We start from the raw sequence: 461373 nt of genomic DNA, 5'->3' as shown, positions 1-461373 counted from the left end.
TCGTGCAGGTTGGAAACAAGTGGTGTTTGCTGATGATAGTAATTTAGACCATGCAGAACACACAGATAAAGACAGCCACTAAGACGTGACGCGTGTCGACAATGAGAATAGTCATGATGAAAAAAAGCATAATGAAAAATAGCATCAATACAAGCCTAAAAAGTCTAATCGCAGCCGTTGCTACTACAGCTGTATTGCTCATGAGCGGAGCATTACAAGCCGCTGATAAATTAACAATTGGTATTACCTTGCAGCCTTATTACAGCTACGTGAAAGCAGTTGTTGGTGATAAAGCGGACGTATTACCTTTGGTTGATGAAGGGTTTAATCCCCACAATTACCAACCACAGCCGAATGACTTACGCCGTCTTAAAGAGATGGATGTGATAGTGGTGAATGGGATTGGCCATGATGACTTTGCCTTAAAAGTAATTAAAGCAGCGAACCGTGATGATCTGATTGTGATTGAAGCCAATAAAGACGTGCCGTTATTACCTGCTATTGGTCAATCTGTCGGTGACGGTGCGGTAAATCCACATACGTTTGTTGGTCTATCAACGACGATCCAAAAAGTTTACACCATAGCAACTGAGCTGTCTAAGATTGACCCTGATAACGCACGTACTTACCGTAAAAATGCGCGTAAATACGCAACCGAATTTCGCAAAATGAAGCGTCAAGCCATGCTCACGCTGGGTGACTTAGATACATCCGGTATGCTGGTGGCGACAACGCACAATGCTTATGGTTATATTCTGCAAGAATTCGGTGTTGACGTAGCGGCGGTGATAGAACCTGCACACGGTGTTGAGCCGAGTGCGAGTCAGTTGCAAGAAACTATCGAAAAGATCCGCGCGTCGAAGATCGATGTGCTGTTCTACGAATTAAATATGCCAAGCCGCTATGTGGAAACGATTGAGGCGGCCACTGGTGTGCAACTTTACCGTTTCTCACACATGACACATGGTGCGTATGAAGAGAGCAAAGTGGCTGTTGAAATGAAAAGTAACTTAGATACCTTAGTTGAAGCTATGAAGTTTGCAGCAAAGCACTCACTTGCTGATACAGCAGTAATCGCTCCTTCAACAACTCATGCCTCTATCAACAAGCAGCAAGGAAGTTAATTGTGGGACCTGCAATTCGTTTACAACATGTCGGTTTGAAATACGGTGATAATGTCATTTTAGAAGACATTTCACATTATTTAGAAGCGGGTCAATGCCATGTGATCATGGGGCCAAATGGTGGTGGTAAAACATCATTATTACGCTCTATTTTAGGGTTAACCCCTTTCACTGGGAATATTGATATTCAGTGGCCTGAGCATAAAGGCAATATTGGTTATGTGCCGCAAAAGGCTACGTTTGAGTCTAGTTTACCCTTTACGGTGATGGATTTTATTTTGTTAAATCAAAGTCGTAATCCACTGTTTTGGCGTAAGCGTAAAAAAGATCAAGATGATGCACTGGCACAACTCGATCGTGTGGGTATGGCTAACCGTACCGACCGTCGTATGGGACAGTTATCGGGTGGAGAACAGCAGCGTGTGCTATTTGCGCAGTCACTATTAGATAACCCTGATCTACTGGTACTTGATGAACCAACAACGGGGATGGATGAACAAGGCGTACGTTACCTTGAGTCATTAATTCATGAATTAGTTCGTGAAAATAAAACTATCTTAGCAGTGCATCATGATGTCAGTGCTGTGCGCCGTTTAGATGGTCAAGTGCATGTGGTTAATCGTCATTTAGTTGATTCTGGCCCCGTGTCTGATGTGTTACGAGCAGATAAAATTGAACGATTATTCAATCATTACACTGGTGGTAATGTGACTGATAGTCGTTCAGTAATAGACCGCGCTCAAGGAGTTAAATAATGGATACGATCCGTCATTGGGCCCAACTGGGTGTGGATGCTGGTTGGTTGAGTGAGAGCTTCTCTTATTCGTTTATGGTGAATGCGGTGGTTGCCGCGTTATTACTGGGGCCACTACTAGGTGGTTTAGGTACGTTAGTGATCGCCAAACGCTTAGCTTTCTTTTCAGAAGCGGTTGGTCATGCAGCGTTAACAGGTATTGCCTTAGGCGTATTATTAGGTGAGCCCGCTGAGAATCCGATCATCGGCTTATTTAGTTTTTGTATGATCTTCGCCTTGCTACTGCACTTTGTGCGTAACCGTACTAATGTACCATACGATACCTTGGTTGGGGTGTTTCTGGCATTTGCATTAGCAGTTGGTGCAGCATTACTGATGTATGTGGCACGTAAGATTAATATCCATATGTTAGAGAATGTGTTGTTTGGTTCGGTCTTAACGATCACAGATTATGATTTGCTTATCTTAGCGGTGACCTGCGGTGTTATTTTATTGGTATTGATACCGACCTTTAATCGTATTTTATTAACCTGTATCAGCCCTGATATTGCTAAAGTACGTGGTTATGCGACTAATTTTTACGACTATTTATTTGTTATGATGATCACGCTCGTTACGATTGCTTCGGTAAAAATTGTCGGTGCGGTATTAGTGGGGGCACTGCTATTAATCCCAGGTGCAACAGCACGATTATTAACGAAAAACATGGGTAGCTTTGTGCTTATGTCTGCATTGCTAGCGACGATCAGTTGCCTGCTAGGCACTATCTTACCAATGGAATTAAAATTACCCATTCCTTCTGGCGCGGCGATCATTATTGTATCGACGAGCTTCTTCTTAACTGCCACTTGTTACCGCATTGTTCGTAAGGGATAACCGATTATGACTTCTTCATTATTCACCATCAGTGCGGCTGTGCTACTGCTCACTTCAGCGCTTAGTTTTAGTCAAAAGGTGAGTGCCGCAGATATTCTTACCGCGACACCAGTGACTTATATGCTAGCGACAGAGTTAACTAAAGGCACGGGTATTACCACGCAATATTTACCACCAAAACGTTATGGTATATCGCGTTTACCTAACTGGTTTAGCTCGAAAGGTGTGACGTTAACAGAGAAAGCAGCCATTGATGCACAAGTGAGTATCACCCTTGGTGCTGTATGGCCGCAAGATCCATTATTCGTACACGCACGTAAAGGCAACATTCGTATGATTGAAGTGGATGCATCACAAGCTATTTCCCCTCGTGCGCAAGGTGTTGCGGCGCTGCGTTTAGAAGACGGTAGCATTTCGCCATATACTTGGCTTAACCCGACTAATTTAACCCGTATGACGGCGATTGTGAGTCAAGATCTACAACAAGTATGGCCACAGCAAGCTGCGACGATTGCGAGTAACCAGCAAGCCTTGATGATGTCGGTGCGTCACTTAATTAACCAGCAGCAGACCATGTTATTAGACAATGAGATTGATTCTGTTGTGTTGTTGTCGAGCGAGTTAGAAGACTTTGCGTCGGGCAATCAATTGTTTGTGGTTGAACGTTTAACCAAACCAGAATTGGAATGGTCGGCAGCAGATAAGCAGCAGCTTGTTAAGCTATTAACTGAGGATGATAGCTTATGGGTTCTGACCTCGAAAAGAGCTAGCAAGCAGTTAAAAACCTTAGTGCCTAATCCGGCTCGTATCTTAACGATTGACAGTATCGATCGTTGGGGCCGTGGCATTAACGCTGATAAGCCATTACAACGCTGGCAGCTAACACTTTAACTTGATTTTAGGTTGATACTTACAGGCTACAAAATAAAACATCCTGTGTAATTTAGATTATATAGGATGTAAGCCTGTTTAGTTATAATTTTACATTTCTAGCTTAAACTTACACTTCGAGCATCTCCCTTACACTTAATATTTATATAATAAACAATTATCTAGTAGTTTTTTATAGGGTTTTTAGAGTTAAAGTCATAGGACTTATAACTTTAACTCTAAAATTTCTCCGACATCGAAAATAAACTTCTTTCTAAGGCGTAATCAGAATACCTTAGTGTGTAGTTGATCCTGTCTTTATATAACAAATTATTTAACTACCCCTTAAGTAGCGTTAAGTTTGTTTACTTTACTATTTCTTTTAAAGTGTTATAAATGACGCGTTCCACTTGGCATGTCATTAAAAAATAAGGAAATAAAATGAACAAGGTAAAGTTTATCCTCTCTCCACTTTTACTGGGGCTTGCTTTCACCCCACAAGTATTTGCATCTTCAGCTTATTCACCACTTAGCGAGGAAGTTGAATGTCCGGAAGGTTCGTCATTAAATACGCAGTGCTACTATTTGACTGTTCCTAAGGATTACAGTTTAACCAACAATAATCCTGAAGATACTGTGAATCTATTTTACACAGTAACACCAGCTAAAAATGAAGCTGAACGCATCGGGTCTTTAATATTTAATTTTGGTGGTCCGGGTGTACCGGGTTCGTTAGAAGCAATGGAGATGGTAAACGACCTTGCGCGTTGGAACCAAGCATACCCGAAAGTTGGGTATAATAAAGTGAATGAATACTTCGATGTTGTTGGCTTTGATCCTCGTGGAACTGGTGGTAGTGCATTTGCTGAAGAGATCGCTGACTGTGCATTATCAAGCGAGGGATGTGATAAAACATTTCAATCTATTGCCCCTTATATGGGGACAAATACCACAGCAAAAGATCTTGAGTCCCTTCGTGTTGCATTGGATGAAGATAAAATTAGCTACATTGGTTACTCATATGGAACTCGCTTAGGTGCGGTTTATGCGGATATGTACCCTGAACATGTGCGATCTTTCGTTTTAGATTCAGCAATGGCTCCTGCATTAACTAACGTAAATCAACTTTATTATTCAAGCCTAGAAAGTTTTAATAAGGCGTTACGTATACGACTAGAACGCGAGAATCGAGATGCATCTGCTGATATGGGAAAGCTTAGCTGGATGATGTCTAGATTTGAACATAAAGATTTTTTCAGAGCTGCTGATGGTGCAGTCCTTGAAAAAAAACATTTTATCACCTTGCTTGATGCTGCTCGTTCGGTAGATGTTGATAAAAAGTGGGCGCTTGTTAAAAGATCATTATTTCAGCTTTTAGATCATGATAGTGGTGCTGAATTTTGGAATGTTATCGATGAGCTACAGAAAAAAGCAAAAACCGAACAAGAAGAGTGGAAGTTTCAATACGATGCGGTTCATCGTGCAGTCGTATGTACAGATGAGCACATAAAAAAAGAACGTTCAGAAAATAAATTTATAAATAAGTCAGCTGTTTTTGGGCAAACTGTTTATCAAAATAATGCGAGCCTTTGTCAAGGTTGGTCAGCAAAAACGGATCCAATTCTAAAAATAGAAGAAACAGGGACGAAGCTGATGCCAAACAGTGTAATGATTGTGGCCGCAAAAAATGATCCTGTCACTCCTTATAAATGGAGTAAAAAGATGTACAACTCATTTGAGCAATCAGCTGAACTATTAACTATCAATAAAAAAATAGAGAATTGTTTAGTATTCTCGTTCAACCTTAATCCGGAAGCTGATAAAAAAGTGATTCACTTTTTATTAGATTCTGTCGCAATGAAGCAATAAAAACACATTATTTTTTAAGTGCTGTTATTAACCCCTGAAGCTAGCCTCTTGAATATATTGTAGAATTCAAGAGGCTGACCTGTATCTATTTGTTAGCGATAATTTGCAATTAATTTATCTTAACTTACACCTTATAGTAAGTATAATAACCTTTATTTATGTAAGGATAATCAAGTGAAATATCACCGCTTAAATGAGATTATTGAATTATTACAGCCTGAATGGCAGAAAACACCAGATGTAAACTTACTACAATTGCTATCGACCCTGGCTGAAGAGATGAAATTTGAAGGGAAATTAGCTGAGTTGAGTGATGATGCGATTATCTATCACTTAAAAATGCGCAACAGCGAGAAGAATGAAATGATCCCTGGTTTAGCCAAAGATCATGAAGATGATTTTAAAGCAGCATTACTTAAAGCTCGCGGTTTTTTGTAGGCTATTACTTATTCAGCGTCCCCAAATAACGTTTCAACATTTCTGGCGCATCTTGATCGGCTAAGATAGCCGCGGGTGCATGTAGGGCTACCTGCCCATTTACTACAAAAACAATATTGTCGGCTATCTGTAGGGCATCATCTGGGTTGTGGGTGACCATTAAAACGGTAATGCCATGTTCTTTATTCAGCTTGGTAATCAAGCGTAACATTTCTTGACGTAATGCAGGGTCGAGCGCGCTAAAAGGCTCATCTAACAGTAATAACGGCTGCTTGCGGGCAAGACAGCGGGCAATACCAACACGTTGACGTTGACCACCACTTAAATCTGCAGGTAGGCGATCAAGTAACTCTGTTATTTCCACTTGCTGTGCCGCGGTTGAAAGCGCGGTTTGTTGCGCGGTATTTAACTTCATGCTTGGTGCTAAACCAATGGCAATATTTTGTTTAACGGTTAAATGGTTAAACAAATTATGCTCTTGAAATAACGTGGTTATCGGTCGCCGGGCAGGTGCTTTTGTTAATATCGAGTTTTGTTGAAAACGGATATCTCCAGACAAGGGCTGATTAAAACCGGCAATAAGGTTTAGCAGAGTCGATTTACCTGAACCACTTGCGCCGAGTATCGCTAAGGTTTCACCTCGATTAACCGTTAAATCAAAGTGCATTGGCATTTGTTCATAAGCAAAGGTAACATTGTTTACTTGCAATAAAACATTATCGACCTGTAATAATACATTTGTATTAGCGTTACTTAGGTGAGTAGTCTTAGGCATTTTTGCCTCCAATAATACGTTCGAACAGATAGAAAATAACACCGCAAAGGGTTAATAAGAAAATAGCAGTAACAGCGGCTGCATCGAGTTGGTAGCTGCCTAGTTGACGATAGAGCATCAAAGGCAAGGTTTGCATATCTTGACTACCAAATAATGCAATCACACTTAAATCACCCAGTGACAATACACACGCCAGTCCTGATCCCATCGCGATCGGTTTACGTAATAATGGCCATTCGATAATACGCAAACGTTGCAGGCGTGATAAGCCTAAGCTAACCGCCAGTTTGTCATAAGCTGCAAAGCTATCTTGGATAGGTTGGTTCAATACACGGAGTAAGTAAGGTAGTGACATCAGCGCATTGACGAGGATCACCAACCAAGCAGCAATGCTAAATACATCGACATAAGGGCGTAATAATAAGAACAAGCCCGTACCGAGTACGAGAGCGGGTACTACTAAAATAATCGCACCAATATTTTCGATGCTATACGCGAATGCCATTAGCTTAAAGCGCACTTTTAATATGCGCGTCGAGAATAAAATCGAGCAGGCAAGTATCAAACTTAATAAGCCCGAGCTCAGGGCTATTTGTAGTGAGATGCCTGTGGCTTGCCACAGCATAGGGTCGCTAAGAACGGTGAGAGTGCTGCTGTTGATACCACTGCTAAAAATAGCCAACATCGGCGGTGCTAACAGACAACTGGCTAAGATAAAGCTTATCGCATCACAGACTTTACTGCTTAGCGTGTGGCAATCGGGGCGACGAAAATAATTGCCTGATGGCGCAGACATAGGTTGTGACTTTAAAAATATCGCGCTAAAGACCATTAACGCCACGGTGATCGCGACTTGAATGAGTGCCAAGGCTACAGCTTGCTCGATATCAAACTCAAATTTTAACGCTTGGTAGATAGCCACTTCTAAAGTGGCATAGTCAGGACCACCACCGAGTGACATCACAATCGCGAAACTCGTAAAGCACAGCATGAAAATAAGACTGATTAACGAGGGTAATTGTTGTTTTATCTTTGGCCATTCTAAGGTGATAAAGATATGCCGAGATTGTAAATTGAGTTGACTGGCTAAACGCCAAGATTCACTGGGGATCGAGTCTAATGTTTGTAGTAAAATACGCGTGGCTAACGGTACATTAAAAAATAAATGAGCAAGAAGAATACCGATTAAGCCATAAATATAATGGCCTGTTTCTATGTTAAAAAGCCCGAGTAGTTGATTAACCCAACCGCTTTTACCGTGCACAGCAATAATGCCAAAAATGGCAATGATAATAGGCAGTACCAGTGATAAATTAAACAGTTTGATAATCATCTGTTTACCCGCGAACTCTCGACGTGAGAACGCGCGTGCTAACGGGATTGCCAAACCAATACTCAAGCAGGTTGATAAGGCGGCTTGGTATAAACTAAAGCTAATAACATGCTGGGTATACGAGTCTGTAAGGACGCTGCGAAAGTCTAATTCCGCTTGTGAAAAATTAAGTAGGGCAGTAAAGCTACCACCCACCAGAAGTAAAATGATGCTGATGGCGAGCACTGCGCTACACCACCAGTATTTATGCGAATTCGCGATCATAATTTTTGATTAATTGTTTACTAATTATTGGGTAACAGCGTTACGCCATTCCTTCACCCAAGATTTACGGGATTGAGCCACTTCTTCTGGTGTGAATTCTAAGGTTTTTGCTGGCGTAATTAATTGGTCAAACTCATTTGGTAGTGCCGCCGCTTGTTTCGCTGGTAGCATCCAGTTACCTGTTGCAATCACATCTTGGAACGCGGGTGTGAGTACAAATGCCATGAATTTTTCGGCTAACTCAGGATTCGGTGCATCTTTTAGACGGGCAACCACTTCAGTCTGTTGATAATGACCTTCACTGAATTCAGCGGCTTTATATTTGAATTCTTTCTCTGCAACCATGTGGTATGCCGGTGACGTTGTATAGCTTAATACCATGTCTGCTTCGCCTTTTAAGAACATGCCGTAAGCTTGGCTCCAGCCTTTCGTAATTGTTACCGTTTTAGCTGCTAGTTGTTGCCATGCTTGTGGTGCTTTATCACCATAAACAGCTTTTATCCATAGCATAAAGCCTAGACCTGGTGTGCTGGTACGTGGATCTTGATAGATAATGCTCAGATCTTTACGTTTAACTAATTCAGCCAAACTCGCTGGTGGGTTGGTCAGTTTCTCACTGTCGTAGATAAATGCAAAGTGACCATAATCGAATGGAATAAAGTACTTATTCGTCCATTCGTTTGGCAGTGATAATGTGCTGGTATCTTGTTGGTGTGGTGCAAGCAGTTTGGTTTTTTCTGCTTCAGCCATCAGGTTGTTGTCTAAGCCTAATAATACATCTGCTTTGGTGTATTTACCTTCCAGTTTAACACGATTAAGAATGCTAACACCGTCTTCTAATGCGACTAAGTTCAGTTCGCAATTACATTCCGCTTCAAATGCGGTTTTTACTTTTGGACCAGGGCCCCAATCGGATGCAAATGAATCGTAGGTATAAACATTTAATACTGGCTTGTCAGCTGCGTGAGCTACTTGCAATGATAGTGTAGGTAATAGTAGGGCTGTGCAAAGTGCTAGTTTTTTGATCGTGTGCTTCACGTGTTCTCCTAGAATGTGAAGCATAGAACTTATGACTCAATTGGTCGAATCTCATTCCTATGCCAGCATTATCTGGTTCAAGTTAATACGGGTGTTATCTCAGCCACAATGACTTTTTCAATGAAAAGTCTGGTAGCACCCCGATGAGTGAACGCACATTGTATTTTTATTTAGGTTAAAGAGCCAGAGACAATAATTATATTGGCTTATATTTTATTCACTACCTTCTTTTAATATAGTTGCTTTATAACTTCTGGTAATTTAAATCTGGGTTGAAATCTTAACATTCAAGAATGTGGCTTACATTTTTATTTATATAATAAACAAGTAGATAACTAACCATTTGTAGGTGGTTAAAGGCTGGTTTATATAGTAATTTCAGGGTTATGTTTGAATTTTGCTCTAATTGTGCTTAATGTCTTATTTATCAGTGATGAAAAATGCTTGTCAAATAATTCATTTTTAATTATTTCTAATTAAATTAATGGCATAGGTGTAAATGTACGTTACATTCCCTTAAGTTACTATTTTTATTAACATGATATAAGTGGTCTGTTGTGTTTTCCATGTTATTAAAAAGTAAGGGAATAAAATGAAAAAAGCAGTGTTTTGTCCACTACATTGTGAGGTTGTGGTTTTATCTACATCAGAAGTGCTATCACCTTCAGGTAAACCGCTATGAATTTTAAAAGACGTGATTTTATTAAGTCAGGACTATTGGGCGGTACGGGGTTATTTATAAGCTCGCCTCTTTCTGCTCTACCTCGATTTTCATTATCTGAACAATCTAGCGTAATGACGGTCTCATTCTCTGGTACTGCTTGTACTCGAGACGAAGGTGAGGTGTCTCGAGAGGGGAGCGATAAAGATATATATTTACCGTCAACTGGATATATTCCAGTGAGAATTATGAATGAACTAGGTGGTGTAGGAAAGACGGTAAGAGGGGCTGGTGAGAATGATTGGGCTCATACAAGAGATACAAGTGAGCCATTATTAATAAACGGGCCTCTTAAGGCTCCCGACGATTTACTTCATGATATTCGTAACTATATCAGTGGTAATCAGTACACCAAATATAAAGAATCGATAGTTGGTTGGACGATGCCTGCTTTAGCATTACACGGTGCCAATGTCGCAGCGGCGAGTAAAGCAGAAACATTTAATTTTATTGGCCACAGCCGAGGTGCTTGTGAATGTATTATGGCAGCTTGGTTTCTCTACGCTTATGGCGATGAAAAGACAAGAAATACACCAGTAAATATCTTCGCTATTGACCCTGTTCCGGGGCCAGGAACTTGGTGGAGCATTCTTACGCAACTTCCTCCGAATGTTGTTAATTATGTTGGTATTTACTCGTGGGATCAGTCATACAATTTGAATGTTCAAGACCATGCTTTTCAGGCATTAGTACCTCGACCAAATGGCCGAATGAGAGGCGAGAGTAATGATATAAAAATTCATGATCAATCGTGGTGGGATTGGATTACAAGGTATCCAGCATGGGGGGTAATGGCAAACGAAGTACAGCAGGTCGACCCACTATTACCTGACGAAAATCGTCCTCAGCCTAAAGGTTATGAACTTTATACTTGTCGAGGAAGACATAGCACAATTGCGGGTAATACGACTGCCGATGGTAACTATGATCCAATAAATTCGAGTTTGACTGTCGCGCCTGTGCCCGAATTGATATACAAAATAGCCAGAGGTTATTTGACTAAATGGGGCTCGAGGTTTTCTACTCCCTGCGCCGTTGAAAAAGGTGTATTAGCGTTACGACAGGAAATTCATACGTTCCATCGTGAGTTTGACGTAATGGGAGGGGGGGCAACTCGAAACAGCACAACTTTTCCGAATAGACCTTATGTTCGACGTGTTTCATCTATTTGGGGACGAGATTCAAATGATACTTATTACATGGATGATGTGGTTGGCGATCCACCTTATAAGCTCTCATACCCTGTTACTACGGAACGAAAAAATAAAGGTTGGGTTGATTGGAAGTTCTTATAAGCAAATTTCAACTTAATTAAAATGTTTGTATTTTTGTTAGGTTTCCCCATTCCTTAGTTTTAAAATAATGCCAATAGATGAGAATAAATATGAGTAAAATAGACGATATTAAAAGTGAGTTGTCCGAAAATAAGCTTTTTTATCATGATAGCGAAAACAATTATGTAAGGTTACTGGATACCCCAAATATTTGGGGGATGTCTTTTGGACCAGAGATAATGCCGAGGGCGATAGCACGTCAAGGTGAGTTTGAACGCGCAATCGTTGAAATTGTTCAAAAAACACGTTATCGATGTGATGTGTCGTCTCTCAATAGTCCTGATCCTGATTGGGCTAAAGCTATCTTAGGTGCAATCGATACATCATTAACAAAGCAGATGGGTAGAAGTGAACCGACGCAATTTAGATTTTTATTTGGACAAACCCCCTTATACCCGATCAATGAACCTGAGAATTTAACTGATTTTAAATCTGCATTGGTTCGTCTTATACGCAGTCGTTCTCAATATTGGGAAGTCATGCCCGAATTTGTGGTGGGTCGCTTCTTTGAGCGTGTATCAGGTTCTTGGATGTCGGCGCAAAAGAAGTTTTTACCTGCTGCATTAATATCTGACTCAGATACAAAAATGACTTGGAATCATACCAAAATTATCGTCAGTGATGGTGTTGAGTCTTTGGTTGGTGGTCATAATTTAAATATGGATTTATTCAGAAGTTATCCGCCAGTTCATGATGTATCAGTGGTGGTTCATGGTGATGCAAGCTATGGATCTCAGCTATTTTTAAATGAGATGTGGAAAGCAGATACTTTTCTGTTAACCAAAGAATCATTAGATGTTGATACACTTAATTGGAATAACAGAGATACTGAACCTGACTACCCAAGTGATCCGTTAGCACTAAGCTATGTTCTAGATTATATAAAAGAAAAACAAGATAATGTTTTAACGGTCCATGAGACAGGTGTTCAACCAGGTTCAGATCCGGTAAGACCAAACTTAGCACCACAGCCTCCAACAAGTAATATTAAAGATTTCGATTTACGTTCAATAGCAGATCTAGAGGCCGATGTATTCGAAGAACGCAGTGTCTACAATTCTTATGCTCAGTTAGATCAATATAAAAAGGCCAGTCGAATTTTAACGGTAGGTAAATACTGGACGGGTCCTAACCGAGACACTGATTTTAAAATAGGTTCTGAAATTATGAAGAAAAGCCTTATTTTAAATGCTAAAAACAGTATTCGTATGTCACAGCAGGACGTCATTAGTGCTTGGAAGAAAAATTGGAAAGATCACGTTGTATGTCATTGGCTTATTGAAGCTTTATTAAAGAATGAAAACTTGAATGTTCAGATCGTTGTGTCTCCCTTAGATGCGGGAGCGGGTGCGGGAGGTGATCAATATTCATTTGGCTCTGGTGCCGTTCGCACATTTGAATTAATTAAATATTACATCACTCACGATGTTGATACTGATACCTTGCTTGATGATAGTGATGGAAAACGTGCCGATACATTATCGCGATTATTTGTTGCGCCATTCTTTTATACGGATCAAGTACCGTTCGATAAGCAAGATGAAGGGGAAACATATAAGTGGCCAGAATTACCAATCGAAGGTCGAACGGCGACTTTAAAAGGCAAATCGTTATCGGAAGAACCGCCTGAAAAAGGGATTATTGGTCATCCATTCTGGACGACTATTAGTGCCAGTGGTTATTTTTATGGTCGCGTGGATGCTGCGCCTGGGAATCATGCCAAGATTATGATTGTTGATGATGAAGTATGTATTGTTGGGTCTGACAATATGTACCCAGGGAATCTTTCTGAAGTTAATTATCTTATTGAAGGTGAGGCGGTCGGCGAGTTACTTAAATCGTACTGGACACCGTTATGGAAGTATTCTAGTCCGCATGCGCACACCGGTTAACTGAGACACTCTTTCCATTTAGATTTGCGGCAGATTCATAAAGTTTGGGTTTGTCGCAAAATTTATTCTGACTTTCACGAGTTTTCATTCAATCATTCCTTTAGTGGCTGAGCGTCGATTGGCTTGCAGCAGATCATCGACTTTATTGTCGATAAAGGCATGTTGGACTGCTAGCTGACTATTATAATCAAATAGTTATTTGGATCGCATTATTCTTGTTATACAACGCCGAGTTAATGAATGATGACTATACTCAAAATAAGATAAAAAAATTCATAGTTTTGGATTATTTATAACTTGAGAACATTTATAAACTATAGCAATAAGAGGGATATTGATGTGCTAAAAGCTAACTTAGAACGACGTAGTTATCACCGGATGTTAATCGACTCACCGGTTCAGGTAACGGATAAAGAAAAGAATGTTACCGCTATCTGTCGTGATTTAAGCGCCAGTGGAATGTCGTTAGATGTACCTGAAAGCTATTTTTCATTGAATGATAGCGTCAGTATTTTTTTACCGACTGGCGATTCACGTGTACCGCCTCTACAGGCTGAAGCGAAGGTAACACGGGTTGATAGTGACGGAGATGTTTATCAAATAGGTGTTGAATTTACCAGTTTGACTTAGTCATCTTTATTTATATTTGAGTCATAAATAAAGCCAGATAACATGATAATCCAATAAAAAGGCCGATGGTGACTATCACTATCGGCCTTGTTCGTTATAACCATTTACCTTATTAAAAAAGTATAATGTTCATGACTAATTTGAGCTACTATATTAAATATTAAGCACTAACTTTAGCGGCAATTAAGTCACCCATTTGTGCCGTGCTTTGTACTGGTTTAGTATTCGCATCACTGTGCAGATCGCCTGTCGCATAACCTTCTTCTAATACAAATGAAACCGCTTGCTCGATAGCTTGTGCTGCTTCTTCTTGTTTTAGTGAGTAACGTAACATCATTGCAGCAGATAAGATTTGTGCGATTGGATTCGCAATCCCTTTACCTGCGATATCAGGTGCAGAACCACCTGCTGGTTCGTACAAACCAAAGTCAGAATCGTTCATACTTGCTGACGGTAACATCCCCATAGACCCTGTGATCATTGCACATTCGTCCGAGATGATATCACCGAATAAGTTGCCACAAAGCAGTACATCAAATTGCGATGGATCTTTGATCAATTGCATCGCTGCGTTATCGACATAGATATGCTCTAGTTCAACTTCTGGGTAATCTTGTGCGACTTCTAGTACCACTTTACGCCATAAAACAGATGTTGCTAGTACGTTAGCTTTATCAACAGACGTTACCTTATTGCCACGTAGTTTCGCTGCTTCAAATGCGATGCGAGCAATACGTTCAACTTCCGAACGGCTATATAACATAGTATCAAAACCCGTTTCTTCAGGGCCTTCGCCTTTGCTACCTTTTGGTAAACCGAAGTAAATACCACCTGTTAATTCACGTACTACGACTACGTCAAAACCGTTGTTTGAAATATCTGCACGCAGTGGCGAGAACTTTTCTAAACCAGCATAAATTTTTGCTGGGCGTAGGTTACAAAAGAGCTTGAAGTGACCACGCAATGGTAATAATGCGCCACGTTCTGGTTGCTCTTGTGGTGGTAGTCCTTCCCATTTTGGACCACCGACAGAGCCGAATAAGATGGCATCTGAATTTTCACACGCTGTGAGTGTGCTTGCTGGTAATGGAGTACCGTGGTTATCGATAGCAATACCACCAACGTCATTAAAATTATACGTTAGTTCTAAATTAAACTTACTTTGCACAGCAGCAAGTACTTTAATTGCTTCCGCCATTACTTCTGGACCGATACCGTCACCTGGTAATACAGCAATATTGTGTTTTGTTACAGTCATCCTTAGCCGCCTTCTCTATATTATTGATTTTGTTTTTTTAGTTTTTGTTGTTCTACCGCGTTTGAGCGATGGATATTATTCATTACGTGGATATAAGCCAGTGCCGAAGATTCAATGATATCTGTGGCTAAGCCGATGCCGTGGAATTTACGGCCTTCATAGGTTGCTACAATATCGACTTGACCCAGAGCGTCTTTACCTTCACCTTTTGCGGTAATGTGGTAATTAGCGATATCGATATCGAAGCCTGAAATACGACTTAAACATTTATAAACGGCATCAACCGGACCATTACCAATCGCAGCTTCAGTATTTGTACAAGACTCATCCGTTGTTTCTTGTTGTGAGATCAGGCTAATCGTAGCGGTTGCTTTCACACCAGAACCGGACTGAACACTGAGATAATCTAATTTAAAGTGTTCTTCATCTTCGTGCAAATTATTAAAGAAGATTAACGCTTCAAGATCATAATCGAATACTTGGCCTTTTTTATCTGCCAGTTGCAAAAAGCTTTCGTACAGTTCATCAAGATTATAATCGTTGTCGGTATAGCCAAGCTCTGCCATACGATGTTTGATCACATGACGACCTGAACGTGAGGTTAGGTTCAACTTGTTTTGCGTTAGACCAATGCTTTCAGGAGTAATAATTTCATAGGTATTTTTTGATTTTAACACGCCATCTTGGTGAATACCTGAGGAATGTGAAAATGCATTGGCACCAACAATTGCTTTATTAGCCTGTACTGGCATGTTGCAGAGTTGACTGACTAATTGGCTGGTACGGTAAATTTCTTGCGGGTTAATATTAGTGGTCTTACCTAATAAATCTTGGCGTGTTTGCAAGATCATTGCAATTTCTTCTAATGAACAGTTACCTGCTCGTTCACCAATACCATTGACCGTGCACTCGATTTGACGTGCGCCTTGTTCAACCGCCGCAATTGAGTTCGCTACAGAGAGACCTAGATCATCGTGACAATGTACCGAGATCACCGCTTGATCAATATTCGGGACTCGATTGAATAAATTAGTGATGATGCCGCCGAATTGCGATGGCACAGTATAACCAACAGTATCGGGGATATTAATCGTCGTTGCACCAGCTTTAATCGCTTCTTCAACCATTCGGCATAGGTTATCGATAGGGGTACGGCCTGCATCTTCGCAAGAAAACTCTACGTCATCGGTGTAGCGACGCGCATGTTTAATGGCGTGGCGACCCATCTCTAGCACATCATCAAAACTACGTTTTAGTTTGCTTTTTACATGAATGTCAGATGTTGAAATGAAAGTATGAATACGAAAATCTTTCGCAACAGAAAGCGCTTGGCCAGCAGCATCAATGTCTTTTTCTAATGCACGAGATAGGGCACAAACACGGCTGTTTTTAATATTACGTGCGATCGTCTGCACTGACTCAAAATCACCAGGTGATGAAATCGGAAAACCAACTTCCATAACATCAACACCTAAACGTTCAAGTGCAAAGGCTATTTGTAATTTTTCTTTTACGGTTAAGCTCGCTGATAATGCTTGCTCTCCATCCCTTAAGGTCGTATCAAAAATAATAACCTGGTTTGACATTATGAATCCTTCAATTGCCGTTATATAAAAGAGTATTTCTGCGCCGCGTATTATTATTAGGTTGCGATAAATAGCCATCTATATATAAATTAATTTTATGTATTAATCTTTACAGGCTTGGTTGTTTTTTGTCAATTAATTTATATACAGGCTGGTCTCTGAGGCTTCATCTTTATGAAGTAGGAATATTAGACCTTTTCTTGATCTATGCCACACTTAAAATAGGTTTTTGATCATGAGGTGGGATATGTTATTTAAAAATGAACAAGGTGAGATGGTTGAGCTTGCAGATGACCTAACACTAAAAGAGTTAACGGATATGGGGATCGATATTTCCTTAGTGGAAAGAGCGAGTGACGAACCATTAGATAGCTGGTCACATCTAGCGAGTCATTAGGTATATTTATGGCAGAAAATGTTATAAATTTCGGCGAAATGAGCCGATTTTAATTAAAATGACGCAATTGTTGGATTTTTTAGTGTTAAATAGGATATAAAATATTCATTTGTTTTACAAATGACATTTTACAAGCTACCCTCTCGGGCTTACAACTGTAAGCCGAGTTCGTTTGCGCCCGAATTAACATGAGAAATAGACATGAGTCAGCATTTCGTAAATCAGATCCTTGCAAGGATTGAGAAGTATCAAGATAAAACTGCCCTGAAAAGTAAAACTAAAACAGGCTGGGATCGCATTAGCTGGAAGCAGATGGGCGAGCGTATTGAAGGACTTGCAAATAACTTGCTTAACCGTGGACTTAAAGTTCAGGATAACGTTGGTATTTGGTCAAATAATTTACCTGAATGGACAATTGCAGATCTGGCTTTACAACAGTGTCGCGCTGTTTCTGTACCACTTTATCCAAGTAGTACGTCATCACAAGCAGAATACATTATTAATGACGCTAAGATGACTTGTATGTTTATTGGCGATAAGGCCGAGTTAAAGCTTGCGCTACCATTACTGGATAAGTGTGAATCTCTGCAGTCGCTTATTGTTTTTTCTTCAACGGTCACTTTACCCGATGATCCCCGCGTGGTTGCCTATGCCGACATGCTGGCGTTCACCCCTGGTAGTTCATCATCGATAGCATTAGATTATCGTATTGAGAATGCAAAAAACGATGATCTTGTTACGTTAATTTATACATCAGGTACCACTGGTGAGCCGAAAGGTGTGATGCTTGATTATGCCAACATTCAAGCTGCATTGGCAGTGAATGAGCCGGAAACACGTTTAGAAGAAGATGATATTTCATTGGCATTCTTGCCATTAAGTCATGTGTTTGAACGTATTTGGACGTTTAACGCATTATTCTGGGGGGCTGAAAATACGTATCTTAAAGATCCAGCAAGAATCCAAAAAGGCTTAACGGATACCCAGCCTACAGTGATGTGTGCGGTGCCTCGTTTGTATGAAAAAATTCATACTACGATGATGAATAAAGTTGAAAATGCCCCCGCGGCACGTAAAAAATTATTTCATTGGGCTGTGGCTATTGGTAAGAAGCGCTTTGCAGCACAACAAGCCGGTACGTTTGTATCACCGTTATTGAAATTACAGCATGCAATTGCCGATAAATTAGTATTCACCAAATTACGCGCAGTATTTGGTGGTAAGGTACGTTTCTTCCCTTGTTCAGGGGCAAAACTTGATGATGAAGTTAATTTATTCTTCCAAGCAATCGGTATTCATCTTAAATACGGTTATGGCATGACAGAAACTGTTGCTACAGTTAGCTGTTATTCTAAAGACTTTAAATTAGGCTCTATCGGGTCGATTTTACCAGGCATTGAAGTGAAATTGGGTCATGAAAATGAAATTTTGATAAAAAGTCCGACGGTAATGCGCGGTTACTTTAATAAACCAGAAGAAACAGCAAAAACATTTGATGGTGAATGGTTAAAAACAGGTGATGCAGGTGCGATTGATGAAAATGGCTACTTATATATTACAGACCGTTTGAAAGACTTAATGAAAACTGAATGCGGTAAATATATCGCCCCTCAGTTAATTGAAGGTACGTTAGGTCGTGACCGGTTCATTGAGCAAGTGGCCGTATTTGCAGATGCAAGAAAATATACATCTGCGTTGATTGTTCCTGCCCAAGAAGCGATTGAAGAGCATGCTAAAACGCTTAATTTGAAATATGAATCCTATGTTGAATTACTCAAGCATACCAAGATCGTCGAGTTACTTGATGAACGTGTTAAAGAGATGCAGAAAGAGCTGGCTAAGTTTGAGCAAGTGAAGAAATTTAAGTTGATGGCATCACCTTTTACCAATGAAAAGGGGGAGCTAACACCAACACTTAAATTAAAACGTAAAGTTATTCAGGAGCGTTATAGTAGTTTGATTGAAAGTATGTATGGCACTGTTAAGAAAGGGAAAAATGTAAAGCCTTAAGTGTTTACATTTCTCATGCTCAATCCCGTTGTACATTTTTAGTGGCTTACAACGGGAGTATTAATTTTTGCTCACATTTATTACTGAGTAATATTTATTGCTCTAACACTTTCGACTATTTCTTGCTAAGCCTCGTAAATTATTCACACCATTGTTATTTATCTAGACTAATATTAACTCAATATGGGTAAGCAGATTGGTAACAATGGATAGTGCTAATATGAACAGGCTTAATACCAGAAGTTCTTCACATCAATGGCGTAAAGTATTATTCACCGTAATTGTATTAGGTGGCTTACTTGCGCTGTTTTTTTGTCTCTATATTTTAACGTTTTCCAGTGATACTGCCTGGTTCTTTTTATTAGAACTGTACCATGTGACGATGCGTATTCCGAGTTCACTTATTATTATCGCGTTTGCCAGTGTTATTAGTGTGGTGTGTGTTTATAAGCGGACTTTGCGGAAAGTAAATTCGGAATTACACAACCTACAAGGGCAACTTGTAGAGCTGGACCTATCGGTCTATTTAGATCGCGGAACTGGGTTAGCGAATCGATTTAAATTTTTAGAAAGACTTGATGCCAGTATGGTTAAAGGAAAAGGTAAGATTGCGTTATGTATTCTGGATTTAGATGATCTTAAAAATATCAATGATACATTAGGCCATAAAGTGGGCGATCAAGTTATCGCAATCATAGCGCAACGTATTAAATTATCGTTAGATAACACACCACAACCTACTTTGTATAAGACCAATATTTTTCGTATTGGTGGCGATGAGTTTGCTATTCTCATCATGGGTATTTCAGAAGCCGATGATATCGCGCCTATCCTGAACAAACTGCTGAAAAATATTCGCCGAAAAATTGAGTTGTCTGGTGAGAGTATCTCTATCGGTGTCAGTATTGGTGTCAGCATCAGTCCTGAACATGGTACTTGTAGCGATGCATTACTGAGAAAAGCTGACATGGCAATGTACAAAGTAAAGGCGTCTGGAAAGCATGGCGTTGCCTTTTTCAAACCGGAATACATGCGAGAATTAGAGTATCGAGTAAACCTAGAACAAGAGATTAATACGGCGATTAGTAAGGGAGAGTTTGAAATTTATTATCAACCCGTTATTGATATCGCCACAGAAAAGGAACTGGGATTTGAAGCGTTAATTCGTTGGAATCATCCGGTTCGAGGCCTGGTACCACCCGATGACTTTATTCCTGTTGCAGAGCAAACCGGTCTTATTGTGCCTATGGGACAGTGGATTATTAAGCAGGTTTGTGGTGATTTATCGTTATTACAGGTCAATAATCCGGATTACTTTATTGCCATTAATATTGCGCCGCAGCAGTTGGCTGACCGTGCTTTTGTACATAATGTTAGAAGTATTTTGGCTTGTTACTCATTATTACCGAGTCAGATCCATTTTGAGATAACTGAAACAACATTAATGAATGCGGACAGTGATAATTTACGTGTATTACGTGAATTAAATAATTTAGGTATTAAATTATGGATTGATGATTTTGGTACCGGTTATTCTTCATTTAGCTATCTACACAAATTTCAATTTCATGGTATTAAGCTCGATCGCAGTTTCATCGAAGGTGTCGTTGATTCTGAGCGTAGTCAGAATATCGTCAAAGGTATTTGTGCGATGGGTGACGCTTTAAAACTAGAATTACTCGGTGAAGGCATTGAACAACCCGAGCAAGCTGAATTTTTGTTAAAACAAGGTTGCTCTAAGGTTCAGGGATATTGGTACGCAAAACCGATGTCATTATCAACATTAAATATGTGGTTGGCGAACCGAAATGAAAATACGGCCATTGAAATGATTGAGCAACCATCGGCATAACTAAATACCTTTCATTGTTTAGTTATTTTTTAAGTGGGTTGTTTTTACATTAAGCGATGCTATTACATGGCTAACATCTTGATTTACATATTTTGTTATTTAAAATCAGTCGTTTAACTGCTCGTTACTCTTTGTATCTCCCTTATTTAAGACCGAAATATATCGTTATTAGAGATGATAATGAATTTTTTTGATATTTAATTTCTCATATCACTTTTAAAGATGATTTTATTTTGTTAATTTCAATAAATAAACCAATAAAAATAAAGTTAAATCTAATTCAATGGGAAGTTTAAACTTGTAACCAACTTGTTACAATGTGGACAGTTGTCAAACTAGAATTAGGATATGGGCCGGGAGGGCCTGCTTATGGAAATGTTGTCTGGTGCCGAAATGGTAATCCGCTCACTGGAAGATGAGGGTATTGAGCATATCTTCGGTTATCCTGGTGGCTCTGTTCTTGATATTTATGATGCGTTATTCGAATCAAGTCAAATTGAACATTTTTTAGTGCGTCATGAGCAAGCTGCAGTACATGCTGCAGATGGTTATGCACGTTCAACAGGGAAAGTTGGTACCGTCCTTGTTACATCTGGACCAGGTGCAACAAACTGTATTACAGGTATTGCAACAGCATATATGGATTCGATTCCTCTTGTTGTTTTATCAGGTCAGGTTCCTACGTCAATGATCGGTAACGATGCATTTCAGGAAACTGACATGATGGGTGTATCTCGTCCTGTCGTAAAACACAGTTTTTTATGTAAAACCGCAGCTGATATTCCTGATGCAATCAAAAAAGCATATTATATCGCATCAACAGGTCGTCCTGGACCTGTGGTGATTGATTTACCAAAAGATACACAAAACCCGTTATTGAAATTTCCGTACAAATACCCTGAGAGCGTCTCTATGCGTTCATATAACCCGGTTAAATTGGGTCATAAAGGACAAATACGTAAAGCGGTTAAAGCAATTGCCACAGCGAAAAAACCAGTGTTGTATGTTGGTGGCGGTGCGGTGATTGCCAACGCTGAAGCGCAAGTACTTAAATTTGCTGAACAGCTAAATCTGCCAGTAACGAACACTTTGATGGGGCTGGGTATATTCCCAGGTACACACCCTCAAAATATCGGTATGTTAGGTATGCATGGTACGTTTGAAGCAAATAAAACGATGCATAACTCAGACCTTATTATTTGTTTAGGTGCACGTTTTGATGATCGTGTGACGAATGCAATTGATAAATTTTGTCCAGAAGCAAAAATTATTCATGTAGATATCGATCCAACGTCAATTTCGAAAACAGTCCAAGCGGATATTCCAATTGTTGGCTCTATCGAAGTGGTTGTTGAGCAGATGTTAGACATTATTGATGAACTGCAGGTCACTGCTAATGAGGAAGAACGTGGTACGTGGTGGAAAACAATTGATGGTTGGCGTACTAAGCAATGCCTAAGTTATGAGACTGGCACATCAATTAAGCCACAAGCCGCAATTCAAGCTTTATATAAACATACTGATGGTAAAGCTATTATTGCGTCGGATGTTGGACAACATCAGATGTTTGGTGCTTTGTATTATCCATACGATAAACCGCGTCAATGGATCAACTCCGGCGGCCTAGGTACGATGGGCTTTGGTTTCCCTGCTGCTATGGGGGCTAAAATTGCACACCCAGAAAAAGTTGTATGCTGTATTTCTGGCGATGGTTCTATCCAAATGAACATTCAAGAGCTATCAACGTGCCTACAGTATGGTATTGCGGTGAAGATTATTACCCTGAATAACGGTGCGCTAGGCATGGTAAAACAGTGGCAAAAAATGTTCTATGATGGCCGCCATTCTCATTCTTATATGGAGTCAATGCCTGATTTTGTTAAATTAGCAGAAGCTTATCATCACGTTGGTATTCAGGTGAGTAAACCTGAAGATCTTGATAAAGCGTTTACTGAGTGCTTCTCGGAAGAAAATAAAAATCGTGTTGTATTCATGGATATTATTATTGATCCAGAAGAACATGTATATCCGATGCAAATTAAATATGGCGCAATGGACGATATGTATTTAAGTAAGACGGAGAAAACCACATCATGAGACGTATAATTTCAATATTAACAGAAAATGAATCGGGTGCTTTGTCACGTATCGTTGGTCTGTTCTCACAACGTGGTTATAACATTGAATCTCTGACTGTATCAACGACAGATGATGAAACATTATCACGTTTGACGTTAGTCACGAACGGTGACCGTGCTGTGATTGAACAAATCATGAAGCAATTAAATAAGCTGATTGATGTATTAAAAGTGAGTGATTTGACTGAAGGTGCGCATATTGAGCGTGAGCTATTACTTATTAAAGTAAAAGCTGCAGGTTTTGTTCGTGCAGAAGTGAAGCGCACATCAGATATTTTCCGTGGTCAAATTGTTGATATCACAGATTCTTTATACACAGTGCAACTAGCGGGTGATAGCGACAAACTTGATGCTTTCATCGAAACATTAGCATCGCATACTGAGATTGTTGAAGTGGTTCGAAGTGGTGTTTGTGGTATCGCACGTGGCGAACGCTGTTTAAAAGCATAATATAGCGTTATCATAACTATAAAAGCCAGCGCATATAATATGAGCTGGCTTTTTATTAAGCTTAATTTAATACGTTAGGACACTTATACTAATTTAGATATTTCACTATCAAATAGATTCTTCATTAAACCTACAAACTCTTCGATAAATGCCATTTGTTCATTACTTGGCGGTACATCCCAAGCACTTGATAATACTTCTTCTAAATCACCGACAATCGCGTCTATTTCACGGATAATAACAAAGCGGTGCTTTTCAGTAAGCTGCTGATGCTGATTACAAACTACCATAGTATTACTTGCGATATGTTCAGAAAAAATATCCCCAATCGTATCTGTTGTTGAAGTGCTCTGTTGGCTATGGTTTTCAAAAATAGCTAAATTGTCAGCTAAGAAATGGATAAGCTGAATATAACCATCACTGTTTGTTATCATAATTATTTACCGCGTAAAATATAAGAATGACATGCTATTACACCGTATATATACCGCTAAAAGCGGGGGGTATAATTAACAACTCAAGGTAGGTTGTTAATATTCATTGGAATATAAACATGTATAAGGCTTAATTATGCGCTGACCACCTCGAGAGGTAAAGTAGAACAGAAAACAAAGCGTAACTTTCTGTTCTATTTTTTGCCTTATTTAAAGCTGTATTTGTTAGTGATTAAATTAATAGCTATAAATAGGTATTAATCTGCACGATTAATTGAATCGTGAGAAATCCGGTTTACGTTTTTGCATAAATGCATTCACAGCTTCTTTTGATTCTTCGCTTTCAAGCGCTGTAGAGAAATGGGCTAACTCAATATGGATCACTTTTTCTATCTGGCTAATTAACTCAGCTTTCATTAATTTTTTGGTGTGACGTAATGAAGCTGGCGCTTTAGCTGCGAGCTTTAAGGCGCTTTTTTCGGCCATAGAAAATAATTCATTCGCAGGTAATACTTTATTGGCAAGACCAATTTCTAATGCTGTTTGTGCATCAAACTTGTCGGCAAGCAGCATCATTTCAGATGCTCGCTGATGACCCGCAATTCGGGGTAATATCAGACTTGCGGCGTATTCTGGCACTGCTGCAAGATCTGTAAATGGTAAGCGAAGTACAGTATTATCGGCAAGATAAACCAGATCACAGTGCATTAACATTGTCGTACCAATACCAACAGCAGGACCCGCCGCTGCTGCAATCACTGGTTTGGAAAAGTGTAATAAGGCGAGCATGTATTGCACTAATGGTTGGTCTTTAGAAAAATCCATGCCGTTCATGAAGTCGGCCATATCATTACCCGCACAGAAACAATTTTCAGAGCCTTTAAGAATTACTACGCGTACTGCAGGGTTGGTATCGGCCTGGTTAAAAGCCTCGGTTAGCTCAGTATAAAATGCACTATTAAATGCATTGAGCTTATCTAATCGATTAAGGGTCAAGGTTAATACGCCTTGTTCATTTAACTGTGTTAGTAAATAAGTTGCCATTTTATCATCCTGCTAATGGTGTCTATAAACCACTATTTTGCCATGTAAACCAGTTTAATTGAACCCGCAATGTTAATTTATGGTAGCGATAATGTTAATGAAGCTTGTGATTTATTTGTTATGTACACACAAACAAAGCATTTTCTATATAACAAAATGGAATAAAAAATCATTATTTATTCTTTGTGGTTATCCTTAACAGTCGTTAACCTTTAATTAATTCAGCACAGTGGAAGCCGTAATATGCTATTAAAGGAACTATCATCATTGACGAGTCCATTGAGTGAACTGCAGTTATCGCAATTGCAATTAGCACTTAATGATTTGTCTCCGACGCAAACCGCGTGGGTCAGTGGGTATTTGGCAGGGATAAGTCAAGCATCTGGGGGGCAATTACAGGCGCAAGGAGCGGTATCTCAACCTGCTCAATGTGTGACTATTTTATTTGGTTCACAAACCGGTAATGCCAAAGGTGTAGCGGAAGAACTTTATGAACAGGCACAAGCACAAGGCATTACTGCCCGACTTGTGAATATGGCGGATTATAAAGCCAAAGAATTGAAAACTGAATCGCACTTACTGATTGTTGCAAGTACCAATGGTGAAGGCGAAGCCCCCGATGATGCTGTTACCTTTCATGAGTTCTTAGCGTCTAAGAAAGCGCCTAAAGTACCTGAACTTAAATACAGTGTCTGTGCATTAGGCGATTCAAGTTATGAATTTTATTGCCAAACTGGATTAGAGTTTGATGAACGCTTAGCTGCCCTTGGCGCTAAGGCTGTAGTCCCTCGTGCAGACTGCGATGTTGATTATGATGATGCAGTTTCAACATGGAGCGAATTGGCGCTTATTGCTGTGAAAGCAACGCTAAAAGAAGCCATATCTGCAGCCCCGGTTGCTGCTGTAGGCACGACTCATGTTGCTAATACGTATTCTAAAAAGAAGCCATTTAAAACCGAATTATTAGTGAATCAAAAAATCACGGGGCGTTTTTCTGGTAAAGATATTCGTCACGTTGAAATTGCATTAGATGATTCTGGCATTCATTACCAAGCCGGTGATGCATTAGGGATCTGGTTTAAGAATGACCCCATCCTGGTTGACGCTATTCTAGACCAATTGGAATTAGATGGTACACAAACTGTTATTGTGACTAATGAAACAGAAAGCTTACGTGATGCACTGATTCATCGTTTCGAATTAACTCAGAGTTATCCTAGTTTCATTCAGGCTTATGCTGAAATATCGGGTTCGAAAAAATTAGCTAAATTACTCGATGATAAAACAGCATTACGTCACTATTGTTATGGTCGTCAAATCTTAGATGTGATTGATGAAAAGAAAGCAAAATTAACAGCAGAGCAACTCATTAGTGGTTTACGCAAGTTAACCCCACGCCTTTATTCAATCGCTTCAAGTCCTAATGAAGCGGAAGGCGAAGTACATTTAACGGTTGCTGTGGTTGATTATCAGCAAAGTGGCGAGCAACGCATTGGTGGTGCTTCTGGTTTCCTTCAGCGTCTTGAAGAAGGTGCCGAGGTTGCAGTCTTTGTTGAACACAATGATAACTTCCGTTTACCAAGTAATGATGACACACCTGTGATCATGATTGGTCCTGGTACGGGGATTGCGCCATTTCGTGCTTTTGTACAAGAACGTGACGTACGTGAAGCTGCAGGCAATAACTGGTTATTCTTTGGTAACCAACATTTTACTGATGACTTCCTGTATCAAACTGAATGGCAGGGCTACTTGAAATCGGGTCTATTGACTAAGATGGATGTGGCGTTCTCACGCGACCAGGCTGAGAAAATTTATGTGCAAGACCGTTTACGTGAAAATGCCGCAGAGTTGTATGCTTGGTTAGAACAAGGCGCACATATTTATGTTTGTGGCGATGGCGATAGAATGGCGAAAGATGTGAATGAAGCATTGATCGAGGTTGTAGCAGAGCAAGGTAAATTAGCGCGTAGCGAAGCAGAAGAGTATGTCGCTGAACTACGTCGAAATAAACGTTATCAGAGGGATGTTTACTGATGAGCGACAAGAAATTAGCGGTTAATGAACGCATTAAAACAGAAAGTAATTTTTTACGCGGTACCATTGCTGAAGGTTTAGCGGATCAAATCACTGGCGGACTGTCAGATGATGATATGCAATTAACGAAATTCCACGGTTTTTATCAGCAAGATGATCGTGATATTCGTGCCGAGCGTCAGAAACAAAAGTTAGAACCTCGTCATAGCTTTATGTTACGAGCGCGTGTACCAGGTGGTATTTGCAGTCCTGAGCAATGGCTAGAGATAGATCGTATTGCTAGTGACTTAACTATCTATGGCAGTATCCGTTTAACGACGCGTCAAACGTTTCAGTACCATGGTATTTTAAAGCCGCAAGTGAAGCCATTGATCCAAGCATTAGGCTCGGTGAACTTGGATTCGATTGCTGCCTGTGGTGACGTGAACCGTAATGTCATGTGCACGCCGAATCCAGTGGAGTCAGCATTACACCAAGAAGCTTATGCATGGGCAATTCGTTTAAGTGATGACTTATTACCAGACACCAATGCATATGCAGAACTCTGGTTAGACGGTGAAAAAGTGCATAGTAATGAAGCTGAACCTATGTATGGACCTACTTACTTACCGCGTAAATTTAAGATTGCAGTTGCTATCCCGCCACATAATGACGTGGATATTCACGCTAATGACTTAAACTTTGTTGCGGTTGGTGATAACGGTAAGCTAGCTGGTTTTAATGTATTAGTTGGTGGCGGTATGGGGACAACGCATGGTGATGTGAATACTTTCCCGCGTTTAGCTGATGATTTTGGCTTTGTAAAACCAGAAGATGCAGTTGAAATCGCGAAAGCGGTATTAACAGTACAACGTGATTGGGGCTGCCGTACTGATCGTAAACGTGCTCGTTTGAAATATACACTTGAAGATAACGGTGTGGATAAATTCCGCGCAGAAGTCGAATTACGCTCAGGTATTAAGTTTGAAGCACCAAAAGCAATTGAATTTACCACTCGTGGCGATCGCTTTGGTTGGATCAAAGGCGTTGATAATAAATGGCATTTAACCCTATTTATTGAAAATGGCCGTATTGTTGATACCGAAACACATCCGATTAAAACTGGGTTAGTTGAAATTGCTAAGATCCACCAAGGTGATTTTAGAATGACAGCCAACCAAAACTTAATCATTGCCGGTGTCGCAGAGCAAGATAAAGAACAAATCGAACGTCTCGCACGTTTATATGGTCTGTACTCTGACGAATTAAGTCAGCAACGCTTGAACTCAATGGCGTGTGTTGCACTGCCGACATGTGCGTTAGCGATGGCTGAAGCAGAGCGTTATTTACCATCATTGGTGACTAAAGTTGAGGGTTTGCTAACAAAACATGGTATTCCTGACGAACACTTTGTGATGCGTATGACGGGTTGTCCCAATGGTTGTGGTCGTCCATTTTTAGCGGAAGTTGGCTTTGTTGGTAAAGGTCCGGGTAAATACAATATGTATTTGGGCGCGAAGAATAACGGCATGCGTTTAAATAAGATGTATCGTGAGAATATTGGTGAAATTGAAATCTTAACGATTCTTGATAAATTAATTGCTGAATGGGCAACCAATGCATTACCAGACGAACGTTTCGGTGATTTTGTGGTACGTCGTGAAGTGATTAAACCTGTGATTATAGCGTCGAGAGATTTCCATGGCTAAATTGAACCTAGATGAATTATTAACGTTAGATAAGGCGAGCCAGAAAGCAGCTTTAGCTGTGGTTAATGCTCAGCTAGAGGAGATGACCGCAGAGCAACGTGTCGACTGGGCTGCCACTGAGTTGGGTGACAAATTAGTATTGTCATCGAGCTTTGGTATTCAAGCCGCTGTATCTTTACATTTATTAACACAGTTTAAGCCTGATATTCCGGTTATTTTAACCGATACAGGATATTTATTTCCTGAAACCTATCAGTTTATTGATGAGTTAACTCAGCAGCTAAGCCTTAATTTACAAATATATACTGCGCCACAATCACCTGCTTGGCAGGAGTCGCGTTATGGTAAGTTATGGGAACAGGGTGTTGAAGGGATCACGCAATATAATGTGCTTAATAAAGTAGAACCAATGAAGCGCGCACTTAAAGAGTTGGGCGCGCAGGTGTGGTTTTCTGGATTACGCCGTAGTCAGTCATCAAGTCGTGAAGCATTACCAGTATTGTCTATTCAAAATGGTTGTTTTAAATTTTTGCCTATTATTGATTGGACCAATAAAGAAATTCATTATTATCTGAAAAATAACGGGTTGAATTATCATCCGCTGTGGGAGCAGAATTATGTCTCGGTCGGTGATGTGCATACGTCACAACCGCTGCAACCTGGGATGACGGAAGAAGAAACACGCTTCTTTGGTTTGAAGCGTGAGTGTGGTCTGCATGAAGAAAATGATGAAGTGGGTGGTAGCGGAATTTAAGTTCAAGCTGCCACTGATATCGCTTGGTTGTTAATAAGGCTTAGTTCTGATTCGTTAGAACTAAGCTTTTTGCCATTCAGGCGTTGCGTTATCAACCGGCGCTGTTTCTGGTGTTGATTGTGTCTTTTTTTCTTCATCTTTTTCTGATGCTGATTTTTTGGATTCATCTAATTCTTTTTGCAACTCTTCTAGTTTTTGCTTGGTTTTATCCCAGCCTGACTCTGCCCCTTGTTTTAAGGATTCGAACCACTCATCGCTGTTATCCGTACTATTTTCTAATAGCTCTTCCGTTTTACTTTTCGCGGCTTCCATTGCTTTATTGGTTGCTTCTCTGGTTTTATCCCATGCTTCTCCCATGGCTTCTTTAGAGGCATCCCATGTGTCACTTGCACTATTTGCTTGAACTGCGAATGTCGAAAAGCAACTTGCTAGGCTGATTATTAAAATGGGTATTTTTTTCATCATCACTCGCTTATTCTTTCAATAGGATCGATTACATAACTAAATTGTAGCAAATATTGCCTATCTGCGTCATCCCTCAATCGGTATACATGCACTAACGGTGATATGAGTATCAATTACTTATGAAGTAATTGGGCTATAGCATCAATTTTGTATTTCGCAATGATCACTAACATCATTGTAATGAAAGCGAGCAGTGTACCGTATATTCCAGCGACTTTACCTTGTAGCCAGGTAAGCATGCCGATAGCGATAATAAATAGAAACAGTGCAATACTTGCAGAGGTGGTGCCGATAGCACGAACTTGACTAATTTGTTCTAATACAGGAACCGAAAAGGCAGTAATGGTCGCGACTTCAATACTTAAACGCACATCGATATACAATGCGACAACAAATAACAAGGAGGTCAGGGTAAACATAAGTAGGGTGATGGTACTATAGATGCTTTTTCGGTGGCTACGTATGATCTGCGCGGCGATGGATAAAGAAAAACCTGCCATTAAGCCACTGATAAAAGAAACTTGATTGGTCTGCAGTTCGAGGATCTCATTCATAGGCGTATACCATTAATGGACTTTGTAAGAAGACGATATTGAATTATATTAGTATGTTAGCTACAAAAAAGCCAAGTGCGAGACTTGGCTTTGTGATAACGGTACGAAGGCTCAAAATAAATGAGTCAATCGATATCGCGTGTTTTAGTTTACTTAGCTGGGATCGCTTTTAAGATCGCAAGTAAGTATTTCCAGAACATGCCTACTGTTTTGATGTTCACTTTCTCATCTGGAGAATGTGGGAAACAGATCGTTGGGCCAAATGAGGCCATGTCCATGGCCGGGTATGAAGTCTTGAATAAACCACATTCTAGACCTGCATGGATAACCATGATTTTTGGTACAGAACCAAACTCTTTTTCATATACATCACGCATGATCTGCATCACTGGTGAACTAGTATCTGGTTTCCAACCTGGGTAAGCACCGTCAAATTTCACGTCGGCACCCGCAAGTTCAAATACCGATGCGATCATTTCTTGTGCATCAAGTCGGCAAGAGTCAGCTAAAGAACGGATCAAGCATTGAATATGTACTGTTTTACCGCGTGATTGAATTACACCAAGGTTAGATGATGTTTCAACTACCCCTTCAATCTCATCACTCATGCGCATTACACCATTGAATACACCGTTAAGTGCAGTAATAAGGCGAGTCTGGCAATCTTGAGTCATCACTGTTGGTTCATTTGGAACTGGGAATAGTGAGATTGAGAAATCAGGTTCTGTCGCTATAAGCTCTTTTTTAACTGTTTTAGCAAAGAATTCTAAACACGCTTTAAACTCTTCTCGTTGTGCTGGTGCAACAGTAATAACTGCAAAAGCTTCACGTGGGATCGCGTTACGTAGTGAACCGCCGTTAATCTCAACAAGGCGAACACCCATATCGCGACCAGCTTCTTTTAAAAGACGAGCTAATAATTTGTTGGCGTTACCGCGACCGAGGTGAATATCAACACCTGAGTGACCACCCCTTAGGCCAGAAATAGATACTTCAAATGTTTGGTGATCCGTCGGAGTGTCTTCACGTTCGATAGGGAAAGACACTGTTGTATCGATACCGCCAGCACAACCCATGTAAACTTCGCCTTCGTCTTCTGAATCTGTGTTTAGTAGGATCTCACCTTCTAACCAGCCTGCTTCAAGACCAAATGCACCAGTCATGCCAGCCTCTTCGTCGATCGTTACGAGAACTTCAAGAGGACCATGTTCAATATCGTCTGAAAAGATAACCGCAAGACTTGCTGCTAGACCAATACCATTATCAGCGCCTAATGTTGTACCACGGGCTGTCACCCATTCGCCGTCAACATAAGCGTCGATAGGGTCAGTAACAAAGTCATGCTTAGAGTCAGAATTTTTTTGTGGAACCATGTCCATGTGCGCTTGTAATACGACGCCTTTACGGTCTTCCATACCTGCGGTAGCCGCTTTACGTAAAATAAGGTTGCCAACGTTATCTTCTTTACACTCAATACTATGATCTTTCGCTAATTGTTGGATCCACGCCGATACTTTTTCTTCATGCTTTGAAGGACGCGGATTTGCACACATTTGCTCAAAAATATTCCAGACAATTTGCGGTTCTAAATTACTTAAATTTGCCACTTGGGTAGCTCCTTAATTGGAATTAATCATTATATTTAGCGTGATACAAAGGATGTTCCAGTTTATTGAGATAGTAAAGAGGAATATGCCAAATGTACTGTGTTAATCTGTGGTTCTGCGATACCGTAAACAAGTTGTCGTTTTATCATGCTCAATAAGGGGTGATTAGCAGCTAGTAACTTGTCCTGCGGGTCAAGTACTGGTATCTTTACGGGTTGAAAATTGAGTGTACAAATCAGGGCTTTTTTGTACATAAACCCTTCGTTGATGATTTTATATAGCTACACGTTAGTTCGTTCGCTAAGTGTATATAGAGGTTGGTTAAATGAGTGATAAATTTATAGTATCTTGGGATGATTTACAGCGTGATACGCGTAAACTTGCTCGTAAGCTGCTTCCTGCAACACAGTGGAAAGGTATTATTGCGGTTAGCCGTGGTGGTTTAGTGCCTTCAGCTATTCTTGCGCGTGAATTAGACTTACGCCATGTTGATACTGTATGTATCTCAAGTTATGACCACGATCATCAGCGTGATATGACGGTATTAAAATCTGCACCGGGTGACGGTGAAGGTTTTATCATCATTGATGATTTAGTTGATAGTGGTGAAACAGCGAAAACAATTCGTAAAATGTACCCTAAAGCTAAATTCGTGACTGTTTATGCGAAGCCGCTTGGCGAGCATTTAGTGGATTACTTTGTTACTGCTATTAGTCAAGATACTTGGATTGAGTTACCTTGGGATATGGCGATTGAATTTGTAGAACCAATCTGCAAACAAGGTTAATTAAACTACCTAGGATATACGTCAGTCTGTATTCTTGTTATTAAACAGCGTTGTGAATCTCAACGCTGCCATTTATCGATATTATATTCTTAAAAATACCTTTATTTTAGATTTATAATTTGACCGCTATTGATTGTTAGCTATGCTTAACAGTTCTTCCTGACATTTAGAGATACTCCTTTATCACTCTTAATTTATCACGAAAAACAAATAAGAGATAATCATTATGCCAATACTGAATGACCCCGATCTGATCTATTTCCGTAAACGTATTCGTATTTTAAATGCACTTGGTCCTTATTTAAGAGAACATCACTGCCGGCCCACCTCTTTTTATTTTGATTGTTTTAGCATTTGCATTGATGCTGAGATTGAACCTGAATGTCGTGAGTTTTATGGATGGTGGCTAGAGATGGAGTTAGTTAGTGATACGTTTGAATATCATTATCAATTTGGTATTTATAACAAACTGGGTGAGTGGGTTGCAGCACCGATACCTGACACTTATCAGCATGACGTTACCCAGTCGCTAAATCAATTCTATGAAAAATTATCTGTTTGTTTAACCGATCAATTAACTTTGAACCTAAAACCTTCGTTAATTTTGGCTAAGACCCTTATTTTATCAGCGGCCTAACGGGTTGTTTAGATCTTTATTTCTGCTAATCGTACTTGATCCTTCTGTTTGATAATAAATGCCACGTTGGATCGGATAAAAGTACAGTATTTCGCTGTACTTTCCCCGCCTATCCAGCTTTCCCTATTGTATAAATTCAGTTCTCAGGTCAAAATACTTGTTAAGTTAGTAACGAGAATGAGTTAAATGGCTAAGAAAACCATAGTGGTGAAATTAGGAACCAGTGTATTAACCAGTGGCACGGCGAAAATAGATCGTGCACACATGGTTGAATTGGTTCGTCAATGTGCGCAATTGTACAAACAAGGGCATGATATTATTGTTGTAACGTCAGGAGCAATTGCTGCCGGACGTGAACATTTAGGTGCTCCTGAATTGCCCCCCACCATGGCAAATAAGCAAATGTTGGCCGCTGTTGGTCAAAGTCAGCTTATTTTTATTTGGCAAAGCCTGTTTAATATCTACGGCTTAAATGTCGGCCAGATGCTGTTAACACGTGCAGATCTGGATGATCGTGAACGATTTTTAAATGCGCGCGATACCATGCGAGCATTGCTAGATAATCGAATTGTACCGATTATTAATGAAAATGATGCGGTCGCTATAGCTGAAATTAAAGTGGGTGATAATGACAATTTATCGGCACTTGCGGCTATTTTAGCGAATGCGGATACGCTAATGCTCTTAACCGATCAAGAAGGCTTGTTTACAGCTGATCCACGTAACAACCCCGATGCTAAGCTGATTGAAGTTGTTGATGTTATCGACGATGAATTACGTCAGTTAGCAGGAGGTACTGTCGGCGGTTTAGGCACTGGTGGTATGGCCACTAAGTTACAAGCGGCTGAAATTGCTTGCCGATCAGGTATTGATGTTGTTATTGCAGCAGGAGTTGCTGAAGATGTTGTGCTACGCGTTGCTGAAGGCAAACGAGTCGGCACTTTATTTCCTTCGCATATAAGCCCATTAGAAAGTCGTAAGCAATGGATTCTTGCTGGTCCTCCTCCATCGGGAGTCATTATTATTGATGACGGTGCGGTAAATGCGGTGACACAAAAAGGCAGTAGCTTATTACCGAAAGGTATTTCCGAAGTATCAGCAACATTTAAACGTGGCGATGTTGTTCAGCTGCAAACATTACAAGGAAAATTACTCGGTCGTGGGATCTGTCGCTATACCAGCGATGAGTTAACCGCGATCGCGGGTTGTCATTCGTGTGATATCGAAAGTAAGTTAGGTTACGGTTACGGTGCTGTTGCCATACATCGCGATGATTTAGTTTTATTTTAAGGAAGATACAGTGTTACAAGAATTAGGAAAGAAAGCCAAACTTGCGAGTTATGAATTAGCAACGTTAACTACGGCACAAAAGAATAACGCATTAGAATGTATCGCGTGTGAATTAGAAAATAATCAAGCTGAGATTTTAATTGCTAATAGTAAAGATATTGATGCTGCTAAGCAAAATGACATAACCGATGCGTTACTTGATCGTCTATTATTAACAGAAGCAAGACTTGCAGCAATCATTGCTGACGTACGTGGTGTGATTGCCTTACCTGATCCCGTTGGCGCTGAGTCTGAAGGAAAGGTGCTCGAAAACGGTCTACGTTTATCAAAACGCCGCATACCATTAGGTGTGATGGGTGTTATTTATGAAGCGCGCCCGAATGTGACGATTGATATTGCGGCGCTAAGCTTGAAAACAGGTAATGCTGCGATCTTACGTGGTGGTAAAGAAACCGTTCATTCTAATTTGATTTTAGTGAATGTGATCCAAAAAGCGTTAGAAAAAGCACAATTACCAAAAGATTCAATTCAAGTGATTGCTGATCCGAATCGTGATTTGGTGACTGCTTTATTGAAAATGGATAAATATGTCGACATGATCATCCCACGTGGAGGACCAGGTTTACACCGTTTATGCCAAGAGCAAAGTACGATCCCTGTTATCACGGGTGGCATGGGTATTTGTCATGCATTTGTTGATGCGTCAGCAAATGTTGAAGATGCGCTTGCGATCATTGAAAATGCCAAGGTACAACGTCCTTCTGCTTGTAATGCATTAGATACGGTATTAGTGCATAAAGGCATTGCTGGCAGCTTCTTACCATTATTAGCTGAACGTTTAGAACACAATGCAGTGGAATTACGTGCAGAGCCAAAAGCACATATTGCATTATCAAACGTTAATGCAAAAAACGTGCATGTAGCGACAGCAGATTGTTTTGACCAAGAATGGCTAGCGCTTATTTTGGGCGTAAAAGTTGTTGATGACGTTGAAGAAGCGATTGTACATATCCGTGAGCATTCGACAGAGCATTCTGACGCGATCTTAACAGATAACTTAACCAATGCTACTCGCTTCTTAAATGCCGTCAATTCTGCTGCCGTTTACGTTAATGCAAGTACGCGATTTACTGATGGTAGCCAGTTTGGTTTAGGTGCCGAAGTTGCTGTATCAACACAAAAGTTACATGCTCGTGGGCCTATGGGATTAGAAGAACTAACAACGTACAAATGGATTGCGATTGGTGATGGTTTAATTCGTCCATAAGCATTTCAGTATTTTGTTGTTTTGATTAAGTGCTAAGGCAGTCCGTTATATGTGACTGCCTTTTTTATTTATGAGTGATGAAATACGGAGGAGCTTATGGCTCAACAAGCGGTAGATAAAGCGGCTTCACGGTTGAATATATCAGCGGTCTTAGCTGCAGCTTTGATTGCCGCGAGCTTAAGTTATTTTTCATATGCGGTACTGAAATTTACCAAAGAGGTGACAGAAGTACGTAAGGCTATACCTAATATATTGCAGGAGATTGATGATATTTCTGTGCAAATTCCGGCGATAGTGGCACAAGTTGAATTGATCAATGAGCAAAGCATTCCGAATATATTAACTGAAGTTGCTGCTGTACGTGACAGTGTACCAGCTATTTTAACGGAGGTAGAATCTGTCCGTGTGAGTATTCCTCCAATGTTGCAAGAGCTTGAAGCGATACGTTTAGCGGTACCACCAATTCTTGCTGAAGTGGCTGCAGTGCGGGCTGAATTACCCGCGGTATTACAGCAAGTTAATGCGATAGATAAACGGATCCCATCCATTTTGAGGGGAGTCGATGAGGTAAACAAACGAGTGGATGATATTAACCAATTAGTCCCGCCGATTTTAACGCAAGTTGAAAAAGTGCGTGTGGATATACCACCAACGCTAACACGTGTTGAAGCCTTGGTTGCAGCCAGTGATAAAATTGGTGAGAATGCGTCGAAAGGTGCGACAAAAGGAGCCATTAAAGGTCTTTTAGAAATGCCGGTTGATGCGACGAAACGGTTACTTACAGCACCTGGTTCTTATTTTGAGAGCGATGAAAAAAAGCCTGCTAAATAGTGTTCAGATAGCTGGATAGTTAAATTGTGACGTGATGCTTAATGACTTGCTATGGATAGGGCTAAATCAAAACTAACAGCGAAAATATATTATCGTGTTAGCTTTGATAAAGCAGAGCTTAAGAGTTAAGTAACCTCTTTGCCTTGTGCTTGTAAGTCTGCATGGTATGAAGAACGTACAAATGGGCCACAAGCCGCATGCTCAAAGCCAACTTCTTTTGCGAGTACACCAAGTGCATCAAAGTCGTCGGGATGAACGTAACGTTTCACTGGTAAGTGATGACGACTTGGTTGTAAGTATTGACCTAATGTCAGCATAGTTACACCGTGCTGCGCAAGATCTTTAATTACTTCTGCAATTTCTTCGTTAGTTTCACCTAAGCCCATCATTAGGCCTGACTTAGTTGGAACGTTCGGGTGCATTTCTTTAAAGCGTTTTAGTAAACGTAAAGACCATTGGTAATCAGAACCTGGGCGCGCCATTTTGTAATGCTGTGGTGCTGTTTCTAAGTTGTGATTGAATACGTCTGGTGGTGTGTCTTTAAAGATTTCTAATGCTTTATCCATACGACCTTTGAAATCAGGTACCAAAATTTCAATTTTGATTTCAGGATTTAGTAGGCGAATTTCACGGATACAATCGGCAAAATGTTGTGCGCCACCGTCACGTAAGTCATCACGGTCTACAGAAGTAATAACAACGTATTTTAGCTTCATCTTTGCAATTGTTTGTGCAAGCTTTAGCGGTTCTTCAGCGACAAGTGGCAATGGTTTACCATGTGCAACATCACAGAATGGGCAACGGCGTGTACAGATTGCGCCCATGATCATAAAGGTCGCAGTACCGTGGTTAAAGCACTCTGAAAGGTTTGGGCAAGATGCCTCTTCACAAACGGAATGCAGGTTGTTTTCACGCATCACATCTTTAATTTCTTGGATACGAGCAGAGCTTTTCGGTAGACGGATCTTCATCCACGATGGCTTACGCAGGATCTCGTCATTCTCAGTAGCAATAATTTTTACTGGAATTTTAGCCATTTTATCTGCGTCGCGAAGTTTAACGCCTGGCTCTAATCGAACGGTTTTACTCATGCTCTGTTAATCCATCTTTGAAAGTTAATTGGGTGTATTCTAGCAGGGAACATAGGTGTCCGACTAGCTTAGGTTGTATTTCACCTAGACTGGTAGCACCGCCAAGATCACTTGTTTGGGTCATTTCCATACCCGCATAACCACATGGGTTAATACGCAGAAAAGGGGATAAGTCCATGTTTACATTAAGTGCTAATCCATGGAATGAACGGCCTTTTCTGATCCTTAAACCTAATGAAGCAACTTTTTTATCAGCCACATAAACACCGGGGGCATCTGCGCGTGGGTAGGCTTCAATACCTGTTTCAGCCAGTGTGGCAACAATACCATTTTCAATATGGCTGACAAGATCTCGAACGCCAAGTTTACGACGTTTAATATCGAGTAAGAAGTATACCACTTGTTGACCTGGGCCGTGATAAGTAACTTGGCCGCCACGATCGGCTTGGACGACAGGAATGTCGCCAGTAGCGAGTATATGCTCTGCTTTACCTGCTTGACCTTGTGTAAACACTGGGTCGTGCTCAACAAACCAAAGTTCATCTTCTGTTTTGTCGTCTCTGTTATCAGTAAACGACTTCATCGCGTCAAATACCGTCGTGTAAGATTGGCGATTAAGTTGACGAATTATAATGCTGTGTTCTGACAAAATATGCTCTTCTATATGATTAACACCAACGAAAAAAATCTAATTAGCAATACTAATTAGATTTTTGATATGGATATTATTTATTATAAAACGCGGATCACACCAGGGATCGCACCGAAAGCCACGTATAAGCCTTCTATTTGATCTTTGTCTTGGACTTTAACTTTGATGGTTACAGAGTTGTAAGTGCCTTTGCTGCTCTTTTTAGAGCTAGGAGTATAGTTACCCGGAACATGTTTTTGTGCTACAGCAACAATGCTATCTTCGAGTTTAGGATCCGTAGTACCGATAACTTTAAAGTTAAGTTGACAAGGAAAATCAAGCAGTTCGTCGAATTTAGTATTTAAAGACATTAGTTTTTCTCGTACCTTAGAAATAATGGCAAAGGAGGCTGTTGCCTCCTTTGTATTCGTCATTATAATCGGGTAACGGTGTCAGGGAAAGGATTAACCAAACCAACCGGCAAATAATAATTTGAAATAATCAATTAATCGGCTAAACCAGCTGCCTAATTCTACGTCTTCCAGTGCAATTAAATCGGCTTGTGCAATCTCTTCATCGTTCAGATTATAAAATACTTTACCAACGACATCGCCTTTAGCGATAGGCGCACTTAGTTCTTTTTGGATTTCAAAAGCAGCCGTTAGATTTTTTGCTTGGCCGCGGGGTACTGTCAGTGTTAATTTGTTTGCTAGACCCAGTTCAACTTGTTCTTGCTCGCCCATCCACACACGTTCTGACACTATGCTACTGTTCGCTTCATGTAGTGTCACTGTTTCATAGAAACGGAAACCAAAGTTAAGTAATTTTTTACTTTCCGCTTTACGTGCATCACCACTTTTAGTTCCCAGCACGACTGCAACTAGACGCATGTTGTCTTTGGTCGCTGAAGAAACTAAGTTAAAACCTGCTCCTGAGGTGTGACCGGTTTTAATGCCGTCAACGTTCATGCTTTTATCCCACAACAGACCATTGCGGTTGTATTGGGTAATGCCGTTATAGGTAAATTTCTTTTGTGAGTAAATACGATATTCTTCAGGAACATCACGGATAAGTGCTTGTCCTAATGTCGCCATATCACGCGCTGTTGTATATTGTTCTTTGCTATCTAAACCGTGGCTATTAGCAAAGTGCGTTGCATCCATCCCCAGTTGTTTGCTCCACGAGTTCATCAACTGAGCAAACGCGCTTTCTGTTCCGGCGATATGCTCTGCCATTGCCACACAGGCATCATTACCTGATTGTACGATAATACCTTGGTTTAATTTTTTGACCGTGACGGTTTTACCTACTTCGACAAACATTTTTGATGAGTCAGGGAAGTTTCTCGCCCATGCATTTTTACTGATGGTAACTTCATCATCTAGATTGATGTTACCTGCTTTTATTTCTTGGCCAATAACGTAGCTGGTCATCATTTTAGTTAAGCTGGCAGGTTTTAATGAATCATCTGCATTTTGTTCTGCGATCACTTTGCCGGAATCAAAATCAACTAATATGAATGCTTTGGCTGCTATTTCGGGTGTATCTGGGATAACACTCGGTGCTGCACTTAATGAAAAACTCGCTATTGCTAAGCTCGTTAAGATAAGTTTTTTTAATTGATTGGCCACGTTTCACTTCACTATAATTAAAGTTAGATTTAAGTTATGAATAACTTAGTTAAATAGTCTCGATAGTTGTCACCACATCAAGACTATTTGATAATGGGGTTAGTCTATCAAACTCGCTGAATTTATGTCTTATTATTTAAAGTTTATTTATTAGATATTGTTTTACTGGAAAGTTCCTTCAATACATAAGCATTTTTATAATTTTTTTGAACTTGGGTTAAGAGTTCTTGTGCTTTATCACTATCCGTTATTGGTCCAAGCTGTACTCTGTGGAACTTCCCACTAATAACTAAGCGGTTAGCTGTGTTGTATTTCTCGCCTAAACCATCAGCAATTTTTTGCGCTTTAGCTTCATTACTTGACGCTAACACTTGAATGAACCATTGTGGCTTCGGAGTAAATAAAGTGCTGTTATCGGCAGTTGGAATAATTAATTCAACGCGTACATTAGCAGTACCAGATTGCAGCATATCGAGTTTATAAGCCGCCGCATAGGACAGATCAATGATACGCTCTGGATGAAATGGTCCTCGATCATTAACGCGGACAATCACGGTTTTATCATTACCGAGGTTTGTTACTTTAACAAAACTCGGTAGGGGTAAATTTTTGTGCGCCGCGGACATTGAGAACATGTCATAGATTTCACCGTTTGAGGTTTTGTGGCCATGAAATTTATTGCCATACCAAGACGCTTTACCTTCTTGGGTTAGGGTTTTTATATCTCGCCATACTTCATAATCAACACCACGCACTTGATAGTCGCGATTCGCATATCGACTGTAAGTTTGGGGCGTTGGTACTGCGTCGGCAATATCCTCAAGTTGGGGGATGTTCTCTGGTGCGTGATCATCACTGTACTGATAACGAGAAGAAGAACATGCGGCCAAAAGGCCGCAGATACAAAGTAGGGTTAAACGTTGTTTATTGCGCATGTTTAGCTTGTTTAATCTTTTCACTTAATTGGAATACAGCCATTGCGTACAAAGGACTATGGTTGTAACGTGTAATAGTGTAGAAGTTATCAAGGTAAACCCAATATTCATCACTATCAAGCTGTTGAAGCTTGAGTAATTTCGCAGGGTTTGAGTCTTCTATTGTTATTGTAGGTACACGTTCATCAAACTCTTTTAGCACAACACCAGCGGCTTTTAAATCTGCCCATGTATGCTTGATTTTCAATGATTTGCTCAGTAATGCCGCTACTTTTTCACTGTCAGCTTTAACTGGGTAAGCGACTGGCTCATCGGTTTTCCAGTGATGCTTGCTGAAATAATTAGCGATACTGCCGATAGCATCAATAGGATCATTGATCATATCTACTTTACCGTCACCAGAAAAATCAACGCCATAATGACTATAGCTTGACGAGATAAATTGACCTAAGCCCATTGCGCCCGCATATGAGCCTTGGGTTTCTGTCAGGTTCCAACCTTGTTTTTCGCTTAATTTAATGTATTGCGCGAACTCTTGACGGAAAAATTTGCCACGTGATGGGTAGTTAAAGCCAAGAGTATAGAGTGAATCTAATACCGAGATATTCCCCTTGTATTTACCATAGAAGGTTTCAACGCCCATAATAGCGACGATAACTTGTGCGGGGACGCCATATTCAGCTTCTGCTTTAGCAAAGGTTTTTTCGTATTGTTTCCAGTACTCAACACCTTTGTTAATACGGTTTTCTGTGATAAAGATTGGTGCGTATTTATACCAAGGCTTTTTTTCCCAAGGTGTCTGGATCTTGGTTAATACGTTTTCATCGAACTTTGCTTGTCCTATTGCATTAGTAAGCACTTTTTCTGATATATCATATTGAGTACTTAACTCTTCAACCCAAGTCTTGTGTTCACTGCTTAACTCAGCACTATTAGTTTGAAACGCTGCTAAACCTAGCAGAAATAATACTTTTTTACCTAGCATTTGGATTCCTCAACTTAAGCGACGGTGTGTTCTTACTGACATTAGAATGCCAAAACCAGCCATCAATGTCACCATCGAAGTGCCGCCATAGCTAATTAAAGGTAGTGGTACGCCAACTACGGGTAACAATCCGCTAACCATACCGATATTTACGAACAAGTAAATGAAAAATGTCATGGTAATACTACCGGCTATAAGGCGTTCAAATACGCGTTGTCCCTGCATAGCAATCACTAACCCGCGGCAGATCACGAATAAATAAAGTGACAGTAATAGAATCACGCCAAATAAACCAAATTCTTCACTAAATACCGCAAAAATAAAGTCGGTGTGCCGTTCTGGTAAAAAGTCCAGCTGCGACTGAGTGCCAGATAACCAGCCTTTACCCCAAAAACCACCTGAACCAATAGCAATTTTTGATTGAATAATATGGTAACCAGAACCCAATGGATCGCTTTCTGGATTGAGGAAGGTTAATACTCGTTGTTTTTGGTAAGGGCGCATTAAGAAAAACCACAGAATAGGTGCAAAGCCTGAAACCAGTCCAACAGCAATCATCACTAATCGCCATGACATACCCGCTAAGAAAATAACGAATATTCCTGAAATCGCGACAAGTAATGAGGTACCAAGATCGGGCTGTTTTGCGATTAATAATGTTGGTATTAAGACCATGATTAACGCCGATATTACGGTTCTAAAACTGGGTGGGATAGGTTGGTTACTCATGTAACGAGCAACGGCTAATGGCATCACTACTTTCATTATTTCAGACGGCTGGAACTTGGTAAAGCCAAGGTCAATCCAGCGCTGAGCGCCTTTGCCAACATGGCCAAATAGTAATACCGCGATTAATAAAATGGTGCCAATGAGAAAGATGGGAAATGCCCAGCGCCGATAAGTTGAAGGTGGTATTTGTGCTAGGGCAAGCATTACCCCTAACGCAAGAAACATGCGAATGACTTGTCTTTTCATCAGCGCGATGTCCGCGCCACCTGCGCTATAAAGTACGACAAGGCTAACCCCCATCAGGCTTAACAGGCCAAATAATAAGGGGAAATCGATATGTAATTTATACCAAATACTTTGATTATGACGACGATCTGGCATTAATTTTCCTTTGTATTTTTAAAGTAGACATCAAATAAACGGCGTGCTGATGGGGCCGCTTGTGAGCTACCACCACCGGCATTTTCTAGAATGATAGTCGCTGAAATCTCTGGTTCTTCAAACGGTGCATAAGCCACAAACATGGCATTATCACGTAATCGTTCGCGGATCTTACTGGCATCGTATTTTTCTTCACCGAGCTGGTATAGCTGTGCAGTACCTGATTTACCAGCGGCGGTATAGGTTGTGTTAGCAAATGCACGGTGTGCAGTACCTTTTCTGGTTACAACACCGAGCATACCGTCTTTGGCTACTTGCCAGTTTTCGGTGTCTTTTAGTTTCAGCGGTGGTAATTCAACGACAGGTTCAAATTGATCACCATTGATATATTTTATATCCCGAACAAGCTGTGGCACAGGGCGTAGCCCTCGGCTTGCAACAATACCTGTCGCTTTCGCAAGTTGGATTGGTGTAGCAGACCAGTAACCTTGACCAATACCAACGGAAATCGTGTCACCTTGATACCAAGGTTGATTGTAACGTGCGCGTTTCCATTCTCGCGAAGGTAAGATAGCATTGGTTTCTTCTTTAACATCAATACCGGAATATTGACCAAAGCCAAACTCGGTCATAAAATTGTTAATTTTATCAATGCCGACGTTATAAGCGAGATTATAAAAGAAGGTATCTGACGATCGTGCGATGGCAGTGTAAACATTAATCTTACCACGCCCCCAACGATTCCAGTCTCGGAAGCGCCGTTTAGTATTTGGGATTTGGAACCAACCAGGATCATTGATAAGGGTATTTGGTGTGATTGCACCGTCTTCTAAGGCCAAGATAGCCAACTGTGGCTTTACTGTTGATGCGGGCGGATAGCGCCCTTGTGTTACCCGGTTGATCAAGGGGTGATCTTTTGACTGTAATAGGCGATTATAATCTTTACTGCTAATACCGTGTACAAATAAGTTAGGATCATAACTTGGGCTAGAGACCATTGCTAATACTTCACCTGTTTTGGGAGCGAGTAAAATTATCGCACCACGGCGACCGGCTAATTCCTTCTGTGCTTTGAGCTGTAAGCGTATATCTATATTCAGGTATAAATCGTTTCCTGGTACAGGATGTGTAATTTTGAGTGTGCGGATAATCTTGCCACGATTATTGACTTCAACTTCTTTAAAGCCAGGTTTACCGTGTAACGTTTTTTCGTAATAACGTTCGATACCTTGCTTACCGATATCATGGGTTGCCGCGTAGGTTGCACGTAGGTCATTTTTCTCTAATCGGTTAAGGTCATTGTTGTTAATACGAGCGACATAACCGAGCGCATGCGTGAGAGCGTCACCAAATGGATAATAACGTTTTAATCGTGCATTGACGGAAATGCCGGGATAATTGTGCTGCTGAACCGAAAATAGGGCAACTTGAGACTCGGATAAATTGGTTAATATTGAGACCTGCTTAAAGCGACGTTGGCGTTTTAATCGAGTATGAAAATCGTCAATGTTATCTTCAGTTAGGCTTAATAAGCTTGTTAACTTGGCTATTGTGGCGTCAATATCGGTAATTTTTTCCGGTACTATATCTAAGCTGAAAACGGGTTTATTTTCCGCTAAAAGTATACCATTGCGATCATAGATAAGCCCACGATTGGGTGCGATAGGCACTAACTTGACTCGGTTTTCGTTAGAACGGGTTTTGTAAGCTTGATATGAATCGACTTGTAAGTAATAAAGGTTGCTTAATAACAAGCCAAGTACGCAGAGAACAAAAATAAATGAGACCATGATGCGACGGCTAAATAATGCTGTTTCCGCAGAATGGTCTCGTAAGGTTATACGCTTCCTTGCCACCAATATTACTCTCTATGATAAGGATGGTTTGTTGTAACACTCCAAGCGCGATATAACGCTTCGGCTACCACTACACGTACCATCGGATGTGGTAAGGTTAGCGGTGACAACGACCAGCGTTGTTCTGATGCCGCGATGCATTCTGGTGCAAGTCCTTCTGGGCCGCCAATTAATAGGCTAACGTCACGACCGTCATGCTTCCACTTATCTAGTTCAACGGCTAGTTGTTCTGTAGTCCAAGGTTTGCCGGTAACTTCCAGAGTCACGATACGATTACCTTTCGGGATCGCTTGCATCGTTTTTACACCTTCGAGTTCTAAGATCCGTTTGATGTCAGCGTTTTTGCCACGCTTACCCGCATTGATCTCAAGTAATTCAAAAGGCATATCTTTAGGGAAGCGACGTGCATATTCTTTATACCCGGTTTCTACCCATGCTGGCATCTTAGTGCCAACTGCAACTAGCTGAATTTTCATTTGACTATGCCCCTACAGACTGCCAAAGTTGTTCTAGTTGGTAAAGATCACGTGTTTGTTGTTGCATGATGTGGACTACTACGTCACCCATATCAACTAAAACCCATTCACTATCTTCTGTACCTTCAATACCCATAACGAATACTTCGTTACGTTTAGCTTCAAGGTAAAGGTGATTAGAAATCGACTTAACGTGAGTTTTTGATGTGCCAGTACATACGATCATTAAATCTGTTACTGGTGATTTACCCTTAACATCAACAACTTGGATGTCTCGGGCTTTCATATCTTCAATTTTATCTAGTACAAATGCTTGCAGTTCAGAAGTTTGCAAGGGTCCTCCAGAGGAACTTTATCGAGTTAACCGCGAATTATAACAGTGAATAATACCTAAATATATACCTAGCTTGTTTATGAGCCAGTATCTCTTGTAGTTTATTTATACAAGTTATTTTTATATATATAAGACAGCACATTATCAGGCAGTAGATATTGCGGGGTTTGCTGGTGTTTAATCAACTGACGGATCCGTGTCGCCGATATTTCTAACTGGGTGCTTGGCCAGAGTAAAATTCGGCCCTGTTTTTGCTGCTTTAGGACTTCGACATCCGTTGTTTGCACTTGTTCAAATAATTTTTGTACTTCTGGCGCTAATTGTAATGCGTAGTTAGGACGATAACTGACTACGAGATGACAATAATCGAGCAATTCTTGCCAACGATACCAGGTATGTAAACTATTAAGTGAATCAAGACCAATTAAAAAGCACACGGGTGTTGTTGGATTTTCAGCTGCTAGCTCGATTAACGTATCAATGGTATAAGAAGGCGTTGTACGATTTAACTCGCGCGTATCAACGCTTAACTCTTCACAGTCTTCTACCGCTAATGTCGCCATCGCTAGTCGGTGGTCTGCACAGGACCCCGGCGTGGCACGGTGTGGCGGGATATGATTTGGCATTAATCTGACTTCAGCTAAATTAAGTTGCTGTAATAAGTCTAAGCAAGGACGAAGATGACCATAATGGATCGGATCAAATGTACCGCCTAAAATACCGATGGCGCGAGTAGGTGTAAAGTCAGTCATAAACAGCCGTTAGTTATTAATAAAGACACAAATCATTTAATTTCGGAATGATTAAAATTGGGTAACAAGGTTGAGTCGGCAAAGCTAATACTCAACATCTGTAAAGATAGCCAAGGTTCAACGCTGGTACTTGTTTTTATCGCACTATCAACACTTGAACAGAGTACTAACATTTGCTCTATTTTACTTAATGATAAGCGGCTTAAGCAGGCATTTATAATCTGCTGTCGGCCAGCCCATAAGCGCTGTTTTTTCATTTCGTCAATCACAGACAAGCCTTGCTGCTGCATCAAACTGTAATGATAAAGTTGATTTATTTCTTTGTTTAGCGCCCAGTTAATGACAATCGGGTCGACACCTTCTGCTTGTAATTGCTGGAGGATCCGCTGACCACGATTTACTTTACCGGCAAGCAGGGCGTCAACAAGCTGGAAACTACTAAAGTGTGAATGCTGGGTAATTGACTGCTGCAATTGTGCCAAGCTCAATGTTTGACCTGGATAGAGCAGGGATAACTTATCAATTTCTTGTTTTGCTGCGAGTAAGTTACCTTCAAAGCTACGACACAGAAGGGTGATTACATCCGCTGGTGCTTCTAAGTTTGCACGTTTAAGACGGTAGCGCATCCAGTTGGCAAAAAAACGACCTTCGGGATGGCCAACAGGAATGTAGAGTGCATTTTTAAAGTACTGCGTAAACCATTTCGCACTTTGCTGTGCTTTGGTGAGGTAGGGACCACTGAGAATTAAAATAAGATCGGGGTTTAGCTGCTTAAACAAATCATTAAGCTGGCTAATGTCTTCTTTCGTGGGGCGTTTATCAAAGATGAGCTCGACAGTTTGACGACTAGAGAACAGTGACATCGATTGGCAAGTATTAAAAGCCGCAGGCCAATCCATTGTCGGTTCAGCATGAAACTTATGGTGTTCATCAAAGCCTACTTTTTTAGCGGCTGCTTTAATCTGCTCAATAGCTTCCATTTTTAATAATGGTTCTTCACCGAATATTAAATAACAGGGTTTTAGTTCAGTTTTTAGGTACTGATCGAGTTGTTCTGGATAGACGCGCATTAGTTAGCTTCAAGCTCTGTATTTAATTCTGTATTTAGTTCTACTTCACTTAGCTCGGTTTCATCATCGTTATCACCAATGGTTTGTGGTTTGATTATAACTTGACTTAAGGTTCGAACAATTTGTTGTGCCGCTGCTTCACGCATTTCCCGCTCTAATAGTTCTGATTCACGTGAGCTAGCGAGTGCTCTTTGTGGATTATTTAACAGATCGCGTTGTAGGGCAACAGTAAAGTATTGTGGTTCTTGATTCGGTAAACGTACTTCCATCTTGATCACATAGCTCAATTCATATTCAGCTGCACTTGCATCTGAATAGAGCGAAACAGTACGTCGTTCTGTGCTCTCGGACATAATTCTTAGTATTGGTGTCTGTGAATTTAATAGTGCAGGATCCATTGCTGTCGTTTTAGTTTTGGTTGAATCTTCATCCGTTATATCAGAAAAATTATCGCTTTCTGTTGTTAGAGTCTTATTGCTCGTTGTTGATGCTACAGTCGGAACAACAAGATTAATTTGGTTGTAGCGTAAATCTTGTTTGATGAGGCGTGTTAAATCGGAATACTTACTCGATACTAATGTTAAATTACGTAATTCATTTGGAATGCCGCTGCCATTTTTTAAATGAAAGCCACAGCCGCCAAGAATAGCAGTAAAGAGGAAGATGCAAATTAGTCGAATAAAACCTGGTTTCAGTGCCGATGCGATCATAATGCCTACAAAATATATAAGTGAATTGTAGGTAATTTTACACGTAATCTAAAAACAAAAAAGCCCTAGACTCTACTATAAAAATAAAAGCAGAATGCAGGGCCTATTTTTTGTGTCTAAGTTGTCTATTAATCGAGTAAATACAGCGTTAATTAATCAGCTATTAACGCTGTAGAACGTGACAATAAATAATCTTAGTTAGCAACTATGTTGAGTAGTTTACCTGGTACGAAAATCACTTTACGTACTGTTTTACCATCGGTAAATTTAGTCACGTTTTCGTCAGCGTTCGCAAGTGCTTCAACCGTTTCACGCGTGGCGTCTGCAGGTACTGTTAATTTAGCACGCAGTTTACCGTTCACTTGAACAATGATTAGTTTTTCAGACTCAACCATTGCCGCTTTATCCGCGAGAGGCCATAGTGCTTCGTCGATATTACCTTCTTGACCTAATTTGCCCCACAGCTCAAAACAGATATGCGGAGTGATTGGTGCAAGTAGACGAACAACTGCAACTAATGCTTCTTGAAGTAGTGCGCGATCTTGCTCTGCTTCTTGAGGTGCTTTAGTTAGCTTGTTCATTAGTTCCATCACAGATGCGATTGCTGTGTTGAAGGTCTGACGACGATCGATATCATCAGATACTTTCGCAATTGTTTTATGGACTTCACGACGCAGTTCTTTTTGCTTGCTGTTAAGTGCAGCAACATCGAGAGCGGCAACTTCACCTTTGCTGATGTGGTTATAAGCAAGTGTCCAGACACGACGTAGGAAACGGTGTGCGCCTTCTACTGCAGAGTCTTGCCATTCTAGCGTTTGGTCTGCAGGAGCTGCAAACATCATGAATAGACGTACTGTATCAGCACCAAAACGCTCGATCATTGTTTGTGGGTCAATACCGTTGTTTTTAGACTTAGACATTTTTGTCATGCCAGTATAAACAAGTTCATTGCCTTCATTGTCGATGTATTTAGTAGGTTGACCTTTTTCGTCACGCTCAACTGTTACATCTAATGGAGAAACCCAAACACGGCCGCCGCTTGCGTTGGTGTAGTAGTATGCATCTGCAAGTACCATACCTTGACAAAGTAGACGTTTGAACGGTTCGTTGCTATCAACCATTTGCTCATCACGTAACAGTTTGTGGAAGAAACGGGCATATAATAAATGCATACATGCGTGTTCAATACCACCAACATACTGATCCACTGGTAACCAGTGATTTGCATCGTCACGGTTTAGCATTTCAGTTTCTGATGTTGCGCTACAGTAACGTGCGTAGTACCAAGATGATTCCATGAAGGTATCAAATGTGTCAGTTTCACGTAGTGCCGGTTGACCGTTGTATGTTGTTTTAGCCCACTCTTTGTCTGCTTTAATTGGACTCTGAATGCCGTCCATTTGTACATCTTCAGGTAGGATCACTGGTAGTTGGTCTGCTGGTGTTGGAACCACAGTACCATCTTCAAGTGTTAACATTGGGATTGGCGCGCCCCAATAACGTTGACGAGAAACACCCCAATCGCGTAGACGGAAGTTAACTTTCTTGGTGCCTTGGCCGTTTGCTTCTAATTTAGCCGCAATTGCATCTACTGCTGCGCCAAATTCTAAACCGTCAAATTCACCTGAATTAAATAACACACCTTTTTCAGTGAATGCTACTTCTGATACGTCTAGTTCGCTACCGTCTGCTGGTTTTATTACAGGTACGATATCGATGCTGTATTTAGTTGCGAATTCATAGTCACGTTGATCGTGAGCTGGAACCGCCATTACTGCGCCAGTGCCGTAACCCATCAATACGAAGTTTGCTACGTATACAGGTACTTTACGACCATTTAATGGATGAATAGCATATAAGCCTGTAGCCATGCCTTTCTTTTCCATTTTTTCTAGATCAGCTTCAGCCACTTTCATGTTTTTACATTCAAGGTTGAATGCAGCTAATTCTGGATTTTTTTGTGCAGCTTGTTCAGCCAGTGGGTGACCTGCTGCGATGCCCACATACGTTACGCCCATTACTGTGTCTGGACGTGTCGTGTATACAGATAGTTTGCTTAGCTCGTCACTTTGACCATCAACGATAAAGTCTAATTCAATACCTTCACTGCGACCGATCCAGTTACGTTGCATTGTTTTAACTTGCTCAGGCCAGCCGTCAAGATCATCAATTGATGTAAGCAGTTCGTCTGCGTACTCAGTGATTTTAATGAACCACTGTGGAATTTCTTTTTGTTCTACAGGGGTATCACAACGCCAGCAACAACCGTCATTTACTTGTTCATTAGCCAGTACAGTTTCATCGTTCGGGCACCAGTTAACTGATGACGTCTTCTTATAAACTAAACCTTTGTTGAAAAGTTTAGTGAAGAACTCTTGTTCCCAACGGTAGTATTCAGGTGTACATGTTGCGATTTCACGCTTCCAGTCATAACCAAAGCCTAGAGACGTTAGCTGACCTTTCATGTAATCAATGTTTTCATACGTCCAAGGCGCTGGTGCCGTGTTGTTTTTGATTGCAGCATTTTCAGCAGGCAGACCAAATGCATCCCAACCGATAGGTTGTAATACGTTTTTTCCTTGCATACGTTGGAAGCGTGCTATCACGTCACCAATTGTGTAGTTACGTACGTGGCCCATGTGCAGTCGACCACTTGGGTATGGGAACATAGACAAGCAGTAGAATTTCTCTTTAGTTTCGTCGTTTTGTACTTCGAATGTTTTATTTTCTTGCCAGTGTTTTTGAACCTGAGGTTCGATACTGCTTGGAGTATATTGTTCTTGCATGGGTAATATCCAGTCTGTTCTTGGTAGGATTTATAAACAAAATTTTGCCATAGAATACCTTAGCAGACTAAGGGCAACAAGTTTCATTTGCAGATTGCGATAAGTTTTACATACTGATAATGCTTATTGAAGACTTTTACAAGGTAACTATGTGATGCCGTCCGCTTGTTGGGGGCGTATTTTGGCATATACTTAAGTTATAGCAGTAACTATATTCCTTCTTCTAAGGAGCCCGTTATTGCTGACAATAAATAATTTTTACTGATGAATATAGATGACGTTTTATTAATAAATGCAGGTTAACTGTTATTACATTAATTCGGAGGTTTATATGGCTAAGCTCAATACTCAGTATCAAAATTCAGTGCGCAACTTATCTGTACATCCTCTGGGCTTTAAAGGGAGGAAGCTGTTTATGGGTAATGATTTTACGCAACGATTTGTACTTAAAGCAGAAGCTTATTTAGGTGCTGCGGGTGATTTAACCAAAAAAGAACTAACAGAAGCATCTGCTTATATTCGCCATGATATTGGTGAATTTAATAAAGATTATCAGACGAGTGTTAGCAGTTTTAAGTTGTCAGCTTGGTATCAAGCATGGGATAAAATTACGTGGGGGGCATTGGCAGCGATTACGGATAAAACACAGGTCGAATGGACTGAGGTCGGAGATGATTTACAACACCAAGGTCGTTATAGGACCGGTGACGAAGTTGGCTTTGGTTTACTCACGTGTGTGCGCTGTGGTTATCAAAAAGAATTATTTCATCCTGCCATTGTACTTTCTTGTGCTGGCTGTGATGGTGACGAGTTTATGCGTGAAAGCTTTGATCCATAATGTATATAAACATATTTATATATAAATAATGATATACACCTAATGGTCAGTTCGATGATGCACTGACCATTTTTTTGCTTAGAATTAAACAGAGAGGATAGTTAAAATGGTTCATCTATTCTCACAGACGGAAACCCGACTTGCTGCGCTGTTGCTGTCGCGATATCTAAATTTCGATAACACTTTTCATGGCCGCTAAAATCGGTTAAAGGAATAATATCTCCATTTTGAGATTTAAATTCTACAATCCACCCGTTTGCTACCAAAGACGGTTCGACGATAGCCTCAACTAATTCATGTCTGTGATACATGCTTTTGATATCGGAAAGCTGCATGGTAATACCTCTCGTGGCGGAACAATCGGATTATAGATTTAGTGTAGTTGATGGTCAAACAACTTCAAGAAATTCGACTTTAAAAAATGATGGTACAGTTTGAATGGCTGGTTAGAATACGTATTAATTGAATTGTAAACTTGTGATCTAGAACGATTAATTGTATCGATGAATTACGGTCTTTCGATGCTTCTACTCATACGGAGCAAATTAATTCGTTAACTTCCATTCTGTTTATCATACTGAGTTATACCATATTATTGTTTGGAAATCGGATGTTTACTCGAACTTCGTCATTACTCATTTCGTTATTCGTATCAAGCTATCAGCAGTTGTTCGCCGCTGATGTCATTCCTGATCTTGAAATTAAGTTGCCCATAGAGGATGCAGAGGCGTATTCTCGTTGCCCAAGTGTGCTTAATCAACATCGCATTAGCTATTTAGAAACACAGATTATTAAACACCGCCAGATTTATTACGCTGGCCAAGAACCATTACTGCATGATGGAGAGTTTGATTTATTAGTTGATGAGTTAGCGCTCCTATCTCACTGCCTATCACCTGTATTAGGCAAGGTAGGTACAAATGACAATAAACAGAAGTATTTAGAGTATCCGCACCGACAAAAAATGCTGAGCTTAAATTCGGTACGTGATCGTGCCTTGATGGACGCGTTTTATCAAAGTCACCAAGATAAGTTGTTACTCATTCAACCGAAAATTGATGGTATGGCTGTTGAGTTAGTTTATGAAAAAGGCATCTTAGTTGCAGCATCGAGCAGAGGGGATGGTAGACAAGGTAAAGACTTGCTGGCGTTGATGTTACGCAGTGATGCCGTTGATAGCATTATTGCATATCCGCATACACTGATTATTCATGGCGAATTATATGTTAGTCAACAAGATTGGCAGGAGCGACGTAAGTATGTCTCCTCTCGACACATGACCGCGGGTATTGCCAGTCAATTGTCACCCACACAAGTAGATGTCATGAGTTTGCGCTTTATACCTTGGCGTTGGATTGATTCACCTTATAACGATGAATTTATGGGGTTAGCGAAGCTGGCTATGCTTGGATTTACTGATATGTCGAAGATGAGCCATGTCATTGATAGTACTCAAGACATTGATTATTGGCTTGCGCATTACCAAAGCATGGAAACGTTATTACTTGATGGTGTAGTCATTAAATTAGCTGAGAATGCACTGCAACGTGAATATGGTCAAACCCAGCATGCTCCGCGTTGGGCGCTTGCATTAAAATTTAGTGGGCCGAAAGGATTAAGTCATGTTATTGATATAACGTATCAAATTGGTAAAAGTGGTCGTGTTACGCCTATTGTTCATTTACAACCTCTGGCATTATCAGGTCGACAGATAACGAAGGTTTCTGGGCGTTCACGACCTTGGTTACAGAAAGCCAAAATTGAAGTTGGCAGCCAAGTGGAAATTGAATTAGTGGGTAATGCAACACCGCAATTAACAAGGCTCGTGAGCAGTCGCTAGCATCTTGCATATTTAGGCAGTTTGAGTATACTGCTGCCCAGTAACTGCAACGGGCTCACTTTAAGATGGGCCCGTTTTTATTTTGATTGAAATGATCGAATATATCAGCGAAACACCCGGCTCGATGAAATGCTGGGCCACCTGTTTGTTTGAACTATGATGTAGGCAAAACCATGAAATTTATTGTAAAAATATTTCCAGAAGTAATGATGAAGAGTAAATCTGTACGCAAGCGTTTTAGTAAAATGCTGCAATCAAGTTTACGTAATATTCTACGCCGTGAAGATGAACATGCACGCGTGATCCTTGAATGGGATAAAATTGTTGTCCGTACGACAGATGACAGTGAGAAAAACCGCGACTTTTATCGTGAAGTATTAAAAAACACCCCAGGGATTGCCCATTCACTTGAAGTTCAAGAGTCTGCTTTCACCGATCTGGATGATATTTTCCAGCAAGCATTACCTGTTTATAAAGATATTTTAGTTGGAAAAACGTTTTGTGTACGTGCTAAACGTAACGGTAAGCATGACTTTACGTCGATTGACTTAGAGCGTTATGTTGGTGGTGGCTTAAATCAGCATACAGAAGCGGCTGGTGTTCAATTAAGAAAACCACAAGAAACGATTAAAATTGAAGTTGAAAATGATAAATTATACTTGGTTACTGCTCGCCATGAAGGCTTAGGTGGTTTCCCTATGGCAGGACAAGAAGATGTGCTGTCATTAATGTCAGGTGGTTTTGACTCTGCGGTATCAAGTTACTTAACGATTAAACGTGGTAGCCGAACGCATTTCTGTTTCTTTAATTTAGGCGGTGATGCACATGAGATTGGTGTGAAACAAATTTCATACTTCTTGTGGAACAAATACAGTTCATCACACAAAGTTAAATTTGTCAGCGTACCGTTTGATCCTGTTGTTGCTGAGATTTTAGAAAAAGTAGATAACTCACAAATGGGCGTGATACTTAAGCGTATGATGATGCGTGCAGCGTCTAAAATTGCTGAGCGTTTAGGTATTGAAGCTTTGGTTACTGGTGAAGCAGTTGGTCAAGTATCAAGCCAAACTATTCGTAACTTATCGTTAATCGATTCAGTAACGGATACATTAATCTTACGTCCGTTAATTGTTGCTGATAAGCAAGATATTATTGATACTGCTCGTCATATTGGTACTGCTGAATTCTCTGAAACAATTCCTGAATACTGTGGTGTTATCTCGAATAAACCAACAGTAAAAGCAGTGAAAGAGAAGATCGAAGCAGAAGAAGCTAAATTCGACATGAGCTTGATTGACCAAGTTGTTATGGATGCAAACGTGATGGATATCCGTCAAATTGCAGAAGAAGCACAAGAGCAAGTTAGTGATGTTGAAGCTGTATCTGAAATTACATCAAACGAAGTGATCTTAGATATTCGTAGTATTGACGAAGTGGAAGATTCACCTCTTGAAGTTGACGGTTTAGCTATCGAGCACATGCCGTTCTTCAAATTAGGTAACCAGTTTGGCGAATTAGATCAAGATAAGACTTACTTACTGTACTGTGATCGTGGTGTGATGAGCAAACTGCAAGCGTTATACCTGATTGAAAAAGGTTATTCGAACGTTAAAGTTTACCGTCCTTAACTTTTACTAGTCTTAATAATTACGCTCTTAAGGTTGTGTCCTTATCAAGCTAATGAATAAAAGCCAGCAATCAGTTGCTGGCTTTTTTGATCCTGATGTGATTTTTGAATGATGTAACTAAGCTAGTTCAGTTTCGTGCAGCTTGATTTGATCATATAAGGCTTTATTCGCTGGAGCTTCGATACTGTAGGCATTCGCTACTTTTAAAACATACCCGGTAATGTAATCAATTTCGGATTGACGGTTAAAGTGATGATCTTGATGCATCGAAGAAAAGTTTTCAGCCGTACGTTCAATGACATTATCGACTTGTGCTTGTAGCTCTGTATAAGACCAAGGTAAGCGGGCTTTTTCACACACTAGTGCTAATTCTTGCACCACCTGTACTACATGCGGATATAACGCTGGGCTCACCAATTCACCATTCTTGCATTGATGGAGTGCTGTTAACGGGTTTATTGCACAGTTAATCACTAATTTAAGCCATAATTTCTCACGTATATCTTCACACCATGCTAACTCTTCAAGTGCAAATAACTGACTGGCGATATCTTTATAACGCTTAGCTTGATTATTAAATGCGCCTAACCAAGTGACACCTGCACCTGTATGGCGAATATGATCATCTGACAGTTTCAATACACCGTTGGAGGTTGTTCCAATCATGATTGCGTTTCGAGGAAATAGCTTTTCGGCTTGTTCCGCCGTACCCATGCCATTGTGTAACAGTACGATACAGCAATGCTTATCGATTTGTGATTGAAGCAAAGTTAATGCAGGAAGCACATGTTGGGCTTTTAGTGTAACCAGTAAAAAGTCACATTTAGGTGTGAGGCTAGGCTGTGCCATTACGGTGTTACTCGAATGTTCGCCATTTAAATCTTCAACGTTAAATGTGCGGATTTGAGCCTCACTCTCGGGACGTAATATAAACGCGGCGTGTTGGCCTGATTTTAATAATTTTTCTGCAAAGAAGTGCCCGATAGCACCCGCACCGAGAATGTTCCAATTAGCCATGTATTTTTGCTCGTAATGGTTGAATGATTAAGTAACCGGTGATACCGATTAAATCGGCGACGATATCCCAAGGGCTTGTTGTGCGGCCGGGTATCATACCTTGAATAAACTCAATGAAAATACCGAACCCAAGTAATACCATAAACAAGGTTATCGTTCTATCTGGGAAACTATAATCAAAAAGTAATGCTAATGTCGCAAAGGCAACTAAATGATTTAATTTGTCGTAACCTAATTGTGTTATATCAGTTGAAGGTTTGCCAAAAGCAAGTAGACAGATTATGAATATAACAATAACCAATAGTAATCGAAACCAGAGTTTATATTTCTCTAATGACATACTTATCTCAATAAAAAAGGGCATAATAGCAATTATAGTCAGTTAATCGTTACTTAATGCAAGCTAGTGACTTACTTCTGTAGTTAATGGTTGAATTACAACTACCATCTATTAGATAATCACATCATTATAAATGATAGGATATAAAGATGCCTCAATTTGATATTATTTCTGAAGTTGACATGGTTGAAGTTAAAAACGCAACTGACAATGCAAACCGTGAATTAAGCACACGCTTTGATTTTCGTGGTGTTGACGCAAGCTTTGAGCTGATTAAAGAAAAAGTAAAAATGCGCACAGATGAAGATATGCAACTTCGTCAAATGGCTGATATTTTACGTGGTGCTTTAGTGAAGCGTAACATAGATAGCTCTGCGATGAGCGTAGGTAAAACTGAATTTTCGGGTAAAACCTGCAGTGCAGACGTTGAGTTTTTACAAGGCGTTGAAGGCGCAGTAGCTAAAAAAGTTGTTAAATCAATTAAAGACAGCAAGCTTAAAGTACAAGTATCTATTCAAGGCGATAAAGTACGTGTTGTAGGTAAAAAGCGTGATGATTTACAAGCTGTTATGCAGCATGTAAAAACAGCTGAACTAGGTCAGCCGTTCCAGTTTGATAACTTCCGTGACTAATATGCCATGACTTGTATGAGTATTTACTTGCTCTAAGTCGTCTCATATAAATACATGTCATATAAGATGTTAAGCCCAGTCTATTTATATACACTGGGCTTTTTTATGCCTAAGATTCAATCCATTTAAAGCGTTTTGTCATTTGCATGTAAACTAATATTACAATAAAGACCACTGGAATAATCCCTAACACTGCGGTACCGATGAAGAAGGCTGAATAATCCCACGCATCGACCACAACCCCTGAGAATCCTGCAATAAACTTAGGTAGTAATACCATGATTGACGAGAACAGTGCATATTGAGTGGCGGTAAATTGGGTATTAGTTAGTCGCGATAAAAATACTACAAAAGCACAGGTTGCTATGCCAGCACTGAGGTTGTCTGCACTGATCACTAAGGTTAATAACAACAGGGCTGGGTCTTGTGTTTGCAACCAAGTCTCAGGCAGTATTAACGCAAGCATTGTCATTAATTGTGACATCGCCATGCTACCAGCCATCCAATGAAATAACAGATTAGTCAACGCAGCAAGTACACCACCTAATAATAAAGTAGAAAGTAAGCCTAAGCCATTGACCAACAACCCACCAACTCCGGCACCAACCAGTGTCATTACCACCCCAAAGACTTTTGCGACTGTGGCTACTTCAGCCTTCGAATAACCCATATCCACATAAAATGGGTTCGCCATGATCCCCATAACAATGTCACTAATACGATAGGTGATGACAATGCCCAGTAATAGTAAGCAGGTTTTACCGTATCGCTGAAATAGGTCGGTAAGGGGCTTTACTATCCCAGTAATAAGAAAGTCGCGAATATTATGTACATGATGTATTTTATGTTTGGCGATTGGTTCTTTAGAAAATAAGGTCGCAACAACACCAAACAACATAAATAGCGCCATACAAGCATAAGCGAACTGCCAAGCAGCAGCGTTATAGACAGCGCTATTATCATAGAATGCAGCAATGGCTAATGAACCCGCACCTGCAATAATCATAGCAATACGATAGCCGGTCATGTAAGTGGCAGCCATGGCACCTTGTAAACGAGTTTCTGCACTCTCAATTCGAAAGGCATCGACAACAATATCTTGGGTTGCTGAAAAGAGTGCTAAACCAAGTGAAGCGATAATGAATAAGATCACGCTTTGTTGGGGATCTTGAGTCGCCATGATCATCAGCATTACAATGATCATTATTTGCGTGAAAAATAGCCAACTTCGACGTCGACCCAATTTATTATGCAGCCAAGGCAGCTGGATCTGATCAATCAAAGGTGACCAAGCCCATTTAAAGCCATAGGTAAGTGCTATCCAGCTAAAGAAACCAATACTGGCACGATCTACTCCGGCTTCACGTAGCCAAAATGATAATGTAGAAAAGACCAAAAGGATGGGTAATCCAGAGGAAAAACCAAATAACCCCATAAAAAGTACACGGGGATTAAGGTAAATCGATAAGTTTTGAAGAGTAGTCGGCAATGTCAGCATCCATCTAACGTAAGTGTTTGCTGATACTACCGTATTTTTATGAATTTAATAAGCCCGACAACAGACTGGGCTTGGTTTAATTTAATTTAATCGATTAAGTTTTATAATTGTGATGGCGAAATTAGTCCAAATATTCCGTGATAGGTCTAATACCAATACAGTTGTATGGTTTAACCCCCTGACCCTGTAGAAATAAAGCACCTGTATGTAATTGCTGGCGCAATATTTTGTTGGAAAAAATCTGTTGGCTTGACCAGCTTTTTAGCTCAAATAACAGGAACCAAAAAACCTGTTCTTTGCAGCTACTTGTCGACTCGTCATAAATATCCAAATCATCCCATTCTCGTAATGTTTCCCAAAGAAAATGGTTTAATTGCGCATAACTAAGTTTTTTCATTAGAAAAAAATCGAGATAGTTAGCTAAAACGTCAGATTTATCGTCAATGAACTTTTTCGCTTCCATGCAAATCTCCTCATTTGTTAGTATCTCATTTTAATCCTAGACGAAAATGTTTGGCTGTCATTAATTAGCGTATTCTTAATGCTGATTTATGAGTAAAGTGTGAAACATCTCAAAAGATTAATCTTTTTAAGTGTTGCACTTAAAAAAATAAAAAAATTTATATTCATGTAATGAGCGTGATCGTCAATGACTAAGATGTTGAAAGACCCTTTATAGATCAAACATCTGCTATAGTAGCGAAGCATACGCTTATTTTTATAACTGAATGGAACCTATATCATGCGAATAAATCACTTTTTTGCAAAATTACTCTTAATTTTGTGTTCAACATTTATGTTTAATACCGCGATCGCGGCAGAAACTAAAGCTTTAATCAAAACTAACCTTGGCGATATTACGATTGAGCTATATCCAGCACAGGCCCCCGTGTCTGTGGCTAACTTTATCAGTTATGTTAAAAGTGATTTTTATAGCGGTATTATTTTCCATCGCGTGATCCCTGGATTTATGGCTCAAACGGGTGGTTTTAATGAAAACCTTGAAAAGCAGGTAACAAAAAAACCAGTTGTTAATGAAGCGAATAATGGCTTGAGTAATGAGCGTGGCACACTGTCACTGGCGCGAACCAATAACCCCAACTCAGCTACATCGCAGTTTTTCATTAATCTAAAAGACAATAATTTCTTAGATCGCTCGGGTTCAAGTCCGTCGCAAGCGGGTTATGCTGTATTTGGCCGAGTGACAAAAGGGATGGATGTTGTTGATCAGATGGCAAAACAACCAACAGGTAAAAAGAAGTATTACAGTGATGTACCATTAACTAACATTGTGATTGAAAGCATCACTATGCTGAAATAGTCGAGTTTAACGATTATTTCTAATCGGTTACAGTAAGAAAAATAAAGCCTCGCTCGATACTTCTGATAAGTCATCGAGCGAGGCTTTTGCAATTGTATGCTCACTATAATTAGCGAGTTAAATAATAATTACAATTAGCGTGTTAGATAATCATTGATTTGTTGATCATTAAATACATCGTTCAATATCGACGATAATTGCTGAGAAAACTTTGTTTCTAAGTCACTCATTGATGGGCTAAATGCGCCTGTTAAGGTTGATGCACTGCGAAATTGCTTCGTCAGTGTTTGACCTTTATTATCAATTGATACGATCAGCATTAGCGTTGATTCAGCTTGATGCTCAAAACTATCTTGCTGAACATCAATTCTTGCCGTTTGCAGTTCAAGATTAATCGCGATATCTGCTTGTGGTGAGAACACTAAGCCTTGTTGCTCCCATCCCTGTTGTAGTTTCGCCGTTGTAAGGTTAACCAGTGAACTTTGGTTATTAAGCAACTGTGCTGGTTCTCCGACTTTATGGATCGCAATCAAGTAATTCGCATCACGGATGTCTTTACTTGTTATCGAAACCTGAGTACCTGCATATTGCGTTGTTAATGGCGCTGGCTCAGCCGTAATATTAACTTGCTGAGGGGGACTCGCACAGGCGGTTAGTAGTAATAGACTGATATTTAACAGCAGTTTTTTTAGCATATTATTTTTGTGCCTTAATAATAACGAACTTGGCATTTGATGCGACAACTTCATGATTGTCGAATAGGCGGTCAAGTTTGATATGGTAATCAAGATGACGATTACCAACAATATAAAGTGCGCCACCCCAAGCTAATGCGCGGTGAGCATCTTTGAACATTTGCCATGCAATATGATCGGTAATGGCTTTTTCTTGGTGGAATGGAGGGTTACATAACACCAAATCTACACTGTGTGGTTCGTAATCGTAAAGGCAGTTATTCACCAAAAACTCAATGTCCGGTTCGTGATTGGCGATATTGGCCGCGGCATTTTCTTTCGCTGATGCAATTGCCATGAATGATTCATCGACAAAAGTGATTTTAGCTTGTGGGTTTAAGCGTGCGGCAGTAATACCGATAATACCGTTACCACAGCCAAGATCGATAATATGCTGGTATTCACCTTTTGGTAAATGCTGCATGAAGAAGTTGCCGCCAATATCTAAATTGTTACGTGAAAATACATTGGCATGATTAGATAAAGAGATATTTGTTTTCGCTACATCCCAAGTTACTGGCGCTGGGATCTCTAATGCTTTCGTTTCTGTGATAGTCGAGAAGATCAAACGTGATTTTTTCTTCGCTAATGATGTTTTAGTTTCGCCGAGGTACTTTTCAAATAACGCTAAGGTAGAATTATGAATATCTTTCGCTTTTGCACCCGCAATGATCTTTGTGTTAGGAGTAACAACATGGCTAAGCATTGCCAGTTGATGCTCTAATAAAGATAATGTACGTGGGATCTTAATTAATACTAAATCAATATTTTTCGGTAACGCCGCAAGACAGTCTTGGACTTTTACTTGTTCTGTGCTTAACTCATTTTCATCTAGATTTTGCGCGATTGCCGCATGGCTGATCCACGAATCACTTACTGTCGTGATATTGTGTTGATTATACGCACAGGTTAATGCACCAAAACTATCATTGAAGATGAGTATTGAAGATTGTTCAGCAAGCGTTAAATCTGCAACAGTATTAAGAATATACTCATCAGCAGAGTCCCAAGCTTGCAGTTGCTCAACGCTACGTTTAGGGTAGCGGTACAAAGATAATTCGATACTTTCAAGAGATAGTTCAGTGTTCATAATATGATCCAGTTAAGGTTGATCGTGCATTTTACACTGTTATTTTACTAAATATATAAAGAAGAGGTTTTTAAATGTCATTAGGTAACGATATTAAACAGCAGTTATTGGCAAGCTTTGATATTCAGCATTTAGAGGTGGTTTGTGATAGCCATAAACACAATGTGCCACCGGGCACCGAAATCCATTTTTCGGTGGTGGTCGTTGCGACGGAATTTGAAGGGAAAATGTTGATTGCACGTCATCGTATGGTTAACAGTGCGTTGGTTGCTCAATTTGAAGCGGGGATTCACGCATTATCAATTCATGCCTATACCCCTGAACAATGGGCTAAAAAAAATGATCAAGATCAAAAAATGCCCGAGTCTCCAGATTGTTTAGGCTAATTATCCGTAAATTTAAATAAATGATTAATTACATGTTACACACTGTGAGTTCATGTTAATTTTAGACGCTGTTTTTTCAATTGTTCGATCTATCATTAAATATGACTAAAATGAGATTAATAAAATATTTTTTTTTACTTTATTAACTGATTTATGCATTTCTATATGATTTAAGCTTTTGTTTTTAATCTTTTATTTACGCTTTGATAAGTTTGCTTTATAAGTACTCGTTACATGATGAAGTGCGAGCAATCATATTAAATTAGTGCTAGAATAAGCCAAAATTTTTTGTTAACTAAGACGTACCGCCTTGTGAGTACCTACTTGTGGGTTGTTTTAGGCGTGCCGTTTTTTGTTGATAAAAGTGTTCTTTATCTTCCTAAAAAAAGTAGTGCATGTGAGTATGATTACGATAAAAAAAGGACTGGATCTACCTATCGCAGGTAAACCTGAGCAAGTGATTCATGATGGCCCTGCTATCAAACGAGTTGCTGTTCTAGGTGAAGAGTATATTGGAATGCGCCCAACGATGAGTATTAAAGTTGGTGATCGTGTTAAGAAAGGTCAGGTTATTTTTGAAGACAAAAAGACACCGGGCGTAAAATATACAGCCTTCGCTGCAGGAACAATTGCTGAAGTTAACCGTGGCGCTAAGCGGGTCTTACAATCGGTAGTTATTGACGTTGACGGTAACGAGAGTGAGAAATTCGCTCAGTTCAAATCAACTGAAATTGCTAATCTTGACCGCGATGTAGTGGTTAACAATCTTGTAGACTCAGGCTTATGGACTGCATTACGCACTCGTCCATTTAGTCGTGTTCCTGCAATTGACAGTAATGCATCAGCAATTTTCGTTACAGCAATGGATACTAATCCATTAGCTGCAGATGCTGCATTAATTATCAATCAAAACAGCGATGCATTTGTTGATGGTTTAAATGTTATTTCACACTTAACAAGCGGTAAAGTTTACGTTTGTAAAGCGGAAGGTACATTACCTAAATCAACAGCATCAAATGTTGAAGAGCAAGTATTTTCTGGCCCTCATCCTGCTGGTCTTGCTGGTACACATATCCATTTATTAGAATCAGCTGGTACGAACCGTACTGTTTGGTCTATTGGCTATCAGGATGTTATCGCTTTTGGTAAGTTATTCACTACTGGTGAACTACATACTGACCGTGTTATTTCACTCGCAGGCCCTGCTGTGAAAAAACCACGTTTAATTAGCACTCGTCTAGGCGCATCAATTACAGAATTAACTGCAAGTGAACTTAATGCTGGTGAAAATCGCATTATTTCAGGCTCTGTATTATCTGGTGTTAAGTCTGAAGGTGTACATGCTTATCTTGGCCGTTACCACAGCCAAATCAGTGTATTAACTGAAGGCCGTGAGAAAGAGTTTATCGGGTACATGAAACCTGGTAGCAACAAATTCTCTATCGCTAACGTATTTACTTCTGCATTCAACCGCGCACGTCAATTCAACTTTACTACAACCACTGGTGGTAGTGATCGTGCAATGATGCCTATTGGTAACTATGAGCGCGTTATGCCATTAGATATCTTACCAACTATGTTACTGCGTTCATTAATAACGGGTGATACAGATGAAGCGGTTACGTTAGGTTGTCTTGAATTAGACGAAGAAGATTTAGCGTTATGTACTTTCTCTTGCCCTGGTAAGTACGACTTTGGTCCAATTCTACGTGATTGTCTAACGACAATTGAGAAGGAAGGTTAAGCATGGGTCTTAAGAATTATATCGAAGGGATTGAACATCACTTCGAACCAGGTGGTAAACACGAGAAGTGGTTTGCCCTGTATGAAGCAATTGCAACAGGCCTATTTACACCTGGCTTTGTGACAAAAGGTAAAACACACGTACGTGATAACATCGATTTAAAACGTATCATGATTATGGTGTGGATGTGTACTTTCCCAATGATTTTCTGGGGTATGTACAACATTGGTGCTCAAGCAAATACGGCTATCGCAACAGGTGCTGGTATTGCATTTGATGATTGGCATGTTGCGCTACTGAGTGCGCTTGGCGTTACTATGGGTGAGGGTGCTGGCATCTTTGCAAACATGGTGTACGGTGCAGTTTATTTCCTCCCTATTTACGCGACAGTGTTTATAGTGGGCGGTTTCTGGGAAGTTTTATTTGCAGCAGTGCGTAAGCATGAAGTAAATGAAGGTTTCTTCGTAACATCTATCCTATTTGCACTTATCCTGCCTGCTAATATTCCATTATGGCAAGCGGCTATCGGTATTACTTTCGGTGTTGTAATCGCGAAAGAAGTATTCGGTGGTACAGGTAAGAACTTCTTAAACCCTGCATTAGCAGGTCGTGCGTTCTTATTCTTCGCATACCCATCTGACATTTCAGGTGATGCTGTTTGGACTGCTGTTGATGGTTTCTCTGGTGCTACAGCGCTAAGCTCTGCAGCTGCTGGCGGTCTTGAAGGTTTAACAAGTTCACTGACTTGGGCGGATGCATTCATTGGTAACATGCAAGGTTCTACGGGTGAAGTATCTACATTACTAATCCTATTAGGCGGCGGTGTTTTATTGTTTGCTCGTATCGCATCGTGGAGAATTGTTGCTGGTGTAATGGTTGGTATGGTAGCGACAAGCTTACTGTTCAACATGGTTGGTTCTGACACGAATCCAATGTTCGAAGTACCATTCTACTGGCACTTAGTACTGGGTGGTTTCGCATTCGGTATGATGTTCATGGCGACTGATCCTGTATCTGCATCATTTACTGATAACGGTAAATGGGCTTACGGTATCCTTATCGGCCTAATGGTTGTACTGATTCGTGTAGTTAACCCTGCATTCCCAGAGGGTATGATGCTAGCAATCTTATTTGCTAACTTATTCGCACCTCTATTTGATCACTTTGTTGTTCAAGCTAACATTAAACGGAGACTTGCACGCAATGGCTAGTAAAGAAACTCCAATGAAAACTATCACAATCGTTGCGGCGCTGTGTTTAGTATGTTCAATCATCGTATCTGGTGCAGCTGTAGGCTTACGTGATGCTCAAAATGCTAACAAAGCATTAGACAAGCAAACTAACCTACTTTCTGTTGCTGGAAAGTTAAAAGCAAATGCGAATGTTGGCGAAGTTTACGCTGAATTTGTTGAAGCTAAATTTGTTGATTTAAGTACGGGTGAGTATGTTGAAGAAAATGCAGCGACATTTGATCAACTTAAAAACGTAAAAGATCTAGCGAAAAGTACCGACCTAAAAGGTAAAGATGTTGCTGGTATCAAACGACGTTCAAATGTTGCTGATGTTTATCTTGTAAAAGATGCACAAGGTAACGTTGAGTCTTACGTTCTGCCTGTATACGGTCGTGGCCTATGGTCAACTATGTATGCATTCGTTGCAATCGACAAAGATGGCAAAACAGTGAAACGCATTCAGTACTATGACCAAGGTGAAACTCCGGGTCTAGGTGGCGAAGTGTTAAACCCACTGTGGACAGCTAAATGGGAAGGCAAACAACTATTCAATGCGAATGGTGATGTTGCAATCCGTGTAGTGAAAGGTGGCGGTCAAGATAATACTCCTTCAGGTATTGATGGTCTATCTGGTGCGACGCTAACTAGCCAAGGTGTTGAAAATACATTCCAGTTCTGGATTGGTGAAAACGGTTTTGGTCCTTTCTTGAAGAAATTGCAAAACGGAGGCTTAAACAATGGCTAAGTCTGACTTAAGAGAAGTAGTTACTTCCCCTATTGTTACTAACAACCCAATTGCATTACAAATCCTAGGTGTTTGTTCTGCTCTGGCTGTAACAACTAAGATGGAAACAGCGTTTGTAATGACAATCGCTGTAATGTTAGTAACGGCCTTTTCAAGTTTCTTTATCTCATTAGTACGTAACATTATTCCTAATAGTGTTCGTATTATTGCGCAAATGGCAATCATTGCATCATTGGTAATCGTTGTTGACCAAACGCTTAAAGCGGTAGCATTCCAGTTATCAAAAGAGCTTTCAGTATTCGTTGGTCTTATCATTACAAACTGTATCGTAATGGGTCGTGCTGAAGCATACGCAATGAAGAGTAAGCCAATTCCAAGTTTCTTAGATGGTATCGGTAACGGTTTAGGTTACGGTGCGATCTTACTTGCTGTTGCGACAGTACGTGAAATCTTTGGTTCAGGTACTTGGTTTGGTATTGAAATTTTACCACTAATTCAAAACGGTGGTTGGTACCAATCAAATGGTCTATTACTACTTCCGCCAAGTGCATTCTTCATCATTGGTTTATTGATTTGGGGTCTACGTACGTGGAAACCAGAGCAAGTTGAGCCAAAGGGGTAAACAATGGAACATTATATTAGTTTATTCGTACGTGCTATTTTTATTGAAAACTTAGCATTATCATTCTTCTTAGGCATGTGTACATTCCTTGCGGTATCTAAGAAAGTGACAACAGCGATCGGTCTTGGTGTTGCAGTAACAGCTGTACTTACCATTTCAATCCCTGTTAACCAAGTTATCTATAGTGGCGTACTTGCACCAGGTGCACTTGCATGGGCTGGTTTCCCAGACGCTGACTTAAGCTTCTTGGGCTTCATCACGTTCATTGGTGTAATCGCTGCACTAGTACAAATCTTAGAGATGGTGTTAGACAAGTTCTTACCAGCTCTATATAACGCACTGGGTATTTTCCTACCGTTGATCACAGTAAACTGTGCAATCTTCGGTGGTGTATCTTTCATGGTACAGCGTGACTACAACTTTACTGAATCAGTAGTATATGGTTTTGGTAGTGGTCTAGGTTGGATGTTAGCTATCGTTGCGATGGCCGGTATTCGTGAGAAAATGAAATATTCAGATGTGCCAGATGGACTACGTGGTTTAGGTATTACCTTTATTACAGCAGGTCTTATGGCGCTAGGTTTCATGTCATTTTCTGGTATTCAGTTATAACAAACAGCTGGCTTCGGTCAGCATGTTTCAAGAGCAAAGGATAAGTCGATGGAAGTCATTCTCGGCGTAGTCATGTTCACGATTATCGTTTTAGCACTGGTAACAGTTATTCTGTTTGCTAAGTCTAAATTGGTAAGTGAAGGTGATATTACAATTAGTATTAACGGTGACGCTGAAAAATCAGTGGTAGCTGGAGCGGGTGGTAAATTACTCGGAGCACTTGCAGGTAGTGGTATTTTCGTTTCTTCAGCTTGTGGTGGCGGTGGCACATGTGGTCAGTGTCGTGTGAAAGTGAAATCGGGTGGTGGTGATATTCTACCAACTGAACTTGATCACATATCTAAAGGTGAAGCACGTGACGGCGAGCGTTTAGCATGTCAAGTTAGCGTAAAAGTTGACATGGACATCGAGCTACCTGAAGAAATCTTTGGTGTTAAAAAATGGGAATGTGAAGTTATCTCTAACGATAACAAAGCAACGTTCATTAAAGAGCTTAAAATGGCTATTCCAAACGGTGAAGCGGTTCCTTTCCGCGCCGGTGGTTATATCCAAATTGAAGCGCCTGCTCACCATGTTAAATATTCAGATTATGATATTCCTGAAGAGTATCGTGGTGACTGGAAACACTTTGGTTTCTTTGATATTGAATCTAAAGTTGATGAAGAGACAATTCGTGCTTACTCTATGGCTAACGCGCCAGAAGAAGCAGGTATTATTATGCTTAACGTGCGTATTGCTACGCCTCCGCCGCGTAACCTTTCTTTACCAGCGGGTAAGATGTCTTCGTACATCTTTAGCTTAAAAGCTGGCGATAAAGTAACTATCTCAGGTCCATTTGGTGAGTTCTTCGCAAAAGAAACTGACAATGAAATGGTATTTGTTGGTGGTGGTGCTGGTATGGCGCCTATGCGTTCACACATCTTCGATCAACTTAACCGTCTGAATACAGACCGTAAAGTTTCATTCTGGTATGGTGCTCGTTCTAAGCGTGAAATGTTCTATGTAGAAGATTTCGATATGCTTGCTAAAGAAAACGAAAACTTTGAATGGCATGTTGCATTAAGTGATCCACAACCAGAAGATAACTGGGAAGGTTACACTGGCTTCATCCATAACGTGATCCTTGAGAATTACCTTGCGAATCACGAAGCGCCAGAAGATTGTGAGTACTACATGTGTGGTCCACCAATGATGAATGCTGCTGTTATCGGTATGCTAAAAGATCTTGGTGTTGAAGATGAAAACATCTTACTCGATGACTTTGGTTAATAGTTTTTGATTCAATTCAAATCGATGTATCGATGGCTAGCTCTGATGGGGCTAGCCATTTTCATTCTTGGTTGTAGTGAGCAAAAAAGTACAGAAGAAGTGCTTTTCTCTGGTCCTACTATGGGTACAACTTATCACATGAAAGTAGTGGGTTTCCCACTGTCTGAACAAGATAAGCAAAATATCCAAGTCGAGATTGATAAACGTTTAGAATTAGTTAACGATCAGATGTCGACTTATCGCCCTAATTCAGAGTTATCACGCTTTAATCAAAGCGTTGCAGTTACTGGTTTTGAAGTATCACGTGATACAGCAAAAGTCGTGCTAGAAGCTCTTCGTTTAAATAAATTGACGAATGGTGCATTAGATGTAACCGTTGGTCCTTTGGTTAATCTGTGGGGATTTGGCCCAGATAATAAACCGGAACAAATACCGTCACAGCAACAGTTAGATATTGTTAAGCAACGTATTGGTATTCAGCATTTAGCTGCGACAGAAACAACTTTAAGTAAAGATATTGACGGTTTATACGTTGATTTGTCTTCAATTGCTAAAGGTTATGGCGTCGATGTTATTGCTGAATATTTTACTTCATTAGGGATTGAAAACTACCTAGTCGAAGTGGGCGGTGAACTGCGTATTAATGGTGTGAATGCACGCGGTATTGATTGGCAAGTTGCGGTTGAGAAACCGACAGGTGCTGGTCAAAGTGTGCAAGAAGTAATTGCTGTTGGTAACAATGCAATTGCTACATCAGGTGATTACCGTAATTATTACGAGCTTAATGGTGAGCGTTTTGCGCATACGATTGATCCAATAAGCGGTAAACCGATTAAACATAAGCTGGTTTCTGTGACTGTTATCCATACTTCATCAATGACAGCTGATGCACTTGCAACTGCACTAATGGTGATGGGTGAGAAAGACGGTCTTGAGTTTGCCAAACAGCAAGGTTTAGCTGTATTGATGATCTCAAAGTCAGATTCAGGTTATAATGAAGTGTATACCAAACAGTTCGAACCTTATTTAAAGTAGAGGCTAATATGGCTTATTTTGCTGCGACATTTGTTATGTTTGCGTTAGTTATTGCCGGTATGTCGATTGGTTATATCGTGCAAAAGAAATCAATCACAGGTAGCTGTGGCGGTATTAGTAACTTAGGCATGGAAAAGGCGTGTGATTGCCCAGATCCTTGTGATAAGCGTAAAGCTAAAATGGCAAAAGAAGAAGCTAAACAAAAGATGTTACACGAGAATCGTATCATCTAGTTTATGCCAAGCACCTAGCTATAAAGTGCAATACGCACTTTATAGCTTTTTCTTCTAATTATTTCATTCAAATCTCTAAACCATCGATATTACTTCCTTGCTAATACCTTCCTAAAGACGCTGATTATCTAATTCAATATTATTTACACATCCTTGTACTTATTAATGGGTATTTGTCTTGTGGTTGATATGGATCAAATATGTATTTTTTTAATGTGGCAAAGTATACCTAAGTTAAGGTTTTGTTATTAAATGATGCAAAAGAACATCAAGTGTAATGAAACTGTATTTTAAATGAAAAACATACCCGAATTGATGGAGCCTACATGAACAAGAACATATTATCAGGATTAATCACCGCATCTCTATTATCAGCAACGCTTGCAGCCCCAGCTTTTGCTCATCAGCAAGGGGATATTATTGTTCGTGCGGGCGCCATCGTTGTAGCACCAAATGAGTCAAGTGATGATGTACTTGGTTCAGGTGAATTTAAAGTGAGTGATAATACTCAGCTAGGACTTAACTTCACTTATATGGCAACAGATAATATTGGTATTGAACTGGTTGCAGCTAGCCCGTTCACCCATGAGGTTGCATTAGAGGGAGTCGGTGTTATTGCTGAAGTTAAACAATTACCACCAACGCTACTGGGACAGTATTACTTTGGTGATGCGAGCTCTAAGTTCCGCCCTTATATTGGTGCCGGTATTAATTTTACGGTGTTCTTTGATACTGAGTTTAATGGCACGGGGACTGGTGCTGGTCTATCTGATTTGGATCTAAGTAATTCGGTTGGCTTAGCCGCACAAGCTGGTATTGATTATAAAATTAATGATAAGTGGTTAGTAAATGCTTCAGTCATGTATGCGGATATTAATACGGATGTAAGCTTCAAAGCGGGTGGTGTTGATAAAAAAATCAAAACAGACATCGATCCATTGGTATACATGGTTAGCGTCGGTTATGTATTTTAATTAGCTTTACAGTTTTAATTCTCTAGATATAACAAGGTGCATCAGCATCTTGTTTTGTTTGTGGCTCAATATAATGTCCTATCGTTACACCTTCCTTGTTCAATTATTTCCTCCTGTCTTAATCCGTTTTTATACAGTTCTGTTTTTGATTATGCATGTTTCGGCTGTGTCATTTAAGCCGTAGATTACAATCCCTTACACAGAAGCCGTAATAGACAACGTATGCTATTAGTACTCTTATCGCTAAATTTGCTACCTCGAGCTATGCGATTACTGGCGTTTTCGGTGATGGATGAGATGTAAAATTAATACGGCAGACGATTTTCTGTTTGATTAAGACAAATAATAAAAGCAATTTCGAGTGTGAAACGTCAATAAATGCCGAGAAGATATTTAGGCTTTCATTAATTCGACATATTAGAGAATAAAGTTATGCTTGGTAGAAAAAATGCAAGAAATAGAAATGCAGTACTGGCAAATGCAGGGATTGCGAGCGTCGGAGCCACTGCGACAAGCGCTACGAGTAATGCTGCAGCATTAAGTGCTAATCAGAATCCACCTCCGAGCACAAAGGCTCAAAAGGCTTTAGATCGTGTAAAGTCATTAGGGCCCTTAGCTATCGATCGGCGTGGTGATATAGCTGGTTGGATAGGAGATTCAGCAGATGGTTTTAATGATCTTGCTAAACATATTCGGGATGGAGAGAGTGCGTATACAGGTGGAGGAGCTTTGGAAGCTTCAGCTTCTACTATTTTAGGTCCGCTAATGTTAGTTCATGACACTCTTACTAATATTTATGAATGGAAAACAAACTTCAGAAATGGCACACAACTTACAGCTAACCCACGACTTTCTCCGGCTGATGCAATTTTATATTCGAATACTAAGACTACCGCATATTTTAAGAAGCGGATGGTGAAGAAAATATGCGGTGATTCGGTTTCGTTTAGTGGTGGTATGCTTAGTGCTGTTACTCATGTGAATGTGCTAGGTGCAACTCGTCATGGACGTTCTGATGCTAAGACTATCGCACATCTTGTGAGGCTTAATAAATTACTTAGTCAGTATAAAGGTAAAGGCCAACATTTGAGTGAAGTATGTGATCTTTGCAAGGTCATTATTGATGCTAAAAAACTTAAACTCGAATCGCAGTCGGCCGCGCTGGTAGCTGATCTTATCCCTGGTAGTGTCGCAGGAGGTGCCACTGCTGCAGTTAGTTTTATACATGGGCAGACAATGGCTAGTCGATTATCAAAAATGGCTTTTGATATTGAAGAGACGGCTCAAAAATTACATCATCGCGCGTTTTATGAAATGAACGCTAGTTCATCGAAAGTATATGAGCCAGAGACTCCAGCTCTGGATATGGTACGTGAGTTATTTTCCCAAGTTGGAAGAATAGAAAAGGAAAGAGTATTAATTAACTTCTCTGGTCACAAGTTAAAACTGGGCGGAGAGCATCGTCGAGCGGATAAGTTGATGCGTGAACCAGGTGGCTGGCTGACAATTGTAGATAAATTAAATTTGATTTAACTTTATAAAAAACCTTAATTTGTACATGGATGTGCAAATTAAGGATAAATATCAACTATAAAATATCAGCTCAATATATACCCTCATTCACTTCAATTTATTATTTAATTATTTGTTCTCTGCATTAATTTTATTTATAATTAACTGGTCTTTTATACAGTTCTTATTTGTACTGTGCTACTTAGTTGGTTATGACTCGTTAAGCTTATGAGAAAAATAATTCATATCGATATGGACGCGTATTTCGCCAATGTAGAAATACGTGATAATCCAGCTTACAAAGATATTCCTATTGCGATTGGTGGCATGAGTGATCGTCGTGGCGTGATAGCAACATGCAACTATATTGCGCGCCAATATGGGGTGCGCTCTGCCATGTCCTCTTATAAAGCAATGCAGCTCTGCCCTGATCTAACATTAGTACCGTCACGTATGCAGGTATATAAAGAAGTCTCAGCCCAGCTCCATGAAATATTTTCTCGCTATACCGATCTGATAGAACCGCTATCATTAGATGAAGCTTATTTAGATGTCACGGATTGTGAATTATTTTCTGGTAGTGCCACGTTAATTGCCGAAGATATTCGTAAAAGCATTGAGTCAGAGTTAGCACTTACTGCGTCTGCAGGTGTTGCACCTGTTAAATTTTTGGCTAAAGTAGCATCCGATATTAACAAGCCTAATGGTCTCTTTGTTATTACGCCTTCACAAGTAAAATCCTTTGTCGCAGATTTACCACTGAATAAGATCCCTGGTGTGGGAAAGGTCACTTGGCAAAAGCTTAATCGTGTTGGTTTATATACTTGCGCTGATGTGCTTAAATTCCCACCCGAAGACATAATTGAGAGTTTTGGAAAGCTAGGCCATAGTTTATTGGAACGCTGTCAGGGCATTGATAATCGGCCTGTTTGTAATGAACGTCATCGTAAGTCGGTGGGGGTTGAGATTACTCTACCTGAAGATATTGTCACGCTAGAACAGTGCATGGTGTTATTTCCTCAGCTATATCAAACCTTGTTGCAGCGCCTAGAAAAAGCCTCTCCTGAAATGCGGATCACTAAGCAAGGCGTTAAGCTTAAGTTTAATGATTTTACGCTAACCAGTACAGAGCAAAGTATTACCAACCTCGATGAGTATCTCTTTACTGATTTGTTTGCCCAAGCATTAACAAAGCAAGAACAGCGTGGAATTCGTTTAATTGGTTTATATGTCGGCCTTGCCGGAGACAACGACAGTGAACAATATAACCTACTGTTTTAGCTGTGCTTTCAATTCATGTGATAATTTTATTTATCTTTCTATAATTTATCTCTCACCTTTCTATATTCCTAAAAGTTATTAAAAATCAGTTTATGTTCTTTGGCGGTTATAAGTAAAAGGGCTATATTGATCCAAACGATATGAAATTATCCAATTTGGTCTGATGGAGTAGAAGATGAATCAACAGAGGTTGACCCACCTTAAACAGCTGGAAGCTGAAAGTATCCACATAATCAGGGAAGTTGCGGCAGAGTTTGATAATCCGGTAATGATGTATTCAATCGGTAAAGACTCGTCTGTGATGCTACACCTAGCTCGTAAGGCTTTTTACCCAGGTAAAATCCCATTTCCATTATTGCATGTTGATACTAACTGGAAGTTTCGCGAAATGATTGAGTTTCGTGACAAGACGGTTGCGAAATACGGCTTTGATCTGTTAGTACACAAAAATCCTGAAGGGATTGCAATGGGCTGTAGTCCATTTGATCACGGCAGCTCAAAGCACACCGATATAATGAAAACCCAAGGTCTTAAACAGGCGCTGGACAAATACGGTTTTGATGCGGCATTTGGCGGCGCACGACGTGATGAAGAAAAATCACGTGCTAAAGAACGTGTTTATTCATTCCGTGATAAGAACCATCGTTGGGACCCGAAAAATCAACGCCCGGAATTGTGGCGCACTTACAATGGTCAGGTAAACAAAGGTGAAAGCATTCGTGTTTTCCCATTATCGAACTGGACCGAACTGGATATTTGGCAATATATCTACCAAGAACAAATTGAAATTGTACCACTTTATCTTGCTGCAAAACGTCCTGTTGTTGAACGTGATGGTGCGTTGATCATGGTTGATGATGATCGTATGAAGTTACGAGAAGGTGAGCAGATCGAAGAAAAAATGGTTCGTTTTAGAACTCTTGGTTGTTACCCATTAACAGGTGCTGTGGAATCTGAAGCATTAACATTGCCTGAAATTATTGAAGAAATGTTACTGGCGACAAGCAGTGAACGACAAGGACGTATGATTGACCATGATTCTTCAGCTTCAATGGAGCAAAAGAAACGTCAAGGTTATTTCTAGGTAGGAGCAGGGTAGATGAACACTCAAATAGCAAATGAATTAGCACAAACAGACATTGAAACCTACTTACATCAACAGCAGCATAAAAGCCTATTGCGTTTTTTAACCTGTGGTAGCGTTGATGATGGTAAAAGTAGCCTTATTGGTCGCTTATTGCATGACTCACATCAGATCTATGAAGATCAACTTGCTGCATTGCATGTTGATAGCCAGAAGTCAGGTACAACAGGTGAAGCGGTTGATTTAGCGTTATTAGTTGATGGACTTGCTGCTGAGCGTGAGCAGGGAATTACGATTGATGTGGCATACCGCTATTTCTCTACATCAACACGCAAATTTATTATTGCTGATACACCGGGGCATGAAGAATACACGCGTAATATGGCAACAGGTGCTTCAACGTGTGATCTTGCGGTGATCTTAATTGATGCACGTAAAGGAGTATTAACGCAAACTAAACGTCATTCGTATATTGCGTCATTACTGGGTATTAAACATTTTGTTGTGGCTGTTAATAAAATGGATCTCGTTGATTTCTCTGAACAGCGTTTTGAAGAAATTAAAGAAGAATACTTAGGTTTTACCGAAAAGCTTAATGACATTACCATTGAATTCACGCCATTATCAGCATTACTCGGTGATAACGTTGTAGAGCGATCGACGCAAACACCTTGGTTTAAAGGTCGTACATTATTGGAGTGTTTAGAGGCTGTTGATACATCCGATGAGGCTCTTGATAAACCATTCCGTTTACCTGTGCAATATGTGAATCGTCCTAACCTCGACTTCCGCGGCTTTGCCGGTACTATCGCAGCAGGTAAAATCAGTGTCGGTGATGAAGTTGTTGCGTTGCCATCAGGTAAGTCAAGTACAGTTAAATCGATAGTTACTTTTGATGGTGAGCTAGCCTCTGCGCATCAAGATCAAGCGATAACATTAACACTTACTGACGAAATCGATGTGAGCCGTGGTGATATTCTCGTTGCTGTTGCTGAGCAACCTAAATTATCAGATTCATTTTTGGCGAATGTAGTGTGGATGTCAGACCAAGCATTACAAATAGATCGTCAATATGATATCAAATTATCGAGTAAGAAAACCACAGGTCAGTTTAGGCTAATCCGTAATAAAATAGATGTAAACACTTTAGAAGAGTCAGCATCTACAGAGCTTTCATTGAATGAAATTGGTTTATGTGAGTTAACACTTACTGAAGTTGTGCCTGTAGATAAATATCAAGATGTAGCTGATACAGGTAGCTTTATTGTTATCGATCGTTTAACTAATGTGACGGTCGGTGCGGGTATGATTGACCAAGTACTTGATATGAAGGGAAGTACTCACTCTCATGAGTTTAGTGAGTTTGAAGTAGAGTTGAATGCCTTGGTGCGTAAACACTTCCCACAATGGCAAGCTATCGATATTAGCAAGCTGTAGGATGTTGTTATGAATGTGATACAGGGAAGTATTTTAGTCTCACTGGTGATCTTCATTGGCTTACTTATCTCTGGTAAGTTTCGACCGTCGAGTTTATTTGGTGGGATGGTTATTTTAGCTTACTTGTCTGGTTTTATTGAAATGCCTCAAGTCATGGCTGGATTTACTAATCCTTCTCTTATCACATTAATTTTATTATTACTTATTTCGATTACGATTGAAAAAACGCGTCTAATTAGCTGGATAGGACGGCAGTTATCCACGGGCCGTTTTACGGTTGTGGTGGCTAAACTCGGTATTTCTACGGCTTTACTCTCTTCTTTTACCAATAATACCGCTGTTGTTGCGTCGTTAATTGGTGCAGTGAAGCGTAACAATACCCATGCACCCACTAAATTACTTATTCCACTTTCCTATGCTGCGATCTTTGGTGGCACACTGACGCTAATTGGTACATCGACAAATCTGATTGTGAATAGTTTTGTGGTTGATGCAGGGCTTCCCTCATTGGGCTTTTTTGAATTTTCGATTATCGGTTTAGCTGGTTTTGCTGCTGGTATGATTGTACTTATTACCATGAGCCATAGGTTACCCGACCATACCCAAGATGAGAGTGAAGAATTAGTCTATTTTTTAGAAGCACGTGTAAAACCTAATTCAAACCTGGTTGGAAAAACCATTGCTGAAAACAATTTACGTGCGCTAAAACAGTTATACCTTGCCGAAATACAGCGAAATGGTGACGTGATTTGTCCCGTCTGCCCAGGCGAAGTATTACAAGCGAATGATCAACTTCTGTTTTGTGGTGACGTTGATTCTGTCGGAGTACTGCAAGATATTAAAGGGCTGAAGTTATTTGGTCAAGGTGAACTGAATGGTCAACATCTTGTTGAAGTGATCGTCAGTCATTCTTCAAAATTAAATGGCTTAACCTTAAAAGAAAGTAAATTCAGAGAACATTTTGATTCTGTGGTAGTAGCTATTCGCCGTGGGCATAGTCCTTTACGCGGAGGCTTAGGTAATGTGCGTTTACGTGCTGGCGATACCTTATTATTAGCACCGGGAGCCGAGTTTAAAAACAGTAAAGATTTGAGTCGTGATTTTGTCGTTGTCAGTGGTTTAGATGCTGCCACACGTTTAAGTGATAAACGTAGTATTGGCGTATTAGCTGGATTTGTTGGCACGATTGCTTTAGCACTAACGGGCACATTACCGTTATTAAAAGGTTTAGTTATATTCGTATTACTTCTTTGCATGAGTGGTACTTTATCCTTACAAGAGATCCGTAGACGTTTGCCCCTTGATCTTTGGATTGTCGTAGGTAGTGCATTAGCGCTATCGAACATGCTACAAACCAGTGGTGTTTCAGACTTATTAGCGGGATCTTTAATACAGGCTTTTAATGGCTGGGGGGTATTGGCTGCGTTTATTGCTACTTATTTTGCAACATTATTATTAAGTGAATTAATCACCAATAATGCCGCTGCTGCATTGGCATTCCCAATTGCATTTAGCTTGGCACAAAGTTATGGGGTGAGTGAATTACCTTTCATCATGGCGGTTATCTTTGGTGCTAGTGCCAGCTTTATTTCGCCTTACGGTTATCAAACCAATCTAATGGTTTATAGTGCAGGAAATTATGCGCTATCTGACTACCTTAAACTCGGTGTTCCGACATCGATTGCTTATTCCTCTATGGTATTAGTAATGATTCCATATGTATTCCCATTTTATTTGTGAGCATGTAATGACAAGAATTATTAATGAAAGTAATGCTGATACAGCAGCGACTGAAAACATCGTGTGGCATAAACATACTGTAGATAAAGCAGCAAGAGCAGCGAATAAACAACAGCAACCCTGTGTATTGTGGTTTACGGGCTTAAGTGGCTCTGGCAAGTCGACAGTGGCGGGCGCATTAGAGAATGAATTACATAAAGCGGGTTATCATACGTACTTGTTAGACGGCGATAATGTGCGTTTTGGTTTATGTGGCGATCTGGGGTTTAGCGATGATGACCGTAAAGAAAATATTCGCAGAGTGGGAGAAGTGGCGAAGTTAATGGTTGATGCAGGTGTTATTGTATTAACTGCCTTTATTTCCCCACACCGTCAAGAGCGTGATTTAGTTCGTTCATTATTGGGTGACAGTGAGTTTATCGAAATACATGTCGATGCGGACCTTACGGTTTGTGAGCAGCGTGATCCGAAGGGACTTTATAAAAAAGCGCGGGCAGGTGAGATCAAGAATTTTACCGGTATTGATTCTGTTTACGAAGCACCAAATAAACCAGAACTGTACTTAGATAATGGGAATAATCCAGTATCAACCTCAGTTCAACAGATAGTGACTTATCTTTCACAGCAAGGTCATATTAAGTAATTTTTATAAGTAATTTTTTATAAAAATCGTTTGTAAGTAAAGGAGTCGTAGCGAATAAATGGATAGTTCAATAGAGAGTTCAATAGAGAGTTTAATCGATCATTTAGTCAGTCAGGTTAATGATATTGCTGTTGCAGCGGGACAAGAAATATTAACTATTTATCAGCGCGATTTTAAGGTTGATACCAAAGATGATAACTCACCAGTGACAGAAGCCGACATTGCAGCTAATGACATTATTGTTGCTAGCTTACTCACTATCACACCTGATATCCCAATTTTGTCGGAAGAAGGCGCAAATATCCCTTGGGATGAGCGAAAGCAATGGCAAACATTTTGGCTTGTTGATCCGCTCGATGGCACTAAAGAGTTTATTAAACGTAATGGTGAGTTTACCGTTAATATCGCCTTGATCCACAATCAGCAACCTATATTAGGTGTTGTCTATGCACCTGTATTAGATAAGCTCTATTATACGAATACTGACGGCGCTTTTTTATTACATGGTGGCGAAACCGTTAAGTTAGCTGCATTACCAGTTCCTAATCATGAAACTGTTAAAGTGGTCGGTTCCCGTTCTCATGCAAGTCCTGAAATGGCATTGTATTTAGCACGTTATAAAGAAACAGATATTATACCGGTTGGTAGTTCATTGAAGTTTTGTTTGATTGCTGAAGGGAGTGCGCATTGTTATCCACGATTAGGCCCCACTTGTTGGTGGGATACTGGTGCTGGACATGCTGTTGCTTGTGCGGCTGGTGCAAAAGTAGTACAACTTGATGGTTCGCCTTTATTGTATAACCACCAGGAATCAGTATTAAACCCGTTTTTTGTTGTCGCTAAATAGTAGTGCTTAAAAACTAAATGCGTTATGTAAATGGCTGGTTAGCTCAGAAAAATATTCATGGTTATTCTCATGAGGGATGAGCTTAGCCAGCTCATCACCAATATTAGTAAAGCGATAATACTTCACTCTTGATGAACTGCTTTTTACTTTTACCGTTAATTTCTCTTCCCCGTAGCTTATCGGTAAGTCTTTATCTCGTGGGAGATTGACCATTTCTAATTCATTGTTATGAATTAATCCCAATTCAGATAAGGTTAAAAAGCTGCTATAAGGTAGTTTGTGTCGACCTAAGTTAATCGATTTAAATTGCGGTTTATTAAATAATAAGAAACTTTTGTTATTATTTTGGCAGTTAAGAATAATTTTACGGTTAGTGTCATAACCTACTTGAGAACTTAAGTTACAGGCAGACTGAAACATTTGAGCTTCACGTTGGGTCATTTGATTGAGTGTGCGCAGTGACTTTACTGAGAAACTGCCGGAATGGCTTAATTCTAACGCAAAAATTTTACCCCATAATGTTTGCATATGCGGCCCTGAAATATCTTTTGCCATTGACATAAAAGCACTGAGCCAATCTGGGTCAATCACTTCGCTGGTGACATCGTCACAAAAATTATTGGCGCGAACGACAATGCTTTCTAAATTTTGTTGTTGTTTTATTTGTTCTTGATTAACACGTTGGATTGCTCTGTGTTCAAATGTGGTGTGCTTGTTTACTGTTAACATACCGTCAATGCCTCTATCTTTAGAGACTTTTCTTAATTGTTGAATACTGTTTAAAATATTCGATTCAACTTTATTTATACTGGTATCATTTCCAGACATAGCAAAACCTAGCCGTGTATTCAGATTAAGGGTAATAAGCTTTATTTATACCTGATATAGGCCTGAATGTATTGTTTTGATATGTAAAATTGCTGGCTAGCGAGGATATTTTTATACTAGTTTATATTTTAAAGTTATTTGGACGAGTTCGGTAATAAAAAGTCTACTTCTACTCGTCCTTCGTATGGTATATCTAAGGTTTTGAAGGCTATTTAGATATTAATATTATATATAGGCATTGATAAGACCAATCACAGTCTCGATCTCTGTTGGATTCATCTCACCGTCTTTAACATATAAAATCTTGCCTGCTTGATCTAATAAAATGATCGCAGAACTTTTTTCTGTTAGACCCCACTTATTACGAATATCACCGTCTTCATCAAGAACAAAGATTGCATCGGGAAATTCTTCTTTGTTTGATCTCAATTGACTCGCGACTATCGCACCAGTACCCCAAATCGCTTCGTCTAAATTAACTAGCGTAGCAGTATTGTATTTCTCGAATGGGAAATCAGATTTTTTCAATGCATCAATCATTGGCTCATTTAATTCCTTAGCTGATGTGCGCCCTGCAATATGCTGAATTAAAATAACCTTATTATGTAACTCGGCAGTAGACCACTGGCGGTATTCGAATTCACCTTCGACTAGAGCAACATAACCTTTATCTTTGATTGTAACTTGGGGAACATTATCTCCCAACGTGAGGTTATGGCTTAAAGCGACAAAAGAGGCGAGTGATAGCGTAATAGCCGTCAGTATTTTTTTCATTATTTTTATCCTTTTAAATATGAAATTAATGTGAATGTTTAAGCCGATAGTCTATTAACCAGCCATATCGAGTTATATTATTTTCATATATTATTCTATTTTCAAGGATTTTTATTACTAAAATACAAATATTGTGGTCAATATAATGATTCACTAATCAATTCTGTGTCAGACGATAATATTTTATCTAATTTTACTTTTGACCCTAATATGACAGTATATTGATTTTGATTAATTATGATTTGTTGGCCTTTTATGCCGCTTTTACTATCAATGGTTAGCCATACGGGTGACACACTACCAATACTGTCTGATGGATAAAGCATGAAAAGTTCATATTCAGGTGCGAGTTGACTAATCAGTGTCGCTAATAATAGGGCTTTTTCATCACTGTCTGCTTCATTGCTTTTTAAGACGCTAATTGGAGAGAAGAAACTATTCTTATGCTCTTCTCTGTCTGGGATAGCATAAACCCAATGCTGTGCATTTTTGACAGCTGAGTTAACTGACTGCTGGTTGGCAAGTTGTGTCGCAATATCTTTTAGGTATGCCCTATACTCATAAAAAAGTTGAGAATAATTCGGTCTAACGCAAGGTAAATCTTCATCATCTGGATGCACGCAAGGGGTTATTTTTAAGTGATAAAAGGCATCGTTTTGATATTGATTGTAGGCCTGCCAAAATAATTGTGAGGCATTACTTTTGTCTTTATTGGTAAATGCGTATTGTATGTCTTTTATTTTTTCTTGATCATTTGGAGTGTAGAAATTAATACGGTCGATAGCAAATTCGAGTCTTGGCGTTAAGTAGGTATGAATCGCTTTGATTGGATAACTCAATGAAAAGGACAATTTATAACTGTCTAATAATGATGTTTCAACAATATCGGTATCAAAAAATGATTTTATCTTTAAGCTCTTTCCTTTGCTATCAGTCCATTGCCAATTAATCGAAAATGAATTTATTTCATTGTTCGGTAAGTTGATTAGGGGCGAAGACGAAAGATTATTGCGTTCATCTGTATCACCAGAGAGAGAGGCCATTACCGGTACAGAAAGGAAAATCATTATGCTTGTGGTTATAGAAGGCCACAGAGATACGTTGTTCAATAAAGAGTTGGGCATTTAATGAATCTCTGATGATGAGCTATTCACTAAGCTTGGTAGAAAATGTGATTGATATCAAAAATAATACAGAATAAATTTTGTTACCAACCACACCTTATTATAACTATTTAGACCTGTTATCGCACAGGTCGTTTGCGTAACAGCTGATTACCAGCCCTTTACGATTGAATTGTTAAATAGTTTTTTAGCTTCGTCATACACTTCTTGAGTTTGGAATGCCGCGATGAATTGTTTTACTTTCTCTGAATCTTTATTGTCGTTACGAGCAACAATTAAATTTACGTATGGAGATTCTTTATTTTCCACGAAGATGCCGTCTTTAGTTGGCGATAAACCAATCTTAGTTGCAAATGTGGTGTTGATAACCGCTATTGTTACGTCTTGTAAGTTACGCGCTAATAGCGCAGCTTCTAATTTTATAATCTCAACACCAAATGGATTCGCAGTAATGTCTAATTCTGTAGCTTTAATACCCGCGCCAGCTTTAAGTGCGATGATACCTTGTTGCTCAAGTAATAATAATGAGCGCCCTAGGTTAGTTGGATCATTTGGTACTGCAATTTTATTACCTTCTTTAAGCTCGTCAACACGCTTGATTGATGCTGAGTATGCCGCAATTGGATAAACAAATGTGTTTGCTACTGCTGTAATATCGTAACCACGTTGTTCGATTTGTGCATCTAGATAAGGTTTATGTTGGAAAGCATTTACATCAATACTGCCTTCTTCAAGTGCTCGGTTTGGTGTTACATAATCCGTAAAGGTGACTATTTCAATGTCTAGATCGTATTTCTCTTTAGCAATTTTCTTTGCAATCTCAATGACTTCCGCTTCAGGGCCAGCCATTGCGCCCACTTTTAATACTGTTGAGTCTTTGTCGCCACTACATGCACTTAATAACACACTTGATGCAATTGCTGTTACTGATACTAATTTCTTTAGTGAAAATTCCATGATTAATATTTCCTTGAGTTGTTAAAATTTATTATCTGTGGTCGACTTTACTTATTAAGCGTTCACCGACTGATTGAATAACTTGTACGATGATCACCAGTAAGATTACTGTAATTAGAATAATAGTAGGGTTAAAGCCAATGTAACCATGCTGAATACCAACATCGCCTAGGCCGCCGCCGCCGACAGTACCCGCCATTGCTGAGTAGTTTACAAGTGTTACTAACGTGATTGTGATGCTATTAATAATTCCTGGCATTGCTTCTGGGATTAACACTTTCATTATAATTTGTAGTGGTGTCGCGCCCATTGTTTGCGCTGCTTCGACTAGCCCTGCTGGCACATCTAATAATGCACCTTCAATTAATCGAGCAATAAAAGGGATTGAAGCAACTGTTAGTGGAACGATCATTGCGCCAGTGCCGATTGATGAGCCGACAATCAGGCGTGTAAAAGGAATGATTGCAACAAGTAAAATAATGAAAGGTACTGAACGACCTACATTTACAATCACACTTAATACATTATTTAATTTTTTATTTTCTAAAATACCGTTGGTTTTTGTTACATGCAATAGGATGCCTGTTGGCATACCCAGTAAACATGCAATTGCAGCGGCAATACCGACCATCTCGAGTGTTTCAATCGTTGCGGTAAAAAGTAAATTAATCATTTGATCAGTCGACATAACCGATAACCTCTACATTAACTGCGTGTTGTTGGAAAAATGCTTTGGCTGCAAGAGTGTTTTCTTTATTACCAATAAGTTCGGCAAGCATATAACCGAACTTGATGCCGCCGGCAAATTCAATATCGGCACTTAAAATATTCACATCAACATTTAATGTACGACTTACTTCTGAAATAACGGCTGAGTCAACACTGTTACCAGTGAAGCCAAGACGTACTAATGGCGTTGAGTTTTCTTTCCTATTTAACGATAATCGTTGTTTATACTCATCAGGAATTTCTAGGTTTATCGTTGCTTCAATAAATATTTGTGCTAATTCTGTTTCTGGATTAGCAAAGAACTTCGCTACCGTATTTTGTTCAATCAATTCGCCTTTATCAATGATCGCAACTTTATGGCAGATATTTTTAACCACTTCCATTTCGTGCGTGATAAGTAGAATCGTCAGGCCTAGTCGTGCATTAATATTTTTTAATAGTTCTAAAATTGATTTTGTTGTACTCGGGTCTAGTGCTGATGTTGCTTCATCGCACAGCAGTACTTTAGGTTCTGAAGCTAATGCACGCGCAATCGCCACACGCTGTTTTTGACCGCCACTTAATTCCGAAGGGTAAGCTTTATGTTTTGTTGATAAGCCAACTAACTCAAGCAGTGGTGTAATTTTGCTATTGATCTCGGCTTTATCAATACCTGCTAATTCCAGCGGTAATGCTACATTATCAAATACAGTTCGAGACGATAATAAATTGAAATGTTGAAATATCATGCCGATTTGGCGTCGTGCAGTACATAGTTCTGCTTTATTTAGTTGAGTTAGTTCAACGCCATCAAGCTGAATTGATCCCGATGTTGGAGTTTCAAGTAAGTTTACACAACGAATAAGGGTACTTTTACCCGCACCTGATGAACCTATAACACCGAATATCTCACCTTTTTCGACGTTTAGGTTAACGTCTTTCAAGGCATAAACAGGTTTGTCTGTAGTTTCAAATATTTTATTTATATTTGTTAATTTAATCATTTCAACGCCTAAAACGAAAAGTAAAAATTGATATATAAGATTAGATATTAATTCTTCATTTATGAGTAACAACTGGATACATATGCTAGTTATTTAGTTGCCCAAAGTCAATGGCCTTTTTTACATCTAGATGGCTAAACCGTGTTTTATTTCTATTGAGGTAGTTTTAATTGCTTAGGTTTACATTTACATGTAAAAGGTATGGATTGCGTAATTTTTATGACGTGAAATAATGTGCAATTAGAATGATTGATAATAAAGGTAATAATAGTGGCAACTGCAGCTGTGTTCTTAGACCGTGATGGTGTGATTAATAAAGATAAAGGTTATGTTTCAAAAATTGATGATTTTGAATTCATTGATGGCAGCATTGAAGCAATGCAATTATTGAAGGCGCATGGTTATCTATTAGTTGTAATAACAAATCAGTCTGGTATTGCACGAGGTTATTATACTGAAGATGAATTTATGACGCTCACGGAATGGATGGATTGGTCACTTGCCGATCGGGGTGTCGATCTTGATGGTATTTATTATTGTCCTCATCATCCCGAAAAAGGTATTGGTGATTATAAGCAAGATTGTTTATGTCGTAAGCCAAATACAGGGATGTTAGATAGTGCAGGTAAAGATCTAGATATTGATTTTGCTAACTCGTATTTAGTGGGTGATAAACTATCTGATATTCAGGCTGGTCAAAAATCACAGCTCAAAGCCAATTATTTGGTGTCGACGGGTAAAGTGCTATGTGAAAAAGGTGCAGAAGCAGCAGATGCTGTGTTTATAGACCTATTATCTGCGGCTAAAACGATAGTTAACGACTAAATCGACACTTGTTGGTTGTTATTTGAGCAGTTGCGTTTTTTTTAAGGAAAAGTCTTGCCAATAAAACGTAGTTCTCTATAATCCACCCCACTGACACGGCAGCAGCCGCTCAGTATGTTCTTTAACAATTTATTCAAGCAATCTGTGTGAGCACTTGCAGAGATATAATGACCAAAAATTATATCAATGTAATTGTGAACATTAAATTAAATCGAAAGATTTGGTTTTATAAACAACAAACCTCGGTTTGTTGTTGAAGTACAGAATTCATTGAGCCGACTTAATCAACGTCGTTGATTAGTCAAAAAACTTTTAATTGAAGAGTTTGATCATGGCTCAGATTGAACGCTGGCGGTAGGCTTAACACATGCAAGTCGAGCGGAAACGAAGAATAGCTTGCTATTCTGGCGTCGAGCGGCGGACGGGTGAGTAATGCTTGGGAATCTGCCTAGTCGAGGGGGACAACAGTTGGAAACGACTGCTAATACCGCATACGACCTACGGGTGAAAGGGGGCCTCTTCTTGAAAGCTCTCGCGACTAGATGAGCCCAAGTGGGATTAGCTTGTTGGTGAGGTAAGAGCTCACCAAGGCGACGATCCCTAGCTGGTCTGAGAGGATGATCAGCCACACTGGAACTGAGACACGGTCCAGACTCCTACGGGAGGCAGCAGTGGGGAATATTGCACAATGGGGGAAACCCTGATGCAGCCATACCGCGTGTATGAAGAAGGCCTTAGGGTTGTAAAGTACTTTCAGCGAGGAGGAAAGGCAGTAGATTAATACTCTACTGCTGTGACGTTACTCGCAGAAGAAGCACCGGCTAACTCCGTGCCAGCAGCCGCGGTAATACGGAGGGTGCAAGCGTTAATCGGAATTACTGGGCGTAAAGCGCATGCAGGCGGTTTGTTAAGCGAGATGTGAAAGCCCCGGGCTCAACCTGGGAACTGCATTTCGAACTGGCAAACTAGAGTTCTTGAGAGGGTGGTAGAATTTCAGGTGTAGCGGTGAAATGCGTAGAGATCTGAAGGAATACCAGTGGCGAAGGCGGCCACCTGGCAAGTAACTGACGCTCAGATGCGAAAGCGTGGGTAGCAAACGGGATTAGATACCCCGGTAGTCCACGCCGTAAACGATGTCTACTCGGAGTTTGGTTCCTTGAGAACTGGGCTCTTAAGCTAACGCATTAAGTAGACCGCCTGGGGAGTACGGCCGCAAGGTTAAAACTCAAATGAATTGACGGGGGCCCGCACAAGCGGTGGAGCATGTGGTTTAATTCGATGCAACGCGAAGAACCTTACCTACTCTTGACATCCATAGAACTTTTCAGAGATGAATTGGTGCCTTCGGGAACTATGAGACAGGTGCTGCATGGCTGTCGTCAGCTCGTGTTGTGAAATGTTGGGTTAAGTCCCGCAACGAGCGCAACCCTTATCCTTATTTGCCAGCACGTAATGGTGGGAACTCTAAGGAGACTGCCGGTGATAAACCGGAGGAAGGTGGGGACGACGTCAAGTCATCATGGCCCTTACGAGTAGGGCTACACACGTGCTACAATGGCGCATACAAAGGGCTGCAAACCAGCAATGGTAAGCGAATCCCATAAAGTGCGTCGTAGTCCGGATTGGGGTCTGCAACTCGACCCCATGAAGTCGGAATCGCTAGTAATCGTGAATCAGAATGTCACGGTGAATACGTTCCCGGGCCTTGTACACACCGCCCGTCACACCATGGGAGTGGGCTGCACCAGAAGTCATTAGCTTAACCTTCGGGAGGGCGATGACCACGGTGTGGTTCATGACTGGGGTGAAGTCGTAACAAGGTAGCCCTAGGGGAACCTGGGGCTGGATCACCTCCTTACGTAAAGTTGTTAATTTTTGTAAGTGCCCACACAAATTGCTTGAATAGAAACGTTAAAGACAGTCTTATGAAAATAAGACAACGTTTGGGATGAAATCCAAACGTAGAAAGTAAATAGTGTCCCGTTCGTCTAGAGGCCTAGGACACCGCCCTTTCACGGCGGTAACACGAGTTCAAATCTCGTACGGGATACCATCTTTCTTCTGTAAGGAAGATGGAGTATTTTTTCTTTCTGATTAAAAATCAAAGCTAAGCAGCGAATGCTTATCTTTGCTTTTTAGCAAATTGCTCTTTAAAAATTTGGAAAGCTGAATAAATAAAGAAGTTCTTAAAACACGTTATTGCTTCGGCAATAACAATATAGTGTTCTTGAGTATTCTTGAGGCGAAAAAAACTAGATAATACCTAGTTATTTCAATTGTACGGTCGACTTTAGATTGTATGGTTAAGTGACTAAGCGTATACGGTGGATGCCTAGGCAGTCAGAGGCGATGAAGGACGTGTTAATCTGCGTTAAGCTGTGGGGAGTTGATAAAAAGCGTTAATCCACAGATTTCCGAATGGGGGAACCCACTCTACTTTGTAGAGTATCGTAACGTGAATACATAGCGTTGCGAAGCGAACCGGGAGAACTGAAACATCTAAGTACCCCGAGGAAAAGAAATCAATAGAGATACCCTTAGTAGCGGCGAGCGAACGGGGTCTAGCCCTTAAGCAGTTTGGAAGTTAGTGGAAGATTCTGGAAAGTTTCACGATACAGGGTGATAGTCCCGTACATGAAAACGACCTTACTGTGAAATCGAGTAGGACGGCACACGTGATATGCTGTTTGAATATGGGAGGACCATCTTCCAAGGCTAAATACTACTGACTGACCGATAGTGAACCAGTACCGTGAGGGAAAGGCGAAAAGAACCCCTGTGAGGGGAGTGAAATAGAACCTGAAACCGTATACGTACAAGCAGTGGGAGCAGACTTGTTCTGTGACTGCGTACCTTTTGTATAATGGGTCAACGACTTAATTTCAGTAGCAAGGTTAAGCGAATAGCGGAGCCGTAGGGAAACCGAGTGTTAACTGCGCGAATAGTTGCTGGGATTAGACCCGAAACCCGGTGATCTAGCCATGGGCAGGTTGAAGGTTGAGTAACATCAACTGGAGGACCGAACCGACTAATGTTGAAAAATTAGCGGATGACTTGTGGCTGGGGGTGAAAGGCCAATCAAACCGGGAGATAGCTGGTTCTCCTCGAAAGCTATTTAGGTAGCGCCTCGCGTCTAACTATTGGGGGTAGAGCACTGTTAAGGCTAGGGGGTCATCCCGACTTACCAACCCTTTGCAAACTCCGAATACCAATAAGTTCAATCGCGGGAGACACACGGCGGGTGCTAACGTCCGTCGTGGAAAGGGAAACAACCCAGACCGTCAGCTAAGGTCCCAAAGTGTATGTTAAGTGGGAAACGATGTGGAAAGGCTCAGACAGCCAGGAAGTTGGCTTAGAAGCAGCCATCTTTTAAAGAAAGCGTAATAGCTCACTGGTCGAGTCGGTCTGCGCGGAAGATTTAACGGGGCTAAACATACCACCGAAGCTACGGATGCAAGACTTGTTCTTGCATGGTAGAGGAGCGTTCTGTAAGCCGTCGAAGGTGAGTTGAGAAGCTTGCTGGAGGTATCAGAAGTGCGAATGTTGACATGAGTAACGATAATGGGGGTGAAAAACCTCCACGCCGAAAGACCAAGGGTTCCTGTCCAACGTTAATCGGGGCAGGGTGAGTCGACCCCTAAGGCGAGGCCGAAAGGCGTAGTCGATGGGAAACAGGTTAATATTCCTGTACTCACTTATATTGCGATGGGGTGACGGAGAAGGTTAGGCTAGCATGGCGATGGTTGTCCATGTTTAAGGTTGTAGGCTGTGTGCTTAGGTAAATCCGGGCGCACATTAAGGCTGAGAGCTGATGACGAGTCTCTACGGAGATGAAGTAGTTGATACCCGGCTTCCAGGAAAAACCTCTAAGCTTCAGATATAAGAGAATCGTACCCCAAACCGACACAGGTGGTTAGGTAGAGAATACTAAGGCGCTTGAGAGAACTCGGGTGAAGGAACTAGGCAAAATGGTACCGTAACTTCGGGAGAAGGTACGCCGATGATGGTGAAGGACTTGCTCCGTAAGCTATTGTCGGTCGCAGAGAAATGGTGGCTGCAACTGTTTATTAAAAACACAGCACTGTGCAAAATCGAAAGATGACGTATACGGTGTGACGCCTGCCCGGTGCCGGAAGGTTAATTGATTGGGTTAGACTTAGGTCGAAGCTCATGATCGAAGCCCCGGTAAACGGCGGCCGTAACTATAACGGTCCTAAGGTAGCGAAATTCCTTGTCGGGTAAGTTCCGACCTGCACGAATGGCGTAATGATGGCCACGCTGTCTCCACCCGAGACTCAGTGAAATTGAAATCGCTGTTAAGATGCAGTGTACCCGCGGCTAGACGGAAAGACCCCGTGAACCTTTACTATAGCTTGGCACTGAACATTGAACCTACATGTGTAGGATAGGTGGGAGACGTTGAAGCATTGTCGCTAGATGATGTGGAGTCAACCTTGAAATACCACCCTTGTACGTTTGATGTTCTAACGTAGGTCCCTTATCGGGATTGCGGACAGTGTCTGGTGGGTAGTTTGACTGGGGCGGTCTCCTCCCAAAGAGTAACGGAGGAGCACGAAGGTTGGCTAAACATGGTTGGACATCATGTGGTTAGTGCAAAGGCATAAGCCAGCTTAACTGCGAGACAGACACGTCGAGCAGGTACGAAAGTAGGTCTTAGTGATCCGGTGGTTCTGAATGGAAGGGCCATCGCTCAACGGATAAAAGGTACTCCGGGGATAACAGGCTGATACCGCCCAAGAGTTCATATCGACGGCGGTGTTTGGCACCTCGATGTCGGCTCATCACATCCTGGGGCTGAAGTTGGTCCCAAGGGTATGGCTGTTCGCCATTTAAAGTGGTACGCGAGCTGGGTTTAGAACGTCGTGAGACAGTTCGGTCCCTATCTGCCGTGGGCGTTTGAGAATTGAGAGGAGCTGCTCCTAGTACGAGAGGACCGGAGTGGACGAACCACTGGTGTTCGGGTTGTTATGCCAATAGCATTGCCCGGTAGCTAAGTTCGGAACTGATAACCGCTGAAAGCATCTAAGCGGGAAGCAGGCCTCGAGATGAGTTCTCACTGGGACTTTAAGTCCCCTGAAGGGCCGTTGGAGACTACAACGTTGATAGGCAAGGTGTGTAAGTGCTGTGAGGCATTGAGCTAACTTGTACTAATTACCCGTGAGGCTTAACCATACAAATTAAAGTATGATTAATTGAAATACGACTTAAGAATAGATTGAACACTACTATTTATCGAAAGATAGGTTTTAAAGACTTCTTTATTTATAGCTTTTCAGATTTTAAAGATACAACTTGAAAGCAAACCAAATTTGCTTGGTGACCATAGTGTTGCGGTACCACCTGATCCCATTCCGAACTCAGTAGTGAAACGTAATAACGCCGATGGTAGTGTGGGGCTTCCCCATGTGAGAGTAGGGCATCGCCAAGCGCCAAATTGAGTCGAAAGACTACAATCAAGGTTTTATACCTTGTATAAAGAATAGACTGATGGAAACATTAGCACAGATTGTGCGGAGTGGTAGTTCAGTTGGTTAGAATACCGGCCTGTCACGCCGGGGGTCGCGGGTTCGAGTCCCGTCCACTCCGCCAACAACAACGAAAGCCTGAATCGAAAGATTCAGGCTTTTTTTGTGCCTGAAATTCAGGATACAAAAATACAGATTGTTCGGGGTGGTCGTTCAGTTGGTTAGACTCTTTACCTAAAAAAGGCGGCCTGTCACGCTGCCGAAGGCTTCGCGGGTTCTAGTCCCGGCACTCCGCCAACAACAACGAAAGCCTGAATCGAAAGATTCAGGCTTTTTTTGTGCCTGAAATTCAGGATACAAAAAATACAGATTGTTCGGAGTTGTCGTTCAGTTGGTTAGACTCTTTACCTAAAAAAGGCGGCCTGTCACGCTGCCGAAGGCTTCGCGGGTTCTAGTCCCGGCACTCCGCCAACAACAACGAAAGCCTGAATCGAAAACTTTTTGTTAGAAATAGAGGCTTTTTTTGTGCCTGAAATTCAGGATACAAGAATACAGATTGTTCGGAGTGGTCGTTCAGTTGGTTAGACTGTTTACCTAAAAAAGGCGGCCTGTCACGCTGCCGAAGGCTTCGTGGGTTCGAGTCCCGGCACTCCGCCAACAACAACGAAAGCCTGAATCGAAAACTTTTTGTTAGAAATAGAGGCTTTTTTTGTGCCTGAAATTCAGGATACAAGAATACAGATTGTTCGGAGTGGTCGTTCAGTTGGTTAGACTGTTTACCTAAAAAAGGCGGCCTGTCACGCTGCCGAAGGCTTCGTGGGTTCGAGTCCCGGCACTCCGCCAACAACAACGAAAGCCTGAATCGAAAACTTTTTGTTAGAAATAGAGGCTTTTTTTGTGCCTGAAATTCAGTGATAAGTATTGAGCAGATTGTGCGGAGCGCTCGTTCGTATGAGTCTATTCAGTTGGTGAGACTCTTTATAAAAGCATAAGCGGCCTGTCACGCCGGGGATCGCGGGTTGTGGTTTGTAGAAAGCCGTCCACTCCGCCAACAACAACGAAAGCCTGAATCGAAAACTTTTTGTTAGAAATAGAGGCTTTTTTGTGCCTGAAATTCAGGATACAAGAATACAGATTGTTCGGAGCGGTCGTTCAGTTGGTTAGACTGTTTACCTAAAAAGGCGGCCTGTCACGCTGCCGAAGGCTTCGTGGGTTCGAGTCCCGGCACTCCGCCAACAACAACGAAAGCCTGAATCGAAAACTTTTTGTTAGAAATAGAGGCTTTTTTTGTGCCTGAAATTCAGGATACAAGAATACAGATTGTTCGGAGCGGTCGTTCAGTTGGTTAGACTGTTTACTTAAAAAAGGCGTCCTGTCACGCTGCCGAAGGCTTCGCGGGTTCGAGTCCCGTCGACTCCGCCAACAACAACGAAATTCGGTTGAAGATAAAACATAGATTGTACGATGCAATCGACAGCCATCCCTGGCTGCTAACGATCATCAGATCTTAGCAAGTGATGTTGGGTAATTTCTATCGTGGGCAATCTCGCAAGCGAGTCTATTGATATCACTTTCAGATAAAGCCGTAAAACTTGCATTAACATTACGGCACTCTGTTAATTGCTCATGTGAGTAATCAAATAGTTTATGTATAATTTGATCTGCTACTGTGAGTGCTGACGATGCTTTAACTATTTCGGCTCTAGCATATTGCTGCCCTTCAAAAGAGACGTCATAAGCGCGTAGAGATACATCATTACCAGGTATTTGTTGCGCACCGAATAATGGCCTTCCTGCGGTTACTGCGTTGTTAAAGCTAGGGATAAAATGACTGATATGGTGAATCGCTTTTTTCGTTCGGCTATCAGACTCTTCTTTATTCCAACCTTGAACGAGCTTGTTGATGAAGCTTTTATCGAGCTTAGGTTGGGCACTGTCATCGGTACTCTTAGCTAAGCCATTTTTAAATAACGTGATCTCTTCAGTCATTCCGTGTAATTGGAAATAGCCATCAGGGTAAGGTGTTAATTGCGCCATACCTTCGGGTGTCCCTCGTTCGCCGTGAAAGACAACTTCAGGCCAACGTTCACTTTGTTCCCAATGCGTAATGTAGGCAGCCTTAAATTCAACCATTCGTTCTTTTGGTGTATCTGCCATGTCATCAATAATGCCTGTTCTATAACCACAAGCATTAATTAAATAATCAACTTCGGTTGTTGTCTGCTTATCGTTTTCAGCATGTGTGATTAACCAAGTCTTATCCGCAGTGTAAGCAACGTTTATCACTTTGTTGTTAACCAGTAAGTTGCAAGACGTTGAGGCATTCAAACTCAGTTCTGTACTTGCTGCGATACGGAATAAACTTAAACCGTACTCTTGAACCATCAATAATGGGAATTTAACTGAATCGAGATCAAGTGTTTTAGCAAGCGGGATCATCCAATCCGAAAATCGAGTTATCTCCTGCTGTTGTGATTCATGTTTTAATCGTTCAATGTCGCTGCGGGTAAACATTTGATAATAATCATCGGGGTCACCGAGTACTTTATTACTTTCATCGGCTTGAATTAACGCTTTGTAATGTTGAGTTAACAATTCAAGTCGTGGTAATAATTTTTCTATGTTACTGGCATCGCGTTGAGGGATTGCAATGACGGTTGGACGCTTATTAATGCAGTGCGGATAGATCTTCATTGTCGCGATTGACTGTTCTAATAACGTAAGGCATTGCTCGTCGGAAATGTCAGGGTAAAGGTTGCCGCCAGCATGTAAATGACATACTGGTGGGCCATTGACTAAGCTAACCCCTTCTTCAAATAAGGTCACATTTATGTCTAACCCAGCTAAACGCAGTGCGATAGTACTACCAGCGATACCACCGCCGATAACCGCAATGCGTTTTGATTTTAAAGTAGACGGTACGTTATTGATCATTTTCTTCGCAACGTATAAATAATTAGATGACTTATTATGCCAATTATTTATACTTGAATGAAACTTATTTTTAGTTAAAGTGTATTTATACTGCTAAATAGCGCTGAGCCTTTCGTATTCGCATGAACTTTATCCCGTTGCTAACCAGATCCCGACAAAGACCATCAGTGAGCCTGCGATTTTATTGAGTAAGCGGACATTATTACTTTTCTGTAAAAAAAGACGCAATGTTTGTCCACCGCTCGCATACATTAATAAACAGCTAAATTCAGTAATCAGAATAATAGCCACGAGTACGGATAGCTGTGGTGTTAATGCTTGGGTAGGGTTAATAAAAGGCGGTAATAGCGAGATCATAAATACCCAACCTTTTGGGTTCGCGATCGCAGTCACAAAGCCTTGGCTGGCTAATTGAATTGGCTTCACTGTGCTTTCAGGCCCTAGGCTATCAGAAATAGCGAGTTTACCCTTTGATCGCCACATTTGAATACCAAGGTAAATAAGGTAGCTACCACCGAGGAATTTAAGGGCTGAAAATGCGCTAGGGTATTTCAGCATAATCGTTGCTACACCAATAACTGCCAGAATAGCAACCAAGCCTACGCCGAATAACTCTCCCCACATCATGTGCAGACTGCGCTTTACGCCAATCGTCATGCCTAATGTCATCGATAATGTCATACACATACCGGGTGTAATAGAAACGAAGAAAAATGTAGGGATAAAAAGTGCTAAAAGCTGTAAATCGATGGCGGACATTATATAAACTTAGTTAATTAGATGAAGCTGAGTAATATATCATTCAAGAAGTTTTCTGTATTCTATTGTTGAATGAATATAAATTAGCCGTTTTTAACTTTGTGAACTTGATCAAGCCATTCATTTTTAAATTTAGCCAAGTATAGGTTTAAAAATTAATCCTTAAGCCTATACTTATCAATCACAGCAATTGTATTTAGAATTTAGACTGGAATGACGCTTTAATGATAAAATTTATTACCTCTCCACAAGACATGCGATTATCTGATGTTGAAACTGCACAGTATGATCAAATCGTAGATTATGTTACTGAAATAAGCCTGAATTTAATGGCTGTTAAAGTGACGAACCGACCTGAAGATTTTCTTGGCTGGTGTAATGAATTATACAATTACGCGCGTTACGGTATTAATATGGAATTGCTTGATGCAAAACATGAAAAACCGTTACAAAAATTATTGCAGTTATTAGAAAAGTCGATCACTTGCCGTCAGGTTAAAACGTCACGTATAACACCTTGGCCTTTCCTAAAAAACTTTATGCTTGATCAAGCTGATCGCCAAGCATTAGATGAACGTCTTCGCTTATTAAACTATATCAGCTCATTACGTATAAGTACGTTAGCGGATATGTCAGATCTTGAACGCCTCGCATTTGCAGGTAAACACTTATCTGCGCACGTACCTACAAAATTTGATTTTGATGTTGAACTATTTGGTAGTACACGTGGTTCAAAAGGCTTCCACGAGTTATTGCAACATACTCCATCTCTTCTTGATGACGCTTTAGCTGCGATCCCGTTAGAAGGCGAAGTGAGCGAAGCTGATTATAAAGAGTTTGTAAAACGTTATACAGCGGCTTTTGCTACCTTAGATAAAGGCAAAGCAGGTTTGTTTGTTGCGACTCGTTTATTGGCGATGCGCCGACCTGATGTATTCATGGTATTAACAGCATCAAAAGTAGATGCACTTTGCCAAGGTTTTGGTCTTGTTAAACTAAATGCAACAGACTTTACACGTTACTGGGTTGATATCATTGAAGCGATTCATCGTCAACCATGGTTTAAATCGGCACAGCCAGAAGATGCAACGGAACTTGAGCTATGGAATAACCGTGTCGTGTTATTTGATCTGTTCTTTTTTGTGGATAAAGATTTCGCTGCTAAATCAAATTATTTAAAATTGAAAAACAAGCCAATGGTTGTTCGTAGTACAGCGGGTGGCCGTACTCGTACAGCGGGTGCTGTTCGTCAAAAGCGTACTAAAGAAAGCGCAACAGAAGCGGTAGATCGTTTACTTGCAGAACCAGGATTACCTGCTTACTTGCAAGGTAAACGAGATTCTATGATTATTGAAGTTGAAAAAGGTAAAAGTGCAACAGAAGTAATGCTGTTAATTAGAGCAATCTTTGGCTAGCGCTTAGTGCATCTTTAGTCATTAAGGATCAAAGCATAGAAATAAAAAAGGCTTCAATAATTGAAGCCTTTTTAGTATTTATTATTTATTAAAGGCTAATTAAACCTATAGCTTGCAAGAACACGATTGCAATTGCTACTGGTGACAAGTAACGTAGACAGAACATAACCGCTTTATAAGCCACTTCTGATAAACCAAACTCTTCACGAGTGATTTTTTCATTTACAACCCAACCGACTAATACCGCAGTGAATAGACCGGCAAGTGGTAGCATGATGTTTGCTGTTAGCTTATCTAATGCATCAAAGAAGTTCAGGCCCATCACAACATCTTGAGCCCAAGGTGCACCACTGAGTGAGAATACTGTTAGTAGTGATAGACCCCAAATAGTACAGCCCGCTGTGATTGTTGCTTTAGTACGGCTTAAGCCAAGGCGTTCGTTCAAGTAGGCTACTGGTGATTCAAGAAGTGCTATCACGGATGTGAATGCAGCAAATGTCACCATTATGAAGAATAGCGTACCAAACAAACTACCTAATGGCATTTGACCAAACGCGATAGGTAATGACACGAATAGTAGACCAGGACCCGCAGAAGGCTCCATACCATTAGCAAACACGATAGGGAAGATAGCCATACCTGCGATAAGCGCAACCGCTGTATCCATGATCGCGATCCAGATAGATGTTTTCGCGATTGACGTACCTTCAGGCATATATGTACCGTAAATCATCATGATGCCTGATGATAAACTTAGGGTGAAAAATGCGTGTCCTAGCGCTGTTAATACACCATCAATAGATAATTTTGAGAAATCTGGCGAAAACATGAATTGTGCTGCTTCACCAAAGTTACCTGTTGCAGCGGCGTAAACCATGATAATCATCAATAAGACAAGCAATGATGGCATTAGGTAAGTAACGGCTTTTTCGAGACCGGCATTAACACCACGAATTAATACTAACATTGCAGCGACGATGGTAATTGAAGCCCATATGATCAACTGTGTTGTATCTGTAATTAACCCGGTGAATAGCGCTCCAATTTCATCTTTATGAGAAATTTCAGAACCTGCGGTTGCAAGGAAGTCACCACCGATACCAAAGAAGATGTAAGCTGCTGCCCAACCTGCAATGACGATATAAAAACTTAAAATTAATGAACCTGCAATAACACCTGATGCACCCAGTAGAGACCAAATGCTTGAACCGCCAGACTCTTTTGCAATCGTAGCTGAAGCATTAGCTGGTGATGTACGAGAGCGTTTACCAATCATTACTTCTGCCATCATGACAGGAATACCGATTAGTAGAATACAAAATAGGTAGACAAGAACGAATGCACCACCACCATTTTCGCCCATGATGTAGGGGAACTTCCAAAGGTTACCTAAACCTACAGCCGCGCCAGCTGCTGCAAGTACGTATTTAAATTCGCTAGACCAGCGATTGTCAATTGTTGTGCTTGTTGTCATTTTCCCATCCTGGGTTATGTATATAGTTATGTACATACTAATAACATATTAAAAACACCGGGATAAGGACTTTAATCAGATGATAACTCTAAAATGGCAGTTATTTATTTAGTTAACGCTTGATTGTTTGTGTTTTGAGGTTTAAAGCTTCGTGTATTTCTTTAATTTTGGTATTAAATGCTTATATTTTAAGCGTGTGCTGTATATTGCGTTTTTTTACTGTATTTGAGTTAATGAACTGTTGATTGTTTGTTTTTTATTCTAAAGCAAGTAGGGGCATAATCTAGAGGGGGGAGGAAACGCAATGAACCTGAATTGGCGTCCCAGTTCAGATTCATTGTGATTTTTTAGCTTATTATATCGAGAATCGAATTAAGCTGTCGCAGCTACCTTCGATAATGTTTTAGCTAAATTTTTGATGTAAGTATTTGTTAATGTTTCAAATTCAACTTTAACAACTGGTTTTAAACCGATACCAGCCAGACTTGGTAATGGAATTGTAATTACGGCATCTGTTAATAAGTTAATATCACAACCAGTACTAGTCTCAGTTATGATCCATTTACCAGATACTTTTGCACTATTATTAGCTGTTTCACGAGGTTCCCAAACAATTGATTTACTCGCTGCATCACAGGTATATTCGCATGCATAAATTGTTTGAAGTTGAATCGGTCCTAGACCAATTTTTTTCATTTCCCAACGGTAAGTATTTGCAGCTTCTTCGATCAAATGCTCTAGATCTGGAAAATGGCTAGTTGAAGCCGGAACGTCAGCTAAAAGCTTATAAACGGTATCTATATCTGCAGGCACTGTAAATTTTTTATTTAGTTGAATTTTTACGTCGAAAGCCATTTCAAGTGTTCCTTTATTTAATAATAGTGTTAAATATTCTAGGCTTAACGCGCTAGATGTATAATTTCTGCCGCTTACATTGCAACAGATGAATATTGTTGTCAAGAATGAACTATCAATTTTGGGGTATGTGTTATGGCTGTTTTACCTTCAAATATCGTCAGCTAAATGTGCCTATATATCCCTTTGTCGGGTAGATTGTAAGTTACACAAGATTATATACAGCGGTGTAACAACTATCATGCTTGTTTTGTATAAGATAGCGATTCGAACTGAAATGTATCATTGAGTAAATCAGTCAGATAATATTGATCTAATGTTTGTAGGAAGGCATCAATACCGGTTTCTAGTACTTTTTTTAATTGATAAATTGGCACAATGTCACTATCACTTGCGTTGGCATCTATGCCTTTCAAATTATTCTCGAGTGCTCTGACGAGCTGTCCAATATTAATTTCTGATGCGGGTTTTGCTAACCATATACCGCCATTTTTACCTCTCGATGATTCTATATAGTCGAGAGCTGACAGATGTGCTATGACTTTAGCAATATGGTTTCGTGATGCGTCATACACATTAGCTACTTCCGCAGAGCTTGAGCGCTGTCCTTTTGGAAGGGTGGATAAATACATGAGTGTGCGTATGCCAAAATCTGTATAAGTCGTTATCTTCACTTTAGTCACCATTGCAAATGTTATCGTAAGTTAATTATGCGCAAACTACTCTAGAAATTTATACCAACTCTTTCTCTGCCTTTATCATTATGACGTTTTCACCATGTTCTTGAAGGAAACGCTTAAACCCTTCGAGCAACTCTCTTGGATGACTAAACTGGCAGTAAGTGACTGGATAATCTTGATCTAACTCTTTTAAAAGTGGGCTTTTGATTGGCGCTCCTCGCCAGACTGCAAAAAAGACGGGTTTAGGATGGATGGAGCTTAAATTATAAGAAAGTTCATAAGCATCACTATCATTAGATGATGTGTGGATATAAAGCAACGCATCAACAACCGATAATAAACGTAACCGGTAATGACGATAATTTGCTGGTGTGAAAATGATCCCTGTTTGTCGCTGAAAAGCTTGCTGGTAATCACCTTGTTCTGCATCTAGATTGAAAGGAAGGAATTCAAGACCGTCGATGTTATGTTGTAAAAAGGTAATAACATTATCTAAAATCTTCAAGTGGTCTTTATGAATATCCCCCACATCTTGTTTGACTAATAGTTTCATTTTGATTCCCTTTCCTGACGATCGTTAAAATCGGTTGTTAGGAATACTGTTATACGCGGAACTATTAGAAATATTAATCAAGAGCTTGAGATATTTTAGCCTAGATTCTAGATTAGTGAAAAAGCATTGAAAATTAAAACCTAGGCTCATGTATTCGAGTCGTTTATTCCATAGGGTAGAGTTTGTCAAGTGCGATAGATAACCCATTTTCAGTGACAATACGCACATGATCTCGACGTAATTTCCTTGGTTCATTAACACCACATGAATGGGCGATTAGACCAATACCGTAATGAATGTATTTGTTATAGTTTGCAACCCGCTGTGCTTTATCTTGAACGTCTAATCCTTCTTGCAGTTTTGGGTTGTGAGTAGTGATACCCGTTGGGCAAGTATCCTTATTACATTGCAATGCTTGAATGCAACCTAGCGCGAACATGTTTCCACGTGCAGATACAATAAAATCGGCGCCGACGGCTAATGCCCAAGCGACTTTTGATGGGGTAATGAGTTTTCCTGATGCGATGACTTTAATTTTCCCTTGTAAATTGTACTTTTCCAACATATTAACAAGTAAAGGTAAGCTTTCTTTTAGAGGCAGACCCACATAATCCATTAATGGTTGTGGTGCAGCCCCTGTGCCCCCATCGGCACTGTCTAACGTCATAAAATCGGGTGCAGATTCGGGACCGCGTTTTATTATTTCTGTTAATATATCCGTTATCCATTGAGTATGACCCAATACAAATTTAAATCCGACAGGTTTACCTGTTACTTGGCGAATACGGGCGACCATATCAAGTATATCACCAACATTTTTTATTTCTGGATGAGCATTTGGACTGATGGAGTCTTCACCGACGGGAATACCTCGGGCTTTGGCTATTTCTGCTGTGACCTTTTTACCGGGTAATATGCCTCCCTTGCCTGGTTTAGCCCCTTGGCTTAGTTTTATTTCAAACATTTTGACTTGTTCTATTTCGGCAATTGATTTCAGTTTTTCATCACTTAAATGACCATGTTCATCTCGCACGCCATATTTTGCTGTGCCTATTTGATAAACGAGATCGGCACCGCCGGCAAGATGATGAACTGATAGGCCGCCTTCCCCCGTATTTAACCAGCAACCCGCTTCTTTTGCACCATAAGACAATGCTAATACAGCAGGTTTTGAAATGGCTCCATAACTCATGGCTGAAATATTAAAGACAGAATTTGTTACGTACGGATGTGGGCAATCGGGACCCAAGGTAATAGTTTGGGGAGCTATCGCATCTTTGGTTAAGGTTGGAAAGGCACAATTCATGAACATGATGGTACCGACTTGATCTAGGTTACGTGTTGAGCCAAATGCGAGGGTGCGGTCAACGTTTTTTGCCGCGCGGTAAACCCAAGATCGTTCAGCTCGGTTGAAAGGCATTTCTTCACGATCTTGTGCAAAGAAATATTGGCGGAAGAACTCCCCTTGTTTTTCAAATAGATATCTAAATCGTCCGATGACAGGATAGTTATGGCGAATAGCTTGCTTGGTTTGTCTTTTATCTACTATATACATGTAGATAACACTAATTATTCCTCCAAAGAGGAGTAAAATGAATAGCCCTGTCATAATATCGAGGCCGTACAGTAGCATATCAATTTGTGATTTAAATTCCGGTTGCATAGGTGATACCTTTATTGAACTCTATCCTTAAGTTAAGAATACAATAAAGGGCGCTGCACAACTAATCATAATTCCATAATTCCATAATGACTTTATGGAGGGTAATGCACTATTTTGTAACGATATCTTTGGCTATTTTTTGTAGTAGGTAGGTCTCTCGCTCAATTGACAGGCCAGCTCTAGGGTGACTCGCTATAACGTCAAGGTTATGCGCAATTGCGTCGTGGATATTGATCCATAGTGCGCTAACGCCATTCTTGATTTCATTTTCTTCTAAGCGTGGCGTGCCTAATTCTTTATTGGCATTACAAGTAAAGCAATAGGATAGCATTTGGATACTATCAAAGCCGTCTTTATACCAAGGGCGAAGTTCTTCGTAACTACCGTAAGGTACAACGTTGTGAATATTTTCGGCACCTGTTTCTTCTTGCACTTCTCGAATTAAACCGGTGATGATGTCTTCATCGTCATGCAATCCACCACCCGGTAAACTGTAATCATGGTAGCGGGCAGTGAAGATCAGTAAGATCTCTTCACCTTGAGTAATAATGCCACGCGTTGCGATCCGTTGGTCAGTATTTTTAGGCGTGGTTACATCTGGATGGATAGTAGAACGAAGGATGGGCATTTGGTTGATCATTATAAATGGCTCTTATGATTGATTAACTTGTAGTTAAGATAGGTTATTTTTACCGTTCTTAGCTGTATCACTGTAATGCGTTTTTCGAATTTTGTATGCCAGCGTAATACTGTATGTCATCACGTATTGGAACTCGAATTAGCCATATAGTAGCATATTCGTAAAGAAGACTCTGCAAAGGGTTTACTTGTTTTTGTATCTAGATGAATTAGCCAACGGTGATACGAAGTCAAACTGAGACCATTTTTGCTCTATTTTATGTTTAGCTAAAAAAGATGAAATAATCAGAATTTTAATTTCTTGTCTTGATAACTAAATTATTTATGTGCCTAGCGTAATTAAACTTGATAGTCTAGTGTGTAATGCTGTACTATTACGCCATTACGGTTCAGGTGCGATGATTTTATAGTATGATCAATGAATTACTTTTAGATATATCAAATAAGGGCGATATTTCACTCGTCCTGCCATTGTTGTTTTCACCGGAAGAATTAAATGCTGTCAATGCCCGTGCTTTAGTTTATAAAGAACTTTTGCTAGGTGAGCGGTCACAGCGCGAAATAGCGAAAATACACAATATTAGTATTGCCACTATTACTCGAGGTTCAAATAATTTGAAATCAATGAGTAGTATTGAAAAAGAATTATTACAAACATTATTAATTAGGAAGTAGGTATATGTCTGAAGTAATGACCGTCAGTCAAGACGAAAAACCATCCTCGCTGGGTGGCGTATTCATTATTACGGGTACCAGTATTGGTGCCGGTATGTTTTCGCTACCCGTATTAACATCAAGTATGTGGTTTGGCTGGGCTGTATTATTTTTGTGTGTATCTTGGTACTGCATGTATAGTTCAGCACTTTACTTACTTGAAGCGAACCAAAAATTTAAACATGGTGTTAATTTTGATTCAATGACAAAGGCCTTGTTGCCGACATCATTACGTATATTGAATGGTTTGTCAGTGATGTTTGTGAGCTATATCTTAGTATATGCCTATATTTCGGGTGGAGGCTCGATGTTGGGGCACAGCTTACAATCGGGTTTAGGTATTGAACTTGATCAATCTGTCGCTAGTTTTGCTTTTGCAGTCCTGCTTGGGTTGATTGTGAGCTTTAGTACCAAAGCTGTTGATCGTTTTACTTCTGCAATGTTAGGTGGGATGGTGATCACTTTTAGTATCGCTATTTTCAGCTTGCTTAGTGGTGCAAACTTTTCTTTATTACAGCCACTTGCCGAGATGACAGAACGCTTACCTTATAGTTGGGCTGCAATACCGTCATTAATGGTGTGTTTTGGTTTTCATTCTAATATTCCAAGTCTGGTTAAATATTATAAAAAAGACAGCGGGAAAGTCGTTAATTCTATCCGTTACGGAAGTTTGTTAGCACTGACTATATATATCATCTGGCTGCTTGCGAGTTTTACTGTGATTGGTCGTGATGGATTTGCTTCTGTTATTGCTGAAGGTGGCAATATGGGTGCACTCGTTTCTGCGTTAGAGTCTAAGGGATCGGGTGTTACGTTAGCAATTACGTTACAGTTATTTGCCAATTTTGCTGTAGCAACATCATTTTTGGGCGTGGCATTAGGTTTATTTGATTTTCTTACTGATTTATTGAAACTCGATGATACCTTGTCTGGTCGTAGTAAAACGGCTTTAGTCACATTTGTACCGCCAATGATAGGCGGTGTGCTATTTCCAAATGGTTTTATTTACGCCATTGGTTATGCGGGGTTCGCTGCGGCTATATTTGCTTTGTTTACACCTGTTGCTCTTGCTTTTCAGGCGCGTAAGCATTTACCAACCACTGATTTTTTGGTTACTGGTGGTTATACACGTATGGTTGTGGTGATGATATTTGCCGTTTGCGTGGTTATCTTCCAAGTCTTGTCGATGATGGGGATGCTAGCGTAAGTACGTCAATTGATAGTATGACCGCCGTTAGTGATGAGTAGATTACTAACGGTGAGTTAGCTGATCATAAGTGAATTTAAATGTGATTAGATTTAAGTTTTTGAAATTAATCTCTATTTGTATTATTTAGTGCTTTGTTTTGGCGCTTTTTTGCGATATAGCACTATTTTGAAACAATAATGATATTAGTTTTGAATTAATTCTATTTTATTCAGTATAATAAGATATATTTTGATTATGTGATATAAACATGAATTATACTTTTTCTCGCACGGCCATTATTTTTACTTTTGTCTTCTCTTTATCGGGCTGTTTTGATATTGCTGACACGCCAAAATTAAACTCTTCATGGGAAGCAACTGGCTCAACATCAATTAAGAGCGAGCAATTCGGTTTCGTTAATGACTCTACAAGCACATGTCCTACCTTTTTAACGAATAGCAACTCCGATATTGAGCAGGCTTCATTGCCTACTGAATTTAGTATTGTTGATTGGAATATTTATAAACAACAGGGTGATAACTGGCGTTCAGAGCTAACAAGCTTAATTGAAAAAAATGATTTGATCGTTTTACAAGAAGCTAAATTAAGTTTTTTATTGCATCAATTAATGCAGCAATATGGGTTAAGCTGGACACAAGTTGAAGCTTTTAGTATTTATAAGCAGTCGATGGGTGTATTAACGGCAAGTAAAATCGAGCCGATATCAGCGTGTAAACAAACACTAGCCGAACCTTTGATTCGCTTTCCTAAATCGTCACTGATTAGCTATTATTCTTGGGCGGGCAGTGATGAACCTCTGCTTGTTGCTAATATGCATATGATCAACTTTACATTGGGTGTTGATGAATTTAATCAGCAACTAGAAAGCGTGATTTCTGTTATTCGTCAGCATCAGGGTCCTGTGATCATGGCTGGGGATTTTAATACTTGGACGAACAAGCGTTTGAGTAGGTTGCTTGAGGTGACGGCAAGTGTTGAGTTACAGCAATTGGTTTATAAAAATGATGTGCGTGAAACTGTATTTGGTCATTCTCTCGATGATATTTATTTTAGAGGGTTACAACAATTGAGTGCCTCATCTTATGAAACAACAGCCTCCGATCATAATCCGATTGTTGCGCGTTTTGGTCCTTTGTTTTAGTTATGATTAATGAAATGAGTTTTATGGATAAATTTAAACAGCAGTATCCCATTATTGTCGATGACATTGTACGCTGGGGTGACATGGATGCCTTTGGGCACGTTAATAATACCGTGTATTTCCGTTATTTTGAACAAGCGCGGATTGGTTATTTTGATCAAATTAAGGCAATGGAATACATGCAGGCGCATGGTATTGGTCCAATTTTAGCCGCGACGAACTGCCGCTTTAAAGCGCCACTAAAATCCCCTGATACTATTCAAATTGGCGCTACAGTTTCAGAATTTGCTGAACATAAATTTATCATGAAGTATGCGGTGTGGAGTAATACGTTACAACGTGTTGTTGCAGAAGGTGAAGGGGTCATTGTTTTTGTGGATTATCGTGAGCATAAAAAAATGCCCGTACCAGCAGATATAGTAGATAAAATAAAACAGTTACAACCAGCATTATTTACGGTGTAGCGATGGCGGGATAAAGCAGGCTAGGTTATAGCCTGCGAATAATCTTATACTTAAAGCGCGCTATTTGCCGCTTGTTCGTTTAAGAATAGACAACCAAGTGTGAATGCATTCTGTTGGAATTTTTTCAGGCCTGTTTCAGAAAATTCTACAAAGATCGGGTGATCTTGTTGTAGTTGCTTATAGTACGTTTGTGAAATCATGCTCACTTCTACGCTATTTACAAGTTGGATCGCTGCTTCTGCTTTAAAGCTTGTAGAACTACCACTAAATTTACCTTTAGTAAGACGTTCTTTGATCACCACGTGTTCAATTTTATAATCTTGCATTAGTTGGGCAAATTCTTTATGAAACTGACGTATTTGATACGCTTCAGTTGAACTTGCTAAGGTCATTTTTCTTTTACGGCATTCAATAAGTTCAAACATTCCATCTTTTAAAGAAAGGAAACATAGATTTACTTCATTGCCTGCTAGTTCAACACTACAAATTTTCATTAAATAACTCACCATAAATAAAGATAACTTCGCTATTATAACCACTTTATTGTCAGTTAACATGGTTATCGTTGTTTCGTTGTGAATTTATACGATGACCTATCCCCTAAAAACAACTTATTGTAAGGAAACATAATGACATATTTACCTTGTGTTGAAATTGAACCTAATCTATCGGCAAATGCGAGTGTTATTTGGTTACATGGACTTGGCGCTAACGGTCATGATTTTGCCCCAGTAGTCCCTATGATCGCATTACCCGTCGAACATCAAGTGCGCTATGTTTTTCCGCACGCACCAGACATTAAGGTAACCATTAATAATGGTTACAAAATGCCAGCATGGTATGACATCTTAGAAATGACACTTGAGCGGAAAATTGATATGTCAGGTCTCATGATAAGTGTGGAACAAGTACAGCATTTGATCCAACGAGAGATTGACCGAGGTATTGATAGCGCGCGTATTATTGTTGCTGGTTTTTCCCAAGGTGGTGCAGTAGCATATCAAAGTGCCCTCACATTTCCGCAGCCATTGGCTGGATTAATGGTGATGTCGAGTTACTTTGCAACGTATAAAACGATTGAGCTACACAAGAATAACCTTACATTACCAATTCATGTCTACCATGGTAGTGCTGATCCTGTTGTTGCTGAGTCTCTGGGATTAGACGCCGTAAAATATTTAGAAGCCTTAGGTTATGAGCCTCGATATAGCCGCTACCCTGCAGAGCATACAGTTACACCACAACAAATAAATGACATATCACAGCATATAACGCAGTTTTTATCGATAAATTAGGAGGTTACCTCGTATTAAACCGGGGTTTTATGTAATGCGTTTCAATCGATAATCGTCTTTTATTTTGTAATTAAGATCACAAGGATCCAAGTTGTGCTCTCATTTATGACGATTACACCTATGCTTAATAGTTCCTAGTATCAATAGTAAGATTTAACAATGCGCCAGAATAAAAAAGGTACTGTAAATAATGATGTTGTTAACAATAATGTATTGATTGATAACTTTGTGGCTATTAATGACATCAATAATCCTGATATTGAATCTCAAAAAGAGATTGATCGTGATGCTGCTGAAATTACGCTAGCGACAAAAATGAATTTTGCTCGACAGATTTGGTTAGCTGGGTTAGGGGCATACAGTAATAGCATTGATGGGCTCAATATAGCGGGTGAAAAATCTTCAATGTTTTTTGAAGAGTTACTACGCCAGGGTGAGAAGGTTGATAACGCATTTAAGTTACATACCACAGCAGAGCATATTTCGCTACATGGCTTAGAAAAGCTAATCCAACGGACTTATGCAAAATTAACCGGTATTGAAAGTGATAAAATTAACCAATTAAACGATAAGTTGGATGCGTTACTGGCGGAATTCACAGATAAAAAGTAAACCACTTCGCTTTTTTTGTAAGTGGTTTATGTATGCGTTTACTGCTAAACGGTAATATCGTTAATCTTCGGCGAGTAAGTTGCCAAGATATTCGCTGGCATTTGCTCTAATCGGCATAAAATAGACATTATCATTTTTGGCTTGCACCTTTTTGATCATTGCTCGGCCAAAGTTAATATTCCATTCTTTCGTTGCTTCGAAGTCGCTTGGAAAGACCACGTCATTTTTGTTTTCCCAGTAGGACTTACTTGTTTCGCTGTGAATTGGACTCATCCCCCAAAAAACTTCCGTACCCTGTAGCATATCCATGTATACATCGAGAAATTTTAAATCAAAAAATGGTTGCGTGAAGAAACCGTCAACACCAGCATCAATTTTATCGTGGATATAATCGAGCTCTTTACGCATACTGGTTCGATATTGATCGATTGCAGCGTACACTTTCATATATGGCAGTTCTTTTTTGATAATACGAATGAGTTCACATGATGTATTACGATAGGTACGATGTGAAATATCCTGTGGTGGATCGCCTTCGACGACAAGTACAGAATTGATCTTACTATGACGGAAAAAATCGGTTAATGGGAAGCCACTTCTCAAATCAAAATCGATAGCTCGAAGGTGAGGGATCACTTCATCAAACTTATCTTGTAGATGATCACAGGCATCCCAGCTACGAACATCAAAGCGAAGTAAGTCTGGAATATTTAGCGTATTTATTTGACTAAATTGGCTTACTTCTTCGACTTCAGTGTTTAAAGTTTCCCATGTACGGGGTACAAGCTCTATTGAGTATTTCAAATTACATCCCTATTTGTTATCAACAGTCCTCGTTGATAATCCTTTTAATACCTAAACTCGATTCCGCGTGTTTAGGTTTTTACAATCATTGATATAATTTGTATTACTATACCTTATTTATTTGCGGCTAACTGCTGTAACCAAGCAATTTCATTAGCCCAAATAGTATCATCTATTGTTTCCAATACCATAGGTATACCATTAAAGCGCGCATCCTGCATGATAAATTTAAAGGCATCTTCACCAATAAAACCTTGGCCTAAGCTGTGATGGCGATCAACTTTCGTTCCTAGCGCTACTTTGCTGTCATTAATGTGCATACCAGCGAGGTATTCAAAGCCGACAATATTTGAAAAATCGTTAAAGGTTTTTTCACAAGCGTCAAAGGTACGTAAGTCATATCCCGCGACAAAGGTGTGGCAGGTATCAATGCAAACACCCACACGACTCTTGTCTTCAACTTGTTCGATTATCTCGGCAAGGTGCTCAAAGCGATAACCTAAGTTTGTTCCTTGGCCTGCGGTATTTTCAATGACCGCTTTGACAGACGTTGATTTTTCAAGGGCGAAATTAATTGATTCTGCCACGCGTTTTAAACTTTCCGATTCCGATATTTTTTTTAAGTGACTACCAGGATGAAAGTTAAGTAAGGTTAAACCTAGCTGTTCGCAACGGTGCATTTCATCATAAAAGGCATTACGCGATTTTTCTAATGCCTCAGCTTCTGGGTGCCCAAGGTTAATCAAGTAAGAATCGTGAGGTAAAATTTGTGCCGAGGTAAAATTGTATCGTTTGCAATTGGCTTTAAATTTACGAATATCATCAGGACTCAGTGCTTTTGCATCCCAACGACGTTGGTTCTTGGTAAATAGAGCAAATGCAGTTGCACCTAAATCGTGGGCATTTTTAGGGGCATTCCACACACCGCCAGCTGCAGATACATGCGCACCAATAAATTTAGTCATTTTTTGCTCCATTAATTTCGGGATTCATCGTTTTTAATCAATTTAATGACAAAACAGTTTTAATGAAGGCTTTTTACGATAAAATTAGGTTTTTGGCAATGCTAATTTTTGGGATCTATTAATGAAAACTTGGTCAGAATTTTTGTTGCACGAACAGCAGCAAGCATATTATTTAGAGTTACAAAATTTTATCTCGACTGAAAGAGCTGCAGGGAAAACCATCTATCCCAAAGAAGCCGATATATTCCAAGCTTTTTCATTAACCCCTTTAAGTGATGTAAAAGTTGTTATATTGGGGCAGGACCCTTACCACGGTCCAGAGCAAGCACATGGATTATGTTTTTCGGTATTACCGGGCATTAAGATCCCACCATCATTACGTAATATGTATAAAGAATTAACGACTGATCTCGACGACTTTAATACACCTGATCATGGTTATCTCGTTGAGTGGGCACAACAAGGTATTTTAATGTTAAATACAGTGCTAACCGTTGAGCAAGCGAAAGCACATTCACATGCCAAATCAGGTTGGGAGACGTTTACTGATCATGTGGTTGAATTGTTAAACCAGCAAGACGAAGAGATCATTTTTGTACTATGGGGCAATCATGCTAAGAAGAAAGGTCGTCATATTGATCGCAGCCGACATTATGTTTTAGAAGGTGTACACCCATCGCCACTGTCTGCAAGTCGTGGTTTCTTTGGCTGTCAGCACTTTTCTTCTATCAATGCTCGTTTACTGGCGCGCCATCAACAATCGATTAATTGGCAAGTCAGTGACATTGATAGCTTAGTATAACTAAATAGGTAAACAGTGAACTCGATCAAAGAAACTAATACTATGTGGGTATACCGTAAAGGGAGGTAATTTTCATATTGGAGTTTGTATGCTATCTCTCATTATTAAAGATCATAAACAAGTCGAGCAACTGTTAAATGTATTAACTGAGCAGTTAGCTGAACTCGAGTCTGAGCTGCAAGGTGTTAATTTTACACTGATGGGTGATATCGTTAATTATTTACGTAATTACATTGAGCGATACCATCACCCAAAAGAAGATCTTATTTACTCGTACTATCTTGAGCATTATGTTGAAGATGCAGCTATGCCGAATCGATTAGCGAGTGAACATCAAAGCTTAAAGTTCCTTAGCCGCGAATTATCAAGTTCATTAAATATGATTCAGCTTGATTCTGTCATGCCGTTTGATGAACTTGCGGCCCAATTAAAAGAGTTTGTTAACAAGCAGCGTGCACATATTCAATATGAAACGAATGTCGTGATGCCACTCATGGCTGAGAAATTTACACCTGATGATTGGTGTCATATTGAACATTTGTGGAAAAATGGTTCTTTACAGGAAGTTCAAACTTTTGCTGAGTTTAATGATACGTATAACCAATTAAAACAGCAGATCGTTCAGGCTGGATTTACTTGTGAAGCAGAAGAAGACCTTTGTTTAGTATAAATAGCTAACTCACTTCGCATTAAATACAGACCATTAAGTCGAACTGTGGCTATTTATTAATTTGAATGGCCATTTTCAAAATTCCAAATCCCATAAGATTTTAACTTCTTGCATTAATGCACTTATGACTGGCTCACGAGCTCTATTTTTAGCAACAACAAAATAGAGTGTTGTTGGAAAGTCTAATACAGATATTATTCGAACTTGTTTGTTTTTTTCTGCCATCTGAGCTTCTTCTATTTCTAGAAAACTCAGCCCTAGACCACTCTTTACTAGTTCTAATCGAGAGGTTTCATCACTCGTTTTTATAGTAGAGAGGATATTATTTCCAAGTTTATTTTTTAGAAAATCATCAAAAGGACAATAGTCTCCCATCATTATCCATTGGTGAATACGAAGGTCCGCTTGAGTCATTATTTTACTACAATCAAACGAAAGTGGTGCGATTGTAGTTATCTTTTTCTTCATAACTGCTACGCCGATAAAGTCATCGGGAATAGCACCAAAAATATAACCACCATCTAAACGATGCTCTCTAATATCATTAATAGTTATGCCGGTTGATTGCTGATGAATATCCAAGCTGATACCTGGGCAGTTTTCTTGTAGGTTTTTTACTAATTCAGAAAGTCTTATTTGCTTGGCTGTTAAGTTAATACCTAAGTGAAATGTCCCAATTATCTCATGTTGATTATTAGCAGCTAAATTCACTAAGTCTAAAGCGCAATCTAGTGTTAGATATGCTTTTTTTAATAATAATTGACCTTTATCTGTTAAAGACATGCCTTTATTAGAGCGAATAAATAAAGGCGTGGCTAGTTCTTCCTCAAGCGATTTAATGTGAGCACTTATAGCTGGTGGCGTCGTATATAGACGCTTTGCTGCTTGAGTTAAATTGCCTATTTCAGCTACCGCGACAAAAGAGCGTAAATGATAAAATTCCAAGGTTAATTCCCTTTAATAAGTCCAACAAGGTTTAGCGAGTATAAAGTAGATTTTATACTCGCTAAATTATTTCACTATTCATTTTTGTTGAACGCAGACTTCAGTAATCATGAATTTTAGATTTTATTAAATCGCGATAAATTAGATCTATTGAAGACTAGCGTTCGATGCAGTCTAGAATCATTAATTATATAAGGAGCACTTATGCCTAGCAATACAAATACATTTTCTTATCAAGCCGAGCAATCTCAAAAAACGCATGACTTTTTTGCTACCAAACTTGCTTGCGAAACTGATTGTTCAGATGTTTACGCGGACATTAAAGCTGATAATAAAAACTATATATTATTAGATGTACGTTCTACAGAAGCATTTAATAAAAGCCATGCAATAACCGCAGAAAGCATGCCTCACAGCGACATAAATCATGAGTCATTCGCGAAGTACGATGAAGATACCTTATTTGTAGTCTATTGCTGGGGGCCTGGTTGTAATGGCGCATCTAGAGCGGCTTTAAAAATTTCAGCTTTAGGGTTTGTAGTAAAAGAAATGATTGGTGGTATTCATTATTGGGAGGATTTTGAACGATACCCTGTTAATCGTCGATTGGCCGAGGTTCAGAGGTAATATTTAATCATGTAGAGGAACCAGATAAAAAACCGCATTAAATGCGGTTTTTTTATTTAAGCAATAAGATCAGAGAAATAACTTAAAGGATCGTTATAACCATCCATTTCCTTTTCTAAACTTAGCTTATCTTTTATCGCTTCAATCTCACGCCATTTCCGTTTTGAAGACGATTTTTTTTCTTTTTTTGTATTTTCTATCGACACTTGATTTATTCCTTCCATGGGATCACCTTTGTAATGATAGTTACCCTTTCTCTATAACATTTTTTTCGTACCCTTAGTCATATTTCACTCCGCATTTGAGTGCCAGATCACGTAAAAAGGCCTAAAATGAAAAAGGTATTAAATAGTTTATGTAAAAAATGATATGAATATTTTACATATATGTATCTAGTTAGGGCTGGAATTGCGGCTTCGGTAATTTTTACACCTGTTTATTAACAATTTACTGGTTTTTTATGTTATATTCCGCGCCACGTTTAGTTGGTGGTGTTACGTTTACTGCTATCTATGGACTTTAATAATATTGTGGAAAAGAAAATATGACGGAAGTTATCGACTTTATCAATGGGCTGCTGTGGGGCTCTGTACTGATTTATTTACTTATCGGTACGGGTCTGTATTTTACCTTTAAATTAGGTTTTATTCAGTTCCGCCATTTTACTCACATGTTCTCTGTTCTTGCTGGTAGCCGTAAAAGCAGCTCTGAAGGTGTATCATCATTTCAAGCGTTATGTACAAGTCTAGCTGCACGTGTTGGTACTGGTAACCTTGCAGGTGTTGCTGTAGCAATTACTGCGGGTGGTCCTGGTGCGGTATTCTGGATGTGGTTAATTGCTGTTATTGGTATGGCGACTAGTTTTGCTGAGAGTGCATTAGCACAATTATTTAAAACCAAAGATGCTGACGGCAACTTCCGTGGTGGTCCCGCTTACTACATGGAAAAAGGTCTAGGCCGTCGTTGGATGGGTGTTGTATTCTCTGTCTGCCTAATCATTGCATTTGGTTTAGTATTTAACGCTGTTCAGTCTGATGCGATTGCTAATTCAATGCACAATGCGTTTGGTTTTGATAAAGCTATCGTTGGTATCGTATTAGTTGTATTTACAAGCTTTATCATTTTTGGTGGTCTACGTATGATCGGCGCATTTGCTGAAATCGTAGTGCCATTCATGGCGCTGGCTTATATTCTTATTGCGTTTGTTGTTGTTGCAATGAACATTTCAGAAATACCTGCTATTTTCGAACTCATCATTAAATCTGCATTCGGCTTAGAAGAAGCTGCTGGTGGCGCATTAGGTGTTGCTATGATGCAAGGTATTAAACGTGGTTTATTCTCGAATGAAGCGGGTATGGGTAGTGCGCCGAATGCGGCTGCAAGTGCGGCACCATTCCCTAATCACCCTGCATCACAAGGTTATGTTCAGATGCTAGGTGTATTCATTGATACTATTGTTATCTGTACTGCGACTGCGTCTATCATTCTACTCTCAGACCTTGGTGATACATCGGGTATTGGTGGCATCGAATTAACTCAGCATGCATTGTCATCTCATGTAGGCGGTTGGGGTAGTACCTTTGTTGCTATTGCTATTCTATTCTTTGCATTTACGTCAATTGTTGCGAACTATTCATACGCAGAAACAAGTATCTTATTTTTGAACCGAGATTCAAAAGTAATGGTATGGATCTTCCGTGCTGCTGTTTTAGGTATGGTTATGTTTGGTGCTGTTGCGAAATCAACTCTGATTTGGAACATGGCTGATGCATCAATGGGCTTGATGGCACTAGTCAATATTATCGCCATCTTAATGTTGTCTAAGTATGTCATCATCGTTGCGAAAGATTACAACAAACAACTCGCTGAAGGTAAGACGCCTACATTTGATAGTGCTGAATACCCTGAAATTGATAAAAAGATTAACAGTGAAATTTGGAATTCTAAATGTAAAAAGTAGTATTGTAGTTACTTTACATTAGCATTGTAAAATTAGAAAAAGCCACTCATTACAGTAATGAGTGGCTTTTTTATTAGGTATTAATTGAGTCGTAATAAAATCGTATTAAATTGACGAAATCAAAGTGGTTAGAGTTTTAGCTCTACCCTCTTTATGGTTAAATTAGAGTTTTAATACTGACCACATAGGATTAAGTCATGAATAAATTAGCAACTCTAGCGTCAGCAATGCTATTAAGTTTCTCTGTAAATGCTGCACAGGAAGTGTCAGGTGTTTCAGTTCCAGATAATGTATCTCTTGAAGGCGCATCACTTAATTATCAAGGTGCGGGTGTTCGTAGTAAATTCTTTATTGATCTGTACGTTGGTTCGCTATTTACACAAAAAGTGAATAAAGATATAGTAACAAGCCAAGATGTAAGTGCAATTCGTCTGAATATTATTTCTGGGATGATTACGTCAGAGAAAATGGTATCGGCGATTAATGACGGTTTTCATGGTGCAACTGCAGGTAATACAGCGCCAATTTCAGCTGAAATTGCAGAGTTCATTAGTGTGTTTAGCGAAGAGATTGCTAAAGGTGATCAATTTACTTTAGTGAGTTCGCCAGGCAAAGGCTTAGTAACGTATAAAAATAATGAAAAGTTATCGACGATTAATAACGACGTTTTTCGTCAAGCGGTGTTGTCTATCTGGTTAGGTGATAAACCTGCTGATGATGATCTGAAAGACGATATGCTTGGTTTATAATTTATGTTTTAACAAGTGTTTAAACATGCAAATTAAGCGTAATAAAAATGGCTTACGGTTAAGAGTTAAATCTTAGCGTAAGCCATTTTTTATGCGTGTATTCTTTTTAAGTTATACATAGCGTAAGGAGCTCTTTCACTAGGTATTTACTTTTGTGACATCAATATAAAGGCGCAATGCTTGCCCTGGTTGGATATACTTCTGATTAGCCAGTCCATTCCATCTTACAAGGTCTTTAACTCTGACATTAAATTTATTGGCAATACGTGCAAGCGAATCGCCTGGACGGACTTTATAGGTAATATTACGCATAACACCTTTGCCATTAGTGCTCCCTTGTTTTTTACCTTGCCAAACCACGAGCTTTTGATTGACCTTCAGTGCATCTCTAGGCGCGATATTATTCCATTTGGCCAAACTTTTGTAGTTAACTTTATAGGCGCGTGAAATATCCCATAAGTTATCACCTGGTTGCACTTTATGTACCACTTTAAAACGGCCTGCTGGTTTTTCTTGGCGGCGCGTGATGCGTGATGATTCGCTAAATTTATAATAATCGAGTTCTTTCGCGGCCATTGGGATAAGTAACGCTTGTCCGATCTTGATTGTACTGCTGTCTAGATTATTTACCGAGGCAATGATCTTGCTTGAGGTATTATAGTTTTGCGCAACCTCGCTTAGGCTATCGCCTGACTTCACTTTATAGCGAACCCAGTTTAGACGACCCTTTGCGTCCGTTCTTGCTAATGCAGTTTTAAATTTTTCTACATTACCACTAGGAATTAATAACGTATGTGGTCCATTTGGTGCCGTTGCCCATTGGTTGAAACCTGGATTAAGACGTTGTAACTGAGCGACTTCCATGCCCGCTAAGTCAGCAGCAAGTGCTAAATCGATTTGACTGTCAACGTCAACTTGCTGAATTGCAGGCTCATTATCGATTACTGGCAGCGTGACATGGTATTTTTCTGGGTTTTGTAAAATATCAGCAAGTGCTAATAATTTAGGGACGTATGCCTCTGTTTCTTTTGGCAGAGACAGGGACCAGAAATCAGTCGGTAGACCGGCTTTTTGGTTACGCTTAATAGAACGTCCTACACGACCTTCGCCGGAATTGTAAGAGGCTAGGGCAGCCAACCAGTCACCTTTGAATCGGCGGTTTAGGTATTCCATATAGGTTAATGCGGCGCTGGTTGATGCCAGTACATCACGACGGCCATCGTACCACCAGTTTTGTTCGAGGCCGAAACGTTTCGCTGTACCTGGAACGAATTGCCACATACCCGATGCACTGCCGTGTGAGTAAGCAAAGGGGTCAAATGCACTTTCGACGACAGGTAATAGCGCTAGTTCTAGCGGTAAGTTACGACGCTCGAGTTCTTCAACAATAAGATATAGAAACGGTTCTGCACGCTGTGATACTGTTTTTAAGTGCTGTGGATGCTTCAAGTACCAATTACGGTGCTTTGCAATACGCGCATTATCGGGAATCGGAATGCTCATTTGCTCAGAAATACGCACCCAAACATTATCAATTGGCTTGACTGTAACGTCTTCGGCAATAATAAGTTTCGCAATTTTTTCTTCTGCAATACTATCTAAACCGCTCTCTTTATTACTGGCTTCTTGAGATTGGGCAACGACAGGCGTTATAGTAGTTTGCTCATCGTTACTACGATCTTCAGGTATCATTTGACACCCGGTCAGTAATATCAATACCGGAATGGATAATTTAAATTTCATATTCGTCTTATATTCGTCTTATATTAGTGAACAACCCGATATGCTAATCGCCAAGGGAAAACAAAGCAAGTGTATCATTTGGTGTATGTATGCTTATTTTCTGGTTAAAAATGATCTTTCCAGGCTCTTAATGCGGTGAATACAGCTTGCTCGCTGGTGAGTATATCAAGCAGTTTATGTTCCATAGCCATACTTACAGTTGCTTCGTTGGTGCGTAAGAAAACATTGATCTGCTTTTCACTTTTAAGGCTGTTGGGTACGGTTGGTAGTCCTTGCTGACGTAATTTTGCCGTATATTCTATGTGTTTTTTTAGTGCGCGATTTTGCGGTTCGACGGCATAGCAAAACATTAAATTAGCTTGGGTATATTCGTGTGCAGGGTATACATGAATGTTTTCATCTAATGCTTTAATACGTTGTAGTGATGAAAACAATTCTGTCGCGTTACCATCAAGAAGTCGACCGCAACCACCCGAGAATAGGGTATCTCCAGAAAATAACATGGCTTGGTTATAATAAACGACGTGTTCGCGTTTGTGTCCTGGTGTCGCCATAACGGTTAAAGCTAAACTATTATCTAATAAGCTTAACTGACTATTTTCGGTGACTAAGGTGACCGGAGCCTCTACATCGATAGCAATAGATGAGTAGATATTAATGGGTTGGGTTGATGCGGCTAGAATATCACTAATACCATCAATATGATCATAATGGTGATGAGTAATTAAAATGGCATCGAGAATTAAGTTCTGTTGATTGATAACCTGTAATACCGCGTCGGCTTGGCCTGGATCGACGATACAACAGTGATTATTTTCAGTATTTTTGATTAACCAAACATAATTGTCGTTAAATGTTGGTATAGAAATGACTTCAAGCATTGCATCGTTCTCTTTATGGGATTATCTTTAATTATATATAAAACAAAATTTTAGCGGATATTGCCGTGTTAATAAAACCTGCACATCATAAGCATGAGATAGCAATACCCCATTATTGGAACGATCTTCCAATGGGAGGGTGGCTTGCGAGTCAAATTCAGGCTCGGCTTGATGTTTGGTGCCCGAAAATATTTGGTTATCATTTACTAAAATTAGGTTCGCTAAGTGGTGAGCTTAATTGTTTTGGTAGCAGTATACAACACCAGGTAACGGCGACGTCAGAGCAAGGTGTGGGCGGGGTATTCATTGATCCTGCACATTTACCCTTTCAAGAAAATTGTATTGATGCTTGTATTTTAACCCAATCATTGGACTTTTCTGCCGATCCGCATCAAGTATTACGGGAGGTTGAGCGAGTCTTAACGGGTGATGGCTACCTGATCTTAAGTGGTTATAATCCGCTATCATTATGTGGTCTAGTTAAACTACTTGGCGTGAAGCGTTACCACCCTCCTTGGTCGGGTCGAATGTTTACCCCTGCACGTATTAAAGATTGGCTTGAATTACTCGGTTTTGAAATTATTCAAGATGAACGCTTTGGCTTTACGTCTTTTCTAGGTAAAAAACCATTAACTTGGTGGTCTGAGAGTTTCGGTCAAATGCATTTCCCTTCATTTTTGTCGGTTTACTTTATTGTAGCGCGTAAACGTCGAACGCCGATATCTCCCGTTAAAAATTGGTGGCAAGTGAGTCGAACTAATCGTCGTTTTATGCCGACTGGGGCGACACAAAAATTACCACATAAACTCTCTTAACCTTTCTTGACGATTTTACGACTGTATCAGGTGAATCGAACGCTAATTCATATTAGAATAGCGACAGTTTAATTTAGGTGGTGAGATTTATGTCGTTGGACAATGCAGAGTTAATACAGGGCGCGGGTCGCGTTATTGTTTTTGATACCGAAACAACCGGTATGAATACTGGCGCGGGTGGTGTACACATTGGTCACCGCGTGATTGAAATTGGTTGTATTGAGTTGTTCAATCGTCGTCCAACGGGGCGTACTTATCATGTTTATATCAAGCCTGACCGTTTGGTTGATCCTGAGGCGATCGCGGTACACGGTATTACCGATGAATTCTTACAAGACAAGCCCGCTTTTTCTACCATCGCAGACGAATTTATTGCCTTTATTGATGGTGCAGAACTGGTCGCTCACAACGCGTCGTTTGATATTAACTTTCTGGACCATGAATTTAGATTACTAAATAAAGGTCTACCTGAAACTAAAGAAATTTGTAAGATTACCGATACATTAGCTATCGCGAAGAAACTTTTTCCGGGTAAACGAAACAACTTAGATGTGTTGTGTACTCGTTATGGTATTGATAACTCGCACCGTACTCTGCATGGGGCATTACTGGATGCGGAGATCTTGGCGGAAGTCTATCTGTTTATGACAGGTGGCCAAACTAAATTGAATTTATCGCAAGAAGGTGCTAATTCACAAGGTGGGAATGGTATTCGTCGACTTGCTGCAACCCGAACGTTATTGAAAGTGGTGCAAGCAACAGATGATGAATTGAAAGCGCATGATGAACGACTTGGTATCGTTGGTGATGCATTGTGGCAAGTACACTAGGTAAGGACAAAAATGCGTAATATTTGGTTGCTATTGGCATTTATTGGTGCTGTTAGCATCAGTACTTTTACTTCAGCTAAAAGTGTTTATCAAACTAATGTTTATCAGACAAGTGATATCGCGTTATTGGATAACCGCTTTCGTGTTGATTATGGTATTAAGAAAATAACGTTTATTATTGCGCGTGAACGTTTTTCTAAAGCGGTTATTTTGGTTCGTCCCGACGGTAGTAAGGTTTATATTTGGGATAAGTCTGAGCGTGTTCATTGGATTGAAGGTAAAGAACATGACATTATAACCATTGAAAATCCAATGCCGGGGCCTTGGCAAGCACTCGGTAAGATCCAAGGTGATAACCGTATTCAATTATTGTCAGATGTACAACTGCAAGTTACTCGTTTACCTATTCAGCTTTATAGTGGAGAACGTATAAAAGTGAGCGGTGAACTACACCACTTGAAAAAGCGCCTTAATGCAACATATTTACGTGATACTGAACTGATTATGACTGCCTATGGTTATAACCGAACAGAAGACGAAAACTTTAATTTTACCTCTCAAGAACTGGCCAAGTTTAACGATAAAGGGGTGTTTTACGATGAAGTGCCTGAAGATGGTATTTTCACTACTTTTTTACAACTTGATTTAGCCACCGGTAAGTATAAGTTTGAAGTCGCGGTAAAAAATAATGCTTTTACTCGTAGTTTTAATCAAGACGTGGTTATTTTCCCTCGGCCAATAAAAACCCAAATGTTGCCTTTGCTCGTCGATAGTGATCCACAATTAAAACTTACCTTTGATGTTGAAGAGTTACAGCCCGAAAGTATTGTGATAAAAGGCAGTTTAGCATCGGTTAATGGTGGGCCTCGTGATGATTTTATTATTTATGGCGAAGCCAATATGAGTGAACAGGTTTATACGTTTGAACGACCGACTCATATCGGTGGTTATAATATTGAATTGGTTTTGTTTGCAACAACGAAAGCGGGACGAGAAATTACTATCAATATGCCATCGGAAGCATTTGTTATCCCTAAACCTATTATCATTGATAGTGCGTTAATTCCGATAGCAGCATCTCAGGCGAGTGCTACCGATGAGATTGCTGATGGTTTAGAAGTATCAGAAAATCAATGGAATTTATTATTGTGGGTGGTAGGTAGTTTGCTAACCTTACTCATTTTAGCTGTCGCGATATTGTTTAGCATTAAATTTTGGCAAAAACGTAAATTTGAAAAGGTCATATCTAATAAAATGGATGCAGATATCAGCACACCAGAACCGCTAAGTTCAAATGATGGGACGAATATGATGACTGATTTGGACCTTAATTCACTCGATAAATAGTTTGATATGTAATCAATTAGATGATGTATCAGATTTACGGAAGATAAGGTTCGCATAACGCAGTATTTCATTGTTCTTTCACGATTAACACTTGTTTAAAAATTGTAATGCAATTAAAGTCAATGTTAATAAGGTAGCCTTTATTTTGAAAGGTTATCTTATCGATGAACTGTTCAACTTAGATAGTCAAACTAAGATAGTAAACTTCTCAAATTAAGGTTAAAAATTATGGCAATTCAACGCACTTTTTCTATTGTTAAGCCTGATGCAGTAAGAAAAAATTTAATTGGTGCTATTTATTCTCGTATTGAAGCTTGTGGTTTAAGCGTTGTTGCGGCAAAAATGCTTCACCTTACCCGTGAGCAAGCGGAAGGTTTTTATGCAGAGCACAAAGGAAAAGTATTCTTCGAACCTTTAATGGACTTTATGACGTCTGGTCCTATCATGGTGCAAGTATTAGAAGGTGAAAATGCGATCACTTTCTACCGTGAATTAATGGGTACGACGAATCCGGAAAATGCAGCTGCGGGCACGTTACGTTGTGACTATGCTGAGAGCATGCGTTTTAATGCGGTACATGGTTCTGATAGTGAAGAATCAGCTGCACGTGAAATTGCCTACTTCTTTACTGAAAATGAAGTATGCACACGCTAATGAATTAGTGTCACGGGCTGTAAAGTCGTTGCGTAGTGATGCGTGATTAATTTGCTGCCCGGTTTTATGATTTTACCCACCTGTTACAACCTCCTTTCATATTATATCATTTCCTTTTTATCGCGGATATTCAGTCTTAGCTATTGTTATCTCAGCTTAATATTGGTTATTGAAAATAACGACTCATAAATTATTTTGTTTAATTCGGCTAATGCGCTAGCGTCTAGGCGTTAAACTTTGTACAATCCCGCGCCCTGAAACCTCAATTTTAGCATCGTCTTTTTTATCCAACTATTCTTAAAATATTGTTTAAAATTGAGTCTTAAATTGTTTCAAACCGAATAAAATAAATGACAGAGGCTCACTTCATGAGTAATAAAAAAATTAATCTATTAGACTTAGATCGCAAAGCGATGCGCCAATATTTTTCTGACATTGGCGAAAAACCATTCCGTGCCGATCAAGTAATGAAATGGATCTATCATGAAGGCTGTGATGACATTAATGAAATGACCAACTTGAATAAAAAGTTACGTGAAAAATTATTACGTGAAACTGTTATTGAAGCGCCTGAAATTAGTCAAGAACAACGTAGTGATGATGGCACAATTAAATGGGCATTAAAAGTTGATGGTCAGGAATATGAAACGGTTTATATTCCTGACGGCGATCGTGCAACACTTTGTGTATCCTCACAAGTTGGTTGCGCACTAGAATGTACATTCTGCTCGACGGCACAACAAGGCTTTAACCGTAACCTGCGAGTATCAGAAATCATTGGTCAAGTATGGCGTGCAACACAAGTTATCGGCTTTAATAACAAGAAACGTGCAATCACCAATGTCGTAATGATGGGGATGGGTGAACCACTGCTTAACATGACAAACTTGATACCCGCATTAAACTTGATGCTAGACGATTACGGTTTTGGTTTATCAAAACGTCGTGTAACCGTATCTACTTCTGGAGTTGTACCTGCTTTAGATAAATTAGCAGATTCAATTGATGTTGCATTAGCTATTTCATTACATGCGCCAAATGATGCATTACGTGATGAACTTGTCCCTATTAATAAAAAATACAATATTGAAACGTTACTAGCATCCGTTAAAAACTATATTGGCAAATCAAATGCAAATCGTAAAAAAGTAACGATTGAGTATGTATTACTTGATCACGTGAATGATTCAACTGATCAAGCTCATGAATTAGCGCAGTTATTAAAAGATACGCCGTGTAAAATTAACTTGATCCCATTTAATCCGTTCCCAGGCAGTGATTATGGTAAACCAAGTAATAGTCGTATCGATCGTTTTAATAAAGTGCTGATGGAATACGAAAATACAGTAACAATTCGTAAAACCCGCGGTGACGATATTGATGCTGCTTGTGGCCAATTGGCTGGTGATGTAATCGACAGAACGAAAAGAACATTAAAAAAACGGATGCAAGGTGACGCGATTTCAGTCAAGATGAGTGACTGATACTTTTGACTAGATGGATTTAGGCATGAAACGTTTCGCTGTAGTAGGGTTGATGATAGTCGCACTGGCTGGATGTAGCACACAAAGTTACATTGAAACCAGTGCTGGTTTGAGTGATAATTCGGTTGATAAGACTGCAGCGGCCCGAAGCCGTCTAGCCTTAGCCTTAAAGTATGTTGAAATTGAAAACTATCAACAGGCGAAAATTAATCTTGATAAAGCCGTTAATTATGAATCAGACAATGCGGATATTTATTTAGCTTATGCGTATTACTATCAGAAGGTAAAAGAGTATAAACAAGCCGAAGAAGCCTATTTATATGCCATCAACCTTGCACCTGACAATGGTAATATTCATAATAATTTTGGTGTTTTCCTATGTGAAATAGCGCGTTTTGATGAAGCAGAGAGCGAATTTTTAACTGCAATCGCGGCTCCTGATTATAATAAAATTGCGAATAGTTATGAAAATGCGGGGCAATGTGCACTTGAAAATGGCGATAAACAGCTGGCATTAACCTACTTACAATCATCTCTTGCACATGCACCACAAAATTTAGAGGTACGGTTATCAGTTACTGAATTACACTATATGCTGGCTAGTTATGCGGTGGCCAAGCAACAATTAACGAAATATGAGTCAGTAACGAAGGTAACCGCACGCAGTCTTTGGTTGGGTTTTAATATTGCAGAAAAACAGAATGATTTGGCTACAGCTGAAGTATACAGTCGCCAATTATTAGCCCAATTTCCGTTAGCGACACAAACACAAAAATATATTAAAAATGACTATTGATTTAGAAGCCTCAAAAAATGCAGATACATCAGCTGAATTGCAAGATAATATCGACGTAATAACTGCTGGGCAGATATTACGGGATGCGCGTATTACATTAGGTGTTAGCGTGCAGCAAGTCAGTGATAATATTAACTTAAAATTATCTGTTATTAACAACATTGAAAAAAATGCTGCTAATAAAGATATTTCACAAACCTTTATACGTGGTTATATTCGTTGTTATGCCCGCTATTTAAATATTCCCGAAGATGATGTGCTTCGCGCTTATGATTGCCATAATGCAGAATGTGAACAACAAGCCGAGCTACAAAGCTTCTCGCGCCGAACAAAACTCGAAGCATCTGATAACCGCCTAATGCTCGTCAGTTACGGCATCGTTGGTTTTATGCTTGTCATATTCTTAATTTGGGGATTAGGCAGTGATAAGGCTGATATAGTCGTATCTGATCCTGTAGCAATAGAAGCCCTCGAATTAGTTGAATCACCTGAAGTCGTTGGTGCTGTAACCGTTATTGAGGACGAAGCGCCTTCACTTGTTGCACCAGCACAAGACGTTACTGAGCCCACTGTCGACGTGGTCGAAAAATCAGCACCCGCTGTTGTCGCTGAACAACCTGCAGTGACTACATCATCTGTCACCAATATTATTGATAATAAAGTAATTGCACCTCAGTCATTACTTCTCTCGTTTGTGGGCGATTGCTGGGTTCAAATTAAAGACAGTAACGGCAAAACGCTTTCGACAGGTGTGAGAAAAGCTGGTCAGACAATCCAATTACAAGGTTTAGCACCATTATCAATTAAACTAGGTGCACCAGAGCAAGTAACAATGAGTTATGCTGGTGAGCCAGTTGATTTATCAACCTTTAGACAAGGTCGACTTGCTAAATTTAAATTACCTTTTGAAGCTTAATTAACGAGTTATAAATATGCATCAGGAAAGTCCAATTATTCGCCGCCAATCGAAACAAATCATGGTTGGTAAGGTACCTGTTGGTGGCAATGCACCGATTGCAGTACAGTCAATGACAAATACCTTGACGACGGATGTGGCTGCAACCGTTGCTCAGATTAAAGCATTAGAAGCCGTTGGTGCTGACATTGTGCGTGTTTCCGTACCAACAATGGATGCGGCAGAAGCATTTAAACTGATTAAACAGCAAGTAGACGTGCCATTGGTTGCCGATATTCACTTCGATTACCGTATCGCCCTTAAAGTGGCTGAGTACGGCGTTGATTGCTTGCGCATTAACCCTGGTAATATCGGTAACGAAAGTCGTATCCGTTCTGTGGTTGATTGTGCCAAAGATATGAATATTCCAATTCGTATTGGTGTTAACGGTGGTTCATTAGAACGTGAAATTCAAGAGAAATACGGTGAACCAACACCAGCAGCATTAGTTGAATCGGCAATGCGCCATGTTGATATTCTGCAGCGTTTGAACTTCGATCAATTTAAAGTCAGTGTTAAAGCATCGGATGTATTTCTGGCGGTCGAATCTTACCGTCAGTTAGCGAAATTGATCGAACAACCTCTGCATTTAGGTATTACTGAAGCGGGTGGTTTCAGAAGTGGTGCGGTTAAATCATCGGTTGGTCTTGGTATGTTACTGGCTGAGGGTATCGGTGATACGTTACGTATTTCCTTGGCGGCCGATCCAGTTGAAGAAATTCGCGTTGGTTTTGATATTCTAAAATCATTACGTATTCGTAGTCGTGGTATTAACTTTATTGCTTGCCCGACCTGTTCTCGCCAAGAGTTTGATGTAATCAGTACCGTGAATGCATTAGAAGAGCGTTTAGAAGATATTATTATCCCAATGGACGTGTCTATCATCGGTTGTGTGGTCAATGGACCAGGCGAAGCGGAAGCTGTACAAATTGGTGTGACGGGTGGCAGTAATAAGAGCGGTTACTATCTTGATGGCAAACGTCAGAAAGAACGTTTTGATAATAACGACATGATTGATCAGTTAGAGGCTAAAATTCGTGCAAAAGCTGCGATGATGGACCCTGAAAATATCATCGTAACTGACGTTAAAGCGTAATTTTACCGTAAAAGGTGTTGAAATTAGGATAAATATCCGACTAACACCTTTGAATATTTTACCTCGACGTAGAAACTCCTTATAATCTGGGGTTATATGTCTTTTATAATTTTCGAGAGTGACCGTGGCTAAACCTATCCAAGCAATTCGTGGCATGAATGATTGCTTACCAGAACAAACGCCGGTATGGCAAAAAGTAGAATCAGTATTACGTGATACTGTTGCAGCCTATGGCTACTCTGAAATTCGTATGCCAATCGTTGAATCTACGAATTTATTCAAGCGTGCGATCGGCGAAGTAACAGACGTTGTTGAAAAAGAAATGTACACGTTTGATGACCGTAACGGTGACAGCCTAACACTACGCCCTGAAGGCACAGCGTCAACAGTGCGTGCTGGTATTCAAAATGGTTTGTTGTATAACCAAGAGCGTCGTATGTGGTACATAGGTCCTATGTTCCGTCACGAGCGTCCTCAAAAAGGTCGTTACCGTCAATTCCACCAATTCGGTGTTGAAATTTTTGGTCTTAAAGGTGCGGATACTGATGCAGAAGTTATTTTATTAACGGCGCGTCTGTGGAAACTACTTGGTATTGAGCAACATGTGACATTACAGCTGAACTCGCTGGGTTCGTCTGAAGAACGTAGTGCACATAAAGACGCATTAATTAGCTTCTTAGAAGGTTTTAAAGACCAGCTTGATGAAGAAAGCCAACGTCGTATGTATACTAACCCATTACGAGTACTAGACAGCAAAAATCAAAATGTTCAAGCACTGCTTACAGATGCACCAAGCCTAGCTGATTACTACGGCGAAGAAACTAAAGCGCATTTCGATGGTCTATGTAAGATGTTAGATAGCGCAGGCGTTAACTATCAAGTTAATGACCGTTTGGTTCGTGGCCTTGATTATTATAACTACACTGTATTTGAGTGGGTAACAGAAAGCTTAGGCGCTCAAGGTACAGTTTGTGGTGGTGGTCGTTATGATGGCTTAGTTGAACAATTGGGTGGCAAAGCAACGCCAGCAGTTGGTTTTGCACTGGGTATCGAACGTTTAGTATTATTATTAGAAACCTTAGAGTTAACAGCTGATATCGCAGGCGCCGTTGATGTTTATATTGCGGCATTAGGCGAAGGCGCTGATATCCATGGTATGTTATTAGCAGAACAGTTACGTGACCAAATGCCGAATGTGAAATGTATGATGCATAACGGCGGCGGTAACTTTAAGAAACAACTTAAACGAGCTGATCAAAATGGCGCTAAAGTAGCACTTATTCTGGGTGGCGACGAAATCGAAAATAAACAAGTAACTGTGAAAGATCTGACTGGTAAAACAGAGCAGAAAACTATCGCAGTCACTGAATTAGTAAACCAATTAACAACGCTACTAAACAAGTAATCAATACTGTTTAGTTGTGTTTTAAAATTAAGGGTGAGACGTGGAAGGTTACGCTACTGAAGAACAACAAGTTGAAGCGCTGAAATCATGGTGGAAATCTCATGGTAATGCGGTTATTTTTGGGACTGTACTTGGCCTAGCTGGCTTAGTTGGCTTTCGTTATTACAACGATAGCCAGTTAACAGCACAAGAAGAACTCTCGGCTGCTTATGATACTGTTGTGACTGAATTATCTGAAAATGGACTTGCAGCAAAGGCGACAACTCAGACGTTTATTGATGCGAACAGCGGTAATGCTTACGCAACATTAACAGCATTGCAACTTGCCGCTGAAGCAGTGAAAAAACAAGATTTTACGGAAGCTGAAAAGCAACTTAGCTGGGTAGCGACAAACAGCAATCAAGCAAGTATCTTACCGATTGCTAATATTCGTCTAGCACGAGTTCAAGCGCAGCTACAAAACTTTGATGTTGCACTGGCGACACTGGATAAAGTGACACTTGATACATTTGCGAGTAAGAAAGCAGAAGTAAAAGGTGATATCTACGTACAGCAAGGCGATTTAGACGCGGCTCGTAGTGCTTATAAAGCAGCATTAGCGGGTGTCGGTGCGAATACTCAGTTGTTACAATTAAAACTTGATGACCTTGCTATTACAGACGTTGCAGACGATCTTGATGCTGCTATCGCAGGAGAGCTGAATGACCAATAAGCTGAGAACACTTACAACAGCTGCGGTTCTTTCGGTTTTTTTACAAGGTTGTTCTTTATTTAGTGATGATGAGGAAGTGTATTCACCACTACCTGTCATTCAAGCTGAATTTACGCCAGAAATTGAATGGCGCAAGAGCATTGGCTCGGGTGTTGGCGAGTATTACTCTCAGACGCGAACCTTACTTGTAAATGGTCAGCTTTTTGCCGCAAGTCGTGACGGTTTAGTGAAAGCGTTGGACCCGATTTCAGGTGATGAAATTTGGACTCAAGACTTATCTGAACAAGCGGTATTTAACCGTTTTGATGACAGTGATAATGCGTTACTGTCGGGTGGTATAGCTGCTGGTTATGGCATGGTATTTGTTGGTAGTGAAAATGCAGTATTATTTGCGTTAAACGACAAAACCGGTGAAGTGATCTGGCAAGTTGAAACTGATGGTGAAGTGATCGCGAGTCCTGTCGTTGATGAAGGCCTTGTTATTATCCAAACGGGTAGTGGTAGCTTGGTTGGTTTTGACGTTCAGACGGGTGAACAGCGTTGGATCCAAAGCTCAGAATTACCAGCTTTGACTTTACGTGGTAATAATTCGCCAATCACCACTAATGGAGCAGCGATTTATGGTCGCAGTGATGGTAAACTAGCGGCAGTATTCCTTGCTAATGGTCGATTGATCTGGGAAGTGAACGTTGCCAAGCCAAAAGGCGCGAATGACATTGACCGTCTAGTTGATGTAAATGGCCAAGCGGTAGCGCGTGGTACTGATGTTTATACATCTGCTTTTAATGGTGAGTTAATGGCCATTGAATTGCGTTCTGGTAAGGTGCTTTGGAAACGTGCTTACGCGTCGGTAAAAGATCTTACTGTGGCGGGCTTCGAGCTATTTTTAACTGATACGGAAGGTCGTATTCATGCAATTGACCGTCGTAATGGCCTTACTTTATGGTCACAGAATCGCTTAGCACTACGCGGTGTAACTGCACCAGTTGTCTCGGGTAACAATATTGTTGTCGGTGATAAAGAAGGCTATTTACACTGGCTAGATCGTAAAACCGGTAAGTTGGTTGCACAACAATTAATTGATAGTGATGGACTATTTTCTAAAGCATTGAACTCAGAAAAATACCTCTATGTTCAAAGCCGCAGTGGTAAATTGGTTGCTGTAAAGAAACCAATTTAAATCCCTAGATAGAATACCATCAAAATAATTTATTGCGCCGAGAGGCGCATTTTGTCCTTTTAAATAAGTGACTTTCATTTTACTAGAGCCGTATTGAGGCTGAGGTTATATATGACCCCTGTAATTGCATTGGTTGGACGCCCTAATGTTGGTAAATCAACATTGTTCAACCGCTTAACTCGTACCCGGGACGCACTTGTTGCCGATTTCCCAGGGTTAACTCGTGACCGTAAATATGGACAAGCTAACTTAGCTGGTCGTGAGTTCATTGTAGTTGATACCGGCGGTATTAATGGCGATGAAGAAGGGATTGATGCAAAAATGGCTGATCAGTCGCTACTGGCGATTGAAGAAGCTGATGCCGTATTATTTTTAGTAGATGCACGTGCAGGCTTAACGGTTTCTGACCAAGCAATTGCTGAACATTTACGTAAACAAGAGAAAAAAGTATTTCTTGTTGCCAACAAAGTAGATGGCCTCGATGGCGATGTTGCTGTTGCTGAATTCTATGCGCTTGCACTTGGTGATATTTACCAAATTGCAGCATCGCAAGGTCGTGGTACTAATATTCTTATTGAAGAAGCATTAGCACATGTTGAAGTTGCTGACCTTGAAGATGAGGAAGAATTCTCTGACGCAGACCCTTTTGTAAATGGTGAGTTATTACCAGAAGAAGAGGAAGGTGAGGAACGCGACGAAGATTATGCGAGTTTACCGATTAAATTAGCGATGATTGGTTGTCCTAACGTTGGTAAATCAACGTTAGTTAACCGTATCTTAGGTGAAGAGCGCGTTGTTGTTTATGATATGCCGGGTACCACTCGTGACAGTATTTACATACCGATGGAGCGTGATGGTCGTAACTACATGCTTATCGATACAGCAGGTGTACGTCGTCGTAAAAATATCAATGAAGCGGTTGAGAAGTTCTCGATTGTTAAAGCATTACAAGCAATTGATGATGCTAATGTTGTATTAATGGTATTTGATGCACGCGTTGGTGTAACAGCACAAGATTTAACCTTGTTAGGCTTTGCAATTAACTCTGGTCGCTCAATTGTGATTGCAGTGAATAAGTGGGATGGTCTAGATACTGACGTGAAAGATCGTATTAAATCTGAACTGGATCGTCGTTTAGGCTTTATTGACTTTGCACGTATTCACTTTATCTCTGCATTACACGGTACTGGTGTTGGTCACTTATTTGAATCGATTACAGAAGCATTCGACTCATCAACTAAGCGTGTATCAACGTCTATGTTAACGCGTATTATACGTATGGCTGTGGATGATCATCAGCCGCCAATGCATGCTGGTCGTCGTGTTAAGCTACGTTATGCGCACGCGGGTGGCTATAATCCACCATTGATTGTTGTGCATGGTAATCAAGTAACAAAATTAGCGAATTCATATCGCCGTTATTTGATCAACTACTTCCGTCGTTCATTAAAAATCATGGGTACACCGATTAAGGTTGAATTCCGTGACAGTGACAATCCGTTTGCTGATAAGAAAAATAGCTTATCATTATCGCAACAGAAAAAACGTCGCCGTATGATGTCGCACTATAAGAGTAAAAAATAATAGTGTAAGTTTTTATTGATAGAAAGGTCTGTTTTTACAGGCCTTTTTTTATGCTTGAAAATCAGTGACAGGAATATTTAAATCATATTTGCGGTGTTTAACTGTATACCTTAGCGCAAAGACTGATACTATTTGTGATTAACTGAATACCTGTATTTAAGCTGCAGATATTCAGTGCCGCACTACACTATTAGTAGTGCTAGGTGTAAATAGGGATATAGGTTAATGAATATGGATAGCGTGAGAGGTTTTGTTTGACCATAGTTGCAGTCGTGTATTTTTCGGCGTCAGGTTCAACTCAGGCCCTGGCTCGAGAAGTTATCTCAGGCATTAACACCGTTGAGGATGTTAAAGTCATTGAATGTCAGATACAAGCTTGGGACATGTTCGAAGGCCGTTTTGATAATGATGAATTGATGTGTCTGCTTGATAATGCCGATGCCATTATATTTGGATCGCCAACTTATATGGGTGGTGTTGCAGGTCAGTTTAAAGCATTTTCAGATGCGACAAGTGAGCGTTGGGATAGCCAACAATGGCGTAATAAATTTGCTGGTGGCTTTACCGTTGGTAGTTGCCTTAACGGTGATCAGGCAAACACGGTTCAATATATGGCGACATTAGCCAGTCAGCATGGCATGTTATGGATTGGACTCGATATTGCGGGTGGTTATAATAGCGTGGGGCTAAATCGTCTCGGATGTCAGTTAGGTGTTGTTGGGCATAATCCTGAAGGGGAAGTTCACCGCAGTGATCTGGATACCGCCAAATACTTAGGGCGTCGTATAGCGATCATCACAAAGACCTGTGCTTATGAATTACAGGCCTTATCGTTATAATTAATTATCGGCGGTGAATAATTGTCGTTTTAGGCTGTTAAACGCTTAACGAGTTGGTTAACAAGTAGTTCAGCCCCCATTAAGTCATCATTATCAAAACGACCAATGCTTGGACTGTCTATATCCAGCACACCGATCAATTTATCGTTAATAACAATCGGCACCACGATTTCTGAGTTACTTGCTGCATCGCAGGCTATATGGCCTGGGAAGTCATGCACATCCGTGACTAATTGTGTCTGTAATGTACTTGCAGCCGTACCGCAAACACCTCGACCAACCGGAATTCGAATACAAGCAGGTAGACCTTGGAAAGGACCCAATACTAACTCGTCATTTTCGTAAAGATAAAAACCCGCCCAATTAATATCTTCCAGCTCCATGAATAATAACGCACTTAGGTTAGCTAAGTTGGCAATTAAGTTTGTTTCTTCAGCCATTAAAGCGTCAGCTTGTTGGGCTAAACGTTGATAAAGTTGGATTTTAGACATGTGTTCCCTTTATGAATGGATAAGATGAAAATGCAAAGCATACCTTATCGATGATAATAATGTGTATCTTAGCTGATGATTATATTGTCATAAAGATCATATTGGATTTAGCGGATTCGTTAGGGCTAAAAAAGAGTGATAAGATATAGCGTAATTTACTGATAATGTGTTTACTAAATGCGAACATAGTAGCTCCTCGTTATATTTACAACTTAGTTGATACCTACTGTAGAGTATAATGATAGCGGTTACTTTACCTCTTATTTAGTATTTATCCTGTTTCATCGATTGAAGTTATAAATTCATGCATATATACCTTGTTACCCACGAGAGAGAGTTTTCGCGCCGCAGTAATACCGGCAAATTAGTTCAACAGTTTCTCCCCGATGAAACAAGTGTTGTGCCTTGGCGTCGTAAAGAACCCGATAGTCAATTGTTAACTGCGATCAAGTCCGGTCGGGTGGCAATACTTGCACCAGATGCAGAACACAAGCATGACATACATGATTTTGATGGTCTTGTGTTACTGGATAGTACATGGCAAGAAGCACGTAAGATGTATCGTCAAAGCGAGTATTTGCAAGACTTACCTAAGATAACCTTGAATGCGAAGCAAGCGTCAGAATTCGTTTTACGTGCCAATCAACTAGAAGGTGGACTAAGTACCGTCGAGTGTGTGATCGAGCTATTACGTCTGCAACAACGGAATACCGAAGCCGAGCAGCTGGTATTAGAGTTTAAGGCATTTATTCGCGCTTGTTTATAAACGCTTGTCGGTAATTCTTTGGTGTACTCTCTGTCCAACGTCGAAAGGCTTTATAAAATGCAGCTGGTGTGGCAAAGCCCAATAAATACGATATTTCACTGAAGGAAAGCTGGGTATCACGGACATAACTCAATGCCAGACCTTTTCTTGTTTTATCCATGATACCTTGATAGTTAGTATTTTCTTTGTATAAGCGGCGTCTTAACGTCCAGGCTGATGTTCCAAGCAGTGCCGCTACTTGATTGATATCGGGCATGTTACCCACCAGATTATGACTGACTTTTTCGATAACCTTCGTTTGCCAATCCTGATTTTGTTGCAGCTGTTGTAGTTCATTTTGACATAACTGCTGGGCTTGCAGATAACTACTCATACAGGCATCGGGTAATAGCGTTTTGATATGCTGACTATTCAATACTAAGCCATTAAATGTGGAGTCAAAAATAACTGCGCATTGAAAAAATGCGTGATAGCGTTCGCTGTTCTTTGGTTCTGGGTATTCAATATGCACCTCTTTGATAATATCAACAGACTGGTTTAAGTGCATGGTTCGAGAGGTCAGTAAGGTGAACCAGCTTGCCAAGACTGAATCCACCACAAAATAATTATAGGGGTTATACGGGGCAATCGAATAAAAGGTGAGTGTCGGCTCTGGCGTTGTGATAAACGTTGAATGACCTCGCACATTTTGACTTAACAAACTTTCATATTGGGCGAGTACTTGTGCCATGGTGCTAATATTAATGGCAGACATACAGGCAAATCCCAGCATACCATAATGTTGAAAGCAGACATTTTCTCCCATCAGTAAGCCCAGGTCTTCGCGCCCAGTTTGTTGCATTAACTCAAAACCTATGCGCATATATTTTGGAATAGATAAGCGGCCATGATGGGCACTGAGTTGCGCGATGGAAACATTGTATTTGGCTAAAATAGGACTGATATCGTAACTGAGCTTATTACTGGTTAGACTCATTTGCTGCAAAAAGTTAACCGAAATATCCCCTAAGCTTACTTTTGAATTTATTGTTTCCGTCATTGAATCCATATCCGTAATCACACATGCTAGTCAAAAATCAACCTTTGCTAACTAAAGATAGTTAATTGTATATCATGAGCATTGTATCCGTCGTGCTTTAACGCTACTTTTAACAAAATAAAAATAATAAACTCTGAACCAAATAGCCAAAGCAATGGGGTGAACCATGTCAGCACAAAATAATTATCCAAATTTATTAACACCACTCGATCTGGGTTTTACCCAATTGAAAAACCGCGTATTAATGGGGTCAATGCATACCGGACTTGAAGAAGTCAGCAATGGTTTTACACGTATGGCGGCTTATTTTGCCGAACGTGCAGCGGGTGGTGTAGGCTTGATTGTGACTGGCGGTATTGGACCTAACCCTGAAGGATCCGTGTTTCAAGGCGGCTCTAAAATGGATACCGTTGAAGAAGCTGAAGCGCATAAAGAAGTAACCGCAGCGGTGCATGAAGCGGGTGGTAAAATTTGTATGCAGATTTTGCATGCTGGTCGTTATGCGTATAGCAAGCAACCTGTCGCGCCATCAGCAATCCAAGCCCCAATTAACCCTGCGCGTCCACGTGCGCTAACAACGGAAGAAGTATATCAACAGGTCGCTGCGTTTGTTAACTGCGCCGGGCTTGCGCAATCTGCGAATTATGATGGTGTTGAGATCATGGGTTCGGAAGGTTATTTGATTAACCAGTTTATTGTTGAACACACCAATCAACGTGACGATGAATGGGGTGGTAGTTTCGAAAGCCGTATCCGTTTCCCCGTTGAAATTGTAAGGCAGGTACGCGAAAAGGTCGGCACCGATTTTATTATTATTTATCGTTTGTCTATGTTGGATCTGATTGAAAAAGGCAGCTCTTGGCAAGAAGTCGTGGCGCTGGCAAAAGCCATTGAGAAAGCGGGGGCTACCATCATTAATACGGGTATCGGTTGGCATGAAGCTCGTGTACCAACGATCGTGACTAAAGTACCAAGAGCGGCATTTACAAAAGTGACCGCAAAATTAAAAGGGGAAGTATCAATCCCTTTGATTACGACAAACCGCATTAACACCCCCGAAATCGCAGAGTCAGTGCTTGAGCAAGGTCATGCAGACATGGTGTCGATGGCGCGCCCATTCTTAGCCGATCCTGAGTTTGTGAATAAAGCCGCGGCAGGTAAGAGTGATGAGATCAATACTTGTATTGGCTGTAATCAAGCATGTTTAGATCATACCTTTAGTATGAAATTAACCTCTTGTTTGGTTAACCCGCGGGCTTGTCGCGAAACGGAATTAAATTATGTGAAATCACCAGTGAGCAAGCGAATTGCAGTGGTCGGTGCTGGTCCTGCTGGTTTAGCATTTGCAACCGTTGCTGCCCAGCGTGGACACAAGGTAACTATTTTTGATGATAAGTCTGAGCTGGGTGGACAGTTTAATGTTGCTAAGCAAGTACCTGGTAAAGAAGAGTTTTATGAGACATTACGTTACTTTACTACGATGGCGACAAAGCTTGGCGTAGAAATTATGTTGAATAAGCGTGTTTCAGCGGATGAGCTTATCGCTAACGGTTTTGATGATGTGGTATTAGCGACCGGCATTGCGCCACGTACACCGGCTATTGAGGGTATTGGCCATAATAAAGTATTGTCTTACCTTGATGTGTTACGAGATAAAAAATCGGTAGGGAGTAAGGTTGCCATTATTGGCGCTGGTGGTATTGGTTTTGATGTCGCGGAATACCTTACTCATGATCACCAGTCAACAGCGCCAACAGCCAGTCAGGATATTGATACCTTTATGCGTGAATGGGGCGTTGATTTAACGATGCAAAATCGCGGTGGTTTAATGGCTGCTGAAAAATCGGCGGCGGCACGTGACATTTATTTATTACAACGCAAAGCCAGCAAGGTTGGTGCTGGATTAGGTAAGACCTCTGGTTGGGTTCATAGAGCTGGCCTCGCGAGTAAGAAGGTGGTCATGATGAACAGTGTTGAGTATGTTAAAGTTGATGACCAAGGTTTGCATATTCAGGTTGCTGGTGAACCTCTGGTATTGAATGTTGATAATATTATTGTATGTGCTGGGCAAGACCCATTACGAGAGCTAGAAGCGCAGTTAGTAGCCGCTAAGCAGCAAGTTCACTTGATTGGTGGCGCTGATGTGGCTGCTGAGTTAGATGCTAAGCGTGCGATAAAGCAAGGTTCTGAGTTAGCTGCAACAATTTAAAGTGAATAAATAAGGTTTATATTTATACAAAATTCAGCGGTTCCTATCCGTTGAGTTTTATTTTTGCAGGATAAAATGGCTGTTATATATGATAAATGATAAAAAATAGAATGAATTAACCAAATATGAGTGCCATAGTTAAAATTTGTTCTACTCTTTGAAATGGAATTTAACTTTTATGATGAGTGTAACAATGCCTAAAAAACTCTGTTATTTATTAGAACTGCCAGATTCTAAGGTGACATTCAGTGTCTTACTCATGGCCGATAACGTTTGCTTGTCTGTTGCAGGTATTGATGAGTGTTATGCCATTGAGCGCCTCATGATAGTTGAAAATCCGAGTGCGCAATTACAAGGTTATTATATTTGTGATTATGCAACACCCGTCTGGTCCCTCGAAGACCTATCATTGCAGGATATCGGTTTGCTTTCTGCTAACTTTGGTTTGTTAATTGAACATGAATATAATGATATTTACGCGATGGAAGCACATCACGTCATTGATTCTGAAAAATATCAGTCAATTAAAACCTGATTTATAATTGAAATTTCACATTTATTTGTTCTTAATCGTGCTATAACAGAGTGTACTCAGCGAGATTAGCTGTCTGTGATGTGAAGAGGGAATGATGGCAAAACTGAAAAATGAAAAGAAATTATTTAAAGCTGCGATCGCATTAGGTACTCAGTATCTACAGCAACGCGGTAGTACATTTACAACGACAGATCCAGAAGACGTTAAAGCGCAATATATCTATAAAGCCTTAGTGTTTGATAAACTGATGCAGCCTCTGGCTAAAGATCAAGAAACGACTCTCAATATTAAACATAAATTAGCCATTTGGATATCTCGAAAATTACCGGCTGACCACCCTTTACTTACCAGCGAATAATTAGGTGATGCTGGGCTGAATACGTTATATTACGTGTTCAGCCCATTTTTATTGGTGCCTAATGACGTTGTAAGAATAACGTCGCGGCTTTAATACCTGCACTATAATCGCCTTCGAGTGTGTTAACTTGACGTGTTAACGTGGGGGTTTGCAGTTCTTCATCAGGCGCTATTTCGATAATATTAATCCCTGCTGGTGGATTGCGCATGAATTCGCAAGTACTGTTGTATTCTTTGCTGTAATTACCAAGTAATTTGGTGAGTATTGTATCGTGTCTAACCCAGAACGTAAGTAGGCGTTCTAAAACGGATAGTTTTTCTACCCAACGTCGGGTTCTGGTCCTGATCACAATAATATTATTGGCACCTAAGTCGACCGCTTTCTTTACTGGTATAGGATCTACTAAGCCACCATCAATGTGGATGTCATCCCCAAGTTTTACTCCGGGGCGAAAAACGATAGGTAGCGCGCATGACGCGATGATTTGTTGGAACCATTGACTGGGTTCAGCTATTTGATAACTTGCTTTACCTTTTGATCTATCACAACTGGTGATGACAAATGGACGTGAGTTTAGTCGACGTTTCGCTTTGTTTAGGTCTATTGGATCATGCAATACTAATAAATCATGTAATTCTCTAAGCTCCATGGCATTTCCGCCTTTTAAAAAGCGGGTCCAATTGACAAACGTCGTTGATTTAGCCAGATGATTAATGAGTCTAACTGAATATTTTTTTTGTCCAGCAATATACGCTGAGAGATTCAGCGTCCCTGCTGAACTACCAATAAACAGATCAAAGGGGTCATAACCTTGTTCTAAAAAGGTATCTAAGACTCCTGCGGTAAATACGCTACGCATACCTCCACCTTCTACAACAAGTGCTGTTTTTATCATAGCAACCTCGATATATTGCGCTTGCTTTAACAAGCCTAGAGTAAATACCAATATTTGGTAGTACTGTGTTATTTGATAAATATTTGTATCGTTGATAAGTATTGAGCAGTACTGTGACAGCTAAATTAAGCAAGGATGATGATACGATGACAAAAACTAGAATGGCGAGACTAATAATGAGGAGCTGCGTGGTTAATAACCCATGAAAAAGTGCTAATAACCACGTATTATTGAATAATCGAATTATTTTGAATTAATGAAAGCTAGTGCATCATTGAGCGTTTGTTGTGGGATCTCTTCCATCGGTACATGACCTGCGTTTGGATAAGTAATTAATCTGGACCCCGGTATGTTTTGCAACCATTGCTCGCTGAGTTTTTGTGGCACCCAAATGTCCTTGTTACCCCACATTAATAAAGTCGGAGCTGTGATGGTAGCGAAGTCTAATGGCGCTTTTTGGCTATTTTTTTCATCTAGCATTGCAATCGTATTGGCATAAGCTTGTTTCGCTCCAGGACGCAAAGAGAGATGAATATAACGGTCCATATTCTCTTTGGTGATTAGGTCTTTATTACCGTATACGTCCTTGACTCCCATTGCGATAATGAAGGGAGGAAATACATTTGCTGCCAATGTATTGATACCGGGTAGACTCGCAAAACTTAAAATAAATGGCAGATCTTGTGGCGCGCCTGCAGGATCGATTAGGATAAGCTTTTTAATTTTATCTGGGTAGTTAGCTGCATAATGAGCTGAAATATAACCGCCGAGAGAATTACCGACCAGAATAAAATCATCAAGTTTCAATTGGGTAATAAATTGCTCAAAAGATGAATGTAATAGTGCTTCAGAAAAGTCATCTGGATTTTCTGGACCACCAGTTAAACCAAATCCTGGCATATCAAGGCTGATGATCCGGTACTTATCCACTAAGCCTTTATTCCATTCTTTCCATGTATGTAATGATGATAGAATACCGTGTATTAATACAATCGGCTGACCATTCGGGTTGCCTTCGTCACGGTAATGGATACGCATTCCATTTACATCCATCCATTGTGACTGTTCGTTGGTGTACAAGGCATTGAGATTTTCTATTGGCATTTCACCTAGCCCCCACACGTTACTCACACTTGGGCTGGCGGCGACAGCCTGCTGCATACTGGAACAGCCTGCTAAGCTAAGGCTTGCGGTAACGGTTAAGGCCACTGCTAGCGGTAATATTTTAGGTCGTTTAAATTTTATCATCATTACTGTTTCATCCTTGAAATTTGGGTTTCTTGTGCAAAAAAATGAACAAAGTGATTAATCATAAACGAGTTTATTTTAAACTAATGCCTAATTTGATGACTTAGTGTCATTATGTAATATTTGATCAGTAAATGGTGAGTCCCAACATCATGGTGATGTAACGTAGTGTCGTCATTTTAAATAAAAAAGGCCCCGTACTTGTAACAAGTACGGGGCCTTTTTTTACTTAATTTTCTACTCAATAATGTAGCGCGTTAACACTACTATTTAGTTGAAATTAAGTTATTTAGCTAGAGATTCAGTCAGGTTAGGACGGATCTTAGCAAGCATATCTTTAAGTACGCGTGGTGATGCAGCAACTGAGTTACCAGATTTGAAGAAATCATGGCCGCCAGCGAAATCAGTTACGATTGCGCCTGATTCAGTGGCAATTAAGTTACCTGCTGCAGTTTCCCAAGGTTTTTGACCCATGCTCCATAAACCGTCGATACGACCAGCTGCTAGGTAAGCAAGGTTAAGTGCTGGGCAACCAGCTGCACGGATATCAGAACATTCAGAGAATAATGCACCAAAGATGTTTAGGTAAGTATCTTGCTGGTGCTTCATGTTGTGTGGGAAGCTAGTAGCAAGAACAGTGCCTGATAAATCTTTAGCAGAGCCAGCACGTAAACGGTAACCGTTTAATTGTGCGCCTTTACCACGACAAGCTGAGAAGATTTCATCACCGATAGCATCAAAGATAACAGCAACTTCAGCTTTACCTTTAACGTGTAAAGCGATAGATACAGCGAAATGTGGAATACCTTTAACAAAGTTAGTCGTACCGTTTAGTGGGTCAATGATCCACTGGTAGTCTGTATCTGTACCAGTTGTAGCACCGCTTTCTTTTGCGATGATAGTATGCTCTGGGTAGGCTTTTTTAATTGTAGCGATAATAGCTGCTTCAGCTTCTTTGTCTACGTTAGTCACAAAATCATTTGTGCCTTTTTGCTCTACTTTAGTCTTGCTTGGGTCACCATAAGCTTTTACGATTACATTACCTGCGTCACGCGCAGCACGGTTCGCGATTGTTAGCATCGGATGCATACTATTACCACCAAATTTTTGAAAGAACGGGAATTAGGGCGCGGATTATACCCAACTTTGTTAAAATGTTCAAAAGTTATTTCGTCTTATTTTATTAATGCCATTTTACCTGATTTTAGTATCGAATGGTGGCAATAAATACATACATTATAGATCATCTATGTATTCAAGGGACTTAATCCGCTTTTGTTCTGATAGATCAAAAAGTGAGTCTCTTAGATCGCGAATGTGAGTGTCTTTATTTAAATTATGAGTATCGCTTAGGATATCTCTTCGCTGGGCTAAATAGGCATTTATTTTGTTATCGAGTTCAGTTTCCTGATGTTCAAACTCTGTCATTCTTACCGCAACTTCAGCCCCTCCCAATGCTTCATAAGCAAGGTATCGCTGTTGTTCATTGTCATAGTTTGCTATTTGATTTAGTTCAGATGTCACAAGATCATCTTGATAAACTCGACTAATTTCTTCTGGGAAGTTGGACAACTCTTCTTTAAGGAGGTAGAAATAGTCTTCTTGAGATACTGCAATAGATTTTAAATAGAGTTTTTTGATGGTGACTTGCCGATGTAAATTCTCGTTATTAAAAAGTAACTTTTGCTCTGCTGTGCTAAATAGGGCTAATTGTTTATCCCGTAATTCACTATCAAAACGTTCTAAATCATCAATATTCGGGTCTTGGTTTACATCTATCGAAAGTAAAGATTGTTTATATAGCAGAAAGCGTTCGAATAAATCATAATCTGCTGTGCTATATCGTTCAGGATTATTTGTGATGAATCTTTTGACGTTCGCTTTTAATTGTTCAATATCCATTTCTGTTTCATCAAAACCAGATAGAAAATAGTCAAACATACCTCGTAATGATGTTTGATCAATTTCAGTGTCTTGTTGAGATGATACTTGAATCGGTGAGCTATCGACGCGGACGGCTAATGGCATCGTGTTTTCATGTTTGATCACTACTTCTGTAGTCTTATTATTTTTGACTATTACTGCTGAATGAGTGGCTAACTTAATAGCCTTTACTGCCTGTTTATTTATCGGTTTATCATTCAATGCTAGATAGGCTACACTAGCAGCCGCTGCGATAACTGTGATTACTAGTGTAGCCTTTTTCATTCTATAAACCTTGTAGTTTTAAGCGGTTTGCATGTTGACGGTACAAACTTGGAACAGAGAGGAATAATGCTGTATGGCCAAGCACCTGATTAATTTCATCAACATGGTTCATTCGATAAGTACCAATCACTTTACCTAAGTGAGTGCTACAAACGCCGACCATGCCATCATTGTCTTCACCACCCAACCATGACGAACCAAAAGCGAGTAAACTTATAGCCTTTAGCGGTACGTCAATTAGCGCATCTTTAGGACTTGTTACTAATCTGTCTCCAGTCCAAGAATAATAGTACACTTTGTGCTGTACATCATTCACTGTACTTATTACTACTGGGTCACCTTGACCACATGCTGTGGTTGGCACACCTGCTGGGTATTTTTTATTAAACGCAAGCGATTGATGCGTCGTTAATGCTTTTAAAGCGCCTACTGGGTCAACTGGAAGTGCTGAACCGTTTGATAAAAATTGCGCTATTTTTGATATGTAGCCGATAATAGTTGCACCAGCAGTATTAATCAAAGTGCCATCAGGCGCTACGGTATAGAATAAATCAGCGACTTTAGAGCCCTTGTTAACACCACCAATACTTGTAACTGAAGCCACGAGTTCTGGCGCTACTGACGCAACATAGCGAGACGTTGGACCGCCATGGCTGTGTCCGATAAGATTCACTTTACTCGCGCCACTCAGAGCTAAAAATTGTTTAACTTGTTTTAAAAGCTGCTCGCCTCTAATTTCGGTTGTATTGGTTGAAGATATTTGTGCGGTAAAAACGGTGGCACCATCTTGTCTTAGCTTTTGCGCTATTTTGTAGAAATAGTCATAACCTTGAATATCATCAAAGCCTAAAAAACCATGCACGAGTACAATTGGATATTTGGTTTCTGTATAATTTGTAGCATTTGCATAATTGAGAAATGTTGTCGATAGCATTATTGCGATCATCATTAATCGTTTCATTTTTCCATCCTTAGGTTAACTTTAGTTGCATGAAATCGTTGAGGTTTATTATTGTCGGACAGGGTGTCATATTCAATAATGGTTATGTAAAAAAGAGATGTAAGTCAAAGTAAAAGTAAAAATAGATGAGAATAAGCAGGGGAGGTATTGATATTGAAAGAAGATATACCTTGTTTACTGTGATAGAATCCGCGACCAGTAAATTAACAACTCCAATAATAGTCTAACCATTGTTTTAAACTCGTCGTTTAAATGGCCTTTTTTCTATTATGCATCTTTTTAGGTATTCATTAATTATGTTAGCAAACGTAAAAGTTGTATTAGTCGGTACATCTCATCCTGGTAATATTGGTTCAGCTGCTCGTGCAATGAAAACAATGGGCTTCACGCAATTGGTATTAGTTGCACCTTTATGTGAGATTGATGAAAAATCAGTAGCATTAGCTGCAGGTGCCGCAGATGTATTAGAAAATGCAATCATTGTCGATACCTTAGAAGAAGCAGTAACAGATTGTGGTCTTGTCATTGGTACAAGTGCGCGTTCACGTACGCTGCAATGGCCAATGCTTGATTCGCGTGAAGCGGGTTTAAAGCTAATTGAAGAAGTACCTAATTACCCTGTTGCATTAGTGTTTGGTCGTGAGCGTATTGGCTTGACCAATGATGAGCTACAAAAATGTACTTATCATGTATGTGTTTCTGCAAACCCTGAATACAGCTCATTAAATTTAGCTATGGCAGTACAGATTTTAACGTACGAAACACGTATGGCATATCTTGCTACCAACACCTATCCAGAGCAAGATAACCCGTATCCAAAGCAAGCTGAACTGGAAATGTTCCACACTCACCTTGAAGAAACATTGTGGGATACTGGTTTTATTAATAAAGCCCACCCAGGGATCGTGATGAATCGTTTACGTCGATTGTTTACACGTGCTCGCCCTGAAGCGGTTGAGTTAAATATTTTACGTGGTGCATTGGTATCTATTCAGCGTAATTTAAAAAAATAATTTGGCATCGCCGAACAGCTTATCATGGCATCAAGCATATACCTGAGTAAATTAGTCAGGTATATACTTGACCATTTAAGTCGGGTATGTAACCATAAGTGTAAATAACAGTTTTAGAGGTTGCTATGCGATTGACATCGAAAGGACGTTACGCCGTTACAGCTATGATTGATCTTGCATTGCACGCAGAAATGAAACCTGTACCACTGGCTGAAATATCTGAACGACAAAGTATTTCCCTGTCGTATTTGGAACAGTTATTCTCTCGATTACGTCGGAAGAAACTGGTAGCAAGTGCAAGAGGACCCGGTGGTGGCTATATGTTAGGCATGTTACCTGGGCTGATTTCTGTCGGCATGATTATTGAAGCCGTTGATGAGAATGTAAAAGCGACTAGGTGTGATTCTTCGGGTGGTTGTCATGATGGAAAACGCTGTTTAACGCATTCACTTTGGGATGATTTAAGTGAACGGATTAGTGATTTTCTTGATAACATATCGCTTGCTGATTTGATGGCAAATAATGAGATAAAGCAGATTGTCAACGAACAAGATCATGACCGTCAAATGTTAAATAAAATTGATGTAAATATTATTTGATAATTGTTTAATAAAAACATAATAGAATTATAATTATAAGTATGAACACTGTTAGCGTTTAACGGTGTTGTATGGAGCAATGACTAAATGAAAAAACCTATTTATTTGGATTATTCTGCCACTACGCCTGTAGATCCACGTGTAGCAGAAAAAATGATGCAATGCTTAACTATGGACGGCATTTTTGGTAACCCTGCGTCTCGTTCACACCGTTTCGGCTGGCAAGCTGAAGAAGCAGTAGACATTGCTCGTAATCAAATTGCAGATTTAGTAAATGCAGACCCACGAGAAGTTGTAATTACTTCGGGCGCAACTGAATCAAACAATCTTGCGATTAAAGGTGCTGCGCATTTTTATAACAAGAAAGGCAAGCATATCATCACAAGTAAAATTGAGCATAAAGCTGTGCTGGATACTTGTCGCCAGCTTGAGCGTGAAGGATACGAAGTAACTTATTTAGACCCAACACCTGAAGGTCTAATTACGGTTGAAACCCTTGAAGCTGCAATCCGTGAAGATACAATCATTGTTAGTATCATGCACGTGAATAACGAAATCGGTGCGATTAATGATATTGCTGCATTGGGTGAACTTTGTCGTTCTAAGAAAGTCTTATTCCATGTAGATGCTGCGCAAAGCGCGGGCAAATTACCAATCGATTTCTCTGAACTAAAAGTAGATATGTTATCGGTATCGGCACATAAAATTTATGGTCCTAAAGGTATTGGTGCATTATACGTTCAACGTAAACCGCGTATCCGCCTAGAAGCACAAATGCACGGTGGAGGCCATGAACGTGGTATGCGTAGTGGTACATTACCAACTCACCAAATCGTGGGTATGGGTGAAGCTTTCCGCATTGCTAAAGAAGAAATGCAAAAAGATAATGACCATGCTGAAGCATTACGTAAACGTTTCTGGGCAGGTATCGCAGGTATCGAAGAAGTATATCTAAATGGTCATGCTGAACAACGTATCGTAAGTAACTTGAACGTAAGCTTCAACTTTGTTGAAGGTGAGTCATTAATGATGGCACTGAAAGATCTTGCTGTTTCTTCAGGCTCTGCTTGTACATCAGCAAGTCTAGAACCGTCTTATGTACTGCGTGCATTAGGCCTAAACGATGAAATGGCACACAGCTCAATTCGTTTCTCATTCGGCCGTTTTACGACTGAAGAAGAAGTGGATTATGCAACCAGCATCATTGAAGAAAACATCAGTAAACTTCGTGAAATGTCACCTCTATGGGAGATGTTTAAAGATGGTATCGATTTAAGCACTATCGAGTGGGATCACCACTAATCGTTCACCCTTGTTTCACGAAGATTTATATTTAGTTTGAAGGAGTTATATCATGGCTTATAGCGAAAAAGTAATCGACCATTATGAAAACCCACGTAACGTAGGTTCATTTGATAAAAATGATCCATCTATCGCAACAGGTATGGTAGGCGCACCAGCGTGTGGCGACGTAATGAAGTTACAACTTAAAATTAATGATGACGGCATTATCGAAGATGCTAAATTTAAAACTTATGGTTGTGGTTCAGCTATCGCATCAAGCTCACTTGTTACCGAATGGGTAAAAGGCAAGAGCATTGAGCAAGCAGGCGAAATCACCAATATGACTATTGCTGAAGAGCTAGAATTACCACCAGTGAAAATTCACTGTTCAATTCTTGCTGAAGATGCAATTAAAGCTGCAATTGATGATTACAAAAAGAAAAAAGTGTCTTAGGAGCTTAATATGGCAGTTACCTTATCTGACTCTGCTGCAGCGCGTGTTGCTAGCTACCTTGATAAACGTGGTAAAGGTGCCGGTTTACGCCTAGGTGTGAAAACATCTGGTTGCTCTGGCTTAGCTTATGTCCTTGAGTTTGTTGACGCTATTGACGAGAACGACGAAGTTTTTGTTGAAAAAGGCGTTACCGTTATCGTGGATAAAAAAAGCCTCGTTTATCTTGACGGGATCGAGTTAGATTTCGTTAAAGAAGGCCTTAATGAAGGGTTTGAATTTAACAATCCCAACCTGAAAGGCGAATGCGGCTGCGGTGAAAGCTTCAGCGTATAATATTGATAAACCCAAATAACCTCGTTATTTGGGTTTTGTTTATTTAATCTATTCAGTAAAGGTCGTCAGATGAACCATTTTGAGCTGTTTGGTTTACCCGTTAATTTTGAACTAGATAATGCCAGTTTAGCTATAACATATCGAGAATTACAGCGCTCACTACATCCGGATAATTTTGCCAATAACAGTGAGCGCGAGCGTTTATTAGCGGTGCAAAAATCATCACAAGTTAATGATGCTTATTCAATTCTTAAGTCGCCAATTCAACGTGCTGAATATATCCTTGCCGTTTGTCATGAAGATATCCGTGGTGAGCAACAAACATTGCAAGACCCAATGTTTCTTATGCAGCAGATGGAACAACACGAGCGTCTTGAAGAAATTCCGCATTCAGCTGATCCTGAGCAAGAAATTGCAGACTTTGATGATGAATTAACATTATCGATTAAAGCGTACCTGCAAGAATTTAATAAATTAATCAGCGCTGAGCATTATAACGACGCGGCAAATGTAGTGCGTAAATTAAAGTTTGTCTGCAAACTGCAAACACAATTAAGTACACTTGAAGATAGTTTACTTGATTATTAATCAAATAATTTAAATTTAAGAACCTAAAACATGGCATTACTTCAAATTGCTGAACCGGGACAAACGGCAGCACCTCATGAGCATAAACTTGCTGTTGGTATCGATCTAGGTACAACGAATTCATTAGTGGCAAGCGTCCGTAGTGGCAGTGCTGAAACGTTAGTTGATAAGACTGGTCGAGATATTTTACCGTCAGTGGTTCATTATACTACAGATTCAGTTGTGGTTGGTGACGACGCAGCACAACAAGCGATAACCGATCCAGAAAATACCATTTCTTCGGTAAAGCGTTTGATGGGTAAAGCATTCACTGATATTAATACTACGCGTATTCCTAATGTACTTGTTGAGTCGGCATCGGGCCAACCGTTAATTAAGACGGTGGCTGGTGAACTTAATCCAGTACAAGTATCTGCAGAAATTCTAAAAGCATTAGCAGCACGTGCCACTGAGACACTTGCAGGTGAGCTTAACGGTGTGGTGATCACGGTACCCGCCTATTTTGATGATGCACAACGTCAAGGCACGAAAGACGCTGCAAATATTGCAGGGTTAAATGTTTTACGATTATTAAACGAACCAACGGCTGCCGCGATCGCGTATGGTTTAGATGCTGGCCAAGAAGGTATTATTGCGGTTTATGATCTGGGTGGCGGTACGTTTGATATATCTATTTTACGTTTAAATAAAGGCGTGTTCGAAGTGCTTGCAACAGGCGGTGATTCTGCACTGGGTGGTGATGATTTCGATCATTTAGTTGCGGACTGGATCAGTGCTGAAGCTGGACTTGTGAGTGAGCAGTCGTTAGCGATGCAACGCCTACTACTAACGGAAGCCAAACATGCGAAACAAGCACTAACAGATAACGATAGTGTTGAGATTAATATTGCATTAGAAGCAGTGAATTGGCAGGGCATATTAAGCCGAACAACATTTGAAGATCTTATTCAGCCATTGGTCAAACGTACTTTATTAGCATGTCGTCGTTCGTTAAAAGACGCTGATATCAGTAAAGACGATGTACTTGAAGTCGTTATGGTCGGCGGTTCCACACGTGTACCATTAGTACGTGAAAAAGTAGGTGAGTTCTTTGCACAAGAGCCACTGACAAGTATCAATCCAGATAAGGTTGTTGCAATTGGTGCTGCGATTCAGGCCGATGTATTAGTCGGTAACAAACCTGATTCAGACCTGTTATTACTAGACGTAACACCATTGTCACTGGGTCTTGAAACGATGGGGAACCTAGTTGAAAAAGTGATACCACGTAATACCACTATTCCAGTCGCACGCGCTCAAGAGTTTACCACGTTTAAAGATGGTCAAACTGCAATGACAATCCACGTGTTGCAAGGCGAGCGTGAATTGGTTGATGATTGCCGTTCATTAGCGCGTTTCTCGTTAACAGGTATTCCACCAATGGCGGCGGGTGCTGCGCATATTCGTGTTACCTTCCAAGTTGATGCGGATGGGTTGTTAAGTGTATCCGCGATGGAAAAATCATCGGGTGTATCTGCTTCTATTCAAGTTAAACCGTCGTATGGTTTAAGTGATAATGAAGTGGCTAACATGCTTAAAGATTCAATGACATATGCGAAAGAAGATGTAACTGCGCGCATGTTAGCTGAACAACAGCTAGAAGCAGACCGTGTAATGGAAAGCCTGATCGTAGCCTTACAACAAGACGGTAAAGCATTGTTGTCAAATGTAGAGCAAAGTGCCATTGAAACAGCGATTCAAACGCTTTATCAGATCCGTCAAGGTAATGACAGAGATGCGATTGAAAAAGAAATTGAAACAGTCGATAAATTAACACAAGATTTTGCTGCTCGTCGTATGGATGCATCAATCCGTAAAGCGTTGCAGGGTCAGTCGGTAGATAAGGTCTAAGAAATGCCAAAAGTTATATTTTTACCCCATGAAGAGTTATGCCCAGAAGGTCTATCTGTAGACGTTGAGAAAGGTGAAACGATCCTTGATGTTGCGCTTCGCAATAGAATCATCATTGAACATGCTTGTGAGAAATCATGTGCCTGTACTACTTGTCATGTGATTGTACGTGAAGGCTTTGATTCATTAGAAGAAAGTGATGAGCTTGAAGATGACATGTTAGATAAAGCATGGGGTTTAGAACCGGACTCTCGTTTAGGTTGCCAAGCGATCGTCGAAGATGAAGATTTGGTTGTTGAGATCCCTAAATACACGATCAACATGGTATCTGAAAGCCATTAACTGATTGTTAAGCTAAGGTGTCTTTATCCTACGCATAAATTGCGTAAGCAAACTAAACTGAAAGTAAGTGTGCAGTCTATTTGTTGCTGCACATATTTTTAGGGAGGTTTTTATGGCATTAGCGTGGTCGGATAGTACAGAGATTGCCATTACATTAGCTGAAAATTATCCAGAGCAAGATCCACAGCAAGTCAGGTTTACAGACTTGCGTCGGATGATATTAGGGTTGGACGATTTTACCGATGATCCTAATCATTGTGGTGAAAGAGTACTTGAAGCCGTGATGCTTGCTTGGATTGATGAATATTAACAATTTAATTGTTAATAGCTAATCGTCAATACAGAATAAGCCCATAATTAGCATATGCTGATTATGGGCTTTTTTTTAACTTTGAAGCGTTGATTTTTTTTACACTTTGTTATGTTTAAACTATTAATTGAATTTAATAGCCTGTATTTAAATACTTTTTTTTATGGCATGGCAAATGCTTTAGAGGGTATGTATTTATATAAGAGGAATTTAAATATGAAATTGATACAAAAATTAATTTTAACCTTCAGCCTAATTTTATCGGCTAACCAAGTAAGTGCGACTACAATTTCTGCAACCTTAAACTCTTGGGAAAATGGTTGGACTGAGGGGGTTTTATATACAGCACCCAGTAGCTATGGATACTCATCGGCTGGATTATTTAATTTTACCAATAATACGACACAATCAGATTTTTTAGCTTTTTGTCTTGAGGTCAATGAGCCAATCGATATCGGTGATACTGCAGACTATACTATTTACTCTGCCACAGACCCAGAACCTTTTGGAACAGGGGCTGAAGTGGCTGAATACATAGGCCGCCTTTATACAAACCAATATGCCAGTGTTTCTGATGCAAGCACAGCGGCAGCCTTCCAGATTGCACTTTGGGAAATCGTGCATGAAGACTACAATACATATGGCTTTGACTTACACACAGGTGACTTTCAGTTGGTACAAGCATTTCCGGGCGGTGCAAATATTGCAGCTGGTTATCTTAACTCTTTAGATTCGTGGACAAATAACGTTGTTGTTGATGTCTATCGTAACGCTGGAGCCCAAGATCTATTACAAGTATATCCAGAACCGCCCCCTATTCCTGTAAACGAACCAGCAAGCTTATCGTTATTTGGGTTTGGATTATTAGGGTTAGCATCAATGATTCGACGCAAAACTACTTATAAATCTAATGATTAGTCTCAGATTAGCCATCGCCATTAACCTATTTTTCTGAATTGATTATGTTAAGCGATGGTTTTTTGGTTTTAAGGAAATAAGCAATTAAGACACCAACGGATCTTTCAGGTAAAAAATCGAGTGTTTCCAGCGCTGTTACAGCTAGCCCCACAACTGCTATGTACAATCTTTATTCTTTCAAACTTGCTCCTCTATGCGTGGAACTACTCCCATAACAAGCTTGTTTTCATCTCAGTCAACTAATGTCTGAACAGTAGATCCTTCGCCGCATGAGATGGAACGCGTCCATATTAATAGCGAATTTATGCAAGTCAAAAACAAGGATAAGTATTAAAAAATTTAATTTAAAGTGTTGATTTTTTTTACACTTATCATGTTTAAACTACCTCTTTACATTTAACGTGTTGTATTTAAGGTGTTTTTTTTATGGCACGACAAATGCTTTAGAGAGTATGTATTTATATATAATAGGAATTGAAATATGAAATTGATACAAAAATTAATTTTAACCTTCAGCCTAATTTTATCGGCTAACCAAGTAAGTGCGACAACAATTTCTGCAACCTTAAACTCTTGGGAAAATGGTTGGAATGAGGGGGTTCTATATTCTGTTAACGGTGGTGTTGGAGCTGGTTTTTCATCGGCTGGGTTATTTAATTTTACCAATAATACGACGCAATCTGATTTTTTAGCTTTTTGTCTTGAGATCACCGAGCCAATTAACTTTGGTGATACAGCTGACTTTAGTATTCACCCAGCCACGGACCCCGAACCTTTTGGAACAGGACCTGAAGTGGCAGAATACATAGGCCGTCTCTATACAAACAAATATGCCAGTGTTTCTGATGCAGCCACAGCAGCAGCCTTCCAGATTGCACTTTGGGAGATCGTGCATGAAGATTACAATACAAATGGTTTTGATCTAGGTGCTGGTGACTTTATTTTATTTCAACTCGGCGGTGGTGGTGCAATCCTTGCCCAAGACTATCTTGACTCTTTAAATACGTGGACAAATGACGTTATTGTTGATGTCTATCATAACGATGGAGTACAAGACCTATTACAAGTATATCCAGAGCCACCCCCTATTAATGTAAGTGAACCAGCTGGTTTAACGCTATTTGGATTTGGATTATTAGGGTTAACATTAATGCTTCGACGCAAAGCTACTTATAAATCTAATGATTAATCTCTTATTTAGTTTAGGCTATCGCTAACATAACCAATTTTCTAATTAGTTATGCTAGCGATAGCTTTTTTAGTTTAAGGAAATAAGCAATTAAGCCACCAACGGATCTTTCAGGTAGAGAACCGGCTGTTACAGCTAGCCCCCGCAACTGCTACGTACAATCTTTATTCTTTCAAACTAGCTCCTCTATGGGCAAAATAATAAAACGATTTACAAATATTTATGATACATAACCAAACAAACCATAAAAGTATTGTTATAGTAATCGTATTATCATGTCTATATTAAGGGTATTTAATGAAGGATTTCATGAGCGTTGAGCTAACGCTTGCTCCCGCTGACAGTTTTTGGGGTAACAATGCATTAATTAGTTTTAATGCTGGTGTCGCCTCTATTCACCTTGGTGGAGATAGTGCAGATCTTGGAGCTGAGAGTGCATTACAAGTACAACGTGCGGCACGTAAACTATCCAATCAAGGGATAGGTAAAGTGACCTTAAAGGGCGAATTATGGGATACTGAATTACGTATTGCATTTGATCAAGGTTATTACACAGCAAAAGAAAATCAGCAAGCTTGTTTTGGTTTAGAGCAAGCGAGCAGTATTGAAAAGAAAGATTTCATTGCATTTCAACAAGCCAGTCATTGGGTGCGTAAAACCATTAATACCGATGCAGAAGAAATGTATCCGATTAAGTTAGCCCAAAGTGCTGCAGACTTATTATTACAATTGGCACCTGAATCGATTACGTACAAGATTATTGCGGGTGAAGAATTATTAACACACGGTTTCACCGGTATTCACACTGTTGGTCGTGGTAGTCAGCACCCGCCAGCAATGTTGCAATTAGATTTTAACCCAACTGGCAGTGGGGATGCGCCAATTTCGACAGCATTAGTCGGTAAGGGCATTACCTTTGACTCGGGGGGGTACAGCATTAAGCCTTCTGATGGTATGGCTGTAATGAAAAGTGACATGGGCGGTGCGGCAACATTGACGGGTGCATTGGCATTAGCAATCAGCCAAGGCTTAAATCAACGCGTGCAGCTATTCTTATGCTGTGCAGAAAACATGATTAGCAGTAATGCATTTAAACTTGGCGATATCATTACGTACAAAAATGATATTACTGTAGAAGTGCTTAATACAGATGCTGAAGGCCGATTAGTGCTAGCTGACGGTTTACTTGCAGCAGAAGAAAACTCACCGCAGCGTTTGATTGACGCTGCTACACTAACGGGTGCGGCTAAGATGGCGCTTGGTCGTGACTATAATGCAGTATTTGGCTTTGATCAGAACTTTGTTAATTCACTTTTGGCAAATGCGAAAGCAGAGAATGAATTTGCTTGGCAGCTACCATTAGAAAGATGGCATCAACAACAATTACCATCGAGCTTTGCTGATATGGCAAATATTCATGCTGGCGAAGGTCGTGCTGGAGCATCAACTGCGGCTGCATTCTTATCACGTTTTGTGCGTGAAGATGGGCAAGGTTGGTTACATTTAGATTTAGCTGGTTCGTATCAAAAAGCAGCTAATGATTTATGGGCGACAGGCGCTAAAGGGCATGGTATTCGTACTTTGGCTAAAACGCTATTAGACGCTTAGGCAATATAGGTTAGGTAATAGATCACTACAGTAACTTGTGGTGAATAAAAAAATCCCACTGCCATCAATGATCACAGTGGGATTTTTGTTGATAACGATGAATTGTTACCGGCTATGAAATAAAGACTAAGCTATCGCTTCTGTTTTTACTTTTTTATTTTTCGTTGGTTTCGCTGTGCCATTTGCACGTGCACGCCAGTCACCATTTAGTTGATTAACTAACGATTTATCTGCTGCAAGTACTTCAGGGTCAAAGTCATCAACGTTAATTGTACGTAAACGACCAACCTCTGCCTCTTTTAGTAGTTCCGCTTCATCTGCTGTGATCTGCTTTTTAGCCAGTGCTTCGTCAGCAAATTTGTCTAGATAAATAAATGGTAATTTAACGCCATTCTCTTTACAAACACGGATGAAGATAGGCTCTGCAATGATGATGTCTCTCAAGGCTTTTTCTTGAAGACCAATAGCATTACCTTCTTCTTCAGTTAGGTACATGTCTGTCGCTAGGCGACTACGGGTTTCAGAAGGAACTTGTAGCAAACCTGCCACAACATGGTCTAACGTATCTGTAGGACGTGATAGACGCGTACCTGCTGGTAATACCATTGCGCGTAGTGCGATACCAACAAAACGAACAGGGAAGTTACGTAGTAACTCATCAATCGCTTGTTCAGCTTTAAATAATGAATCTTGCAGTGCCCAATGTACTAGTGGTAAATCATCTTTTTGACGACCTTCATCTTCATAACGTTTTAGCGTTGCTGATGATAAGTACAGTTGACTTAAAATATCACCTAAACGTGCAGACACACGCTCTTTACGTTTCAGATCACCACCGAGTACACCCATCGCTACATCAGATAGGAAGGCTAAGTTGGCACTTAAGCGGTTCATCTGTTGGTAGTATTGTGCAGTTTCATCTTTAAATGGTGCAGCAGAACCTTTACCGTTAGTAATGCCCATTACAAATGAACGGAAGAAGTTAGACATTGCAAAGCCGATATGACCGAATAACGCGGCATCAAAGTCTTGTAGACCTTTCTTATGATCTTCAAGTGCGGCAGCATTCAGTTCTGGTAATACGAACGGATGACAACGGATTGCACCTTGACCATAAATGATCAGGTTACGTGTTAAAATGTTCGCACCTTCAACCGTAATTGCAACTGGCGCCGCTTGGTAACCACGACCTGCCATGTTGTTTGGACCAAGACAGATACCTTTGCCACCAGAGATGTCCATTGCATCGATTGCACATTTCTGAGCACGGTCTGTTAAATGCATTTTAATAATCGCAGTAATTACAGATGGTTTCTCACCTAAATCAATTGCACTTGTTGTTAGTGTTGATGCCGCGCCCATAAGGTAAGCATTACCACCAATACGTGCTAGTGGCTCTTCGATACCTTCCATTTTACCAATCGCAACTTTAAATTGACGACGGATAGCAGTGTAAGAACCCATGCCTAATGCTGCTAGCTTAACTGCACCAGCAGAACAAGAAGGAAGGGTAATACCACGACCAACAGACAGACATTCAACCAGCATACGCCAGCCTTGACCAGCCATTTCCGGACCACCAATAATGTAATCTAATGGTACGAATACTTCGTTACCTTTAGTTGGACCATTTTGGAACGGTAAGTTAAGTGGGAAATGACGACGACCAGTTTCAACACCTGGGATATCCGTAGGGATAAGCGCACAAGTAATACCGATATCTTCTTTATCACCAAGTAGACCATCTGGGTCGCGTAATTTAATCGCAAGACCAAGCACAGTGGCTACAGGTGCAAGCGTAATATAACGTTTGTTCCAAGTCAGTTTCATACCGAGAACTTCTTTACCCTCGAACTCGCCTTTACATACGATACCGAAATCAGGGATAGCGCCTGCATCAGAACCAGCTTCAGGGCTTGTCAGTGCGAAACATGGAATTTCATCACCAACCGCAAGGCGAGGAAGGTAGTAATCTTGTTGCTCTTTAGTACCATAGTGCTGTAATAATTCACCAGGCCCTAATGAGTTAGGTACACCAACTGTACTCGCCATTACTGCGCTTGAGCCAGTTAGTTTTTGTAGTACCATTGATTGTGCTAATGCAGAGAATTCTAGACCACCGTATTTTTTCTTGATGATCATGGCGAAGAAACCTTTAGTCTTAAGGAATTCCCATAATTCTGGAGGTAAGTCGGCACGATTATGCGTGATATCAAACTCATCAGCCATGCGACATGCTTCTTCAACTGGACCGTCAAGGAAAGCTCGCTCTTCAGCTGTTAACGCTGGCGCTGGCACATTGTGCAGTTTCTCCCAATTTGGTTTACCGCTGAATAGGTCTGCATCCCACCAAGTTGTACCGGCTTCTAATGCTTCAGTCTCTGTTTGAGACATTTCAGGCATGATTTTACGAAAACCTTTTAAAATAGGCGCTGTTAAATAGCCTTGACGAATACTGGTGATATTTAATGGTATCGCAATTACAGCTGTTATTATCCAAATAGCGAATGGCACATCACCGAAATATGAAATGGCTGCAAGTGCAACAAAAAACGCACCGGTAAAAGCAGCTAATGATGCTCTTTGGTAAGATAATGTACCAAATATTGCCACTAAGGCTAATAGTGAAATTGTGGTTGCCATGATTTTCTCCTTTCATTAAGCAACTAAATAGCAAAGTCAGAGGTCAGACCAGAACGCTGGTTTGAGTATTAGTTCTAGTTGATAACTATTAAATTAGCAAGTTTTTTACATGTATTTTACATACTATTTATAGAACCTGCCGCTAAACGCTTGTTTTTAACCAATTGGGTTTACAAGTGTGCACTGATAATAGCGTTATTGAATTGATAATTTAATTGCCTATTTGCTTTTATTTTAGGTCAATTCGGTCAATAAACAATGCCTCTTAATACTCATTATTGGGTATTAAGTGGATGTTAACTAAGCACTTTATCATGTGATTCACTTATTTTGGGTTATGCTTAACCTTTTATTTATGTGGGTGATACAGGTACATTATTTTGTGAAACAATAGTACTATTATACAAATATATTTTAGGCATAGAGGCGATAATAAATGACAAGTTATCAAGGCTTAATTCAGCAAGAATTAGTCGAAGCAGCACAAGTTTTAAATGACTTCTTAGCTGACCCGAAAAATGGTGAAAATATCGAAGCCGCAGCAGCTTTATTAGCTGATTCATTTAAAGCCGGAGGTAAAGTATTATCTTGTGGTAATGGCGGCTCACATTGCGATGCGATGCATTTTGCGGAAGAGCTATCAGGCCGCTATCGTGAAAATCGTCCTGCAATGCCAGGAATTGCTATTTCTGATGTGAGTCATATGTCTTGTGTGAGCAACGATTTTGGTTATGAATATGTTTTTTCACGCTATGTAGAAGGCATCGGCCAGAAAGGTGATGTGTTATTAGGGTTAAGTACCAGTGGTAACTCACAAAATGTAATAAATGCATTTGCGGCAGCGAAAGAAAAAGGTATGAAGACCATTGCATTAACAGGTAAAGATGGCGGTAAAATGGCGGGCATTGCTGATATCGAAATTCGCGTACCGCATTTCGGTTATGCTGACCGTATCCAAGAGATCCACATTAAAGTGATCCACTTGTTGATTCAGTTAGTCGAAAAAATGATGGGTTATGCAGATTAAGCTATAGTCTTTCGTTAAATTAATTTAACCCTATGTGGTTAATGTTAGTAAGCCATAAAAGTGAAGTTATCAGTATATGTGTGAATTATTAGGTATGAGCGCAAATGTGCCTACCGACATTTGTTTTAGTTTTTCTGGGCTGATGCAGCGTGGTGGTAAGACTGGACCACATTCTGATGGTTGGGGGATTACTTTTTATGAAGGTAAGGGTTGCCGTACTTTTCGTGACCCGAAACCAAGTTGCGAGTCAAAAGTCGCACAATTAGTCAAAGATTACCCGATTAAAAGCCAAGCGGTTATTTCGCATATTCGTCAAGCTAATCGTGGTGGTGTGGCATTAGAAAATACCCATCCTTTTACCCGTGAATTTTGGGGTAAAAACTGGACGTATGCACATAATGGCCAGCTCACTGATTATCAAGGTTTAGCGACTGGGTTTTATACACCAATTGGTGAGACTGACAGTGAACTCGCGTTCTGTTGGATTTTACAAGAAGTAAGTAAACAGTTTCCTATTAAGCCTAATGATATGAAACCCGTGTTTCGTTTTATTGCGAGCTTATGTGATCAGTTAAGAGCATTGGGTGTATTTAATCTGTTACTAACCGATGGCGATTTCGTATTTGCCTACTGTACTAATAACTTACATCATATTATTCGCGAAGCGCCGTTTGGTCATGCGCAGTTAATTGATGAAAACATTGAAATTAACTTTGCGAATGAAACCTCAGATTCTGATGTTGTCGCGATTATAGCGACGCAACCGCTGACGGATAATGAAGTTTGGCACAAAATGCAGCCGGGGGAATATTGCGTATTCTGTCGTGGTCATATTATGCTAACTAACTTTTGACATGTTGATTTAATTAACATGTCTGGAAGTTCCATAAAAAAAGCCTTTATGCAGTCATGCGATAAAGGCTTTTTATTATCTAGGATTAATGAATTAACTTAGTCTGCAGCGTAGCCACTTACTGCTAATTCTTTACCATCAAGTACGGCCTTATCGTCGATCATAGCTAAACGTTCAGCGCAGAACCATTGTACAACCATAGGGTAGATCATATGTTCTTGAGTATGCACTCGTGAACTTAAATCATCTACGCTATCATCTTCAAATACAGGTACTTTTGCTTGTAAGATAACTGGACCTGAGTCTAGCTCTGGCGTAACAAAGTGCACTGAAGCACCGTGTTCTTCATCGCCATTATCAATTGCACGTTGATGTGTATCTAAACCTGGATATTTAGGTAATAGAGATGGATGTATATTAAGCATCTTGCCAGCATAATGCTGTACAAAGTTATCACTCAGAATACGCATATAGCCTGCTAACACAATCAGGTCGGGTTGATATTGATCTATTTGTGTCATGAGTTCAGCATCAAATGCAGCACGGTCAGCAAAATCACCTTGAGCCAGTGATATTGCATCCACACCTGCAAGTTGTGCTCGCTCTAAGCCATAAGCAGTACTTTTGTTACTAAAAACAGCGGTTACTTTTCCGTTAATAGAACCTTGTTCGCACTGATCTAGAATGGTTTGTAAATTACTTCCATTACCAGAAACTAATACTACGATAGATGCTTGTTTAGACATTATTTTATCTCTACTTGTTCTTCATTTTCTGCAGCGTCTGCAATTTCACCGATTAGCCACGCATTTTCGCCGTGTTCAGTGAAAATTTCCAGTGCTTTTTCAACTTGTGCTTCTGGTAGAGCAATAACCATACCAACACCACAGTTAAACGTACGGTACATTTCTGTACGTTCAACGTTACCTTTCTCTTGTAACCAGTTGAAAATCTCAGGCCACTGCCAGCTATTTTCATCGATGATAGCTTTTGTTAATGCAGGTAGTACACGTGGGATATTTTCCCAGAAACCACCACCAGTGATGTGTGATAAAGCATGAACTTCACACTCTTTCAACACAGCTAGCACAGACTTAACATAGATGTTAGTTGGTGTTAGAAGCGTATCACCTAGCGTTGAATCACCAAATGCTTGACTTGGATCTTCTTTTGAAACTTCAAGGATCTTACGAACTAAAGAATAGCCGTTTGAGTGAGGGCCACTCGATCCTAAAGCGATAAGTTTATCACCCGCAGCAACTTTAGTACCATCGATGATATTTTCTTTGTCAACAATACCGACACAGAAGCCAGCAATGTCAAAATCTTTACCGTCGTACATACCAGGCATTTCAGCTGTTTCACCACCGGTCAACGCACAACCTGATAGTAGACAACCTTCACCAATACCGGTAACAACAGCTGTAGCTACATCTACATCTAGTTTACCTGTTGCGTAGTAATCTAAGAAGAATAGTGGCTCAGCACCTTGTACAATAAGGTCATTCACACACATAGCAACTAGATCGATACCAACAGTATCATATTTAGCTAAATCGATAGCGAGGCGTAGTTTAGTTCCTACACCGTCTGTTCCTGCGACCAACACTGGTTCTTTATAACCAGTAGGCAATTGGCAAAGTGCGCCGAAGCCACCTAGACCACCCATAACTTCAGGTCGTTTAGTCTTTTTTGCTACACCTTTAATGCGTTCTACTAATGCATTACCTGCGTCTATATCAACGCCTGCATCTTTATAACTTAGAGAAGTATTTTGGTTGCTCACTGGATCCCTCACAAACTAATCGTATCAATTGGATTAAAAAATCGCCGCCATGTTAACAACTTTAATCACAGAATAGAAACAAAATTATGCCTTGTTCGACCTGCAAATTGATTTTATTCTTAACTCTGGCTTTTCCTTGGAATAAGCTATCATTATAAGGCTATTATTGGTAATATTGCGCCTTTTTGTATCGCACTTACTTTGATTTTATTAGGAGAATCCATGAAAGTTGTTGAGGTTAAGCACCCGTTAGTTCGTCACAAATTGGGTTTAATGCGCGCTGCTGATATCAGCACTAAACGTTTTCGTGAACTAGCAACAGAAGTGGGTAGTCTACTTACTTATGAAGCAACGGCTGATTTAGAGCTAGAGAAGAAGACCATTGAAGGTTGGAATGGTGATGTTACTGTCGATCAAATCAAAGGGAAAAAGGTAACTGTTGTGCCAATTCTACGTGCTGGTTTAGGCATGATGGATGGTGTGTTAGAGCATATGCCGAGTGCACGTGTGAGCGTTGTTGGTATTTACCGCGATGAAGAAACATTAGAAGCAGTACCTTACTTTGAAAAAATTGTTCACAGTATTGAAGAGCGTTTAGCAATTGTAATTGACCCGATGTTAGCAACGGGTGGCTCTATGATCTCAACATTAGACCTATTAAAAGCAAAAGGTTGTAAGCGCATTAAAGTACTTATTCTTGTTGCTGCACCTGAAGGTCTAAAGGCGTTAGAGGAAGCACACCCAGATATCGAAGTTTACACTGCATCTATTGATGAGCGTTTAGACGAAAAAGGTTACATCGTTCCTGGTCTTGGTGACGCAGGCGATAAGATTTTTGGTACTAAATAAGACCAATAATAAGCGGCTTAAATATATTGCTTAATTGAGCTATACAGGCATTAGCGAATGATGTTGATGCCTGTATCTTTTTATTCAACTTGAGTTCCCACTAAATATCCGCCCCAGATAAATAATATATTCAATAGATATATTTTTTCAATATCGATATCAAAATATCGGTCACGCTCAGTTTCTTTACCATCCATACAACTAATTCCTTCATTTTAAAGACAACGCCTTGATACTTTAGTATGGTCAATGTTTCTCTATAAGGCTAATTAGCCTGAGGCCATGGAATATGTTTGGACATAGTGGCTGGTTTGGTTATTATTTGAGGTAAATTAATAGCGTTGGCTATGGTATTATTCAAATAATCAATTTGAGTCATCACGTTACTCTTAAAAAGGATCGTATGAAGCGTTTATTTCCTATTTTATTATCATTGTTATCTCTTTTACCTTTGACTGCGTATGCGGTTGAGGTGGAGCATCTTTATTCGGCATCTGTTATGGCTGTGAATGATCAGTCTAACCGTACGTTACAAAAAGTTGCTTTTTCAGAAGTATTGGTCAAGGTTTCTGGTAATGCGGCAATTGCGACTAATCCTGTGATCAAAAAAGCATTAATCAATGCGCGTGAATATTTAGTTAAACAAGCTGAAGAGCGTGTTGATGGCGAGCGCTATTTACAAGCAAGCTTTAATGAGCAAAAGATAAACCGCCTATTACGCAGTAGTGAATTTGGTGTATGGAGTCAGAATCGCCCTCAGCAAGTAATATGGCTAGTGGTTGATGAAGACTTTAGTCGCAGCGTAAAAGGTGAAAGTGACAGTGATTATGCTGACTTTATTAATGCGATTAAAGTACAAGCAAATAAACGTGCGATCCCGGTATTATTCCCTGTCATGGATCTTGATGATCAACTACAAGTAAGCAGTAGTGATTTATGGGGGCAATTTACAGATCCGGTTGAACTCGCTTCTGCACGTTATGGTGCTGACAATTACATAATTGCGAAGATTATTAAGCAAGATGATGATTACCAACTAAATTGGAGTATGTATGGTCGTAACAATAGTAATCAACCGTATGAGATTTGGCTAAATGGACAAGGTCAAGGTGAGCTTGCTGCCATCGGTACAAAACTCACTGATAGTCTTGCTGATCATCTCGGTGAACGTTATAGCGTGAAAGCATCGGGTAAAGATGAAGTGGTGTTCTTAAATGTAGGTGCTGTTACTGACATCACTGATTATGCTAAATTGATTGCAATGTTTTCTGAATTATCAGCCGTTGCACAAGTTGATCTTGGTTCCGTGACAGGATCGAATGTGCAATTAAAATTAGTATTATTGGGTACGCAGCAAGATCTATTGACCGAATTATCGTTAGATCAACGGATCCAAAGTACTGAAAATGCCTTTGGTGACATGAATTTTCAATGGAATGTGATAAATTAAGCAAATTTACATCGTGTTTTTTTACTAGTCGTTTTCTATCGGGCATTGAGGTGCTACAATGGCCTCACTAATCTTATGATTGTATGAAAGGGTGATATTGAACACTCCAGCACAACTTTCTTTATCTGTACAATTACCCGATGGTGAAACTTTCGCGAGTTTTTACCCCGGTGCTAATGTCCAACTACTGACAGCATTAAAAAATGCTGCTGTCGGCGACGGTGATCCATTTCTTTATTTATTTGGTAGCCGAAGTTCGGGTACCTCCCATTTACTTCACGCAACCTGTACCGAGTGTACGGACGCTGATCGTTCTGCCGCTTATTTACCGATGGCAATGTCTGCCATGATGTCACCATCTGTATTAGATGGTATGGAACATCTTGATATTGTTTGTATCGATAATATTGAATTGATCGCAGGTAACCGTGAATGGGAAGTCGCATTATTCAATTTTTATAATCGTTGGCGTGATAGTCATGATCAAGACAATCCAGGTTCACTTATTGTTACGGGTAATAGCGCGGCACGGCATTTAGGTATTCAATTACCGGATCTGCTTTCACGACTAGATTGGGGCGTTAGCTACCAACTGCAGTTATTGGATGATGACGGTAAGCTCGCTGCGTTACAGCTACGTGCTGAATTTAGAGGACTGAAGCTACCGGTTGATGTTGGCCGTTTTTTATTAAATCGTTCATCTCGAGATATGGAAACCCTTATTTCGATATTAGATCGATTAGATAATGCGTCAATTAGTGCCCAACGTCGTTTAACCATCCCTTTTGTGAAAGAAACCCTCTCTTTATAATTAACAAAGCCAAAACGACTTACAAAATATTGAAAAGTAAAAAGTAAAAAGGAAATAGGTTCGATGACACTATTTCCTTTTTTGTTATTTAAGTGAAACTGTTAGCTTACACAAAGTTAATCTTTGTTTTTTTCTTTGTATGCTTCTTCTCGTTCTTTTTCTTCAGCCATCACTACTTTTAGCTTATCAAGACCTAGGCCTAACTCTTTGCCCTGCATACGAGCATAAATACCGTTACCAAATAACATGCAGTTGGCTAAAATGAACTCTAATATAGCAAGATGACGCTCATCTGGATCGGTATACATGATGGTTAATGAATGCATGTAATAGATCATGACAACAAAGTTACTCCAAGCTGCCGTGTAAGGTTTTCCTTTGATCAACCCGTAGAAGGGGAATAATAATGGCAAGATCCAAATAAAGGCTTTGGCTAATGGATTTGACTCGTGTGATGCTTGGCGCTCTAGCCATTTTTGTTTTTCAGCTTCAACTTGCGGTAATAATTCTGGATTAACTTCTGCCATTGCTGTTAATTCAGCTAATGCTTGTGATTGGGTATGGTCTTGTAGTTTTTCTGGCGTTAGCCATAACTGCCATACGAACATGAGTATGATCAGGCCAAAGAAGCCAAAAAGTCCCAGAAACCGGTATTGAGTAATACGCTTTTGTATTTCTTGTGTTGTTTGCATTATTTGCTCGTAGTTAGAGAATGGCTAAAACATTTTCAGGTGGACGGCCAATCGTAGCTTTACCGTTTGCGAGTACAATTGGACGTTCGATTAATTTCGGTGTTGTGATCATTGCGGCAATGAGTTCGTCATTAGACAAGCTTTCATCATCTAAACCAAGTGCTTTATATTCAGCTTCTTTAATACGCATTAATTGACGAGGCGTTAATGCGAGTAAGGTTAAGATTTTTTGCAGCTGTGCTGCTGATGGTGGCGTTTCGAGGTATTTTACGATGCTTGGCGTGACACCTTGTTCTTCTAATAAAGCAAGAGTTTGGCGGCTTTTAGAGCAACGCGGATTATGATAAATAGTGACACTAGTCATGCTTGGCCTATTCCTTAAACAAGTCTTAAAACAAATGGGGATCCTTAAAGTCCCCATTTTGCCTTGTTTCCTGTCCCTTGGCTAGTTTTGCAATGCTTGCATTTCTTGCTTGTCTAACTCAATTTTCTCCATATGCGCATCAATTCGAGCAATATCTGCTGAGCTTGTTGCAAGTGTTCGCGCTGATTGCAGTTCATTAAGGGCTTTTGGATAGTTAGCTTTAAGTTGCGCCAGATTTGCACGTTGGACATACATCTTTATCTTATCATCTGTTTGACTCAGTAAATCAATATAAATGTTTAAGGCAATCATATCTGTTTCATTATCACGTAAGTAATTTCTAATGAGCTTTTTAGCTTCGCCATACTGTTTATCTTGTTGCAAGGCTACGGTTAAATTGATGGTGGTAACCGGGTTATTACGATATCTGTTATTGGCTTTTTTTAATCTAACAATAGCTTCGGCATTATGTTTTAAGGCTAAATCAATATCGGTAAGAGTATCGAGGTAAAACAGGTTGTTTGGCTGCGTTTTAGCTAATTCGACAACGATTTTTTTGGCTTCTACATTTTTATCTAATTGCAGTAACGCCAATGCTTGGCCATAGAGCGCTGCATCTTTTAGCTTGAAATTTTTAGTTTTAAGTTGATGTTGAAAAAATTGCAGTGCTTCTTTTGGTTTTAAGGTGCCATAGCGGACCTGAATACGGGCTTTGGCTAATTGATAGTCGAGACTTGGTGGATAATAACGATTTGGATATAGTGCTGCTCTATCACGTGCTTCGGCGATTCGGGTGGTTGGTAATGGGTGAGTGATCAGCATTTGTGGTGGTTTTGAGCTAAAACGGTATTGCGCAGATAATTTACCGAAGAAAGTCGACATTGCTGTAGGATCATAACCAGCATTGGCCAGCACTTGAATACCAATACGATCGGCTTCAAATTCATTGGCGCGGGTATAGTTAATGCTAGACTGAACATTAATAGCTACAGTGGTTTGTAACATCGCAATACCTGCAACCGGATTCGCAATACCCAATAATACTGCGCCAACTAACCCAGCAACAGTCAGTTGGCTATTACCTGCTTGCGCCTCTAAACTACGCGCAAGGTGGCGCTGAGTGATGTGAGAAATCTCATGGGCGATGACGGATGCAAATTCTGATTCACTTTCGGCGTATAAAAATAAGCCTGTGTGCACTTTTACATAGCCACCAAGAAATGCCGCCGCATTAATTTCATCATCTTTAATGAGGAAAAAATTAAATGGAAAACGAACTGAATCGGTTTGGTTAATGAGTTTTGCGCCCAGTTCGGCAATGTATTCTTGTAAAACAGGGTCGCTAACCATAGGGAAAGAACCACGCGCTATTTTAATGAAGGCTGCGCCATACTGTCGTTCTTGCTCGATCGATAAGGCCGTCACACCGGCTGTGCCAATTTCGGGCAGTTTGTTAGTTGCTTGCACTGTGCTTACTAGACCGAGCGTACTGACAAATAATGCTGTACTGGTCAAGCGTAATATTTTTTTTAGATACAAATGGGCGACCTATGCGGTAATAACTAAGTAAATTTAGTTAACATAGTAGAGCATAATATTAACCGATAACAGTGACAAATTGTTAGACGACCTATATTCGTTATAGTTCCGTGGGATGTTTAGCCAATTTTTGTTGATGGAAGATAAGATATTTACGCTTTTGTGGAAAAAATGGTGTTAATCCTGCTAAAATCGGTAAGTATTTATTTCAAATTTAAAATGAGAGTGAATTAAGATGGGCAGAGCGTTCCAAAACCGTAAATTATCGATGGCTAAAACAGCTGGCATGAAAACTAAGATCTACTCTAAATATGGTAAAGAGATCTATGTATCTGCAAAAACTGGTGGTGGCGACCCTGATAGCAACTTAAGTCTTCGCCGCATCATTGAAAAAGCGAAAAAAGATCAAGTTCCAACTCACGTAATCGAACGTGCTATTGAAAAAGCATCTGGCGCTGGCGGTGAAGATTATGAGCGCGCAAGTTATGAAGGTTTTGGCCCGGGTAACTGCATGGTTATTGTTGAGTGTCTAACTGACAACGGTAAGCGTACTTTCACTGAAGTTCGTCAAGCATTCGTTAAGAATGGTGCGAAATTAGGTGCGCAAGGTTCTGTATCACATATGTTTGATCATCAAGCTGTATTTGAATTCAAATTTGATGACGAAGATGCGGTATTAGAAACATTAATGGAAGCGGAAGTAGATGTAGCTGATGTTGAGAACGAAGACGGTACTATCACAGTTTATGTTCCACACACTGAATTTTACAAAACGAAAGTAGCATTATCAGAAGCGTTTGCTGGTATTGAATTTGATGCAGAAGACATTACATTCTTACCACAAGTTGAAACTGAAGTGACGGGTGATGACGTTGAAATGTTTGAACGTTTCCTTGCTGCATTAAACGACAGTGATGATGTACAAGATGTATATCACAATGCGATCATTGACTAATTATTAATATAGTTAATGAAATGCGGTTTTTTATACACATATAAACGCCGCATATAAAAAAGGCCGATTACCGCTTCTTTATTAGAATGGGTAATCGGCCTTTTTTGATCTGGTTAACTGTCAACGTATTTTAAGACGAGACAAACTAAGCAAATTACATTTTTTTACAGTATGCAGAAATGATCACCATTGCGGTACCGTTAGCGCGACCTTGAATGTGTAATGGATTATCTGTTAAACCAATATTACGCACAGCTGTACCACGTTTGATCACTAAGCTTGAGCCTTTAACAGGTAAATCTTTGATGATGTTTACGTTGTCGCCAGCTTTTAAAATAGTACCGTTTACGTCTCGTGCTGGTGAGTCTGTCATTGCCGCAATTAACACGCCTTTTTCAGCCCATGCTTTTACGTCTTCTTCTAGGTACATCATATCAAGTAGGTCACGTGACCAGTCTGCATCTAGGCGGTTTAACATACGGTATGCAAGTACTTGTACTGCTGGTACTTGGCTCCACATACTGTCGTTTAGGCAACGCCAGTGATTTTCATCAAGAGTATCTGAGTTGTTGATTTGCTCAAGGCAAGTACCACAAAGCATTACTGCACAGTCAGAGCTTTTTTCGGGTGATTCAGGTAGCTCATAAGCGGATAGGTTAGATTCTGATGTGCACATTTCACATTTAGAACCACTGCGTTGTAATAGCGTTGTTTCGATAGTCATTGAATTAATCCTCTAAATTTTGTAGGGCTATTATGCCATAGAGGAAGTATTTTGGGTATCTCACAATAGGTTCAATCTGATGTTATCGATTAACTTGGTCAATGTGTTTGGTTAAATTCACAATCAACAGCTTAGCGAGTTGAATTAATCGACTTAATCTGGCTACACTGTTTTTTTATCAAGTTGGAGTTCACATGGAAGCAAGCGTATTATTTGATGAGTTAGCGACGAGTAATGGTCATATTATCGGTGTTATTACCCTAAATAAAGCACGTCAATTACATGCCCTGAGTGCCGATATGTTTCCATTATTACGACGACAGTTACTTGCTTGGAAAAGTGATAATCGGGTTGTCAGTGTATTACTGACCAGTACTGGAGAGAAAGCATTTTGCGCAGGTGGCGATGTTAAATCATTACAGCAAGCCTTAGTTGCAACAGAAGGCTATGAGGCTAAGCAGCAGGTCGTTAGTTGCTATTTTACTGCCGAGTATCAAGTCGATTATTTATTGCATAACTTTGGAAAACCACTGATCGTTTGGGGTGATGGCATTATTATGGGTGGTGGATTAGGACTGTTTATGGGGGCCAGTCACCGTGTGGTTACTGAGACTGCACGTATTGCCATGCCGGAGATCACTATCGGCTTATTCCCAGATGTTGGCGCAACTTGGTTCTTAAATCGTTTACCACACCCAGGTGTCGGATTATTTTTAGGGTTAACAGGTGCCAGTATTAATGCCAAAGATGCGCAATATTTAGGGTTAAGCGAGTATTTAATTCCAGCTACAAAATATACGGATGTGCTGAATGCATTAACTAGGCTTGATTGGCAAAGTGATACTAGGTTACATCACCAACAAGTTGATAAGTTACTGACACAGTACTATGTGGATGCTGATTTCGCTAACTGTAATTTAGTCAATCATCAAGCCTTGTTTACTCAGTTGAGTGTTTATACAGAACTCACTGACGTGATGGTATGTATTCAAGCGCACGAAAGTTGTGATCCGTGGTTACAAACCAGCGTTAAAAAATTGCTATTAGGCAGCCCAATATCAGCGCATATCTTGTACCGGCAGGTAAACCAATATACTGAGCTATCGTTAGCGGCATGTTTTCAGTTGGAATTAGACTTAGCCATGAATGTCTGTCTAAATGCTGATCTTGTTGAAGGTGTAAGGGCTTTGTTAGTTGATAAAGACAACAAACCTAATTGGTTATTTAAACAGATTAAAGATGTACCTGCTGACTTTGTTGATGCTTTATTTGTATCTCCTTGGTGCGGTTTATATCATCCCTTGAGTAAGCTGTAATTTGTATTCTAATTCTTTAATTATGGCTCTATGCGTCTTTACGTGGCGCTAACTGTCCACCACAAATTAATGCAAGACTACCAGTTTCGTCACTCATTCAGTTCAATATCCCACTTCTCGCTCGTCGATATCACTAGCATGGCTAGATTCGACGGAGCAAAACCTATTGTTCCACACTTAACCAATAGATACGCAAGACATGTGTTTAACAAAAACGTGTCGTTATTAAAATTAATGAAAAGGGTTAAATTTCCGTAAATTTTATCAATAAAGTGACCTTGATACTTTTTAAGGTCACTGGAATAAGATCCAAAGTTAAAAAGTTAAAAAGTTAAATAGTTAAATTTGTTTTTTTTAAATTTAATAGTAACCTAACCGAATTACCCACTAGGTGGTACTCTTTTGTGGGTGTTATCTTGTGGGTTAGGGGAAACTATTGAAAATATAAAACCCAAATTGGGGATTGAATAAAGATAGTTCAAAGGGTTATACCGAAATTAATTTATTAATTTATTAATTGTCTAAAATATTTATTTTGCTAGACGGAGTTAGCAGTAATGACTAAAAAAACATTTTTTAATAATATTTCTTTTCTTTCAGTTCCAGTTATATTAGTTCTTAGTACGGGAGGCGTTCAGGCTAGCTTAGGTAACTTAGGCTCGACATTTGGCTTAACGCCCGTAGATATAGCTTCGACACAATCTTTCTCTTTATTTAACTCACAGTCATCAGCCGCATATTACAACCCCGCAGCACTATCTGCCACAGATCAAGGTGAACTGTATCTGGGTTATTTATCAGCAACTCCGAGCATAACTGCAGGCGATCAAAAATTTGATGACGTAACACAACCGATACTCGTGGGGATGAATGTTAATGTAACCAACCTTTTTAATTTTTCTTACCCCATTTATTTTGGTTTGATTGCTGGTATCGAAAATGCCGGTTCAGAAATGATGGCGTTTAGTTCGGCAACATCAGAGACGGGTCAGTTGCTTAATTATGGTGAGAAGCCATTATTTGTAGCTGCATCGGGTTCTATTCAAATAATTCCAGGTTTAACCATTGGTGGGGGGGCTCAAGTTTCATTACATGCAGATGCAGCCATGAGCTTGGAAAGTGAGTTAGACGGTACTTCGCCTGCGAATGAAAATGTTGCAGTATCAGCAAAGCCTGTGATGACTCCTGTTGGTGGGGTAATGCTAGATTTCGGTCGTATGGCCTGTGGTAGTGATAAAAGTTGTGCTGGTAACGGAATCACACTCGCAGCTGCTTACCGAGGTGAAAGCTATGGCCAGACAAATATTAAAGCACTAGCAACTATCACGCAAACTGTGTCCGAGTTACCAATTAACTTACTTACGTATGATGCATACCAGCCAGATACTATTTCTGCAGGTATACGTGTTAAAGCGGGAATGGTAAGTGTAGTGCTCAGTGGAGAGCAACAAAAATGGTCAAGTTTGAATGACTTGATGTTAGGCGATGCAGTGAAAGACCAGGCGAGTGTTGGTTTTAAAAATATCAATATTCCACGCGCAGGTATCGAACTGAACTTTAACGATACATTTAAATTAATGGCGGGTGCAAGCTATGAAAAATCGCCATTAGATGCAGATAAAGCAACGTTAGATGTTAATTATTTAAGCGCCGATAAAAAAGTGTTTGGTGCTGGTTTTTCTTATTTTCATAAAGGTACAGGTTTAACGGCTTACCCTTGGCAGATTGACCTCGCATATCAGTACCAAAAACTCAAACGTACCGATCATATAATTAAGCATCAAGATCGCGAAAATGATAAACCGGTTAAATTGGACGGCTCAGTGTCAACAATTGCACTTTCATTTTCGACTAAATTTTAAGGGGGCACTATGAAAAAAATAAACGCTTGTTTCAATTATTTTTTTAAATTCGCTCTTCTTATTTTTTATTTCGTACTTTCAGGTTGTAGTGATGGTAATGATTTAGTTTTAACACCTAGTGAATTAGCTGATCGTCGTGCGAACAGTCTGTTTAATGCTCATGAGTTTTACTCATACCCATCTAACGGTCAGAGAGGTGTCGCGATTAATACCTCTGTACTATTATCCTTTTCGCATCCGTTAGATAGTCTTTCGGTACAAAATTTTAGCTTGATAGACAGTGACGGAAATGTGATTGAAGTGACATCGGTCGAAGTGACTGAGAGTAGTTTTGCAACAGATCCTGACAATCCAAAAGCGAATGGTTTGGCATTAAAACCAAAACGTGCGCTTAAAGCGGGTGAACAGTATACCGTTACTTATAAAATAGGATTGATTAATGAAGCAGAGGGTAATCAAAAATTAACCGTAGAAAGAACGATGCAAAACCCGCTGATATTCACTACTCGCCTAGCAAAAAACGTGGCTGAGTTTGCATTGGATACTAACGGGTTTTATCCCACGAATGACTTACCGTTTACGACGTTCACGGCATTACGTCTACGTATGACCAACGAAATTGATGTCAAAACCTTGGTATTAGGTGAGACATTTAAATTTCAAAAAATAGGTACGACAGAGCAAGTCGAAGGTGATTTGATTGCCAAAGGTCGTTATCTAACATTTGATCCCGAAATCGATCTGGATGTTGGTGCTACCTACCAACTTATCGTCAGTAACGGCGTTAAGGACAGCCTAGGTAATAGTTTTGTAGGCCTAGAAAAAAAATTTACGGTATTAGATCCAGGTAAACGCTCATTTAAAACAATGAATGTTACCCTAAATACGAATGAGCAAGCTTCTCCTTATTCTGGAGAGCTCACCAATGGGGTAACGATTAAATCAATACTGATTGGTAATAATGATACAACTTATATTAATTCTGACTTGGTTACTGAATTCGCGAGCTTGCTTAATTTTGGTCGTTCGACTCCCCTTGTTATCCGCAAAGGTTCTATTTTAAATAGTTCGAACCTGAGCGTTAAAGTAGGGGGGACATTTTCAGCAGGTTACGATACAGGTAATATTCGCATGACTACTATTTCTGATGCGACGGGTTATTTAATTAATAATACCAGTTCAGATCATAAATACGCACCAAAGCAATTACACCTGTTTATGGATGTCGCAATGACAGCTGATGGCTATACTGAAAATGGTAAGATAAATGGTAGGGCGAATGGTGGTTTCAGTCAGAATATTATGCATCTTGAATTTATAGGGACGGTTAGAACTGAAGGGCCAAGGATGATCATTGATGCTATCAGTGAAATTGACTTGAAAATTTTAGGTGTTGATGATGCACATGCGAAACTATCATTTCATATGGAGTCATATACTAAAGCAGAAGCAGAAGCGCTAGCACTTACTGCCGACACTCTCTTACCTGTATTCCATTCTGCTTACCCTAACAGGAACACTGCGCACTTTAGCTTAGGTGACAATATAATCATTACCTATAACAAACCGCTAGATGTCGCATCATTACAAAATCTTATTCTTAAAGATGAAAATGGTATGGCTGTGGAAACATATATTTCGCAGGACGGTGCTTCCATTATTATTGCCCCGGTAGATAACTTAATCCCATTAACGGCTTATACGGTCTCTGGTGAAGTTAAAGATCTTACGGGTAATCGTACCCATGTAATGCAAACTTTTAAGACTCCAAATAAAGAACAAGGTACAGAGTTTGAAGTGAATGGTAAGCTTGTAGCTCGCTATACTGCCCCAACCGTTGAAGGCATGGTGCCAGGCTATTCATGCGCCTTTGAAGACACTGACTTAGGGCTGGATATTGCGGGTCGTTGTGCTGGTGGTCTAAAGGTGGAGGTAGAGGATAAATCGGGTAAAAAGAGAGGACCTGACCAAAAGTTAAATATCTTTAATTTACAAGAGGATCGCGATATTTTTGTCGTGTTCAGTCAGCAGATGGATAAAGCCAGTATACGTTTAGGTGAAACGTGTGATACAGGTTCGTTCCGTGTCGAAATTGTTGAACCTAACGGTTCTGGTAACTGTATCGGAACGGTTCCTGGTGTGCTCAATTATGAGAATAAAATCTTAACCTTTTCTCCTGATGAGAACTGGCACGATCAAGGTTTAAACGTATATCGTTATTCTTTAATTTCTGCGGAAGGTGAAACTAAAGGTAGCGTTGATTGCTCTAGTGGTGAGGTACTATGTAGCGCACAAGGTTACCCTTTACAAACAACCTTGCTTAAGTCTGATAGTAATGAGAGTCGTGGTGGCCCTGATATGTTAATGCCATTTCGTGCAGCACCCGCTGACAACTTAGTGTTTAATCCATTAATGATGCCAACAACCGATACCAACCGTGATTATCGTTGGGACCCTGTGAAAGAAGAGGTGCAGAATGGTAATTTAGCCCAGTTATCTATACTAGAAGTAAAGGGCCTTTTGAAGCGAGGTACGGTTGGTTGTGAGTTAGATAAAATCTGTAGTGACGATTATGCTAAAACGTATATGAGTGGTTTTATGCCGACGGAAGTCGGGGAGTATGATGCAGAAAATAACCGAATACCGGTTAAGGTCCATAGTGCGCAACTGATATCTTCAAGCGTAGACGTTACGGTTGAAACTGGTATTTTTTCTATGGTCATGACTGTTCCAACCGGAACAATGATTATGCGTACTAAGTACCCAGTGATAAATGGTAAAACAGAAGTGCCAACGGGCTATATTATTTGGAATGAAAAAGAAAATAGGCTTAATTTTAAAGTTGATTTAGATATATATATGGATAATCCATTCATGAAGATAATTTTTGGTACTCATAATCTTCATAGTTATCCTGTTACTCTTAATTTACAAGGGCCCCTAACATTTTTAGAGGATGGTCGTATGAATATTGAATTAAAGAACTTAAATCAAATTGAGCTCGATGTTGAAATGTACATATTGGGGAATATTGGCAATATGAAACTCGCTATTGAACCTGGTAGTATGGCGTTACAGCAGGTTTCACAACCAATGAAATAACGCTTAGCTATGTTCATGGCTCCACCTAAGCTGTTACGGGATTGTAGGTGGAGCTTTGATAGCTGAGGTTGTGGTATTTAGGTCTACTTTGTACTTAAATTTAAGGCTAATTGGCACTCCAGACTTGTTGACCTGTCCGGCTGAAGTTATAACCACCGAGTTGATCTCCCTTAGCTTGGATCTTCATATCAGATAACGACTGTAGTAATTGCTGCTGCAAGGTACGGAAATAGATATTTTTGGGGATCACCAGTTCAAAAGCTTCGGTACTTAGCGGAATAAAACCTAAACCAAATTCGCCTGCAGTGCTTTGACTCGCGCAGCCCACATCCGCTTCTCCACGGGCAATGCAAGACGCTAGCTCTCGTTCACTGTGACAAGTTTCCGCTGCGGTAAGCATATCGACAGTGTAAGCATGATTATGCAACCATTCACCTAAGGCGCGCATACTGCCAGCCCCTTCTTGACGTAGTGCCCATCGCCAACGTGAAGTTAGTAATTCTTGTAAATTTAATGAGCGAGAGTTCACTAAATCGGCTAGTTCTTTGTTAACCACTAAGCCTTGTTGACGCTCAAAGGCGTGGATCAGCACCCAGTTTTTATGCCCTGGATATTGCTGTAATAATGCAGGGTGACGTAAGCTTGCTTCTTCTGCATGTCCCCAGTGTATCGCACAAATATCCACATGGCCTTTACTGAGCATGGCTAAACCTTGGCGAGTGCCTGTTGAGGTATAACCAACCAGTGCGGTGCTGCCAAGCTTTTGTGCCATCTTCCCCACGACGAGTTGCAAGAGTGGATCATCAGAACCAGCGATGAGTAAGCGGTCATTCAGTACGCCGTTATGGCAAGATTCCAGTAGCCATTTATCCAACATCGCTTTGGGAAATAACCATTTACCCGTTACTTTCGTTGCAGGCAAATGACCATCGTTAGCCAGTGTGTAGACCTTTTTTTCATTCAGGTCTAAATACTCAGCGACTTGCTTTACATTCATAAAAGCAGGGAAGTGTTCGCTCATGCACTTTTACCGATTAGTGTTGATGATTGTTCTTGTGATGCTGTTTGTGCAAGTGCTTCTGCGTCAGGGCCTTTGACATCTAAAATCAGGTTCGCCATACCGTTATATACTTGAAAACGATTACCTTTAGCGCGAGCAACCATGGTAATACCCAGTTTTTTTGCTAAGTCGTAACCCATTTGTGTAGCACCAGATCGGGATAATAATACCGGGATCCCCATTTGCGCTACTTTAATCACCATCTCAGACGTGAGGCGGCCTGTAGTATAAAAGATCTTATCTTCACCTGTTTGACCTTTTAACCACATCTCCCCAGCCAAGGTATCAACTGCATTGTGACGGCCTACATCTTCGACAAACGATAAAATAGTGGTGTCTTTACACACTGCACAGCCATGCACTGCACCGGCCGCTTTATAAGTTGCGTTGTGGTGAGTTAATGCTTCTAACAAACCATAGAGTTTTGATTGACGTAATCTAGGTTGTGGCAGTGTGATACCTTCTAGTTTTTTCATTACATTGCCAAACATGGTGCCTTGACCACAGCCTGAAGTAACGGTTTTTTTCGATAACTTATCTTCTAAACCATCAGTATTTTCACGGCTGATCACGGCTGCAGAATTTGTATCCCAATCAATAATTACTGATTCAATCGCGGCAATGTCTTCAATGAAACCTTGGTTTTTTAAATATCCAAGCACGAGGTCGGCAGGTCGGGCTCCGAGCGTCATCACTGTTACGATTTCTACCCAGTTTAAGTAAATCGTTAGCGGATGTTCACACGCGATCTCTTTGGTCATAGTATCGCCATATTCATCCATGATGTCGACGGTCATAGTGTGCTCAACTGAAGAATTGGTTTTAATTATTTTTGGTAATTGCGGCATCGGAAGTCCTGCTGGTTTATATATCTATCAAGAGGTAAGCAAAGTTCATTCCAACTTATACCCTGCACCTTGAAGTAACTTGGGTATCACCATTTTATTTGTCACTTATCTTGAACTTGGTCTAAATTTTGCTGAGTAGGGTGCGTTATATAAGAAATTATAAAAATACTAAATAATTATAAAAATAGAATAAAGGAGCATGTGTGCAACAAATTGATGAACATAAGCGCTTAGAAAAAGACGAATCAAGTTGGCCAATCAGGTTTCGTCTTTGCTCTGAAGAAAAGCAAATTGGACGCTGGACGACGCTGTCTTGGTCTATTGATAATGTCGAATTATATGATCACAACCACACGCAAGACGATGCTAGCACTGGCACCTGTTATGAGCGTGTATTAACGTTATACCGCGATGAACGAACTGATTATCGTTTTAACCTCAGTTCACAAGACCCGCATTTGTTTATTGTTTGTGAAGAAAATAATGAGCAGCTATCGCCGTTACTTATCACTGTCGCGCAAAGTGTCGCAAGCAGTTACATGGATGGCGATTATCAAGTGTTACATATTCAAATGCCCTTACCAGTTCAGGCTTGGATGGAAGCATTCATTGGGCGTCATGGCGAACTGATTGAATTTAAAAAGAAACGTTATAAAGATAAAAAAGGACGTTCAAGTGGCAACTAACTTTTTTCAACGTTGGTCTAGCCGCTCTCTGACGGCTAAAGACAAAGCTTCAACAACGTTATCGGAAACGAATGAAGCCGTTGAAGAATTAACTGAATCTAAGCAATTTTCTGAGCCAGTTTATGATGCTAACGCAGAAATTAATCAAGCCGTTACGCTAGATAAAGTGACGAATGATGCGGTAGATAAGCAGAGCGATATTGCAGACAAGAGCAGTGATGACGTATTAACAATTGCAGATGCAGATAGTGTGACATTTGACAGCGGCGTCGTTTCATTTCTAAAGCAGGGGGTTGATAAATCAGTAAAAAAAGCGGCGCTCGCTAAATTGTTTCATTCAGATGAATTCAACTATATCAGTGATATGGACGATCATACTGAAGACTTTTCTAATATCCCTAAACTCGACGATAGTATCGCAAAGCAGTTACGTGGTTGGGTTAAGACAGTATTAGAAGAACCTGAGCAAGTAGAAGACCTCAGTATTGAACGAACAGAAGAAGCAGAAATGTCAGCTGTTGAAGATGAAACAGTTGAACCCGTCACGGAAGATTTCAAATTATCGCAAGGCTGCGATGAGCCACATCACAAAATTATTCAGCAAGGTGAGACATAAAGGGACTAATAACCCTTATTTTAATCGGGACAATTTGATACAGGCGTGATCATTTGTAGCGACAAAATGTCTCAGTTGGAAGTACATCAACTGTCCTTATCTGACTTTAGTTCTTTATAGGTCATTTTTTTCCGTTAAAAGTTGGTTCGGTTATTGCTCTATTAGCTACAGCATAAAGTACGGTAAAAACCGTACGGCAGAAAGAGCTTCGGGCACTAAACTCGCAGTTTAATCGGCACCAATTTTTGCGGTGACGAGTATACAGGAATAGCAATGTTAAAAAGTATTCTAGAAACATTTACAGATAGCAATGGTCAAGCACGCTTAAGTGCAATCGCTGGTACGGTTGAATTATCGAATTTGATCCCGCCAACGGTCTCTTACGAGAGCCGAGGGAATCTATTGATCATTGGTCCGCACGATACTATTACTACACTGGCCCCGCAATTTTCAACACTTAATTCAGTGACACTCCTTGCGACTTCGCAGGCAGCTGAAAACACGGCGAAAACAAGTAATGACATTAAGGTATTTTTTAGTAATGACGTAACAATAAAAGGTTACTTAGGCGCATTCGAAGTGAATTGCCGCGTAGCTGGTACATTACTTGATACCTATGTCAATCTAGCGGAAGTAACTATCGGTGGTGATAGCTTTGATTTAGTGGTTGATATGAGTGCCGAGAGCATTATCAACACCGAGATCCCTGCACCTGGTTATTACCCTGTCGGCAGTGGTAAAGCGGCGATTGCAGATGTGATTGAAACCTTACCTGACATGCTTGGTACGTTTGATAAGCCTAAGTATTTCCGTTTAAATAATGACAGTTGTGCACATTCATCCCGTGGTGTGAGCGGCTGTACACGTTGTGTTGATGCGTGTCCAGCGGGTGCGTTATCAAGTAATGGCCATGCGATCGAGATTAACCCGTTCTTATGTCAGGGGGTTGGTACTTGTGCAACGGCTTGTCCGACAGAAGCGATCACGTATGCATTACCAGATCCAGAGAAAACCCAGAACTTCATTTATCGTTTGTTAAACAGTTATCAAATGGCGGGAGGTGTAAAGCCGACGATCTTATTCTTTGGTAACCGTGATGAAGAAAACGTTGCAGCGAAATTACCGTCATTACCATCGAATGTGATCCCGATTGCACTGGAAGAGTTAGCAACTGTGGGTGTCGATACATGGTTTAGCGCGCTGATTTATGGTGCGCATCAAGTACTGTTAGCAACGAATATTGCTTACATGCCTGCGACAATTGACCGCGTTTTAAAAGATGAGTTAGCCATCGCGAATAACTTCTTAACTGAACTTGGTTTTGAAGCAGATCGCATTTGCTTGTTTGAACTTAGCTCCGCGGCTGAATTTGTGGCGTTCCCTGCATCTTTGTTGCCTGTGGTAGATAACAAGATCGCAGTGATGGATAGCGGTGTATTAGCCGAGCAATTATCAGGGACTAAGCGTGAGAAATTGTTTAGTGCATTAGATAGATTGCATGCGCAAAGCACAGTTAGACCAACATTGTCTAGCGTACCTGAAAATGCACCTTACGGTAGTGTTGAATGTAAAACAGATGATTGCACGCTATGTATGGGGTGTGTGGCTGTATGCCCAACCCGTGCATTACATGCTGTTGGCGGACGCCCCGGTTTGCAGTTCAAAGAGCAAGATTGCGTGCAATGTGGCTTATGTGAAAAAGCTTGCCCAGAGCAAGTGATTAGTCTTAAACCGGGTGTTAACTGGGATGCTGAAAGCCGCCAAAACACCGTGATGATCCATGAAGAAGAGCCTGCTTGCTGTTTAAGTTGCGGTAAAGCATTTGCGCCAGCATCGATGATTCAAATGCTGACCGAGAAATTACAAGGTCATTCACAATTTCAGGGTGATGCTATTCGCCGTTTATCTATGTGTGAAGACTGTCGTGTACGCGATATTTTTTCTGACATGGCTGATGATCCAACAAGTCAGTTGCGAGTGTAAAACGAAATGATGGAAACACAAAACATGTCACAGCCAGTTGCTGAAGAAACAAGATTACGTATCGATATCTATAGTTTACTTGCTCATCTATTACGTAAGGCACCGGATGCTGACGTCATTGATTGGTTAGCGAATTTAGATGTGGATGCACCGAACGAACTCATTCAAACCACGGGAATGTCGGCAGCTTGGCCGTTATTAAAACTCGCGTCACAAAAGACCTTATTAACCGCGGTTGAAGATGAATACCAAGATTTGTTTATTGGTATTGGCCACGGTGAGATCGTGCCGTTTGGTTCTTGGTTCCTCACCGGGTCATTAATGGAAATGCCATTAGCGCATTTACGCCATGATTTGAAAAAGCTGGGTTTTCAACGCGATGAAGACGTGAAAGAACCGGAAGATCATATTGCTGCATTGCTCGAAGTCATGACGATGTTAGTCGCAGAAAGTAATCAAAAAGTACAAGCTGAATTTTTTAATCGTCATATAGATACCTGGTTTGAGCGTTTTTGCCAAGATTTAAAGGTGGCGAAAAACGCGGTGTTTTATAGCGCCGTCGCCGAGCTAGCTTTGCAATTTTTAAGTATTGAAAAAATACGTTTTATCGACGTAAAAAAATAATAACGATAGAGGATCAAACTGGATGAGTAAACAAAATAAGCCGGATGAAAACCGCCGCCAATTGTTAAGAAATATTGGTTTAGGTGTCGCTGCAGGTGCGATTGCAACAGGTGTATCAACCTCTGTTAATGCATCTGTCGACACGCGAGAACAGAAAGATAAGCAGAAAAATACAAAAGGTTACCATGAAACTAAACACATTCGTGATTACTACGATTCTCTATAAGCGGAGCTCTAAATGAAATTAACTAAACGTTCCGATACGGTCAACAAGGACGAAAAACAACTGGGTATTTCGCGCCGTTCGTTTATGCGTAACTCTTCAATTGCTGCCGCTGGTGGTGCCGTCGGTGTTGGCATGTTCGCACCGGGCATGATGAAAAAAGCTGAAGCGAAATCTGTCGATCCAGAATCACCCGTTGAAATTAAACGTACGATTTGTTCTCACTGCTCTGTGGGCTGCGGTATTTATGCCGAAGTACAAGAAGGTGTATGGACTGGTCAAGAGCCCGCATTTGATCATCCGTTTAATGCGGGCGGTCACTGTGCGAAAGGTGCCGCGTTACGTGAACACGGCCATGGTGCGAAACGTCTTAAATATCCAATGAAACTGGTTAACGGTAAATGGATTAAAATGAGCTGGGAAACAGCACTTGAAGAAGTCAGCCAGCAAGTACTTAAGATCCGTGAAGAGTCCGGTCCTGATTCTGTTTACTGGTTAGGTTCAGCAAAGCATAACAATGAACAAGCGTATTTGTTCCGTAAAATGGTATCGATGTGGGGCACTAATAATGTCGATCACCAAGCTCGTATCTGTCACTCGACAACAGTAGCGGGTGTAGCAAATACCTGGGGTTATGGCGCGATGACTAACTCGCTAAATGACATGCATAATTGTAAATCAATTTTGTTTATCGGCTCAAACCCTGCTGAAGCGCATCCCGTCGCGATGCAGCATATCCTTATCGCGAAAGAAAAGAACAACTGTAAGATTGTTGTTGCTGATCCACGTCGTACCCGTACTGCTGCAAAAGCAGATCACTATGTGTCTTTACGTCCGGGTTCTGACGTTGCTTTCGTTTGGGGCGTGTTATATCACGTGTTCAAAAATGGTTGGGAAGATAAAGAATTCATTCACCAACGTGTTTACGGCATGGACGATGTACGTGCAGAAGTTGCAAAATGGACACCTGCTGAAGTAGAGCGTGTTTCTGGTGTATCAGAAGCGGATGTTTATGAAACGGCGAAACTGCTTTCTGAACACCGTCCAGGTTGTGTTGTTTGGTGCATGGGTGGGACGCAGCATACAACGGGTAATAATAATACGCGTGCATATTGCATCCTTGAACTTGCGCTTGGCAACATGGGTAAACCTGGCGGTGGTGCTAATATTTTCCGTGGTCACGATAACGTACAGGGTGCGACTGACTTTGGTGTATTAGCTGATAACTTACCAGGTTACTACGGTCTTTCTGAAGGTGCTTGGAAGCATTGGGCTGGCGTATGGGATGTTGATTATGAGTGGCTAAAAGGCCGCTTTGATCAAAATGCTTACCGTGGTAAAAAACCAATGAACCATGCCGGTATTCCGGTATCACGTTGGATTGATGGTGTATTAGAAAATAAAGACAATATCGAGCAAAACGATAATATTCGTGCCATGTTCTATTGGGGTCACGCGGTTAACTCACAAACTCGTGGACCAGAAATGCGCACAGCGATGGGCAAACTGGACATGATGGTTATTGTTGACCCGTATCCTGGTGTTGCAGCTGTGATGAACGGTCGTACTGATAATGTTTATTTGCTACCAGCGACGACGCAATTTGAAACAACAGGTTCTGTTACTGCAACAAACCGTTCAGTTCAATGGCGTGACCAAGTAATTGAACCATTATTCGAATCAAAGCCTGATCATGAGATCATGTATTTGCTAATGAAAAAATTAGGTTTAGCAGATCAATTATTTAAAAATATTGAAGTGAAGAACAACCAACCTGTTATCGAAGATATTACTCGAGAATACAATAAAGGTATGTGGACGATTGGCTACACAGGCCAAAGTCCTGAACGTCTAAAAGATCATCAGAAAAACTGGCATACGTTCCACAAAACGACTCTTGAAGCTGAAGGTGGTATTGCTAACGGTGAGACTTATGGTCTACCTTGGCCATGCTGGGGCACGCCAGAGATGAAACACCCAGGTACCCATATTCTTTATGATACATCGAAACCTGTTGCCCTAGGTGGCGGTAATTTCCGTGCACGCTTTGGTGTTGAGCGTAATGGCGAAAGCTTATTAGCAGTCGACAGTTATTCAAAAGATTGTGAGTTAGAAAGTGGTTTCCCAGAGTTCAGTGACAAACTACTTAAGCAACTTGGCTGGTGGGATGAACTGACTGCGGATGAAAAACTAAAAGCAGAAGGTAAAAACTGGAAAACCGACGTATCGGGTGGCATTCAACGTGTGGCGATTAAACACGGTTGTATCCCATTTGGTAATGCCAAAGCCCGTGCTGTGGTATGGACCTTCCCAGATGCAGTACCGCTTCATCGTGAACCGCTATACACACCGCGTCGTGATCTTGTGACTGATTACCCAACGTGGAATGACAGTGAAGCGATGTTCCGTCTGCCAACATTATACAAATCAATCCAAGATAAAGATGTATCAGGTGAATACCCGATTGTGCTTACTTCTGGCCGTTTGGTTGAGTATGAAGGCGGTGGTGATGAAACCCGGTCAAACCCATGGTTAGCTGAATTACAGCAAGAAATGTTTGTTGAAGTTAATCCAAAAGATGCTAACGATTTAGGTTTCAGAGATGGCGAAATGGTGTGGGTTGAAGGTGCTGAAAAAGGCCGTATTCACGTTAAAGCAATGGTTACACGTCGTGTTAAACCAGGTCTTGCCTTTATTCCGTTCCACTTTGGTGGTTATTTCCAAGGTGAAGATTTACGTGGCAATTACCCTGAAGGCTCAACGCCATATGTATCAGGTGAGTCAGCAAATACAGCAACAACCTATGGTTATGATCCTGTGACACAAATGCAGGAAACGAAAGTAACCCTCTGTAAAATATCTAAAGCGTAAGGAGTCATTCAAATGGCTAGTATGAAATTTCTATGTGACTCTAAACGTTGTATTGAATGCAATGGTTGTGTCACCGCATGTAAGAACGAAAATGATGATGCACTTGAATGGGGTATCCAACGTCGCCGTGTCGTTACTCTGAATGATGGTGAGCCGGGTGAAAGCTCAATTTCAGTGGCATGTATGCATTGTACTGATGCACCGTGTATGGCGGTTTGTCCTGCGGATTGTTTTGAGCGTACTGAAGATGGCATTGTGTTGCACGATAAAGACTTGTGTATCGGTTGTGGTTATTGCTTGTTTGCCTGCCCATTTGGCGCACCGCAATTTCCAAAACAAGATGCCTTTGCTGAACGTGGCAAGATGGATAAATGTACCTTCTGTGCAGGTGGACCGAATGTAGAAGACGGCTCTGAAGAAGAGAAGAAAAAGTACGGTGCCAACCGTATTGCAGAAGGTAAATTACCTATGTGTGCATCGCTTTGCTCAACTAAAGCCTTGCTTGCTGGTGATGCGGCGAAGATCTCTGATATTTACAGTGAACGTGTTGTTGCACGTGGCGCTAAAAATGCGGGTTGGGCAAGTACTGTCGACCTTGCTTATGATGCGAGTAAACCGCAAGAAAGCTAATGCGGGAAGGCTGGTTAATGTAAGTTAGCCAGCTGTCAGGACTTGGTTACGAACCTACAATGACTATTTTTTAATATAAATATAGGTTAGCTGTAATATAAACATAGACTGTTTGTTTAGTGATAATCAGGCATCTATTTAGCGCTGTGGTTTAAACACAGTGAGGAGATTTAATGACTAAGCGAATTCAACATTGGTTCACTTTGTTAGTGAGTGTATTAATGCTGAGCTTTACCTTGTCGGCATTTGCTAGTGAAACCGCGGATAACAATACAACCAGTGAACGCTTAGGTGAGTCAGCGGTGGAAGGTGAGCTTACCGGTTTTGCTGGCGCTGATTATTGGCGTGCAGTACGAGATGGGCAAGAGGGTTACACTACATCAAAATCAGCAGAGCACGGTATCTTAATTAGTTCATCTGGACAGGCGTGGTCGATTCTTAAAGAAAAGTGGATATCACCATTAGGTGCATTGGCGATATTGGGTTGTATTGGGTTAGTGATATTAGCTTATTTTACCATAGGTCCATTAAGATTAAGTAAGCAGCGAACGGGGCGTAAAATTAAGCGTTGGAGCCTCATAGATCGTACATTGCATTGGAGTATGGCGTTTACCTTCTTAAGTCTTGCGTTGACTGGGTTAACACTGGTATATGGTAAACATTTGATTAAACCTATCATCCCTCGTGATATTTGGGCGATGATCATTTATGGCGCGAAACAGTACCATAACTATGTTAGTCCATTATTTGCTGTTTTACTGTTCACGGTCATGATCAAATGGTGGCGTAAGAGCTTATTTACCAAAGTGGATATTAATTGGTTTAAGAAAATGGGCGGCATGGCTGGCAAACATAAAGGGTCGCATCCATCAGCTGATTTTTCTAACGGTGGTGAAAAAGCGCTGTTTTGGTTACTGATATTTTGTGGTGTGTTTATTGTTTTTAGTGGCTTTATTCTCGACTTTCCGATCTTCGGACAAACTCGTCTTGATATGAAGTTATCTAACTTAGTTCATGTATTAGCATCGCTGATGCTTATTTGTGGTTTTGTATTTCACATTTATGTCGGTCTAGTGGGTATTGAAGCGTCACTAGAAGGTATGGTGACGGGTGAAGTTGATGAAACATGGGCAAAAGAGCACCATGATATTTGGTATGAAAAAGTAAAAGACTTACCAGAGAATCAACCAAAAAGTGAATCATCATCAAAGTCAGATGATAAGTAATAAAAAGTAAGAGTGATCGTAAAATAAGAGTAAACGTGATGGGGGAATAGTGGCGTGATGTGAGCACGCCACTATTTTTTAATCCTATCTCGTTGCTAAAATAGGATTAAATGAGTTACGAGTACTAAACGCGACCTTGTAATGGGATCACGCGAACCGAATCTCCAATTTCTGCATTCGTCTGTTCAGGTAATATTTCAACTAAACAATTAGCTTCACTCATCGATCGCAAGATACCAGAGCCTTGTTGTCCGGTACTTTTCACGGTTAAACGACCATTAGCATCAAAATCAAAAATACCTCGGGTATACTCAGTACGATTAGGACGAGAGCGGAAACGTTCTGTAGCAACTGCATTGAATATTTGTGGCTGCCAACTTTCCATACCCTGTAGTTTACGGATAGCAGGTTCAACAAATTGTAAGAAGACCACCATTACTGCAACTGGATTACCCGGTAAGCCAAAAAACGGCGTGTCGTTAATTTGGCCAAATGCTAAGGGTCTACCTGGGCGCATATTGATACGCCAGAAGTTAATTTGTCCCAGCTTATCTAATACGGTTTTGATGTAATCTGCATCGCCAACAGATACGCCACCTGAGGACAAGATCAAGTCCGCTTGCTTGCTGCCTTGCTGTAAGGTAGCTTCTAATGCAGCTTCGCTGTCTTCAATAATGCCCAAGTCAATCACTTCACAGCCAGCTTGGCTTAACATCGCGTGCAAAGTGTAGCGATTGGAATCGTAAATACAGTTATTCTTTTGTGTCTCACCAGGATGCTGTACTTCATCACCCGTTGAGAAGATGGCGACACGTACAGGTTTTTTAACTGTCACTTGGTTAATGCCGAGTGAGGCTATCATGCCTAACTCTGGCGCGCTGATCTTGCTACCTGCGGCTACGGCTGTTTGGCCTAATGCTAAATCTTCGCCTGCTTGACGTACATTCTGACCAGTGTTAATTGCAGCCATACTCAGATCAAAGCGCACCGTGTTGTCGATTTGCTCAGCTTGTTCGCGCATGACGACTGTATCGGCACACTCTGGAACTGCAGCACCTGTCATGATCCGTACTGCTTGGCCTTTTTCAAGTGGCAAGTCGTAACTGTGTCCTGCCATTACGTGGTCGACAACGTTATAGCATTCACATTCTAAATCATCACCGCGGACTGCATAACCATCCATTGCTGAATTAGTGTGTTGGGGTACATTCACTGGTGAAAGTACGTCATGTGCGACAATTTGACCCAAAGCTGCTTTTAAATCAACAGTCTGTGATTGCTCAAGTGGTACAATATGACTAAGAATACGCTCACGACCTTCTGCGACAGACAGCATACCTTGTGGTGTTAGGTCGCCACACTGTAATCCCTGAGGTTGTTCAGGCTTTACAGCACCCACTTCGCCTTGAATAAAGCTGAGCACAAACTCGGTTATCTGCTCAAGATCGTTAATATTGAGCTCAGGTAATGGCGTTTTTTCTGCTAAAGGTGCTGGCGCAGGTACATTCGCTGCGATTGCAATAATGTTATTGTCCGTTGGATGTAACCAAGGTTTACCGACTTCAGTGCGGTGTAATTCAATTTTAGGAAAATTCAGTTGTTTAAAACCTTCCACCAAAATTAGGTCAAGCTGAGTTCGATCTAACTGTGCGATCAAGTGCGGTAGCGTCGCTTCTTCATCCGGCGTTTCAGTCACTAATGCACGGCGACAACGGGATGAAATCAGCATCTGGTTAGCACCCGCTTTACGCAGGCGGTAGCTGTCTTTGCCTGGTTGGTCGATATCAAAATCATGATGCGCATGCTTAATCACGGCAACACGAATACCACGCGCAACTAACTTAGGCAGTATTGCCTCGAGCAGTGTTGTTTTGCCTGTACCGCTGAATGCAGCAAAGCCGAGTAAAGGGAGTGACGCGTGTATCTGATTCATAGATGTAGACTCATTGTTGTTGTTGACTCATTCTGTTTGTCCAAACTGATGTAATTCTGCTGGAGTATTTAAGTTTATAAAAGCGTTGGGCTGATCACTAAAGTCGACCGTGAGCATGTTACATTGACGGTATAATAGAATGATCTTGCGGTCACCGTTCGCTAAAAAGGCTTCTAGTTTCGGCAAAATGCGACGGTGTAATAGCGTCACCACTGGCTGAATATGCTCACCATCATGGGCGACCACAATATCAGTGTTGGTTTCACAGGCTGCAGCCATACGGGCGACTAAATCGCTTGGTAGCTGTGGGCAATCACAGGGGACAAAACCAATCCATTCTGCATCGTTTAAATGTAAAATAGCAGCATGCATACCACCTAAAGGGCCCGGATAACCTTGTAGCTGATCGCCAAATACAGAGCCATACTGGCTATAAACGTCTTGATTTCGATTTGCGTTAATGGCGATCTTGCTGGTTTGTGGCGAAAGTGTATCGATGACATGCTCGATCATGGCTTTATCGGCTAATTTAACTAAACCTTTGTCATTACCGCCCATACGGCTGGCCTGTCCGCCCGCTAAAATTACCCAACTTGTTTGTTCCGCCGAAGGCATAAGTATCCTTATCTTTTTTGATGAGCTGTAGATCAGCTCGTTCGATTAGTTTGCTATTGCTAATGCACCATTGACGGCGACAAAGTGCGGTAAGTGCATTTTGCTGGTGGCTGGTGATCACTAAGGTTGAACCGCGATCGAGTAAATCTTTGGCTAGCATCACCTGGCGCTCAATGGATTCTGTATCCATGCTGGCACTGGATTCGTCCATTAATAGCACGCTAGGTTTGAGCACCCAAGCTCTTGCCATTGCTACACGTTGGCGTTCGCCACCCGATAACACCGAAATATGTTCATTAGCTAAAGTCTCTAACCCTATCATACGTAGTGCTGTTATCGCTTCACTTCGTTGTTCTTGGCGGCCTTTTCGGGTAAATTTTAATCCATAGCAAACGTTATCAAGTACGCAACCGTCAAACATGTAGGGTGTTTGGTGCATATAAATAACACCATTTTTGGCGTTACTTTTAAATAAACGGCGAAACCAAGTATTGCACTGTAAGTTTACTTTGCCCGTGGTAGGGCTTTGTAAACCAGATAATACTTTTAATAACGTGGTCTTACCGACGCCATTAGCACCAGTGAGGTAAATGGCTTCTTGCGGACCGAACTTAAGATGAGGAATGTGAAATAGCAGACGATCTTTAAATCGAATCGAGATATCTTCTGCTTGAATAGTAATTTGCGACACGATCGATTCCTTAGTCTAATTGGTGCGCAAGTGGGCTTTACCACGAGCGAAGGATAATAAGAAATTAAGTCCTAGCGCAAGGATCAATAAGACCATACCTAGGGCAACACCTTGTGCAAACGCGCCTTTCGAGCTTTCTAATGCGATTGCCGTGGGAATATTTCGTGTTGAATTTAAAATATTACCGCCAACCATCATAGAGCAACCAACTTCAGTAATAATACGACTAAATGCAGCGATAATAGCGGCAAGGAGTGGGAAACGACATTCCCACATCAAACTTAATAATGCGCGGGGTAGACTTGCACCTAAGGTTAATGCCGTTTCCCAAGCACGGCGATCGCTGTTTTGAAACGCGGCGTGCATCATGGATACTAAAATCGGAAAACAAACCATCATTTGCCCCAAGATCATCGCCTTTTGGGTAAATAGCATTTGCCAATTACCGAGCGGACCTGCACGAGATAGCATCATGTAAAGTAATAAGCCAATCACTACCGTAGGGATGGATTGACAGGTATTGAATAATGATAGCAATAGCCAACGCCCTGGGAACTTCCCGTAGGCGAGAGCAAATGCGATCAATAATGCTGGTATTAATACCAATACAATCGCCAGTAAAGACACTGAAAATGACACACCGACAATTCCCCACAGTGCCATATTGCCGCTGAAGAGGAGTTGTACAGCTTGTTGGGTGGTTTGCCAAATATCCATTAAGTCTCTAGGTTTCTAATACGGTTATTAAGACTTGGCATTTGCAACAAATAATTGCTCGCCGCTACGTTTATAATTGTTGATCATGGCTTGTGCTTTTGGATTGACTAACCAATCACTGAATATCTTTGCGCCTCGGTAATTGATACTTGGATAGCGGCTCGGATTTACTAAAATCACTTGGTAAGGATTAAATAAACGCTTATCACCTTGTACAACAATCTTAAGGTCTAGTTTATTTTGGTAAGCTAACCAAGTACCACGGTCTGTTAATGTGTATGCTTGCAGCTCAGATGCCATGTTCAGCGTCGGTCCCATCCCTTGGCCAACTGCTTTATAGCCTCCAAAGTTTGGTTCCATTTTTGTTTGTGCCCACAGACCAAGTTCTTTCTTGTTGGTGCCTGAATCATCACCTCGAGAAATGAAAGTTGCGTTGTAAGATGCGATACCAGCTAATGCTTTCACTACATCTTTGCTGGCATTGATTTTTGCTGGGTCAGCTTTTGGGCCAACAAGTACAAAATCGTTATACATAAGTTTACGTGGTAGTACACCGTAACCGGCATCGACAAATTTCGCTTCAGATTTTGCTGCGTGTGTCATGACCAAATCAACATCGCCATTTTGACCCATGCGCAGTGATTTACCCGTACCAGCTGCAAGTACGTCAACCGTATAACCAGTGTCTTTTTTGAATTCAGGTAACAAAAAATCAAGCAGTCCAGAATGATAAGTACTGGTTGTGGTGGCTAAGCGGATCTTCATATCGTCAGCGGCATTGACACCCGCAGCTGTTACAAGTGCGAATAAGGCAAGCGATGTTTGGATAAATTTCATCGGTTTTACAGTCATTAGGTCTTCCTGACGTTAAAGTTATTTATATAAGTTAGTTGAAAAGTCACCGTATTTCTCGTTATGTAGCAAATTAGATGCCAAATTAAAAATAAACCATATAAAACACTGTAAATCTAAGTAAGCTGTTGATTTAAAAGGGTGGGTGATATTTGATTTCGATTTGGCGTAAATAAAGGCTTGAAACAGCTTTGACTTTGTTAGTCGATATGAGACAAAATGTCGCAACTCAAAAAATTACGGTAGTTATTTATATTTATGTCTGAATTTACTTCTTCTCCCTCTTGGGCTGCGGTCTCTGTACTTGTTGTTGATGATGAACCGGGTATGCGCGCGATCTTAAAGAAAGCGTTAAGCAAAAAATTTGCCCAAGTTGATACTGCTGGTAGCATCGAAGAAGCCGAAGAACTCCGTAAGCGCTGCCATTTCGATTTACTTATTGTTGATATTAATTTACCTGGGCGCTCTGGTATTGAGTGGCACGAAGCATTTGATCCACAAACGCGTCGTAGTGATGTGATCTTTATGACTGGCTATGCCGATTTAGATACTGCGATTAAAGCGTTACGGGCAGGCGCTTCAGACTTTATCTTAAAACCGTTCAACCTCGAACAAATGATGCAATCGGTAAGTCGCTGTATCGAACGTCGTTTAATAGAACGTCAGAACTTTGCGCTGCAACGTGATATAGAACGTACATTTCCTATCGATATTATCGGTGATGCGACTAAAACCTTATCAATGAAAAAGCTGATAACCCAGATTGCCCCATCTATGGCAGCTGTATTAATTGAAGGTGAATCGGGTACCGGTAAAGAATTAGTGGCGCGGGCTTTACATCAACTTAGTCTACGTAATGGTCCTTTTGTACCATTAAACTGTGGCTCGATTGCACCAGACCTATTAGAAAGTGAATTGTTTGGTCATATTCAAGGTGCTTTTACGGGCGCTAAAAAAAGCCGAGAAGGGCTATTTCGCGTTGCCAACGGCGGTACCTTATTCCTCGATGAGATTGGTGAAATGCCACTTGCCATGCAATCGTCGTTATTACGGGTATTAGAGCAAAAAGCGATTAGACCTGTTGGTGGTGAGCGTGAAATTCCCATTGACGTGCGCATTGTCGCAGCAACCAATCGTAATTTAAAAGTGGAAGTCGAAGCGGGGCGTTTTCGTCAGGACCTGTATTACCGTCTAAATGTATTAACGGTTGACTTACCACCCCTGCGTGATCGTGTTGAAGATATTCCTGCATTAGCACACCATTTTACACTAAAACTATCTAATGAATTAGGCATGAAGAGTGTTAGTTGGACACATGAAGATATACTTGCGATGCAAGCATATGATTGGCCCGGTAATATTCGCGAATTACGGAATATGATGGAACGTTGTATTTTGCTCGGCAAGCCGCCTGCGGAATATTGGCGAGAGCTGCAAGGTGATGCTACCCGGCTGCCAAGAGCGGCTATTACGCCATTTGACCAGATACGTATGGATGAAGCGAATCTAGAGAGTCCTTGTCGTTGCTCGTCTGAGGCCATCGGTGATGAAGAGCAATATTGTTATCCAACGACATGGACATTAAAAGAAGTAGAAAAAGCACATATCATGCAGGTAGTTGACTCTCACGAAGGGAATAAGTCAGCGGCTGCACGTAAGCTTGGCGTGGCACGTAAAACGCTAGAGCGTAAATATAAAGAATGGATTGATGAAGCCGCCTTATGAAAATGAAACAATTTATACTGTTATGGATTAAGCGTTTTAGAACCATGGTACGTTATCGTTTGCTGGTGCTTACATCGATGCCGATAGTGATCACGCTGTTTGCTTTATTTGCACTGACTATGTACTGGACAGTGACGTATACATGGCAAAACGCATTAATGAACGTGAAATCGGATCTGGCGGTTGCGCATAACAGTATAGAGTTATTGCAAAAAGAACAACGGATGAACTTGACGTCACTGTCTTCATCTTATGATTTCCAACATTTATTGCGCACAAATGAAAGCAAGTTACCAGAATGGGTTAAACGGCAAGCTGAAAATTACGCATTAGATTTTGTGGTATTACATCCTGTGTCAGCATTAGACTCGTTCCCGTTGGTGAATCAAGCGTTATTACTTACCGGAAAACCACAAACGTTTTTTCAAGTACTTAATCATGATGAATTGTTTGCATTAAATAGTACGTTGCCAGTGTCAGCTCAGATCCCGTTATTACGAGAAAATAAATTGGAGTCTCGAGGGCTTATTAGCCGTAATTTGATCCCGATTTTTAATCGTGATAATCAACTCGAGTGGATTATTGATGGTGGTATATTACTGAATAATAGCACCCAACTTGTTGACCGTATTCGAGACCTTGTTTACAGCTATGGGACATTACCGCTAGACAGTATTGGAACGGTGACACTCTTTATGGATGATATCCGGGTAAGCACCAATGTCCCGCTTAATAGTGATCAGCTTAATGGTCGTGCAATTGGCACCCGCGTTTCTCTAGAAGTGCAACAGCAGGTACTTATTGCTGGAGATAACTGGGTTGGTCGGGCATTCGTTTACGATGATTGGTACATCTCCGCTTATGAACCGCTACGAGACTATAATGGTCATGTGATCGGTATGCTCTACACCGGTTATTTAGAGTGGCCATTATTGGAAACGTTTCTAACCAATATCGCTGAATTTAGCGTGGGTATTATCGCGGTATTGTTACTTTCTGGTGGCTTGGTATATCGTGGCGCACGGGACTTATTCAGGCCGATTGAAAAAATTCATAATGTGGTGAGAGTGGTACCGTTAGGGCTAAATCGTCGTATTGGTGATCTGGGGTTATGTAAGGATCATGAATTAGCGATTTTTGGTCAGCAATTTGATTCCATGTTAGATCAATTGCAACAGCGTAATGATTTAATTAAACGCGCTTCGCTGGAGCTTGAGGATAAGGTCCATAGCCGAACGCAGAGCTTACATGATAAAACTCAAGAGTTAGAGCAATACATTAAGTTACTAAATCAAACGCGCAGTAAGTTGGTGATGAGTGAAAAACTGGCAGCCCTTGGTGAGTTAACCGCAGGGATTGCCCACGAAATTAATAACCCTACTGCTGTGATTCTCGGCAATGTGGAACTGTTACAACTCGAGCTCGGAGAAGACAGTCAACGAGTCACTGAAGAGCTTGAGGCGATACATGAGCAGATTGATCGTATCCGTAACATAACTCGGAGCTTATTGCAGTATAGCCGTCAAGGTGGGGTGCAAGATGAGATCACTTGGCAGCACTTAAATTTGATTGTAAAAGAGAGTTTAACTTTGGTTGGTTCTGGCACTAAATCTGCCGATGTACAGATTGAATCGCAACTTGATGCTAAATGTTGTGTGGAAGTGAACCGTCATCAACTTTTACAAGTATTAGTTAACCTGCAAATGAATGGTGTACATGCCATGGGTGATAAAGGGTTGTTGAAGATTAAAACTGAGGACTGGCATGATGATAACGGTAATATTATTGGTGCGGCGGTACATATTAGTGATCATGGGTGTGGTATCAGTGAAGACAATTTAGCGCGTATTTTTGACCCATTTTTTACTACACGTCGTAGTGGTACAGGGTTAGGTTTATCTGTGAGTCAAAGTATTATTAGCGAAGTTGGCGGCAAGATCACGGTAAAATCTGATCTTGGCATCGGATCGACATTCTCTATTTATTTACACGAAAAAGCCGTCATTCATAATGATTTATTACTGCCTGTTGAGGTGTATTAGCACGGTGAGTTATCTGTAATTGAAGAAGAATATAATTATTTTGGTTGTTTATCATCTTCGATTATAAAAACTGTCATGTTTTTGAAATATAAAATACATAATTGCTTGCTAGTTTATATCGGTCTTAAATAATGATTGAGTAGATAGAAGCATGAGCAAAGATACATTTGACCCGACGAAATATAATAATAGTAATAATGAACCATTTGCAGCGGTAATGGAGAGAGAATTATCTCGCCGCAGTATATTAAGAGCAGGCGTGGGGATGGCTGCTGTTGGTATGTTAAGTGGTATTGGTTTAACAGGTTGTTCAAATACTGGGAATGATAAAAATCTGACGACTACACCAAAAGTAGAATTAGGGTTCGACTCTATTTCGGGGGCTAAGCTAGACGCTGTTGTTGTGCCTAAAGGTTACAGTGCACAAGTACTTGCACCTTGGGGCACGCCGCTTAATGACTTTGCTCAAGAGTGGCAAGCAGATGGTTCAAATACCGCGTTAGATCAAGCTAATTCACTGGGTATGCACCACGACGGTATGCATTACTTTCCACTAAATGGCAGCTCTACTGATGGTTTATTATGTATTAATCACGAGTATATAGATCAAAAGGCATTACACCCTGCTGGACCGACTAAAGATGCGAATAGCTTACGTACAATTCTTGACGAAGTACGTAAAGAAATTAATGCTCACGGTGTTACCGTTGTACGTATTAAGCAAACTAATGGTATTTGGGATGTAGTTAAAAATGATAGCCATAATCGTCGCTTTACTGGTGCTACTATTATGGATATTAGCGGCCCTGTTGCTGATAAGGAATTACTCGTAACGGCTTTCGCTACAGATGGCGATAAAGTACGTGGTACGCTTAATAACTGTGGTAATGGTTATACGCCATGGGGAACCTACCTGACTTGTGAAGAAAATTGGCCGGGTTACTTTGTTAATACTGGCACGCAAACACCTGATCAGAAACGTATCGGCATTGATGATAAGAATACCCGTTATGGTTGGGATGATTTAGCGGGAAATGTTGATGAAGTCGCTGATGAATTTAGTCGTTTTGATATTACGATTAAAGGTACGAGTGCGACTGATGACTACCGTAATGAAGCTAATGGTTATGGTTATATTGTTGAAATAGACCCTTATGATAATCAATCAAAGGCTATTAAACGTACTGCATTAGGGCGTTTCCGCCATGAAGATTGTGTTTATGGAAAAGTGACCGCAGGTAAACCGATAGTATTTTATTCTGGTCATGATTCTCGTTTTGAATATATTTATAAATTCGTTTCTGATGCTTTGTGGGATCCTGCTGACGCCAGTCGCACTGACCGTTTAACTGTGGGTGATAAATATATGGATCAAGGTACTTTATATGTCGCACGTTTTGACGATAATGGGGTTGGTGTATGGTTACCACTAACCATGACTGCGGTTACGAAAGATAAAGGTGTGTTAGCAGATCACTTCGCTAATCTTGCTGATATTATTTTAAATACAGCTGGGGCTGCGGATCTTGTTGGTGCGACGCCAATGGATCGTCCTGAGTGGGCGGCCGTTGATCCTGTTAATGGTGCGGTATACATGACCTTGACCAATAATACCAAACGTACAGATACAACTAATCCTGCTAACCCAAGATTAAATAATAGCACTGGGCATATTATTCGTTGGCAAGAAGGCGATAATGCTGAGCAATTTAGCTGGGATATCTTTGTATTTGGTGCGGCAGAAGATGCAGCACCAGAAGTTAATATCTCTGGATTAGACGAGCTAAATCAGTTTGCAAGTCCAGATGGTCTTGCATTTGATTCACGCGGTATCATGTGGATCCAGACGGATAATGGCGCGCCGGAACTAACTGAGTACACAAATGATCAAATGTTAGCTGTCGTACCAAGTCAGCTAACCACTGATACTGACGAATTAGAGACAATTAACAGCGAGAATCAAGCCGCACTAAAACGTTTCTTTGTTGGTCCTAATGGTGCTGAAGTTACAGGCTTAGCTTTTAGTCCTGCTCAAACTGACCTGTTTTTGAATATTCAGCACCCTAAAAATTGGCCGTACAGTAACGATGCATCGATGGAAACACCAAGTAACAAAACGGTTCGACCACGTGCCGCAACGGTTATTATTCGTAAAAATGACGGTGGTGAAGTTGGTGTTTAGTTAACGCCGATGAATTTTTAGCGATTAATGGCTAATTGCACCTTGTTAAATATTGCCAGCCTTCGGGTTGGCTTTATTGTTTATAGGATATTATTTACGGTAGGATAGCGGTATAAATACTCAGAAAATAACAGCTGGCAGAACATGACTAAAACTGAAAAGAAGATTGATAATACTTTATGCAAAGTGCTTACTTGTGTTTGTGAAGATGCAAAAGACGAGATTCAGGGGTTTCAATGGTTAACACACACCGTTAATTACTCGAATTTTCCTGCATCTTTAAAAATAATCTGTGTGTTTGATAGCAATGCTGATATTGCTCAATTGACGGCATCGCAGCAAGATCAGCGCTTACATGGTTTATTGACTCAAGCACTTAATGCAGTTGATGTGAGACTCAAAAATATCAACAAGCAAGTGAAGTTTGATAGTGAAGAAAATTGTACTCGTGACAATGCGGGTAATTGGGCGAAGCGCTTAGGTTAATGTCCTCTCATTTGAGTGCATTCATACGTTAGCGTTAGTTTGTAAAGAGCTAAAATTAGTATATGTTTAACGACTATGATAAAAATTAGCTCTTGTTTCAGTGTGACGTGGAGATATAAACTATGATGAAATGCGATCAGTATGACTATATTGAAATAGTGTGTATGCACAAATACCCGGTTAAGTTAACGCTTAAATCGGGTGCTGAAATATACGGTATTGGGCTCGATACGCAACGTAATGAAAATCGAGATGAGTGTATTAAGATGACGGTTGATGATGTTATTCGTTTGATTGTACTCGATACGATCTTAACGCTCGATGTGACAGTCGATAACCCTCATTTTCAGAGTGTGACGTTTGATTATGATTAAAAATAAAAAGCCTTGTCTGCAATAAACAAACAAGGCTGATATTCAGTGAGTGCTGTCGTTATAAATTAAATTTACCAACCACCTCTTTTAATTCAGTATTCATGGTACCGAGTTCTTGAGTTGTCGCTGTCGTATGTTCTGCATTATTTGATAGTTCGTGCACGATAAGTTGTATTTCACTCATATTTCGCGTTACTTCAGTACTTACCGTACTTTGTTCTTCTGCCGCAGATGCTATTTGAATGGTGAGCTCACTGATGGTTGAAATAGCCACTTCCATACTATCTAAATCTTGATTTACTTCTTGGGTATCCGTTGCAGTGGTAATACAGCGCTCTTTGGTTTTATCCATCGCATTGACTACCGCATTTACCCCAGAATTAAGCTTCGTTAACATGGCATTAATTTCAGATGTGCTGTTTTGTGTGCGTGCTGCTAATGCTCTGACTTCATCGGCTACCACGGCAAAACCACGGCCTTGCTCACCCGCTCGGGCTGCTTCAATTGCCGCATTAAGTGCAAGTAAGTTAGTTTGTTCTGCAATGTCGCCGATCACGGTGAGTACAGCACTAATTTGTTGAGTATGCTGTGCCATGCTTTCAATATTGACCACGGTATCTTCAACATCATCCAGTAAGGTTTGTACGTTACTTGATGCGCGAATAACCGTTATTTTTGATTGTGATACTGCATCGTGCATTTGCTGGGTGGCTGCTGCTGCGTCTGCTGCATTGGTCGCTACAATCGTCGCGGTGGTACTCATTTCCTCCATCGCTGTCACTGCTTGCTCTGTTTCTTTTGCGTGACTAATGACGATGTTATTGGTGATTTGAGTTTGTTCTTCAACTTGCGCCAATGATCCCGATATTTTGACTGAAGAATCATTAACAGATAGCATTAACGTGTGTAAGTAATCAATAAAGTTATTTACTGAATTACCAATATCACCGACTTCATCATTTTCTTTGATTTGCACACGTGTTGTTAGATCTGCATTACCCTGTGAAAGTAAGTCAATGCTCTCACGTAATACAATCAAGCGCTGTGACAGGCGTTTAAAGGTAATATAACAAAAACAAATGATAGCCAGCATTAACGGTAATTGGATTGCCGCAATAATCGATAAAATAACCGATTCATTTTCATGTAAAGATGCGACTGGCACTGCTAACGCAATTGACCATGGTGTGCCTTCTAATGGTTCAAAATACAGCGCGTACTCTTCGCCATTCTCTGCGTCATAACTAATATATTGCTTGTTATTTTGATTGTTTAAGTTGCCATTGACGGCATTAATAAATGCAGAGCGAGATGCCAGAGATGAGGTGGTTTTTAATAATAAGTCTCCCGAGGTTGCTGCTGTATTATTCAGGATCTTACCATCTTGTTCGACAACCAGAATGTAGCCACCGAACTCTTGCTCTAAGTTTTTAGCAAGTTGATTAAAGAAACCGAGTGTTACGTCAATTGTTGCCGCACCATACAGACGACCGTCTTTATAGATACCCATACTACAGTTGGTACGTGCTTCGGTACTTGCCGAATCTTTATATGCAGGTGCCCAAGCACAGGTGCCTCTTGGGGCATTTTGTCCAGCTCTGTGCCAAGACTGCTCAAAATAATTTGGCGCCGCAGCGGTATTCCAGTAATCATTGCTGCTCAATTGGTTGTTACTATCACGATGCACAAAAGAACTGAATTTACGCGTGCCTTCTTCGCGCTGATCAGGTAATGGCCAAATACCACCACCAAATACGTTACTATCACCATATTGATCGACTAATGCTGGTAGTAATTTATCAATTTGTTCACTCGATAACTCAGGGACAACTTGCGTGATATTTTTTTGTTGAGCTTCTACTTTATTGAGTTTACTAAATACATTTTCAGATACTGTTTGTAATGATTTATGAATGATGTCTTCTGAAGATTCAAGTAGCTGTGGTGAGACGAAGGTTTTAATGCCGATCGTTGTTAATACCATGATTGCGAACATAAACGCAATGAAGTAGGAAGAGTAAATATTTTTAATAGAATTCATGATTTAGCTGCCTTGTGATGTCCATAAATTAAAGCTATTTAGGCTATCGGCCGAGTAGCTGATATCACAAGGTCTTTTTTTTGATTATTTTTATTAAACTAAAATTTATTTGTGACTGGGTGTCATTTAAATCAGTTGTTTATCTAAAGTTAATCGATGGTGGAACGTATTTCGCCATCGGTAAAACGGGTGACTAGCTTGTCGCCAGATTTTAGTTTGGCCACAGAGGTGATCACTTGGTGTTTGTCATTCTGCGTAATTGAATAACCACGGGTTAGTGTGGCTAATGGGCTAACAGTCTGGAGTTGTTGTACAAGGTTTTGTAAGTGGTTTTGTTCTTGTTGTAAACGGCGTTGCATTGCACTGTGTAAGCGAGTTTGTAAATTAGCTTGTTGTTGCTGCATCGCGGTTAATTTATGCACTGGAGAATGAGACTGTAAACGACCCGTTAGTTGGGTTAAATGTAAATTTTGCTTACCAATATGGCGATTAACTGCTTGGTTTAAACGTAGACTAAGTTCATCGAGCTTTTGACTTTGCTGCTGTAATTTACGTTGTGGGTGTTGGTTCATCAACGCTTGTTGTAAGTAACGCTGTTGATGTTGCTTTTTTGCTAACTGTGTTTGTATGGCTTTGTTTAAACGTCGGCTCAGGTTACTCACTTGATGTTGGAGGTGCGCTTGATCCTGACTCACAAGTTCGGCTGCGGCAGAAGGGGTTGGTGCGCGCATATCGGCGACGAAATCGGCGATAGTGACGTCGATCTCGTGGCCAACGGCGCTGATAATGGGTAATTGACTGTTAAAAATAGCTTGGGCAACAGAAGCTTCATTGAAGCACCATAAGTCTTCTAATGAACCGCCACCGCGGCCGACAATCAACAAATCAACTTCATTACGCTGATTGGCAATATTAATAGCATTAACAATCGCGGGTGCTGCTTGTGCGCCTTGCACCAGCGTTGGGTAAATAATCACCGGTAAGTTAGGGCTACGACGTTCAAGTACGGTCAGAATATCATGTACCGCAGCACCGGTTGCCGAAGTAACAATGCCAATGCGTTTGGCATGTAGGGGCAGGGCTTTTTTATGTGCTTGGGCAAAATAACCTTGTGCATCTAACGATGCTTTTAACTGCTCATATTGCTGTTGTAATAAACCGTCGCCGGCCGGGCTTAATGATTCAATCACTAATTGATATTCACCCCGCGGCTCGTACATGGTGACACGTACTTTGGCTAATACTTGCTGGCCGTTGGCTGGACGGAATGTTACTCGACGGTTGTTGCCTTTGAACATTGCACAGCGCACTTGTGATCGGCTATCTTTAAGTGATAAGTACCAATGTCCAGATGCTGGTGCGACAAAGTTGGAGATTTCGCCAGTTAACCACAGCGTCCCCATCTCTGATTCAAGCAATTGCCTAACGCTGGCATTTAAGTGAGTCACTGTATAAATATTGGTATTGTTCAAAATAAGGCTCTCTAAGCGTTAAGCAGTTAAAATTAGGTGTAATTACGTCGGTATATTGTAGCAGATTTACTTTTTAATGGGGATTAAGATCAATGACAACTAAAAAAAGTTGAAATATAGTTTGCTTTTACCCACAAGCATCCATATACTTCGTCCGCAATATTTATACCAATTATGTCGTCCATTTTATACCTTTAACGAGGTGAGATATTGCCCATGCTAAGAATTGCCAAAGAAGCCCTTACCTTTGATGACGTACTACTTGTACCTGCTCATTCAACTGTTTTACCGAACGATGCTGACCTAAAAACTCAACTAACAAAAAACATCCAACTAAATATCCCAATGCTTGCTGCTGCGATGGACACAGTAACTGAAGGTCGTTTAGCGATCGCGTTAGCTGAAGAAGGTGGTATTGGTTTCGTTCACAAAAACATGTCTATTGAACGTCAAGCAGCTGAAGTACGTTTAGTGAAGAAATATGTAAGTGGTATTGTTGCTGAGCCCGTTACTGTAAAACCTGACATGACAATTGCTGATGTAGCTGAACTAGCTAAGCAATACGGTTTTGCTGGCTTTCCTGTAGTAACCGAAGCCAATGACCTAGTGGGTATCATTACTGGTCGTGATGTACGTTTTGTTGATGATTTAACTACCCTAGTTGAATCCGTGATGACACCGAAAGATCGTTTAGTGACTGTTGGAAAGAAAGCTTCTCGTGAAGAAGTGCTTGGCCTAATGCACAAACACCGTATTGAAAAAGTACTTGCAGTAAATACAGACTTTAAACTAACGGGTATGATCACGGTTAAAGATTTTAAACAAGCAGAGAAAAAACCAAATGCATGTAAAGACGAATTAGGTCGTTTACGTGTAGGTGCTGCTGTTGGTGCTGGTGGTTCTACTGCAGAACGTATCGATGCATTAGTAGAAGCCGGTGTGGATGTATTATTAATTGATTCATCTCACGGTCATTCTCAAGGTGTTTTAAACCGCATTAAAGAAACGCGTGCTGCATACCCTGATTTAGAAATCATCGGTGGTAACGTAGCAACTGGTGCAGGTGCTCTAGCACTAGTAGAAGCTGGCGTTAGCTGTGTTAAAGTTGGTATCGGCCCTGGTTCAATCTGTACTACCCGTATCGTTACAGGTGTTGGTGTGCCACAAATCACAGCAATTAACGATGCAGTAACAGCATTAGAAGGTACTGGTGTTCCAGTTATCGCTGATGGTGGTATCCGTTTCTCTGGCGATATCGCGAAAGCACTTGTTGCTGGTGCATCATGTGTAATGGTTGGTTCTATGTTCGCTGGTACTGAAGAAGCACCAGGTGAAGTTGAACTTTACCAAGGCCGTGCATACAAGTCATACCGTGGTATGGGTTCATTAGGCGCTATGTCTAAGGGTTCATCTGACCGTTACTTCCAATCAGAAAACGCTGCTGACAAATTAGTACCAGAAGGTATTGAAGGCCGTGTTCCTTATAAAGGTAAATTGAAAGAAATCATCCATCAACAAATGGGTGGTATTCGTTCTTCAATGGGTCTAACCGGTTGTGCAACGATTCATGACATGAACACGAAAGCTGAATTTGTTCGTATCACTGGTTCTGGTATCACAGAAAGCCATGTTCACGATGTGATTATGACTAAAGAAGCGCCAAACTACCGTTCAAACTAAGCTTAGCTGAACGCATAGTTAGAAACTGATAATGTAAGGGGAGACAAGTGTCTCCTCTTACTATTATTACAAATACTACTACTAAATATATTTACAGGAATATCTTTAATGACCACAAATATTCATGAGCAAAAAATCCTAATTCTGGACTTTGGTTCTCAATATACGCAGTTAATCGCTCGTCGTATCCGTGAAATCGGTGTTTACTGTGAATTATGGACATGGGATGTAGATGAAGCGGCAATCCGTGAATTCAATCCAAACGGTATTATCCTTGCTGGTGGCCCTGAAAGCGTAACAGAAGCGGGTTCACCTCGTGCACCTGAATATGTATTCAACGCAGGCGTACCTGTACTGGGTATCTGTTACGGTATGCAAACAATGTCTGAGCAACTTGGTGGCAAAGTCATTAAAGGTACTGGCGAAGGCGAATTTGGTTATGCACAAATTGAGATGCAATCTCCTTCTGCGCTGTTCAAGTCTATCGAAGATGCAGTATCTGATTCTGGTAAAGCACTATTAGACGTATGGATGAGCCATGGTGATAAAGTTTCTGCTATTCCAGAAGGCTTTGTAACAGTTGCTAACACAGCGACTTGTCAGTTTGCTGCGATGGCAAACGAAGAAAAACGTTTTTACGGTGTTCAATTTCACCCAGAAGTAACACATACTCGTCAAGGTGAGCGTATGCTTGCTCACTTTGCAAAAGACATCTGTGGCTGTGACGGACTTTGGACTTCAACTTCAATTATCGATGATGCAATTGCTCGTATGAAAGCGCAAATCGGTGATGATGAAGTTATTCTAGGTTTATCTGGTGGTGTTGATTCATCAGTAGTTGCTATGTTATTACAACGCGCAATTGGCGATAAACTGACTTGTGTATTCGTTGATAACGGTTTACTTCGTTTAAACGAAGGTCAGCAAGTAATGGATATGTTTGGTGATCATTTCGGTCTAAACATTGTTCATGTTAAAGCTGAAGATCGTTTCCTTGAGCAAATGGCTGGCGAAAATGATCCTGAAACTAAACGTAAAATTATCGGCCGTGTATTTGTTGAAATCTTTGATGAAGAATCGAAAAAATTAAGCAATGCTAAATGGCTAGCACAAGGTACTATCTACCCTGACGTTATCGAGTCTGCTGCGACCAAAAATGGTAAAGCACACGTGATTAAATCACACCATAACGTAGGTGGTTTACCTGACGATATGGCAATGGGTCTGGTTGAACCATTACGTGAATTATTTAAAGATGAAGTGCGTAAGATTGGTCTTGAATTAGGTCTACCATACGACATGCTTTACCGTCACCCATTCCCTGGACCTGGTCTAGGTGTGCGTGTACTTGGCGAAGTGAAGAAAGAATATTGCGACCTATTACGTCGTGCTGATGCTATCTTCATCGAAGAATTACACAAAGCGGAACTTTACCATAAAGTAAGCCAAGCATTTGTTGTATTCTTACCAGTACGCTCTGTAGGCGTAATGGGCGATTGCCGTAAATATGATTGGGTTGTATCACTGCGTTGTGTAGAAACAATCGACTTTATGACTGCGCGTTGGTCACATCTTCCGTATGATTTAATCGGTCATGTTTCAAACCGTATTATCAATGAAATTGATGGTATTTCTCGTGTGGTTTACGATGTATCTGGTAAGCCACCTGCAACAATTGAGTGGGAATAATCCTCACTTAATTAAGTAGACAATACTGATATGAATATGAAAAGCAGCTCTTGAGCTGCTTTTTTTTGCCTACGGTTTTATATTTTCAAGTCTTTTGTTATTCATTACGGCCTGTTCGAGTACTGATAACAGTCGCTCTTATTTAGGACTGAGGTTATTTAAACCATCATAATTAGAACAAATCTCTTCTTCTCTTGATATTCTTCCTGTTGGTAACTAGACTAGCGGACTATTTCAATTGTAAGTTCGATTTTAAGGTACCTTCATGCAGGTTTCAGATTTTAATTTTAGTCTTCCTGACGAGTTAATTGCCCGTTATCCGAAAGCGGATCGCCGTTCAAGCCGTCTACTCCAACTAAATGGTAATAGTGGCGAGCTGGCTGATAAGCAGTTTGCTGACATTCTCGATTTAGTTGAAGCTGGCGATCTGATGGTATTTAATAATACGCGTGTTATTCCTGCGCGTATGTACGGTCAAAAAGCTTCAGGTGGTAAAATTGAAGTGCTTGTTGAACGCGTTATTAGTGACAGCTCTGTACTTGCGCATGTGCGTTCTTCTAAGTCACCTAAAGTAGGTGCTCAACTCATCTTAGAAGGCTCTGTGAATGCCGAGATGGTTGCGCGCCACGATGCGTTATTTGAACTTAAATTTTTAGATGAACGTCATGTATTAGAAATATTGGAAGACATTGGTCATATGCCATTGCCGCCTTATATCGATCGTCCTGACGAAGATTCAGATAAGGAACGCTACCAAACGGTCTATAATGAAAAACCGGGTGCTGTTGCGGCGCCAACAGCGGGCTTACACTTTGATGAACCATTGTTAGCAGAACTTGCTAAGAAAGGTGTAAACACGGCGTTTGTGACGCTGCACGTTGGCGCGGGTACTTTCCAGCCAGTACGTGTGGATAATATCTTAGATCATCATATGCACTCTGAGTATGCCGAAGTTTCTGAAGACGTTGTCGCTAAAATTGCAGAAACAAAAGCGAACGGCGGTCGTGTGATTGCTGTGGGTACAACGTCAGTGCGTTCTTTAGAAAGTGCTGCGCAAGCAACAATGGCAAAAGGCTTACCGCTAGCGCCATTTTTTGATGATACTGAAATCTTTATTTACCCTGGTTACGAGTTCCAACTTGTTGATGCAATGGTCACTAATTTCCACTTACCTGAATCAACGTTGATTATGTTGTTATCTGCATTCGCTGGTTATGACCATGTGATGCCCGCTTATCAACATGCTATTGCTGAAAAATACCGTTTCTTCAGTTATGGCGACGCCATGTTTGTCACTAAACAAACGGCAAAATAAATTCAATTAGCCGTGAGTTGATGTGTATCTATTCACGGCTAGTTTGTTAACGATAAACAATTGCTATTGAAGTACGTTGTTTGAATTTTTGAGAGAAGTAATGTCAGACTGTTTCTCTGACTTGAGGTTTATATGAAGTTAAAGTACGAATTAGATAAAACAACTGGTAACGCACGTCGTGGACGCTTAATCTTTGAACGTGGTGTTGTTGAAACTCCTGCATTCATGCCAGTAGGTACTTACGGTACGGTTAAAGGTATGACACCAGAAGAAGTTGACGCAACCGGCGCTGATATTCTTTTAGGTAATACCTTCCACCTGTGGTTACGTCCTGGTCAGGAAGTAATGAAGCAACACGGTGGTTTACACAACTTCATGAACTGGCAGGGTCCTATCCTGACGGATTCAGGCGGTTTCCAAGTATTCAGCCTAGGTAAAATGCGTAAAATTACTGAAGCGGGTGTGCATTTCCGTCACCCTGTAAACGGTAGCAAGATTTTCTTAGATCCTGAAACTTCAATGGAGATCCAAGATGACCTAGGTTCTGACGTTGTCATGATTTTTGATGAATGTACGCCATACCCAGCGACAGAGTCTGAAGCTGAAAAATCAATGCGCATGTCATTACGTTGGGCACAACGTTCACGTGATCACTTTGATAAACTAGATAACAAAAATAACTTGTTTGGTATTATTCAAGGTGGTGTTTACGAGCACTTACGTGATATTTCTGTAAAAGGGCTATTAGACATTGGTTTTGACGGTTATGCTGTTGGTGGCCTAGCTGTAGGTGAACCAAAAGAAGACATGCACCGTATTCTGGAGCACACTTGCCCACAAATCCCAGAAGATAAACCACGCTACCTAATGGGCGTTGGTAAACCTGAAGATTTGGTTGAAGGTGTTCGTCGCGGTGTGGATATGTTTGACTGTGTAATGCCAACACGTAATGCACGTAATGGTCACTTGTTCACAAGTGAAGGTGTAATCAAGATCCGTAATGCCAAGCATAAAACAGATACCAGTACACTTGATCCTGAATGTGATTGCTACACATGTAAGAATTACTCACGTTCATACCTGAATCATTTAGACAAATGTAACGAAATCTTAGGTGCGCGTTTAAATACAATGCATAACTTGCGTTACTACCAAAACCTGATGCAAGGTATCCGTGACGCGATTGATTCTGATACGTTTGAAGCGTTTGTTACAGATTTCTATACTAAACAAGGCCGTGAAGTGCCACCTTTAGCGAAGTCTGACGCTTAATTATTAAGCAAACACTAATCTGATTGTCGATCAAAGTTTGGTAAACCTTTCTCATTAGTAGTAATGTAATGTGATTGGTTTATCATATCTATGTCTAATATTTATAAAGGAAAATAAAAATGAGTCTTTTCATTGCAAATGCAGTTGCTGCTGAAGGTGTTTCTGCTCCAGCTGGTGGTGGTTACGAAATGTTGATCATGTTAGGTATTTTCGGTGTGATCTTTTACTTCATGATCTACCGCCCACAAGCGAAACGTCAAAAAGAACAGAAGAACCTAATGTCATCGTTGTCAAAAGGTGAAGAAGTACTTACTGTTGGTGGCATCGTAGGTAAGATCACAAAAATTTCTGATGGTAATGATTATGTTGTGATCAGTATTGCTGAAGCAACGAACATTACTATTAAGCGTGATTACATTGCCGCTGTATTACCAAAAGGCAGCATGAAGTCGCTTTAATCTTTTCCGTATCCCAGTAAGGTAATATTGTGTTAAACAAATATCCTCTGTGGAAGTATCTAATGGTGATCGCTACGATCGCCATTTGTTTACTCTATGCCACACCGAATCTATACGGGGAAGACCCCGCTGTTCAAGTCTCTGCTGCACGTGGTGCTGTTATTGAAGTATCAACACTCGATAAAGTTAAAGCAGAACTCGATAAACAAGAAATCAGTTATAAAAGTGTTTCATTAGAAAAAAACCAAGTGTTAATTCGTTTAAATGACAGCGAACAACAACTCCTTGCTAGTGAAATCTTAAAAGAACAACTTGGTCAGACATTTATTGTTGCTTTAAACCTTGCACCTGCGACACCTGAATGGTTACAAGCCGTTGGTGCTGGACCACTAAAACTGGGTCTGGACTTACGTGGCGGTGTTCACTTCTTACTCGAAGTTGATATGCAAGAAGCGTTAGTGAAAGCACAAGATCAAATGTTGCAAGATTTCCGTACCGATTTACGTGAAGAAAAACTGCGTTATACCGCAATACGTAAAAACAGTAACGGTGTTACAGCACGTTTTCGTGATGTTGAAACGCGCGATAAAGCAGAAAAATTCCTTAAGTCTAAATATGCAGACCTACTGTTAAATGACAGTGAAAATAATGGTCAATTTAGTCTAACGGCAAAAATGTCAGAAGCTAAACTTGCTGAAATCAAAGAATATGCCCTTCAACAAAATATTACTATTATCCGTAACCGTGTAAACCAATTAGGTGTTGCTGAACCGCTTGTACAGCGTCAAGGTGCAGACCGCATTGTAGTTGAATTACCGGGTGTTCAGGATACTGCTGGTGCGAAAGAGATTTTAGGCGCAACAGCAACGTTAGAATTCCGTTTAGTTGATAATAAAGCAGACCCTTACAGCAGCCGAGTACCTGCTGGTAGCCAAAAATACACCACGCGTGAAGGCCGTCCTGTTGTGCTGAAGAAACAAGTTATCTTAACTGGTAACCACATCACAGGTGCAACATCGAGCTTAGATGAGTTTAGTCGTTCACAGGTTAATATCGATCTTGATTCGCAAGGTGGCAGTAAAATGTCTCGTGCGACGAAGAAAGCAATCGGTACATCAATGGCAACTGTATTCATTGAATACAAACCAACGGGTGAGAAGACTGCTGATGGCAAATCGAAACTGAAAAAAATTGAAGAAGTCATTAACGTGGCGACAATTCAAGCACAGTTAGGCCGTAGCTTCCGTATTACAGGTTTAGACAGTGCAAGCGAAGCTAAAAATCTGGCGTTATTATTACGTGCAGGTGCGTTAGTTGCGCCAGTTCAAATCGTTGAAGAACGTACCATCGGTCCTAGCTTAGGTAAGCAAAATATTGAAAACGGCTTAGCTGCGATGATTTATGGCATGATTGCAATTGTTATCTTCATGGCTATTTACTACCGTAAATTTGGTATTGTTGCCAATGTCGCATTATCTGCAAACATCATCATGATCATTGGTATTATGTCGATGATTCCTGGCGCGACAATGACGCTACCAGGTATTGCCGGTATCGTATTAACAATCGGTATGGCGGTTGATGCGAACGTGCTGGTATTTGAACGTATTCGTGAAGAGCTGAAAGAAGGCAGAAGCATTCAGCAAGCAATTCATAGTGGTTATGATAATGCGTTATCAACCATTGCCGATGCCAACATTACCACGCTATTAACGGCGATCATTTTGTTTGCGGTTGGTACTGGTGCGATTAAAGGTTTCGCTATTACGTTAGCAATTGGTATTGCTGCTTCTATGTTTACTTCCATCATTGGTACACGTGCGATCGTGAATTTCCTTTGGGGTAATAAAAAAATCGATAAACTTTCAATCTAAGGGGATTAATTATGTTTGAAATTATTAAAACAGAACGCACGATCCACTTTATGAAGATGGCGAAGCCCGCGTTTATTTTATCAGCGCTGTTAGTTATTTTATCGATATCTTCTATTGCGATTAAAGGTATTAATTGGGGTCTTGATTTCACTGGTGGTACCGTGATTGAAGTAGGTTATGATAAACCTGCTGATCTTGAGGTTATCCGTCCGCTGTTATCTGCAGAAGGATTTGATGATGCGGTGATCCAACATTTCGGCTCTAGTCGTGATGTCCTGATCCGTATTGCTCCACGTGAAGATTTGGATAATAAGCATCTTGGTAGTCAAATTATCACTGCGTTACAGGGCTATGATAAGAGCGTAGAAATGCGTCGTATCGAGTTTGTTGGTCCAAACGTTGGTGATGAATTAGCAGAGCAAGGTGGTCTAGCGCTGCTTGCTGCGTTAATTTGTATCTTGCTTTATGTTGGTGTACGTTTTGAATGGCGTTTAGCATCGGGTGCTGTATTGGCCCTTGCGCATGACGTTATTATCACGTTAGGTATCTTCTCGGTATTACAGATTGAATTTGATTTAACTATTTTAGCGGCGCTATTGACCGTTATTGGTTATTCACTGAATGATACTATCGTTGTATTTGACCGTATCCGTGAAAACTTCCGCCGTATGCGCACTGATGATTCTGTGGAAATCATGGACGTATCATTAACGCAGACATTATCACGTACGTTAATCACGTCAGGTACAACATTAATGGTATTAGTATCATTATTCCTGAAAGGTGGTGCACTGATCCACGGTTTTGCACTTGCATTGCTGATTGGTATCGTGGTTGGTACATATTCTTCGATTTACGTAGCAAGTGCATTAGCACTACGCTTAGGCGTAAGCCGCGAAACGATGTTACCACCAGTGGTAGAAAAAGAAGGCGCAGACCAAGACCCAATGATGTAAGCCTTAGGGAAACCTAGTTAACGTATTGGTCTTCGGACTGTCATAAAACCCGCCTCGTGCGGGTTTTTGTTTTTTATATTTTAGTTATTGAAATATAGAATACAAAATGAAATAGTAGTTTAGTAACACTTGGTATTTAACTGAAAGGATAACAACATGGCTCATAGTCAACGATTTTTAGATTTATGTAATGAAGCACGTAAAGTAGTCAAAGAATGTAGCTGTGATGACGTGAAGCAGTGGCAAGACGAAGGTAAGCAATTTGTACTGGTTGATGTGCGCGAAGAAAGCGAATGGGCTGCAAGTCGTATTAGCGGCGCTGAATACATGGGGCGCGGTATTATTGAGCGTGACTTAGAAGCTAAATATCCTGCGCTAGATACCTGTATCGTACTGTACTGCGGTGGCGGTTATCGTTCTGCATTATCAGCTGAGTTCATCCAACGCATGGGTTATACAGACGTAATCTCAATGGATGGCGGCATCCGTGAGTGGAAAATGAAAAACTACCCAATCAGTAAATAGATTATTTTTATTATCGAATGAATGTTGTAATGTGATGTGCAACATTCATTATTGAAGTGAATCCTGTATTTCATTTTAGTCATTCAATTTAAACCAGAGCCTGAACTTGGCATTCCTATTGCGTCAGCCCTTTTTTTAGCCACTTTAACCCCGCAGTTTACATCATATTTGTTATTGGTTATCATTCGCATTAACATCATCTCGTTGATATACTATGACTCTTAAAATCGATAACGTTAGCTTTGCTTATCAAGCTGATCGTAAAATATTAGATGCTATTTCTCTGACTTTTGAACCTGGAAATTTTTATGTGATCATCGGTCAAAATGGCTGCGGTAAAAGTACCCTGTTCAATTTGATCATGCGTCATTTACCCTTGTCATCAGGGCAGATCAGCATCAATGGGAAAGACCTGCAGCAGCATTCCTTTAAAGAGCAAGCACAGAGCGTTTCAGTATTATCGCAGTCCATGCCGCTGCCTGAATTTATGACGGTTGCGGATATGGTGATGCAAGGGCGGTTTTGTTATCAAGGTTTCTTTTCTCGGTTTAGTGTCGAAGACCGAGCGATAGCTGATCAAGCGATGCAGAAAATGCAGATCACTGAATTGGCAAGTAAACGTCTATCTGCACTTTCTGGTGGTCAGCAACAACGCGCTAGAATGGCGATGTTACTCACCCAGCAAACGGACATCGTATTGCTGGATGAACCGACTACCCACTTAGACTTAAAACATCAATATATGTTGTTAGACCTAGGCAAAGAGTTGGCTGAGCAAGGTAAAACGGTAGTGGCAATCTTGCATGATATGACCCAAGCGGCGTTATATGCGGATCATGTGATCGTACTTGCCGAGCAAAAAGTATATGCACAAGGTGCGGCACAACTTGTGATAACAGATACTATGATGCAGCATGTTTTTCATGTAAACACGTCACGTGTTGGTAACGAAAAGGTCGGCATTCATGTTCCAACGCATCTCATTGCCTAGTACTTTATCTCGTTCTTTATTGAGAATATTACCTAGTTATCGTTTCCTTGGCGCGATATTTTTATTAACGCTGATGCTGTTACTGGTGGCATTAACCCACATAAGTATTGGTGCACGCTCGATAGCTTGGGTAGATATTTTTCAGGCCATTTTCGCTTTTGACAGCCAGCAGTTTGTTCACCACATCGTGATCAAACAAAGACTACCGCGTTTGGTTGTTGCCATGGCCTGTGGCGCAATGCTAGGTCTGGCCGGTTTTAGTGCCCAGAAAATGTTTCAGAATCCGCTGGTATCGTCTTCCACACTCGGGGTCAGTAGTGGCGCGGTGTTCTTTAGTTTGTGTGCCATCTATTTCTTTAATGTATCTGAGAATGATATTTTTATCCCAGCGTTTATCGGTGCCGCGGTTGCTGGGCTATTTACGCTGTCGATGACGGAAATGATGAACCGCTCGAGTATTTCCAAGAACTTACATATTGTGCTGGCGGGCAGTCTGGTTTCTATGTTGTTTTCTTCGCTGAGCAGCTTTTTGATGCAACTCGATCCACTGCGCTTTGCCAATGTCCAAGACTGGTTATTGGGTGATATTAGTCCCGCTGACTTCACCGATTTAAGTCGAATGTATCCTTTGGCATTACTGGCGATTGGGATACTGTTAACCCAAGGACGCTCGTTGGACGTGATGATCATGGGGGAAAAGCAGGCGCGCAGTGCCGGGGTGAATGTCACCCGAACGCGTCACATCACCTTGCTGTGTATTTTTTTACTGGCCTCGTTAGTTGTCTCGATTGTTGGCCCTATCGGTTTTATTGGCTTAGTCGTACCGCATATCAGTAAGCTCTTTGTCAGCGAGGTCGGTAATAAAGGTGCTTGGTTATCTATGCTCATCGGTGGTTTATTATTGAGTCTGTCGGACTTACTCGCCCGTATCGTTATTGCGCCTAAAGTTCTGATTGTCGGAGGTGTTAGTGCATCTATCGGCAGCATCTTTTTTTTATGTCTACTGTATTTTATGGTTCGGGATAAACGCGTAGTATGAATATATTTGACAATCAAAATATGATCATTAGCCCCTCGAAAGGGATCAGCTTACCGCTTTATAAACGCACTTTTTTGGTGCTCTGTGCATTAGTGGTAGTGTTGAGCGTGAGTTTTATCTGCAGTCTTAAATTAGGCTCTGTCAGTGTTTCATGGGCTGATGTGTATGCAGTTATTGGTTTTGATATGGCACTTAATGACGCTACATCAACTATCTATGAACTGCGATTACCGCGTATCATGGGGGCAATTTCTGCGGGCGCACTGATGGCGTTATCGGGTTATTTATTACAAACGGCTGCGCGTAATGCCTTGGCTGATCCGGGCGTATTAGGGCTCTCTGACGGCGCTGCGCTGTCAGTCATTGTGCTGTATGTAGTGTCCTTACAGGTTTCCTTAACGATGAGTATTATCGCCAGTTTCTTTGGGGTGTTCGTTACCGCATTAGTGGTGCTCTGGTTTGTCCATAAAAACCTTAACGGTACATTTATCGTATTAGTCGGTATTGCTGTAGGTGCGGTTTTGTCTGCGTTCAGCGATATGCTCTTGTCGTCGGTAACTATCGAAGATATGGCTTTCCTCATGGCTTTTTTATCCGGCAGTTTTTTATCTCTGGATCTGGCTAGTGCCAGCTTTTTAAGTATCTGGATGGCGTTGATTATATCTGTGTTTTTGTTATTAAGCCGGTACATTAATCCACTTAATTTCGGTTATCAACACGCTATGTCATTAGGTGTTGATGCCAAAAAATATTACATATTTATTATTATATTAGCTGTATTTGCTATGGCACCTGTGATTGCCCTCGTTGGCTCTATCGGTTTTATTGGACTGATCGCTACGTTTTTAGCAAAAAACATTATTGGTTATCGCGGTACTGAATTAGGGATTGTCAGCATGTTATTAGGGGCAATTATGACGCTCTGGGCTGACACACTTGGACGGACACTCTTTGCACCGATCATGATTAATGCCGGTGTATTTATCGCGTTAATCGGTGCGTTATTTTTTATTATAATGACGCGTTACATTGTTAGGCAGTAGCCTGAACACTATTTAGGATAATGATGAAATTAATAACATTTATACAGGGCGCGTTGTTGCTGAGCTTATCGCTGCAATCGGTTGCTAGCGAAACCATGATGATTACCGATCATGCGGGTAACAAGGTCGAGATATTAAAACACCCTAAACGCATCGCATCCCTGCATGTGATGTCGGCAACCTCTATTTTGTTAGATGTTGATGCCCCGATAGTCGGAACCTCAACCTATATTAAATTGCCTGAAAATAAGCCTTATATTCGCGGCGGAGAAGAAGTCTTTGGTATCAAATTTGCCGATACGGGTTACTTCAACTACGGTAATAAAGGCAGTGATATTGAACAGATCAAAGCATCGAAGCCGGACCTGATTATCGGTACGGTAAAATATCAGAAAAAAATATTTGATAAACTCTCTAAAATTGCCCCGACGGTATTGATCCAACGTTATACGCCGAACATTTTTGATGCTTACCGCGATGTGGCTACCTGGGTGGGTAAAAAAGATATTTTCGAGCATAATTATGGGCTGTACCAACATAAAATTGCCCGTTTTAAAGATAAATATGCCGATGAATTACTGGGTAAAACATTTATTTATGCGGTCCCTAGAAAAGGTCAGGCGGAAATTAAAATCCGCCAAAACTCAGGGATCATTACCCAGGTATTATTTGATTTAGGCTTAACTCGGCCACAATTTTTAAAGGATACTTTTACACCTGACGATGCGGGTGGTGAAATAAGCTCGGAACTGATTGAATCATTAGATGCAGACTGGTTTTTTAGTACCTACACATCGCAGTTAGGCTTAGGTCCCAAGTCAATCGACGTGGGTTTTGATGATGTTGCACCGGGTTGGCAGTTTGCCTTAACTGCTTATCAACACAATCAGTTTATTCGTTTAAACCGTGAACAAGCGTATTCGCCGACTTTTGTGTCTGCAGATTATGTATTAAATGCATTAGAACAACAGATTTTGAAAAATAGAAAATAGAAAATAGAAAATAGAAAATAGAAAATATAGGGTCGAGATGGCCCTTTATTTTAATGATCGGATTAATTTTATTCACTGCCTTTCCAGTTCCTTCTCTCTCAAAAAGTTCCCCATTAATGGATATTTTACATATTAATTCTATAAACGCTTAAAAAATAAGCGTTTCAAACTTGACACCAGTAAGCCAATCAATAAAATAAAGGCAAATGAGAACGATTCCCATTTCAGTTTGTATTTGAGTAGTTGTACTCCAATACAAAATATTTTAGCGATTAAATATATCCAACGGATGTATTAAGCTACAAAGGTTTTACTTACATGAACACTCAAGTTAAATTTATATCCGCCGTTATTTCGACAATCCTTTATTCACAAGCGAGCCTAGCACAGGCTGTTCCAGCAGACAGTACAGAAACGATGACTGTGGTAGGCTATCAGCAGCACTATAAAATCGACCAGGCACATGCCGCAATGCGTTCGGATGTCTCCTTGTTAGAAACACCACAAATGGTCACTGTGATCCCGAGTGAAGTGCTGGAAGATCAGCTAGCTGTCACTTTGGGCGATGCATTAAGAAATGACGCGAGTGTTTCATTAGGTCGTGTCACATCGGATCGAGAGCGCTTTAGCTTGCGTGGTTTTAGCTTGGAAGAAAATACCAATATTCTGAAAGACGGTCATCAGCATTTTGCTAAATACCGGATGCCGATGGCATTAATCGATAATGTTGAAGTATTAAAAGGGCCATCAAGTTTATTATACGGTCAATCAACCCCTGGTGGTATCGTTAACTTAGTGACTAAGAAACCATCGACTGAAAGTTCGGTTAAGTTTGCAGTGAAAGGGGATGATCATGGTTCATTCCGTAACTCGATGGATGCGACTGGCAGCTTGAATGACAATAAAACCGTTCGTTACCGCGCTATTGTCGAACAGCAGAATAATAACAGCTGGCGTGAATATCAAGACGGTAACAACCTCGAAACTGAGTCTGTGGTTGGCAGCTTAGTGACTGAGTTTGATGTGACTGATGCGCTGACTATTGCCCTGCATTACGATAAATTAGATGATGTTTCTGGTCAGGACAGTGGCGCATTGGTTGATGATAATGGCAATGTGATCGGTGGTGATAACACCATTTGGGATATGCCTTGGACTAAGATCGATGCCCAAAGTGAAAACTATGGTATTGATGTCACTTATCAAGTTAACTCATATTGGCAAGCCGCGACGGGTTATAATAATCAGCATAACGAACGTGAGCGCTGGGAAAGTAAACCGCAAACCAGTGATTATGATACTTCTGGCGATGGCCGTTATAAAAACAAACCTTATAACAAGTTAGAAGACTGGCAACAGCAATCATTCTACTTTGATTTGATGGGGTCAGTGACCACTGGCAGTATTGGTCATGAGCTATTAGTGGGTGGTAACTACCTTGCGCATGAATATACGTCACTAAAAGTGAAAGGTGATAAATTTAAAGGCAATATTAACGATGGCAGCATTATTGAGCAGCCAGTATTAGATTATGCCGATGGTAAATCTGAAAGTGAAGATTATAAGTACTATGGTATTTATGTTCAGGATCTAGTTACTCTAAATGATCAATGGCAGCTACTCGCGGGCGTTCGTTATGATCGTCAGGACAAAACCGATGCGAATAATAATGCGGTCTTACCGAAATTTGGTGTTATTTATCACCCACAAGATAATGCATCTATTTATGCTAACTACAGTGAAAGTTTTGAGCCGCAAGGTCGTGTACTTGATGATGACGATGCAAATAATCATATGGAGTTAGATCCGATCAAGGGTAAAATGTATGAGATGGGCACAAAATGGGAAATATTAGATAAGAAATTAGGTATTAACGCGGCTATCTTTGATATTACTCGCAGTAATATTTTACTTAATGAAGGGTCGAAAGATAATCCAATTACGACTCAGGGTGGTGAACAGCATCATCAGGGTGCAGAGCTGAGTGCAATTGGTAAGGTTAATTCTAATTTGTCTTTGATCACCTCAGTGATGTACCTCGATGCTAAATATGCAGAACATAATGAGTTTGCGGGCAATCGTCCGGAAGATGTACCGGAGTGGACAGCATCAATCTGGAGTAAATATGCATTTACTGAGCAGTTATCTGTTAATTTAGGTGCTTATTATGAAGGTGAACGTTATGGCGATGCTAAGAACGAATTCTTAAAAGACAGTTATGTTCGCATTGATTCAGGGATTAATTACCAGACTTCAGTTGGCGGTAACGAGCTGCAACTTCGTCTTAATATCGATAACCTCTTTGATACCGACTATCTTGCAGGTGGTGAAAATGGTGAGGTGAATGTGGGCGAACCAAGAACCTTTAAATTTGGTGTTAGCTATACACTATAAATATAAATTTGAAGTGGCCAAGTTAAATTGGCCACTATCTTATTCCTTCATTTCGAATTTTACGAACCGCATAATCTTCAGTGGTTAATTTACCTGCAATGCTAGCGTCGTGTTTTCTGCTTAAGTTAGCAAAGTTCCATTTCCCGATATTTAAACGTTTACTACAGTGTTAAGCCGAGCATTTATATTGATTCATGGTTCAGTCAAATTATGGGCTTGTTCTATATTAAGGTAGCTGTCATGATTAAGGTTCATTTCAAACATAAGTAAGGGTTATATTGATGGCAACTTATTCTCGCACTTACTTTGTTGTTCGTTTATGGCTGCTCTGGAAATCAGAGTAGCAGCTAACTAATTTTTGGCGAGGCTACGGAATATGTAGCCTGCTATCTGTTTTACTCTACTTATTCCTAGCCTTCATTTTTTTCTTGGAGGGGTCATGGAACAGACTACTATCAGCAGTAATACCACCAGTACTACCAGCACAAAGCAACGTAATATTCGTTCAGCTTTACGTCATAAGCTATCAGCACATAAAATGGGTTTATTGTGCGCATTTCTTGCTACCTGTTTGTTTTCGACCAAAGGCATTTTCATTAAACTCGCTTATCAATATGGGGTTGATAGCATTACGTTAATGACGTATCGCATGTTATTGTCGCTGCCTTTTTATATCGCCGTATTTGTGTGGATGTTAAGGAAGACGCCTGCGTTATCATTACCGATAAAAGCACAGTTTATGCCAGTGATGGGTATTGGTCTTTTGGGTTATTACTTGTCGAGTTATTTTGATCTTCAAGGGCTTCACTATATTAGCTCACAGCTAGAGCGATTAGTGTTATTTACCTATCCTACGGTTGTCGTTATCCTCAGTTGGTTGGTGTTGGGTAATCGGATTAATCGACAAGTGATAGGTGCGCTTATCTTGGCCTATGCGGGGGTTTTTGTACTGTTTTATCATGACTTGGGTAAGCAGGGGGAGGGAGTGATCATTGGTTCGTTATTGGTGTTAACAGCATGCTTTACGTTTGCTTGTTATTTGCTACTGAGTAAAACCAAAATTCAGAAATTAGGCAGTTTAGTCTTTACGTGTATCGCGATGTTTGGCGCGAGTTTTATGATATTTGTCCATTTTTCGGTTGCGCATGATATTAAAGATCTTAGTATCCCTATGCCGGTATTTTGGATCTCACTGTGGTTAGCGATTGGCTGTACTGTGATCCCTTCGTTTTTGATGAGTGAGGGTATTGCGAGAGTTGGACCTGAACAAGCATCGATTGTTGGTGGCAGTGGCCCCGTGCTAACGGCATTAATGGCAGTGTTTTTGTTAGGGGAAAACTTCACCATTTACCATTTTGTAGGTATGTTAATGGTAATTGTTGCTATTGTCTGGTTAAGTGTTAGAAAATAGCCTCTATCCCAATGTTAGTTGGGTATTTATGTCGTCGTTATCTGCAGAGGGTTGTATGGTTAAGGTTAAAGTTTGGGACGGATTTATTCGTGGCTATCACTGGTTACAAGTGAGTTTGCTATTTGCATTGTGGTACTGTGCTGATAATGGCGAAATGGAATGGCACTTTTTGTTTGGTTATGCACTATTGGGGCTTTGGATAACACGTTTTATTTGGGGTTTTATTGGAAGTGATACTGCCAAGTTTAGTTACTTTATAAAAAGTCCAAAAGCGTTAATCGATTACCTTAGTGATAAAAATAAGTTTGATCGAGTCAAATTTGGTCATAACCCTGCTGGCGCATGTATGGTTATATTGTTTTTAGGTTTAATAATAATCCAGCTATTTACTGGACTTAGTGCCAGCGATGATATTTTGTCAGAAGGCCCATTATCGCAATATTTTACAGCGGATACTGTTAGCTTTATGACATGGCTACACAGCATGAATTTTGATGTATTACTTTGGGCAATAGGCTTACATGTCGTTGCTATCGTCGCTTATAAACTTAAAAAACAGCCATTAGTGAAAGCGATGATAACAGGCGTAGCAGAGTATAAATTAGTTAACTCGATTGGCCAGCCCAAAATGATGAATGGTCTATTGGCTTGGGTAATCTACGCATGTATTGCTGGTGTCATTTGGTGGCAATGGGGACATGAAAATTTAGGCTATTTACTTTATTGATTGAAAGAAAGAGCGGTTAGGACGCTAATGTGGGTCGTTATATTTGCTAATAAATATAGCAATATTTTAAAAATAAATCATAAAGTGTATTTTTGTAGACATTAAGGCTAAGCTTTTGGTTTTAATGTCTTAATTTTTAAGGTTATAACAGTATTATCCCCTCTCTGCTATGAGTATCCTCTTAATTCTTTATATACATATTTTATGTCTATCATTTGCGAATTTTCACATTTTTTCATCCGTGTTTGTGGTATGTTCATGTTAAATCAGCTTTATTTTCATGGAATAGAAATAAATGATAGATGAAATACAATTTTACGAACCGAATGATGATTTTGGTTTTTTGTCAAATTTTGCGTTAGCCACTATCAAGGTTGATGGGGTTAAATGGCCGAGTAGCGAACATTATTATCAAGCGCAAAAATTCAATGATCTTCAATTACAAGATTTAATTCGTCAAGCACAGACACCTGATGACGCTTTTAGCTTAAGCCGAGAGTATGCGCAATTTGTGAAATCAGATTGGATGGAAGTACGTGACAGTGTCATGCGTGATGTCGTGATGAAAAAATTTAGTCAGAATCCATTTTATGCCTATCAACTTGTGGCAACGGGTGAGCAAGTATTAACAGAGCATTCGCATAAAGACACTTATTGGGGGGACGGTGGAGATGGTAGCGGACGCAATGAACTTGGTCGAATATTAATGGATGTACGTTGTGAGTTAGCTCAGCAAGCACCTTATAATTTGATCACTTATGTTGATAGTGCAAAGTTACCGACTAAATTCGGTACATTTCAAATGAATGGCTTTATTGAAAACGCGACAGGTAAAGAGCACTTAGCTTTAGTTTATGGTGAGCTTGATCCAAGTGAGCCTGTATTAATTCGTTTACATTCAGAATGTTTGACTGGTGATGCCTTATTCAGTGCACGTTGTGATTGTGGCTTTCAGTTAGCAAAAGCCATGCAAAATATTGTAGCTAAAGGGAGTGGTGTGATCTTGTATTTACGCCAAGAAGGGCGCGGCATCGGTTTGTTAAATAAAATTAGAGCTTACCATCTACAAGATGATGGCGCGGATACAGTTGAAGCAAATGAACGTCTAGGGTTTGCGGCTGATATGCGAGATTATACTTTTTGCCAAGGAATGTTAGGTCACTTGAATATAAATGCTGTTAATTTAATGACCAATAATCCACGTAAGGTAAATGCGTTAATGAAAGCGGGTATCAATATTGCGGAACGCGTGCCGTTACAAGAAGGTCATAATCCACATAATGCTGGTTACCTTAAAACTAAATCTGACAAGCTAGGGCACATGTTTGAGTCTAGTTTTATTGACTAAGTTTGATGCACCTGAATAGACTTCCAAGGGCGTAATATATACACCGATAATAAGTTAGCGACTTATTATCGGTGTAATAATGTTAGATATAGCGATGAATAATTTCTGTTAGTGAACCTGAATCAGACATGTCGGATAATTTCTGGTTAATAAATTTTTGAATGTCTTTATCCATCTTTGGATCGAGCGCCAAGTAAATCGGGTAGCTTGGAATTAATGCTGAAAAGTCTTGTAACCTATATTGTTTTAGATCTCTAGACTGTATTTTTAAGTTGTATTTAATTCGGGAGGTCATTTCAACAAAGGCAGAATCTTGTGGCATTTTGTCTAAAATACGAAAGGCTGCAGCATAATCTTTCACCCTTAGCTCTTTAATTTGGCCACGATCAATTAAAGGTTGTAAGTTTGGGTAATCAAAACCATAGAGTAATACAAGAATTTTGTCGTTTATGTCTTTTAGATCTCGGTAAATAAAGTCAGATTTAGCGCTGGTTAATATACTATGACTAACAGTGTAAATTGGCATATCGGATAAATTTTCTGCTTGTACGCCGCCCCAACCTGGGCTGCCATAAGTTACCCAGTTTTTCTCTCTCCCGGCTTCCAACTCTGAAATCATACGGTTGAATGGATAGGTATGGTAACGAACAGTGTAATTATCCATAAATATACAAGATATGATGTCTGAAACTATGCCTGAATGCTTTTCACTATCCGTTGTTATTTGAAAAGGCATTGCTTGTTTGTCAATGACATAATAATTGATAGATTCTGCATTAGCAGTAAAGCTAGCAATGCAAAGCTGTAGAGTTAACATTATTGAAATAAACAGTTTCATTTTTACTTCCTTATAGTAGTAATTCCATAGTAATGTCTATTATTAGATTAGTCGATTAGTAATTAGGTGTGAGCTTAGGAATGAAGAAAGCGAAGTTGCAAAATAAAAAAGTAGGTATAGCGAGGCAATTACTTGTATCCATAATACTTATTAGTTCTTTTTTTACATTACTGATTACCGGTCTGAATGTCTATCTTGATTATAAAGAAGATATATCAGGTATAGAAACTCAGCTTTATCAAATCAAGCAAAGCAATTTGTCCAGCTTAACAGCTAGTTTATGGGTTGAAGATCGTGACCAATTAACGCTGCAGGCAGAAGGGATAATGAAACTGCCTGGCGTTCATTACCTCGAAATTAAAGATGATAGCGGTACAATCCTTAAACTAGGAAAACCATTATCGGAATATCAATATCAAGTGTCTTGGCCAATGCAGCAAGATTTTGGCAGTAAGACGTTTAATCTCGCCACACTTAAGATTCAGGCCGATCTCTATCCTATCTATAAGGGATTATGGGATAAGTTTATTTTCTTGTTATTGTCTCAGGCGGTAAAAATCTTCATTGTTGCATTATTTATTCTTTTTGTTGTGTATAAAATAGTGGTAAGACCGTTAACTGAAATATCGGACGCCGTGAGTAAGTTTGATAATGATAAGCTGCCACAATCACTTGAATTAATGCCTCGTCCATTTGATGATGAGATCACTAGTTTAACGGCAAGTTATAATGCTTCCATTATACGCATTCGTCATAACTATCGTGAGCTAGAAGTTGCTAAGCTTCAAGCTGAAGATGCTAATTTAAAGAAAAGTGAATTTTTAGCAAATATGAGCCATGAGATCCGTACACCAATGAACGGTGTGATTGGTACAGCATCCTTATTACAAGACATGCCAATGGATAGTGACCAGAAAGAGTTTGTTGATATGCTTTACTCTTCTTCGATTACGCTGCTGGATTTAATTAACGATATTCTTGATTTCTCTAAAATTGAATCTGGGCAACTTGTGTTGGCAAAAAACCCGCTGAATTTATTTGAATTATGTAAGGAAATCGAAGCTAATTTTTCAATTGTGGCGGGACAGAAGCACATTGCTTTAGTGTGTCATATTGATGAACAAGTACCAGATATGGTACTCGGTGATATCACCCAATTACGCCAAGTATTAAATAACCTTTTATCTAATGCGATCAAATTTACCTCTGAAGGCTATGTGCATCTTAATATCAAGCTAATGCGACGTGAAGATAATAGTGCAGGGGTCATGTTCCAAATTATTGATACTGGTATCGGTATTGCCGCTGAAAACCAACAAAAAATATTTGATAAATTTCAACAAGCTGATGGCAGCACAACACGTAATTATGGTGGTACGGGATTAGGTTTAGCGATCTGCCGTAGTATTGTCCAATTAATGGACAGTGACATTATGGTTTACAGTAAGCCGGGTAAAGGTAGTCGATTTGAATTTACCGCTGAATTTGAATGTATTGATGAGCTTTTACACGGGAAGGATATAGAACAAAGCCTTGCTGGACTGTCAATATTACTTGTCGATGACAGTATGCTAAATATGCGTATTACCTCTGCGCAATTGAAAAATTTTGGCGCGACATCTGTATCTTGCGATGACCCGTGTTTAACCAAACAAATTGTGCTTGATGCCTTAGATAAAGGGAAGCCATTTGATTTGGTTATTATTGATAAAATCATGCCCAATTTGGATGGTTTTACGGTGGCAAAACAATTACAAGATGAATTTGCTGAACTCACACCTCGCTTAATGATGATGTCTGCAGAAGCGCAAATCGGTGATGATGTATTAGCCAAAAAACTTGGTATAAAAGCTTTTTTAAGTCGTCCTTATAAAGCTGACACATTAAAAAATGTGGTCCTTAAAACCATGCTAAATGAGGACGCAGAGCAAACAGAAAAAGTTGTAGATCACAGGGCCGCCAGCGATGTAATGAAAGTGCTCTTGGTTGAAGATACATTTATCAACCAGAAAGTGACTCAGATGATGTTACAAAAGCTCGGTATTGAGGTAACGATTGCCGATAACGGCCAAATTGCGGTAGATTTATGTAAAGAGCAAACATTCAATTTAATATTGATGGATTGCCAGATGCCAGTGCTTGATGGTTTTGAAGCAACAAAGATTATTCGAGAAAGTGAACCTGTTGATCAGCATATTCCGATCGTGGCATTAACCGCCAATGTATTACAAACAGAAAAAGATAAATGTTTTATCGCTGGGATGGATGATTTCATGGCGAAGCCAGTGAGTAAACAAGTATTAACGTTAATGCTACAAAAACATTTGTCGCCTTGGTTAGCGAATGCACCGCAGAGACAAACTGGCACCATCATAGATAGCGTGTAATCATTAATTTTTTGGTGTGAATTAATGCGCTAAAACAAAGAAAGGCGAACAAATACATTTGTTCGCCTTTCTTTATTATATTCGTTATTACTTCAGTTTATAATCGCTATGACAAGACTTACAGTTTTTCGCTGTTTGACCAAATGCCTTTTTGATTTGACCTCGATTACCTTCTTTTGCAACTGTCGCTAAGTGCAGAGCGTCTTTATTAAACTGACTAAATTTAGTGGCAAAACCATCGGCATCTGTCCAGATTGCTGCTTTCGCTTTAGTGTCACCAGTTTGGCTATCGCTTGCACTAAAACCGTGCTGAGCCATCGGAATCAGTTGTGCCAATTGCTCAGAACGAAGCTGGAATGTTTCATCATTCCATTCCTTCTTCCCTTTAACCATATCAGCCATGTCAGAAAAGTTAATTGCGATCATGGTTAATGCGGATTGACGATATTTAATATCTGTTTCAGGTTTATCAAACGTTGCCGCTTGTGCCGTCGTGAACATCATTAGCGATGTAAGTCCGGCTAACTTTAGTGTTTTGCTCCAGAACATATTGCTTCCTTATTTATATTGTTAAGATCATTGCTCAATAATCTATTATTATGTGCTTGATGGTAACTCATTTTTAGGCATGGGAAAATGTGATGCATTACATTATTTATCAAAAGATTATGTGTTAAATTAACTACCTTACCTCGACAGTATTAAATAGCTAAGGAAAGCGTAATGCGAGAAGGTCATATTATGGAACGATCACACCTATCACACCTATCACACCTATCATACCTATCACATCACCATACTGGCATACCATCAGCCGTATTTTTAATGCTTTTACTTTCTTTACTCGCCCTTGAAAGCCAAGCTAGTCAGCTTCGAGTCAGCCTTTCGGCTTTAGATTCTGGCATGGTGGTCGAACACGTTCAATCAGGGTTACAATCGGAGTTAACTCGGCAAGGTTATGTCGTTGGTACGAATCTGACGTGGATGGATGAAAGTCAGGCGCAGCTATCAGATGTTAATATGACTATTTCGATGTCACAACAGAGGCCTTTTATTACCTTGGTTAGCCAGCAAGGTGTATCCACCGATATTTACCTTGATAAGAGCAGTATGGATGAGAATCATCATCACGATGAATTAATAGATCATTATGATGTTAACTTTATTAAAAAATTATTGCCCGGTATTAATACCTTAGGTGTCATTATTGATAATAACTCGACTGATACCTTTAACGTGGAACAAATTTTAGCGCAGCAAAAGCAAAATGGTGTACAGGTTATTTATTATTATATTGATGGTAGTGCCGAACTTAGAGCTTCAGCTCGAGTACTCGCACCACAAGTCGATGCGATATATTTACCCCATCATATTACTGACATGCCTGACCTAAACTACGTTGTAACAGTAGCTGAACGGAATAGCGTTGCATTGATAGGTGAGGACCATAGTAGTATCAACAAAGGTATTTTTGCTGTCTATAACATCGATTATGTGCAAATCGGCAAGGATACCGCTGATTTATTAGTTCGCTTAGCTGAAGGTAAGAAAGACTTACACACCGATAATTATCTTGTTCACCCCGTACTTTCCATTAATTTGGATGCAGCTACCAGAATGGGCATTGAGTTATCAGGTGAAGTCATTGATAAGGCTAAGTATATTATCGAGTAATTGAGGTGTTGGTTGACTTAAATAGCGGTGTTATTAACTTTTTCAAACTATATTTAAGTCTATTTTCGTAATTATATTCATTTTTTTTTTAATTAATTCACGTTTCTGCTTGAAGCCTCTCATTTTGTCCCCATATTTATTTTCAATCGCAGAGATAACCTTGCAAGCCGCGGGTTGTCAGAGATGGAAAAAGTATTTTAATAGACTTGAAATAGCTTTTAACTGTCACCATCTATTCTGTATCAAATTTGTAAATGAAAGTATTTATTGGAGAATTACGATTATGGGTAAAATCATTGGTATCGATTTAGGTACAACTAACTCTTGTGTATCAATCTTAGATGGCGACACTGCTCGCGTAATCGAGAATGCTGAAGGTGATCGTACTACTCCGTCAATCATCGCTTATAGTGCAGATGGTGAAACTTTAGTTGGTCAGCCTGCAAAACGCCAAGCTGTAACGAACCCTGAAAACACGTTGTTTGCAATCAAACGTATGATCGGCCGTCGTTTTGAAGATGAAGAGATTCAACGTGATATCGAAATCATGCCTTTCAACATTGTGAAAGCTGATAATGGTGATGCATGGGTTGAAGCTAAAGGCGAAAAAATGGCTCCGCCACAAGTTTCTGCTGAAGTTTTGAAAAAAATGAAGAAAACGGCTGAAGACTACTTAGGCGAAGCAGTAACAGAAGCAGTAATCACTGTTCCTGCATACTTTAACGATTCACAACGTCAAGCAACGAAAGATGCTGGTCGTATTGCTGGTCTTGATGTTAAACGTATCATCAACGAACCAACTGCTGCTGCATTCGCATATGGCGTAAACACAGCTAAAGGCGACAGCGTTGTTGCTGTATACGACCTTGGTGGTGGTACATTCGATATCTCTATCATCGAAATCGATGAGCTAGATGGCGAAAAAACATTTGAAGTATTAGCGACTAACGGTGATACACACTTAGGTGGTGAAGATTTTGATACACGCCTAATCAACTACCTAGTAGCAGAATTCAAAAAAGCACAAAACTTTGACCTAACAAACGATCCGCTAGCAATGCAACGTCTAAAAGAAGCTGCAGAAAAAGCGAAAATCGAACTGTCTTCAGCATCACAAACTGATGTAAACCTACCTTACATCACTGCTGATGCGTCAGGTCCTAAGCACCTTAACATCAAAGTTACTCGTGCTAAATTAGAGTCACTAGTAGAAGATCTAGTTAAAGCAACAATGGAACCACTACGTATTGCATTACAAGATGCAGACCTAGCTGTTGGCGACATTAACGACATCATCCTAGTTGGTGGTCAAACTCGTATGCCTATGGTACAAGCGGCTGTTACTGAATTCTTCGGTAAAGAAGCGCGTAAAGACGTTAACCCTGATGAAGCTGTAGCTATGGGTGCTGCGATTCAAGGTGCGGTACTTTCTGGTGACAAAACAGACGTACTACTACTAGACGTTACACCTCTATCTCTGGGTATTGAGACTATGGGTGGTGTTATGACTAAGCTTATCGAGAAAAACACAACTATCCCGACTAAAGCGTCACAAACATTCTCAACAGCTGAAGATAACCAAGCTGCTGTAACTGTTCACGCAATCCAAGGTGAGCGTAAACGTGCTGCAGACAACAACTCACTAGGTCAATTCAACCTAGAAGGTATCCGTCCTGCACAACGTGGTATTCCACAAATTGAAGTTACTTTCGATATCGATGCTGATGGTATTTTACACGTATCTGCAACTGATAAAGATACGGGTAAAGAACAAAAAATCACAATTCAAGCGTCTTCAGGTCTTTCTGATGAAGAAGTAGAAGCAATGGTACGTGATGCTGAAGCAAATTCTGCAGAAGATGCTAAATTCGAAGAGCTAGTACAAGCACGTAACCAAGCTGATGCAATGGTTCACGGTACGCGTAAGCAAATCGAAGAAGCTGGCGAAGCACTACCTGCTGATGAAAAAGAAAAAATTGAAGCAGCTATTGTTGAGTTAGAAACAGCAATTAAAGGCGACGACAAAGAAGCGATTGAAGCGAAAACTCAAACGTTAATGGAAGCGGCTCAAAAATTGATGGAAATTGCTCAACAGCAAGCTCAAGCACAACAAGCTGGCGCTGAAGCTGGTGCAGAACAACCACAAGAGAAAGACGTTGCTGGTGATGTTGTTGATGCTGAGTTCGAAGAAGTGAAAAACGACAAAAAATAATAACGCCTAAGTTATTAGTTTTTAAATAGCAAAGGCGTTGGTGCTTCATCAACGCCTTTCGTGTATCTAAATTATTCCAATTTAAGCTGATTATTATGTCAAAACGCGATTATTACGAAGTGCTAGGCGTATCACGCGACGCTAGCGAAAAAGATGTTAAAAAGGCCTATAAACGCCTTGCAATGAAATTTCACCCTGATAGAACGAAGGGTGATAAAGCGATGGAAGAGCAATTTAAAGAAGTTAAAGAAGCTTATGAAGTGCTAAATGATGCACAGAAAAAAGCGGCTTATGACCAATATGGACATGCAGGTGTAAATCAACAAGGCGGACACGGTGGTCAAGGTGACTTCGGTGATATCTTTGGCGATGTATTTGGTGACATCTTTGGCGGTGGCGGTGGCCGAGGTCGTCAACAGCGAGCTGCACGTGGTAGTGATCTGCGTTATAACATGGAACTTACGCTTGAAGAAGCGGTTCGTGGCGTAAGCAAAACGATTCGTATCCCAAGCCAATGTCACTGTGAAGTGTGTAATGGTTCAGGCGCTAAGTCAGGCAGTAAAGCAACAACTTGTAGTACTTGTCATGGCCAAGGTCAAGTTCAAATGCGTCAAGGTTTCTTTGCGGTAAACCAAGCATGCCCAACTTGTCATGGTAAAGGTAAAATCATTAAAGATCCTTGCCGTAAGTGTCATGGTGAAGGCCGTTACGAACGTAGCAAAGATTTAAAAGTAACAATCCCAGCGGGTGTTGATACTGGCGATCGTATTCGTTTAACTGGTGAAGGCGAAGCGGGCGATATGGGTGCCCCATCCGGTGATCTGTATGTGCAAGTTAGTGTGCGTCAACACGCGATCTTTGAGCGTGACGGTAGCAACCTATACTGTGAAGTGCCAATTAGCTTCACACATGCCGGTATCGGTGGCGAAATTGAAGTACCGACTTTAGATGGTCGTGTTAAATTAAAAGTACCTGCTGAAACGCAAACTGGTCGCATGTTCCGTTTACGTGGTAAAGGCGTTAAGTCAGTACGTGGTGGCGCAACAGGTGATTTACTGTGTAAAGTAATACTTGAAACACCAGTTAAGTTAAACGCAGAACAAAAAGACTTACTACAACAGTTTGAAGCATCATTAAATAATGCGTCAGCAAAGAAACATAAGCCTAAATCAGAAGGTTTCTTTGACGGTGTTAAAAGCTTCTTTGATGATTTAACGAAGTAATTAAACTAGGTTATAACGTTTAATCATTCTAAAGCCGCAATTATTATTGCGGCTTTATTTTATCCACTATTATTTTATAGTCTCGACTCAATCGCTCTTGATAGCATAAGCACTGCGTAAAAATGCTTGGGTTAGCTGCTGATATATTGTGTCTATACTTGGGCGCTCTTGAATATGTTCAAACAAACAAGTGTGCGCACTCGCCTTCACTAATGGTGTTTTATCTAGGATGCCATAACAAAGATTGACCGGTTTAATTAATTCATCGAGCAGTACATCAATTAATATAAATGCTTGCGCCAGAACGATCTTACGGCCGCCTTTTTTTAATATGACACGCTGCGCAGTACCAATAATTTTTCGGCCATTAATATTTAAATTGTAATCACCATCGCAATAAGAAAAGGGGGTTGCAGCCGCTCCACTTTCTAATCCATATTGGGACAAAAAGTCATTTAGCACAGAGCACAGGTTTTCATAAGCGGAAACTGTAGAATAAGGTGTTTTTTCTGGCCAAATATAGATGTGGGATAAGTTGATGATGCCGGGGGATTGAGGAACTGGCGCGCCTCCAGTTTGTCTTGATAATAACTGCCAATATTGTTCTGCGAGCGCTTGTTTTAGCGTACTCGATTCAGGCCATTTATTCCCCGCCGGTAATACCAGTGTTGGTGTCTTTGCTTGCCATAACATTAAACATTGCTCTAATTCATCCTGCTTTATTTGAGTAATTAATTGTGCTTCTTTAGCAAAAGCATGATCTATATTGATACTGTTAAAACGGATGAATTTATTTTTAGGCGACGGCATTTTAAAGTCTATAGTTGGGTTGTTATGTTACTTTAAGCTTTATCTTCTGTAACTACAAACCCTTAAGTTGGCGCAATATCGATTAACAGCCCTTGATTTCATTTTGTTATCCAGTGTTTCTGGTTACAGCAGATATAATAAATTGTTGATGTGTGATTGATTATTTAGATATAACGCTGCCTATTCATATGAAATTGATTACACTTTCATTATTAAATGGAAAATATTATATTATCAGTTATTTAGCTGTTATTTAACGGTTATGGGGGTTAAATGTATTACGGTTTTGACATTGGCGGTACCAAGATAGAATTTTCGGTATATAACACAGCACTTGAATGTGTTTTTAATGAGCGGATCCCCGCACCTACCGAAGATTATGAAGAATTACTAGATGCACTCGATACTTTTATTTTTAAAGCCGATAAGAAGTTCGATTGCAAAGGACTCGTCGGGATTGGTTATCCTGGGGTAATGGATCCTGACACGAATACATTAATTTGTTCTAATTTACCTAGCTTACATGGGCAGGATTTGCAGTCTGATTTAAAGAAACGTATTAGTCGTGATGTAAAAGTGCAAAATGACGCTAATTGTTTCGCGTTATCGGAGTGTTATAAAGGAGCGGCTGAAGACGCAGGTATTGCCATTGCAGTGACTTTAGGTACAGGTTTAGGTGGTGCGATCTGCATTAATAAAACAATCTTGTCAGGGCACAATTTTGGTGCTGGTGAATTTGGTCATATGGCGATCCCAGGTACAATGCTGCAGCGTTATCCCGAACTACCTGTCACCCACTGTGGTTGTGGTGGACATTCTTGTTTGGAAACCTATTGTTCAGGCACTGGCCTTGCTGCGTTATACAAGCATTACAAAATTCATATGAATGGCTCGTGTAATGAAGAGCAGGCATTAAAGGGGCCAGATATTATTGCGGCTTACGAAGCTAATGAAATGGTTGCCGTTAAAACTGTGACTGTGTTTTTAGATATTTTAGCCGCGTCGCTCGGGAGTCTGATCATGGCTCTCGATCCTAATGTTATTGTGTTTGGTGGCGGGTTAGCGCGATTTGATGCTTTATATTCAAAATTACCTGAAAAAATGAGTGCTTACGTGTTTAGTAATATGAAATTACCTACGTTAAAACAAGCTGAATTTGGTGGTGAGGGGGGCGTGCGTGGCGCGGCGCTGTTGAACTATAAATAAGTCTTTTAGTGTTTATTAAATATCGAATATTGTTTAAGGAACAAAATTTTTATTTATTCCCTTGTTTTTAAATAAATCGCCCATATCTAGTTATTTAAGCAACACAGTCACTGTGTTTATCATTAAGAATTATGGAAGTTTAATTATGTCTGAATTTGCAACAAGTGAACAAAAAGGTAGTTACGGTATTGGTCTACAAATGGGCCAACAGCTTGCTGCTAACCCATTCGAAGGTCTAGACATTTCAGCGGTTCAAGCTGGTCTTGCAGATGCGTTCGCTGGTGCAGAAAGCAAAGTTAGTAACGAAGATCTAAACCAAGCTTTCCAACTAATCCATGAAAAATTAGAAGCTGAAAAAGCTGAAAAATCAAAAATCTTTGCTGCTGAAGGTGAACAGTTCCTAACTGCAAACGCAGAACGTGAAGAAGTAACTGTAACTGAATCTGGTCTACAGTACGAAGTTATCGCACGTGGCGACATCGAGCAAAAACCAACTGCAGAATCAACGGTACGTGTTCATTACCATGGCACACTTACTGACGGTACTATCTTTGATAGCTCAGTTGAACGTGGTCAACCAGCTGAATTCCCGGTTGGCGGCGTTATCGCTGGTTGGACTGAAGCACTACAACTAATGAACGTTGGTGATAAATTCAAACTATCTATCCCACACAACCTAGCTTATGGCGAACAGGGCGCAGGCGCTGCAATCGGTCCATTCCAAGCACTAGTATTTGAAGTAGAACTATTAGACATCGTTTAATCAGTCTTATTACAGACTAGCTAAACGCCTTGTTCATAGCGATATGAGTAAGGCGTTTTTTTATGTCTAAAATATGCTTTTAGTTCATTCGTTGGTGTTACATTTTCATGAACTTTGCTATTTATATAGTCTTGAAACCTTAAATTGGCACTACCTATAAGGGGATAAATTGGTGGCGCAATTAATATAGTTGCTGCTGAGTCATTATTATTTAGGTAAGATGTTTTTGATTTAGATCAATTTATGGATGATGAGTAATGGCAACGTATAACGATTTTAACTGGAAATATGCATTAGTATTTTTAATTGTATTTTTAACAATACCGACTATACACCTATGGGCTGGCCTATTTGGTATCTTCGGTTGATTGCTAATATTCAGCATAATAAAACCCGCATTCTAGCAAATAGGATAGCGGGTTTTTTTATGCCTAAAATAAAGGATAGCAATTCCGTAAATAGCCGAATATTTATTTAATGTAATTGGTATAAGTTAGCATTGTTGATGTGTTTCTAGGAGTGCTATCATCAGAGTACTTTAACTATTTGATTAATGATAAACACAGGGAGAAGTCTAGATGGGACAAGCAGTAAGAATCGCGGTGATGGGTTGTAATGGTCGCATGGGCCGCACGATTTTAGAAGCCATTCAAGATAGTGATGGCGCTGCCGTTGTTGGTGCAGCAATCGAACGTCCTGAGTGTAGCTTCTTAGGTGCTGATGTTGGCGAGTTAGCGGGTCTTGGTTCACTGGGGGTTAAAGTCGTTAGTAGCCTTGCTGATGTTGTTAATGACTTTGATGTGATTGTCGATTTTACGACGACCGAAGCGACATTGAATCATCTTAAGTTTGCTGTTGCGAACGACAAGAAAATAGTCATTGGCACAACGGGCTTTAGTGATGAACAAAAACAACAAATCCATGATGCCGGTAATACGACAGGTGTGGTATTTGCACCAAACATGAGTGTTGGTGTTAATGTGATGTTTAAACTGTTAGAAATGGCGGCCAAGGTCATGGGTGACTACACTGACATTGAGATCATTGAAGGTCATCACCGTTATAAAGTGGATGCACCGTCTGGTACTGCATTGGGTATGGGCGAAGTAATTGCTGATACATTAGGTCGTGACTTGAAAAAAGTAGCTGTGTATGGCCGCGAAGGTCATACCGGTGAGCGTGATCGCGAAACTATTGGTTTTTCTACTATTCGTGCGGGTGACTTAGTGGGTGAGCATACTGCTATGTTTGCTGATATCGGCGAACGTATTGAAATTACACATAAAGCATCAAGTCGTATGACCTTTGCAAAAGGTGCTATACGTGCATCAGCGTGGGTATTTTCCCAAGATCAAGGCTTGTATACAATGCAAGATGTGCTTGATCTTAAATCTTAAATTCAAAATCGTAAAATAAAATAGTTGCGTAACATTTATTTTTTCTGTATTATGCGCGGAATTTGCCAAAATTTAGTAATTCAGAGGTTGTTTTTTTAGTCTCGAATTACTATGCTGTGTGACAGCCTGGGGTAAATAGTTGATTTATTTTATTATTTTTCTATCTATTTTTTGGAGGTTGTCTTGAGTAATATCGCCTTGTTGGTGTTGGAAGACGGAACAGTTTTCCGTGGTGTGTCTATCGGTGCAGAAGGTCATTCGGTAGGTGAAGTGGTTTTTAATACTTCAATGACTGGTTATCAAGAAATATTAACCGATCCTTCCTATTCTCGCCAAATCGTTACTCTTACTTACCCACATATCGGAAACACCGGTACAAATGATGAAGATGCAGAGTCTTCAGATGTCCATGCTTGTGGACTAATCATTCGAGATCTTCCGCTAATCACTTCTAACTTCCGTAATCAACAATCACTCACTGACTATTTAAAAGAACGTAATGTTGTTGGTATCGCTGATATTGATACACGTAAACTTACACGTATCTTACGTGAAAAAGGTGCGCAAGCGGGTTGTATCATCGCAGGTGAAAACTTAGATGAAACACACGCATTGGAACTTGCTAAAGCTTTCCCTGGCTTAAAAGGCATGGATTTAGCGAAAGAAGTGACCGTTAAAGAATCATACGAATGGAACCAGGGTAGCTGGACATTAATGGGTGGTTTACCTGCTGATGCTACAGACTCTCGCTTCCACGTAGTTGCTTATGATTATGGTGTTAAGCGCAATATCTTACGTATGTTAGTTGATCGCGGCTGCCGTCTAACGGTTGTACCTGCACAAACGCCTGCGAAAGACGTACTCGCGTTAAATCCGGATGGTGTGTTCTTATCAAACGGCCCTGGTGATCCAGAACCGTGTGATTATGCAATCACAGCAATTAAAGAAATTTTGACTACAGATATTCCTGTATTTGGTATTTGTTTAGGCCACCAATTACTTGCATTAGCAAGTGGTGCTAAAACATTAAAAATGAAGTTCGGTCATCACGGTGCTAACCACCCTGTAAAAGACATGGAACGTGACGTAGTAATGATTACGGCGCAAAACCATGGTTTCGCGGTAGATCAAACAACGTTACCGGAAAATCTAGTAATGACGCACAAGTCATTATTTGATGACTCTTTACAAGGTATTCATCGTACTGATAAAGCCGCATTTAGCTTCCAGGGTCACCCTGAAGCAAGTCCTGGTCCACACGATGCAGCTCCTCTTTTCGATCACTTCATCGAATTGATGGAAAAAAGCAAAGCCTAAGCCTAAGTCTGATACCTAGTAGAGAATTGAACTATGCCAAAACGTAATGATATAAAAAGTATTCTAATCTTGGGCGCTGGTCCTATCGTAATCGGTCAAGCGTGTGAGTTTGACTATTCCGGTGCTCAAGCTTGTAAAGCGCTTCGTGAAGAAGGCTACCGAGTTATTCTAGTTAACTCAAATCCAGCTACAATTATGACTGACCCAGAAATGGCGGATGCGACTTACATCGAGCCGATCCATTGGGAAGTTGTACGTAACATCATCGAAAAAGAACGTCCAGATGCGGTATTACCGACTATGGGTGGTCAGACGGCATTAAACTGTGCGCTTGAATTAGAAAGCAACGGTGTTTTAGCTGAATTTGGTGTTGAGCTAATCGGTGCAACAGCAGATGCAATCGATAAAGCGGAAGACCGTAGCCGTTTTGATAAAGCAATGAAAGCAATTGGTCTTGAAACTCCTCGTGCTGGTATTGCTCACACAATCGAAGAAGCAAAAGGTGTACTGGCTGAAGTTGGTTTCCCATGTATTATTCGTCCATCATTCACTATGGGTGGTACGGGTGGCGGTATCGCTTATAACATGGAAGAGTTCATCGACATTTGTACGTTAGGTTTAGACCTTTCTCCAACAACAGAATTACTGATCGATGAATCATTAATCGGTTGGAAAGAATACGAAACTGAAGTTGTACGTGATAAAAATGACAACTGCATCATCGTATGTACAATTGAAAACTTTGACCCAATGGGCATCCACACAGGTGACTCAATCACGGTTGCACCAGCACAAACATTAACGGATAAAGAATACCAAATCATGCGTAATGCATCGATGGCTGTTCTACGTGAAATTGGTGTTGAAACTGGTGGTTCAAACGTACAATTTGGTATCAACCCTGTTGATGGCCGTATGGTTATCATCGAGATGAATCCTCGTGTATCTCGTTCATCAGCACTTGCATCAAAAGCAACGGGCTTCCCAATTGCTAAAATTGCTGCAAAACTAGCTGTAGGTTACACACTAGACGAATTATCGAATGACATTACTGGTGGTGCTACGCCTGCATCATTCGAACCAACACTTGATTACGTAGTTACTAAGCTTCCACGTTTTAACTTCGAAAAATTTGCAGGTTCAAATGACCGTCTAACGACGCAGATGAAGTCTGTGGGTGAAGTAATGGCGATTGGTCGTAACTTCCAAGAATCATTGCAAAAAGCATTACGTGGTTTAGAGATCGGCAAGAACGGTTTTGACCCAGAAGTAAACCTAAACGATGATACTGCAGCAGCTAAAATTCGTCAGGAATTAACCGAAGCGGGCGCAGAGCGTATTTTCTATATTGCTGATGCATTCCGTAGTGGCATGTCTCGTGATGACATCTATGATATTACACGTGTTGACCATTGGTTCCTCGTGCAAATTGAAGACATCATTAACGCTGAAGCAAACGTAAGTAAACTGGGTCTGTCTGGTTTAGACGAAACACTATTACGTCAACTTAAACGTAAAGGTTTCTCTGATTTACGTCTGTCTAAACTTGCTGGTGTAAGTGAAAATGAAGTACGCAAATTACGTCACCGTTTAGAAATCTTACCGGTTTACAAGCGTGTTGATACTTGTGCAGCTGAATTCTCAAGCGACACTGCTTACATGTACTCTTCATATGATGAAGAGTGTGAAGCAGCACCAACAGACAACGATAAGATCATGATCATCGGTGGCGGTCCTAACCGTATTGGTCAAGGTATCGAATTTGATTACTGCTGTGTACACGCTGCATTAGCAATGCGTGAAGATGGCTACGAAACTATCATGGTTAACTGTAACCCTGAAACGGTTTCAACAGATTATGACACATCAGACCGTCTATACTTCGAGCCTATTACATTAGAAGATGTATTAGAAATCGTTCGTGTTGAAAAACCTAAAGGCGTTATTGTTCAGTATGGTGGTCAAACGCCACTTAAACTGGCGCGTGATTTAGAAGCGGCTGGCGTGCCAATCATAGGTACATCACCGGATGCAATTGACCGTTCAGAAGATCGTGAGCGTTTCCAACAAGCTGTTGACCGTCTAGGTTTATTACAGCCTGAAAATGATACTGTAACAACGACTGAACAAGCAGTTATCTCTGCTGAAGCAATCGGTTACCCACTCGTAGTACGTCCTTCGTATGTACTAGGTGGTCGTGCAATGGAAATCGTATATGACGAAATCGATTTACGTCGTTACTTCAAAGAAGCGGTGAGTGTTTCTAACGAATCACCAGTATTACTAGACCGTTTCCTAGATAACGCAATCGAGCTTGACGTAGATGCAATCTGTGATGGTAAAGATGTAGTTATCGGCGGCATCATGGAGCATATCGAACAAGCAGGTGTTCACTCAGGTGACTCAGGTTGTTCATTACCTCCTTATTCATTAAGTCCTGAAATTCTTGATGTGATGCGTGGTCAAGTACGTGCATTAGCATTAGAGCTAGGCGTTATCGGTCTGATGAATACGCAGTTCGCTGTTAAAGATAATGAAGTTTACCTTATCGAAGTTAACCCGCGTGCTGCTCGTACTGTTCCTTTTGTTTCAAAAGCAACAGGTGTACAACTTGCAAAAGTTGCTGCTCGAGTAATGGCTGGCCAAACTTTAGTTGAACTGGGTTTCACTGAAGAAGTTATCCCACCATACTACTCTGTTAAAGAAGTAGTACTACCATTTGCTAAGTTCCCAGGTTCAGACCCGTTATTAGGCCCTGAAATGCGTTCTACTGGTGAAGTTATGGGTGTGGGTGATACATTCGCTGAAGCTTATGCTAAAGCACAGCTTGGTGCTTCTGCAGAAGTTGCTAAGACTGGTCGTGCGCTTATCTCTGTTCGTAACGGTGATAAAGCCCGCGCAGCTGACCTAGCGAAGCAATTAATTGCACTTGGTTTTGAAATCGATGCGACTCACGGTACTGCTGTTGCACTAGGTGAAGAAGGTATTAATCTTCGTCTAGTTAACAAGGTACATGAAGGTCGTCCTCATATTCTTGACCGTATCAAAAATGGCGAATACAGCTACATCATTAATACGACTGAAGGTCGTGTTGCGATTGAAGATTCTCGTCAACTACGTGCAGCGGCTTTACGTTATAAAGTTAACTACACAACAACAATGAATGCTGCATTTGCAACGTGCCAAGCGCACTCTGCGGATGACCGTGGTACAGTTCGCTCAGTACAAGAGCTACATAAGCGTATCAAATAAGTAAGTATTTATAGTTAATAAAAAACCTCGCAACTTCAGTTATAACGAAGTGCGAGGTTTTTTTATATCTGCAATTTTATATTCAAAAACAGCTAACGATTAATAACCGTTATTACAGTTCAAATTCCAACTCAATGAATGTGCAGCCCTTCGCACAACTTACCCCTGTTTTAGAGTCATCATTTTTGTTCTTTGGAGGTAATAACTTTAACGCTTGCTGACAAACTGGGCATAAAACAGTTTTTCCAAGACATACTTTTTTGATGGTATTACGCTGTTCATGGAACGATTTTGAACTGCTTTTGTTGATCGCTGAAAAATCTATTTTTAACATAATAACTCTTTAATTGTACGTGCTTTTTATTTATTGTGACTGGTAGAATTACACCTGTTGTTTACTTGTTTATGGCTCTGAGTTTAATCAAAGGGAACAAGTAATCAGTGTGGGCATACTCAATAATTACTGAACATTTTACCTGTTTATTGGAAAAAAAGTATCAGTGATTGCATTTTATTATAAGGTTAGTGTCATCATACTATGAGGTAAATAAAGCGAACGATGACGAAACAATGTAAATGTAAGTTACAAGGACTGACCTTAATCGAGTTACTTGTAGCGCTGGCAATACTGATAATATTGATGGCGAGTAGTGCGCCTTCATATCGTGCATTGGTGAATAAAAATAAAATATGTCATCTCACAAGACAATTAGTTGAAGCCTTAAATGTCACTCGACAATTATCAATAGTGCGGGAGTTACCACATTATTTTACCGTACAGGTAAACAACTCACTTATTACTGCCGTTGAACTATGCTGGATCATCAGTCAATTAGAAAACTGTGATTGCTTTACATCGAGCGCGTTATGTCAGTCTCAATATGGCCAAGTTAGCGCCGTAAAAAGTGGTATTGAGATCGTAACTAATCGACCTAATTTATCTTTTTCACCATTATTTGGTATGACTAATGGTGCCAGCTATCAACTTTCATTAGGTCGTTTTTCTACTAAGGTAATTGTGAGTACTCAGGGACGTATTCGAGTTTGCATGGATCGTGGAGAGAGTGCTATTTATGCACCTTGTTAAATCATTATTACCTTACCGCGTTCATCACGCTGGATTTGTGCTCATCGAAACAATGATTTCGATTGTATTAGTCGGCGTTATATCGATTGGATTTTATAGTTTATTCACTACACATGAAGTGCAAAAGAATCGGGCTGAACAATATTATCTTGTGCAGCAGGAAGCTAAAAATGTATTGCTTATTATGCAGCGAGAGCTAAGCCGAGCGGGTTATAATCTCAATAGCGAAGCGGCGAACTCTTTTATTTACAGTAATGATCAAGTATATAATTTGAACGCTAGAAAAGATTGCATTTTGTACCGTTATGATCGCAATGAAGATGGTGTTTTTAGTGGTGAAAACTTTGGGTTTAGGCTACACAATGGTGGGATACAGTTACGTAAAGGCAGTGAGGTTAGCTGTGAGGGTGGCTTAGGTTGGGAGATGATTTCTGACACTGCTAGTATCGATGTGACCTTATTACAATTTACAATTGCTCAGCAATATACGTTACCGCAAAGAGTGGAAAGCTATGTCACGATTGCGTTAAATATACGCCATCGTCATTTAGTGGATATTGAGCTTAATTTTTTTCGAAATAGCAGTGCGAGGGCTTTGCTATAGTGCGCGATAAACAATCTTCATGTTTCGCTGTTCATGGTTTCGCTTTACTATCGATGACGCTCATTATCGTCTTTATTATGATCAGTGGTAGTTTATCGTTTGCCCATCTTCAGCAACAGCGGATTCAACGGAACCAACTCCACCTTAATTATTTAAAAGCGAGAATCACAGCAGTAAATAAGTTAGATTTATTTTATATCGTTCTCTACGAGTCTCCTGAATTACTTGCTTTGGTAGCCCCCTGTACTAACTTAGCATTAGAGAGTCGTCAGGCCGTTATACCTAATGACATGATGCGTGAATTTATGCTATCAGAGCGGTTTTATTTATGCGCTGAACAGGAAGGTATTTTCAATGTGTTACTCGAAATACCATTCAATAGTACTGAGCGGCTGATGGTGCAGCGCAAACTCATTACGACATCAACACCTTGGGTTTGGCTACCCAATTCTTTATTCGGATTTTAAATGCGGCTTAAACGATATTTGGCACAGCAAGGAGGAAGCTTACTTGAAGTGATGATTAGCTTATTTATTCTATCACTGCCTGTATTTGGCATGACTGCGCTAAAGTTAACTCAGGCCCAAATTATATTGAAGCAATCACAATATACAACTGCATGGGCATTAATGGAGTTCAAGTTGAATGAACTCCATTATTTAGCTGGTTCGATTGCTGAATTTAATACGTTGAGTTCTAATATCGGAGGTAATTTAGCTGCGGGGAACATTCACTATGATCAACATAAATTTAATTTAACGTGGCAAGTAAGCGTTATAACAACTAAAACTACATTAAGCCTACTGAAAGAGGTTGTCGTTAAAGTTAATTGGATTGATAAAGCGAATACGCCCTATACCATTAGTAGTATGACGATACTGAATCAGGGCCTGATAGTGAGATAAAACATAGCAGCACAAGTGTTGTGAACTATAATTTACGTTAAACTCAATATTTATTGTTATTTTGTGATGAATTACCAATGTTTTATATTATCTTTTCCATTTAATTTGATATTATCCTGCCTTTATTGGTGTTTATGGATATTTAGGACGTGATATGGGTAGTAAAGTAGCAGGGCTTCTTCAACTGAGTTTGGTTAAGCAGATCATAATTAGTATTATTGCAGGTATCGCGTTAGCGTATGCAGCTCCTGAGATTGCTATAGAAGCAAGTTTATTTGGCGGATTGTTTGTTAGTGCGCTAAAAGCGATCGCACCTTTATTAGTATTTGTATTAGTTATCTCCGCGATAGCCAATCAAGAAGCGAATACCAATGCTAATATGCGCCCTGTTGTTATCTTGTATCTACTTGGCACCTTTGCTGCTGCGCTTGTCGCAGTTAGTTTAAGTTTCTTATTCCCTGTTCAGTTAGCCTTAATGACTGAAGGTGCAACGAATGCGGCACCAAGTAATATCACCGAAGTATTACGCAACCTGATTTATAAAGTGGTTGATAATCCAATTAATGCAATTGTTACCAGTAACTTTATTGGTGTATTAACTTGGGGTATTGGTTTTGGTGTTGCCTTGAAGCATGCATCATCGACGACCAAACAAGTGATCGGTGATATTGCTGGCGGTGTGTCTAAGATCGTGCATGTGGTGATCCGATTTGCACCGCTAGGTATTTTTGGTTTAGTGGCATCAACATTTGCGACCGTTGGTTTTTCTGCAATGGCAAGTTATACTCACTTGCTAGCGGTATTACTGGGTTCAATGGCTATTGTTGCATTAGTGATTAATCCGGCTATTTTATTTTTCATGTCACGTCAAAATCCGTACCCGCTTATTTTTCAGTGTTTACGTGAAAGTGGTATTACGGCGTTCTTCACGCGTTCATCTGCAGCCAATATTCCGGTAAATATGGAGTTGTGTAAAAAATTAAACTTACATAAAGATACTTACTCTGTTGCTATCCCGCTTGGTGCAACGATTAACATGGGCGGTGCGGCTATCACTATCACAGTACTGACTTTAGCGGCAGTTAATACCTTAGGTATTGCGGTTGATTTACCAACTGCCTTACTCTTAAGTATCATTGCGGCTATTTCTGCATGTGGCGCTTCTGGTGTTGCAGGTGGTTCATTATTGCTGATCCCATTAGCTTGTAGCTTATTTGGTATCGAGAACGATATTGCTATGCAAGTGGTTGCAACGGGCTTCATTATCGGTGTATTGCAAGACTCGGCAGAAACCGCGTTGAACAGCTCAACGGATGTGGTATTTACTGCTGCAGTAAGCCACGCTCATGCAAGAAAAACAGACGTATAAAATAGGTTACTAATCTGATTCACTTTGTGAGAACAGTATATCTATAATAAAGCAGCCAGTTAATGATAACTGGCTGCTTTTTTTTGATTAAATTTAACCTGACTCTTGTTATGCGGGTGTTATACTCATTTAAAATTCTAAGAACCGAAGTAGCAATAGATTAAAACATTAATCATCGGTTTAATGTGTAAATGTAGATTTTTGTATAGATATCGGCGAAAAGGAATAGACAAATGTTTGACTTTAGAAGTGATACAGTCACTCAGCCAACGGCAGAAATGCGCAGAGCCATGGCTACCGCCGTTGTCGGTGATGATGTTTATGGCGATGATCCAACGGTAAACAAGCTGGAAGAAATGGCTGCAGATCGTTATGGATTTGATGCTGCAATCTTTTGTTCGTCAGGCACGCAAGCGAACTTATTAGCTATCATGGCGCATTGCCAGCGTGGTGATGAATATATTTGTGGCCAAAATGCCCATAATTATCGTTGGGAAGGTGGCGGTGCGGCTGTGTTAGCTAGTGTACAACCACAACCTATTGCCAACGAGGCCGATGGCACGATCAGTCTACAAGCGATCCGTGACAATATTAAACCAGATGATGATCACCATGCTAAAACCAAATTGTTATCATTAGAAAATACTATTGGTGGTAAAGTTTTACCCCTTGAGTATTTAGCCCAAGCACAAGCGTTAGCATTTGATCATGGATTACGCATTCACCTTGATGGTGCGCGTGTTTTTAATGCTGCGGTTAAACTGAATGTCGATGCAAGTGAGATCACCCAATATTTTGATTCTGCATCTATCTGTTTATCGAAAGGACTTGCTGCACCGGTTGGTTCATTATTACTTGGTTCTGAGTCATTAATTCGCAGTGCAAGACGCTGGCGGAAGATGTTGGGTGGCGGTATGCGTCAAGCGGGTATTCTTGCCGCTGCAGGTATTTTAGCCTTAGATGAGCAAATTGATAAGTTAGCGATTGATCATGAAAACACACAATATTTAGCGGAACAATTATTGACACTGCCTGAGTTCACTTTTGATTTAGACAGTGTGCAAACCAACATGATATTTACTCAGTATTCCGGTAAAGATGGCAAAGCATTATCGGCATACTTACGCACTAAAGGCATCATTATTAGTGCGGGTTCAGCGATTCGTTTTGCTGTACACCAAGATATTACAGTCGACGCAATCGACTTATTAATTGCAGAGATCAAGCATTTTAATGCAATGTAAACCTAAGTCTTATTTCACATAAATAAGGCAGATATATACCCAAGCATCTTGAAGTAGTTTGGGTATAACTATAATTATTATAATAAAGGTAGTGTCGGAGTTATCATGTCAGATAAAACAACAGCAGTAGCAAAGAAGCAAAAATTGAAATTAGATAAATCGAGAATACCGACAGGTAGTTTGGTTTTACGTACTTTGGCAATGCCTGCTGATACCAATGCAAATGGTGATATTTTTGGTGGCTGGATCATGTCTCAAATGGATATTGCTGGCGGTATTTTAGCGAAGGAAATTGCACAGGGCAGGGTGGCCACTATTTCTGTCGATGGGATGACATTTCATCAACCGGTCGCGGTTGGTGATGTGGTTTGTTGTTATGGTACATGTTCTCGTATTGGTAATTCATCGATGACAATAAAGTTAGAAATTTGGGTTAAACCTGTGATTAATGCGCCGAAATTTAACTATCGTTATATTGTTACCGAAGCTACATTTACCTATGTCGCGATTGATGATAATGGTAAGTCTCGCCGTATCGAGCGTACTTGTGCTGTCGAATAATTGATATCAAGAATAATACTTGATATATAAGCGGAATATTTTTTTGATAAATATTCTGCTACTTCCTGCATTCTACTTCCTACCTTAATTGCTAAATAAAATGCGTTAGACTCTGTTTGATATCGACGATTAATTCATCGAGTAAGCTAGCTACTAAACATTGAGTTTTCAGTATAAAAACAATTGAAGTAAACTTATTAACAATAGAGTCTGATAATCATTATCTGGTCTGACCTTGTTTGGTTTTATCGTATTTTATTACTATTCTAGGAATGTCACTGTTTTTTTTAATAATTGCCTTTCAAAAGTGGAATTCCAGACTAACCTTATTTCTACTGAATTATTTTGTAATAACAATTTGTTTCTAGTTAGTTCTATAGTTGTTGCTAGGTATGTTTAATTTGTAAGCGTGGTTTCATGTGGAGAGACTCGCTTGGGGAGATAGAAAAATGGAATTATCTAACGAGTCGAATGCACTAGACGTATACATGTATCAAGTAAACCGAAGCAGTAAATTATTAACTAAAGAAGAAGAATATGAAACGGCGGTTGCTTCTCATGAAGGTGATGTAAAAGCCAGACAACGTATGATCCAATCGAATTTACGCCTAGTGATTAATATTGCCAAACGTTACCAGCATACTTCATTACCGTTAGTTGATATTATCCAAGAAGGGAATACTGGACTGATCCACGCGGTCGAAAAATTCGATGCAACTAAAGGTTTTCGTTTTTCCACTTATGCCGTTTGGTGGATCAAGAATAATATTGAACGCTTTATTATGAACCAGTCACGGACTATCCGTGTACCAATTCATATTGGGAAAGTATATAAACGCATTTTAAAAACCGCACGTGAACAAGAATTAGACTTGCAATGTAACCATGATGTGATGGCATTGGCAGAAATACTGGAAATGCAACACACACAAGTTACTGAAGTGTTATCCTATTATTTCAATGAAGCAAGTTTAGATAAAACGATCGTCACTGATCGTGATTCAAGTACCGCTTTGGTTGATATGCTAGAAGATTATTCTATTTGCAAACCGAACGATGAACTCGAAGATGCTGATACTTTATGTTATTTGGATGAAGTGCTAGGCCATTTATCTGAGCGTGATAGAAAAATCATTGAATTGAGATTCGGATTAGGTGAAGAAGATCCGCTGACTCTACATGTTATCGGCGAACGTCTATCCATGTCGAGAGAACGAATTCGCCAAATTATTAATTTTAGTTTACAGAAAATTCAGCCTGAGTTACTGCAAAATACAGTACAAAAACAAGATTATCTTAATTAAATAATCACCTTGCTGCTCACTAATTTTCTGTGTATATAAAAAGGAATATATTTTCAGCTATTATCGTTATCTTTAGTTTTTTTCTTTAGATTATGATAGCTTAGCCGAGTATATTCCTTCGTCATTTTAGCCCGTCCAGTTGTTACGACAGGTAGCATACTGCACTCTTTCATACATATGAGATATCAATGAGCACAACAAACCGTCCTCTGTATTTACCCTACGCTGGCTCTGCACTATTAGAAACCCCTTTATTAAATAAAGGTAGTGGTTTTAGTGCAATTGAGCGCCTAAGTTTCAACCTTACGGGCTTAATTCCCCCGATGGTTGAGTCTATTCAAGAACAATCTGAACGTGCTTATAAGCAGTTTTCAGGTTTTGAGAGTGCGATGGATAAACACGTTTATTTACGTAATATCCAAGATACCAATGAAACACTATTTTACCGTTTAGTTGATAATCATCTTGAAGAGATGATGCCTATTATTTATACGCCAACCGTTGGTGCCGCGTGTCAGCAGTTCTCAGATATTTACCGCCGTGCTCGTGGTTTATTTATCTCTTACCCTGAACGTGAAAACATCGATGATATTTTACATAATGTGAATAAACAGAATGTAAAAGTTATCGTAGTAACGGATGGTGAGCGTATTCTTGGTTTAGGTGACCAAGGTATCGGTGGAATGGGGATCCCCATTGGTAAGTTATCGCTATATACTTCATGTGGTGGTATTAGCCCCGCTAACTGTTTACCAATTGTGCTTGATGTTGGTACTAACAATGAAAATCGTTTACAAGATCCAATGTACATGGGCTGGCGCAAGCCGCGTATCGATCAAGACAAATATAATGAGTTCTTAGACTTATTTATTGATGCAGTCAAACGCCGCTGGCCAAATGTGTTATTGCAGTTTGAAGATTTTGCACAACAAAATGCAATGCCATTATTACAACGTTATAAAGATGAAATTTGTTGTTTCAATGATGATATCCAAGGCACTGCTGCCGTTACATTAGGTAGCTTAATGGCTGCTTGTCGCGCTGCGAAAACCAAACTAAGTGAACAGAAAGTTACCTTCTTAGGTGCGGGTTCTGCAGGTTGTGGCATTGCCGAACAAATCGTTGCCCAAATGAAGTCTGAAGGTCTTTCTGATGGTCAAGCGCGTGCACGTGTATTCATGGTTGACCGTTTTGGTGTACTCACAGACAAAATGCCAAATCTACTCGATTTCCAGCAGAAACTTGTACAGCATCAAGGTTTACGTGACGAGTGGGAAATTGACAGCGATGTGATCTCACTACTCGACGTGATGACACATGCTAAACCATCTATTCTAATTGGTGTATCAGGGCAGCCGGGTCTGTTTACTGAGCAAGTCATTAAAACCATGGCTGCAAATACTGAGCGTCCGATTATATTCCCGTTAAGTAACCCGACATCACGAGTTGAAGCTACGCCACAAGATCTTATCCGCTGGACAGAAGGTCGTGCATTAGTAGCAACTGGTAGCCCGTTCCCAGCGGTAAGTTATGGTGATGAATTGATCACTATTGCACAGTGTAACAATAGCTACATTTTTCCAGGTATAGGTTTAGGTGTGCTGGCTGCAAAAGCGACGCGTGTAACAAATGCAATGTTAATGGCGGCAAGTCGTGCATTAGCAGATTGTTCACCGTTAGGTCGTGATGGTGAAGGTCCATTATTACCGCCACTAACGGACATTCATTCGGTAAGTAAAGAGATTGCTTTCTGGGTAGCTAAAACAGCACAACTGCAAGGTGTTGCTCTGCAGACTTCTGATGAAGCGATCCGTAACAAGATTGAAAAGAGCTTCTGGTTACCAGAGTATCGTGAATATAAGCGTGTTGCTAACTAGTTTATACCGCTAAATATGCAATGCATATAGGTATTCTATACTGATGTTAAAAAAAACCAGCTACTTTAGCTGGTTTTTTTTATCAAGTTTATTGGTTATATGTTGCAATAAGTCGTGCTGCGTAACAATTTTGCAAAAAATACTTGTGTATTTGCCATATACTTCTGGCTTGATCAGCTATGTTTAGTAGAATGCGTGGCGTTTCTCTATCAAATTGACATTAACCTTAGGAGTTGGCCAGATGACCACATCATTTTATTCGCAAATTCAATCTCAGCTAGAACAAACTAAAGCTGATGGCCTTTATAAAAACGAACGAGTGATTACTTCAGCCCAAAATGCCAACATTCAAGTGGCAGGTAATGAAGTTGTTAACTTCTGTGCGAATAACTATTTAGGTTTGGCTAACCATACAGACTTAATTGCGGCTGCACAATCAGGTTTAGATAGCCACGGTTTTGGTATGGCGTCAGTACGCTTTATCTGTGGTACACAAGACAAACATAAAGAATTAGAAAGCAAGATCAGTACTTTCCTTGGTATGGAAGATACTATCTTATATACGTCTTGTTTTGATGCAAACACGGGTTTATTCGAGACGTTATTAAGTGCAGAAGATGCCATTATCTCTGACGAACTAAACCACGCGTCAATCATTGATGGCGTACGTCTATGTAAAGCAAAACGCTTCCGTTACAAAAATAACAACATGGCATCACTAGAAGAGCAACTTATTGCTGCTGATGCTGCAGGTGTGCGTCACAAGCTGATCGCAACTGATGGTGTATTCTCAATGGATGGCGTGATCGCTAATCTACAAGGTGTTTGTGACCTTGCAGATAAGTACAACGCATTAGTGATGGTTGACGATTCACACGCTGTTGGTTTTGTTGGTGAAGGCGGCCGTGGTACTCCTGAACATTGTGGCGTAATGGATCGTGTTGACATCATCACGGGTACATTAGGCAAAGCATTAGGTGGCGCGTCAGGCGGTTACACATCAGCTAAAAAAGAAGTTGTTGACTGGTTACGTCAGCGTTCACGTCCATACTTATTCTCAAACTCGGTTGCGCCTGCGATTGTTGCTGCATCAATTCGTGTTATCGATATGATGGAAGAAGGTCATGATTTACGTGCAAAAGTTAAATCAAATGCAGAACATTTCCGCCGTGAAATGGGCGCAGCTGGATTTACACTTGCAGGTGCTGACCACGCAATTGTACCGGTAATGATTGGCGATGCTGCATTGGCTGCTGAAATGTCAGAGCGTTTATTAGCAGAAGGCATTTATGTAATTGGCTTCTCTTTCCCAGTGGTTCCACATGGTAAAGCACGTATCCGTACACAAATGTCAGCAGCGCACAGCATAGAACAAATTGATATTGCAATTGCTGAATTTACCCGTATTGGTAAAGATCTTGGCATCATCTAAATAAGTGGATTAAAGAAAATGAAAGCACTAGCAAAATTAAAACCTGAACAAGGTATTTGGATGACAGATGTGGAAAAGCCAACGCTTGGCCACAATGATTTGTTAATCAAGATCCGAAAAACCGCTATTTGTGGTACAGATATCCATATTTATAACTGGGATGAATGGTCACAAAAAACGATCCCAGTACCTATGGTTGTAGGTCACGAGTATGTAGGTGAAGTTGTTGGCATCGGCCAAGAAGTTCGTGGTTTCACATTAGGTGATCGTGTTTCTGGTGAAGGTCACATTACGTGTGGTCACTGTCGTAACTGTCGTGCAGGTCGCACACATTTATGCCGAAATACAACAGGTGTTGGTGTTAACCGTGAAGGCGCATTTGCTGAATATTTAGTCATTCCTGCATTTAACGCATTCAAACTACCAGATGATATTTCTGATGACATGGCTGCAATCTTTGACCCATTTGGTAACGCTGTACACACTGCCTTATCATTTGATGTGGTTGGTGAAGATGTATTAATTACTGGTGCTGGCCCAATTGGTATCATGGCTGCAGCAGTATGTAAGCACGTTGGTGCACGTAATGTTGTGATCACGGATGTGAATGAATTCCGTTTAGACCTCGCTCGTAAAATGGGTGTTACACGTGCGGTTAACGTAATCACAGAGTCACTTAAAGATGTGATGGATGAACTGAAAATGACAGAAGGCTTCGATGTTGGCCTTGAAATGTCAGGTGTGCCATCTGCATTTAGCGATATGCTAGACAAGATGAATCATGGCGGTAAAGTTGCTATGTTGGGAATTCCACCTAATGACATGAGCATCGAATGGGGGAATGTTATCTTTAAAGGTCTAGTCATTAAAGGTATCTATGGTCGTGAAATGTTTGAAACTTGGTACAAAATGGCTGCATTAATCCAGTCAGGTTTAGACCTAACGCCAATTATCACGCATAACTTCCCAATTGATCAATTCCAAGAAGGTTTTGATATTATGCGTTCTGGTATGTCAGGTAAAGTTATCCTAGATTGGGATTAAGCTAATATCTTTATGACATAATACTGTTGAAAGGGTAAGTCTGATTATGTCTGGCTTGCCTTTTTTTATGCGCGGTATTTTTATTTTATCTTATCTTTATACAAGTATTATAGTTATATCATAAAAATGTTATAGTATAACAAGTTGTTTCTTTTATAGTGAATAGTAATTACAAATGACGATCCCTTCCTCTTCATTCGAACCTTCTTTTTTCCAGTCCTATTTGCGCTACATCTTAGCGTATCTAATGGTCGTTGGTTCATTTATTGCGTTTTGGTATTATGATTCATCGCCGTGGACCTCGGCAGAGTATTACTATATAGAGCAGTTTACTACATGTGTTTTCAGTGACCCATCAACTGAAATCGAAACCACATTTAAGGATGTCACTATTTATCATGCGAATAGTCTTTCGTTATTGATTAACACTGCCGAGATTACTATTAGTTATCATGACTCAGAGGTAGACTGCACATAAATTAGCGTCTCAATCTTTATACCATATGTATATTGTGACGAGTATTGGAAATATTATACGATTGATGGTGGCTTTTGTTATGGTATTATCTTTATAAATTACACGTATTGTAGATATTCATGACTGAAGACATCACTGAAAACAGTAGCCCTTTAAGCAATTTAGATATTAATTTAGCCCTTACTCCTGAACAGATTCAAGCTGATGAGCGCTGGATGCAACACGCTATTATGTTAGCAGGGAAGGCCGAAGCTATTGATGAAGTTCCCGTGGGAGCTGTCATTGTACTCGATGATAAAATCATCGGGGAAGGTTGGAATCAATCGATTCATTTACATGATGCGACGGCCCATGCCGAAATCATGGCATTACGTGAAGCGGGTAAAAAAGTCGAGAACTACCGACTCATTGATGCCACCTTGTATGTCACGTTAGAACCATGCTCTATGTGTGCAGGTGCGATGGTACACAGTCGAGTGAAACGTTTGGTGTATGGTGCGGTAGATTTGAAAACGGGTGCGGCGGGGTCAGTATTTAATTTGGTCGATCATCCAAAATTGAATCATCAAATTGAAGTGCATTCAGGGGTTTTTGCTAGTGAGACCGGCGCATTATTGAGTGAATTCTTTAGACGTCGCCGGAAAGAAAAAAAAGCCCTGAAGCTTTTACAAAAAGGTTAAGCTCGTACAGCGGGCTAGCCGTCAAAGTTGGCCTCTTGTTCATTTTGTAAAAAGAATGAACGCTGGCGATTAAGTAGTGAACGGTTTATTCTTGAACGTGATATTTGGCGTCTTGGTGTTTTAATTTTTAATCTTGCTCTGTTCTTCAGCATCTTGTTTTCCTTTGATTTCGCTGCCTAGTCCTAGGCGTTCTTTTGTCTTTATGTTCATTAACATACAGTAATATAAATAATATGCACATGAAACTTTTATGTCAGTTTTATGCGTATAGTGTGACAACAGACGGGTGTTATTCTATATCTGTTATCATCAGTGTTAGCCCTGTTTCAGTTGAAAGTTCAAAACCGACATCACGGGCGACTTGCTCGGTCATATTAATCTGTTCATCAAACCAACGTAAGCTATCGTAATATTTACGAATATTACTCACGTACTTGACGGCCTCATTACCTCGAGCATAGCCAAAGCGCGTATATTTATACCATTTAGGTTGTTGTAATAGTGGGATGATCGCTTTGACTTCCGCCCAGCTGTTCTCATTTCCACCCAATTTTTCAGTGATCTTTCTTGCATCTATTAGATGGCTATAACCTATATTATAGGCGGCTAATGCAAACCAGGGTTTTTCATGCTCAGAAATAGTATCGGGTAAACGCTTGATCAGTTTTGCTAAGTAGGCTGAACCAGCTCGCACACTTTGTTCTGCATCAATACGTGAGGTGACACCAAATTCTCTCGCGGTTGGCCAAGTAAGCATCATCATGCCGCGTACACCCGTTGGTGAGCGTGCTTTGGGGTTCCAATGGGATTCTTGGTAGCTGACCGCTGCGAGTAAGCGCCAATCGAGCTCTCCAGCATATTGACGGAACAGTCCTTCGTATTTAGGTAATTGTGAATTTACGCGACGTAAGAAAGTACGCGTGTCGACAAAATCAAAGGTATCAATATGACCAAAGTACTTCTCTTGTAGTTGCTCCATTGCGCCGCTGACTTGCTGCAAGGTAAAAAAGGCAAGCACGGCATTGGCTAAGCTATCATCGTTATTTTTTTCCATCAACCAAACAATATCGAGATCGTCTTCTAGTACGAAGGCTTTATTCAGGTGTGGGTAATAGTACTGATGTTGAGATAAGGAGGTATCATCTGCAATCGCCAATTTGATAGTACCTTCTTCTAAATTACTGAATAAAATATCTTCGTCGGGGAAGGTTTTATAAGTTAGGTTTAGTTCGGGATAATCATGCTGTAGTTGCTGTAAATATTCTTCATGGCTTGAACTTTTTACCACATAAATAGGATCGTTTATCTGTTGTAAGTTACGTGGTCTAAGACTGCCTTTACGATAGATGAGAAGTTGTTTTACTTGATAGTAACTTGGTCCCATTCGATATTCTTTTAGGCGTTTTTCGGTACGTGTTAAACCACCCGCAGATAAAGCGATGGGTTTAACTTTCGTATTTTTACTTTCCAGCATACTTTTCAGTGAATGGTGCGGATGAATCACTAATTTAACACCGAGATAATCACTAAATTGTTTCAATAACTCATATTCAAGACCCGCTGGCTTGTTACCTTCTAGGTAGTAGTTGGCAGGGCCATAAATGGTATTGATATGTAATTCTCCCGCATCTTGGATCTTTTCTAACTGAGTACGCTCATCCTTTTCTTGAATGCAGCCGGAAACAACCAGGCTCAAAATAATGATTAAGCTGGGTTTTAAAAAGAGTTGTAAGCGAGTGAAAAATACCTGCAAGTAAGCACCTTTTTGTATGAAAATATAAATATACATATTGGATCTATCTTTATAGCGTTTTCATTGCCATTACACAACCGTTAATCACAATGAGCTGTATAAAAAAACAGTGTTAGTATTTATGCGTGAAATGACAATGTTATCAATACTGTTAACGATGTTATCGACTAAGGATTGAAAAAAAAGATTAGTAAATTAACTTGTTGGTCATGTAACGCTATCGTTATTGTAATTATTTGCATATAATGACCGGGATTTTTCCCCAGTAACCCTTTTAGTGAGAAAAAGTTAATGCATATAATGCGAGGAGCGCCAGCGCTTTCTGAGTTTCGTACTAATAAATTAGTCGAACGTTGTAATGATGTAGGATTATCGGATATAACAATTTACGCGGAGTACATTCATTTTGCTGATGTAACAGCCCCGCTCAGTGACAATGAACGGAGTGTCCTGGAAAAGTTGTTGACCTACGGGCCAAGAATTGCAGAGCACGCTCCCGAAGGAACTCTCCTTCTCGTCACTCCTCGTCCCGGCACTATCTCTCCTTGGTCTTCTAAATCTACCGACATCGCAATCAACTGCGGCCTTTCTAAAATAAAACGTCTTGAACGTGGCATCGCTTACTACATATCTTCATCTACACCACTTACACCAACCCAACTACAAACTGCAGCAAGTCTTGTGCACGACCGTATGATGGAAGTTGTATTTGATTGTTTAGATGCAGCTGAACAATTATTTGTTCAAGCACAAGCGCGTCCGTTAAAGTCGGTTGATATCTTAGAGGGTGGCCGTGAGGCACTTGTTGATGCGAATGTTAAATTAGGTTTAGCACTGGCTGAAGATGAAATCGATTATTTGATTGCGAGCTTTACTCAATTAAAGCGTAATCCAAATGACATCGAATTAATGATGTTTGCTCAAGCAAACTCAGAGCATTGTCGTCATAAGATTTTTAATGCTGATTGGACTATTGATGGCCAAGAGCAAGAAAAATCATTATTCAAGATGATCAAGAACACCTTCGAACAAACAGGTGATCATGTTTTATCTGCATATAAAGATAATGCTTCTGTGATGGAAGGTTCAAAAGCCGGCCGTTTCTTCCCTGATCCACAAACTCACCAGTATGAATATCACCAAGAAGATATCCAAATTCTGATGAAAGTTGAGACGCACAATCACCCAACTGCAATTTCGCCTTGGCCAGGTGCCGCGACGGGTTCAGGTGGTGAAATCCGTGATGAAGGCGCAACGGGTCGTGGTTCGAAACCAAAAGCAGGTTTAGTTGGCTTTACGGTATCTAACTTACGTATTCCAGAATTTGAACAGCCATGGGAAACCGACTTTGGTAAGCCAGGTCGTATTGTTAGTGCATTAGACATTATGCTAGAAGGTCCTTTGGGTGGCGCAGCATTTAATAACGAATTTGGTCGTCCTAACCTATTAGGTTATTTCCGTACTTATGAAGCTGAAGTTAACAGCCATAATGGTGTGGAAGTACGTGGTTACCACAAGCCGATTATGCTGGCTGGTGGTTTGGGTAATATCCGTGACCAACACATTAAAAAGGGTGATATCCCAGTAGGCGCGAAACTTATCGCACTGGGTGGTCCTGCAATGAACATTGGTTTAGGTGGCAGTGCTGCTTCATCGATGGATTCAGGTCAATCACACGAAGATTTAGATTTTGCTTCTGTACAGCGTGAAAACCCAGAAATGGAACGTCGTTGTCAAGAAGTTATCGACCGCTGCTGGCAGCTTGGTGAAGACAATCCAATTGCCTTCATTCACGATGTGGGCGCGGGTGGTTTATCAAACGCATTCCCTGAACTTGTGCATGACGGTGGTCGTGGTGCTCAGTTTGAATTGCGTGATATCAACAATGATGAACCTGGCATGTCACCGCTTGAAATTTGGTGTAATGAATCTCAAGAACGCTACGTAATGGCTGTTGCACCTGAAAACCTAGCAACATTCGAAGCGATTTGTAAGCGTGAACGTGCTCCATTCTCAGTGGTTGGTGTAGCGACTGAAGAGTTGCATTTGTCTGTAACGGATTCGTTATTAGACGAACAGCCAATTGATATGCCAATGGAAGTATTATTAGGTAAAGCACCTAAGATGCACCGTGAAGCAACAACGCTAGTGACTGAAGGTGAAGCATTAGACTTTACTGGTGTCACAGTTAAAGATGCAGCTGAACGTTTATTACGTTTACCTGCGATTGCAGAAAAGACGTTCTTAATCACGATTGGTGACCGCTCGGTAACGGGTCTGGTTGCACGTGATCAAATGGTTGGCCCTTGGCAGGTTCCTGTTGCCGATTGTGCTGTAACTGCGGCAAGTTTTGATACTTACGCTGGTGAAGCAATGGCTATTGGTGAACGTACGCCACTCGCACTGTTAAACTTCCCTGCATCTAGCCGTATGGCGGTTGCTGAAGCATTAACAAATATCGCAGCAACAGAAATTGGTGATTTAACACGTATTAACCTTTCTGCTAACTGGATGTCTGCAGCGGGTCACCCTGGTGAAGATGCTGGTTTATATGCAGCGGTTAAAGCGGTAGGTGAAGAACTTTGTCCTGAATTGAACCTTACTATTCCAGTAGGTAAAGATTCAATGTCGATGAAGACACGCTGGGAAGATGAAGGTGAAAACAAAGAAGTTACATCACCATTATCACTGATTATAACTGCGTTCGGTCGTGTGACTGACGTACGTAAAACAGTAACACCACAGCTACGCACTGACAAAGGCGCGACAGACCTTATCCTAATAGACTTAGGTAATGGTCAAAATCGCCTAGGTGCATCTTCATTAGCACAAGTATACAAGCAACTGGGTCAACAGACGCCAGATGTGGATAGCGCAGAACAGTTGAAAGGCTTCTTCGATGCGATGCAAGTGTTGGTGAAAGAGCAATCTTTACTGGCTTATCATGACCGCAGTGACGGTGGTTTATTCTCAACAGTAACAGAGATGGCATTTGCTGGTCACTGTGGTGTTGACGTTGAACTTGATATGCTAGGTACAGATGATCTTGCTGCACTTTACTCTGAAGAGTTAGGCGCGGTGATCCAAGTATCTTCAGCAATGAAAGAGCAAGTACTAACAACATTAGCAGGCCACGGTCTAGCTGCATGTTGCCATGTGATTGGTTCTACAAATGAAGATGACATGGTTCGCTTTACACGTAATGGTGAAAATGTATTAGCGGAAACGCGTACACATTACCGTGCAGTGTGGGCTGAAACAACGCTGAAAATGCAAGCGCTGCGTGATAACCCAAGTTGTGCTCAAGAAGAATTCGACCTTAAACTTGATGTGAAAGACCCTGGTTTAAACGTTAACTTAAGCTTTGATGTTAAAGAAGATATTGCAGCACCTTATATAGCTACTGGTGTACAACCAAAAATGGCGATACTTCGTGAGCAGGGTGTAAACTCACAAACGGAAATGGCTGCTGCATTTGATCGTGCTGGCTTCGCTGCTCAAGATATTCACATGAGTGATATTCTTGCTGGTCGCGTTAATCTAGAAGACTTCGCTGGCTTAGTTGCTTGTGGTGGTTTCTCTTATGGTGACGTACTGGGTGCGGGTGAAGGTTGGGCTAAGTCAATCTTATTTAACCCACAAGCTCGTGACCAGTTTGCTGCTTTCTTCGAGCGTGAAGACAGCTTCTCACTGGGTGTATGTAATGGTTGTCAGATGTTATCTAACTTGGGTGAACTTATCCCAGGCTCTGAATTATGGCCACGTTTCGTTACTAACCAATCAGAACGTTTTGAAGCACGTTTCAGCTTGGTTGAAGTACCGAAGAATCCGTCAATATTCTTAGGTGACATGGCGGGTTCAAGAATGCCAATCGCTGTATCTCACGGTGAAGGTCGTATTGAATTACGTGATGATGCACATCTGCAAGCACTACAGAGCAGTGGTACAGTTGCGCTTAACTTCGTTGATAACTACGGTCAACCTACGACGCAATACCCATCTAATCCAAATGGTTCGCCATTAGGTATTACGGGTCTAACGACGACCGATGGTCGCGTAACTATCATGATGCCACATCCGGAACGTGTATTCCGTACGGTAAGCAACTCATGGCATCCAGAAGAATGGGGTGAAGACAGCCCTTGGATGCGTATGTTCCGTAATGCGCGAGTGAACTTAGGTTAATCGCACTTAGATTAATTTTAGGTCACCCGTCACTCGGTTGATATGTTAATGAATGAAAGGTCGCAATTATTGCGGCCTTTTTTTGCTTTTACTCGTGCTATATTGATTATATAAAACAATATAAATGCTTAATTATGCTATAGTCTTAGGCGTTTAGTGAATGTATTAATTAATCATTAGGAAGGGTAATGAGTCAGTCACAAGGTTTATTATTATTTAAGTTGAATCTCCAGCAAAAATTTGCAATTGGCACGTTGAAAGTGCAAGAAATTGTCCCCTCCACACGTTTGTATTCTTTACCCGGTTCCCACCCCATGGTGATGGGCGCAGCGACACTACGTGGTCGGACAATTCCTATTATCGATATGGCGAGTGCTGTTGGCTATCGGCCAGTCAGTCAAGAAGAATATGACTCGTGTAATATTATCATTACGGATTGTAGCCGTCAGGTCGTTGGTTTTCTGGTGCGTCATATTGATAAGATTATGGATTGTAGTTGGAAAGATATCTCGGCTCCAGATTCATCTCTTGGCTGTAATATATATACCACAGGGGTGATGCACCTTGATGACCAATTGGTGCAGCTCATGGATGTTGAACGCTTGTTAGCTGACATTTATCCTGATGAAGACGTTGAGTTGCCCCAGTTTACAGAACTTGAGCTTGAGGAGCTTCGTACCAAAGAAATTTTGGTTGTGGATGATTCAATGGTTGCGCGTAATCAACTTGGTAGCGCGTTAGACGCTGCAGGTATCCATTATCAGGTGTCTAAAAATGGCCAAGATGCATTAGCTATGATGCAGTCAGCTGTCGAAGCTGGTAACCCTATTGATGTGTTGGTTAGTGATATTGAAATGCCGGGATTAGATGGCTATGAAGTTGCGTTTGAAGTGCGTAGTACGCCCAACGTATCTGCGACTTATATTATTCTTCATACTTCGTTATCAAGTGCGATTAGCACTGAACGTGCGCAGCAAATTGGTGCTGATGAAGCGCTGACTAAATTTGATGCAAGCGAGTTATTACAAGCGATTTTACGTGGAGTAAAAGGGCGAGATAAGATTACTCTGATTTAACACGCACGAATGCTAGGCACAAAAAAAAGCGCTATTTAGCGCTTTTTTATTATTTATAGTACCTTCACGGTATCGCTAGCAGTGTATGCTTAGCTTAATTCACCACAAAAACGGTAACCTTCACCGTGGATTGTTGCGATGATTTCTGGTGTATCTGCAATGCTTTCGAAATGTTTACGGATACGACGAATAGTTACATCAACAGTACGATCGTGTGGTTTTAGTTCACGGCCTGTCATCTTTTTCAATAACATTGCACGTGTTTGAATTTTACCTGGATTCTCTACAAAGTGTAGCATTGCACGGAATTCACTACGGGGTAGTTTGAATGAATCATCCAGTGGACTAATCAAAGAACGGCTGTTGATATTTAAACGCCAGCCATTAAATTCATATTCTTCTACGATCGCTTTTTCTTCGTCTGCTACTGGGGCTTTAGTAAAAGTACGGCCGAGTAGGTTACGTGCTCGAATCGTTAATTCACGTGGATTGAATGGTTTAGTAATGTAGTCATCAGCACCAATTTCTAGACCTAAAATCTTGTCAACTTCATTGTCGCGACCAGTTAAAAACATGAGAGCTAAATTATGTTTGTCACGTAGTTCACGTGCTAACAGTAAGCCATTTTTACCTGGAAGATTAATATCCATGATTACCAAGCTTATAGGGTTATTGGTAATGATCTCATACATTTCATCGCCGTTACTTGCTTCATGTACTGAATAGCCTTCAGCTTCGAAGATGCTTTTTAGGGTGTTACGTGTAACGAGTTCATCTTCTACGATAAGAATGTTTGGGGTTTGCATAAACGTACCTAGTTTCGCTTTGGATCAAATAGTGCCCAGATTATTGATATCAATTAATCGGGGAGTAAGAGTAATACATCCATGAAATATAAGACTATTTATCTAAAACAGCTGACTGTGGCAGGATATCTAGTTTTATGGCGTCCTTAACTATAGGATTATATGTTATTAACAGCAGTATAACAACCTAATGTAATTATGTTACGTAATAACTAAACGTGATTTGATATTTATCAAATAACCCCCATTGGTTATATTTTAGTTGAAGTGAATGTTTTCCATATTTAAGTAAATGAAGAATAGTGATACAAGGATAAATCATATATTCATTTAAGTTATATAAATCAAATTGTTATAATTTTGTTCTATATGTTTAATATTGTTTAATGATTGAGTTACTCGGACTTGACTCAGCTCACATTGTTCGAATTAACCAGTGTAATTATAAGAATAAAGGTAAAAATTATTTTGATTAATATTTTTTGTTCGTTAATTTTAGTACTAAATAAACAGACCTGTTATGGTTTATCGCGTTTCTATTTTATGTTGATGCGGTGTTTTAGTTTGAATTTATCTATATGTCAGTTGTTTAGATGAGTGACTTTGGTTTATTAAAGTGTTCTGTTATTGAACAGGTTTTTTGTCAGTAAAATGTAATCAAATTACAAACTGGTAAGTTTTATCTATAATTAATGATTAATGTATTTACTTTGTTAATTAATTATAGATTGAAATAATTGATTTGCGCTAATGTGTTAGCAGTTGTAGTAAGTATCGTTTCACGTAACATAGTTACTGGAATATGAGATATATACAATAACGACTCTAAGGATGGACTATGTTAGACCTGTTACCTGATCTGTGTGATCAGCATTTTAATCAATTGTCTGTAATGGACCCTATTTTTCAAAGTTATGGTAAAGCGATTATTTTTAGTGGCCAAGCGGTAACGGTTAAATGTTTTGAAGATAACTCGCTTGTTAAAGAACTTGCTGGTACGCCAGGAGAAGGACGTATTTTAGTGGTTGATGGCGGAGGCTCAACACGACGTGCGTTACTCGGTGATATGATTGCCGAAAATGCAGTGAAAAATGGCTGGGCTGGTTTCGTTATTTATGGTGCAATTCGTGATGTTGCGACTATTAATACGCTTGAATTAGGGGTTAAAGCGATAACGGCTTGCCCTGTTAAAACAGAAAAACGTGGCTTAGGTGATGCGGGTATCGATTTGCACTTTGCTGGTGTGAGCATTGCCGAAGGTGATTATATCTATGCCGACTTAAATGGTGTAGTGGTGGCTAAAGAACCACTTCTTTAGGTGTCTGTATTCGCGGTGAAGATAGGGGTGAGGTTAATCGATTATTAACCTCACCCCTTTTTATTTATTTACCCACCCATCTATCTAGATTACTTATTCATCTCGGTTAAAACGTCGTGCTCGGCGATAAGGGAATACATCGCTGTATTTACCACGATTAATATTGTTTTGCAGTCCCTTCCAATAATCGGCGTCAAGCAGATCAGAATGGTATTTTTTAAAGAGCTTGTTAATTTCTGGTCGAGATAATAAGAAGGTCTCAAACTCCTCAGGGAATACATCGTTGGGAGCGACGGCAAACCAAGGTTCAGCCAGCATCATGTCTTCTGGATAGCGTGGTGGCGGAATGTAGCGGAAGTTAACTTCATGCATATATGAGATCTCATCATAATCGTAAAAGATCACGCGATTATGTCGGGTCACACCAAAATTTTTAAACAGCATATCACCGGGGAAAATATCTGCTGCCGCAAGTTGTTTGATAGCATTGCCGTATTCATCGATAGCATTATCAAGCTCTTCTTCATTTGCTTGTTCGAGATACATATTGAGCGGGATCATCTTACGCTCAATATAAAGATGTTTGATCACCACTTTACTGTTGGTTAATTTTATAATTGAAGGGGCGACAGCTAACAATTCGTCGAGCAGTTCTTGACTGAAGCGATCCTTGGGAAAAGCAAAATTTTTAAATTGTTGAGTATCTGCCATTCGACCAACACGATCATGGGATTTTACGATCTGATACTTTTCTTTTACGGTCGCATGATCGATTTGTTTGGGTGGTGCAAACTCATCTTTAATGAGCTTAAATACCACATCATAAGAGGGTAGAGTGAATACGCTCATCACCATACCTTTAATACCTGGGGCAATAATGAACTTATCATCAGAGTTATCTAAGTGCTTTATATAGTGGCGGAATAGCTCTGTTTTTGCATGTTTTTGGCAACCAATGGCAGAGTAGATCTCAAAGTTAGTTTTATGCGGGATCATCGGTTTTAAAAATTGTACAATGGCGCCAGGTTCTGGTGCATAAACAAAGAAATAAGCACGGGCAAAGCCAAATAGAATACTGGTTTCTTCTTTTTCAAAAATGACCGTATCTAAATAAATCTCATTTTCTTCGTTATTTAAAATCGGAAATACCAACGGGTACATGTGTCCATCAGCAAAGATCTTACCCATAAGGTAAGCGCCTTTATTACGATAAAATACTTCGTTAAGCATGTGCACTTCGATGTGTTCGGCTTCGGTGAGTTGTTTTGGCGCATGTTGGTTAAGGTAATCCACGACATTAGCAAGGTCCCTGTCCAAGTTCTCCCATCGAGCCGTAAACGTATAACCACCAATGATCTTACGTAAGATCACCGAAAAGTTTCCGCCTCGGGTATAGCTGCGATAAAAATTATTCGGATACCCTGGATCTCTAACGCGATTAGCATTAGTAATAAATAGCTGTTCTTTATATATATTGGTATGTTTAAAGACACGGCGATAAACAGAGTTAAAGAAGCTTTCGGCAATTTCAAAATTTGGGTAATGCTGTAATAGCGCTTCGTACTCTCGCTTAATCCCTTGCAGGAATATTTTATTCGCTTCCGTTTCCGCCGCAAGATCTTGCATTTTTTGAGCTGTCTTACCGACGTGGTAATCATAAAGGCTAATACGTTTTTTCGCTGCGATTTGCACACCATGCCAATCCGCGTTTTCAAAACGTAATTTTGCACCACGCGTGACTTCTAAAAAGCGGCTATAAAAAGCATCAAACGATTCTAATAACGACCCCGCTATTTGCGCTTCTAAAACTTTTTCCATACAACAAATCCTTGGACTTAAGATAAGCCTAAATATCGCAATCTTTTTACATTATTTCAACATGTTTAAATCCTTTTATCTATGTATAGTGAAACAACTAAATATATTTTAAACTTGATTTGGCTCTCATTTTTTGATATTGCTATAGGTATTGAAATTATTAACAGATTTATTAAATATTATTATGACTTATTGCTTAGCGTTCATTACCACCACGATTATTAACACTGTTATTACAACGGTGGGATGACACGTAGGGCTAAGACAGAAATGATAAAAGAGCCCGTTACCATTTGGAACGGGCTTTTTTGTATCTACAAGGAGCAAAGGATGCGAGTTTTAAAATTTGGTGGAACATCGTTGGCAAACGCTGAACGATTTGCCTGTGCAGCAGATATATCTGTGAGTAAGATTGAGCAATCACAGGTAGCATTGGTGTTGTCTGCACCAGCAAAAGTGACCAATAATTTGGTTGCCGCTGTGCAACAAACGGTTCGTGGCCTTGATGCGGAGTCATCACTGGAAGAAATCGAAGGGATATTTAAGGCGCTCGTTGCAGGCCTAAAAGTTCAATACCCTAATTTTAATGATGTGGTTGCATTAACGCAGGTAACAACATCATTAGCGACATTAAGAGAATACTTATATGGCGTAAAGCTGTTATCGCAGTGCCCTGAAAATATTGAAGCAAAGATTTTATGTACCGGTGAAAAGCTGAGTATTGTTTGTATGGAGCAACTGTTATTAGCCCGCGGCTTTAAAGTTGAAGTGATTGTTCCGCAAGACAAGCTAGTAGGAAAGGGCTGTGTACTAGAAGCCACTGTGGATATTGACGCTTCTCGTACTCGTTTTGAACAAGATCCAATTAAGACTGACTATATTTATTTAATGCCAGGCTTCACTGCGGGTGATGAACAGGGCAATACAGTTGTACTTGGCCGTAATGGTTCTGATTATTCTGCTGCGGTATTAGCGGCGTGCCTGTATGCTGACTGCTGTGAAATATGGACTGACGTAGACGGTGTTTACGCTTGTGACCCACGCTTAGTAAAAGATGCTAAATTACTTAAAACATTAAGCTATCCAGAAGCAATGGAATTGTCTTATTTTGGCGCGAAAGTATTGCATCCAAAAACGATAGCACCGATTGCTCAGCACCACATTCCTTGTTTGATTAAGAATACTAAAAATCCAGAAGGTGAAGGCACTCTAATCGGCGGGTTAATGTCAAAAACCCAAGCCGAAGTTAAATCATTATCAGAGCTTAGTGGCATGACCATGATTAACGTATCCGGTCCGGGTATGAAAGGTATGGTTGGCATGGCGGGTCGTATTTTTGAAACCGTATCACGCGCTGGTGTATCCATTGCCCTTATCACGCAATCATCATCAGAATACAGCGTTAGCTTCTGTATCCACAGTTATGATGCAGGTAAAGCTAAACTGGCACTGAATAACGAATTTACGTTAGAGATCAGTAATCAGTTACTTGAACCTATCGAAATGCGTGATGGTTTAGCTATTGTATCGCTGGTTGGTGATGGCATGCGTAAAGCCAACGGTATTGCTGCGCGTTTCTTTATGGCATTAGCACAAGCATCAGTGAATCTTGTTGCCATTGCGCAAGGTTCATCAGAACGTTCTATTTCTGCGGTTATTGATGAAAGCAAAGCCAATGAAGCGATTAAAGCATCACACAATATTTTCTTTGGTAAACAACAATACATTGACCTGTTCTTATTAGGGTGTGGTGGTGTAGGTGCGGCATTAGTCGAACAAATCAAACGTCAAAAAGAATTTTTAGCAGAACGTCATATTGAGATCCGTGTCTGCGGTATCGCTAACAGTCGCCAGATGTTACTCGACTCAGAAGGGTTATCATTAACACATTGGGCTGATGATCTTGCTGCCAGTAATTCTGAATTCTCACTAGCAGCACTGGAAAATTTGGTTAAAAATAGCCACATCATTAACCCAGTGATTGTTGATTGTACCAGTAATGATAATCTTGCTAGTCAATATGTTGATTTCTTGGGGAGTGGTTTCCACGTTGTTGCGGCGAACAAAAAAGCCAATACCATGAGCATGGATTATTACCACGAGCTGCGTTTAACGGCATTAAAAACCCGCCGTCGTTTCTTATACGATACTAACGTAGGTGCAGGTCTACCTGTGATTGAAAATCTGCAGAATCTATTGAGTGCGGGTGATGAACTAGTATGCTTCAACGGTATTTTGTCAGGTTCTATGTCATACATCTTTGGTAAATTAGACGAAGGCATGAGCTTCTCGCAAGCAACGGCACAAGCACGTGACAATGGCTTTACAGAACCCGATCCACGTGAAGATTTAAGCGGCATGGATATCGCGCGTAAATTATTGATTATTGCACGTGAAGCGGGTATGGATTTAACCTTAGACCAAGTTGAAGTTGAAGAAGCAATCCCTGCTGACTTTGATGCAACGGGCACTAATGAAGAATTTATGGCGAACCTACCAAAAGCAGATGCGTACTTTGCTGATTTGCAAGCGTCCGCTGCAGAGGAGGGTAAAGTATTACGCTATATTGGCCAGATTGAAGATGGTAAATGTAAAGTATCAATTACCGCGGTACCAGAATCTGATCCGCTGAATAAAGTCAAAGATGGTGAGAATGCATTAGCATTTTACAGCCGTTATTATCAGCCAATCCCAATGGTATTACGTGGTTATGGTGCAGGTTCTGAAGTGACTGCAGCGGGCGTATTTGCCGATGTATTACGTACCCTTAATTGGAAGCAAGAGGTTTAACCATGAGTATAGTTGTATTCGCACCAGCATCGGTTGCAAATGTAAGTGCAGGTTTTGATGCATTAGGTTTCCCGATTGCTCCGATTGATGGTTCGCTCATCGGCGATAAAGTATTTATTACCGATGCGGATTCGGCATTCAGCTTAGCCTCTAGTGGTCGTTTTAAGCATAAGTTACCTGATGATTACCGTGAAAATATCATCTATGATTGTTATCTTGGTTATGCCGCCGCGTTAGAAAATCGTGGTTTGAAGATCAAAAATATCGCCATGGAGTTAGAAAAAAACTTACCGATTGGTAGTGGTCTAGGATCAAGTGCGGCGTCAATTGTCGCAGGACTAGAAGCACTGAATGAATTTCATGATAACACCCTCGATGAGCATGACATGGTGTTATTAATGGGTGAACTTGAAGGTAAAATTAGTGGTAGCGTACATTATGATAATGTCGCGCCTTGTGCATTAGGTGGTATGCAATTAATGCTGGGTGAAAATGGGGTCGTGAGTCAACCTGTGCCTTGTTTCGATGAATGGTATTGGGTTGTTGCTTATCCGGGTATCAGCATCTCGACGGCTGCAGCGCGTGACATCTTACCAACAGAGTACAGCCGTGGTGATTGCTTAACTTATGGTCGCCACTTAGCTGGATTTATCCATGCTTGTTATAGCAAGCAACAAGACTTGGCTGCTGCGATGTTGAAAGATGTGATTGCAGAACCGTACCGTGCTCAGCTTATTCCTAAATTTGATGAAGTGCGTGACTATGCTAAAGAACTAGGCGCATTAGCAACGGGTATATCTGGCTCTGGCCCGACGGTATTTAACGTGATGACTGACTTAGCGCAAGCTGAAAAACTAAAAGCTTGGCTAGACGCTAACTTTATCCAAAACGGTGATGGTTTTAGCCATATCTGTAAACTGGATAAACAAGGCGCACGTGTTGTGGGTACGGCACTGTAATAGACAGTTAAAAGTGAGCTTACAACAAATAGTAAATACACTGCGCGTTGCACTTATTACTTGGATCCAAGTGGCAAGGGTTATATGCTCTTATTCAGTTAAGACCATAGTTATCACGCAGGTTGCACCAATAATGTTTTAGGGAATGAACAACAATGAAATTATACAGTATTAAAGATCACGCAGAGACAGTTAGCTTTGCACAAGCAGTAAAACAAGGCATGGGTAAAAACCAAGGTTTGTTCTTTCCGAGCGAAATTAATCCGATAGACGATATTGATGCTTTACTAGAGATGAACTTAGTCGACCGTAGTCGCGTTATTTTACAATCACTGATCGGTGATGAATTTAGCGAACAAGAATTACATGACATTGTTGCAAGTGCGTTTAACTTCCCTGCGCCAGTAACGAAAGTGAACGACAAGATCAGTGCATTAGAATTATTCCACGGTCCAACATTGGCGTTTAAAGACTTCGGTGGTCGTTTCATGGCACAGTGCCTGTCACGCTTAAGTGCTAATAAAGGGTCGGCTGGTGAAAAGATCACGATTTTAACCGCGACATCAGGCGATACGGGTGCCGCTGTAGCACATGCCTTCTATGGTATGGATAATATCGAAGTAGTGGTGATGTATCCAAAAGGTAAGATCAGCTTCTTGCAAGAACAGATGTTCTGCACGCTTGGTGGTAATATTCGCACTATCGCGATTGATGGTGACTTTGATGCCTGTCAGGCATTAATGAAGCGATCATTTGATGATGCAGAGCTGCGTCAGGCAATTGGTCTTAACTCGGCTAACTCAATCAATATTAGTCGTCTAATGGCACAAATCTGTTATTACTTCGAAGCATTCGCACAACTGCCAAAAGCACAGCGCGCACAAACAGTAGTATCAGTGCCAAGTGGTAACTTTGGTAACCTGACTGCAGGTCTATTAGCAAAAACATTAGGCTTACCAGTTAAACGCTTTATTGCCGCGACGAATATCAATGATACTGTGCCGCGTTATTTAGAAAGCGGTGAGTGGGATCCAAAAGCAACGCAAGCAACCTTATCCAATGCGATGGACGTAAGCGTACCAAGCAACTGGCCACGTATCGAAGAACTAGCACGTGTTAAAGGGTGGGACTTGTCTGAACTCGCATCTGACTTCCTATCTGATGAAGATACTAAACAAGCTGTTGTCGCGTTAGATGAACAAGGTTACTTATGCGAACCGCATGGTGCAATTGCCTATGACCGTTTAAGTGTACAGCTGAGCGAAGATGAATTCGGTTTATTCCTATGTACTGCGCACCCTGCGAAGTTCAAAGAATCAGTTGAAGAGATTCTAGGTCGTGATATTGGTTTGCCACAAGAACTTGCTGATTGTGCCGACAAGCCAAATCTATCTGTTGATATGGCAGATGACTTTGAGGCATTACGTGCATTTTTAATGGTGTAGTCTAACGCTAAAGCGATTAATTATTCACATTTTATTATTAAGGTCTTAATCGGTATTTCTGGTTAAGACCTTTTTTTCAAATTGAAAATAGCAATAAGGCTTATAATGCAGGCCCCAAAACCATGTGTAATTGATAATCATTTGCATTGTGGTATTCAAGTGGTTATTCTAGTTTTTATTTACAGCTAATTGATATTGTGTATTAATTCTTATGCAAAATAGTGAATATTTTGAAGTACTCTTTCAGTCATCTAAGCAAGTGACACCTTACTTATCTGGGCAGTTAGCAGCAGATAACGGAGAAGGTATCCACATTTCACGTCAGAACAGTGGCGTTATCCAACAGCTTTATTGGCAATTGTCCGAATCCTCAAAAGAAGCCGGAAGCGCTTATTGGTTAACGCGAACCTGGGATCTTCTCTGCTGGCAACCCATCTATATTGCTTTTATTTCTGTTTATAAATTAAAAGCGATTCCTGATATTAAAAATGTGAGTCAATCTATTCAATCGGGATTTATTTCTGGATTTACATTCCATACATCAGATCTTATCTTTGGTTCTAACGAAGAGTTGATCTCATCGATTGGATTGCAATTAAGCGCACTATTTGAGTCATATCGTGAAGAGCTATCCCAATGGACTCGTATTCGCCCCGGATTCACCAAACATTTAATTGCCGATGGTTTACTCAATTGCATCATAAAACTGCAAGCACAGGCCCCTGCATTATCTAATGCGTATTTTCAGACGCAAGCTAAATTGTGGTTAGCTGCTTTTGAGTTACCAGATAAGCATTTATCCGGCTTGCAAGTTGACCTTACCACCAATAAGCTAAAATTGATCCGTACCAGCTGCTGCTTAGTTTATAAATGCGAAGGTCGCAATCTATGTGCAGATTGCCCGCGTCACCCCAGTAATAAGCGTTAATTTACGCATTCTTACCACCTAGTATTTTCTTGGAAATTGGCATAAATGTAATCGCTATAATGCTACTCGACAATATAATACAAATATAAATAGTGGGCAGGCTGAAAGAATCGGTATATCCTACTAACCATCAATCGTAATGAAAATAATTATCATTACTGGGTGTTTATGTTAGAGTTCAGTTAATCACTTATTAATAAATAGCTTACTTCATTTTATGTATCAACTTATCGATGCGTCGTTTGAAATTGGCGGGAAACCGATCCTGCATTCAACGAACCTGGTCTTTACTAAAGGTAAAGTCACGACCTTACTTGGTCATAACGGCTGTGGTAAATCGACGCTCATTAAATTACTCAGTCGTCAGAATTCCCCGACTCAAGGCCGTGTACTGTTTGATGATCAAGCCGTTCATCATTTGTCTCATCAAGACTTTGCGCTTAATGTTGCTTATTTACCGCAACACCCACCAATCACGGATGGCGTAACTGTTCGAGAATTAGTGTGCTTTGGTCGATATCCCTGGAAAGGGGCATTTGGCCGATATAGCAAAAAAGATCACCAGCTGGTGGATGATGCGATAGAGAAAGTTGGGCTAAGTACGTTTAGCGATCGCTTTGTTGCGACTTTGTCTGGTGGCGAACGTCAAAGAGCATGGGTGGCGATGTTATTGGCTCAACAAAGTCAGTGTATCTTGCTCGATGAGCCTACGTCAGCTCTGGATGTTGCACACCAATATGAATTATTAGCCCTGATCCGAAATTTGAATGAAACCTTAGGATTAACCGTCATTATGGTGCTTCATGACATTAATATGGCGGCAAAATTTAGCGACCAGCTTATTGCTTTACATTCAGGAAAAGTGATTGCACAAGGTACGCCTAGTGAGTTAATGACTCCTGCGATATTACAAAAAATATATGGTATGGAATTGGCTTTGTTTGCGCATCCGAAAACGGGTCAGCAGATAAGTTATATTCCTTAATCTCATGTTTTTAACCCTCATGTTTTATAGAGCATAAACATGGACGAACAGCTAGGAACACACCCTTGAATAAAATTATTGGTTTCATTATTACCTTATGTATTTTTTCGGTTCAGGCTGTAGAAATTAAACATGAACTTGGTATTACTCACCTTGAACAAACGCCAAAAAAAGTGGTGGCGTTAGATTGGGCGCTTGCCGAAACGGTATTAAGTCTCGATGTTATGCCACTGGGTGTCGCGGATGTTAAAGGCTACCAAACTTGGGTGACGGAGCCTGAGCTTAATGGTTCTGTGATCGATGTGGGCTCACGAAGAGAGCCTAACTTAGAGTTACTGACAGAATTACAACCTGATGTGATACTGATTAGTCAGCACATGGTTGCAGCCTATAAACAACTCAGTGAGATAGCCCCGACCTTAGTGTATAGCGTCTACAACAATGACAAAACACCGCTTATTTCAGCAACACAGATCACGACACAACTCGGTCTATTACTGGATAAAGAAAAACAAGCCAAACAAGTCATTACAGAAACACAGCAACGATTAAAGGCGAATGGCAATAAAATTAGGCGTATGCAAGCTAACAAGAACCCGTTGATGTTTATTCGGTTTATTAATGACAAAACGGTTCGGATTCACGGTGCTGGCTCCTTAGCGCAGGCAACTATTGAAGAAATGGGACTTGTTAACGCTTGGCATGAGCAAAGCAATTTGTGGGGATTTACGACTGCAGGCATCGAAAAACTAGCAGAGCACCAGCAAGCAAACGTGTTGATTTTTGGCCCATTAAAGGTGGCAGAAAGAAAGCAGTTAACTCAATCTGCATTATGGCAAGCGATGGCATTTACCCGCACAGATTCAGTGTTTGAGCTTCCTGCTATTTGGACGTTTGGTGGACTTGTTTCTGCGCAACGATTTAGCGACCATATTACTCAGCAACTCATTAAGTAATCGATGAATACATTTCCTCTATTTAGCACTTCAAAATTTAATGCCTCAAAACAGCAAGGCATGTGGTGGCGTTTTTTTCTTTGCTCACTCATTGCTGCGATATTGCTGAGTTTACTGCAATGGACCGCGCCTTATTCGCAAGGGTTGAGTTTATTGTGGCAAACGGTGTTTCATTATGACGCGAGCAATTATCAGCATCTTATTACCCACCTTACTTATCTACCCCGTTTAGCGATAGCGGTATTATGCGGTTTTGCATTAGCGGTCGCAGGCTGTGTGATGCAGTTTGTACTACGTAATCCAATCGCTTCTCCGACGACCCTAGGTGTTGCTGCTGGTGCCGAATTAGGGTTAGTGCTAGGCATCTTATTTTTGCCCGTTAATAGTAGTATTAATGGTTTTATTCCGGCTTTCTTAGGCGGGGGGCTAGCAACGTTATTGGTATTTTTATTATCGGCCAAGCGTGGGTTTTCTCCTGTGCATATGGTTTTGGCTGGTATGGTGATCAGTTTATTTTTTGGTTCACTCAACACCATGTTATTGCTATTGAATGAACAAAAATTAGCAGGTGTATTTGTGTGGGGGGCGGGGACATTAAACCAAAATGATTGGTCGAGTGTTATGACGGTATTACAGCTTATTACGCTACCCATTATTGCTGTATTGTTACTTTCTAGGCCCTTGTCAGTATTACAATTAGGAGACACTGTTGCTTCTTCTATTGGTATTAACATTAAGCAAATTAAAGTGATTTCATTGACGCTAGCGATATTTATTACTGCGGCAGTGGTCAGTGAAGTGGGTTTAATTGGCTTTATTGGCATTGTCGCCCCGGCCGTAGCACGACTGTGCGGGGCGAGAAAACTCACCGCTCAGATCCTTGTTAGCGGTGTGACTGGCAGTTTGATGCTGTTACTGGCAGTTTGATGCTGTTACTGGCAGACCTGATTGTACAGCCATTCTCTGGTGCTGGAGGGGCGTTACTGCCGACCGGTGCAATGACGGCATTATTGGGCGCCCCTTTTTTACTTTGGTTATTAAATCGAAAGTTATTGCAATCGGATCTTAAGTCGAGAGAGACGAGTCAAATAACATATCAGCACAGGAATATCCAAAAGATATTATTTCCGCTTGGTATCCTCGTGATTGTCTGCTTTGTGGTGGCTTTAGTTGTCGGTAAAAACCAAACGGGCTGGATGATGTCATTTAACACTTCAGTCATGGAACTTCGATTGCCAAGAGTACTTGTTTCTCTTTTCGCGGGCATTGGTTTGGCTATTGCGGGAACAGTCATTCAACGGGTCTCGACGAATCCAATGGCAAGCCCTGAAATATTAGGGATTAGCTCTGGCGCGGCGTTAGCGTTAGTGCTTGGCGCATTGTTTGGTGTGACGGTTGAAAGGTATGAGCAAATGTTACTTGGCACCTTCGGGGCGTTTACTGTCACTGGGGTTATTTGGTTGATGGGGCGAAAACATAATTTTGCGCCAGCGCAAATGTTATTAACGGGGATCGCGCTGAGCGCAGGACTCGATGCTTTCTTACGCATTGCAATGTCATCAGGGCAAGATAACGTGACAGCATTGTTAACTTGGCTGTCAGGCTCGACGTATTTGGTCAGCATGAGTGATGTGTATCTATTAGGTGCGGGTGTGGCCTTGTTTTCCGGCATTGCTTTTTTGAATCATCGGCGCTTAGACCTGGTTGGTCTTGGGGAAATTACCGCGACCAGTATTGGATTGGATTGCCGCAAAGTGCGTTTGCTCTTATTGCTTCTGGTGGCCGCGTTGACAACCTTGTGCACCATTATTATTGGGCCTCTGAGTTTTATTGGCTTGTTAGCCCCACACATGGCGCGATCGCTTCATCAGTATCGGGCATCTCATCAATTGTTAACGGCCAGTCTATTAGGCGGATGCTTGATGATCCTCGCTGATTGGGTTGGACGAACCTTCTGGTTCCCGTGGCAATTCCCGGCAGGATTATTGGCTTCGTTGATTGGTGGTGCGTACTTTTTGTATCTGATGAGGAAATAGTGATTGGTTGGATTTCTGAGTCTTAAGTCGGCGAATTAGTCGCAGCGAAATGAATTTTTAAGTAGTAAATATTAAGTAATAAATCGTTATTTAATATCAAGGTGTGAATACGAATCATTTGTCTTAGTTTTCGTTATTCGGTTAAGTGTAAACATAAAAAAGAGAACATAAATGAAAGTTAAAAAAGGGAATTATCCACTAACATTAGTTGCTGCCGCCGTCGCCTCTGCGATCTCGTTTGTATCGGTCACTGCCCAAGCTGAAGGGATCACACCAGAGGAAGAAACCACTGTAGTGGTCGCGAGTCGAACAGAAAAAGCGATAAGTGAAATTCCAGGCACGGTTTGGTTTGTTGATTCAGAACAAATTGAGCAAGAATATCGAGGTGGTAAAACGCTGGGTGAAATCTTGGCTGCAACGGTCCCATCTTTGGATGTGAGTAGTGGTGGAAGAACTAACTATGGGCAAAATTTACGTGGTCGGGCCATGCTCGTGATGATTGATGGTGTGTCATTACAATCTTCACGCCCTATTAGCCGTCAGCTAGACGCGATAGACCCGTTTAATATTGAACGAATAGAGGTACTTTCTGGTTCTACTTCGATTTATGGTGCTGGCGCAACCGGTGGTGTAATTAATATTATTACCAAGAAATCTGAAGGGGGAGCGCTTCAATTTGAAAGCTACGTGAGTAGTTCATCAGGATTTAATAAGGGTGATGATCTCGATTATAAAGTGGCGCAATCTGTTTCTGGTGGTAATGATACGGTATCTGCTCGTGTTGCGGCTGTTTATACAGAAACACAAGGGTTTTATGGCTCGGACGGTAAGATGATTACCCCCGATATTTCACAGGGGTCATTGCAATATAATAAAACAATCGACTTGCAGACAACGGTAAATGTAGCGGTATCTGATTCGAAAAACCTAAAATTATTAGCGCAATATTATGATAGTCAGCAAGATTCGCCATACGGTTTGTATATTGTTGGGCGTGATTTTGTTGATGTTAGAAAAGGATTCGAATCAGACCGCCAGCACGGTACAGAGCGTATCATGTTAAGTTCGGCATACAGTGATTCTGAATTTTTTGGTCATCAACTTATGGTGGAAGGGTCTTACCGTAAAGAAGATCAAACGTATACGCCGTATTACCAAGGTGCATCACAGCAAACAACAGATGTATTCTCGTTAAAAACAGCGTTGGCCAAGTCTTTCGGCAAGGTGGATTTAGTTTACGGTGTAGACGCTTATTTAGATCAATTTGATAGTAATCAAGCGTTATTCGATCCAAAGGTTGCGAATGCTTCTGGTAATTTAATTAATGAAACCTATGCTGAAATAGGCCGTTATCCTGGGGTTACAGTCGGCTCTACCGCTGCTTTCATTCAGGCAAATGTCAATATTACCGATGATTGGTCAATTGAAGGTGGTTATCGTTATCAATATATGCGCAATAAAATCGATGATTTTGTTGATTACAAGATTCAAAAGAAAATTGCGCAAGGAAAGGGGTCATCAGCAGATGCGGTTCCTGGTGGGAAGACAAATTATTCAATCGGGTTATTTAATTTAGGATCTGTTTACAAATTAACATCAGACTCACAAATATGGGTTAACTTCTCTCAAGGTTTTGATCTTGCGGACCCTGCAAAATATTATGGTAAAGGTAGCTATAGTGCCGCAGATGCGAATGGCCACTATGGACTTAAAAACAGTATTAATGTTGCAAACTCTAAAATGTCAGGCATTAAAACCAATAGTTATGAACTTGGCTATAGAATACAAAAAGACGCATTAAGCTTCCAAACCGCTGCTTATTTATCGCAATCGAATAAGTCAGTTGAATACAATAAAAAGACGTTGTTAATTGACAGTGTAAGCGATAAAAAACGAGTCTATGGTGCAGAGGCGTTAGTTTCTTATTGGGTTATGGATAATGTACAAGTGGGTGCATCTGGCCACTATGTGGTTTCAGAAGTTAAGTCTGCTGATAAGTGGGATGACTTTAGCGCTGGGCAGGCAAGTACGTCAAAAGCCAGTTCATGGGTTGGCTGGTATGATTCAGCACTTTCGTTAAAAGTCCAAAGCCAAACAATGTTTGACTATAAAGATGCGGAAGAAAACGAATTAGTTGGTTATACCGTGCTTGATTTGGTTGGTCGTTATGAATTGCCTGTCGGTAGCCTTGGTTTTGGTATCCAAAACTTGCTAAACAAAGATTATACAACGGCGTGGGGACAACGAGCGCAGATATTATATGCTAAACACTATGATGCCGCAGCCTATGATTATAAAGGAAGAGGCCGTACTTATACGCTTAATTATCAAGTTAAATATTAATCTTTCACTTTTTTGAGTGGGGTTATGTAATAAGACACTTAATCGAGAATGACTTTGTGGTATTAGGTGCATTTTTGATGGTGTAGTCTAATCTTAAATCACGCATTCTCACATTTGTGAGCATACCTTGTTTGATGTCGTGTTAATGGCATCGGAACAAGGTATTTTTTTGTCCCGATTTTAGGGTTGAGCGAGGTATTAAGTTTAAGGTGTGAGGTCAGAGTGGTTAGGCTGAAGTTCTGACTTAATCATAAAGTATGTAACCCTCGTCCTACAATTACTGTAATTAGCGCTTGAATATCTTACATAACAGCGGTAGCGTTGCTCTTTTGTATTAAAATAATAATCTGAATTTTTAAAAGGTATTTATGGGTAAGGTATTAAAAGATCTGCTTGGACAGTTAACGTTAGAAACCATCGAGGAAGGGATTTACCGTGGTCAAAGCCAAGATTTAGGATTTGGTGCAGTATTTGGTGGTCAGGTAATGGGACAAGCATTATCGGCAGCGAAAGAAACTGTACCTGCAGATCGTAAGGTGCATTCTTTCCATTCGTATTTTTTACGTGCAGGTAAAGTTACAAAACCGATTGTTTATGAAGTTGAGAATATTCGTGATGGCGGTTCAATTACCACGCGTCGAGTACGTGCAATTCAAAATGGGCACGCTATTTTTTATATGACGGCATCATTTCAGACTGAAGTTGAAGGTTACGATCATCAAGATGAAATGCCGGATGTACCGCCCCCAGAAGAACTTGTTTCAGAGCAGGACCATGTACTATCACTGCGTGATGAATTACCAGATGATATTTGTGCCAAATTTGTCTGTGAAAGACCGATAGAAATGCGCCCTGTGCATTATATTGACCCATTAAGCGAGGAAAAATCTGCACCACTGCGTTATGTTTGGTTTAAAGCCAATGGGCAAATGCCAGACGATGCGCGTATTCATAAATACCTGCTCGCTTATGCATCCGATTTTTGTTTATTACCGACGGCATTACAGCCACATGGTAAGGGTTTTATGAGTCCCAATATGCAAGTGGTGACCATAGATCATTCAATGTGGTTCCACCGTGATTTCCGCCTAGATGACTGGCTATTGTATGTAATAGATAGTTCAAGTGCGTCTGGTTCTCGCGGATTGGTTCGTGGGCGTTTCTTTACCCGAGATGGAAAAATGGTCGCAACCACAATGCAAGAAGGGTTAATTCGTAACCGAGAGATCGCTTAATTACGAAATAGTACAACATTTCGGATGAAAACGCCGAAATGTTGTTTTATTACGAAAATTTGTGGCCGGGATCATGCTTTTCTGAAATTTATAAACATTTCCTACTCCTGCATATTCGCTTCTGTCTCATTTTAATCTACAATGAAGATCGTTTTTTGTTACTAGGTATTCCCCCCTATTATGTCTGTTAGAGTTGCCATTAATGGTTATGGTCGAATTGGACGTAGTGTTGTCCGAGCGTTGTATGAAAGTAACCGTCAGGACGAAATTAAAATCGTAGTGATTAACGAACTAGCGGCTCCTGAAGCGATAGTACATTTAACTCAATATGACTCAACGCATGGCCGTTTTCCATTCTCAGTACAACTGGGCGATAACCTATTACAAATTGAAAATGATTGTATTCATTTAGTGCGTCACCAAGAACTGGTTGACTTACCTTGGCAGGAACATGACATTGATATCGTACTTGATTGTACGGGTATATATGGCACTAAAGCGGATGCCGAAGCACATATTGCTGCGGGCGCTAAAAAAGTTATTTTTTCCCATCCTGCGAGTTCGGATGTTGATGCCACGGTTGTGTTTGGCGTTAACCATGAACAGCTAACGGGTGATGAGACATTTATTTCTGGTGCGTCTTGTACCACCAACTGTATGGTGCCAGTGATCAATGCACTTGATAGTGCATTTGATATTAAATGCGGCACGATCACCACTATTCACTCAGCAATGAATGATCAACCTGTAATCGATTCTTATCATACGGATTTGCGCCGCACCCGTGCTGCAAGTCATTCTATTATTCCGGTTGATACAAAATTAGCAGCAGGGATTGAACGTATCTTACCTAAGTTCGCGAATAAATTTGAAGCTATTGCCGTTCGGGTTCCTACCTTAAACGTAACTGCAATGGACTTAAGTATTACAGTGAGCAAAGAAGTCACAATTGAAGATATTAACAATTGCTTACACGCTGCCGCAGAAACTGAACTAAAAGGGATCTTGGGTTATACCGAGGCTCCGCTGGTATCGATAGACTTTAACCATGACCCACGTTCTAGCATTATTGATGGCACCCAAACACGGGTCAGCGATGGACATTTGGTGAAATTATTAGCTTGGTGTGATAACGAATGGGGCTTTGCTAACCGTCTACTTGATACGACTCATTACATCGCTACATTAGCGAAAATGACGTGAAATAAATCGAATTGAAATAAATTTTATAAAATTGATAGCTTTAAGGATTGAACGATGAATATTATTAAAATGACAGATCTTGATCTTGAAGGTCAACGTGTATTAATTCGTGCAGATTTAAACGTACCAGTTAAAAATGGCAAAGTAACATCTGACGCGCGTATCCGTGCATCACTACCAACAATCAAACTCGCACTAGCAGCAGGCGCAAAAGTGATGGTTACATCACACCTTGGTCGTCCAACGGAAGGTGAATTCTCTCAAGAGTTCTCATTAGAGCCTGTTGTAAACTACCTTAAAGAAGCATTAGAAAATAACGTTGTACTAGCACGTGATTACCTAGACGGTTTAGAACTAAACGCAGGTGAATTAGTTGTATTAGAAAACGTTCGCTTTAACAAAGGTGAAAAGAAAAACGAAGACGCATTATCAAAAGCATACGCAAATCTATGTGACGTATTCGTAATGGACGCATTTGGTACTGCTCACCGTGCACAAGCTTCAACACACGGTGTTGGCATGTTTGCACCAATCGCTTGTTCTGGTCCGCTACTTTCTGCAGAACTTGAAGCACTCGGTAAAGCAATGGACAAGCCAGCACGTCCATTCCTCGCTATTGTTGGTGGTTCTAAAGTATCAACTAAATTAACTGTACTTGATTCACTATCAACAATTGCTGATCAGCTTGTTGTTGGTGGCGGTATTGCGAATACATTCATCGCAGCGCAAGGTCACAACGTAGGTAAATCACTGTGTGAGCATGACCTAATTGATACAGCAAAATCATTAATGGCGAAATGTGAGATTCCAGTAGCAACTGACGTATTAGTTGCTAGCGAGTTCTCTGAAACGGCTGAAGCAACATTGAAACAAGCATCAGAAGTCGGTGATGACGATATGATCTTCGATCTAGGACCTGATTCTGCAAATCAACTTGCTGAGATGATCAAATCGGCGAAAACAATTATCTGGAATGGCCCAGTTGGCGTATTTGAATTTGCTAACTTCGCTAAAGGTACTGAAATTATCGGTCGTGCGATTGCAGAAAGCAACGCATTCTCTATCGCTGGTGGCGGTGACACACTGGCAGCTATCGATCAATTCGACCTAGCTGATGGTATCTCTTATATCTCTACTGGTGGCGGCGCGTTCCTTGAGTTTGTCGAAGGTAAAGTACTACCAGCAGTGGCTATGTTAGAAGAACGTGCGAAAAACGCGTAATTAGCTGTTAATCGCTAATAACGAATCGTTGTTTGCTGCTTCGGCTATTACTATAGATTAACTGTAGCGGCAAAAATATTTTTAAATTTGTGCTGAATAATTCAGTACTTAAATATGTAAACAATAAGGCTAATATTATGTCTAAGATCTTTGATGTTGTAAAACCAGGTGTTGTAACAGGCGATGACGTGCAAAAAATCTTTGCGATTGCTAAAGAAAACAACTTCGCGCTACCTGCTGTAAACATGGTAAACACTGATTCAATCAACGGTACATTAGAAGCTGCTGCAAAATCTAAATCTCCTGTGATCATCCAGTTCTCACACGGTGGCGCTGCATTCTTCGCTGGTAAAGGTATTGGTCTTGAAGGTCACGGCGCATCTATCATGGGCGCAATCGCCGGTGCTAAATACGTACACGTAATGGCTGAATCTTATGGTGTTCCAGTTATTATCCATACCGATCATGCAGCGAAAAAATTATTACCTTGGATCGACGGACTATTAGACGCGGGTGAAGAGTTCTTCGCACAAACTGGTAAGCCACTATTTAGCTCGCACATGCTAGATCTTTCTGAAGAATCACTAGAAGAAAACATCGCTACATGTGGTGAATACCTAGCACGTATGTCTAAAATGGACATGACTATCGAAATCGAACTAGGTTGTACTGGTGGTGAAGAAGATGGCGTAGATAATTCTGATATGGACGCTTCTGAGCTTTATACTTCACCTGAAGACGTTGCATACGCTTATGAAAAACTAACGGCAATCAGCCCTCGTTTCACTATTGCTGCATCTTTCGGTAACGTACACGGTGTATACAAGCCAGGTAACGTTGTACTTACGCCAACTATCCTACGTGATTCACAAGCATACTGTTCAGAGAAATTCGGCCTTCCAGCTAATTCTCTAAACTTCGTATTCCACGGTGGTTCTGGTTCAAGTGAATCTGAAATCCAAGAGTCAATCGGTTACGGTGTTATCAAAATGAACATCGATACTGATACACAGTGGGCAACTTGGGACGGTATCAAGAACTACTACGAAGGTAAAAAAGAATTCCTTCAAGGTCAAATTGGTAACCCAACTGGCACAGATGCTCCAAACAAGAAACATTATGACCCACGTGTATGGTTACGCGCTGGTCAAACAAGTTTAGTTGCTCGTCTAGAACAAGCACATAAAGATCTAAACAGCGTAGACGTACTATAATTACTCGTTAATATACGAATAATCTAGTCGGCTAAATAAAATGCCGCAGACTTTAGGTCTGCGGCATTTTTTTTAATTATAGAAAGTTGATGCTAGAATGTTGTAAGTAAAATCAATACATTAATATGACAGGTTAAAAGAAAACTAAATGTATATCTTCAAATCTAGATTATTGAGATGGTTAATTGTTTTTTGTGCTTTTAGCCTAGGCAGTGCCGTCGCAGAACCTCGCTCTAAAGTAGCGTTAGGACGTTACTTATTTAATGATGTCCGGTTATCAAAATTGGGAAATCGAAGTTGTGCACTCTGTCATTCTCCTTACCATGGTTGGAGCAATACTTTTAGTAAGACGCCTGATATTTATGGAAAGTTAGCGACATTAAACACGCCTTCTTTACTTAATGTTGCTGATTATTCTACTTATATGCAAGGCACTACTAAGTTAACCAGTTTAGTTGAAACGATTAAGCGTCCTTTGCTTTCTAAGCATCCAGAAGAGATGGGTATGGAGCCAGCGCTATTAATCACACGGTTAAAGTCAGCCTCTGACACATACTCGATATTATTTGAGAATGCTTTTGGCAGTACTGAAGTAACCCTTGATAAAGTGTTATTTGCTTTGGCTGAATATGTAAAAACGATCCGCTCTACAGACACCCCTTATCACCAATATCTTCAGACTGGTAACACTAAGTTATTAACGGTTGCACAGCAGAAAGGGTTAACACTTTTTAATAGCGAAAGGCTAAATTGTCGTGCTTGCCATGGCGGTCAGCTATTGAATAATAGGACTGCTGTTAATCAGAGTAATTTTGCTAATACAGGGCTTTATGGTATCCAATCTGGCGATAAATATTATTATCCTGCTGAAGCGCAAGGATTAGAAAATGAGACTGGCAGTCATCACGATAATGGTAAATTTAGAATACCATCACTGATTAATGTAACAAAGACAGGCCCCTGGGGGCACGATGGCAGCTTTGCGACATTAACTGCAGTCATTGAGAGTTATGCGCGCGGTGGGCGATTGACTGTATCAGGGCCGAATAAAGGTGACGGGCGGAACAATGCACAAAAAGACCCTTTGATTAAAGGATTTAGTTTAACCAACGCTGAAAAATCACAGCTATTGAGCTTTTTAGATGCTTTAACAGTACCCGACCAAAATGGGTTAAGTGAACATGCATCACCGTTTTGCGCATTAGTGAAGTTAAAGGGTAGGGAAGATATAGCTAATTGCATACCGCCCTTTGTCTATCGCGATTAAGGTATTAAAAAGTACACACTCAAACATATTATTGAGCAATGTAAAAATAATTAAACAATGTAAAAATTATTAAGGGTTATTAGATTATGAAATCAAATCACGTTGTATTGGCTTCCATTTTATTATTATTGAATGCGTCTGTTTTTGCTGCCACAGATAGTGATAGTCAAGAGTCTGTGAATAAACGCAGGAATGCTAACTTTAAGTTAGATTATACAAAGGCGTGTGGGCAAGCATTACAGCAAGCGTTGTTGTTACCTGCAACCAAAGAGCTAGCGGCGCAGCATGAAATCAATGTTAATATTGATAGCGGTTATAGATTCAAAATGAATGAGAATGGGGTTGGATATTTACAGCTAGCAATTACTGAATGGAATGAAAAACTGGTTTTATTTTATAGTGAAAATATGACGGTTGAAATAAAAGGTGCCGATATGACGGACTTGTATTTATCAAACCTAGCTTGTACGGAACAAAAAAAGCAAATTAGTCATGTTAATACACACGAATGGGGAAGCTATGTGATGGAGCTGAATGCTGAACCAAATAGTTGGGTCGAGCTAACGATAGTGAAAGAAACGACTAAAGATTAATGAATAAAAAAACCTGCTGATTTAGCAGGTTTTTTTAGGTGTGATTAAGCTGAATATTCACTGTAATCCGCGTAACCCACTTCTGTACCCCCGTACATAGTTGTCGGATCCACGTCATTGAATGTCCAATCATGCTTAATGCGAGCAGGCAAATCTGGATTGGCAATAAATGGACGGCCAAAACCAAAGATATCACCGTAACCAAGATTAAGAATATGCTTTGCTTTTTCGACCGAGTATTTACCCGCATACATGATAGTGCCTGAGAAGGTATCACGTACGTCTTTATAGAAAGCGTCAGGTAAATCAGGTGCATTATCCCAATCGGCTTCTGCTAATGACAGGTAACCAATACCGATATTTTCGATTGTTTTAACTGCTTCGATATAAGTCTCATGTGGATTTTCTTCAACTAACCCCAGATAAACGCGTACATCGTCAGTGGTTGCAAACAGTGGTGCGAATCGAACACCGACATTTTCTTTCCCAACTTCATCGGCTACTGCCTGAGTGATTTCTTTTAAGAAGCGTAAACGGTTTTCTAAACTCCCCCCGTACTCGTCGGACCGTTTATTACTGTGTTCAGAGATAAATTGATTCACTAAATAACCGTTAGCACAATGTAATTCAACCCCATCAAAACCCGCTTTCATGGCATTGTTCGCAGCTTGCGCATACAGGGTGACAAGTTCTTTTACTTCTGCGGTTGATAGCTCACGTGGCATACTTGGATCTGTTAATGCACCTTCACCTGGCGCCGTCTCAATAAACACTTTCACGGTATCCGCTAGAATGGCTGATGGTGCGACGGGTGCTGCCCCATCGGGTTGTAAACTGGTATGTGAAACACGGCCGACGTGCCACAGTTGAGCAAAGATAATACCGCCTGCATCATGCACTGATTTGGTTACTTTTTTCCAACCTTCAATTTGTGCATCAGAGTAGATACCCGGTGTCCATGCGTAGCCCTGACCACGAGGTTCAATCTGAGTGCCTTCGGTTACCATAAACCCAGCGGAAGCGCGCTGAGTGTAGTACTTAGCCATTAATTCATTCGGGATATTGTCCGGCTGTGTACTACGCGAACGTGTTAATGGTGGCATTACAATACGGTTTTTTAAAACGTGTGAGCCTAATTGGGTCGGCGTGAATAATACGTCATTTTTCATCATGGTCTTTATCTCGTGAGTGGCTGATGAGTTGAACTATATCGCCGCTTAGGTACAATGAAAATCAAGTGAAGTGTGTATGAGAAACAAATATGGCTGATATCAGTAAGCTGGAAATAAAACAATTACGGGTGCTTGCTGCATTATTACAATTACATAGCTTAACGAAAGCTGCCGCTAAGCTCGGCATAACTCAGCAAGCGGTCAGTGAACAACTGAAAAAACTGCGGGATATATTCCAAGATCGACTTTTTATTCGTGGCAGTCATGGCGTGGTACCAACCCCAAAAGCGCAAGAGTTAGCACCCAAAATTCAACAAATATTAATGGCCATTGGGGAGTTAACTGAATTAGCAGAATTCGACCCACAACGATTAAATGGGGTATATAAAATCAGTGCCTCAGATTATGCGATGCGGGTTATTTTACCTTCTTTACTCGTGCAGATTAGACAGCATGCCCCGCATTTAAAAATAATCATTCGCCGTTTTGAATCGGATAATTTAACGCAGTTAATGGCCACTGGCGAGATTGATTTAGCGTTAACATTTCCAGCGTTTATTCCGATCACTTGTCCTTCGATGCAACTGTATGAAGAGCGTCATGTTTGTGTTGCCGCTAAGGCTGTGGCGAGTGAATATCAGGGACTGAGTTTAAAAGAGATTGCAGCAGCGCCACAATTGGTTATTTCACCTTCACGGGCAAGTCTAAAAGGATCTGCTGACGAATGGTTCGCGGCAAAGGGTTTTCAGCGTAATATTATTATGTCACTACCCAGTTTTTCGGCAGCCCCAGACTGTATTGAGGCGATGGGGGTGTTGGCATTTTTACCCTCACGTATGTTACCCAATGATAAATTAGTTGAGATTGCATTGCCCGAGCCATTACCCAGTTTCGAGGTGGTGGCTGCATGGCATCAACGTTCAAGCCAAACTCAGACTCATCAATGGATCACGGGTTTACTGGGTGAGTTATATCCACAACAATAGCCACAAAAATAACCCAAAAAAAAGCCTGTCAGCGTAAACTGACAGGCTTTTTTAATCCCACCCCCTTTTTCAAGGGGAAGGTTAAGCGGGGTCTATCTAGCGTAATAAACGCGAACGGATAGTACCGCTAATTGATTTAAGTTTTGTTAAACCACGTTCAGCATGTTCACTTTCAACATCAATAACCACATAACCAATATCGCCTGCAGTTTGTAGGTATTGACCAGAAATATTCACACCTTCTTCAGCAAACGCTTGAGTGATCTGGTTTAAGATACCCGGTTGGTTATGGTGAATGTGCATCAAACGGCTTGAACCACTATGTGTCGGCAATGATACTTCAGGGAAGTTAACTGCAGACAGGGTTGAACCATTATCCGAATATTTAGTCAGTTTACCAGCCACTTCATAACCGATATTTTCTTGTGCTTCCTGCGTACTACCGCCCACGTGTGGTGTTAGGATCACATTATCAAATTCACGTAACGGTGAGATAAATTCATCGTTATTTGATGCTGGTTCGGTAGGGAATACATCGATCGCTGCGCCAGCAATTTTCTTGCTTGCTAATGCTGATGCAAGCGCATCAATATCAACCACAGTACCGCGTGAAGCATTAATGAAGATTGCACCATCTTTCATTTGTGCAAATTCAGCTTCGCCCATCATCAATTTCGTTTGTGGTGTTTCTGGTACGTGTAACGAGATAATGTCAGACGTCGCTAATAAGTCTTCCATGCTCATTATCTGCTCGGCATTACCCAGCGAAAGCTTGGTTTCTACGTCATAATACTTCACACGTAGACCTAAGTTTTCGGCCAAAATACTTAATTGAATACCAATATGGCCATAACCAATAATACCCAATTGCTTGCCACGTGCTTCGTAAGAGCCCGATGCTGATTTCTGCCATTCGCCACGGTGTGCTTTGGCATTCTTCTCTGGGATACCGCGTAATAATAACAGGATCTCGCCAAGGACTAATTCTGCCACACTACGGGTGTTCGAGAATGGGGCGTTAAAAACAGGGATCGCCGCTTTTTGAGCCGCAGCAAGATCAACCTGATTAGTGCCAATACAAAAACAACCAATACCAACTAACTTTTCTGCAGCAGCAATGACGTTTTCATTTAAGTGTGTACGGGAGCGAATACCAACAAAATGGACATCTTTAATTTTTTCACACAGTTCTTCTTCACTTAATGCTGTCTTAATCGATTCGATATTCGTGTAACCAGCATTGGTGAACGTATCGACTGCACTTTGATGTAGTCCTTCAAGAAGCAATATCTTGATCTTATCTTTCTGAAGAGAGAGGTTGGTCATGTAAATTCCTTTATCACATATTTCGCAAATCGCACTAATTTTGTTTTGTAAATCGAACTAATTGTTAAAGTAACAGGTTTTATTTCATTAGTGAATGTTTGTGACGAAAATCAAAGAAAATAGTTAATTTATGATTTATGGCTGTTTGATTTGCTTAGGAAATTACTTTTGGGACTATGAAAATATTTATTTTTAAAATAAAGTTTAATATAACCAATTGTTATACTTAATATAATATGAGTTGTTGTGTGCAAGGGGTGGGATAAACTGGTGTTGTTCGATAACACCAGTTTCATATTATTATTTAGTTACTTTAACGCCATCTTGCGTGCCAATTAGCACAACATCTGCGCCGCGAGCCGCGAATAGACCATTTGTTACTACGCCCACTAAACCATTGATCGCCAGTTCTAGTGCTTTTGGATCCGTGATCTGCATGTTATACACATCCAGAATAATATTGCCGTTATCAGTCACAACACCTTCACGGTAAACGGGATCACCGCCAAGTTTCACTAATTCACGTCCCACGTAAGAGCGTGCCATTGGGATCACCTCAACAGGGAGGGGGAAATCGCCGAGCACATCGACATTTTTGGTATCATCAATAATGCACACGAATTTTTTTGCTACTGCAGCCACGATCTTTTCACGTGTTAGCGCTGCGCCACCGCCTTTGATCATGTTGTTGTTGCCATCAATTTCGTCGGCCCCATCAACATAAATATCAAGTAGCGCTACAGAGTTTAAATCGAATACTTCAATACCCAGAGCTTCTAAGCGCTTAGTTGATGCAATAGAGCTTGAAACGGCACCTCTAATGTCTTCGCGAATCGTACCTAGTGCATCAATAAAATGATTAACGGTTGAACCGGTACCTACACCAATGATGCTATCCTTTTCAACATATTCTAATGCTGCCCAGCCTGCTGCTTTCTTTAATTCATCTTGAGTCATGTTATATCCATTATTATTGAGTGGCTTGATACTGTGTTCGGCTTGTATTACGGCTCTGATTATATACTTAAATTCCTCTAATATGCCAATGACGTATGGTTAAGAAAATGCCAATGTTCTTGATGGTGTAATGATTTCTTTAATTGGCATATCCCAAGGGGCAATAGGTAAGTTGTCGTGTTGTTGGCAATCGTGTGCTAAACCCAATACGTAGGGAGGTTGCTGGCCTTGACGTACAAACTGATGTTGGGAAAAAGTGCGATCGTAATAACCCCCGCCCATACCCAAACGGTTACCAGCGAGATCAAAAGCCACTAACGGACTGCACACCAGATCTAAATCGAGATAAGGGATCACTTGGCTAACATCCAGCTGGGGTTCGTGAATGCCGTATTTATTTTTGATTAATTGGGTATTAGCCGTTAGCCGAGTAAACAGTAATTGTTTGTGGCTAAATGGATGTAAAATCGGGATGTATACTTGTTTGCCTTGTTGCCAACACCAGTTAATCACGGCCTGGGTATCGAGTTCACCATCGTTGTGTAAATAGATGGCAATATGCTGGGCGTGTTGAATATGTGGGTGCTGACGAAATTGGCTGAGTAGATCAATACCAGCTTGTTGCTGTTGCTGCGTTGAAAGCTGCTGACGGCGCTGGCGTATTTGTTGTCTTATTTCAGTTCGGGTAGTGGCAATCGGTGACGTTAAATCAGACATAAACAAGATTCCATACTGGTTAAAATCGGTAATGGATACTTTCGGTAATAGATTGCTGTTAACACAAGAAGAGGGCCCCAGGGTGCGGCTACAAGGTTTAGTCCTGAACCAGAAGGTTCAGGTTGGCTATTCAAGCTGCTACGTCAGGCTTCTCAGTACGAGCTGAGCTTGCACAATGGCAACAGGAATGAAAGCCTGTAAAGTGTGATTATCGGCTCAGGGACATAACCCGCATACCAATCACCCCAGGGTTATTTGGTTATACTGCAGATGGTGTTTCGTCAATTTTATTATTGACTTTATTATCAACTAAAGCGCGTTCAATGGTTTCTTGTAACAGTTGAATGCGATCATCTACGGTATTTGTATATTCTTTTGTTTTTTGACGTTCTTGGCGAAGTTCATGACAAAAATTTAATGCCGCCATTACAGCTAAATGCTCTAAATTTTTGATATTCGTCTTCGCTTGTATTTCATCTAACTTAGTATTCAGTATTGCCGCTGTTTTATGAAGTTCATCAACTTCTTCACTCGGACTACCGACTTTAAAATGGCGACCCAATATTGAAATGTCAACCGCAGTTGTGCTCATGGCAATACTCTAAGTTATCTGGCTACAAGGTCTATATCAAGCGCCTTGGCTGATACGTCTGAACTGACTATATCTCGCAATAGTAAGCATTGCAAGAGGTTATGGGATTGAAATTTTAAGTTCCGGATCGAGATTAATCAAGTTGCCCATAAATCCAACAGCTTAGTCTTGGTTTTATGTATTGGTTTGGATTAATCGCTATAAAATACGGGGATTTACAGGTCAAAAGTAGATAAAAAAATTAACTATTTTACTCTAATTTACGCGGTAATTTGACCGCTATCACAGCATTGTGTAGCGGTCGTAAATAACACCTAAGTATAGTGGTCGATCTGTTACGCGCCAGTTGTATTTGTCGCTAAAATCGGTTTAGGCAATGGGGTGTTTAATTCTTGTTCAGCTTTTCCTTGCGCAGCTAAACGTTTATTTTTCGCTTCGACTTTTGCTAGCCACAATAAAGGCAGAATAATAAAGGCGGTACCAATCGCCATACCGATATCTGGAATTTCATCGAACCAGATAAGACCCACTACCACGGCTCCGATTAAACCACTGTATTCGGCACTGGCAATTTTGCTGGCGTCACCAGAACGATAGGCCACCACACAAAATCCCGCATAGATAAGGATAAACGAGGTAGAAGCTGCCGCTGTTAATAATGGGGCGAAATCCCACGGTTGGCCTTCCCATACTGCCAAGCCTAATGATGCAGGCATACCGACTAAATTGGTTAATAGTAGCGTTTGGAACACAGTTTGGTGTTTTGGTAATTTTCGGATCAATAAATTATTCGCAGCGAGGGTAAATGCCACCACGATTGCCGCTGTTGCAGCCCAATCAATTTCGGTTGGGCGGATCACAATTAATACCCCAATAAAGCCTAATATAGCCGCTGTAATAGAATGCATGGTCAGTTTTTCTTGAAACCATAACATCGCCATTGGCAACATGATGAGTGGCGCGGCATAAAAGATCGCATTTGCGGTGGCCAATGGCATGGCACTGATGGCATAAACCATGAATATTGCGCCAAGCAACCAAATATGACCACGTACCGCATGCCATTTTAGTCCATCAATCAAACTCTCTCTGCTGCTTTTTAAACAAAATGGGATAAGCAGCAGTACGGCTGTCAGTTGTCGGAAAAACACAAATTGATACACGGCCGTATCGTCCGATAATGTCTTAATTAAGGCATCAGAAAAAACGGCAACAATGTTACCAATAATGAGCAAGATCATTGCTAAACCGACAGACATTTTAGGCATGGTGAATTCCAACTATAAAAATATAAAAAGCATAAGTAGCAACATAAACAGCAAACAAGGCTGGTTAGTTGAAAGATAAAAATGTGATGTGGCTAGCATATTCCAAAAGCTGTGATGAAGTATAATGATAAATATATTTTTAGTATGAGCTGAGCTTATAATGAAACTTCCCCCGTTACGTGCGTTGCAATGTTTTGAAGCGGTTGCTCGTTTTAACAGTTTTTCCAAAGCGGCCGAACAACTTAATATTACTCAAAGTGCGGTCAGTCATCAGGTACGTCAGTTAGAAGAATATCTGGGGGAATCGATGTTTAATCGTAAAGGACGAACCTTGTCACTGACTGATATGGGCGAGCGCTATTACGAAGAAATTAGTCAATCATTAGCGAATATCTCTACTGCCAGTCAACAGCTCCGAGAAGGTAAATCGGGCAAGATCCGGTTAGCCTTATACAGCTCGTTAGCGGTAAAGTGGTTGATCCCACGGTTAGATAACTTACGTCAGCAATATCCCGAGATTGAACTGTCATTAAACATGGTGGCAGATGAACCTGATTGCAGCGATCAAGTGGCGGATTGTTTTATTACCGTGAACCCACCGAAGCGTAATTTTGTCAGTCAGTTTTTATATGCAGAGCGTTTATATCCGGTGTGCGGAAAAAAACTTTGGCAACAGATCCAAGATCAACCTTTACCTGATGCCTTGTGGCAACATCCCTTGTTGTCGGTGCAATCGGTATATCCCGATGATGAACTGGGTGAAGACTGGCAGCGTTGGTGTGAGTTAGGTGGTTTTACGCTGCCGGCAGAGGCGAAAATGAACTATTTTAGTCATATGTTAATGGCGGCTGAAGCGGCACGTTATGATCAAGGGATTACCTTACTTAATCATTACTTAATGAATGATCAAGACCGGCAGCATAATTTTGTGCGGCTTCCCATGCACGAGATCTTAACCGGGGATAATTTCTATTTTGTGTATAAAAAATCGCGCGCCAAGCAAACTGATATTTTGAAACTAGGCCGCTGGCTCGAACTGCAATGCTATGATCAAGAACAGTAGAACGACGCTAACGCAGTGACAGTCGCTTAAAAGTGGTTAAGGACTGGGCAATGCGAGAGAGGCATTCGTTTGGCTATGGTCTTGATCTGGGTTAATATAGCCCTCATTATTCTAAATACATTAATCTATTGGTAAGGTCCTCGCATGGATAAAGTTAAACTTCCTCTTTTTGCTGACGTAAACGCGCAGCTACAACAAAGTGATTTATTAGTGAACCCTGCCGATGTGCACGGTGTGATCTGTGGTTTGTTATGTGGTGGCATCAAGCTAGACAACAAAGCCTGGTTAGCACCGTTTGATGAGTTAATTAACGAAGGCCTTGGTATCCCTGATTCAGTGGAGTCAGTATTAACTGAGGTTTATAAGGCTAGCGCAGCAGCATTAGAAGACATGACGTTAGGTTTTGAATTGTTGATCCCAGATATGGATCAACCATTAGAAACACGCATGGAAGCATTAGCTGAATGGCTGCAAGGTTTCCTTGGTGGTTTTGGCATGGTGCATTCAGCATCAACGAAAGCCAGCGATGAAGTGAAAGAATTGATTACTGACTTTGCGAGTATTGCGCAACTGGACGTAGATGGCGGAGATGATAGCAACGAAGCAGAAGAAGCATTTTACGAGATCGTAGAATACGTGCGTATGGGCGCAACTTATTGCTTTAACGAATTAAGTGACGGCGATACTAACGCAGCACCTGTGCTACATTAATATTGCTATACGTGAACAGATAACGGTATGAATTATCCCGTTATCTGTTCAAAAGATGATTTATCGCAAGCGTATCTAAAAGGATACTTGTTATAACAAAGATTATGGCGAGGTTAGGTACTGTTTGTCATTGTAGCTAGATAGATAGGACAAGGAATGTTTTATGTCTTTAATAAACAAATTAACAGCCAAGTTAGGCAGCAAGCCGAGTGCCGCTGTAACACCTATAGTGTTGCCTGAAGCAGCGTTTACCCGCGAACAGCATGTGCAACGTAATACCCAGTTCAGTCAAACTTACCATGCCTATACGGACCCACAACAAGCGTTTGAATTTTGTCGTGCACAAGCCGATGAAGGTGTGGTGATGGCCTTGTATTTATTAGCATTACAGTATGAGCAAGGTGATGGTCAGCAAACTTATTTGCGCCAAGCGATAAGCTGTTATCAACGTGCTGCCGATTGTCAGCACCCAGAGTCGTTGTTTAATTTAGCATTGCTGCAATTACAAGGACAGCTGGGTAAGCCGAATGCCGTGCTGGCGTTCAGTTATTTTGAGCAAGCAGCAAAACTAGGCTTGGTACAGGCGCAGTATAATTTGGCCAGTATGCTGGATCAGGGCTCGGGTTGTTTTAAAGATCATATCGCTGCATTTGATTGGTACAACAAAGCAGCTGAACAAGGTTATACCCAAGCATGGCAGAACATTGCGGTCATGTATTATCGCGGTGAAGGTGTTGAACCCGATAAATTAAAGGCGTATGCGTGGACATTATTAGCGGCTAAAGCCGGTGTTGAAGAAGCGATCGCCGCAGAACCTGAGATGACACAAGCGTTAAACTCAACCGAAATACTGGTGGGTAAAGCGTTGTTTGATCACTTACAACAAGGCTTTTTAGCTTATTTACCAATCGAAACCAGATTCGAAGGATAGCTGCTAGTGCTGTTATAAAGCGTTAAGTCTTATCATTCGAATTGTTTGTGCTGTTGGTTTTTGTATCGTGTCATCGTTTTTTAATTTCAATAACTTGTTAGGATCAAAATGTCAGTGGTTGAATATGATATTGCAATTGTTGGTGCCGGTATGGTCGGTGCGACACTTGCACACGCCGTAAGCCAAATAAAACGCGAAGATGGCCGTCAATTATCGATAGCCTTAATTGATGCTAATCCACCAACGACCAGTAATCATCCTGGTTTTGATGCGCGTGTGATTGCATTATCTTACGGTTCACAAAAGATCTTAACCCAATTCAACTTGTGGAATAAGATCGCACCGACCGCAACGGCCATTAAGCATATTCATGTGTCTGATCGTGGCCACTGGGGGATCACCCGTCTCGATCACAGTGAATACAATTTGCCTGCATTAGGGCAAGTGATCGAACTGCAAACCGCAGGGCATATATTCCAACAAGATCTTGCCGAGATTAAGAACATCAATTGGTACTGCCCCAATCAGTTAGTCAGCCTGGATCGTCAAGTGAGTCATACTGATCTTATTCTCGATGACGGCCAGAAAATACGCTGTAAACTATTGGTCGGTGCCGATGGTAACAATTCAATGGTACGCCAGTTAACCAATGTACCCATTGAAGTGACCGATTTTGAACAAACCGCGATCATTGCCAATGTGAGTTTGAGCCAACCCCATGAAGGTAAAGCTTTCGAGCGTTTTACTGACACGGGACCGTTGGCACTGCTACCGATGACAGAGCAACGCAGTTCGTTAGTCTGGTCAGTGCGCAGTGACGAAGTCGATACGATCATGGCCTTGAGTGATGATGCATTCTTATCTCGTTTACAGCAGCGTTTTGGCTATCGTTTAGGGAAGCTCACCAAAGTCGGCCAACGTTTTTCATACCCGTTGTTATTAACAGAAGCACTAGAGCCAACCCAACATCGTAGTGTTGTGATTGGTAACGCTGCGCATGCATTACACCCCATTGCGGGTCAAGGTTATAACCTTGGACTACGTGATGTTGCAGTATTGCATCACCAAATTGAACAAGCATTTGCAAGCGACCAAGACATAGGTGCTCAAGCAGTGACGAAAGGTTACTGGCACAAGCGTCAAGGCGATCATCAAACCACTATTTGGATGACAACCTCATTAGCGACGCTCTTTGCTAACAATTATGCACCGCTGGTGGCAGGGCGTAATTTAGCGCTACATACCATGGGTTACAAGCCTGAATATAAACGCGCATTAGCACGTCAAGCACTTGGCGCATTCAAGTTATTTTAAAAGATTCGGATTAGGAAGTTATATGCAATCTTATGATATTGCGGTTGTTGGCGGTGGCATGGTTGGTCTTGCTTTTGCTGCTGCATTGAAGGAAACCACGCTTAAGATCGTGGTTATCGAAGGTAATGAACTTGATCGCGAATTAGGTGAATCACCTGAATTACGCGTGAGTGCGCTAAGCCGCGCAAGCCAAAACATATTACAAAATTTAGATGCATGGGCGGGTATCGAAAGTCGCCGCCATCAAGCGTATAACGCCATGCAAGTTTGGGATCGTAACGGTTTTGGCCAGATCAACTTTGACGGCGATGCACTAATGACAGACACATTAGGTCATTTAGTTGAAAACAAAGTGATCCAATTAGCACTGCTAGAGCAAATTGAAAAAGCCAGCAACATTACCTTATTAACGGGTACTCGTATTCGTAAACTTAGTCGTGCTAACGATGCAGCTTGGTTAACCTTAGAAGATCAAGATCCTGTGTATGCGAAGCTGATTGTGGGTGCTGATGGCGCCAACTCATGGACGCGTGCACAAGTGAATATTCCGCTGACGGCATGGGATTATAACCACCATGCTATTGTCGCTAATATTCGCACTGTTGAACCGCATCAATCCTGCGCCCGTCAGATCTTCAATCCAGAAGGGCCGTTAGCGTTTTTACCGTTATGGCAACCGGATCTGTGTTCGATCGTCTGGTCACTACCGCCAGAGCGCGCCACTGAATTGTTGGCAATGGACGAAACCGAATTCAACAAACAACTGACCGTGGCGTTTGATGGCCGTTTAGGGCTGTGCAAAGTTGAAGGACAACGTCAGGCATTTCCACTTAAAATGCGTTATGCTCGTAGTTTTGCAGCCGAGCGAGTCGCATTAATTGGTGACGCTGCGCATACTATTCATCCATTAGCAGGGCAGGGTGTTAACCTTGGTTTGTTAGACGCGGCAAGTTTGGCGCAATGTGTATTAGAAAATCATCGCGCGAACAAAGATATTGGCACCCATGCCCATTTGCGTAAATTTGAACGCTGGCGTAAAGCCGAAGCGGCAGTGATGATCTCGAGCATGGAAGGGTTAAAGCGTTTGTTTAGTGGTGGTCATCCGGCGAAACGTATTTTCCGTGATATTGGTCTAACCTTATCTAATACATTACCTGGGCTAAAGCAAAGCTTCATTAAACGTGCCATGGGGTTAGATGGTGAGCTACCTGATTTAGCTAAATTAGACCGCAATGGCTAAGGCAAACACACATAATCGTTAAATAGTGCAATTAATCAACCTTGCACCATAATGTTAACGATGAGCATAACTAATGTAAACGCCCTGTTTACATTAGTTATTGTAATGCTAAGGCCGTTCCTATCCAAGTTATTCACAGTTTAATCATTGCCAATATAGCTCGAAGTTAGCAAAGTAAGCTGCTCTTATTGGTTTTTTTGTGATCTATGACGTCATTATTCCCCGCGAATAACTTTTTCCTCTATTAAAGTGTTAGCCTTACACGCATTATCATTTGATTAACCATTAGATTTTCTATTCCTTAAATAATTTTAACGAATGCTTTCTAAGGGTATAATTGAATTATTATCATGTAATAGGTTTTACATGACGCTTTAATATAAAAGCAAGAAAGCAATTTTACTTGATCCCAAAGTCTTGATTAATAACTGTCAATTAAAGGAATTATAGAATGGCTCAACAAACAGTACTGTTCCCGAAGCACGTAGAAGCAGGGGCAAAAATGGTGGACTTTCATGGTTGGGATATGCCAATCAATTACGGTTCCCAGATTGCTGAACATAATGCTGTACGCGAAGATGCGGGTATGTTCGATGTGTCACATATGACCATCGTTGATATCAAAGGCGCTGACGCTAAGTCGTTCTTACGTTATTTACTTGCCAATGACGTGGCAAAATTAACTGTTTCTGGTAAAGCCCTCTATACCGGAATGTTACAACAAGATGGTGGGGTTATTGATGACCTTATCGTTTACTTCTTCAATGATGAATACTACCGTTTAGTGGTGAATTCAGCGACTCGTGTTAAAGATTTAGCATGGATCAACAAACAAGCTGCAGAGTTTTCTGTAGCTGTTACTGAATTACCTGAACTGTCTATGATTGCAGTACAGGGCCCGAAAGCCAAAGAAAAAGCCGCTACTGTATTTACTGCTGAGCAAAACGCCGCAGTTGAAGGCATGAAGCCATTCTTTGGTGTACAAGCGGGTAGTTTGTTTATTGCTACAACGGGTTATACCGGTGAAGCAGGTTATGAGATTGTCGTACCACAAGACGAAGCTTGCGATTTATGGCAGAAACTTGTGGACGCAGGGGTTCAACCAGCTGGTCTAGGCGCACGTGACACACTACGTTTAGAAGCTGGTATGAACCTTTATGGTTTAGATATGGATGAAACTGTATCACCGCTAGCCGCTAACATGGGCTGGACGATTGCTTGGGAACCACAAGAACGTGACTTTATCGGTCGCGCAGCGCTAACTGCTCAAAAAGCAGAAGGCACTAACAAACTTGTTGGTTTAGTACTTGAAGCGAAAGGTGTATTACGTACTGGTCAAAAAGTCGTATTCACTAACGCTGCAGGCGAAGCATGTGAAGGCGTTATCACCAGTGGTAGCTTCTCACCAACACTTGGTTTTAGTATTGCATTTGCACGTGTTCCAGCATCAATCGGTGAAACGGCTGACGTTGAAATGCGTAAAAAACTTATTACTGTTGCAGTAACTAAACCAGCGTTTGTTCGTAATGGTAAAAAACTAGTTTAGTGCTACGTTTGATTTAACTGAAAATTGTATGACGTCAGCTGAGTTGCAGATTTTTATTTCGAAAGAATAGTAATAATTCTGCTTATAAATAATCGCAATTCAGTGTCTACAGCGTTACCAAATAAAAACATAATCATTTAAGTAAAAGACAAAAGGAAGTTTCAACAATGAGTAATATCCCAGCTGAATTAAAATTTGCACCTTCACACGAATGGGTTCGTAACGAAGGTGACGGTACTTATACTGTCGGTATTTCAGACCATGCTCAAGGCCTTTTAGGTGACATGGTATTCATTGATTTACCCGATGTTGGCGACGACGTTGAAGCTGGCGAAGATTGCGCAGTAGGCGAGTCTGTTAAAGCCGCATCTGATATCTACGCACCAATCAGTGGTGAAATTGTAGCAATCAATGAAGAATTAGAAGATTCTCCAGAGTTAGTAAACTCAGATGCATTCGGCGAAGGCTGGTTGTTCCGAGTTAAAGCTTCTGACGAAAGCGAACTCGCATCGCTGTTAGACGCTGACGGTTATGCTGAGTCAATCGAAGACTAATTTGTTGTTGAAACCCTGAGCTTGTCTCGGGGTTTTTTTTAGTGTTTAAACGCTAATTGCTATTTTTTAAAGTATTAGTTTAAGTTTGTTAAACGCTAATTTAATTTTGTTATTTGTTAAAAGTATAAATACAGGGAATTGCATGAAAACCCATACCCCACTTGCCCAGTTAGAGCAGATTGATAATTTCGCCCGTCGCCACATCGGTCCTTGCGAAACAGAAACTAAAGAAATGTTAGCGAAAGTTGGCGCAGACTCTTTAGAAGACCTTATTCAACAAACAGTACCAAGCTCGATCTTATTGGCAGAAGACATTGTTGCTGGCCATCAGTTATCTGAAGTTGCAGCACTGCAAGAATTAAAAGCCATCGCAGCCAAAAACACAGTCAATAAAAGCTACATTGGTATGGGCTATTACGGTACTAACGTGCCGAATGTTATCCTACGTAACGTATTCGAAAATCCAGGCTGGTACACGGCATACACGCCTTACCAACCAGAGATTGCACAAGGTCGTTTAGAAGCACTTCTTAACTTCCAAACCATGACTTGTGACCTAACAGGCATGGATTTAGCAAGCGCATCTTTACTTGACGAAGCGACAGCAGCCGCTGAAGCAATGGCAATGTGTAAGCGTGTTTCTAAAAACAAAAAATGTGATAACTTCTTTATCGCCGACAGCGTACACCCACAAGTCGCTGACGTGATGATCGAACGTGCAGAGCACTTCGGTTTCACTGTTATTCAAGGCCCAGCAGAAACAGCGCCTGAGCATGACTTGTTTGGTGCGGTACTACAGTACCCAGGTACAGACGGTGATGTAACAGACATCAGCGATATTATTGCGGCTATCCAAGCTAAAAAAGGTGTTGTTGCAGTGGGTTCTGATCTACTTGCACTGACACGCATTAAGTCACCTGCAGAACTCGGTGCTGACATGGCGTTTGGTAGTTCACAACGCTTTGGTGTACCAATGGGTTATGGCGGTCCACACGCTGCATTCTTCGCAAGCTGTGACAAACATAAGCGTTCTATGCCGGGTCGTATCATTGGTGTTTCTAAAGACACTCATGGTAAACCTGCACTGCGTATGGCAATGCAAACGCGCGAGCAACACATCCGCCGCGAAAAAGCTAACTCAAACATTTGTACTGCACAGGTATTACTCGCGAACATGGCTGGTTTCTACGCAACGTATCACGGTCCAGAAGGCCTTAAAGATATTGCTAAGCGTGTACACCGTTTCACTGATTTATTAGCAGCTGGTCTTGTTAAAGGCGGTTTAAGCCTGACTAACAATACCTGGTTCGATACAATCACAGTACAGTTAGACAACGACCAATTAGATAACAAAGAGAAAGTGGTTACTCGTGCATTAGCTGCGGGCATTAACTTCCGTCTTGACGCTGAACATCAAGTTGGTATCAGCTTAGATGAAACAATCACGCAAGCAGACCTAGCGACATTATTCGACGTACTATTGGGCGATGACCATGGTATCTCGGTTGATGCACTAGAAGCTGAACTAGCAGCAACAGGTAGCACGTCTATCCCTGCTGAACTTGAGCGTGAATCAGCATTCCTAACACACCCAGTATTTAATTCGCACCATTCTGAAACAGAAATGCTGCGTTATATTAAATCGCTGGAAAATAAAGATTTAGCCCTTAACCATTCAATGATTTCATTAGGTTCTTGTACCATGAAACTGAATGCGGTTGCCGAAATGATCCCAGTAACATGGCCTGAATTTAGCAACATGCACCCGTTCTGCCCAGCAGATCAAGCGGTTGGTTATAAAGTGATGATTGACCTGTTAGAAGACTGGTTAGTTAGCATCACAGGTTACGATTCAATTTGTATGCAACCTAACTCGGGTGCACAAGGTGAATACGCAGGTCTGTTAGCGATTCACAAATACCATGAGTCACGTGGCGAATCACATCGTAACATCTGTCTGATCCCTAGCTCTGCGCACGGTACTAACCCTGCATCAGCGCAAATGGCGGGTCTGAAAGTTGTCGTTACTAAGTGTGACGTAAACGGTAACGTTGACGTTGCTGACTTACGTGAAAAAGCGGAAGAGCTAAAAGATAACCTTTCTTGCATCATGATCACGTACCCATCGACACACGGTGTATACGAAGAAACGATTAAAGAAATCTGTGACATCATTCATGACAACGGCGGCCAAGTTTATATGGACGGCGCGAACATGAACGCACAGGTAGCATTAACATCACCGGGCTCTATGGGCTCTGATGTTTCTCACCTTAACTTACACAAAACATTCGCTATCCCACATGGTGGCGGTGGTCCAGGTATGGGTCCTATCGGCGTTAAAGCGCACTTGGCACCTTTTGTTGCTGGTCACGCGGTTGCTGACACAGGTAAAGAAAGCCGTAACAACGGTGCGGTATCTGCTGCACAGTTCGGTAGCGCAAGTATCTTGCCGATTACGTGGATGTACATCAACATGCTAGGTACAGCAGGTCTGAAACGTTCTACACAGACAGCTATCTTAAACGCTAACTATCTGGCTCAAAACTTAGACCCACTGTTCCCAGTACTTTATAAAGGCCGTAATGATCGCGTAGCGCACGAGTGCATCGTTGATTTACGTCCACTTAAAGAAACAACGGGTATTACCGAGTCTGATGTTGCTAAACGTTTAATGGATTATGGTTTCCACTCGCCAACAATGAGCTTCCCAGTTGCGGGTACGCTAATGATTGAGCCAACTGAATCAGAATCTAAAGCTGAACTAGATCGCTTCATCGAAGCAATGACCAGCATCCGTGCCGAAATTGCTAAAGTTGAATCGGGTGAGTGGACTGCAGAACAAAGCCCACTACATCACGCACCACACACGCTAGCCGATATTGTTGACGCTAACTGGGACCGTGCTTATGACCGTGAAACTGCCGTTTACCCTGCACCTTACGTGAAGAAAGACAAGTTCTGGCCTACTGTAAACCGCATCGATGATGTGTATGGCGACCGTAACTTATTCTGCTCATGCCCACCAGTTGAATCGTATAACGATTAATTTTGGTCGTTGATGACTAGTAATTAAGTTTGTGACTGTTTTAATGAAGGTTGTGACTGTAATTAAGATTGTGACTAATTGAGTTATTAGAAGTCGAATAAAGTGAAAAAGCGAACCAGAAATGGTTCGCTTTTTTTGTTTTATAAATGGATAAATAAATTGCCCCGTATTAAACCGTTCTTCAGTATTGATGTTATCAACTCATATTAATATTTTTGTAAAGGGTGTTGTAGTTATATGTTTAATGATTTCAATTATATAACTACAATGTAATAGGCGTTATAATCTGAGGATATAAGTGGAATGAGTATGGGTTGAGAGTGTAAAGCTTTCACATAAGGATGAAATATGGCTCTTGAATTAAAAATATTACAGGCTGAACATGGAGACTGTATAGCTATTAGCCTTGAATACAAAGGTGAATACAAGAATATACTAATTGATGGCGGTCCATCTAGAACATTTGAAGTGCAGCATATCCCACGTCCTCTTAAAATTTTTTTAAACGAAGTTAAGGCTAAAAATCAAAAAATTGATTTGCTTGTATTAACCCATGTTGATGATGATCATATTGGAGGCCTTTTAGCTGGCTTTAATAAGAGTGGTTATTTAACTGAATTAACCGAAGAGGTGTGGTTTAATTCTGGGCAATTAATTTTCAAGTATTTTGATAAACCTATTGATGCATCAAATGTTGTCATGCTAAAAAATAGCACCGGTACGAATACTAGCATTGGGCAAGGTATTAAGCTTGAAGATCATTTAATAGGTAAGAATATTTGGTCACATTCTCTTATTAAAACAGGTGATAAATTTGAACGGTTTGGATGTAAATTTAAGATCCTTTCACCTTCCATCGTTAATCTTCAAAAGCTTTTAGTTAAGTGGGAGAAAAAACGTAAAATCCCAAATACAGCTGGTGCAAAGAAAGACTACACAGAATCACTTGAAGAGTTATTAATAGAAGATCAATTTATTGAAGATAAATCAATTCATAATGGAAGCTCACTAGCTTTTATCTTTGAAAGTGAGGGCTTATCACTGCTGTTGTTAGGAGATGCACATCCTACGGTCGTTATCGATAGTTTAATAGCTTTAGGTTACTCCAAGCATAACCCTTTGAAAGTTGACTATGTTAAAATTTCCCACCATGGTAGCAAAGCTAATACTAACGATGAACTGTTAACACTAATAGCTTGTAATAATTTTATTATATCTACAAATGGTAATCATCATGGCTTACCAAACAAAAAAACGTTAGCTCGTATCATTAATCATTTCCCTAGTGCTAACTTAATGTTTAATTATCCAGATTTGATTAACAAAATATTTAACAAGCAGGAATTAAGCGATTCAAGCTTTAATGCAATAGGATGTAAGGATGTTATTACACCATGAATCAAGGCACTCCTACGGTAAATCAAAAGCATAGTGTTAAAGTTAATAATGGCAGTGGTGTATTAATTCAGCCAATGTCTACAACCTATGCATACGTGTTAACTGCTAAACATTGCTTGAAAGTTGATAAAGATGACCTTACCAGCAATTTTATATCAAAGCATGAATTATTTTCTTTTGATGGGAAGGAAATACCGGTATTAGATGTTATCTGTCATGACACTAGAGATATTGCAATTTTGATTGTGGGTCAAAAATCTGAATGTGAGCTTATGATTAATAGCGATTCTTTAGTAGTCAATGACCAGGTTTTTTTATGTGGTTACCCTGACGATAGACGTGGCACTTCTCAGGAATATTCCGCATTTATTTATAATTTCACATATATGTCTGGAGAGTTTGCTGTCCTTTCTCCTGAGGCTGCTGGTGTTGGTTATAGTAATGTTTCTGGATTCTCAGGTGGAGGTATTTTTACTCTAGATCGTGAAGATAAGCCAGTTTTGCTTTGTGGTATAGAAACTAAAATGGATGGAGATCCAGATAGAGAATGTCATGGTAACATTTCAGCTATACCAATTAGTGAGTTTGAAAAGCTTATCGCTGATCCTAAAAATCTTTATTTAGAACAGCCTTTAGCACCACTTTTACCATTACATTTGTCTAGTTTTGAGCATTTACGTGATTTTAGTTTTGATGTTATTCAGGGCTGGATTGAAGATGATAAGTTAAATTTTCTTAAAGATCGCTTAAGAGATATTTCAACGAATGAAATTCAAGTAAACCTTTCCCCAAGTGAAGTATTTAAAGAGTTTAAAGAGTGCCTGCGAGTTTATAATCGACCTAGCAATGAATTGCGAAGCCGTGAGTTATGGGTCGCATTAATGGAGTTATTAACTATATCGATATTAATCGATAAGCCTAAAATTGTAGACGCAGCGTATGTAGATAACATAATGCATTCGAGACGGTTAATTTATATTGGAGTCAAGGAAACTTGGCAGCAACACGTATCTGATATTTTCAAAGGAAAGCTTAATCGCTTTAACGAAAATGGAATAATTGTGGTTAAAACACTCTGCTCTCCACAGCGAAATGTCAGTTTTTCAAAAGTCGGTATAAAAAAGTTGGTTAAAAATATTGCTAGACCGCCTTCCGACCGTCGGGCCATTACGAATATTAATTCGAACCTTTCTAAAATTCACAGTATTGTAGATATTACAGCGCTACATGCTGAATGTATTGAATCTAAGGAAGATGTATTTGAAAATCACACTGATCTTTTCGATTTTGATGATAAAAAAGAAGCTGAACTACGCATGTTATTAGCTAAAGAGTATGGCGCTTATTTAACTGTTAAGGATATTGTTGATGTTACCTAAATTTGTTTTAGAGCAAGATTACGACATGAAGCTTTTAAATCTCGAATTTCCAGATGTTGAATTTAATCTATATCAAGCATTAATTGGCGGAAAATCATTTTTATCTGCATTTTCTTGCTGGATTGAAAATGAGGAAATACTTGAACAGTTTTGGAACCGTATCAATAACCTAATAGGCATTGATTATCAAACAAAACTGGAAGACGAATTTTCAAGTTGGAATATTTATTTAGTTTTTTTTATACCCACCACCGTGAGTAATTCACTTAAATATACTATAGAGAATGACACCTTTTTCATGCGTAAAATTGTTTTTGATAGTAAGTTGAAATCTTTGAATAAAGATAAATTTTCTGCATATCTTGATGATCATATTTTAGGTAAAGATATCTATATTGAACAACCGTCAAGTCAAAACGTTATCAATAGTTCTATATACTCATCGGTTACACAAGATTTATTCGCGATGAATAATTCTATATATTCATCGGTTACACAAGATTTATTAGCCATGAATATTTCTTTAGGAAAGTCTCGGGATGAAAAAAGAATGCGTGGGGCATGGTTGGATAAAATAATTTTAGAGGTTGAGAACGATGAAGTTTAAACGTGTCGAAATACAAGCTTTTAAAAGTTATTTAGATAAACGTGATGGCATATTTGATTTTACGGTTAAAGGTGGAGAACCGGCTGATCTCGTTTCAATATACGCCCCAAATGGATTCGGAAAAACATCCTTCTATGACGCGATAGATTTTTGTATGACTAATAATATAACTCGTTTTATCCGGGATTCGAGTCTAGCAATTGTAAATAATACAGATGCGAAAGAATTAAATCAGACTGGGCAAAAACAACATATTTTAAGATCAAAAAATGCTCCTGATAATCTTGAATCTATAGTCAAAATTGTTACTAATACGGATGAATTCGAAAGAAAAGTAAGCTCTGCTCGTGCAGGAAGTAAGGATTACGCATTTGATGATAAGAAAACAAAACCAGAAGAGCGCTTTTTCCGTTCTGTTATGCTCTCACAAGAAGCTATTGACAGTTTCTTAAGAGAATCAAAACCTGAAGCACGCTATGAGCGGTTTATGTATGAACAATTGGGTGGCGATGACAGCTTGGAGAAAAGCCGTCAGTATATCCAACTGATGCTGGGTGAAATAAATAGCAGACTGGATAAACTTAAAAGTCAGATCGAAACAGTAAGAAATAGACATTTACTAATCGAGTTAGGCGGTGAATCTATGCTTGATTCCAGTTGTTTAACTGTTATTAATGAATTAGTTTCAGAACTGAATGAGCAGGGATGTAGTTTTTCTATATTCGACGATGAATTTAATGATGAATCTAATGCAAAGTTATTATTAAAAATTGCTCAATTAAAAGATAGCATTAATGAAAATATTGAAAAGGTACTGGCTGAAAAAGTACAGTTAGAGAGTTTGTTAGATAGCTTCCCTGTATATGAAAAACATCACAATGAAATTGCAGCACTAAATAGTGACATCCTTAAGCTAACAAAGCAAAAAAATGATATTGAGCAATTCGAAGTATTAAATGACGAACAAGGTGTTTTAAAAGGACTGTTAGCAGCTTGCGGTAATCGTCTTGATAAACTCCACTTGCATAAAGTTCAACTGCCTGATTTCGTTAGTAAAGTTAAAGCTAAAAATAAATGTAATAGTGAGTTGGCTGATATTGAACATGATTTAAATAAAAATACTCAAACGTTGAAAAGTAAGAACGCAGAATTAGATGAATTAGAAAGCCAAAAGGCAATCTTGCGACATAATAAAGTTGAATTCGAAACGCTGAAAACAGTATCACCTCAATACTTTGATGAAATAACTAAATTAGAACAAAATATTAAACAGTTGGGTGCTGATGAACTTAGCATTAAAAATGATGGGTTAGATAAGAAAATTACCGATTTAAAATCGGAAGGTATTTTAATAAAAAGTTTTAGAATCGAAGAGCTTGATGCCATTTCTGAGAGTGAATTTGATAATGAAATACTTGAAAGATTGGCTAAGAATCATGTTGATGGAGTTCTTGAGAAGGAAAGACTGAATAAGCGACTAGCTGAGCTTAACAGCTCAATTGACTCTGTAAAGCGACAAAAAGACTCGATTACTAGGCTTATTGATCTAGGTTCTAAATTAGTAAATGATAACCAAGAGCAGCATTGTCCTTTATGTCAGCATGACCATAAATCATTTCTAAATCTGGCTAACGCAGTCAATTCAAATTCAAGTTTGAGCGACTCTCAACAGCGCCTTCTTAAAGATGTTGAAACTTGCCAAACACAGTTAAAAGAACAGGAATTAGTACTCAAAGAATTGAATGAATCTTTTTTGATCCAGCAAAGAGACTATTTGGGGGCTTTACGGGAACAGCTTAAAACGTTATTCAAGGATAAACAATCGACAGGTAATAGTCTTGAACAGATAGATAAAGACCGTGCTGAAGTTAATAGGTTAAAGGTATTAACGGTTCAAAAATCACCTGAACTATTTAAATTATATATCGATGACGAAATATCAAGGGTAGCATCGGATATTACTGTACTTGAGGGCAAAATTGATGAAGTTAAAGCTGAGTGTAATACGCTAATAGAAGGCACTCCGCAACTTAGGTTGGATTTTGCTGTTATGACTAGTAAATCAAAAAATGATGATGATTTCATTACTGAGTACTCAGACTTCCTCTACGAGTTGAAAGTTCCGCTTAATCTTATTGAACTTGTGTTGGATGAACAAGAGTTAAATGAAGCTATTGGTAATAAATTAGAGGCTTTAACTTCTTTATTTGAAAGTCAATCAAAGGACGTAGACAGTAATGATGTTGCTTTAACTACGTTAAAAACACCTTATTCCTCCACGTTCTTTGAAGATTTAACCGATAAAAAAGAGATGCTTTCAGAGCTGATAATGAGGGCAAGTGAACAGCTCGTTAGATTAAATGGATTGGTTCGCGGATTTTATGTGATGGTCAGATATCTTGGGCATGAAGCTTTACTCGAAGGTGATAATTGGGGAATTCTAAAACAGAGTTTTGATGATAAAGTATCAACTCTTCAACACTCAATAGAGCAAAGTGATGCATTGAACTCAGGAATGAAATTATTAACGGCACTTGCAGAACAATTATTAACTTATATTGAGTGTTTAAAATCAACAAGTGAACTCAATGGTTTTGATTTAGAAATCAAGAAATATGACAAAATTAAAGATGCGTTAATGACTGATTTAAGAGTTATCAATGATTCTTTAAAAAAACAAATTAATCATTACTTTCATATTGATTTAATTAATACTATTTATAAAAAAATCGATCCTCACCCTGACTTTAAAAAAATAGCTTTTAATTGTGTATTTCCAGATGAAGGAAGGCCTAAATTACAAGTTTATATCGAAGATGATGAAGGGAATAATATAATATCACCAACATTACATTTTAGCTCTGCACAAGTTAATGTACTTAGCTTAAGTATTTTTCTAGCGAAAGCAATTAATACGAAAAATGCAGGTAAAGATGTGGACTGTATATTTATTGATGATCCTGTGCAGTCGATGGATAGTATCAATGTACTTGGTGTCATTGATTTATTACGCAGTTTGAGTGTGAACTTGGGTAAGCAAATCATCATTTCAACTCATGATGATAATTTTCACGCTTTACTGAAACAAAAGCTCCCTGAACATTTATTCAGATCTAAGTTCTTAGAGCTCGAATCATTTGGCAAAGTTGCTGCTCATGCAGGACAATGATTACGTCTAAGATGGGTGTTTTATGTTAGTTATAATTTAAGTTTGGAATGCTCCCCCATATATCTTAATAAGTATGGGGAGTGAACTTGGCCCACTTATAAACTTGTGAATTTTAGTGGATTAAAAATAGAGTTAAATAGTACTTATCTAGCACCATCATAAATGTCTTTTGGCGATATTCTCCGTAATAAAGCTAGAACGAGCCAAAGTTTTTAAATAATTTAAAAATAAATTTTACAGCCCCATTCAGACAAAATGTAAACCTACCTCAAATTAACTTTCTACCTATCTGATTTGTAGCAACTTTTGATCTACTGACATTTATTACTTATTGATATAATATATCCCTATTATATCATATGCTTAGGTGTTTTTGTAGACTGCTATTTTATGTTTCTTAGTGCTATAACTAGAACTTCAATTACGGAGTTCTTATGAGACATAAACAAATACTCGCTTCAACAGAGGTAATCAAGTCGCTTAATGACTGGAAGCGTGACATCGTTAAATCAGGTCGCTACATCCCCTTTATCACTGTGCGTAAGGTAAATAAAATTGGACGACGTCATTGGATTTTTTGCCCTCGGCAAAAACGACAGGTTCATTTGCTATCTGACGGTGAATTCCGCGCATACAAAATCCTTCTTTGGAAACCAAATGTCATATCTGTTGAAGAACAGTTCGCTTTAGATATAGATGAAACGCTTGATATTGCCGTAGCTGCTAACTTAATACACCCGCGTGATTGGAAAACTAACCTTGCACATGTGATGACGACAGATTTTGTCGTTACGATACGTCTGGACGATTATTCACAAAAACGAATTGCATATACGTTTAAATATTGGGATCAGATTTTCAAGCGATTAGATAACGGTAATGTCGAGAGAATTAAAGCACGTACTTGGCAAAAATTTGCCATCGAACGTGAGTATTGGCGTAAGCGTAATGTGGAGTATCGCGTCATCACTGAACTTGATACGACTAAGATTTCTGCTTGGAATATTGAGTACTTTGAATTAGCTCATGACTTGGTTGCCAGTGCTGACGAACTCAAAGAGTTCGGGCAGGCCTTCATCAAATCATGGATTGAGGAACCGAGAGCTGAACTACAAGATCACTTTGAATCAGTGCAACACCGAGTCAACACGCCTTACCAGCGTGTGCAAAGCCTGTTTCAGTACTCATGTTTGCACCACCTCTTACCTGTTAAAACAGATAAATACATTCGCTTATTCCGCGCTGTGGAGTTGAGCCTATGATTTATTTGGGTCAGAAAATATATGATAGCGAGACGTCAGAGTTACTGAGAGTTTGTCATGTTAATTATCAGCTTAAATTAGCTGCAATTGCGGATATGAATATAGCTGGGAGTGCTGACAATATTTCTAAACCAGAGGTTTGGAGTTTTAACCGTATTGCAATACTCATCAAAAAGACATCAGTACAGACATCTCTGCATGAACTGCCTGCTGAGTTTTCATTTTCAGATGAATTTTTGATTCAGGACGGCCGGCAAAAATGGCTTGATAAAAGAGACAAAAAATACCAAATAATTAAATCTTTAACGGCAGAATCGCGCATTACTCAATATTTATATGATGGAGGGCTCGCGAGTGAAGTTGAACTATTGGTCGGAGATAATCTTGCTACTAATCCAGATAACGCATGGAAAACTAAAGGGGCTTATTACAATGCGTTGAATCGATACATTGTGTTTGGCTGTCATATTAATGCGCTATTACCATTTAAATTAAAAAACACAGGGAGTAATTTTTTCCTCCCAGCTACTCCTGGTGTCGAGAATGTAAAACGAGGTCGTGGCGGGGCTGATAATCGTAATAGTCGCTCAAAGAGTATCGGTGTTACTCAGTTGCAAAAGGACAACTTAAAGTCTGTCGTGGCGTTTGTAAAAGCGGATAAAAATAAAGAACACTTCCCCAAGTTTTCGTTTAAAAAAACGGCCGAGGTATACCAAAATCTTTTTGAGTCTTCAGAGGTTGAACGTGAAATAGACGGTGTAGTTAGCAGAACCTATGTTCCTTACGAGGAGAGCGCTTGTTTATCTGATGCTCAGCTTCGATATCATCTTAAACAAATTATCGATAAAACGTTATATCTGAAAATTCAGCATGGGCATATCGTTTATGAAAAAGATCATGCTGACCGTCAGGGCTCTGCGCACGACGGTGTTATAGGCGCGACATATCGATATGAAACGGATGCTACTGTATTAGATACCTATATTCGATATCCGTTTGACACGACCGGGCGTCTTTCGATGGGGCGACCTGTTTTTTATATCGTTATTGATGTCTTTTCTACCATGATTGTAGGCTTTTATGTGGGCTTCGACGGACCAAATTGGACGGGGGCTTCGCAGGCGCTTGTGAACGCTTGCTCGGACAAAGTTGAGTTTGCTGCTCGATATGGCGTTGAACTTAAAGAAGGGGATTGGCCTGCTCATCATATTCCGGTCCAAGTAACGGTCGATAATGGGAATGAACATCCAGATAAAGTCATTTCATCGGTATTGAGTTCTGAGATTGGAGTGCGTGGATATAATTTCACGGCGGTGTTCCGTGGTGATGCGAAAGGAACAGTGGAAAGTAAGTTTAACTGTTTAAATAAGCAGGCCATACATTTTGTACCTGGTGCAATTCCTGAAGCCGCGCCACGCGGTGAGCAACATCAGTCTAATCAATCTCTACTGGATTATGATTCTCTTATCGCATTTTTAATACATGAAATTATTCATCACAATAACTCAGCGGATAGGCTCAAACGGTTTGATATTAACGCCGTTAGAGATGGTATTGATATAACTCCTCAAGCTCTTTTTCTTCATAGTCTTTCTAAAGAAATGAATGGGGGTCGTGATGCAAGAAATGAAGAGATTGGTCGTATTTTCTGGGCATTTCTGCCAGAGGAAGAAGCTGTTGTGAGAGAAAATGGCATCTATTTGAAAGGACTCGTTTATTACTCTGATTTTGCTAAACAGGCGGGGTGGTTTACTAAAGCCAAGCATATCAGTGCATTCAAAATACCAGTCAAAAGACCCAAAGATTGGAGTTCGAATATTTGGCATAAAACTACAGCTGGTCAGTATGTACGTTTTGATTTGAAGAATCTTAATGGCGAAAGCCCATTTGTAGCGACTCACTGGGAGCCTATTTTACACCTACTTGAACAATTCAAAGATAAAAGACATCAAAATAAAATTAATGCTAAGAAACTAAGGCTATTTAAGGATGGATTACAGTCTAAATTACTGGAATATAACCAAGAGCAAATTGAATTAGCCCCTAAAAATACTCGTATTAGTATCCAACCAGGTATCAAAGGTCGTCAGGCAACCTATAAAGCCCTTGAACAGCTTATTCATGCAATTGAGATGCATGAGGGGCTTATGGATGAAACACGTCTCTCTGATAGCTCTGGTCGAATTACTGAGCAAGACGATTTAGATAATGAAATGAATAGTTAGGAGTATTAATAATGAGTATAGAAGCCGTTTATAAACCCCATTTAGATCTCAATTTAAATAACAATCCATTATCTGAGGCTGTTCATGTTGAGTTGAGTCGTGAACAGTTAATTAAAAATCTGACGGAAGTACCCTGTATTCAAGAGAATTTTTGGGATTTACCTGAGATATATCAGCAAACACAGTTGCGTCAGTTGACTGAAGTGCACATTCCCGTTCCTCAAACGTGGAATTTATACAATAAGATTCTTAGTTTAATTCTGTTTGGTTATGTCCGGCGTAATCCGTTGTCAAAAGAGATGCGCATGCAATACGCTAGAATCGCAGAGTGCATGCGGCTTGGTAAGTTGTATAACCCTGGCCCAATGAGTGGAATTGGACCGACAACAGCGCCGTCATCATTAGTGTACGGGGATTCTGGCAGTGGTAAAACTAAATGTATACGGAGTGTTTTAGGACAAGTAAAACAAGTGCTTAACCATAAGATTTACCAAGGAGAACATTTTAAGAAGAAGCAACTTGTATGGATTTCGTTTGATCTTCCGCCCAATGGTTCTCCTAAGGCGATGGCGGCTAATTTTTTTAGGGCTGTTGATAGTGCACTAGAAACTGATTATGCGGAGCAATGGAGTGATCACAAAAAATTTTCAGCAGATCAACTAATCGCCGCAATGCAACATATAGCTGCAACGCATTGTCTTGGTATTGTTCATATTGATGAATTACAGTTTATGTTGGGTTATAAAAAAATCAAAGAAAGCCCTTCACTTCAAACGCTTGAGACTCTATTTAATAAAATAGGTGTGCCAATCATTCAAAGTTCAACTCAGCAGGGTATCGAACTATTTGATTCGTTAGAGGACGGTGATCATCGTTTAGGTCATGATTCAACAACAGTGCGCCGAATGCTGAATGATCGTGAATTTAAATTTTCTACACATGCTTATGGGTCTGAATATTTTACTAAATTATTTGATGCGCTATTTCCTTCATCATTGATTTATGGAATTAAAAGCGTTTCAAATGAAAATTTTAAAGTAAAATTTCAATCCCTTAGTTGTGGTCTGCCTGCGATAATGACTCGATTGGCCCATATGCATCATGAAACGTTACAAACTTTGCTAATGAAAGACAGTAGTGAATATAAGAATTATTTTACTTTTGATCCCGAATTATTAGATAGAGTTTATACCAATCAATTTCATTTGATTGATCCAGCACTAAAAGCTCTTAGGAAGGGTAACAGAGAAGATTATGAAAAAAAGATACGGGATAAAACGACCAACAAAACGACATACACAAACAAAGATGTAATAAAAGAGCAAAAAAAAGTTCGAACCCCAGTACCAAAAATATTAAAAAATCACGATGAAAGCAGTACTCAGCCATCGACGGTCTCAAAACTTCAATTAGATAATTTTCTGATCGGTATTGAGGAAAACAAAGATGTTAATTGAGTTGCCCCGATTATTGCCAAATGAACATATATTGAGTGTACTTGCCCGCTGGTTTGATGGAACAGGTCGAAATGATTTTATAATGACATCGAAGTGGCTGTCAACGAACCTGAGCAAGCTTAATGCTTCGACCATTTGGCGTCCGGTATATAGCGATCTTATGAGTCATTATGCTGACACTACCGGTGTTAATAAGATTATATCTGAGCATACGCTAGTCCCTTACTACAGACCCTTTATAACTAAGCCTCAATATACATTGCTTCAAGACGCTATTACGACTGGAGCTAGGCACAAGGTTATACCTAGCTTACAAAATAACGTTACAGGTGTTTATATGTGGCGCTGGTGTCAATCATGTGCAGATGAAGACTATGAGGAATATGGGGTTACTTATTGGCATACCTATCACCAAATTCCTACGATGTTACGCTGCTATAAACATCAAACAGCTTTGGTATCTATGTGCCAGAGTTGTGATTTTAAATATATGTCTTTTCAGCGGCATTGGTTGCCGCCTGTTAATGGTGAATGCCTAGAGTGTGGTGAGATAGTTGAAGTACCGACGGTATTAAAATCAACGACATCATATTGGTTGGATGCCGTCAGTATTGCTTTGCAGCAAAAGCAGACGGATTTGACGTTAAATGTGTTACTTGAATTGATGAGGGAAAAACTTGGGTATCAATGTTTACCGCGTAATATCCCGTTAGCGTTACGAAAAGAAGTCGTTGAAATACAAAAGGCATTTGAGGTGAGTCTAGAAGGTAGCGTAATTTCTACCTACTTTACTCGTGAGCAAGAAGAAATTTATAAGCGAGGTCAAAAATTACTTAATATAATTACGACCGTTTATCGTAATTCCCAGGTCCCACCAATTAGTCTGTTGCTTATGTTGAGGTCACTCGGGATTGAGCATGAGCTTACCAAATTATTACTGGACGGCTACTCATGAATACAATCAACTTAGCGCAGTATTGCCCTAAATTGTTTGTAGATGAAACACTGCATAGTTGGCTTATTCGCTGGGCTTATGAATCGCCATATCCGAGTGTTGGTGAGTTATTAAAGCACCTATTAGGAACTCGTAATAAGCAGTTAGATTCAATATTTCCCAGCTATATTGATAGACTGGCTTGTCAATCGTCGATGAGTGAAGAGCTGCTTATTACTGCTCATACTTTTGTTCCTTACTTTAGCCATTTTTGTGGTGAAAAACTGTATCAAGAAATATTACAAGATATGCACAGGGGGGATACACAGGCCATTTATTCTAAAATGTCACTTACAGCCAGTCGGATAAATACGACCAGTTATGTTAATTACTGTCCTCGGTGTGTTGCGGAAGATGTTGAACAATACGGTATTGCTTATTGGCATGTATCTCATCAAATACCGGGTGTACTCTCATGCGTAAAGCATAAACTTCAACTTAAAGGGCTCCATAAGCTGCGCCGAGGAATGATAAAACCACCTCAATATGTTGTTAAAGATGATTTTATTGATGCAAGCTCTGAGGCCTTAAAGCTGGCCCGTCTGAGCTTAGAACTTCTTTCTAGAGAAAATCCTTTATTCGAGGGTTATAGGATGTCGCTGATATATCGTACTCGGTTGAGAGAAATGGGTATGGCATCAACCTCCTTTAATGTGCATCAAAGCGAGTTGCGGGCGGCATTAGAAGCATATTGGCAACCAATTCTTACTGATGAAACGATTGCGCTAATTTTTGATTTAGGGGATAAGCGTACTTATCCTACATGCATGTTTTATCATTCCGATGCTCATCATCATCCGTTGAAACATATACTTATGATAGGGATGCTGTTTCATTCAATAGAAGAGCTTCTTGAGTTTAATTACGATCTTGTTAATACCTATGTTGCTATCGCAAACCCTGCCTTAAAGGAATCGTATAAACCAGAAGAAGTTAAACTTGCGCTTAAAGAGCTCAAAGCTGGGTGCAGTTTACGACACTCAAGTAAAATTAGCGGCTTGAGTGTTGCAAAAGTAAAGCAAATAGCGATTTCTAATGGCATTGAAATAAAGAGACGAGAACAGAGTATATTCGAGAAAGACCGTAATCTTATTATTGAAAAATTATCTGAAGGATTTTCCACAAAATCAATAGCAGAGTTTATGCACTTATCTATACCAGCGGTAGAACAAATCCTTTCTCAACATCCTGAAATTGTAGTTAGAAGAAAAGAACTACGATTTCTTCACTCTCGTAGTCAGCATCGAGAAAATTTGCAACTCGCGCTGAAGCGTAATTCAACGGGTACGCGGCATGATCTTCAGAAAGAAGTTCGGAATAGTTACACGTGGCTCTTTAGGTATGATCAAAAATGGCTCTACGCTCAATTACCTGAACGAAAAGACTATAAATATTGGCCTAGAAAGACTAAAGGAACGCATGATGACAGCGAATGAAATTTATGAGTATCTTATGTCTCTACCTGGAGTCTCAGACTACGATGTAGGCTGTGAAATGAATGAAGTACAGCAGCGAATTGATGATGCATATGCTCTTTATTCAGGAAAGGGGATCTGTGTTGTTGCCGATTGGAAGTGGATTGATATTGAATTGACTAAGCAAGGCGAAAAACGGCTCCCAAATGATCTAAAGCCAGCTCTTTTATTTGCAGATACGATCCTTGAAGATTCACCTCAAAGAGGCATTGATTGGGTTAAAACTTCAATGCTAGTTGAGTATCAACACCCAGGGCTATTTGTTACAAGAAATACCTGTTATGTGATTGTTGGGTTAGGGGTTAGATGCCGAGTTCGATTTGGTGATGTTTAGATTGTGGTTGAAAATGGTATGCTGAGTATGAGCCTACATCGATGTACATTAAATGCGATTTTGTGTACTCCGCGCTTAAAGTATGTGTGTAAGATCTGCATATATTGAAGTGCTGGTGGCTCACTTCAATATAATGGCAACTAAGTTTTAGTCACTAAGACTTAGTTGCCGTTATATATTAATAAAAAAAAATTGTTACATTGGTTTAATAAGTTATCCCTAAAGTGTATTTATTAAGGAGGACTTAAGCGACGTTATTTTTCAGAGGGGAGTCATGAAAATAGCCGTAGACTGGAAGAAACCTTGATGCTCTAACAGATAGTCTGGTTACTGGAGATATAAATGCAATTGAACCTCCTTATACCATCTACAATATCAATACTGGCTGTATCCCCAAACAAATTTCTGGGTTTCAGCTAAAGGTGCTCACCACCTTTAATGAGGGGGTAGCCAAAAACAGGGGCATTAAGGTTGTTGTCGAGTAGAAACATAACGATTTTAGGCAATCGGCATCGGCTGCGCAATTTTCCGTTACTAAAGGCGTCATACGTAATTTATGAATAATCTCAGCAATAAACACAAAGCTTTTTATAAAAAGGTTGCCGAAATACTATGGGAAAAATGGGATCCCATTGGTGTGAATGATGGCGATAATGAGTGGGATGATGAATATGATAGTTATGTTCCTCACATCTTCCGTTTAGCTATAGAAGGCAATGATGCTTTTCGAATTGCAGCCTCGCTAACTTCTTCAGTTGAGCAAAACATTGGACTAGGTCCTGACAAAGCGGCTGATCTAAGAGTTGCTGAACTTATCGTACAAGAAAAAAAAGATATGTTGGGATAATCCAAACGTATAACAAGCGCATGTTGTATCAATAGCTGTGTGGCAGGACTGCTTTCACGTCACTCGTTTTATTACAACTGCCCAAAAAGTAAAGCGTTAATCTCAATTTGATCGTATTTTCTATAATGTGAACGGTGCCATTTAAAGTTCACACATTTCAAGTTTAAACTCTAAGCCATTTATGCCCCAAACGTTTCAGAAGGCATAGAACTGGCAAAAGAATTAGCTAATATGAAAAACAGCATATTGATCATCAAGCAACTACCGAGGAATCCTCAGTAGTTGCAGATTCTGCAACTACTGTCATTGATCCTAATTGGGCAACAGCCTAGTTGCCCAAATCAGTCTGAAGCACCTATGCCCCTAAACGTGTTTAGAACGCAGTAACCTTCATAAGAATAATTTGGTCAACAGGCTGTTGACTAAATTCAGGACAACTCATTCGTGAAGCAAGCTGTTTCGCAATTGTGTGTAGTGGATGAGTTAACTTGGCCAACTACATGTAGTCTGGCCACGTGGTTTCAATGCTAAATGTAACCCGAAAAATTAGAATGTTCGAAAGGTTGTAACTCGGAAATGTCCACGAATGAGTTAGCTAGTCTAGCTAACTCAAAATTGCCCCTTTCTGCGTTAGAGCAGTTACTCACTCACGATGTTTTCATATCGATTTGCCATACATTTTATCATGTGAGGAATCGTCATATCACAACAGTACACGCGAACTCTATTGCGAGTTCAATTGTGATCCAGCCTTAGTTAGATTAGATATTATGCAAAGGGGCTCTCCCTCCTATAGTGACTTGTATCCCATATTACAAAAGCATTAGAAATAAGCATTTCAATTAAAATCGATGCGAAAGTGATATTCACTAAGACAGTACAAAATGATCCATCCAGAATTACGGGTTAAAATTGGTTTTAAAGGGGTAAAGTAAGCGTTAGAGAGAACTTTTTGCCTGAGTAGTGAAATGTGTTAAGGCAAGTTTGAAATGTCACATCGGTTATTTATTTAGACATGTCACATTGTTCATCTCCTTAATCCCGAGATGAACTTGCTTTAAACTCGACGTCAGTAAGGTAAATCGGATTCATCGCACGCTTGGGTGCCTTGCGACTCGTCATTCTTGAGTTGCGGTTACGACTCGGTTCTTTTTCTTTTTCGTCCTGTGAACGCTTAGCAGCAGCTAAGATCGCACCCAATCGTTTATTACTCACGAGCGGTGAAATAGGCCGAATATCGACTTTATCTCGAGATGAAAGAGCATCCAATACACTTTTCACGAAGCATACTACTAAAGGTGTATTATTATCGATTATAAAAATTGCAAAGTGTAATGATAACAATTACCATTACACCTATAGTTATTTAATTTATATGGATATTAAAGTCGTGCGCAATATCGAATTGATCACATTTAAAAAGTGGATTGCAATTTTATTTTTTAATTTTGTAATAGTTACCGATGTAGTTTCCGAGTCTATCGACATCACTCACTTAGAACAAACTAACCTTGCGCAAACTAAAAATGAAAATGTACCTCTTGAAACATTGGGGGATAAGTTTGATCAATCCAGTGGGAGTGTTGTCTTTACAAGAGTCGATGGAGATATCCCTGGTAACTCAGATTTACAGGTTGCTTATAAAACGTCGTATTCAACCAACTTTCCAAATCAAAAGCGTTGGAGAGAAGATATTCCTAGAATTGAACTTAATTATGGTCTGGAAAACGTGAAGTACAGATGGGGTAACAGCCTACTTATTAACTGGCTTAATGAAGACTTTTGCTCTAAGGGCCAAAAGCAACCTAAACTTCCTTATAACACACCTTCAAAGTTAAGATCAAATACATCCTTGGTTATTCCTGGTCTGGTGAACGAACCTCTATTAATGAATAATGAAACCTTGGGGTTATCGAAAGTAGAATATCCATATATTACAAACAGCAAATGGCGATTAAGCTGCTATACATCTGAGTTGACTAATGCTGAAGGGTTTAAAGCAACAAGTCCAAATGGCGACATTTATTATTTTGATATGCTTAGCCATTATCCTGGTTATCCCTTTATCCCTAATTACTCCTATGGAATGGACAGTCTTTACCAGACTAATTATGAGCATTACCACGGCCCTATAACACTTTCAATAGGATTAATGGTGAGTAAAATTGAAGATAGGTTTGGAAATTGGGTAAAATATGAATATGACGATTATGATACCTCGAGAGTGATTAAATTTAAATCCGTTAAAAACAGACGCTTATTAACAAAGATACACAGCAATGATAAAAGAGAAATAATTATCTCTAGAAATAAATCGAATAATAGGTATGGATCATATGTTGAAACAACAATAAATTCATCAGGAAGGACATGGAAATATTCCTATGGCGAGAAAGGGGAATATTATGTTACGAGGCCAGATGGAAGAAAATGGGTATATGATCTTGATGCTTCTTCCGCTGGGGCAAATTTTGATCTAGGTGATGGAACAGGAAGTATTGAATATTTATGTCGACCTTCACTTTACGGAATGAAAAACATGACTATCAAGAGTCCAGATGGACTTACTGGTATTTTTGAGTTCGACTTTGTAAGAACGGATAAGTCTAATATACGATTAAATAGCAAAGATTATAATAAGCAAAGTTATCAGTACCTACGTTGTAGTTTTACTTTTGCATTACAGAAGAAGACACTATCTGTAGGTGGGAAAGATTATGAGTGGAACTATAGCTATTCTCAAAATGTAGGCCAATTTGAGGGGGAAGCAGCAAAGGCAAATAGCAAGCTTTCTGGCGTAGTACCCAGAGGCGTTTCCCGAGTAGATCATAAAACAATTTCTATGTTAAATCCCGACTCTTCACTTATAACATACTTTATTAATAGAAAGTCAAGGTCCTATTTGGAGGGGACCATTTCAGCAATTAAATATCAAACAAATATTAATGGTTTGTTATCTACAGACATGACTGAAATATATGAATATGAAAAGGGGGAAAAGTTAGGAGAAGTTGCAGGGAATGCTGGTCCTTATCATGAATCGAATTCAATACCAAAAAAATTAGTTAGAGTTATAAGTATCACTGATGGTAGCGAAGGCGAACAGGAGTATTTAACTGAATATCATGATTATAATCAATTCGGTCAACCAAGAACTATCATTGAACGCACGAATAATAATTCTAGTAAAGTAACTAAAGTGAAGTTTTTACATGATATAAGTCGCTGGGTATTAAACCTGCCAACTAAAAAATTTATATCGTCTCTTGATGGTGTGGATATTTTAAAAGATGAAATTCGTTACTATCCTGACTCTTTACTGCCATATCAAAAAAGTTATTTTGGTAGGCAAGTTAGCACTCATACTTATCACGATGATGGTAACCTGAAAAAGAGTATCTATAACGGCAGTAACCGTTATGAACTATTTGATAATTACTATCGTGGAACTCCTACTCAAATCACAGTGCCATGCGCTACGGTCAATGGTTGTAATTTAGTCAATGGTAGTACCACTAATACTATGGTGACTAAAAAGGAACTTAATAGTGACGGAACAATAAAAAGTGAGACAGACTTTAAAGGGGTGAAAACTAACTATAGTTATAATTCGATAGGACGAATTACTAAGGTTGATTATGTTACTAGCAGCCGGACCGATAAACATATTAGTTACAGTAACGTAGGCCGATTTGGACTATTACAGCAGATAATAAGGCAGGGTAACTTTGAGAAAGTAACAGACTATGATGGACTATTGAGACCAACGCTAACGCGTATTCGTGATAAAAAAGATAGTGATACAATTCGTTATCACCGTACTCAATATGATTATAATAATAGCCCTGTTTTTCAATCTTTTCCAAGTGTCAGTGCTAATAACACTATTGGTATAACCACTAAATACGATTCTCTTGGTCGCATAGTATCCACCACTCGTCAAAGTGATGGAGCACGTTCAACTATCGAATACCTCAGCGGTAATAAGCAACGAATAAAAGATGCTAAAGGTAATGTCACAAACGCTACCTTCTTGGCCTATGGCAGTCCCCGTTATGATATGCCGATAGTAATCAGTGCACCTGAAAGTGTTGATACACGAATTATCTATAACAAATTTGACCAAGTCACCTCGATAGCTCAAGGTGGTGTGACAGAAAAACGTCTTTACGATAGCTATCAGCAGCTTTGTAAAATCTACCGACCTGAAACGGGGGTTACCGCATATAGTTATAACGCCCAGCGGAAACTCATTTGGATAGCCGAAGGCACTGATGGTGGTAGTGACAGTTGTGCTGCAACACGGGTACCAGATGTGCATAAAGTCCGATTTAGTTATGACAACCGAGATCAATTGAGGACAAAAAGCTATCCAGACAAGACACCTGATAAGACGTACAGTTATGATGCCAATGGGAACTTAACCCGATTAGAGTCCGGCATTGGCCTCGGATCCGTTATCTGGCGTTACTGGTATAATTCGTTGAACTTAATAGATAAAGAGAGCTTATTGGTAAAGGGGGAAAATTTTATTCTGGACTGGGGATACAATAGTTTAGGGGCTGTGTCATGGCTTACATACCCTTCGGGAAAGACCATACATTATGCGCCGAATGCTTTAGGACAGGCAACAAAAGCGAGTGAAGGAAGTATAAATTATGCCAGCAATATTAAATACCATCCTAATGGTAAAATTAAACAGCTGACTTACGGTAATGGTATTGTACGAAATGTGGTTCTGGATACAACAGGCCGAGTTGATGCCATCAGTGATGGAAAAATGGGCGATTATCAATTGTACTTAGATGCAAGTTATGATGACAATGACAATTTATCCAGTTTGGTGGATAGGGTAGACCATAGTAACGATATTTATAATATTAGTTATGACGGACTAAACCGATTAAAGACTGCTGATGGTAAGTGGGGGAGCGGCAGCTATAACTATGATGATATAGGAAATATCCTAAGTCGTAGTATCAGTGGCTCAGTAATCAATTATAACTACAACAGTGCCAACCAACTTATCAATATTAGAGGAGCATATAGTTATAACTATGCTTATGATACGCGAGGTAATGTCATTAATAATGGTCGTTATAGTCTTGCTTTTAACCGTGCGAATCAGGTGAGTTCAGCGAAAGAAATCACTTATATGTACGATGGGCATAACCGCCGAGTCGCTCAAATTAAAAGTGATGGCACCAACTATAGTGTTTATAGCCAAAAGGGATTGCTTTTACATCGCCGTAAAGCCTCTGGCGATAAAGTCGACAACGTGTATGTTGGCAAGCAGTTAATTGTTAATATTGACCGTCGCTAAGGGAGCTAGTAAAATGAAATCAATCAATTTAACCCCGTTAATGATAGGGCTAATCTTTTTCTCTTTGTTTATAGGCAGTATTATAAGTCAACCGGCTCAGGCAGCTCAAGGAAAAACTGTATGGATCCCCATCGCAGTGGGTGATATCACGATCTTTATTCCTGCTATGCCATTCATTCACACTGCTAATCTAGCTCATTCTAGTGGTGGCTATAATCTGACTTGGTCTGCGGTAGCTAACGCTAGCTATTATCAACTCATTATCACCGATGAAAATGGTGAACAACGTATTGTCGAGGTGACAGGAACTAGCTATGTTTTGAGTGGCTTGTCTTTGGGTAGTAATAAGATAGAAGTAAAAGTATGTAATGCCACTGATAGATGCGGGGGAGGTTACTATGTTGGTTCGGCAATAATTAACTCTAAAGTGACTTATCAACATACGGATATGCTTGGGTCTCCGGTACTTGAAACTGATGATCAGGGACAGGTCGTGAGCCGTAGCGTATATGATCCATTTGGTAAGCGTCTTGGTGGTGAAAAAGAAGGTATAGGTTATACAGGTCATCTGCAAGATGAAGACCTAGGTTTAACTTATATGCAGGCACGATACTATGATCCAGTCATAGGTCGTTTCTATTCGAATGACCCTGTTGGTGCTATGGGGCATATTGCTAGCGGAAACTCTGTTCACGGTTTTAATCGTTTTACCTATGCTAACAATAACCCTTATAAGTATGTAGATCCTGATGGAGAATTTGCAATACAACTAACTGCAATATTTGTTGGTACTGTGATTGGCGGTGCTGCCGAGTACATGAATAATCCCGATGCTACACTTAATTCGATTGGCCGTTCGGCTGTAGTAGGCGGTGCCATTGGCCTAGCTACCTCACTTCCTGGCATGGGGGCTTTGGGAACTATGGCTATGGGCGCGGGCGCAAATGCTTCAGGGGAAATGGTAAATCAAATAGCTACAGGGAGTTTTGATGGTAGAAAAGTGCTTACGGCTGGGGTTGTTGGGGTCGTTGGGGGTGCAGTTGCCAAAGGCGCAGCAAAATTGGCTATTGCTAGTCGAGGGTTACCTAATAATACAGCTACTCAGGCTACAACTAGTATGACGGAATCAACATCTCAGCGTGTTCTAGCTGGCTCAAAGTCATTGAGTACCACACCTGGAAATAGAGCTGTATCTGAAGTGAAACTTGGTGGTGCTTATGGCGCTGGGGCTGCCTCTGGAACACAAATATCAGAGTCAATTTGTAAGAATAATGATGGTTGTTAATTAATGAAAAGTTTTAATATTTCTGATGCAAAAACAGAAAAAAGCAGGAAAGTAAGAACGTTAATACATGTTATTAATGCGGTAGTTGTGTCGATTATATTTATGACGTTATTACATTTAGTCGCAGGTTTTTTTAATATAGATCCTAATTTACGTGTACGTGATATGGATGGTAAAATTGTATTTGTTTCTTTAGGTGTAATGCTAATAGGCATTACAGCATTGTTTGGAATATCACTGTTTGTGATTAGTAAATTGTTTGCTAAGTTTAAAATATAACAAGCAGGTATCTTTTTACTTATGCACCCAAACTGTAGTGGTATAGCTAATTTGGCCAAAAGCTAAAAGGCTATAAACTCTGTTAAGGCAAGTTTGAAATGTCACATCGGTTATTTATTTAGACATGTCACATTGTTCATCTCCTTAATCCCGAGATGAACTTGCTTTAAACTCGACGTCAGTAAGGTAAATCGGATTCATCAAACGCTTGGGTGCCTTGCGACTTGTCATTCTTGAGTTGCGGTTACGACTCGGCTCATGCTCTCGTTCATCCTGTGAATGCTTTGCCGCCGCTAATACCGCGCCCAATCGTTTATTACTCACGACTTCAGCTTGCTGAACATGTCTCAGCTTATCAAATATGCTGTATTCAAATGACTCTCCGCAATGTTGAATGGATAGCGTGCCATCGGGATAATCATAAATCATGACCTTTTTACCGACCAAACACTTGGCTTTATCGGTCGGTGTGAGCATATAAATGACTTTATCGTACTGGAGTGTAAGTGATGAAGTTAAGCTGCGGCTCACTTGACGCGCAAATATATCATCAAGCTCTACGTTAGATTCTTGGAGTAGGCGATGCTTATCGTCAGTACTGTGGGGTAAGCACGCAAAGCGTGCGTTATGGAGTGAAATATAGTGTGGAACCCAGGCATTCGCTTCTTCAATCGTATTGATACCAGCAAGCCTCATCTCCTTGATTAATCTATCTTGCAGAGTGTAATTTGCACGCTCAACACGTCCTTTAGCTTGTGAGCTATTAGCACAAATAAGCTCGATATTTAACTCGTATAACGCTCGGCTATACTGCGTCATTTGCTTGCTTGTTTTACGACTAGGACTGTTGATTTTAAAGACGGAATGCTTGTCGCTATAGAGTGCAATTGGCTTCCCATATTCAGAAATATACTGACGGGTTACGTTCATATAATCATAGGTGGTTTCAGCTTCACAGAAATAAAGGGACATTAATTTACTTGTCGCGTCATCAATAAATACGAGTAAACAGCATTTAGGTGAACGGCCTTCGAACCAATCATGATGAGAACCATCGATTTGAATTAATTCGCCAACACAATCTCGTCGATATCGGGGCTGATAGATTTGCCGTTTTTTGCGACGGCGAACAGTCCACAAGCCATCTGCGACCATCCATTGACGGAGCGTTTCACTAGATAGCTTGATGTTGTGATTATCTAATAGTTTTTCACAAGCAAATGTGGGTTTGAAGTCGCTGTATTTATCTTTAACTATGTTGAGGATTTGTTCTCTAAATTCGGCTGGATAGCGCCGATTGCTCGGCATGTTACGGCGCTTAGATACTAATCCAATATCGCCATGAAGGCGGTATGTATTAACAAGTCGCTGAATATGTCTGCGGGTTAGATTCAGCAGTGTAGCGGCCGCTACTTGAGTGATCCGCTTATGACAAATATCTTTAATAACACCTAAACGATGCAGTTCTTTTTCGCTCATAGTAATCAACATGGCACAACTCGATGCTTGGATTAGTTACGACCAAGTATACCAAAATGTGACATCTCTAAATTGTTAGAATGTGACATTACTATATTGCACTTACAAGGCTTTACATGCAGATTGCGCATAACGCATGTTATGTTAATCGGATGTGAGGGCTTCAGCTAAAAGCCTTCACTTGCCCTACAAAACCTAATGACTATGTAACTCTAACAAAGTTATGTCCAAGAATGAGTTAGCTAGCCTGATCCTGTCCTTGCTAAATCACATTCTTTAGCCAGAGCGTGTGAACAAATTCATTTACTGCTCTAACCCTCCTCTGATTATAGTGCTGTACAATAATGGCTAGCATTTAGATAAGAGCCAGAACTAGTTGTAAAACGTGGTCACAAACTTAATTAAATTTACAGTGTTTTTTATTTGGAGGTTGAAGTTAAGTGTCACAAACTTAATTCGAAATATCTAGACTCTAAAGCTATGATTTTTAGATACCTTAAGTCACAATCTTAATTAACAGTCATCAGTCGTAGCCGAGTAATTAAAATTTAGACAAAGGTAATTAAAAATAGACAAACTTCGGTTTGTCTATTTTTTTGTCCAGAAAGTAACTTCCCCCCAAACTGTAACGGTCAACCTAAATTGGAAAGCTGATGGACATAACAGCTCTCTTAATCCATGTTGGAGGAATGCGGTCGTCTTAGGTATGCGGTAAATTGGCATAGTTGGCTATTCTACCAGGCCCCCGGAGCTAATACGTATCCTTTATTTCTGATGGTTTTAAAGCGAGGGCTTACCTGGTCGTTATCGAGGAGTTTTTTTCTTAATTGGCTTATTCTGTTATCAATGCCTCGTTCTAAACCATCAAATTCCTTGCCAAACAGTTGAATAGAAATTTGAGCACGAGACAGTATTTGTCCTGCATTTTTCGCCAGTATTTCTAATAGATCAAATTCTGCGCTAGTGAGGTGTATGTTGATGTCATTTAGAGTGACTCTTCGATTGAGTGAATCGATAGATAACGCACCAAATTGAATGAGTTGTGTCGGTGCTTGTGCCTTTGGGGAGCTGGTTCTACGTAAAAATGATTTTATTTTGGCTAATAAAAGGCGAGGTTTGACTGGTTTTATCAGATAGTCATCTGCACCAACTTCTAGCCCGACAATTTGATCTATGTCGTCTTCTTTTGCTGTGAACATTAAAATATAACCGTTATAAGAGGAACGAACATCACGACATATACTGATACCATCTTTTCCGGGCAACATGACATCGAGCAACACTAAAGAGGGTTGATCAGCCAATATTCTTTTTTCTGCAAGTAATCCATTTGACTCATAAGTGGCATTGAAGTTTTCTTGTTGCAGGTAGTCACAAATAGACTCTGCGATATCAATATCATCTTCAATGACTAGAATACTTTGACGGTTCATTATTACTTCCACTTAAACAAATTAACATGATGTTGTTATGGGGAGTATAATCTTTACTTTTACCCCTCCTGAATGGCAGTCTTCAATCCATACTTGGCCATGATGCCAGATAACAATTTGTTTAACAATTGCGAGCCCAAGCCCTGTTCCACCGGAATTACGCGAGCGACTGTGATCCAACCTAAAAAATGGTTCAAACACTTTCTTCTTATATTTATCTTCAATTGATAAACCGTCATTTTCAATCGTAATGAGACACTCATTGTCACGTATTTCGGTGTGCACATTGATGGTATTTAAAGAATGTTTATAGGCATTTCTAATCAAGTTATCAATCATTCTGTTGAAATAAAAAGGCGCGATTGATACATGTATTTTAGGTGATAAATGGACAACATTAATGATGATGTCTTTCTCGTCATCTATCCATTCTGGACTTGTATTATCGAACCATGCTGTCAGTTCGGTAGTGACTAATTCAAAGTTAGGTCGTTCTTGGTCAAAGCGTGCATATAACTCCATTTCATCAGACATTATTCGTATTTCTGAAGTGGCTTTTTCAATACGATGTATCTGTTTTTCTCGCTGTTTTGGCGAAGGGTCTCTAAGTAACTCAATAGCAAATTCAATTCTTGTTAGCGGCGTTCTCAGTTCATGAGAAACGGCATTATTCAACATGATATTATTCTCATATAGCGTCTCAACTTTGTTTGCCATCTTGTTAAATGTCGTGGCTAACCCATTTAAATTGCTGCCTTTAAAAATGGCAGAACGGCTAGATAGATCACCATTACCAAAGTTTCTTGTCGCTTTGAGTAGAGAAGCGGAGGTACGCCAAGAGGGATATAACCAGATGCTCAAAGGTAGCAAAATTAATACGCCGATGATGATAAAAAATCGCATTAATAGATCATTGTTAATGCTTTCTTCGATCACGCTGTTAATTGGTCCAATAGCAATAACGGTATTGTGATTGGGCATTTTTTTTAAAACATATTCAGGAATATCATTTTGGTTGAGGGGCTCAATATACTGAAAAACAATCTTTTCCTTGAGCAAATCTTGGCGTTGGATTTCGGATATTCTGCTGTCATTTAAGGCAATCATTTTAATATCGACGGCAAAATAGAGGTCTATTTGTGCCATTCTGGCTGGCCAATCGGCCGAAGACATCGTTAATAAATCTTGAACAATGAGGTTTAAAATGGCGGTAATCTCATCTTGTTGTGCTGTTTGATAAATTGGGGCTGCATTATCTATATCGCCAATGACCAAAATTAAATCATTATTGTCCAGTTGATAGTAGAGTTCTGATTTTTTTAAATCAAACAAGGTTTGACCTTGTTCTAACGCTTTGAATTGCTCAGAGGTGAGTAATAACTGGTTTTTGTTTTTCAGTATCAACGCATAGTTGAATTGGGTTTGCAGTTGAGCCAGTGTTTCAATTTGTTTATCAGGTTTAATCAAATTGAGTTGCTCTGCTAGCAAATAGATAGAGCCAGCAGAGCGATAGGTTTCAATCGCTTCAACATGGCCTGATTGATTACGCCAAAACGAGTTTAGAGTCGGTATAAGAAAAGAAAAGCTGATAAAAACAGACAATGAAATGATAAATATTAACTGGATTAATAAATTACGAAAGAACATTGGGTATCTCCAATGTTATTGTACCGTTTGAATGATTACGCAAAATCTGGCCTTTGTACTGTTGAGCAAGTAGTAAAAGATATTTTTCATTTAGATTCGTAAGCATCTTGGTGTCTGTTTCATGGTCACTTTGATAGATAGTTACCTGACTCACTTGCTGGCTGATGATTAAATGCAGCTCTAATGCGTGTGGTGCCTGTGTTGAAAGCCTCAGCATACTCAAGATAGCTTTATCAAGATAATAAGGTTCGATATACGTTAGGATCCCTGACTCAATGTCACTTGCCGAATGATTGATAACAGTCAGTTTGCTATCAAGCTTTATTTGCCATTGCTGTGCTTGTTTATTTATCCACTCACTAAACTCAATGGCCATATACTGGCAGTTGTCTTTTTCTCGATTGAATTTCCCAATGAGAAGAATTAACGACGTAATATCGCGCATATCATTAACCGACTGCTCCATTTGGTCTAATGCTTCGTTTTGTTGTTCGCCTTTTTTGTATTTTTCTAACTGTTGTTCAATTTTGTCTAAGGGCTGTTTGAGTGCTTTTGAAGATGTATAGATAAGCTGTTGATTATCACAAAAAAGCTGCTCAGTTCTTTGCGCCATCAGGTTAAAAGTGCGAGCTTGAGGGTTGAGCAAACTCGCAAAAAGGGTAGGCATTCGACTGGTATAATCTTGCGCTCTGAACTTGCTGGTTATTTGGTTTAAGTAGTGAGTCGATCGCCAAGTAGGTAGCAACGATAACAGCAATATCAATGCATTGAACATTCCGATACTGAGCAAGATAGAGAAATTGCCAATAATCAATTTATCGGTGATAAAGGGGGCGATTGGACCACCGGATAATACACTCCCATTGGAGAGCTGTTGATAAAATCGATCAATACCCGAACCATATTCATGATCATTCAGAGTAGTTTGAGTCAGTAACTGTCCTTGCTGAAGTTGTTTAATCTCATCTCTGGTTAAAAGCAAATCATCAATAGACAGGATCTCTATTGGATAGCGAAAAATGGTCGTTAATTGTTGAGTTAAGGTATCCCATTGCTCAATGGGGGTCTGGTTAAATTTTTGGATAAGTAAAAACACAGTCCCCTTAATTTCACGTTGAGAGTGGGACAAGCTCGCCTCGTTTGGCGTATCAGGATTACCGATGACAAGCACTTGGTTATTTGCTAACAGCTTGTATGAGTACAGTGTTTCTGGATGAACCCAGAAGTTATTTTGTTTCAATGTACTTAATTGCACTTTAGTGAGGTTGAGTTCACTAAACGTTTGCACCTTTACAGCGTAGGGAAAATCATCCAAATTAACACTATTCGAGCCATCTTTATTTGCTTGTGAATTCAATTGTTCTGCCAGTATATTTGCCACGCCTTGACTTCTTAAAGTCTGAAACTTAATTTTTCCTGGTTGTAACCAAAGAGGCTCTAATAGCGGCATCACATAATTTGGTACAGCATAAAAAAGCAACAGCATAATAGTTAATAGTTGTACGATAAAAAAACGGTTCAATACTTATCCCTCGTATCGGCAATATGTTGCAATCCTATCACTTTAAATCTTGTCGATAGATGTAAAGTGTCTGGTTTTTTCGAGTTTTGTCTGGTTTTGTCTTCATGTTTAAATACTCATCCCCTATATATCAAATGGTTATGAATATACCCCATCGTATTCTCAGACATAATAAGACATTTAAACAGGTTCCTTGAAACTCTAATTATCGAATATTGATATTATGATTTTGACATAAAATTGCGTTATTTAATTGGAGAAATGGAATGAACAAGAGTGTTGGATTGATTATTGGAATGCTTGCTTCTGGCATCGTGCAGGCAAATGGATGGACCGGTAATATAAATGTTTTTTCCGGTAATAAGTCATTAGACAGTGATTGGGGGAAGTTTGATTCACAGGGTGAATTTGGCATTATCAGTGATGTTGGGCACCAAAGTTGGCCTTTTGTTATTGCGATTGATGTTTTTGTTTCTGCCGATGATGATAAAAATAATGAAAGTTCCAGTGATTCTCATGTTGATGCTGTAACGTCCGAGGTTATGGTTGGTATTAGACGTTATTATGATTTTAATTACGCCATTTCCCCCTACGTGGGAGGCGGGATCACTTCAGGTTATGGATATCGAGAGATTAAACAATCCGATGGTACGTATAAGGATGAAGATGATCGAGGTTTTGGACTTTGGATCGGTGGGGGGGTAGTGTGGAGACCATTGGAGCACTTCAATGTCGGTTTTGATGTTCGTTACTCGAATGTCGAGGTTGATCTGTTTGGAGAGGATCTAGGTGCAGGAGGGCTTCATACGGGCTTCACTGCTGGGTATCATTGGTAGCTGTATTACCCTTTGGATCATAAAAAACGAGACTGGATTAGGTTGATAGATGGACCAAAACCGTATATAGCATTGAACATCAAATAGGAGATATTTTCACAGCTAGTGCTTATGCCGAGGCCAATAATAGTTTGATAGTCCTTTTAGATAGGTCTTTGGGAATGTTAGAAATGGGGAGAAAAAGGTTAACTGAGATTTGTGGTTCTAGCCTTCTTCTGAGTATAGTGTTGTAAGGTGTGAGTAAACTGGGGGCGATTCACAGTTTTATTCTTTAGCGGCATAATTGTATCTGAGGAAAAGTGCCTCTTAAATTTAGAACCTACAATCTGAGTTTGCGACATAACCCAAAAAAGTGGTCGATGCCGATCCATAACTGGAAAGCAGCCATGAATCGTTTTATCATTGAATTTGAAGACCGATTAAAAGATCATCTCTAAAATGGTAATTACACAGAATCATTTACAGGGTCCAATGTAGAAATATATGACTGTCATTACAGTTAAGAATAAGCCATAAATACCAGCCTATGTTTAAGGTAAGGAACATTGAAATTCCTTACCTTGCACCATAAACGGCGATGCCTCATCTAAGGTTAAGTAAATTTATATCCATCAGAATAGACAGAACTCAGCATCACATTTTAATACTACCAATAGCTATTAGCCGAAGTTTATCTATCATATTAATAACATCTGATAACTCATGTTGATCGGTATTAGATCCTGAGTTCAAATAATTAAGCGCATTGAACCATAAACTTATAGGATACTCAACGCCTGCAATTTTAAGTTTAGACAAACGTCCTTTAGACCCCTCTTTAACAGATATAACAGACACACTATCCTTAACATGATCTATGCTTAATCCACCATCTTTGATAGACAAAGAAAAATCATCTATTTCACCTGCTACGATGAACTTAGAAAACGGTGCATTACTTTGTATGCTAATAACTTTATAATGTTTGAGATCTTCCTGTATAATACTTACAACTTCTTTATTATTATTAACCAATATTTCTAAGTAGTCGACCTGATCCAATAACGGTAGCTGCTGAAAATCTCCACTACGTCGCTTACTTGTCATTAAAAATGCTAATTGAGGATTTTTCAACATTATTGATTGATAATAACCAATGACATTATCGATATTCCCCTTTATTTCATGGAGCGCATTTGTCACTGTATTTAATACATATGAAGTATTGCCATTCTCATCACCAAGTCCAATAAAGTTAAATTTATCTGTTCTTGTTTGATTGTTGAGTGTGATATGCTTTTCTTGATCCATTAAGTACCAAGATATCTCGTTACTTTCTTCAGAATTGACTGTGATCACCGAAGGTAACGTAAAGTCATAATGCTCTTTTGCACGATTTATTTTCTCACTGAAGTTAACCCCATTATTAAATAAATCAGCAGATACACCAATTAATGCTTTATTGCCTTTTTCATCGACACTGACAAAATGGCCGTCTTCAGTTTGAATAACTATCGTTGAACCTTTCATTGATGCAGATTTAATATTTCCTTTAAACGCAGTGCTTATTTCTGCATCGAAAATATCTTGATCATCATTCAATCGCAGCTCCCCATCATGCTCAAAGGTAAATTTCGAAAGCGCTTGACTGTATAAACTATGATCTGAAAAATTAAATATCCAAGATTTTGTTTTTTCCATATTACTACCAAGGTACTTAATATTCTTACCGATAAGGTTCTTACCTATAATCGCAATATCTTCTAGGTTAGAGTCATACCACGCATTCAAAACAGTATCTTGACTATCTTTAATACCAACAAGTACAATATAATCGAACCTCTCTTTTTTATTTTTCAGTAACACCTCTATATTACTAATTAGCTTACTTTTTACATCGATTTGCTCACCTGTCGATGCATGTTTTAGCCAATCTTTACTTACTCCCATCAGATATGCGTTACCTAAATTATCCATTTCATATAATACGCCGTCTTTATCTTTTAATAATAACGAGTTATCATTTGAAAAAACACTCTCTATTTTTATATTATCAGCCATTCTTATTGCTTTGGGACTCGCTAATAACCCTTGCCCTTTCTGAAGAAAAAGGTATCCATTGTTATGACTATAAAAATAAAACGAATTATTATTATTTTCTTTAACCAAAGTTAAGTCTTGATAATCTGCTGGAATAGTCGTGCCAAAATTAGCTCGAACTATATCAAAGTGGTCCGATTCTTTCCTAAACATCCAATATAAATTACGCTTAGTATCATCCGATGTTGAACCTGTAGCTGTTCTTGAAATAAAGATACGATCTGATAGTGATGCTTCAATAATAGCATCAGGTTTTAAGTTTATTTGACTGGTAAACCCCTGTTGGGACAATAACACTTCGACATCTACGTTATTGCTATTTATATCGAGGTAATCAGATATCGTATCATCATTCTTTATCGATACCAGTTCTAGTTTTTCATTATGTAATCTGTAAGTATATATAATATCGTCATCACTATCGTCTGCATTCTGAGTGATACTAAAATAGATAACGCCATTTTCAAACCAAGCACCTGACGTTGTAAAATCCCCTCCCTCTTTCGCGGAGAAATGAGGCTTATATACAGCTTTTACATCACCAGAATTTATATCGACCTGCCATAAAAACGCCTCTTCAGGGTTAAATAAATATGCAGTCCCTATTTTATCTACATCTGTAACCATTCCTTCATTTTTATCTTTATAATCGATATAAACAAGTTTCGATCCCTTTAGAAAGTCATTCATGTCTTGTCTATTGGTATAGATCACTTGTTCATGTGCTGAATCATAGAAAGCGACACCAAATTTTGTACCGTCCTTCTGATAGTTATCAAGCTTAATAATATTACCATGTAATTTTTTATCATGGATCAATTGACTAATACCTTCTTCTAAAGAAGTGTCATTACCATACTCTTCTACATCAATTTCTGACGTTTCCAGATCGTTAGCTTCAAGATCCAAGTAATATACACTACCCGTATCATCAGTCAGATAAATTGAATCAAAAAATTCATCTCTATTATTTATTTCAACGTTAATGCCATTAATGTTGAACCCTTTAGCATTAAACTCTAGGTCACTAATATTTTGTTTACCAAAATTAATAAACCAATTAGACATACTATTATTGCCTACAAGACTTAAGGATGCCCCTTTATTAGCGATGATAGAATAATTACCGCCCAATCCTTGTAATTCATACGTAATATAACCTTTCATCGTCTTTAACCCTGCTGTAGACAAATAGTCTGGCATGATTAAAGTTCTATCGATACCATCTAATACAACCTTAATATGAGTACTTACATATTCCTGTGTAATAGATTGCATAATTTTTTCTGAAGGCCATATATAGTAGTCAAAACAGAAGTCTCTTTGCTTTCTATTTTCGATATCTCTAAGTATGCTAAACCCTTTATCATGTTTAGCAAATGCAAATGGCAACATATTCCAATTATATGAGATGTATGACTTAGGTGTATAGGGTAAATAAAGAGGTTGATGTCTTACTGGAAGACCAATTGGAGCATCAGAATCAACACCGTTCATAGAATGTCGAACGTTTATTGCCTTGGATCTATCATGGATCATATACGGTGCATTCTGCGACTTTATCCAATTATCCGATTGATGACAATGGGTAGAATTCCCAGTACTATAAATATATTGACTATCATAACTAAGCTTTTCACTATCAAGATCTATTTTTGATATAACCGCACCAGGGCTCGGTAACCAGACCTGTGATTCAGAGTCAAGGTAGTAGCCTTGCTGGTATGCCTTATCAACACTATCAAAATATAACCCAACGGATTTAGCATCATCCGAAACTCCACCATAAGCATTAGCCAAACTTATAATTCCTTGACCTAAACCTGCCAAAGGTACCAAGAATCCTGATACCATTGAAGTGCCAACAAGACTTACCGCTTCAAAACCCAATGACGCAGCTACACCTGGAATAAGGCTCGCGACGGAAGTCACTAAAAAAGTAGAATCAAAAAAAAGCTGTGAGCCAAAAACAGCCTTCTGTCTATCAGTCTGCGCATAATGAATTTGGAAAGCATCCATAATTACACCGGCAGCAAACTCAATGCCAAACACACTGGTAAAGGCGACAGTTGCCGGACTTGCGATCATCTCGATGTCAGAAAAAATACGCACAAATTCATTGATACTAGCAACGACACCTGTTCCCATCTGTATATCATATAAATACTCATGAGCTTTAACTGCACGGTATAGATTATTATGGATTTGGCTATCTACATTTGTTTTTCTTGCTTCATCAAAGTAATTGATAACTTGTATTATACTAAAAGCAACATTAAGTGAACCTAAATCAGAGATATTTTCTTCCATCATCTCTTTAAACTCTAAAATGCTCTCATCTTCAGTCTGAACGACTACTATTTCATTAGTATCCACATTAACAAAAGAAACTTCTATTTCTCTATTAGCACCATCCCCAGCAACTCTTTTAATGCTACCTATCACTGGTACCATATCACCATTTAAACTATCATTCTCAATAATTAGTTCTTCAATCGCATTACTAAATTCACTCGCGACATCTATGAACTTAGATTCATCATTCTCATTAATGTCATCGGCTACGTTGTTTAAATTTTTTAATTTATTTTCCTGTATCTTTGATTCAACGTCCTCACCCGCTATTTCATATGTATTAATGTGCTCTCCATTAATCGTGTAACCAGCATCAGTAAGAAAGCTATCGTTATATATTGCCATTTTCCCCCAATCCACCCAGATATCTTCCCCACTTTGAAGACCGAGAATATCAAGAATATCCTGATTTACCTCCACCATCTGATTACCAACAATTTTATAGTAGGGTTTAGATACTTTTGATGCCATAGGCAAGGAACCGTATAACTCTTCAAATTTAGTCCCATTGATCACCCATTCGTTATATACTTTTTCACCTTTTTCATTAAGTATCGTTAATGGGTCTTCATTTCTAGCAATAACATCGTCATTTTTAACCAGCTTATTATTCTTTGTTTCTGCAACTAGCTTTCCATCTTTAACAATCCAAGTTGTAAAAGATTTACCTATTTCTTCTGCATTAGGCCTCCTTGCATAAGTCGGTGCCTTTTTAAAATACCAAGGGCTCTGTTCAAGCAAAGCAAGAATTTCAGAAAATTCTAGTGGCTTAGGTAAGTCTTTATCGACTTCTGTAGCGAATAGAGGGAGTGGAGTGGAGCTGTAGCTTACTGATGGATAAAAATATGACAGACTTATAACTAATAGGGTTAATTTAGTGTAATTCACGTGACATCCTTTCTTAAATGATAAGTACTCATATTTCACGATATACTTATCACAAACCTAAAATATTACTTATTATTTTATTTACTTTAGCAAGGTAACTTGATCGAAGCTTTCACACTTACCATTGCTAAGGTTATGTGAATACAGTGTAATTTCATGACCAAGAAAATACGCTGATTTTATGGCGTCATACATAACTCGACCTTGAGGATCACCAAGACTTGACGAGCTCTTAATACCTATCCAGCATTGCGTACCCGTACTGGTATCGCATCTAATATGGTTTTGAGATTTATTCCAATTATTAGACTCGATTCGCACAGATAAATTATCTGATGCACGAGACGGAGATTTATCACTCCCCATTTGACCAACATTAAGTCCCGTTATTGTTCCTGTAACACATTCACCAGAATCAGAATCAGCAGAATTAGCACTCGATGACAGGACCAACAAAATTAATAAACATTTTCTCATTTTATTTTCTCATTATTTAATTTTAAATTTAACGTTATTTCTACACGATAGTTTACAGAATTATACTTATTTTCAGCCATAACAAACAAGCAAATTTTGTTATAAAAAAATTATAAAAATGTTAACCTAACATGAAAAGCGAGATGCTACATAATTGTTAGCCAAATGTAAGACTATTTGTGTTTTGTTGACATATTATAATTGTTAACCCAATATAGTAATGTCACATTTCCCCAACTTAGAGATGTCACATTCTGATAGGATTAGTTCCATTACTAATCCTATCAGAGCTATGTGTCATGTTGTTTGCTATGAACCAAAAAGAATTAAATCGTGTTGATGTTATTCGTGACGTTTGTGAGAAGCGATTAACTCAAGAAAATGCTTCAAACACCCTTAATTTAACGCGAAGACAGGTTCAACGGTTAGTTAACAAATACCGTGAAAACGGTGCGTCAGGGTTAGCCTCATTGCAAAGAGGAAAACCAAGTAATCGACGTTTCTCACCATGTTAACCCAATATAGTAATGTCACATTTCCCCAACTTAGAGATGTCACATTCTGATAGGATTAGTTTCCATTACTAACCCTCTTTAGAGCTATGTGTCATGCTGTTTGCTATGAATCAAAAAGAATTAAATCGTGTTGATGTTATTCGTGACGTTTGTGAGAAGCGATTAACCCAAATAAATGCTTCAAACGCCCTTAACTTAACGCGAAGACAGGTTCAACGGTTAGTTAACAAATACCGTGACAACGGTGCATCAGGGTTAGCCTCATTGCAAAGAGGACAGCCAAGTAATCGACGTTTCTCACCAGCGTTCAAACGACATACGTTGAGTATTATCAAAGATAAATACGCGGATTTCGGGCCTACATTTGCGAATGAGAAATTACTCGAACAGCATGGTATCAAGCTGTCATCAGAGACATTACGGCACTGGATGATTGACGAAGGCTTATGGAAGTCCCGTGCGAAACCTAAGCCAAAGACTTACCAACCCAGGTATAGGCGAGAGTCTTTAGGTGAGCTTATTCAAATTGATGGCTCACATCATGACTGGTTCGAAGGTCGTGCAGATAAATGTTGTCTATTGGTATTTATTGACGATGCCACCGGTAGATTAATGACATTATGCTTCAGTGAAGTGGAATCAACATATGATTACATGAATGCGACACGGGAATATATTGAGCAACATGGCAAGCCCATCGCTTTTTACAGCGACAAGCATTCTGTCTTTAGAATCAATAAGAAAGCGCCTCTTAGTGGTAATCAGATGACACAATACGGTCGTGCCTTGTATGAATTAAATATCGATTTAATTTGTGCTAACAGCTCTCAAGCTAAGGGGCGAGTTGAAAGAGCAAACAAAACCCTACAAGACAGGCTAATCAAAGAAATGCGACTTGCAGGCATTGATTCAATGGAGCAAGCGAACGCGTGGCTGCCTATTTTCATTGCAGATTTCAATCACCGCTTTGGTCGAGCGCCGCATAGTTTAGAAGAAGCACACCGTCCATTACGGGAAAGTTCAGAAGAACTCGACGACATATTCGCGCGTCAAAAGACCCGTAAGGTATCGAACGCGTTAACATTGCAATACGACAAAGTGGTTTACCTGATAGAGCCTACGGATGCGACAGCGCGTTTAGGAGGTAAGAACGTCATGGTATACGACTACCCGGATGGCACATTGAGCATAAAGCATTGTGGTAAGGCATTGCCTTACCACGTGTTCGATAAACTGCGACAGGTTAATCAAGGTGCGGTTGTTGATAACAAACGGTTGGGTGCGGCCCTGTCTTTTGCTAAACGCAGTCAGGAAGAAAGAAGTGACACGTTGGAGCGAACGAGAAGCGCGCAAACGTTCAGCCGAACAGCACAAAAAAGAGCACGACAAATCAATCCTATTTTACGCGAACCATTAAAACCGGATAAGTAACCAATGTGACATTCCTATCTTGGTGAACTATGTGACATTTCTAACTTGCTTTAACAGCCAATGTAGGTCCCAGTTAGAGATGTCATGTTAGAACCGTATTTCTGACAGTTTAATCCGTTAAATATCCCACATATCACCAAGATGATTTTGCACTATTTTGGTGAATATGCCTTTCGAGCTAACTCTAATTTAAATGTCTATTTTCAATGCTTATTTAAATATTTTATCCAAGACGTATTTCTAGGTAGCAGGGGGTTTTTCATGCCATTGTTTTCAGGTTATTCACATGTTAACTTTATCTTATTACTCAGTTTTTATTGATAAGGATTTCAAATCAGATGGCTAAATTTCTAAATACAAGCGCGACTAATTACTATCTTGAAGAATTAATTAAGGGTGCATCCGAACGCTTGGTTTTGATTAGTCCGTATCTCAAGCTGAATGATCGCATCAAAGAGTTATTAGAAGATAAGAACCGATTAAAGATAGATGTTCGCATTGTATATGGTAAAAGTGAGCTACAGCCAAACGAAATTAATTGGTTAAAGGAACTGACCTTTATTAGAACTAGTTTTTGTAAAAACCTACATGCTAAATGCTATCTAAACGAAGAATCATGCATTATAACAAGCCTCAATTTATATGAATTTAGCCAAGTGAATAATAACGAAATGGGTATACATGTTTCTCGTAATGAAGATGCAGTTATGTATAAAGATGCCTACGAAGAGGCTCAACGGATCATCCGTATTAGTGATGAAATTCGTATCTCATTAGAAAAAATAGTGCCTAAAGAATCACCAGAAATTGAAGTCAGCGAAAACATTAATGATACTGACATAGCAAAATTAACATCATCAAAACTTGCTAAGAAACTCGGACTTAAAACACCAGATTTAATTGAGAAATTAACTTCTGTAGGTTATTTGTCTCTGATTGATGATAAGCACTCACTTACAGATAAAGGTAAGGATGTAGGTGGTGAATTTAAATATAGTAAGCGTTTTGGTGCCTATTTTATGTGGCCTGAGAATACAGTTATTAATTAACCAACGAATTAAACCTAATCCGCATCCTCTAAATGCTCTGGTGCAAAATATGAATATTTCATCGTATCAAGAATTGATGCGTGACCAAGTATTCGCTGCAGCACCAGAATATTCCCGCCATTAATCATAAAGTGACTCGCAAACGTGTGCCTTAAAACATGGCTCATTTGCCCTTTGGGTAATTCAAATCCTGCTCGTTCCAACAGTATGAATAATATTGCGCTTCTTTAGAAATATAATTCCATCGCAAACAAATAAACTCCTAACGATAAATAGCCGTTCATCACATAGGAGGAAGCATGAGTAAAAACATTATTCTTTGTCTAGATGGTACATGGAGTAAACCAGATGAGGATCCGCATGCAGTAAACGAAGAAACTAATGTTCGGAATTTGTGGGAGATCTTAGATAAAACCCAACCAAAGCGGCAAGTGGTGTATTACGACGAAGGCGTCGGCTCGGACTGGTACAATCGTCTCATTGGTGGGATATCAGGGTGGGGGCTGGCTAAAAACATAAGAGAAGCCTATTTCGAATTATGTGAACATTATGAGCATGGCGATAAAATCTTTATTTTCGGCTTTAGCCGAGGCGCATATACCGCCCGTTCACTCGCTGGTATGATCTACAGTTGTGGATTGTTAAATAAAGACCGGCTTACTGAGACGGCGATTGAACATGCTTTCGATGTTTATAAGCATGCAGATAACCACGAAAAAAACAGCTTTAAACAAAATAATATCATGTGTCAGATCGAAGTGATTGGCGTATGGGACACTGTCGGTTCGCTTGGTATCCCTATCGGGTTCTTAAAAGAAATCACTCATCAATATCTTCAATTTCATGATACAAAACTTAACAAAGATGCTTTGCATGCATACCATGCCGTATCAATCGATGAGCAGAGGAAACGTTTAAGCCTACCTTATGGGCAACGCGTGCTGGTACTGATAATCAAGTTATAGAGCAGGTTTGGTTTTCGGGCGTTCATGCTGATGTCGGTGGGGGATACAAAGAAAGGCACCATTCTAATGTCGCATTTAATTGGATGATAGCCAAAATAAAACACAAAGTAGAATTAGATATTCGTCATTACCCTTACCCTGAAGATGTATCGAAAAAAATACATGATTCATACAAATTTTACTACGGAGGAAAGGAGCCAAGGGTCGCATCGGTAACCGATATAAATACCCCAAGTGTCCATGTCTCTGTACTCCAAAAATTAAAGCTCATTGTTGACTACATACCACTCGCGTTAGTTGATCTTAACAGTAGGAGCGGACTTGAACCTTATAGGGTTAATTTAGTGTAATTCACGTGACATCCTTTCTTAAATGATAAGTACTCATATTTCACGATATACTTATCACAAACCTAAAATATTACTTATTATTTTATTTACTTTAGCAAGGTAACTTGATCGAAGCTTTCACACTTACCATTGCTAAGGTTATGTGAATACAGTGTAATTTCATGACCAAGAAAATACGCTGATTTTATGGCGTCATACATAACTCGACCTTGAGGATCACCAAGACTTGACGAGCTCTTAATACCTATCCAGCATTGCGTACCCGTACTGGTATCGCATCTAATATGGTTTTGAGATTTATTCCAATTATTAGACTCGATTCGCACAGATAAATTATCTGATGCACGAGACGGAGATTTATCACTCCCCATTTGACCAACATTAAGTCCCGTTATTGTTCCTGTAACACATTCACCAGAATCAGAATCAGCAGAATTAGCACTCGATGACAGGACCAACAAAATTAATAAACATTTTCTCATTTTATTTTCTCATTATTTAATTTTAAATTTAACGTTATTTCTACACGATAGTTTACAGAATTATACTTATTTTCAGCCATAACAAACAAGCAAATTTTGTTATAAAAAAATTATAAAAATGTTAACCTAACATGAAAAGCGAGATGCTACATAATTGTTAGCCAAATGTAAGACTATTTGTGTTTTGTTGACATATTATAATTGTTAACCCAATATAGTAATGTCACATTTCCCCAACTTAGAGATGTCACATTCTGATAGGATTAGTTCCATTACTAATCCTATCAGAGCTATGTGTCATGTTGTTTGCTATGAACCAAAAAGAATTAAATCGTGTTGATGTTATTCGTGACGTTTGTGAGAAGCGATTAACTCAAGAAAATGCTTCAAACACCCTTAATTTAACGCGAAGACAGGTTCAACGGTTAGTTAACAAATACCGTGAAAACGGTGCGTCAGGGTTAGCCTCATTGCAAAGAGGAAAACCAAGTAATCGACGTTTCTCACCATGTTAACCCAATATAGTAATGTCACATTTCCCCAACTTAGAGATGTCACATTCTGATAGGATTAGTTTCCATTACTAACCCTCTTTAGAGCTATGTGTCATGCTGTTTGCTATGAATCAAAAAGAATTAAATCGTGTTGATGTTATTCGTGACGTTTGTGAGAAGCGATTAACCCAAATAAATGCTTCAAACGCCCTTAACTTAACGCGAAGACAGGTTCAACGGTTAGTTAACAAATACCGTGACAACGGTGCATCAGGGTTAGCCTCATTGCAAAGAGGACAGCCAAGTAATCGACGTTTCTCACCAGCGTTCAAACGACATACGTTGAGTATTATCAAAGATAAATACGCGGATTTCGGGCCTACATTTGCGAATGAGAAATTACTCGAACAGCATGGTATCAAGCTGTCATCAGAGACATTACGGCACTGGATGATTGACGAAGGCTTATGGAAGTCCCGTGCGAAACCTAAGCCAAAGACTTACCAACCCAGGTATAGGCGAGAGTCTTTAGGTGAGCTTATTCAAATTGATGGCTCACATCATGACTGGTTCGAAGGTCGTGCAGATAAATGTTGTCTATTGGTATTTATTGACGATGCCACCGGTAGATTAATGACATTATGCTTCAGTGAAGTGGAATCAACATATGATTACATGAATGCGACACGGGAATATATTGAGCAACATGGCAAGCCCATCGCTTTTTACAGCGACAAGCATTCTGTCTTTAGAATCAATAAGAAAGCGCCTCTTAGTGGTAATCAGATGACACAATACGGTCGTGCCTTGTATGAATTAAATATCGATTTAATTTGTGCTAACAGCTCTCAAGCTAAGGGGCGAGTTGAAAGAGCAAACAAAACCCTACAAGACAGGCTAATCAAAGAAATGCGACTTGCAGGCATTGATTCAATGGAGCAAGCGAACGCGTGGCTGCCTATTTTCATTGCAGATTTCAATCACCGCTTTGGTCGAGCGCCGCATAGTTTAGAAGAAGCACACCGTCCATTACGGGAAAGTTCAGAAGAACTCGACGACATATTCGCGCGTCAAAAGACCCGTAAGGTATCGAACGCGTTAACATTGCAATACGACAAAGTGGTTTACCTGATAGAGCCTACGGATGCGACAGCGCGTTTAGGAGGTAAGAACGTCATGGTATACGACTACCCGGATGGCACATTGAGCATAAAGCATTGTGGTAAGGCATTGCCTTACCACGTGTTCGATAAACTGCGACAGGTTAATCAAGGTGCGGTTGTTGATAACAAACGGTTGGGTGCGGCCCTGTCTTTTGCTAAACGCAGTCAGGAAGAAAGAAGTGACACGTTGGAGCGAACGAGAAGCGCGCAAACGTTCAGCCGAACAGCACAAAAAAGAGCACGACAAATCAATCCTATTTTACGCGAACCATTAAAACCGGATAAGTAACCAATGTGACATTCCTATCTTGGTGAACTATGTGACATTTCTAACTTGCTTTAACAGCCAATGTAGGTCCCAGTTAGAGATGTCATGTTAGAACCGTATTTCTGACAGTTTAATCCGTTAAATATCCCACATATCACCAAGATGATTTTGCACTATTTTGGTGAATATGCCTTTCGAGCTAACTCTAATTTAAATGTCTATTTTCAATGCTTATTTAAATATTTTATCCAAGACGTATTTCTAGGTAGCAGGGGGTTTTTCATGCCATTGTTTTCAGGTTATTCACATGTTAACTTTATCTTATTACTCAGTTTTTATTGATAAGGATTTCAAATCAGATGGCTAAATTTCTAAATACAAGCGCGACTAATTACTATCTTGAAGAATTAATTAAGGGTGCATCCGAACGCTTGGTTTTGATTAGTCCGTATCTCAAGCTGAATGATCGCATCAAAGAGTTATTAGAAGATAAGAACCGATTAAAGATAGATGTTCGCATTGTATATGGTAAAAGTGAGCTACAGCCAAACGAAATTAATTGGTTAAAGGAACTGACCTTTATTAGAACTAGTTTTTGTAAAAACCTACATGCTAAATGCTATCTAAACGAAGAATCATGCATTATAACAAGCCTCAATTTATATGAATTTAGCCAAGTGAATAATAACGAAATGGGTATACATGTTTCTCGTAATGAAGATGCAGTTATGTATAAAGATGCCTACGAAGAGGCTCAACGGATCATCCGTATTAGTGATGAAATTCGTATCTCATTAGAAAAAATAGTGCCTAAAGAATCACCAGAAATTGAAGTCAGCGAAAACATTAATGATACTGACATAGCAAAATTAACATCATCAAAACTTGCTAAGAAACTCGGACTTAAAACACCAGATTTAATTGAGAAATTAACTTCTGTAGGTTATTTGTCTCTGATTGATGATAAGCACTCACTTACAGATAAAGGTAAGGATGTAGGTGGTGAATTTAAATATAGTAAGCGTTTTGGTGCCTATTTTATGTGGCCTGAGAATACAGTTATTAATTAACCAACGAATTAAACCTAATCCGCATCCTCTAAATGCTCTGGTGCAAAATATGAATATTTCATCGTATCAAGAATTGATGCGTGACCAAGTATTCGCTGCAGCACCAGAATATTCCCGCCATTAATCATAAAGTGACTCGCAAACGTGTGCCTTAAAACATGGCTCATTTGCCCTTTGGGTAATTCAAATCCTGCTCGTTCCAACAGTATGAATAATATTGCGCTTCTTTAGAAATATAATTCCATCGCAAACAAATAAACTCCTAACGATAAATAGCCGTTCATCACATAGGAGGAAGCATGAGTAAAAACATTATTCTTTGTCTAGATGGTACATGGAGTAAACCAGATGAGGATCCGCATGCAGTAAACGAAGAAACTAATGTTCGGAATTTGTGGGAGATCTTAGATAAAACCCAACCAAAGCGGCAAGTGGTGTATTACGACGAAGGCGTCGGCTCGGACTGGTACAATCGTCTCATTGGTGGGATATCAGGGTGGGGGCTGGCTAAAAACATAAGAGAAGCCTATTTCGAATTATGTGAACATTATGAGCATGGCGATAAAATCTTTATTTTCGGCTTTAGCCGAGGCGCATATACCGCCCGTTCACTCGCTGGTATGATCTACAGTTGTGGATTGTTAAATAAAGACCGGCTTACTGAGACGGCGATTGAACATGCTTTCGATGTTTATAAGCATGCAGATAACCACGAAAAAAACAGCTTTAAACAAAATAATATCATGTGTCAGATCGAAGTGATTGGCGTATGGGACACTGTCGGTTCGCTTGGTATCCCTATCGGGTTCTTAAAAGAAATCACTCATCAATATCTTCAATTTCATGATACAAAACTTAACAAAGATGCTTTGCATGCATACCATGCCGTATCAATCGATGAGCAGAGGAAACGTTTAAGCCTACCTTATGGGCAACGCGTGCTGGTACTGATAATCAAGTTATAGAGCAGGTTTGGTTTTCGGGCGTTCATGCTGATGTCGGTGGGGGATACAAAGAAAGGCACCATTCTAATGTCGCATTTAATTGGATGATAGCCAAAATAAAACACAAAGTAGAATTAGATATTCGTCATTACCCTTACCCTGAAGATGTATCGAAAAAAATACATGATTCATACAAATTTTACTACGGAGGAAAGGAGCCAAGGGTCGCATCGGTAACCGATATAAATACCCCAAGTGTCCATGTCTCTGTACTCCAAAAATTAAAGCTCATTGTTGACTACATACCACTCGCGTTAGTTGATCTTAACAGTAGGAGCGGACTTGAACCTTATAGGGTTAATTTAGTGTAATTCACGTGACATCCTTTCTTAAATGATAAGTACTCATATTTCACGATATACTTATCACAAACCTAAAATATTACTTATTATTTTATTTACTTTAGCAAGGTAACTTGATCGAAGCTTTCACACTTACCATTGCTAAGGTTATGTGAATACAGTGTAATTTCATGACCAAGAAAATACGCTGATTTTATGGCGTCATACATAACTCGACCTTGAGGATCACCAAGACTTGACGAGCTCTTAATACCTATCCAGCATTGCGTACCCGTACTGGTATCGCATCTAATATGGTTTTGAGATTTATTCCAATTATTAGACTCGATTCGCACAGATAAATTATCTGATGCACGAGACGGAGATTTATCACTCCCCATTTGACCAACATTAAGTCCCGTTATTGTTCCTGTAACACATTCACCAGAATCAGAATCAGCAGAATTAGCACTCGATGACAGGACCAACAAAATTAATAAACATTTTCTCATTTTATTTTCTCATTATTTAATTTTAAATTTAACGTTATTTCTACACGATAGTTTACAGAATTATACTTATTTTCAGCCATAACAAACAAGCAAATTTTGTTATAAAAAAATTATAAAAATGTTAACCTAACATGAAAAGCGAGATGCTACATAATTGTTAGCCAAATGTAAGACTATTTGTGTTTTGTTGACATATTATAATTGTTAACCCAATATAGTAATGTCACATTTCCCCAACTTAGAGATGTCACATTCTGATAGGATTAGTTCCATTACTAATCCTATCAGAGCTATGTGTCATGTTGTTTGCTATGAACCAAAAAGAATTAAATCGTGTTGATGTTATTCGTGACGTTTGTGAGAAGCGATTAACTCAAGAAAATGCTTCAAACACCCTTAATTTAACGCGAAGACAGGTTCAACGGTTAGTTAACAAATACCGTGAAAACGGTGCGTCAGGGTTAGCCTCATTGCAAAGAGGAAAACCAAGTAATCGACGTTTCTCACCATGTTAACCCAATATAGTAATGTCACATTTCCCCAACTTAGAGATGTCACATTCTGATAGGATTAGTTTCCATTACTAACCCTCTTTAGAGCTATGTGTCATGCTGTTTGCTATGAATCAAAAAGAATTAAATCGTGTTGATGTTATTCGTGACGTTTGTGAGAAGCGATTAACCCAAATAAATGCTTCAAACGCCCTTAACTTAACGCGAAGACAGGTTCAACGGTTAGTTAACAAATACCGTGACAACGGTGCATCAGGGTTAGCCTCATTGCAAAGAGGACAGCCAAGTAATCGACGTTTCTCACCAGCGTTCAAACGACATACGTTGAGTATTATCAAAGATAAATACGCGGATTTCGGGCCTACATTTGCGAATGAGAAATTACTCGAACAGCATGGTATCAAGCTGTCATCAGAGACATTACGGCACTGGATGATTGACGAAGGCTTATGGAAGTCCCGTGCGAAACCTAAGCCAAAGACTTACCAACCCAGGTATAGGCGAGAGTCTTTAGGTGAGCTTATTCAAATTGATGGCTCACATCATGACTGGTTCGAAGGTCGTGCAGATAAATGTTGTCTATTGGTATTTATTGACGATGCCACCGGTAGATTAATGACATTATGCTTCAGTGAAGTGGAATCAACATATGATTACATGAATGCGACACGGGAATATATTGAGCAACATGGCAAGCCCATCGCTTTTTACAGCGACAAGCATTCTGTCTTTAGAATCAATAAGAAAGCGCCTCTTAGTGGTAATCAGATGACACAATACGGTCGTGCCTTGTATGAATTAAATATCGATTTAATTTGTGCTAACAGCTCTCAAGCTAAGGGGCGAGTTGAAAGAGCAAACAAAACCCTACAAGACAGGCTAATCAAAGAAATGCGACTTGCAGGCATTGATTCAATGGAGCAAGCGAACGCGTGGCTGCCTATTTTCATTGCAGATTTCAATCACCGCTTTGGTCGAGCGCCGCATAGTTTAGAAGAAGCACACCGTCCATTACGGGAAAGTTCAGAAGAACTCGACGACATATTCGCGCGTCAAAAGACCCGTAAGGTATCGAACGCGTTAACATTGCAATACGACAAAGTGGTTTACCTGATAGAGCCTACGGATGCGACAGCGCGTTTAGGAGGTAAGAACGTCATGGTATACGACTACCCGGATGGCACATTGAGCATAAAGCATTGTGGTAAGGCATTGCCTTACCACGTGTTCGATAAACTGCGACAGGTTAATCAAGGTGCGGTTGTTGATAACAAACGGTTGGGTGCGGCCCTGTCTTTTGCTAAACGCAGTCAGGAAGAAAGAAGTGACACGTTGGAGCGAACGAGAAGCGCGCAAACGTTCAGCCGAACAGCACAAAAAAGAGCACGACAAATCAATCCTATTTTACGCGAACCATTAAAACCGGATAAGTAACCAATGTGACATTCCTATCTTGGTGAACTATGTGACATTTCTAACTTGCTTTAACAGCCAATGTAGGTCCCAGTTAGAGATGTCATGTTAGAACCGTATTTCTGACAGTTTAATCCGTTAAATATCCCACATATCACCAAGATGATTTTGCACTATTTTGGTGAATATGCCTTTCGAGCTAACTCTAATTTAAATGTCTATTTTCAATGCTTATTTAAATATTTTATCCAAGACGTATTTCTAGGTAGCAGGGGGTTTTTCATGCCATTGTTTTCAGGTTATTCACATGTTAACTTTATCTTATTACTCAGTTTTTATTGATAAGGATTTCAAATCAGATGGCTAAATTTCTAAATACAAGCGCGACTAATTACTATCTTGAAGAATTAATTAAGGGTGCATCCGAACGCTTGGTTTTGATTAGTCCGTATCTCAAGCTGAATGATCGCATCAAAGAGTTATTAGAAGATAAGAACCGATTAAAGATAGATGTTCGCATTGTATATGGTAAAAGTGAGCTACAGCCAAACGAAATTAATTGGTTAAAGGAACTGACCTTTATTAGAACTAGTTTTTGTAAAAACCTACATGCTAAATGCTATCTAAACGAAGAATCATGCATTATAACAAGCCTCAATTTATATGAATTTAGCCAAGTGAATAATAACGAAATGGGTATACATGTTTCTCGTAATGAAGATGCAGTTATGTATAAAGATGCCTACGAAGAGGCTCAACGGATCATCCGTATTAGTGATGAAATTCGTATCTCATTAGAAAAAATAGTGCCTAAAGAATCACCAGAAATTGAAGTCAGCGAAAACATTAATGATACTGACATAGCAAAATTAACATCATCAAAACTTGCTAAGAAACTCGGACTTAAAACACCAGATTTAATTGAGAAATTAACTTCTGTAGGTTATTTGTCTCTGATTGATGATAAGCACTCACTTACAGATAAAGGTAAGGATGTAGGTGGTGAATTTAAATATAGTAAGCGTTTTGGTGCCTATTTTATGTGGCCTGAGAATACAGTTATTAATTAACCAACGAATTAAACCTAATCCGCATCCTCTAAATGCTCTGGTGCAAAATATGAATATTTCATCGTATCAAGAATTGATGCGTGACCAAGTATTCGCTGCAGCACCAGAATATTCCCGCCATTAATCATAAAGTGACTCGCAAACGTGTGCCTTAAAACATGGCTCATTTGCCCTTTGGGTAATTCAAATCCTGCTCGTTCCAACAGTATGAATAATATTGCGCTTCTTTAGAAATATAATTCCATCGCAAACAAATAAACTCCTAACGATAAATAGCCGTTCATCACATAGGAGGAAGCATGAGTAAAAACATTATTCTTTGTCTAGATGGTACATGGAGTAAACCAGATGAGGATCCGCATGCAGTAAACGAAGAAACTAATGTTCGGAATTTGTGGGAGATCTTAGATAAAACCCAACCAAAGCGGCAAGTGGTGTATTACGACGAAGGCGTCGGCTCGGACTGGTACAATCGTCTCATTGGTGGGATATCAGGGTGGGGGCTGGCTAAAAACATAAGAGAAGCCTATTTCGAATTATGTGAACATTATGAGCATGGCGATAAAATCTTTATTTTCGGCTTTAGCCGAGGCGCATATACCGCCCGTTCACTCGCTGGTATGATCTACAGTTGTGGATTGTTAAATAAAGACCGGCTTACTGAGACGGCGATTGAACATGCTTTCGATGTTTATAAGCATGCAGATAACCACGAAAAAAACAGCTTTAAACAAAATAATATCATGTGTCAGATCGAAGTGATTGGCGTATGGGACACTGTCGGTTCGCTTGGTATCCCTATCGGGTTCTTAAAAGAAATCACTCATCAATATCTTCAATTTCATGATACAAAACTTAACAAAGATGCTTTGCATGCATACCATGCCGTATCAATCGATGAGCAGAGGAAACGTTTAAGCCTACCTTATGGGCAACGCGTGCTGGTACTGATAATCAAGTTATAGAGCAGGTTTGGTTTTCGGGCGTTCATGCTGATGTCGGTGGGGGATACAAAGAAAGGCACCATTCTAATGTCGCATTTAATTGGATGATAGCCAAAATAAAACACAAAGTAGAATTAGATATTCGTCATTACCCTTACCCTGAAGATGTATCGAAAAAAATACATGATTCATACAAATTTTACTACGGAGGAAAGGAGCCAAGGGTCGCATCGGTAACCGATATAAATACCCCAAGTGTCCATGTCTCTGTACTCCAAAAATTAAAGCTCATTGTTGACTACATACCACTCGCGTTAGTTGATCTTAACAGTAGGAGCGGACTTGAACCTTATAAAGTCGTGGAGTAAAGCTAGCGGTATCAAATATCATTATATCTTAAAGCCCTTCAAGCAGAGAACTAAGCGGCTTCAAAATTTTCGAAACATAAAGGAATACTTGTTGTGGAGGTGAGTGAATGGGTAGATGCTTCTGGGCATGCAACTATTTGGAGTGGACTACAGTGCACTGATCATTGCTACTTTCCTCAATCAAATAAGGGATATTTATGGACTCTAAAAGATTAATCATAACCATGTTAGCCTGTATTTTAAGTGTTACTAGTTATGCTCATGAGTTAGATAAAGCGACTGAAAAAACAGCTGTTTAACAATTATGCCTTGGCAATGTGTTTAGCAACTGAATACAAAGATTCTGATATTCATGATGACGCCATTAAAGCCCTTAATGGTTATCGAGAGTTTGGCAATATGATATTGGAAGCTTATGCTGCGCTTAATGATACATATAAAACGTGGGAAACTAGACCATATACCGCCAAATCAGGCTCAACATTGGAATTAGCTCGTTGTATCGATTTTCAAAACTCAAAGGATGTTGCTGCCATATTCGATATGAACAACCCTTGTAAAGATCCAACTACGTGGGATAGCGCAGATGAATTTAGCGTTAGGTGCCAATAGCGGCAGGATTGGTTGTTTCATAAAAGAGACTGGTATAGCATATACGGTCTACGAGCGAGGGCGATAGCATAATGACTTTTGAATTCATAAAAGATAAGTTTTTATTGATCATCGCAGGGCTTGGATTTTCAGCATTTGCATTTATTGGGTCTCCTTTGATAACAGAATATATCGATGTTTATTTTATCGTTATTATTGTTGTTATGTTCTGTGTTGACAGGTTAGAAATCAGAAAGTTAAAAGCTGAAATAAAACAACTTAAAAGTAAGTCTTCGGCGGAGTAAGTTTCATCATGACGACAGTTCGTAATAGGGGCTGGCTAAAAACATAAGAGAAGCCTATTTCGAATTATGTAAACATTATGAGCGTGGCGATAAAATCTTTATTTTCGGCTTTAGCCGAGGCGCATATACGACCCGTTGGTTCGCTAGATTTTAGTCAGACCGCCAACAGACGGCCTATCTTCTTATCTCACATCATGTAGGGGGAGGTAAAACAGTTTAAATTGCAACTATCCTCACAATATTATCAACCTCGACACTCGGTTTACCACCGTTATATATTACTCTTAATTGAAAATACTCCTTACCAGAAGCATAACTATATTCTTTATAGTTAAATATAGTTTCAGTCGTTATTGAATCATCAGTACTTTGCATTAAGGCCAAGAGCTTCGTTTCAGACTCAGTATCTGTTGATAATCTAAAGCGGCCTTTGTATTTATTGAATACATTTCTATCAATTTTAATAACATTAGGAATAGCCTCTCGATCAAAAACACAGCGATTACAAGTTTTCTTTTTGAGCGTTACAAATGATTTATCTTTTGGGTTATAAAAAACAAGTCCATCTCCATTGTGGGTGGTACCGCCTAAAGAATTTGAATATTGCAAATAATCAGAAAATTCAAATTCACCTAGATAAGAATAGTTTTCATCAATTTCAACGCTAACATCTGGGTTGTTAACTACAACAGAGTTATCTTGATTGATAAAGTTTGGGGGAAGCAGTTTACAGCCGCTAAGAATGCTGACAAAAAATATTATTACAACACGGTACATCTTTTCATCCTTGATTTATAAACATAAAAATATAAACGCGATCGTTCAAGGAGGCAAGGGTTATATTACTTTTTAAGTGGTTTGGCCTCCTGATTGGAGTTTTTGTATTTAGATAAAATCGTCAATATGCGGTCTATTGAACTATCTTCAGAGCATAAATTATTAACCCCCCCCCCTTTATCTTTAGCCATATCGTTAACCCACAAACGTTTATTGAATTTCCCCTCCTGTTCGGCGGTTTTTTTCTTAATATTACATAGGAAATATGATTAAATACCAATTTTGGGATATGGAAATCGTTTTAAATGAAATTTAAAAAATATATTTTACCTATTGGAATTGTTGCTGCTATTGGTTTCGCATTTTATGCAGTGGAAAGTGATAGTTCTGTTGTATATGTGCAAGCATCTAAGGGGAGTTTTAATGATGCAGCAATCACCAAGTTGTTTTCACTGAAACCAAAACTAAAATCTGATGTTGAATTTTCAGGAACACCTAAAAATGCTTTCAAGCAAGCTGATGATAATAACCAACTCGCTTTTGCAGCCGTAACCAATTCAACGATAACAGGAAACCTTGTTAGAGCTAGTGTTGAAGCTGTTCAGGAATATAAAATTATTGATGTTAAAGCATTGATTTCAATTCCAATTGAAATGTGTGTTTTAATGAGCAAGAGTGATATTGATAAGGGAGTTGAAATTAAGTATATAGCTTCACACCCAGCAGCGTTAAAACAGATTTCAGGATGGAAGGCTCCATTAAATGCAGAGGAAATTGCAGTACCAGAAGGTACAGCAGCAGCTGCAGAAAAAGTATCTAACAATAAATACCCAGAAGGTACTGCAGCGATAGGATCTTGCGTTCTTGAGTCAACGTATCCTAATATAAGTGTTGTTGCTAAAGCTGTTCAGGATAATAAAAATAACAATACATCTTTTTTATTAGCTAAAGTGGAAAAGAGAGATTTAGCTTTAACTGAGTTGGAAGCAAGGCGTGAGCTTAATAATGCCATATCATCAGTAAATATAATCAACAAATAAGAACGGTCGCATAAAACTACAGTCTGTAGTGTGATCGTTAATTTGGCCTCCTGATTGGAGGTTTTTTAGATCTAGGGTTTAAATCGTCCCTGAGCGGCCTTTAAAATATAGACCTGAAGGCATGTTTATTACAGATGAGTATTTGGCTTTTGGAGACGGCACTATATCTAAGGGCAGGGGAGTTGCTAGCGCTACGCTTATCTCGAATACTTCTGCAATCTCAACTGGTGTGACAAAAACAAAGAGTAAGCATGTTACATCAACACTCTATTTTAATTCGTTAGATAGCATGGAACTCTTTCATAAAAGAGACTGGTATATAATTCAGTTACGTAACGATGAAAATCATATAGTAAAACGTTTTTATACCCGAAGCAGGAAGAAAGCAGACAGATTTATTGATGCGATGAATTTTTATATATCCACAGCAAAGGACTTTGGGTGTAGTGAATTTCATACTTTCTGAAATACCTAATTTATATTGTAATGCTTGTGTACCCATCTATCTCTACCTAATTTTTTTGCTTCATAAAGTGCGTTATCTGCGACCTTAATTATATCTTTAATAGTCGCACCATCAAACTTAGTAATGAGTGTAGAGCCCATGCTGCAAGTTATTTTTATATCGTTATGCTGTGGGATATTAATATCTTTGACGCACTTGAGTACGCGTTTAGCTATCACATCTAATTCTAGCATTGAGGTATTGGTTAAAATTATGGCGAATTCCTCTCCACCAATACGCGCATGGAAGTCGTCATCTTTACGTAATGCAGAGGAAACCGCATTGACCACTGCAATTAAACATTCATCTCCGACATCGTGACCATATTTGTCATTTATTTTTTTAAAGTAATCAAGATCATAAATAATGACTGAGAATGGAGTTTGTTGCTGAATTATTTTATCGCAAAATTCAACATACGAACGATGATTGGCAATGAGTGTAAGTGAGTCAGTATGTGCAATTTCATTTAATACAGTGGTTCTTTCTTTTACTTTATCACCTTTGACGAAAAACACTGTCCTTTAGGGCGGTGATGTAAGTCATTATTGCGTAGCAATAAGCACTTTGTTTTGTTATTAATATTGACATATTTTCACATAGAGTCTACGTTTAGAACTTAGTGCTGTATATAAATACAGTTATGTAAGGTGCTGAAAATTGAAACTTATTGCGTATAAATACAGGTTCTACCCAAACAATGAGCAGGTAACAATACTTGCTCATACATTTGGTTGTGTTCGTTTCGCTTACAATTCAGCGCTTGGCTTCTCTAAAGCGCAATACGAATTGGGTAATAAAACCAATTATAACGATTGGAGTAAAAACCTCACTCAACTAAAAAAGAATCCCGATTTTATATGGCTGAAAGATGTTTCTAGCGTGCCATTGCAACAATCACTAAAGCATCTCGATAAAGGCTTTAAGTCATTTTTTAAATCAGGTTTTGGTTACCCTAAGTTTAAACATAAACACGGTAATCAATCTGCTAGCTATATGAGTAACGGCTTCAAATGGAGCGCGGACAAGCAATCGTTAACACTCGCCAAGATGAAGCAAGCATTAAAGATTAAATGGTCACGTACATTTACTGGCACACCCAGTTCATTAACGGTATCGAAGACAAAATCAGGTAAATATTTTGTATCAATGCTTGTAAAAGAAGATGTTAAGCAGCTACCAGTCGTGAACAAGACCGTCGGTGTTGATGTCGGTATTAAAGACTTAGCGATTTGTTCGGATGGAACAAAGTTCAATAACCCACGATTAACCAATAAATACGCGAAGAAACTCGCCAAGGCATCACGCAAATTAGCCAAAAAGAAGAAAGGCTCTAATAACTTCAATAAACAAAAATTGGCCCTTGCTAAGATTCACGAAAAGATAGCCAATTGCCGTAAAGACTTTACCCATAAAATGACGTCGACACTTATAAACGAAAACCAAGTGATAGGCATCGAGTCGTTGAAGGTCAAAAATATGGTTAAGAACCGTAAGCTATCTAAACATATCCACGATGCTAATTTCGGTGAAATAGTAAGACAATTAGAATATAAAGCGGATTGGTACGGGCGTAAAGTATCAGCTATTAGCCAGTGGTTTCCGTCAAGTAAAATGTGCAATGAGTGCGGGTTGCTGCATTCTGGCAAGTGGTCTTTAAAGATTAGAAATTGGACTTGCAAGTGCGGAGCAGTACACGACAGGGACGAAAATGCGGCTATCAATATCCACAGAGAAGGGTTAAGGCTAGCCGCTTAAGTCATTTGTGGCGGTAGGTAGTACCGACACGTTAAACGCTTTGTAAGAGGTTTTGGAAGACTAACGCAATTTAATATTGCAATGCTTAAGCCGTTGACGACAAGAATCCCCTTCCTTCCCCGACTTGTCGGGCGCGAAGCGAGGTAGGGGAGCTTCAAGCTCTAGTTCTTGAGACAAGCTCAGCGCTCTTTTAAGCGTTATAAATATACATGACAAACTAATTATTGAGAAAGAAATAAATATCACATAAGAGTATCTCATTGTTCCAGATAGATCTTTTTCATCAATATTTAAGGGGATGGCAATGTCAATTGCACCACGTACATCGCCTACTCGCCAATCTTTTTTAGGACTATCAGGATGATTATTATGGCAGGTTACACAACTTTTCGTCATAAAAATCGCTTCAGCATAGCGTGATACTTGTATTCCATTAAGCTCTTCGATTCGCTCAAATGTTGGGGATGATGTAGTTAATTGTGAAAGAGCATCATGTTGAAAACTGTCTTGTGGTCCACCTATATTCTCTCTATTTTTAAACGGATATTGACTGTAGGTGAGCAACATAAATCCTGCTGAGGAACGAGTAACAGCTTCACCTAATTCAATAGCAAATGTAGTAGGGTTGGGAAGTGATAGTGGTTTCCCATGATATAAAGCTTCGACAGTAATATCTGGATGCAAATCTAGTGGTGTTGTATGAGCACTATATGAAATTCTAGCTTGGTTGATTGTAGTAGCTAACACTTCAGCAGTGCGGCTTGCTAATGTTGTGGCTACAGAGTGTTGGAAATTTTGGAGCATAAAAAACGAAATTAAAGAAAGTAACATAAAGATAAAACTGAAAACCGCGGCAGTTTTAATTTGAGTTGTTTTAATTTTATTAATCATAGGTTTCAGTGTTACTTTGTCGAAAGTTGAATTTTATTATGGAATCTATCTTCTAGGTTTAAATATCCGTATGAAGGTACCATATAAGTTATGATTTAAACTAATGGTTTATTGGTATTTACTTCGAAGTAAAACCCTGATTGGTTGAAGCTATCTCCTATGTTAGGAGATTCTGGAAATGTGAACAGGTGGTTTACCTATTTACCTCATTTAGGGCGGCTGGCATCTGTTTAGGAAAACTTTTCATTCAGAGCATAAATTATTAAAACACCCCCCTTTATCTTTAGCCATATTATCCATTCAATTTCGAAATTTACCATGAGACTTTTAATACTGATTTTACCCTTGTTTCTTTTTGGCTGTACGGCGACATAGCTTCAACATACGCCAAAGCCTGCTGAGAGCAAGGTGCTAGCGACTAAACCCTTGATTGGAAATATGAGAATGAAATTAGGGTTATTTGCCAAGCAACCTCGCCTGAAAAGTGGCGGATTTTTGCAATATCCGCCTAAAGCCATTAAAAGAATAACAATCGTAGGAAAAGTGTCATAAAAACAAAGGGAAGCATTAAAGATGATTTTAGAAATCTTTTCGTATCCTGTTGCATTGAAAGAAGCATTGAGAGTTGCTGGAGAGTTTAACATTAAGTTATTTGATTATTTTTAGATTCGAGGAAAGGGTTTCTAGATCCCGAACACGCCACCTTACATAAAGGTGATTATGCGCAGTTGTGAAATATGCAACACCTTGTTTTGTTTGCATTTTAGGTGTTTGATGGTCACCAGCTACACGCCTGATATTATTTTTGGCGGGTGCTGGTTCGGGGGCGAATCTTACGCTACAAGCACCGCAAATGTAAATGAGTGTGTAGAGATGTATATAGATGTAAGTAAATAAAGCTCAAATGTAAACAAGTATAAATAACATGTCTTTAAGTGTGTATTGTGTGAGAGGCTGTGCGGACTATATTAAAGAGGATATAAAAATGAAAAAACAAATACTTTTGGGACTAACGTCTCTTGCTATTTCAGCACCTTCTTTTGCATGGATGGATCTATCGTTTAATGCAGATATTTTCGGTTACCAACGAGGCGATCCGCGATTTTCACTTCAATGTACTAATGCAAACTATTCAGCTAAGTGTACGAACCCTATTCCAACCACTTCATCTACAGGGCTCATTACATATAACCCACTTGATGGTCGCACTTACTCAAAGTTCATCATCTGGAATACGGAGAACAATGAGAGACTTGACGTTAGTCTGAAGGATACAGGAAAAGATTGTAAGATAGGCGTTACAGGAGATCTTCTGGACAAATCTGGGTGGGTCTGGCTGATGGATATTCAAGGCGTGGAGGAGAGTATAGACTATTGCCTCGTTAAACATGATAGGCTATCAAGGGCTCCGATACTTTATTTGACTGTTGATGTAGAAAAAGATGTTAAAACTAAAAAAGACATTGCAGTTCTTACTGTATATGGCGAAGAGTATTCCAAAGCAATAAATAAACAGAAAATTAAGCTGCCTGATTTTGAACTATAAGAACTCTTAGTCCGGATAAGACTGACTGAACCAAATATTAAAGATGCTCATAGGGTATCTTTAATAGATTCTTTCTTATCCTCAAGATTAACTTCATCTTTATCTTTGAACATGGGCCGCCTGCGGCGGCCCATTTTTTGATCTTAATATTCCCGCCATTAATCATAAAGTGACTCGCCAACAAATAAACTCCTAACGATAAATAGCCGTTCATCACATAGGAGGAAGCATGAGTATTCTTTTGGTTATGCGAAGTTTTCTTGATTATTCAACACTTTAATTCAAGGTGTGTTACAGTTCCCAGCTAAATTACCTAAATGTTATCAGTGTGATATGTTACTAAATACCAAGTTAATACAAATTGTCCGCGATGAATCTTTATCTGTATATAAGGAGGCTATAAAGGATCGATCAATATATTTATTGATATTAGTTATGGTGCTATCAATATCAATATTTACTTTTTATTATGATTATACTAATCAATTACGTTTTTTTTCTTACTTTCATGCACTGGGATTTATCATACCAATTTCAACATTACTCTATGTAATTTTTTACTATTTTAAGCGACTAATCAATAGAGAGCCCCAACCCATTAAGTGCTTTAATAACCCACTAGCACTAGTCTATGCGTCTCGAACTAAATTGCTCTCATCTTTCTTACTCCTTACAGCAATTAGTCTATTTATGTCATGCTTTTCGACGATGAAAAACATGATACCTATCGTCAATATGTTTAAGTATGACGTGCTATTTCAAGAGCTAGATAGATGGTTTTTTTTAGGACACGACCCTGCTCTATTTATTCATAGATTAATCGAAAGTCCTTACGGGATTTTTATCATGGATCTCTGTTACAACCTTTGGTTTTTCATTATGTGGACTGTGATATGCTATTTTTTACTCGCATCTAACTCTGTCGTTAGAACCCGTTTTCTTATTAGTACGATACTGTGTTGGTCAATCATCGGTATCGTAATCGCCATGTTATTATCGTCTGCTGGACCTGCATTTGTCCCACGATTAAATCCTGAAAATCATGCCTATGACTTACTAATACAAACATTAGAAAACAAGCATAACTGGTTAATAGAACAAGGATGGCCTGGATTATCTAGTCTTTCTATGCAAAATAATTTATGGGATGCGTATGCAAATAATAAAGACATGTTAGGTAGTGGTATCTCAGCGATGCCAAGTATGCATGTTTCTGTTGCTGTACTTATGGCTCTGGCAATCTCTAGTGTGAATCAAAAACTGGGATATGCACTGTGGGTATTTGCTTTTATTATCTTTATCGGATCTTTTGCCCTTGGATGGCATTATTTTGTAGATGGAATTGTCAGTGCTTTACTGACTCTATGTATTTGGCGTATATCCTCTTATGTCAGTGAAACTGATAGGCAGGTTATCTGTACAACTCGAATTTCTGAATAAATAAGCCACAACTGTAGTGGATTAGTTAAATTGGCCTCCTAATTAGGAGGCTTTTTAGGTCTCCGTTAGAAATGTCATATTACCCATTTAATTTCGATATTTACCATGAGACTTTTAATACTTATTTCCCTTGCTATAAAATTAAAATATAATAAAATCAGTTCCATACCTGTCCTGTTATACCTATGTTATGAGTCACTTGGTACGGAAACTATGAGCACTCCGATAATTATAATCACTATACTCTGTTGCCTGGCTGTATACGCGGGGATTTTCATCACTTACCATGTAGTTAAGTCTGATTTTTTTGATAAGAAACAGAAAGTTATTTTAATAAGTGTGGCATGGTTATTACCAATTATTGGCGCTGGTTTAATTTTTAGTTTATTAGCTGAAGATAAGCCGATTAAGAAAAGATCTAGTTTTCATTTATTAGATTATATTTTTTTAACTGCAGTTCTTACGCAGAACTCTAATAGTTTTGATAGTGGTTCTCCTGCGAACTATGATCAAAGCAGTAGTTGCGATTCAGACATATAGTAAGTCAATTTAAGCGGGACCTGAACCTCAGCTCTTTCTTTGTGGCCAAATTAATTGCGTTATTACAAAAGGCTTAAAGACTTATGTTTAAAAAGTTATATTTGTTATGCTTTGTTTTCTCTATTCAATACGGTCAAGCGGCAAGTTCCACCTATATAGACTTCTATGTTAGCAATGACATCCCTAAGAATCTTGTCGAATCAAAAATAACCAACTCAATTGCAGACTCAAACTTAGTGCTAAGTAACTCGTCTCTCCCATTAACTCGAAAGCAGGGCCATATTTATTTTTCTTCATCGTTGGCTGATGTGAATTATGATCGACTTGATTTAGTTATGATTCAATTGATGATTGAGGATTACAATCTGTACAAAAAACTAATTGATGGTAGTAGATTGTCAGTGTTATTAATGAAATCACCGACCTCTACAAAGAGTCTTTGCGGATCGACTGTATCTATTTCTTTTCCAAATATTGCGATTATTGATCTGAATTGTGACTCTCTAACTTTAGAACATGAACTAGGCCATTTATACGGTGCTCAGCATGAAACCGTATACGAAGAAGATTTAATTCCCTATGCCTATGCTGCTGTATGCGGAAGATATATAACGATCATGTCTTCTGTGACATCGTCGGTGAAAAATAAACAAATTATAAAAGCATATTCATTCCCTGAATTAAAGGTGTATGGCGATCAGTGTGGTAGTCATAGCACAAACAATAGAAAGGTTATGTTGGATAATATTGAAAAATTTCAATTCTATTAAAGTCTTGGAACCCCTTAATAAATGCCATAATATAGTTTATGAATAAATTAACATAGTAAGCTAGGCAATGAACGATACACACTTTTTAAACGTCGATCTGGATGTCGAATCAAAGCAGGATATTACCCCGATAGTCGAGTTTTGGGGAGATGAAATATCAGTGTTTCGACTTGAAGAAGTCGACGGTACTTGGTTCGGAGCCTTCGAAACGCTAGAGAGTACTGAAGATGACATCATTGAAAAATACCATCAGCTAATAACAGGTTTACCATCTGATCTAAGGACCATTTGGGACTCTGCCATAAAACGTGTCTTTGATTTTGGCTATGATGGTGGTTCAACACCAAGGGCCTTTCAGTCCACGTTGAGTCAAGATTCGGTTTCAAAACTCGCTGACGTTGGTGGGCGAATTACAGTGACTATCTACGCGCCAGAGGAATAGTCGGGCGCAAACCATGCTATCTGGAAGTTAAAATCCAGATGCAAGTAAACTAGTTTCTGCTACTTTTCTTGGACCACTCTTTGCTATAGTCCATGAATATTCGCTATGCTTTTAACAAAACTGACTGCACCTTGAACCTAAGTTGCAGACTTCATTAATATAATTATGATGCTCGACGTGTTAATGGAATTTCAGTGCCCAATTTTGTCAACATAATTTGCCATACATTGAGATCTCGACAACGGAATGCACCAGCACAACTTAGAAGGTAATATTTCCACATTAGATAAAATTTTTCACTGTAATTACTTGCAATATTTGTCCAATTTTTTTCAAAGTTTTCATACCAAGCCATTAATGTTTTATCATAATCTGGACCAATATTATGCACACACTCAATGTTTAATTTGTTCTCGATAGCGCCTGATATTTGAGTCATCGAAGGAATAACACCATTAGGGAAAATATATTTTTGGATCCAAGGATCACTTTCATTAATTGTTCTCGAAACTGAACCACCTATAGTATGGCAAAGGAAAATGGCATCATCTTTCATAAACCTTTTTGCACATTCAAAATATTCATTGTAATTTTTAGGTCCAACGTGCTCTAACATCCCAATAGATACTACACGGTCATAGGTTTCAGTGGGTTGGTAATCACGATAGTCTTGTAAAACAAAAGTAACATCTAGCCCTTGAGCATTAACTCTATCTTGACCTAACTTTTTTTGTTCTTTAGATAAGGTTAAACCATCACAAATAACACCGTAGTGTTCAGCTGCATATATCATAAAACTGCCCCAACCACAGCCGATATCTAGTACTCGCATACCTTTTTTTAGGTCTAGTTTTCGACATACCAAGTCTAATTTAGCTTCTTGTGCCTCGTCGATATTACTTGAATCCTCCCAATAAGCGCAAGTGTAAGTCATTCTTTTATCTAACATATTCTCAAACAGATCATTGCCTGTATCATAGTGAGATGAGACATCTTTTTTTGAACGTTCAATCGTTTGAGGGTTAAAAAACTTACGTAATTTATTTTTACCTACTTCAACTCCAATACGAAGCTTTAATAAGCCATCTAGTTTTGACTCTATATCCGTACGTAAAATTTTACTAATTAACTCTGATATATCATCACATTTCCATTTCCCGTCCATGTAACCTTCACCGAAAGCGATAGAACCTTCAGTTAGTATATTAGTATAAAGCTCTTCATCATGAACTTGGATATCCCATGGACGATTACCATCGATCTGAATATCAGCTTTTAATAAAATTGATTGGAATAAATCTTTATTAGACATAAAACTCTCTTGAATTGAATAAGAAATTAAATAGATATAATTTAAGACTCTAAAAAAGGGGGGCGATATTAATCGTCCAGCCTAAGCGTATAAATTATATTAATTCGGGGACCTTTCCAGTTAGGAGCTGTTGAACTTTAAAAATGTATTTTACTTGTATTACCGCCACGGCGTAATCCGATACTTTGATTACATTTAGATGCCGCGCCAGCACTGTGCTGATGAGCTTTGATATAGCTCCCATCAATGAACTACCACTCACAATCGCTGTTTTTAGAAAGTGTTCTAAATCATCGTAACAGAATGCCTTCCAATGTTTGACGATGTTCAGGTTTCTCATAGACACGCTCTTCAAGCAATATAGATTTTCAGTTTCGACCAGTGTTCATCCGTGAGCATTAATTAGGGCATAGTAAAACTTAATGACAGACCGAGAAAGAAACTTGATTACAAAACCCCTGCTCAATTAATGGCTGAGCATATAGTAGCGATAACTGTTTAGCGGTAATGTACTTCGAAGTTGAATCTGCCGATTTAAACGTGATCTGAGTTTTCGAGTTGGGTTTCACCCCCGTTTCGAATGAAGGTAGTGTGCGCTTGTTATTAGTCGTTATCAATAAACTTGTTGTTTTTTTTTAATTATGAGTATTTTGTGAGCTTACGAGAGCATAATTTGACATGACAATACTGTTGTAATCCCGGCTGATATGCCCAGCTGTCGCTTGATTATCAATATACTGTAATATTTACCTTCAGCTAGCACTCTTCATACTATAAATTAAAACTTGCGAAATGAAGGTATAGCAATTTCAATCAGGCATTGGTTTATGTTCACATATATCATGACCTCGATTTCTTAATTGGGAAGCAGAAGGTAGATAATGCGTGTAGATAAATACCATGAAGAGCGGATTAAAAGAGTTTGTGATTACATTAATAATCACTTAGATGAAGATATGTCGTTGGAAACATTGAGCAACGTTGCAATATGTTCTAAATATCATTTTCATCGCATCTTTAAGTCCTTCATGGGGTTTAGCACTATTCAGTTTGTGCTGCTTGCTAGAATGAAGCGAGCCTCTTTTAGATTGGCATTCGAATCAGAGAAAAGTATTATTGATATTGCCTACGAAGCAAATTTCGAAAGTCCAGAAGCATTCTCGCGTGCGTTTAAAAGAATATTCAAGCAATCACCTTCCCAATTTAGGCACAATCCAGAGTGGCAGTCGTGGCACTCTAAATATGAATTTAGACCACCAATAGTTGGAGAGATCGTTGTGGACATAAAGGTTATTAATTTTGAAGAAAAGAAAGTTGCGCAGATAGAGCATAGAGGCGACCCTAAATTAGTTTTTGATACAGTAGCAAAATTTATTGCTTGGAGAAAAGAAACTAGTTTATCTCCGGTTAAAAAGAGTGACACTTTTGGTATTCCATACAGCGATCCGAATGACACACCAAGTGCCGAATTTCGGTTTGATATTTGCGGTACGCATAAGGGGGAAGTTCCAGATAATCAATATGGTGTAAAAGCGGGCGTGATCCCGAGTGGCCGCTGTGCAGTTGCTCAACATAAAGGTAGTCATGATAAAATCAGTGATACTGTTTATTATTTGTATCAAAAATGGTTACCAGATAGTGGTGAAGCGCTGCGTGATTTTCCTTGTTTCTTCCACTACTTGAATTTTGTCCATGAAGTGGATGAGTGTGAATTGGTAACAGATATTTACTTACCTATTAAATAGGTTTCGCATTTGGTCATTATTAAAACCCCTAATGAAGTGACCCATTAAGTTAGGCATTTTAGTTAATCAGGTGCTGCACACCGTAGATATCTGCTTGTTTACTTTAAAAATCACTTATTTACAATGGTTTACGATGCTTTGCAGTACTAGGCTTGTCACTAATTCTGTCTTCAACTAGTATGCTTTTCAGGTAAGACCAGTGGTATTCGGCTGGTCTTTTTTGTAAAGATGATAGGTTCGTTGGTGGGTATGATATCAATATATGAAACGGGTAAAATGCGGGTCGAAATTGGCGATGAGGAAGTAGTAAAAACTTTTAAAATTAGACCAAGTTACAAAAAACGTTATAGTCGCGAAAAATTCGCGCTGCTTAGATTAAAAGGTCTATCTGGATTTCCTGAAATAATTAAATATAAAGACGATGATACCACTCTAACAATGACACGCTTGCTTGGTGAAAATAAGGAACAACTTTCTGATGAAGCACTGCAACATTTGTGCTTACTGGTTGATAGAATGTTATGTGCAGGTGTAGCTCGTCACTCTCTACCAGAGCGCGATTTACTTATTAAAGATGATAAGGTTTCTATCGTTGATTTTGAACGCGTGACACTTCGTGGTTCGACTTGGTCACCAATATGGTTTTTTTCTAAAAAAGTAACACGCTTCCATCTACTCCGGTTAATTTCGCGACATAACCCAGCGCTATTATCTGAAGAAGAGAAAAATAAGTTGGCCTATTTTTCAAATGTACGTGAAAAGTTACAAGTTCTAAAAAGACTCCGTACAAAAGGACGTAAAGTTTGGCGTCCAAAAACAAAACCTGGCGTTTATACGAACAAATTTGAAAGTACAAAGGCGAAAAAATAACTTATCAGTGCGCGTTTAGCCTCCAGTCAGGAGGCTCATTTCAATTAACAACGACAGTTAAAATATTATTATGCTTCAGCAGTTACTTTAGCTTTAGTCACTTTTTTTGGTGCCGTGTTTAGTTCGCTAATAAGCACTGTCAGTTGATCAATTTTGTTTTCTAATTCACTTAGTTTTGAATCTTGAGCACCCGTAAAACGGCTAGTGATACTTTGCAATTTAGTTTCAACTGGCTCTGAGGTGGTTTTTTTAGTAAATATTGTAGACGTTTGTTCTTTCAGCTTCGATTCAACTGGCGCACCGCGCTCAACAAGAGATTCAAAAATTTGCGTTGCTTTATCTGATGATTTTGATGCTTCGTCAATGATCGTGCCATAAACACCAAAACCAGCAGTGACAGATTTTTTTGCAGTGTCTTTTGCGATAGTTAAGATAGTTTTTGCTTGGTCAAGTAAGTTACTCATGATAATCACTCCTAGTAAAATAATATAGATTAAGGTTGTTCCAACAGAGTGAATCATATTGATTTTATTTAGAAATATAATTCCATCGAAAACAAATAAACGACTAATGGTAGATAGCCGTTCATCACATAGGAGGAAACATGAGTAAAAATATTATTATTTGTTTAAATCGCTAAGTTTGGCCTCCTATATTGGAAGCCTTTTAGATCTATAAATATTTTAGGCTTTACTACCAATTAATGAATATATTAAAAGTTATATAATTCAAATTGAAATACCATCAAACCCCCACCCCCCTTAGTAAGTACCTATTTATGGTGGATCACTCTAATTGTACACGTATCGACAAGTTAAAACTTCACTCTGAAGGTTGGGGTTGGGGGATTCAAAAGTCGTAATTGTTTGATTTAAAAAGGAAATAAATATAGCATTCTGCAGTCTTATTTATCTTATTGTAGTTAATCTCCCTGACTTACATGGGAGGTTGAGTAAGTTACAACAAATAAAAATAGTAATGGAGTACTAACCATGATTGTAACATCTCCAATGGAGTTATTATTAACGGATTTATTTTTAAAAATAAACATAACAAACGATGTCTGCGCAAATGTAAAACTGGAAGGGTTATCCGCAACAGGCTCAATTAAAATAAAATCTGCAATTTCGATGATATCTCAGCTGGAAGAAGAAGGGACCCTAAAACCAGGAATGGACATTATTGAAAGCTCTTCAGGAAACCTAGGTATAGCATTAGCCATGATCTGCGCAACCAAAGGGTATAACTTTACCTGTGTTAGTGATCCTAATATTTCACCCCAAACAGCCAGAATAATTAAGGCATACGGGGCTCGTCTCATCATTGTAAAAGATAAAGATTCAAACGGTGGTTATCTTTCAACTCGTATAGCCCTGATCCGTAGCCTAATCCAGTCTAAGCCTAACTTAACTTGGATAAACCAATATGAAAATATAGCTAATATTAATGCTCATTATTCAATGACTGGTCCAGAGATTTTACGAGAGTTTCCAGACCTTGATTATATATTCATTGGTGCTGGCACAACGGGAACTTTAGGAGGTGTTTCCATCTATTTGAAAGAACACTCACCAAAAACAAAAATAATTGCTGTAGATAGTGTCGGATCAGTAACTTTTAATACCCCATCAGGAAAAAGGTTTATTCCAGGTTTAGGATCTAGTTGTCGTCCTCCACTGAGTAAGAACTCTGTTTATGACGAACTAATTTTAATCCCAGAAACTGACACCATTAAAATGTGTAGCATGCTCGCTAAGAAAGGAATATTACTAGGCGGTTCTTCAGGCACTGTTCTTTCTGCGGTTCATAAATTTGCCGATAATATTCCAAAAGGCGCAACTGTGGTTGCGATCTCTCCAGACATGGGAGATCGGTATGTTGATACCATTTATAATCAAGAGTGGGTATCTTCTAAATTTCCAGTATTAAATAATCAGGCTGACTTAATCCAGGCAATCTAATTTACAAATAAAATAGAAGGAGTAATTTAATGGAAAATACATCGATTCCTAAATTCAAAGTTGTTGGTTCAAAATATATTTCACAATGGCTTAATGAAAACCCTAAGTCAGTGATTGAAGCTGCAGAATCAGCCTATTTAATGCATGCAGATTCTAAAACAGTGAGTCCAGATAGCTATTTTTTACGCTTTCCTGATAATACTCGAGACAGAATTATAGCTTTACCAGCATCACTCGAAGCGGAACAACCAATTACCGGAATAAAATGGATTTCCAGCTTTCCTGATAATATTAACAAACAGTTGAATAGAGCATCTGCTGTTATTATCGTCAACGATAGAAATACCGGCTATCCAGTTGCTTGCTTAGAAGGTAGCTTAATCAGCGCAGCTCGTACTGCTGCATCTGCTGTTATTGGCGCTAAATACCTCCACAGTACACCAGGAAAGATAAAACGATTAGGAGTGGTAGGTTGTGGACCCATCTCCTTTAGTACTGTAGATCTTCTAGTCGGTTCAGGTTGGGAAATTGAGGAAATGTATGTTGCAGATCTATCTAAAGATAGATCATCTATATTTCGCAATAAATGTAAAAAGTCACTCGTAAGTAACTCCAAAAGTGCAACACTTGAGGAAACAATTACAACGTCAGACTTAATTTTAATAGCAACATCCGCGACTGTCCCATACATACTTTCTCCTGAATGGTTTAAACATGCACCTACTGTTCTTCACATGTCACTACGTGACCTTGCACCTGAAATAATACTGAGTGGACAAAATGTGGCAGATGATATTGAACACAGTTTGAAGTCTCAAACTTCTACACATTTAGCGAGTCAACAAGTTGGGCACAGTGATTTTATGGCAGGTGGTATTGCCGAAGTGATCAGAAATAAAGTAACTCCAGATCTGACGCGTACACGTATTTATTCTCCTTTTGGTATGGGGATTTTAGATTTAGCTGTAGCTCAAAAGATTCTTAATACTGCTGATAAATCAGATGTCACCGAGCACTCTGACTTCTTTCCTGAGGCTTACACAAACTAAATGGGTTAAGTCACGCGATGGGAAAATTTTATCTTTAGCTGGAGGGAAGTAGGTTACCTTGAAGTTGTAGAGTGTGGTAGTTCATTGAAACTAGCCTCCAATTCAAATCAGGAGGCTCATTTTAATTAACGACGATAGTTAAAATATTATTATGCTTCAGCAGTTACTTTAGCTTTCGTCACTTTCTTTGGTGCCGTGTTTAGTTCGCTAATAAGCACAGTCAGTTGGTCAATTTTACTTTCTAATTCACTTAGTTTTGAATCTTGAGCACCCGTAAAACGGCCAGTGATACTTTGCAATTTAGTTTTAACTGGCTCTGAGGTGGTTTTTTTAGTAAATATTGCAGACGTTTGTTCTTTCAGCTTCGACTCAACTGGCGCACCGCGTTCAACAAGAGACTCAAAAATTTGCGTTGCTTTATCTGATGATTTTGATGCTTCATCAAGGATAGTGCCATAAACACCAAAACCAGCAGTGACCGACGTTTTTGCAGTGTCTTTTGCGATAGTTAAGATAGTTTTTGCCTGGTCAAGTAAGTTACTCATGATAATCACTCCTGGTTAAATAATATAGATTAAGGTTTGTTCCAACAGAGTGAATCATATTGTTTTTATTTAGAAATATAATTCCATCGCAAACAAATAAACGCCTAATTATAACGGGGATGGAATTCGCGGCGCTTATGTTCGTCGTTTCCTCTTCGATAGTTGGCTACATAGATATTATTTTCACCGATCTCAGTAATTTAATCACCAAGGTGATTTCCAAGATCAAAAAAGCCTCCAATTAGGAGGCTCATTTCATTAACTACGACAGTTAACGTATTATTATGCTTCAGCTTCAGCTGTTACTTTAGCTTTAGTCACTTTTTTTGGTGCGGTGTTTAGTTCGCTAATAATCACAGTCAGTTGGTCAATTTTACTTTCCAATTCACTTAGTGTTGAACCTTGAACACCCGTAAAACGGCTAGTGATACTTTGCACTTTAGATTCAACAGATCCTAACGTGATTTTTTTAGAAAAAATTGCAGAGGTTTGTTCTTTTAGCTTCGGCTCAACTTGCGCGCCGCGCTCAACAAGAGATTCAAAAAGTTGTGTTGCTTTATCTGACGATTTTGATGCTTGATCAAGGATAGTGCCGTAAACACCAAAACCAGCAGTGACAGATTTTTTTGCTGTATCTTTTGCGACAGTGTAGATAGTTTGTGCTTGGTTAAGTAAGTTACTCATGATTATCACTCCTGGTTAAATAATTTAGATTAAGGTTTGTTCCAACGAAGTTAATCATATTGTTTTTATTTAGAAATATAATTCCATAGCAAATAAAAATTCCAACCAAATAATCCTAACGGTTTAATGGGTCCTCAAATATCAGGTTTTGAATACAGCTATCCTGCTAAGAACTTATATTTGAAATGTGGTTTCAAAGTCATTGGTGAAATGTCTGTGATCTTCATATCAAGGGCTTGAAATTTAAAGTGTTAACCCGCATATTTTATTTGAACCGTAAATTATAAGGAACGTAAAATGGCTTCATATCGGTTAACGTTTACATATAAAAAGATAGAATATAATGAACCTTTGGATAAGGTTAAGCTTGCTCAAATAGGCTGTGACTCAGATAAGGAATTAGATGTTGATTCTAAGAGAACTATCGCTGATATTTACAATAAAATTATACTTCCAATGATTGGTAACCCTATCGGTGGCATTAATATCACTCGTTATCAGAGTGAGAAACTAGAATCATTTGGTTTTGAAGGAAATATACTTTTATCACCTTTGACGAAAAACACTGTCCTTTAGGGCGGTGATGTAAGTCATTATTGCGTAGCAATAAGCACTTTTTTTTGTTACTAATATTGACATATTTGCACATAGAGTCTAAGTTTAGAACTTAGTGCTGTGTATATATACAGTCATGTAAGGTGCTGAAAATTGAAACTTATTGCGTATAAATACAGGTTCTACCCAAACAATGAGCAGGTAACAATACTTGCTCATACATTTGGTTGTGTTCGTTTCGCTTACAATTCAGCGCTTGGCTTCTCTAAAGCGCAATACGAATTGGGTAATAAAACCAATTATAACGATTGGAGTAAAAACCTCACTCAGCTTAAAAAAAATCCCAACTTTTCATGGTTGAAAGCTGTTTCTAGCGTGCCATTGCAACAATCACTAAAGCATCTCGATAAAGGCTTTAAGTCATTTTTTAAATCAGGTTTTGGTTATCCTAAGTTTAAACATAAACACGGTAATCAATCTGCTAGCTATATGAGTAACGGCTTCAAATGGAGCGCGGACAAGCAATTACTAATACTCGCCAAAATGAAGCAAGCATTAAAGATTAAATGGTCACGGCCGTTTACTGGTACACCCAGCTCATTAACGGTATCAAAGACAACATCAGGTAAATATTTTGTATCAATGCTTGTAAAAGAAGATGTTAAGCAGCTACCAGTCGTGAATAAGACCGTCGGTGTTGATGTCGGTATTAAAGACTTAGCGATTTGTTCGGACGGAACAAAGTTCAATAATCCACGATTAACCAATAAATACGCGAAAAAACTCGCCAAGGCATCACGCAGATTAGCCAAAATGAAAAAAGGCTCTAACAACTTCAATAAACAAAAATTGACCCTTGCTAAGATTCACGAAAAGATAGCAAATTGCCGTAAAGACTTTACCCATAAAATGACGACGACACTTATAAACGAAAACCAAGTGATAGGGATCGAGTCATTGAAAGTCAAAAATATGGTTAAGAACCGTAAGCTATCTAAACATATCCACGATGCTAATTTCGGTGAAATAGTAAGGCAATTAGAATATAAAGCGGATTGGTACGGGCGTAAAGTATCAGCTATTAGCCAGTGGTTCCCATCGTCAAAGATGTGTAATGAATGTGGCTCGCTGTATTCAGGTGAGTGGTCATTAGCGATAAGAAACTGGTCTTGTTCGTGTGGTGCAGCTCATGACAGAGATCATAACGCTGCTATCAATATTCACAATGAAGGGTTGAGGATAACAGCTTAAATAATTTGTGGCGGTAGGTAGTACCGACACATTAAATGCTTGTAAGAGGTTTTAGAAGTCTAAAGTGATTTAATATCACAATGCTTAAACCGTTGACGACAAGAATCACCTTGCTTTAGCTGGGTGAGCTTCAATTACGCATGACATTCGTGATGAGGCGAAACTGATTAGTCTCATACTAAATAGTGCTGCTGAAGTAGAAGTGTATGCTAGTGAATTCAATTTCTTCTCCGTTCCTCATTAATTCTCTATTACTTTTTGGTTATTTGTGCACTGAGTCATAGTTCGTAAAGGGATATTGCCATTTCTCTTGTAGAGGGCTAAAAAACCAATATTATCAATTGGATATGGAATCTTGTGATTAATTAACAGGATTTTAAACATAAATAACAGGACTGCACACTTTTTCAGAATTAGCTTTAATGTCAGGTTGGTATCTTGTATTTAGTTAGTTGCTATTGACTAGGGTGAACAGGTTTGGGGAGTCGGGATGTCCTGTTATACAAAGTGAGGCACAAGGAAGAGTTATGAAAGCTGCGGATATATCCGAATCATATGTTAAGACATTTTGTTCCGAAATCAGCGGAACGCAACCAATTTTAGTTCCTTGTAAACCTCAATATCAAGAACGTGAAAATGAGTGCTTCCAATTAGTCCAAGATAAAATTGATGAATTTGGTGGAACATTGGTTACCGGTTGGGTTATTTGGGAGAAAGTGGGTGTATTTATAGAGGCTGAGTTTCATGCGATTTGGTTGGGTCCTGATGGTAAATACATTGATCTTAATGCCCGTGATATGTTTTCAAACCTGAAGGAAATACTGTTTATTCCCGATAACGAAACTAAGTACGAGAATAGACAAATTAACAATATCCGTAAGCCTCTTATAGATGACCCAATGGTTAAGAAGTTTTTACATCTGAATACGAAACGTTTCGAATTTATGAATCGAGGGGAGCGTGCCTACCAACATGGTGAAATTGAACTCTCGACACGGGAAAAGAAAGAATATAGTAAATTAATTAAAGAACTTATAAAGCTGCAACAAAAAATCGACAATAAGTATGAGGCAGCTGTTGCCCAATAAAATATTAAAGTTTTATTAAATGTGTGACTTTCTCTTAATCGATTTTAATGTCGGTGGTATCTTATCTTACTTATTTTATTTTTCATCTCATGGAGTTATTGTGATCATTCGATCTTACGCAAAATTTTCAAAGCAGAATTCATTTCTACATAAATTGCATATCATATCGTTATTAATCATTACCTTATTTTCGGTCTATGAAGTATTAGAATTAGCTCACATAATTTTTTCTTTAGGATTTATTTTTATTATACCTTCGTTAGTACTCTTATCTAAATCATCAACATATAAGAGAAAGTATTTAAATTAAAACTTTCGGCTGTGGTTAATATTGAGATCAAAAAAGCCTCCAATCAGGAGGCTCATTTCAATTAACCACGACAGTTAAAGTGTCATTATGCTTCAGCAGTTGCTGGTGCTTTAATGACTTTTACAGGTGTCGTTTTTAGCTCGCTAACCAGCGTAGTCAGTTGGTCAATTTTGACTTCTACTTCACTCAATTTTGAACCTTGAACACCAGTCAAACGGCTAGTGATACTTTGCGCTTTAGATTCAACTGATCCTAACGTGATTTTTTTAGCAAAGATTGCAGACGTTTGCTCTTTTAGTTTAGGCTCTACTTGCGCACCGCGCTCAACAAGAGATTCAAAAAGTTGCGTTGCTTTATCTGATGATTTTGATGCTTGATCAAGGATAGTGCCATAAACACCAAAACCAGCAGTGACAGATGTTTTTGCAGTGTCTTTTGCGACAGTGTAGATAGTTTTTGCTTGGTTAAGTAAGTTACTCATGATTATCACTCCTGGTTAAATAATTTCGATTAAGGTTTGTTCCAACGAAGTTAATCATATTGTTTTTATTTAGAAATATAATTCCATAGCAAATAAATAAACTCATCATGACATTATATCTTAATAGGGATATTGGATGGCCGTTAGCTAGGTGCTAAGAGTAATTACTGGTGGGAGTTAGTTCGCTCGCATTCACATAGCGAACTAACATATTACATAGTATGCGTTATGACTTTATAGTCTTAACAGTCTTAAGATTCACAAGCGCCAATCATTGTCGGGATAGAAAGTGCTGGAACAAGAAGGTAATCAGCTGAACAATCTTTTTCTTTGTTATAGGTAGTACCAGTACAACCAGAAAGAGCCATGAAAGTAAGGGCGATGCCAGCTAGTTTTAAAACATTTTTCATAATAAATCCTTTTTATATAATAAAAGTAAAACTCAGCACAAATATACCTTAATAATCAGTAAACTAAAAGTGAATCAAAGGTGAATTTAAAGTTGGTAAAAGGTAAGTGCAAGGTAAATTAAAGGTAGGTAGCTGTCAGTGTTTGAATGTTGGTAGTTTAACTGACTTGAAATGATGTTTTTGGGGACGTTAGTTCACTAGTACTCACGTAGCGATCCGAACTATATACCAAGTGCCGCGTTTCGGTTTGATATTTGTGGTACGCATAACGGTGAAGTCCCTGATAAATGAGTGATGCAGTGTTATTTGTTTATTTTTTAGTTCTGTCACACTTTGTAACAAAATAGTGTTTTTTCATTTGATTAGTTATTATTGACTAGGGTTATCAGGTTTGGGTGCTTTACACTACAAATTGTATTTTTAGATGTTGTCTTGGGTCGTATCGGCTACATGATTGGTGGGAATTAGTTCGCTATATTTTACGTAGCGAACCATAATCTTGATCTTACACAGCATAATTCTTTCACTTTCTATGTAAGAGGTTGATTTTTTATTTGATTACGCCCGCGATTTTAGTTTGATCAACACCAATGATGCGGTTTACTACACCAAGGAATGATGAGGTATCTGTAACTGTTGACTTGATTGTTACGATTTCAGCATTTTCTGGCGCTAATTCCATTGCTCGTTCTTGGGTGTCACCACCAGGGAACTGCATAAATAATACATTTACATTCTCTGCATGGGCATCAAACGTTTCGTCAGTTTGACGAATACCAGAACAACCAGACAAACTGATAACAAGAAAAGACAATACTAATAAATTTTTCATTTTAAACTCCTTAACAATGTATAGGATTATTATAGATTTTTTTAAAAGTCCTATTCAATGTTTAAAATGTAAGTGTTTGTCGTAGCTGAACTAATACAAATCTTTACATAAATAAATATATTTATCCTTATAATCGAGGTCGTATCATCTCGATTTAGGGAAACCACGTATTATCGTTATCAACCTTAATGTGAGCTAGCAGGACTTGAAGTCCAATATTCTAACTATCTAAAGTAGTAAATTTGGAGAATTTTATGAGCGCGCGAAAAGTGGTGATAATTACAGGTGCTGGGCGAGGAATCGGAGCTGCGACAGCGCAACTTTTTGCGAGTAAAGGTTATGCGGTATGTATCAACTATAAGTCTAATTCAGAATCTGCCAACCAATTAGCGGAAGCGATAATCGCGGAAGGTGGGAAATGTATGACTGTTCAAGCCGATGTTTCTTCTGAGAAGGATGTGGTACGAATGTTTTCTACTGTGGACAAAGCGTTCGGTTCGGTATCAATATTAGTGAACAATGCAGGTATTTTGAAAAAGCAGTCACGCTTAGAGGATATGAGTGCCGATAGAATCAATTCAATACTCGTAAATAATGTCACCAGCTATTTTTTATGCTGCAGGGAAGCTGTAAAGCGCATGTCTACTCGTCATGGTGGCTTAGGTGGGGTAATTGTTAATGTATCTTCTGGAGCATCACGCTCTGGTTCTCCAAATGAATATATTGACTATGCCGCGTCAAAAGGAGCGATAGATACCTTAACTAAAGGTCTATCGTTAGAGGTTGCAGGTGAAGGCATTCGGGTTAATTGTGTACGTCCAGGGTTAATTCACACGGATATGCATGCAGACGGTGGAGAGCCAGAGCGAATCGAAAGGTTAAAAAATATTATTCCACTGAAAAGAGGTGGTAAACCTGAAGAAGTTGCTGAAGCCATCTACTGGTTAGCTTCAGATAAATCGTCATTTTCGACGGGAAACTATTTAGATCTAGCTGGTGGTCTGTAATGCAGTGCGTTGGTTTAATATCAAATATTGCAACCTCTTTAAACAAATCAGTAGAGGTTTTTAAACTTTAAACTCGATTAGGTTTTGTTGTAGCTGTACAGTCAATTAGACCTCTTCAACGGAGGTTTTTTTGATCTAGGGTTAAAATTGTCGACGTGCTTAGAGCAGTAATGGCTCGCTAGATTTCTCGTAGCGAACCATTACTTGATACTGATCTTACATTACGACGGTTACGTGAGATCATCGTTGATTTTCACCTCAATACCCGTCCAGTGACAGTTATTTTTGGTGAGAATTCAACTTAACCTTTACTATAGAAGAATGTGTTCTGTTTATTTCCAGCTTCCTCTGTAAATACACCTATACCTGAATCGTCTGTCAGACATTTGAAAGTATACGTGTAGTTTAAGGCACCCATAGTTCCTTCAAGTAGACCAATTCCGTTCGTAGAGTCGATCACTTGGTAAGTATAGTTTGATGTATACTGAGTAGTGCGATTCAAAGCCTTGAAGTCGTAAGTTCCTGCTCCAAAAGTTACTTTCGCTAATGTGCCTGCGTTAGTTTTCTTTTTATCGTAAAGTGGATTAGCTAAAGTCGTTAACGTTAATCCATCTAACTGTGCTGGCACAGTACAGTTGTTAGCAAAGCTCATTAGCGGTAACATTGACAGTACTGACGCAAGTATAATTTTTTTCATTTTAAATCCTTTATGATTATTCACATGCCCTTCCTACACAATAGGAGGTACGACAAAAGTAGCATGTAAATTCGTGTTGCTTTAAGTCGGTACATCAAATTGTGTGATCTGTATATCCCTACATTTAAAAGTCAAGTTTGATTTGTGTGCTCTTTGTGTGCTTTTTGAGCTCTTACGGGTTTGGTGATACGTGGTAAATTAAACATAAAAATGATCATTTTAGTGCGTTTGCAGCATAAATAACTATTTTATAGGTATTTATTAACTTTTTTATAATTATTATTTAGTTTTATTATAATTAATGGTGACATTTGTGGTGATTTGTTGTAGTCATTTTGTGGTGTTTGGCGGTGGTTTTTTGGTGCTTTAGTTGGTGTTTATTTTGGTTGTAACTTTACAATGCGGCAGTTTCAAAGTGAGATAGGTATTCAGTGTAATACTTGCATGTTGCTATTTGCTTATTTCTGAATAACATTTAAAGTACCACTAAAGTAGTGTCGCGTTTGTGGTGGTGAACAGGACTGAATGCTTGCTAAGAATAGATTTTAATGCCGAGTTGGTATTTTATTTTAAATAAATGGAATTTTTTGAATATGAAATTATTACTGTTACTGATCTTATGTGTAAATAGCGCGATGGCAAAAAATAGTGTTATTTATGACGAGGTTATTGTTGATGATGTTTCTACTAAAATTATGACTTACAAAAGTAAAAATATGACGAACAACCCTATATTAGTTATTGCGCTACATGGTGACGCACCTTTTCATAATCCTTCATATCAGTATCGGTTTGCAGAAACGGTTTCAAAACTATCAGAAAATGTGGTCAGTATTGGAATGCTTCGTCCTGGTTATATGGATCATTTATCTCGGATTTCAGACGGTATAAGAGGTGACGCTATCGGAGATAACTACGATGATATAAGAATTGAACAAATTGCTAAAGCCATTGAAAGTTTAAAATTATATTACAATTCTCGTAAGGTTATTCTTGCTGGGCACTCTGGCGGCGCGGCGATTAGCGCTAAATTAATATCTTTATATCCCAAGCTTGTTGATCATGCATTTATTGTTTCTTGTCCTTGTAATATACCGGCTTGGAGAGCTGATATGTATAAAATATCTAAATATGAGGGTTTTAAAGGGGACTTAGGCATTAGTTCACCAATAGATTTAGTAAGCCAAATTTCAGATGATACTAAAATTAATATTTATTTTGGGAATAAAGACGAAACGGCTAAGCCATATTTGAGCCTCAATTATGAAAAAGCGCTAAAGTCTCAAGGTAAACAAGTTCAATCAAAGGAGCTTGAAGGTGGTCATAATATATTTTTAAATGATGAAATCATACAATCGTTAGTAGGTGTCATCGGTACTTAGCTAAGAGGCCTCCATGATCATTTTTAATCTGATCAACAATCAGAACTAGGTAATTATGAATAAAGTATACAAAGCTCGTGTTGATAAAGTAATTAAGTATATTGAAGCGCATTTGTCTAAGAAAATCTCACTTGCCGAAGTGGCTGAAATAAGTCATTTTTCGGTATTCCACTTTCATCGTATTTTTACTGGTGTTGTAGGTGAAACCGTTAATGATTACACCGCTAGGCGCAGATTAGAGAAAGCGGTCAATTTGTTGATCTTTAAAACAGAGCTATCCATTACTCAAATTGCTTTAGATAGCGGTTTTTCGTCGAGCGCCAATTTTTCAAAAGCCGTGAGGCTTCATTTTGGTTTCAGTCCGTCAGAAATTAGAAATCCAGACAAAGTCAAAGATAGCAAGATTGGAAAAATATCTAGCAAGTATGGAAAAGACTTTAATCCCTCAGATTTGTATCCTAATCGCATCACAAATGAAGTGATGGATAATACTAATTTAAAGGGAATAAATATGAGAATTGAAGTAAGAGAACTTGAGCGTCAGCGTGTATGCACATTAGCCTCTGAAGGAGGGTATGAATCTGAAGCAATATATACAGCATGGGATAAACTGATTGATTGGGCGGTAGGTAACGGTATCAAACCAGAAGATCAAAAACGATTTGCCTTTGCTTTTAATAATCCAACGGTGACACCTATAGATAAATGTCGTTATGTTTCGTCTATCGTCATTGGTGATGATATTCAGGTTAACTCACCATTTACTCTATCTGAAATACCAAAGGGTAAGTACGCTGTACTTTATTATAAAGGGCATCCAGAGGAGACAATTAAGGCTATATTGAGTATCTATTCTGATTGGCTGCCTGATAGTGGATTTGAACCAGATGAGTTCCCGATGCTTGAACGTTATTTGAATGACGCAAGAGTTGATGGTTATCTTGAAATGGAAATTCACGTTAAACTGAAAGATTTATCTAATGTGTAGCAGCGTTAAACACTAAGTGATAAGAGCGAGTTCTGCGAAAGCGGGACTCGAAGCCGAATAAGCTACTTACTCTACCTACCTATCTAACGACATAGTAATTGAGCTTCTATATCCACGAAATTAATACTTATGTTTATACTACTTCTTTTGGACTATACTGCGGCATTGATTCGACATACTACAAAATCTATTGAAAGCAAGAGGTTGTCGAATTACGGAAGCGTCTTTGAAATACAGGCTTGAAGGTATGTTGATTACTGATGAGTATTTTTTAGATACAAAAAAAGCCACTCTATGAGTAGCTTTAATGTTTGGAGCAGGCAGCCTGGATTCGAACCGAGCGTCTTTAACTGGGTAAGCTAACGTATTGCCATTATACGATGCCCGCATCAAAGTTGATAACATGGTGTTGATGCATCTATGTAAAGTAATATATCAAAATTCTCCTGCTTGTGCGTTAATTGCTCTTTATTTTCTGTGTTAATAGCGTTGTTCCGCTTTAGCACTAGGAGAGTTCCTATGGCAGAACATGATCCATTCATAATGCAGGGTTTTCTGCGCCTCTGATGGCAATAAGGTGAGAGTATGAGAATAGTAGAAGCAAAAATATCAGATTTAGCGCGTTTCTTTGATTATTTGGGAGACCAATTAACCGAAAATGGTGCTGAAGGTGAAGCTCTATTTCAGCCGATATCAAGAACTCAAAATAATGTATCAAAGCAAACGCGTGAAAAATTTGAAAATGGTTTTGATGCAGATCTAGGGTCGCCTAACTGGAGGAAGCTCTGGTTAGCTAAAGATTCCTCTGGGCATATTTGTGGCCATATAGATCTACGGCATCATAGCGAAGAGTATTGTTTTCATCGAGTATTACTGGGTATGGGGGTGAGCAAAAAATGCCGTAAACAAGGTGTCGGTGAAAAAATGATGGAAAAAGTAGTCGGCTTTTGTTGTGAAAATCGTAGTATTGATTGGCTTGATCTTAATGTACTCTCGGTAAATATGCCTGCTAAAAGTCTCTATTTAAAGTGTGCCTTTAAAGTTATTGGTGAAATATCTGACTATTATCGAATCGAAGGTGAATCGGTGTCAGAAATAACGATGACAAAGTGTGTCAAAACTTACGTATAACAAATTACCGTATTTGGCGCAAAGACTGAAGCTATTGACGTTATCTCGAAAGCACAGTGACAGCTTAACTTATATATTGAGTAGACATTTTAAAGAGGAATAAACATGAACAAATTCTTAAAGAAAAAACTACTCGCTGTGTCATTACTTAGCTTTAGCACTTTTAGCCAGGCTGCACCAATAGAGGTAACGTTTAGTGATTTAAGTCATCCACAAGCTAACCAATTTTTAGAGCAAACTTTTGATAACTTTTTAAATAACCCGAGTAAGTTAGATGAGACTCTTTCTGATGATTTTGTGCAAGTATTTGGCGCCGGAACAAATGGGAGAGCTGATTTTTTAGCGCACGCAAAAGTGCTATCTGAATCTATATCAGGCGCAAAAATACATTTTGAGGACGTAAATGTTGATAGTAGTGGTGTTATCTCAGAAACCCATACAATTACATTAACAAAAAAAGGAGGAGGAGACGCAGAATTAAGATTTTTGGCTTTCTACTATTTTAAAGATGGAAAGTTAGCGAAGGTTGATGAGTTGTATACTCTTGTTAAAGGCAGTAGTGAAGATCGTGACTTAGGGTCTAGAATTAAATAGCGAAAATATTATCCACCTACACAGGTATTTTCTCGGATACCCGGCTCGGACACAGAGGTCCGAACCGGAGTGCGACATTAATTTATTTTTAACTGCGTATTAAAAAGTAGTGAGTTGCAGCATTTTATGTAATCGCTCTAGGGCAACCGGGCTTGCTTTTAATGTGATACGAATACCTTTTTCATGGTATTCCTCTTCTAGAACCTGCATTTTACTGTGAATTTCACCCATCACACCACTGGCTGTGTAGGGGATATCAAAACAGGCAGGGCACATTTTCTTTTCCAGTAAATTTTGAATTTCCTGATGTACGAACGCGACATCGCTCTTGTCATGCGCACTGATTTGTAGCGCATCGGGATAGCGTTCCAGCAGGTCTAATTGCTGTTCTTCGCTTAAGCAATCTACCTTATTGAGTAATAATACTTTGTTATTCAAATCGATATTTAATTGCCCTAATACATGATCTACAATGGCTAATTGCGAAATGAAATTTTCGTCTGATGCATCAACCACGTAAAGCAATAAGTCTGCATTTTTTGCTTCTTCTAAGGTCGAATGAAATGATGCAACCAAATCATGGGGTAATTTCTGGATAAAACCAACGGTGTCGGAGATTAAAATACGCGGTTGTGTCGGCGGCTGTAGTGTACGTATCGTGGTATCTAAAGTAGCAAACAGTTTATCTTCAACTAATACTTCAGAGCCTGTTAGAGCACGCATTAAAGATGATTTACCGGCATTGGTATAACCCACTAACGCCACGGTTAACTGCTCGATACGACCACTGCTTCGACCTTGCATCTCGCGTTGTACCTTGGTCAGTTCGCGTCGTAGATCGGCTATTTTAGTGCGAACACGGCGACGATTAATCTCAAACACAGTTTCACTGATTGAACGGCCTTTTTGGCGTTCGCGATCGCCACTGCTTTCATCACGTAATCGCGGTGTTAAGTAATTAAGTCGCGCGATCTCTACTTGCAGCTTCGCAGTACGAGTACGTGCGTGTTTACTAAAAATTTCGATAATAACGCGGGTACGATCGTAAACTTCTACGCCGAGTGCCGCTTTAACATTACTTAATTGATTCGGGCTTAGTTCGCAATCGAATACCACAATGTTGGCTTGGCATTTAACATCTGTTGTTGCTAATAATTGGCTTAACTCGTCTTGGTCTAATTCAATCTGCACTTCATCTTCATAAAATGTGCTTTCACCTGTTAACGAGGCTAATTCTTCTAGCTTACCAGAGCCTAATACTGACAGTTGTTTGGTCGATTTTTGTCGTTGCGTTTTAGTCCCAACCACAGAAAATCCGAGAGTATGAACTAAACGGCTTAATTCAGATAATGATTCGTCCACGTCCTGTTGCGTAGTACAAGGCGTGCGAATAGAAATAAGTAAGGCGCGGGTAACAGATTGTTCTGTTGTTGTGATCGACATGTCGGTGCTCGTAGCTCATTGCTTAAAGTAATATGAGCTGCATCCTACGCATTTCGAATTTCTATTACTAGCTGTATGGACGTTAAAGCGAAAAATAATAAAAGCGAGACAGCACTGAATAACGCTACAGCGCGTATAAAATAGCCATATTAATGTACTGCTCTCTGTCCACAATACGACAACTGGCACTGACATTCACTGACATGCACTGACATGCACTGACATTTCTTCTGTTTGCATTGCGATAAAACTGAAGTAATATCTCCACCCATGCGGACATCGTATAATGGTAATACGTCAGCTTTCCAAGTTGAAGACGCCGGGTTCGAATCCTAGCTGACCGCTCCAAACATTAAAGCTACTTATTGAGAGGCTTTTTTGTATGGCATGGCATCACCGCTTTAAAGTTAACTTGAGTAAACTTATTCTCTCTCGTTTTTGATTCTTTATCGCCAAATGTTACTGACATACACTGACATTTCTTCTGTTTGCATTACGATAAAACTGAAGTAATATCTCAATCCATGCGGACATCGTATAATGGTAATACGTCAGCTTTCCAAGTTGAAGACGCCGGGTTCGAATCCTAGCTGACCGCTCCAAACATTAAAGCTACTCATTGAGTGGCTTTTTTTGTATGGCATGGTATCACCGCTTTAAAGTCACTTGAGTAAACTTACTCTATCTCTCTCGCTTTCTATTCGTCATCGCAATACCGCCATTCTCTGTGCCGTTAAATAGTCTTATTGTTGCTTGATGAATACCTGCGACGTTAGAGCTGGTCGTATAATATGTATGTGTAGGGGTCGCTAATGCATTCGTTGAAATTAATTTATACCGATTAGTACTCGTTATTGACAGAGAGAGATCGAAATTGAATGAGTTTTATCTTATTTTGAGTGTTATTTAAGTTGAATCACAGTTTTCCAGCTGAATGCGGCGTTGAAATGACGCCATAATATAGAGTGAGGAGAATAAAATGGACCTACCAAAAGGTTTTGATTTAGACTTGGCTTTAGAGTTGGCCTGCTTAAGTAATGATGCATATAGTCAATATGATGCCTACAAAGAAAGAAAGGTATGGACTGGTCCTGAAGGATATAAACTAGAGCTCACATTTCAAGCGATGTATGAGAGTAAGCATGTCCCATTAGGGTTCGTCGTTTCTAAGGGGGGACAACATTTATGTTAGTTGGCGTGGAACGAGTTCAGTTGAAGAGTGGGTAGAAGACGTTAAGTTTGAGCAAGTAAGATGTTCTTATCTTCCTGGACATATCGACGTTGAGTTAGGTTTTTATCAGTTATACGCGACAGATCAGTCAGGTTCTTCACCTCAAAATATTGTTTTGAATTTCCTTAAAGAGAAGCAGATAAAAGGGACTCTATACATAACTGGTCATAGCTTGGGAGCCGCACTTTCCGTTTTGAATACGCTCGATATTGCAAAGAATACAAACCTGAGTAATCTAGCCCTCTATACATTTGCTGGACCTCGTGTTGGTTCTCCTGAGTTTACTTCAATTTATAATAGTGCAATTTCTGATTCATGGAGAGTTGTCAATTTAAATGATGAAGTGCCAAATCTACCTTTAAAGGACTCTTTAGGAAACGATTATAGACACGTGAATAAGGAGTTTGATATCACATTTGGCGGAGAATGTCCTTGGGAATGGGGAGATAACCACTCATTGACTAATTATATCAATCAACTGCATAAATTAAAAAAACACATAATGATAAAATCTGCCATTCTTACTTGAATGACAGGATAGAGCTTAACGCCTATCATTTGGCTATATGGCGATAAAATTAATCAGACTAAGAGAGGTTATAGCAACACCAGCTGATACCCTTTGTGCACGTGTCAGATCTGGCCGACTGATGGCATAACGCTGATCTACAATTGAGTGTTGTAAGCTCGCTATATCAAAGATTCCTGATACACAAGATTGAAAGTTTAACTTTCCGCTTGATACCATCTTGGGTAAGTCGTTATAGCTGATATGGTTTGTGATATTGTTAACCTTGTAAACCATGGCTTCATCAATTGATAATAAAGGTGAAACATAGCCTGTTTTAGTACTATCACTGCCAGATCTCATTATAGGCATGACTAAATATTTTCCACCGACGATAGAATTGTTTACTCCCATATTAAAGCGTAAGAACTCTTTTTTATTTGCTGGAATAGTTGCTGCTGTAAGCGCTAATTTGTATTGAGGAATAGTGATAAATTCATCGAATGGTACTCTAGCAATACCATCAACATTAAATTTATTGAGAAAGACACTTTCTTCTTCACAGTAGGTGATACCTTTAGATTGGTATAACACGTTTCCTTTACCACACTGTTTATTTAAATCATTCGGTTCGGTTTTTATCACCACGATAAGACTTCCTATCTATAAAATTGATCATCTTGATTATCTCTTACTTAAAATAAATATCACGAGATTATTTTCGAAAAGAACTCTTTTTTTAAATACCTTACCTTGGGATCTTGAAAGCCCCTTTAATTATCAAGCCTATAGATGTATAGGTTATGTTATTAGACTTTCTCATGATAGAAATCAGCCAAATTTTCCAATTAAATATGTTAGAAATGACTTATTGGCGGAAGCAGCATCGAGTTTTTATTGGAAACAGGGGCTATGTCTCTAGCCCCTACTGAATGATGCATGCAGTCAATATTATGGTCACAAAAAAGGTATGGACTGATATTATGTTAAGTTGGTTATTATATTAGCCAAGGTGTTGTTATCCAATTGCCATTAAGTTTAATTTTAATTTCCTCTACACCGCTAAGATCTATTTTCTCAAAATCTTTCAGCTTAATGGTCCATTGAGAAAAAGCGGTAGGGTCAAACATGTATTTATCGAAGTCACTAGCAAGCTCTCCGTCAACCTCGACTTCAATGGTATCTCCAGATTTAGAGTACTGATAAAAACGTTTCGCTTCACTCGTATGGAATTTATAATCCTTACCATTGTAAAAATCAGTGAATCCGCCCGAATGGCTTATCTGGAATATGAATTTACCATCAGGCACGTCCTCGCCTAAAAGTTCAATCCCCATCTTTTCTAAACGAACTCGCTGCTTCCCATCAAATAGACCATCGGCAAAAGATTGATGATTTTCTTTATCAATATTAAATGTAAAGAAACCAGATTTTTGGAGCTCTTTTATTTGCCCGTTATTATCGAGTACAAACGAAGTGCGAAATGTTTGTGGAGCAACGTCATAAAAGTCTTCAATTACATTAAGGAGCTCAGTGTCCATCGTTACTAGGTTTTTGCTGTAGTCGAGATACGACCCATTCAACTGCGGTGTAATGCTACTATCCTCAAATGTATGGTATTTAAACGCAGCATTGTAGTTCAATTGAACAGTATAAAGAGGCCGTTTGAAAAAGTTATATGCTCGGAACAAATACTGCTCAACTTTTTCTAAGTCTGTTTCCTTACTGTCAATACTAGTGAGGATATTTTTAACTGTTTCCATATCACTAACAATGACATTTTTCTCTAACTCTAGGTCGACGACGAGTGCAGACATCTGAACGATTGCAAGTTGGGTACTCGTAATCGATGAGCCCCAGATCATAAGTCTATCTAATTCATATTTATATTGTGATGCTCCTTTTATCTTCTCGGTCTTGGCGAGTCCTAATTTTTCATTAATGTCTTGTTGAGTCAAAGTCCAATTTAAAGCTGAATCCTCTAGGCTTGGGATATCAAGAACTAGTTCTTTCATCTGTTTGCGCAAATTGTGGTCATAACTTTGATTTTTGAGCAGCTTGAGCATCTCTGTGATTGATTTTGAAATTTTTTGGATGTTAGCAATATTCGTTGAGAGATTTTTTAGATTTGCGGCACTAAAAAAAGTGTTATCGACAGTATTCGCCATTTTACTTGCAGTGGTAGCAATTGCTGTGGGGTTACCCGTATACGCAGCTATGATGCCGGTGCCAATGTCTGTAATAATATTTAAACAGTCAAAAAGTACGTTTGCTGTTGATGTTATTTTATAGTATGCAAGCCCCACGTCAAAGTCAATTTTCGCGGCGTTAACTGCGGGCTCCTGCTGTTCAAATGCTGTAATTCTATCATCTACAATTTCCTGGTATGTTTCAATTTTGTCATTTTGGTTTTTAATAATACCTTCTTGTGAATCAAGCGCACTTTCTAAGTGTCCTAGCATCGCCAAAGCTGTATTTTTTCTTGCTGCTAAGTCGTTTTGTTGCTTATCAAATTTATCGTATTCACTTTGGTAGGCTGCCATAGAGTGCAGGATCGTCTCATATGAGTCGGAATACACATCTAATTTTAGTTTTGGGATGTAGTCACCTGCTTTCTGGTTTAACTCAACAAACATCTGCAAACTTTTAAGGGAGTGGTACAAGTTAGCGAAATCTTTATTTTTTGTGAGTAAAGGTTCTGACTTACCAAGTACTTTTGCGTACCAATCGAGCATCTGAAGACTTAGTTCCGGTTTTTGATCGTACATTGAAGCACCTAAATCAAAACCTTGATCGAAAATAAAGGTCTTATTTTCTGGTAGTGAAGCAATCAGCCCCTCCACGTTAGTGTTATTATCTTGGTAAAGACCTTCTATACCTTGGCTGTTATAATACGTAAAGTTTTCTCCTGCATCCGTTTTTACCTCAATCGAATTGTACTTTTGCATAACAAAAACATTGTCTTTGATCTCTTTCGCAACAATTTTTAATAATGTATTATTGTCATCGCTTACAAGCAAGTTAAGATCACTGCTGCCAGTTATCTTCCTTGCCATTATCTGGATTTGTTTGCCTGTGATATCCGCAATTACTGGCGTTTCAAGGTTGATTGTATCGGCCACGATAACAACACTACTAACCTTGTTGCTAAGATGCAAAATTTCATTAATATCCTTGGAATTTAAATACATCCCCTGAATGACTGCATGATGTGTTGAAATGACCGTAGCCGTTTCATCGTAAGCTGTGGGTAAATACAGTGGTTCTTTGGCATCATAAAAGTCCGTCCATATATTTGCAGATATCGACGGGCTGGCAAGAAGCATACATGCAAGAACAGCATTTTTTTTAAACATAGTGAACCTCATCTTATGATAAAGGGAGGGGGCCCCCCTTTAGTAGCTAAAATCTAAATTAGTTTCCTAGCTTAAATCTGTATTCGAGTGATTCAGTTATGTAAGCATTTAATTGCCACGCTGATGCTGTATTTCCAACGTCATTCCAACCACATATGATATTTTCGACTATACTCGATGTTGAAAACGCTGCCGTAAGGCTATTTGGATTATGAATAACACTTTCAGAATCAATTGACTCAATAAGCATAAGCACTCCTTTTATCTGCGAGTTGAGCTGTGACCAACCGCCTCTCAATTTATTGAGTGAATTACGGGCCGCCAACATTGGTTCTTGTATTCTATCAATATTGGTTGTTGCCAAGACCCAAGATGTATATACAGCTTGGGTCGTCGTTAATTTATCTCGAGCTCTCTCAAGATCTTCCTTTTTCGCATCTAATCTTATTTTAAGATCCACTGCGTAAGCTGTACTTGCGGCAGCAGCGCCTATTGCTGCGATAGTTCCAAGTGGATAAACCCATGCATAAGTTGGTGTCGTGGCGCCGACTGTAACCCATTTCGTGTATTCGGCGTTCAATTCGTCTTTCTCACGAACTAGCTCTTCGATATGATATTGTTCTGCTGTACCATCATTCAGCAAAATGCCCGCATTAAGCCTTTCTACTTCGGCAAGCCTTTTTGCTTGCAGACTTAAAGTCTCACTAAAGATAGTTAACTCATCGTCCATTTTTGTAGTGTCTTTATAAAAGCTCTCGGTTTGGTTTTGCATAATACTCAATAAAGCGAGAGTCATCATTTTACTTTCTTGGAACTTTACTTCATCGCCTGCTCGTGCAGCTGCCAAGAGGTCTTCTGTGGCATCTTCCAACTTTGTGGCACTCCAAACTACGGACTTTGAATATACCATTAGATCACCAGCTAAATTGACCATTTTACTCATGTGTCCACTAGGACCTGACCACAGTGATGCAATATCATTTATTTCCTCATAACTTTTAAGCAACTCGTTATATACGCCGTCAAACGCCACGTGATCTGTTATTTGAAAGTAGGTTTTCATACTCTCTTCGGTTGTTGGTAGACCTTTTGCTGCCTCGGTAAATAATTGAATCTGGAGCCATTCCTCTGTTTGTAGTATGAAACTACCGTTTTCATTAAGAAATTGACGCGGATCACCTAAAATATTTTCATTTTCTTGGAGTTCATACATAGCTGAATGCTCAGCGTGCGGATACCGCTCAAATGAAGCATAGTTTGCTTGTAATGAGGTATTTATGCCAAAGGTCAATAGTATCGCTAGAGCAACTTTGTTCTTATTTATCATCATATATCCTTATTTCATAATGGGACTTGGTAGCAGAGTTGTTTGCATGCCTTAGCCATTGTCGTTGTAGTTGAAGTTGGAGCAAAATTAACAGTATTTATCGTTAATTTGGAGTTAAATTAGCGATTAACGACCAAAATGTAGGATTATCCGACTTCAGCAAAAGGGACTATTTATTAGTTGGTTGATTGGTTTGTTAGTGAGTGTTTCACTGTGTATTTATATTTTAAATACACAGTCGTTCTGTTGATGATGAATTCACTGGATTAGTGGGAAGGGAGTTAAGATTAGCATTGGTAAATTTAAATATAACCAATGAAAATTAATGGGGGCAGAAACCCGATTAATCCTTTAAATAAAGGATTAATCAATTTATAATACCACTTAATGGGTGGGGTGTAGTGGTTTGCACCTCTAGGTGGGTAGTTTGTGGTGGTTTGTGGTTTTCTACTGCATGCGCCTTAATCACAGGCATTTTATTTGGTGTTTCTCCAGAATATCTTGAAAGATGTTTAGCAAAGGTACGCAGCTACAGGATGATTAAAATGACATTTGATAGGACCACTTAATGGGTGGTAGTAAATGAATAAAATGAATGATTATCCTGTACAAATGAAGCGTACTACGTAAGAAATATTTTAAATTCAGTTGAGTTGATTCTGGGTGCCGATATATGAAAATAGTGTTAAGAAGGAAAGCGCATGAAATTTAATTTAGATCCTCTGCAGTGTAATGATTTTTTCATGGATGTAAGGGAAGGAGAGTTAATATTATTTTCAGATGGGGGAGTACTATCAAAGGTAAGAATTAATGAAGTTGAATTTATAGTAATAAAAATAATAAGTGAGCATGGAAGTAAATCTAACCCTGTATCCGCAAGGGAGATCGAATCAAGGTTATTTGAGTTAATCCCGAAAAAACTGACCGCTAATATGCTAAAGAATGCAATCGCATCCATTAGAAGAAAAACGAGAGAGTTGGTAAGTACCACGCTTAATAACAGTGACGAATTTCATTTTATCGTTAATGCCAATCGGGTTGGCTACTATGTGGGGTTAAGTGCTCATAGTGCGGCATCTGAAGTAAGTAATTTGAATTCCATTATTAATAATACCCAATCTCGTTTTCAAGTCTTAAAATTTATGCTGGGCTATAAACCTCAGGTCATTAGCATGAAAGTCATATCATATACTCTAGGGGGAATAGCTTTAGTTGGATTAATATATTTTCTACAGATTGCTCACCTAATTACACTTCGCGAGAAAGTAGACCTGAAGTATGATGGAACTCTTCTTGAAATCGCTAACGAGTACAATTTAGGGGATAGAGGAAAGGCATGTCTACCTATTGTAAATGAAAGGTTTGAAGATGGTGCGATTCTCGTTATTAAAAAAGATGTTGAACAATGTATTATTGAAAAAAATAAAGTTGTGTACTTGGACTCTAACAGCATAATCATCTCTGACTGGATGTCAAAGAGAGACTCGTATTTTTACAGGGAGGTTGTTAGTGGTGAGGTGAGAGTTATCGGGCGTATGAAGAAAAAAAAGATAACAGCACCATACAAGCACTCTATCATTCATCCGCTACTTAGCGGTGTTACCTATAGCGATAATTTCGGTAATAATATTGGAAAAATCGATAATGGAATATTTATTTATAAATGGCGCGGTGATGATAGCGAAATATCATTTTATGGCCGTTATATCGCAGTACAAGTTGTGTTTGTGGTGATTTTTCTGATTTTTGTTTTTGAGAGATTAATGATCATTGCCCTTTTTAATTACATATTTAGACTTTCGAACTTTTCTATCTTTTTGAACCCAATCGTAAATACAAAAACTGGAATGACGCATTACTGGGAAATGTTTACTCGGTTTAAGGGCATAGATACATTAATCGCAATAAATAGTCTGAAAAAAAATGGTCTTCTTGGCTTGCATACAATTCTGGTGTTAAAAAGTATAGAAGGTATAACACCTGAGTACGGTAGATTTGGTGTCAATATCTGTCCTTCTTTATTGAGGGGAAGGGGATTTAAAAAAATTTATAAGGCTATAAAACGTTGTGATAAGGACGTAATAATAGTTGAAATAACCGAGTGTTCTGAATTTTATTATGATCCCCATATGTTAGAAAATATAAGTAAGATAAAAAACTTGGGGGTTCATGTGATACTTGACAATTTTGGTTCTGGGAATAATAACATCGACTTGTTGGACAAGATATCTCCTGATGCGATCAAAATCGACCGATTCTTTGTCAGTGATTTGGAACATGATTTAAAGCAGCAAAAGTTCGTTAAAGATATTTTATCACTAATGGAAGGTCGAACTAAGATCGTCGTATTTGAAGGTGTTGAAAGAGAATCTCAAAGTCAGATTCTGAAGGGGTTGGGTGGCTATCATCAGCAAGGGGATTTTTTGAGTCGACCTTGATGTAATCGATATTGCCTTTCACGCGTAATTACGAGTGAAGGGCAATATTATGCGTGACGACTCGAGTATTTCCCTCGATAGATTTAACTAACTAAGTCGAGTAATTGAGTTGTACTGTCCACGTTACAGTAACCAAAATTCAATGCCGCCATAAATGCACTATGAACATGGATTGCAGGGACGGTGACACCATTAAATTCAAGATCCAGCGTTGCACAAGCATCATGAGCGACATGACATTCATATCCAAGGTCAACAGCGGCACGGGTCACAGCATCGATACACATATGACTCATTGCACCCACAATAATCAGCTTCTCAACGTTAAGGTCTTTCAAGATATTATTTAATTCAGTGTCACGAAAACTGTTTATTTGATGCTTCAAAATTACGGGTTCACCTTCTATTGGCGCGACACTCGTATGAATTTTTGCACCTTCAGATTCTGGTAGAAAAAAGGGTGCATCATTTGAAGGAAATTCATGACGGACATGAATGACAGGCAAGCTTTGTTTACGGAATGCTGCTAATAAAGTCGCGGCATTAGATGCTGCAGTTTCAGTACCTGATAGTGCCCATTTAGCATCTGCATATGTTGAGTAATAGTCATTTTGAAAATCAATTAATAATAATGCTGTGTTAGACATAATAAGCTCTCTTGTGTTGTTTCGACGTTTTGTTAAGGCTATTATGCAAAATATAAATCAACGACACCTATGGCGTTATTGCCACAAAGTAGGGCAAAAATGACAAGTAGTATCCGTATTGTAATTATCGACTACCCTAATGCATTGCAAAGTGCAGTTCATGGCCTTAAAGAACTATTTTTAATCGCGAATAAAATAATCATAGATAGTCAGTTTGATATGCAATTTACTGTGGGTGTTGTTCAGTCTGATAGCGGGTTAAGTCGTAATAGCCAAAGTGATATTGTGATCCTTCCTCCTAATTTGGATGGTCATTATTACCGAGCGCCTAAACCAGAAGTATTGCAATTTCTGCATGATGCCCACAATAAGGGGGCGATATTATGCAGTGCTTGTGCTGGGGCATTTATACTGGCCAAAACGGGATTGTTAGATAACAGACCTGCGACGACGCACTGGCAGTTAGCCGAAGAGTTTAATTTTCTGTACCCTAAAATATCTCTTAACGTCGAGAGCTTGCTTATTAATGATGGGGACATCATTACGGCGGGCGGTCTTATGTCATGGATTGACTTAGGATTAGAGATAGTGGCACAATTTACTCGGCCACACATAATGCGAACACTTGGGAAATATCTTATTGTAGATACAGGGAAAAGAGAGCAGCGTTATTATGGTAGCTTTACGCCAAAATTTAATCATGGAAATCAACGGATTCTACAAGTACAACACTATATTCAAGCAAACTATAATCAATCATTAAATATTTCTTTGTTAGCGGGTTTAGCCTGTATGACTGAGCGAACATTTCTACGCCAATTTACTAATGCTACAAGCTTAAAGCCGATTAAATATATTCAAAAAGTGAGAGTTCAAAAAGCATGTGAGCTACTAGAGTCTACAACTCAAAGCTTTGAGCAGATTGCTCTGAATATAGGATACGATGATGTAAATAGTTTCCGTAAAGTGTTTATGACCATTATTGGGTTAAGTCCGTCGGCATTTAAAGCGAGATTTGTTTGACTCTATTCTGTGGATAAACGAATAAAGATCAGCGACGACTTTGTTGATGCTTGTAGCATGTTGGGCGAAATATGATATATAGAGAGATGGTGTAAGAGAGTCCTAGTGTCACTAGGGTCCCTAACTGTAATGTAAGGAAAAGCCATGACATAGGAGCATTCAGAGATAAGATAATGTAGACACAGTAGGTCGCGATCAATATATTTATTGCAGCGTAGATTTTGATATGTTTTTTTGTCCAAGATGAATTCGAAATCAACATACCTGCACTAACACAAGCTGTTAGCATCTCGTTAGTGAAGCCTTGTTCAACTTGAGAGACTAGCACCAAGGCACTAGAGAGAAACAAGAATAAGATATGGTGTATGTAGATAAGCAGATTACGCCGTAGGATCTTAAAGTCCATAAGCATGAAAATATTGCTTGATAATATCAGTCCATAGAGTACTTCGATGCTAGGAATTATCTGGCTGATAATCAGAACGAACGCTATCCAGAAATGAAGGACCAATGAAATAAATCGAACTCGTTTTAATGTCATAACCACTCGATGTATTAATGGTCGTTTGATTTCGCATTAGCTTAGCATGGTGTGAGCCAATATTATCCCAGTGATCCTTATATGTTTCTTATATATTTCTTATGCATTTCTTATGCATTTATTAATTGTGTATATCTCAAGATGCATCAACACCGAGTGTCTGTACTTCTGTAATTGCGGCTTTTATCTTGAGTTCAATAATCAGAAAAATACTATCGTCATTCAAGTTTGATTCAATGATTAGAATATCACTGCTTAGAAAGTCAACGGCATTTTTTACCCCTGATATTTTTTCCATTACTCCTCGGAAGTCTGTGCCCAGTAATTGACTGGCTGATTGCATTGTTTTTAGTGCGCGAATTTGATTGTTTAATGCATTGATTTGGCTTTCGTAATCGTTAACATCAGATTTCCATTTTAAATATAATCCGAGTGCAGTTGCTAAACCGATTAGACCGAAAGGACCTAAAGCGAGAAGATAATAATACTTCTTCTTTGTGGCCTCTTCTTTATCTTTAGCATAGTCTCGTTGCCCCTGTAATTTAAACATCTGTGTTGTTAAGTCAGACTCGATGGTTGCTAGTCGATTAAAATAGCTAAGTATTTGCAATGACGCTGTTTGTATTTGGTTAGTGGTTTCGTTTACGTCGGACTGTAATGTTATCGTTTCGTGTTTAACATTCTCTATTGCAGTCTGTATACTTGGTAACGATTGATTGTTCGCAAGCATGGCATCTATTTCATTTAGCTCGGGAACGGACTTTTTGACAAAGCTAATAATGGTATGTTGTGTGGTTTGAACTGTCGATAGTATCGATGAAATAAGGGTTATTGATTCTGCCTGTATTTTCTGGGCCGCGGATGGCAAGCCAGAAAGGTGTGAAATTTGTTTTTCGGTAGCCTGCAAGTTTGCAATTGCTTGTGATAAATAACCATTCATTTGTGAACCTCCTGCATTTTATGGTTAGTATAAAACACGTGATCGATCGGAATTTGAATTATTTTATGAAGTATGGGGGAATGTACTTTTATTATTCGGATGAAGTTAGCATGCACCTACACTTGTAGGAACATGCTCAATTATTTATGCCGCGAGCGCTTCTGCAGCCTCAACGATTGCTTCACCTACTGTTTGCCCTGGTTTGGCTACGATAATGGTTACGCCAGCCATCTGTCCTTTTATGGTATCAATATCCTTAAGCACTATTTTTATTATGCCGTTAGTTGCGGTCAACATCATTTCGCGCACGATACCAGTACTTATGATCCCTAATTGTAAATCACTAATCATACTGCCTAGATCACTCGCTAGGGATCCCCAAGCATTTTTCATTTGAGTTGCGGCAGTAACCGCATTGTTAACTTGGTTTACTAGGCTTTGATAACTACTACTAATCCCCGAGGCTAATTTAACCTCTGCTTCAAGCATTGATTCTTCTCTTAATAAGCGGGCTTTTTCGTCATTCAGGTTTTTCAATGTGATCGCAGCAGCTACCTCGCCACCTATACCTCCTGTTACCATACCGATACCACCTACCACTAGCGGAGTGGTGGTTCCTGCCGTGACAAAGTCAGCAACACCGCCAACGACGATCATAAAAACACCGCCTGCAATAGTAAGACCACTCACGGCGATACCTGCAATTGCGCCATCTATTTTTCCTTGGATATTATCTAATTGTTTTTGATCTGACGCTAAGACACCATTATCTCCGTTAACAGCGGTATTAAGATTACCGACAGTTTTTGAAAAAGATTGGGAATCATGACTCAGATCCTTGGTTAATCCTTCCAGTGATGTTTTCACCCCATTTGCATCTTTCTGGTATTCTGTCGCTTTCACTTTGAGTACCGTGAGGAGCTCTACCCATTGCTCTTCTGTTGACCCTTCAGGCAATATTGTTGGAACTGCATTGTGTAGCGTGTAGTAATTATCAATATTGGCTATGTTCTTAATAATATTTGGTTGTATATTGTTTAAATAATTGGCTGCGTGGCCTTGGGCTGTTGCCAGTCCATCATTAATTTGTTTTTCGTAGAGCGCTAAATTTTGATTACCTGAAAAATCGACGCTTGGTTGCTCGTTAACGCTATTCGCATAGGTTTGGATGATAAGGGACTGGGCTGATTGCCCTTTGTTCGCTTTGTCTATATGACTTGCTGCGACACTTGGATTGCTTTTTTCGACACTTGGATTGCTTGTTACGACATTGAGATTAGACATATCAAATTCCTCTAGTAGCCTCGTATAGTGAATGGCTAGAGTTTCCTGAGGCCATTGGAAACTTAACCGTTGATTATCGTTGTGCGATATAAAAACTCTATTTTTCGTGGTGTTAATAACACTACACCCACTAACTATTTGAATGATATATTTATTTTTAATTTACATTAAAATTGGTTTATTAAACTGGATTTCACCGAGTTCCAAGTATTTGTGATCACTTATTCTCGCGCTTAGTGGTGTATAACTCCTCCAACCTCTTGGTTGATATCATTGATTTTACGGTGCAAGCTAAAATAGTTTACCCAGAAATTGGGGCGAGTAGATATTTGGTTATCAGATGAAATATTTGATAAATAGAGAATGTTCGTCTGGCAGGTAAATCCTTATAATAAAAAAGTCCTGCAATGAATGCAGGACTTTTTTATCCACTACGAGAATTAGAAATTTAGTATTGTGTCTAATAATTTTAAGAGCTCATTAATTAATTCAAGCATGCTTTTTCCGTTTAAGGCATTACGGCTTATGGGCGGGGATTCTAGCATGTGTCGTTATTCTGCCGCTATTTTTAATTAATTTGGGTTAGGGTGCACGGTTCGTTAAGATAAATTACTATTTTTCTTGTAGTTAATTTAAAAACTAATAGTATCAACGAAGTATGGTTTATCTGTCGCGAAGGTAGCCCCCTTTTTTAAATACATAGGAAGTAAATAATGACTAAATTAGCAGTGATTTTATCTGGAACGGGTGTTTATGATGGCTCAGAAATAAATGAAGCCGTTTTAACTTTATTGTCTATTGAAGAGTCTGGCTCGACTTACCAGTGCTTTGCACCAGATATGGAACAAATGCATGTCGTTAATCACTTAACTGGCGAAGTGATGGTTAATGAAAGTCGTAATGTATTAGTTGAGTCGGCAAGAATTACAAGGGGGGATGTAAAACCTATTACAGAATTAAATGCGATTGATTTTGACGGGTTAATCGTTGTAGGTGGTTTTGGTGCAGCTAAAAATTTAAGTGATTTTGCAATTAAAGGCGCAGAATTTTCAGCAATTAATGAGTTCATTAAAGTTGCCACTGACTTTAAAAACGCACAAAAAGTTGTTGGCTATATGTGTATAGCACCAATGCTACTGACTGCAGTATATGATGATATTACCCTAACGATAGGTAATGATGCTGATACCGCAAAAACACTTGAAGGACTTGGTGCTAAACACGAAGTGAAAGATGTGACCAGTGTTTCTATTGATATTGAGAATCGAGTTGTAACAACGCCAGCTTATATGCTTGCGAATAGTCTTTTAGAGGCAAGAGTAGGGATTAAAAATTTAGTTGATTCTGTTGTGTCGTTAAGTCAGTAATTAAAGTTTCCATTGTGTGATATAGATGGAAATAATTAACGCCGTAATCCTAAACTACGGCGTTAATCTATACCACTACACAATATTCAGTAATTAGGGTATCGTTCCCACTCTCATCGTAAGTAACCTTTGTTTGCTATATTGAACTTGAACCCCCTAAGAGGTTAGAAAGCATATAACAGAGTCATATTCGTTTCAGTATCTGTGCTTTCTTTATCGTCGAGAGGGGAATCGTTATAACGCACAATAACGGCAAATTTCATTGCTAATGCGCCAATAATATTTGCTGTAATTGATGTTTCAGAGCGCCCTTCGAAATCTTCGCCATGCTCGACAACAAACATCTGCTTAAACTTAGAGCTTTTAGATATCTTAGTTTCAAAGTTCATTACTCCATGCGCAATCCAGCTGTCTTCAGTATCATAGCCAGCTTCAGCTGCACTCTCACTGTCTAAACGTTTATATTTATAACCAGGACCGACTTCAATATTAAGCTGAGTCTTGCCATTATCAATAAACTTATGGCCGTAACCGGAAGAAGCTGTTGAGGTAGATCTAAAACCGGTGAAGGGGTCTATTTCATGGTTTGCGGTCACAAATATATAGCTTAAATTGGATAATTTATAGTTGCCCTGGATCCGGCCAAAATAACGTTTTCCTGTGACTTCTCCTGTATCCTCCTTGTATAAAGCTTCAATTAAATACTGATTTTCCCAGTTATCGAGTTCGTGCTTCATATCTAAACGGCCTTTTATTGAGGTCGTTTCTGTATTACCTGTGGTTAACGTCGCTCCTAGCTCTGCATCTCCACCAAAGACCTTGTTTTCCCCGACGAGACCTGTATTGGCTTGAGCTGAAAAAGGTGCCGCAATTAAAATAGCAGATGCTATCAAAATCTTTTTCATTGTGGTTTTACTCCGAAAGATAAAATCCCTTAAACCTTAGTTTGGTAAGTTTTTAATTATTTGTTTTTAATTATTTGTTTTTAATTTTGTTATCAGCGCTCGTAATCGTAATCGGTGAGATTAGATGGTGTATTTAGACGATAATCAACACAACCAAATATCTTTTCTGCAGTGGATGTACGGCCAATGATCACGGTAGTAATTAGTATTAATACCGATGGTAACAACCAACTTGCATTGGCATTATAAAGCGGCAGATACCGAACAAATAATGCATTAAATTCGAGAGGCATTTTACCCAAAATATTGATCGCATCTAGGGTGCCAAACAGGGTTGCAGTGATTAACATACCGCTGTGGGTAAGGCGTGATACTGTGAATATCGACGCAGTAAAAGAGGCCAATGTTAGTGCGATAGCAATCGGACATAATACTAAAATAGCAGGTAGACTAACTTTTAGGATTTCGTCTAGACCAAAGTTCGCAATAACACCAGTAAGCACGACAATGATTGCTGCTGTGAAACCAAAATGGGCTTTAAAGGTATCTTGGTAATATTCAGCACAGGCATTGGTTAAGCCTACCGTCGTCGTTAAACAGGCCATGATAATAATTGCGGCAAGTAAGTACTGACCATATTGACCAAATGCCTCTGCTACATAGCGCGTTAGAATAACGCTACCATTCATGCCGTGTTCTGCGATCGTGGCTGATGTTGCCCCAACATAGCCCATCACGATATAACAAGCACTCATTAAAACAGCATATATACCTGCAATCTTAATTGAGCTAGATGCAATATCTTGCTGGCTAGTGATCCCTTTTGCTTTGATTGCCTGGATTATAACCCAACCAAAACCCACTGCAGCAATTGCATCCATAGTCATATAGCCTTGAATGAGACCGCTAGTGACAGCGCTATGTTGATAATCGCCATACGGGGTAGTAGGCAGACCTAAAGGATGAATAAATGCGCTGAAACCTAATCCACACAGAAGTAAGATTAAGGCTGGTGTTATTATTTTTCCGATATAGGTAACAATATTGCCTGGCTTGAAGGCAAGTAATAAGGTAATAGCAGAAAAGATGATAGAAAATAGGAGAAGATGGTCGCTTTCTAAAAATGGTTTTATGCCCATCTCATAGGCAACTGTGACCGCTCTTGGCATGCCAAAAGCTGGGCCAATTGCGGTGAATAGTAACACCCAAAAAGTTGCCCCTAACCAGTTAGGTAGCGCTTTGGTTAGGTTACGAATATTACCAATACGCCCTAAAACAATGATAGTAAATGTGGGTAACCCAACGGCCGTGAGTAAAAATCCCCCCATTGCAGAAGATAATGATGTGCCAGCATTAAGTCCCATCGCTGGTGGAAAGATCAAGTTACCAGCACCGAGAAAGAGTGCGAAGGTCATAAGACCGATGACGAAAATGTCTTGAGTTTTCAAACGTTATACCTGCAAAATTTTGACGTTCTAGATAACCATCGGCAGTGTTTACACAATGGGCTATACGTCTGTGATTGAGTTTGATTCCGCAGATTTGCTGAAAAGAAGATATGTAATTTGATCGTATCCCCCGTCAGCTAGGCTGACGGAAGTTTACCCGCCAGCCTAGTAAATAATCACTAGGATAATAGCGGTAATAATTCGTTTTAGTTGTTTTATAGCCATAGTCGACGAGTCGGCCCAGCCATGTGTTACTTGGGTCGATGCTAAGTTTTTTTTAATTGTATGTTCAAACAAGTCTGAGTACATAACTTAACAACTTCTAATATGCTATCGAATTAATGTTATAACATATACAGAAAACGTAGAGTTGTATATAAGCTTTCATCATATTTTTGTTAAACGCCGTAATCCAAAGGACGACGGCGTTAATTTATACCATTACACAATATTCAGTAACAGATTATTTACCTTGGCTGAATAACCAGAGGTGCAAAGGTCGCCCTTGCATTACCTCCTGAACCATAGTGGTTTGTGTATGTTTCACCTTCTTGTAAGGTGTAATACGCATCCACAAAATCATCGTCATTAGTAAACCAAGCATCAGGTAACGCTTTGATTATTCCGTTAGTAATCGTGGCTATAATAGCAAAGCCTTGTACTTCAGGATCTGGGATCGATTTTAAAATTGTCTCGGCAGCAGATACAAGCAGTGTCGCAAGCTCTTTGTAATTAGTACCGTCATCATGCTCCATCAATATAATATCAGCTGCAGCCCAACGATAGCGCTCCCAATGAATGACGACTTGATTTGGGTAGTATTCTTTCTCTGCATAATCAAGATAAGGCATTTCAATGATATCAAGCACTGGCTCATCGCGGGTTGGGTTAACGCCATTCACTATCGCGTATACCTCAGCAGCACCTGATATCCAAGGTTCCTGATCGTCCTGTAAGCTTATCTGCTTAATTAAGGTCGTCGATATCGGCTTATCTCCAGATTTAGACGCGCTTCGCAGAGGATAGGCCGACTTGAGTTGTTTTTCTGAATTTGTGCTTTGAGCTAAGATCTCGCGCATTACCGCTAGCCCTTCACGTATCGTTTGTTGTTTATCTAATTCAACCACGAAAACCGGTCTGTCTGGCAGCTGATACACATCTAGCAGCTGAATATCACCATTTAGATCATAGGCTTCAATATTAGCCCAGTCTTTATCATTTCCTTCTGGCTCGAAGGCAAATAATGGTGATACGCCTTGCCGCCAGTCGCTCAGCATACTTGCATCTGCGAGACGAAATTGAACCAAGTTAGGATTATCACTGCCCTTAAAAGCAGATTTATTCAGCGCTTTATTCGATAAACCTTTTGCCGAACGAATTGCTTGCTCACTTTTATGTAATGCTTGAGTTGCAACCCCACTAGATTGCAATACTTGATCCGCATTAACAGTTAAATTATATCGATTGATGTCAGATTGTAGAGTCGGCAAGACTTGAGTGTATTGTCGGCTCAGCTCCAATGCTATTTCACGTTTAGCACTCGTAACACTGATACCTAAGTCTGGTCGCTTCTGAACTATTTGTTTTGTATCGTCAAGTTTCGCTGCAGAAGCAAAGGAGGAATTAATTAAAGTGAAAGGCGCTACTACGATCAGCATCGCTAAAGTCATTTTTTTCATATAATGTCCTTATTAATTGTTACTCATTTAAACTACTTTTGAGTTCATCGCGAATCGTATTGATAACTATTATCACTGTAAAGGCTTTGTTTCAACTTTGTTGATCTAGATTGTTTTTTCTGTATTTTGGACTTTTTAGTGTGATTAAAGTCTGTATTCACTTATGAGTACCTCTGGTTTGTATCCTTATATTTATACGCACTTTATAAATATAATTCCATAGCAAAAAAATAAACGCCGAATAATAAATAGCGTTCATCTCATAGGCGGAAATATGAATAAAAACATTATTATTTGTTTAGATTATTCATGGAGAAAACCAGACGCTAAGTTGGTATAGATTTACCAAGGGCACAACCTGAACGATTGGATTTAGACGTATCAAAACGCTGTTATTGCAATTCATTGTGTATACAAATACTTACAAACTAATGATGGAATTGCCCTCATTTAATCATTAAAATCGCCTACCTCAAAAATATGGGTGCATCGCTGCCCGTGTTAGAAAATACCAAAAGAGTTAATTATGTTGAAGAGAATTCTCGTTACTTTATGTGCTTTATCCCTTGTTGCTTGTGGCGGCGGTGGAGGTGGTGGAGGTACGACGACTAAATCCAAGAAATCGGAAAATCCAGAAGCAATAAATGTGTCATTCCAAAATTTAAACGGGGATGTGATTGAGCTTGGTGATGAATTGAAGGGAGCATACACATTTTTTTCTGCAAGTATGCCTGTTGAAAAAGACGCATCGGATATATTTTGGGAGATAGGCGGTAACTTCGTGCATAGAGGTGAGCGCTACCGTATTCCAATGGATAACAATTATGTCGGCCTTGAAATACGTTTTTGCGTTAACCCGATCAACCAAGGGGATCGTTTAAAAGGCAATAAGACCTGTTCAACACCATTACTTATCGATAGTAAATATGTACCAATGACGCCTAGAGTCTCAATTCCTAATGCAGCAACCAATAATACAGTTGGAGCGCCGCTTAATGTGTGGGTGTTTGATAGTAGTGATTATTCAACGTCGATTCAGTGGTACCGCAATGACAAACCTATTTTAGGCATAACGCAAAAGGAATACCTATTAACGAGAGATGATGAAGGTCAGGTAATTTCAGTTTGCGTGTTCGATAAAAAAACAAAAATTAAGTTAGCTTGCTCAAGTAAAACTAATGCTATCCAACCTCAGTCTGGTGAGCAACCAGACGTTGATTTGACGCCGCTACCTCGTGATATTGAAGTAGGACAAAACTTATATTTAAATTATGATTTTTCAGACCGTGATGGTGATAAAGAAGATACCAGTAAAGTATCGTTTAGTTGGTATCAAAACGGAACTCGCATTGCCGCTACTCGCTCGTTAACGCTTAAAGAAAGCATGGTCGGAACTAAGATCAAGGGTTGTGTGACAGCGTATGCTCAAACTGGGTGGCCTAAAAACAGCGCTCAAACGTGTACACCTGAGGAAACTGTTTGGGCAGTGAAAGACTCAAAGCCACGTGCAATGGATGTGGCTATAGAGGGGCTGCGTTTTGGTGGTCATACCCTATCTGGTCAATACAAATATTTTGATTTAAATAATGATCCTCAAACCAGTAGTCAGTATGAATGGAGCATTATTAAAAATAGCATTGATACCCTTGTTAGCCGAGATCAGAATTACACTCTGGCAATGAGCGATGAAGGTAAAGATAATCAAATTCGCTTCTGTGTTACTCCTGTAAATGCAAAAGAGCAGGGGGACACTGAGTGTGTTACTCAAGATATAGCCTGGTTTGAAGGGCATGGTGAATTTAAAGAAGGCGGTATTATTACGCCTGAATTAGTTGGTTATCCTGATTTTTCACTCTCTTATTGGAAATCAGCTTCAACAATGGTTCCGATGATTATTGCATTAGATTTTACAGATAATAAAGTGAAACCCTTGGCTGTGGATGACGCGAGTCCTAGTTTTAATAATTTCTATCCAATATCGCTGTGCGTTTCTGTTGATGAGGAAATTGAAAATAAAGATGATATTTGTCGAGAAATGACGGTGAATGATAAACTAAAAGGTGGGATGATTTTTGATTTGAAAGATACTCGTCGTGTAGGCATGAATTACAAGCGTGAAGTTTATGCTAGGGTAGCCGGTAAAGATTATCGCATTCGCCGTCCGTATACATGGACAGAGTTTAAGGAATTGAATTTAGGCAGCGAACCTGGATTCGATTCTGCTGAACCAAGTATTCTCCGAGAAGGACTTGGTACGGTAGAAGGCGTTAAAATGACGCCGATACAAGCTAACGATTTTTGTTTACGTACTTATGGTGCTCCAGGGCTGATTAGCTCCGATATTAATTTTAGTGACGGTACTATACCTGGGGGTAAACATCATTGGCCTCTTTACCTAACGATTCAAGGGTATGTTACAAAAGAGTCTGATGGAATATATGTTGTTGATTCGAATAAGTACATCCCCGCGGACATGAATAGAAAATATGCTTTTACATGCTTGACGTTGTAGATTAGTCTTTATTAAAATCGTTGCCTACTCTATCTTTTCACTCTTGTAGGCAACGTGTTGTGGCTAAGTCAAACGAGCCACAAGTTCACGTATCGTTGGTCGTATGTATTATGCTGTTGCTATCGAGCCATTGCTGGTTTGGGGTATAATTGTGTAACCAATTTGGGAACTCAGTGGCTGGCATAGGTCGGGCAATGCCATAACCCTGCGCCGCATAACATCCCATTTTTAGCAACATCAAACCGTGTTCCGTTGTTTCAACACCTTCTGCAATGACTTCGCGATTAAAGGAATCTGCTAGCGCCAGCACGCCATTAATAATGGCATAATCATCAGGGTCGTCGAGCATGTTTTTGACAAAATTCTGGTCGATTTTGATCGTATTAGCAGGCAAGTTTTTTAGGTGAGTCAGTGAGGAATAACCCGTACCAAAATCATCCAGAGCGATATTAACGCCTAATATATCCTGACAGGTATTGAGAATGTTACGGATTGTATTGAGGTCCCCCAGTGCGCTGCTTTCCAATATTTCTAATTGTAAATATTTGGAGTTTAAATTGGGGTGGCTTGCTAACGCATTTTCAAGTTGAGTCAAGAATGTGGATGAGAGCAAGTGATAGGACGCGATATTGACACTCACCTCAATAAAAATACGTTGTTTTTGCCATGCCACAATTTGTTTTAATGCTTCATTAATAACCCAATCTCCGATCCGGTTCTCTAATTTAGACCCTTCAATGATCGGTAAAAATTCAAGCGGTGGGATCAATCCTTTCTCAGGATGCAACCATCGAATTAACGCTTCAACACCAAATACTTCTCCGGTATTCATATTGATTTTGGGTTGGTAATACAAAACAAGTTCATTATTTGAGAAGGCTTGCTGTATCTCATCAAGTTGCAGGTGTTTTTGAATGGTCAGTTGATCGTGCTCGGGATTAAACAGATGGAATCGATTTTTTCCGGCTAACTTTGCTTGATACATCGAATAGTCAGCGTGACGTAATAAAGTATCCAAATCGGCATCATCACTTGGATATAGCGTGACTCCAATCGAGACACTGATATTAAAAGTGTGTCCAGCGATGATATAAGGGAGGGCAAGAAAATAATTAATCCGTTGCAGTATCTCGTTACAGTGATCAGATGATTCTATATCACCCAGCAGCAAGACAAATTCATCACCTCCCTGGCGTGACGCGGTATCTTCATCTCTGATATTGGTTTTGAGACGTTGGGCGACGGCGATGAGTAATTGATCGCCTATGTCATGGCCATAGCTATCATTGACGGGTTTGAAATTGTCCAAATCGAGAAAACAAACACCGAGCATAGTGTCAGTTTGTTTACTGTGGATGATGCTAGACCTAAAACGGTCAGCAAGCAGTGAGCGGTTAGGTAACTTGGTGAGCATGTCATAATGCGCCATCAATTCCAGCTTTTGTTGCTGTTGCTTAATCTCGGTTATATCAGAAAATAAACCCACGTAGTGTAACGTCTCATCATCATCATTCGTGAGGGAAGAAATAGACAGTCGCGCCGCAAAGAGTTCGCCGTTTTTCTTTTTATTCCAGACTTCACCATACCAGTGGCCTTGCTCAATGAGGTTATGCCACATTTCAATAAAGGAAGCAGGACTTTGCTTGTCAGAAGACAGGATATTCGGGGTTTGACCTAATACTTCGTGGCGGCTGTAACCAGTGGTTCGAGTGAAAGCTGGGTTGATATCAATAATTTTACCCGTCGAATCAGTAATCATCAGCCCTTCATTGGTATCGCTAAATACACGGGAAGAAAGCCTGATCTTTTTATCCGACAGATTTCGTTCAATCGCTATCACACTGAGCTGAACTGCGAATTCGAGCAGTTTGAAATCGTGTTCTGTTGGCGTACTTGGCTTACGTTGGTAAATTGCAAAGGTACCAAGAAGTTGGTTGTTTGACCCGATAATCGGTTCAGACCAACAAGCGGCTAGTTGAGCGTTGGCTGCTAACGCTTTAAAATCAGCCCAATAGGGATGAGTTTGGATATCCTCTACAATCACTCTTTTTTTGGTGAATGCTGCAGTACCACAACTGCCGACGCTATCTCCTATTTCAATGCCATTAACGGCTTCACTGTAATCATCTGGAATGCGGGACGATGAAAATCCAGCATTAAGATGCGTACCTTGTGCATTTGCCAGTAGCACAGAACACAGTGTTCCCGTTTGCTCTTGTTCGATAAAATTAACGATATGTTCCAAAATGATGTTTAATGGTTCGCCTTTTAATAATTTTTCTAACACGGCACTGCGTGCATTATCACGTAGCTCTATGTGTTTTCGCTGCGATATATTGGTATGAACGCCTGTGCATCTGATTGGTTTTTGATGTGTATTCCTCTCTGTAAACTCACCGAAGGTGTGGATCCATAACCAGTTTCCATCTTTGTTTTTTCTTCGGTATTCAAGTTCAAATGGAATGCCGGTTACTAAGGCTTTTTGATATCGATTGGACGCAGATTGAAGATCATCAGGATGAATTTTTTCTCGCCATTGCGCCAAGGTCGATTGAATATTGGCTGGCGTGTACTCTGACAGTTGTTCGTATTGGCCGCCAAATAAAATTTCACCGCTCTGTACGTTTAGCTCAAACCAAACTTGACCTGCTGACGTTAGCGCCAAGTTTAAGCGTTGTAAATTATCGCCCAATTCTTTAGTACGTGCCGCGACAATATTTTTAAGCGACGCTTGGCTATGCTTTATACGCATGATTAATATGGCGAAAAAGGTGGTTAAAATCGTAAATATCACGCCGAACAGAGACATTACGACAATCGATGTGAAGTGAACCCAGCCATTGATGGGGGACACTTTTAACATCCAAGTCACGTTGGCAATGTTGATACTATTTGCGACAGGATTCGCTAATAGTGGTTCTGGTGAGTGCGATAAAATTTGAATTTTTTCGGTGTCTGGATGTATATGCGATAACTGATATGCGAACCCAGCCTCTACCAGTGCTGGTAGGTCTGCAATTTCAAATACGTCTGGAAAGTGCATTAAAACAGTCACGAAACCCCAAAAATACGCTTCACCGTTTGGGCGGTTCAAATAGATAGGTAACCGTCCAACGGCTCCATCCCCTCCTTGGATTAAATTAGAAGGTCCAGCTAGGGTCAATTTACCGCTATCTCTGGCAGCAAAAGCCTCTTTATTCCGACTCGGGGAGCTGAGTAAGTTATACCCAATCGCTTGTTCATTCCCTGTTAACGGCGCGATATATTGGATAATACCATCAGGAGCAAGTTGGAGTGCCGCGATGCCTGGATAGAAAGGCAATATTTCAGTTGCGAACCGAGTAAAGTCAGCTTCATCAACATGTTTATTTTGGATCAAGGCTGCAAGTGGGAATGTGGCAGATAATACCTGATTGATATGACCCTCAATGATACTGGCATAACTGCTCGATAAGTTTTGAGCGGATAAGCGTTGTTGCTGATGTTTGTAACTATGAATTGCGTAAATCGTAATAATAGATAGCGCGATTGAGACGGCAAAGATAAGTTGTATGATTAGTGATGTTTTTATTTCTTTCCACATTTTATTATTTAAGGCGCGCAACGCCAGTCCTTGCTCTATGGTTACAGAAAATTATGCTCCTATTCTTTCCCTTTCTACACGGATATTGTCAGTTTTAATTGCGTTTCTTGTCTAATTTTATCGGAGACCGTTTGTTATTAATACCATGATGACGCTGAGGATTGTAGAGGTATTCAATATCATTAAAGATATTTGAGTTGAAACTTTTGGTTTTAAACTGTTTTATGTCGTTTGTTTAACGGCTTAGGGTTTGAATTCATTCTGTTTACCATTGATAGAGTATGAGAGTAATGTTAAGTGAATTCACACTATTGATTGAGTTTCAAATGATTGTAATCGGATCTAGGTTGTAAAATTCTTGAAGGTTGTGTGACTAATGTCACTTACAATCTAAATCTAGCGATGCTTTATGTAATGATATGAAAATAAAGTATATTCCAGACTGTTATTTAATAATTAATTATTATTATAAATAAATATTTGAAAAAATATAATTCGATTATATAAAATAGTTGTCAAGGGAGGCGTTTCACTGAAAGCCCCCTTTACAGCACTTTTACTTATTTTGTATTGCTTCTTTCGGAGGATATATTATGAACACAATCGATTTAACCCCTCTTTACCGCAGCACTATTGGTTTTGACCGATTAGCACCTTTGTTTAGTCGCGTATTGGGTGCTGATAATACTGTACCAACTTATCCACCTTACAATATTGAGATTCTCGACGAAAATAAATATGCGATTACAGTCGCAGCTGCTGGATTTTCTGAGAGCGAACTCGATATCAATGTAGAAAAAGGTCTCCTTACTATTTCCGGAAATAAAGTAGATAAAGAGGAACATAAATACCTTTATCAAGGCATTGCTAATAAGGCATTTAAACGTAAGTTTGATCTTACTGATTACGTAGAAGTAACAAGTGCCAATCTTGAGCACGGGTTATTAACTATTCACTTGGTTAAAGAAATTCCTGAGGCTATGAAACCTAAACATATTGCCATAAACCAAGAAGAAAAAGTAATAGAACATCAATCTGAGGAAAATGTGAAAATTAAAGCTGAAAAAACGGTTTAATTTAGCATAAGGGCTACGTAGTGGCCCTTTTTCCCCTCGTTTTTACCTTGATAAGGGAACTGATAATGAACGTAAAATTTTTTGCTAGCTTATTAATTATTTTTTGTGGCCTTTTCACACAAGTAACTGTCGCAGCACTCCCGAATGTTGATGCCAATGGCTCGGCACTACCTTCGTTAGCACCTATGTTAAAAAAGATTAACCCAGCAGTGGTAAATATTTCAACGTTTTCAACGCAACAAGACAGCTACAATCCATTATTAAATGATCCTTTTTTTAAACGGTTTTTTAATATACCTAAGCAAAATAAGTACCAAGCGCAACCAAAAAAGCGTCAACAAAGTGCGGGTTCTGGTGTGATTGTAGATGCTAAAAATGGCACCGTGATGACTAATTATCATGTTATTAAAGGTGCTGATGACGTACAGGTATCTTTGATCGATGGCCGGAGTTTTCACGCGAAGGTGGTTGGTTCCGATCCTGATTTAGATATTGCAATTCTATCTATTAAATCGGATAACCTTGTAGAGGTTAATATTAGTGATTCAAGAGAGCTCGAAGTCGGAGATTTTGTTGCGGCTATAGGAAATCCGTTTGGTTTAGGTCAGACAGTAACAACGGGGGTTGTAAGTGCACTTGGTCGAAGTGGCTTAGGTATCGAGGGCTATGAAAATTTCATTCAAACTGATGCGTCAATAAATCCAGGTAATTCTGGTGGTGCTTTGGTTAATTTAGCTGGTGAACTTGTGGGCATTAATACCGCAATTATTGCGCCTGCTGGTGGTAACATAGGTATAGGATTCGCGATTCCTGTCAATATGGCCAAAGTGAGTATGGAACAGATATTAGCGCATGGTGAAGTTAAACGAGGTGAAATTGGTATTGGTATTCAAGATCTTACCGAGGACTTACGTGACGTATTTGAATTAAGAAATGGACAATCAGGTGTATTGCTCACCAATGTCATAGAAGACTCACCAGCTTACGACGCGGGGTTAAAATCTGGAGATGTGATATTAGCTGTTGATGGTGATAATACTAAATCGACTGCTCAATTACGTAGTCAAATTGGCATGAAAATTATTGGGGATAGAGTAAAGCTAACTATATTGCGTGATGGCGTTCAAAAAGAGATCAAGGTAAAAGTTGGTAAACCTAGTTCGATGTTAGCAAGTAATGTTATATCACATCGTTTATTAGCTGGCGCACAATTTGAAAATAACTCGAGTGGCAAAGGTGTTTTGGTCAATAAGGTATTGCTTGGCTCACCTGCTGCCTACAGTGGTCTGCGTCCAAATGATATTATTGTTGGAGCAAATAAGCGTAAAGTTTACGACATTGAATCTTTTCAAAAATCATTAAAGCTAAGCGATTCATCAATGCTATTACAGATAAAAAGAAATGGTGTGTCGCTGTTCATTGTACTCAGTTGATAAATAACCAAAAGCGCCTATTTACGGCGCTTTTTTACAATAACATCGGATATAATAAATGCTGTGTGATAATTATTTAGCCTCTTGTTATACGGGCTCTGGCCCTAAACGTAGACGCGCTTCGTAGTCGTCGTAATAATCGTTCTCTGCTAATAAAACAGTTAACCTGTCTAAAGTGAAATCCTGATTGCTTATGCCATTTTCTAAGCGTTGTAAGCAATGACCAATGGCAGTTTGCTCGTCTTGCTCTAAATATTCACGGCAAAAATACAGTGGCGGCAGGCCATAAGCAAATGAGGTTAATTGGGCAATGTGCATCGCATCGAGTTGCTGCGTTAACTGTGCGAGTGAAATATTAGCAGTTGATTGATTTTCTTGACAGGTATTAGACATTGAAAGCGCTCGTATAAGAAAGACCTAAACAGTCTACAGTAAATCTATTTATTACTGTAGCGTATCTGTCGGTTTAGTCTGTTCGAGGCCTTTTCTACATAAGTTCATTGGGTAATACTCGCTATACTGCTTACCCTAAGCACATTCTTTTTCTTCTGGTGTTGGAATTAACACATAAATCATCGAGACAAGGATAAATGTTGCAAAAGTATACGCTTTTATTTGACCATTCCATTGATTTGCCCACGTCGAAAACCATTCACCACCGTTAACTGCAAAGCCTAGGTACCAGAGTGCAATCGCCACTGAACCACCAAATAAGAAGCATGCTTGACCCTGTGAAAATTCTGCTTTATTGATATTTTTAGCCATTACGATGCCTCCGATTAAACCAAAGATACCAGCCAATAGCTCAGCAATAATAATAACGACATAGCTGATGAGGTGAAAGGTTGGATTCGTTACAGTGCGATATTCAACGGCATTGGCGTCAAACATCGAATCCATCATCAAAGCATGCTGCACAAATTGATAATTAGCGTTGAAATCAAGCATATTATCGATACCGACAAGCAGGCATAAAAGACTAATAGACATACTAATAATTACTTTAGAAATTCGGTGAACGAGGGCGAGATTCATCATGGTATTAAACTCCTATAGGTCGTGGTGGTGAAATGAATTTATATTTCATACTATGCTTAATCGGTATTCTAACGATAATAATTAGTAAAATAGCCCTATTCACCAAAAGACAGCATTTACGGTGCGGTGCAAACCATGAGTATGTCACTGGGCGAACACAAGACTGCACTAAACAAATGGTGAGGAACCTGCAAACAGGTTCTCGTAATGCAATTTCAACCATGGACATTTGTGCTGAAACCAGCGCTAGCACAGTGACGAAGTCACAACATGCATCCGAGGCCTTGGCTCAAATTGTGACTGCGCTAGAAACCATTTCATCAATGAGCCATGAAATCGCGACCGCAGCAGCAGAGCAAAGAGTGGTGGGCGAAGATATTGCGATGCAGGTGAATATGATTGAAGAAAGTAGCTGTAAACTATCAAGTACTGTTTCTAGTGGTGAGTAAAGCGCGGAAATATTAGTGAAACTAACGGATGATTTCGCCAGTTGGTTGAATAAATTCCAAGTGAAATAAGAAACTGGTTAAATGAGAGGGGGCATAAAAACGATTATGCCCAATGGTTGTAACTTATTGCTTATCCAACATCTATCATTTGAAATCCATTAGTGATGTTATTCTTACTCATAACATAACAATAGGCTACCCCTACACTACGCTCAAGCAGCCCACCAGTTTTTATACCATAGCACACCTCTTGAAGGTTAAACGTTGGTATATTGTAATCGATATTGAGATCAAACGAGGCGGATATCACTCCGCTTAATGGACTAAGATCAAAACCGTAAACGTAATCCACCGTAGTTCCACCAACATCCTCAGGGGGATTACGGTTAAATCCGAACCACATGCCACCACTGACACCAGCATGCAAACCTATACCAGCGCCAACTTCAATAATCCATCGGCATTCAGTGAAATCCATTGCCAACGCTAATCCATAGCTGACCCCTATAACTTCGCCAACAACCTGTGATACATCTATCTCTCCTCCCAACAGGAATGTGGCGTATTGTCTTTTTCTGTAGACGTCAATAACACCTTTCAGCGGGTTCAGTAACTCGATAAGCCTAGCAAGGTCACCACCAAGTAGGGGTTCAAGCCCTTCCTCGCCGGCCATCATTCTTGCCTTTGTAGTTAAGACATCAGTAAGTACCGCATCAGCCCCATTTGCCATTAATTCGGGCAACTTTGACATGGCAAGTTGGTCCAATTCAGCATCTGATGGTTCTCTCCGAGCCATTACCTCCTCATGAGTTAATTGGCGCTGCTCACTAGCAATGTCTTTTGCCATTGTGAGCGCTTTCTCTAGATGGGGAGCAACGCTAAATTTTAATTCATATTCAGCTGAAAATGTTTCAAATATCGCCATACTCCAAGCATGTTCAGGGTTGATAGTCACAGTACCAAGGTCATCATCAGAAGTGATCATATCTTCATTAATAAGACGAATCTCAGCTTGATCTACAAATATCATTTCGTAATCTAATGTGGTGTGTAATCCAGTATTTAAACTGCCTTCATGAAATTTAGTCCACGGACCGTTATCGAGTCTAGATTCGAGTCTGTAATTGTCGTAACCCACATAATTATCGGTGTGGATACATCTTAACTCTGTAAGGTGAACTTGATTTACTATAGGCATTTATTAATCCAAATTGTAGTTAAAGTGGGGATGATAGGTGTTACCCTTATGTTAACACCTTGTTATCACTATATTACATGGGAAGGAGTGAATGCAACCGATACTATATAAAATGGGATAGACTCGTTTAACTGAAGAAGGCTTTAATTATTTAGATGCTGGTGGTCGTGTGACTCTTACTTCAGCCTTGTTGCACTTGTTATCGAGCAACAGGTGCGGCTTATTCTACCGCGCCTCATAAATTCGATGATCCCTTAAGCGAAACTGCTGTGGTGTTAGGCCAAAGCGGTCTTTAAATGCTTTTATATAAGAGGAATCATTTTGATAGCCCACCTGATGCGCCACGTTTTGTATTGAAAGTCCTGACTCTAGCAGAGGCAGTGACTGGATCAGGCGTAAATGTTGTCGCCACAAAGCAAACGAGGTATTGAACTCTTTAGCAAATATGCGAGAAAGCGTTCGTTCAGATGCCCCAACGATCTCACCCCATTTTGATAATGTTAAATCGAGATCTGGTTTTTCAGTCAATGCCTCAAAGATCATCTTTATTCTTCGGTCTTTTGGAACTAATAATTTAAATTTGAAAGATTCACTTGTATGGATTTGGTCATACAGCACCTCTATTAAGCGTAACGTGTTGCCATGAGAGGTCGCCAGCTCAGCTTGGCATTGCTGTCTAATCATCAAGATTAGTTCTTTGAGAAAAGGCGTCATCGAAACTTGCTTAAGTCGCTGCCCATCATTTATATCATGACATCGCCCATATTGGGGATTGATATACAGACCAATAAACGTGGTATTGGTTATGGCAATCGATTCATGGCAGACACCAGCTGGAATAAAGATCGCAGTGGTATGGGGTACAAGGAACTGACATTGATCCGCTTCTGTTTGTATCAAGCCTTGGATTGGAAATATAAGTTGGTGCCAGGTGTGATGATGTAGCTTGTCAACAAAGCCCTTATGCATTTCGATTGTTTTGACCAGCGCGAGGGCCTGATGATTTTGTTCTATTAACGTGTTCGCAGATAGTACTTGTCGGTTTGGCATGGTTATGTGTCTCAGTGGCCTTATCCAGTCATCATGGGGTGAGTGTAACATAAAGCCAATAGTCTGAATCGTTATAGAGGAAATATGAGAATTCATTTTATTGAACATGAATCTTACGAAGGGCCGGGGTATTTCACTGAGTGGGCGCATCTAAATAACTATCAAGTTAGCTTCACTCGCGTTTACTTAAATGACCCCTTAGTTTATGAAAATGAAGCATTTGATGTACTTGTTATATTGGGCGGACCGCAGAACCCGAGTACTCGTCAAGAGGAGTGTCCGCACTTTGATAGCCTTGGCGAGCAAGCATTCATTAAACAGGCAATCGCGAATAACAAAGCCGTTATTGGAGTTTGTTTGGGGGCGCAGTTAATTGGTGAAGCCTTAGGCGCTGCGTACCAAACAAGCCCTGAGCAAGAGATTGGTTACTTTCCTATTGTGATGACAGAGCATGGGCACATTGACTCCAAATTAGCAGAGTTTGATTTAGCAGAGGTTGTGGGTCATTGGCATAATGACATGCCGGGATTGACAAGTGACAGTGTGGTATTGGCGGTAAGTAAAGGATGTCCACGACAAATCGTGCGATATTCAACGTTAGTTTATGGCTTCCAGTGTCACCTTGAGTTTATAAGTGAGCAGTTGCCTCCTTTGATTGAACATGATCAGTTAGCATTTAATATTGACTCAAGAGGTCAGTATATTCAAGATCCGAGTTCGATCCTTAAACATTCGACAACACGCATGAATCAATTATTGGGTGGTTTTTTGGATAAATTAGTGCAGGCTTATCGTGATTTTTGATGATTGATGATTGGTTTTCTGCGGACCAGTATTTCATGTAGATATTTTGCAGCTAAGCTCGAGCAATGCAGGCTCGAGCTTTCATAGCGTTGCTCAATAATTATAAAAAGTGAAGTTGATAACTGTTATAAATCTCTATTGATGCGTAGGAGACAAAAATAACGCCTGCTATTTTTTCAACTGGTTGCACTATTTTATTGACGTAAGGCTTCGTACTATCAATGGTTAGCATTATTGAGATGAAGCAAAGCCACGAAAAGCAGATAATCGTTATTACTACACCATATCCGACTTGAAGGAAGAGAGGAGTATTGGGGGCGACCACTTGACTAAAAATACTGATAAAGAAGAGCGTAGCTTTAGGGTTTAGTAGATTATTAATAAAACCTTGTTTCCAAAATGCAGAACGCTGAATTTCATTTTCTTTTGTTGCCAAAGGTTGTGGTGTCGACGTTAATGATTTCCATCCTAGCCAGAATAGATAGCTTGCCCCGAGTAGTCGAATTACCTCAAATATAAATTCAGATTGCGTTGCCACAAATTGGACCGCGACAATAGAATAAAATATATGTACCCAAATTGCAGTGGCAATACCAAACGCAGTTAAAAAACCCGCCCGTCTCGATACACTAACCGTATTTTTGACAACCACCACAAAGTCTGGACCTGGGGTTATGACAGTGACTAACGTAATAATCACTAAGGCATAAAATTCATGACTAAACATCAAGGTTCCTTATTATTTTAACATGACTTCTAATTTGTGATTATTCACAAAGTAGAAACATATGTTTACATAAGTACGTTGAAATTAAACTGCTATGTACTTTACAATAACGATTCAAAATAGAGGTTTTTTTCGTTTAATGGAGTAAATGTGAAAAAAAACACTAATACAATGCTAGATGGCACCGATTTAACTATCCTTGATCATTTGCAGCGCGATTGTAGAATTAAGATTAATGAGTTAGGTCCACGGGTTAATTTAAGCGAAACGCCCTGTTGGAGACGCTGGAAGCGACTTGAGAAAGAAGGGATTGTGACTCATTATACGGCGGTTTTAGACCGTAAAAAGCTTGGTTTTAATGTGATAGGCTTTAGTCTGGTTTCTTTAAATAATCATGCTCCAGAAGAGACTGATAAATTTGAGCAGATTATTCGAGATTTTGATTGGGTGCTCATGTGTTTTTGTATTGCGGGCAGTGCGGATTTTATTCTTCAAATTGTAGCGAGAGATCTCGACGAATACTATGACAAGATTTCTGAAATACGTCGCATAAAAGTGGTTGATTCAATTCAATCTAATATTGCGGTAAAAGAAATTAAGAACTCGACCAAATTACCACTGTTCTAATAATCAGGGCACTAAGTAGTGCCCTGATTATGATTTACTTAAGTCGTATTTGTGATAAAGCCTTAAATAGCGCTTGTTTGTCTGCATCAGTCAAATAACGAGAATCCAGCGTGACTTTAAATGTTTCCCAGTCTTGTGCTGTAAATTTACCACCTTCATTTAAATATAAAGCCAGTTTTGTATTGATTTCCTTGCCCAGTTTGATCAGTGCTGGTCTAATGACCGTTTTTAGATCTCGAGGTGTGTTGCTGGTGGTTTGACTTAATAAATCAGCGCGGTATCTATATTGAATGGCTTTTGCCGCCGAGATTTGGGTTTGGAAAAAACCAACCACGCTTTGTTTATCTAAGCCTACTTTTTCTGCTGATTTACTCGCTTTATCGATGACCACTTTCTCGCGTTCAATGTCTTCAATAGGTTTATTGTTATTTGCTTTATATAAGGCAACATCTTCCATGTAGCTCAATCGTTGATTTAGGGTTGAGAACAGTTCTGATGGTGTTGGTGTTGGTGTTGCGAATGCGCTGAATGAAAGTAGCGTGATCGCTATTAGTGTAAATCCTTTTAGCATTTAAGCCTCTTAATTGATTGATATTATGAGCATTCTAAGTCTGATTAAAATAAATGCAAGCTTATGTTTGTTTTACAGGGATGGCAATTCAATCTGGTTATCTCGTTGGGAGAATCATAGTATTTTATTTTTAACGGTATATGCGATTGCCGCAGCTCTTTAATTAAGCTCCCTTCTTGTTATATTTATGCTTATATTAATGTAATGTGAATACTTCCTCTATGGTCTACTCAAATTGTGGTATTAATTGTTTTATAATTACACTGTTATCATTATGTGCTTATTAAATATCATATAAATGCAATTTAAACATTGCGTTGTTTGCTTTATTAGAGAGATAATCTGGAGAAGGTTAATTGTTGATTTAATGTCGTTTAATTGATTCTACATAGATTATGTTTATTTCATTTTAACCACTTGAGTTATGGCTATAAAGGTTCTGCCATTTTCGCAGAATCAAAGAATATAGGTATTATATGCTAGACATTGTAATCATTGAGGATGATCTTCAGTTACGAGAAATGTTGTGTTATTTTCTTTCTGAAATAGAAGGTTATGATATCGACTGCCTTGATACTGGTGATGGTGCTGTAGAATTCATAATTGAAAAAAACCCCAAACTTGTACTCCTAGATATACAGCTTCCACATACTTCAGGATTAAGCGTACTCAAAGCGTTAAAAGATCTGGAATTTGAAGCGCCAATAGTAATGATGACCGCCAACGATACAGAGTTAACAGAGACAAACTCTCTACTTTTAGGGGCAAATGATTACGTCACTAAGCCGATCAGAACGAAAGTGTTAAGTGAAAGAATTAAGCGTCAACTAGACCTATACTTGGTTGAAAAGCAAGTTGACGAACAACAAGAAGAAAATTTAAGCCGTGATCAGTTTTATCTAAGTGCCCTGCATTCGAGTGTGTTTTACAATCAAATTCAGATTAAACTCATTCCCTCGGAATATGAATTATTAGAAATATTGTCAGATGCGGAACAGCCTATATCTGTCGCTGTATTATTCGAAAAAATTCATGGTTTTAGTTATCACGAAGAAGACCGTTCTATATATATGCGTATCTCTTCGTTGAGAAAGAAATTTGCTATACAACTACCGGGTATTGAGTTGATAAAAAATCGACGTTCAAAAGGTTTCTTTCTTTCTTACCCTATGATAAAGCGATGAAAACATTCATTACCCAGGTCTTTACCTCCGTGATATTGGGCTATATTGTCAGTTCAATTATTTCTGATATTTTCATAAACCCTCAAAAGGAAGCGCTTGAAGACCAGCTAAACCTTAATCGTGTCGAAATGGTGATAGAGGGTTTGGAAAACCATGACAACCATACTCATACGGATGCGGCTATCTGGCAGTTTCAATGTAATATAGACTCTAATTACGCTGCAGATTTACCTCTGGACAACTTGCATTCGATTACAAGCAGTCATGATGATGTTAAGTTTATTCGAGCGACGTTTGATAGTGAAGCCTACGCGAATGCGCCAGTGGTAAAGGAACTAAAAACCATTGAATTAATAGATGATGCGATTCAAATTTTATGCACCTTGATGATTTTGTTGATATCGCTTCGAGCGTGGAGTAATGGGATCATGTCTCTTCACTTCTTATCCGAGAGCTATTCTGAGGGGAAGTTTAAGACCCGAGTGGAAGAAACTGGGCCTGAGTCGATTCGGAGTTTGATACGAAATCAACACAAGATGGCGAGTGCGATTGATGAACTGATTATTAAACAAAAAATGCTTTATGCAACACTACCACACGATATAAGAACCCCCTTAGCCGCTATTCAGCTAACCAGCGATATACTGGTGTCGAATAAAGGTAACAATGAATTTCTTTTAGAGCGTTTGGGTACGCAAGTCTGTAGCCTAAATACGCTGTGTGAAAGCAGTCTCCACCTCTTTAAACTGTTGAACAAAGAAGTGGTGTTGTGCCAAGAGAAAATCAATTTGGTTGATGTTTTGGAATCAACAATTTCAACGCTGGGAGGACATAAAAACTTCGAGTTAGTTAACTGTTCTAAAACAATCCAAAGTGATGCCAAGCTGCTTAAAATTCTATTTTTAAATATCTTATCTAATGCCGAACGTTATGCAAATGAAACGATTCTAATTTCACTTACATCCTACCCTAATGTGGATGTTGTGAAAATTAAGGACGATGGTAAGGGCTTTACAGAAAAAACAATATCAGCCGTTAATAACGGGGATATTGCTAATATTTTAAGTAAAGATGGATTTGGCATAGGCTTGGTTTTAATATTTGAATTAACGAAGCTGTTGAACGGGCAGGTCTTTCTTCATAATAATAGCGATGGTGGACAGGTTACACTGGTAATGAGCCACTAAACGGTTATCTCTGATCTCCCCCTTTTTTATAAATTAGGGGGAGATATCTTCGCGTAATACTCTATTTTTAACTCATGAATGCTTCAAATCGGTCAGATATTTAATTGTTTCTGATAGCTCAGCAATAGACTTATGTGGGCGCATATTTACTTGGTATGTACCATTTACAATGATGCTTGGAATTTGCATGATTGTGGCTTGTGCAGTCAATTTTTCTGAACGAGCCAGCTGTGTATTAACTTTCGCTTGCTGTTCTTCTGTTAGTTGACTGATAGGGTTAAGTTGGTAACGAGTAAACAGGTTCGCTACCGAGCTACCTTTAATTGGTGCTGATGCTTGAACAATTAAAAAGAGTTCGCGGATAAAATTCTCTGGAAGATTTTTATTTTGAACTGTCGCAGAGTAATACAGTGTTGCTGCGGATCGCGTTACATCATCAAATACGACATGTGTTTTATATATATGCTGCTGGCTCTGCTTACTGATATTAGGCAGCATCATACTTAACTTCCAACAAGGCCGACAAGTTAAAGAAAAAAACTTTTCAACGCCAAGGCTTTCTTCATAAAAATCATTTTTGATTTTATCGTAATGCTTACCTTTAATCGCTTCTGCATAAGCAATCGTATTCTGAGACAGTAGTAATGCGATGAACATTGATTTTAGTATTAAATAAACCCGTTTCATTATTTCTCCTAGCGTTGTTAATCGTGGATACCTTCTAAAGTGTAAGTAACCGGTAACTGCCAGTCTTTAAGGGAGTGTAAGCTGCGTTGCTTGTTAACAGTTTAAACTCCCTTGGTTTTCCTTAGTGTGTATTTTTTTCGTTATTTGATTAAATAGAATGAACTTAATCGAAGAGATCAAATTTAGATTCTCTGTATCAATTTCATTCACTATTAAGGTCGAAAATCATGATCACTAAATTATATGTAAAATCAGCTATTGCACTTAACGAGTTCAAAAAAGATCAACGTGGTGTTACCGCTATCGAATACGCAATTATTGGTGTAGCTATCTCATCTATCGTATTAGCTGTATTCAATGGTTCTTTGCGTACTGCACTGACTGACGCAATAAGTACAATTACGACCAATATTTCATCAGCTAATACACCTAACTAATAAGTTATTTGATGGCATCTTATTTGTGGCTATTTTTAGCCACATTGTCTGTATTTATCTGTATTTCAGATTTAAAAATAAGGCACATATCTAATTTTAATTGCGTGTGCATATTTGTATTGTGCTTGCTGATTTTTATTAATAACTACGATTATTTGAGCATCATTAATTCAAGCTTGGTTTTAATCTGTGGGTTCATGCTCAATCGATTCAATATGATGGGTGGCGGAGATGCAAAACTACTGTTTGCTTTCTCAATTGCAATTTCCCCAAGTTATTTACTCTTGACCATTATGGTCATTGTTTTTATTGGTGGTTTACAAGCTGCAATACTCATTCTTTTTTCTTGGTACAAGAAAGAACCTTATACACGCGGTGTACCTTATGGTTTCGCTATTTGTGTAGGCGCTTTATTTGGTATCGCTGCATCAATTTAGGAACGCTGTGTGAAGTCTAAACTCATTTTAAGCCTTGCTATCGGGTTAATTATCATCGGTTTATATGGTATTGCTGGTAGCTTAAGTCGTCCGGAAACCAATATTCCCGTTATCGAAGCATTAGTCCAAGACACAGATGTCGAAAAGCTAAAGACCTGGTGGTTAAAAAACGATGTTGAGCGTGGTGACATTGTAAAGCGTAGTGATTTTGAAGTTCGGTATTTACCCGAAGCAGAAGCGAATAAAAATGGGGTTGATACCGAGATGAGTATCAATTTTTCGTCTGGTGCTGTTTATAGTCAGAAGCTCAGTAAAAGTACCTTGTTATTTCCTGACATGCTGGTATCTCCACAAGACCAAGGATACATCGAGCTAGTGTTAGCTCCAGACCGTGTCCCTTATGTATTACGTGTACCGGCTGAAGCTGTTGTTGGCGGTGCCATTCGTCATGGCATGCGTGTGGATTTGGTAGCGCTAACATTACCTCAGTCACGTATGAGCATCGAATTCGGCGCTGCTGCATCAAAGACGGCAAGAATGATCGGTGTTAATCCGGTGCTTTTAAACATCAAAATTCTTAAAGTTGTAGAGCAAGTGCTTACCGACAACAGCGAGTTAGAAGATGTACCTACCAATGTTGACATCATATTAGAATTGACAAGAAAGCAAGTTGCTAAGGTAACCGTTGCGAAGCGAATTGCTGAAATAGAGGTACATAAATCAATCGGGGATTATACCGCCGGTGATCTAAAGGCGGATGCTGGTGATGTATTACCAGATTTCAAATCCGTTACTGAGATGCGTGCTAATCATGTGGTAATAAAATAAATGAAAAATATAAAATTAAATATGCAGCTTCTATTTAGAATATTGACCGCATTATGCTTATTCACACTGCCTAACCTTGCTCATGCGGAAAAATGGATTTATATCGATAATGGTGATGCGCATACAGTAACAACCAAGCGTGAAATTGGCACTATATTTGTTAGCGATCCAAGTGTGGCTGATTACCAAGTTATTGATAAGAACAAAGCCATTATTTATGCCAAAAAACGTAGTCAAACACATCTTGTTATTTTTGACGAAGATGGAGAGATCATACTTAATTACAAAATAGTGGTTGCTCGTAATCTTGCCAGTATCAGAAACAAAATTCGTAAATTATTTCCTGCGCAAAAGGTGACACTGACGAATGTGGATACACAGGTGTTGGTGCGAGGCATTGTATCTTCTCAGGACGTGTTAGATAAGATTCTGAACCTTGTATCAAAGTCAATAAATGCGTCTAATAGTGGAAATATAGCAGTATACGATACACAGAATAAAATAAAGAAAAAAACGTACCCAGGTCTATTGAATGAACTTGAGTTGGCGGTAACCAAACAAGTAAATGTTAAGTTATCGATTGCAGAAGTTTCACATACTTTCCTTGAACATATCGGTGTCGAATATGGCTCAATATTAAATGCAAATTTCACGGCTGGCGAATTTTTGAAAAACTTAGCCACAGGGACTAATTCGGATATTGTGTCTTGGCTTTCTGCGACTGGTAATGACTCGGTGGGACAAATATTAGCTGAGCCTAATTTGTCTGTGATTTCTGGTGAGTCGGCTGAATTTCTGGTCGGTGGTGAGCTACCTGTGATTTTCTATGAAGATGGTGGAACGAGAGTCACATATAAAGAATATGGCATCAAACTCACTGTCTCTGCTGAAGTACTGCAAGACAGTAAAATCAGACTATCTCTTGAGCCTGAAGTTAGTAATTTAGATACTCAGTTTGCTGATAGTACATATGATTTACCTGCACTTAAAACACGTAAAGCAAGCACTACTGTTGAATTAGGTGATGGCCAGAGCTTTTTACTTGGTGGACTGATGAGCACTGAAGATAAAGAAGTATTAAAAAAAGTGCCTTTACTTGCGGAGATCCCGCTATTAGGTGCGCTATTTAGGAAGACGGAGACAGAGCGTAATAAAACGGAACTCGTTATTGTTGCAACTGTTAATCTTGTTAAGCCTATCAGCGCAGAGCAAATTCAACTTCCGACGATGCGTAGAACTACAACCCTAAGCCGTTTCTTTGCTGTGGAACAGGAATTTTCGGTTGAGAGTGCTAAATGGACTAAAGAGTTGTTGTCAAACGGAGGGTTTAAACTATGAAATACATTAAGGTATTGATTGTTAGTAGTATTTTGTTTTTGACAGCTTGCGCTGACCGCGCCGATGTTACGAGTGGTATTGGCGTCGATATCACACCAATACATTATTCATTGTCGCTAAACGTGAACAAAAGTAAAAGTCTAGATGCAAAAAAAAGACTTGATTCGTTCCTTGTCGAGCAAAAAGATAACATCTTGTTTGGTCATATAGAAATGTATGTCAGTAATAATACGGCGTACAAATTTGCTAAAAAAGTTGAATCTAAATTGCATGCACAAGGTATAGAGGCCTCTATGATAAGCATTGCCCGTGTTAAGCAGCCTATCAAGCAGCGTTTTGATTATGTTATTAGGGTAACGCGACATCAAGTGACAGTACCCATTTGTCGTCCTGCTCAATTAGGTGATTTTAATCATAATCAATTAGGTTGTACGATCGATTCTATGCGTTGGCAGTTAATGAGTAATCCCGAAAATATGTTGAATCAATTTGAAATGGATACTCGTCCATCAAAGGCTTTGTAATGCTTGATATTGTAGATCTACTCAAATCAAAAAATGATGAAAAGGTAAAGCATGAAGATACTTTTTCGGCGGTTTTATTTAACCAAACGGTAGAGTGTAAAGAGTTAGTAGAAGAAGCCTTTCGTTTTGAAGGTATTACTACGCCAGCGAGTATCGAGAATACCGATGAAAATATTCGTCGCCATGTCAGAGAATCCTCTATAGAAGTGGTGCTGGTTGATCTTAACCGAAGTCAAAATGTCACTAAAGATATGGAAAGGATCTCACACCTACTACCCAATCATGCCTCTGTTATTGTAATTGGTAGTGAGGATGCGATATCGACAATCCGAAATCTAAAGCAGATGGGGTTTTATTATTTATTTTGGCCAATTACAAAAGTTGAGCTTGTCGACTTTGTAAAACATGTTTATGAAAATCGTAAAAAACAAGCTGGGCTTGGCAAGAATAGAATCGCTAAAAAAGTGGCAGTTTGGGGCTCTAAAGGTGGTTTAGGGACGACCTTGTTAACCAGTGAAATTGGTTTAATCCTAAGTGACTTAAAAAATAGTTCATGCGTGATCGTCGATCATAATTTTTCTGGTGGTGATATTGATATATTTTTAGGTATTCCTGACTTTGAAAAAAGAATGGTTCAGAAAGGGGGGATGACGGCTGGAATGGACTTTAGTTATGCAACAAGCATGACGAGAAAAGTTAACGATATGCTGTCGGTATTATCTATTGAATCCGCCGAGCTGAATGAACTTGAGTTGAAAGAATATATTCGTATCTTTGCAACCGAATTAGCAAAACAGAACAACTTTATTCTAGAAGATCTTTCACGTTCAGTTAATAGTAAAAAGGATCTGCTTTATGTATCTCAGGAATGTGACATCTTTGTTTTAGTTATTGAACCAAGCGTGGCGAGTGTTAGAGAGGCCTGCCGTCTTATTTCTGAATTAGACAGAATTGGTTCACCACTGCGGTGTATTTTAGTGATGAATTACACCCGACCTGAAATGTCAGCCAGTATCAGCAGAGCTGAGGTCGAGAAGTGTTTAGGCCAAAAAATTGATATTGTATGTGGTTTTGATAAAAGTGCAGCGAAGGACATTATTGAAGGTAAGCATATTTATCAACTCAACAGCGCCTTGTCTAGTAATATCCATAAATTAACTGGATTGATCCTTGGTCAAGAGAGTCGTGTCACTAAACCCTTTTCTATTAAGCAGTTATTTAAGGGGCGAACGTAATGGAAATGTCTGTTTATGCCCGTTTGAGGTTACAAATTTTCGATGCGCTTGAAGTTGAAGCGGTTAATAGCCTTACTAAAGAGCAACTAGCAAAGCAGTTGTCGGGTGCTATTGATTTGCTGGCTGATCGACAAGGATTAGCAATAACTGTATTGATTCGAGCTGAATTTGTTAAAAACTTAATCGATGAGATTCATGGCTTAGGTCCTTTGCAATCTCTGATGGATGACGAGAGTATCAGTGACATTATGATCAATGGTGCGAACCAGGTTTATATTGAACGTAATGGCTTAGTTGAGCGTTCTGCAGCGTCATTTATTGACGAGGCACAGTTACTTCAAATCGCAAAACGTATTGCCAGCAGGGTGGGAAGACGTGTTGATGAATCACAGCCAACTTGCGATGCGCGTTTAGCTGATGGCAGCCGTGTGAATATTGTTATTCCCCCAGTGGCGATTGATGGTACATCTATATCAATTCGTAAATTTAAAAAAAGCAGTATTGGTTTAGAAAAACTAGCCGAATTTGGTGCCATGTCACCAGAAATGGCGCAATTACTGATGATCGCGGCACACTGTCGTTTGAATATTCTGATTTCAGGTGGTACGGGCTCGGGTAAAACAACCATGCTGAATGCACTTTCTCAGTTTATTTCTGAAAATGAACGAATAGTGACAATTGAAGATGCAGCCGAGCTTAAGCTTCAACAGCCTCATGTTGTAAGACTTGAAACAAGAACCGCTGGTATTGAAGGCAATGGTGCGATTACACAGCGTGACCTCGTGATTAACTCACTGCGTATGAGACCTGATCGGATCATTGTCGGCGAATGTCGTGGTAGCGAAGCGTTTGAAATGCTGCAAGCGATGAATACGGGACATGACGGCTCAATGTCGACACTACACGCGAATACGCCAAGAGACGCACTTGCACGTGTAGAAGCCATGGTTATGATGGCGACGAATAATTTACCACTTGAAGCAATTAGAAGAACGATTGTGAGCGCTGTTGATTTGGTTATTCAAATTAGCCGTTTGCATGACGGTAGCCGAAAAGTAATGAGTATTACCGAAGTTGTCGGTTTGGAAGGCAGTAATGTGGTGCTCGAAGAGATATTTCGTTTCCAACCTCAAGCTTCGCAGGGGCCGGGCGGAAAGGTGAGTGGTAACTTCATTACTGCTGGTTTGATGCAGCGTTCTGTGTTGATGGAAAAGGCGCGCTTTTTTGGCCTTGAGGATAAATTATCTGCTGCATTTAGAGTCGGAGACCCCGTATTTAGAGCAGGGGAAACGGCATGATAGCCAGTTTATGTCTTTGTTTAGGTGGTATTTTAGTGCTAGTCGCATTGAAACCTAACCAGAAAAATAAACAAAAATACCTAGCGCATATAAATCGTTCTGTGCTGGTTAGTTCTATGGACGAAAATCAACAAGCATTAAATTTTAGCTCGCTGACAGCTCTAGATTGGAAACAAAAGACAGTAAGGCTAGTAAATAACCTAAAACGTTATCTTGGACAAGCTGCACCTCTAAAAGCTGCTTTGTTTATGATTAGTATCATCGCTTTATCACTGTTTGTGAACAAAGGTTTTTTCCGAGTGCACTGGCTATTTGTTTCTGTACCTATGTTAATAGTCTCTGTTGTTGTTGGTTATTCGTGGCTTGCAAATAGGGCTAAGAAAAACTTTGAGGCTTCTTTTCCCGATGCGCTCAATATGCTCGCAAGTGCTGTGAGTGCTGGTGAAAGTATCATGCACGCGATTATCTTTGTTGGCCAATCGCTAGACAATGATGTCGGTCGAGAATTTAAATTGATGGGGGAGCGACTCCAGCTGGGTGAAACACCTGATAAGGTTTTCCAAAAGTCTTGTGTACGCTATCCATATCCAACTTTCCAGTTTTTTGTCATTACATTGCGTGCAAATATGCAGCGTGGTGGTCAACTTAAAGAGATTATAACGCGACTTAATCGTTTAATTTTTGATTCGAACGCGATAGAAAAAAAGAAATATGCAATGACATCGGAGGCGAGGGCTTCCGCTAAAATTGTCGGCGCTATTCCATTTATATTCCTGTTTATCTTGCAATATTTAAGCCCTGAAAACTTTGAGTTTGTGATGTTTAGTGACTCAGGTAAACCAATTCTTTATTACGTATTGGTGAGCGAACTTATCGGTATGTCCATCATTTGGTCATTAATGAAAGGGGTGAAATAATGCTTAGCAGTCAAAATGAGTTGTTCTTATTACTGATATTAATCACGTCTGGCGTGGGCTTACTTGGTTTTTATACGTTTGTTTTGTGGAGGCGTAGCAGCAAGCTGTCGAAGCTTAACTTTGCTAAATCAGATGAAGGGGACATACCCTATATTAAAAAGGCTGAAGCTCAGATTCAAAAGGCACTTAATGATCGTAAAAAAACCACTAAAAATGCATTTGAGGCTGCAGGTTTTTATCATATTTCTTGGGCTGAGCATTATCTTAAGATCAAGTATGCTTTGCTTGTTATTGGTTTGTGCGGGTATTACTTTTTATCATTAAACCAGTCGATAGAGATGACTCAACATGTGGTATTTATTGCTGTATGGGTGCTGATATGTGTGGTTATACCCGATATATATATTGATTATAGAACGAAGCAGCTACGTCATAAAATTGCAAACAAGTTACCTTACTTATTAGACCTCATGGCTGTTTGTATACAAACAGGTATGACTATTGAGTCTTCTATGCGCTATTTATCTAAGGAGATGGCTTCATTTGACAGAGATATCAGCTATTTCCTTGATAAAACCAATGATCGTTCAAAGATTGTAAGTTTAGAAAAAGCATTAGATGAGCTGTATGAGTTAGTACCAAGCAATGAAATGCGCAGCTTTGTCGTCACCCTTAAACAGAGTCTTAGATATGGCACGTCTATATACAGTATTTTAACGACGCTGGCGAAAGACATACGTGAACTGCAAATGTTAGGCATGGAAGAGAAAATTGGTAAGTTGGCTGCAAAAATGTCAATCCCATTGATTTTATTTATTATGGTTCCGATTGTTATCTTAATCGCGGCCCCGGGTATTATGAGGTTAGTGCAAAGTGTATAGATATTTGACTTTTATATTGATACTGCTCGTTTCAGGTTGTGCCGCTAATAACAATGATTCGATCTCCAATTCACTCGATTTTTATGAACAAACTCAAAATAATCACAAAATGATTGAGCTATATAAGGCCGAGTTAAAGGCGGAAGAGAATGACATGCTCAGAACTAAGTTGGCGAATGCTTACTTATCGATTGATGACTATGAATCAAGCTTGTTTACGTTAGCGCCTTTATTGAAACAAGGTGAAGTCTCTATCGATATATTAGAGATAAAGGCAAAAGCATTATATAAAAGTGAAAATTTTGATAATGCATTACGTACATGTGAAGAAATAATAGAGAAAGTTGGCGTAAACCCTGAGATTGAAAACTTAATGGGGCTGATTTATGCCGAGAATAATAATTATGCGCAAGCAAGAATTTATTTTAATCGTGCGAGAGCACATTTTCATGACGATATTATTATTCAAAACAACTTAGCTGTTTTAGATTTACTTGAAGGAAATCCACAGGCTTCAATTACACGTTTAATGCCACTTTATACTAAAGATCCAAGTGATATTAAAATAAAGGCTAACTTGATCATTGCTTTCTCTCAAATTAATGATGTGAATGCTGTTAGAAGTATTTTAACTTCAAGTTATTCGCAAGATGAAATAGACGACATCGTCACCGCATTAATCGAACTGAAACCCCTACCGTGAGACCTCTATATGAATAAAGCATTAAGGACCCAGAATGGCGTAGCGACCATAGAGTTTGTTCTCGGGCTATTTCCATTTTGGTTATTAGTTTGTGTTTGGGTTGAAATGAGCTATGTGTCTTATATATCTGGATTAACCGACTTAGCATTGGCTGAATCTTCTCGGTCGGTGAAGAAAGATGAAGATGGCTATATGAATCAGTTTCGGCAAAGTATAAAAAGCAATAACACCCTCTGGTCGCAATTTCTAGACACGAGTAAGTTTAAAGTGTCTGTTCACTATATTGCTAGTTTGAATGACCTTCGGAATATCACGTCGGTTTGCAGGCCAGGTGAAGATGAATTTAGAGAATGTGGTATCGAGGTTAATAGTGCCATTGCAATATACCGAGTCGAATATAACTATAACCCGATGTTTAACTATTTTTTAAGTGATGATCAACTCTTAGTTCGAGAATCAATTGTGATACAGGAATATGAGCGCGATGAATTTAAATTATAAACAAAAAGGTAATTTCACCGTTGAATTTGCAATTGTTGGTGTCGCTTTTTCCTTCCTTATTATATTTAGTGCTGATGTGATTGTTAAATTATCGCTGAAGGGAAAGCTTGACCGATTAAGTTATTCTGTGGCCAACATTCTTAAAGAGCGTACCCAGTTCTACAACGACAGTTACACACTATCAAAGGCTGAAACCAGTACTCTAAATACGATTGCAGAGCAAAGTATGCGCAGAACCTCACTGAATTTTGATGGCAACCTATGGGGTATGCGTATAGAAGCGTTGCAATTTAACAGTAGGGATGAGTCGGCTGTTGTTTCATTTCCTGAAGGAACTCAACCAATTACGCCGAGTATCGACATGGATACTCTGACAAACTTGGCTGTGATGACGAGTTGGGGACGCAGAGCGAGCATATACCGGGTTACCATGGTTTACAGAACTGAAAACTGGTTTGGGGCGTTGATAGGTGAAGAGTTTAATACCGTATCATCTAGCGCAATAATGATAGGCCGATAATGATGAAAGCATATTATAAGCGCCAACAAGGGCATGCAGCATTACTGTTTGTAATGATAGTTCCTGTTTTGTTTGGTATTTTTGCTCTGGCGACTGACGGGGTGCGTGCTTTACAGAGTAAAGCACGGTTAGGGGATGCCGCGGAAGTTGCTATTTTAACAATCGCAGCAAAAAATGCTGATAACACTGATGTAGATTTTGATGGTGCTGGTTCAAAAGTAAATAGGGATATCGCTACTCGTGTTATTTCAAACTATTTTTATAATCAGGATACGATATTACCCCAAGACCTAAAAATTAGTAAATTAGCATGTCATGATATACCCGAATGTCTTGCAGGGTTAGATACAGGGGAGAACCGTTTTAACGAGTACAGCATCGAGGCTAAAACGAAACTCGTTACATGGTTTCCTGGTAATGAATCTATTGTCGGCTTTGGTGATACGTTTACAGTTGGGCATGCAGCAAAAGCGCGAAAATATGTGAATAAAACCGTTGATGTGGTGTTCGTTACCGATTTTTCAGGTTCTATGACAAATGATTGGAATGGCAAGGTAAAAGTTAGGGCTCTTAAAAGTGTAATGAGAGGCATTGTAGATGAAATAGAAAAGTTTGATGCTATTACCGATGGAAATAATACGGTTGGTATTGTCCCGTTTAACACTTATACCAGAAATAGAAGAGGGGATAGATTTTATAATTATATTGATAATGCGTATACGACCATAAGTCGGATTTGGTATCCAGCTCGGAATTCCGGCTGGGTCGATGCCCAATTTTACAACATACCATTAACTAACGATTATAACCGTTTTCGCAATCATATTAATTGGTTTGGTGCAAAGCAAGGGACCGCCTCTTACGAAGGGATAATCAGTGGTGCTCGGATGTTAAAAACGGGTAAAAATCCAAGACGGTTGCTCATTGTGCTTTCAGATGGGAAAGATAGTGATGGTTATCCGTCTATTCGGCATAAGGCATTAAATGATCTCAATTACTGTCAAATAATCAAGAAGGGGCTTTCAGAAGGAAAAAACGAGAAGGGTGAAAATTTCTCGGCTAAGTTGGCCGTTATTGGTTTTGGTTATGATCTAGAAAAAAATGTAGAGCTAGCGAGGTGTGTTGGCGTTGATAATGTTTATAAAGCCGAAAATGAACAAGACATATTAGATAGGATCCTAGAGCTAATATCTGAAGAAATCGGTCATCTAAAGTAACAGTGAATGAATGGGAATATATGAAATCTAAAATAGTGTTGTCGTTATTAATATTATCAGCTTGTACAAGTGCCTATGCAAAGGCAATGAAACAAAACGAATTTATCTCTTACTGCTCTAGTGAGCAGCTAGAATATCAACTAGGTGTTCACATGGGCGAGGTAAATACGGTCCACGAAAAGCAAGGTCAAATGATGTTAGTTAAGGCTAGCAGCGAGACTGACTATGTGTTGAAACGCATGAAAGAGAGCTTCCGTGATTCGGGCTTAAAAGAAGAGTGCGCTGAATATTTATATAGAAATAGTGGTCTTAATTTTACTGAGGGTAGTGGCGATATTTTTGCTCGAGTTAACTTTTCTTTTGATGAAGACAAGTTAACAGGCGAAAGTCGACACATTTTAAATGAGTTAGCGAGTAGCCTGAAAGACTCAAATACTGGTTTACAATTGACTGGTCATACCGACTCTATCGGTAGGGACATCTATAACTATGAACTCGGTATAAAGCGTTCTGAAAGCGTGAAGACATACCTGATCGAAAATAGTGTTAATTCTCAGGGGATATTGCTAGATTCAAAAGGTGAAAAAAAGCCTGAATTTAACAATGATACTTCAGAGGGGCGTGAAAAAAATAGGCGCGTAGATATTGAGTTAACAGAACTCTAACTGCGGTTAATAAGAGTTGTGCTTGTATTGACGCAACTCAGTTTTATCTTTATTAACACTCGACAGGCTCGGGTTTACTTGGGTTTACTTACATTTACTTAAGATTACTTAAGTTTACTTAAAGTTTGAAAGGGTTAATCTCGATATACTCATAGACTTGGTCTAGTAAGTTAAGAGTAGTGGAGAGTGAAACCCTTATGATGAAGTCGATTTCTTTTATATTCAAACAACATTACTTTTTCCCACTATTCTTTCTTATCTTTATAACTCCCTCTTATGCTACTTGTAGCACCAAACATGCTGTAACAGGTATGCTTCCTTATCAGAATGAAGCAATCAAAATTGGTGTTGTAAGCGGTAGCCTATACACAAGAAAAATTGCGAATGGCGATTTTGCCTATAAAATTATAGAAAAACCACTAAAAAGCTGTTTAGGCGTTGAGACCCTCATTATTCAAAAGCCCCTAGCTGAATTGCTTGCATTGGCTAAGAGTGGGAAAGTAGATCTGATTTTTGATCTTGCTAAGAGTAAAGAACGAAATCAATATTTAGACTATTCAATAAGTGTTAGCGATGAAGCTCCCTATATAGTAAGCAGTAACTCGTTAACGAATAGCCTGAAATCAGGTCAGTCAATAGCGACACTTAAAGGTTCTGCTTGGATTGAAATGACCAAAGCTTTTTTAGAATCAATAGGGTTTGAAAATAATATAAAGCTAGTGGGATCTATTTCTGATTTGAACAAAGAACCGTTATTTGTGTCGGGTAGTTCTCATATTACAAATTACCACGGTTTTAAAATGCCGATATCGGAAATTATGGGCAGCCATATTGCGGTTATAAAAAGCAAAAGTGACATATTATTGCCAGTGATAAATGAGATTATCGAAGGTATCGATAAAACTCAATTGGAGAAAGAAATTATCGGCTTTAATAATCAGTATTTGTCATTGTCGAATGCAACGTTACAGAATGGTAATGATATTAATGTATTAATGGATTTTCACTTATTTCCTTTTTATGCCGATAAATATAACAACCTGTTGATATTCAACAAGTATAAAAATCTTGCCGATGAGATCTATGGCATTAATCTTATTGATCAAGATTGCCATGATGATAGCTGCTTTAAATTATATGGCGATGACGTAAAGATGGCTATATACGATAAAGAGAAATTGAGCGATAGGTGGCCAACTAATAGTTTAGGGTTGGTTCGTATTGTACTGTTCAAAAACACTGACATTAATGATGTAAAACGAATTGGTATAATGAAAGAGATGCCAAGTGACCTGCGTTCTCCGTCAAAAAAATATATAGAGTTTTTACATCAAGAAGAAATGGTCGAATACTTTATGCAAGGTGGTATTGATGCATTTATTTCGACAAATTTAGATGGGAAGCTGTTACTCGCGCAGAACCCAGGGTTAAACTTTACTGAAGAACAGCTGAGTTTTAAATCTGTTGTATTTTTAGTACCTAAAGAGCATCCAGACAGCAAAGCCTTACTGTCAATCCTAAATTCACTCATCGAGATATCCAATAACACAGGGTATGTTGCAGTCGATAAACATGCTAGAGAGCTTACTTTACAGTCTGTCATTGACGGTAAAAAGGAATTGAGATTAAGAGATTTTTATTCTTATATAATATTATCTATAATTTTCGTTGTTTATCTTTATTTTGTTTATAAAAAAGTGACTGTTGACCCCCTCACAAAACTATTAAATTCGAGCTTGATGAAAAAGTATCATAAGAAAAAAAGTTATAATTATATCACTTATATTAGTATATCGAATTTAGAAAGTATTAAGAAAGTAGAAGGCGTTGAATATGCTAATAACGTAATTAAGACTTTCTCAAGCATTCTTGTAAATAGTTTTCCTAAGGTTGATAAAATATTCAGGCTTTATGGTGATCACTTTGTTGTCTTTTCAAAAAATAGCTCAGTAGAAATTCTCGAATACAGATTGGGGGTATTGAAGAATAACTCAGAGAAGCAAAAGGTGATATTTAATTGTGGTGTAAAAAAATGACCTGCGATATTAAATTAGACCTGATAGCAAGTACTGAAGCTATGTATGCTAACTCTCTTAATGATGGCGCTTTATTTTATTCTTACGAAAATTCAAAAGAAGTACAAGATTACATCAATAAAAATGTAATTAAAGAGGTTATAACTCAAGCGTTAAAATACAAAAGTTTTAGTGTTAACTTTCAGCCTAAATTCGATCTGAAATTAGGTGTTATATACGGTGCTGAAGCCCTCGCTCGCCTCTATGTAAATGGACAGCATTACTCTCCCGCGGTATTTGTAAATTATTTAGAAAAATGCGGAAGAGTACCAGAGTTAGATTATCTGATTTTAGAAAAAACGATAGATTTCATTAAGATAAATAACATTTATGATGTTGTTTTTTCGGTTAATGTGAGTTCTGAAAGTATAGCTTGTGAGACGTTTAAGAAAAAATTCAGAGCGATATTGACTGAAAATGACATGATCAAAAATTTGGAACTAGAAATTATTGAATCAATAGCATCAGAGCATAAAAATGCGGTTATTAGTTTTATTACAGAAATAAGAAATGATTTTGGTGTGCAAATTTCATTAGATGATTTCACTACCGGTAACTCATCGATGATACTGCTCAGTGAGTTCAGGTTTGACTGTATTAAATTAGATCGAAGTTTGTTTAATGCAATGCATAACAATGACAAGTTCAAGAGGTCGGTTAAAAATTTAATTAAAGAAATAAGAAATAAGAAATAAGAAATTTTAGTGATGATATTGTGTTTGAAGGGATAGAGAATGAGGAGGATGAGTCGCTTGTTATTGAACTTGGCGTAAATAAAGTACAGGGATGGAAGTACTCAAAGCCTATAAGCCCTAGTGATTTTATGATTATGATAATTGGCGAAAATGCTAACTTATAATCAATACCGAGACAACAGTAATGATGAAAAATAACCATGTTTAATAGAATGATTAATAACACTTTTGAAGAATTGTCAAAAAATATATACTTACGAGGACTGTGTAATACGTTTATTATGTTGTTACCAATTCCAGTTATTTCAGCATTATGTGAAGTTTTATCGTCTTTTTTTGCGGGGGGGGAATTTCATCGGTTTAGCTTGTTTATGGAACTTGTTTCCGAAAGTACACGCTCGCTATATCCAGTATTATTATTGACTTATTTTTCTTTATTTCTTTCTAAAAAAGAAGGTGTATCGCGCATTTTGGTAATCACTTCATCTTTAGTGATCGTTTTAATTATATGTAAAACGTGTAAAGTGATAGACAGCACTGCGTTGCTTAATATGAATATCCCATTTTTTATGGCCGTATTAATTCCAGTATTTGTTTCTAAACTTATCTTTTATATTCAGAGCAAAAAATGGTTTATGCGCTCTGAACTACCCTCAGTGATAGATCCGTCGATAAACCTTGTTGGCATCACTTTATTAGTGATTGTCATCATAGGGCTTCCTGCATTCTACTTGTCTTGTTTCGTGATGACTGAAACAGTGAATTGGTTTATTCATTATGATATTAACCCTATATTTAATGCGCTTATATTAGAAACAAGTCGGAATCTGCTTTGGTTCATCGGCATGAATGGCCATGCTGTACTTTCTGGTTCTTCTGCAGGTCTTGATTGCAGCCATTCGGTAGCGATTACTGACATTCAATGCGATTCTGTGCATATTATGAATAGCCTTTTTTTGACCGCTTATGCGTCGATAGGTGGTGCTGGAAATTCGTTGAGTTTAGTTATCTGTATGTTATTAACAAAAAATAAAGGTTATCGTCGACTTGGTGCTGTGTCATTAATATTTAGTTTTTTTAATATTAATGAATTAGTTATATATGGCTTACCTGTCATGTTTAATCCAATTTTAATCATTCCCTTTATTATGGTTCCCATATTATCTCTGTCTCTTGCCTATTTAGTGACGACACTAGGTTTAGTCACTCCTGTTACGATTCCAATTAGTTGGATGACACCGACATTATACAGTGGCTATTTATCTACAGATGGTGATATGAACGCCGTCGTGTTACAAGCGGTCATTGTCATTCTCGGTATTTTTATCTACTACCCATTTTTTCGTCGGATGGATAGTATAAAAATGGCAAATATTGTGTATTCCAAGTCTATTTCGGATAACTATTTTGATTATGATAAATTGGACGAAAGTAAATCGATAGGTGGCATGTTACCAGCAATGAATCAGAATATTCTCGCTCAGAATCGTATTAATAAACTGCAAAGGAGTGGGGACTTTGTATTATTTTATCAGCCTCAATATAATTTTATCACTAAAAATATTGTGTCTATCGAGGCATTGATTCGACATAGAGATCGTCAGGGTAAAATAACACCACCAACATTTATAGATGATTTTAATAAAGTGGGATTGGCTTCAGTACTCGACTTTTGGGTATTGCATCGGGCATTGACTGAAACCGCGACGATCATTAAGGAATTTGGCATTACAGTTTCAATTAATGTATCACCAGTGACATTTATTCGAAAAGATTTTTTTTATGCTGTAAAAGAAGAAGTTGAAAAGGTGGAAGTCCCTTTTTCTAGTATCATTTTAGAAATAACCGAAGATGTATTGATTAAAGATGAGTTTAATACAGCTAAAACAATTAAAAAGTTTAGAGCTTTGGGGGTTAAAATTGCTTTAGACGATTTTGGTTCTGGTTATTCATCATTAGGTTATTTGTCTAAATACACATTTGATATCGTTAAGATTGATCGCACGCTAACAATGAATATTTATAATAAAATAGGGGCGGAACTGTTCTCGTTAACATGCCAGATTGTAAGAACGCTAGGCGCCAAAATAGTTGTCGAAGGTGTTGAAAAACAATGTGAAGTTGAATTGATGAAAAAAGAACAAATTAATACTGCACAAGGATTCTTTTTTTCGAGACCAAAGCCAATAGAAAAGATAGATTTTACTGAAAATGTGCAGTTATAAATTTAATTTGGATGTGTTATGAAAAATTTACTTTTTGTATTTTTAACTTTACTAATAGAGGTTAATTGTGCTTATGCAAAAAGAGAAACCTATGATGTGGGTATTGTTAAACGAGACAAAATTAGTGAGTTTATTTTCCAAAAAATATCAGATAAATTATTAATTGATTTTGATTTTCATTATTATGAAAGCTACGATGATATATTGTATTTGTTGAATACAGAGTATTTGGATTTTACTGCTGATATTACATATACATCTGAAAGATCGTCTTTTCTGGATTTTACAGCCCCTGTGCATACCGATTTATCGTACATTTTCACAAAAAATAAATTTAATAAATCAACTGTTAATAAATTTTTAACACCCAGTGGGTCAACATATCATGATTTTCTAAAATTACAGTTTTATAACAAGTCTTTTGCCACTTATCAGGATATTGATTCTGCATTTGATTATCTTCAGCATGGCGATGTAGATGCCGTTATTGGCAATTCAGGGATGCTTGAGGTTGCACTTAAAAAAGGTTTTAAAGCAGAGAGAGTATCAAGTTTTTTTGATATTATTCCCGTTTCGATTGCGACTAAACATGGAAAAAATGCCGCTCGACTTGATGAGATTAACCGTCTGCTCAGTGAAAATAAGTTACAGCATCAAGTCGCGAATATTATTAATAAAAATGAGTACGATGTTAGACTAAAGTCGCTTCGGGAAAAACTCGCGAGTAGTAGTGTGGATACCAATCATGTCATCCAATTTAAAGTTGAAGATTTAGAACAAGATGGAATAGTCCCAATCAACGGATTGAGTTTTTCTCTTGTTAATAGGGCTTGCTCTATATTAGGGTTTAAGTGCCAATTAGTTAATGGTGTAGATGAACCTTGGGCTGATATTTATAATGACTTAGAAAAAAAATCAATTGATATGTTAGCGGCCATGGTTATTACTGATTCTCGTAAAGATAAATTTTATTTTAGTGACTCGTATTATAAACCTAATTTACTATTGATCAGTCGTGCTGGTTATAAGACAAATCAATATCAACAACTATCTGAATTAGTTGGTGAGCGGATAGGCGTTGTAGAGGCAGATTACTTCGAAGATGTTATTACACAGCGATTACCTAAAAAACCTATATATAGATTTTCAAGCCAAGATAAAATGGTTGAAGCTTTGCTTAATGGAGATGTAGATTACATCCCAATTGGTGAAGGTAATTTTAATAATTTAATGACAAAAGAGCGACGAATACTGCCTGTGTCTCAAGTTAAATCGATATCAACCGAAATCAATGCGGTTGTATCTATGGCCTTCCAACGTACAGCGCTGGGGAAAGATTACGCGATGCTGTTTTCTGAAGCGCTTCCTCTTGTGAATGTGAAGCACATAGTCAACTTTCATGGGCTGCAACCTGATTGGAAGTCTGCTTTGTTAGCTGAGAAAAAATACATACGATTGACTCAATTATCTTTTGCTTGCGTTGTTATACTTTTACTTTTATTTACGTATTATCTATATATTCAAGCGACTACAGATTCATTGTCTAAACTAGGCAATCGACGAGCACTTACTCGTAGATTCAAATCAGGGGTTCAAAGTGAGTGTGTTTTTGTCTATATGGATATTAATAATTTCAAAAATATTAACGATAATTATGGTCATCATGTAGGAGACTTGGTGCTTGTCGCACTTGCTCAACACATTCAACGTTATTGGCCTGGAAAAGCATATCGTATCGGTGGGGATGAGTTTGTACTTACCCTCAATAAAATAGTACCTGAAGTTTCAGACTCATTTACGCGTTTACAGCGATTCAGTTTCAGTATTAAAGAAACGGGTGAAAAGCTTGATATCTCTGTATCCGCTGGTATCTCATTGAGGCGTGGGAGAACGATATCATTGCAGGCGTTATTACGCGATATAGATCATAAAATGTATAATAATAAAACATCAAAGCAGAATTAGTTAGTTTTTGTTATCTATTTAAATTAACTATTTAATGTCGGTAGTTCGTATATATTGATGAATGTGCTCCTAATAAATAATAAATAAATAATAAATAAATAATAAATAAATAATAAATAAATAATAAAAACACATATAAATGGGTGCTTTTATAAGTATATAATATATACGGACATTAATAATTATGCTCGAATATAAATATAACTATAGGTGTTTATTTAAAATGGAAGAAAAAGATAATAATGACTCTACATTTATTTCTTCAGTAGATATATGCATAATAAAAGAAATCGGAAGTATATGTTAGACATTGTGATCGTAGATGATGACCCGCAGTTTCGAGAAATGTTGTATTATTTTCTTTCTGAAATAGAAGGTTATAATATCGATTTTTTTGATACTGGTGATGGTGCTGTGGAGTTTATTATTGAAGCTCAGCCTAAACTTACTCTTTTAGGTATACAGCTTCCACACACTTCAGGCTTAAGTATACTTAAAACTTTAAAAGAGCAGTTTTTTGATGGCCCAATCATCATGGTGACTGCCTACGATACTGAGTTAGCTGAAATAAACTCACTTGCTTTAGGGGCTGATGATTACATTACTAAACCGGTTCGCATTAATGTTTTAAGCGAAAGAATAAAGCGCCAACTAAGACTGTATCATTTAGCATTAGGTTGATGCTCACACATCTTATATTTCCATATTTATAGAAATATCCTTGACATAATTTATTTTCAAGTCTATATTTCCAATATTCTAGAAATATAGAGATTTCGGTTATGTTTAACATTACACAAGAAATGGTGATGGATACCTTAGGAATGTTTGGTTTCTTAGCCGCAGAGTTAACGGTACTTTTTTTACTTATTAGTTATGCTGTGGGTGTATTGCAAGAATATATTCCGCCAGCCAAGATCCAAAGTCTCTTGAGTGGTAAGTACGGCAAGGGCTATATCCTTGCTGGTTTGCTAGGGGCTATCACGCCGTTCTGCTCATGCTCAACAATTCCTTTTTTGAAAGGTTTGTTACGTGCTAAAGCTGGGTTCGGTACTATGATGGTGTTCTTGTTTGCCAGTCCGTTATTAAACCCCATTATTATCGGCCTGTTTGCTGCCACTTTTGGTATTCAAGTTACAGTTTTTTACTTTACCATCGCAATGGGGGTATCCGTTATTGCGGGTTATACCTTGGAAAAACTCGGTTTTGAAAAATATGTCAAGCCACAAGCGTATATTGAACCTGCACTTGTAGGAAAGTCGCAAGGGTGTGCATCTACCTGTGGCGGAAAACAAGCACCGATAAGCAAGTGGAAGAAAATTTGGCTAACTACATGGACTGACTTTAAGAAGGTATTACCTTATTTAATCGGTGGCATCGCACTGGGTTCAATAATTTATGGTTTTATGCCGACAGAATTTGTGGCTAGTATTGCTAGTGAAGATAATCCATTTGCAATTCCTGTTGCAGCCGTCATTGGTATTCCACTGTATATTCGTGCGGAAGCTGTAATTCCATTAAGTGCAGCGTTAGCAGCAAAAGGCATGAGTCTAGGTGCGGTAATGGCGTTAATTATTGGTAGTGCTGGCGCGAGTTTAACGGAAGTTATTTTACTTAAATCTATCTTTAAAAACCAGATGATCGCCGCATTCTTATTCGTGATTTTAGGGATGGCTGTAGGAGCTGGCTTCCTTTACCAATTCATTTTTTAACCTGTATTTTAATAAAGTGGGCGGCACTAGTTATGTTATAGTGCCAACCGTTTAAAATTTAGCAGAGACAAAAAATGGATTTTATTCATTCACAAAGAAATAACGGTTTTACACTCATAGAATTAGTTATTACTATTATTGTTCTTGGCGTACTTGCAGCCGCTGCGATCCCTCGTTTTATTGATTTACGTGGCGATGCGAAAAAAGCAGCGGTTGAAAGCTTTTACGGTAGCCTTCAGGAAACAGTAAAGCTACTGCATATGAAAGCGCAAATTAAAGATATATTGGGTGATAATGAAACAATCAAAACTGAGTATGGTAATTATCAGTTTTATCGTGGATACCCGGAAACTAAAAGTGAAGCCACAACGCCAAACCTTTACTTTATTGAAACCTTTCTTGCGTTAGGAACTCCTGACCACGTAACTAAAAATAATACGACAAGAACAGCGATTCATGCTGACGTTAGCGTATATGAAGACAATGGTCATTCGCGTATCGGTTATGGTACGGGTAATTTAATGAATGATCTTTGTTATGCAGAGTACCGTCATACCAGTTCAATTCAAGAATTTACCGTTACAACGAGTGGCTGCTAATTTACAGAACTAACAACTTGTTATGAATTGATGTAGCAATCGGTATGGTCAACGAGCACACCACCGATTGCTTCCGTTATCACGACGTTAAAGCACCAACCAAGGTTAGCATCAGCTAGATGTGATCGCTTGAGTGATGATCTTGGGTTTACCTGCTTGTGTAGCCAAGCCTGTCCATATAATACTCATGCTAGCTGTGATAATTAATGGTATATCCCAGCTTCCAGTCATTTCATGCAGTGAACCAAAAATTATTGGGCTAGTTGCTGCAAATAGGTAACCTATACACTGCGCCATCCCCGACAATGCAGCGGCTTGATGCGCATCATGGGTCCGTAGACCTACAAATGATAAACCGAGAATAAAACCACCCCCACAGCTAAAACCAAACATCATCACCCAGATAATAGCGTATTGGGGCATCATGAGTAATCCAACAATACCAATGAATGCGAGAATCGTCATTGTTAAGCTAAGTGAGCGTTTATCTTTTAGTTTTGCCATTAATGGGATCAGTACGATAGCGGGTACTGCAGTTGCGAGTTGCAGGATACCGTGGATATAACCCGCCTGATGTTCAGAGTAGCCATTATCAATCAAAATACTGGGTAGCCAGGCGATAAAGGCATACATAATAAATGAGTTCAAAGCCAAGAACCCTGAAACTTGCCACGCTTCCGCAGAGCGCCACAGGTAGCTATGACTGTCAATTTCGGGGGTATCAAGGGTTGGTCTAGTGTGGCTGCTCATTTGTGGTAACCAAATCAACATGGTTACCACCGGAAGTATAATTGTACCAGCTAATGCGAATGCCCAACTTGGGATGACGGTAACATTAAGTGTATCAGCCAGATGAAGCATCGGGATTGTTGTACTAGAACTGATACTTGCGCCAACGCCCATCACCAATACGTAAATAGCGGTTAATGTGGGTACTTTATTAGGAAAGTCGCGTTTTAACAGGCTAGGTAAGAGTACATTACCTATCGCAATGCCGATACCGATGACACAAGTTCCTAAGTACAGGGTGAGCGTTGAGCCTGCAGAGCGAATGATAATACCGCTGGTGATGGCGAGTAGTGCTAGCATTAATGATGGTTCGAGTCCTATCTTGCGTGCTAACCCCGATGATATCGGTGAAAAAATAGCAAAGGCGAGCAATGGTAATGTGGTTAGCATACCTGCCTGTGTTGCGGATAAAGCAAGATCGTTAGAGATGAACTCTAAAATTGGTCCAATGCCGGTTATTGGGCCTCGGAGGTTACTGGAAATCAGTAAAATACCGATAATAACCAGTACGGGATGAACAATATTACGTGTATTCTTATGTGACATATTTCTGTCCTCTTGAAGCTATGCCACTATATTATCTCTATTCAATCATGCTGAATTTGTGTACATTGACATTTTATTGCTAAATTCGGACAGTATATGGCATTACCTAATATCGCTTTAGATTTTGATTCAGACAGATACGTAGAAAGTGTCAATGCATTACGTACTTCAAGTTTTGAACGTGGTCAGGAAATGCCAGTTCATCAACACGTGAAGTGTCAGTTAGTGATGCCGTTGACAGGCTTTGTCCGTTGCTCAATTGCGGACGCTATATGGATGGTTCCTGTAAATTGCGCTGTATGGATCCCAAGCCAAGTGCTACACAGTAATCATATCTCGTTAAGTTCAGATGTTTGTATGTTATTTGTTGATCCTGATATTCCCGGCATACCCGATAAAAGTTGCACACTATCGATCTCTCCGTTACTACGCGAACTTATTATTAGCTTGGCAAGTAAGAATCAGGACTATGCATCTGATGACGCGACCGTGAGACTCACGCAAGTATTGATTGATGAACTGATCTGTATGCCGAAAGAGCACTTTGATTTTCCTATCCCCGCAGAACCGAGACTTAATAAGATTGCTCATCTGTTATTGGCTAATCCCGCGGATCGTAAAACAGTTGGGGAGTGGGCGTCGCTATTTGCAATGAGTGAAAGAACATTTTCTCGATTGGTGAAGAAAGAGGTAGGTATGACGTTTGGACGTTGGCGTGGGCAACTTCATCTGGTCATGGCATTGCAAAAATTGTCATCAAATGAATCGGTACAGCGGGTATCAGAAGATTTAGGCTATGAGTCAGTCAGTGCCTTTATTACCTTTTTTAAGAAGACGTTAGGCAGACCACCGAAGCAATATATGAGACAGTCAGTTTAAATATGAAGGACTGGAAGGGGGTAAGCGATTATCGTAGTCACTGTTTAGATTTAATGATTAAGGCTTATTTCAACAAGCCTCAATCTGGTTCAAGAGTTTGTTATTAATAATTATTTTTTAAATACCAGATTAATATTTAATGGAATAATATCTGAAAGGGCAAGACCACCGACCGTAGCTGAAAGCTTGGTTAAGTTTTCTGTTGGGATACTAAAATCACTGGCTCTCACGATAACGGGGGCGTACGAACTGACAGTGATGGCATTCTTGGTTTTAGTTATGATAACAGGAAAGTTAAATGTCTTTGTCTTACCGTAGAAAGAAACAGCGGCAGGTACAATCGCTTTTCCGATATCTTGCTTAAAAGTGGCTAATTCAAATTGTCCGTTAATCGCAATGGTTGGATTTATTGCAGAGTTAAAGAATAGTGAATTAAGGCGATCATTACGGATTGAAACACCAGTATCTACATTTACTACTGGCACTTTAACTTCAAATTTACCGCGTTCATCCAAGCTGCCTGTTAGTCCACTGATGGTTGCTGGTTCAACCACAAATTGTTTTTTAATCGTGGCAAAACTTACCGATGATAAGTCACTCACTACATTAAATGTGTCTGCGGCAAATGACTGAAATGAAAGCAATATGAAGGTTAAGAATATTTTAATTTTCATGTTTATGTTCCTTAATTAACATTATTAAAACCCTGAGTGTACAATGAAAGGTATAGTAAAGTCGTCGACCATTAAATAATAGGTAGCTTGGTCTCTATCGTTGACGGTATTTTAGGCATTTCATCCACGACCAAAACTGGAACAATATTTATTAGCTTCGACTTTTCGATATTAGTATATCCTTAACGTCTTACCATAACGTCAGTCGATATTTTTGAGTAATATCACATGGTTATCTTTATATTGTGAACACTGTCAATTATATTCATGAAAGCAATATGATTTTATTATGCTCTTATTGGTAATTTGTCTTTGTTCATTAAATGGGCATGGCTATCGAACAATCTTTTTAATTTTGGGGTTATGATGTTTTTACAATATGGCCGTTTTGGATCGCTGTAGTAATAGTTTTGAATGGATTCGTCAGACAGTTTGAATTGGTTAAATGTATAAGCGCGAGTGATTAATGGCGTGTCAAATTCATCTTGGAGTAATGCGAGGTTGTGTTTTATTTCGGTCATTTGGTAGGGTTCCATTGCATATACAGCACTCCGGTATTTAGCTCGCATCGAATGGATTTTGGTACTGCTGTGAGTATGTAAGTGAATAGAAATTATATTTTTTAAGCTGATGACTTCGGGCATGTAAGTAACAATAATACCTTCTGAAAACCAGTCGTGTTCACCAACGGAAGACAGCCAACCTTGTTCTACTTTTGTCACTCCGTGCAAAGATAAAAAGATAGCCTCTGTACACCAATAACATGTGCCACTGAGACCGATTGTTTTAATTGTATTATCCATCATCCTTCCTTGTTTAATCTTGTCTATATAACAAACCCTGTGGTTAATTGAATGCGAAACAAGGTTTAAACCCATTTAATTATGGACCATATAAATGTGACGGAATAAGGTTTCACTAAATTATTTTTTATCACCTTTGACGAAAAACACTGTCCTTTAGGGCGGTGATGTAAGTCATTATTGCGTAGCAATAAGCACTTTTTTTTGTTACTAATATTGACATATTTGCACATAGAGTCTAAGTTTAGAACTTAGTGCTGTGTATATATACAGTCATGTAAGGTGCTGAAAATTGAAACTTATTGCGTATAAATACAGGTTCTACCCAAACAATGAGCAGGTAACAATACTTGCTCATACATTTGGTTGTGTTCGTTTCGCTTACAATTCAGCGCTTGGCTTCTCTAAAGCGCAATACGAATTGGGTAATAAAACCAATTATAACGATTGGAGTAAAAACCTCACTCAGCTTAAAAAAAATCCCAACTTTTCATGGTTGAAAGCTGTTTCTAGCGTGCCATTGCAACAATCACTAAAGCATCTCGATAAAGGCTTTAAGTCATTTTTTAAATCAGGTTTTGGTTATCCTAAGTTTAAACATAAACACGGTAATCAATCTGCTAGCTATATGAGTAACGGCTTCAAATGGAGCGCGGACAAGCAATTACTAATACTCGCCAAAATGAAGCAAGCATTAAAGATTAAATGGTCACGGCCGTTTACTGGTACACCCAGCTCATTAACGGTATCAAAGACAACATCAGGTAAATATTTTGTATCAATGCTTGTAAAAGAAGATGTTAAGCAGCTACCAGTCGTGAATAAGACCGTCGGTGTTGATGTCGGTATTAAAGACTTAGCGATTTGTTCGGACGGAACAAAGTTCAATAATCCACGATTAACCAATAAATACGCGAAAAAACTCGCCAAGGCATCACGCAGATTAGCCAAAATGAAAAAAGGCTCTAACAACTTCAATAAACAAAAATTGACCCTTGCTAAGATTCACGAAAAGATAGCAAATTGCCGTAAAGACTTTACCCATAAAATGACGACGACACTTATAAACGAAAACCAAGTGATAGGGATCGAGTCATTGAAAGTCAAAAATATGGTTAAGAACCGTAAGCTATCTAAACATATCCACGATGCTAATTTCGGTGAAATAGTAAGGCAATTAGAATATAAAGCGGATTGGTACGGGCGTAAAGTATCAGCTATTAGCCAGTGGTTCCCATCGTCAAAGATGTGTAATGAATGTGGCTCGCTGTATTCAGGTGAGTGGTCATTAGCGATAAGAAACTGGTCTTGTTCGTGTGGTGCAACTCATGACAGAGATCATAACGCTGCTATCAATATTCACAATGAAGGGTTGAGGATAGCAGCTTAAATAATTTGTGGCGGTAGGTAGTACCGACACATTAAATGCTTGTAAGAGGTTTTAGAAGTCTAAAGTGATTTAATATCACAATGCTTAAACCGTTGACGACAAGAATCACCTTGCTTTAGCTGGGTGAGCTTCAAAATTTTGATGGTATTGTCTGAAAAATAAAATCTACGTTATGATGGTTAGTTGATGATCTTATATGGCGAGTGCTCTTTTGAATAACTACAAATTATTACCGGCGTTAATTGCGATATTACAAACGCGTAACCTGACCGAGTCTGCACGACAGCTCAATGTCACTCAATCGGCAATGAGCAAAACCTTAATGCAAATTCGCGCGGCGTTTCATGACAAGATCGTGATCAGAGAGGGCAATCAGTTTGTATTGACACGTAAGGGCGAAGCGTTAAAAGCGCAATTACCCGTATTGATGCAGACGTTAGATAATTTGTATTTACCGAGTGAGATGGATCCAAGCCGATGCCAACGTCAATTTACCTTAGCTTCTAGTGATTATGTTGCGCAAGCGATCTTACCGTCAATATGTTGTGAGCTTGCTCTCAATGCCGCTAGTGCTAGTGTTGAATATCAATTGTGGCATAAAGACAAGTTAACCGAGTTGGCTGACATGCCGCTGGATCTGGTGAGCACGATTACGGATTTTGTGCCTGAGAACTTACATGGAAAAAGTATTGGTGAAGATCAGCTGGTGGTTGTATGTCGCCGTCAGCACCCTTTGTGTTTGAGTGATGAGTTATCGGTGACTGAGTATATCAATGCGAAGCATGTACTGATCAGTGGTGGTGGCGATAAAGACAGCCCCGTTGATTTAGCCTTGTCGGCATTGGGTGAGCAGCGCCTGGTTTTTGCATCAGTACCCTTCTTTCAATCGGCGATTGAGCTGTTATTAAAAACTGATACCTTATTGACGACGCCACTACACATTGCGGCTGATTTTGCACAAACATACGATCTTCGGGTCATGCGACTGCCTATTACGCTTAAACCGCAGCAATATTACCTGTTATGGCATGCGAAACACCATCAAGATCCTGAGCATACTTGGTTCAGAGAATTATGTTTTCCCTTCTTAAACAAGCATCTTGAGCGTACCAAAATCATAGGTATGAAATTACTTCATGCTAATAAGTCGTAAACGCAATTTTAACTCATGCTTTGGCTGTATTAATATGAGGGTAGATAAGGGCAATTGATTATCCTTATATAACAATATAATAAACGAGGAGTTGGAATGGAATTAACTGCGTGGATGTCTTTAGCGCTGATCTGCATGATGGGGGCGATGACGCCGGGTCCGAGTCTGGCGGTGGTGTTAAAGCATACTATCTCGGGTGGTCGTGTTAATGGTGTTGCAGCCAGTATTGCTCATGGTGTGGGTGTTGGTGTGTATGCCACGTTAACAGTGGTCGGTTTGGCTATTGTGATCCAACAAACACCGTGGTTATTTAATGTGATCAAATATGCGGGCGTTGCCATGCTACTACGCTTGGCTTACAAAGCGTTAACCTCAAAACCTGCATTGGATGATGTGGAGCAGCAAGAGGAAGCGGTGACCTTAAAAGAGAGTATTGTACAAGGCTTTATGATCGCGTTTCTTAATCCTAAATTAGCGATTTTCTTTTTGGCCTTGTTCGGTCAATTTGTCGAAGCGGATGCGGGTTGGTTACAAAACCTGATCATGGTGGGTACGGTATTTAGTATTGATACCTTGTGGTATTGCATCATTGCGATTGTATTATCGCAATCATCATTACTCGCTAAATTAAAAAATAATGTGCACAAGATTGATAAGGTCACTGGTGTGGTCTTACTGGCTGTCGCAGCTAGAGTCGCAATCTAGGCTTTATATAGAAATATAGAAATATAGAAATATAGAAATATAGAAATATAGAAACAAAAAAGCACCACAATTTTTCCTGTCAATAACAGTCGTTGTGGTGCTTTGAGGTATTTTAGGGTATTAAAACCGTCTGTATAATTACGCTGTTAAGGTTACTTTACCAACCGCTTTTCCTGATCCTAAGTGATTGTGCAACGTCCCAAATTGAATAGTCGATTTCATCAATAATTGGCAAAGATACTTTCGCCTATTTCAGCAATTGCTTTATTAAGTTGACTGATTGATTTTCCTGTTTGACCCAGATAGATAGTTATGATTAGTGGTTGGCGTTTACTTGACCAAATTGCCGCTGTAATGCCTCTTGAGCCATGATTACCGTCGTATCCAGACCTATCGGCAATAGACCATTGTGTTGGTAAGACTGCCCGTAGAAGTGAATCCGATACTTTATTATTCATCATCCATTGTTTTAATTTTTGTGTTGATTGTGTCGAGAGTGCACCGTGGTAGAGTAGTGCTGAAAGCGTGCTAGCAATAGCATTTGGGGTTGTTGTATCACGAATCTCATTAATATCTACGTTATTAAGAAAAGGTTCGATACGATCTAATCGGGTCGTTTGGTCGTTAAGCCCGCGTATGAATGATGTTAGCGCTTGAGGGCCTCCAATATGACTTAGGATTATGTTTGCGGCGGTATTATCACTGGTTAACATAGTTGCTGCGCAGATCTTGTCTAATGTCATGGTTTTACCGACCATCGTTTTGGTGATCGGCGCATAAGATAAAATATCAGATTGCTTGATTGTGACAGGAGTATTGATATTTATTTTTCCATTATCTGCGTCATTGAGTAATTTGGCACAAGCTAATGTTTTGAATGTACTCATTAACGGAAAACGTTTGTTACCATTGTAATGCCATTGCTGGCCTGTTTTGAGGTCGAGTACAGAAATACCAATACCTGAGCTATTTTTTGCATTTCCGATCAATTGCTGTTCCACTTTTTTTATAGTAGATAGTGATACGGTAATAGGGTTATCTGACGTGATTAAGGTTGCTGAAATTGCAGGTATTGAGGTAAACAGTATACTGATGAAGATAACACTATTTAAAAATGTACTAAAAATATGTCGAGAGTTCAAACTAATATCCTCTGATTTATGAATGTATAACGATATTATAAAGTATAAAAGTGGCAATGATGTGCCGAATTATGTCAGATTGTGTCAATTTTATGATTGATGTACGGTGTTGAATCACATTACACGGTTAGAGTGGTTTTATTGAAATTGAGTGAACTGCGAGACACAAATTTAAGTGCAAAGACTAAGCTCACCATCATGGTATAAATAATACTTGTCGCAGCAAGCACCGGCCACCATCCTCCGATTTGCCAACAGTAAATAAGAATAAAGCCACCAATACTACCGCCTGAATAGTACATGACAAGGTATAGCGCGGTTGCGGTTGATTTACCTTGTGTCGCACTGCGGCCAATATGGCTGTAAGCGAGAGCATGAATAAAGAATGCGCCAGCGCTTAATACTAATAAACCGATAATGATTGTCAGCATCGTTTGCTGCGATAGGATGATGAGCCCGACTAGGCTAATGCCGATCCCGAGTAATAGCCCGCTGAATAGACTATGTGCGTGCATCCAGCGTCCACTTAATTTTGCTGATAATGTGCCGCTGAGGTAACACAAGAACAGCAGTGATAATAAGCTGGCAGGTAAAGATATGGGCGCGGCAGATAACTTGAATCCCATCACTGAAAAAATATTAATGAATACCGAAAAATTGAGCCCTCCAATCAACATTGCAAAAATCAGATTCGGGTTTTTAACATGCCTGACGATTTGTACTGCATGATGCAGTAACCTACCTTGTCGGCCGATAAAGTGGCGTTGTTTTAATATCAGCGGAAATATAATGAGCAGTGCTATACCACTGAGTATCGACATCACAAGCATCGTCCACTGTATACCAATTGCATCGGTCATGACGCCGCCATATATGCGGCCAATAATACCACCTAACGTATTGGCACTGATGTAACCGCCAATTGCGATCAACATTGCTGGTGGCTCTAATTCTTCAGCCATATATGCCACTGCCACGGCAATAAATCCTGCCAGTGCAATGCCAAGCAATGCACGCAGTAATATTAATGTGTGTAGATCTGCGCTAATAAACATTAAAAAGTTAATACAGGGGATCAGTATTAAACTGCAACGCATAATCGGTCTGCGGCCAATTATTTCAGATAAGATTGCCCAAGGCAGTAAGGACAAAGCGATCGCTAAGGTGGTGCTAGAGAATAACCAGTTAACTTGTAATTCAGTGGCGTTAAACTTGACCATGAAATACGGCAGTAGCGGCTGAAAATAATATAAATTGCAAAACACCAGAAATGAGCCTAGTCCAAGCCCTAAGGTTACTTTTTTATAATCTTGAGAATGCAGTGCAATCATTCATCCGTCCTGCTGATAACGAAGGTAAATAGTTAAGGGAGTAGCATGATCTGCTTTATTAGGGTCATGCGGTACTAACAATGCTTATAGACTAACGTTCTAATGCTAATATGAAAAATATATAAATATCATAGAAGGTATCTATTTTAGTTATGCTTAATTCTAAAATACTGCATTATTTTGCCACTATTGTTGCCCTGGGCAGTTATACCAAGGCGGCCGGACACCTGGGCATTGCTCAATCTGCGCTGAGTATTGCGATGCGTAAATTTGAAGAGCAAATAGGTATGCCATTATTGATCCGCAGTAGTAAAGGCGTGGTCGTGACCAAAGAAGGGGAAGTTCTGCTTGCACACAGCAAGGGTATTCTTGCTCGTATTACTGATGCTGAAACCGCGTTACATGATCTACGGGGTTTAGATCAAGGGGAGGTTAACATTGGTATTCCGGGGATGATGGGCTCGTATTTCTTTCCCGAGATCTTAATGGCCTTTAAGTTTAAGTACCCGAATTTAAACTTAAGCATTATGGAAGGTGGCACGCAAACGATTAAAGAAAAGTTACTCTCGGGTGAGTTAGATCTTGGGGTGATTGTCGATGATCATATCCCTGACAGCTTACAAGTTCAGCGTTTTGTTCGTCCACAAATGGTCGCGGCAGTCGGCAGGAACCATGCCTTAGCAAATGCGAAGTCAGTAACTTATGCAGACTTTTTCACTCACGAATTAGTGATGTTTAAGGCCGGATATTTTCATCGCGAAGTGATTGATGGCCTGTGTAAGGCGAATAATATGACCGCCAATTACTCCTTTGAAACAAACTTGATCACCATGATTCTTAATATCGTTAAAAATGAATTTGCCATTACCGCGCTGCTTGAGTTAGTCACAGATCAAGAAGCGGACGTTAAAGGCATACCGTTTGATCCGCCTATTTATTTGGACCTGGCACTCGCGTGGCGTAAAGATGGGTATTTGTCTTTGGCTAATAGACGCTTTGTTGAATTTACCCTTGCGCAGGTGAGTGAATAGAAAATCTTTAATAGCCCATTTTTATATGCAGGTCTATTGACTGTGGTATTAAGTTTAAAGATAAAGAATACGTTAGCTGTGGTTTTTATAGGTATGTGTGCTTTCATGATACTTAGATTTACGCTATAAAGTAGTAAAGGGAGAAATATGCAGATCACGACTCAACGTTTAAGTATGTGTCAAATAACGGAACAAGATTGGCCGTTATTTTTACGTTTACATACAGAATCGCGTGTGATTGAAAAATGTTTTGATCAACCAAGTGAGGATGATATTCGCGTTAAGTTTGAATCGCGTTTACCTCGATGGTCTGTCACTTCTGGTGCTTGGTTATGTTTGGTGATCACCGATGTTGAAACCAATACGGCAGTTGGTATCACGGGTTTTGATTATGATGGCCGATCTGCAGAAGTCGGTTATCTGTTATTACCGGAATACTTTGGTCTGGGTTATGCCACTGAGTCATTACTTGGCGTTATCGCTTGGGCAATGCGAGTGCATCTTATCTCAGTCTTTCAAGGTATCGTGACTGAAGGTAATGTTGTTTCAGAAAAGGTGTTGGCGAAGTGTGGTTTTAAGCTTGATGAAGTGATACCACAAGCATATAGCATAGGTGGTGTTTTATATGCAGATCGGATTTATAAACTAAATACAAGTTCACAAGCTTAATGTTGTGAACTTGTATCTAGCTGTTGAGTATGTTTTTAGCTAGTTTGTTCGTTTTTTATTATTGGGTTCACCAGCCAAGGCGCTAAATTTGTCGCCATGGTAATTTCAGAGTCATCTAACCATTGGTATCGTTTAGTGTACATTTTACGTTTGGTTTTTTTCAATGTCAGTGGGTCTTTTCGTGGCGTAGACACAGACAAACCAAAAAAGTATGGGTCTATTTTGGTTGCTTCAAATTCGTCCCACAAGCCATCATAATCAAAGGTTATTACTTTTCTTTTCGAGATAATATAATTCAATGCTTGATAGACATGACCTTTATTAGAAATAGCTTTGACTTCACTAATACCTAAAATACGTGCCAACATTAATGCCATTTCAACTAATAATGATTTGGTGCGTAATCCGTGTAATGATTTAGTTAGTTCTTTAATTAGCGCATGACGGTTTTCTATTTCCTCACTAGCACCTTGCAATGCCCCAATGTGCATTGTTTTAGTATGGGTACCGGAAATGTTACATGTTAAAGTATAAATATTTTGATATTTTTCGTTAACCAAACGAATACCAAGGCCACCCTCACGGCTAGACCCTTGATATAACATAACGTAATATTTCTGTCCGCTTAAACTTTCAAAATCTAAGATGCTAATACCTTTACTTGAAACCACAGTACTCGCGTGTGAGCCAAAAGTATCATCAATAAACAGATAATGTTCGGTTAAATATTTAATTCGTTCTGTACTTGACCAGTTAGCGCATATGTAGGGCTTTAGCGGCTTTTCCATGATTCTAGGGTTGTTTTTAAATACTGGTTTTAAATTATCTCGGGAAAAAAGATCTGCCATCGCATTGACTGATTTACCGTTTTTTAACGCCCAAAAAGAGAACCTGACTTTTTTTTGTATTTTTTTAATCCCTTTTGCATTCGGGTAAATCTGATCGGCTAATTCAAAGATGTTAATTGTAGACATCGATTTTTTATTCCTAGTTGGGCTGTTATTTATACTTTAAAGTGAGGTTTATTACATTGTTCAGTATTAATGTCTTACGATATTAATACCTGATATGTAGAATTTATATGGAATCTAGCGCTACATTGATTTCATTTAACCTTCCCGTTATTCAGAGTTATTATACTAAAAGTAGTATTTTTAGCTAAGTGTAATTTTGTATGTTTTTGTAAATTTGAGGTCGCCTGTGCTTAATACATCCGAAAAACAGATGGAAACTAACTTTTAGTTATGTTTTTTCACTATAGAATAGCCGCCACAATAAATATTTATAAAAGTATGGTTACGACAATGGGTGTGACATACAGATGATGATGTGGAGAGCAAAAGATGAGAACAAGATTAGACCGTATTAGACATGCGATTTTATTTGAGATAATTGGCCTAGTTGTGATTATGGGTATATTAAGTCAACTCGGTTTTGATCTTGGTCATGTCGGTGCTATGGGCGTATTATTCTCGGTTGTCGCGACGGGCTGGAACTATGTATACAACATTGGTTTTGATAAATACATGTTGAAAAAAATGGGTTCAGTGACGAAAACAACCCTGATCCGTATTGTACATAGCATCGGTTTTGAAGGCGGTTTACTGTTTTTAACTATCCCGTTTATGGCGTGGTTTTTAGACTTAAGCTTATGGGATGCGTTTGTGCTTGATATCGGCATGGTTGTTTTCTATTTGTTTTACGCTTATGGCTATAACTTAGCGTACGATAAGCTATTTCCAGTGCGGCCTACCGCGGGATAATGGCACTAAAGTACATTATAAATCTGACGAGAATGATGTTTATTTCACTTATGTTAAAAACATCTTGACCAAAATATGTAGAACGCTTAGTGTTATAGCTGTCTGGAAGTCCAGCTGTTCGGCCATCCATGGTGATTGTTGAATATAATTATGACCACGGTTGTCGAATATGAGGGAAAAATATGTCAAATGCCAAGATAAAAAATATCACTACAGCGGCAGTGAGAGCAGGAATAAATACAGATGAGCATCATGGTGCTGTCGTTGCTCCCATTCATTTATCAAGCACTTATTCATTAAATGGTTTTAATGATAAACGTACGTTTGACTACTCTCGTACGGGAAATCCAACCAGAGCAACATTCGCACAAGCCGTTGCTGATTTGGAGCAAGGTAGCGTAGGTATTGTTACCAGTACTGGTATGTCAGCTGTGCATCTTCTATGTCAATTGTTGTCCACTGATGACTTAGTGGTTATTCCTCATGATTGTTATGGCGGTAGTTTCCGTTTATTTACTCATTTAGCTAAACGTGGTCAATTTAAACTCATTGTTGTTGACCAGAATGATCAAGCCGCATTGGCCCAAGCGTTAGTTGGAAAACCTAAGTTGGTGCTACTGGAAAGCCCAAGCAATCCATTGCTACGCTTAGTCGATATTGAGACTGTTACTAAAGCGTGTCACGAGGTTGGTGCCTTGGTTGCGGTTGATAACACTTTCCTTTCTCCTGCATTACAACAACCGTTAGGACTCGGTGCAGATATTGTTTTTCACTCTACGACTAAATACATTAATGGCCACAGTGATGTGGTTGGTGGTGTTTTAGTGACTAAAGAACAAGCCCTTGGTGAAGAGCTAGCTTGGTGGGCAAACTGTATTGGTATTACAGGTAGCGCTTTTGATAGCTTTTTAGCGTTACGAGGGCTAAAAACGTTACCTATTAGGATGAAACAACACCAAGAAAATGCTTTGCAAGTGGCGAGTTTTTTAAAATCTCATCATGCTATTGATACCGTGTATTTTCCTGGTTTTGAAGATCATCCTGGTCATGATATCGCTAAAAAGCAGCAGGCGGGTTTTGGCGCGATGCTCAGTTTTAATGTTAAAGGTGGCGAAGCGGCAGTGAAAAAATTATTTGCTAATCTAGAGTTGTTTACGTTAGCGCAGTCATTAGGTGGCGTAGAAAGTCTTATTTCTCATCCTGCAACCATGACTCATGCTGGTATGGAAGAAAGCGCTCGTCTTGTTGCTGGTATTACAAATTCGCTAGTAAGAATTTCTGTTGGTATTGAAGATATAGATGATATTTTAGCTGACTTAGCAAATGGTTTAGCTAAGAGTCAACAATAGTAGATAGTAGATAGGGTGATAACAATCACTCTATCTTATTGTGGGTAGTGCTGGATAGAAAATAGGATATAATGCCTACCTCTTATCTTTATAATAGAAACCCGCATGACACAACCAACCACCATGACCTTCTTTGAACGCTTTGAAACAGATATTCTTAGCGGTAAAAAAACCATTACCATTCGTGATGCATCTGAAAATAACTATGTCCCGGGTTCGATAGTGACTGTTTCTACGTTAGAAGGTGGACGTGAGTTTTGCCAACTATCTATTATCTCAGTAGAGCCTATTTTATTTACCGCGTTATCTGATTTTCATGCCGAGCAAGAAAACATGACATTAGCTGTGCTGAAAGCTGTGATCCAAGATATTTACCCGGGCATTGAACAGTTATATGTGGTGTCTTATAAGCTTGTTGCAAAGTCAGCTTTCGATGCAGACGCGGTGCCGATGACGTAAGCACCACCCCATTGGTGTTGTACTTGGTATACCGACATAATAAATTCCTTTTAATGATGAGATCTTACACTAATCTACTGGTTTTATATTATCTATTGATACTTAAAATCGCGTTGATTATTACTGCTGAACAAGGATAATAGCGCTCTTTATCTGATATAGAATTTAGTTTAATGCGCCTTGATAAATTTGTTTGTAAAAGTACTGAGTTAAGCCGAACCGAAGCAACTTCGATGATAAGTGCTGGTTGTGTCGAGGTTAATAACGCAGTCATTTGTGATGTGACAACGCAGGTGCATGAAAACAATTATATTAGTTTAAATGGTAAGGCGCTGATAGCAAGAGCGTCCCGCTATATCCTCATGCACAAACCGGCTGATACCATTTGCTCTAATATCGATGAAGCTTACCCGTCATTATTTAATTATATCGATGTCGCTAACGCATCCGAATTACATGTAGCAGGGCGCTTAGATGCCGATACGACCGGGCTAGTACTGGTCACTGATGATGGGCGTTGGTCATTTAATATCATTACCCCAACCAAGCATTGTCAAAAGGTCTATCGTGTTGGCTTATCTCGACCGATTAGCGATGATGTTGCGGTTAAATTTGCTTATGGTGTGCAATTACAAGGCGAGCAGCAATTAACACGTCCGGCTATTTTAGAGGTTGTATCACCGAAAGAAGTATTATTGACAATTACCGAAGGTAAATTTCATCAAGTGAAGCGCATGTTTGCAGCTGTAGGGAATCGGGTGGTGAGCTTACACCGCGAAAAAATTGGTGCGATACAGTTGGATGTAGAAGTTGGGCTGTGGCGTTACTTAACCGATGATGAAGTGAATTCGTTTAGTAGTGAAGATAAGATGATAGATAATCTGCTTTAGCACTTGACATAAATCTAAGCAATACACACTCGTTGACTATTTTAAGAGCGATATAATACGTGGTTTGTTATTGCAAATGAGATGTATTACTATTGGTGGGTCGTTATTATTAGGGTGTTATATGTCTACTTTTTCTCTGTTATGTTCTCCATCAGCACGTGTATTCAAAAATTATAAACGTAGTTTCATGAGCGTAGTACTTACTTCCGCACTTGTAGGTTGTGCGACTTCCCCATCCTTAAAAGAGACTGAACAAACTATTCACCCATCGGAAGTGACTACTTACTTTGGGTATGGTTTACAGTCTCCCTCTGGTCAGGATATTAACTTGAAACGCTTTGTTGCTGACATCCAAGGTGCCGATGTTGTGCTGGTGGGTGAATGGCATACTCATACTGGTATTCATCGTTTTCAAACGGAATTATTACAAAGCATGATTGCGGAGAACGACAATGTAACGCTGTCGATGGAGCAGTTTACCCGTGATAAACAAGCGATTGTTAATGCTTATTTAGCGGGTGAAATAGGGGAGGGAACGTTAATAAAACAGGGTAATGCATGGCCAAATTATACCAGTGATTATCGCCCGTTAGTGGAGTTAGCCAAAGCCAATAAAATTGATATTATCGCGGCAAATGCACCTAAAAATATCATTCGTTGTATCGCCAAAGAAGGCATCAGCTATGTTGATAAATTACCAGTGGATGAACGTACTTGGTTAGCCGCGAATATTAATATCCAAGACTCGCCGTACAAAAACCATTTTATGGCGTCGATGCACCATGGTGATGAAAGTCAAAATGAGAACAAGTTTGCCTCACAAGTGACGTGGGATGAAACCATGGCGGAGAGTATTGTTAACTATTTAGCGCTTAATCCGAATAAACAAGTGATGCATATCGCGGGTAAATTCCATACCGAGAATGGTCTGGGAACGGCTGCGAGTATTCTTGCGCGTGCACCTGAATTAAAAGTGGTAATTGTCACCCCGGTTGATGTAAATGCTGAGAACATCCTTACAGAACAAGCGACAAGTGATTATCGCCTGCAGGTTATTGCGCCACCCAAACAATTCGTGAAAGAAGCGAACATGATGGCGTCATTCAAAGGCTTATCTCAGCGTAATGATAAGTTAACGTGTATTGAATAAATGCGTTTAAAAGTATTTTTAACTGGTTTTAGTGATCGAGTAGGAAGGTGACTCCTGCTTGATACAGCGTGCTAAAATAGCGATAACAATAAAACCAAATACTAATCGTCCCCATAAAATAGACATTACATCTGCACCTAGTAGTAAGATCAAGAGCGTATCTTCAATTATACTGTGCGTTAAGCCTAGAAAGCAGACGGCGAGAAAAATATCACGTTTACTTATTTTTCCTGTACGCGCTTCATCAATTAATAACCCCGCACCAAAGCTTAACCCAAGCACTAAGCCAATCACACAGACATTGGTTGTTTCTTTACCTATGGTTAATGCTTTTAAAAATGGTGACAGCAGCGTTTGTATGAGTTTTTCGATCCCACACCATTTTAATAAGCGCAGTAAAATTATCAGTGCTGCAATGATGAAGAAGATAGAGGCAAGCATGGTTAATTGGGCGATCGCCCAATCCGGTATACTTGAAGATGCAGGGGTGGGTTGCCAAACGATGACTGCTGGTTGTTGCTGCCAATCCCCGAACTGATAAATTTGATTCGCGATCATACCAAGTATAAATCCACCACCTATACGTAACGGCAGGGTGATACGCCAAGACACACCTGATAACTTAGCAACAGCACCTTCGACGGGCAATGCGTGTGCGAGTAACATCATGATGCCAAGGACTGAGACCTGGGCGACGCTCAACGAACTATCACCCGCTAACTCAAAGAATACTGCCATGCCGGTATAGATATTGGTGAGCATTGCGGTCGCCCATACCAGCCCCATTTCGTCTGGCAAGCCTACGAGGTTCATGAAAGGAGATAAGAATGCTGCCAGCCATTGTGTGCCACCAACAAGATCGAATCCTTTGACGATAATAAGCGCAGGAACCATGACTTTGAGCAGTGTTAGATACACACGCCAGACATCGAGTAATAATAATTTTAAGGTTGTTAACATGTGATGGCCTCCATGGCTGCGAAATAAATACCTGTTTGATGTCACTTATTATATTCAAGTAGATAGAAATAGTTTCAATGTTAACGTACAAATGTGTATATAAATTTCTTATTTAACTTGGTTTGGTTAATTATGTTTCTTGATCGGCTTGATAAAGCGATATTACATCAGTTACAGCAAGATGCTTCGGTGAGTAATTTGCAGTTAGCATCACTCGTGGGTCTTTCTCCACCCGCTTGTTTTAAACGTGTGAAAAAATTAAAAAACGAAGGTGTTATTGCCAGTCAAGTAGTACTGCTTGACCAAGATAAGCTGGGTGCGTGTTTGCATATGATTGTAAATGTGGAGATGGAGCGAGATAGATTAGATTTGAATGATGGCTTTATTAAACATATCCGCACCGCTCCTGAAGTCAGAGAGTGTTATCAAGTCACTGGCGAAATTGATTTTGTGTTATTGGTGACGGTTGAAAATATGCAGCAGTATGACGACTTCTGCCGACGTTACTTATACAGCGAGCCGAATATGAAAAACTTTAAAACGCAGATATCGATGAACCGCCTCAAATACGATACCCGCGCCGTCATTCCTGATTAGCAGATTTAAGCGATTAAGATACCTATGCTAATACTTGTTTAATAAACATTGCCATATTATCTATGGTCTTTTGCAGGTGGGCTTGATGAGTAAAACCACTTTTAACTCTTGGTTTTAAATCATGATCGCCGTCTTCTAGCCATAACCATTCGATGTTATCTGGTAGGCCATAACTCGCTACTTCTTCTTTTGTGCCTAACTTGTCTCGCTCACCCTGAGCAATAAAAACCGCTTGTTTAATAAGTGGGAAATGTTCGGTACGTAGTGATTCTGGTTTATTCGCTGGATGGAAAGGAAAACCTAAACAGGCGATGCCTTTTACTTTTGAATTTACGGTCAACGCATCTGTCGTCGGATCGGATGCCACTAAACTTGCCATGCGTCCACCCATCGATTTACCCCCAATAACCATAGGTTGGTCAATGCTGGTGATAAGCTGTTGGTACTGGGCGATTAATTTAGGTGCACGTTCTGGTGGTCGGCGAGTACCGTTATCAACGCGTTGTTGCATATAAGGAAAGTTGAAACGAGCAACACGAATACCGTGTAAGGCTAATCCTTTGGCGATTGCTTCCATAAAGTCAGCAGTAGCAGGCGCGCCAGCACCGTGAGCGAATACAAATAGTGGGCCATCAACAGGGCCGTTATAAATGAGTTCCATGATCTTCCTATGCCGTGAGTAGTATCTATGCGCGTTAACGCATTAAAAGAGCATTATACGTTATTGCTTATGGAATCGTAATTAGATCATCAGATGAGCCTAATAGACGGCTAAAATAATAAGTGCTAGTGTAATTAGCTTAGGCTTAACTTTAAGTCTAATTCTAACCATAAAAGGCGTTCGTAATGGAAATGTATGATTCAGTGAATGTATTTGGTGAGCAATTGGAGTTGTGTGGTGAAGATCCTGTCACCGGTTTTTATCGTGATGGAGCTTGCAACACTTGCAGTCAAGATGCCGGCTCGCATACGGTATGCATTGAAGCCTCGGCCAAATTTTTAGAATATTCTCGTTTTAAAGGCAATGATTTATCAACCCCTGTACCTGACTTAGATTTTAAAGGCTTACAGGCGGGTGATCGTTGGTGTTTGTGTGCGGCTCGTTGGTTACAGGCGTTAGAAGATAATATGGCGTTACTTAAACCCTATGCAATAGATTTGAGTTAGCGTATTAATTCGGCCCTTTGTTAGTCTAGCTTGGCAACCCTCATATGTTTCTGCTAATATCGAAATATATGTTGTTAGGGGTTAGGCGGAGATAAAAATGGATATTGATATTATTGCGAAAGCATTGAAAGAACTTGGGCATCCAACACGATTAACTATTTTTAAAAGCGTTATCCGTGCGGGTTATCAGGGGATCGCCGTTGGGGGGTTACAAACGCAACTATCAATCCCAGGATCGACATTATCACATCACATCTCTAGTTTAGCGTCAGCTGGATTACTCTCACAGCGCCGTGAAGGACGAATCTTGTACTGCGTGGCTGAATATGAAAAATTACAAGCTGTGATTGGTTTTTTACAAGATGAGTGCTGTATTGATGAAGTGAAGAACAATGCTGCAGAATCTGAACAGTAATTATTTATCATTGATATTCGTTCCGTAACTTAATATGAATACGGAACGCTATCTCGCGTAGAACCTGCCTCTATGACTTAAATCATTCTTTTTAAAATACGCCTGCCCATCATTTCATGCTTTATTAACGCGGCTAAGTGACACACGACTAATACCGCTAATAATCGGCAGGTGTACAAATGCATCGTTTCAAAAAAATGAATACTGCTTTGCTGTTGCAGTAGCTGCGGGATGGTAAATAATTGAAACACAGTCACATCATGATCCATCATCAATACACCACTTACTAGAACCAATGAAACCAGTACATACAGTAAGGTATGTCCGACGTGGGCGAGTTTGACTTCTAATGTCGACATCGCGGGGTGTGCTTGGGGCGTACCCTGTTTTATTCGGTGGTAAATACGCCAGCAGAATAGTGGAATAAATACCGTTGTTATCGACACGTTGAAAATTAAAATTTGGGATTTAATATGTGTTTCTAGCTCGAAAAAGGCGATATATAACCCCGATATACTTGCCCATAAGATAACGAGAGCTGAAATCCAATGAAGATATTTCGCGGTTATATCAAATTTCTGGGTGAGTTTACTCATCTGCTTTCCTTCTTTTGACACGAAAAAAAACAGCGCAAATATGATTTACGCTGTTTTTCAAGTTATCCTTTTTTGAAAGGATAATGTGTTAACGACTTGTGTATGAGGGCTTATTCACAAGGGTTAACTTGGTGCTATGCACACGGCCCGACTAATACCCAGCCTGAATACTGTGCATCTGGTGCTTTGCCGCTATCTGTCCAACGTTCTGCACGGTAAACATGACCTTGGTAAGAGACTTCGTTACCTGGTTTGTATTGCTTGCTGATATCAATTGCTTGAATATCTTGGCAGTCGCCAGGGATGTCAGCATCAAGGATTTTGAAGCTATTTGACACTTGTAGCGATAGATTGCTGTTATCGTTTGAGTTGGCTATTGAGACCAGTTTAAACGTGCCTGCAGTTGCATTCTTGAGTGATATTGTAAAGTGCTCAACCGTGTCATTAACATTCTTAGATTTTGATGCGATGGCTTTGTTATTTGCATCAAAGATAGTATTGGTGACATTTAAGTTACCGACAGCTTCAATGCTAAACGTGACATCAACAGTATTGTTGTCAATTATATATTCATCTTCTAGACCTAAAACGGTAATGCTGTCATCAACAGGTACGTCACCTTTAATGATATCAACTTCAACAGAGCTAAGGTTAGAGCCCGCTTTTAAGTAGATAGGGTTATTACCGTAAATAGGGGTAAATATATCGTTGTCACTTTTCGTACCCGCTTGCGCATCGGTTTGATTAGCATTAATTGCAGTGGCCAGGTTGTAAGACCACGTATTTTTTTTACCATTGGCAGTGGAGTTAATTTCAATGATGGTTTGAGTGGTGAATGAACCTACCGATGAATCAAAGAAGCGGGCTTTTACTTTATCACCTACGGCTAAGTCTTCTTGTGGTGTAATTGTGGTGCTTTGCTCCCAAGCATCGGGTGGTGGTGGTGGGGTTACACCGTCTTCAAATTCCACATCGATAACATTATAGAACGCATTCGCGGTATCGTCGATCGTCCAGACGGAAAGGATCACCTGATAGCCACTACGTTCTGGTACGTTACAGCTGTGTGCCTTGCCTAAATTTTTCAGTGGTTGTTGACCACCCATATCAATCACACAGAAAGGGTTGGCTAAGTCAAAAGATGCGCGGGTTAGTGGTGCGTTTTGGTCCCAATCAGGTTTGGTGATGTAATAAACATAATTGGTGGTTTTATGATTAGCTGTGCTAAACCAGCGGAAGTCATTTAAGCCCGCTTGGATCTTAGTTTTATACCATTTATTTGATGATTGCAGATCAAGTACATCAAATGACCCGCCTTTTTGTGCTGATGCTATCTTACCGTCTACAGGACCTTTAGTTGGAAAGCCTTTTGGCGCTTCTAAGCTTTGTCTATCGTATGAAGCATTTACACAATCATTTTTAGCTCCATTGTCTGCATGACATAAATTAACGCGAGAAGGAAATGCACCTGCTACATACCCGTGTGCAATAGCGAATGTTGGTGCTAAAGCTGCGGATACTGCTAAGGCACTGAGTGACGTTAATATTATTTTTCTCATATGAGACTCCATGTTCATCAATTTAAAATGCGCAGATATAGAGCATATGTGATGCCCGATTGTTGCGTGATATAGCATAACGAGGCGTTATATCTACCACCAGAGTAATATTTTATATATATGTATAAACATATGCCTAGTTGAGATGTCCATATTTATGCATGCTACGCATGTAGGCATTTATTAAAATAAAATTAAAATTATTACTGTGGAATTAGTGCATACATGAGAATATATTTATAAATCTATTGTTTGGTGGCATTTTTATTTTTAACTTGGTGGCGTTGAATAATGAAAGTAATTAGGTTTGTTATAGCGGCATTCGATATAATTGGAAGTGAAGATGGTATATAAAATATACTCTTATCAAAAAGCTGTAATAATGAGGGTATTCTCAAGTTTTTTAAGGAAAGTGCGCACAGAACATGACCTTTCCCAAGAGGGCTTACGTGCTTTATTAAATGAGAGAAGCCATTCCTTTGATAGCTTAGATACTATCTCAATCAGTCGTTGGGAACGTGGCATCAACACACCTTCTTTAACGAAACAGTCAGAAATAGCAGAGATATTTGATGATGATCTGTTTAATATCTACAGTTCAAATGCAGACTTTGTAGAAGAGTGTTCATCTTTTATTCAACTTTCGTCTTGCGTCAAGAATGATAAAGTTACTCACCCTTATTATAAGAATGAGCAATACTATACTCAATCAATGCTACCTGAGCATGCTGATTTTGAGTCGATGTTAGAGCTTTGTTTGGTGTATGAGGGGAATCCCCGCTTATTTCCAACACGCCAAAAAATGACGACTACAGAGTCGCTAAAACCACTCACTTTAGTATCTGCTTTTTGTAGTTTGAACCAGTTAGTTGGACATTGCTTATTTTGCAAGGTAACCACGAAAGCATTATTTGAATTTATGAATAGCAGCATAGATATTCTGGAATTACTGAATATTGCGAAACAAGACCGGGCGAATGTATTGGTTGTACTCTCTTCTTTTGGTGTATCCTCACAAATTGATAATCATATGATGTCTGTCTACCTTAATCAGCTAGCGACAGATAAAGCGATTGAATATTTAAGTTTTAGTACTTGTGATAGCAAATTGAAACAAAAATTGATGCAGATGAAAATCCCCATGTTTAAAGTCAAACCAATTGAACACCAATCTAAAATTATTCAGAATTATTCGTTTATTATGAGTCGTTCTGAAGTCATGGCAAACCGAAATATGCTGATGCTTTCAGTTATACCAACACGAAAAATACAACCTACGAATGTCGGTATATAGCGGAGTAATTATGAATATTTTGATTGTCGATGACCAAAAATTTATCCGAGAAGCGATTAAAGCCGATCTTGTTGAGACTAGCGTCGAGCATGATCTTCAGATGTTTGAAGCTGAAGATGCAAATCAAGGTATTGAAACCATTGTTGCTACCGAAGGCAATATTGATTTACTGATCTTGGATTTAAAAATGAATAACAGCGATGGAATGGAGGTAATTAACTTCTTATCTGTACACGCATGTTATTCCGATATACCACTTGCAGTCATTAGTTCTTCGGATCAACGGACTCTTGAGTTAGTGAGTAGTATTGTGAGTAGTTTAAAATTGAACTTAGTTGGCGTTTTTGAAAAACCGATTAATGTGGGCTTTATTTTAGCGCAAGCGACACGCTTACAAAATCAGTATGGCAATGAAATAGACGTAAACGAATCCGTAAATACATCTGATTATGATATAAATAAACTGCTTGAAGATGAACAAGTATTACTTTGTTTTCAACCCCAAATAAATATGAAAAGTAAACGTATCATCGGCTTTGAAGTGTTAGCTAGAATGTACGACGAAAATGGTTACATTTATCCAGATACGTTTTTACCCTTGATTGATAAGGCTGGGCTTAATGTCGAATTTTCGATGATGATTATCGCCAAAGCATTCAAATTCTGGGAAAATGAAACGGGCGTTACTAATTATAGGTTATCGATTAATGTCACTGCTGAAGATTTGATTTGTGATAGCTTGATTGATTACATCATTAGTTATAAGAAAGCTCACACCCACATTAACTTAATCTTAGAGCTTACCGAGTCACAGAAAGTGATTAATCAAGCCTGCGTATTAAATTCGATCGCGCGACTGATTATTAATGATATCGGTATTTCACTTGATGATTTTGGTAAGAGTTATTCGACTTATGAACGTTTAGATACTATTCCTTTTAATGAAATTAAAATTGATCGCTCTTTTGTGTGTGATATTGATACAAACAAACAGCATCTCCTCATTGTTGAGTCCACGATCGCCTTAGCTAAAAAAATGTCTGTGAGTGTTGTAGCTGAAGGCATTGAGACTGAAAGTGTACTTAATATTTTAGATGAGCTTGGTTGCGATATTGGACAAGGATATTTATATAGCCCGCCAATTGAAGGCCGCTATTTAAAAGCTTGGGTTAATCGTTACGTGCATAAGGATACTGCTATTAATGAACATTGATATTAGTGACAGCCTACGTCACTTTTTTTGGGGGTATAGTGAAGCAAGACGCTTGCCTTTATACCGAGCATTGGTCGAAGAGTTGGTTAATATTCACCAGCAAACGGCCTTAGTTGACAATGATGATAAGCTTAATGCACTAAAGCATCAGCTTAAGGGAATATGCCGCTATCTATCTCTTGCTCTTGATGAACAGATAAATATGATGGCTACTCTTGGGCAGTTACATTGTCTTGCTGACAACATTCACGGGCAAGTTGCAGCGATTGAAGATGAATTATAAGTTTAATATTCACATTTATATTTGTGTTTGTGTTTTATTTACTACGGTACTTGTTACTTCATTTGTCAGTTATAGTTTAGATGAATCTAAACATAACCATGATAAAAAAGTGGCAACGCTAATGGCATTTAGTCAAGAAAAGCATTTACAACATAAACTTATTATTAATGCGATTAAATCTTTTTTTAAATCATCTGTAAGGGTAAAAAAAAACGAGTTTTCTATTTTTACCCGAGAATTGTTGGGCACAAGAGAAGCGCTGATTTTTACCTTAACACCTGAGATGACGCTAGGTTATATTTCGGATGAAAAGTTTGTACCTGAATTGGAACAATTAAAAACCACTTTAGATGAACATGGCAAGCTTAGAGGGGAACTTGATAACTATGAATTGATCGGTGTGAATATTAATGATCCTCATATGCCGTATTTATTTTATGCTACACCAATAAAGCGTCTGTTATTTAACATCAATAAATTGAACGATACTTGTTTGCAATATTCGTCATCACAAGGATATGTTAAGAATCAAAGCTGTATGATGCAATCAACAAGTATGATATCTGAATTGTTTAGTCATAATACCAAACTGAAAATTAGTCTCCCAGAGTATGACTTTTATTATACGCTAAGTATCGGTTCGAGGGCGTCATCGCCAATGATCATTGAGTTTGTTTGCGTAATATTATCCTTGATATTTATCTGTTCGCTTATTTTTGTGTTGTTGTATTTTAAATTAGAGAATAAGCGTTTATTTAAACGTATTACGAGAGAAAATAAACTAAATGTCGCGATGGTATCAAGTATTAATCATGAAATTAGAACACCGATTAATGCGTTATTAGGCTATAGCCAGATGCTAAGAGATATGCCTCAGATCAGTGATGAACATAGTGTACTTATTGATAAGATGCAGTGGTCGGCTAATTTACTGTATTCAGTAGCAGAAAGCACCTTGAATTACAGTAAGTCAACTGCAGGGGCTCTAGTATTAAATAACGCTCCGATTAATACCTTACAATACATAGGTAACATCCAAGATTATTATAACAAGTTGAGTATTCCTGTCGGTAAAACATTAGATTTTCATGTTAGTGATAAGTTACCTGCAGTAATCAGTGTTGATAGTTCTAAACTATTTCAAGTTATCACTAACATGATTAATAACGCATTGAAATACAGTACGGGTAAGGCTGTACGCTGCCATATTGATGTTTGTCAGCGTGCAGGGTTTAACGAGGAGTCAATAATTCGAGGTCATTATGTACGTATTTTGATCCAAGACTCTGGGCTTGGCATGTCAACATTAACCAAAGAATTACTTATTAATCCTTTCAGTGTGGATACTGAGTCGAAATTCAAACATGTCTCGAGTATTGGGTTAGGACTTTATACCTGTAACCAATTATTAGCTCAAGTTGGTGGCAAGTTAAGGCTGCACAGTGTTAAAAATGAAGGTTCTAAAATCATGCTGCATTTTCCATGTCAGTTTGATTCATCAAGATTATCGCTGCGATTGAATCCGATAGATTACCGTGATGTGCGTATTTTAATTGTCGACGATAACCGCTTTAATCTGGAAGTATGCAATGCGATGCTGGCAGAAAAGCAGTTTAATACTGTTTGCGCGAATAACTCTGAAGTGGCGTTAACCCAATTTGTGAATGCAGAACCCGATGTTGTGATTGTTGATTATCAGTTAGATGAGATGAATGGCTTGGAATTGATTGCCAAAATGAAATGTATTCAAGCGAATGCGCAAACCCAATATTTTATCTTATCGGCTAATGATAAAAATGAGATAGTCGATAGTGAATTTCACTCCGATATTTATTTTATGCAAAAGCCGTTTAATACTGCGATATTTTTAAGTCGCTTGGGACGAGATAATTAATTCGCTTTTGTGGGGTGGTGTTTTACATCTTTCCACAAGCGCTAGTCATCGGTATTATACGGTGTTATTGAACGCATTAATTTCTGATTATCCCTAGGTGAAGCAATGGCTAAATACAAACCCGTCACTAAAATGCAAACATATGGCATTCATTCTCAATGGCAGAGCAAATCAAAAGACTTACCGAGTATTCAGCAGTTCACGACAAATATTCCTGCCGAAATTGATATTGAGTTTGGCTTTATCGTGAATATTAAAAAAGCCCGTGGTGCTAAGATCCGCTTTTGTATTGCTCACCCTGGTATTTTAGATGCTGAAGGCAATGTGCGTATGCCATTTACTGGGGAGGTTCATGTGACGAATAACGATTGGCAATTTTACTTAGGTGATACAGTGTGGCAGCCGATTGCTGATAAATGTGGTGACTGGCGGATGACGATTGAACTCGATAATAAAATTTTAGCCGATAAAACTTTTAATATATCGCTGGAACACTGTTAAAATTCAACCTTCATTATTATGTATAACCAACAAAGGCAGTAACTGTGGACGTTTTTATTTCCAAAAAAATTGATGACTCAGCGTTAAGATCTCATCCGTGGACGAATATGGTATCGGATGAGTCGAGTGTATACATGGATTTTAAACGACAGCCTAAGTTGATCCGTAGTGCATTAGAAGATCTGCTGCCATTTAATACATGGGACTTTGTTGAACAGTTTTATAGCTTAATTGAGTGGGTAAATGGTTCAAGCTCGCTATTGGAAAGTAACGATTGTGTGTTTAATGCGGTAGAAGATAACCGAGATCAACAATATCTATATGCGAAAAAATGCAGCGCACGGTTAATGATCTTGTTTCGAGATATTCCCGAAAACTGTCAGGAAAAAAGCATTAATTGGTTAATGAATAATATTCAATCAATGGCATCGTCGATGAAACCGGGCTTCAACACTGGTGCGATTGGTTTATCGCAATCACCAACATGTTATTTAGCACTCGGTGATAAACCAGATAGTGGTGGCATGGGTCATCAAGTGACGCTAAACTTTTTTGCTTACGGCAATAATGAACAGGATTGTTATGAGAGCATGAAAGACGTACTAAAGATTGCCCAACATGCTCTATTACGTGTGAATATGCGTATTAAAAACGGCGAAGTGGATGCGCTTTACCGTTAAATATTACGCTTAAAATTTACGGCGTATTATGCTGGCAACTGAGTTAAATCAACACGTAATAAGCAGTTAAACTCCTTGCCAAAATCAACTGATACACGGGCGTGTACAGCGCCTTGTTTATCGGCAAATTCTTGTTCTCCTTCAATGGCAAATACGCCTTCATGCCAAATATCGGCATGTATATAGGCGCCGCGTTCACCACTGAAATAAAAACACACAAAATCTTGTGGTTTCACGTCATCGCCAGGCAGTGCTAGTGGCACTAAGAATGGCTGGTTAGATTTAGGATAAAACATCTGACCACCATCGGGATGATAGTTGGCGTGCCATAAGATCAGCTGGCTTGGTTTGTCATTATGCGTATCTACAGCTATTTCTGGGCGTTGGTTATAACCGATAATATAATGGCCATCGACGGCTTTATTACGACCAAATAAGTAATCACCTTTCCAGGTACTAATAAAGGTCCCTTCAGTCACCCCACCTTCATCACCTGTATCTTCATCGACTTTTCGCCAACCTTGGGCTGGCCAGCGTGTGATCTCGATGTCAAAAGACTCAGGGTTGTCGACAAAAAAACCATAACCTTTTAGGCTTTCTGCAGTGGCTTCAA

Annotated in this window: 413 protein-coding genes, 5 tRNA genes, 3 rRNA genes, 1 other RNA gene and 9 pseudogenes (2 of these 431 cut by a window edge); 285 read left to right on the top strand and 146 right to left on the bottom strand. The window is 39.5% G+C overall.

Going from position 1 to position 461373, the window contains the following annotated elements; all coding sequences use genetic code 11:
- The 7 genes from HWV03_RS19420 to HWV03_RS19390 all read left to right on the top strand — a co-directional run.
- Window positions 1–82, top strand: partial view of a DUF6162 family protein gene (locus HWV03_RS19420; protein ID WP_211677472.1) — the end only. It extends 530 nt beyond the left edge of the window; only the last 82 of its 612 coding nucleotides appear in the window; its start codon lies off the left edge, out of view; it ends in the stop codon at window positions 80–82.
- A 31-nt stretch (window positions 83–113) separates the two neighbouring features.
- Window positions 114–1124, top strand: coding sequence for a metal ABC transporter solute-binding protein, Zn/Mn family (locus HWV03_RS19415; protein ID WP_255546935.1), 1011 nt, complete (start codon window positions 114–116; stop codon window positions 1122–1124).
- Between the two features lie 2 nt (window positions 1125–1126).
- Entirely contained in the window at window positions 1127–1879 is a 753-nt protein-coding gene (locus HWV03_RS19410) for a metal ABC transporter ATP-binding protein (protein ID WP_211677471.1), read from the top strand.
- Window positions 1879–2754: a metal ABC transporter permease gene (locus HWV03_RS19405; protein ID WP_067048585.1), complete on the top strand. Its 876-nt coding sequence runs from the start codon at window positions 1879–1881 to the stop codon at window positions 2752–2754. The genes HWV03_RS19410 and HWV03_RS19405 overlap by 1 nt, the downstream gene beginning before the upstream one ends.
- A 6-nt stretch (window positions 2755–2760) precedes the next feature.
- On the top strand, window positions 2761–3645 hold the full coding sequence (locus HWV03_RS19400; protein WP_211677470.1) for an ABC transporter substrate-binding protein: 885 nt from the start codon (window positions 2761–2763) through the stop codon (window positions 3643–3645).
- A gap of 420 nt (window positions 3646–4065) precedes the next feature.
- The gene (locus HWV03_RS19395; RefSeq protein ID WP_211677469.1) at window positions 4066–5493 is read left to right on the top strand and encodes an alpha/beta fold hydrolase; all 1428 of its coding nucleotides are present in this window, start codon (window positions 4066–4068) and stop codon (window positions 5491–5493) included.
- Window positions 5494–5667: 174 nt separating this feature from the next.
- Window positions 5668–5931 (top strand): YihD family protein, encoded by a 264-nt coding sequence (locus HWV03_RS19390; RefSeq protein ID WP_211677468.1) that lies wholly within the window; start codon window positions 5668–5670, stop codon window positions 5929–5931.
- A 4-nt stretch (window positions 5932–5935) separates the two neighbouring features.
- Here HWV03_RS19390 and thiQ read toward each other — a convergent pair whose 3' ends face one another.
- The 3 genes from thiQ to thiB are packed head-to-tail and all read right to left on the bottom strand — an operon-like array spanning window position 5936 to window position 9341.
- Window positions 5936–6706 (bottom strand): thiamine ABC transporter ATP-binding protein, encoded by a 771-nt coding sequence (thiQ, locus tag HWV03_RS19385; RefSeq protein ID WP_211677467.1) that lies wholly within the window; start codon window positions 6704–6706, stop codon window positions 5936–5938.
- On the bottom strand, window positions 6699–8303 hold the full coding sequence (gene thiP / locus HWV03_RS19380; RefSeq protein WP_211677466.1) for a thiamine/thiamine pyrophosphate ABC transporter permease: 1605 nt from the start codon (window positions 8301–8303) through the stop codon (window positions 6699–6701). Before thiP ends, thiQ begins: the two co-directional genes overlap by 8 nt.
- A 24-nt stretch (window positions 8304–8327) precedes the next feature.
- Window positions 8328–9341, bottom strand: coding sequence for a thiamine ABC transporter substrate binding subunit (thiB, locus tag HWV03_RS19375; RefSeq protein ID WP_211677465.1), 1014 nt, complete (start codon window positions 9339–9341; stop codon window positions 8328–8330).
- 678 nt (window positions 9342–10019) lie between these two features.
- On the opposite strand from thiB, the gene HWV03_RS19370 reads away from it, so the two are divergent.
- From HWV03_RS19370 to HWV03_RS19360, 3 genes are all read left to right on the top strand, one after another.
- Entirely contained in the window at window positions 10020–11357 is a 1338-nt protein-coding gene (locus tag HWV03_RS19370) for a hypothetical protein (protein ID WP_211677464.1), read from the top strand.
- Between the two features lie 89 nt (window positions 11358–11446).
- On the top strand, window positions 11447–13288 hold the full coding sequence (locus HWV03_RS19365) for a hypothetical protein (RefSeq protein ID WP_211677463.1): 1842 nt from the start codon (window positions 11447–11449) through the stop codon (window positions 13286–13288).
- A gap of 339 nt (window positions 13289–13627) precedes the next feature.
- Window positions 13628–13918 (top strand): PilZ domain-containing protein, encoded by a 291-nt coding sequence (locus HWV03_RS19360; RefSeq protein WP_211673069.1) that lies wholly within the window; start codon window positions 13628–13630, stop codon window positions 13916–13918.
- Between the two features lie 160 nt (window positions 13919–14078).
- Here HWV03_RS19360 and leuB read toward each other — a convergent pair whose 3' ends face one another.
- Both leuB and leuA read right to left on the bottom strand, forming a co-directional pair.
- Window positions 14079–15176, bottom strand: coding sequence for a 3-isopropylmalate dehydrogenase (gene leuB / locus HWV03_RS19355; RefSeq protein WP_211677462.1), 1098 nt, complete (start codon window positions 15174–15176; stop codon window positions 14079–14081).
- A gap of 20 nt (window positions 15177–15196) precedes the next feature.
- Window positions 15197–16762, bottom strand: coding sequence for a 2-isopropylmalate synthase (leuA, locus tag HWV03_RS19350; RefSeq protein ID WP_211677461.1), 1566 nt, complete (start codon window positions 16760–16762; stop codon window positions 15197–15199).
- 247 nt (window positions 16763–17009) lie between these two features.
- Here leuA and HWV03_RS19345 point away from each other — a divergent pair, with 247 nt between their 5' ends.
- The 5 genes from HWV03_RS19345 (at window position 17010) to ilvN (ending at window position 23609) form a co-directional block, all read left to right on the top strand.
- Complete coding sequence (locus tag HWV03_RS19345) at window positions 17010–17159, top strand: 2-isopropylmalate synthase (protein WP_067048546.1); 150 nt, start codon at window positions 17010–17012, stop codon at window positions 17157–17159.
- Between the two features lie 201 nt (window positions 17160–17360).
- The gene (locus tag HWV03_RS19340) at window positions 17361–19169 is read left to right on the top strand and encodes an AMP-dependent synthetase/ligase (RefSeq protein WP_211677460.1); all 1809 of its coding nucleotides are present in this window, start codon (window positions 17361–17363) and stop codon (window positions 19167–19169) included.
- Window positions 19170–19389: 220 nt separating this feature from the next.
- Complete coding sequence (locus tag HWV03_RS19335; protein WP_211677459.1) at window positions 19390–21021, top strand: putative bifunctional diguanylate cyclase/phosphodiesterase; 1632 nt, start codon at window positions 19390–19392, stop codon at window positions 21019–21021.
- A 369-nt stretch (window positions 21022–21390) separates the two neighbouring features.
- A complete protein-coding gene (locus HWV03_RS19330) occupies window positions 21391–23118 on the top strand; it encodes an acetolactate synthase 3 large subunit (RefSeq protein ID WP_211677458.1) in 1728 nt (575 codons plus the stop codon).
- Complete coding sequence (gene ilvN, locus HWV03_RS19325) at window positions 23115–23609, top strand: acetolactate synthase small subunit (RefSeq protein WP_045109012.1); 495 nt, start codon at window positions 23115–23117, stop codon at window positions 23607–23609. The genes HWV03_RS19330 and ilvN overlap by 4 nt, the downstream gene beginning before the upstream one ends.
- 83 nt (window positions 23610–23692) lie before the next feature.
- Here the strand turns inward: ilvN and HWV03_RS19320 are convergent, their stop codons facing one another.
- Window positions 23693–24043, bottom strand: coding sequence for a DUF3802 family protein (locus tag HWV03_RS19320; RefSeq protein ID WP_211677457.1), 351 nt, complete (start codon window positions 24041–24043; stop codon window positions 23693–23695).
- A 270-nt stretch (window positions 24044–24313) separates the two neighbouring features.
- Entirely contained in the window at window positions 24314–25087 is a 774-nt protein-coding gene (locus tag HWV03_RS19315; protein WP_211677456.1) for an enoyl-CoA hydratase, read from the bottom strand.
- A gap of 243 nt (window positions 25088–25330) precedes the next feature.
- On the opposite strand from HWV03_RS19315, the gene HWV03_RS19310 reads away from it, so the two are divergent.
- The 3 genes from HWV03_RS19310 to HWV03_RS19300 are packed head-to-tail and all read left to right on the top strand — an operon-like array spanning window position 25331 to window position 29566.
- Window positions 25331–27124, top strand: coding sequence for an assimilatory sulfite reductase (NADPH) flavoprotein subunit (locus HWV03_RS19310; RefSeq protein WP_211677455.1), 1794 nt, complete (start codon window positions 25331–25333; stop codon window positions 27122–27124).
- The gene (gene cysI / locus HWV03_RS19305; protein WP_211677454.1) at window positions 27124–28812 is read left to right on the top strand and encodes an assimilatory sulfite reductase (NADPH) hemoprotein subunit; all 1689 of its coding nucleotides are present in this window, start codon (window positions 27124–27126) and stop codon (window positions 28810–28812) included. Before HWV03_RS19310 ends, cysI begins: the two co-directional genes overlap by 1 nt.
- A complete protein-coding gene (locus HWV03_RS19300) occupies window positions 28805–29566 on the top strand; it encodes a phosphoadenylyl-sulfate reductase (RefSeq protein WP_211677453.1) in 762 nt (253 codons plus the stop codon). Before cysI ends, HWV03_RS19300 begins: the two co-directional genes overlap by 8 nt.
- 60 nt (window positions 29567–29626) lie before the next feature.
- Here the strand turns inward: HWV03_RS19300 and HWV03_RS19295 are convergent, their stop codons facing one another.
- From HWV03_RS19295 to HWV03_RS19285, 3 genes are all read right to left on the bottom strand, one after another.
- Window positions 29627–30031 carry a hypothetical protein gene (locus HWV03_RS19295; RefSeq protein WP_255546931.1) on the bottom strand — a complete coding sequence of 135 codons (405 nt, stop codon included), beginning with the start codon at window positions 30029–30031 and terminating at the stop codon, window positions 29627–29629.
- A gap of 113 nt (window positions 30032–30144) precedes the next feature.
- Window positions 30145–30585, bottom strand: a complete 441-nt coding sequence (locus HWV03_RS19290; RefSeq protein ID WP_211677452.1) for a phosphoadenosine phosphosulfate reductase — start codon at window positions 30583–30585, stop codon at window positions 30145–30147.
- 149 nt (window positions 30586–30734) lie between these two features.
- Complete coding sequence (locus tag HWV03_RS19285; protein WP_211677451.1) at window positions 30735–32192, bottom strand: aminoacyl-histidine dipeptidase; 1458 nt, start codon at window positions 32190–32192, stop codon at window positions 30735–30737.
- Between the two features lie 325 nt (window positions 32193–32517).
- On the opposite strand from HWV03_RS19285, the gene gpt reads away from it, so the two are divergent.
- The 5 genes from gpt to HWV03_RS19260 all read left to right on the top strand — a co-directional run bounded on the left by gpt (window position 32518) and on the right by HWV03_RS19260 (window position 37004).
- Window positions 32518–32979, top strand: a complete 462-nt coding sequence (gene gpt, locus HWV03_RS19280; protein WP_211677450.1) for a xanthine phosphoribosyltransferase — start codon at window positions 32518–32520, stop codon at window positions 32977–32979.
- Between the two features lie 226 nt (window positions 32980–33205).
- A complete protein-coding gene (gene crl / locus HWV03_RS19275; RefSeq protein ID WP_211677449.1) occupies window positions 33206–33616 on the top strand; it encodes a sigma factor-binding protein Crl in 411 nt (136 codons plus the stop codon).
- A 186-nt stretch (window positions 33617–33802) separates the two neighbouring features.
- Window positions 33803–34906, top strand: coding sequence for a glutamate 5-kinase (gene proB, locus HWV03_RS19270; protein ID WP_211677448.1), 1104 nt, complete (start codon window positions 33803–33805; stop codon window positions 34904–34906).
- Between the two features lie 10 nt (window positions 34907–34916).
- The gene (locus HWV03_RS19265; RefSeq protein ID WP_211673054.1) at window positions 34917–36173 is read left to right on the top strand and encodes a glutamate-5-semialdehyde dehydrogenase; all 1257 of its coding nucleotides are present in this window, start codon (window positions 34917–34919) and stop codon (window positions 36171–36173) included.
- Between the two features lie 96 nt (window positions 36174–36269).
- Window positions 36270–37004 (top strand): hypothetical protein, encoded by a 735-nt coding sequence (locus tag HWV03_RS19260; RefSeq protein ID WP_211677447.1) that lies wholly within the window; start codon window positions 36270–36272, stop codon window positions 37002–37004.
- A gap of 125 nt (window positions 37005–37129) precedes the next feature.
- Here the strand turns inward: HWV03_RS19260 and lipA are convergent, their stop codons facing one another.
- The 14 genes from lipA to leuS all read right to left on the bottom strand — a co-directional run bounded on the left by lipA (window position 37130) and on the right by leuS (window position 51371).
- Window positions 37130–38095 (bottom strand): lipoyl synthase, encoded by a 966-nt coding sequence (gene lipA, locus HWV03_RS19255; RefSeq protein ID WP_211673052.1) that lies wholly within the window; start codon window positions 38093–38095, stop codon window positions 37130–37132.
- The gene (lipB, locus tag HWV03_RS19250) at window positions 38088–38744 is read right to left on the bottom strand and encodes a lipoyl(octanoyl) transferase LipB (protein WP_255546930.1); all 657 of its coding nucleotides are present in this window, start codon (window positions 38742–38744) and stop codon (window positions 38088–38090) included. Before lipB ends, lipA begins: the two co-directional genes overlap by 8 nt.
- A gap of 83 nt (window positions 38745–38827) precedes the next feature.
- On the bottom strand, window positions 38828–39097 hold the full coding sequence (ybeD, locus tag HWV03_RS19245) for a DUF493 family protein YbeD (RefSeq protein WP_045109025.1): 270 nt from the start codon (window positions 39095–39097) through the stop codon (window positions 38828–38830).
- A 93-nt stretch (window positions 39098–39190) separates the two neighbouring features.
- Window positions 39191–40357, bottom strand: coding sequence for a D-alanyl-D-alanine carboxypeptidase family protein (locus HWV03_RS19240; RefSeq protein ID WP_211677446.1), 1167 nt, complete (start codon window positions 40355–40357; stop codon window positions 39191–39193).
- A 143-nt stretch (window positions 40358–40500) separates the two neighbouring features.
- Window positions 40501–41292, bottom strand: coding sequence for a septal ring lytic transglycosylase RlpA family protein (locus HWV03_RS19235; RefSeq protein WP_211677445.1), 792 nt, complete (start codon window positions 41290–41292; stop codon window positions 40501–40503).
- Complete coding sequence (gene mltB / locus HWV03_RS19230; RefSeq protein WP_211677444.1) at window positions 41282–42277, bottom strand: lytic murein transglycosylase B; 996 nt, start codon at window positions 42275–42277, stop codon at window positions 41282–41284. The genes HWV03_RS19235 and mltB overlap by 11 nt, the downstream gene beginning before the upstream one ends.
- Window positions 42278–42286: 9 nt before the next feature.
- A complete protein-coding gene (rodA, locus tag HWV03_RS19225; RefSeq protein WP_211677443.1) occupies window positions 42287–43387 on the bottom strand; it encodes a rod shape-determining protein RodA in 1101 nt (366 codons plus the stop codon).
- Window positions 43387–45243: a penicillin-binding protein 2 gene (mrdA, locus tag HWV03_RS19220; RefSeq protein WP_211677442.1), complete on the bottom strand. Its 1857-nt coding sequence runs from the start codon at window positions 45241–45243 to the stop codon at window positions 43387–43389. Before mrdA ends, rodA begins: the two co-directional genes overlap by 1 nt.
- Window positions 45244–45248: 5 nt before the next feature.
- A complete protein-coding gene (rlmH, locus tag HWV03_RS19215) occupies window positions 45249–45719 on the bottom strand; it encodes a 23S rRNA (pseudouridine(1915)-N(3))-methyltransferase RlmH (protein ID WP_045109030.1) in 471 nt (156 codons plus the stop codon).
- Window positions 45720–45723: 4 nt separating this feature from the next.
- Window positions 45724–46053 (bottom strand): ribosome silencing factor, encoded by a 330-nt coding sequence (gene rsfS, locus HWV03_RS19210; RefSeq protein WP_211673045.1) that lies wholly within the window; start codon window positions 46051–46053, stop codon window positions 45724–45726.
- A 101-nt stretch (window positions 46054–46154) separates the two neighbouring features.
- On the bottom strand, window positions 46155–46805 hold the full coding sequence (gene nadD, locus HWV03_RS19205; protein WP_211677441.1) for a nicotinate-nucleotide adenylyltransferase: 651 nt from the start codon (window positions 46803–46805) through the stop codon (window positions 46155–46157).
- A 32-nt stretch (window positions 46806–46837) separates the two neighbouring features.
- A complete protein-coding gene (gene holA, locus HWV03_RS19200; RefSeq protein ID WP_211677440.1) occupies window positions 46838–47875 on the bottom strand; it encodes a DNA polymerase III subunit delta in 1038 nt (345 codons plus the stop codon).
- The gene (locus HWV03_RS19195) at window positions 47875–48585 is read right to left on the bottom strand and encodes an LPS-assembly lipoprotein LptE (RefSeq protein ID WP_211677439.1); all 711 of its coding nucleotides are present in this window, start codon (window positions 48583–48585) and stop codon (window positions 47875–47877) included. The genes holA and HWV03_RS19195 overlap by 1 nt, the downstream gene beginning before the upstream one ends.
- 194 nt (window positions 48586–48779) lie before the next feature.
- Window positions 48780–51371 (bottom strand): leucine--tRNA ligase, encoded by a 2592-nt coding sequence (gene leuS / locus HWV03_RS19190; RefSeq protein WP_211677438.1) that lies wholly within the window; start codon window positions 51369–51371, stop codon window positions 48780–48782.
- A 331-nt stretch (window positions 51372–51702) separates the two neighbouring features.
- On the opposite strand from leuS, the gene HWV03_RS19185 reads away from it, so the two are divergent.
- On the top strand, window positions 51703–52209 hold the full coding sequence (locus tag HWV03_RS19185; RefSeq protein ID WP_255546926.1) for a zinc ribbon-containing protein: 507 nt from the start codon (window positions 51703–51705) through the stop codon (window positions 52207–52209).
- Window positions 52210–52310: 101 nt separating this feature from the next.
- Here the strand turns inward: HWV03_RS19185 and HWV03_RS19180 are convergent, their stop codons facing one another.
- Window positions 52311–52544, bottom strand: coding sequence for a thymidylate kinase (locus tag HWV03_RS19180; RefSeq protein ID WP_211673040.1), 234 nt, complete (start codon window positions 52542–52544; stop codon window positions 52311–52313).
- A gap of 275 nt (window positions 52545–52819) precedes the next feature.
- Between HWV03_RS19180 and HWV03_RS19175 the strand changes: the two genes are divergently transcribed.
- Both HWV03_RS19175 and thiI read left to right on the top strand, forming a co-directional pair.
- Complete coding sequence (locus HWV03_RS19175) at window positions 52820–54049, top strand: DNA ligase (protein WP_211677437.1); 1230 nt, start codon at window positions 52820–52822, stop codon at window positions 54047–54049.
- 173 nt (window positions 54050–54222) lie between these two features.
- Complete coding sequence (thiI, locus tag HWV03_RS19170) at window positions 54223–55677, top strand: tRNA uracil 4-sulfurtransferase ThiI (protein ID WP_211677436.1); 1455 nt, start codon at window positions 54223–54225, stop codon at window positions 55675–55677.
- 117 nt (window positions 55678–55794) lie between these two features.
- Here thiI and HWV03_RS19165 read toward each other — a convergent pair whose 3' ends face one another.
- Together HWV03_RS19165 and HWV03_RS19160 are read right to left on the bottom strand one after the other, a co-directional pair.
- Entirely contained in the window at window positions 55795–56694 is a 900-nt protein-coding gene (locus HWV03_RS19165; protein WP_211677435.1) for a ketopantoate reductase family protein, read from the bottom strand.
- On the bottom strand, window positions 56687–57034 hold the full coding sequence (locus tag HWV03_RS19160) for a VanZ family protein (RefSeq protein ID WP_211673036.1): 348 nt from the start codon (window positions 57032–57034) through the stop codon (window positions 56687–56689). Before HWV03_RS19160 ends, HWV03_RS19165 begins: the two co-directional genes overlap by 8 nt.
- A 149-nt stretch (window positions 57035–57183) precedes the next feature.
- On the opposite strand from HWV03_RS19160, the gene HWV03_RS19155 reads away from it, so the two are divergent.
- Window positions 57184–57666 (top strand): YajQ family cyclic di-GMP-binding protein, encoded by a 483-nt coding sequence (locus HWV03_RS19155; protein WP_045109042.1) that lies wholly within the window; start codon window positions 57184–57186, stop codon window positions 57664–57666.
- A 109-nt stretch (window positions 57667–57775) separates the two neighbouring features.
- Here HWV03_RS19155 and HWV03_RS19150 read toward each other — a convergent pair whose 3' ends face one another.
- Both HWV03_RS19150 and HWV03_RS19145 read right to left on the bottom strand, forming a co-directional pair.
- Window positions 57776–59164 carry an AmpG family muropeptide MFS transporter gene (locus tag HWV03_RS19150; protein ID WP_255546924.1) on the bottom strand — a complete coding sequence of 463 codons (1389 nt, stop codon included), beginning with the start codon at window positions 59162–59164 and terminating at the stop codon, window positions 57776–57778.
- Between the two features lie 121 nt (window positions 59165–59285).
- On the bottom strand, window positions 59286–59627 hold the full coding sequence (locus HWV03_RS19145) for a hypothetical protein (protein WP_211673035.1): 342 nt from the start codon (window positions 59625–59627) through the stop codon (window positions 59286–59288).
- 279 nt (window positions 59628–59906) lie between these two features.
- On the opposite strand from HWV03_RS19145, the gene HWV03_RS19140 reads away from it, so the two are divergent.
- On the top strand, window positions 59907–60485 hold the full coding sequence (locus HWV03_RS19140) for a peptidylprolyl isomerase (RefSeq protein WP_370629415.1): 579 nt from the start codon (window positions 59907–59909) through the stop codon (window positions 60483–60485).
- Window positions 60486–60619: 134 nt separating this feature from the next.
- On the opposite strand, the gene HWV03_RS19135 is transcribed toward HWV03_RS19140, so the two are convergent.
- Both HWV03_RS19135 and HWV03_RS19130 read right to left on the bottom strand, forming a co-directional pair.
- Complete coding sequence (locus tag HWV03_RS19135) at window positions 60620–61180, bottom strand: YajG family lipoprotein (protein WP_211677433.1); 561 nt, start codon at window positions 61178–61180, stop codon at window positions 60620–60622.
- Between the two features lies 1 nt (window position 61181).
- A complete protein-coding gene (locus HWV03_RS19130; RefSeq protein ID WP_211677431.1) occupies window positions 61182–62309 on the bottom strand; it encodes a methyltransferase in 1128 nt (375 codons plus the stop codon).
- A gap of 74 nt (window positions 62310–62383) precedes the next feature.
- Here HWV03_RS19130 and HWV03_RS19125 point away from each other — a divergent pair, with 74 nt between their 5' ends.
- The 17 genes from HWV03_RS19125 to cysQ all read left to right on the top strand — a co-directional run bounded on the left by HWV03_RS19125 (window position 62384) and on the right by cysQ (window position 79705).
- Window positions 62384–62695, top strand: coding sequence for a BolA family protein (locus HWV03_RS19125; RefSeq protein ID WP_211677429.1), 312 nt, complete (start codon window positions 62384–62386; stop codon window positions 62693–62695).
- 403 nt (window positions 62696–63098) lie between these two features.
- Window positions 63099–64439, top strand: a complete 1341-nt coding sequence (locus HWV03_RS19120) for a Na(+)-translocating NADH-quinone reductase subunit A (protein WP_211677426.1) — start codon at window positions 63099–63101, stop codon at window positions 64437–64439.
- A 2-nt stretch (window positions 64440–64441) separates the two neighbouring features.
- Window positions 64442–65650 (top strand): NADH:ubiquinone reductase (Na(+)-transporting) subunit B, encoded by a 1209-nt coding sequence (locus tag HWV03_RS19115; RefSeq protein WP_211677424.1) that lies wholly within the window; start codon window positions 64442–64444, stop codon window positions 65648–65650.
- Window positions 65643–66416 (top strand): Na(+)-translocating NADH-quinone reductase subunit C, encoded by a 774-nt coding sequence (locus HWV03_RS19110; protein ID WP_211677422.1) that lies wholly within the window; start codon window positions 65643–65645, stop codon window positions 66414–66416. The genes HWV03_RS19115 and HWV03_RS19110 overlap by 8 nt, the downstream gene beginning before the upstream one ends.
- Complete coding sequence (locus HWV03_RS19105) at window positions 66409–67038, top strand: NADH:ubiquinone reductase (Na(+)-transporting) subunit D (RefSeq protein ID WP_211677420.1); 630 nt, start codon at window positions 66409–66411, stop codon at window positions 67036–67038. Before HWV03_RS19110 ends, HWV03_RS19105 begins: the two co-directional genes overlap by 8 nt.
- A gap of 3 nt (window positions 67039–67041) precedes the next feature.
- Window positions 67042–67650 carry an NADH:ubiquinone reductase (Na(+)-transporting) subunit E gene (gene nqrE / locus HWV03_RS19100; protein ID WP_211677418.1) on the top strand — a complete coding sequence of 203 codons (609 nt, stop codon included), beginning with the start codon at window positions 67042–67044 and terminating at the stop codon, window positions 67648–67650.
- A 48-nt stretch (window positions 67651–67698) separates the two neighbouring features.
- Window positions 67699–68919: an NADH:ubiquinone reductase (Na(+)-transporting) subunit F gene (gene nqrF / locus HWV03_RS19095; RefSeq protein WP_211677417.1), complete on the top strand. Its 1221-nt coding sequence runs from the start codon at window positions 67699–67701 to the stop codon at window positions 68917–68919.
- A gap of 24 nt (window positions 68920–68943) precedes the next feature.
- A complete protein-coding gene (locus tag HWV03_RS19090; protein ID WP_211680329.1) occupies window positions 68944–69954 on the top strand; it encodes an FAD:protein FMN transferase in 1011 nt (336 codons plus the stop codon).
- 8 nt (window positions 69955–69962) lie between these two features.
- Window positions 69963–70187, top strand: coding sequence for a (Na+)-NQR maturation NqrM (gene nqrM / locus HWV03_RS19085; protein ID WP_211677415.1), 225 nt, complete (start codon window positions 69963–69965; stop codon window positions 70185–70187).
- A gap of 326 nt (window positions 70188–70513) precedes the next feature.
- Window positions 70514–71161 carry an outer membrane protein OmpW gene (gene ompW / locus HWV03_RS19080; RefSeq protein WP_211677413.1) on the top strand — a complete coding sequence of 216 codons (648 nt, stop codon included), beginning with the start codon at window positions 70514–70516 and terminating at the stop codon, window positions 71159–71161.
- Window positions 71162–71593: 432 nt separating this feature from the next.
- Window positions 71594–72694, top strand: coding sequence for a hypothetical protein (locus tag HWV03_RS19075; protein WP_211673024.1), 1101 nt, complete (start codon window positions 71594–71596; stop codon window positions 72692–72694).
- 207 nt (window positions 72695–72901) lie between these two features.
- On the top strand, window positions 72902–73954 hold the full coding sequence (gene dinB, locus HWV03_RS19070; protein WP_211673023.1) for a DNA polymerase IV: 1053 nt from the start codon (window positions 72902–72904) through the stop codon (window positions 73952–73954).
- Between the two features lie 175 nt (window positions 73955–74129).
- On the top strand, window positions 74130–75038 hold the full coding sequence (gene cysD / locus HWV03_RS19065) for a sulfate adenylyltransferase subunit CysD (protein WP_211673022.1): 909 nt from the start codon (window positions 74130–74132) through the stop codon (window positions 75036–75038).
- A gap of 15 nt (window positions 75039–75053) precedes the next feature.
- Complete coding sequence (gene cysN / locus HWV03_RS19060; protein ID WP_211677411.1) at window positions 75054–76475, top strand: sulfate adenylyltransferase subunit CysN; 1422 nt, start codon at window positions 75054–75056, stop codon at window positions 76473–76475.
- A 9-nt stretch (window positions 76476–76484) separates the two neighbouring features.
- Window positions 76485–78215 carry an SLC13 family permease gene (locus tag HWV03_RS19055; RefSeq protein ID WP_211677409.1) on the top strand — a complete coding sequence of 577 codons (1731 nt, stop codon included), beginning with the start codon at window positions 76485–76487 and terminating at the stop codon, window positions 78213–78215.
- 7 nt (window positions 78216–78222) lie between these two features.
- A complete protein-coding gene (gene cysC / locus HWV03_RS19050; protein WP_211677407.1) occupies window positions 78223–78858 on the top strand; it encodes an adenylyl-sulfate kinase in 636 nt (211 codons plus the stop codon).
- Window positions 78859–78916: 58 nt separating this feature from the next.
- On the top strand, window positions 78917–79705 hold the full coding sequence (gene cysQ / locus HWV03_RS19045) for a 3'(2'),5'-bisphosphate nucleotidase CysQ (RefSeq protein ID WP_211677405.1): 789 nt from the start codon (window positions 78917–78919) through the stop codon (window positions 79703–79705).
- A 6-nt stretch (window positions 79706–79711) separates the two neighbouring features.
- Here the strand turns inward: cysQ and HWV03_RS19040 are convergent, their stop codons facing one another.
- The 6 genes from HWV03_RS19040 to metN form a co-directional block, all read right to left on the bottom strand.
- On the bottom strand, window positions 79712–80533 hold the full coding sequence (locus HWV03_RS19040; RefSeq protein WP_211677403.1) for a TIGR03899 family protein: 822 nt from the start codon (window positions 80531–80533) through the stop codon (window positions 79712–79714).
- Window positions 80534–80758: 225 nt separating this feature from the next.
- Window positions 80759–81307 (bottom strand): YtfJ family protein, encoded by a 549-nt coding sequence (locus HWV03_RS19035; protein WP_211677401.1) that lies wholly within the window; start codon window positions 81305–81307, stop codon window positions 80759–80761.
- A gap of 137 nt (window positions 81308–81444) precedes the next feature.
- Complete coding sequence (locus tag HWV03_RS19030; RefSeq protein ID WP_211677399.1) at window positions 81445–82431, bottom strand: hypothetical protein; 987 nt, start codon at window positions 82429–82431, stop codon at window positions 81445–81447.
- Window positions 82432–82581: 150 nt separating this feature from the next.
- Window positions 82582–83388: a methionine ABC transporter substrate-binding lipoprotein MetQ gene (gene metQ / locus HWV03_RS19025; protein ID WP_211673014.1), complete on the bottom strand. Its 807-nt coding sequence runs from the start codon at window positions 83386–83388 to the stop codon at window positions 82582–82584.
- A gap of 31 nt (window positions 83389–83419) precedes the next feature.
- Window positions 83420–84076, bottom strand: coding sequence for a methionine ABC transporter permease (locus HWV03_RS19020; RefSeq protein ID WP_211677397.1), 657 nt, complete (start codon window positions 84074–84076; stop codon window positions 83420–83422).
- Window positions 84066–85100, bottom strand: coding sequence for a methionine ABC transporter ATP-binding protein MetN (gene metN, locus HWV03_RS19015; RefSeq protein ID WP_211677395.1), 1035 nt, complete (start codon window positions 85098–85100; stop codon window positions 84066–84068). Before metN ends, HWV03_RS19020 begins: the two co-directional genes overlap by 11 nt.
- A gap of 270 nt (window positions 85101–85370) precedes the next feature.
- On the opposite strand from metN, the gene gmhB reads away from it, so the two are divergent.
- From gmhB to HWV03_RS18985, 6 genes are all read left to right on the top strand, one after another.
- Window positions 85371–85925 carry a D-glycero-beta-D-manno-heptose 1,7-bisphosphate 7-phosphatase gene (gene gmhB / locus HWV03_RS19010; RefSeq protein ID WP_211677393.1) on the top strand — a complete coding sequence of 185 codons (555 nt, stop codon included), beginning with the start codon at window positions 85371–85373 and terminating at the stop codon, window positions 85923–85925.
- 313 nt (window positions 85926–86238) lie between these two features.
- Window positions 86239–87783 (top strand): 16S ribosomal RNA (locus HWV03_RS19005).
- A 119-nt stretch (window positions 87784–87902) separates the two neighbouring features.
- Window positions 87903–87978, top strand: a tRNA-Glu gene (locus tag HWV03_RS19000).
- Window positions 87979–88226: 248 nt separating this feature from the next.
- A 23S ribosomal RNA gene (locus HWV03_RS18995) occupies window positions 88227–91118 on the top strand.
- A 140-nt stretch (window positions 91119–91258) separates the two neighbouring features.
- Window positions 91259–91374 (top strand): 5S ribosomal RNA (rrf, locus tag HWV03_RS18990).
- Together the 16S, 23S and 5S rRNA genes with 2 tRNA genes alongside form the textbook arrangement of a ribosomal RNA operon.
- A gap of 84 nt (window positions 91375–91458) precedes the next feature.
- A tRNA-Asp gene (locus tag HWV03_RS18985) sits at window positions 91459–91535 on the top strand.
- A gap of 1376 nt (window positions 91536–92911) precedes the next feature.
- Here HWV03_RS18985 and HWV03_RS18980 read toward each other — a convergent pair.
- Window positions 92912–94345 (bottom strand): FAD-dependent oxidoreductase, encoded by a 1434-nt coding sequence (locus HWV03_RS18980; RefSeq protein ID WP_211677391.1) that lies wholly within the window; start codon window positions 94343–94345, stop codon window positions 92912–92914.
- Between the two features lie 129 nt (window positions 94346–94474).
- Complete coding sequence (locus tag HWV03_RS18975; RefSeq protein WP_211677390.1) at window positions 94475–95104, bottom strand: LysE family translocator; 630 nt, start codon at window positions 95102–95104, stop codon at window positions 94475–94477.
- A 224-nt stretch (window positions 95105–95328) separates the two neighbouring features.
- Here HWV03_RS18975 and HWV03_RS18970 point away from each other — a divergent pair, with 224 nt between their 5' ends.
- Complete coding sequence (locus HWV03_RS18970; RefSeq protein WP_211677388.1) at window positions 95329–96519, top strand: hypothetical protein; 1191 nt, start codon at window positions 95329–95331, stop codon at window positions 96517–96519.
- Between the two features lie 88 nt (window positions 96520–96607).
- Here HWV03_RS18970 and HWV03_RS18965 read toward each other — a convergent pair whose 3' ends face one another.
- The 6 genes from HWV03_RS18965 to HWV03_RS18940 form a co-directional block, all read right to left on the bottom strand.
- Window positions 96608–97993 carry a sodium-dependent transporter gene (locus tag HWV03_RS18965; protein WP_211677386.1) on the bottom strand — a complete coding sequence of 462 codons (1386 nt, stop codon included), beginning with the start codon at window positions 97991–97993 and terminating at the stop codon, window positions 96608–96610.
- A 372-nt stretch (window positions 97994–98365) separates the two neighbouring features.
- Window positions 98366–98848 carry an SRPBCC family protein gene (locus tag HWV03_RS18960; protein WP_211677384.1) on the bottom strand — a complete coding sequence of 161 codons (483 nt, stop codon included), beginning with the start codon at window positions 98846–98848 and terminating at the stop codon, window positions 98366–98368.
- 239 nt (window positions 98849–99087) lie between these two features.
- Window positions 99088–99522 carry an Rrf2 family transcriptional regulator gene (locus HWV03_RS18955; protein WP_249185378.1) on the bottom strand — a complete coding sequence of 145 codons (435 nt, stop codon included), beginning with the start codon at window positions 99520–99522 and terminating at the stop codon, window positions 99088–99090.
- Between the two features lie 58 nt (window positions 99523–99580).
- Complete coding sequence (locus HWV03_RS18950; RefSeq protein WP_211677382.1) at window positions 99581–100081, bottom strand: hypothetical protein; 501 nt, start codon at window positions 100079–100081, stop codon at window positions 99581–99583.
- A gap of 163 nt (window positions 100082–100244) precedes the next feature.
- Window positions 100245–101744: an FMN-binding glutamate synthase family protein gene (locus HWV03_RS18945; RefSeq protein ID WP_211677380.1), complete on the bottom strand. Its 1500-nt coding sequence runs from the start codon at window positions 101742–101744 to the stop codon at window positions 100245–100247.
- Between the two features lie 109 nt (window positions 101745–101853).
- A complete protein-coding gene (locus HWV03_RS18940) occupies window positions 101854–102384 on the bottom strand; it encodes an NUDIX hydrolase (protein WP_211677379.1) in 531 nt (176 codons plus the stop codon).
- Between the two features lie 410 nt (window positions 102385–102794).
- Here HWV03_RS18940 and HWV03_RS18935 point away from each other — a divergent pair, with 410 nt between their 5' ends.
- From HWV03_RS18935 to HWV03_RS18920, 4 genes are all read left to right on the top strand, one after another.
- On the top strand, window positions 102795–103058 hold the full coding sequence (locus HWV03_RS18935; RefSeq protein ID WP_211677377.1) for a Trp family transcriptional regulator: 264 nt from the start codon (window positions 102795–102797) through the stop codon (window positions 103056–103058).
- A 4-nt stretch (window positions 103059–103062) separates the two neighbouring features.
- A complete protein-coding gene (locus tag HWV03_RS18930; RefSeq protein ID WP_211677375.1) occupies window positions 103063–104304 on the top strand; it encodes an aromatic amino acid transport family protein in 1242 nt (413 codons plus the stop codon).
- A gap of 250 nt (window positions 104305–104554) precedes the next feature.
- Window positions 104555–105448: an endonuclease/exonuclease/phosphatase family protein gene (locus HWV03_RS18925; protein ID WP_211677373.1), complete on the top strand. Its 894-nt coding sequence runs from the start codon at window positions 104555–104557 to the stop codon at window positions 105446–105448.
- 23 nt (window positions 105449–105471) lie between these two features.
- A complete protein-coding gene (locus HWV03_RS18920; RefSeq protein ID WP_211677371.1) occupies window positions 105472–105912 on the top strand; it encodes an acyl-CoA thioesterase in 441 nt (146 codons plus the stop codon).
- A 50-nt stretch (window positions 105913–105962) separates the two neighbouring features.
- Here the strand turns inward: HWV03_RS18920 and HWV03_RS18915 are convergent, their stop codons facing one another.
- Entirely contained in the window at window positions 105963–106406 is a 444-nt protein-coding gene (locus HWV03_RS18915; protein ID WP_255546921.1) for a DUF3010 family protein, read from the bottom strand.
- A gap of 135 nt (window positions 106407–106541) precedes the next feature.
- On the opposite strand from HWV03_RS18915, the gene HWV03_RS18910 reads away from it, so the two are divergent.
- Together HWV03_RS18910 and HWV03_RS18905 are read left to right on the top strand one after the other, a co-directional pair.
- Window positions 106542–107207, top strand: a complete 666-nt coding sequence (locus tag HWV03_RS18910; protein ID WP_211677367.1) for an alpha/beta hydrolase — start codon at window positions 106542–106544, stop codon at window positions 107205–107207.
- 159 nt (window positions 107208–107366) lie between these two features.
- Window positions 107367–107819, top strand: a complete 453-nt coding sequence (locus tag HWV03_RS18905) for a phasin family protein (protein ID WP_211677366.1) — start codon at window positions 107367–107369, stop codon at window positions 107817–107819.
- A 60-nt stretch (window positions 107820–107879) separates the two neighbouring features.
- On the opposite strand, the gene HWV03_RS18900 is transcribed toward HWV03_RS18905, so the two are convergent.
- Both HWV03_RS18900 and nfo read right to left on the bottom strand, forming a co-directional pair.
- A complete protein-coding gene (locus tag HWV03_RS18900; RefSeq protein ID WP_211677364.1) occupies window positions 107880–108623 on the bottom strand; it encodes a methylenetetrahydrofolate reductase in 744 nt (247 codons plus the stop codon).
- A 113-nt stretch (window positions 108624–108736) separates the two neighbouring features.
- The gene (gene nfo / locus HWV03_RS18895) at window positions 108737–109588 is read right to left on the bottom strand and encodes a deoxyribonuclease IV (RefSeq protein ID WP_211677362.1); all 852 of its coding nucleotides are present in this window, start codon (window positions 109586–109588) and stop codon (window positions 108737–108739) included.
- A 121-nt stretch (window positions 109589–109709) separates the two neighbouring features.
- Between nfo and ung the strand changes: the two genes are divergently transcribed.
- Window positions 109710–110390, top strand: coding sequence for a uracil-DNA glycosylase (ung, locus tag HWV03_RS18890; RefSeq protein ID WP_211677360.1), 681 nt, complete (start codon window positions 109710–109712; stop codon window positions 110388–110390).
- 88 nt (window positions 110391–110478) lie between these two features.
- Complete coding sequence (locus tag HWV03_RS18885; RefSeq protein WP_211677358.1) at window positions 110479–111060, top strand: hemerythrin domain-containing protein; 582 nt, start codon at window positions 110479–110481, stop codon at window positions 111058–111060.
- A gap of 75 nt (window positions 111061–111135) precedes the next feature.
- Here the strand turns inward: HWV03_RS18885 and HWV03_RS18880 are convergent, their stop codons facing one another.
- Window positions 111136–112005: a LysR family transcriptional regulator gene (locus HWV03_RS18880; protein WP_211677356.1), complete on the bottom strand. Its 870-nt coding sequence runs from the start codon at window positions 112003–112005 to the stop codon at window positions 111136–111138.
- A gap of 204 nt (window positions 112006–112209) precedes the next feature.
- Between HWV03_RS18880 and HWV03_RS18875 the strand changes: the two genes are divergently transcribed.
- Window positions 112210–112632 carry a rhodanese-like domain-containing protein gene (locus HWV03_RS18875; protein WP_211677355.1) on the top strand — a complete coding sequence of 141 codons (423 nt, stop codon included), beginning with the start codon at window positions 112210–112212 and terminating at the stop codon, window positions 112630–112632.
- A gap of 56 nt (window positions 112633–112688) precedes the next feature.
- Here HWV03_RS18875 and HWV03_RS18870 read toward each other — a convergent pair whose 3' ends face one another.
- Entirely contained in the window at window positions 112689–112856 is a 168-nt protein-coding gene (locus tag HWV03_RS18870) for a DUF3545 family protein (protein WP_211677353.1), read from the bottom strand.
- Between the two features lie 320 nt (window positions 112857–113176).
- Here HWV03_RS18870 and HWV03_RS18865 point away from each other — a divergent pair, with 320 nt between their 5' ends.
- Window positions 113177–114592 carry an alanine/glycine:cation symporter family protein gene (locus HWV03_RS18865; RefSeq protein WP_211677351.1) on the top strand — a complete coding sequence of 472 codons (1416 nt, stop codon included), beginning with the start codon at window positions 113177–113179 and terminating at the stop codon, window positions 114590–114592.
- A gap of 197 nt (window positions 114593–114789) precedes the next feature.
- Entirely contained in the window at window positions 114790–115341 is a 552-nt protein-coding gene (locus HWV03_RS18860; protein ID WP_211677349.1) for a chalcone isomerase family protein, read from the top strand.
- Between the two features lie 138 nt (window positions 115342–115479).
- Here HWV03_RS18860 and HWV03_RS18855 read toward each other — a convergent pair whose 3' ends face one another.
- Both HWV03_RS18855 and gloB read right to left on the bottom strand, forming a co-directional pair.
- Window positions 115480–117084 carry a lytic transglycosylase gene (locus tag HWV03_RS18855; protein ID WP_211677347.1) on the bottom strand — a complete coding sequence of 535 codons (1605 nt, stop codon included), beginning with the start codon at window positions 117082–117084 and terminating at the stop codon, window positions 115480–115482.
- Window positions 117085–117188: 104 nt separating this feature from the next.
- Complete coding sequence (gloB, locus tag HWV03_RS18850) at window positions 117189–117965, bottom strand: hydroxyacylglutathione hydrolase (RefSeq protein WP_211677345.1); 777 nt, start codon at window positions 117963–117965, stop codon at window positions 117189–117191.
- Between the two features lie 65 nt (window positions 117966–118030).
- On the opposite strand from gloB, the gene HWV03_RS18845 reads away from it, so the two are divergent.
- From HWV03_RS18845 to HWV03_RS18785, 13 genes are all read left to right on the top strand, one after another.
- Entirely contained in the window at window positions 118031–118780 is a 750-nt protein-coding gene (locus tag HWV03_RS18845; protein ID WP_255546920.1) for a class I SAM-dependent methyltransferase, read from the top strand.
- An 89-nt stretch (window positions 118781–118869) separates the two neighbouring features.
- Complete coding sequence (gene dnaQ, locus HWV03_RS18840) at window positions 118870–119610, top strand: DNA polymerase III subunit epsilon (RefSeq protein WP_211677343.1); 741 nt, start codon at window positions 118870–118872, stop codon at window positions 119608–119610.
- A gap of 12 nt (window positions 119611–119622) precedes the next feature.
- Window positions 119623–120957 (top strand): TIGR03503 family protein, encoded by a 1335-nt coding sequence (locus tag HWV03_RS18835; protein ID WP_211677341.1) that lies wholly within the window; start codon window positions 119623–119625, stop codon window positions 120955–120957.
- A gap of 228 nt (window positions 120958–121185) precedes the next feature.
- On the top strand, window positions 121186–121611 hold the full coding sequence (gene ndk, locus HWV03_RS18830; RefSeq protein ID WP_211677339.1) for a nucleoside-diphosphate kinase: 426 nt from the start codon (window positions 121186–121188) through the stop codon (window positions 121609–121611).
- 368 nt (window positions 121612–121979) lie between these two features.
- Entirely contained in the window at window positions 121980–123095 is a 1116-nt protein-coding gene (locus HWV03_RS18825) for a bifunctional tRNA (adenosine(37)-C2)-methyltransferase TrmG/ribosomal RNA large subunit methyltransferase RlmN (RefSeq protein ID WP_211677337.1), read from the top strand.
- A gap of 25 nt (window positions 123096–123120) precedes the next feature.
- Window positions 123121–123891, top strand: a complete 771-nt coding sequence (pilW, locus tag HWV03_RS18820; RefSeq protein ID WP_211677335.1) for a type IV pilus biogenesis/stability protein PilW — start codon at window positions 123121–123123, stop codon at window positions 123889–123891.
- A complete protein-coding gene (locus tag HWV03_RS18815) occupies window positions 123881–124807 on the top strand; it encodes a RodZ domain-containing protein (protein WP_211677333.1) in 927 nt (308 codons plus the stop codon). Before pilW ends, HWV03_RS18815 begins: the two co-directional genes overlap by 11 nt.
- A 16-nt stretch (window positions 124808–124823) precedes the next feature.
- Window positions 124824–125942 carry a flavodoxin-dependent (E)-4-hydroxy-3-methylbut-2-enyl-diphosphate synthase gene (gene ispG / locus HWV03_RS18810; RefSeq protein WP_211677331.1) on the top strand — a complete coding sequence of 373 codons (1119 nt, stop codon included), beginning with the start codon at window positions 124824–124826 and terminating at the stop codon, window positions 125940–125942.
- Between the two features lie 124 nt (window positions 125943–126066).
- Window positions 126067–127347 (top strand): histidine--tRNA ligase, encoded by a 1281-nt coding sequence (gene hisS, locus HWV03_RS18805; RefSeq protein ID WP_211672965.1) that lies wholly within the window; start codon window positions 126067–126069, stop codon window positions 127345–127347.
- A 40-nt stretch (window positions 127348–127387) separates the two neighbouring features.
- Window positions 127388–128059 (top strand): YfgM family protein, encoded by a 672-nt coding sequence (locus HWV03_RS18800; protein ID WP_211672964.1) that lies wholly within the window; start codon window positions 127388–127390, stop codon window positions 128057–128059.
- Window positions 128049–129239, top strand: coding sequence for an outer membrane protein assembly factor BamB (gene bamB / locus HWV03_RS18795; RefSeq protein ID WP_211677329.1), 1191 nt, complete (start codon window positions 128049–128051; stop codon window positions 129237–129239). The genes HWV03_RS18800 and bamB overlap by 11 nt, the downstream gene beginning before the upstream one ends.
- Before the next feature lie 111 nt (window positions 129240–129350).
- Entirely contained in the window at window positions 129351–130823 is a 1473-nt protein-coding gene (der, locus tag HWV03_RS18790; protein WP_211672962.1) for a ribosome biogenesis GTPase Der, read from the top strand.
- Window positions 130824–131077: 254 nt separating this feature from the next.
- Entirely contained in the window at window positions 131078–131662 is a 585-nt protein-coding gene (locus HWV03_RS18785; RefSeq protein WP_211677327.1) for a flavodoxin family protein, read from the top strand.
- A 29-nt stretch (window positions 131663–131691) separates the two neighbouring features.
- Here HWV03_RS18785 and HWV03_RS18780 read toward each other — a convergent pair whose 3' ends face one another.
- A complete protein-coding gene (locus tag HWV03_RS18780) occupies window positions 131692–132153 on the bottom strand; it encodes a GAF domain-containing protein (RefSeq protein ID WP_211677325.1) in 462 nt (153 codons plus the stop codon).
- A gap of 304 nt (window positions 132154–132457) precedes the next feature.
- On the opposite strand from HWV03_RS18780, the gene HWV03_RS18775 reads away from it, so the two are divergent.
- Window positions 132458–132919, top strand: a complete 462-nt coding sequence (locus tag HWV03_RS18775; RefSeq protein ID WP_211677323.1) for a tRNA-uridine aminocarboxypropyltransferase — start codon at window positions 132458–132460, stop codon at window positions 132917–132919.
- Here the strand turns inward: HWV03_RS18775 and HWV03_RS18770 are convergent.
- Entirely contained in the window at window positions 132900–133958 is a 1059-nt protein-coding gene (locus HWV03_RS18770) for an AraC family transcriptional regulator (RefSeq protein ID WP_211677321.1), read from the bottom strand. The genes HWV03_RS18775 and HWV03_RS18770 overlap by 20 nt on opposite strands.
- A gap of 166 nt (window positions 133959–134124) precedes the next feature.
- On the opposite strand from HWV03_RS18770, the gene HWV03_RS18765 reads away from it, so the two are divergent.
- The 3 genes from HWV03_RS18765 to HWV03_RS18755 all read left to right on the top strand — a co-directional run bounded on the left by HWV03_RS18765 (window position 134125) and on the right by HWV03_RS18755 (window position 137060).
- Entirely contained in the window at window positions 134125–136167 is a 2043-nt protein-coding gene (locus tag HWV03_RS18765; protein WP_211677319.1) for an NADPH-dependent 2,4-dienoyl-CoA reductase, read from the top strand.
- A gap of 178 nt (window positions 136168–136345) precedes the next feature.
- The gene (locus HWV03_RS18760; protein WP_244536255.1) at window positions 136346–136702 is read left to right on the top strand and encodes a hypothetical protein; all 357 of its coding nucleotides are present in this window, start codon (window positions 136346–136348) and stop codon (window positions 136700–136702) included.
- A 94-nt stretch (window positions 136703–136796) separates the two neighbouring features.
- On the top strand, window positions 136797–137060 hold the full coding sequence (locus tag HWV03_RS18755) for a DUF5062 family protein (RefSeq protein ID WP_045109117.1): 264 nt from the start codon (window positions 136797–136799) through the stop codon (window positions 137058–137060).
- Window positions 137061–137118: 58 nt separating this feature from the next.
- Here the strand turns inward: HWV03_RS18755 and HWV03_RS18750 are convergent, their stop codons facing one another.
- From HWV03_RS18750 to HWV03_RS18730, 5 genes are all read right to left on the bottom strand, one after another.
- Window positions 137119–137955 carry a patatin-like phospholipase family protein gene (locus HWV03_RS18750; RefSeq protein ID WP_211677317.1) on the bottom strand — a complete coding sequence of 279 codons (837 nt, stop codon included), beginning with the start codon at window positions 137953–137955 and terminating at the stop codon, window positions 137119–137121.
- Window positions 137956–138198: 243 nt separating this feature from the next.
- Window positions 138199–139206, bottom strand: a complete 1008-nt coding sequence (locus HWV03_RS18745) for an alpha/beta fold hydrolase (RefSeq protein WP_255546919.1) — start codon at window positions 139204–139206, stop codon at window positions 138199–138201.
- A 282-nt stretch (window positions 139207–139488) separates the two neighbouring features.
- On the bottom strand, window positions 139489–140292 hold the full coding sequence (suhB, locus tag HWV03_RS18740) for an inositol-1-monophosphatase (RefSeq protein WP_211677315.1): 804 nt from the start codon (window positions 140290–140292) through the stop codon (window positions 139489–139491).
- A 147-nt stretch (window positions 140293–140439) separates the two neighbouring features.
- On the bottom strand, window positions 140440–141411 hold the full coding sequence (locus tag HWV03_RS18735; protein WP_211677313.1) for a lipase secretion chaperone: 972 nt from the start codon (window positions 141409–141411) through the stop codon (window positions 140440–140442).
- A 1-nt stretch (window position 141412) separates the two neighbouring features.
- Window positions 141413–142372 (bottom strand): esterase/lipase family protein, encoded by a 960-nt coding sequence (locus tag HWV03_RS18730; RefSeq protein ID WP_211677311.1) that lies wholly within the window; start codon window positions 142370–142372, stop codon window positions 141413–141415.
- Window positions 142373–142668: 296 nt separating this feature from the next.
- Between HWV03_RS18730 and trmJ the strand changes: the two genes are divergently transcribed.
- From trmJ to pepB, 12 genes are all read left to right on the top strand, one after another.
- Window positions 142669–143385, top strand: a complete 717-nt coding sequence (gene trmJ, locus HWV03_RS18725; protein WP_045109122.1) for a tRNA (cytosine(32)/uridine(32)-2'-O)-methyltransferase TrmJ — start codon at window positions 142669–142671, stop codon at window positions 143383–143385.
- Between the two features lie 125 nt (window positions 143386–143510).
- A complete protein-coding gene (locus HWV03_RS18720; protein ID WP_211677309.1) occupies window positions 143511–143984 on the top strand; it encodes a Fe-S cluster assembly transcription factor in 474 nt (157 codons plus the stop codon).
- Between the two features lie 87 nt (window positions 143985–144071).
- The gene (locus tag HWV03_RS18715) at window positions 144072–145286 is read left to right on the top strand and encodes an IscS subfamily cysteine desulfurase (RefSeq protein ID WP_211677307.1); all 1215 of its coding nucleotides are present in this window, start codon (window positions 144072–144074) and stop codon (window positions 145284–145286) included.
- A 52-nt stretch (window positions 145287–145338) separates the two neighbouring features.
- The gene (gene iscU, locus HWV03_RS18710; RefSeq protein ID WP_211672949.1) at window positions 145339–145722 is read left to right on the top strand and encodes a Fe-S cluster assembly scaffold IscU; all 384 of its coding nucleotides are present in this window, start codon (window positions 145339–145341) and stop codon (window positions 145720–145722) included.
- A 9-nt stretch (window positions 145723–145731) separates the two neighbouring features.
- Window positions 145732–146055 carry an iron-sulfur cluster assembly protein IscA gene (gene iscA / locus HWV03_RS18705; RefSeq protein WP_045109126.1) on the top strand — a complete coding sequence of 108 codons (324 nt, stop codon included), beginning with the start codon at window positions 145732–145734 and terminating at the stop codon, window positions 146053–146055.
- A 69-nt stretch (window positions 146056–146124) separates the two neighbouring features.
- Complete coding sequence (hscB, locus tag HWV03_RS18700) at window positions 146125–146643, top strand: co-chaperone HscB (protein WP_211677305.1); 519 nt, start codon at window positions 146125–146127, stop codon at window positions 146641–146643.
- Window positions 146644–146673: 30 nt separating this feature from the next.
- Window positions 146674–148533 carry a Fe-S protein assembly chaperone HscA gene (hscA, locus tag HWV03_RS18695; protein ID WP_211677303.1) on the top strand — a complete coding sequence of 620 codons (1860 nt, stop codon included), beginning with the start codon at window positions 146674–146676 and terminating at the stop codon, window positions 148531–148533.
- Between the two features lie 3 nt (window positions 148534–148536).
- Window positions 148537–148875 carry an ISC system 2Fe-2S type ferredoxin gene (fdx, locus tag HWV03_RS18690; RefSeq protein WP_211677301.1) on the top strand — a complete coding sequence of 113 codons (339 nt, stop codon included), beginning with the start codon at window positions 148537–148539 and terminating at the stop codon, window positions 148873–148875.
- Window positions 148876–148987: 112 nt separating this feature from the next.
- Window positions 148988–149185, top strand: coding sequence for a Fe-S cluster assembly protein IscX (gene iscX, locus HWV03_RS18685; RefSeq protein WP_006031189.1), 198 nt, complete (start codon window positions 148988–148990; stop codon window positions 149183–149185).
- Between the two features lie 216 nt (window positions 149186–149401).
- Window positions 149402–150103, top strand: coding sequence for a PEP-CTERM sorting domain-containing protein (locus tag HWV03_RS18680; RefSeq protein WP_211677299.1), 702 nt, complete (start codon window positions 149402–149404; stop codon window positions 150101–150103).
- Window positions 150104–150584: 481 nt separating this feature from the next.
- Window positions 150585–151292, top strand: coding sequence for a PEP-CTERM sorting domain-containing protein (locus HWV03_RS18675; protein ID WP_211677297.1), 708 nt, complete (start codon window positions 150585–150587; stop codon window positions 151290–151292).
- A gap of 297 nt (window positions 151293–151589) precedes the next feature.
- Complete coding sequence (gene pepB, locus HWV03_RS18670; protein ID WP_211677295.1) at window positions 151590–152900, top strand: aminopeptidase PepB; 1311 nt, start codon at window positions 151590–151592, stop codon at window positions 152898–152900.
- A gap of 126 nt (window positions 152901–153026) precedes the next feature.
- Here pepB and fadE read toward each other — a convergent pair whose 3' ends face one another.
- Window positions 153027–155543 carry an acyl-CoA dehydrogenase FadE gene (gene fadE / locus HWV03_RS18665; RefSeq protein ID WP_211677293.1) on the bottom strand — a complete coding sequence of 839 codons (2517 nt, stop codon included), beginning with the start codon at window positions 155541–155543 and terminating at the stop codon, window positions 153027–153029.
- Window positions 155544–155979: 436 nt separating this feature from the next.
- On the opposite strand from fadE, the gene lpcA reads away from it, so the two are divergent.
- Window positions 155980–156570 (top strand): D-sedoheptulose 7-phosphate isomerase, encoded by a 591-nt coding sequence (gene lpcA, locus HWV03_RS18660; protein WP_211677291.1) that lies wholly within the window; start codon window positions 155980–155982, stop codon window positions 156568–156570.
- A gap of 76 nt (window positions 156571–156646) precedes the next feature.
- On the top strand, window positions 156647–157423 hold the full coding sequence (locus HWV03_RS18655) for a class II glutamine amidotransferase (RefSeq protein ID WP_211672940.1): 777 nt from the start codon (window positions 156647–156649) through the stop codon (window positions 157421–157423).
- A gap of 98 nt (window positions 157424–157521) precedes the next feature.
- Here the strand turns inward: HWV03_RS18655 and purN are convergent, their stop codons facing one another.
- On the bottom strand, window positions 157522–158169 hold the full coding sequence (gene purN / locus HWV03_RS18650) for a phosphoribosylglycinamide formyltransferase (protein ID WP_211677289.1): 648 nt from the start codon (window positions 158167–158169) through the stop codon (window positions 157522–157524).
- A complete protein-coding gene (gene purM / locus HWV03_RS18645) occupies window positions 158169–159209 on the bottom strand; it encodes a phosphoribosylformylglycinamidine cyclo-ligase (protein ID WP_045109138.1) in 1041 nt (346 codons plus the stop codon). Before purM ends, purN begins: the two co-directional genes overlap by 1 nt.
- A 222-nt stretch (window positions 159210–159431) precedes the next feature.
- Between purM and upp the strand changes: the two genes are divergently transcribed.
- Complete coding sequence (upp, locus tag HWV03_RS18640; protein ID WP_211677287.1) at window positions 159432–160058, top strand: uracil phosphoribosyltransferase; 627 nt, start codon at window positions 159432–159434, stop codon at window positions 160056–160058.
- An 80-nt stretch (window positions 160059–160138) separates the two neighbouring features.
- On the opposite strand, the gene HWV03_RS18635 is transcribed toward upp, so the two are convergent.
- The gene (locus tag HWV03_RS18635) at window positions 160139–160255 is read right to left on the bottom strand and encodes a uracil phosphoribosyltransferase (RefSeq protein ID WP_211677285.1); all 117 of its coding nucleotides are present in this window, start codon (window positions 160253–160255) and stop codon (window positions 160139–160141) included.
- Window positions 160256–160461: 206 nt separating this feature from the next.
- Between HWV03_RS18635 and HWV03_RS18630 the strand changes: the two genes are divergently transcribed.
- Window positions 160462–161508 carry a DUF2066 domain-containing protein gene (locus tag HWV03_RS18630; protein ID WP_211677283.1) on the top strand — a complete coding sequence of 349 codons (1047 nt, stop codon included), beginning with the start codon at window positions 160462–160464 and terminating at the stop codon, window positions 161506–161508.
- A gap of 97 nt (window positions 161509–161605) precedes the next feature.
- Window positions 161606–162319 (top strand): DnaA inactivator Hda, encoded by a 714-nt coding sequence (hda, locus tag HWV03_RS18625; protein ID WP_211672935.1) that lies wholly within the window; start codon window positions 161606–161608, stop codon window positions 162317–162319.
- Window positions 162320–162435: 116 nt separating this feature from the next.
- On the opposite strand, the gene HWV03_RS18620 is transcribed toward hda, so the two are convergent.
- From HWV03_RS18620 to bepA, 3 genes are all read right to left on the bottom strand, one after another.
- Complete coding sequence (locus tag HWV03_RS18620; protein ID WP_211677281.1) at window positions 162436–163011, bottom strand: DUF2069 domain-containing protein; 576 nt, start codon at window positions 163009–163011, stop codon at window positions 162436–162438.
- 13 nt (window positions 163012–163024) lie between these two features.
- Window positions 163025–163375 (bottom strand): arsenate reductase (glutaredoxin), encoded by a 351-nt coding sequence (arsC, locus tag HWV03_RS18615; RefSeq protein ID WP_211677273.1) that lies wholly within the window; start codon window positions 163373–163375, stop codon window positions 163025–163027.
- Between the two features lie 81 nt (window positions 163376–163456).
- The gene (gene bepA, locus HWV03_RS18610) at window positions 163457–164914 is read right to left on the bottom strand and encodes a beta-barrel assembly-enhancing protease (protein WP_211677271.1); all 1458 of its coding nucleotides are present in this window, start codon (window positions 164912–164914) and stop codon (window positions 163457–163459) included.
- Between the two features lie 235 nt (window positions 164915–165149).
- Here bepA and HWV03_RS18605 point away from each other — a divergent pair, with 235 nt between their 5' ends.
- Window positions 165150–165869 (top strand): YebC/PmpR family DNA-binding transcriptional regulator, encoded by a 720-nt coding sequence (locus tag HWV03_RS18605; protein WP_211677269.1) that lies wholly within the window; start codon window positions 165150–165152, stop codon window positions 165867–165869.
- 154 nt (window positions 165870–166023) lie between these two features.
- On the opposite strand, the gene HWV03_RS18600 is transcribed toward HWV03_RS18605, so the two are convergent.
- Complete coding sequence (locus tag HWV03_RS18600; protein ID WP_211672930.1) at window positions 166024–166593, bottom strand: PhnA domain-containing protein; 570 nt, start codon at window positions 166591–166593, stop codon at window positions 166024–166026.
- A gap of 194 nt (window positions 166594–166787) precedes the next feature.
- Here HWV03_RS18600 and HWV03_RS18595 point away from each other — a divergent pair, with 194 nt between their 5' ends.
- The 3 genes from HWV03_RS18595 to HWV03_RS18585 all read left to right on the top strand — a co-directional run bounded on the left by HWV03_RS18595 (window position 166788) and on the right by HWV03_RS18585 (window position 172873).
- A complete protein-coding gene (locus HWV03_RS18595; RefSeq protein ID WP_211677267.1) occupies window positions 166788–167909 on the top strand; it encodes an enoyl-CoA hydratase/isomerase family protein in 1122 nt (373 codons plus the stop codon).
- A 557-nt stretch (window positions 167910–168466) separates the two neighbouring features.
- On the top strand, window positions 168467–169771 hold the full coding sequence (locus HWV03_RS18590; protein ID WP_211677265.1) for an OmpP1/FadL family transporter: 1305 nt from the start codon (window positions 168467–168469) through the stop codon (window positions 169769–169771).
- Window positions 169772–169780: 9 nt separating this feature from the next.
- Window positions 169781–172873 (top strand): Ig-like domain-containing protein, encoded by a 3093-nt coding sequence (locus tag HWV03_RS18585; protein ID WP_211677263.1) that lies wholly within the window; start codon window positions 169781–169783, stop codon window positions 172871–172873.
- A 106-nt stretch (window positions 172874–172979) separates the two neighbouring features.
- On the opposite strand, the gene HWV03_RS18580 is transcribed toward HWV03_RS18585, so the two are convergent.
- The gene (locus HWV03_RS18580) at window positions 172980–173894 is read right to left on the bottom strand and encodes a helix-turn-helix transcriptional regulator (RefSeq protein WP_211672926.1); all 915 of its coding nucleotides are present in this window, start codon (window positions 173892–173894) and stop codon (window positions 172980–172982) included.
- Entirely contained in the window at window positions 173891–174781 is an 891-nt protein-coding gene (locus tag HWV03_RS18575; protein ID WP_211677261.1) for a formate dehydrogenase accessory sulfurtransferase FdhD, read from the bottom strand. The genes HWV03_RS18580 and HWV03_RS18575 overlap by 4 nt, the downstream gene beginning before the upstream one ends.
- A gap of 203 nt (window positions 174782–174984) precedes the next feature.
- Between HWV03_RS18575 and HWV03_RS18570 the strand changes: the two genes are divergently transcribed.
- From HWV03_RS18570 to HWV03_RS18535, 8 genes are all read left to right on the top strand, one after another.
- Complete coding sequence (locus tag HWV03_RS18570) at window positions 174985–175467, top strand: DUF3305 domain-containing protein (protein ID WP_211672924.1); 483 nt, start codon at window positions 174985–174987, stop codon at window positions 175465–175467.
- Window positions 175457–176083, top strand: coding sequence for a DUF3306 domain-containing protein (locus HWV03_RS18565; protein ID WP_211677259.1), 627 nt, complete (start codon window positions 175457–175459; stop codon window positions 176081–176083). The genes HWV03_RS18570 and HWV03_RS18565 overlap by 11 nt, the downstream gene beginning before the upstream one ends.
- 273 nt (window positions 176084–176356) lie before the next feature.
- Entirely contained in the window at window positions 176357–178066 is a 1710-nt protein-coding gene (locus HWV03_RS18560; protein ID WP_211677257.1) for a 4Fe-4S dicluster domain-containing protein, read from the top strand.
- 24 nt (window positions 178067–178090) lie between these two features.
- Window positions 178091–178690, top strand: coding sequence for a TorD/DmsD family molecular chaperone (locus HWV03_RS18555; RefSeq protein ID WP_249185375.1), 600 nt, complete (start codon window positions 178091–178093; stop codon window positions 178688–178690).
- Window positions 178691–178712: 22 nt separating this feature from the next.
- Window positions 178713–178916: a twin-arginine translocation signal domain-containing protein gene (locus tag HWV03_RS18550; protein WP_211677255.1), complete on the top strand. Its 204-nt coding sequence runs from the start codon at window positions 178713–178715 to the stop codon at window positions 178914–178916.
- 12 nt (window positions 178917–178928) lie between these two features.
- Window positions 178929–181784 (top strand): formate dehydrogenase subunit alpha, encoded by a 2856-nt coding sequence (locus tag HWV03_RS18545; RefSeq protein WP_211677253.1) that lies wholly within the window; start codon window positions 178929–178931, stop codon window positions 181782–181784.
- A gap of 12 nt (window positions 181785–181796) precedes the next feature.
- Window positions 181797–182414: a formate dehydrogenase FDH3 subunit beta gene (gene fdh3B, locus HWV03_RS18540; protein ID WP_067046532.1), complete on the top strand. Its 618-nt coding sequence runs from the start codon at window positions 181797–181799 to the stop codon at window positions 182412–182414.
- Window positions 182415–182587: 173 nt separating this feature from the next.
- Window positions 182588–183640, top strand: a complete 1053-nt coding sequence (locus HWV03_RS18535) for a formate dehydrogenase subunit gamma (protein WP_211677252.1) — start codon at window positions 182588–182590, stop codon at window positions 183638–183640.
- A gap of 124 nt (window positions 183641–183764) precedes the next feature.
- Here the strand turns inward: HWV03_RS18535 and HWV03_RS18530 are convergent, their stop codons facing one another.
- The 5 genes and pseudogenes from HWV03_RS18530 to HWV03_RS18510 form a co-directional block, all read right to left on the bottom strand.
- Complete coding sequence (locus tag HWV03_RS18530; protein WP_211677250.1) at window positions 183765–185573, bottom strand: bifunctional molybdopterin-guanine dinucleotide biosynthesis adaptor protein MobB/molybdopterin molybdotransferase MoeA; 1809 nt, start codon at window positions 185571–185573, stop codon at window positions 183765–183767.
- Between the two features lie 27 nt (window positions 185574–185600).
- Entirely contained in the window at window positions 185601–186188 is a 588-nt protein-coding gene (mobA, locus tag HWV03_RS18525; protein WP_211672916.1) for a molybdenum cofactor guanylyltransferase MobA, read from the bottom strand.
- A pseudogene (locus tag HWV03_RS18520) lies at window positions 186121–186819 on the bottom strand (ATP-binding cassette domain-containing protein); the annotation flags it as partial. The gene mobA and the pseudogene HWV03_RS18520, both read right to left, overlap by 68 nt.
- 75 nt (window positions 186820–186894) lie before the next feature.
- On the bottom strand, window positions 186895–187596 hold the full coding sequence (locus tag HWV03_RS18515) for an ABC transporter permease (RefSeq protein ID WP_211677247.1): 702 nt from the start codon (window positions 187594–187596) through the stop codon (window positions 186895–186897).
- A 27-nt stretch (window positions 187597–187623) separates the two neighbouring features.
- Entirely contained in the window at window positions 187624–188448 is an 825-nt protein-coding gene (locus HWV03_RS18510; protein ID WP_211677245.1) for a substrate-binding domain-containing protein, read from the bottom strand.
- Between the two features lie 258 nt (window positions 188449–188706).
- Between HWV03_RS18510 and HWV03_RS18505 the strand changes: the two genes are divergently transcribed.
- The 5 genes from HWV03_RS18505 to HWV03_RS18485 all read left to right on the top strand — a co-directional run bounded on the left by HWV03_RS18505 (window position 188707) and on the right by HWV03_RS18485 (window position 195257).
- Entirely contained in the window at window positions 188707–190173 is a 1467-nt protein-coding gene (locus tag HWV03_RS18505; protein WP_211677243.1) for a sigma-54-dependent transcriptional regulator, read from the top strand.
- Window positions 190170–192215 carry a sensor histidine kinase gene (locus tag HWV03_RS18500; RefSeq protein WP_211677241.1) on the top strand — a complete coding sequence of 682 codons (2046 nt, stop codon included), beginning with the start codon at window positions 190170–190172 and terminating at the stop codon, window positions 192213–192215. Before HWV03_RS18505 ends, HWV03_RS18500 begins: the two co-directional genes overlap by 4 nt.
- A gap of 151 nt (window positions 192216–192366) precedes the next feature.
- Window positions 192367–194397: a PhoX family protein gene (locus tag HWV03_RS18495; protein WP_211677239.1), complete on the top strand. Its 2031-nt coding sequence runs from the start codon at window positions 192367–192369 to the stop codon at window positions 194395–194397.
- A gap of 144 nt (window positions 194398–194541) precedes the next feature.
- On the top strand, window positions 194542–194883 hold the full coding sequence (locus HWV03_RS18490) for a Fis family transcriptional regulator (RefSeq protein WP_211672909.1): 342 nt from the start codon (window positions 194542–194544) through the stop codon (window positions 194881–194883).
- Window positions 194884–195005: 122 nt separating this feature from the next.
- On the top strand, window positions 195006–195257 hold the full coding sequence (locus tag HWV03_RS18485; RefSeq protein ID WP_067046502.1) for a Rho-binding antiterminator: 252 nt from the start codon (window positions 195006–195008) through the stop codon (window positions 195255–195257).
- Between the two features lie 58 nt (window positions 195258–195315).
- Here HWV03_RS18485 and HWV03_RS18480 read toward each other — a convergent pair whose 3' ends face one another.
- Entirely contained in the window at window positions 195316–197298 is a 1983-nt protein-coding gene (locus HWV03_RS18480) for a methyl-accepting chemotaxis protein (protein WP_211677237.1), read from the bottom strand.
- Window positions 197299–197447: 149 nt separating this feature from the next.
- The gene (gene xseA, locus HWV03_RS18475) at window positions 197448–198701 is read right to left on the bottom strand and encodes an exodeoxyribonuclease VII large subunit (protein ID WP_249185561.1); all 1254 of its coding nucleotides are present in this window, start codon (window positions 198699–198701) and stop codon (window positions 197448–197450) included.
- A gap of 285 nt (window positions 198702–198986) precedes the next feature.
- Here xseA and guaB point away from each other — a divergent pair, with 285 nt between their 5' ends.
- From guaB to ribA, 17 genes and pseudogenes are all read left to right on the top strand, one after another.
- Window positions 198987–200450, top strand: coding sequence for an IMP dehydrogenase (gene guaB, locus HWV03_RS18470; protein WP_211677236.1), 1464 nt, complete (start codon window positions 198987–198989; stop codon window positions 200448–200450).
- 108 nt (window positions 200451–200558) lie between these two features.
- Window positions 200559–202139 carry a glutamine-hydrolyzing GMP synthase gene (gene guaA / locus HWV03_RS18465; protein WP_211677235.1) on the top strand — a complete coding sequence of 527 codons (1581 nt, stop codon included), beginning with the start codon at window positions 200559–200561 and terminating at the stop codon, window positions 202137–202139.
- 265 nt (window positions 202140–202404) lie between these two features.
- Window positions 202405–203454 carry a tRNA preQ1(34) S-adenosylmethionine ribosyltransferase-isomerase QueA gene (gene queA, locus HWV03_RS18460; RefSeq protein WP_211677234.1) on the top strand — a complete coding sequence of 350 codons (1050 nt, stop codon included), beginning with the start codon at window positions 202405–202407 and terminating at the stop codon, window positions 203452–203454.
- Between the two features lie 132 nt (window positions 203455–203586).
- Window positions 203587–204726 (top strand): tRNA guanosine(34) transglycosylase Tgt, encoded by a 1140-nt coding sequence (gene tgt / locus HWV03_RS18455; RefSeq protein ID WP_211677233.1) that lies wholly within the window; start codon window positions 203587–203589, stop codon window positions 204724–204726.
- Between the two features lie 119 nt (window positions 204727–204845).
- Window positions 204846–205184, top strand: coding sequence for a preprotein translocase subunit YajC (gene yajC / locus HWV03_RS18450; protein ID WP_211677232.1), 339 nt, complete (start codon window positions 204846–204848; stop codon window positions 205182–205184).
- Between the two features lie 29 nt (window positions 205185–205213).
- Window positions 205214–207058 carry a protein translocase subunit SecD gene (gene secD, locus HWV03_RS18445; protein ID WP_211677230.1) on the top strand — a complete coding sequence of 615 codons (1845 nt, stop codon included), beginning with the start codon at window positions 205214–205216 and terminating at the stop codon, window positions 207056–207058.
- A gap of 11 nt (window positions 207059–207069) precedes the next feature.
- Window positions 207070–208014, top strand: a complete 945-nt coding sequence (gene secF, locus HWV03_RS18440; protein ID WP_211677229.1) for a protein translocase subunit SecF — start codon at window positions 207070–207072, stop codon at window positions 208012–208014.
- Window positions 208015–208170: 156 nt separating this feature from the next.
- Window positions 208171–208539: a rhodanese-like domain-containing protein gene (locus HWV03_RS18435; RefSeq protein WP_067046471.1), complete on the top strand. Its 369-nt coding sequence runs from the start codon at window positions 208171–208173 to the stop codon at window positions 208537–208539.
- A gap of 214 nt (window positions 208540–208753) precedes the next feature.
- Window positions 208754–209530: an ABC transporter ATP-binding protein gene (locus tag HWV03_RS18430; RefSeq protein WP_211677227.1), complete on the top strand. Its 777-nt coding sequence runs from the start codon at window positions 208754–208756 to the stop codon at window positions 209528–209530.
- Entirely contained in the window at window positions 209505–210569 is a 1065-nt protein-coding gene (locus tag HWV03_RS18425) for a FecCD family ABC transporter permease (RefSeq protein ID WP_211677226.1), read from the top strand. Before HWV03_RS18430 ends, HWV03_RS18425 begins: the two co-directional genes overlap by 26 nt.
- On the top strand, window positions 210566–211612 hold the full coding sequence (locus HWV03_RS18420) for a FecCD family ABC transporter permease (protein WP_211677224.1): 1047 nt from the start codon (window positions 210566–210568) through the stop codon (window positions 211610–211612). The genes HWV03_RS18425 and HWV03_RS18420 overlap by 4 nt, the downstream gene beginning before the upstream one ends.
- Before the next feature lie 23 nt (window positions 211613–211635).
- Window positions 211636–212604, top strand: a complete 969-nt coding sequence (locus HWV03_RS18415) for an ABC transporter substrate-binding protein (protein WP_255546917.1) — start codon at window positions 211636–211638, stop codon at window positions 212602–212604.
- Window positions 212605–212922: 318 nt separating this feature from the next.
- The gene (locus HWV03_RS18410) at window positions 212923–214998 is read left to right on the top strand and encodes a TonB-dependent siderophore receptor (protein WP_211677221.1); all 2076 of its coding nucleotides are present in this window, start codon (window positions 212923–212925) and stop codon (window positions 214996–214998) included.
- 439 nt (window positions 214999–215437) lie between these two features.
- On the top strand, window positions 215438–216409 hold the full coding sequence (locus tag HWV03_RS18405) for a DMT family transporter (protein WP_211677219.1): 972 nt from the start codon (window positions 215438–215440) through the stop codon (window positions 216407–216409).
- Window positions 216410–216437: 28 nt separating this feature from the next.
- Window positions 216438–217136 (top strand): cytochrome b/b6 domain-containing protein, encoded by a 699-nt coding sequence (locus HWV03_RS18400; protein ID WP_255546916.1) that lies wholly within the window; start codon window positions 216438–216440, stop codon window positions 217134–217136.
- A 295-nt stretch (window positions 217137–217431) separates the two neighbouring features.
- A pseudogene (locus HWV03_RS22660) lies at window positions 217432–217803 on the top strand (NADAR family protein); the annotation flags it as partial.
- A gap of 39 nt (window positions 217804–217842) precedes the next feature.
- Window positions 217843–218484 (top strand): GTP cyclohydrolase II, encoded by a 642-nt coding sequence (gene ribA / locus HWV03_RS22655; RefSeq protein ID WP_255547190.1) that lies wholly within the window; start codon window positions 217843–217845, stop codon window positions 218482–218484.
- Window positions 218485–218566: 82 nt separating this feature from the next.
- Here ribA and HWV03_RS18390 read toward each other — a convergent pair whose 3' ends face one another.
- Window positions 218567–219322: an amino acid ABC transporter gene (locus tag HWV03_RS18390; protein ID WP_211677216.1), complete on the bottom strand. Its 756-nt coding sequence runs from the start codon at window positions 219320–219322 to the stop codon at window positions 218567–218569.
- 80 nt (window positions 219323–219402) lie between these two features.
- On the opposite strand from HWV03_RS18390, the gene HWV03_RS18385 reads away from it, so the two are divergent.
- Window positions 219403–221709 carry a response regulator gene (locus tag HWV03_RS18385; protein ID WP_211677215.1) on the top strand — a complete coding sequence of 769 codons (2307 nt, stop codon included), beginning with the start codon at window positions 219403–219405 and terminating at the stop codon, window positions 221707–221709.
- A gap of 87 nt (window positions 221710–221796) precedes the next feature.
- On the opposite strand, the gene HWV03_RS18380 is transcribed toward HWV03_RS18385, so the two are convergent.
- Window positions 221797–222258 carry a c-type cytochrome gene (locus tag HWV03_RS18380; RefSeq protein WP_211677214.1) on the bottom strand — a complete coding sequence of 154 codons (462 nt, stop codon included), beginning with the start codon at window positions 222256–222258 and terminating at the stop codon, window positions 221797–221799.
- Between the two features lie 192 nt (window positions 222259–222450).
- On the opposite strand from HWV03_RS18380, the gene HWV03_RS18375 reads away from it, so the two are divergent.
- The 3 genes from HWV03_RS18375 (at window position 222451) to dnaJ (ending at window position 226818) form a co-directional block, all read left to right on the top strand.
- Window positions 222451–223383 carry an ABC transporter substrate-binding protein gene (locus HWV03_RS18375; protein ID WP_255546915.1) on the top strand — a complete coding sequence of 311 codons (933 nt, stop codon included), beginning with the start codon at window positions 222451–222453 and terminating at the stop codon, window positions 223381–223383.
- A 283-nt stretch (window positions 223384–223666) separates the two neighbouring features.
- Window positions 223667–225595 (top strand): molecular chaperone DnaK, encoded by a 1929-nt coding sequence (gene dnaK / locus HWV03_RS18370; protein ID WP_211677212.1) that lies wholly within the window; start codon window positions 223667–223669, stop codon window positions 225593–225595.
- Window positions 225596–225690: 95 nt separating this feature from the next.
- The gene (gene dnaJ / locus HWV03_RS18365) at window positions 225691–226818 is read left to right on the top strand and encodes a molecular chaperone DnaJ (protein ID WP_211677211.1); all 1128 of its coding nucleotides are present in this window, start codon (window positions 225691–225693) and stop codon (window positions 226816–226818) included.
- Window positions 226819–226905: 87 nt separating this feature from the next.
- Here the strand turns inward: dnaJ and HWV03_RS18360 are convergent, their stop codons facing one another.
- Window positions 226906–227628 (bottom strand): lipoate--protein ligase family protein, encoded by a 723-nt coding sequence (locus HWV03_RS18360; RefSeq protein WP_211677210.1) that lies wholly within the window; start codon window positions 227626–227628, stop codon window positions 226906–226908.
- A gap of 273 nt (window positions 227629–227901) precedes the next feature.
- Between HWV03_RS18360 and HWV03_RS18355 the strand changes: the two genes are divergently transcribed.
- The 5 genes from HWV03_RS18355 to carB all read left to right on the top strand — a co-directional run bounded on the left by HWV03_RS18355 (window position 227902) and on the right by carB (window position 235563).
- Window positions 227902–228834: an ROK family protein gene (locus HWV03_RS18355; RefSeq protein ID WP_211677208.1), complete on the top strand. Its 933-nt coding sequence runs from the start codon at window positions 227902–227904 to the stop codon at window positions 228832–228834.
- A 145-nt stretch (window positions 228835–228979) separates the two neighbouring features.
- A complete protein-coding gene (locus HWV03_RS18350; protein WP_211677207.1) occupies window positions 228980–229597 on the top strand; it encodes an FKBP-type peptidyl-prolyl cis-trans isomerase in 618 nt (205 codons plus the stop codon).
- 578 nt (window positions 229598–230175) lie between these two features.
- On the top strand, window positions 230176–230994 hold the full coding sequence (dapB, locus tag HWV03_RS18345) for a 4-hydroxy-tetrahydrodipicolinate reductase (protein WP_211677205.1): 819 nt from the start codon (window positions 230176–230178) through the stop codon (window positions 230992–230994).
- Window positions 230995–231165: 171 nt separating this feature from the next.
- Entirely contained in the window at window positions 231166–232311 is a 1146-nt protein-coding gene (gene carA / locus HWV03_RS18340; RefSeq protein ID WP_211677204.1) for a glutamine-hydrolyzing carbamoyl-phosphate synthase small subunit, read from the top strand.
- Between the two features lie 33 nt (window positions 232312–232344).
- Complete coding sequence (carB, locus tag HWV03_RS18335; RefSeq protein ID WP_211677202.1) at window positions 232345–235563, top strand: carbamoyl-phosphate synthase large subunit; 3219 nt, start codon at window positions 232345–232347, stop codon at window positions 235561–235563.
- Window positions 235564–235675: 112 nt separating this feature from the next.
- On the opposite strand, the gene HWV03_RS18330 is transcribed toward carB, so the two are convergent.
- Window positions 235676–235897, bottom strand: a complete 222-nt coding sequence (locus tag HWV03_RS18330; RefSeq protein ID WP_211672886.1) for a hypothetical protein — start codon at window positions 235895–235897, stop codon at window positions 235676–235678.
- Between the two features lie 225 nt (window positions 235898–236122).
- Between HWV03_RS18330 and HWV03_RS18325 the strand changes: the two genes are divergently transcribed.
- The 12 genes from HWV03_RS18325 to tadA all read left to right on the top strand — a co-directional run bounded on the left by HWV03_RS18325 (window position 236123) and on the right by tadA (window position 248148).
- The gene (locus tag HWV03_RS18325) at window positions 236123–236650 is read left to right on the top strand and encodes a pilus assembly FimT family protein (protein WP_211677195.1); all 528 of its coding nucleotides are present in this window, start codon (window positions 236123–236125) and stop codon (window positions 236648–236650) included.
- Window positions 236637–237254 (top strand): prepilin-type N-terminal cleavage/methylation domain-containing protein, encoded by a 618-nt coding sequence (locus HWV03_RS18320; protein WP_255546914.1) that lies wholly within the window; start codon window positions 236637–236639, stop codon window positions 237252–237254. The genes HWV03_RS18325 and HWV03_RS18320 overlap by 14 nt, the downstream gene beginning before the upstream one ends.
- Window positions 237254–237721, top strand: a complete 468-nt coding sequence (locus HWV03_RS18315; protein ID WP_255546913.1) for a hypothetical protein — start codon at window positions 237254–237256, stop codon at window positions 237719–237721. The genes HWV03_RS18320 and HWV03_RS18315 overlap by 1 nt, the downstream gene beginning before the upstream one ends.
- The gene (locus tag HWV03_RS18310; protein WP_211677194.1) at window positions 237722–238159 is read left to right on the top strand and encodes a type IV pilus modification PilV family protein; all 438 of its coding nucleotides are present in this window, start codon (window positions 237722–237724) and stop codon (window positions 238157–238159) included. It abuts the gene before it with no gap.
- A gap of 154 nt (window positions 238160–238313) precedes the next feature.
- Window positions 238314–239528: a serine/threonine transporter SstT gene (sstT, locus tag HWV03_RS18305; protein ID WP_211677193.1), complete on the top strand. Its 1215-nt coding sequence runs from the start codon at window positions 238314–238316 to the stop codon at window positions 239526–239528.
- Between the two features lie 233 nt (window positions 239529–239761).
- Complete coding sequence (ltaE, locus tag HWV03_RS18300) at window positions 239762–240772, top strand: low-specificity L-threonine aldolase (RefSeq protein ID WP_211677191.1); 1011 nt, start codon at window positions 239762–239764, stop codon at window positions 240770–240772.
- A 105-nt stretch (window positions 240773–240877) separates the two neighbouring features.
- Window positions 240878–241333, top strand: coding sequence for an acyl-CoA thioester hydrolase YciA (yciA, locus tag HWV03_RS18295; RefSeq protein ID WP_211677189.1), 456 nt, complete (start codon window positions 240878–240880; stop codon window positions 241331–241333).
- Between the two features lie 449 nt (window positions 241334–241782).
- On the top strand, window positions 241783–242637 hold the full coding sequence (locus HWV03_RS18290) for a sigma-70 family RNA polymerase sigma factor (protein ID WP_067046371.1): 855 nt from the start codon (window positions 241783–241785) through the stop codon (window positions 242635–242637).
- Window positions 242638–242825: 188 nt separating this feature from the next.
- Window positions 242826–244514 carry an NAD-dependent malic enzyme gene (locus HWV03_RS18285; RefSeq protein WP_211677187.1) on the top strand — a complete coding sequence of 563 codons (1689 nt, stop codon included), beginning with the start codon at window positions 242826–242828 and terminating at the stop codon, window positions 244512–244514.
- Between the two features lie 241 nt (window positions 244515–244755).
- Window positions 244756–245946, top strand: coding sequence for a glycine C-acetyltransferase (locus HWV03_RS18280; RefSeq protein WP_211677185.1), 1191 nt, complete (start codon window positions 244756–244758; stop codon window positions 245944–245946).
- Between the two features lie 18 nt (window positions 245947–245964).
- Window positions 245965–246990 carry an L-threonine 3-dehydrogenase gene (tdh, locus tag HWV03_RS18275; protein ID WP_211677183.1) on the top strand — a complete coding sequence of 342 codons (1026 nt, stop codon included), beginning with the start codon at window positions 245965–245967 and terminating at the stop codon, window positions 246988–246990.
- 597 nt (window positions 246991–247587) lie between these two features.
- Window positions 247588–248148: a tRNA adenosine(34) deaminase TadA gene (gene tadA, locus HWV03_RS18270; protein WP_211677181.1), complete on the top strand. Its 561-nt coding sequence runs from the start codon at window positions 247588–247590 to the stop codon at window positions 248146–248148.
- Window positions 248149–248162: 14 nt separating this feature from the next.
- Here tadA and HWV03_RS18265 read toward each other — a convergent pair whose 3' ends face one another.
- Both HWV03_RS18265 and mltF read right to left on the bottom strand, forming a co-directional pair.
- The gene (locus tag HWV03_RS18265) at window positions 248163–248300 is read right to left on the bottom strand and encodes a hypothetical protein (RefSeq protein ID WP_211677179.1); all 138 of its coding nucleotides are present in this window, start codon (window positions 248298–248300) and stop codon (window positions 248163–248165) included.
- Between the two features lie 137 nt (window positions 248301–248437).
- Window positions 248438–249937, bottom strand: coding sequence for a membrane-bound lytic murein transglycosylase MltF (mltF, locus tag HWV03_RS18260; protein ID WP_255546912.1), 1500 nt, complete (start codon window positions 249935–249937; stop codon window positions 248438–248440).
- A 255-nt stretch (window positions 249938–250192) separates the two neighbouring features.
- Between mltF and purL the strand changes: the two genes are divergently transcribed.
- Both purL and HWV03_RS18250 read left to right on the top strand, forming a co-directional pair.
- Window positions 250193–254086, top strand: a complete 3894-nt coding sequence (purL, locus tag HWV03_RS18255) for a phosphoribosylformylglycinamidine synthase (RefSeq protein WP_211677177.1) — start codon at window positions 250193–250195, stop codon at window positions 254084–254086.
- A gap of 188 nt (window positions 254087–254274) precedes the next feature.
- Complete coding sequence (locus HWV03_RS18250; protein ID WP_211677168.1) at window positions 254275–255162, top strand: chemotaxis protein; 888 nt, start codon at window positions 254275–254277, stop codon at window positions 255160–255162.
- An 89-nt stretch (window positions 255163–255251) separates the two neighbouring features.
- Here the strand turns inward: HWV03_RS18250 and arcA are convergent, their stop codons facing one another.
- Complete coding sequence (gene arcA / locus HWV03_RS18245; protein WP_211672872.1) at window positions 255252–255968, bottom strand: two-component system response regulator ArcA; 717 nt, start codon at window positions 255966–255968, stop codon at window positions 255252–255254.
- 838 nt (window positions 255969–256806) lie between these two features.
- Between arcA and HWV03_RS18240 the strand changes: the two genes are divergently transcribed.
- The gene (locus HWV03_RS18240; RefSeq protein WP_211672871.1) at window positions 256807–257286 is read left to right on the top strand and encodes a putative 4-hydroxy-4-methyl-2-oxoglutarate aldolase; all 480 of its coding nucleotides are present in this window, start codon (window positions 256807–256809) and stop codon (window positions 257284–257286) included.
- A gap of 93 nt (window positions 257287–257379) precedes the next feature.
- Here the strand turns inward: HWV03_RS18240 and aceK are convergent, their stop codons facing one another.
- Complete coding sequence (aceK, locus tag HWV03_RS18235) at window positions 257380–259104, bottom strand: bifunctional isocitrate dehydrogenase kinase/phosphatase (protein WP_211677166.1); 1725 nt, start codon at window positions 259102–259104, stop codon at window positions 257380–257382.
- Between the two features lie 330 nt (window positions 259105–259434).
- Between aceK and thrA the strand changes: the two genes are divergently transcribed.
- From thrA to HWV03_RS18160, 15 genes are all read left to right on the top strand, one after another.
- Window positions 259435–261894, top strand: a complete 2460-nt coding sequence (gene thrA / locus HWV03_RS18230) for a bifunctional aspartate kinase/homoserine dehydrogenase I (RefSeq protein WP_211677164.1) — start codon at window positions 259435–259437, stop codon at window positions 261892–261894.
- A gap of 2 nt (window positions 261895–261896) precedes the next feature.
- The gene (gene thrB, locus HWV03_RS18225) at window positions 261897–262853 is read left to right on the top strand and encodes a homoserine kinase (RefSeq protein WP_211677162.1); all 957 of its coding nucleotides are present in this window, start codon (window positions 261897–261899) and stop codon (window positions 262851–262853) included.
- A 155-nt stretch (window positions 262854–263008) separates the two neighbouring features.
- Entirely contained in the window at window positions 263009–264298 is a 1290-nt protein-coding gene (thrC, locus tag HWV03_RS18220) for a threonine synthase (protein ID WP_211677160.1), read from the top strand.
- Window positions 264299–264509: 211 nt separating this feature from the next.
- Window positions 264510–265226, top strand: coding sequence for a siderophore ferric iron reductase (locus HWV03_RS18215; RefSeq protein WP_211677158.1), 717 nt, complete (start codon window positions 264510–264512; stop codon window positions 265224–265226).
- Window positions 265227–265443: 217 nt separating this feature from the next.
- Window positions 265444–266211, top strand: a complete 768-nt coding sequence (locus HWV03_RS18210; protein WP_211677156.1) for an ABC transporter ATP-binding protein — start codon at window positions 265444–265446, stop codon at window positions 266209–266211.
- Window positions 266212–266276: 65 nt separating this feature from the next.
- On the top strand, window positions 266277–267167 hold the full coding sequence (locus tag HWV03_RS18205; protein WP_211677155.1) for an iron-siderophore ABC transporter substrate-binding protein: 891 nt from the start codon (window positions 266277–266279) through the stop codon (window positions 267165–267167).
- A gap of 3 nt (window positions 267168–267170) precedes the next feature.
- The gene (locus HWV03_RS18200) at window positions 267171–268094 is read left to right on the top strand and encodes an iron chelate uptake ABC transporter family permease subunit (protein ID WP_211677154.1); all 924 of its coding nucleotides are present in this window, start codon (window positions 267171–267173) and stop codon (window positions 268092–268094) included.
- The gene (locus HWV03_RS18195) at window positions 268094–269203 is read left to right on the top strand and encodes an iron ABC transporter permease (protein WP_211677153.1); all 1110 of its coding nucleotides are present in this window, start codon (window positions 268094–268096) and stop codon (window positions 269201–269203) included. The genes HWV03_RS18200 and HWV03_RS18195 overlap by 1 nt, the downstream gene beginning before the upstream one ends.
- A gap of 171 nt (window positions 269204–269374) precedes the next feature.
- Window positions 269375–271546 (top strand): TonB-dependent receptor, encoded by a 2172-nt coding sequence (locus tag HWV03_RS18190; protein WP_211677152.1) that lies wholly within the window; start codon window positions 269375–269377, stop codon window positions 271544–271546.
- Between the two features lie 368 nt (window positions 271547–271914).
- A complete protein-coding gene (gene tesB, locus HWV03_RS18185) occupies window positions 271915–272781 on the top strand; it encodes an acyl-CoA thioesterase II (RefSeq protein WP_211677150.1) in 867 nt (288 codons plus the stop codon).
- 180 nt (window positions 272782–272961) lie between these two features.
- Entirely contained in the window at window positions 272962–273984 is a 1023-nt protein-coding gene (epd, locus tag HWV03_RS18180) for an erythrose-4-phosphate dehydrogenase (protein ID WP_211677148.1), read from the top strand.
- Between the two features lie 54 nt (window positions 273985–274038).
- On the top strand, window positions 274039–275205 hold the full coding sequence (locus HWV03_RS18175) for a phosphoglycerate kinase (RefSeq protein ID WP_211677146.1): 1167 nt from the start codon (window positions 274039–274041) through the stop codon (window positions 275203–275205).
- 137 nt (window positions 275206–275342) lie between these two features.
- Window positions 275343–276419, top strand: coding sequence for a class II fructose-bisphosphate aldolase (gene fbaA, locus HWV03_RS18170; RefSeq protein ID WP_211677145.1), 1077 nt, complete (start codon window positions 275343–275345; stop codon window positions 276417–276419).
- 148 nt (window positions 276420–276567) lie between these two features.
- On the top strand, window positions 276568–277686 hold the full coding sequence (locus HWV03_RS18165; RefSeq protein ID WP_211677143.1) for a cytochrome-c peroxidase: 1119 nt from the start codon (window positions 276568–276570) through the stop codon (window positions 277684–277686).
- An 86-nt stretch (window positions 277687–277772) separates the two neighbouring features.
- A complete protein-coding gene (locus tag HWV03_RS18160) occupies window positions 277773–278279 on the top strand; it encodes a hypothetical protein (protein ID WP_255546911.1) in 507 nt (168 codons plus the stop codon).
- A 44-nt stretch (window positions 278280–278323) separates the two neighbouring features.
- Here HWV03_RS18160 and HWV03_RS18155 read toward each other — a convergent pair whose 3' ends face one another.
- Window positions 278324–279451, bottom strand: a complete 1128-nt coding sequence (locus tag HWV03_RS18155) for an alkene reductase (protein WP_446724892.1) — start codon at window positions 279449–279451, stop codon at window positions 278324–278326.
- Window positions 279452–279540: 89 nt separating this feature from the next.
- Here HWV03_RS18155 and HWV03_RS18150 point away from each other — a divergent pair, with 89 nt between their 5' ends.
- The gene (locus HWV03_RS18150; protein ID WP_211677141.1) at window positions 279541–280437 is read left to right on the top strand and encodes a LysR family transcriptional regulator; all 897 of its coding nucleotides are present in this window, start codon (window positions 279541–279543) and stop codon (window positions 280435–280437) included.
- A gap of 96 nt (window positions 280438–280533) precedes the next feature.
- On the opposite strand, the gene serA is transcribed toward HWV03_RS18150, so the two are convergent.
- The 6 genes from serA to HWV03_RS18120 all read right to left on the bottom strand — a co-directional run bounded on the left by serA (window position 280534) and on the right by HWV03_RS18120 (window position 285297).
- Window positions 280534–281763, bottom strand: coding sequence for a phosphoglycerate dehydrogenase (gene serA / locus HWV03_RS18145; RefSeq protein ID WP_211677139.1), 1230 nt, complete (start codon window positions 281761–281763; stop codon window positions 280534–280536).
- 300 nt (window positions 281764–282063) lie between these two features.
- Complete coding sequence (rpiA, locus tag HWV03_RS18140; RefSeq protein ID WP_211677137.1) at window positions 282064–282720, bottom strand: ribose-5-phosphate isomerase RpiA; 657 nt, start codon at window positions 282718–282720, stop codon at window positions 282064–282066.
- Between the two features lie 99 nt (window positions 282721–282819).
- A complete protein-coding gene (locus tag HWV03_RS18135) occupies window positions 282820–283437 on the bottom strand; it encodes a 5-formyltetrahydrofolate cyclo-ligase (protein ID WP_211677135.1) in 618 nt (205 codons plus the stop codon).
- A 70-nt stretch (window positions 283438–283507) separates the two neighbouring features.
- A non-coding RNA gene (gene ssrS / locus HWV03_RS18130) (6S RNA) lies at window positions 283508–283692 on the bottom strand.
- A 4-nt stretch (window positions 283693–283696) separates the two neighbouring features.
- Window positions 283697–284029, bottom strand: coding sequence for a cell division protein ZapA (gene zapA / locus HWV03_RS18125; protein WP_211677134.1), 333 nt, complete (start codon window positions 284027–284029; stop codon window positions 283697–283699).
- Window positions 284030–284364: 335 nt separating this feature from the next.
- Window positions 284365–285297, bottom strand: a complete 933-nt coding sequence (locus tag HWV03_RS18120; protein ID WP_211677132.1) for a DMT family transporter — start codon at window positions 285295–285297, stop codon at window positions 284365–284367.
- Between the two features lie 160 nt (window positions 285298–285457).
- Here HWV03_RS18120 and HWV03_RS18115 point away from each other — a divergent pair, with 160 nt between their 5' ends.
- The 19 genes from HWV03_RS18115 (at window position 285458) to HWV03_RS18025 (ending at window position 310852) form a co-directional block, all read left to right on the top strand.
- Entirely contained in the window at window positions 285458–286360 is a 903-nt protein-coding gene (locus tag HWV03_RS18115) for a LysR family transcriptional regulator (RefSeq protein ID WP_211677131.1), read from the top strand.
- Between the two features lie 144 nt (window positions 286361–286504).
- Window positions 286505–287071, top strand: a complete 567-nt coding sequence (locus HWV03_RS18110; RefSeq protein WP_211677129.1) for a UPF0149 family protein — start codon at window positions 286505–286507, stop codon at window positions 287069–287071.
- A 163-nt stretch (window positions 287072–287234) separates the two neighbouring features.
- Window positions 287235–288002 carry a tetratricopeptide repeat protein gene (locus HWV03_RS18105; RefSeq protein WP_211677128.1) on the top strand — a complete coding sequence of 256 codons (768 nt, stop codon included), beginning with the start codon at window positions 287235–287237 and terminating at the stop codon, window positions 288000–288002.
- A 108-nt stretch (window positions 288003–288110) separates the two neighbouring features.
- Window positions 288111–289316 carry a 2-octaprenyl-6-methoxyphenyl hydroxylase gene (gene ubiH, locus HWV03_RS18100; protein ID WP_211677127.1) on the top strand — a complete coding sequence of 402 codons (1206 nt, stop codon included), beginning with the start codon at window positions 288111–288113 and terminating at the stop codon, window positions 289314–289316.
- Window positions 289317–289338: 22 nt separating this feature from the next.
- A complete protein-coding gene (locus HWV03_RS18095) occupies window positions 289339–290556 on the top strand; it encodes an FAD-dependent 2-octaprenylphenol hydroxylase (RefSeq protein ID WP_211677126.1) in 1218 nt (405 codons plus the stop codon).
- Window positions 290557–291007: 451 nt separating this feature from the next.
- On the top strand, window positions 291008–292102 hold the full coding sequence (gene gcvT, locus HWV03_RS18090) for a glycine cleavage system aminomethyltransferase GcvT (protein WP_211677125.1): 1095 nt from the start codon (window positions 291008–291010) through the stop codon (window positions 292100–292102).
- Between the two features lie 167 nt (window positions 292103–292269).
- On the top strand, window positions 292270–292656 hold the full coding sequence (gcvH, locus tag HWV03_RS18085) for a glycine cleavage system protein GcvH (RefSeq protein WP_211677124.1): 387 nt from the start codon (window positions 292270–292272) through the stop codon (window positions 292654–292656).
- Between the two features lie 142 nt (window positions 292657–292798).
- A complete protein-coding gene (gcvP, locus tag HWV03_RS18080) occupies window positions 292799–295705 on the top strand; it encodes an aminomethyl-transferring glycine dehydrogenase (RefSeq protein ID WP_211677123.1) in 2907 nt (968 codons plus the stop codon).
- Between the two features lie 348 nt (window positions 295706–296053).
- Window positions 296054–297103 (top strand): MBL fold metallo-hydrolase, encoded by a 1050-nt coding sequence (locus HWV03_RS18075; protein WP_211677122.1) that lies wholly within the window; start codon window positions 296054–296056, stop codon window positions 297101–297103.
- Entirely contained in the window at window positions 297100–298482 is a 1383-nt protein-coding gene (locus HWV03_RS18070) for an ABC-three component system protein (RefSeq protein WP_211677121.1), read from the top strand. Before HWV03_RS18075 ends, HWV03_RS18070 begins: the two co-directional genes overlap by 4 nt.
- Window positions 298472–299089 carry an ABC-three component system middle component 1 gene (locus tag HWV03_RS18065; RefSeq protein ID WP_211677120.1) on the top strand — a complete coding sequence of 206 codons (618 nt, stop codon included), beginning with the start codon at window positions 298472–298474 and terminating at the stop codon, window positions 299087–299089. Before HWV03_RS18070 ends, HWV03_RS18065 begins: the two co-directional genes overlap by 11 nt.
- A complete protein-coding gene (locus HWV03_RS18060; protein ID WP_211677119.1) occupies window positions 299079–302258 on the top strand; it encodes a hypothetical protein in 3180 nt (1059 codons plus the stop codon). Before HWV03_RS18065 ends, HWV03_RS18060 begins: the two co-directional genes overlap by 11 nt.
- A 434-nt stretch (window positions 302259–302692) precedes the next feature.
- Window positions 302693–303520 carry a TnsA endonuclease N-terminal domain-containing protein gene (locus HWV03_RS18055; RefSeq protein ID WP_211677118.1) on the top strand — a complete coding sequence of 276 codons (828 nt, stop codon included), beginning with the start codon at window positions 302693–302695 and terminating at the stop codon, window positions 303518–303520.
- Complete coding sequence (locus HWV03_RS18050) at window positions 303517–305745, top strand: hypothetical protein (protein WP_211677117.1); 2229 nt, start codon at window positions 303517–303519, stop codon at window positions 305743–305745. Before HWV03_RS18055 ends, HWV03_RS18050 begins: the two co-directional genes overlap by 4 nt.
- 11 nt (window positions 305746–305756) lie before the next feature.
- Window positions 305757–307202: an ATP-binding protein gene (locus tag HWV03_RS18045; RefSeq protein ID WP_211677116.1), complete on the top strand. Its 1446-nt coding sequence runs from the start codon at window positions 305757–305759 to the stop codon at window positions 307200–307202.
- Window positions 307192–308157, top strand: a complete 966-nt coding sequence (locus tag HWV03_RS18040; RefSeq protein WP_211677115.1) for a TniQ family protein — start codon at window positions 307192–307194, stop codon at window positions 308155–308157. Before HWV03_RS18045 ends, HWV03_RS18040 begins: the two co-directional genes overlap by 11 nt.
- Window positions 308154–309632 (top strand): TnsD family Tn7-like transposition protein, encoded by a 1479-nt coding sequence (locus HWV03_RS18035; RefSeq protein WP_211677114.1) that lies wholly within the window; start codon window positions 308154–308156, stop codon window positions 309630–309632. Before HWV03_RS18040 ends, HWV03_RS18035 begins: the two co-directional genes overlap by 4 nt.
- Window positions 309616–310005, top strand: a complete 390-nt coding sequence (locus tag HWV03_RS18030; protein ID WP_211677113.1) for a DUF6957 family protein — start codon at window positions 309616–309618, stop codon at window positions 310003–310005. Before HWV03_RS18035 ends, HWV03_RS18030 begins: the two co-directional genes overlap by 17 nt.
- Before the next feature lie 556 nt (window positions 310006–310561).
- Entirely contained in the window at window positions 310562–310852 is a 291-nt protein-coding gene (locus tag HWV03_RS18025; protein ID WP_211677112.1) for a hypothetical protein, read from the top strand.
- 1035 nt (window positions 310853–311887) lie between these two features.
- Here HWV03_RS18025 and HWV03_RS18020 read toward each other — a convergent pair.
- Window positions 311888–312133, bottom strand: a complete 246-nt coding sequence (locus HWV03_RS18020) for a hypothetical protein (protein ID WP_255546908.1) — start codon at window positions 312131–312133, stop codon at window positions 311888–311890.
- A gap of 109 nt (window positions 312134–312242) precedes the next feature.
- Between HWV03_RS18020 and HWV03_RS18015 the strand changes: the two genes are divergently transcribed.
- Genes HWV03_RS18015 through HWV03_RS18005 form a run of 3 tightly spaced genes read left to right on the top strand, consistent with a single transcriptional unit; the run spans window position 312243 to window position 317739 of the window.
- On the top strand, window positions 312243–316175 hold the full coding sequence (locus HWV03_RS18015; RefSeq protein WP_211677111.1) for an RHS repeat domain-containing protein: 3933 nt from the start codon (window positions 312243–312245) through the stop codon (window positions 316173–316175).
- Between the two features lie 13 nt (window positions 316176–316188).
- Entirely contained in the window at window positions 316189–317460 is a 1272-nt protein-coding gene (locus tag HWV03_RS22650) for an RHS repeat domain-containing protein (protein WP_255546907.1), read from the top strand.
- Between the two features lie 3 nt (window positions 317461–317463).
- Entirely contained in the window at window positions 317464–317739 is a 276-nt protein-coding gene (locus tag HWV03_RS18005; RefSeq protein ID WP_211677110.1) for a hypothetical protein, read from the top strand.
- Between the two features lie 144 nt (window positions 317740–317883).
- Here the strand turns inward: HWV03_RS18005 and HWV03_RS18000 are convergent, their stop codons facing one another.
- From HWV03_RS18000 to HWV03_RS17985, 4 genes are all read right to left on the bottom strand, one after another.
- Entirely contained in the window at window positions 317884–319218 is a 1335-nt protein-coding gene (locus HWV03_RS18000) for an ISNCY family transposase (RefSeq protein ID WP_255546906.1), read from the bottom strand.
- Window positions 319219–319952: 734 nt separating this feature from the next.
- Entirely contained in the window at window positions 319953–320651 is a 699-nt protein-coding gene (locus tag HWV03_RS17995) for a response regulator (RefSeq protein WP_211677108.1), read from the bottom strand.
- 21 nt (window positions 320652–320672) lie between these two features.
- The gene (locus HWV03_RS17990; RefSeq protein WP_211677107.1) at window positions 320673–322298 is read right to left on the bottom strand and encodes an ATP-binding protein; all 1626 of its coding nucleotides are present in this window, start codon (window positions 322296–322298) and stop codon (window positions 320673–320675) included.
- Window positions 322285–323820, bottom strand: coding sequence for a HAMP domain-containing histidine kinase (locus HWV03_RS17985; RefSeq protein WP_211677106.1), 1536 nt, complete (start codon window positions 323818–323820; stop codon window positions 322285–322287). The genes HWV03_RS17990 and HWV03_RS17985 overlap by 14 nt, the downstream gene beginning before the upstream one ends.
- A 266-nt stretch (window positions 323821–324086) precedes the next feature.
- Between HWV03_RS17985 and HWV03_RS17980 the strand changes: the two genes are divergently transcribed.
- Window positions 324087–324656 carry an outer membrane protein gene (locus HWV03_RS17980; protein ID WP_211677105.1) on the top strand — a complete coding sequence of 190 codons (570 nt, stop codon included), beginning with the start codon at window positions 324087–324089 and terminating at the stop codon, window positions 324654–324656.
- A gap of 633 nt (window positions 324657–325289) precedes the next feature.
- Here the strand turns inward: HWV03_RS17980 and HWV03_RS17975 are convergent.
- Both HWV03_RS17975 and HWV03_RS17970 read right to left on the bottom strand, forming a co-directional pair.
- Entirely contained in the window at window positions 325290–329978 is a 4689-nt protein-coding gene (locus HWV03_RS17975) for a TcdA/TcdB pore-forming domain-containing protein (protein WP_211677104.1), read from the bottom strand.
- Between the two features lie 81 nt (window positions 329979–330059).
- Window positions 330060–330455, bottom strand: coding sequence for a hypothetical protein (locus tag HWV03_RS17970; protein WP_211677103.1), 396 nt, complete (start codon window positions 330453–330455; stop codon window positions 330060–330062).
- Between the two features lie 311 nt (window positions 330456–330766).
- On the opposite strand from HWV03_RS17970, the gene HWV03_RS17965 reads away from it, so the two are divergent.
- The 3 genes from HWV03_RS17965 to HWV03_RS17955 all read left to right on the top strand — a co-directional run bounded on the left by HWV03_RS17965 (window position 330767) and on the right by HWV03_RS17955 (window position 333450).
- Window positions 330767–330970: a helix-turn-helix domain-containing protein gene (locus HWV03_RS17965; RefSeq protein ID WP_211677102.1), complete on the top strand. Its 204-nt coding sequence runs from the start codon at window positions 330767–330769 to the stop codon at window positions 330968–330970.
- 105 nt (window positions 330971–331075) lie between these two features.
- The gene (locus HWV03_RS17960) at window positions 331076–332401 is read left to right on the top strand and encodes an ISNCY family transposase (protein WP_211677101.1); all 1326 of its coding nucleotides are present in this window, start codon (window positions 331076–331078) and stop codon (window positions 332399–332401) included.
- Between the two features lie 338 nt (window positions 332402–332739).
- On the top strand, window positions 332740–333450 hold the full coding sequence (locus tag HWV03_RS17955; RefSeq protein ID WP_211677100.1) for a phospholipase D family protein: 711 nt from the start codon (window positions 332740–332742) through the stop codon (window positions 333448–333450).
- Between the two features lie 14 nt (window positions 333451–333464).
- On the opposite strand, the pseudogene HWV03_RS17950 reads toward HWV03_RS17955, so the two are convergent.
- Window positions 333465–333635 (bottom strand): annotated as a pseudogene (locus HWV03_RS17950) (tyrosine-type recombinase/integrase); the annotation flags it as partial.
- A 114-nt stretch (window positions 333636–333749) separates the two neighbouring features.
- Between HWV03_RS17950 and HWV03_RS17945 the strand changes: the two are divergent.
- Window positions 333750–334765, top strand: a pseudogene (locus HWV03_RS17945) (DUF2235 domain-containing protein).
- A gap of 86 nt (window positions 334766–334851) precedes the next feature.
- Here the strand turns inward: HWV03_RS17945 and HWV03_RS17935 are convergent.
- Window positions 334852–335247 carry a hypothetical protein gene (locus tag HWV03_RS17935; protein WP_211677103.1) on the bottom strand — a complete coding sequence of 132 codons (396 nt, stop codon included), beginning with the start codon at window positions 335245–335247 and terminating at the stop codon, window positions 334852–334854.
- Window positions 335248–335558: 311 nt separating this feature from the next.
- On the opposite strand from HWV03_RS17935, the gene HWV03_RS17930 reads away from it, so the two are divergent.
- The 3 genes from HWV03_RS17930 to HWV03_RS17920 all read left to right on the top strand — a co-directional run bounded on the left by HWV03_RS17930 (window position 335559) and on the right by HWV03_RS17920 (window position 338242).
- Window positions 335559–335762: a helix-turn-helix domain-containing protein gene (locus HWV03_RS17930; protein ID WP_211677102.1), complete on the top strand. Its 204-nt coding sequence runs from the start codon at window positions 335559–335561 to the stop codon at window positions 335760–335762.
- Between the two features lie 105 nt (window positions 335763–335867).
- On the top strand, window positions 335868–337193 hold the full coding sequence (locus HWV03_RS17925) for an ISNCY family transposase (protein ID WP_211677101.1): 1326 nt from the start codon (window positions 335868–335870) through the stop codon (window positions 337191–337193).
- Between the two features lie 338 nt (window positions 337194–337531).
- A complete protein-coding gene (locus HWV03_RS17920) occupies window positions 337532–338242 on the top strand; it encodes a phospholipase D family protein (RefSeq protein WP_211677100.1) in 711 nt (236 codons plus the stop codon).
- A gap of 14 nt (window positions 338243–338256) precedes the next feature.
- On the opposite strand, the pseudogene HWV03_RS17915 reads toward HWV03_RS17920, so the two are convergent.
- Window positions 338257–338427 (bottom strand): annotated as a pseudogene (locus HWV03_RS17915) (tyrosine-type recombinase/integrase); the annotation flags it as partial.
- 114 nt (window positions 338428–338541) lie between these two features.
- Between HWV03_RS17915 and HWV03_RS17910 the strand changes: the two are divergent.
- Window positions 338542–339557, top strand: a pseudogene (locus tag HWV03_RS17910) (DUF2235 domain-containing protein).
- 86 nt (window positions 339558–339643) lie between these two features.
- Here HWV03_RS17910 and HWV03_RS17900 read toward each other — a convergent pair.
- Window positions 339644–340039 carry a hypothetical protein gene (locus HWV03_RS17900; protein ID WP_211677103.1) on the bottom strand — a complete coding sequence of 132 codons (396 nt, stop codon included), beginning with the start codon at window positions 340037–340039 and terminating at the stop codon, window positions 339644–339646.
- 311 nt (window positions 340040–340350) lie between these two features.
- On the opposite strand from HWV03_RS17900, the gene HWV03_RS17895 reads away from it, so the two are divergent.
- The 3 genes from HWV03_RS17895 to HWV03_RS17885 all read left to right on the top strand — a co-directional run bounded on the left by HWV03_RS17895 (window position 340351) and on the right by HWV03_RS17885 (window position 343034).
- Entirely contained in the window at window positions 340351–340554 is a 204-nt protein-coding gene (locus tag HWV03_RS17895) for a helix-turn-helix domain-containing protein (RefSeq protein WP_211677102.1), read from the top strand.
- A 105-nt stretch (window positions 340555–340659) separates the two neighbouring features.
- Complete coding sequence (locus HWV03_RS17890) at window positions 340660–341985, top strand: ISNCY family transposase (protein ID WP_211677101.1); 1326 nt, start codon at window positions 340660–340662, stop codon at window positions 341983–341985.
- Between the two features lie 338 nt (window positions 341986–342323).
- The gene (locus HWV03_RS17885; RefSeq protein WP_211677100.1) at window positions 342324–343034 is read left to right on the top strand and encodes a phospholipase D family protein; all 711 of its coding nucleotides are present in this window, start codon (window positions 342324–342326) and stop codon (window positions 343032–343034) included.
- A 14-nt stretch (window positions 343035–343048) separates the two neighbouring features.
- Here HWV03_RS17885 and HWV03_RS17880 read toward each other — a convergent pair.
- Window positions 343049–343219, bottom strand: a pseudogene (locus tag HWV03_RS17880) (tyrosine-type recombinase/integrase); the annotation flags it as partial.
- Window positions 343220–343333: 114 nt separating this feature from the next.
- Here HWV03_RS17880 and HWV03_RS17875 point away from each other — a divergent pair.
- From HWV03_RS17875 to HWV03_RS22845, 4 genes and pseudogenes are all read left to right on the top strand, one after another.
- A pseudogene (locus HWV03_RS17875) lies at window positions 343334–344346 on the top strand (DUF2235 domain-containing protein).
- Window positions 344347–344661: 315 nt separating this feature from the next.
- Window positions 344662–344958: a hypothetical protein gene (locus HWV03_RS17865; RefSeq protein ID WP_211677097.1), complete on the top strand. Its 297-nt coding sequence runs from the start codon at window positions 344662–344664 to the stop codon at window positions 344956–344958.
- Window positions 344959–345029: 71 nt separating this feature from the next.
- Window positions 345030–345242 carry a hypothetical protein gene (locus tag HWV03_RS17860; RefSeq protein WP_211677096.1) on the top strand — a complete coding sequence of 71 codons (213 nt, stop codon included), beginning with the start codon at window positions 345030–345032 and terminating at the stop codon, window positions 345240–345242.
- A gap of 31 nt (window positions 345243–345273) precedes the next feature.
- The gene (locus HWV03_RS22845) at window positions 345274–345396 is read left to right on the top strand and encodes a phospholipase effector Tle1 domain-containing protein (RefSeq protein WP_211680311.1); all 123 of its coding nucleotides are present in this window, start codon (window positions 345274–345276) and stop codon (window positions 345394–345396) included.
- Between the two features lie 62 nt (window positions 345397–345458).
- On the opposite strand, the gene HWV03_RS17850 is transcribed toward HWV03_RS22845, so the two are convergent.
- A complete protein-coding gene (locus tag HWV03_RS17850; protein WP_211677095.1) occupies window positions 345459–346019 on the bottom strand; it encodes a hypothetical protein in 561 nt (186 codons plus the stop codon).
- Between the two features lie 65 nt (window positions 346020–346084).
- Window positions 346085–346210, bottom strand: a complete 126-nt coding sequence (locus HWV03_RS22645) for a hypothetical protein (RefSeq protein WP_255546905.1) — start codon at window positions 346208–346210, stop codon at window positions 346085–346087.
- Window positions 346211–346324: 114 nt separating this feature from the next.
- Between HWV03_RS22645 and HWV03_RS17845 the strand changes: the two genes are divergently transcribed.
- Window positions 346325–347059, top strand: coding sequence for a prephenate dehydratase domain-containing protein (locus HWV03_RS17845; RefSeq protein ID WP_211677094.1), 735 nt, complete (start codon window positions 346325–346327; stop codon window positions 347057–347059).
- Between the two features lie 121 nt (window positions 347060–347180).
- Entirely contained in the window at window positions 347181–347525 is a 345-nt protein-coding gene (locus tag HWV03_RS17840; RefSeq protein ID WP_211677093.1) for a hypothetical protein, read from the top strand.
- Between the two features lie 5 nt (window positions 347526–347530).
- On the opposite strand, the gene HWV03_RS17835 is transcribed toward HWV03_RS17840, so the two are convergent.
- Window positions 347531–348082 carry a GGDEF domain-containing protein gene (locus HWV03_RS17835; RefSeq protein ID WP_211677092.1) on the bottom strand — a complete coding sequence of 184 codons (552 nt, stop codon included), beginning with the start codon at window positions 348080–348082 and terminating at the stop codon, window positions 347531–347533.
- A 142-nt stretch (window positions 348083–348224) separates the two neighbouring features.
- On the opposite strand from HWV03_RS17835, the gene HWV03_RS17830 reads away from it, so the two are divergent.
- Entirely contained in the window at window positions 348225–349322 is a 1098-nt protein-coding gene (locus tag HWV03_RS17830; RefSeq protein WP_211676069.1) for an RNA-guided endonuclease TnpB family protein, read from the top strand.
- A gap of 60 nt (window positions 349323–349382) precedes the next feature.
- Here HWV03_RS17830 and HWV03_RS17825 read toward each other — a convergent pair whose 3' ends face one another.
- Window positions 349383–350213: a Tll0287-like domain-containing protein gene (locus HWV03_RS17825; RefSeq protein WP_211677091.1), complete on the bottom strand. Its 831-nt coding sequence runs from the start codon at window positions 350211–350213 to the stop codon at window positions 349383–349385.
- Window positions 350214–351198: 985 nt separating this feature from the next.
- On the opposite strand from HWV03_RS17825, the gene HWV03_RS17820 reads away from it, so the two are divergent.
- From HWV03_RS17820 to HWV03_RS17805, 4 genes are all read left to right on the top strand, one after another.
- Window positions 351199–351759, top strand: a complete 561-nt coding sequence (locus HWV03_RS17820; RefSeq protein WP_211677090.1) for a hypothetical protein — start codon at window positions 351199–351201, stop codon at window positions 351757–351759.
- Window positions 351760–352092: 333 nt separating this feature from the next.
- Window positions 352093–353199, top strand: coding sequence for a phosphatase PAP2 family protein (locus tag HWV03_RS22700; protein WP_342357603.1), 1107 nt, complete (start codon window positions 352093–352095; stop codon window positions 353197–353199).
- A gap of 623 nt (window positions 353200–353822) precedes the next feature.
- On the top strand, window positions 353823–354509 hold the full coding sequence (locus HWV03_RS17810; RefSeq protein ID WP_211672827.1) for a hypothetical protein: 687 nt from the start codon (window positions 353823–353825) through the stop codon (window positions 354507–354509).
- Window positions 354510–354576: 67 nt separating this feature from the next.
- Window positions 354577–354951 (top strand): hypothetical protein, encoded by a 375-nt coding sequence (locus tag HWV03_RS17805; protein WP_211677088.1) that lies wholly within the window; start codon window positions 354577–354579, stop codon window positions 354949–354951.
- Window positions 354952–355114: 163 nt separating this feature from the next.
- Here the strand turns inward: HWV03_RS17805 and cfa are convergent, their stop codons facing one another.
- Window positions 355115–356263 (bottom strand): cyclopropane fatty acyl phospholipid synthase, encoded by a 1149-nt coding sequence (gene cfa, locus HWV03_RS17800; RefSeq protein WP_211677087.1) that lies wholly within the window; start codon window positions 356261–356263, stop codon window positions 355115–355117.
- Between the two features lie 143 nt (window positions 356264–356406).
- Window positions 356407–356662, bottom strand: a pseudogene (locus HWV03_RS22640) (IS5/IS1182 family transposase); the annotation flags it as partial.
- A 482-nt stretch (window positions 356663–357144) separates the two neighbouring features.
- Here HWV03_RS22640 and HWV03_RS17795 point away from each other — a divergent pair.
- On the top strand, window positions 357145–358008 hold the full coding sequence (locus tag HWV03_RS17795) for an AraC family transcriptional regulator (protein ID WP_211677086.1): 864 nt from the start codon (window positions 357145–357147) through the stop codon (window positions 358006–358008).
- 249 nt (window positions 358009–358257) lie between these two features.
- Window positions 358258–358878, top strand: coding sequence for a hypothetical protein (locus HWV03_RS17790; RefSeq protein WP_211677085.1), 621 nt, complete (start codon window positions 358258–358260; stop codon window positions 358876–358878).
- A gap of 68 nt (window positions 358879–358946) precedes the next feature.
- Here the strand turns inward: HWV03_RS17790 and HWV03_RS17785 are convergent, their stop codons facing one another.
- A complete protein-coding gene (locus tag HWV03_RS17785) occupies window positions 358947–359342 on the bottom strand; it encodes a hypothetical protein (RefSeq protein ID WP_211677084.1) in 396 nt (131 codons plus the stop codon).
- A gap of 528 nt (window positions 359343–359870) precedes the next feature.
- On the opposite strand from HWV03_RS17785, the gene sbnA reads away from it, so the two are divergent.
- Both sbnA and sbnB read left to right on the top strand, forming a co-directional pair.
- On the top strand, window positions 359871–360839 hold the full coding sequence (gene sbnA, locus HWV03_RS17780; RefSeq protein ID WP_211677083.1) for a 2,3-diaminopropionate biosynthesis protein SbnA: 969 nt from the start codon (window positions 359871–359873) through the stop codon (window positions 360837–360839).
- A 29-nt stretch (window positions 360840–360868) separates the two neighbouring features.
- Window positions 360869–361888, top strand: a complete 1020-nt coding sequence (gene sbnB, locus HWV03_RS17775; protein WP_211677082.1) for a 2,3-diaminopropionate biosynthesis protein SbnB — start codon at window positions 360869–360871, stop codon at window positions 361886–361888.
- A 149-nt stretch (window positions 361889–362037) separates the two neighbouring features.
- On the opposite strand, the gene HWV03_RS17770 is transcribed toward sbnB, so the two are convergent.
- Together HWV03_RS17770 and HWV03_RS17765 are read right to left on the bottom strand one after the other, a co-directional pair.
- Complete coding sequence (locus HWV03_RS17770) at window positions 362038–362433, bottom strand: hypothetical protein (protein WP_211677081.1); 396 nt, start codon at window positions 362431–362433, stop codon at window positions 362038–362040.
- Between the two features lie 282 nt (window positions 362434–362715).
- Window positions 362716–363117, bottom strand: coding sequence for a hypothetical protein (locus HWV03_RS17765; RefSeq protein ID WP_211672819.1), 402 nt, complete (start codon window positions 363115–363117; stop codon window positions 362716–362718).
- Between the two features lie 297 nt (window positions 363118–363414).
- Here HWV03_RS17765 and HWV03_RS17760 point away from each other — a divergent pair, with 297 nt between their 5' ends.
- The 3 genes from HWV03_RS17760 to HWV03_RS17750 all read left to right on the top strand — a co-directional run bounded on the left by HWV03_RS17760 (window position 363415) and on the right by HWV03_RS17750 (window position 366011).
- Window positions 363415–363693: a hypothetical protein gene (locus HWV03_RS17760; protein ID WP_211677080.1), complete on the top strand. Its 279-nt coding sequence runs from the start codon at window positions 363415–363417 to the stop codon at window positions 363691–363693.
- 132 nt (window positions 363694–363825) lie between these two features.
- Window positions 363826–364923 carry an RNA-guided endonuclease TnpB family protein gene (locus HWV03_RS17755; RefSeq protein WP_211677079.1) on the top strand — a complete coding sequence of 366 codons (1098 nt, stop codon included), beginning with the start codon at window positions 363826–363828 and terminating at the stop codon, window positions 364921–364923.
- Window positions 364924–365450: 527 nt separating this feature from the next.
- Window positions 365451–366011, top strand: coding sequence for a hypothetical protein (locus tag HWV03_RS17750; RefSeq protein WP_211677078.1), 561 nt, complete (start codon window positions 365451–365453; stop codon window positions 366009–366011).
- A gap of 395 nt (window positions 366012–366406) precedes the next feature.
- Here HWV03_RS17750 and HWV03_RS17745 read toward each other — a convergent pair whose 3' ends face one another.
- The 3 genes from HWV03_RS17745 to HWV03_RS17735 all read right to left on the bottom strand — a co-directional run bounded on the left by HWV03_RS17745 (window position 366407) and on the right by HWV03_RS17735 (window position 368044).
- Entirely contained in the window at window positions 366407–366802 is a 396-nt protein-coding gene (locus tag HWV03_RS17745; protein ID WP_211672815.1) for a hypothetical protein, read from the bottom strand.
- Window positions 366803–367053: 251 nt separating this feature from the next.
- Window positions 367054–367212 (bottom strand): DUF4223 family protein, encoded by a 159-nt coding sequence (locus HWV03_RS17740; RefSeq protein ID WP_211672814.1) that lies wholly within the window; start codon window positions 367210–367212, stop codon window positions 367054–367056.
- Window positions 367213–367762: 550 nt separating this feature from the next.
- Entirely contained in the window at window positions 367763–368044 is a 282-nt protein-coding gene (locus HWV03_RS17735; RefSeq protein WP_211677077.1) for a tRNA modification GTPase, read from the bottom strand.
- Window positions 368045–368298: 254 nt separating this feature from the next.
- On the opposite strand from HWV03_RS17735, the gene HWV03_RS17730 reads away from it, so the two are divergent.
- On the top strand, window positions 368299–369051 hold the full coding sequence (locus HWV03_RS17730) for an SDR family oxidoreductase (RefSeq protein ID WP_211677076.1): 753 nt from the start codon (window positions 368299–368301) through the stop codon (window positions 369049–369051).
- 301 nt (window positions 369052–369352) lie between these two features.
- On the opposite strand, the gene HWV03_RS17725 is transcribed toward HWV03_RS17730, so the two are convergent.
- On the bottom strand, window positions 369353–369748 hold the full coding sequence (locus HWV03_RS17725) for a hypothetical protein (protein WP_211677075.1): 396 nt from the start codon (window positions 369746–369748) through the stop codon (window positions 369353–369355).
- 593 nt (window positions 369749–370341) lie between these two features.
- On the opposite strand from HWV03_RS17725, the gene HWV03_RS17720 reads away from it, so the two are divergent.
- Window positions 370342–371130: an alpha/beta hydrolase family protein gene (locus tag HWV03_RS17720; protein WP_211677074.1), complete on the top strand. Its 789-nt coding sequence runs from the start codon at window positions 370342–370344 to the stop codon at window positions 371128–371130.
- 55 nt (window positions 371131–371185) lie between these two features.
- Window positions 371186–372118, top strand: a complete 933-nt coding sequence (locus HWV03_RS17715; protein WP_211677073.1) for an AraC family transcriptional regulator — start codon at window positions 371186–371188, stop codon at window positions 372116–372118.
- Between the two features lie 312 nt (window positions 372119–372430).
- Here the strand turns inward: HWV03_RS17715 and HWV03_RS17710 are convergent.
- A tRNA-Gly gene (locus HWV03_RS17710) sits at window positions 372431–372506 on the bottom strand.
- Between the two features lie 197 nt (window positions 372507–372703).
- On the opposite strand from HWV03_RS17710, the gene HWV03_RS17705 reads away from it, so the two are divergent.
- Complete coding sequence (locus HWV03_RS17705) at window positions 372704–373249, top strand: GNAT family N-acetyltransferase (protein WP_211677072.1); 546 nt, start codon at window positions 372704–372706, stop codon at window positions 373247–373249.
- A 105-nt stretch (window positions 373250–373354) separates the two neighbouring features.
- Window positions 373355–373843: a nuclear transport factor 2 family protein gene (locus tag HWV03_RS17700; protein ID WP_211677071.1), complete on the top strand. Its 489-nt coding sequence runs from the start codon at window positions 373355–373357 to the stop codon at window positions 373841–373843.
- A gap of 99 nt (window positions 373844–373942) precedes the next feature.
- Here HWV03_RS17700 and hflX read toward each other — a convergent pair whose 3' ends face one another.
- Entirely contained in the window at window positions 373943–375286 is a 1344-nt protein-coding gene (gene hflX / locus HWV03_RS17695) for a GTPase HflX (RefSeq protein WP_211677070.1), read from the bottom strand.
- Window positions 375287–375558: 272 nt separating this feature from the next.
- Between hflX and HWV03_RS17690 the strand changes: the two genes are divergently transcribed.
- The 4 genes from HWV03_RS17690 to HWV03_RS17675 all read left to right on the top strand — a co-directional run bounded on the left by HWV03_RS17690 (window position 375559) and on the right by HWV03_RS17675 (window position 377046).
- Window positions 375559–375634, top strand: a tRNA-Gly gene (locus HWV03_RS17690).
- 178 nt (window positions 375635–375812) lie between these two features.
- Window positions 375813–375888, top strand: a tRNA-Gly gene (locus HWV03_RS17685).
- A 377-nt stretch (window positions 375889–376265) separates the two neighbouring features.
- Entirely contained in the window at window positions 376266–376478 is a 213-nt protein-coding gene (locus HWV03_RS17680) for a hypothetical protein (RefSeq protein ID WP_211677069.1), read from the top strand.
- Window positions 376468–377046: a lipase family protein gene (locus HWV03_RS17675; protein ID WP_211680308.1), complete on the top strand. Its 579-nt coding sequence runs from the start codon at window positions 376468–376470 to the stop codon at window positions 377044–377046. The genes HWV03_RS17680 and HWV03_RS17675 overlap by 11 nt, the downstream gene beginning before the upstream one ends.
- Before the next feature lie 33 nt (window positions 377047–377079).
- On the opposite strand, the gene HWV03_RS17670 is transcribed toward HWV03_RS17675, so the two are convergent.
- The 3 genes from HWV03_RS17670 to HWV03_RS17660 form a co-directional block, all read right to left on the bottom strand.
- A complete protein-coding gene (locus HWV03_RS17670) occupies window positions 377080–377673 on the bottom strand; it encodes a hypothetical protein (RefSeq protein WP_211677068.1) in 594 nt (197 codons plus the stop codon).
- A 350-nt stretch (window positions 377674–378023) separates the two neighbouring features.
- Entirely contained in the window at window positions 378024–380381 is a 2358-nt protein-coding gene (locus HWV03_RS17665; protein WP_211677067.1) for a hypothetical protein, read from the bottom strand.
- Between the two features lie 58 nt (window positions 380382–380439).
- The gene (locus tag HWV03_RS17660; protein WP_211677066.1) at window positions 380440–381708 is read right to left on the bottom strand and encodes an alpha-xenorhabdolysin family binary toxin subunit A; all 1269 of its coding nucleotides are present in this window, start codon (window positions 381706–381708) and stop codon (window positions 380440–380442) included.
- 701 nt (window positions 381709–382409) lie between these two features.
- On the opposite strand from HWV03_RS17660, the gene HWV03_RS17655 reads away from it, so the two are divergent.
- Window positions 382410–384146 (top strand): EAL domain-containing protein, encoded by a 1737-nt coding sequence (locus HWV03_RS17655; protein ID WP_211677065.1) that lies wholly within the window; start codon window positions 382410–382412, stop codon window positions 384144–384146.
- 83 nt (window positions 384147–384229) lie between these two features.
- On the opposite strand, the gene HWV03_RS17650 is transcribed toward HWV03_RS17655, so the two are convergent.
- On the bottom strand, window positions 384230–384793 hold the full coding sequence (locus HWV03_RS17650) for a cysteine hydrolase family protein (RefSeq protein WP_211677064.1): 564 nt from the start codon (window positions 384791–384793) through the stop codon (window positions 384230–384232).
- A 99-nt stretch (window positions 384794–384892) separates the two neighbouring features.
- Here HWV03_RS17650 and HWV03_RS17645 point away from each other — a divergent pair, with 99 nt between their 5' ends.
- Window positions 384893–385816, top strand: a complete 924-nt coding sequence (locus HWV03_RS17645; protein ID WP_211677063.1) for a GlxA family transcriptional regulator — start codon at window positions 384893–384895, stop codon at window positions 385814–385816.
- 677 nt (window positions 385817–386493) lie between these two features.
- On the opposite strand, the gene HWV03_RS17640 is transcribed toward HWV03_RS17645, so the two are convergent.
- Window positions 386494–387297, bottom strand: coding sequence for a hypothetical protein (locus HWV03_RS17640; protein WP_211677062.1), 804 nt, complete (start codon window positions 387295–387297; stop codon window positions 386494–386496).
- 144 nt (window positions 387298–387441) lie between these two features.
- The gene (locus HWV03_RS17635; protein WP_211677061.1) at window positions 387442–388581 is read right to left on the bottom strand and encodes an HBL/NHE enterotoxin family protein; all 1140 of its coding nucleotides are present in this window, start codon (window positions 388579–388581) and stop codon (window positions 387442–387444) included.
- A gap of 713 nt (window positions 388582–389294) precedes the next feature.
- On the opposite strand from HWV03_RS17635, the gene elbB reads away from it, so the two are divergent.
- Window positions 389295–389948 carry an isoprenoid biosynthesis glyoxalase ElbB gene (gene elbB, locus HWV03_RS17630; RefSeq protein WP_211677060.1) on the top strand — a complete coding sequence of 218 codons (654 nt, stop codon included), beginning with the start codon at window positions 389295–389297 and terminating at the stop codon, window positions 389946–389948.
- A 164-nt stretch (window positions 389949–390112) separates the two neighbouring features.
- Here the strand turns inward: elbB and HWV03_RS17625 are convergent, their stop codons facing one another.
- From HWV03_RS17625 to HWV03_RS17615, 3 genes are all read right to left on the bottom strand, one after another.
- Window positions 390113–390853, bottom strand: a complete 741-nt coding sequence (locus tag HWV03_RS17625) for a DUF481 domain-containing protein (protein ID WP_211677059.1) — start codon at window positions 390851–390853, stop codon at window positions 390113–390115.
- 92 nt (window positions 390854–390945) lie between these two features.
- A complete protein-coding gene (gene brnQ, locus HWV03_RS17620) occupies window positions 390946–392301 on the bottom strand; it encodes a branched-chain amino acid transport system II carrier protein (protein ID WP_211677058.1) in 1356 nt (451 codons plus the stop codon).
- 467 nt (window positions 392302–392768) lie between these two features.
- Complete coding sequence (locus tag HWV03_RS17615) at window positions 392769–393980, bottom strand: DUF3103 family protein (RefSeq protein ID WP_211677057.1); 1212 nt, start codon at window positions 393978–393980, stop codon at window positions 392769–392771.
- A 526-nt stretch (window positions 393981–394506) separates the two neighbouring features.
- On the opposite strand from HWV03_RS17615, the gene HWV03_RS17610 reads away from it, so the two are divergent.
- Window positions 394507–396492, top strand: a complete 1986-nt coding sequence (locus tag HWV03_RS17610) for a hypothetical protein (protein ID WP_211677056.1) — start codon at window positions 394507–394509, stop codon at window positions 396490–396492.
- 85 nt (window positions 396493–396577) lie between these two features.
- Here the strand turns inward: HWV03_RS17610 and HWV03_RS17605 are convergent, their stop codons facing one another.
- Window positions 396578–400096, bottom strand: a complete 3519-nt coding sequence (locus HWV03_RS17605; RefSeq protein WP_255546904.1) for a bifunctional diguanylate cyclase/phosphodiesterase — start codon at window positions 400094–400096, stop codon at window positions 396578–396580.
- Between the two features lie 572 nt (window positions 400097–400668).
- Here HWV03_RS17605 and HWV03_RS17600 point away from each other — a divergent pair.
- Both HWV03_RS17600 and HWV03_RS17595 read left to right on the top strand, forming a co-directional pair.
- Window positions 400669–401151, top strand: a complete 483-nt coding sequence (locus tag HWV03_RS17600; RefSeq protein ID WP_211677055.1) for an Hsp20 family protein — start codon at window positions 400669–400671, stop codon at window positions 401149–401151.
- A 65-nt stretch (window positions 401152–401216) separates the two neighbouring features.
- Window positions 401217–402584: a Do family serine endopeptidase gene (locus tag HWV03_RS17595; protein WP_211677054.1), complete on the top strand. Its 1368-nt coding sequence runs from the start codon at window positions 401217–401219 to the stop codon at window positions 402582–402584.
- A gap of 87 nt (window positions 402585–402671) precedes the next feature.
- Here HWV03_RS17595 and HWV03_RS17590 read toward each other — a convergent pair whose 3' ends face one another.
- Both HWV03_RS17590 and HWV03_RS17585 read right to left on the bottom strand, forming a co-directional pair.
- The gene (locus HWV03_RS17590) at window positions 402672–402977 is read right to left on the bottom strand and encodes a hypothetical protein (RefSeq protein ID WP_211677053.1); all 306 of its coding nucleotides are present in this window, start codon (window positions 402975–402977) and stop codon (window positions 402672–402674) included.
- A gap of 135 nt (window positions 402978–403112) precedes the next feature.
- On the bottom strand, window positions 403113–403622 hold the full coding sequence (locus tag HWV03_RS17585) for a DUF2165 domain-containing protein (RefSeq protein WP_211677052.1): 510 nt from the start codon (window positions 403620–403622) through the stop codon (window positions 403113–403115).
- 32 nt (window positions 403623–403654) lie between these two features.
- Here HWV03_RS17585 and HWV03_RS17580 point away from each other — a divergent pair, with 32 nt between their 5' ends.
- Complete coding sequence (locus tag HWV03_RS17580) at window positions 403655–404071, top strand: hypothetical protein (protein ID WP_255546903.1); 417 nt, start codon at window positions 403655–403657, stop codon at window positions 404069–404071.
- A gap of 130 nt (window positions 404072–404201) precedes the next feature.
- Here the strand turns inward: HWV03_RS17580 and HWV03_RS17575 are convergent, their stop codons facing one another.
- Together HWV03_RS17575 and HWV03_RS17570 are read right to left on the bottom strand one after the other, a co-directional pair.
- Window positions 404202–405269, bottom strand: coding sequence for a hypothetical protein (locus tag HWV03_RS17575; protein WP_211677051.1), 1068 nt, complete (start codon window positions 405267–405269; stop codon window positions 404202–404204).
- A 225-nt stretch (window positions 405270–405494) separates the two neighbouring features.
- Complete coding sequence (locus HWV03_RS17570) at window positions 405495–406319, bottom strand: AraC family transcriptional regulator (RefSeq protein ID WP_211677050.1); 825 nt, start codon at window positions 406317–406319, stop codon at window positions 405495–405497.
- An 84-nt stretch (window positions 406320–406403) separates the two neighbouring features.
- Between HWV03_RS17570 and HWV03_RS17565 the strand changes: the two genes are divergently transcribed.
- Window positions 406404–407123, top strand: coding sequence for a glutamine amidotransferase-related protein (locus tag HWV03_RS17565; RefSeq protein ID WP_211677049.1), 720 nt, complete (start codon window positions 406404–406406; stop codon window positions 407121–407123).
- A gap of 100 nt (window positions 407124–407223) precedes the next feature.
- Here HWV03_RS17565 and HWV03_RS17560 read toward each other — a convergent pair whose 3' ends face one another.
- Window positions 407224–407850 carry a LysE family translocator gene (locus HWV03_RS17560; RefSeq protein ID WP_211677048.1) on the bottom strand — a complete coding sequence of 209 codons (627 nt, stop codon included), beginning with the start codon at window positions 407848–407850 and terminating at the stop codon, window positions 407224–407226.
- A 150-nt stretch (window positions 407851–408000) separates the two neighbouring features.
- Between HWV03_RS17560 and HWV03_RS17555 the strand changes: the two genes are divergently transcribed.
- Window positions 408001–408477 carry an Lrp/AsnC family transcriptional regulator gene (locus HWV03_RS17555; RefSeq protein ID WP_255546902.1) on the top strand — a complete coding sequence of 159 codons (477 nt, stop codon included), beginning with the start codon at window positions 408001–408003 and terminating at the stop codon, window positions 408475–408477.
- Between the two features lie 34 nt (window positions 408478–408511).
- Here the strand turns inward: HWV03_RS17555 and HWV03_RS17550 are convergent, their stop codons facing one another.
- Window positions 408512–409048 (bottom strand): chorismate mutase, encoded by a 537-nt coding sequence (locus HWV03_RS17550; protein ID WP_211677047.1) that lies wholly within the window; start codon window positions 409046–409048, stop codon window positions 408512–408514.
- Window positions 409049–409524: 476 nt separating this feature from the next.
- Between HWV03_RS17550 and HWV03_RS17545 the strand changes: the two genes are divergently transcribed.
- Together HWV03_RS17545 and HWV03_RS17540 are read left to right on the top strand one after the other, a co-directional pair.
- The gene (locus HWV03_RS17545; RefSeq protein WP_211677046.1) at window positions 409525–410232 is read left to right on the top strand and encodes a response regulator transcription factor; all 708 of its coding nucleotides are present in this window, start codon (window positions 409525–409527) and stop codon (window positions 410230–410232) included.
- Window positions 410229–411419, top strand: coding sequence for a sensor histidine kinase (locus HWV03_RS17540; RefSeq protein ID WP_211677045.1), 1191 nt, complete (start codon window positions 410229–410231; stop codon window positions 411417–411419). The genes HWV03_RS17545 and HWV03_RS17540 overlap by 4 nt, the downstream gene beginning before the upstream one ends.
- Window positions 411420–411491: 72 nt before the next feature.
- On the opposite strand, the gene HWV03_RS17535 is transcribed toward HWV03_RS17540, so the two are convergent.
- Window positions 411492–412106: a hypothetical protein gene (locus HWV03_RS17535; protein ID WP_255546901.1), complete on the bottom strand. Its 615-nt coding sequence runs from the start codon at window positions 412104–412106 to the stop codon at window positions 411492–411494.
- Between the two features lie 227 nt (window positions 412107–412333).
- On the opposite strand from HWV03_RS17535, the gene HWV03_RS17530 reads away from it, so the two are divergent.
- From HWV03_RS17530 to HWV03_RS17435, 21 genes are all read left to right on the top strand, one after another.
- Window positions 412334–412543, top strand: coding sequence for a Flp family type IVb pilin (locus HWV03_RS17530; protein WP_211677044.1), 210 nt, complete (start codon window positions 412334–412336; stop codon window positions 412541–412543).
- An 11-nt stretch (window positions 412544–412554) separates the two neighbouring features.
- Window positions 412555–412980, top strand: coding sequence for an A24 family peptidase (locus tag HWV03_RS17525; RefSeq protein WP_211677043.1), 426 nt, complete (start codon window positions 412555–412557; stop codon window positions 412978–412980).
- Window positions 412981–412989: 9 nt separating this feature from the next.
- Complete coding sequence (gene cpaB / locus HWV03_RS17520) at window positions 412990–413808, top strand: Flp pilus assembly protein CpaB (RefSeq protein ID WP_211677042.1); 819 nt, start codon at window positions 412990–412992, stop codon at window positions 413806–413808.
- A complete protein-coding gene (locus HWV03_RS17515) occupies window positions 413809–415146 on the top strand; it encodes a type II and III secretion system protein family protein (RefSeq protein ID WP_211677041.1) in 1338 nt (445 codons plus the stop codon). It abuts the gene before it with no gap.
- Window positions 415143–415670, top strand: a complete 528-nt coding sequence (locus tag HWV03_RS17510; RefSeq protein ID WP_211677040.1) for a hypothetical protein — start codon at window positions 415143–415145, stop codon at window positions 415668–415670. Before HWV03_RS17515 ends, HWV03_RS17510 begins: the two co-directional genes overlap by 4 nt.
- The gene (locus tag HWV03_RS17505) at window positions 415670–416905 is read left to right on the top strand and encodes an AAA family ATPase (protein WP_211672762.1); all 1236 of its coding nucleotides are present in this window, start codon (window positions 415670–415672) and stop codon (window positions 416903–416905) included. The genes HWV03_RS17510 and HWV03_RS17505 overlap by 1 nt, the downstream gene beginning before the upstream one ends.
- Complete coding sequence (locus HWV03_RS17500) at window positions 416905–418203, top strand: CpaF family protein (protein WP_211677039.1); 1299 nt, start codon at window positions 416905–416907, stop codon at window positions 418201–418203. The genes HWV03_RS17505 and HWV03_RS17500 overlap by 1 nt, the downstream gene beginning before the upstream one ends.
- Window positions 418200–419120, top strand: a complete 921-nt coding sequence (locus HWV03_RS17495; protein ID WP_075471055.1) for a type II secretion system F family protein — start codon at window positions 418200–418202, stop codon at window positions 419118–419120. The genes HWV03_RS17500 and HWV03_RS17495 overlap by 4 nt, the downstream gene beginning before the upstream one ends.
- Window positions 419120–420001 (top strand): type II secretion system F family protein, encoded by an 882-nt coding sequence (locus tag HWV03_RS17490; protein WP_211677038.1) that lies wholly within the window; start codon window positions 419120–419122, stop codon window positions 419999–420001. Before HWV03_RS17495 ends, HWV03_RS17490 begins: the two co-directional genes overlap by 1 nt.
- A gap of 4 nt (window positions 420002–420005) precedes the next feature.
- A complete protein-coding gene (locus HWV03_RS17485) occupies window positions 420006–420704 on the top strand; it encodes a tetratricopeptide repeat protein (protein WP_211677037.1) in 699 nt (232 codons plus the stop codon).
- Window positions 420705–420713: 9 nt separating this feature from the next.
- Window positions 420714–421205 (top strand): TadE family protein, encoded by a 492-nt coding sequence (locus HWV03_RS17480; protein WP_211677036.1) that lies wholly within the window; start codon window positions 420714–420716, stop codon window positions 421203–421205.
- Window positions 421189–421725, top strand: coding sequence for a tight adherence pilus pseudopilin TadF (gene tadF / locus HWV03_RS17475; RefSeq protein ID WP_211677035.1), 537 nt, complete (start codon window positions 421189–421191; stop codon window positions 421723–421725). Before HWV03_RS17480 ends, tadF begins: the two co-directional genes overlap by 17 nt.
- Entirely contained in the window at window positions 421725–422942 is a 1218-nt protein-coding gene (locus HWV03_RS17470) for a vWA domain-containing protein (RefSeq protein WP_255546900.1), read from the top strand. Before tadF ends, HWV03_RS17470 begins: the two co-directional genes overlap by 1 nt.
- A 20-nt stretch (window positions 422943–422962) precedes the next feature.
- Window positions 422963–423607 (top strand): OmpA family protein, encoded by a 645-nt coding sequence (locus HWV03_RS17465; protein ID WP_211677034.1) that lies wholly within the window; start codon window positions 422963–422965, stop codon window positions 423605–423607.
- 197 nt (window positions 423608–423804) lie between these two features.
- Window positions 423805–425643 carry a diguanylate cyclase domain-containing protein gene (locus HWV03_RS17460; RefSeq protein WP_255546899.1) on the top strand — a complete coding sequence of 613 codons (1839 nt, stop codon included), beginning with the start codon at window positions 423805–423807 and terminating at the stop codon, window positions 425641–425643.
- Entirely contained in the window at window positions 425640–426377 is a 738-nt protein-coding gene (locus HWV03_RS22635) for an EAL domain-containing protein (protein WP_255546898.1), read from the top strand. Before HWV03_RS17460 ends, HWV03_RS22635 begins: the two co-directional genes overlap by 4 nt.
- A gap of 200 nt (window positions 426378–426577) precedes the next feature.
- Window positions 426578–428602 carry an EAL domain-containing protein gene (locus tag HWV03_RS17455; RefSeq protein ID WP_211677033.1) on the top strand — a complete coding sequence of 675 codons (2025 nt, stop codon included), beginning with the start codon at window positions 426578–426580 and terminating at the stop codon, window positions 428600–428602.
- 18 nt (window positions 428603–428620) lie between these two features.
- Window positions 428621–430567, top strand: a complete 1947-nt coding sequence (locus tag HWV03_RS17450; RefSeq protein ID WP_211677032.1) for a GGDEF domain-containing protein — start codon at window positions 428621–428623, stop codon at window positions 430565–430567.
- Between the two features lie 300 nt (window positions 430568–430867).
- Window positions 430868–431248, top strand: a complete 381-nt coding sequence (locus HWV03_RS17445) for a response regulator transcription factor (protein WP_211672755.1) — start codon at window positions 430868–430870, stop codon at window positions 431246–431248.
- A 101-nt stretch (window positions 431249–431349) separates the two neighbouring features.
- Window positions 431350–432279 (top strand): permease, encoded by a 930-nt coding sequence (locus tag HWV03_RS17440; protein ID WP_211677031.1) that lies wholly within the window; start codon window positions 431350–431352, stop codon window positions 432277–432279.
- A 74-nt stretch (window positions 432280–432353) separates the two neighbouring features.
- Window positions 432354–432878, top strand: a complete 525-nt coding sequence (locus tag HWV03_RS17435; protein ID WP_211677030.1) for a type II secretion system protein — start codon at window positions 432354–432356, stop codon at window positions 432876–432878.
- 111 nt (window positions 432879–432989) lie between these two features.
- Here HWV03_RS17435 and HWV03_RS17430 read toward each other — a convergent pair whose 3' ends face one another.
- On the bottom strand, window positions 432990–434213 hold the full coding sequence (locus HWV03_RS17430) for a CynX/NimT family MFS transporter (RefSeq protein WP_211677029.1): 1224 nt from the start codon (window positions 434211–434213) through the stop codon (window positions 432990–432992).
- A gap of 192 nt (window positions 434214–434405) precedes the next feature.
- Here HWV03_RS17430 and HWV03_RS17425 point away from each other — a divergent pair, with 192 nt between their 5' ends.
- A complete protein-coding gene (locus HWV03_RS17425) occupies window positions 434406–435092 on the top strand; it encodes an AraC family transcriptional regulator (protein WP_211680299.1) in 687 nt (228 codons plus the stop codon).
- Window positions 435093–435202: 110 nt separating this feature from the next.
- On the opposite strand, the gene HWV03_RS17420 is transcribed toward HWV03_RS17425, so the two are convergent.
- Window positions 435203–435766 carry a YceI family protein gene (locus HWV03_RS17420; RefSeq protein ID WP_211677028.1) on the bottom strand — a complete coding sequence of 188 codons (564 nt, stop codon included), beginning with the start codon at window positions 435764–435766 and terminating at the stop codon, window positions 435203–435205.
- Between the two features lie 287 nt (window positions 435767–436053).
- Window positions 436054–436569 carry a peptide-methionine (S)-S-oxide reductase gene (locus tag HWV03_RS17415; RefSeq protein WP_211677027.1) on the bottom strand — a complete coding sequence of 172 codons (516 nt, stop codon included), beginning with the start codon at window positions 436567–436569 and terminating at the stop codon, window positions 436054–436056.
- A gap of 292 nt (window positions 436570–436861) precedes the next feature.
- Here HWV03_RS17415 and HWV03_RS17410 point away from each other — a divergent pair, with 292 nt between their 5' ends.
- From HWV03_RS17410 to HWV03_RS17400, 3 genes are all read left to right on the top strand, one after another.
- The gene (locus HWV03_RS17410) at window positions 436862–437959 is read left to right on the top strand and encodes an RNA-guided endonuclease TnpB family protein (protein WP_211677026.1); all 1098 of its coding nucleotides are present in this window, start codon (window positions 436862–436864) and stop codon (window positions 437957–437959) included.
- A gap of 196 nt (window positions 437960–438155) precedes the next feature.
- Window positions 438156–439112, top strand: coding sequence for a LysR family transcriptional regulator (locus tag HWV03_RS17405; protein WP_211677025.1), 957 nt, complete (start codon window positions 438156–438158; stop codon window positions 439110–439112).
- Window positions 439113–439208: 96 nt separating this feature from the next.
- Window positions 439209–439817, top strand: coding sequence for a LysE family translocator (locus tag HWV03_RS17400; RefSeq protein ID WP_211677024.1), 609 nt, complete (start codon window positions 439209–439211; stop codon window positions 439815–439817).
- Between the two features lie 221 nt (window positions 439818–440038).
- On the opposite strand, the gene bla is transcribed toward HWV03_RS17400, so the two are convergent.
- Both bla and HWV03_RS17390 read right to left on the bottom strand, forming a co-directional pair.
- Window positions 440039–440890 (bottom strand): class A beta-lactamase, encoded by an 852-nt coding sequence (gene bla, locus HWV03_RS17395; protein ID WP_446724903.1) that lies wholly within the window; start codon window positions 440888–440890, stop codon window positions 440039–440041.
- A gap of 188 nt (window positions 440891–441078) precedes the next feature.
- Entirely contained in the window at window positions 441079–442290 is a 1212-nt protein-coding gene (locus HWV03_RS17390) for an MFS transporter (protein ID WP_211677022.1), read from the bottom strand.
- A 152-nt stretch (window positions 442291–442442) separates the two neighbouring features.
- Here HWV03_RS17390 and HWV03_RS17385 point away from each other — a divergent pair, with 152 nt between their 5' ends.
- The 3 genes from HWV03_RS17385 to HWV03_RS17375 are packed head-to-tail and all read left to right on the top strand — an operon-like array spanning window position 442443 to window position 443990.
- The gene (locus HWV03_RS17385; protein ID WP_211677021.1) at window positions 442443–443321 is read left to right on the top strand and encodes a LysR family transcriptional regulator; all 879 of its coding nucleotides are present in this window, start codon (window positions 442443–442445) and stop codon (window positions 443319–443321) included.
- A 42-nt stretch (window positions 443322–443363) separates the two neighbouring features.
- On the top strand, window positions 443364–443450 hold the full coding sequence (locus HWV03_RS22840) for a hypothetical protein (RefSeq protein ID WP_370629437.1): 87 nt from the start codon (window positions 443364–443366) through the stop codon (window positions 443448–443450).
- Window positions 443451–443468: 18 nt separating this feature from the next.
- Window positions 443469–443990, top strand: a complete 522-nt coding sequence (locus HWV03_RS17375) for a GNAT family N-acetyltransferase (RefSeq protein WP_211677020.1) — start codon at window positions 443469–443471, stop codon at window positions 443988–443990.
- A 35-nt stretch (window positions 443991–444025) separates the two neighbouring features.
- Here the strand turns inward: HWV03_RS17375 and HWV03_RS17370 are convergent, their stop codons facing one another.
- Window positions 444026–444964 carry a VirK/YbjX family protein gene (locus tag HWV03_RS17370; RefSeq protein ID WP_211677019.1) on the bottom strand — a complete coding sequence of 313 codons (939 nt, stop codon included), beginning with the start codon at window positions 444962–444964 and terminating at the stop codon, window positions 444026–444028.
- A gap of 369 nt (window positions 444965–445333) precedes the next feature.
- Between HWV03_RS17370 and HWV03_RS17365 the strand changes: the two genes are divergently transcribed.
- The 5 genes from HWV03_RS17365 (at window position 445334) to HWV03_RS17345 (ending at window position 449601) form a co-directional block, all read left to right on the top strand.
- Entirely contained in the window at window positions 445334–445753 is a 420-nt protein-coding gene (locus tag HWV03_RS17365; protein ID WP_211677018.1) for a PACE efflux transporter, read from the top strand.
- A 182-nt stretch (window positions 445754–445935) separates the two neighbouring features.
- A complete protein-coding gene (gene metB / locus HWV03_RS17360; protein WP_211677017.1) occupies window positions 445936–447102 on the top strand; it encodes a cystathionine gamma-synthase in 1167 nt (388 codons plus the stop codon).
- A gap of 105 nt (window positions 447103–447207) precedes the next feature.
- Window positions 447208–447561, top strand: coding sequence for a N(4)-acetylcytidine aminohydrolase (gene yqfB / locus HWV03_RS17355; RefSeq protein ID WP_211677016.1), 354 nt, complete (start codon window positions 447208–447210; stop codon window positions 447559–447561).
- Window positions 447562–447734: 173 nt separating this feature from the next.
- Window positions 447735–448451, top strand: coding sequence for a pseudouridine synthase (locus tag HWV03_RS17350; RefSeq protein WP_211677015.1), 717 nt, complete (start codon window positions 447735–447737; stop codon window positions 448449–448451).
- Window positions 448452–448572: 121 nt separating this feature from the next.
- Window positions 448573–449601, top strand: coding sequence for a ChaN family lipoprotein (locus tag HWV03_RS17345; RefSeq protein WP_211677014.1), 1029 nt, complete (start codon window positions 448573–448575; stop codon window positions 449599–449601).
- An 18-nt stretch (window positions 449602–449619) separates the two neighbouring features.
- Here HWV03_RS17345 and HWV03_RS17340 read toward each other — a convergent pair whose 3' ends face one another.
- A complete protein-coding gene (locus HWV03_RS17340; RefSeq protein WP_211677013.1) occupies window positions 449620–450561 on the bottom strand; it encodes a hypothetical protein in 942 nt (313 codons plus the stop codon).
- A 132-nt stretch (window positions 450562–450693) separates the two neighbouring features.
- Here HWV03_RS17340 and HWV03_RS17335 point away from each other — a divergent pair, with 132 nt between their 5' ends.
- The gene (locus HWV03_RS17335) at window positions 450694–451158 is read left to right on the top strand and encodes an Lrp/AsnC family transcriptional regulator (RefSeq protein ID WP_211672733.1); all 465 of its coding nucleotides are present in this window, start codon (window positions 450694–450696) and stop codon (window positions 451156–451158) included.
- A 22-nt stretch (window positions 451159–451180) separates the two neighbouring features.
- On the opposite strand, the gene HWV03_RS17330 is transcribed toward HWV03_RS17335, so the two are convergent.
- Window positions 451181–451819 carry an alpha/beta family hydrolase gene (locus HWV03_RS17330; protein ID WP_211672732.1) on the bottom strand — a complete coding sequence of 213 codons (639 nt, stop codon included), beginning with the start codon at window positions 451817–451819 and terminating at the stop codon, window positions 451181–451183.
- Window positions 451820–452004: 185 nt separating this feature from the next.
- Here HWV03_RS17330 and HWV03_RS17325 point away from each other — a divergent pair, with 185 nt between their 5' ends.
- Both HWV03_RS17325 and HWV03_RS17320 read left to right on the top strand, forming a co-directional pair.
- Entirely contained in the window at window positions 452005–452325 is a 321-nt protein-coding gene (locus HWV03_RS17325) for a DUF2237 family protein (protein WP_211677012.1), read from the top strand.
- A 97-nt stretch (window positions 452326–452422) separates the two neighbouring features.
- Entirely contained in the window at window positions 452423–452740 is a 318-nt protein-coding gene (locus HWV03_RS17320; RefSeq protein WP_211677011.1) for an ArsR/SmtB family transcription factor, read from the top strand.
- 77 nt (window positions 452741–452817) lie between these two features.
- Here the strand turns inward: HWV03_RS17320 and HWV03_RS17315 are convergent, their stop codons facing one another.
- Window positions 452818–453336: a cytochrome b gene (locus tag HWV03_RS17315; protein ID WP_211672730.1), complete on the bottom strand. Its 519-nt coding sequence runs from the start codon at window positions 453334–453336 to the stop codon at window positions 452818–452820.
- A 134-nt stretch (window positions 453337–453470) separates the two neighbouring features.
- Window positions 453471–454895, bottom strand: a complete 1425-nt coding sequence (locus tag HWV03_RS17310) for a lytic polysaccharide monooxygenase (protein ID WP_211677010.1) — start codon at window positions 454893–454895, stop codon at window positions 453471–453473.
- 412 nt (window positions 454896–455307) lie between these two features.
- Between HWV03_RS17310 and HWV03_RS17305 the strand changes: the two genes are divergently transcribed.
- From HWV03_RS17305 to HWV03_RS17280, 6 genes are all read left to right on the top strand, one after another.
- Window positions 455308–456189 (top strand): helix-turn-helix domain-containing protein, encoded by an 882-nt coding sequence (locus tag HWV03_RS17305; RefSeq protein WP_255546897.1) that lies wholly within the window; start codon window positions 455308–455310, stop codon window positions 456187–456189.
- 10 nt (window positions 456190–456199) lie between these two features.
- Window positions 456200–457402 carry an EAL domain-containing response regulator gene (locus HWV03_RS17300; protein WP_211677008.1) on the top strand — a complete coding sequence of 401 codons (1203 nt, stop codon included), beginning with the start codon at window positions 456200–456202 and terminating at the stop codon, window positions 457400–457402.
- The gene (locus HWV03_RS17295; protein WP_211677007.1) at window positions 457392–457685 is read left to right on the top strand and encodes a hypothetical protein; all 294 of its coding nucleotides are present in this window, start codon (window positions 457392–457394) and stop codon (window positions 457683–457685) included. The genes HWV03_RS17300 and HWV03_RS17295 overlap by 11 nt, the downstream gene beginning before the upstream one ends.
- The gene (locus HWV03_RS17290; RefSeq protein WP_211677006.1) at window positions 457675–459579 is read left to right on the top strand and encodes an ATP-binding protein; all 1905 of its coding nucleotides are present in this window, start codon (window positions 457675–457677) and stop codon (window positions 459577–459579) included. The genes HWV03_RS17295 and HWV03_RS17290 overlap by 11 nt, the downstream gene beginning before the upstream one ends.
- Before the next feature lie 105 nt (window positions 459580–459684).
- Complete coding sequence (locus HWV03_RS17285; RefSeq protein WP_211677005.1) at window positions 459685–460080, top strand: DUF3859 domain-containing protein; 396 nt, start codon at window positions 459685–459687, stop codon at window positions 460078–460080.
- 44 nt (window positions 460081–460124) lie between these two features.
- Entirely contained in the window at window positions 460125–460760 is a 636-nt protein-coding gene (locus tag HWV03_RS17280; RefSeq protein ID WP_211677004.1) for a hypothetical protein, read from the top strand.
- A 26-nt stretch (window positions 460761–460786) separates the two neighbouring features.
- Here the strand turns inward: HWV03_RS17280 and HWV03_RS17275 are convergent, their stop codons facing one another.
- Window positions 460787–461373: the 3' portion of an ureidoglycolate lyase gene (locus HWV03_RS17275; protein ID WP_211677003.1), read on the bottom strand. It continues 85 nt past the right edge of the window; only the last 587 of its 672 coding nucleotides appear in the window; its start codon lies off the right edge, out of view; its stop codon occupies window positions 460787–460789.

Source organism: Moritella sp. 36 (assembly GCF_018219415.1).
Classification (GTDB): domain Bacteria; phylum Pseudomonadota; class Gammaproteobacteria; order Enterobacterales; family Moritellaceae; genus Moritella.
This window is presented reverse-complemented; position numbering and strand designations above follow the sequence as displayed.

What these genes read in the sequence shown, in the direction of transcription:
- thrB (WP_211677162.1), top strand. Translation starts at nt 261,897, where the DNA reads ATGAGTATAGTTGTATTCGCACCAGCATCGGTTGCAAATGTAAGTGCA.
- HWV03_RS19115 (WP_211677424.1), top strand. Translation starts at nt 64,442, where the DNA reads ATGGGTCTTAAGAATTATATCGAAGGGATTGAACATCACTTCGAACCA.
- HWV03_RS17465 (WP_211677034.1), top strand. Translation starts at nt 422,963, where the DNA reads ATGAAATCTAAAATAGTGTTGTCGTTATTAATATTATCAGCTTGTACA.
- HWV03_RS18965 (WP_211677386.1), bottom strand. Translation starts at nt 97,993, where the DNA reads ATGACAACAAGCACAACAATTGACAATCGCTGGTCTAGCGAATTTAAA.
- leuA (WP_211677461.1), bottom strand. Translation starts at nt 16,762, where the DNA reads ATGTCAAACCAGGTTATTATTTTTGATACGACCTTAAGGGATGGAGAG.
- HWV03_RS18280 (WP_211677185.1), top strand. Translation starts at nt 244,756, where the DNA reads ATGACCACATCATTTTATTCGCAAATTCAATCTCAGCTAGAACAAACT.
- HWV03_RS17445 (WP_211672755.1), top strand. Translation starts at nt 430,868, where the DNA reads ATGTTAGACATTGTGATCGTAGATGATGACCCGCAGTTTCGAGAAATG.
- HWV03_RS17425 (WP_211680299.1), top strand. Translation starts at nt 434,406, where the DNA reads ATGCCAGTTCATCAACACGTGAAGTGTCAGTTAGTGATGCCGTTGACA.
- HWV03_RS18485 (WP_067046502.1), top strand. Translation starts at nt 195,006, where the DNA reads ATGATGAAATGCGATCAGTATGACTATATTGAAATAGTGTGTATGCAC.
- HWV03_RS17765 (WP_211672819.1), bottom strand. Translation starts at nt 363,117, where the DNA reads ATGAGTAACTTACTTAACCAAGCACAAACTATCTACACTGTCGCAAAA.
- HWV03_RS17480 (WP_211677036.1), top strand. Translation starts at nt 420,714, where the DNA reads ATGAATAAAGCATTAAGGACCCAGAATGGCGTAGCGACCATAGAGTTT.
- HWV03_RS19055 (WP_211677409.1), top strand. Translation starts at nt 76,485, where the DNA reads ATGAATGTGATACAGGGAAGTATTTTAGTCTCACTGGTGATCTTCATT.
- mltB (WP_211677444.1), bottom strand. Translation starts at nt 42,277, where the DNA reads ATGCTAGGTAAAAAAGTATTATTTCTGCTAGGTTTAGCAGCGTTTCAA.
- HWV03_RS17745 (WP_211672815.1), bottom strand. Translation starts at nt 366,802, where the DNA reads ATGAGTAACTTACTTAACCAAGCAAAAACTATCTACACTGTCGCAAAA.
- HWV03_RS19345 (WP_067048546.1), top strand. Translation starts at nt 17,010, where the DNA reads ATGTTATTTAAAAATGAACAAGGTGAGATGGTTGAGCTTGCAGATGAC.
- HWV03_RS18915 (WP_255546921.1), bottom strand. Translation starts at nt 106,406, where the DNA reads ATGAAAATTTGTAGTGTTGAACTAGCAGGCAATGAAGTAAATCTATGT.
- HWV03_RS17865 (WP_211677097.1), top strand. Translation starts at nt 344,662, where the DNA reads ATGTGTTTAGCAACTGAATACAAAGATTCTGATATTCATGATGACGCC.
- aceK (WP_211677166.1), bottom strand. Translation starts at nt 259,104, where the DNA reads ATGGAAAAAGTTTTAGAAGCGCAAATAGCGGGGTCGTTATTAGAATCG.
- HWV03_RS17500 (WP_211677039.1), top strand. Translation starts at nt 416,905, where the DNA reads ATGGAAATGTCTGTTTATGCCCGTTTGAGGTTACAAATTTTCGATGCG.
- tdh (WP_211677183.1), top strand. Translation starts at nt 245,965, where the DNA reads ATGAAAGCACTAGCAAAATTAAAACCTGAACAAGGTATTTGGATGACA.
- HWV03_RS19340 (WP_211677460.1), top strand. Translation starts at nt 17,361, where the DNA reads ATGAGTCAGCATTTCGTAAATCAGATCCTTGCAAGGATTGAGAAGTAT.
- HWV03_RS17925 (WP_211677101.1), top strand. Translation starts at nt 335,868, where the DNA reads ATGAATCAAAAAGAATTAAATCGTGTTGATGTTATTCGTGACGTTTGT.
- HWV03_RS18920 (WP_211677371.1), top strand. Translation starts at nt 105,472, where the DNA reads ATGGATAAATTTAAACAGCAGTATCCCATTATTGTCGATGACATTGTA.
- HWV03_RS17550 (WP_211677047.1), bottom strand. Translation starts at nt 409,048, where the DNA reads ATGCTAAAAGGATTTACACTAATAGCGATCACGCTACTTTCATTCAGC.
- ung (WP_211677360.1), top strand. Translation starts at nt 109,710, where the DNA reads ATGAAAACTTGGTCAGAATTTTTGTTGCACGAACAGCAGCAAGCATAT.
- HWV03_RS18875 (WP_211677355.1), top strand. Translation starts at nt 112,210, where the DNA reads ATGCCTAGCAATACAAATACATTTTCTTATCAAGCCGAGCAATCTCAA.
- HWV03_RS18425 (WP_211677226.1), top strand. Translation starts at nt 209,505, where the DNA reads ATGTTCCAACGCATCTCATTGCCTAGTACTTTATCTCGTTCTTTATTG.
- HWV03_RS18105 (WP_211677128.1), top strand. Translation starts at nt 287,235, where the DNA reads ATGTCTTTAATAAACAAATTAACAGCCAAGTTAGGCAGCAAGCCGAGT.
- cysC (WP_211677407.1), top strand. Translation starts at nt 78,223, where the DNA reads ATGACAAGAATTATTAATGAAAGTAATGCTGATACAGCAGCGACTGAA.
- HWV03_RS19155 (WP_045109042.1), top strand. Translation starts at nt 57,184, where the DNA reads ATGCCTCAATTTGATATTATTTCTGAAGTTGACATGGTTGAAGTTAAA.
- HWV03_RS17810 (WP_211672827.1), top strand. Translation starts at nt 353,823, where the DNA reads ATGTTTAAAAAGTTATATTTGTTATGCTTTGTTTTCTCTATTCAATAC.
- dapB (WP_211677205.1), top strand. Translation starts at nt 230,176, where the DNA reads ATGGGACAAGCAGTAAGAATCGCGGTGATGGGTTGTAATGGTCGCATG.
- HWV03_RS17890 (WP_211677101.1), top strand. Translation starts at nt 340,660, where the DNA reads ATGAATCAAAAAGAATTAAATCGTGTTGATGTTATTCGTGACGTTTGT.
- cysD (WP_211673022.1), top strand. Translation starts at nt 74,130, where the DNA reads ATGAATCAACAGAGGTTGACCCACCTTAAACAGCTGGAAGCTGAAAGT.
- HWV03_RS17440 (WP_211677031.1), top strand. Translation starts at nt 431,350, where the DNA reads ATGTTTAACATTACACAAGAAATGGTGATGGATACCTTAGGAATGTTT.
- HWV03_RS17845 (WP_211677094.1), top strand. Translation starts at nt 346,325, where the DNA reads ATGAAATTTAAAAAATATATTTTACCTATTGGAATTGTTGCTGCTATT.
- HWV03_RS17330 (WP_211672732.1), bottom strand. Translation starts at nt 451,819, where the DNA reads ATGGAACTCATTTATAACGGCCCTGTTGATGGCCCACTATTTGTATTC.
- HWV03_RS18765 (WP_211677319.1), top strand. Translation starts at nt 134,125, where the DNA reads ATGTCAGCACAAAATAATTATCCAAATTTATTAACACCACTCGATCTG.
- crl (WP_211677449.1), top strand. Translation starts at nt 33,206, where the DNA reads ATGCCAATACTGAATGACCCCGATCTGATCTATTTCCGTAAACGTATT.
- HWV03_RS18415 (WP_255546917.1), top strand. Translation starts at nt 211,636, where the DNA reads ATGAAATTAATAACATTTATACAGGGCGCGTTGTTGCTGAGCTTATCG.
- HWV03_RS17860 (WP_211677096.1), top strand. Translation starts at nt 345,030, where the DNA reads ATGACTTTTGAATTCATAAAAGATAAGTTTTTATTGATCATCGCAGGG.
- thiQ (WP_211677467.1), bottom strand. Translation starts at nt 6,706, where the DNA reads ATGCCTAAGACTACTCACCTAAGTAACGCTAATACAAATGTATTATTA.
- HWV03_RS18510 (WP_211677245.1), bottom strand. Translation starts at nt 188,448, where the DNA reads ATGACTGTAAAACCGATGAAATTTATCCAAACATCGCTTGCCTTATTC.
- HWV03_RS18600 (WP_211672930.1), bottom strand. Translation starts at nt 166,593, where the DNA reads ATGACTATCGAAACAACGCTATTACAACGCAGTGGTTCTAAATGTGAA.
- HWV03_RS19320 (WP_211677457.1), bottom strand. Translation starts at nt 24,043, where the DNA reads ATGATAACAAACAGTGATGGTTATATTCAGCTTATCCATTTCTTAGCT.
- HWV03_RS17510 (WP_211677040.1), top strand. Translation starts at nt 415,143, where the DNA reads ATGAAATACATTAAGGTATTGATTGTTAGTAGTATTTTGTTTTTGACA.
- HWV03_RS17350 (WP_211677015.1), top strand. Translation starts at nt 447,735, where the DNA reads ATGCGCCTTGATAAATTTGTTTGTAAAAGTACTGAGTTAAGCCGAACC.
- HWV03_RS18675 (WP_211677297.1), top strand. Translation starts at nt 150,585, where the DNA reads ATGAAATTGATACAAAAATTAATTTTAACCTTCAGCCTAATTTTATCG.
- serA (WP_211677139.1), bottom strand. Translation starts at nt 281,763, where the DNA reads ATGACCAACCTCTCTCTTCAGAAAGATAAGATCAAGATATTGCTTCTT.
- HWV03_RS17570 (WP_211677050.1), bottom strand. Translation starts at nt 406,319, where the DNA reads ATGCCAAACCGACAAGTACTATCTGCGAACACGTTAATAGAACAAAAT.
- HWV03_RS18975 (WP_211677390.1), bottom strand. Translation starts at nt 95,104, where the DNA reads ATGTCCGCCATCGATTTACAGCTTTTAGCACTTTTTATCCCTACATTT.
- HWV03_RS18070 (WP_211677121.1), top strand. Translation starts at nt 297,100, where the DNA reads ATGAATCAAGGCACTCCTACGGTAAATCAAAAGCATAGTGTTAAAGTT.
- metQ (WP_211673014.1), bottom strand. Translation starts at nt 83,388, where the DNA reads ATGGAATTTTCACTAAAGAAATTAGTATCAGTAACAGCAATTGCATCA.
- leuB (WP_211677462.1), bottom strand. Translation starts at nt 15,176, where the DNA reads ATGACTGTAACAAAACACAATATTGCTGTATTACCAGGTGACGGTATC.
- HWV03_RS17660 (WP_211677066.1), bottom strand. Translation starts at nt 381,708, where the DNA reads ATGATAAATAAGAACAAAGTTGCTCTAGCGATACTATTGACCTTTGGC.
- HWV03_RS17625 (WP_211677059.1), bottom strand. Translation starts at nt 390,853, where the DNA reads ATGAAAAAGATTTTGATAGCATCTGCTATTTTAATTGCGGCACCTTTT.
- arsC (WP_211677273.1), bottom strand. Translation starts at nt 163,375, where the DNA reads ATGACTAGTGTCACTATTTATCATAATCCGCGTTGCTCTAAAAGCCGC.
- HWV03_RS18855 (WP_211677347.1), bottom strand. Translation starts at nt 117,084, where the DNA reads ATGAAATTTAAATTATCCATTCCGGTATTGATATTACTGACCGGGTGT.
- HWV03_RS19185 (WP_255546926.1), top strand. Translation starts at nt 51,703, where the DNA reads ATGGCTAAGCTCAATACTCAGTATCAAAATTCAGTGCGCAACTTATCT.
- HWV03_RS18775 (WP_211677323.1), top strand. Translation starts at nt 132,458, where the DNA reads ATGCATATATACCTTGTTACCCACGAGAGAGAGTTTTCGCGCCGCAGT.
- HWV03_RS19405 (WP_067048585.1), top strand. Translation starts at nt 1,879, where the DNA reads ATGGATACGATCCGTCATTGGGCCCAACTGGGTGTGGATGCTGGTTGG.
- iscA (WP_045109126.1), top strand. Translation starts at nt 145,732, where the DNA reads ATGGCAGTTACCTTATCTGACTCTGCTGCAGCGCGTGTTGCTAGCTAC.
- HWV03_RS17370 (WP_211677019.1), bottom strand. Translation starts at nt 444,964, where the DNA reads ATGTCTACAATTAACATCTTTGAATTAGCCGATCAGATTTACCCGAAT.
- HWV03_RS19295 (WP_255546931.1), bottom strand. Translation starts at nt 30,031, where the DNA reads ATGATGAAAAAAATACCCATTTTAATAATCAGCCTAGCAAGTTGCTTT.
- HWV03_RS17790 (WP_211677085.1), top strand. Translation starts at nt 358,258, where the DNA reads ATGATATCAATATATGAAACGGGTAAAATGCGGGTCGAAATTGGCGAT.
- trmJ (WP_045109122.1), top strand. Translation starts at nt 142,669, where the DNA reads ATGTTAGCAAACGTAAAAGTTGTATTAGTCGGTACATCTCATCCTGGT.
- gcvP (WP_211677123.1), top strand. Translation starts at nt 292,799, where the DNA reads ATGAAAACCCATACCCCACTTGCCCAGTTAGAGCAGATTGATAATTTC.
- lpcA (WP_211677291.1), top strand. Translation starts at nt 155,980, where the DNA reads ATGACAAGTTATCAAGGCTTAATTCAGCAAGAATTAGTCGAAGCAGCA.
- HWV03_RS17665 (WP_211677067.1), bottom strand. Translation starts at nt 380,381, where the DNA reads ATGTTTAAAAAAAATGCTGTTCTTGCATGTATGCTTCTTGCCAGCCCG.
- fbaA (WP_211677145.1), top strand. Translation starts at nt 275,343, where the DNA reads ATGTCTAAGATCTTTGATGTTGTAAAACCAGGTGTTGTAACAGGCGAT.
- HWV03_RS19130 (WP_211677431.1), bottom strand. Translation starts at nt 62,309, where the DNA reads ATGAACACTGAACTATCTCTTGAAAGTATCGAATTATCTTTGTACCGC.
- leuS (WP_211677438.1), bottom strand. Translation starts at nt 51,371, where the DNA reads ATGCAAGAACAATATACTCCAAGCAGTATCGAACCTCAGGTTCAAAAA.
- HWV03_RS17965 (WP_211677102.1), top strand. Translation starts at nt 330,767, where the DNA reads ATGAACCAAAAAGAATTAAATCGTGTTGATGTTATTCGTGACGTTTGT.
- iscX (WP_006031189.1), top strand. Translation starts at nt 148,988, where the DNA reads ATGGCATTAGCGTGGTCGGATAGTACAGAGATTGCCATTACATTAGCT.
- HWV03_RS18030 (WP_211677113.1), top strand. Translation starts at nt 309,616, where the DNA reads ATGATGACAGCGAATGAAATTTATGAGTATCTTATGTCTCTACCTGGA.
- HWV03_RS18200 (WP_211677154.1), top strand. Translation starts at nt 267,171, where the DNA reads ATGAATACATTTCCTCTATTTAGCACTTCAAAATTTAATGCCTCAAAA.
- HWV03_RS17645 (WP_211677063.1), top strand. Translation starts at nt 384,893, where the DNA reads ATGACAAGTAGTATCCGTATTGTAATTATCGACTACCCTAATGCATTG.
- HWV03_RS17795 (WP_211677086.1), top strand. Translation starts at nt 357,145, where the DNA reads ATGCGTGTAGATAAATACCATGAAGAGCGGATTAAAAGAGTTTGTGAT.
- HWV03_RS18000 (WP_255546906.1), bottom strand. Translation starts at nt 319,218, where the DNA reads ATGAGCGAAAAAGAACTGCATCGTTTAGGTGTTATTAAAGATATTTGT.
- HWV03_RS18780 (WP_211677325.1), bottom strand. Translation starts at nt 132,153, where the DNA reads ATGTCTAAAATCCAACTTTATCAACGTTTAGCCCAACAAGCTGACGCT.
- HWV03_RS22650 (WP_255546907.1), top strand. Translation starts at nt 316,189, where the DNA reads ATGAAATCAATCAATTTAACCCCGTTAATGATAGGGCTAATCTTTTTC.
- HWV03_RS17750 (WP_211677078.1), top strand. Translation starts at nt 365,451, where the DNA reads ATGAAAGCTGCGGATATATCCGAATCATATGTTAAGACATTTTGTTCC.
- HWV03_RS18575 (WP_211677261.1), bottom strand. Translation starts at nt 174,781, where the DNA reads ATGCCGCAATTACCAAAAATAATTAAAACCAATTCTTCAGTTGAGCAC.
- hscB (WP_211677305.1), top strand. Translation starts at nt 146,125, where the DNA reads ATGAACCATTTTGAGCTGTTTGGTTTACCCGTTAATTTTGAACTAGAT.
- fdx (WP_211677301.1), top strand. Translation starts at nt 148,537, where the DNA reads ATGCCAAAAGTTATATTTTTACCCCATGAAGAGTTATGCCCAGAAGGT.
- HWV03_RS18960 (WP_211677384.1), bottom strand. Translation starts at nt 98,848, where the DNA reads ATGGCTTTCGACGTAAAAATTCAACTAAATAAAAAATTTACAGTGCCT.
- HWV03_RS17435 (WP_211677030.1), top strand. Translation starts at nt 432,354, where the DNA reads ATGGATTTTATTCATTCACAAAGAAATAACGGTTTTACACTCATAGAA.
- rodA (WP_211677443.1), bottom strand. Translation starts at nt 43,387, where the DNA reads ATGCCAGATCGTCGTCATAATCAAAGTATTTGGTATAAATTACATATC.
- HWV03_RS19150 (WP_255546924.1), bottom strand. Translation starts at nt 59,164, where the DNA reads ATGCTGACATTGCCGACTACTCTTCAAAACTTATCGATTTACCTTAAT.
- HWV03_RS17615 (WP_211677057.1), bottom strand. Translation starts at nt 393,980, where the DNA reads ATGAAAAAAATGACTTTAGCGATGCTGATCGTAGTAGCGCCTTTCACT.
- HWV03_RS18655 (WP_211672940.1), top strand. Translation starts at nt 156,647, where the DNA reads ATGTGTGAATTATTAGGTATGAGCGCAAATGTGCCTACCGACATTTGT.
- der (WP_211672962.1), top strand. Translation starts at nt 129,351, where the DNA reads ATGACCCCTGTAATTGCATTGGTTGGACGCCCTAATGTTGGTAAATCA.
- thiI (WP_211677436.1), top strand. Translation starts at nt 54,223, where the DNA reads ATGAAATTTATTGTAAAAATATTTCCAGAAGTAATGATGAAGAGTAAA.
- HWV03_RS17770 (WP_211677081.1), bottom strand. Translation starts at nt 362,433, where the DNA reads ATGAGTAACTTACTTGACCAGGCAAAAACTATCTTAACTATCGCAAAA.
- HWV03_RS19030 (WP_211677399.1), bottom strand. Translation starts at nt 82,431, where the DNA reads ATGCCCAACTCTTTATTGAACAACGTATCTCTGTGGCCTTCTATAACC.
- HWV03_RS18630 (WP_211677283.1), top strand. Translation starts at nt 160,462, where the DNA reads ATGAAGCGTTTATTTCCTATTTTATTATCATTGTTATCTCTTTTACCT.
- HWV03_RS19370 (WP_211677464.1), top strand. Translation starts at nt 10,020, where the DNA reads ATGAATTTTAAAAGACGTGATTTTATTAAGTCAGGACTATTGGGCGGT.
- HWV03_RS18410 (WP_211677221.1), top strand. Translation starts at nt 212,923, where the DNA reads ATGAACACTCAAGTTAAATTTATATCCGCCGTTATTTCGACAATCCTT.
- HWV03_RS19105 (WP_211677420.1), top strand. Translation starts at nt 66,409, where the DNA reads ATGGCTAAGTCTGACTTAAGAGAAGTAGTTACTTCCCCTATTGTTACT.
- HWV03_RS17310 (WP_211677010.1), bottom strand. Translation starts at nt 454,895, where the DNA reads ATGAGAAAAATAATATTAACGTCACTCAGTGCCTTAGCAGTATCCGCA.
- HWV03_RS18585 (WP_211677263.1), top strand. Translation starts at nt 169,781, where the DNA reads ATGAAAAAAATAAACGCTTGTTTCAATTATTTTTTTAAATTCGCTCTT.
- pepB (WP_211677295.1), top strand. Translation starts at nt 151,590, where the DNA reads ATGAAGGATTTCATGAGCGTTGAGCTAACGCTTGCTCCCGCTGACAGT.
- cysQ (WP_211677405.1), top strand. Translation starts at nt 78,917, where the DNA reads ATGGATAGTTCAATAGAGAGTTCAATAGAGAGTTTAATCGATCATTTA.
- nqrE (WP_211677418.1), top strand. Translation starts at nt 67,042, where the DNA reads ATGGAACATTATATTAGTTTATTCGTACGTGCTATTTTTATTGAAAAC.
- mobA (WP_211672916.1), bottom strand. Translation starts at nt 186,188, where the DNA reads ATGCCTTCGGCGGAACAAACAAGTTGGGTAATTTTAGCGGGCGGACAG.
- HWV03_RS18605 (WP_211677269.1), top strand. Translation starts at nt 165,150, where the DNA reads ATGGGCAGAGCGTTCCAAAACCGTAAATTATCGATGGCTAAAACAGCT.
- metN (WP_211677395.1), bottom strand. Translation starts at nt 85,100, where the DNA reads ATGATTAAATTAACAAATATAAATAAAATATTTGAAACTACAGACAAA.
- HWV03_RS18045 (WP_211677116.1), top strand. Translation starts at nt 305,757, where the DNA reads ATGAGTATAGAAGCCGTTTATAAACCCCATTTAGATCTCAATTTAAAT.
- HWV03_RS18290 (WP_067046371.1), top strand. Translation starts at nt 241,783, where the DNA reads ATGGAATTATCTAACGAGTCGAATGCACTAGACGTATACATGTATCAA.
- tesB (WP_211677150.1), top strand. Translation starts at nt 271,915, where the DNA reads ATGGGTAAGGTATTAAAAGATCTGCTTGGACAGTTAACGTTAGAAACC.
- HWV03_RS18175 (WP_211677146.1), top strand. Translation starts at nt 274,039, where the DNA reads ATGAATATTATTAAAATGACAGATCTTGATCTTGAAGGTCAACGTGTA.
- HWV03_RS17805 (WP_211677088.1), top strand. Translation starts at nt 354,577, where the DNA reads ATGAACGATACACACTTTTTAAACGTCGATCTGGATGTCGAATCAAAG.
- HWV03_RS19040 (WP_211677403.1), bottom strand. Translation starts at nt 80,533, where the DNA reads ATGTCTGGAAATGATACCAGTATAAATAAAGTTGAATCGAATATTTTA.
- gcvT (WP_211677125.1), top strand. Translation starts at nt 291,008, where the DNA reads ATGGCTCAACAAACAGTACTGTTCCCGAAGCACGTAGAAGCAGGGGCA.
- HWV03_RS17590 (WP_211677053.1), bottom strand. Translation starts at nt 402,977, where the DNA reads ATGTCTAATACCTGTCAAGAAAATCAATCAACTGCTAATATTTCACTC.
- HWV03_RS19310 (WP_211677455.1), top strand. Translation starts at nt 25,331, where the DNA reads ATGCTATTAAAGGAACTATCATCATTGACGAGTCCATTGAGTGAACTG.
- HWV03_RS18755 (WP_045109117.1), top strand. Translation starts at nt 136,797, where the DNA reads ATGGCAAAACTGAAAAATGAAAAGAAATTATTTAAAGCTGCGATCGCA.
- ltaE (WP_211677191.1), top strand. Translation starts at nt 239,762, where the DNA reads ATGTTTGACTTTAGAAGTGATACAGTCACTCAGCCAACGGCAGAAATG.
- HWV03_RS17430 (WP_211677029.1), bottom strand. Translation starts at nt 434,213, where the DNA reads ATGTCACATAAGAATACACGTAATATTGTTCATCCCGTACTGGTTATT.
- HWV03_RS17930 (WP_211677102.1), top strand. Translation starts at nt 335,559, where the DNA reads ATGAACCAAAAAGAATTAAATCGTGTTGATGTTATTCGTGACGTTTGT.
- HWV03_RS18715 (WP_211677307.1), top strand. Translation starts at nt 144,072, where the DNA reads ATGAAAAAACCTATTTATTTGGATTATTCTGCCACTACGCCTGTAGAT.
- HWV03_RS18940 (WP_211677379.1), bottom strand. Translation starts at nt 102,384, where the DNA reads ATGATCAACCAAATGCCCATCCTTCGTTCTACTATCCATCCAGATGTA.
- HWV03_RS17650 (WP_211677064.1), bottom strand. Translation starts at nt 384,793, where the DNA reads ATGTCTAACACAGCATTATTATTAATTGATTTTCAAAATGACTATTAC.
- HWV03_RS18150 (WP_211677141.1), top strand. Translation starts at nt 279,541, where the DNA reads ATGGCTGATATCAGTAAGCTGGAAATAAAACAATTACGGGTGCTTGCT.
- HWV03_RS17655 (WP_211677065.1), top strand. Translation starts at nt 382,410, where the DNA reads ATGAAATTTAATTTAGATCCTCTGCAGTGTAATGATTTTTTCATGGAT.
- HWV03_RS18420 (WP_211677224.1), top strand. Translation starts at nt 210,566, where the DNA reads ATGAATATATTTGACAATCAAAATATGATCATTAGCCCCTCGAAAGGG.
- HWV03_RS18730 (WP_211677311.1), bottom strand. Translation starts at nt 142,372, where the DNA reads ATGAAACGATTAATGATGATCGCAATAATGCTATCGACAACATTTCTC.
- HWV03_RS17320 (WP_211677011.1), top strand. Translation starts at nt 452,423, where the DNA reads ATGGATATTGATATTATTGCGAAAGCATTGAAAGAACTTGGGCATCCA.
- HWV03_RS18380 (WP_211677214.1), bottom strand. Translation starts at nt 222,258, where the DNA reads ATGTTCTGGAGCAAAACACTAAAGTTAGCCGGACTTACATCGCTAATG.
- HWV03_RS17735 (WP_211677077.1), bottom strand. Translation starts at nt 368,044, where the DNA reads ATGAAAAATTTATTAGTATTGTCTTTTCTTGTTATCAGTTTGTCTGGT.
- guaB (WP_211677236.1), top strand. Translation starts at nt 198,987, where the DNA reads ATGCTAAGAATTGCCAAAGAAGCCCTTACCTTTGATGACGTACTACTT.
- tadA (WP_211677181.1), top strand. Translation starts at nt 247,588, where the DNA reads ATGACTGAAGACATCACTGAAAACAGTAGCCCTTTAAGCAATTTAGAT.
- HWV03_RS18735 (WP_211677313.1), bottom strand. Translation starts at nt 141,411, where the DNA reads ATGAAAAAGGCTACACTAGTAATCACAGTTATCGCAGCGGCTGCTAGT.
- HWV03_RS17820 (WP_211677090.1), top strand. Translation starts at nt 351,199, where the DNA reads ATGAAAAAACAAATACTTTTGGGACTAACGTCTCTTGCTATTTCAGCA.
- HWV03_RS17715 (WP_211677073.1), top strand. Translation starts at nt 371,186, where the DNA reads ATGAATAAAGTATACAAAGCTCGTGTTGATAAAGTAATTAAGTATATT.
- hscA (WP_211677303.1), top strand. Translation starts at nt 146,674, where the DNA reads ATGGCATTACTTCAAATTGCTGAACCGGGACAAACGGCAGCACCTCAT.
- HWV03_RS18595 (WP_211677267.1), top strand. Translation starts at nt 166,788, where the DNA reads ATGGAAGCAAGCGTATTATTTGATGAGTTAGCGACGAGTAATGGTCAT.
- HWV03_RS22700 (WP_342357603.1), top strand. Translation starts at nt 352,093, where the DNA reads ATGTTACTAAATACCAAGTTAATACAAATTGTCCGCGATGAATCTTTA.
- secF (WP_211677229.1), top strand. Translation starts at nt 207,070, where the DNA reads ATGTTTGAAATTATTAAAACAGAACGCACGATCCACTTTATGAAGATG.
- HWV03_RS17785 (WP_211677084.1), bottom strand. Translation starts at nt 359,342, where the DNA reads ATGAGTAACTTACTTGACCAAGCAAAAACTATCTTAACTATCGCAAAA.
- nadD (WP_211677441.1), bottom strand. Translation starts at nt 46,805, where the DNA reads ATGACTGACTTTACACCTACTCGCGCCATCGGTATTTTAGGCGGTACA.
- HWV03_RS18165 (WP_211677143.1), top strand. Translation starts at nt 276,568, where the DNA reads ATGTATATCTTCAAATCTAGATTATTGAGATGGTTAATTGTTTTTTGT.
- HWV03_RS17585 (WP_211677052.1), bottom strand. Translation starts at nt 403,622, where the DNA reads ATGATGAATCTCGCCCTCGTTCACCGAATTTCTAAAGTAATTATTAGT.
- HWV03_RS18910 (WP_211677367.1), top strand. Translation starts at nt 106,542, where the DNA reads ATGACATATTTACCTTGTGTTGAAATTGAACCTAATCTATCGGCAAAT.
- dnaQ (WP_211677343.1), top strand. Translation starts at nt 118,870, where the DNA reads ATGTCGTTGGACAATGCAGAGTTAATACAGGGCGCGGGTCGCGTTATT.
- HWV03_RS22635 (WP_255546898.1), top strand. Translation starts at nt 425,640, where the DNA reads ATGACCTGCGATATTAAATTAGACCTGATAGCAAGTACTGAAGCTATG.
- tgt (WP_211677233.1), top strand. Translation starts at nt 203,587, where the DNA reads ATGAAGTTAAAGTACGAATTAGATAAAACAACTGGTAACGCACGTCGT.
- guaA (WP_211677235.1), top strand. Translation starts at nt 200,559, where the DNA reads ATGACCACAAATATTCATGAGCAAAAAATCCTAATTCTGGACTTTGGT.
- ybeD (WP_045109025.1), bottom strand. Translation starts at nt 39,097, where the DNA reads ATGTCTTTAAATACTAAATTCGACGAACTGCTTGATTTTCCTTGTCAA.
- HWV03_RS18390 (WP_211677216.1), bottom strand. Translation starts at nt 219,322, where the DNA reads ATGAAACTGTTTATTTCAATAATGTTAACTCTACAGCTTTGCATTGCT.
- carB (WP_211677202.1), top strand. Translation starts at nt 232,345, where the DNA reads ATGCCAAAACGTAATGATATAAAAAGTATTCTAATCTTGGGCGCTGGT.
- suhB (WP_211677315.1), bottom strand. Translation starts at nt 140,292, where the DNA reads ATGCATCCGATGCTAACAATCGCGAACCGTGCTGCGCGTGACGCAGGT.
- ispG (WP_211677331.1), top strand. Translation starts at nt 124,824, where the DNA reads ATGCATCAGGAAAGTCCAATTATTCGCCGCCAATCGAAACAAATCATG.
- HWV03_RS18350 (WP_211677207.1), top strand. Translation starts at nt 228,980, where the DNA reads ATGTCTGAATTTGCAACAAGTGAACAAAAAGGTAGTTACGGTATTGGT.
- HWV03_RS17635 (WP_211677061.1), bottom strand. Translation starts at nt 388,581, where the DNA reads ATGTCTAATCTCAATGTCGTAACAAGCAATCCAAGTGTCGAAAAAAGC.
- HWV03_RS18490 (WP_211672909.1), top strand. Translation starts at nt 194,542, where the DNA reads ATGACTAAAACTGAAAAGAAGATTGATAATACTTTATGCAAAGTGCTT.
- yciA (WP_211677189.1), top strand. Translation starts at nt 240,878, where the DNA reads ATGTCAGATAAAACAACAGCAGTAGCAAAGAAGCAAAAATTGAAATTA.
- HWV03_RS19035 (WP_211677401.1), bottom strand. Translation starts at nt 81,307, where the DNA reads ATGAAAAAAATACTGACGGCTATTACGCTATCACTCGCCTCTTTTGTC.
- pilW (WP_211677335.1), top strand. Translation starts at nt 123,121, where the DNA reads ATGAAACGTTTCGCTGTAGTAGGGTTGATGATAGTCGCACTGGCTGGA.
- HWV03_RS19160 (WP_211673036.1), bottom strand. Translation starts at nt 57,034, where the DNA reads ATGTCATTAGAGAAATATAAACTCTGGTTTCGATTACTATTGGTTATT.
- HWV03_RS17285 (WP_211677005.1), top strand. Translation starts at nt 459,685, where the DNA reads ATGGCTAAATACAAACCCGTCACTAAAATGCAAACATATGGCATTCAT.
- HWV03_RS22645 (WP_255546905.1), bottom strand. Translation starts at nt 346,210, where the DNA reads ATGGCTAAAGATAAAGGGGGGGGGGTTAATAATTTATGCTCTGAAGAT.
- HWV03_RS18835 (WP_211677341.1), top strand. Translation starts at nt 119,623, where the DNA reads ATGCGTAATATTTGGTTGCTATTGGCATTTATTGGTGCTGTTAGCATC.
- HWV03_RS18950 (WP_211677382.1), bottom strand. Translation starts at nt 100,081, where the DNA reads ATGAAACTATTAGTCAAACAAGATGTGGGGGATATTCATAAAGACCAC.
- HWV03_RS19315 (WP_211677456.1), bottom strand. Translation starts at nt 25,087, where the DNA reads ATGGCAACTTATTTACTAACACAGTTAAATGAACAAGGCGTATTAACC.
- HWV03_RS17740 (WP_211672814.1), bottom strand. Translation starts at nt 367,212, where the DNA reads ATGAAAAATGTTTTAAAACTAGCTGGCATCGCCCTTACTTTCATGGCT.
- HWV03_RS18945 (WP_211677380.1), bottom strand. Translation starts at nt 101,744, where the DNA reads ATGCAACCGGAATTTAAATCACAAATTGATATGCTACTGTACGGCCTC.
- HWV03_RS17850 (WP_211677095.1), bottom strand. Translation starts at nt 346,019, where the DNA reads ATGTACCGTGTTGTAATAATATTTTTTGTCAGCATTCTTAGCGGCTGT.
- HWV03_RS17980 (WP_211677105.1), top strand. Translation starts at nt 324,087, where the DNA reads ATGAACAAGAGTGTTGGATTGATTATTGGAATGCTTGCTTCTGGCATC.
- fadE (WP_211677293.1), bottom strand. Translation starts at nt 155,543, where the DNA reads ATGGCAACCACAATTTCACTATTAGCCTTAGTGGCAATATTTGGTACA.
- HWV03_RS19260 (WP_211677447.1), top strand. Translation starts at nt 36,270, where the DNA reads ATGGCTCAACAAGCGGTAGATAAAGCGGCTTCACGGTTGAATATATCA.
- HWV03_RS18860 (WP_211677349.1), top strand. Translation starts at nt 114,790, where the DNA reads ATGAATAAATTAGCAACTCTAGCGTCAGCAATGCTATTAAGTTTCTCT.
- gcvH (WP_211677124.1), top strand. Translation starts at nt 292,270, where the DNA reads ATGAGTAATATCCCAGCTGAATTAAAATTTGCACCTTCACACGAATGG.
- HWV03_RS17640 (WP_211677062.1), bottom strand. Translation starts at nt 387,297, where the DNA reads ATGAATGGTTATTTATCACAAGCAATTGCAAACTTGCAGGCTACCGAA.
- HWV03_RS17325 (WP_211677012.1), top strand. Translation starts at nt 452,005, where the DNA reads ATGGAAATGTATGATTCAGTGAATGTATTTGGTGAGCAATTGGAGTTG.
- HWV03_RS17340 (WP_211677013.1), bottom strand. Translation starts at nt 450,561, where the DNA reads ATGTTAACAACCTTAAAATTATTATTACTCGATGTCTGGCGTGTGTAT.
- HWV03_RS18325 (WP_211677195.1), top strand. Translation starts at nt 236,123, where the DNA reads ATGACGAAACAATGTAAATGTAAGTTACAAGGACTGACCTTAATCGAG.
- HWV03_RS17490 (WP_211677038.1), top strand. Translation starts at nt 419,120, where the DNA reads ATGCTTAGCAGTCAAAATGAGTTGTTCTTATTACTGATATTAATCACG.
- HWV03_RS18680 (WP_211677299.1), top strand. Translation starts at nt 149,402, where the DNA reads ATGAAATTGATACAAAAATTAATTTTAACCTTCAGCCTAATTTTATCG.
- HWV03_RS17900 (WP_211677103.1), bottom strand. Translation starts at nt 340,039, where the DNA reads ATGAGAAAATGTTTATTAATTTTGTTGGTCCTGTCATCGAGTGCTAAT.
- HWV03_RS19395 (WP_211677469.1), top strand. Translation starts at nt 4,066, where the DNA reads ATGAACAAGGTAAAGTTTATCCTCTCTCCACTTTTACTGGGGCTTGCT.
- iscU (WP_211672949.1), top strand. Translation starts at nt 145,339, where the DNA reads ATGGCTTATAGCGAAAAAGTAATCGACCATTATGAAAACCCACGTAAC.
- ilvN (WP_045109012.1), top strand. Translation starts at nt 23,115, where the DNA reads ATGAGACGTATAATTTCAATATTAACAGAAAATGAATCGGGTGCTTTG.
- cysI (WP_211677454.1), top strand. Translation starts at nt 27,124, where the DNA reads ATGAGCGACAAGAAATTAGCGGTTAATGAACGCATTAAAACAGAAAGT.
- HWV03_RS17990 (WP_211677107.1), bottom strand. Translation starts at nt 322,298, where the DNA reads ATGTTCTTTCGTAATTTATTAATCCAGTTAATATTTATCATTTCATTG.
- HWV03_RS17545 (WP_211677046.1), top strand. Translation starts at nt 409,525, where the DNA reads ATGCTAGACATTGTAATCATTGAGGATGATCTTCAGTTACGAGAAATG.
- HWV03_RS17725 (WP_211677075.1), bottom strand. Translation starts at nt 369,748, where the DNA reads ATGAAAAAAATTATACTTGCGTCAGTACTGTCAATGTTACCGCTAATG.
- xseA (WP_249185561.1), bottom strand. Translation starts at nt 198,701, where the DNA reads ATGGGGACGCTGTGGTTAACTGGCGAAATCTCCAACTTTGTCGCACCA.
- sbnB (WP_211677082.1), top strand. Translation starts at nt 360,869, where the DNA reads ATGGAAAATACATCGATTCCTAAATTCAAAGTTGTTGGTTCAAAATAT.
- sstT (WP_211677193.1), top strand. Translation starts at nt 238,314, where the DNA reads ATGGGTAGTAAAGTAGCAGGGCTTCTTCAACTGAGTTTGGTTAAGCAG.
- HWV03_RS18120 (WP_211677132.1), bottom strand. Translation starts at nt 285,297, where the DNA reads ATGCCTAAAATGTCTGTCGGTTTAGCAATGATCTTGCTCATTATTGGT.
- HWV03_RS18885 (WP_211677358.1), top strand. Translation starts at nt 110,479, where the DNA reads ATGCTATCTCTCATTATTAAAGATCATAAACAAGTCGAGCAACTGTTA.
- HWV03_RS17955 (WP_211677100.1), top strand. Translation starts at nt 332,740, where the DNA reads ATGGCTAAATTTCTAAATACAAGCGCGACTAATTACTATCTTGAAGAA.
- HWV03_RS18620 (WP_211677281.1), bottom strand. Translation starts at nt 163,011, where the DNA reads ATGCAAACAACACAAGAAATACAAAAGCGTATTACTCAATACCGGTTT.
- HWV03_RS19290 (WP_211677452.1), bottom strand. Translation starts at nt 30,585, where the DNA reads ATGAATGAGATCCTCGAACTGCAGACCAATCAAGTTTCTTTTATCAGT.
- HWV03_RS18025 (WP_211677112.1), top strand. Translation starts at nt 310,562, where the DNA reads ATGAATAATCTCAGCAATAAACACAAAGCTTTTTATAAAAAGGTTGCC.
- HWV03_RS17600 (WP_211677055.1), top strand. Translation starts at nt 400,669, where the DNA reads ATGAACACAATCGATTTAACCCCTCTTTACCGCAGCACTATTGGTTTT.
- epd (WP_211677148.1), top strand. Translation starts at nt 272,962, where the DNA reads ATGTCTGTTAGAGTTGCCATTAATGGTTATGGTCGAATTGGACGTAGT.
- HWV03_RS19415 (WP_255546935.1), top strand. Translation starts at nt 114, where the DNA reads ATGATGAAAAAAAGCATAATGAAAAATAGCATCAATACAAGCCTAAAA.
- HWV03_RS19120 (WP_211677426.1), top strand. Translation starts at nt 63,099, where the DNA reads ATGATTACGATAAAAAAAGGACTGGATCTACCTATCGCAGGTAAACCT.
- HWV03_RS17760 (WP_211677080.1), top strand. Translation starts at nt 363,415, where the DNA reads ATGGCTTCATATCGGTTAACGTTTACATATAAAAAGATAGAATATAAT.
- HWV03_RS18190 (WP_211677152.1), top strand. Translation starts at nt 269,375, where the DNA reads ATGAAAGTTAAAAAAGGGAATTATCCACTAACATTAGTTGCTGCCGCC.
- HWV03_RS17390 (WP_211677022.1), bottom strand. Translation starts at nt 442,290, where the DNA reads ATGATTGCACTGCATTCTCAAGATTATAAAAAAGTAACCTTAGGGCTT.
- HWV03_RS17540 (WP_211677045.1), top strand. Translation starts at nt 410,229, where the DNA reads ATGAAAACATTCATTACCCAGGTCTTTACCTCCGTGATATTGGGCTAT.
- HWV03_RS18905 (WP_211677366.1), top strand. Translation starts at nt 107,367, where the DNA reads ATGCGCCAGAATAAAAAAGGTACTGTAAATAATGATGTTGTTAACAAT.
- lipA (WP_211673052.1), bottom strand. Translation starts at nt 38,095, where the DNA reads ATGAGTAAAACCGTTCGATTAGAGCCAGGCGTTAAACTTCGCGACGCA.
- HWV03_RS18135 (WP_211677135.1), bottom strand. Translation starts at nt 283,437, where the DNA reads ATGTCTGATTTAACGTCACCGATTGCCACTACCCGAACTGAAATAAGA.
- HWV03_RS19180 (WP_211673040.1), bottom strand. Translation starts at nt 52,544, where the DNA reads ATGCAGCTTTCCGATATCAAAAGCATGTATCACAGACATGAATTAGTT.
- HWV03_RS18040 (WP_211677115.1), top strand. Translation starts at nt 307,192, where the DNA reads ATGTTAATTGAGTTGCCCCGATTATTGCCAAATGAACATATATTGAGT.
- HWV03_RS19145 (WP_211673035.1), bottom strand. Translation starts at nt 59,627, where the DNA reads ATGGAAGCGAAAAAGTTCATTGACGATAAATCTGACGTTTTAGCTAAC.
- HWV03_RS18155 (WP_446724892.1), bottom strand. Translation starts at nt 279,451, where the DNA reads ATGATGAAAAATGACGTATTATTCACGCCGACCCAATTAGGCTCACAC.
- HWV03_RS18545 (WP_211677253.1), top strand. Translation starts at nt 178,929, where the DNA reads ATGAAATTAACTAAACGTTCCGATACGGTCAACAAGGACGAAAAACAA.
- HWV03_RS17730 (WP_211677076.1), top strand. Translation starts at nt 368,299, where the DNA reads ATGAGCGCGCGAAAAGTGGTGATAATTACAGGTGCTGGGCGAGGAATC.
- HWV03_RS17420 (WP_211677028.1), bottom strand. Translation starts at nt 435,766, where the DNA reads ATGAAAATTAAAATATTCTTAACCTTCATATTGCTTTCATTTCAGTCA.
- HWV03_RS18160 (WP_255546911.1), top strand. Translation starts at nt 277,773, where the DNA reads ATGAAATCAAATCACGTTGTATTGGCTTCCATTTTATTATTATTGAAT.
- HWV03_RS18590 (WP_211677265.1), top strand. Translation starts at nt 168,467, where the DNA reads ATGACTAAAAAAACATTTTTTAATAATATTTCTTTTCTTTCAGTTCCA.
- HWV03_RS18770 (WP_211677321.1), bottom strand. Translation starts at nt 133,958, where the DNA reads ATGACGGAAACAATAAATTCAAAAGTAAGCTTAGGGGATATTTCGGTT.
- HWV03_RS17700 (WP_211677071.1), top strand. Translation starts at nt 373,355, where the DNA reads ATGAACAAATTCTTAAAGAAAAAACTACTCGCTGTGTCATTACTTAGC.
- purN (WP_211677289.1), bottom strand. Translation starts at nt 158,169, where the DNA reads ATGTCTAAACAAGCATCTATCGTAGTATTAGTTTCTGGTAATGGAAGT.
- mltF (WP_255546912.1), bottom strand. Translation starts at nt 249,937, where the DNA reads ATGTATATTTATATTTTCATACAAAAAGGTGCTTACTTGCAGGTATTT.
- HWV03_RS17970 (WP_211677103.1), bottom strand. Translation starts at nt 330,455, where the DNA reads ATGAGAAAATGTTTATTAATTTTGTTGGTCCTGTCATCGAGTGCTAAT.
- HWV03_RS19165 (WP_211677435.1), bottom strand. Translation starts at nt 56,694, where the DNA reads ATGGCTAATTGGAACATTCTCGGTGCGGGTGCTATCGGGCACTTCTTT.
- HWV03_RS17295 (WP_211677007.1), top strand. Translation starts at nt 457,392, where the DNA reads ATGAACATTGATATTAGTGACAGCCTACGTCACTTTTTTTGGGGGTAT.
- HWV03_RS18355 (WP_211677208.1), top strand. Translation starts at nt 227,902, where the DNA reads ATGTATTACGGTTTTGACATTGGCGGTACCAAGATAGAATTTTCGGTA.
- HWV03_RS17415 (WP_211677027.1), bottom strand. Translation starts at nt 436,569, where the DNA reads ATGGATAATACAATTAAAACAATCGGTCTCAGTGGCACATGTTATTGG.
- HWV03_RS19140 (WP_370629415.1), top strand. Translation starts at nt 59,907, where the DNA reads ATGCGAATAAATCACTTTTTTGCAAAATTACTCTTAATTTTGTGTTCA.
- HWV03_RS17920 (WP_211677100.1), top strand. Translation starts at nt 337,532, where the DNA reads ATGGCTAAATTTCTAAATACAAGCGCGACTAATTACTATCTTGAAGAA.
- HWV03_RS18430 (WP_211677227.1), top strand. Translation starts at nt 208,754, where the DNA reads ATGACTCTTAAAATCGATAACGTTAGCTTTGCTTATCAAGCTGATCGT.
- HWV03_RS17345 (WP_211677014.1), top strand. Translation starts at nt 448,573, where the DNA reads ATGTCTACTTTTTCTCTGTTATGTTCTCCATCAGCACGTGTATTCAAA.
- HWV03_RS17505 (WP_211672762.1), top strand. Translation starts at nt 415,670, where the DNA reads ATGCTTGATATTGTAGATCTACTCAAATCAAAAAATGATGAAAAGGTA.
- HWV03_RS17515 (WP_211677041.1), top strand. Translation starts at nt 413,809, where the DNA reads ATGAAAAATATAAAATTAAATATGCAGCTTCTATTTAGAATATTGACC.
- HWV03_RS18055 (WP_211677118.1), top strand. Translation starts at nt 302,693, where the DNA reads ATGAGACATAAACAAATACTCGCTTCAACAGAGGTAATCAAGTCGCTT.
- HWV03_RS19125 (WP_211677429.1), top strand. Translation starts at nt 62,384, where the DNA reads ATGTCATTAGGTAACGATATTAAACAGCAGTTATTGGCAAGCTTTGAT.
- HWV03_RS18405 (WP_211677219.1), top strand. Translation starts at nt 215,438, where the DNA reads ATGGAACAGACTACTATCAGCAGTAATACCACCAGTACTACCAGCACA.
- HWV03_RS18115 (WP_211677131.1), top strand. Translation starts at nt 285,458, where the DNA reads ATGAAACTTCCCCCGTTACGTGCGTTGCAATGTTTTGAAGCGGTTGCT.
- HWV03_RS18285 (WP_211677187.1), top strand. Translation starts at nt 242,826, where the DNA reads ATGAGCACAACAAACCGTCCTCTGTATTTACCCTACGCTGGCTCTGCA.
- HWV03_RS18870 (WP_211677353.1), bottom strand. Translation starts at nt 112,856, where the DNA reads ATGGAAGGAATAAATCAAGTGTCGATAGAAAATACAAAAAAAGAAAAA.
- HWV03_RS18930 (WP_211677375.1), top strand. Translation starts at nt 103,063, where the DNA reads ATGTCTGAAGTAATGACCGTCAGTCAAGACGAAAAACCATCCTCGCTG.
- dnaK (WP_211677212.1), top strand. Translation starts at nt 223,667, where the DNA reads ATGGGTAAAATCATTGGTATCGATTTAGGTACAACTAACTCTTGTGTA.
- HWV03_RS19075 (WP_211673024.1), top strand. Translation starts at nt 71,594, where the DNA reads ATGCTTGGTAGAAAAAATGCAAGAAATAGAAATGCAGTACTGGCAAAT.
- HWV03_RS18050 (WP_211677117.1), top strand. Translation starts at nt 303,517, where the DNA reads ATGATTTATTTGGGTCAGAAAATATATGATAGCGAGACGTCAGAGTTA.
- HWV03_RS18400 (WP_255546916.1), top strand. Translation starts at nt 216,438, where the DNA reads ATGTCGTCGTTATCTGCAGAGGGTTGTATGGTTAAGGTTAAAGTTTGG.
- HWV03_RS18580 (WP_211672926.1), bottom strand. Translation starts at nt 173,894, where the DNA reads ATGAGCGAACACTTCCCTGCTTTTATGAATGTAAAGCAAGTCGCTGAG.
- HWV03_RS17525 (WP_211677043.1), top strand. Translation starts at nt 412,555, where the DNA reads ATGGCATCTTATTTGTGGCTATTTTTAGCCACATTGTCTGTATTTATC.
- proB (WP_211677448.1), top strand. Translation starts at nt 33,803, where the DNA reads ATGGCTAAGAAAACCATAGTGGTGAAATTAGGAACCAGTGTATTAACC.
- HWV03_RS19195 (WP_211677439.1), bottom strand. Translation starts at nt 48,585, where the DNA reads ATGATCGCATCGGCACTGAAACCAGGTTTTATTCGACTAATTTGCATC.
- HWV03_RS18195 (WP_211677153.1), top strand. Translation starts at nt 268,094, where the DNA reads ATGCTGTTACTGGCAGACCTGATTGTACAGCCATTCTCTGGTGCTGGA.
- HWV03_RS17575 (WP_211677051.1), bottom strand. Translation starts at nt 405,269, where the DNA reads ATGCCTATAGTAAATCAAGTTCACCTTACAGAGTTAAGATGTATCCAC.
- HWV03_RS17840 (WP_211677093.1), top strand. Translation starts at nt 347,181, where the DNA reads ATGTTTATTACAGATGAGTATTTGGCTTTTGGAGACGGCACTATATCT.
- HWV03_RS18005 (WP_211677110.1), top strand. Translation starts at nt 317,464, where the DNA reads ATGAAAAGTTTTAATATTTCTGATGCAAAAACAGAAAAAAGCAGGAAA.
- HWV03_RS17960 (WP_211677101.1), top strand. Translation starts at nt 331,076, where the DNA reads ATGAATCAAAAAGAATTAAATCGTGTTGATGTTATTCGTGACGTTTGT.
- HWV03_RS18495 (WP_211677239.1), top strand. Translation starts at nt 192,367, where the DNA reads ATGAGCAAAGATACATTTGACCCGACGAAATATAATAATAGTAATAAT.
- rlmH (WP_045109030.1), bottom strand. Translation starts at nt 45,719, where the DNA reads ATGAAAATTCAGCTAGTTGCAGTTGGCACTAAGATGCCAGCATGGGTA.
- HWV03_RS18530 (WP_211677250.1), bottom strand. Translation starts at nt 185,573, where the DNA reads ATGAATCAGATACACGCGTCACTCCCTTTACTCGGCTTTGCTGCATTC.
- HWV03_RS18385 (WP_211677215.1), top strand. Translation starts at nt 219,403, where the DNA reads ATGAAGAAAGCGAAGTTGCAAAATAAAAAAGTAGGTATAGCGAGGCAA.
- HWV03_RS18745 (WP_255546919.1), bottom strand. Translation starts at nt 139,206, where the DNA reads ATGATGATAAAATTTAAACGACCTAAAATATTACCGCTAGCAGTGGCC.
- HWV03_RS17405 (WP_211677025.1), top strand. Translation starts at nt 438,156, where the DNA reads ATGGCGAGTGCTCTTTTGAATAACTACAAATTATTACCGGCGTTAATT.
- HWV03_RS17400 (WP_211677024.1), top strand. Translation starts at nt 439,209, where the DNA reads ATGGAATTAACTGCGTGGATGTCTTTAGCGCTGATCTGCATGATGGGG.
- HWV03_RS18250 (WP_211677168.1), top strand. Translation starts at nt 254,275, where the DNA reads ATGAGTCAGTCACAAGGTTTATTATTATTTAAGTTGAATCTCCAGCAA.
- HWV03_RS18110 (WP_211677129.1), top strand. Translation starts at nt 286,505, where the DNA reads ATGGATAAAGTTAAACTTCCTCTTTTTGCTGACGTAAACGCGCAGCTA.
- HWV03_RS18075 (WP_211677122.1), top strand. Translation starts at nt 296,054, where the DNA reads ATGGCTCTTGAATTAAAAATATTACAGGCTGAACATGGAGACTGTATA.
- rpiA (WP_211677137.1), bottom strand. Translation starts at nt 282,720, where the DNA reads ATGACTCAAGATGAATTAAAGAAAGCAGCAGGCTGGGCAGCATTAGAA.
- HWV03_RS19335 (WP_211677459.1), top strand. Translation starts at nt 19,390, where the DNA reads ATGAACAGGCTTAATACCAGAAGTTCTTCACATCAATGGCGTAAAGTA.
- HWV03_RS17535 (WP_255546901.1), bottom strand. Translation starts at nt 412,106, where the DNA reads ATGAAACGGGTTTATTTAATACTAAAATCAATGTTCATCGCATTACTA.
- thiP (WP_211677466.1), bottom strand. Translation starts at nt 8,303, where the DNA reads ATGATCGCGAATTCGCATAAATACTGGTGGTGTAGCGCAGTGCTCGCC.
- HWV03_RS17825 (WP_211677091.1), bottom strand. Translation starts at nt 350,213, where the DNA reads ATGATTAATAAAATTAAAACAACTCAAATTAAAACTGCCGCGGTTTTC.
- HWV03_RS17470 (WP_255546900.1), top strand. Translation starts at nt 421,725, where the DNA reads ATGATGAAAGCATATTATAAGCGCCAACAAGGGCATGCAGCATTACTG.
- dinB (WP_211673023.1), top strand. Translation starts at nt 72,902, where the DNA reads ATGAGAAAAATAATTCATATCGATATGGACGCGTATTTCGCCAATGTA.
- ompW (WP_211677413.1), top strand. Translation starts at nt 70,514, where the DNA reads ATGAACAAGAACATATTATCAGGATTAATCACCGCATCTCTATTATCA.
- HWV03_RS18550 (WP_211677255.1), top strand. Translation starts at nt 178,713, where the DNA reads ATGAGTAAACAAAATAAGCCGGATGAAAACCGCCGCCAATTGTTAAGA.
- HWV03_RS17375 (WP_211677020.1), top strand. Translation starts at nt 443,469, where the DNA reads ATGCAGATCACGACTCAACGTTTAAGTATGTGTCAAATAACGGAACAA.
- ndk (WP_211677339.1), top strand. Translation starts at nt 121,186, where the DNA reads ATGGCAATTCAACGCACTTTTTCTATTGTTAAGCCTGATGCAGTAAGA.
- HWV03_RS17530 (WP_211677044.1), top strand. Translation starts at nt 412,334, where the DNA reads ATGATCACTAAATTATATGTAAAATCAGCTATTGCACTTAACGAGTTC.
- HWV03_RS19090 (WP_211680329.1), top strand. Translation starts at nt 68,944, where the DNA reads ATGTATCGATGGCTAGCTCTGATGGGGCTAGCCATTTTCATTCTTGGT.
- HWV03_RS17385 (WP_211677021.1), top strand. Translation starts at nt 442,443, where the DNA reads ATGCTTAATTCTAAAATACTGCATTATTTTGCCACTATTGTTGCCCTG.
- HWV03_RS17885 (WP_211677100.1), top strand. Translation starts at nt 342,324, where the DNA reads ATGGCTAAATTTCTAAATACAAGCGCGACTAATTACTATCTTGAAGAA.
- dnaJ (WP_211677211.1), top strand. Translation starts at nt 225,691, where the DNA reads ATGTCAAAACGCGATTATTACGAAGTGCTAGGCGTATCACGCGACGCT.
- yajC (WP_211677232.1), top strand. Translation starts at nt 204,846, where the DNA reads ATGAGTCTTTTCATTGCAAATGCAGTTGCTGCTGAAGGTGTTTCTGCT.
- HWV03_RS18330 (WP_211672886.1), bottom strand. Translation starts at nt 235,897, where the DNA reads ATGTTAAAAATAGATTTTTCAGCGATCAACAAAAGCAGTTCAAAATCG.
- HWV03_RS18515 (WP_211677247.1), bottom strand. Translation starts at nt 187,596, where the DNA reads ATGGATATTTGGCAAACCACCCAACAAGCTGTACAACTCCTCTTCAGC.
- HWV03_RS18635 (WP_211677285.1), bottom strand. Translation starts at nt 160,255, where the DNA reads ATGGATGGTAAAGAAACTGAGCGTGACCGATATTTTGATATCGATATT.
- HWV03_RS17705 (WP_211677072.1), top strand. Translation starts at nt 372,704, where the DNA reads ATGAGAATAGTAGAAGCAAAAATATCAGATTTAGCGCGTTTCTTTGAT.
- metB (WP_211677017.1), top strand. Translation starts at nt 445,936, where the DNA reads ATGTCAAATGCCAAGATAAAAAATATCACTACAGCGGCAGTGAGAGCA.
- HWV03_RS17720 (WP_211677074.1), top strand. Translation starts at nt 370,342, where the DNA reads ATGAAATTATTACTGTTACTGATCTTATGTGTAAATAGCGCGATGGCA.
- HWV03_RS18970 (WP_211677388.1), top strand. Translation starts at nt 95,329, where the DNA reads ATGATAAAATTTATTACCTCTCCACAAGACATGCGATTATCTGATGTT.
- HWV03_RS18375 (WP_255546915.1), top strand. Translation starts at nt 222,451, where the DNA reads ATGGAACGATCACACCTATCACACCTATCACACCTATCATACCTATCA.
- HWV03_RS17995 (WP_211677108.1), bottom strand. Translation starts at nt 320,651, where the DNA reads ATGAACCGTCAAAGTATTCTAGTCATTGAAGATGATATTGATATCGCA.
- HWV03_RS18210 (WP_211677156.1), top strand. Translation starts at nt 265,444, where the DNA reads ATGTATCAACTTATCGATGCGTCGTTTGAAATTGGCGGGAAACCGATC.
- HWV03_RS17680 (WP_211677069.1), top strand. Translation starts at nt 376,266, where the DNA reads ATGGACCTACCAAAAGGTTTTGATTTAGACTTGGCTTTAGAGTTGGCC.
- HWV03_RS18555 (WP_249185375.1), top strand. Translation starts at nt 178,091, where the DNA reads ATGTCACAGCCAGTTGCTGAAGAAACAAGATTACGTATCGATATCTAT.
- HWV03_RS18935 (WP_211677377.1), top strand. Translation starts at nt 102,795, where the DNA reads ATGATCAATGAATTACTTTTAGATATATCAAATAAGGGCGATATTTCA.
- HWV03_RS17365 (WP_211677018.1), top strand. Translation starts at nt 445,334, where the DNA reads ATGAGAACAAGATTAGACCGTATTAGACATGCGATTTTATTTGAGATA.
- yqfB (WP_211677016.1), top strand. Translation starts at nt 447,208, where the DNA reads ATGACACAACCAACCACCATGACCTTCTTTGAACGCTTTGAAACAGAT.
- HWV03_RS18505 (WP_211677243.1), top strand. Translation starts at nt 188,707, where the DNA reads ATGTCTGAATTTACTTCTTCTCCCTCTTGGGCTGCGGTCTCTGTACTT.
- nqrM (WP_211677415.1), top strand. Translation starts at nt 69,963, where the DNA reads ATGGCTTATTTTGCTGCGACATTTGTTATGTTTGCGTTAGTTATTGCC.
- HWV03_RS17580 (WP_255546903.1), top strand. Translation starts at nt 403,655, where the DNA reads ATGAATTTATATTTCATACTATGCTTAATCGGTATTCTAACGATAATA.
- HWV03_RS18825 (WP_211677337.1), top strand. Translation starts at nt 121,980, where the DNA reads ATGAGTAATAAAAAAATTAATCTATTAGACTTAGATCGCAAAGCGATG.
- HWV03_RS17300 (WP_211677008.1), top strand. Translation starts at nt 456,200, where the DNA reads ATGAATATTTTGATTGTCGATGACCAAAAATTTATCCGAGAAGCGATT.
- HWV03_RS18750 (WP_211677317.1), bottom strand. Translation starts at nt 137,955, where the DNA reads ATGATAAAAACAGCACTTGTTGTAGAAGGTGGAGGTATGCGTAGCGTA.
- HWV03_RS19020 (WP_211677397.1), bottom strand. Translation starts at nt 84,076, where the DNA reads ATGTCGACTGATCAAATGATTAATTTACTTTTTACCGCAACGATTGAA.
- HWV03_RS19135 (WP_211677433.1), bottom strand. Translation starts at nt 61,180, where the DNA reads ATGCTAAAAAAACTGCTGTTAAATATCAGTCTATTACTACTAACCGCC.
- HWV03_RS18320 (WP_255546914.1), top strand. Translation starts at nt 236,637, where the DNA reads ATGCACCTTGTTAAATCATTATTACCTTACCGCGTTCATCACGCTGGA.
- ribA (WP_255547190.1), top strand. Translation starts at nt 217,843, where the DNA reads ATGGATGTACGTTGTGAGTTAGCTCAGCAAGCACCTTATAATTTGATC.
- HWV03_RS17935 (WP_211677103.1), bottom strand. Translation starts at nt 335,247, where the DNA reads ATGAGAAAATGTTTATTAATTTTGTTGGTCCTGTCATCGAGTGCTAAT.
- HWV03_RS17565 (WP_211677049.1), top strand. Translation starts at nt 406,404, where the DNA reads ATGAGAATTCATTTTATTGAACATGAATCTTACGAAGGGCCGGGGTAT.
- HWV03_RS17610 (WP_211677056.1), top strand. Translation starts at nt 394,507, where the DNA reads ATGTTGAAGAGAATTCTCGTTACTTTATGTGCTTTATCCCTTGTTGCT.
- zapA (WP_211677134.1), bottom strand. Translation starts at nt 284,029, where the DNA reads ATGAGCACAACTGCGGTTGACATTTCAATATTGGGTCGCCATTTTAAA.
- tadF (WP_211677035.1), top strand. Translation starts at nt 421,189, where the DNA reads ATGAATTTAAATTATAAACAAAAAGGTAATTTCACCGTTGAATTTGCA.
- HWV03_RS17895 (WP_211677102.1), top strand. Translation starts at nt 340,351, where the DNA reads ATGAACCAAAAAGAATTAAATCGTGTTGATGTTATTCGTGACGTTTGT.
- HWV03_RS19300 (WP_211677453.1), top strand. Translation starts at nt 28,805, where the DNA reads ATGGCTAAATTGAACCTAGATGAATTATTAACGTTAGATAAGGCGAGC.
- HWV03_RS17335 (WP_211672733.1), top strand. Translation starts at nt 450,694, where the DNA reads ATGTTTCTTGATCGGCTTGATAAAGCGATATTACATCAGTTACAGCAA.
- gpt (WP_211677450.1), top strand. Translation starts at nt 32,518, where the DNA reads ATGAGTGATAAATTTATAGTATCTTGGGATGATTTACAGCGTGATACG.
- HWV03_RS19330 (WP_211677458.1), top strand. Translation starts at nt 21,391, where the DNA reads ATGGAAATGTTGTCTGGTGCCGAAATGGTAATCCGCTCACTGGAAGAT.
- HWV03_RS18760 (WP_244536255.1), top strand. Translation starts at nt 136,346, where the DNA reads ATGATGAGTGTAACAATGCCTAAAAAACTCTGTTATTTATTAGAACTG.
- sbnA (WP_211677083.1), top strand. Translation starts at nt 359,871, where the DNA reads ATGATTGTAACATCTCCAATGGAGTTATTATTAACGGATTTATTTTTA.
- HWV03_RS18060 (WP_211677119.1), top strand. Translation starts at nt 299,079, where the DNA reads ATGAAGTTTAAACGTGTCGAAATACAAGCTTTTAAAAGTTATTTAGAT.
- queA (WP_211677234.1), top strand. Translation starts at nt 202,405, where the DNA reads ATGCAGGTTTCAGATTTTAATTTTAGTCTTCCTGACGAGTTAATTGCC.
- thrA (WP_211677164.1), top strand. Translation starts at nt 259,435, where the DNA reads ATGCGAGTTTTAAAATTTGGTGGAACATCGTTGGCAAACGCTGAACGA.
- HWV03_RS18560 (WP_211677257.1), top strand. Translation starts at nt 176,357, where the DNA reads ATGTTAAAAAGTATTCTAGAAACATTTACAGATAGCAATGGTCAAGCA.
- ubiH (WP_211677127.1), top strand. Translation starts at nt 288,111, where the DNA reads ATGTCAGTGGTTGAATATGATATTGCAATTGTTGGTGCCGGTATGGTC.
- HWV03_RS17595 (WP_211677054.1), top strand. Translation starts at nt 401,217, where the DNA reads ATGAACGTAAAATTTTTTGCTAGCTTATTAATTATTTTTTGTGGCCTT.
- nqrF (WP_211677417.1), top strand. Translation starts at nt 67,699, where the DNA reads ATGGAAGTCATTCTCGGCGTAGTCATGTTCACGATTATCGTTTTAGCA.
- arcA (WP_211672872.1), bottom strand. Translation starts at nt 255,968, where the DNA reads ATGCAAACCCCAAACATTCTTATCGTAGAAGATGAACTCGTTACACGT.
- HWV03_RS18310 (WP_211677194.1), top strand. Translation starts at nt 237,722, where the DNA reads ATGCGGCTTAAACGATATTTGGCACAGCAAGGAGGAAGCTTACTTGAA.
- HWV03_RS18925 (WP_211677373.1), top strand. Translation starts at nt 104,555, where the DNA reads ATGAATTATACTTTTTCTCGCACGGCCATTATTTTTACTTTTGTCTTC.
- HWV03_RS18980 (WP_211677391.1), bottom strand. Translation starts at nt 94,345, where the DNA reads ATGATCAATAACGTACCGTCTACTTTAAAATCAAAACGCATTGCGGTT.
- hflX (WP_211677070.1), bottom strand. Translation starts at nt 375,286, where the DNA reads ATGTCGATCACAACAACAGAACAATCTGTTACCCGCGCCTTACTTATT.
- gloB (WP_211677345.1), bottom strand. Translation starts at nt 117,965, where the DNA reads ATGCTTGAAGTCATTTCTATACCAACATTTAACGACAATTATGTTTGG.
- HWV03_RS18435 (WP_067046471.1), top strand. Translation starts at nt 208,171, where the DNA reads ATGGCTCATAGTCAACGATTTTTAGATTTATGTAATGAAGCACGTAAA.
- HWV03_RS18095 (WP_211677126.1), top strand. Translation starts at nt 289,339, where the DNA reads ATGCAATCTTATGATATTGCGGTTGTTGGCGGTGGCATGGTTGGTCTT.
- HWV03_RS19365 (WP_211677463.1), top strand. Translation starts at nt 11,447, where the DNA reads ATGAGTAAAATAGACGATATTAAAAGTGAGTTGTCCGAAAATAAGCTT.
- purL (WP_211677177.1), top strand. Translation starts at nt 250,193, where the DNA reads ATGCATATAATGCGAGGAGCGCCAGCGCTTTCTGAGTTTCGTACTAAT.
- cysN (WP_211677411.1), top strand. Translation starts at nt 75,054, where the DNA reads ATGAACACTCAAATAGCAAATGAATTAGCACAAACAGACATTGAAACC.
- holA (WP_211677440.1), bottom strand. Translation starts at nt 47,875, where the DNA reads ATGCGCGTCTATCCAGAACAACTCGATCAGTACCTAAAAACTGAACTA.
- nfo (WP_211677362.1), bottom strand. Translation starts at nt 109,588, where the DNA reads ATGACTAAATTTATTGGTGCGCATGTATCTGCAGCTGGCGGTGTGTGG.
- HWV03_RS19110 (WP_211677422.1), top strand. Translation starts at nt 65,643, where the DNA reads ATGGCTAGTAAAGAAACTCCAATGAAAACTATCACAATCGTTGCGGCG.
- HWV03_RS18500 (WP_211677241.1), top strand. Translation starts at nt 190,170, where the DNA reads ATGAAAATGAAACAATTTATACTGTTATGGATTAAGCGTTTTAGAACC.
- HWV03_RS17450 (WP_211677032.1), top strand. Translation starts at nt 428,621, where the DNA reads ATGAAAAATTTACTTTTTGTATTTTTAACTTTACTAATAGAGGTTAAT.
- HWV03_RS18535 (WP_211677252.1), top strand. Translation starts at nt 182,588, where the DNA reads ATGACTAAGCGAATTCAACATTGGTTCACTTTGTTAGTGAGTGTATTA.
- HWV03_RS18215 (WP_211677158.1), top strand. Translation starts at nt 264,510, where the DNA reads ATGCAAAATAGTGAATATTTTGAAGTACTCTTTCAGTCATCTAAGCAA.
- HWV03_RS18035 (WP_211677114.1), top strand. Translation starts at nt 308,154, where the DNA reads ATGAATACAATCAACTTAGCGCAGTATTGCCCTAAATTGTTTGTAGAT.
- HWV03_RS18240 (WP_211672871.1), top strand. Translation starts at nt 256,807, where the DNA reads ATGTTAGACCTGTTACCTGATCTGTGTGATCAGCATTTTAATCAATTG.
- HWV03_RS17560 (WP_211677048.1), bottom strand. Translation starts at nt 407,850, where the DNA reads ATGTTTAGTCATGAATTTTATGCCTTAGTGATTATTACGTTAGTCACT.
- HWV03_RS17290 (WP_211677006.1), top strand. Translation starts at nt 457,675, where the DNA reads ATGAATTATAAGTTTAATATTCACATTTATATTTGTGTTTGTGTTTTA.
- HWV03_RS18865 (WP_211677351.1), top strand. Translation starts at nt 113,177, where the DNA reads ATGACGGAAGTTATCGACTTTATCAATGGGCTGCTGTGGGGCTCTGTA.
- elbB (WP_211677060.1), top strand. Translation starts at nt 389,295, where the DNA reads ATGACTAAATTAGCAGTGATTTTATCTGGAACGGGTGTTTATGATGGC.
- upp (WP_211677287.1), top strand. Translation starts at nt 159,432, where the DNA reads ATGAAAGTTGTTGAGGTTAAGCACCCGTTAGTTCGTCACAAATTGGGT.
- HWV03_RS17315 (WP_211672730.1), bottom strand. Translation starts at nt 453,336, where the DNA reads ATGAGTAAACTCACCCAGAAATTTGATATAACCGCGAAATATCTTCAT.
- HWV03_RS17460 (WP_255546899.1), top strand. Translation starts at nt 423,805, where the DNA reads ATGATGAAGTCGATTTCTTTTATATTCAAACAACATTACTTTTTCCCA.
- HWV03_RS19175 (WP_211677437.1), top strand. Translation starts at nt 52,820, where the DNA reads ATGTTTACTCGAACTTCGTCATTACTCATTTCGTTATTCGTATCAAGC.
- thrC (WP_211677160.1), top strand. Translation starts at nt 263,009, where the DNA reads ATGAAATTATACAGTATTAAAGATCACGCAGAGACAGTTAGCTTTGCA.
- HWV03_RS18360 (WP_211677210.1), bottom strand. Translation starts at nt 227,628, where the DNA reads ATGCCGTCGCCTAAAAATAAATTCATCCGTTTTAACAGTATCAATATA.
- HWV03_RS19400 (WP_211677470.1), top strand. Translation starts at nt 2,761, where the DNA reads ATGACTTCTTCATTATTCACCATCAGTGCGGCTGTGCTACTGCTCACT.
- HWV03_RS18265 (WP_211677179.1), bottom strand. Translation starts at nt 248,300, where the DNA reads ATGCTGAAGAACAGAGCAAGATTAAAAATTAAAACACCAAGACGCCAA.
- HWV03_RS18720 (WP_211677309.1), top strand. Translation starts at nt 143,511, where the DNA reads ATGCGATTGACATCGAAAGGACGTTACGCCGTTACAGCTATGATTGAT.
- HWV03_RS18065 (WP_211677120.1), top strand. Translation starts at nt 298,472, where the DNA reads ATGTTACCTAAATTTGTTTTAGAGCAAGATTACGACATGAAGCTTTTA.
- HWV03_RS17455 (WP_211677033.1), top strand. Translation starts at nt 426,578, where the DNA reads ATGTTTAATAGAATGATTAATAACACTTTTGAAGAATTGTCAAAAAAT.
- HWV03_RS18815 (WP_211677333.1), top strand. Translation starts at nt 123,881, where the DNA reads ATGACTATTGATTTAGAAGCCTCAAAAAATGCAGATACATCAGCTGAA.
- cfa (WP_211677087.1), bottom strand. Translation starts at nt 356,263, where the DNA reads ATGTCTAATAAAGATTTATTCCAATCAATTTTATTAAAAGCTGATATT.
- fdh3B (WP_067046532.1), top strand. Translation starts at nt 181,797, where the DNA reads ATGGCTAGTATGAAATTTCTATGTGACTCTAAACGTTGTATTGAATGC.
- bamB (WP_211677329.1), top strand. Translation starts at nt 128,049, where the DNA reads ATGACCAATAAGCTGAGAACACTTACAACAGCTGCGGTTCTTTCGGTT.
- HWV03_RS17495 (WP_075471055.1), top strand. Translation starts at nt 418,200, where the DNA reads ATGATAGCCAGTTTATGTCTTTGTTTAGGTGGTATTTTAGTGCTAGTC.
- HWV03_RS19235 (WP_211677445.1), bottom strand. Translation starts at nt 41,292, where the DNA reads ATGCGCAATAAACAACGTTTAACCCTACTTTGTATCTGCGGCCTTTTG.
- HWV03_RS18480 (WP_211677237.1), bottom strand. Translation starts at nt 197,298, where the DNA reads ATGAATTCTATTAAAAATATTTACTCTTCCTACTTCATTGCGTTTATG.